The sequence below is a fragment of the Rhizobium sp. WYCCWR 11152 genome, assembly GCF_013087615.1.
Taxonomy (GTDB): Bacteria; Pseudomonadota; Alphaproteobacteria; order Rhizobiales; family Rhizobiaceae; genus Rhizobium; species Rhizobium indicum.
The window spans coordinates 339072-783432 of record NZ_JABFCP010000009.1 but is presented as its reverse complement, the minus strand read 5'-3'; the positions used below and the strand labels follow the sequence as shown (position 1 = coordinate 783432).

Annotated in this window: 453 protein-coding genes, 1 tRNA gene and 7 pseudogenes (2 of these 461 only partly in view); 231 read left to right on the top strand and 230 right to left on the bottom strand. The window is 61.4% G+C overall.

Annotated elements, in window-relative coordinates; translation table 11 throughout:
• The 5 genes from G9X67_RS19100 to G9X67_RS19080 all read left to right on the top strand — a co-directional run.
• Positions 1-271, top strand: the 3' portion of a protein-coding gene (locus G9X67_RS19100) for an SDR family oxidoreductase (RefSeq protein WP_171599420.1). Its footprint begins 497 nt before the window's first position; the window shows 271 of its 768 coding nt (coding positions 498-768); the start codon falls outside the window, past its left edge; it ends in the stop codon at positions 269-271.
• Positions 268-2310 carry an excinuclease ABC subunit UvrC gene (uvrC, locus tag G9X67_RS19095; protein ID WP_171599419.1) on the top strand — a complete coding sequence of 681 codons (2043 nt, stop codon included), beginning with the start codon at positions 268-270 and terminating at the stop codon, positions 2308-2310. The genes G9X67_RS19100 and uvrC overlap by 4 nt, the downstream gene beginning before the upstream one ends.
• Positions 2311-2502: 192 nt before the next feature.
• Entirely contained in the window at positions 2503-3093 is a 591-nt protein-coding gene (gene pgsA, locus G9X67_RS19090; RefSeq protein WP_130701776.1) for a CDP-diacylglycerol--glycerol-3-phosphate 3-phosphatidyltransferase, read from the top strand.
• A complete protein-coding gene (moaD, locus tag G9X67_RS19085) occupies positions 3090-3344 on the top strand; it encodes a molybdopterin converting factor subunit 1 (protein WP_017959832.1) in 255 nt (84 codons plus the stop codon). Before pgsA ends, moaD begins: the two co-directional genes overlap by 4 nt.
• Before the next feature lie 261 nt (positions 3345-3605).
• Positions 3606-4067 carry a molybdenum cofactor biosynthesis protein MoaE gene (locus G9X67_RS19080; RefSeq protein WP_138328346.1) on the top strand — a complete coding sequence of 154 codons (462 nt, stop codon included), beginning with the start codon at positions 3606-3608 and terminating at the stop codon, positions 4065-4067.
• A gap of 1 nt (position 4068) precedes the next feature.
• On the opposite strand, the gene G9X67_RS19075 is transcribed toward G9X67_RS19080, so the two are convergent.
• On the bottom strand, positions 4069-4965 hold the full coding sequence (locus G9X67_RS19075) for a branched-chain amino acid ABC transporter permease (protein ID WP_138328347.1): 897 nt from the start codon (positions 4963-4965) through the stop codon (positions 4069-4071).
• Between the two features lie 65 nt (positions 4966-5030).
• Here G9X67_RS19075 and G9X67_RS19070 point away from each other — a divergent pair, with 65 nt between their 5' ends.
• A complete protein-coding gene (locus G9X67_RS19070; RefSeq protein ID WP_138328348.1) occupies positions 5031-5576 on the top strand; it encodes a CGNR zinc finger domain-containing protein in 546 nt (181 codons plus the stop codon).
• Positions 5573-6076: a hypothetical protein gene (locus G9X67_RS19065; protein WP_138328349.1), complete on the top strand. Its 504-nt coding sequence runs from the start codon at positions 5573-5575 to the stop codon at positions 6074-6076. The genes G9X67_RS19070 and G9X67_RS19065 overlap by 4 nt, the downstream gene beginning before the upstream one ends.
• Positions 6077-6160: 84 nt before the next feature.
• Here G9X67_RS19065 and ndk read toward each other — a convergent pair whose 3' ends face one another.
• Positions 6161-6583, bottom strand: coding sequence for a nucleoside-diphosphate kinase (gene ndk, locus G9X67_RS19060; protein ID WP_003547097.1), 423 nt, complete (start codon positions 6581-6583; stop codon positions 6161-6163).
• Positions 6584-6664: 81 nt separating this feature from the next.
• Entirely contained in the window at positions 6665-7354 is a 690-nt protein-coding gene (locus tag G9X67_RS19055; RefSeq protein WP_171599418.1) for a glutathione S-transferase family protein, read from the bottom strand.
• Between the two features lie 139 nt (positions 7355-7493).
• On the opposite strand from G9X67_RS19055, the gene G9X67_RS19050 reads away from it, so the two are divergent.
• The 7 genes from G9X67_RS19050 (at position 7494) to G9X67_RS19020 (ending at position 16070) form a co-directional block, all read left to right on the top strand.
• Positions 7494-8003: a DinB family protein gene (locus tag G9X67_RS19050; protein ID WP_138328351.1), complete on the top strand. Its 510-nt coding sequence runs from the start codon at positions 7494-7496 to the stop codon at positions 8001-8003.
• Positions 8004-8179: 176 nt separating this feature from the next.
• The gene (locus tag G9X67_RS19045) at positions 8180-9229 is read left to right on the top strand and encodes a GGDEF domain-containing protein (RefSeq protein WP_138328352.1); all 1050 of its coding nucleotides are present in this window, start codon (positions 8180-8182) and stop codon (positions 9227-9229) included.
• A 137-nt stretch (positions 9230-9366) separates the two neighbouring features.
• Positions 9367-11250, top strand: coding sequence for an ABC-F family ATP-binding cassette domain-containing protein (locus G9X67_RS19040; RefSeq protein ID WP_138328353.1), 1884 nt, complete (start codon positions 9367-9369; stop codon positions 11248-11250).
• A gap of 179 nt (positions 11251-11429) precedes the next feature.
• The gene (locus G9X67_RS19035; RefSeq protein WP_138328354.1) at positions 11430-12275 is read left to right on the top strand and encodes a polysaccharide deacetylase family protein; all 846 of its coding nucleotides are present in this window, start codon (positions 11430-11432) and stop codon (positions 12273-12275) included.
• Positions 12276-12417: 142 nt separating this feature from the next.
• On the top strand, positions 12418-14460 hold the full coding sequence (locus G9X67_RS19030; RefSeq protein ID WP_138328355.1) for a prolyl oligopeptidase family serine peptidase: 2043 nt from the start codon (positions 12418-12420) through the stop codon (positions 14458-14460).
• Positions 14461-14567: 107 nt separating this feature from the next.
• Positions 14568-15494, top strand: a complete 927-nt coding sequence (locus G9X67_RS19025; protein ID WP_138328356.1) for a Gfo/Idh/MocA family oxidoreductase — start codon at positions 14568-14570, stop codon at positions 15492-15494.
• 72 nt (positions 15495-15566) lie between these two features.
• A complete protein-coding gene (locus tag G9X67_RS19020) occupies positions 15567-16070 on the top strand; it encodes a hypothetical protein (protein WP_138328969.1) in 504 nt (167 codons plus the stop codon).
• Between the two features lie 124 nt (positions 16071-16194).
• Here the strand turns inward: G9X67_RS19020 and G9X67_RS19015 are convergent, their stop codons facing one another.
• Both G9X67_RS19015 and G9X67_RS19010 read right to left on the bottom strand, forming a co-directional pair.
• Entirely contained in the window at positions 16195-16644 is a 450-nt protein-coding gene (locus G9X67_RS19015; protein WP_138328357.1) for a DNA polymerase III subunit chi, read from the bottom strand.
• Positions 16644-18134, bottom strand: coding sequence for a leucyl aminopeptidase (locus tag G9X67_RS19010; RefSeq protein ID WP_138328358.1), 1491 nt, complete (start codon positions 18132-18134; stop codon positions 16644-16646). The genes G9X67_RS19015 and G9X67_RS19010 overlap by 1 nt, the downstream gene beginning before the upstream one ends.
• Positions 18135-18278: 144 nt before the next feature.
• Here G9X67_RS19010 and G9X67_RS19005 point away from each other — a divergent pair, with 144 nt between their 5' ends.
• From G9X67_RS19005 to rsmA, 7 genes are all read left to right on the top strand, one after another.
• Entirely contained in the window at positions 18279-19052 is a 774-nt protein-coding gene (locus G9X67_RS19005) for a phosphatase PAP2 family protein (protein ID WP_138328359.1), read from the top strand.
• Positions 19053-19152: 100 nt separating this feature from the next.
• Complete coding sequence (gene lptF, locus G9X67_RS19000) at positions 19153-20334, top strand: LPS export ABC transporter permease LptF (protein ID WP_138328360.1); 1182 nt, start codon at positions 19153-19155, stop codon at positions 20332-20334.
• Positions 20331-21419, top strand: a complete 1089-nt coding sequence (lptG, locus tag G9X67_RS18995) for an LPS export ABC transporter permease LptG (protein WP_171599417.1) — start codon at positions 20331-20333, stop codon at positions 21417-21419. Before lptF ends, lptG begins: the two co-directional genes overlap by 4 nt.
• Entirely contained in the window at positions 21419-23746 is a 2328-nt protein-coding gene (locus tag G9X67_RS18990; protein WP_138328361.1) for an LPS-assembly protein LptD, read from the top strand. Before lptG ends, G9X67_RS18990 begins: the two co-directional genes overlap by 1 nt.
• Before the next feature lie 184 nt (positions 23747-23930).
• On the top strand, positions 23931-24875 hold the full coding sequence (locus G9X67_RS18985; protein WP_138328362.1) for a peptidylprolyl isomerase: 945 nt from the start codon (positions 23931-23933) through the stop codon (positions 24873-24875).
• 6 nt (positions 24876-24881) lie between these two features.
• Positions 24882-25910 carry a 4-hydroxythreonine-4-phosphate dehydrogenase PdxA gene (pdxA, locus tag G9X67_RS18980; protein WP_138328363.1) on the top strand — a complete coding sequence of 343 codons (1029 nt, stop codon included), beginning with the start codon at positions 24882-24884 and terminating at the stop codon, positions 25908-25910.
• Positions 25910-26737, top strand: a complete 828-nt coding sequence (rsmA, locus tag G9X67_RS18975) for a 16S rRNA (adenine(1518)-N(6)/adenine(1519)-N(6))-dimethyltransferase RsmA (protein WP_138328364.1) — start codon at positions 25910-25912, stop codon at positions 26735-26737. The genes pdxA and rsmA overlap by 1 nt, the downstream gene beginning before the upstream one ends.
• 44 nt (positions 26738-26781) lie before the next feature.
• On the opposite strand, the gene gmk is transcribed toward rsmA, so the two are convergent.
• The 7 genes from gmk to fabD form a co-directional block, all read right to left on the bottom strand.
• Positions 26782-27444: a guanylate kinase gene (gene gmk / locus G9X67_RS18970; RefSeq protein WP_138328365.1), complete on the bottom strand. Its 663-nt coding sequence runs from the start codon at positions 27442-27444 to the stop codon at positions 26782-26784.
• A 3-nt stretch (positions 27445-27447) separates the two neighbouring features.
• On the bottom strand, positions 27448-28335 hold the full coding sequence (locus tag G9X67_RS18965; RefSeq protein WP_138328366.1) for a YicC/YloC family endoribonuclease: 888 nt from the start codon (positions 28333-28335) through the stop codon (positions 27448-27450).
• Positions 28336-28353: 18 nt separating this feature from the next.
• Positions 28354-29571 (bottom strand): endolytic transglycosylase MltG, encoded by a 1218-nt coding sequence (gene mltG, locus G9X67_RS18960; RefSeq protein ID WP_138328367.1) that lies wholly within the window; start codon positions 29569-29571, stop codon positions 28354-28356.
• 183 nt (positions 29572-29754) lie between these two features.
• Complete coding sequence (gene fabF / locus G9X67_RS18955) at positions 29755-31017, bottom strand: beta-ketoacyl-ACP synthase II (protein ID WP_138328368.1); 1263 nt, start codon at positions 31015-31017, stop codon at positions 29755-29757.
• A 93-nt stretch (positions 31018-31110) separates the two neighbouring features.
• Positions 31111-31347, bottom strand: a complete 237-nt coding sequence (locus G9X67_RS18950) for an acyl carrier protein (protein ID WP_003547058.1) — start codon at positions 31345-31347, stop codon at positions 31111-31113.
• 286 nt (positions 31348-31633) lie between these two features.
• The gene (gene fabG / locus G9X67_RS18945) at positions 31634-32371 is read right to left on the bottom strand and encodes a 3-oxoacyl-[acyl-carrier-protein] reductase (RefSeq protein WP_138328369.1); all 738 of its coding nucleotides are present in this window, start codon (positions 32369-32371) and stop codon (positions 31634-31636) included.
• 51 nt (positions 32372-32422) lie between these two features.
• Positions 32423-33367, bottom strand: a complete 945-nt coding sequence (fabD, locus tag G9X67_RS18940; protein WP_138328370.1) for an ACP S-malonyltransferase — start codon at positions 33365-33367, stop codon at positions 32423-32425.
• Positions 33368-33582: 215 nt separating this feature from the next.
• On the opposite strand from fabD, the gene G9X67_RS18935 reads away from it, so the two are divergent.
• The 7 genes from G9X67_RS18935 to alr all read left to right on the top strand — a co-directional run bounded on the left by G9X67_RS18935 (position 33583) and on the right by alr (position 40554).
• Positions 33583-34626 carry an aldo/keto reductase gene (locus G9X67_RS18935; RefSeq protein WP_171599416.1) on the top strand — a complete coding sequence of 348 codons (1044 nt, stop codon included), beginning with the start codon at positions 33583-33585 and terminating at the stop codon, positions 34624-34626.
• Positions 34627-34941: 315 nt separating this feature from the next.
• Entirely contained in the window at positions 34942-35409 is a 468-nt protein-coding gene (gene rpsF, locus G9X67_RS18930) for a 30S ribosomal protein S6 (protein WP_003547040.1), read from the top strand.
• A 14-nt stretch (positions 35410-35423) separates the two neighbouring features.
• A complete protein-coding gene (gene rpsR / locus G9X67_RS18925) occupies positions 35424-35672 on the top strand; it encodes a 30S ribosomal protein S18 (protein ID WP_003547038.1) in 249 nt (82 codons plus the stop codon).
• Between the two features lie 159 nt (positions 35673-35831).
• Positions 35832-36818 (top strand): hypothetical protein, encoded by a 987-nt coding sequence (locus tag G9X67_RS18920; RefSeq protein WP_011651242.1) that lies wholly within the window; start codon positions 35832-35834, stop codon positions 36816-36818.
• A 22-nt stretch (positions 36819-36840) separates the two neighbouring features.
• Positions 36841-37419 (top strand): 50S ribosomal protein L9, encoded by a 579-nt coding sequence (gene rplI / locus G9X67_RS18915; RefSeq protein WP_011651241.1) that lies wholly within the window; start codon positions 36841-36843, stop codon positions 37417-37419.
• 375 nt (positions 37420-37794) lie between these two features.
• Positions 37795-39291 (top strand): replicative DNA helicase, encoded by a 1497-nt coding sequence (locus G9X67_RS18910; RefSeq protein ID WP_027685267.1) that lies wholly within the window; start codon positions 37795-37797, stop codon positions 39289-39291.
• Between the two features lie 93 nt (positions 39292-39384).
• Positions 39385-40554 carry an alanine racemase gene (gene alr / locus G9X67_RS18905; RefSeq protein WP_171599504.1) on the top strand — a complete coding sequence of 390 codons (1170 nt, stop codon included), beginning with the start codon at positions 39385-39387 and terminating at the stop codon, positions 40552-40554.
• Positions 40555-40566: 12 nt separating this feature from the next.
• Here the strand turns inward: alr and G9X67_RS18900 are convergent, their stop codons facing one another.
• Positions 40567-41202 carry a LysE family translocator gene (locus tag G9X67_RS18900; protein WP_138328374.1) on the bottom strand — a complete coding sequence of 212 codons (636 nt, stop codon included), beginning with the start codon at positions 41200-41202 and terminating at the stop codon, positions 40567-40569.
• Between the two features lie 162 nt (positions 41203-41364).
• Between G9X67_RS18900 and radA the strand changes: the two genes are divergently transcribed.
• From radA to G9X67_RS18880, 4 genes are all read left to right on the top strand, one after another.
• On the top strand, positions 41365-42765 hold the full coding sequence (gene radA, locus G9X67_RS18895; protein WP_138328375.1) for a DNA repair protein RadA: 1401 nt from the start codon (positions 41365-41367) through the stop codon (positions 42763-42765).
• An 89-nt stretch (positions 42766-42854) separates the two neighbouring features.
• Positions 42855-43481, top strand: a complete 627-nt coding sequence (locus tag G9X67_RS18890) for a CvpA family protein (protein WP_029872969.1) — start codon at positions 42855-42857, stop codon at positions 43479-43481.
• 148 nt (positions 43482-43629) lie between these two features.
• Positions 43630-45120 carry an amidophosphoribosyltransferase gene (purF, locus tag G9X67_RS18885; protein ID WP_138328376.1) on the top strand — a complete coding sequence of 497 codons (1491 nt, stop codon included), beginning with the start codon at positions 43630-43632 and terminating at the stop codon, positions 45118-45120.
• Positions 45121-45200: 80 nt separating this feature from the next.
• Positions 45201-45941, top strand: coding sequence for an SDR family NAD(P)-dependent oxidoreductase (locus G9X67_RS18880; protein WP_138328377.1), 741 nt, complete (start codon positions 45201-45203; stop codon positions 45939-45941).
• A 113-nt stretch (positions 45942-46054) separates the two neighbouring features.
• Here G9X67_RS18880 and G9X67_RS18875 read toward each other — a convergent pair whose 3' ends face one another.
• Positions 46055-46804, bottom strand: a complete 750-nt coding sequence (locus tag G9X67_RS18875) for a GH25 family lysozyme (RefSeq protein WP_138328378.1) — start codon at positions 46802-46804, stop codon at positions 46055-46057.
• 354 nt (positions 46805-47158) lie between these two features.
• Here G9X67_RS18875 and cysS point away from each other — a divergent pair, with 354 nt between their 5' ends.
• The 7 genes from cysS to rarD all read left to right on the top strand — a co-directional run bounded on the left by cysS (position 47159) and on the right by rarD (position 53718).
• Complete coding sequence (cysS, locus tag G9X67_RS18870) at positions 47159-48550, top strand: cysteine--tRNA ligase (RefSeq protein ID WP_138328380.1); 1392 nt, start codon at positions 47159-47161, stop codon at positions 48548-48550.
• Complete coding sequence (locus tag G9X67_RS18865) at positions 48547-49023, top strand: GFA family protein (protein WP_138328381.1); 477 nt, start codon at positions 48547-48549, stop codon at positions 49021-49023. The genes cysS and G9X67_RS18865 overlap by 4 nt, the downstream gene beginning before the upstream one ends.
• Positions 49020-49508 (top strand): GFA family protein, encoded by a 489-nt coding sequence (locus G9X67_RS18860; protein ID WP_138328382.1) that lies wholly within the window; start codon positions 49020-49022, stop codon positions 49506-49508. Before G9X67_RS18865 ends, G9X67_RS18860 begins: the two co-directional genes overlap by 4 nt.
• The gene (locus tag G9X67_RS18855) at positions 49505-49981 is read left to right on the top strand and encodes a GFA family protein (RefSeq protein ID WP_138328383.1); all 477 of its coding nucleotides are present in this window, start codon (positions 49505-49507) and stop codon (positions 49979-49981) included. Before G9X67_RS18860 ends, G9X67_RS18855 begins: the two co-directional genes overlap by 4 nt.
• Positions 49978-50940 carry a prolyl aminopeptidase gene (gene pip / locus G9X67_RS18850; RefSeq protein WP_171599415.1) on the top strand — a complete coding sequence of 321 codons (963 nt, stop codon included), beginning with the start codon at positions 49978-49980 and terminating at the stop codon, positions 50938-50940. The genes G9X67_RS18855 and pip overlap by 4 nt, the downstream gene beginning before the upstream one ends.
• A gap of 40 nt (positions 50941-50980) precedes the next feature.
• On the top strand, positions 50981-52597 hold the full coding sequence (cimA, locus tag G9X67_RS18845) for a citramalate synthase (protein ID WP_138328385.1): 1617 nt from the start codon (positions 50981-50983) through the stop codon (positions 52595-52597).
• 209 nt (positions 52598-52806) lie between these two features.
• Entirely contained in the window at positions 52807-53718 is a 912-nt protein-coding gene (gene rarD, locus G9X67_RS18840) for an EamA family transporter RarD (protein WP_171599503.1), read from the top strand.
• A 112-nt stretch (positions 53719-53830) separates the two neighbouring features.
• Here rarD and G9X67_RS18835 read toward each other — a convergent pair whose 3' ends face one another.
• Positions 53831-54454 (bottom strand): TIGR00730 family Rossman fold protein, encoded by a 624-nt coding sequence (locus tag G9X67_RS18835; RefSeq protein WP_003558142.1) that lies wholly within the window; start codon positions 54452-54454, stop codon positions 53831-53833.
• 155 nt (positions 54455-54609) lie between these two features.
• Here G9X67_RS18835 and G9X67_RS18830 point away from each other — a divergent pair, with 155 nt between their 5' ends.
• From G9X67_RS18830 to G9X67_RS18810, 5 genes are all read left to right on the top strand, one after another.
• Complete coding sequence (locus tag G9X67_RS18830; RefSeq protein ID WP_171599414.1) at positions 54610-56634, top strand: LysM peptidoglycan-binding domain-containing protein; 2025 nt, start codon at positions 54610-54612, stop codon at positions 56632-56634.
• 203 nt (positions 56635-56837) lie between these two features.
• A complete protein-coding gene (locus tag G9X67_RS18825) occupies positions 56838-58715 on the top strand; it encodes an ABC transporter ATP-binding protein/permease (protein ID WP_138328388.1) in 1878 nt (625 codons plus the stop codon).
• Positions 58613-59548, top strand: coding sequence for a phosphatidylserine decarboxylase (locus tag G9X67_RS18820; protein ID WP_348647884.1), 936 nt, complete (start codon positions 58613-58615; stop codon positions 59546-59548). The genes G9X67_RS18825 and G9X67_RS18820 overlap by 103 nt, the downstream gene beginning before the upstream one ends.
• A gap of 79 nt (positions 59549-59627) precedes the next feature.
• Positions 59628-60473 carry a CDP-diacylglycerol--serine O-phosphatidyltransferase gene (gene pssA / locus G9X67_RS18815; RefSeq protein ID WP_003558134.1) on the top strand — a complete coding sequence of 282 codons (846 nt, stop codon included), beginning with the start codon at positions 59628-59630 and terminating at the stop codon, positions 60471-60473.
• Between the two features lie 310 nt (positions 60474-60783).
• Positions 60784-60930 carry a hypothetical protein gene (locus G9X67_RS18810; protein ID WP_171599413.1) on the top strand — a complete coding sequence of 49 codons (147 nt, stop codon included), beginning with the start codon at positions 60784-60786 and terminating at the stop codon, positions 60928-60930.
• A 227-nt stretch (positions 60931-61157) separates the two neighbouring features.
• On the opposite strand, the gene G9X67_RS18805 is transcribed toward G9X67_RS18810, so the two are convergent.
• Both G9X67_RS18805 and G9X67_RS18800 read right to left on the bottom strand, forming a co-directional pair.
• A complete protein-coding gene (locus G9X67_RS18805) occupies positions 61158-61925 on the bottom strand; it encodes an SOS response-associated peptidase (protein ID WP_171599412.1) in 768 nt (255 codons plus the stop codon).
• A 41-nt stretch (positions 61926-61966) separates the two neighbouring features.
• Complete coding sequence (locus G9X67_RS18800; RefSeq protein WP_138328391.1) at positions 61967-62287, bottom strand: YnfA family protein; 321 nt, start codon at positions 62285-62287, stop codon at positions 61967-61969.
• A 72-nt stretch (positions 62288-62359) separates the two neighbouring features.
• On the opposite strand from G9X67_RS18800, the gene G9X67_RS18795 reads away from it, so the two are divergent.
• The 8 genes from G9X67_RS18795 (at position 62360) to G9X67_RS18760 (ending at position 67450) form a co-directional block, all read left to right on the top strand.
• Positions 62360-62776 carry an NUDIX domain-containing protein gene (locus G9X67_RS18795; RefSeq protein ID WP_020049325.1) on the top strand — a complete coding sequence of 139 codons (417 nt, stop codon included), beginning with the start codon at positions 62360-62362 and terminating at the stop codon, positions 62774-62776.
• 34 nt (positions 62777-62810) lie between these two features.
• Positions 62811-63254, top strand: coding sequence for a TIGR02301 family protein (locus G9X67_RS18790; protein ID WP_011651218.1), 444 nt, complete (start codon positions 62811-62813; stop codon positions 63252-63254).
• Positions 63255-63357: 103 nt separating this feature from the next.
• The gene (locus tag G9X67_RS18785) at positions 63358-63615 is read left to right on the top strand and encodes a hypothetical protein (protein ID WP_003546972.1); all 258 of its coding nucleotides are present in this window, start codon (positions 63358-63360) and stop codon (positions 63613-63615) included.
• An 18-nt stretch (positions 63616-63633) separates the two neighbouring features.
• Positions 63634-64386, top strand: coding sequence for a hypothetical protein (locus tag G9X67_RS18780; protein ID WP_138328392.1), 753 nt, complete (start codon positions 63634-63636; stop codon positions 64384-64386).
• A 98-nt stretch (positions 64387-64484) separates the two neighbouring features.
• Positions 64485-65375 carry a folate-binding protein YgfZ gene (locus tag G9X67_RS18775; RefSeq protein ID WP_138328393.1) on the top strand — a complete coding sequence of 297 codons (891 nt, stop codon included), beginning with the start codon at positions 64485-64487 and terminating at the stop codon, positions 65373-65375.
• The gene (locus G9X67_RS18770) at positions 65372-65980 is read left to right on the top strand and encodes an HD family hydrolase (protein ID WP_138328394.1); all 609 of its coding nucleotides are present in this window, start codon (positions 65372-65374) and stop codon (positions 65978-65980) included. Before G9X67_RS18775 ends, G9X67_RS18770 begins: the two co-directional genes overlap by 4 nt.
• On the top strand, positions 65977-66507 hold the full coding sequence (locus G9X67_RS18765; RefSeq protein WP_138328395.1) for a tyrosine phosphatase family protein: 531 nt from the start codon (positions 65977-65979) through the stop codon (positions 66505-66507). The genes G9X67_RS18770 and G9X67_RS18765 overlap by 4 nt, the downstream gene beginning before the upstream one ends.
• Before the next feature lie 58 nt (positions 66508-66565).
• Positions 66566-67450, top strand: coding sequence for a mechanosensitive ion channel domain-containing protein (locus G9X67_RS18760; protein WP_138328396.1), 885 nt, complete (start codon positions 66566-66568; stop codon positions 67448-67450).
• A gap of 110 nt (positions 67451-67560) precedes the next feature.
• Here G9X67_RS18760 and G9X67_RS18755 read toward each other — a convergent pair whose 3' ends face one another.
• Positions 67561-68076, bottom strand: a complete 516-nt coding sequence (locus tag G9X67_RS18755) for a superoxide dismutase family protein (protein WP_138328397.1) — start codon at positions 68074-68076, stop codon at positions 67561-67563.
• Positions 68077-68306: 230 nt separating this feature from the next.
• Positions 68307-68660, bottom strand: coding sequence for a hypothetical protein (locus tag G9X67_RS18750; protein WP_171599411.1), 354 nt, complete (start codon positions 68658-68660; stop codon positions 68307-68309).
• 426 nt (positions 68661-69086) lie between these two features.
• Here G9X67_RS18750 and G9X67_RS18745 point away from each other — a divergent pair, with 426 nt between their 5' ends.
• The 3 genes from G9X67_RS18745 (at position 69087) to G9X67_RS18735 (ending at position 72673) form a co-directional block, all read left to right on the top strand.
• A complete protein-coding gene (locus G9X67_RS18745) occupies positions 69087-70982 on the top strand; it encodes an EAL domain-containing protein (RefSeq protein ID WP_171599410.1) in 1896 nt (631 codons plus the stop codon).
• 164 nt (positions 70983-71146) lie between these two features.
• Positions 71147-71806, top strand: a complete 660-nt coding sequence (locus tag G9X67_RS18740) for an HD domain-containing protein (RefSeq protein WP_171599409.1) — start codon at positions 71147-71149, stop codon at positions 71804-71806.
• Between the two features lie 9 nt (positions 71807-71815).
• Entirely contained in the window at positions 71816-72673 is an 858-nt protein-coding gene (locus G9X67_RS18735; protein ID WP_138328401.1) for an MOSC domain-containing protein, read from the top strand.
• A gap of 68 nt (positions 72674-72741) precedes the next feature.
• Here the strand turns inward: G9X67_RS18735 and G9X67_RS18730 are convergent, their stop codons facing one another.
• From G9X67_RS18730 to rpoZ, 12 genes are all read right to left on the bottom strand, one after another.
• Positions 72742-73737, bottom strand: a complete 996-nt coding sequence (locus tag G9X67_RS18730; protein WP_138328402.1) for an aldo/keto reductase — start codon at positions 73735-73737, stop codon at positions 72742-72744.
• A gap of 102 nt (positions 73738-73839) precedes the next feature.
• Complete coding sequence (recO, locus tag G9X67_RS18725) at positions 73840-74610, bottom strand: DNA repair protein RecO (RefSeq protein ID WP_138328403.1); 771 nt, start codon at positions 74608-74610, stop codon at positions 73840-73842.
• Between the two features lie 118 nt (positions 74611-74728).
• The gene (locus G9X67_RS18720) at positions 74729-75211 is read right to left on the bottom strand and encodes a response regulator (protein WP_138328404.1); all 483 of its coding nucleotides are present in this window, start codon (positions 75209-75211) and stop codon (positions 74729-74731) included.
• 207 nt (positions 75212-75418) lie between these two features.
• Positions 75419-76171: a Crp/Fnr family transcriptional regulator gene (locus G9X67_RS18715; RefSeq protein ID WP_064653984.1), complete on the bottom strand. Its 753-nt coding sequence runs from the start codon at positions 76169-76171 to the stop codon at positions 75419-75421.
• A gap of 135 nt (positions 76172-76306) precedes the next feature.
• Positions 76307-77248 (bottom strand): GTPase Era, encoded by a 942-nt coding sequence (gene era, locus G9X67_RS18710; protein ID WP_012756789.1) that lies wholly within the window; start codon positions 77246-77248, stop codon positions 76307-76309.
• Positions 77249-77255: 7 nt separating this feature from the next.
• Positions 77256-77975, bottom strand: coding sequence for a ribonuclease III (gene rnc / locus G9X67_RS18705; RefSeq protein WP_003546941.1), 720 nt, complete (start codon positions 77973-77975; stop codon positions 77256-77258).
• Positions 77972-78715, bottom strand: a complete 744-nt coding sequence (gene lepB / locus G9X67_RS18700; protein ID WP_138328405.1) for a signal peptidase I — start codon at positions 78713-78715, stop codon at positions 77972-77974. The genes rnc and lepB overlap by 4 nt, the downstream gene beginning before the upstream one ends.
• Positions 78716-78873: 158 nt before the next feature.
• Positions 78874-79278, bottom strand: coding sequence for a holo-ACP synthase (gene acpS, locus G9X67_RS18695; protein WP_138328406.1), 405 nt, complete (start codon positions 79276-79278; stop codon positions 78874-78876).
• Between the two features lie 38 nt (positions 79279-79316).
• Complete coding sequence (locus tag G9X67_RS18690; RefSeq protein WP_138328407.1) at positions 79317-79907, bottom strand: DUF2062 domain-containing protein; 591 nt, start codon at positions 79905-79907, stop codon at positions 79317-79319.
• 160 nt (positions 79908-80067) lie between these two features.
• Positions 80068-80217, bottom strand: a complete 150-nt coding sequence (locus tag G9X67_RS18685) for a DUF3563 family protein (RefSeq protein WP_012756785.1) — start codon at positions 80215-80217, stop codon at positions 80068-80070.
• 194 nt (positions 80218-80411) lie between these two features.
• The gene (locus G9X67_RS18680) at positions 80412-82646 is read right to left on the bottom strand and encodes a bifunctional (p)ppGpp synthetase/guanosine-3',5'-bis(diphosphate) 3'-pyrophosphohydrolase (RefSeq protein ID WP_029871473.1); all 2235 of its coding nucleotides are present in this window, start codon (positions 82644-82646) and stop codon (positions 80412-80414) included.
• A 182-nt stretch (positions 82647-82828) separates the two neighbouring features.
• On the bottom strand, positions 82829-83233 hold the full coding sequence (rpoZ, locus tag G9X67_RS18675) for a DNA-directed RNA polymerase subunit omega (protein WP_003558080.1): 405 nt from the start codon (positions 83231-83233) through the stop codon (positions 82829-82831).
• 297 nt (positions 83234-83530) lie between these two features.
• Here rpoZ and G9X67_RS18670 point away from each other — a divergent pair, with 297 nt between their 5' ends.
• Positions 83531-84112: an NYN domain-containing protein gene (locus G9X67_RS18670; protein ID WP_003558079.1), complete on the top strand. Its 582-nt coding sequence runs from the start codon at positions 83531-83533 to the stop codon at positions 84110-84112.
• Between the two features lie 65 nt (positions 84113-84177).
• Here the strand turns inward: G9X67_RS18670 and smpB are convergent, their stop codons facing one another.
• Complete coding sequence (gene smpB / locus G9X67_RS18665) at positions 84178-84657, bottom strand: SsrA-binding protein SmpB (protein WP_003558077.1); 480 nt, start codon at positions 84655-84657, stop codon at positions 84178-84180.
• A gap of 102 nt (positions 84658-84759) precedes the next feature.
• Entirely contained in the window at positions 84760-85644 is an 885-nt protein-coding gene (dapA, locus tag G9X67_RS18660) for a 4-hydroxy-tetrahydrodipicolinate synthase (RefSeq protein ID WP_138328408.1), read from the bottom strand.
• Positions 85645-85858: 214 nt separating this feature from the next.
• Here dapA and G9X67_RS18655 point away from each other — a divergent pair, with 214 nt between their 5' ends.
• Complete coding sequence (locus tag G9X67_RS18655) at positions 85859-87934, top strand: lytic transglycosylase domain-containing protein (RefSeq protein ID WP_138328409.1); 2076 nt, start codon at positions 85859-85861, stop codon at positions 87932-87934.
• A 65-nt stretch (positions 87935-87999) separates the two neighbouring features.
• On the top strand, positions 88000-88896 hold the full coding sequence (locus G9X67_RS18650) for an alpha/beta hydrolase (protein ID WP_138328410.1): 897 nt from the start codon (positions 88000-88002) through the stop codon (positions 88894-88896).
• 100 nt (positions 88897-88996) lie between these two features.
• Here G9X67_RS18650 and G9X67_RS18645 read toward each other — a convergent pair whose 3' ends face one another.
• The 4 genes from G9X67_RS18645 to G9X67_RS18630 all read right to left on the bottom strand — a co-directional run bounded on the left by G9X67_RS18645 (position 88997) and on the right by G9X67_RS18630 (position 93243).
• A complete protein-coding gene (locus tag G9X67_RS18645; protein WP_138328411.1) occupies positions 88997-90004 on the bottom strand; it encodes a porin in 1008 nt (335 codons plus the stop codon).
• Between the two features lie 558 nt (positions 90005-90562).
• Positions 90563-90653 (bottom strand) — tRNA-Ser (locus G9X67_RS18640).
• Between the two features lie 169 nt (positions 90654-90822).
• Entirely contained in the window at positions 90823-92040 is a 1218-nt protein-coding gene (locus tag G9X67_RS18635; protein ID WP_138328412.1) for an FAD-dependent oxidoreductase, read from the bottom strand.
• Between the two features lie 87 nt (positions 92041-92127).
• Positions 92128-93243 carry a Gfo/Idh/MocA family oxidoreductase gene (locus tag G9X67_RS18630; protein WP_138328413.1) on the bottom strand — a complete coding sequence of 372 codons (1116 nt, stop codon included), beginning with the start codon at positions 93241-93243 and terminating at the stop codon, positions 92128-92130.
• A gap of 208 nt (positions 93244-93451) precedes the next feature.
• Between G9X67_RS18630 and G9X67_RS18625 the strand changes: the two genes are divergently transcribed.
• The 8 genes from G9X67_RS18625 to G9X67_RS18590 all read left to right on the top strand — a co-directional run bounded on the left by G9X67_RS18625 (position 93452) and on the right by G9X67_RS18590 (position 102007).
• Positions 93452-94327: a MurR/RpiR family transcriptional regulator gene (locus G9X67_RS18625; protein ID WP_138328414.1), complete on the top strand. Its 876-nt coding sequence runs from the start codon at positions 93452-93454 to the stop codon at positions 94325-94327.
• A gap of 92 nt (positions 94328-94419) precedes the next feature.
• A complete protein-coding gene (iolC, locus tag G9X67_RS18620; protein ID WP_138328415.1) occupies positions 94420-96354 on the top strand; it encodes a 5-dehydro-2-deoxygluconokinase in 1935 nt (644 codons plus the stop codon).
• Positions 96355-96556: 202 nt separating this feature from the next.
• The gene (gene iolD, locus G9X67_RS18615) at positions 96557-98407 is read left to right on the top strand and encodes a 3D-(3,5/4)-trihydroxycyclohexane-1,2-dione acylhydrolase (decyclizing) (RefSeq protein WP_171599408.1); all 1851 of its coding nucleotides are present in this window, start codon (positions 96557-96559) and stop codon (positions 98405-98407) included.
• A 166-nt stretch (positions 98408-98573) separates the two neighbouring features.
• Complete coding sequence (iolE, locus tag G9X67_RS18610; RefSeq protein ID WP_171599407.1) at positions 98574-99494, top strand: myo-inosose-2 dehydratase; 921 nt, start codon at positions 98574-98576, stop codon at positions 99492-99494.
• 247 nt (positions 99495-99741) lie between these two features.
• Positions 99742-100539 carry a 5-deoxy-glucuronate isomerase gene (gene iolB, locus G9X67_RS18605; RefSeq protein ID WP_171599406.1) on the top strand — a complete coding sequence of 266 codons (798 nt, stop codon included), beginning with the start codon at positions 99742-99744 and terminating at the stop codon, positions 100537-100539.
• 89 nt (positions 100540-100628) lie between these two features.
• Positions 100629-100856: a DUF1127 domain-containing protein gene (locus G9X67_RS18600; protein ID WP_171599405.1), complete on the top strand. Its 228-nt coding sequence runs from the start codon at positions 100629-100631 to the stop codon at positions 100854-100856.
• Between the two features lie 51 nt (positions 100857-100907).
• On the top strand, positions 100908-101744 hold the full coding sequence (locus G9X67_RS18595) for a helix-turn-helix domain-containing protein (protein ID WP_171599404.1): 837 nt from the start codon (positions 100908-100910) through the stop codon (positions 101742-101744).
• Between the two features lie 101 nt (positions 101745-101845).
• On the top strand, positions 101846-102007 hold the full coding sequence (locus G9X67_RS18590) for a hypothetical protein (RefSeq protein WP_017959744.1): 162 nt from the start codon (positions 101846-101848) through the stop codon (positions 102005-102007).
• 43 nt (positions 102008-102050) lie between these two features.
• Here G9X67_RS18590 and G9X67_RS18585 read toward each other — a convergent pair whose 3' ends face one another.
• On the bottom strand, positions 102051-103418 hold the full coding sequence (locus tag G9X67_RS18585) for an MATE family efflux transporter (protein WP_171599403.1): 1368 nt from the start codon (positions 103416-103418) through the stop codon (positions 102051-102053).
• An 83-nt stretch (positions 103419-103501) separates the two neighbouring features.
• Positions 103502-103942: a glyoxalase superfamily protein gene (locus G9X67_RS18580; RefSeq protein ID WP_171599402.1), complete on the bottom strand. Its 441-nt coding sequence runs from the start codon at positions 103940-103942 to the stop codon at positions 103502-103504.
• Between the two features lie 354 nt (positions 103943-104296).
• On the opposite strand from G9X67_RS18580, the gene G9X67_RS18575 reads away from it, so the two are divergent.
• Positions 104297-104629 carry a hypothetical protein gene (locus tag G9X67_RS18575; RefSeq protein WP_018241377.1) on the top strand — a complete coding sequence of 111 codons (333 nt, stop codon included), beginning with the start codon at positions 104297-104299 and terminating at the stop codon, positions 104627-104629.
• Here G9X67_RS18575 and G9X67_RS35060 read toward each other — a convergent pair.
• Complete coding sequence (locus tag G9X67_RS35060; protein ID WP_246705428.1) at positions 104580-104831, bottom strand: hypothetical protein; 252 nt, start codon at positions 104829-104831, stop codon at positions 104580-104582. The two genes, G9X67_RS18575 and G9X67_RS35060, sit on opposite strands and share 50 nt — an antisense overlap.
• Before the next feature lie 91 nt (positions 104832-104922).
• On the opposite strand from G9X67_RS35060, the gene G9X67_RS18570 reads away from it, so the two are divergent.
• Entirely contained in the window at positions 104923-105789 is an 867-nt protein-coding gene (locus tag G9X67_RS18570) for a LysR family transcriptional regulator (protein WP_171599401.1), read from the top strand.
• Between the two features lie 47 nt (positions 105790-105836).
• On the opposite strand, the gene G9X67_RS18565 is transcribed toward G9X67_RS18570, so the two are convergent.
• On the bottom strand, positions 105837-106283 hold the full coding sequence (locus G9X67_RS18565) for a host attachment family protein (RefSeq protein WP_138328425.1): 447 nt from the start codon (positions 106281-106283) through the stop codon (positions 105837-105839).
• Positions 106284-106444: 161 nt separating this feature from the next.
• On the opposite strand from G9X67_RS18565, the gene G9X67_RS18560 reads away from it, so the two are divergent.
• The 3 genes from G9X67_RS18560 to G9X67_RS18550 all read left to right on the top strand — a co-directional run bounded on the left by G9X67_RS18560 (position 106445) and on the right by G9X67_RS18550 (position 108684).
• Entirely contained in the window at positions 106445-106846 is a 402-nt protein-coding gene (locus tag G9X67_RS18560; RefSeq protein WP_028741486.1) for a DUF2177 family protein, read from the top strand.
• A gap of 220 nt (positions 106847-107066) precedes the next feature.
• Entirely contained in the window at positions 107067-107468 is a 402-nt protein-coding gene (locus G9X67_RS18555; protein WP_003558031.1) for a pilus protein PilZ, read from the top strand.
• 100 nt (positions 107469-107568) lie between these two features.
• On the top strand, positions 107569-108684 hold the full coding sequence (locus G9X67_RS18550) for a pyridoxal phosphate-dependent aminotransferase (RefSeq protein ID WP_171599400.1): 1116 nt from the start codon (positions 107569-107571) through the stop codon (positions 108682-108684).
• 135 nt (positions 108685-108819) lie between these two features.
• Here the strand turns inward: G9X67_RS18550 and G9X67_RS18545 are convergent, their stop codons facing one another.
• Positions 108820-109089 (bottom strand): sel1 repeat family protein, encoded by a 270-nt coding sequence (locus G9X67_RS18545; protein ID WP_003546876.1) that lies wholly within the window; start codon positions 109087-109089, stop codon positions 108820-108822.
• 442 nt (positions 109090-109531) lie between these two features.
• Between G9X67_RS18545 and G9X67_RS18540 the strand changes: the two genes are divergently transcribed.
• The 5 genes from G9X67_RS18540 (at position 109532) to G9X67_RS18520 (ending at position 112574) form a co-directional block, all read left to right on the top strand.
• Positions 109532-109870 (top strand): DUF2147 domain-containing protein, encoded by a 339-nt coding sequence (locus tag G9X67_RS18540; RefSeq protein WP_062944226.1) that lies wholly within the window; start codon positions 109532-109534, stop codon positions 109868-109870.
• A 75-nt stretch (positions 109871-109945) separates the two neighbouring features.
• The gene (locus G9X67_RS18535) at positions 109946-110215 is read left to right on the top strand and encodes a CopG family ribbon-helix-helix protein (protein WP_062944156.1); all 270 of its coding nucleotides are present in this window, start codon (positions 109946-109948) and stop codon (positions 110213-110215) included.
• Entirely contained in the window at positions 110212-110508 is a 297-nt protein-coding gene (locus tag G9X67_RS18530) for a type II toxin-antitoxin system RelE/ParE family toxin (RefSeq protein WP_171599399.1), read from the top strand. The genes G9X67_RS18535 and G9X67_RS18530 overlap by 4 nt, the downstream gene beginning before the upstream one ends.
• Before the next feature lie 212 nt (positions 110509-110720).
• On the top strand, positions 110721-110900 hold the full coding sequence (locus G9X67_RS18525; protein ID WP_062944158.1) for a hypothetical protein: 180 nt from the start codon (positions 110721-110723) through the stop codon (positions 110898-110900).
• A 171-nt stretch (positions 110901-111071) separates the two neighbouring features.
• Positions 111072-112574, top strand: a complete 1503-nt coding sequence (locus G9X67_RS18520; protein WP_138328430.1) for an AMP nucleosidase — start codon at positions 111072-111074, stop codon at positions 112572-112574.
• Positions 112575-112583: 9 nt separating this feature from the next.
• Here the strand turns inward: G9X67_RS18520 and G9X67_RS18515 are convergent, their stop codons facing one another.
• Positions 112584-112802, bottom strand: coding sequence for a hypothetical protein (locus G9X67_RS18515; RefSeq protein WP_246705427.1), 219 nt, complete (start codon positions 112800-112802; stop codon positions 112584-112586).
• A gap of 152 nt (positions 112803-112954) precedes the next feature.
• On the opposite strand from G9X67_RS18515, the gene G9X67_RS18510 reads away from it, so the two are divergent.
• The 4 genes from G9X67_RS18510 to G9X67_RS18495 are packed head-to-tail and all read left to right on the top strand — an operon-like array spanning position 112955 to position 115295.
• Positions 112955-113311, top strand: a complete 357-nt coding sequence (locus tag G9X67_RS18510; RefSeq protein ID WP_171599397.1) for a YciI family protein — start codon at positions 112955-112957, stop codon at positions 113309-113311.
• A gap of 11 nt (positions 113312-113322) precedes the next feature.
• Positions 113323-113682, top strand: a complete 360-nt coding sequence (locus G9X67_RS18505; protein ID WP_138328433.1) for a YciI family protein — start codon at positions 113323-113325, stop codon at positions 113680-113682.
• A 2-nt stretch (positions 113683-113684) separates the two neighbouring features.
• Entirely contained in the window at positions 113685-114044 is a 360-nt protein-coding gene (locus tag G9X67_RS18500; RefSeq protein ID WP_138328434.1) for a YciI family protein, read from the top strand.
• A gap of 9 nt (positions 114045-114053) precedes the next feature.
• A complete protein-coding gene (locus tag G9X67_RS18495; protein ID WP_171599396.1) occupies positions 114054-115295 on the top strand; it encodes an RNA polymerase sigma factor in 1242 nt (413 codons plus the stop codon).
• Here the strand turns inward: G9X67_RS18495 and G9X67_RS18490 are convergent.
• Positions 115263-116225, bottom strand: a complete 963-nt coding sequence (locus tag G9X67_RS18490) for a lysylphosphatidylglycerol synthase domain-containing protein (protein WP_138387679.1) — start codon at positions 116223-116225, stop codon at positions 115263-115265. The two genes, G9X67_RS18495 and G9X67_RS18490, sit on opposite strands and share 33 nt — an antisense overlap.
• A gap of 182 nt (positions 116226-116407) precedes the next feature.
• Here G9X67_RS18490 and G9X67_RS18485 point away from each other — a divergent pair, with 182 nt between their 5' ends.
• The 4 genes from G9X67_RS18485 to G9X67_RS18470 all read left to right on the top strand — a co-directional run bounded on the left by G9X67_RS18485 (position 116408) and on the right by G9X67_RS18470 (position 122056).
• Complete coding sequence (locus tag G9X67_RS18485) at positions 116408-117901, top strand: glycosyltransferase family 39 protein (RefSeq protein ID WP_171599395.1); 1494 nt, start codon at positions 116408-116410, stop codon at positions 117899-117901.
• A gap of 137 nt (positions 117902-118038) precedes the next feature.
• Positions 118039-119055: a glycosyltransferase family 2 protein gene (locus G9X67_RS18480; protein WP_171599394.1), complete on the top strand. Its 1017-nt coding sequence runs from the start codon at positions 118039-118041 to the stop codon at positions 119053-119055.
• A 12-nt stretch (positions 119056-119067) separates the two neighbouring features.
• Positions 119068-120567, top strand: a complete 1500-nt coding sequence (locus tag G9X67_RS18475) for a glycosyltransferase family 39 protein (protein ID WP_171599393.1) — start codon at positions 119068-119070, stop codon at positions 120565-120567.
• A gap of 1 nt (position 120568) precedes the next feature.
• Positions 120569-122056, top strand: a complete 1488-nt coding sequence (locus tag G9X67_RS18470; RefSeq protein ID WP_171599392.1) for a glycosyltransferase family 39 protein — start codon at positions 120569-120571, stop codon at positions 122054-122056.
• A gap of 6 nt (positions 122057-122062) precedes the next feature.
• Here the strand turns inward: G9X67_RS18470 and G9X67_RS18465 are convergent, their stop codons facing one another.
• Positions 122063-123430: an aspartate aminotransferase family protein gene (locus G9X67_RS18465; RefSeq protein WP_171599391.1), complete on the bottom strand. Its 1368-nt coding sequence runs from the start codon at positions 123428-123430 to the stop codon at positions 122063-122065.
• An 82-nt stretch (positions 123431-123512) separates the two neighbouring features.
• Here G9X67_RS18465 and G9X67_RS18460 point away from each other — a divergent pair, with 82 nt between their 5' ends.
• The gene (locus G9X67_RS18460) at positions 123513-124865 is read left to right on the top strand and encodes a glutamine synthetase family protein (RefSeq protein WP_171599502.1); all 1353 of its coding nucleotides are present in this window, start codon (positions 123513-123515) and stop codon (positions 124863-124865) included.
• 35 nt (positions 124866-124900) lie between these two features.
• Here G9X67_RS18460 and G9X67_RS18455 read toward each other — a convergent pair whose 3' ends face one another.
• Entirely contained in the window at positions 124901-125845 is a 945-nt protein-coding gene (locus G9X67_RS18455; RefSeq protein ID WP_171599390.1) for a diacylglycerol kinase family protein, read from the bottom strand.
• Between the two features lie 302 nt (positions 125846-126147).
• On the opposite strand from G9X67_RS18455, the gene G9X67_RS18450 reads away from it, so the two are divergent.
• Positions 126148-127374 (top strand): MFS transporter, encoded by a 1227-nt coding sequence (locus tag G9X67_RS18450; protein ID WP_171599389.1) that lies wholly within the window; start codon positions 126148-126150, stop codon positions 127372-127374.
• On the opposite strand, the gene G9X67_RS18445 is transcribed toward G9X67_RS18450, so the two are convergent.
• A complete protein-coding gene (locus G9X67_RS18445) occupies positions 127333-127737 on the bottom strand; it encodes a helix-turn-helix domain-containing protein (RefSeq protein ID WP_003546832.1) in 405 nt (134 codons plus the stop codon). The genes G9X67_RS18450 and G9X67_RS18445 overlap by 42 nt on opposite strands.
• Before the next feature lie 102 nt (positions 127738-127839).
• Between G9X67_RS18445 and G9X67_RS18440 the strand changes: the two genes are divergently transcribed.
• Entirely contained in the window at positions 127840-128853 is a 1014-nt protein-coding gene (locus G9X67_RS18440; RefSeq protein WP_171599388.1) for a zinc-binding alcohol dehydrogenase family protein, read from the top strand.
• A 310-nt stretch (positions 128854-129163) separates the two neighbouring features.
• On the top strand, positions 129164-130537 hold the full coding sequence (gene mgtE, locus G9X67_RS18435; RefSeq protein ID WP_171599387.1) for a magnesium transporter: 1374 nt from the start codon (positions 129164-129166) through the stop codon (positions 130535-130537).
• A gap of 23 nt (positions 130538-130560) precedes the next feature.
• Here the strand turns inward: mgtE and G9X67_RS18430 are convergent, their stop codons facing one another.
• Positions 130561-131082, bottom strand: coding sequence for an Lrp/AsnC family transcriptional regulator (locus G9X67_RS18430; RefSeq protein WP_171599386.1), 522 nt, complete (start codon positions 131080-131082; stop codon positions 130561-130563).
• A 96-nt stretch (positions 131083-131178) separates the two neighbouring features.
• Between G9X67_RS18430 and G9X67_RS18425 the strand changes: the two genes are divergently transcribed.
• Complete coding sequence (locus tag G9X67_RS18425) at positions 131179-132084, top strand: DMT family transporter (RefSeq protein ID WP_171599385.1); 906 nt, start codon at positions 131179-131181, stop codon at positions 132082-132084.
• Between the two features lie 95 nt (positions 132085-132179).
• On the opposite strand, the gene G9X67_RS18420 is transcribed toward G9X67_RS18425, so the two are convergent.
• Complete coding sequence (locus tag G9X67_RS18420; protein ID WP_138387688.1) at positions 132180-132794, bottom strand: L,D-transpeptidase; 615 nt, start codon at positions 132792-132794, stop codon at positions 132180-132182.
• A gap of 135 nt (positions 132795-132929) precedes the next feature.
• Complete coding sequence (locus G9X67_RS18415) at positions 132930-134594, bottom strand: electron transfer flavoprotein-ubiquinone oxidoreductase (RefSeq protein ID WP_171599384.1); 1665 nt, start codon at positions 134592-134594, stop codon at positions 132930-132932.
• 251 nt (positions 134595-134845) lie between these two features.
• On the opposite strand from G9X67_RS18415, the gene G9X67_RS18410 reads away from it, so the two are divergent.
• Complete coding sequence (locus tag G9X67_RS18410) at positions 134846-135634, top strand: SDR family oxidoreductase (RefSeq protein WP_138328450.1); 789 nt, start codon at positions 134846-134848, stop codon at positions 135632-135634.
• A gap of 9 nt (positions 135635-135643) precedes the next feature.
• Here the strand turns inward: G9X67_RS18410 and G9X67_RS18405 are convergent, their stop codons facing one another.
• On the bottom strand, positions 135644-136522 hold the full coding sequence (locus tag G9X67_RS18405; RefSeq protein WP_171599383.1) for an aminoglycoside phosphotransferase family protein: 879 nt from the start codon (positions 136520-136522) through the stop codon (positions 135644-135646).
• A gap of 289 nt (positions 136523-136811) precedes the next feature.
• Here G9X67_RS18405 and G9X67_RS18400 point away from each other — a divergent pair, with 289 nt between their 5' ends.
• The 6 genes from G9X67_RS18400 to G9X67_RS18375 all read left to right on the top strand — a co-directional run bounded on the left by G9X67_RS18400 (position 136812) and on the right by G9X67_RS18375 (position 144294).
• Positions 136812-138119: an efflux RND transporter periplasmic adaptor subunit gene (locus tag G9X67_RS18400; RefSeq protein ID WP_171599382.1), complete on the top strand. Its 1308-nt coding sequence runs from the start codon at positions 136812-136814 to the stop codon at positions 138117-138119.
• Positions 138116-141232: an efflux RND transporter permease subunit gene (locus G9X67_RS18395; protein WP_171599381.1), complete on the top strand. Its 3117-nt coding sequence runs from the start codon at positions 138116-138118 to the stop codon at positions 141230-141232. The genes G9X67_RS18400 and G9X67_RS18395 overlap by 4 nt, the downstream gene beginning before the upstream one ends.
• Positions 141233-141449: 217 nt before the next feature.
• The gene (locus tag G9X67_RS18390) at positions 141450-142742 is read left to right on the top strand and encodes an Hsp70 family protein (RefSeq protein WP_171599380.1); all 1293 of its coding nucleotides are present in this window, start codon (positions 141450-141452) and stop codon (positions 142740-142742) included.
• Positions 142743-142811: 69 nt separating this feature from the next.
• On the top strand, positions 142812-143714 hold the full coding sequence (locus G9X67_RS18385) for a uracil-DNA glycosylase (protein ID WP_171599379.1): 903 nt from the start codon (positions 142812-142814) through the stop codon (positions 143712-143714).
• A 131-nt stretch (positions 143715-143845) separates the two neighbouring features.
• Positions 143846-144037, top strand: a complete 192-nt coding sequence (locus tag G9X67_RS18380; RefSeq protein ID WP_138328456.1) for a hypothetical protein — start codon at positions 143846-143848, stop codon at positions 144035-144037.
• A 98-nt stretch (positions 144038-144135) separates the two neighbouring features.
• Positions 144136-144294: a hypothetical protein gene (locus G9X67_RS18375; protein ID WP_171599378.1), complete on the top strand. Its 159-nt coding sequence runs from the start codon at positions 144136-144138 to the stop codon at positions 144292-144294.
• On the opposite strand, the gene G9X67_RS18370 is transcribed toward G9X67_RS18375, so the two are convergent.
• Both G9X67_RS18370 and G9X67_RS18365 read right to left on the bottom strand, forming a co-directional pair.
• Positions 144295-145167, bottom strand: a complete 873-nt coding sequence (locus G9X67_RS18370) for a hypothetical protein (protein WP_171599377.1) — start codon at positions 145165-145167, stop codon at positions 144295-144297. It abuts the gene before it with no gap.
• Between the two features lie 245 nt (positions 145168-145412).
• Complete coding sequence (locus G9X67_RS18365; RefSeq protein ID WP_171599376.1) at positions 145413-146351, bottom strand: DMT family transporter; 939 nt, start codon at positions 146349-146351, stop codon at positions 145413-145415.
• A 345-nt stretch (positions 146352-146696) separates the two neighbouring features.
• On the opposite strand from G9X67_RS18365, the gene G9X67_RS35315 reads away from it, so the two are divergent.
• The 3 genes from G9X67_RS35315 to G9X67_RS18350 all read left to right on the top strand — a co-directional run bounded on the left by G9X67_RS35315 (position 146697) and on the right by G9X67_RS18350 (position 153141).
• The gene (locus G9X67_RS35315) at positions 146697-147803 is read left to right on the top strand and encodes a methyl-accepting chemotaxis protein (protein ID WP_138328459.1); all 1107 of its coding nucleotides are present in this window, start codon (positions 146697-146699) and stop codon (positions 147801-147803) included.
• A 188-nt stretch (positions 147804-147991) separates the two neighbouring features.
• Positions 147992-150640 (top strand): aminopeptidase N, encoded by a 2649-nt coding sequence (gene pepN / locus G9X67_RS18355; RefSeq protein ID WP_138328460.1) that lies wholly within the window; start codon positions 147992-147994, stop codon positions 150638-150640.
• A gap of 191 nt (positions 150641-150831) precedes the next feature.
• Positions 150832-153141 carry an ATP-binding protein gene (locus G9X67_RS18350; RefSeq protein WP_138328461.1) on the top strand — a complete coding sequence of 770 codons (2310 nt, stop codon included), beginning with the start codon at positions 150832-150834 and terminating at the stop codon, positions 153139-153141.
• Positions 153142-153164: 23 nt separating this feature from the next.
• Here G9X67_RS18350 and G9X67_RS18345 read toward each other — a convergent pair whose 3' ends face one another.
• The 13 genes from G9X67_RS18345 to G9X67_RS18285 all read right to left on the bottom strand — a co-directional run bounded on the left by G9X67_RS18345 (position 153165) and on the right by G9X67_RS18285 (position 168362).
• Complete coding sequence (locus G9X67_RS18345) at positions 153165-153815, bottom strand: glutathione S-transferase family protein (protein WP_138328462.1); 651 nt, start codon at positions 153813-153815, stop codon at positions 153165-153167.
• Positions 153816-153915: 100 nt separating this feature from the next.
• Positions 153916-156873, bottom strand: a complete 2958-nt coding sequence (locus G9X67_RS18340; protein ID WP_138328463.1) for a bifunctional [glutamine synthetase] adenylyltransferase/[glutamine synthetase]-adenylyl-L-tyrosine phosphorylase — start codon at positions 156871-156873, stop codon at positions 153916-153918.
• A 236-nt stretch (positions 156874-157109) separates the two neighbouring features.
• Positions 157110-158519 carry a HAMP domain-containing sensor histidine kinase gene (locus G9X67_RS18335; RefSeq protein ID WP_138328464.1) on the bottom strand — a complete coding sequence of 470 codons (1410 nt, stop codon included), beginning with the start codon at positions 158517-158519 and terminating at the stop codon, positions 157110-157112.
• Positions 158516-159262, bottom strand: coding sequence for a response regulator transcription factor (locus G9X67_RS18330; protein WP_138328465.1), 747 nt, complete (start codon positions 159260-159262; stop codon positions 158516-158518). The genes G9X67_RS18335 and G9X67_RS18330 overlap by 4 nt, the downstream gene beginning before the upstream one ends.
• Before the next feature lie 75 nt (positions 159263-159337).
• Positions 159338-160936, bottom strand: coding sequence for a Do family serine endopeptidase (locus G9X67_RS18325; RefSeq protein WP_138328466.1), 1599 nt, complete (start codon positions 160934-160936; stop codon positions 159338-159340).
• Positions 160937-161136: 200 nt separating this feature from the next.
• The gene (locus tag G9X67_RS18320) at positions 161137-161592 is read right to left on the bottom strand and encodes a cytochrome c-type biogenesis protein (RefSeq protein ID WP_138328467.1); all 456 of its coding nucleotides are present in this window, start codon (positions 161590-161592) and stop codon (positions 161137-161139) included.
• Positions 161589-163586: a heme lyase CcmF/NrfE family subunit gene (locus G9X67_RS18315; RefSeq protein ID WP_138328468.1), complete on the bottom strand. Its 1998-nt coding sequence runs from the start codon at positions 163584-163586 to the stop codon at positions 161589-161591. The genes G9X67_RS18320 and G9X67_RS18315 overlap by 4 nt, the downstream gene beginning before the upstream one ends.
• The gene (gene ccmE / locus G9X67_RS18310) at positions 163583-164095 is read right to left on the bottom strand and encodes a cytochrome c maturation protein CcmE (RefSeq protein WP_138328469.1); all 513 of its coding nucleotides are present in this window, start codon (positions 164093-164095) and stop codon (positions 163583-163585) included. Before ccmE ends, G9X67_RS18315 begins: the two co-directional genes overlap by 4 nt.
• A complete protein-coding gene (gene ccmI, locus G9X67_RS18305; RefSeq protein WP_138328470.1) occupies positions 164092-165300 on the bottom strand; it encodes a c-type cytochrome biogenesis protein CcmI in 1209 nt (402 codons plus the stop codon). Before ccmI ends, ccmE begins: the two co-directional genes overlap by 4 nt.
• A gap of 152 nt (positions 165301-165452) precedes the next feature.
• Entirely contained in the window at positions 165453-165875 is a 423-nt protein-coding gene (locus tag G9X67_RS18300) for a hypothetical protein (protein WP_138328471.1), read from the bottom strand.
• 118 nt (positions 165876-165993) lie between these two features.
• Positions 165994-167397 carry a HAMP domain-containing sensor histidine kinase gene (locus G9X67_RS18295; RefSeq protein WP_138328472.1) on the bottom strand — a complete coding sequence of 468 codons (1404 nt, stop codon included), beginning with the start codon at positions 167395-167397 and terminating at the stop codon, positions 165994-165996.
• Positions 167387-168058: a response regulator transcription factor gene (locus G9X67_RS18290; protein ID WP_011651134.1), complete on the bottom strand. Its 672-nt coding sequence runs from the start codon at positions 168056-168058 to the stop codon at positions 167387-167389. The genes G9X67_RS18295 and G9X67_RS18290 overlap by 11 nt, the downstream gene beginning before the upstream one ends.
• 55 nt (positions 168059-168113) lie before the next feature.
• Positions 168114-168362 carry a hypothetical protein gene (locus tag G9X67_RS18285; protein WP_003557930.1) on the bottom strand — a complete coding sequence of 83 codons (249 nt, stop codon included), beginning with the start codon at positions 168360-168362 and terminating at the stop codon, positions 168114-168116.
• 373 nt (positions 168363-168735) lie between these two features.
• On the opposite strand from G9X67_RS18285, the gene G9X67_RS18280 reads away from it, so the two are divergent.
• Entirely contained in the window at positions 168736-169962 is a 1227-nt protein-coding gene (locus G9X67_RS18280; protein WP_138328473.1) for an MFS transporter, read from the top strand.
• Positions 169952-170161, top strand: coding sequence for a hypothetical protein (locus G9X67_RS18275; RefSeq protein ID WP_246413098.1), 210 nt, complete (start codon positions 169952-169954; stop codon positions 170159-170161). Before G9X67_RS18280 ends, G9X67_RS18275 begins: the two co-directional genes overlap by 11 nt.
• Before the next feature lie 40 nt (positions 170162-170201).
• On the opposite strand, the gene G9X67_RS18270 is transcribed toward G9X67_RS18275, so the two are convergent.
• A complete protein-coding gene (locus G9X67_RS18270; RefSeq protein ID WP_012756708.1) occupies positions 170202-170507 on the bottom strand; it encodes a Dabb family protein in 306 nt (101 codons plus the stop codon).
• A gap of 51 nt (positions 170508-170558) precedes the next feature.
• Entirely contained in the window at positions 170559-171263 is a 705-nt protein-coding gene (locus tag G9X67_RS18265; RefSeq protein ID WP_138328474.1) for a hypothetical protein, read from the bottom strand.
• A gap of 156 nt (positions 171264-171419) precedes the next feature.
• On the opposite strand from G9X67_RS18265, the gene G9X67_RS35310 reads away from it, so the two are divergent.
• Entirely contained in the window at positions 171420-171551 is a 132-nt protein-coding gene (locus G9X67_RS35310) for a hypothetical protein (protein WP_018241303.1), read from the top strand.
• Between the two features lie 147 nt (positions 171552-171698).
• Here the strand turns inward: G9X67_RS35310 and G9X67_RS18260 are convergent, their stop codons facing one another.
• The 4 genes from G9X67_RS18260 to G9X67_RS18245 all read right to left on the bottom strand — a co-directional run bounded on the left by G9X67_RS18260 (position 171699) and on the right by G9X67_RS18245 (position 174427).
• Positions 171699-172259, bottom strand: a complete 561-nt coding sequence (locus tag G9X67_RS18260; protein ID WP_138328475.1) for a TetR/AcrR family transcriptional regulator — start codon at positions 172257-172259, stop codon at positions 171699-171701.
• A gap of 20 nt (positions 172260-172279) precedes the next feature.
• Positions 172280-172741, bottom strand: coding sequence for a nuclear transport factor 2 family protein (locus tag G9X67_RS18255; RefSeq protein WP_138328476.1), 462 nt, complete (start codon positions 172739-172741; stop codon positions 172280-172282).
• A gap of 79 nt (positions 172742-172820) precedes the next feature.
• Positions 172821-173753 carry a pyridoxamine 5'-phosphate oxidase family protein gene (locus G9X67_RS18250; protein WP_138328477.1) on the bottom strand — a complete coding sequence of 311 codons (933 nt, stop codon included), beginning with the start codon at positions 173751-173753 and terminating at the stop codon, positions 172821-172823.
• Between the two features lie 62 nt (positions 173754-173815).
• Complete coding sequence (locus tag G9X67_RS18245) at positions 173816-174427, bottom strand: glutathione S-transferase family protein (RefSeq protein ID WP_171599375.1); 612 nt, start codon at positions 174425-174427, stop codon at positions 173816-173818.
• A gap of 143 nt (positions 174428-174570) precedes the next feature.
• On the opposite strand from G9X67_RS18245, the gene G9X67_RS18240 reads away from it, so the two are divergent.
• Positions 174571-175464 (top strand): LysR family transcriptional regulator, encoded by an 894-nt coding sequence (locus G9X67_RS18240; protein ID WP_138328479.1) that lies wholly within the window; start codon positions 174571-174573, stop codon positions 175462-175464.
• A 33-nt stretch (positions 175465-175497) separates the two neighbouring features.
• Here G9X67_RS18240 and G9X67_RS18235 read toward each other — a convergent pair whose 3' ends face one another.
• From G9X67_RS18235 to G9X67_RS18225, 3 genes are all read right to left on the bottom strand, one after another.
• Complete coding sequence (locus G9X67_RS18235) at positions 175498-175866, bottom strand: DUF983 domain-containing protein (protein WP_033180699.1); 369 nt, start codon at positions 175864-175866, stop codon at positions 175498-175500.
• A 321-nt stretch (positions 175867-176187) separates the two neighbouring features.
• Positions 176188-177591, bottom strand: coding sequence for a PLP-dependent aminotransferase family protein (locus tag G9X67_RS18230; RefSeq protein WP_171599374.1), 1404 nt, complete (start codon positions 177589-177591; stop codon positions 176188-176190).
• 367 nt (positions 177592-177958) lie between these two features.
• Positions 177959-178918, bottom strand: a complete 960-nt coding sequence (locus G9X67_RS18225) for an SDR family NAD(P)-dependent oxidoreductase (protein ID WP_171599373.1) — start codon at positions 178916-178918, stop codon at positions 177959-177961.
• 123 nt (positions 178919-179041) lie between these two features.
• On the opposite strand from G9X67_RS18225, the gene G9X67_RS18220 reads away from it, so the two are divergent.
• Positions 179042-179986, top strand: a complete 945-nt coding sequence (locus G9X67_RS18220; RefSeq protein ID WP_138328482.1) for an AraC family transcriptional regulator — start codon at positions 179042-179044, stop codon at positions 179984-179986.
• Positions 179987-180142: 156 nt separating this feature from the next.
• Positions 180143-181048, top strand: a complete 906-nt coding sequence (locus tag G9X67_RS18215) for a S1C family serine protease (RefSeq protein WP_171599372.1) — start codon at positions 180143-180145, stop codon at positions 181046-181048.
• Positions 181049-181117: 69 nt separating this feature from the next.
• On the opposite strand, the gene G9X67_RS18210 is transcribed toward G9X67_RS18215, so the two are convergent.
• Positions 181118-182119, bottom strand: a complete 1002-nt coding sequence (locus tag G9X67_RS18210) for a LacI family DNA-binding transcriptional regulator (protein ID WP_171599371.1) — start codon at positions 182117-182119, stop codon at positions 181118-181120.
• 208 nt (positions 182120-182327) lie between these two features.
• On the opposite strand from G9X67_RS18210, the gene G9X67_RS18205 reads away from it, so the two are divergent.
• From G9X67_RS18205 to G9X67_RS18195, 3 genes are read left to right on the top strand one after another with little or no spacing between them, the layout of a single operon-like run.
• On the top strand, positions 182328-183242 hold the full coding sequence (locus tag G9X67_RS18205; RefSeq protein ID WP_171599370.1) for a sugar phosphate isomerase/epimerase: 915 nt from the start codon (positions 182328-182330) through the stop codon (positions 183240-183242).
• Between the two features lie 42 nt (positions 183243-183284).
• Positions 183285-184208: a TIM barrel protein gene (locus tag G9X67_RS18200; protein ID WP_171599369.1), complete on the top strand. Its 924-nt coding sequence runs from the start codon at positions 183285-183287 to the stop codon at positions 184206-184208.
• A gap of 7 nt (positions 184209-184215) precedes the next feature.
• Complete coding sequence (locus G9X67_RS18195) at positions 184216-185382, top strand: Gfo/Idh/MocA family oxidoreductase (protein WP_171599368.1); 1167 nt, start codon at positions 184216-184218, stop codon at positions 185380-185382.
• Positions 185383-185409: 27 nt separating this feature from the next.
• Here G9X67_RS18195 and G9X67_RS18190 read toward each other — a convergent pair whose 3' ends face one another.
• The 4 genes from G9X67_RS18190 to G9X67_RS18175 form a co-directional block, all read right to left on the bottom strand.
• Positions 185410-185577, bottom strand: a complete 168-nt coding sequence (locus tag G9X67_RS18190) for a hypothetical protein (RefSeq protein WP_017959667.1) — start codon at positions 185575-185577, stop codon at positions 185410-185412.
• Between the two features lie 67 nt (positions 185578-185644).
• Positions 185645-186037, bottom strand: a complete 393-nt coding sequence (locus G9X67_RS18185) for a hypothetical protein (RefSeq protein ID WP_171599367.1) — start codon at positions 186035-186037, stop codon at positions 185645-185647.
• A gap of 65 nt (positions 186038-186102) precedes the next feature.
• On the bottom strand, positions 186103-187737 hold the full coding sequence (gene groL, locus G9X67_RS18180) for a chaperonin GroEL (RefSeq protein WP_138328488.1): 1635 nt from the start codon (positions 187735-187737) through the stop codon (positions 186103-186105).
• A gap of 49 nt (positions 187738-187786) precedes the next feature.
• On the bottom strand, positions 187787-188104 hold the full coding sequence (locus G9X67_RS18175) for a co-chaperone GroES (protein ID WP_138387716.1): 318 nt from the start codon (positions 188102-188104) through the stop codon (positions 187787-187789).
• A 510-nt stretch (positions 188105-188614) separates the two neighbouring features.
• On the opposite strand from G9X67_RS18175, the gene G9X67_RS35050 reads away from it, so the two are divergent.
• The 6 genes from G9X67_RS35050 (at position 188615) to G9X67_RS18145 (ending at position 191232) form a co-directional block, all read left to right on the top strand.
• A complete protein-coding gene (locus tag G9X67_RS35050) occupies positions 188615-188878 on the top strand; it encodes a hypothetical protein (protein ID WP_138328490.1) in 264 nt (87 codons plus the stop codon).
• Entirely contained in the window at positions 188875-189210 is a 336-nt protein-coding gene (locus G9X67_RS18165; protein WP_138328491.1) for a hypothetical protein, read from the top strand. Before G9X67_RS35050 ends, G9X67_RS18165 begins: the two co-directional genes overlap by 4 nt.
• The gene (locus G9X67_RS18160; protein ID WP_171599366.1) at positions 189207-189530 is read left to right on the top strand and encodes a hypothetical protein; all 324 of its coding nucleotides are present in this window, start codon (positions 189207-189209) and stop codon (positions 189528-189530) included. The genes G9X67_RS18165 and G9X67_RS18160 overlap by 4 nt, the downstream gene beginning before the upstream one ends.
• Positions 189521-189796, top strand: coding sequence for a DUF1488 domain-containing protein (locus G9X67_RS18155; protein WP_017959660.1), 276 nt, complete (start codon positions 189521-189523; stop codon positions 189794-189796). The genes G9X67_RS18160 and G9X67_RS18155 overlap by 10 nt, the downstream gene beginning before the upstream one ends.
• 27 nt (positions 189797-189823) lie before the next feature.
• Positions 189824-190666: a transglutaminase family protein gene (locus G9X67_RS18150; RefSeq protein ID WP_138328494.1), complete on the top strand. Its 843-nt coding sequence runs from the start codon at positions 189824-189826 to the stop codon at positions 190664-190666.
• 185 nt (positions 190667-190851) lie between these two features.
• Positions 190852-191232 carry a VOC family protein gene (locus G9X67_RS18145; RefSeq protein WP_171599365.1) on the top strand — a complete coding sequence of 127 codons (381 nt, stop codon included), beginning with the start codon at positions 190852-190854 and terminating at the stop codon, positions 191230-191232.
• A 7-nt stretch (positions 191233-191239) separates the two neighbouring features.
• Here the strand turns inward: G9X67_RS18145 and G9X67_RS18140 are convergent, their stop codons facing one another.
• Positions 191240-192202, bottom strand: a complete 963-nt coding sequence (locus G9X67_RS18140) for a LysR family transcriptional regulator (RefSeq protein WP_138328495.1) — start codon at positions 192200-192202, stop codon at positions 191240-191242.
• 123 nt (positions 192203-192325) lie between these two features.
• Between G9X67_RS18140 and G9X67_RS18135 the strand changes: the two genes are divergently transcribed.
• The 4 genes from G9X67_RS18135 to G9X67_RS18120 all read left to right on the top strand — a co-directional run bounded on the left by G9X67_RS18135 (position 192326) and on the right by G9X67_RS18120 (position 196612).
• Complete coding sequence (locus G9X67_RS18135; protein WP_171599364.1) at positions 192326-193726, top strand: MFS transporter; 1401 nt, start codon at positions 192326-192328, stop codon at positions 193724-193726.
• 94 nt (positions 193727-193820) lie between these two features.
• Complete coding sequence (locus tag G9X67_RS18130) at positions 193821-194198, top strand: hypothetical protein (protein ID WP_017993428.1); 378 nt, start codon at positions 193821-193823, stop codon at positions 194196-194198.
• A gap of 96 nt (positions 194199-194294) precedes the next feature.
• Complete coding sequence (locus G9X67_RS18125) at positions 194295-194630, top strand: hypothetical protein (RefSeq protein WP_138328497.1); 336 nt, start codon at positions 194295-194297, stop codon at positions 194628-194630.
• Between the two features lie 914 nt (positions 194631-195544).
• Positions 195545-196612 carry a fatty acid desaturase gene (locus G9X67_RS18120; RefSeq protein WP_138328972.1) on the top strand — a complete coding sequence of 356 codons (1068 nt, stop codon included), beginning with the start codon at positions 195545-195547 and terminating at the stop codon, positions 196610-196612.
• A gap of 104 nt (positions 196613-196716) precedes the next feature.
• Here the strand turns inward: G9X67_RS18120 and G9X67_RS18115 are convergent, their stop codons facing one another.
• Positions 196717-197631, bottom strand: a complete 915-nt coding sequence (locus G9X67_RS18115) for an SDR family oxidoreductase (protein WP_171599363.1) — start codon at positions 197629-197631, stop codon at positions 196717-196719.
• Positions 197632-197809: 178 nt separating this feature from the next.
• Here G9X67_RS18115 and G9X67_RS18110 point away from each other — a divergent pair, with 178 nt between their 5' ends.
• The 3 genes from G9X67_RS18110 (at position 197810) to G9X67_RS18100 (ending at position 201036) form a co-directional block, all read left to right on the top strand.
• On the top strand, positions 197810-198370 hold the full coding sequence (locus G9X67_RS18110) for a TetR family transcriptional regulator (RefSeq protein ID WP_138387718.1): 561 nt from the start codon (positions 197810-197812) through the stop codon (positions 198368-198370).
• Positions 198371-198599: 229 nt separating this feature from the next.
• A complete protein-coding gene (locus tag G9X67_RS18105) occupies positions 198600-200561 on the top strand; it encodes an elongation factor G (RefSeq protein ID WP_138328499.1) in 1962 nt (653 codons plus the stop codon).
• A gap of 148 nt (positions 200562-200709) precedes the next feature.
• Positions 200710-201036, top strand: coding sequence for a hypothetical protein (locus G9X67_RS18100; protein WP_171599362.1), 327 nt, complete (start codon positions 200710-200712; stop codon positions 201034-201036).
• Positions 201037-201083: 47 nt separating this feature from the next.
• Here the strand turns inward: G9X67_RS18100 and G9X67_RS18095 are convergent, their stop codons facing one another.
• A complete protein-coding gene (locus tag G9X67_RS18095; RefSeq protein WP_017990827.1) occupies positions 201084-201560 on the bottom strand; it encodes a YcgN family cysteine cluster protein in 477 nt (158 codons plus the stop codon).
• Between the two features lie 204 nt (positions 201561-201764).
• Here G9X67_RS18095 and G9X67_RS18090 point away from each other — a divergent pair, with 204 nt between their 5' ends.
• From G9X67_RS18090 to G9X67_RS18080, 3 genes are all read left to right on the top strand, one after another.
• On the top strand, positions 201765-203951 hold the full coding sequence (locus G9X67_RS18090; RefSeq protein WP_171599361.1) for a PBP1A family penicillin-binding protein: 2187 nt from the start codon (positions 201765-201767) through the stop codon (positions 203949-203951).
• A 199-nt stretch (positions 203952-204150) separates the two neighbouring features.
• Complete coding sequence (locus G9X67_RS18085) at positions 204151-204738, top strand: DUF1214 domain-containing protein (protein WP_029875289.1); 588 nt, start codon at positions 204151-204153, stop codon at positions 204736-204738.
• On the top strand, positions 204731-205279 hold the full coding sequence (locus tag G9X67_RS18080; protein WP_017963550.1) for a membrane protein: 549 nt from the start codon (positions 204731-204733) through the stop codon (positions 205277-205279). The genes G9X67_RS18085 and G9X67_RS18080 overlap by 8 nt, the downstream gene beginning before the upstream one ends.
• A gap of 13 nt (positions 205280-205292) precedes the next feature.
• Here the strand turns inward: G9X67_RS18080 and G9X67_RS18075 are convergent, their stop codons facing one another.
• Positions 205293-205460, bottom strand: a complete 168-nt coding sequence (locus tag G9X67_RS18075; protein WP_171599360.1) for a hypothetical protein — start codon at positions 205458-205460, stop codon at positions 205293-205295.
• A 540-nt stretch (positions 205461-206000) separates the two neighbouring features.
• Between G9X67_RS18075 and G9X67_RS18070 the strand changes: the two genes are divergently transcribed.
• Together G9X67_RS18070 and G9X67_RS18065 are read left to right on the top strand one after the other, a co-directional pair.
• The gene (locus G9X67_RS18070) at positions 206001-206207 is read left to right on the top strand and encodes a hypothetical protein (RefSeq protein ID WP_138387721.1); all 207 of its coding nucleotides are present in this window, start codon (positions 206001-206003) and stop codon (positions 206205-206207) included.
• Between the two features lie 249 nt (positions 206208-206456).
• Complete coding sequence (locus G9X67_RS18065) at positions 206457-207506, top strand: DUF2336 domain-containing protein (RefSeq protein ID WP_138387722.1); 1050 nt, start codon at positions 206457-206459, stop codon at positions 207504-207506.
• 66 nt (positions 207507-207572) lie between these two features.
• On the opposite strand, the gene G9X67_RS18060 is transcribed toward G9X67_RS18065, so the two are convergent.
• The 3 genes from G9X67_RS18060 to G9X67_RS18050 all read right to left on the bottom strand — a co-directional run bounded on the left by G9X67_RS18060 (position 207573) and on the right by G9X67_RS18050 (position 210537).
• Entirely contained in the window at positions 207573-207917 is a 345-nt protein-coding gene (locus tag G9X67_RS18060; RefSeq protein WP_171599359.1) for a DUF1491 family protein, read from the bottom strand.
• Between the two features lie 62 nt (positions 207918-207979).
• Positions 207980-209428 (bottom strand): methyl-accepting chemotaxis protein, encoded by a 1449-nt coding sequence (locus tag G9X67_RS18055; protein WP_171599358.1) that lies wholly within the window; start codon positions 209426-209428, stop codon positions 207980-207982.
• 134 nt (positions 209429-209562) lie between these two features.
• On the bottom strand, positions 209563-210537 hold the full coding sequence (locus G9X67_RS18050; protein WP_171599357.1) for an oxidoreductase: 975 nt from the start codon (positions 210535-210537) through the stop codon (positions 209563-209565).
• A gap of 58 nt (positions 210538-210595) precedes the next feature.
• On the opposite strand from G9X67_RS18050, the gene G9X67_RS18045 reads away from it, so the two are divergent.
• A complete protein-coding gene (locus G9X67_RS18045) occupies positions 210596-211633 on the top strand; it encodes an AraC family transcriptional regulator (protein ID WP_171599356.1) in 1038 nt (345 codons plus the stop codon).
• Between the two features lie 314 nt (positions 211634-211947).
• Complete coding sequence (locus G9X67_RS18040) at positions 211948-212127, top strand: hypothetical protein (RefSeq protein WP_033180556.1); 180 nt, start codon at positions 211948-211950, stop codon at positions 212125-212127.
• 37 nt (positions 212128-212164) lie between these two features.
• On the opposite strand, the gene G9X67_RS18035 is transcribed toward G9X67_RS18040, so the two are convergent.
• The 4 genes from G9X67_RS18035 to G9X67_RS18020 all read right to left on the bottom strand — a co-directional run bounded on the left by G9X67_RS18035 (position 212165) and on the right by G9X67_RS18020 (position 215253).
• Positions 212165-212371 carry a hypothetical protein gene (locus G9X67_RS18035; RefSeq protein WP_029875294.1) on the bottom strand — a complete coding sequence of 69 codons (207 nt, stop codon included), beginning with the start codon at positions 212369-212371 and terminating at the stop codon, positions 212165-212167.
• A 46-nt stretch (positions 212372-212417) separates the two neighbouring features.
• Positions 212418-212669, bottom strand: coding sequence for a hypothetical protein (locus G9X67_RS18030; protein ID WP_210258897.1), 252 nt, complete (start codon positions 212667-212669; stop codon positions 212418-212420).
• Positions 212670-212753: 84 nt separating this feature from the next.
• Positions 212754-213701 carry a peptidoglycan-binding domain-containing protein gene (locus G9X67_RS18025; RefSeq protein WP_138328507.1) on the bottom strand — a complete coding sequence of 316 codons (948 nt, stop codon included), beginning with the start codon at positions 213699-213701 and terminating at the stop codon, positions 212754-212756.
• The gene (locus G9X67_RS18020; RefSeq protein ID WP_210258896.1) at positions 213673-215253 is read right to left on the bottom strand and encodes a HAMP domain-containing sensor histidine kinase; all 1581 of its coding nucleotides are present in this window, start codon (positions 215251-215253) and stop codon (positions 213673-213675) included. Before G9X67_RS18020 ends, G9X67_RS18025 begins: the two co-directional genes overlap by 29 nt.
• Before the next feature lie 412 nt (positions 215254-215665).
• Here G9X67_RS18020 and G9X67_RS18015 point away from each other — a divergent pair, with 412 nt between their 5' ends.
• Together G9X67_RS18015 and G9X67_RS18010 are read left to right on the top strand one after the other, a co-directional pair.
• Positions 215666-216160, top strand: coding sequence for a DUF5330 domain-containing protein (locus G9X67_RS18015; RefSeq protein WP_029875299.1), 495 nt, complete (start codon positions 215666-215668; stop codon positions 216158-216160).
• A gap of 247 nt (positions 216161-216407) precedes the next feature.
• The gene (locus G9X67_RS18010; protein WP_171599354.1) at positions 216408-216830 is read left to right on the top strand and encodes a SufE family protein; all 423 of its coding nucleotides are present in this window, start codon (positions 216408-216410) and stop codon (positions 216828-216830) included.
• A gap of 242 nt (positions 216831-217072) precedes the next feature.
• On the opposite strand, the gene G9X67_RS18005 is transcribed toward G9X67_RS18010, so the two are convergent.
• The 9 genes from G9X67_RS18005 to G9X67_RS17965 all read right to left on the bottom strand — a co-directional run bounded on the left by G9X67_RS18005 (position 217073) and on the right by G9X67_RS17965 (position 224274).
• The gene (locus G9X67_RS18005; protein ID WP_003546634.1) at positions 217073-217504 is read right to left on the bottom strand and encodes a MucR family transcriptional regulator; all 432 of its coding nucleotides are present in this window, start codon (positions 217502-217504) and stop codon (positions 217073-217075) included.
• A gap of 440 nt (positions 217505-217944) precedes the next feature.
• Positions 217945-218277 carry a monovalent cation/H(+) antiporter subunit G gene (mnhG, locus tag G9X67_RS18000; protein WP_171599353.1) on the bottom strand — a complete coding sequence of 111 codons (333 nt, stop codon included), beginning with the start codon at positions 218275-218277 and terminating at the stop codon, positions 217945-217947.
• Entirely contained in the window at positions 218274-218627 is a 354-nt protein-coding gene (locus tag G9X67_RS17995) for a cation:proton antiporter (protein WP_171599352.1), read from the bottom strand. The genes mnhG and G9X67_RS17995 overlap by 4 nt, the downstream gene beginning before the upstream one ends.
• Entirely contained in the window at positions 218624-219097 is a 474-nt protein-coding gene (locus G9X67_RS17990; protein ID WP_171599351.1) for a Na+/H+ antiporter subunit E, read from the bottom strand. The genes G9X67_RS17995 and G9X67_RS17990 overlap by 4 nt, the downstream gene beginning before the upstream one ends.
• Positions 219094-220647 (bottom strand): Na+/H+ antiporter subunit D, encoded by a 1554-nt coding sequence (locus tag G9X67_RS17985; protein ID WP_171599350.1) that lies wholly within the window; start codon positions 220645-220647, stop codon positions 219094-219096. The genes G9X67_RS17990 and G9X67_RS17985 overlap by 4 nt, the downstream gene beginning before the upstream one ends.
• Before the next feature lie 64 nt (positions 220648-220711).
• The gene (locus G9X67_RS17980) at positions 220712-221089 is read right to left on the bottom strand and encodes a Na+/H+ antiporter subunit C (RefSeq protein WP_138328974.1); all 378 of its coding nucleotides are present in this window, start codon (positions 221087-221089) and stop codon (positions 220712-220714) included.
• A complete protein-coding gene (locus G9X67_RS17975; protein ID WP_171599349.1) occupies positions 221089-221508 on the bottom strand; it encodes a Na(+)/H(+) antiporter subunit B in 420 nt (139 codons plus the stop codon). The genes G9X67_RS17980 and G9X67_RS17975 overlap by 1 nt, the downstream gene beginning before the upstream one ends.
• Positions 221509-221512: 4 nt before the next feature.
• Entirely contained in the window at positions 221513-223870 is a 2358-nt protein-coding gene (locus G9X67_RS17970; RefSeq protein WP_171599348.1) for a putative monovalent cation/H+ antiporter subunit A, read from the bottom strand.
• 188 nt (positions 223871-224058) lie between these two features.
• Positions 224059-224274, bottom strand: coding sequence for a hypothetical protein (locus G9X67_RS17965; RefSeq protein WP_130667720.1), 216 nt, complete (start codon positions 224272-224274; stop codon positions 224059-224061).
• A 189-nt stretch (positions 224275-224463) separates the two neighbouring features.
• Between G9X67_RS17965 and msrB the strand changes: the two genes are divergently transcribed.
• Both msrB and G9X67_RS17955 read left to right on the top strand, forming a co-directional pair.
• The gene (msrB, locus tag G9X67_RS17960; protein WP_017959622.1) at positions 224464-224877 is read left to right on the top strand and encodes a peptide-methionine (R)-S-oxide reductase MsrB; all 414 of its coding nucleotides are present in this window, start codon (positions 224464-224466) and stop codon (positions 224875-224877) included.
• A gap of 105 nt (positions 224878-224982) precedes the next feature.
• Positions 224983-225510: a GNAT family N-acetyltransferase gene (locus G9X67_RS17955; protein ID WP_171599347.1), complete on the top strand. Its 528-nt coding sequence runs from the start codon at positions 224983-224985 to the stop codon at positions 225508-225510.
• Positions 225511-225530: 20 nt separating this feature from the next.
• On the opposite strand, the gene G9X67_RS17950 is transcribed toward G9X67_RS17955, so the two are convergent.
• From G9X67_RS17950 to G9X67_RS17935, 4 genes are all read right to left on the bottom strand, one after another.
• On the bottom strand, positions 225531-226232 hold the full coding sequence (locus G9X67_RS17950) for a pentapeptide repeat-containing protein (RefSeq protein WP_138387730.1): 702 nt from the start codon (positions 226230-226232) through the stop codon (positions 225531-225533).
• A gap of 199 nt (positions 226233-226431) precedes the next feature.
• Positions 226432-226983, bottom strand: coding sequence for a GNAT family N-acetyltransferase (locus G9X67_RS17945; protein WP_138387731.1), 552 nt, complete (start codon positions 226981-226983; stop codon positions 226432-226434).
• Between the two features lie 66 nt (positions 226984-227049).
• A complete protein-coding gene (locus G9X67_RS17940; protein ID WP_029875311.1) occupies positions 227050-227718 on the bottom strand; it encodes a hemolysin III family protein in 669 nt (222 codons plus the stop codon).
• A 113-nt stretch (positions 227719-227831) separates the two neighbouring features.
• Positions 227832-228251 carry a universal stress protein gene (locus G9X67_RS17935; protein WP_003546608.1) on the bottom strand — a complete coding sequence of 140 codons (420 nt, stop codon included), beginning with the start codon at positions 228249-228251 and terminating at the stop codon, positions 227832-227834.
• 296 nt (positions 228252-228547) lie between these two features.
• Between G9X67_RS17935 and G9X67_RS17930 the strand changes: the two genes are divergently transcribed.
• From G9X67_RS17930 to G9X67_RS17920, 3 genes are all read left to right on the top strand, one after another.
• Positions 228548-229408 carry a VOC family protein gene (locus G9X67_RS17930; protein WP_138328518.1) on the top strand — a complete coding sequence of 287 codons (861 nt, stop codon included), beginning with the start codon at positions 228548-228550 and terminating at the stop codon, positions 229406-229408.
• 201 nt (positions 229409-229609) lie between these two features.
• Positions 229610-230776, top strand: a complete 1167-nt coding sequence (locus G9X67_RS17925) for an AI-2E family transporter (RefSeq protein ID WP_138328519.1) — start codon at positions 229610-229612, stop codon at positions 230774-230776.
• An 18-nt stretch (positions 230777-230794) separates the two neighbouring features.
• Positions 230795-232087: an FAD-dependent oxidoreductase gene (locus tag G9X67_RS17920; protein WP_171599345.1), complete on the top strand. Its 1293-nt coding sequence runs from the start codon at positions 230795-230797 to the stop codon at positions 232085-232087.
• Between the two features lie 47 nt (positions 232088-232134).
• Here the strand turns inward: G9X67_RS17920 and G9X67_RS17915 are convergent, their stop codons facing one another.
• Together G9X67_RS17915 and G9X67_RS17910 are read right to left on the bottom strand one after the other, a co-directional pair.
• A complete protein-coding gene (locus G9X67_RS17915) occupies positions 232135-232953 on the bottom strand; it encodes a polysaccharide deacetylase family protein (RefSeq protein ID WP_171599344.1) in 819 nt (272 codons plus the stop codon).
• Positions 232954-233055: 102 nt separating this feature from the next.
• Positions 233056-233445 carry a DUF930 domain-containing protein gene (locus G9X67_RS17910; RefSeq protein WP_138328522.1) on the bottom strand — a complete coding sequence of 130 codons (390 nt, stop codon included), beginning with the start codon at positions 233443-233445 and terminating at the stop codon, positions 233056-233058.
• A 253-nt stretch (positions 233446-233698) separates the two neighbouring features.
• Between G9X67_RS17910 and G9X67_RS17905 the strand changes: the two genes are divergently transcribed.
• Complete coding sequence (locus G9X67_RS17905) at positions 233699-235807, top strand: S9 family peptidase (protein WP_171599343.1); 2109 nt, start codon at positions 233699-233701, stop codon at positions 235805-235807.
• Positions 235808-236031: 224 nt separating this feature from the next.
• Positions 236032-236556, top strand: coding sequence for a DUF1697 domain-containing protein (locus G9X67_RS17900; protein ID WP_171599342.1), 525 nt, complete (start codon positions 236032-236034; stop codon positions 236554-236556).
• Positions 236557-236609: 53 nt separating this feature from the next.
• On the opposite strand, the gene G9X67_RS17895 is transcribed toward G9X67_RS17900, so the two are convergent.
• Positions 236610-237239, bottom strand: a complete 630-nt coding sequence (locus G9X67_RS17895) for a TetR/AcrR family transcriptional regulator (RefSeq protein WP_171599341.1) — start codon at positions 237237-237239, stop codon at positions 236610-236612.
• 218 nt (positions 237240-237457) lie between these two features.
• Between G9X67_RS17895 and G9X67_RS17890 the strand changes: the two genes are divergently transcribed.
• Entirely contained in the window at positions 237458-238405 is a 948-nt protein-coding gene (locus G9X67_RS17890) for a homocysteine S-methyltransferase family protein (protein WP_171599340.1), read from the top strand.
• A gap of 20 nt (positions 238406-238425) precedes the next feature.
• Entirely contained in the window at positions 238426-238656 is a 231-nt protein-coding gene (locus G9X67_RS17885) for a hypothetical protein (RefSeq protein ID WP_171599339.1), read from the top strand.
• A 301-nt stretch (positions 238657-238957) separates the two neighbouring features.
• Here G9X67_RS17885 and G9X67_RS17880 read toward each other — a convergent pair whose 3' ends face one another.
• Positions 238958-240406, bottom strand: a complete 1449-nt coding sequence (locus G9X67_RS17880) for an MFS transporter (RefSeq protein ID WP_171599338.1) — start codon at positions 240404-240406, stop codon at positions 238958-238960.
• Positions 240407-240646: 240 nt separating this feature from the next.
• On the opposite strand from G9X67_RS17880, the gene G9X67_RS17875 reads away from it, so the two are divergent.
• From G9X67_RS17875 to G9X67_RS17860, 4 genes are all read left to right on the top strand, one after another.
• Positions 240647-242149, top strand: coding sequence for a protein adenylyltransferase SelO (locus G9X67_RS17875; RefSeq protein ID WP_171599337.1), 1503 nt, complete (start codon positions 240647-240649; stop codon positions 242147-242149).
• 155 nt (positions 242150-242304) lie between these two features.
• The gene (locus G9X67_RS17870) at positions 242305-244023 is read left to right on the top strand and encodes an ABC transporter ATP-binding protein (protein ID WP_171599336.1); all 1719 of its coding nucleotides are present in this window, start codon (positions 242305-242307) and stop codon (positions 244021-244023) included.
• A 219-nt stretch (positions 244024-244242) separates the two neighbouring features.
• Positions 244243-246582: a glucose/quinate/shikimate family membrane-bound PQQ-dependent dehydrogenase gene (locus G9X67_RS17865; RefSeq protein WP_138387741.1), complete on the top strand. Its 2340-nt coding sequence runs from the start codon at positions 244243-244245 to the stop codon at positions 246580-246582.
• A 71-nt stretch (positions 246583-246653) separates the two neighbouring features.
• Complete coding sequence (locus tag G9X67_RS17860) at positions 246654-247118, top strand: hypothetical protein (protein WP_138387742.1); 465 nt, start codon at positions 246654-246656, stop codon at positions 247116-247118.
• A gap of 340 nt (positions 247119-247458) precedes the next feature.
• Here the strand turns inward: G9X67_RS17860 and bla are convergent, their stop codons facing one another.
• From bla to dmeR, 3 genes are all read right to left on the bottom strand, one after another.
• A complete protein-coding gene (bla, locus tag G9X67_RS17855; RefSeq protein ID WP_138387743.1) occupies positions 247459-248376 on the bottom strand; it encodes a class A beta-lactamase in 918 nt (305 codons plus the stop codon).
• A gap of 125 nt (positions 248377-248501) precedes the next feature.
• Positions 248502-249521 (bottom strand): CDF family Co(II)/Ni(II) efflux transporter DmeF, encoded by a 1020-nt coding sequence (gene dmeF, locus G9X67_RS17850; RefSeq protein WP_138387744.1) that lies wholly within the window; start codon positions 249519-249521, stop codon positions 248502-248504.
• Between the two features lie 107 nt (positions 249522-249628).
• Positions 249629-249901 (bottom strand): Ni(II)/Co(II)-sensing transcriptional repressor DmeR, encoded by a 273-nt coding sequence (gene dmeR / locus G9X67_RS17845; protein WP_138387745.1) that lies wholly within the window; start codon positions 249899-249901, stop codon positions 249629-249631.
• Positions 249902-250170: 269 nt separating this feature from the next.
• Between dmeR and G9X67_RS17840 the strand changes: the two genes are divergently transcribed.
• Together G9X67_RS17840 and modA are read left to right on the top strand one after the other, a co-directional pair.
• Positions 250171-250665, top strand: coding sequence for a GNAT family N-acetyltransferase (locus G9X67_RS17840; RefSeq protein ID WP_012756624.1), 495 nt, complete (start codon positions 250171-250173; stop codon positions 250663-250665).
• Positions 250666-250809: 144 nt separating this feature from the next.
• Positions 250810-251502: a molybdate ABC transporter substrate-binding protein gene (modA, locus tag G9X67_RS17835; RefSeq protein ID WP_138387746.1), complete on the top strand. Its 693-nt coding sequence runs from the start codon at positions 250810-250812 to the stop codon at positions 251500-251502.
• 35 nt (positions 251503-251537) lie between these two features.
• On the opposite strand, the gene G9X67_RS17830 is transcribed toward modA, so the two are convergent.
• From G9X67_RS17830 to G9X67_RS17820, 3 genes are all read right to left on the bottom strand, one after another.
• Positions 251538-252452 (bottom strand): cytochrome c, encoded by a 915-nt coding sequence (locus G9X67_RS17830; RefSeq protein ID WP_138387747.1) that lies wholly within the window; start codon positions 252450-252452, stop codon positions 251538-251540.
• 193 nt (positions 252453-252645) lie between these two features.
• Positions 252646-253086 carry a cytochrome c gene (locus G9X67_RS17825; RefSeq protein WP_138387748.1) on the bottom strand — a complete coding sequence of 147 codons (441 nt, stop codon included), beginning with the start codon at positions 253084-253086 and terminating at the stop codon, positions 252646-252648.
• A 191-nt stretch (positions 253087-253277) separates the two neighbouring features.
• On the bottom strand, positions 253278-253913 hold the full coding sequence (locus tag G9X67_RS17820) for a LysE family translocator (RefSeq protein ID WP_138387749.1): 636 nt from the start codon (positions 253911-253913) through the stop codon (positions 253278-253280).
• A gap of 127 nt (positions 253914-254040) precedes the next feature.
• Between G9X67_RS17820 and G9X67_RS17815 the strand changes: the two genes are divergently transcribed.
• The gene (locus G9X67_RS17815; RefSeq protein WP_138387750.1) at positions 254041-254733 is read left to right on the top strand and encodes a YafY family protein; all 693 of its coding nucleotides are present in this window, start codon (positions 254041-254043) and stop codon (positions 254731-254733) included.
• A gap of 368 nt (positions 254734-255101) precedes the next feature.
• Here G9X67_RS17815 and G9X67_RS17810 read toward each other — a convergent pair whose 3' ends face one another.
• Both G9X67_RS17810 and G9X67_RS17805 read right to left on the bottom strand, forming a co-directional pair.
• Positions 255102-255947 (bottom strand): metallophosphoesterase, encoded by an 846-nt coding sequence (locus G9X67_RS17810; RefSeq protein ID WP_171599335.1) that lies wholly within the window; start codon positions 255945-255947, stop codon positions 255102-255104.
• Between the two features lie 112 nt (positions 255948-256059).
• Positions 256060-256662: a superoxide dismutase gene (locus G9X67_RS17805; RefSeq protein ID WP_003557728.1), complete on the bottom strand. Its 603-nt coding sequence runs from the start codon at positions 256660-256662 to the stop codon at positions 256060-256062.
• 225 nt (positions 256663-256887) lie between these two features.
• Between G9X67_RS17805 and G9X67_RS17800 the strand changes: the two genes are divergently transcribed.
• The 3 genes from G9X67_RS17800 (at position 256888) to G9X67_RS17790 (ending at position 258934) form a co-directional block, all read left to right on the top strand.
• Entirely contained in the window at positions 256888-257214 is a 327-nt protein-coding gene (locus G9X67_RS17800; protein WP_138328542.1) for a hypothetical protein, read from the top strand.
• Between the two features lie 274 nt (positions 257215-257488).
• Positions 257489-258142, top strand: a complete 654-nt coding sequence (locus tag G9X67_RS17795) for a class I SAM-dependent methyltransferase (RefSeq protein WP_171599334.1) — start codon at positions 257489-257491, stop codon at positions 258140-258142.
• A gap of 60 nt (positions 258143-258202) precedes the next feature.
• Positions 258203-258934 (top strand): sulfite exporter TauE/SafE family protein, encoded by a 732-nt coding sequence (locus G9X67_RS17790; RefSeq protein ID WP_171599333.1) that lies wholly within the window; start codon positions 258203-258205, stop codon positions 258932-258934.
• Between the two features lie 83 nt (positions 258935-259017).
• On the opposite strand, the gene G9X67_RS17785 is transcribed toward G9X67_RS17790, so the two are convergent.
• Positions 259018-259362 (bottom strand): nuclear transport factor 2 family protein, encoded by a 345-nt coding sequence (locus G9X67_RS17785; protein WP_171599332.1) that lies wholly within the window; start codon positions 259360-259362, stop codon positions 259018-259020.
• A 335-nt stretch (positions 259363-259697) separates the two neighbouring features.
• On the opposite strand from G9X67_RS17785, the gene G9X67_RS17780 reads away from it, so the two are divergent.
• Positions 259698-260936: a multidrug efflux MFS transporter gene (locus tag G9X67_RS17780; RefSeq protein ID WP_171599331.1), complete on the top strand. Its 1239-nt coding sequence runs from the start codon at positions 259698-259700 to the stop codon at positions 260934-260936.
• Here the strand turns inward: G9X67_RS17780 and G9X67_RS17775 are convergent.
• Entirely contained in the window at positions 260933-261553 is a 621-nt protein-coding gene (locus G9X67_RS17775) for a TetR/AcrR family transcriptional regulator (RefSeq protein WP_171599330.1), read from the bottom strand. The genes G9X67_RS17780 and G9X67_RS17775 overlap by 4 nt on opposite strands.
• 115 nt (positions 261554-261668) lie before the next feature.
• On the opposite strand from G9X67_RS17775, the gene gstA reads away from it, so the two are divergent.
• A complete protein-coding gene (gene gstA / locus G9X67_RS17770) occupies positions 261669-262352 on the top strand; it encodes a glutathione transferase GstA (RefSeq protein ID WP_171599329.1) in 684 nt (227 codons plus the stop codon).
• A 42-nt stretch (positions 262353-262394) separates the two neighbouring features.
• Here gstA and nadE read toward each other — a convergent pair whose 3' ends face one another.
• The 4 genes from nadE to G9X67_RS17750 all read right to left on the bottom strand — a co-directional run bounded on the left by nadE (position 262395) and on the right by G9X67_RS17750 (position 267746).
• Positions 262395-263228 (bottom strand): ammonia-dependent NAD(+) synthetase, encoded by an 834-nt coding sequence (gene nadE / locus G9X67_RS17765; RefSeq protein WP_171599328.1) that lies wholly within the window; start codon positions 263226-263228, stop codon positions 262395-262397.
• Positions 263229-263535: 307 nt separating this feature from the next.
• Complete coding sequence (locus tag G9X67_RS17760; protein WP_138328550.1) at positions 263536-264741, bottom strand: adenylate/guanylate cyclase domain-containing protein; 1206 nt, start codon at positions 264739-264741, stop codon at positions 263536-263538.
• 30 nt (positions 264742-264771) lie between these two features.
• Positions 264772-266391, bottom strand: a complete 1620-nt coding sequence (locus tag G9X67_RS17755) for an MDR family MFS transporter (RefSeq protein ID WP_138328551.1) — start codon at positions 266389-266391, stop codon at positions 264772-264774.
• A gap of 98 nt (positions 266392-266489) precedes the next feature.
• Complete coding sequence (locus G9X67_RS17750) at positions 266490-267746, bottom strand: HlyD family secretion protein (RefSeq protein WP_171599327.1); 1257 nt, start codon at positions 267744-267746, stop codon at positions 266490-266492.
• A 134-nt stretch (positions 267747-267880) separates the two neighbouring features.
• Here G9X67_RS17750 and G9X67_RS17745 point away from each other — a divergent pair, with 134 nt between their 5' ends.
• Positions 267881-268783 (top strand): LysR family transcriptional regulator, encoded by a 903-nt coding sequence (locus tag G9X67_RS17745; RefSeq protein ID WP_138328553.1) that lies wholly within the window; start codon positions 267881-267883, stop codon positions 268781-268783.
• Between the two features lie 345 nt (positions 268784-269128).
• Here the strand turns inward: G9X67_RS17745 and G9X67_RS17740 are convergent, their stop codons facing one another.
• On the bottom strand, positions 269129-270016 hold the full coding sequence (locus G9X67_RS17740; RefSeq protein ID WP_138328554.1) for a branched-chain amino acid aminotransferase: 888 nt from the start codon (positions 270014-270016) through the stop codon (positions 269129-269131).
• Between the two features lie 349 nt (positions 270017-270365).
• On the opposite strand from G9X67_RS17740, the gene G9X67_RS17735 reads away from it, so the two are divergent.
• Positions 270366-271409, top strand: a complete 1044-nt coding sequence (locus G9X67_RS17735; protein WP_138328555.1) for a zinc-dependent alcohol dehydrogenase family protein — start codon at positions 270366-270368, stop codon at positions 271407-271409.
• Between the two features lie 69 nt (positions 271410-271478).
• Here G9X67_RS17735 and G9X67_RS17730 read toward each other — a convergent pair whose 3' ends face one another.
• Complete coding sequence (locus tag G9X67_RS17730; protein ID WP_171599326.1) at positions 271479-272297, bottom strand: sugar phosphate isomerase/epimerase family protein; 819 nt, start codon at positions 272295-272297, stop codon at positions 271479-271481.
• A 434-nt stretch (positions 272298-272731) separates the two neighbouring features.
• Here G9X67_RS17730 and G9X67_RS17725 point away from each other — a divergent pair, with 434 nt between their 5' ends.
• A complete protein-coding gene (locus G9X67_RS17725) occupies positions 272732-273199 on the top strand; it encodes a cupin domain-containing protein (RefSeq protein ID WP_138328557.1) in 468 nt (155 codons plus the stop codon).
• An 18-nt stretch (positions 273200-273217) separates the two neighbouring features.
• On the opposite strand, the gene G9X67_RS17720 is transcribed toward G9X67_RS17725, so the two are convergent.
• The 5 genes from G9X67_RS17720 to G9X67_RS17700 all read right to left on the bottom strand — a co-directional run bounded on the left by G9X67_RS17720 (position 273218) and on the right by G9X67_RS17700 (position 280421).
• Positions 273218-273811: a TetR family transcriptional regulator gene (locus G9X67_RS17720; protein WP_246705426.1), complete on the bottom strand. Its 594-nt coding sequence runs from the start codon at positions 273809-273811 to the stop codon at positions 273218-273220.
• A 111-nt stretch (positions 273812-273922) separates the two neighbouring features.
• Positions 273923-275206, bottom strand: a complete 1284-nt coding sequence (locus G9X67_RS17715; RefSeq protein WP_171599325.1) for an alpha/beta hydrolase — start codon at positions 275204-275206, stop codon at positions 273923-273925.
• Position 275207: 1 nt separating this feature from the next.
• Positions 275208-278261: an efflux RND transporter permease subunit gene (locus G9X67_RS17710; protein ID WP_138328560.1), complete on the bottom strand. Its 3054-nt coding sequence runs from the start codon at positions 278259-278261 to the stop codon at positions 275208-275210.
• Positions 278258-279355 (bottom strand): efflux RND transporter periplasmic adaptor subunit, encoded by a 1098-nt coding sequence (locus G9X67_RS17705; RefSeq protein WP_138328561.1) that lies wholly within the window; start codon positions 279353-279355, stop codon positions 278258-278260. The genes G9X67_RS17710 and G9X67_RS17705 overlap by 4 nt, the downstream gene beginning before the upstream one ends.
• 1 nt (position 279356) lies before the next feature.
• Positions 279357-280421: an efflux RND transporter periplasmic adaptor subunit gene (locus G9X67_RS17700; protein WP_138328562.1), complete on the bottom strand. Its 1065-nt coding sequence runs from the start codon at positions 280419-280421 to the stop codon at positions 279357-279359.
• Between the two features lie 180 nt (positions 280422-280601).
• On the opposite strand from G9X67_RS17700, the pseudogene G9X67_RS35045 reads away from it, so the two are divergent.
• Positions 280602-281271: pseudogene (locus G9X67_RS35045) on the top strand (TetR/AcrR family transcriptional regulator).
• A gap of 184 nt (positions 281272-281455) precedes the next feature.
• On the opposite strand, the gene G9X67_RS17695 reads toward G9X67_RS35045, so the two are convergent.
• Entirely contained in the window at positions 281456-281680 is a 225-nt protein-coding gene (locus G9X67_RS17695; RefSeq protein WP_138328563.1) for a hypothetical protein, read from the bottom strand.
• A gap of 614 nt (positions 281681-282294) precedes the next feature.
• Here G9X67_RS17695 and G9X67_RS17690 point away from each other — a divergent pair.
• Entirely contained in the window at positions 282295-283614 is a 1320-nt protein-coding gene (locus G9X67_RS17690) for a glucoamylase family protein (protein WP_171599324.1), read from the top strand.
• A gap of 81 nt (positions 283615-283695) precedes the next feature.
• Here the strand turns inward: G9X67_RS17690 and G9X67_RS17685 are convergent, their stop codons facing one another.
• Positions 283696-284091: a response regulator gene (locus G9X67_RS17685; protein WP_138328565.1), complete on the bottom strand. Its 396-nt coding sequence runs from the start codon at positions 284089-284091 to the stop codon at positions 283696-283698.
• 373 nt (positions 284092-284464) lie between these two features.
• Between G9X67_RS17685 and G9X67_RS17680 the strand changes: the two genes are divergently transcribed.
• Both G9X67_RS17680 and G9X67_RS17675 read left to right on the top strand, forming a co-directional pair.
• On the top strand, positions 284465-285103 hold the full coding sequence (locus G9X67_RS17680; RefSeq protein ID WP_171599323.1) for a response regulator transcription factor: 639 nt from the start codon (positions 284465-284467) through the stop codon (positions 285101-285103).
• A gap of 785 nt (positions 285104-285888) precedes the next feature.
• Positions 285889-291429: an AAA family ATPase gene (locus G9X67_RS17675; RefSeq protein WP_171599322.1), complete on the top strand. Its 5541-nt coding sequence runs from the start codon at positions 285889-285891 to the stop codon at positions 291427-291429.
• 345 nt (positions 291430-291774) lie between these two features.
• On the opposite strand, the gene G9X67_RS17670 is transcribed toward G9X67_RS17675, so the two are convergent.
• Positions 291775-292104 carry a hypothetical protein gene (locus G9X67_RS17670; protein WP_245456130.1) on the bottom strand — a complete coding sequence of 110 codons (330 nt, stop codon included), beginning with the start codon at positions 292102-292104 and terminating at the stop codon, positions 291775-291777.
• An 895-nt stretch (positions 292105-292999) separates the two neighbouring features.
• Here G9X67_RS17670 and G9X67_RS17660 point away from each other — a divergent pair.
• Positions 293000-293218 (top strand): hypothetical protein, encoded by a 219-nt coding sequence (locus tag G9X67_RS17660; RefSeq protein WP_138328568.1) that lies wholly within the window; start codon positions 293000-293002, stop codon positions 293216-293218.
• Between the two features lie 371 nt (positions 293219-293589).
• Here the strand turns inward: G9X67_RS17660 and G9X67_RS17655 are convergent, their stop codons facing one another.
• Positions 293590-293784, bottom strand: coding sequence for a hypothetical protein (locus G9X67_RS17655; protein WP_138328569.1), 195 nt, complete (start codon positions 293782-293784; stop codon positions 293590-293592).
• A gap of 283 nt (positions 293785-294067) precedes the next feature.
• Here G9X67_RS17655 and G9X67_RS17650 point away from each other — a divergent pair.
• Both G9X67_RS17650 and G9X67_RS17645 read left to right on the top strand, forming a co-directional pair.
• Positions 294068-294417 (top strand): annotated as a pseudogene (locus G9X67_RS17650) (transposase); the annotation flags it as partial.
• 432 nt (positions 294418-294849) lie between these two features.
• Positions 294850-295491 carry a TetR/AcrR family transcriptional regulator gene (locus G9X67_RS17645; protein WP_138328975.1) on the top strand — a complete coding sequence of 214 codons (642 nt, stop codon included), beginning with the start codon at positions 294850-294852 and terminating at the stop codon, positions 295489-295491.
• 111 nt (positions 295492-295602) lie between these two features.
• Here G9X67_RS17645 and G9X67_RS35040 read toward each other — a convergent pair whose 3' ends face one another.
• The 5 genes from G9X67_RS35040 to G9X67_RS17620 all read right to left on the bottom strand — a co-directional run bounded on the left by G9X67_RS35040 (position 295603) and on the right by G9X67_RS17620 (position 300518).
• A complete protein-coding gene (locus G9X67_RS35040) occupies positions 295603-296718 on the bottom strand; it encodes a hypothetical protein (protein WP_246705425.1) in 1116 nt (371 codons plus the stop codon).
• On the bottom strand, positions 296718-297605 hold the full coding sequence (locus G9X67_RS17635) for a DUF2092 domain-containing protein (RefSeq protein ID WP_171599320.1): 888 nt from the start codon (positions 297603-297605) through the stop codon (positions 296718-296720). Before G9X67_RS17635 ends, G9X67_RS35040 begins: the two co-directional genes overlap by 1 nt.
• Positions 297606-297743: 138 nt before the next feature.
• Positions 297744-298526, bottom strand: coding sequence for a 3-hydroxybutyrate dehydrogenase (locus G9X67_RS17630; protein ID WP_171599319.1), 783 nt, complete (start codon positions 298524-298526; stop codon positions 297744-297746).
• 26 nt (positions 298527-298552) lie between these two features.
• Entirely contained in the window at positions 298553-299311 is a 759-nt protein-coding gene (locus tag G9X67_RS17625) for an acetoacetate decarboxylase (RefSeq protein WP_138328571.1), read from the bottom strand.
• A 28-nt stretch (positions 299312-299339) separates the two neighbouring features.
• Entirely contained in the window at positions 299340-300518 is a 1179-nt protein-coding gene (locus G9X67_RS17620) for a patatin-like phospholipase family protein (protein WP_171599318.1), read from the bottom strand.
• Positions 300519-300665: 147 nt separating this feature from the next.
• On the opposite strand from G9X67_RS17620, the gene G9X67_RS17615 reads away from it, so the two are divergent.
• Positions 300666-301352 (top strand): TetR/AcrR family transcriptional regulator, encoded by a 687-nt coding sequence (locus G9X67_RS17615; RefSeq protein ID WP_138328573.1) that lies wholly within the window; start codon positions 300666-300668, stop codon positions 301350-301352.
• Between the two features lie 75 nt (positions 301353-301427).
• Entirely contained in the window at positions 301428-301877 is a 450-nt protein-coding gene (locus G9X67_RS17610) for a hypothetical protein (RefSeq protein WP_138388023.1), read from the top strand.
• Between the two features lie 231 nt (positions 301878-302108).
• Here the strand turns inward: G9X67_RS17610 and G9X67_RS17605 are convergent, their stop codons facing one another.
• From G9X67_RS17605 to G9X67_RS17590, 4 genes are all read right to left on the bottom strand, one after another.
• Positions 302109-302615, bottom strand: coding sequence for an AAA family ATPase (locus tag G9X67_RS17605; RefSeq protein ID WP_171599317.1), 507 nt, complete (start codon positions 302613-302615; stop codon positions 302109-302111).
• A gap of 73 nt (positions 302616-302688) precedes the next feature.
• Entirely contained in the window at positions 302689-303159 is a 471-nt protein-coding gene (locus tag G9X67_RS17600; RefSeq protein WP_171599316.1) for a GNAT family N-acetyltransferase, read from the bottom strand.
• Positions 303134-303697: an AAA family ATPase gene (locus tag G9X67_RS17595; protein WP_171599315.1), complete on the bottom strand. Its 564-nt coding sequence runs from the start codon at positions 303695-303697 to the stop codon at positions 303134-303136. The genes G9X67_RS17600 and G9X67_RS17595 overlap by 26 nt, the downstream gene beginning before the upstream one ends.
• Before the next feature lie 156 nt (positions 303698-303853).
• Entirely contained in the window at positions 303854-306235 is a 2382-nt protein-coding gene (locus tag G9X67_RS17590; RefSeq protein WP_138387783.1) for a methyl-accepting chemotaxis protein, read from the bottom strand.
• Between the two features lie 654 nt (positions 306236-306889).
• Here G9X67_RS17590 and G9X67_RS17585 point away from each other — a divergent pair.
• The 3 genes from G9X67_RS17585 to zwf all read left to right on the top strand — a co-directional run bounded on the left by G9X67_RS17585 (position 306890) and on the right by zwf (position 310707).
• Positions 306890-308164 carry a hemolysin family protein gene (locus tag G9X67_RS17585; protein ID WP_138328578.1) on the top strand — a complete coding sequence of 425 codons (1275 nt, stop codon included), beginning with the start codon at positions 306890-306892 and terminating at the stop codon, positions 308162-308164.
• A gap of 125 nt (positions 308165-308289) precedes the next feature.
• On the top strand, positions 308290-309060 hold the full coding sequence (tam, locus tag G9X67_RS17580; protein WP_138328579.1) for a trans-aconitate 2-methyltransferase: 771 nt from the start codon (positions 308290-308292) through the stop codon (positions 309058-309060).
• A 138-nt stretch (positions 309061-309198) separates the two neighbouring features.
• Positions 309199-310707 (top strand): glucose-6-phosphate dehydrogenase, encoded by a 1509-nt coding sequence (gene zwf / locus G9X67_RS17575; protein WP_138387785.1) that lies wholly within the window; start codon positions 309199-309201, stop codon positions 310705-310707.
• Between the two features lie 32 nt (positions 310708-310739).
• Here the strand turns inward: zwf and G9X67_RS17570 are convergent, their stop codons facing one another.
• Positions 310740-311081 carry a hypothetical protein gene (locus G9X67_RS17570; RefSeq protein WP_138387786.1) on the bottom strand — a complete coding sequence of 114 codons (342 nt, stop codon included), beginning with the start codon at positions 311079-311081 and terminating at the stop codon, positions 310740-310742.
• Positions 311082-311157: 76 nt separating this feature from the next.
• Positions 311158-311606 (bottom strand): annotated as a pseudogene (locus tag G9X67_RS17565) (NUDIX domain-containing protein).
• 164 nt (positions 311607-311770) lie between these two features.
• Here G9X67_RS17565 and G9X67_RS17560 point away from each other — a divergent pair.
• Together G9X67_RS17560 and G9X67_RS17555 are read left to right on the top strand one after the other, a co-directional pair.
• Entirely contained in the window at positions 311771-312037 is a 267-nt protein-coding gene (locus G9X67_RS17560; protein WP_138328583.1) for a type II toxin-antitoxin system ParD family antitoxin, read from the top strand.
• A gap of 4 nt (positions 312038-312041) precedes the next feature.
• Positions 312042-312356, top strand: coding sequence for a type II toxin-antitoxin system RelE/ParE family toxin (locus tag G9X67_RS17555; protein WP_171599314.1), 315 nt, complete (start codon positions 312042-312044; stop codon positions 312354-312356).
• A gap of 171 nt (positions 312357-312527) precedes the next feature.
• On the opposite strand, the gene G9X67_RS17550 is transcribed toward G9X67_RS17555, so the two are convergent.
• Positions 312528-312920, bottom strand: coding sequence for a hypothetical protein (locus G9X67_RS17550; RefSeq protein ID WP_138328585.1), 393 nt, complete (start codon positions 312918-312920; stop codon positions 312528-312530).
• Between the two features lie 223 nt (positions 312921-313143).
• Here G9X67_RS17550 and G9X67_RS17545 point away from each other — a divergent pair, with 223 nt between their 5' ends.
• Positions 313144-314709 (top strand): helicase HerA-like C-terminal domain-containing protein, encoded by a 1566-nt coding sequence (locus G9X67_RS17545; RefSeq protein WP_138328586.1) that lies wholly within the window; start codon positions 313144-313146, stop codon positions 314707-314709.
• 333 nt (positions 314710-315042) lie between these two features.
• Positions 315043-316635 carry an ABC-F family ATP-binding cassette domain-containing protein gene (locus tag G9X67_RS17540; RefSeq protein WP_171599313.1) on the top strand — a complete coding sequence of 531 codons (1593 nt, stop codon included), beginning with the start codon at positions 315043-315045 and terminating at the stop codon, positions 316633-316635.
• Positions 316636-316642: 7 nt separating this feature from the next.
• Here G9X67_RS17540 and G9X67_RS17535 read toward each other — a convergent pair whose 3' ends face one another.
• A complete protein-coding gene (locus tag G9X67_RS17535) occupies positions 316643-317140 on the bottom strand; it encodes a metal-dependent hydrolase (RefSeq protein WP_171599312.1) in 498 nt (165 codons plus the stop codon).
• A 383-nt stretch (positions 317141-317523) separates the two neighbouring features.
• On the opposite strand from G9X67_RS17535, the gene G9X67_RS17530 reads away from it, so the two are divergent.
• Both G9X67_RS17530 and G9X67_RS17525 read left to right on the top strand, forming a co-directional pair.
• Complete coding sequence (locus G9X67_RS17530; RefSeq protein WP_171599311.1) at positions 317524-319050, top strand: ABC-F family ATP-binding cassette domain-containing protein; 1527 nt, start codon at positions 317524-317526, stop codon at positions 319048-319050.
• Between the two features lie 165 nt (positions 319051-319215).
• Positions 319216-319833 carry an outer membrane protein gene (locus tag G9X67_RS17525; protein ID WP_164054815.1) on the top strand — a complete coding sequence of 206 codons (618 nt, stop codon included), beginning with the start codon at positions 319216-319218 and terminating at the stop codon, positions 319831-319833.
• Positions 319834-319890: 57 nt separating this feature from the next.
• On the opposite strand, the gene G9X67_RS17520 is transcribed toward G9X67_RS17525, so the two are convergent.
• From G9X67_RS17520 to G9X67_RS17510, 3 genes and pseudogenes are all read right to left on the bottom strand, one after another.
• The gene (locus G9X67_RS17520) at positions 319891-320670 is read right to left on the bottom strand and encodes a VOC family protein (protein ID WP_171599310.1); all 780 of its coding nucleotides are present in this window, start codon (positions 320668-320670) and stop codon (positions 319891-319893) included.
• Between the two features lie 78 nt (positions 320671-320748).
• Positions 320749-321216 (bottom strand): DUF1579 domain-containing protein, encoded by a 468-nt coding sequence (locus G9X67_RS17515; protein WP_138328592.1) that lies wholly within the window; start codon positions 321214-321216, stop codon positions 320749-320751.
• Between the two features lie 85 nt (positions 321217-321301).
• Positions 321302-322029: pseudogene (locus G9X67_RS17510) on the bottom strand (thioredoxin family protein).
• An 88-nt stretch (positions 322030-322117) separates the two neighbouring features.
• Between G9X67_RS17510 and G9X67_RS17505 the strand changes: the two are divergent.
• Positions 322118-322564, top strand: coding sequence for a MarR family winged helix-turn-helix transcriptional regulator (locus G9X67_RS17505; RefSeq protein ID WP_062940776.1), 447 nt, complete (start codon positions 322118-322120; stop codon positions 322562-322564).
• Between the two features lie 90 nt (positions 322565-322654).
• On the opposite strand, the gene G9X67_RS17500 is transcribed toward G9X67_RS17505, so the two are convergent.
• Positions 322655-323077 carry an organic hydroperoxide resistance protein gene (locus tag G9X67_RS17500; RefSeq protein WP_003546481.1) on the bottom strand — a complete coding sequence of 141 codons (423 nt, stop codon included), beginning with the start codon at positions 323075-323077 and terminating at the stop codon, positions 322655-322657.
• Between the two features lie 124 nt (positions 323078-323201).
• Between G9X67_RS17500 and G9X67_RS17495 the strand changes: the two genes are divergently transcribed.
• On the top strand, positions 323202-323687 hold the full coding sequence (locus G9X67_RS17495) for a MarR family transcriptional regulator (protein ID WP_033182967.1): 486 nt from the start codon (positions 323202-323204) through the stop codon (positions 323685-323687).
• Between the two features lie 55 nt (positions 323688-323742).
• Here the strand turns inward: G9X67_RS17495 and G9X67_RS17490 are convergent, their stop codons facing one another.
• The 11 genes from G9X67_RS17490 to G9X67_RS17440 form a co-directional block, all read right to left on the bottom strand.
• Positions 323743-323967 carry a hypothetical protein gene (locus tag G9X67_RS17490; RefSeq protein WP_131624186.1) on the bottom strand — a complete coding sequence of 75 codons (225 nt, stop codon included), beginning with the start codon at positions 323965-323967 and terminating at the stop codon, positions 323743-323745.
• Positions 323968-324172: 205 nt separating this feature from the next.
• Positions 324173-324412 (bottom strand): 30S ribosomal protein S21, encoded by a 240-nt coding sequence (rpsU, locus tag G9X67_RS17485; protein ID WP_003546477.1) that lies wholly within the window; start codon positions 324410-324412, stop codon positions 324173-324175.
• Between the two features lie 78 nt (positions 324413-324490).
• A complete protein-coding gene (locus tag G9X67_RS17480; RefSeq protein ID WP_094086441.1) occupies positions 324491-324775 on the bottom strand; it encodes a cold-shock protein in 285 nt (94 codons plus the stop codon).
• Positions 324776-325027: 252 nt separating this feature from the next.
• The gene (locus G9X67_RS17475; protein WP_003546468.1) at positions 325028-325237 is read right to left on the bottom strand and encodes a cold-shock protein; all 210 of its coding nucleotides are present in this window, start codon (positions 325235-325237) and stop codon (positions 325028-325030) included.
• 349 nt (positions 325238-325586) lie between these two features.
• Positions 325587-326321: a L,D-transpeptidase gene (locus G9X67_RS17470; RefSeq protein ID WP_003557650.1), complete on the bottom strand. Its 735-nt coding sequence runs from the start codon at positions 326319-326321 to the stop codon at positions 325587-325589.
• 176 nt (positions 326322-326497) lie between these two features.
• Positions 326498-327304: a L,D-transpeptidase gene (locus G9X67_RS17465; protein ID WP_171599309.1), complete on the bottom strand. Its 807-nt coding sequence runs from the start codon at positions 327302-327304 to the stop codon at positions 326498-326500.
• A 91-nt stretch (positions 327305-327395) separates the two neighbouring features.
• On the bottom strand, positions 327396-327599 hold the full coding sequence (locus G9X67_RS17460; protein ID WP_246705434.1) for a hypothetical protein: 204 nt from the start codon (positions 327597-327599) through the stop codon (positions 327396-327398).
• Between the two features lie 78 nt (positions 327600-327677).
• Positions 327678-328598: an alpha/beta fold hydrolase gene (locus tag G9X67_RS17455; protein ID WP_138328596.1), complete on the bottom strand. Its 921-nt coding sequence runs from the start codon at positions 328596-328598 to the stop codon at positions 327678-327680.
• A gap of 179 nt (positions 328599-328777) precedes the next feature.
• The gene (locus tag G9X67_RS17450; RefSeq protein WP_138328597.1) at positions 328778-330403 is read right to left on the bottom strand and encodes a cisplatin damage response ATP-dependent DNA ligase; all 1626 of its coding nucleotides are present in this window, start codon (positions 330401-330403) and stop codon (positions 328778-328780) included.
• 51 nt (positions 330404-330454) lie between these two features.
• The gene (locus tag G9X67_RS17445; RefSeq protein WP_138328598.1) at positions 330455-331465 is read right to left on the bottom strand and encodes a ligase-associated DNA damage response exonuclease; all 1011 of its coding nucleotides are present in this window, start codon (positions 331463-331465) and stop codon (positions 330455-330457) included.
• A gap of 88 nt (positions 331466-331553) precedes the next feature.
• Positions 331554-332360 (bottom strand): alpha/beta hydrolase, encoded by an 807-nt coding sequence (locus G9X67_RS17440; RefSeq protein WP_171599307.1) that lies wholly within the window; start codon positions 332358-332360, stop codon positions 331554-331556.
• A 101-nt stretch (positions 332361-332461) separates the two neighbouring features.
• Between G9X67_RS17440 and G9X67_RS17435 the strand changes: the two genes are divergently transcribed.
• Entirely contained in the window at positions 332462-333433 is a 972-nt protein-coding gene (locus G9X67_RS17435) for a glycerophosphodiester phosphodiesterase family protein (RefSeq protein WP_171599306.1), read from the top strand.
• Between the two features lie 3 nt (positions 333434-333436).
• Here the strand turns inward: G9X67_RS17435 and G9X67_RS17430 are convergent, their stop codons facing one another.
• Positions 333437-335734 carry an EAL domain-containing protein gene (locus G9X67_RS17430; protein WP_171599305.1) on the bottom strand — a complete coding sequence of 766 codons (2298 nt, stop codon included), beginning with the start codon at positions 335732-335734 and terminating at the stop codon, positions 333437-333439.
• A 255-nt stretch (positions 335735-335989) separates the two neighbouring features.
• Here G9X67_RS17430 and G9X67_RS17425 point away from each other — a divergent pair, with 255 nt between their 5' ends.
• Both G9X67_RS17425 and G9X67_RS17420 read left to right on the top strand, forming a co-directional pair.
• On the top strand, positions 335990-337357 hold the full coding sequence (locus G9X67_RS17425) for a TIGR03808 family TAT-translocated repetitive protein (RefSeq protein WP_171599501.1): 1368 nt from the start codon (positions 335990-335992) through the stop codon (positions 337355-337357).
• 493 nt (positions 337358-337850) lie between these two features.
• Entirely contained in the window at positions 337851-338516 is a 666-nt protein-coding gene (locus tag G9X67_RS17420) for a glutathione S-transferase family protein (protein ID WP_171599304.1), read from the top strand.
• Positions 338517-338519: 3 nt separating this feature from the next.
• On the opposite strand, the gene G9X67_RS17415 is transcribed toward G9X67_RS17420, so the two are convergent.
• A complete protein-coding gene (locus G9X67_RS17415) occupies positions 338520-339416 on the bottom strand; it encodes a LysR substrate-binding domain-containing protein (protein WP_171599302.1) in 897 nt (298 codons plus the stop codon).
• A gap of 174 nt (positions 339417-339590) precedes the next feature.
• Between G9X67_RS17415 and G9X67_RS17410 the strand changes: the two genes are divergently transcribed.
• Together G9X67_RS17410 and G9X67_RS17405 are read left to right on the top strand one after the other, a co-directional pair.
• A complete protein-coding gene (locus G9X67_RS17410; protein ID WP_138328604.1) occupies positions 339591-339785 on the top strand; it encodes a hypothetical protein in 195 nt (64 codons plus the stop codon).
• Between the two features lie 310 nt (positions 339786-340095).
• Positions 340096-340461 (top strand): MmcQ/YjbR family DNA-binding protein, encoded by a 366-nt coding sequence (locus G9X67_RS17405; protein ID WP_171599301.1) that lies wholly within the window; start codon positions 340096-340098, stop codon positions 340459-340461.
• On the opposite strand, the gene G9X67_RS17400 is transcribed toward G9X67_RS17405, so the two are convergent.
• Both G9X67_RS17400 and G9X67_RS17395 read right to left on the bottom strand, forming a co-directional pair.
• Entirely contained in the window at positions 340446-341066 is a 621-nt protein-coding gene (locus tag G9X67_RS17400) for a glutathione S-transferase family protein (RefSeq protein WP_171599300.1), read from the bottom strand. The genes G9X67_RS17405 and G9X67_RS17400 overlap by 16 nt on opposite strands.
• A gap of 376 nt (positions 341067-341442) precedes the next feature.
• Positions 341443-341799, bottom strand: coding sequence for a DUF4406 domain-containing protein (locus G9X67_RS17395; protein WP_171599299.1), 357 nt, complete (start codon positions 341797-341799; stop codon positions 341443-341445).
• A gap of 144 nt (positions 341800-341943) precedes the next feature.
• Between G9X67_RS17395 and G9X67_RS17390 the strand changes: the two genes are divergently transcribed.
• Positions 341944-342699: a DeoR/GlpR family DNA-binding transcription regulator gene (locus tag G9X67_RS17390; RefSeq protein ID WP_171599298.1), complete on the top strand. Its 756-nt coding sequence runs from the start codon at positions 341944-341946 to the stop codon at positions 342697-342699.
• Here the strand turns inward: G9X67_RS17390 and G9X67_RS17385 are convergent.
• From G9X67_RS17385 to G9X67_RS17375, 3 genes are all read right to left on the bottom strand, one after another.
• Positions 342674-343414 carry a hypothetical protein gene (locus G9X67_RS17385; RefSeq protein ID WP_171599297.1) on the bottom strand — a complete coding sequence of 247 codons (741 nt, stop codon included), beginning with the start codon at positions 343412-343414 and terminating at the stop codon, positions 342674-342676. The genes G9X67_RS17390 and G9X67_RS17385 overlap by 26 nt on opposite strands.
• A gap of 130 nt (positions 343415-343544) precedes the next feature.
• Entirely contained in the window at positions 343545-344552 is a 1008-nt protein-coding gene (locus tag G9X67_RS17380) for an asparaginase (RefSeq protein ID WP_171599295.1), read from the bottom strand.
• 279 nt (positions 344553-344831) lie between these two features.
• Complete coding sequence (locus G9X67_RS17375) at positions 344832-345170, bottom strand: hypothetical protein (RefSeq protein WP_138328610.1); 339 nt, start codon at positions 345168-345170, stop codon at positions 344832-344834.
• A gap of 239 nt (positions 345171-345409) precedes the next feature.
• Between G9X67_RS17375 and G9X67_RS17370 the strand changes: the two genes are divergently transcribed.
• Positions 345410-346621 (top strand): MFS transporter, encoded by a 1212-nt coding sequence (locus tag G9X67_RS17370; RefSeq protein WP_138328611.1) that lies wholly within the window; start codon positions 345410-345412, stop codon positions 346619-346621.
• A 28-nt stretch (positions 346622-346649) separates the two neighbouring features.
• Here G9X67_RS17370 and G9X67_RS17365 read toward each other — a convergent pair whose 3' ends face one another.
• The gene (locus tag G9X67_RS17365) at positions 346650-347273 is read right to left on the bottom strand and encodes a metalloregulator ArsR/SmtB family transcription factor (RefSeq protein WP_138328612.1); all 624 of its coding nucleotides are present in this window, start codon (positions 347271-347273) and stop codon (positions 346650-346652) included.
• A gap of 100 nt (positions 347274-347373) precedes the next feature.
• On the opposite strand from G9X67_RS17365, the gene G9X67_RS17360 reads away from it, so the two are divergent.
• Positions 347374-348801, top strand: coding sequence for an MFS transporter (locus tag G9X67_RS17360; protein ID WP_171599293.1), 1428 nt, complete (start codon positions 347374-347376; stop codon positions 348799-348801).
• A 158-nt stretch (positions 348802-348959) separates the two neighbouring features.
• On the opposite strand, the gene G9X67_RS17355 is transcribed toward G9X67_RS17360, so the two are convergent.
• The 5 genes from G9X67_RS17355 to G9X67_RS17335 all read right to left on the bottom strand — a co-directional run bounded on the left by G9X67_RS17355 (position 348960) and on the right by G9X67_RS17335 (position 354018).
• Positions 348960-349733 carry a class I SAM-dependent methyltransferase gene (locus G9X67_RS17355; protein WP_171599292.1) on the bottom strand — a complete coding sequence of 258 codons (774 nt, stop codon included), beginning with the start codon at positions 349731-349733 and terminating at the stop codon, positions 348960-348962.
• Positions 349734-349894: 161 nt separating this feature from the next.
• Positions 349895-350890, bottom strand: a complete 996-nt coding sequence (locus tag G9X67_RS17350) for an NAD(P)H-quinone oxidoreductase (protein ID WP_138328615.1) — start codon at positions 350888-350890, stop codon at positions 349895-349897.
• A 127-nt stretch (positions 350891-351017) separates the two neighbouring features.
• A complete protein-coding gene (locus G9X67_RS17345; RefSeq protein WP_138328616.1) occupies positions 351018-352895 on the bottom strand; it encodes an EAL domain-containing protein in 1878 nt (625 codons plus the stop codon).
• Between the two features lie 113 nt (positions 352896-353008).
• The gene (locus G9X67_RS17340; RefSeq protein WP_138328617.1) at positions 353009-353251 is read right to left on the bottom strand and encodes a type II toxin-antitoxin system ParD family antitoxin; all 243 of its coding nucleotides are present in this window, start codon (positions 353249-353251) and stop codon (positions 353009-353011) included.
• A 212-nt stretch (positions 353252-353463) separates the two neighbouring features.
• Positions 353464-354018, bottom strand: coding sequence for an HdeD family acid-resistance protein (locus G9X67_RS17335; RefSeq protein WP_171599291.1), 555 nt, complete (start codon positions 354016-354018; stop codon positions 353464-353466).
• Positions 354019-354155: 137 nt separating this feature from the next.
• On the opposite strand from G9X67_RS17335, the pseudogene betI reads away from it, so the two are divergent.
• The 3 genes and pseudogenes from betI to betA form a co-directional block, all read left to right on the top strand.
• Positions 354156-354746 (top strand): annotated as a pseudogene (gene betI, locus G9X67_RS17330) (transcriptional regulator BetI); the annotation flags it as partial.
• 158 nt (positions 354747-354904) lie between these two features.
• Positions 354905-356368: a betaine-aldehyde dehydrogenase gene (gene betB, locus G9X67_RS17325; protein WP_171599290.1), complete on the top strand. Its 1464-nt coding sequence runs from the start codon at positions 354905-354907 to the stop codon at positions 356366-356368.
• Between the two features lie 200 nt (positions 356369-356568).
• Positions 356569-358221 carry a choline dehydrogenase gene (gene betA / locus G9X67_RS17320; RefSeq protein ID WP_171599289.1) on the top strand — a complete coding sequence of 551 codons (1653 nt, stop codon included), beginning with the start codon at positions 356569-356571 and terminating at the stop codon, positions 358219-358221.
• Positions 358222-358289: 68 nt separating this feature from the next.
• On the opposite strand, the gene G9X67_RS17315 is transcribed toward betA, so the two are convergent.
• The 7 genes from G9X67_RS17315 to G9X67_RS17285 form a co-directional block, all read right to left on the bottom strand.
• Positions 358290-358697, bottom strand: a complete 408-nt coding sequence (locus tag G9X67_RS17315; RefSeq protein ID WP_138328621.1) for a transcriptional regulator — start codon at positions 358695-358697, stop codon at positions 358290-358292.
• A gap of 4 nt (positions 358698-358701) precedes the next feature.
• Positions 358702-358989: a type II toxin-antitoxin system HigB family toxin gene (locus G9X67_RS17310; RefSeq protein WP_171599288.1), complete on the bottom strand. Its 288-nt coding sequence runs from the start codon at positions 358987-358989 to the stop codon at positions 358702-358704.
• 171 nt (positions 358990-359160) lie between these two features.
• Positions 359161-359460: a type II toxin-antitoxin system RelE/ParE family toxin gene (locus tag G9X67_RS17305; protein ID WP_171599287.1), complete on the bottom strand. Its 300-nt coding sequence runs from the start codon at positions 359458-359460 to the stop codon at positions 359161-359163.
• The gene (locus G9X67_RS17300) at positions 359457-359738 is read right to left on the bottom strand and encodes a YlcI/YnfO family protein (protein ID WP_138388026.1); all 282 of its coding nucleotides are present in this window, start codon (positions 359736-359738) and stop codon (positions 359457-359459) included. The genes G9X67_RS17305 and G9X67_RS17300 overlap by 4 nt, the downstream gene beginning before the upstream one ends.
• 119 nt (positions 359739-359857) lie before the next feature.
• Positions 359858-360331: a DUF6644 family protein gene (locus G9X67_RS17295; protein WP_171599286.1), complete on the bottom strand. Its 474-nt coding sequence runs from the start codon at positions 360329-360331 to the stop codon at positions 359858-359860.
• 19 nt (positions 360332-360350) lie between these two features.
• Entirely contained in the window at positions 360351-360737 is a 387-nt protein-coding gene (locus tag G9X67_RS17290) for a DUF6152 family protein (protein WP_171599285.1), read from the bottom strand.
• 95 nt (positions 360738-360832) lie between these two features.
• Positions 360833-361279, bottom strand: a complete 447-nt coding sequence (locus G9X67_RS17285; RefSeq protein WP_003546399.1) for an Rrf2 family transcriptional regulator — start codon at positions 361277-361279, stop codon at positions 360833-360835.
• A 420-nt stretch (positions 361280-361699) separates the two neighbouring features.
• On the opposite strand from G9X67_RS17285, the gene G9X67_RS17280 reads away from it, so the two are divergent.
• From G9X67_RS17280 to G9X67_RS17265, 4 genes are all read left to right on the top strand, one after another.
• A complete protein-coding gene (locus G9X67_RS17280; RefSeq protein WP_171599284.1) occupies positions 361700-362458 on the top strand; it encodes a phosphoadenylyl-sulfate reductase in 759 nt (252 codons plus the stop codon).
• 131 nt (positions 362459-362589) lie between these two features.
• Positions 362590-363543 carry a sulfate adenylyltransferase subunit CysD gene (gene cysD, locus G9X67_RS17275; protein WP_003546395.1) on the top strand — a complete coding sequence of 318 codons (954 nt, stop codon included), beginning with the start codon at positions 362590-362592 and terminating at the stop codon, positions 363541-363543.
• A 1-nt stretch (position 363544) separates the two neighbouring features.
• Complete coding sequence (gene cysN, locus G9X67_RS17270) at positions 363545-365041, top strand: sulfate adenylyltransferase subunit CysN (RefSeq protein WP_171599283.1); 1497 nt, start codon at positions 363545-363547, stop codon at positions 365039-365041.
• A gap of 510 nt (positions 365042-365551) precedes the next feature.
• Positions 365552-366193, top strand: a complete 642-nt coding sequence (locus G9X67_RS17265; protein ID WP_138328629.1) for a peroxiredoxin-like family protein — start codon at positions 365552-365554, stop codon at positions 366191-366193.
• A 61-nt stretch (positions 366194-366254) separates the two neighbouring features.
• Here G9X67_RS17265 and G9X67_RS17260 read toward each other — a convergent pair whose 3' ends face one another.
• The gene (locus tag G9X67_RS17260) at positions 366255-367121 is read right to left on the bottom strand and encodes a LysR family transcriptional regulator (protein WP_210258893.1); all 867 of its coding nucleotides are present in this window, start codon (positions 367119-367121) and stop codon (positions 366255-366257) included.
• Positions 367122-367190: 69 nt separating this feature from the next.
• Here G9X67_RS17260 and G9X67_RS17255 point away from each other — a divergent pair, with 69 nt between their 5' ends.
• Together G9X67_RS17255 and G9X67_RS17250 are read left to right on the top strand one after the other, a co-directional pair.
• A complete protein-coding gene (locus G9X67_RS17255) occupies positions 367191-368165 on the top strand; it encodes a quinone oxidoreductase (protein WP_171599281.1) in 975 nt (324 codons plus the stop codon).
• Between the two features lie 266 nt (positions 368166-368431).
• Positions 368432-369385 carry an NmrA/HSCARG family protein gene (locus G9X67_RS17250; protein ID WP_138328632.1) on the top strand — a complete coding sequence of 318 codons (954 nt, stop codon included), beginning with the start codon at positions 368432-368434 and terminating at the stop codon, positions 369383-369385.
• 59 nt (positions 369386-369444) lie between these two features.
• Here the strand turns inward: G9X67_RS17250 and G9X67_RS17245 are convergent, their stop codons facing one another.
• Positions 369445-370365, bottom strand: a complete 921-nt coding sequence (locus tag G9X67_RS17245) for a LysR family transcriptional regulator (protein ID WP_138328633.1) — start codon at positions 370363-370365, stop codon at positions 369445-369447.
• 108 nt (positions 370366-370473) lie between these two features.
• A complete protein-coding gene (locus G9X67_RS17240) occupies positions 370474-371511 on the bottom strand; it encodes a LacI family DNA-binding transcriptional regulator (protein WP_138328634.1) in 1038 nt (345 codons plus the stop codon).
• Positions 371512-372063: 552 nt separating this feature from the next.
• Between G9X67_RS17240 and G9X67_RS17235 the strand changes: the two genes are divergently transcribed.
• The gene (locus G9X67_RS17235) at positions 372064-373563 is read left to right on the top strand and encodes a DegQ family serine endoprotease (RefSeq protein WP_138328635.1); all 1500 of its coding nucleotides are present in this window, start codon (positions 372064-372066) and stop codon (positions 373561-373563) included.
• 111 nt (positions 373564-373674) lie between these two features.
• Here G9X67_RS17235 and G9X67_RS17230 read toward each other — a convergent pair whose 3' ends face one another.
• Positions 373675-374049, bottom strand: a complete 375-nt coding sequence (locus tag G9X67_RS17230; RefSeq protein WP_138328984.1) for a hypothetical protein — start codon at positions 374047-374049, stop codon at positions 373675-373677.
• Positions 374050-374118: 69 nt separating this feature from the next.
• Positions 374119-374523 (bottom strand): hypothetical protein, encoded by a 405-nt coding sequence (locus tag G9X67_RS17225; protein ID WP_138328636.1) that lies wholly within the window; start codon positions 374521-374523, stop codon positions 374119-374121.
• Positions 374524-374713: 190 nt separating this feature from the next.
• On the opposite strand from G9X67_RS17225, the gene G9X67_RS17220 reads away from it, so the two are divergent.
• From G9X67_RS17220 to G9X67_RS17185, 8 genes are all read left to right on the top strand, one after another.
• A complete protein-coding gene (locus G9X67_RS17220; protein ID WP_018449489.1) occupies positions 374714-375016 on the top strand; it encodes a hypothetical protein in 303 nt (100 codons plus the stop codon).
• Positions 375017-375158: 142 nt separating this feature from the next.
• The gene (locus G9X67_RS17215) at positions 375159-375422 is read left to right on the top strand and encodes a DUF1488 domain-containing protein (RefSeq protein WP_138328637.1); all 264 of its coding nucleotides are present in this window, start codon (positions 375159-375161) and stop codon (positions 375420-375422) included.
• Positions 375423-375501: 79 nt separating this feature from the next.
• Positions 375502-375864, top strand: coding sequence for a hypothetical protein (locus G9X67_RS17210; RefSeq protein ID WP_138328638.1), 363 nt, complete (start codon positions 375502-375504; stop codon positions 375862-375864).
• A gap of 71 nt (positions 375865-375935) precedes the next feature.
• A complete protein-coding gene (locus G9X67_RS17205) occupies positions 375936-376082 on the top strand; it encodes a hypothetical protein (protein WP_017959492.1) in 147 nt (48 codons plus the stop codon).
• A 66-nt stretch (positions 376083-376148) separates the two neighbouring features.
• Positions 376149-376592: a pyridoxamine 5'-phosphate oxidase family protein gene (locus G9X67_RS17200; protein WP_138328639.1), complete on the top strand. Its 444-nt coding sequence runs from the start codon at positions 376149-376151 to the stop codon at positions 376590-376592.
• Positions 376593-376802: 210 nt separating this feature from the next.
• Positions 376803-377039 (top strand): hypothetical protein, encoded by a 237-nt coding sequence (locus tag G9X67_RS17195; protein ID WP_017959490.1) that lies wholly within the window; start codon positions 376803-376805, stop codon positions 377037-377039.
• 228 nt (positions 377040-377267) lie between these two features.
• Entirely contained in the window at positions 377268-377450 is a 183-nt protein-coding gene (locus G9X67_RS17190) for a DUF3606 domain-containing protein (protein WP_017993328.1), read from the top strand.
• Positions 377451-377786: 336 nt separating this feature from the next.
• Complete coding sequence (locus tag G9X67_RS17185; RefSeq protein WP_138328640.1) at positions 377787-377987, top strand: hypothetical protein; 201 nt, start codon at positions 377787-377789, stop codon at positions 377985-377987.
• A gap of 612 nt (positions 377988-378599) precedes the next feature.
• On the opposite strand, the gene G9X67_RS17180 is transcribed toward G9X67_RS17185, so the two are convergent.
• The 11 genes from G9X67_RS17180 to G9X67_RS17130 all read right to left on the bottom strand — a co-directional run bounded on the left by G9X67_RS17180 (position 378600) and on the right by G9X67_RS17130 (position 385546).
• A complete protein-coding gene (locus G9X67_RS17180; RefSeq protein WP_012556939.1) occupies positions 378600-378785 on the bottom strand; it encodes a hypothetical protein in 186 nt (61 codons plus the stop codon).
• A gap of 127 nt (positions 378786-378912) precedes the next feature.
• Complete coding sequence (locus G9X67_RS17175; protein ID WP_138328641.1) at positions 378913-379341, bottom strand: DUF1515 domain-containing protein; 429 nt, start codon at positions 379339-379341, stop codon at positions 378913-378915.
• Between the two features lie 16 nt (positions 379342-379357).
• The gene (locus G9X67_RS17170; protein WP_138328642.1) at positions 379358-380965 is read right to left on the bottom strand and encodes a hypothetical protein; all 1608 of its coding nucleotides are present in this window, start codon (positions 380963-380965) and stop codon (positions 379358-379360) included.
• Positions 380962-381174 (bottom strand): hypothetical protein, encoded by a 213-nt coding sequence (locus G9X67_RS17165; protein WP_138328985.1) that lies wholly within the window; start codon positions 381172-381174, stop codon positions 380962-380964. Before G9X67_RS17165 ends, G9X67_RS17170 begins: the two co-directional genes overlap by 4 nt.
• Before the next feature lie 19 nt (positions 381175-381193).
• Positions 381194-381556, bottom strand: coding sequence for a hypothetical protein (locus G9X67_RS17160; RefSeq protein WP_138328643.1), 363 nt, complete (start codon positions 381554-381556; stop codon positions 381194-381196).
• Positions 381556-382020: a lysozyme gene (locus G9X67_RS17155; RefSeq protein ID WP_138328644.1), complete on the bottom strand. Its 465-nt coding sequence runs from the start codon at positions 382018-382020 to the stop codon at positions 381556-381558. Before G9X67_RS17155 ends, G9X67_RS17160 begins: the two co-directional genes overlap by 1 nt.
• Positions 381995-382249, bottom strand: coding sequence for a hypothetical protein (locus G9X67_RS17150; RefSeq protein WP_171599280.1), 255 nt, complete (start codon positions 382247-382249; stop codon positions 381995-381997). Before G9X67_RS17150 ends, G9X67_RS17155 begins: the two co-directional genes overlap by 26 nt.
• 196 nt (positions 382250-382445) lie before the next feature.
• Positions 382446-382703: a hypothetical protein gene (locus tag G9X67_RS35035; protein WP_246705424.1), complete on the bottom strand. Its 258-nt coding sequence runs from the start codon at positions 382701-382703 to the stop codon at positions 382446-382448.
• A gap of 46 nt (positions 382704-382749) precedes the next feature.
• Entirely contained in the window at positions 382750-383508 is a 759-nt protein-coding gene (locus tag G9X67_RS17140; protein ID WP_171599278.1) for a class I SAM-dependent methyltransferase, read from the bottom strand.
• Positions 383509-383837: 329 nt separating this feature from the next.
• The gene (locus G9X67_RS17135; RefSeq protein WP_138328647.1) at positions 383838-384194 is read right to left on the bottom strand and encodes a hypothetical protein; all 357 of its coding nucleotides are present in this window, start codon (positions 384192-384194) and stop codon (positions 383838-383840) included.
• Entirely contained in the window at positions 384194-385546 is a 1353-nt protein-coding gene (locus G9X67_RS17130) for a hypothetical protein (RefSeq protein WP_138328648.1), read from the bottom strand. The genes G9X67_RS17135 and G9X67_RS17130 overlap by 1 nt, the downstream gene beginning before the upstream one ends.
• A gap of 584 nt (positions 385547-386130) precedes the next feature.
• Between G9X67_RS17130 and G9X67_RS17125 the strand changes: the two genes are divergently transcribed.
• The 8 genes from G9X67_RS17125 to G9X67_RS17090 all read left to right on the top strand — a co-directional run bounded on the left by G9X67_RS17125 (position 386131) and on the right by G9X67_RS17090 (position 393549).
• Positions 386131-386289 carry a hypothetical protein gene (locus tag G9X67_RS17125; RefSeq protein ID WP_171599277.1) on the top strand — a complete coding sequence of 53 codons (159 nt, stop codon included), beginning with the start codon at positions 386131-386133 and terminating at the stop codon, positions 386287-386289.
• 220 nt (positions 386290-386509) lie between these two features.
• Positions 386510-387496, top strand: coding sequence for a lysylphosphatidylglycerol synthase transmembrane domain-containing protein (locus G9X67_RS17120; RefSeq protein WP_246799824.1), 987 nt, complete (start codon positions 386510-386512; stop codon positions 387494-387496).
• A 3-nt stretch (positions 387497-387499) separates the two neighbouring features.
• Positions 387500-388831 (top strand): glycosyltransferase family 2 protein, encoded by a 1332-nt coding sequence (locus G9X67_RS17115; protein ID WP_138328649.1) that lies wholly within the window; start codon positions 387500-387502, stop codon positions 388829-388831.
• A gap of 2 nt (positions 388832-388833) precedes the next feature.
• Positions 388834-389616 carry a class I SAM-dependent methyltransferase gene (locus G9X67_RS17110; protein ID WP_128440272.1) on the top strand — a complete coding sequence of 261 codons (783 nt, stop codon included), beginning with the start codon at positions 388834-388836 and terminating at the stop codon, positions 389614-389616.
• Between the two features lie 2 nt (positions 389617-389618).
• Entirely contained in the window at positions 389619-390368 is a 750-nt protein-coding gene (locus G9X67_RS17105; RefSeq protein ID WP_210258891.1) for an FkbM family methyltransferase, read from the top strand.
• 16 nt (positions 390369-390384) lie between these two features.
• On the top strand, positions 390385-391248 hold the full coding sequence (locus G9X67_RS17100) for an FkbM family methyltransferase (RefSeq protein WP_024322753.1): 864 nt from the start codon (positions 390385-390387) through the stop codon (positions 391246-391248).
• Positions 391249-391560: 312 nt separating this feature from the next.
• Positions 391561-392568 carry a fatty acid desaturase family protein gene (locus G9X67_RS17095; RefSeq protein ID WP_171599275.1) on the top strand — a complete coding sequence of 336 codons (1008 nt, stop codon included), beginning with the start codon at positions 391561-391563 and terminating at the stop codon, positions 392566-392568.
• Positions 392569-392586: 18 nt separating this feature from the next.
• Complete coding sequence (locus G9X67_RS17090; RefSeq protein ID WP_171599274.1) at positions 392587-393549, top strand: class I SAM-dependent methyltransferase; 963 nt, start codon at positions 392587-392589, stop codon at positions 393547-393549.
• Positions 393550-393562: 13 nt separating this feature from the next.
• On the opposite strand, the gene G9X67_RS17085 is transcribed toward G9X67_RS17090, so the two are convergent.
• The 15 genes from G9X67_RS17085 to G9X67_RS17015 all read right to left on the bottom strand — a co-directional run bounded on the left by G9X67_RS17085 (position 393563) and on the right by G9X67_RS17015 (position 407282).
• Positions 393563-394201, bottom strand: coding sequence for a hypothetical protein (locus G9X67_RS17085; protein WP_138328652.1), 639 nt, complete (start codon positions 394199-394201; stop codon positions 393563-393565).
• A gap of 269 nt (positions 394202-394470) precedes the next feature.
• A complete protein-coding gene (locus G9X67_RS17080) occupies positions 394471-394785 on the bottom strand; it encodes a hypothetical protein (RefSeq protein ID WP_171599273.1) in 315 nt (104 codons plus the stop codon).
• Positions 394785-395789: a tail fiber domain-containing protein gene (locus G9X67_RS17075; protein ID WP_138387836.1), complete on the bottom strand. Its 1005-nt coding sequence runs from the start codon at positions 395787-395789 to the stop codon at positions 394785-394787. The genes G9X67_RS17080 and G9X67_RS17075 overlap by 1 nt, the downstream gene beginning before the upstream one ends.
• Complete coding sequence (locus G9X67_RS17070) at positions 395755-396171, bottom strand: GNAT family protein (RefSeq protein WP_171599272.1); 417 nt, start codon at positions 396169-396171, stop codon at positions 395755-395757. Before G9X67_RS17070 ends, G9X67_RS17075 begins: the two co-directional genes overlap by 35 nt.
• Positions 396168-397991 carry a hypothetical protein gene (locus G9X67_RS17065; RefSeq protein WP_171599271.1) on the bottom strand — a complete coding sequence of 608 codons (1824 nt, stop codon included), beginning with the start codon at positions 397989-397991 and terminating at the stop codon, positions 396168-396170. Before G9X67_RS17065 ends, G9X67_RS17070 begins: the two co-directional genes overlap by 4 nt.
• Complete coding sequence (locus G9X67_RS17060) at positions 397988-398695, bottom strand: hypothetical protein (protein WP_171599270.1); 708 nt, start codon at positions 398693-398695, stop codon at positions 397988-397990. Before G9X67_RS17060 ends, G9X67_RS17065 begins: the two co-directional genes overlap by 4 nt.
• Positions 398696-398711: 16 nt before the next feature.
• A complete protein-coding gene (locus tag G9X67_RS17055) occupies positions 398712-399284 on the bottom strand; it encodes a hypothetical protein (protein ID WP_138388029.1) in 573 nt (190 codons plus the stop codon).
• Positions 399285-399621: 337 nt separating this feature from the next.
• Entirely contained in the window at positions 399622-400407 is a 786-nt protein-coding gene (locus G9X67_RS17050) for a hypothetical protein (RefSeq protein WP_171599269.1), read from the bottom strand.
• 22 nt (positions 400408-400429) lie between these two features.
• The gene (locus G9X67_RS17045) at positions 400430-401404 is read right to left on the bottom strand and encodes a phage major capsid protein (protein ID WP_018068848.1); all 975 of its coding nucleotides are present in this window, start codon (positions 401402-401404) and stop codon (positions 400430-400432) included.
• A 15-nt stretch (positions 401405-401419) separates the two neighbouring features.
• Positions 401420-402493, bottom strand: a complete 1074-nt coding sequence (locus tag G9X67_RS17040; protein WP_171599268.1) for a hypothetical protein — start codon at positions 402491-402493, stop codon at positions 401420-401422.
• 62 nt (positions 402494-402555) lie between these two features.
• A complete protein-coding gene (locus tag G9X67_RS17035; protein WP_171599267.1) occupies positions 402556-402867 on the bottom strand; it encodes a hypothetical protein in 312 nt (103 codons plus the stop codon).
• A 13-nt stretch (positions 402868-402880) separates the two neighbouring features.
• Positions 402881-405013, bottom strand: coding sequence for a hypothetical protein (locus G9X67_RS17030; RefSeq protein ID WP_171599266.1), 2133 nt, complete (start codon positions 405011-405013; stop codon positions 402881-402883).
• Positions 405013-406584: a terminase gene (locus G9X67_RS17025; RefSeq protein WP_171599265.1), complete on the bottom strand. Its 1572-nt coding sequence runs from the start codon at positions 406582-406584 to the stop codon at positions 405013-405015. Before G9X67_RS17025 ends, G9X67_RS17030 begins: the two co-directional genes overlap by 1 nt.
• The gene (locus tag G9X67_RS17020) at positions 406550-407023 is read right to left on the bottom strand and encodes a terminase small subunit protein (RefSeq protein WP_171599264.1); all 474 of its coding nucleotides are present in this window, start codon (positions 407021-407023) and stop codon (positions 406550-406552) included. Before G9X67_RS17020 ends, G9X67_RS17025 begins: the two co-directional genes overlap by 35 nt.
• A gap of 22 nt (positions 407024-407045) precedes the next feature.
• A complete protein-coding gene (locus G9X67_RS17015; RefSeq protein ID WP_171599263.1) occupies positions 407046-407282 on the bottom strand; it encodes a hypothetical protein in 237 nt (78 codons plus the stop codon).
• Between the two features lie 988 nt (positions 407283-408270).
• On the opposite strand from G9X67_RS17015, the gene G9X67_RS17010 reads away from it, so the two are divergent.
• Positions 408271-409305, top strand: a complete 1035-nt coding sequence (locus G9X67_RS17010; protein ID WP_171599262.1) for a nitronate monooxygenase — start codon at positions 408271-408273, stop codon at positions 409303-409305.
• Positions 409306-409502: 197 nt separating this feature from the next.
• A complete protein-coding gene (locus G9X67_RS17005; protein WP_171599261.1) occupies positions 409503-410384 on the top strand; it encodes a dienelactone hydrolase family protein in 882 nt (293 codons plus the stop codon).
• 317 nt (positions 410385-410701) lie between these two features.
• On the opposite strand, the gene G9X67_RS17000 is transcribed toward G9X67_RS17005, so the two are convergent.
• Positions 410702-411157: a hypothetical protein gene (locus G9X67_RS17000; protein ID WP_171599499.1), complete on the bottom strand. Its 456-nt coding sequence runs from the start codon at positions 411155-411157 to the stop codon at positions 410702-410704.
• Between the two features lie 406 nt (positions 411158-411563).
• On the opposite strand from G9X67_RS17000, the gene G9X67_RS16995 reads away from it, so the two are divergent.
• Positions 411564-412898, top strand: a complete 1335-nt coding sequence (locus G9X67_RS16995) for a TadE/TadG family type IV pilus assembly protein (RefSeq protein WP_138328668.1) — start codon at positions 411564-411566, stop codon at positions 412896-412898.
• An 83-nt stretch (positions 412899-412981) separates the two neighbouring features.
• Here the strand turns inward: G9X67_RS16995 and G9X67_RS16990 are convergent, their stop codons facing one another.
• From G9X67_RS16990 to G9X67_RS16980, 3 genes are read right to left on the bottom strand one after another with little or no spacing between them, the layout of a single operon-like run.
• The gene (locus G9X67_RS16990) at positions 412982-413455 is read right to left on the bottom strand and encodes a nucleoside deaminase (protein ID WP_171599260.1); all 474 of its coding nucleotides are present in this window, start codon (positions 413453-413455) and stop codon (positions 412982-412984) included.
• 14 nt (positions 413456-413469) lie between these two features.
• Positions 413470-413889, bottom strand: a complete 420-nt coding sequence (locus G9X67_RS16985) for a nuclear transport factor 2 family protein (protein WP_138387850.1) — start codon at positions 413887-413889, stop codon at positions 413470-413472.
• A complete protein-coding gene (locus G9X67_RS16980) occupies positions 413886-414335 on the bottom strand; it encodes a VOC family protein (protein ID WP_171599259.1) in 450 nt (149 codons plus the stop codon). The genes G9X67_RS16985 and G9X67_RS16980 overlap by 4 nt, the downstream gene beginning before the upstream one ends.
• A 51-nt stretch (positions 414336-414386) precedes the next feature.
• On the opposite strand from G9X67_RS16980, the gene G9X67_RS16975 reads away from it, so the two are divergent.
• Entirely contained in the window at positions 414387-414989 is a 603-nt protein-coding gene (locus G9X67_RS16975; protein WP_138328671.1) for a TetR/AcrR family transcriptional regulator, read from the top strand.
• 22 nt (positions 414990-415011) lie between these two features.
• Here the strand turns inward: G9X67_RS16975 and G9X67_RS16970 are convergent, their stop codons facing one another.
• On the bottom strand, positions 415012-415950 hold the full coding sequence (locus G9X67_RS16970; protein ID WP_171599258.1) for an AraC family transcriptional regulator: 939 nt from the start codon (positions 415948-415950) through the stop codon (positions 415012-415014).
• Between the two features lie 79 nt (positions 415951-416029).
• Between G9X67_RS16970 and G9X67_RS16965 the strand changes: the two genes are divergently transcribed.
• The gene (locus tag G9X67_RS16965) at positions 416030-416857 is read left to right on the top strand and encodes an oxidoreductase (RefSeq protein WP_171599257.1); all 828 of its coding nucleotides are present in this window, start codon (positions 416030-416032) and stop codon (positions 416855-416857) included.
• 25 nt (positions 416858-416882) lie between these two features.
• Here G9X67_RS16965 and G9X67_RS16960 read toward each other — a convergent pair whose 3' ends face one another.
• The 3 genes from G9X67_RS16960 to G9X67_RS16950 all read right to left on the bottom strand — a co-directional run bounded on the left by G9X67_RS16960 (position 416883) and on the right by G9X67_RS16950 (position 418233).
• Positions 416883-417122 carry a hypothetical protein gene (locus tag G9X67_RS16960; protein ID WP_171599256.1) on the bottom strand — a complete coding sequence of 80 codons (240 nt, stop codon included), beginning with the start codon at positions 417120-417122 and terminating at the stop codon, positions 416883-416885.
• A complete protein-coding gene (locus tag G9X67_RS16955; protein WP_138387855.1) occupies positions 417119-417439 on the bottom strand; it encodes a hypothetical protein in 321 nt (106 codons plus the stop codon). Before G9X67_RS16955 ends, G9X67_RS16960 begins: the two co-directional genes overlap by 4 nt.
• 74 nt (positions 417440-417513) lie before the next feature.
• On the bottom strand, positions 417514-418233 hold the full coding sequence (locus G9X67_RS16950; RefSeq protein WP_138328676.1) for an SOS response-associated peptidase: 720 nt from the start codon (positions 418231-418233) through the stop codon (positions 417514-417516).
• Between the two features lie 197 nt (positions 418234-418430).
• On the opposite strand from G9X67_RS16950, the gene G9X67_RS16945 reads away from it, so the two are divergent.
• From G9X67_RS16945 to G9X67_RS16935, 3 genes are all read left to right on the top strand, one after another.
• Positions 418431-419021: a TetR/AcrR family transcriptional regulator gene (locus G9X67_RS16945; protein ID WP_171599255.1), complete on the top strand. Its 591-nt coding sequence runs from the start codon at positions 418431-418433 to the stop codon at positions 419019-419021.
• Between the two features lie 71 nt (positions 419022-419092).
• A complete protein-coding gene (locus G9X67_RS16940; RefSeq protein ID WP_171599254.1) occupies positions 419093-419722 on the top strand; it encodes a hypothetical protein in 630 nt (209 codons plus the stop codon).
• A gap of 236 nt (positions 419723-419958) precedes the next feature.
• Entirely contained in the window at positions 419959-420537 is a 579-nt protein-coding gene (locus tag G9X67_RS16935; protein WP_171599253.1) for a DUF308 domain-containing protein, read from the top strand.
• Between the two features lie 35 nt (positions 420538-420572).
• Here G9X67_RS16935 and G9X67_RS16930 read toward each other — a convergent pair.
• Positions 420573-420952, bottom strand: a pseudogene (locus G9X67_RS16930) (hypothetical protein).
• A 274-nt stretch (positions 420953-421226) separates the two neighbouring features.
• Here G9X67_RS16930 and G9X67_RS16925 point away from each other — a divergent pair.
• The 3 genes from G9X67_RS16925 (at position 421227) to G9X67_RS16915 (ending at position 424893) form a co-directional block, all read left to right on the top strand.
• Positions 421227-421766, top strand: a complete 540-nt coding sequence (locus G9X67_RS16925) for a hypothetical protein (RefSeq protein ID WP_348649120.1) — start codon at positions 421227-421229, stop codon at positions 421764-421766.
• A gap of 338 nt (positions 421767-422104) precedes the next feature.
• On the top strand, positions 422105-424039 hold the full coding sequence (locus G9X67_RS16920) for an adenylate/guanylate cyclase domain-containing protein (protein ID WP_171599252.1): 1935 nt from the start codon (positions 422105-422107) through the stop codon (positions 424037-424039).
• A gap of 119 nt (positions 424040-424158) precedes the next feature.
• Positions 424159-424893: a phosphotransferase gene (locus G9X67_RS16915; protein WP_171599251.1), complete on the top strand. Its 735-nt coding sequence runs from the start codon at positions 424159-424161 to the stop codon at positions 424891-424893.
• A 149-nt stretch (positions 424894-425042) separates the two neighbouring features.
• Here G9X67_RS16915 and G9X67_RS16910 read toward each other — a convergent pair whose 3' ends face one another.
• Complete coding sequence (locus G9X67_RS16910; protein ID WP_171599250.1) at positions 425043-425537, bottom strand: SRPBCC family protein; 495 nt, start codon at positions 425535-425537, stop codon at positions 425043-425045.
• Complete coding sequence (locus tag G9X67_RS16905; protein ID WP_171599249.1) at positions 425518-425880, bottom strand: metalloregulator ArsR/SmtB family transcription factor; 363 nt, start codon at positions 425878-425880, stop codon at positions 425518-425520. The genes G9X67_RS16910 and G9X67_RS16905 overlap by 20 nt, the downstream gene beginning before the upstream one ends.
• Before the next feature lie 299 nt (positions 425881-426179).
• Between G9X67_RS16905 and G9X67_RS16900 the strand changes: the two genes are divergently transcribed.
• The 4 genes from G9X67_RS16900 to G9X67_RS16885 all read left to right on the top strand — a co-directional run bounded on the left by G9X67_RS16900 (position 426180) and on the right by G9X67_RS16885 (position 428087).
• Positions 426180-426512, top strand: a complete 333-nt coding sequence (locus tag G9X67_RS16900) for a metalloregulator ArsR/SmtB family transcription factor (RefSeq protein WP_171599248.1) — start codon at positions 426180-426182, stop codon at positions 426510-426512.
• Positions 426505-426990, top strand: coding sequence for an SRPBCC domain-containing protein (locus G9X67_RS16895; RefSeq protein WP_171599497.1), 486 nt, complete (start codon positions 426505-426507; stop codon positions 426988-426990). The genes G9X67_RS16900 and G9X67_RS16895 overlap by 8 nt, the downstream gene beginning before the upstream one ends.
• Complete coding sequence (locus G9X67_RS16890) at positions 426983-427603, top strand: glutathione S-transferase family protein (protein ID WP_171599247.1); 621 nt, start codon at positions 426983-426985, stop codon at positions 427601-427603. The genes G9X67_RS16895 and G9X67_RS16890 overlap by 8 nt, the downstream gene beginning before the upstream one ends.
• A gap of 109 nt (positions 427604-427712) precedes the next feature.
• Positions 427713-428087, top strand: a complete 375-nt coding sequence (locus G9X67_RS16885) for a VOC family protein (RefSeq protein ID WP_171599246.1) — start codon at positions 427713-427715, stop codon at positions 428085-428087.
• A gap of 157 nt (positions 428088-428244) precedes the next feature.
• Here the strand turns inward: G9X67_RS16885 and G9X67_RS16880 are convergent.
• Both G9X67_RS16880 and G9X67_RS16875 read right to left on the bottom strand, forming a co-directional pair.
• Positions 428245-428603 (bottom strand): annotated as a pseudogene (locus G9X67_RS16880) (VOC family protein).
• 77 nt (positions 428604-428680) lie between these two features.
• A complete protein-coding gene (locus G9X67_RS16875) occupies positions 428681-429613 on the bottom strand; it encodes a LysR family transcriptional regulator (protein ID WP_171599245.1) in 933 nt (310 codons plus the stop codon).
• Positions 429614-429734: 121 nt separating this feature from the next.
• Between G9X67_RS16875 and G9X67_RS16870 the strand changes: the two genes are divergently transcribed.
• Positions 429735-430427 carry a type 1 glutamine amidotransferase domain-containing protein gene (locus G9X67_RS16870; protein ID WP_171599244.1) on the top strand — a complete coding sequence of 231 codons (693 nt, stop codon included), beginning with the start codon at positions 429735-429737 and terminating at the stop codon, positions 430425-430427.
• A 65-nt stretch (positions 430428-430492) separates the two neighbouring features.
• Here G9X67_RS16870 and G9X67_RS16865 read toward each other — a convergent pair whose 3' ends face one another.
• A complete protein-coding gene (locus G9X67_RS16865; protein ID WP_171599243.1) occupies positions 430493-430966 on the bottom strand; it encodes an AtaL-like protein in 474 nt (157 codons plus the stop codon).
• A 33-nt stretch (positions 430967-430999) separates the two neighbouring features.
• Positions 431000-431869: an NmrA/HSCARG family protein gene (locus G9X67_RS16860; RefSeq protein WP_171599242.1), complete on the bottom strand. Its 870-nt coding sequence runs from the start codon at positions 431867-431869 to the stop codon at positions 431000-431002.
• 104 nt (positions 431870-431973) lie between these two features.
• Here G9X67_RS16860 and G9X67_RS16855 point away from each other — a divergent pair, with 104 nt between their 5' ends.
• Positions 431974-432864, top strand: a complete 891-nt coding sequence (locus G9X67_RS16855; protein ID WP_171599241.1) for a LysR family transcriptional regulator — start codon at positions 431974-431976, stop codon at positions 432862-432864.
• 207 nt (positions 432865-433071) lie between these two features.
• Here the strand turns inward: G9X67_RS16855 and G9X67_RS16850 are convergent, their stop codons facing one another.
• Both G9X67_RS16850 and G9X67_RS16845 read right to left on the bottom strand, forming a co-directional pair.
• Complete coding sequence (locus tag G9X67_RS16850; RefSeq protein ID WP_138387866.1) at positions 433072-433632, bottom strand: pyridoxamine 5'-phosphate oxidase family protein; 561 nt, start codon at positions 433630-433632, stop codon at positions 433072-433074.
• 48 nt (positions 433633-433680) lie between these two features.
• The gene (locus tag G9X67_RS16845; protein ID WP_138328694.1) at positions 433681-434667 is read right to left on the bottom strand and encodes an MBL fold metallo-hydrolase; all 987 of its coding nucleotides are present in this window, start codon (positions 434665-434667) and stop codon (positions 433681-433683) included.
• Positions 434668-434803: 136 nt separating this feature from the next.
• On the opposite strand from G9X67_RS16845, the gene G9X67_RS16840 reads away from it, so the two are divergent.
• Together G9X67_RS16840 and G9X67_RS16835 are read left to right on the top strand one after the other, a co-directional pair.
• The gene (locus G9X67_RS16840; RefSeq protein ID WP_171599240.1) at positions 434804-435700 is read left to right on the top strand and encodes a LysR family transcriptional regulator; all 897 of its coding nucleotides are present in this window, start codon (positions 434804-434806) and stop codon (positions 435698-435700) included.
• Between the two features lie 469 nt (positions 435701-436169).
• A complete protein-coding gene (locus G9X67_RS16835) occupies positions 436170-439076 on the top strand; it encodes a winged helix-turn-helix domain-containing protein (RefSeq protein ID WP_171599239.1) in 2907 nt (968 codons plus the stop codon).
• Here G9X67_RS16835 and G9X67_RS16830 read toward each other — a convergent pair.
• Entirely contained in the window at positions 439073-440215 is a 1143-nt protein-coding gene (locus G9X67_RS16830; RefSeq protein WP_138328697.1) for an MFS transporter, read from the bottom strand. The two genes, G9X67_RS16835 and G9X67_RS16830, sit on opposite strands and share 4 nt — an antisense overlap.
• Positions 440216-440460: 245 nt before the next feature.
• On the opposite strand from G9X67_RS16830, the gene G9X67_RS16825 reads away from it, so the two are divergent.
• The 4 genes from G9X67_RS16825 to G9X67_RS16810 form a co-directional block, all read left to right on the top strand.
• Positions 440461-441312, top strand: coding sequence for a VOC family protein (locus tag G9X67_RS16825; protein WP_171599238.1), 852 nt, complete (start codon positions 440461-440463; stop codon positions 441310-441312).
• A gap of 92 nt (positions 441313-441404) precedes the next feature.
• On the top strand, positions 441405-441833 hold the full coding sequence (locus tag G9X67_RS16820; RefSeq protein WP_171599237.1) for a putative quinol monooxygenase: 429 nt from the start codon (positions 441405-441407) through the stop codon (positions 441831-441833).
• Between the two features lie 124 nt (positions 441834-441957).
• Positions 441958-442677 carry an SDR family oxidoreductase gene (locus G9X67_RS16815; protein ID WP_138387872.1) on the top strand — a complete coding sequence of 240 codons (720 nt, stop codon included), beginning with the start codon at positions 441958-441960 and terminating at the stop codon, positions 442675-442677.
• Positions 442678-443518: 841 nt separating this feature from the next.
• Positions 443519-444361, top strand: partial view of an aldo/keto reductase gene (locus tag G9X67_RS16810; RefSeq protein WP_210258917.1) — the 5' portion only. The gene runs 144 nt beyond the window's last position; the window shows 843 of its 987 coding nt (coding positions 1-843); it begins with the start codon at positions 443519-443521; its stop codon lies beyond the right edge, outside the window.

Here is a 444361-nt window from a genome sequence, read left to right as displayed (position 1 = left end):
GACGCAGACGCTTGCACAGGCATTGGCACCACGCATCCGCGTCAATGCCATCGGCCCCGGCCCCTCGATGCCGAGCGAGCGGCAGGCGATGGAGGACTTCCAAGCGCAGATCTCAGCCCTTATCTTGCAGCGAGGGCCGGCGCTGGAGGAATTCGGACAAACGATTCGCTTCCTTTACGACACGCCCTCGATCACCGGCCAGATGATTGCCCTCGACGGCGGCCAGCACCTCGCCTGGCAGACGCCCGATGTGGCGGAGATTACGGAATGAACGGACGAAAGCTGCCGGATGGCGGCGTTCTCTACGACGACACGGACGAGAGCGAAGACGATATCGAGGTGGAAGGCGACGCTTCCGTCGCCGCGCCGCTTGCGGCTGCTGTCGACTGGAATGCGGGCAGCCTCAATGAAACCGGGCTCCTCGGCGCGGAACTGATCGGCGAATTCGTCAAGCGACTGCCGAACAGTCCCGGCGTCTACCGCATGTTCAATGCCGAGGGCGACGTGCTCTATGTCGGCAAGGCGCGCAGCCTGAAGAAGCGCGTCAACAATTACGCCGTCGGCCGCGTCCATTCCAACCGCATCGCCCAGATGGTGCGCCAGACGGCGAACATGGAATTCGTGACGACGCGCACGGAAACCGAAGCGCTGCTGCTGGAAGCGAATCTGATCAAGCGCTTGCGGCCGCGCTTTAACGTGCTTTTGCGCGACGACAAGTCCTTTCCCTATATCCTCATCACCGGCGACCACCGGGCGCCGGCGATCTTCAAGCATCGCGGTGCGCGAGCGCGAAAGGGCGACTATTTCGGACCCTTCGCTTCGGCCGGCGCGGTCGGGCGGACGATCAACTCGCTGCAGCGCGCCTTCCTGATCCGCACCTGCACCGACAGCGTCTTCGAAACGCGCACGCGACCCTGCCTGCTCTACCAGATCAAGCGCTGTTCCGGGCCGTGCACCCACGAGGTCAGCGATGGGGGGTACGGCGAACTGGTGCAGGAGGCGAAGGACTTCCTGTCCGGCAAGAGCCTGAAGGTGAAGTCGCATATGGCCGAGGCGATGAACCAGGCGGCCGAGGACCTCGACTTCGAGCGGGCGGCGATCTATCGCGATCGCCTGGCCGCACTTTCTCATGTGCAGAGCCATCAGGGCATCAATCCGGCCGGTGTCGAGGAGGCTGACGTTTTCGCCATCCATCATGAGGGCGGCATCTCCTGCATCCAGGTGTTCTTTTTCCGCACCGGCCAGAACTGGGGCAACCGCGCCTATTTCCCGAAGGCTGATCCGCAGCTTTCGAGCGCCGAAGTGCTGAATTCCTTCCTCGCGCAGTTCTACGACGACAAGCCGGTGCCGAAGCAGATCATGCTGTCGCAGACGGTGGAGGAGTTGGAGCTGCTGGCCGCAGCACTCAGCGAAAAGGCAGGCCACAAGGTTTCCATCCTGGTGCCGCAACGCGGCGAGAAGCGGGATCTGGTCGACCATGTCGTTGGCAATGCACGCGAGGCGCATGGGCGAAAGCTTGCCGAGACGGCGTCGCAGTCGCGGCTGCTCGAAGGTTTCAAGGAGACGTTCGGGCTTGCCTATGCACCGCAGCGCATCGAGATCTACGACAACTCGCATATCATGGGCACCAATGCCGTCGGCGGCATGGTGGTCGCGGGGCCGGAAGGTTTCGTCAAGAACCAGTACCGCAAGTTCAACATCAAATCGACCGACATCACCCCCGGCGACGACTTCGGCATGATGAAGGAGGTGATGACGCGGCGGTTCTCGCGGCTGATCAAGGAGGAAGGCATCCCTGACCGGACGGCGCACGTGGCCACCCCCGATGCAGCCGACATGCCCTTCCCGACCTGGCCCGATGTGATCCTCATCGACGGCGGCCAGGGACAGATGACGGCGGTGCGCGCCATCCTTGCCGAACTCGGCATCACCGACAGCGTGACGGCGATCGGCATCGCCAAGGGCGTCGACCGCGATGCCGGGCGCGAACGCTTTTTCCCGCCGGGACGCGAGAGCTTCACCCTGCCGCCGCGCGATCCGGTACTCTACTTCGTCCAGCGCATGCGCGACGAGGCGCATCGTTTCGCGATCGGCTCGCACCGGGCACGCCGCAAGAAGGAAATGATCAAGAACCCGCTCGACGAGATCGGCGGCATCGGCCCGTCGCGCAAACGCGCGCTGCTCCAGCATTTCGGCACGGCGAAGGCGGTTTCGCGCGCCGCCCTGTCCGACCTGATGGCGGTGGAAGGCATATCGGAAGCCGTCGCCAGGCAGGTCTACAATCATTTCCATGACGACGCCGCGAAATAACCGGCGTCCGTCGCAAATTCCACGCAAAGGCGGTGAAAAGACAGAAAGAATGTTGACGGTCCGCAGCCAAAGCCGTCATCTACCGCATCGGCCCGAGCATGATGCGGAGGTTCTAAAGTGTTACAGTGTCCTTGGCTCGTCTGAAAAGGCGCGCGGCGCTGTAGCGGTGCATCAATTCAGAGAAACGATCCCATGGCATCGCGTGCGTACAGCATTCCCAATCTTCTGACCTACGGCCGCATCCTCGCCGTACCGTTGATCGTTCTCTGCTTCTTCATCGAGGGCAGGCTGTCGATCAGCAATACGGCGCGTTGGGTGGCGCTGTGGATCTTCGTCATCGCCTCGCTCACCGATTTCCTCGACGGTTATCTCGCGCGCATCTGGAACCAGACGTCGAATATCGGCCGCATGCTCGATCCGATCGCCGACAAGCTGCTTGTCGCCTCGATCCTTCTCCTGGTCGCGGCCGACCAGACCATCGCCGGCTGGTCGATCTGGGCGGCGATCACCATTCTCTGCCGCGAGATCCTGGTGTCGGGGCTGCGCGAATATCTGGCGGCGCTGAAGGTCAGCGTACCGGTGACGCGGATCGCCAAGTGGAAGACGACGCTGCAGCTCGTCGCCATCGCCTTCCTGCTCGCCGGCCCGGCCGGCGACGAGATTTTCCCCTATACGACGCAGACGGGCATCGCGCTGCTGTGGATCGCGGCGCTGCTGACCATCTATACCGGCTACGACTATTTCCGCGCCGGGGTGAAACATATCGTGGATGCCGAGGAATGACGCGGCTTGTCTATTTCGCCTGGGTGCGCGAGCGCATCGGCAAGGGCGAAGAGGAGATCGACCTCCCCTCTTCCGTCGTCACCGTCGCCGATCTTCTGAATCATTTGAAGACGCTGGGCGAAGAATATGAGACCGCACTTCAATATCCCGACGTGATCCGCGTGGCGCTCGACATGGAACATGTCGAGCATGACGAACCGATATCAGGCGCGCGGGAAATCGGGATATTTCCGCCGATGACGGGGGGATGAGGCGGTGATGGTGGTGCCGTGTCGCTACCCCCCTCTGCCCTGCCGGGCATCTCCCCCACAAGGAGGGAGATTGGCTGGGAGTACGAACTTCCCCAAGCAATCAACGTCGCAGCCCGACAAAACTGTAGATGGGCACGATGGTCAAGCCGCCCGTCATCTCCCTCCTTGTGGGGGAGATGCCCGGCAGGGCAGAGGGGGGTTGGCGCGGCACGCCCTCTCCATAGCCTCCGCTACGACATCAAAGCAGTTGGGGATGCTATCATGACCATCACCCCCACCATCCGCGTCCAGCATGAGGATTTCGACCTGCAAGCCGAGGTCGATCGCCTCTCCAAGGGCAAAGCCGGCATCGGCGCCGTCGTCACCTTTTCCGGCCTCTGCCGCGATGAAGGCGGCACGCTTGCGGCCCTCGAACTCGAGCACTATCCCGGCATGGCGGAAGCGGAGATGCGGCGCATCGGCGATCTTGCCATCGCGCGTTTCGGACTTCTCGGCCTGACTGCCATCCACCGTTATGGAAAGATCGCAGCCGGCGAGAATATCGTGCTCGTCGTCGCAGCCGCACCGCACCGGCAGGCGGCGTTCGACGGCGCCAATTTCGTCATGGACTTCCTGAAGACGGCAGCCCCCTTCTGGAAGAAGGAGCACGCCAGGGATGGCGCCACCGGCGACTGGGTCGCGGCGAAAGACGCCGACGACGCAGCCCGCGACAAGTGGAAATAAGTTAGAGCACCACGCGCTCCCTGCGGCTCATGACCAAGAGCAGGACGAGCAGCGAGAAGACGACCAGATCCCGCCAGACGAAGGGGCCGTAGGCGCCCCACATGGTTTCGACGACGGCAAGCCCGGCAGCGCCGCCCGCCGAGCGCAACGGATCGGAATAGCCGCCGACCGCCGCGATCAGCAGCACCTTCAGCCCGAACATCAGGCCGGCGCCGAAATCCATCGAGCCGTAATAGAAAGTCGCAAGGATGCCGCAGATGGTGGCGACGAGGGCTGCGGCCCCATAGGCGACGAGAAAGACGCGGTTGGCGCTGGTGCCGCAGAGTTCGGCTGCCAGCGGATCATCGGTAACGGCGCGCCAGACGCGGCCCCAGGCCGTGCGCTTGAGGATCAGCGTACCCAGGACGACGATGGCGCACATCAGTGCCGTGTTGATCAACTGGATATGGGTGAGCGTCACTTTGAATGGGCCGTCGCTCCAGAAGACGACCGTGTCGTTCAGGAATGGCGGCAACCAGATGGCGCGGGTATTGGCGGCGAGCCTGGCGGTCTCCATCAGCACGATCATGATGCCGAGGGCAGCGACGATGACCGTATTCGGCGATTTGCTGACCAGCGGCAGCATGATCGAGCGGCCGATCCATAGGCCCGCCGCCAGCGAATAGACGATGGAAGTGCAGGCGCCGACGGCAAGGGCGGCCGGCAGCACCAGCCAGAAGCGGTTGAAGGCGAGTTCGGTGAAGAGCAGCAGGATCTGGCCCGCGAAGGCAAAGATCGCCCCATAGGTGATGTCGGCCCGCTTCGTCACGCCGAAGGCTACGGCATAACCGAAGGCAAGCGCGGCATAGAGGGCGGCCAGCGGAACCGCATTCGCCAGCTGCTGCAGAAGATAAGCCATTCCAGACACTCCGCGTCACCAAAATTATAACTGGTAAAACCTATTTCACTAGTTATAATTTCACCATGAGCTTTTCCTGGACTCCTCACCGCTTTGCCGGCGGCGTGCTGGCACTCGATGTCGTCAACAGCGTCGTTCTGCGCCACGATGCAACGCGGCGGATCGACCGCTTCGCGGTCAGGGACCAGATGCGGAGTTTTCCAAGAGCCGCGGCCGAATTCTGCGCCGAGCGCGCCCTCTTCGGCGACATCGCGCCGGTGGCGGCGGAAAACGAGGTGGATTTCATCGCGCTGCGGGAAGCGATCGACCTCTATTTCCGCGAGCGTATACTGAATGGCGGCGACGACCAATTGCTGGCCAGGTTGCTGGAAGCGCTGGCGAAGACATTACGCGAAGCAGGCTCCGACAGCCTGGCCGCGGCGACCGCCCATTCGGCACTGCGGCTGATCGTCATGCCCGATCCGGAACGCATGAAGATCTGCGGCAATTGCGGCTGGCTGTTCATCGACCGCAGCAAGAACAGAAGCCGGGCCTGGTGCGACATGGCGGTCTGCGGCAACCGCGCCAAGGCGAACCGTCACTATCGCCGCAAGAAGGAGGAGACGCCATGAGAAAGCATTGGATCGTGATGGCGGTGGTGGCCGGGCTGATGCTGTCAGCCTGCCAGCGCCAGGCTGAAAACCTGGTCGAGGTCACCGGCCATCTCTTCGTCTTCAACTATCGGGTGGCGAGCGCCACCTATCTGCTGACGCTGAAGAAGACAGGGCCTATCCCCGACGGTTCTGTCATCATCGCCGAATTCGAAAATCCTGAAGGAGGCGATCCGCTGGTGCTGAACCAGAAAATCTACCCGATCGACGACAAGATCGCGCTGCAGAGCGAAAAACTGCACTGCGTGCGCAAGGACCGCCCCTATTCCGTGAGCGTCCGGCTGGTCGACAAGGACGGCAAGGTGCTGCAGGAATTGAAGACGCAGTTCCGGTCCGACCTCGACCAGACCGTCCTGCCGAGCAAGCCGCTGGTCGTCGGCGCGCTTTATGAAAAGAACCCGGAGGTCTTCAAGCCTGACGGCAGCGTCGATTTCTCGAACACCGACAAATGCCCGGCATAGAGAAATGCATAGAAAAAGCCGGAGCAAGGCCCCGGCTTTCGAGAGTCAATTCAAGGCATTGCCGGCGAATGCCGAAGCGTGGCCTCAGCCGACGATTTCGGTATCGGAAAACCAGTACTTGATTTCCTGGGCAGCCGTTTCAGGAGCATCCGAGCCGTGGACGGAATTTTCGCCGATCGACAGAGCGTGAACCTTGCGGATCGTGCCTTCGTCAGCATTTGCCGGGTTGGTCGCGCCCATGATCTCGCGGTTCTTGAGGATCGCGCCTTCGCCTTCCAGCACCTGGACGATGGTCGGGCCGGAGGTCATGCCTTCGACCAGTTCGCCGAAGAAGGGACGATCCTTGTGAACGGCGTAGAAGCCTTCGGCTTCGCGACGGCTCATCCAGACGCGCTTGGAAGCAACGACGCGCAGGCCGGCATCTTCGAGCATCTTGGTGATGGCGCCCGTCAGGTTGCGCTTGGTTGCGTCCGGCTTGATCATCGAGAAGGTGCGTTCAATCGCCATAGTCAAATCCTCTGTTTTCTCGGGAAAAGTGGGCGGTCTTTACCCGCCCCAACGCCCGAAAACAAGAGGTAGACGGCAATTTCACGCCGCTGTCACAGTCCTGCCGCGGCTTTCGTGAAGATCGAGGCAGCGTTCGAACCAGGCCATGACGGGATCGTCGGCGGCTAGCATGGCGAGACCCGCGGAGACACGCAGCCATTGCAGCGCGCCGAAGACGATATAGTCGGCAAAGAGCGGTGTCTGCCCGCCGATGAAGGGCTGGAACTTCAGCATGTGCTGCAGCGGCTCCAGCTTGGCGCCGAAGGTGGCTTTCTCCGCTTCGCTGTCGGCGGCAACCACTTCCAACGGCTTGCCGAGCCGATCCTCCCGGCTTTCGCGGAAATAGGCCTTGTCTGCCTCGTCGAGGTTCGCATGGATATCGAGAAGGGCGATGCGCATGATCGCCGGATGGATGATCATCTGCGAATAACCTTCCACCATCCGCGACAGCGCCTTGCCGCCCTCGCCGTTGAATAGCGACGGCCGCTCGGGATAGGCCTCTTCCAGATAGAGGGCGATGTCGAAACTGTCGGGGATCAGCCGGCCGTTGTCGTCGAGAACGGGCACGATCGACGAGACACCGCCGCCGATCGCGCGGATGCGGGCATAAGTCGTCGGAATCTCCTCGAAATCGAGCCCCTTATGCGCCAGCGCCATCACCGCCTTCCAGCAATGGGGCGAAAAGAAGCGCCGCTCGTCGGCTCCGCAGAGGGAATAGAGGGCTCTGGTCATAACAGTCCTTTCGAGATCGCAGCTCCATGCATTCGACGACAGAAAGCGGCTGCGATCAAATCAGGAAATTTCATGGGCGCATCACTGCGATTTTCGGGAAAAGGGGATAGACTGCCGCGACCAAACCGGGAGGGACGGAATGCTCAGACATTACAGGATGTTCGCCGCCTATAATCGCTGGGCCAACACGCAAGTCTATGCAGCTGCGGCCGAACTTAGCGATACAGAGTTCCGCAATGATTGCGGCGCCTTCTTCGGCTCGCTGCATCGCACGCTCAATCATCTGATCGTTGCCGACCGGATATGGATGAAGCGCTTCACCGGCACCGGCGAAGCGCCGACGACACTCGATGCCGTGCTCTTCGAAGATCGGGATTCGCTTGCCGCCGCCCGCAAAGCCGAGGACGAGCGTATCATTGCCTGGACGGGCATGCTGGACGAGGCGGCGCTTGCCGCCAACTTCACCTATGTAACAGTGGTGCAGCCGGCCGAGATCACCCAGCCTCTGTCGTCAGCGCTCGCGCATTTCTTCAACCACCAGACCCATCATCGCGGCCAGTGCCACATGACGCTGACGGCGCTCGGCAAGCCGAGCCTCACGCTTGATCTCATCTACTTCCTGCGCAGCGAGGGCCGCGAATGGATGTGAGGCCCGATCAAAGAGTTAGAACATGATGTCATCCGAAACTGGCCATCAAGACTGAATTAACCGCCTTTGCCGGTTCTACCGCCAATCCTGGGCTTCCCTTTGAAAATTCAGTCTCTTTTAAAAGCTTGCAGTCATAGCGGAGTGAGAGAGATGAGGCCGGGCCGCGAGGGATCGTCATGCAGAATGCAAGCGCAAACGCACTGGTGCCGCGAGAGGCTGCGCGTCCGGCGCCGATGGCGGATATTCAGAAGATCGCCCAGCACATGGCGCGTCTGAACGTCGCAGCACTCCCGCGCAATTACGAACTCTTTCATGAGGCGATCGTCGGGCTCAATGCCGGCCTTGCGCAGGATATCGCAGCACTCGGGTCCCAGCCGCAGCAGCCGATGCTCGACGAACTCGGCCTGAAATACCGCCTCGTCGGCCATTGCGGGCTGGCGGGCGAGACATCCCGAAACGAGGCGAGCCGGATGCTGCGCGACGTGGCGGAAAGGCTTGCCGAAGGGCTGAAGCACAAGAACGCCTTTGCGCGCGCCTGCGGCACGATCCTGAAATCCGTGTCCGGCCATGACGACCAGAGCCTTGCCGCCTTCCTCAGCGAGATCGACTACCTCACTGCGTCCCTTTCGACCGTTCTTGCAGCGGAGATGGAAATCGGCGCGAAGCTGCAGGACGATATCAAGACGCTGGAAACGCTGGAGCGCGGCATTTCGGCGATGCAATCGGCCGCCATCGCCGACAGGATCACCGGACTTCCGAACCGCATCGCGCTGAACCGGACGATCGCCGATCTCTATAAGCGCGAAGAAGGTGCCGCCGGCAGCGCGCTGATCATGGTCGATATCGACAATTTCACCGATCTCAACGACAAATACGGCACCCAGGTCGGCAACAAGCTCCTGAAGAAGCTCGCCGGCCTGTTCAGCAAGTCGGTCAAGAAAAACGATTTCGTCGCCCGCACAGAGGCTGACGAATTCGCCCTGTTGTTTTCCAATGTCGGCATGCAGGATGCGATGACGATTGCCGAGCGCCTGCGCGCCTCCGTCGAGGACAATCTGGTCTTCGCGACATCCGACAAGGCCGATCCCGGCAGGCTCACCATCTCGGTCGGCGTGGCGCTCAGCACCGACGCGGCAACGCCGGGACAATTGCAAGCCAATGCCCGGGTGGCGCTTCTCGCCGCGCAGTCGAACCCCCGACAACCGGTGCAGGCTTTCGGCCGCTGAGGCGGCGGACGAAGCAGGTTTGCCATGGGACAAGCAAGCTTGTCCCGAGGATAAGCAAGCTTGTCAGTGCACAAGCAAGCTTGGCGCGGGGATAAGCGCTCTTGCCTTGGCGAGCGCTTTCGGCCAAAACGCCGGCCATGATCACGCTCACCGATATTTCCGCCCGCATCGCCGGGCGCCTGCTTCTCGACAATGCCAGCGTTTCGCTGCCTTCAGGCACGAAGGCTGGGCTCGTCGGGCGGAACGGCGCCGGCAAGTCCACGCTTTTTCGCGTCATCACCGGCGATCTCGGCTCGGAGAGCGGGTCGGTGTCGATCCCCAAGGCCGCACGCATCGGCCAGGTGGCGCAGGAAGCGCCGGCGACCGAGGACGCCCTGATCGAGATCGTGCTTGCCGCGGACAAGGAACGCACCGCCCTCGTTGCCGAGGCGGAAACGGCAACCGATCCGCACCGCATCGCCGAAATCCAGATGCGCCTTGTCGATATCGACGCGCATTCGGCCGAAGCGCGCGCGGCGAGCATTCTTGCCGGCCTCGGCTTCGACAAGGCGGCGCAGGCCCGCCCCGCCTCCTCCTTCTCCGGCGGCTGGCGCATGCGCGTCGCCCTTGCTGCCGTGCTGTTTTCCGAGCCGGATCTGCTCCTGCTCGACGAGCCGACCAACTATCTCGACCTCGAAGGCACGCTGTGGCTGGAAGATTATGTCAGGCGCTATCCGCACACCGTCATCATCATCAGCCACGATCGCGACCTGTTGAACAACGCGGTCAATGCGATCGTCCATCTCGACCAGAAGAAGCTCACCTTCTATCGCGGCGGCTATGACCAGTTCGAGCGGCAGAAGGCGGAAGCCGACGAGTTGCAGACGAAGGCCAAGGCCAAGAACGACGCGGCGCGCAAACATCTGCAGGGCTTCATCGATCGCTTCAAGGCCAAGGCTTCCAAGGCCCGGCAGGCGCAATCGCGCGTCAAGGCGCTGGAGCGCATGGGAACGGTCGCCGCGGTGATCGAGGACCACGTACAGCCGATCACTTTTCCCGAGCCGGAAAAGCAGCCGGCCTCGCCGATCGTCGCGATCCAGAGCGGCGCCGTCGGCTACGAGCCCGGCAATCCGATCCTGAAGAACCTCAATCTGCGCATCGACAATGACGACCGCATCGCTCTGCTCGGCTCGAACGGCAACGGCAAATCGACCTTCGCCAAATTCATCTCCGGCAGGCTGGCGCCGGAGAGCGGCGAAGTGAAGATCGCGCCGAGCCTGAGGATCGGCTTCTTCGCGCAGCATCAGCTCGACGACCTCATTCCCGAGCAATCGCCGGTGGAGCATGTGCGCCGGCTGATGCCGGGTGCGCCGGAAGCCAAGGTGCGCGCCCGCGTCGCCCAGATGGGGCTTGCGACCGAGAAGATGGCGACGGCCGCCAAGGATCTCTCCGGCGGCGAAAAAGCCCGATTGCTGATGGGGCTTGCCGCCTTCAATGCGCCCAATCTGCTGATCCTCGACGAGCCGACCAACCACCTCGACATCGATAGCCGCCGCGCGCTGATCGAGGCGCTGAACGACTACGAAGGCGCCGTCATCCTGATCTCGCACGATCGCCATCTGATCGAGGCGACGGTCGACCGGCTGTGGCTGGTCAATGGCGGCACGGTGACGACTTTCGAAGGCGATATGGACGAGTACCGCGACCTCATCGTCACCTCAGGTAAAAAAAAAGAAGAAAAGCCGCAGCTGACTGAAGACGCGACGTCGAAGGCCGACCAGCGCAAGCTCAATGCCGAACGTCGCGCCTCGCTGACGCCGCTCAGGAAAAAGATCAACGAAATCGAATCCTTGACGGCGAAGCTGGAGAAACAGATTCACGCGCTTGATGCGGAACTTGCGGATCCGGCCCTTTACGAGAAAACGCCCGCCAAGGCCGCCGAGAAGGCAAAGCAGCGCGGCGAAGCTGCGGCGAAACTTGCTGCCGCCGAGGAAGACTGGCTGATGCTGTCGGCCGAATACGAAGAAGCGATGGCGGGATAGCCACAGGGCCTTAGAACAGGATGTCGCACGAAAACCGCTCACACTTTTCGGCATCATGCTCTAGCGAAAGCGTGGCGAAGTGCCGCGCATCAACACAATTCCGGCCATTATCAACCGATCGTTAACCATAATTCGAAAGGTTGTCTCAACATTCGTTACCGATTTGTTGAGCCCTTTCCATGTATCGTTTTTTCCTTCTGTCCTGCATGGCCCTCACGGCCGCCCTCTCCGCCTGCAGCACCACCAGACAAGCCGCACCTGATACTTCGATCAAGACCTCATCGGTGATCGCGCCCGAGGGACGGGCGCTTGCCTATACCGGCGACGATGCGACGCCGCGCCTTACCGGCCCGCATCATCTCGCCGGACGGACGCTGGAGGTCTCCTCGCTCGCCGATCTCAAGCTGCAGGACAAGGAAGTGATCCTGAGTTTCGATGACGGCCCGATCCCCGGCCGGACCGACAAGGTGCTGGCAATCCTCGACCAGTTCGGCGTCAAGGGCGCCTTCATGATGGTCGGCGAAATGGCCGAGATGCATCCGGCGCTCGCGCGCAAGGTCGCCCAGGACGGCAACACGATCGGCAGTCACACCTATGACCACGCCAATTTGAGTTCGCTGAGTTTCGACGCGGCGATGGCCGAGGTGGTCAAGGGCGAATTGGCGGTGACCAAGGCGACCGGAACTGATGTCTCCTTCTTCCGCTTCCCCTATCTTGCCGAGAGCCACAGGCTGCGCGCCGCGATCGCCTTGCGCGACATGGTGGTCATGGATGTCGACATCGACAGCAAGGACTATTTCATCACGACGCGGGTCTCCGCGACGCAGCGGACGATGAACCTCTTGCACAAGCGCGGCCGCGGCATCATCCTGATGCACGACATCCACAAACGCACGGTGACGATGCTGCCGAACCTGCTCTCGAGGCTCGAAGCCGCAGGCTACAAGGTGGTGACGCTGAAATTCAAGAAGACTGAGGTGCCGAACACCGTCGTCGCCTCGGCCGATTTCGTGACGATCCGCTAGCGCATCGGGCCGATGCTTAGATTCAAAGTGTTACAGCGTCCTTCGCGCGTATGAAGAGACGCGCGGCGCTGCAAGGCGGGTTGCCAAGTCGGGACCGGCTGCCTAGATCTGTCCGACGTCAACAGAAGCCGGCAGGTCATATATGAACCTTCATCTCGAAACGGACGACGATCCGCGCACCCGCCAGTTCATCGACGAGCACAACCGGGTTTCCGACGCGGCTCTGAGAACAGCTGAATTCGAGAGGGATCGCGACGCGATCAAGGCGCTGATCGAGCGGCAGGACAGGCTGATCGTTCCGATGCGCCGAGGCGAGTGGCTGTTCGATTTCCGCCAGAGCAAGGACAATCCTCTCGGCATCTGGCTGCGCCTGCCGGCAGATCAGGAGCCGCTGCCGGACGCCGCCTGGGAGCCGGTCTTCGATCTCGACGCCTTCTGCGTCAGGGAAGGCAAGCGCTGGAACTGGCGCGGCGCCGTCACCTGCCCGTGGGAGCCGATGCGGGTGTTGCTCACACTTTCGGACGGCGGCTCCGACCTTCTCCGGCTGCTCGAATTCGACACCGAGCGGAAAGAGGTCGTCAAGGGCGGCTTCGATACACCGGCCGCACGATCGCATGCCACCTGGCTGAGCCGTGATGAAATCTGCTATTTCGGTTCCATCGACAGGTTTTCGGCGACCCGCTCGGGATGGCCGCGCGTCGGACGGCGATTGAAGCGCGGGCAGCGACCGGAAGATGCCGTCGTCATGTTCGAAGCAGCAGACGAGGACGTCTACGGCTTCAATCTCGTCATCGACCCTGCCCTATCAGGCGCTTCGGCGGATCGCGGACTGATCGATATTTTCGTCGCCGCCCACGAGATCGGCGTCGCGAGCGCTTTCCTTATCGCCAACGACGGCACACAGCGGCGCATCGATCTGCCTAAGGAAGCCGATTTCCAGTTCAATCATGATCATTGCCTTTGGCGGGCAAAGACCGATGAACGCGTTGCGACCGGCAGCCTCGTGCTGCAACGCTTCGATCCCGCCTCGGAGACGGCCCTGCTCGGGCCGGAGCGGATCCTGTTTCAGCCTGGCGAGGGCCAGTCCATCGCGCAGATGATACTGATGCAGGAGTGGTGCGTCTTCATCATCTCCGATCGGCTGCGTCCGCGTCTGATGGTGCTGGACCTGACAAGGCCCGACGCCGAGCAGCGCGAGATCGCACTGCCGGCAGATATGCAGACGGCTCACTTCAGGCCACTCCATGCGGATCTGCATCTTGGCGACGATACGCTCCACATCGTCGGCCAGGGCTTCCTGCAGCCGCCCGTCTGTTACCGCCTCGAGCTGTCGGATCGCAGCAGAGAGGCCGAACCGATTTTCGTCGCGGCAGCGCCGCGCTATTTCGATGCGACCGATATGTCATCCGAACTGCTGGAGGCTGTTTCCGAGGACGGAACGAGGGTTACCTACCGGCTTGTCCTGCCGAAGCAATGGACGAAGGGCGCGCTGCCGGTGTTGCTTTACGGCTATGGCGGCTTCGATGTCCCGTTGTCGCCAAGCTATTCCGGCGTGACAGGACGCTGGCTGGAACAAGGCGGCGCCTATGTGCAGGCCTATATTCGCGGCGGCGGCGAATTCGGGCCTGACTGGTATCGCAGTGCCAAGCGGCAGGGGCGAGACCGGGCCTTTGCCGATTTCGTCGCCATCGCGCGCGATCTCGTCGCCCGCGGCTATACAGTGCCGTCGCGGATTGCCTGCCAGGGCGGCAGCAATGGCGGCCTGCTGACCGGCGTGATGCTGACGCGCTATCCCGACGATTTCGGTGCCGTCTGGTGCCAGGTGCCGGTTCTCGACATGACACGCTTCCACCTGTTCAGCGCAGGGCAAGCCTGGATGGACGAATATGGCGATCCGGAGACGCCGGTGGACCGGGATTTCATGCTCGGTTATTCGCCGCTTCACAATGTCGGACCGGCGACCAAGGTCAGCTATCCGCCGATCTACATCGAAAGCTCCGCCAATGACGACCGCGTGCATCCCTCGCATGCGCGCCGCTTTGCCGCGCGGCTGGAGGAAGAAGGACACCGGCCGCTGTTCCATGAATTCGGCTCGGGCGGTCATGGCGGCGACGGCAATTCCGAAGAGCGCGCCGCCCGCGCAGCGATGGGCTACAGTTTCCTTCGCCAAACTATCATGCGGTAGAATGCCATCATGCAAAGAATCAAGAGGGAGAGCTTGTCGGCGTTCCTCTTTCTGCTAAAAAAACGAACCCAATAAGTCATACTTTTCATAGGCTGGAGCGAAACACCATGTCCCCCATCAACCTCGCCATCGTTGGCGTCGGCAAAATTGTCCGCGACCAGCACCTTCCCTCCGTCGCCAAGAACCCGGATTTCGAACTCGTCGCCACGGCAAGCCGCCACGGCACGGTCGAAGGCGTCAAGAGTTATACGACGATCGAAGCGATGCTCGATGCCGAGCCCTCGATCGATGCCGTTTCGCTCTGCATGCCGCCGCAATATCGCTACGAGGCGGCCTATAAGGCGCTCGTCGCCGGCAAGCACGTCTTCCTGGAAAAGCCGCCGGGCGCGACGCTCAGCGAAGTGGCCGACCTCGAAGCGCTGGCAAACAAGCAGGGTGCGTCGCTCTTTGCCAGCTGGCATTCGCGCTATGCACCGGGCGTCGAGGCGGCGAAGGCGTTTCTTGCCGCGACGACGATCAAAAGCGTGCATGTGATCTGGAAGGAGGATGTCCGCCACTGGCATCCGAACCAGGAATGGATCTGGCAGGCTGGCGGCCTCGGCGTTTTCGATCCCGGTATCAACGCGCTGTCGATCGTCACCCATATCCTGCCACGGCCGATCTTCATCACCGAGGCCGTGCTCGAATTTCCCGACAACCGCGATGCGCCGATCGCGGCCGACATTCGCTTCCGCAATGCCGACGGCCTGCCGGTTCACGCCGAATTCGACTGGCGCCAGACCGGCAAGCAGAGCTGGGACATCGTCGCGGAGACGGCAGCCGGCCAGATGGTGCTCGCCGAGGGCGGCGCCAAGCTTTTGATCGACGGCACGCTCAGATTCGCCGAGCCGGAGCAGGAATATCCCTCGCTCTACCGTCGCTTTGCCGAAATCATCAAGGCCGGTAAATCGGACGTCGATCTCGCGCCGCTGCGCCACGTTGCCGACGCCTTCATGCTCGGCAAGCGGAAATTCGTCGACGCCTTCCACGATTGAGCGTCGCAATAACGTCATAGAAACCGGCAAGATTTGCCGGCCTATGGCAATAGTGTTCGGGGGCAGCCGCTCATGAGCAACAAAATTGGCCGCAAGGGCCGATTTTTCCGCGTGTTGAAGATTGGCACCCTTGTGGTGCCGCTTCTCGGCCTTGCAGCATGTTGGTGCGAAGAGGCCGTCATGCCGCCTGATGCACCGGGCGTTTCCCGATCCGAGGAATATTCCTTCGGATCGGCGACCCAGGCCCAGGATTGGCAGGCTACCCGCAAGGTGCTGGGCCAACTGGAAGGGCGGTTCGGAGAGAAGTCCATGCGTATCCTGGCGCGCAATCTCGCCAGCACCACCGAGCCGCAGGCCATCAAGGTCTATTATGCCGAACGCCTTGTCCATCAAGCCGGCTGGGCGGAAATGCCGGTCAGCACCTTTGCCGACAAGGCGTGGGCATTCGCTTTTGTCAGTCCGAATGGAAAGCATGTTTTGGCAGTCGAAGCGCTCGACGCGTCGGAAAGTGCTGGCGGGATCGTACCCCTCAATATCCTGACAAATCTCGACGAGGATAAAGGTTCGACACGGTAGCGGCGTTCGCTGGCCGGGAGAGCGAAGTTGGACGGCGACGGCTTCATGCCGCAATTCAAAGTGTTGCTGCGTCCTTTGCGGCTCTCGAAAAGACGCGCGGCGCTGCAGCGTCGTGGCGAAACGCTCAGGCCTTCTTCTCCCACCGCCCTTCCGGTGTCTGCTGCCAATAGGTGAGGGTGTGCCCCTCGCCTTTCAGCTTCTTCCACTGCGCACGGGCGGCGTCCAGTTGCTCCTGGTCGTGACCGTCGAACATGAAGACGATGCGCTCATAGCCATCAGCCGGCGGCGGCTCGGCGCCGTCGACGATGAAACGCACGGTCGCCGCATTGGCATTGTCCGGCGTCACCGTCAAAAGCACCGGCTGGCTTTCGGCGAAATCCGCCTCGTCGGTGCCGTGCGGCAGGAAGCTCTCCTCGCGGAAAGTCCAAAGATGCTGATCGAGAGCATCACGCCGCGCCGGCTCGCGCGTCTGGACGGCAACGCGCCAGCCGCGCTCGACGCTTTTGTCGATGAGCGGCGGAAGCGCGTCCTCCAGCCTGGATTCGGTCAGATGATAGAAGAGAACGTCCGTCATCAGGATTCATAATGGGCGCGAACGAGCTCGTCGAGCAGGCGCACGCCGAAGCCGGAACCCCAGGATTGATTGATCTCGTCCTGCGGCGAGCCCATCGCCGTGCCGGCAATATCGAGATGCGCCCAAGGCGTGTCCTGCACGAAGCGCTTGAGGAAATGCGCGGCCGTGATCGAGCCGGCCTGTCGGCCGCCGGTGTTCTTCATATCGGCGAACTTGCTGTCGATCAGCTTGTCGTAATCCCTGCCGAGCGGCATGCGCCAGAGTTTTTCGTTGCTCGAAAGACCGGCTGCCGTCAGTTGGGCGGAAAGCTGGTCGTCATTGGAGAACAGGCCGGCATGCACATTGCCGAGCGCCACGACGATCGCCCCGGTCAGCGTGGCGAGATTGATCATGAACTGCGGCTTGAAGCGGTCGTTGCAGTACCAGAGCGCATCGCAGAGCACGAGGCGGCCTTCGGCATCGGTGTTGATCACCTCGATCGTCTGGCCGGACATCGAGGTGACGATATCACCAGGACGCTGGGCGTTGCCGTCAGGCATGTTCTCGACCAGGCCGATGATGCCGACCGCGTTGACGGCGGCCTTGCGGGAGGCGAGCACATGCATGAGGCCTGTGACGGCTGCCGCACCGCCCATATCGCCCTTCATGTCTTCCATGCCGGCGGCCGGCTTGATCGAAATGCCGCCGGTATCGAAGACGACACCCTTGCCGATGAAGGCGACGGGGCGATCCTTGCCCTTGCCGCCCTTCCACTGCATGACCGCCAGGCGCGGCGGACGCACGGAGCCCTGGGCGACGCCGAGAAGGGCGCCCATGCCAAGACGGCGCATCTCCTTCTCGGTCAGGATTTCCACTTCGACGCCGAGCTTTTCCAGCTCCTTCGCCTTGGCGGCGAATTCGACGGGGCCGAGCACGTTCGGCGGTTCGTTGACGAGGTCACGGGCAAGATTGACGCCGCCGGCGATCGCTTCGGAATCGGAAAACGCCTTCTTGGCACCACCCGGATCGGCGGTGACGATCGTCACCTTGACGGACTTCGGCGTTTTTTCTTCCTCGTCGCCCTTCTTCGTCTTGTAGGTATCGAAGCTATAGGCGCGCAGCAGCATGCCGAGCGCAAAATCGGCGGCTGCCCGTGCGCTGGTCTCGAGGCCAGGCACGTCGATGAAGACAGCGGCCTTGTCGGTGTTCTTGATTCTCGATGCGGCAGCACCGCCGGCCTTCAGCCAGTCATGGGCGGTGAGTTCGGCGGTCTTGCCGAGCCCGATGACGACGATGCGCTCAACGGGCGCGCCTTCGGGTACGACGATATCGAGCGCACCCATGGATTTCGCGGAGAATCGGGCGATTCTCGCAGCCTTGGCGATCACGCCTGCCGGGTCGACTGTTTCAGCGCCGGCAGCGCTGTCGGCCTCCGCGGTCTTCAACAGGATCGCCAGGCCGCCATTGAGCTTTGCCGACTTCGAGAATGAAATTTCCAACTTTACTGACATGTCTTCTCCGCTGGGATTCTTTGAAATCCGTCCCTCGCGGATAATTTCGCGTTTGGCGGGTCTGTCAATGGCTTGCGACAATTGTTATGGTCGCCCGCAGCCATCAGGGCTCTCATGTTTTCGTCAGTTTCGTAGATATTCGCGTTGACAGTTTTTTCGAAAAATCGATGGCGGGGCCTGGCAATCCGCCTGCCGAAAACGACTTTCGGCGCATTCATGCTGCTGTTTTGGATGTGGTGGGCGCTGCTTGCCGTCTTCCGCGCCTTTCCCGGAATAGACATCTATTTTTCCCAGCTTTTTTTCGTGGGCGCAGATTGCGACGCGACTGCTGCTGCCGGGAGCATCTGCGGCGGCTTTCCCTATCGCGACGTCGCGGCCTTCGACCTGCTGCGCACCATCTTCTTCCGCCTGCCCTATGTGGTGGCGATCGTGATGGTGTGGAAACTCGTCGAATGCTACCAGCAGCATGGCGCGACCTTCAACGCTCAGCGCGCGCAAAAGCTCAAAGTCGCGCTCGGAACGCTGCTGATCGGGCCGGTGCTGCTCGTCAATGTCGTCCTGAAGGAACATTGGGGCCGGCCGCGGCCGATACAGACGGACATTTTCGGCGGTGCTCTGCATTTCGTCGAGGCAGGTTCGCTTGCCGGAAAATGCGTTTCGAACTGCTCGTTCGTCTCCGGCGAGGCGGCGAGTGCCGGCTGGCTTCTCTGCCTTCTGCTCTTCGTTCCGAAATCCCTGCGTTATGCGCTGGTACCGCCCGTGGCGGCAATCTCGATCCTCACCCCGGCGATGCGGCTATCCTTCGGCGCACACTACCTTTCCGACGTAGTTCTTGGATGGCTTTCCTCGCTTGTCGTCTTCGCCGCATTGCTGGCGTTAACTGAGTCGCAACAGCATCAAAAAAATTCTGAAATTTGAATGAATTTTTGACACCAGCTTGTCGCAAAAGCGCGACAAAGAGCGTAGAGGGATTCTCCTGCAAGGCCGTTTGGGCGTGCAGGTGCTTTCAAGGGCAGGCATGAAACTACTCGAGACATACATATTACGGCGCGTCGGCCAGATGTTTCTCGTGGCGCTCCTGCCCGTTCTGGCGATCATTTGGACGACTCAGGTTCTGCAGCGCATCAATCTGGTCACCGACAGCGGCCAGTCGATCGGCTCGTTCGCCAAGCTGGCGACGATGATTCTGCCGTCGATCATTCCTGTCGTGCTGCCCTTCGCTCTCGTTATCGCGATCACCCAGACGCTGACGACGATGAACAATGATTCCGAGCTCACCGTCATCGATGCGGCCGGGGCGCGGCGCAGCGTGCTGATCCGCCCGATCCTGCTGCTTGCCGCCGTCATCAGCGTCTTTTCCTTCTTCGTCGACAACGTCGTCGAGCCGCGCGCAAAGACCGTCGTGCGCCAGATGATCGCCGAGACCTATGCTGACCTCCTCTCTTCGGTCATCGAGGAAAAGACCTTCCGGAAACTCGATGAAGGCCTCTATGTACAGATCTCACAGCGGATGGCGGGCCGCATGCTGAAGGGCCTTTTCGTCGCCGACGAGCGCGACCCGGCCTACGAACTGATCTACTATGCGAAGGAAGGCGCGGTCGACGACACGGGCACGACGCTGATCATGCATCAAGGCGAAGTGCACCGCAAAACGCCCGACGGCAACGTCTCGGTCATCAATTTCGATTCCTATTCCTTCGACCTCTCGGACATGACGGAGAATCGCGGTCAGGCGACGCTGCGCGCCAGCGACCGTGACCTGTGGTTCCTGTTCAATCCGGATCCGGCCGACAAGGACTATACGATCCGGCCGCAAAGCTACCGCGCCGAACTGCATCGGCGGCTGACCGACTGGATCCTGCCTGTCGTCTTTGCCCTGTTTTCACTGGCGATCGCCGGCGATGCGCGCTCACACCGCGAAGCGCGGCTGCATCCGATGGTGAGCGCTCTCGCCTATGCCTTCGCGATGCGATGGGCGGCCTTCTACGCGGCCAATCAGATCGATACCGATCCTGAATATATCGCCGTCCTCTACGCCATCCCGATCGTCAGCAGCATCATCTCGATCGTCTTCCTCGGCCTGCACAAACGACTGGTCATGCCTTCGTTCATCCGCGACCGGATTTCGTCTTTCTGGAGGCGGATGCAGGAAAGGCTGCTTGCCGCAACCGGCAGGACCGGCGGGGGCACTGCCCAATGATGTTCGGGACATTGTCGCGTTATTTCTTTCGCCGCTATCTGGTGACGACGGGCTGGTTCCTGATCGGCGTCTCGGCGATTTCTTTCCTCCTCGATTTCAGCGAGACGGCGGGCCGCATGTCCGGCCTTCCCGGCTACACGATCGGCGGCGGCGTCCTGATGACCGCGGTGCGCCTGCCGCTCATCCTGCAGCAGACGGTGCCGTTCATCGCGCTGTTCGTCGGCATGACGGTGCTGATCGGCCTCAACCGCAAATATGAACTCGTCGTCACGCGCGCCGCCGGCATTTCGGTCTGGCAGTTCATGTTCCCCTTCATCGCCGGCTCGCTGGCGCTCGGCCTGCTGACGATGGCGGCGCTGAACCCGCTTGCCGCCTGGGGACAGCGCCAGGCGCTGCTGGTCGAATCCGACTGGCGCGGCGAGAACGCGGTTCTGCGCAAGGCGCCGCAGGTTCCGTGGCTGCGCCAGATCAGTGGCCGGGACGATGTCATCATCGGCGCCCAGACGGTCCAGGAGAACGGAACCAAGCTGATCGACGCGGTGCTGATCCATTTCGATTCAAGCGGTCAGGTCATTCTGAGACAGGACGCCGCCACTGCAAAATTGGAAGATGGTTACTGGCAACTTAACACGGTTGTCGAGCGCAAGCCTGGCGAAATCCCCGTGCGTAAAGCTTCGGTTCAACTTCGCACCAATCTGAAACAGGACTTCGTCCAGGAGCGGCTGACAGCGCCGGAAACAATTGGTTTCTTTGACCTTTCTAACCGGATTGCGGCGGCCAAATCCTTCGGCATCTCGACCAAGGCGCTGGAGACGCAATTCAACTCCCTGTTGTCCCAGCCATTGCTGCTGGTGGCCATGACTTTCATAGCCGCAACAGTGTCCCTAAAATTTAGCCGGTTCAACCAATCCCGCTCCGTGATTCTGGGTGGCATCCTTTCGGGCTTCATGCTTTATGTCATCACCGTGCTTGTAAAGGCATTCGGAAGCAGTGGAGTCGTGCCCCCCTTCGTGGCGACGTGGATACCGGTGGTCGTCGCGCTGGCCTTGGGTGCGACTATTCTGCTTCATCAGGAGGACGGCTAGTGGCGGCAGGCGACCGCAAGTATTTTAGTAAACAGCTGGTTGCCCTGCTTGTCGGTGCGGCTTTATGTTCCTATTTCGGCAGCGCCCCGGCCTCTTTCGGCCAGGCCAGCGCGCCCGAACAAAATTTAGAGAAGAAGATCCCCGAAGGGGCCAAGCTTCTGCTTTCGGCCAATGAACTGGTCTATAACCGTGACGCCGATCTGGTGTCGGCGGTCGGCGGCGTGCAGATCAACTATGGCGGCTATAAAATGGTCGCGCAGAAGGTCGAGTACAATCAGAAGACCGGCCGGATGATGGCGCTCGGCAATGTCGAGCTCGTCAGCCCCGACGGCAACCGCATCTATGCCGACGACCTTGACGTGACCGACAATTTTGCCGACGGGTTCCTGAACTCGCTGCGCATCGAGACCGCCGACAACACGCGTATCGTTGCCGAAAGCGGCGAGCGCGTCGGCGGCACGATGATGATTCTCAACAAGGGCGTCTACACGGCCTGCCTTCCCTGCGCCGAAGATCCGAAGCGCGCCCCTTTCTGGCAGGTCAAAGCCCAGCGGGTGATCCAGAACGGCGAGACGCATACGATCCGTCTGGAGAGAGCGCGCTTCGAGCTGCTCGGCCATCCGATCGCCTTCCTGCCGTTCATCGAAGTTCCCGACAATACGGTGAAACGCAAATCCGGCTTTCTGTTTCCGACGATGAGCCTGTCGCAGAATCTCGGCTTCGGTCTTTCCGTTCCTTATTACTATGTGATCTCGCCGAGCATGGACGCGACGGTCACAGCCACGGGCTACACTGCCCAGGGCTTCCTCATCGAAGGTGAATTTCGCCAACGCTTCGAAAATGGCACGCATATTCTGCGCGTCGCCGGCATCGACCAGGCAAAACCGGGCAACTTCAGCTCCGGCACAAGCGATGCCGAAGCCGAGCAACGTGGCATGGTGGCTTCCAAGGCTGACTTCCGCATCAATCCGCGCTGGACGTTCGGCTGGGACGTCATGACGCAGAGCGACAACAATTTCTCGAAAACGTATAAGCTGCGGGGCCTGACCGGTACGGATCGTACCAACCAGATCTACCTGACAGGGCTCGGGAAACGCAATTATTTCGACATGCGGGCGTTCTATTTCGACGTCCAGGATGCCGATCGGACGAATACCGCTGAAAAGCAGCAGGCGATCGTCTATCCGTCGCTGGACTATCACTATGTGGCGCCGCAGCCGCTTGCCGGCGGCGAGCTTTCGGCGGATGTCAACCTGACGAATATTTCGCGCACACATGACGACTTCTATACCGTCGACGGCTTCGACCGTTTCCGCGGCCTGAAAGGCCAGACTTCGCGGCTGACTGCCGAGCTGCAGTGGAAGCGCACCTACGTCACGCCGACCGGCCTGGTAATCACACCGCTGCTGGCCGCGCGCGGCGATGCCTTCGCGCTGAACATGGACGATCCGACCGGCTACACCGGCAACTATGTCGACGGCAATTCCGCCACCCGCTCGATGTTCACAGCCGGGCTGGAGATGCGTTATCCGATCTTGATGACGACTGATAACAGCACCCATATCCTCGAGCCGATCGCACAGATCTATGCCCGCCCCGACGAGCAGCTCGCCGGCCGCCTGCCGAACGAGGATGCGCAAAGCTTCGTCTTCGACGCCACCTCGCTGTTCGACCGCGACAAGTTCTCGGGCTACGACCGGGTCGAAGGCGGTACTCGCGCCAATATCGGCGTTCAGTACACCGGTACATTCGACAGCGGTTACAAGCTGCACGGCATCTTCGGCCAATCCTATCAGATCGCCGGCCAGAACTCGTTTGCGACCGATGACCTCGTCAACGTCGGCGCGGATTCGGGCCTCGAAACCGACCGCTCCGATTATGTCGGCCTTGGCGGCGTCGAAACACCGTACGGCGTTTCCGTCGCAGCTTCCTACCGGCTCGACGAAAAAGATTTCGAATTCCGCCGCGGTGACCTGACGACGGCCTACCAGAACGACACCTTCTCGACACAGCTGACCTACACTCATCTCAGCGCCCAGCCGGAATATGGCTTCGCCGAGGACAATGACGAGATCCAGACCAACAGCACCGTCAAGTTCAAGGATTACTGGTCGATTTTCGGCGGCATTGCCTGGGATCTGAACAATGATGTGATAAGCCGGCGGACGATCGGCCTCTCTTATGAGGACGAATGCACGATCTTCACGATCGCCTATACGGACAGCAGAGATTCCGACGACGAGTCAGGAAGCGACTGGACGATCGGCGCACGGCTAACCTTCCGCACGCTCGGCGACATCAAGATCGGTACCGACACCCTCGAATGACGGGCGATCGGCGCAAACATGGCCTGAAGCCATTCTTTCGCCGTAAGCCTGTGCAGGACATTGCCGCCAGTCGGTATCTGAGGCATAGGAGTTTCGCGCCGTGATGGAAGCGATTTCAGCGTGTCTCGCACTGTGGTAAGAACGCTGCGAACAACGTCTCGCGGCGCTATCGGGAGGTCAACAGATGATTGACGCGAAAAAAGCCATAACCAAGTTCCTCGCCGGGGCAGCGCTTGCATTGCTGACAGGCCTTGCCGGTCCAGCGCTCGCGGCCAGTGAAGTCAAGGCCGTGGTGAACGGCACCGCGATCACCAGCGGCGACGTCGCCAAGCGCCAGGCCTTCCTGCGCCTGCAGCATACGAAGGCCGATGCCAAGACCGCCGAGGAGCAATTGATCGACGAGGCGCTCAAGCGGCAGGAAGTCACCCGCGTCCGTATGTCGGTTTCGCAGCAGGACGTCGATGCGTCTTTCGCGCGCTTTTCGAGCGGCAACAAGCTTTCCCCCGAGCAGATGTCGCAGATCCTCGATCGCGCCGGCGTCGGCGTCGATCATTTCAAGGGTTTCATCGCCGTGCAGATGAGCTGGCCGCGTGTCGTCAACGCCCGCTACGGCTCGACCTCGCGGCTGTCGAACTATGATCTCGTCTCGCGCATGATGCAGAACAACAAGCAGAAGCCGGTCACGACGGAATATATGCTGCAGCAGATCATCTTCGTCATTCCGCAAGCCAAGCGCGGCGCCATCACCGGCAAGCGTAAGGGCGAGGCCGAGGCGTCGCGCTCCAAATTTCCGGGCTGCGATCAGGCAAAGGTGTTTGCTGCCACGATGCGCGACGTTTCCGTGCGCGATCTCGGCCGCCTGCTCGCCCCCGAGATCCCGCCGGATTGGAAGCCGCTGGTCGAGCAGGCCAAGGGCAACACGACGGGGACCCGCGTCACCGACAAGGGCGTCGAATATCTGGCAATCTGCAGCCAGCGGCAGGTTTCTGACGACCAGGCCGCCGAAATGGTCTTCCGCCAGGAAGATCTCGACAAGTCCAAGGGCGGCAAGGACGCCAGCCCAGAAAACGAAAACAGCAAGAAATATCTGGATGAACTGCGCAAAAAGGCGCAGATCGCCTATCGCTGACCGACAATGGCGATACCGTTTTCGCGACCGCTTGCGCTGAGCCAGGGCGACCCCGCCGGCATCGGGCCGGATATTACTCTGATGGCCTGGCTCCGGCGGCGTGAACTCGGGCTGCCGCCTTTCTTCCTGATCGGCGACCCCGATGTTCTGGCGTTGAGAGCCCGCCAACTCAATCTGGCGGTCTCGATCCGCGAGACCGATGAAGCCGGCAAGGCCGCCGGCATGTTTGCCGATGCGCTGCCCGTCATGACCATACCGGCCGGTATCGAGGTCGTGGCCGGTGAACCGCATGCGGCAACGGCGAAAGGCACGATCGCGTCGATCGAGAAAGCCGTGTCGCTTGTCATTGACGGCGAGGCGCTCGCAGTCGTTACCAATCCGATCGCCAAGGCCGTGCTTTACGAGGCGGGTTTCCGGTTTCCTGGCCATACCGAATTTCTCGCCGATCTCGCCGTCAGGGCGACCGGCCGGCCGGTGACACCGGTGATGATGCTGTCCGGACCGAAGCTCCGGGCCATTCCCGTCACCATCCATATTCCGGTCCGCGACGTGCCGCAGGCGCTGACGGGCGACCTGATCACGGAAACCTGCAGGATCGCCCATGAAGATCTAAGGCAGCGCTTCGGCATCGAGGCGCCGCGGCTTGCCGTTGCCGGCCTCAACCCGCATGCAGGCGAAGGCGGGGCGATCGGTACGGAGGACGAGGATGTCATCCGTCCGGCGATCGAGCGCCTGCGCGACGAGGGCATCGATGCGATCGGCCCCCTGCCCGCCGATACGATGTTTCATGACGAGGCGCGGGCGCGATACGACGTCGCCGTCTGCATGTATCACGATCAGGCGCTGATCCCGGCCAAGGCACTTGGTTTCGACGACAGCGTCAACGTGACGCTCGGGCTTCCCTTCGTGCGCACCTCGCCGGATCACGGCACCGCTTTCGGCATTGCCGGCAAGGGACTGGCGCGCGAGCACAGCCTCGTTGCCGCGCTGAAGCTCGCCGCCCAGCTCGGCCGCAGTGTGGAAAGCCGCCGCTGATGGCAGCACTCGATGGCCTGCCGCCGCTTCGCGACGTCATCCAGCGTCACGGTCTCGATGCGCGCAAGGCGCTCGGGCAGAACTTCCTGCTCGACCTCAACCTCACGCAGAAGATCGCCCGCACGGCGGGCACACTCGAAGAGGCGACCATCGTTGAGGTCGGCCCTGGCCCTGGCGGATTGACGCGGGCGATCCTGGCGCTCGGTGCCAGAAAGGTCATCGCCATCGAGCGGGATCCCCGCTGCCTGCCGGCACTCGCCGAGATCGCCGATCATTATCCCGGCCGGCTGGAGGTGATCGAAGGCGATGCGCTGAAGATTGATTTCGAGACATTGGCGCCGCAAGGCCCGATCAAGATCATTGCCAACCTGCCCTATAATGTCGGCACGCAGTTGCTGGTCAACTGGCTGCTGCCGAAAGCCTGGCCGCCGTTCTGGCAGTCGCTGACGCTGATGTTTCAGAAGGAGGTCGGCGAGCGTATCGTCGCCAACGAAGACGACGATCATTACGGCCGTCTCGGCGTGCTCTGCGGCTGGCGGACGGAGGCACGCATGGCCTTCGACGTGCCGCCGCAAGCCTTCACGCCGCCGCCGAAGGTGACGTCGACGGTCGTGCAACTGACCCCCCGCGAATCCCCGATCCCCTGCGCTGTCGCCAATCTGGAAAAGGTGACACAGGCGGCCTTCGGCCAGCGTCGCAAAATGCTCCGCCAAAGCCTGAAATCCCTCGGCGGCGAGAGCCTGCTCGTCAAGGCCGGGATCAATCCGGCGCGTCGGGCGGAAACCTTGTCCGTCGAGGAATTCTGCCTTCTCGCAAACAGCCTGTAGGGCAGTTCCAGCGAGGTGCGAAGCGGTTTTCCCAGGAGTTTACCTTAAAGCGACGGCGTCTCTTCCAGCAACTCGCGGACGAAGTCGAACATGCCATGGCGGCGGTCGCGGCGCAGGCGTTCGGCCTTGACGATCGACTGGACGGCGTCGAGGGCGGCGTTGAGATCGTCATTGACGATGACATAGTCGTATTCGCGCCAGTGGGCGATCTCGGCGCGGCTGTTGGCGAGGCGCGTCTGGATGACCTCCTCGGAATCCTCGGCACGGCGATGCAGCCGCGACTGAAGCTCGGTCATGGTCGGCGGCAGCACGAAGATCGAGACCACGTCGGCCGACATCTTCTCCTGCAATTGCTGGGCGCCCTGCCAGTCGATGTCGAAGAGCATGTCGCGGCCTTCGGCCATGGCCTGCTCGACCGGCTCGCGCGGCGTGCCGTAGAAATTGCCATGCACCTCGGCCCATTCGAGCAGCGCGTCGCTATCGCGCAGCCGCTCGAACTCGCGCACACTCTTGAAGTGGTAATGCACATCCTCGACTTCGCTCGGGCGGCGCTGGCGCGTGGTGACGCTGACGGAAAGGCCGATTTGCCTGTCGGTCTCCAGCAGCGTGCGCGCGATGGTGGACTTGCCGGCGCCTGATGGCGACGAGATGACAAGCATCAGACCGCGGCGGGCGATGTGCACGGGCGAGGATTTCGCCGGTTTCATGTCTTACTCCAAATTCTGGACCTGCTCGCGGAACTGGTCGATCACGACTTTCAGCTCGATGCCGGCGGCGGTGACCGCCGAGGCATTCGACTTCGAGCAGATGGTATTCGATTCGCGGTTAAATTCCTGTGCAAGGAAGTCCAGCCGGCGCCCGGCGGGGCCACCTTTCACCAGGAGATCACGCGCTGCGGCGATATGAGCCTTCAGACGATCGATTTCCTCGCGCAGATCCGCCTTGGTCGCCAGTAGCGCGGCTTCGGCGTGCAGCCTGTCGCGATCGAGCGCGGCCATGCCGTCCATCAACAAGGCGACCTGCGCGGCCAGCCGCGCGGCGATCTCCTGTGGCGAGCGCGACGGATCGGCCTCGATCGTCCGTGTCAGGCCTTCGATCGTCGTGACGTGGTCGTGAAGAATGCGGGCCAGCGCCGACCCTTCCTGTTCGCGCATTGCTCTCAGATCGGCAAGCGCGGCCAGCAGGCCGGTAGCGATATCGGCGTCACGGGCGGCAAGCGCCTCCTCGCCATCCTCGCCTTCGCGGAATTCGACGATGCCGCGCACCAGAAGCAGCGTATCGAGCTTCAGCGGCGCCGGATCGATGACACCGTCCAACTGATCGCGCATGGCCAGCACGGCGGCAAGTGCTTGTCTGTTCAGCACCGCCTCGAAACGGTTCTCGTCGGCGGTGACGGATAGCGATGCCTGCAGGTTGCCGCGGCTGAAGCTTTCGCCGGCGAGGCGGCGGACCTCTGCCTCCATGCGTTCGAGGCCGGGCGGCAGGCGCAGGCGCAGGTCGAGGCCCTTGCCGTTGACCGAGCGCAGTTCCCATGCCCAGCGCCAGCGGCCGCTCGTTCCCTCGCGCCGCGCAAAACCGGTCATGGACTGCAAAGCCATGCGAGCCTCCCGAAAGTCTCAGTTGATCTTCTTTTTCTTCGGCGGCGCGACGGTCGCGCCATTATCCGCCGGCTGCTCTTCCGGCTGGCCGTCGACTGCGATGTTCGGGTCCGAACCCTTGTCGGCTTCGAGCTTGCGCCAGCGCTTGACGTTGGCGTTGTGCTCCTCGAGCGTCGCAGAGAAAACATGGCCGCCGGTGCCGTCGGCAACGAAATAGAGATCCTGCGTCTTCCAGGGATTGGCGACGGCTTCCAGCGCATCCTTGCCGGGATTGGCGATCGGCGTCGGCGGCAGACCCTTGATGACATAGGTGTTGTAAGGTGTGTCCCGCTTCAGGTCCGACTGGTAGATCGGCCGGTCGGCCGGTTTACCCTCGCCGCCGAAGAGGCCGTAGATGATCGTTGGGTCGGACTGCAGGCGCATACCCTTGCCGAGCCGATTCAGAAAAACGGAGGCGACATGGGCTCGCTCGTCGGGAACGCCGGTTTCCTTTTCGACGATCGAGGCGAGTGTCACGAACTCCTCCTTGGATCGCAGCGGCAGCGACTGGTCGCGCTTGTCCCAGATCTGATCGACGAGCTTCTGCTGCGCAGCCGCCATCTGTTCGATGATTTCCGAGCGCTTGGTGCCGCGCGAGAATTTGTAGGTATCCGGACGCAGGCTGCCCTCGGTCGGCAATGCCGCCGGTAAGTCGCCTTCCAGCACGGTATCCTGCAGCATGCGGTCGAACATCTGGCGGACCGTCAGGCCCTCGGGGAAGGAAACGGAATAAAGAATGGACTTGCCCGATTTGAGCAGCTCCATGATATCCCTCATGGAGGCCCTCGCCTTGATCTCGTATTCACCCGCCTTCAGGCTCTCTCCGGCAGAAAGATGCGTTGCCGTGAGATAGCGGAAGATACGGGCATCGCTGATGATCGCGTTGCGCTCGAGGTTCGAGGCGATTTCAGTCAGACCAGCGCCGTTGCGGACGATGAAATTGGTGTTGGTCTGCAGCGGACCCGGGTTTCGATAGGTCGATGTGGCGTAGTAGAAGCCGATGACGGCGACGACGCAGACCAGAACCGCCATCGTCATGATGAAGTTCAGGAAAAGAACGACCTGGCCGCGGGCTTTCTTGGACCGCTTCGGCGGCTCCGGAACGCGCTCCGGACGCAGGGCTTCGCTCGGCGACTTCGGGATAATCGGTCCCTTCTGCGCCTGGGTATCGTTGCTCTGGTTCGTCGTATCGCTCACCGGCAATCCTCTAAAACTTGACTTTCACTTCGCTATTTCGCGAAGCAATGCGGCAAAAGCAGGTTCTGCCGCCGTTCAACGACGCCGCTGACGGTCGTTATGCTTTCGCACGCCCTCTTACGCAACGTAGAGGACGGCCGGTCTGCGGTGCAAGGGAGACCCGTCACACCGCTTGCAGGACTCTTATTGCACGTACCGGCGTAGTACGAGCGATGCATTCGTGCCGCCGAATCCGAATGAGTTGGACAGCGCCACATTGATGTCTCGCTCACGCGCCGTGTGCGGGACAAGATCGATCGCCGTCTCCCGTTCGGGATTGTCGAGATTGAGCGTCGGCGGCGCGATATTGTCGCGAATGGCGAGCGTGGTGAAGATCGCCTCGATGGCGCCGGCAGCACCGAGAAGGTGTCCTGTCGCCGACTTGGTCGAGGACATGGAGATCTTCGACGCCGCATTGCCGACCAGCCGCTCGACGGCGCCGAGTTCGATCGTGTCGGCCATGGTCGAGGTACCGTGGGCATTGATGTAGTCAATATCGGCCGGCGTGAGCCCGGCGCGCTTCAGTGCCATCGCCATGCAGCGGCCGGCGCCCTCGCCGTCTTCGGAGGGCGCGGTGATGTGATAGGCGTCGCCCGACAGGCCGTAGCCGACAATTTCGGCGTAGATCCTGGCGCCGCGCGCCTTGGCGTGTTCCAGTTCCTCGAGCACGACGATGCCGGCGCCTTCGCCCATGACGAAGCCATCGCGGTCGCGGTCATAGGGGCGCGACGCCTTTTGCGGATCGTCGTTGTGCTGGGTCGACAGCGCCTTGCAGGCGGCAAAGCCTGCCAGCGAAATACGGCTCACGGGGGATTCCGTGCCGCCGGCGACCATGACGTCGGCATCACCAAGCGCAATCAAGCGCGCAGCATCGCCGATCGCATGCGCACCCGTCGAGCAGGCGGTGACGACCGAATGATTGGGTCCGCGCAGCTTGTGGCGGATCGAGACCTGGCCGGAGACGAGGTTGATCAGGCGGCCGGGAATGAAGAAGGGGGAGATGCGGCGCGGGCCTTTGTCGCGCAGGGTGTAACCCGCCTCGACGATGCCTTCGATGCCGCCGATGCCGGAGCCGATCAGCACGCCGGTGGCGATCTGGTCCTCATCGGTTTCAGGATGCCAGCCGGCATCGGCAAGCGCCATATCTGCGGCGGCCATGCCGTAGATGATGAAGGGATCGACCTTGCGCTGTTCCTTCGGCTCCATCCACTGATCGACATTGAAGGTGCCGTCGGTGCCGTCACCGATAGGAATACGGCAGGCGATCTTGGCGGGAAGGTCGTCGACCTCGAATTCGGTGACGAGGCGGGCGCCGTTCTGACCGGCAAGCAGCCGGGACCAGGTCACCTCGGTTCCGCATCCCAAGGGTGATACCATGCCGGTACCGGTGATGACGACACGTCTCATCGCGTGCTTTCCCCCGTCTCTTATGTTCTATGGAGAAATATGCCGAAAAGAAAAGGGCGGACTCCAGGCCCGCCCTTTCTCAAATTCACAGGATCAGGCCTGGGCCTTCTCAATAAACTTCACGGCATCGCCGACCGTCAGGATCGAGTCGGCAGCGTCGTCAGGAATTTCAACGCCGAATTCTTCTTCGAAAGCCATGACAAGTTCGACCGTGTCGAGCGAGTCAGCGCCCAGATCGTCGATAAAGCTGGCGCTCTCGACGACCTTGTCGGCATCAACGCCAAGATGATCAATAACAATTTTCTTTACGCGTTCTGCGATATCGCTCATGTCGGTTTCCTCGACCTTATGTCCTGATCGGAATGCCATCGCGGCACCCCTACCCTGTTTCAGCCTGCGATGTTTTCAGACATCCTCGGCAAACTCGTTTACCCGGCTTCAGAGATGTCCCAGGCTTGCAAAAAGCCCGCCGGTCCGTCTGCTTTCTCGGGACGACTGTTCACAGTCATGGCCCGCTTAACATGCTTTATGTCTGCCGCAAAGCCAGAAAATCAACGGTTCGTGATTGCTCAACATGCTATTGGCGGAATTATTCCCATGCCAGCGGTTTGTCGTTTCAGATCATCGCCATGCCGCCGTTTACGTGCAGCGTCTGGCCCGTCATATAGGCAGCCTCGGAGGACGCAAGGTAAGCAACCGCCGAAGCGACTTCGCCACCCGTGCCCATGCGCTTCATCGGGATCGCCCCCATGATCGCTTCCTTCTGCTTGTCGTTCAGCTTGCCGGTCATGGCGCTCTCGATGAAGCCGGGCGCCACGCAATTGACCGTCACGTTGCGGGTGGCAATTTCCTGCGCCAAGGACTTGGTGAAGCCGATCATGCCGGCCTTGGAGGCGCAGTAATTGGCTTGGCCCGGATTGCCGGTGACGCCGACGACGGAGGTGATGTTGATGATGCGGCCATAGCGGCGGCGCATCATCGGATGCGTCAATTCGCGCGTCAGGCGGAAGGTCGATGTCAGGTTCACTTCAATGACGTTGTCCCAGTCCTCGTCGCTCATGCGCACGAACAGGCCATCGCGGGTGATGCCGGCATTGTTGACGAGGATGTCGACGCCTTCGAGATCGGCCTCGGCCTTCTGGCCAAGCGCCTTGACCTCATCGCGGTCGGACAGGTTCGCCGGGAAGATCTTGACGCGCTCGCCGAGATCTGCGGCCAGCGCTTCCAGCTTCTCGACGCGGGTGCCATGCAGGCCGACGATGGCACCCTGCTTATGAAGAAGGCGGGCGATTTCCTCGCCGATACCGCCCGATGCGCCTGTGACGAGAGCCTTGCGGCCGGAAAGATCGAACATGGAAACGTTCCTTATAACAGGGACACCAAATCCGGTGTCCGGGGATACCAATCAGGCCATGAGGGCGGCGACGGCCGCGTCGATATCCGCCGGACCGTTGACAGAGATGCCGTTGATCGTCTTGTCGATGCGGCGGGCAAGTCCGGTCAACACCTTGCCGGAACCGAGTTCATAAAGCGTCGTGACGCCGTTTCTGGCGAACCATTCCACCGTCTCACGCCAGCGGACCTGACCGGTCACCTGCTCGACCAGAAGGCTGGCGATCTCGTCGGCGCCGGTCACCGGGGCTGCACGGACATTGGCGATGACAGGCACGACCGGATCGGATTTGGCGACCGTTGCCAGCGCTTCGCGCATGGCCTCGGCGGCGGGCGCCATCAGCGTCGAATGGAAGGGAGCGGAGACCGGCAGCAGAATGGCGCGCTTGGCGCCCTTGTCGGTCGCAAGGCCGGCCGCCTTTTCGACGGCTGCCTTCTCGCCTGAGATGACGATCTGGCCGCCGCCATTGTCGTTGGCGATCTGGCAGGCGCCGATGGCAGCCGCTTCCTCGCATACCGCAACGACGTCGGCATGTTCGAGGCCGATGATCGCGGCCATGGCGCCGACGCCGACGGGAACGGCCGCCTGCATGGCATTGCCGCGGATGCGCAGCAGCCGCGCGGTGTCGGCGAGCGAAAAGGTGCCGGCCGCGCACAGTGCCGAATATTCGCCGAGCGAGTGGCCGGCGACGTAAGCGACCTTGGACTTCAGATCCAGCCCTTTGGCTTCGAGAACGCGGACGACGGCGATCGAGACGGCCATCAGCGCCGGCTGGGCGTTCGCGGTCAAGGTCAACGTATCCTCGGGACCGTTGAACATGACGTCCGAAAGCTTTTCACCGAGTGCCTCATCGACCTCTTGGAAAACGGCGCGGGCTTCGGCAAAATTCTCGGCGAGATCCTTGCCCATGCCGACGGCCTGACTGCCCTGACCGGGAAAAGTGAAAGCAATGGTCATTCTCATGTTCCCTGGCTCATGCCCCTGAATACGCCCCTTGAGGCTGTTTTGCCTCCAATTGACATTCTTTCCGGCAGAGTCAAGTGGCGGCTCATTCTCCGCAAAGCCTTTCGCACTGGCGCAAAAGCCCGGTTTTTGCTCTTGCGCTCCGCCAAATCCAGCCTAGATTTGCGCGAACCCTCCCAAGGCTGTCACCTCTCTCCCAAGGTTTTTCCATGAAGTACAATTCGCTAGGCCGCACCGAGATTTCCGTTTCAGAGATTTGCCTTGGCACCATGACCTGGGGTTCGCAGAACAGCGAAGCCGATGCGCATGCGCAGATGGACTACGCCGTCGAAAAGGGCGTCAATTTCTTCGATACGGCCGAACTTTATCCGACCACCCCGATTTCGGCCGCGACGCAGGGCTGGACGGAAGACTATATCGGCAGCTGGTTCAAGAAGACCGGCAAGCGCGGCGATATCGTGCTCGCCACCAAGGTCGCAGGCCGCGGTCGCGACTATATACGTGGTGGCGAAGGTGCCGATGCAAAGAATATCCGCCTGGCGCTCGAAGCCAGCCTGGCGCGCCTGAAGACGGATTACGTCGACCTCTACCAAATCCACTGGCCGAACCGCGGCCATTTCCATTTCCGTCAGAACTGGAGCTACAATCCCTTCAACCAGAACCGCGACGAGGCCGTCGCCAATATGCTCGACATCCTGGAAACGCTTGGCGCGCTGGTGAAGGAAGGCAAGATCCGCGCGATCGGCCTTTCCAACGAAACCACCTGGGGCATAAAGAAATATCTGACGCTCGCCGAACAGAAGAGCCTGCCGCGGGTCGCCAGTGTCCAGAACGAATACAACTTGCTCTATCGCCATTTCGACCTCGATCTCGCCGAACTCTCGCATCATGAGGATGTCGGGCTGCTCGCTTATTCGCCGCTCGCCGGCGGCATCCTCTCCGGCAAATATGTCGATGGCGGCAGGCCGAAGGGTTCGCGCGGCTCGATCAACCACGATATCGGCGGTCGCCTGCAGCCGCTGCAGGAGCCGGCGACCAAAGCCTATCTGGAGATCGCTGCAACATACCGCCTCGACCCGGCAACAATGGCGCTCGCCTTCTGCCTGTCCAGGCCCTTCATGGCCTCGGCCATCATCGGCGCGACCTCGATGGAGCAGTTGAAAATCGATATCGGCGCGGCAGACATTACGCTTTCGAACGAGATCCTGGCGGAAATCGCCAAGGTGCACCGGCAGTATCCGCTGACGCTTTGACCCTATTTGTTTGGCGCCTGCCCGATGCCGACCATTGGCCGGCATCGGGTTCGGGTGTCCGATTACGCTTGCCTTTGCCCAAAAAATCCGTATAAGCCGCCCTGTTCGTTAACCCGGTCTTCTGGCTGGTGGCTGAACGGAGGGCCGGTTTCCTCACGGAAATCGTTCGGAACGGAAGCGTTCCAGCCTCCCGTGTCTCCGCTCTCGACCGTCTCGGAAACGCTTTCTTGCCTGGGTCCGCCCAATCAGGAGCAGTCGTTGAGGCTTAGCCGCCGAATATCGGGTTGAACCAAACGCAAGAAAGGCAAAGCTGTCATGGCTCTTTATGAACATGTATTCCTTGCCCGGCAGGATATTTCCGCTCAGCAGGTCGATGCCCTCGTAGAACAGTACAAGGGTGTGATCGAAGCGAATGGCGGTAAGGTCGGGCGTATCGAGAACTGGGGCCTCAAGTCCCTCACCTACCGCATCAAGAAGAACCGCAAGGCGCACTACGCCCTGATGGACATCGATGCACCGGCTGCTGCCGTCCAGGAAATGGAACGTCAGATGCGCATCAGCGAAGACGTTCTTCGCTACATGACGATCGCCGTCGAGAAGCATGAAGAAGGTCCGTCTGCCATGATGCAGAAGCGCGACCGTGACGACCGTCCGCGTGAAGGCGGCCGTGGCCCGCGTGAAGGCGGCTTCGGTGATCGCGACCGTGGTCCGCGTCCGCCGCGTGAAGGTGGCTTCGGCGATCGTGACGACCGTCCGCGCCGTCCGCGCGAAGACCGTGTATAAGGGAGATCTGAGATATGTCTGAAACTTCCTCCGCTCCGGTCCGCCGCCCGTTCCATCGCCGCCGCAAGACCTGCCCGTTCTCCGGCGCCAACGCGCCGCGGATCGACTACAAGGACGTACGCCTGCTGCAGCGCTACATTTCCGAGCGCGGCAAGATCGTTCCGTCCCGCATCACGGCCGTTTCCCAGAAGAAGCAGCGCGAACTCGCTCAGGCGATCAAGCGCGCCCGTTTCCTCGGCCTGCTGCCCTACGTCGTCGCCTGATTATCGGCCGACGCACACACTCTTGAGGGAAGGCATTCGTGCCTTCCCTTTTCCCTTCCGCGATGGGCGCGGATCGGAACTCCTAAAACCCATGTTGAGACGTTTCTGAATTTGATTCAGCAACATCCTCTAACTGCTTGATGAAGCAGGACAGCGACCTTGAAACGACCGAACATTAAAACGCTGCTGATCGGCGCACTCGCCGGATTGACCGCCGCCCTGCTGGTGCTGGGCGCGAGCATGCAGCCGTCGTTTTTCAGCGCGCTTCTCTACACGGCCTCGGCTCTGCCGATCCTCATCGTCGGGCTCGGCTGGGGCAATACCGCCGCGGTCTCGGCCGTCGTCAGCGCCGCGGCACTCGGCGCGATCCTGATCTCGCCTTCCTTCGCGCTGATCATGACGATGGTGACGCTGCTGCCGGCCGGTTGGCTCAGCCATCTCGCCAATCTGGCGCGTCCGGCCGCCGAACTCGGCGGACCCGACCATCTGCTTGCCTGGTATCCGCTCTCCGACATTCTGCTGCATCTCTGCGGTCTGGTGACCCTCGCCGTCATCGTCATCGGCGTGATCATCGGCTACGGGCCTGAGATTACCGATCCGATCGTCGATCTGCTGATCACCTCGCTCAAGCAGCAGCAGCCGGAATTCATGCCCGATCCGGCAGCGACCGCGCAGACCAAGTCGCTGATCCTGCTGATGCTGCCGGCTTTGCAGGGCGGCATGTGGGTCAGCATGCTGTTTGCCGCCTATTATTTCGCCGTGCGCATCGTTGCAGCCTCCGGCCGCGGCCTTCGCCCGCGCGAGGACATTCCCTCGTCGCTGCGGATGAACCGCAACTCGATCTTCATCTTCCTGGCCGGGCTTGCCGCCTGCTTTTTCGGCGGCGTTCCGGCACTGGTCGGCGCGACCGTGATCGGCGCCTTCGGTGCCGGTTTCATGCTTTCCGGTTTCGCCTCGCTGCATTTCCGCACGCGCGGCAAGGACTGGCGCATACCGGCCCTCATCCTCTGCTATCTGGCCTCGATGCTCATGCTGCTGCCAGCTCTCCTCATCCTCGTCCTCGGTCTCAGCGATACGCGCAAGGCGATCGCACTGACCCCGACGAAAGATGCTGATGCCCCCAAACAATCCGATACGAAAATCTGAGACACAAGAAAGGAAAAAGAAAATGCAAGTCATCCTTCTCGAACGCATCTCCAAGCTCGGCCAGATGGGCGAAACCGTAAAGGTTCGCGACGGCTTTGCCCGCAACTACCTGCTGCCGCTCGGCAAGGCGCTGCGCGCCAACGCTGCCAACAAGACCCGCTTCGAAGCCGAGCGCGCGACGCTCGAAGCCCGCAACCTCGAGCGCAAGTCAGAAGCCCAGACGGTCGCCGACGTTCTCGACGGCAAGTCCTTCATCGTCGTGCGCTCCGCCGGCGAAACCGGCCAGCTCTACGGTTCGGTTGCTGCCCGTGACGTCGTCGATATTCTCGGCGCCGAAGGCTTCAACATCGGCCGCAACCAGGTTCACCTCAACACGCCGATCAAGTCGATCGGCCTGCACAAGGTCGAGCTGCAGCTACATGCCGAAGTCGAAATCCACGTCGAGCTGAACGTTGCCCGTTCTGCCGAAGAGGCAGAGCGCCAGTCCAAGGGCGAAGAACTCACCTCGGTCGACGCGATCTACGGCGTCGACGAAGACGCGCTGCGTCCGGAAGACTTCTTCGATCCGGAAGCCGACGGCGTCGACGAAGACGAAGCATAATTCTCGTCGGAGTGATCCGCGTGAGGGAAAGCCCGGCCATCGCGCCGGGCTTTTTCGTTTCCACCCCTTCGATATGAGCCGCCGATCGGCTCGCTTCTTTTAAGGGGATTTTCCGGATGTTTTTGCTGCGTGCCTTATCGCATCGCGCTAAAGTAGCGTTCTCCGAAACGGATGGGCTGAGTCGGCGCCATGCCGTGTCGTGCGGGTGACACTGCCAGTATTTCTCCTTTGTGTCGCCCAAGACTGTGGAGAAGTCGAACAACGTGCACAGCGTTCAGGATTTAGGCGAAGCGAGCCCCCGCTCCTTTCGTAGCCTCTTGATTTTCGCGTCCGGAATTGCAAATCCGGAACTGGAAAAAGACAGAACGGATGATGATGAACGACGCCGCTCGAAAGATTACAGCTGTTGCCTCGTCAGAGCAGCACTACCGCGAAGCGCCCAACAATATCGAAGCCGAGCAGGCGCTTCTGGGTGCAATCCTGATGAACAACGACGCCTATTACCGGGTGTCAGACTTCCTGAAGCCGATCCATCTCTATGAACCGCTGCATCGGAAGATCTTCGAGGTTGCCGGCGATATCATCCGCATGGGCAAGATCGCCAATCCGGTGACGATCAAGACCTTCCTGAAGGCCGACGAGAAGGTCGGCGACATGACGGTTTCGCAATATCTGGCGAGCCTGGTCAGCAATGCCGTCACCGTCATCAATGCCGAGGATTACGGTCGGGCGATCTACGACCTGGCGCTGCGCCGGGCGCTGATCACCATCGGCGAGGACGTCGTCAACATCGCCTATGACGCGCCGCTCGACATGCCGCCGCAGTCGCAGATCGAGGATACCGAACGCCGCCTCTTCGAACTGGCGGAAAACGGTCGCTACGACGGCGGCTTCCAGGCCTTCAACGATGCGGTCGCGCTGGCGATCGACATGGCGGCCGTCGCCAAGGAACGTGACGGCGGGCTTTCCGGCATTTCCACCGGCATCCATTCGCTGGATTCCAAGATGGGCGGTTTGCAGCGGTCGGACTTGATCGTGCTTGCCGGACGCCCCGGCATGGGCAAGACCTCACTTGCTACAAACATCGCCTACAATATTGCGGCCGCCTACGAAGGCGAAGTCCAGTCGGACGGCAGCATGAAGGCGAAGAACGGCGGCGTCGTCGGTTTCTACTCGCTCGAAATGTCGTCCGAACAGCTTGCCACCCGTATCATCTCCGAGCAGACGGAAGTCTCCTCCTCGAAGATCCGCCGCGGCGACATCAACGATGCCGATTTCGAAAAGCTCGTCGCCTGCTCGATGATGATGCAGAAGGTGCCGCTCTTTATCGACCAGACCGGCGGCATCTCGATCGCCCAGCTTTCGGCCCGCGCGCGCCGTCTGAAGCGCCAGCGCGGCCTCGACGTGCTTGTGGTCGACTACATTCAGCTGATGACCGGCTCGGGCAAATCCAGCGACAACCGCGTGCAGGAAATCACCCAGATCACCACCGGCCTCAAGGCGCTCGGCAAGGAGCTCAACGTTCCGATCATCGCGCTGTCGCAGCTCTCGCGTCAGGTCGAAAGCCGCGACGACAAGCGGCCGCAGCTGTCCGACCTTCGCGAATCCGGCTCGATCGAGCAGGACGCCGACGTCGTGCTCTTCGTGTTCCGCGAGGAATATTACGTCAAGAATTCGGAGCCGCGCGACATCCACGATCCGAAATATCCGGAATGGGAAGCGCTGTTCGACAAGGTGAAGGGCACGGCCGACGTCATCATCGCCAAGCAGCGCCACGGGCCGACGGGCACGGTGAAGCTCGCCTTCCAGGCGGAATTCACGCGCTTTGCCGATCTCGCCGATCCCTCCTTCACCCAATATGAAGAGCACTGATCGTGGGCCGGTGCTGCAACGCAGCGGCCGGACTTTCCCCCGACAATATTGACCTCTAAACTGGCCGGAGAATCCTTCTCCGGCCTCTTTTCGATGTGGATCATGAGCGAATTTTTCGACGCCCCCGAAGACGACAACTTTGCCTCAGCAGGCCTGCGGTTGACCGTCGACCTGACCGCTCTGACGGAGAACTGGCGCGACATGGCGCGCCGCTCCGGTGCGGCGCGCGCCTCGGCGGTCGTCAAGGCAGATGCCTATGGCATGGGCATCGAGGATGCCGGCGAAGCGCTCTACATGGCAGGCGCGCGCGACTTCTTCGTCGCGACCGTCGACGAGGGCGTGACGCTTCGCCTCTATGCGCCCGAGGCGCGCATCTTCGTGCTCTCAGGCATCTGGCCAGGCACCGAGCGGCGCTTCTTCGACAATGATCTAGTGCCGGTGATTTCCTCCGACGAGCAGCTCGCCTTCTGGATGGCGGTGCTTGCCGATTACGGCGACTACCCCTGCGCGCTGCATGTCGATACCGGCTTCAATCGGCTCGGACTGCATATCGACGATGCGATCGCGCTCGCCAACGACGTCTCACGGCCGGCGAGCTTCGCGCCCGTGCTTGTCATGAGCCACCTCGCCTGCGCCGATGATCCCACCCATGCGATGAACCGGCAGCAGCTCGAATCATTCCACAGGGTTAGCGCCGCTTATGAAGGTATCGATTCAAGCCTTGCCGCCTCGGCCGGCATCTTTCTCGGTGAGGATTATCACTTCGACCTGACCCGCCCCGGCATCGCGCTCTATGGCGGCGAAGCGGTCAGCGGCATGGCGAACCCGATGCGGCCCGTCGCGACGGCGGAAGCGCGCATCATCCAGGTGCGCAGCGTCGAAGCCGGCGAGACGGTCAGCTATGGGCGGGCGCTGCAGCTTCCCCGCGAAAGCCGGCTGGCGATCGCCTCGGCCGGCTATGCCGACGGCTACATGCGCAGCCAGTCGAGCGGCGGTGTGCCGCTGCGCCAGGTGGTGCCGCAAGGCGGGCAAGGTTTCATCGCCGGACACAAGGTTCCGGTTGCCGGCCGGATCACTATGGACCTGACGATCTTCGATATCACCGACCTGCCTGACAACGCCGTGCGCGCCGGGGATTATGTCGAGCTGTTCGGAAAGAACATGCCGGTGGACGATGTGGCGCGGACATCCGGCACGATCGGATACGAGATTCTGACCAGCATGGGGCTGCGCCACGAACGGCGCTACGTGGCCGAGGATTAGCGGCCGTTCTATTCAACGGCTGCTGAGGGCGAGACGGACACCGAGCGCCACGAAAAGCGCACCGAGGCCGCGATCGAGCCAGAGGCCGATTTTTTGATTATGCCTGATTGCATCCGCAAGGCGCCCGCCGAGAAGGACGAGCGGCGGTTCGATGAAGGCGGCGACGACGATAATGAGCGCGCCATGCAGCATGAGCTGAGCCCATGCCGGCCCTGCCCCTTCGACGACGAACTGCGGCAGGAAGGCCAGGAAGAATATCGCCACTTTCGGATTGAGCAGCGACACCAGAATTCCCTGCCGATAGATTCTTGCAACCGGCAAACTTTCACCAGCAGCCGTTATCAGGCCATCGCCGCCACCGGAGCGCAAAGCCTGAATGCCGAGCCAGACGAGATAGGCCGCACCGATCCATTTGACCGTCGAGAAGGCGACGGCGGAAGCGGCAAGTATGGCAGAGAGGCCGAGTGCAGCCATCAGTACATGCAGGCAGGCGCCGGACCAGACACCGAACAGCGCCGAAAAACCGGCACGTTTTCCGCTTCTCATCGTATGACCGAGGATGAAGGCGATGTCGGGGCCGGGCGAGAGATTGAGCAGAACCGCCGCCGACAGAAATGCAAGCCAGTGCGCAAACGAATAATCGAACATCTTCACCATTCCAGATAAGCAGAAGCAAAGGATAGGCATCGGTGCGCTGATGGGGAAATCATTAGTTTTGATCCGTTGCGATAGCCATTATCTCAAGCACGACAATGATTCGATGAAGCGGCGCGTCGCTTCACTCGCGAACCCGGACTGAAAGAGTATTTGATGGCGAAGGCCAGAACACAATTCATCTGCCAGAGTTGCGGCACGGTTCATAACCGCTGGGCCGGCAAATGCGAGAACTGCGGCGAGTGGAACACCATCGTCGAGGAAGACCCGATGGGCGGGATCGGCTCCGGTCCCGGCAAGACGCCGAAGAAGGGCCGACCGGTGGCGCTGACGGCACTCTCCGGCGAAATCGAGGAGGCGCCACGCATCCATACCGCCATGTCGGAGCTCGACCGGGCGCTCGGCGGCGGTTTCGTGCGCGGTTCGGCGGTGCTGATCGGCGGCGATCCCGGCATCGGTAAATCGACGCTGCTGATGCAGGCCGCCGCCGCCCTTGCACGGCGCGGCCACAAGATCATCTACGTCTCCGGCGAAGAAGCCGTGGCGCAGGTGCGGCTGCGGGCGCAACGCCTTGCGGCAGCCGATACCGATGTGATGCTGGCAGCCGAAACCAATGTCGAGGATATTCTGGCGACGCTCGCCGAGGGCAAGCGGCCGGACCTCGTCATCATCGATTCCATCCAGACGCTATGGAGCGAACTTGCCGAATCCGCCCCGGGAACGGTGACGCAGGTGCGCACCGGCGTGCAGGCAATGATCCGTTTCGCCAAGCAGACGGGTGCCGCCATGGTGCTCGTCGGCCACGTGACCAAGGACGGGCAGATCGCCGGCCCGCGCGTTGTCGAGCACATGGTCGACGCCGTGCTCTATTTCGAAGGCGATCGCGGCCATCACTACCGCATCCTGCGCACTGTCAAGAACCGCTTCGGCCCGACCGACGAGATCGGCGTCTTCGAAATGTCAGACAAAGGTTTGCGCGAAGTCGCCAACCCCTCGGAACTCTTCCTCGGCGAGCGCAACGAAAAATCGCCGGGGGCTGCCGTCTTCGCCGGCATGGAGGGCACCCGCCCCATTCTCGTCGAGGTGCAGGCGCTGGTGGCCCCAACCTCGCTCGGCACGCCGCGGCGCGCCGTGGTCGGCTGGGATTCGGCACGGCTGTCGATGATCCTTGCGGTGCTGGAAGCCCATTGCGGCGTCAGGCTCGGCCAGCACGACGTCTATCTCAACGTCGCCGGCGGTTACCGCATCTCCGAACCGGCGGCCGATCTTGCCGTCGCCTCGGCGCTCGTTTCCTCGCTTGCCGGTATTGCCCTTCCTGCCGATTGCGTCTATTTCGGCGAAGTCAGCCTGTCGGGTGCCATCCGGCCGGTTGCGCACACCGCCCAGCGTCTCAAGGAAGCCGAGAAGCTGGGATTTTCCGCAGCGCTGCTTCCGTCCGCCTCCACCGAATTGCCGAAGGGCTCCGGCGGGCGCTGGAGCGAAGTCGCAAGCCTGCCGGATCTGGTCGCGCGCATCGCCGGATCGAAGGGGGCGCTACGTGTGGAAGACGACGTTTGATCCTTTCATTGCCAAGAGTGGTGATGATATAGGAGCACACGATAAGGCACGACACGGCCGCCAAGCGGCAGTCCTGGAGTTGAATTTACATGCCCATTACGATTTTCGACGGTATTGTCATCGGCGTCGTGCTCTTCTCCGCCGTGCTGGCGATGGTCCGCGGCTTTTCGCGCGAGATCCTCTCGATCGCGAGTTGGGGCGGTTCGGCCGCCGCTGCCTATTACCTCTATCCCTACCTGCTGCCCTATGCGAAAAAATACACCGATGACGACCGCATCGCGATCGTCGGTTCGGCAGCGGTCGTCTTCCTGATCGCGCTCATCGTCATCTCCTTCATTACGATGAAGATCGCCGATTTCATCATCGACAGCCGTGTCGGCGCGCTCGACCGCACACTCGGCTTCCTGTTCGGGGCAGCGCGCGGCGTGCTGCTCCTCGTCGTCGCCGTCGCCTTCTGGAACTGGCTCGTCGATGCCGACCACCGTCCGGCCTGGGTCAACGAAGCGAAGTCGAAGCCCTTCCTGGATTCGATGGTCGTGAAGCTGAAATCGGTTCTGCCGGAGCAATTTGCCCAGATGATACCGGAAAGCATCCGTGATAAGCTGCAGCCGCCGGCACAGGGCGCCGAAGGTACCACTCCGCCGACGGGCGACCAGGCTCCGGCGGAAGACGCACCGACCGCGCCCGCAGACGGCGCGCAGCAGCCGGCGAATTGACACAGTGTTCAAGAGCTTGACCCGCCATCCGGCAATCGCCATTTGAGCGGGACGTGAAATGAGGGTCCGGCCGAGCATTCCAGCTCCGTCGGGCTCAGCTATTTCTGGAAATGCCGATCCATTCTTGTGAGAGCAGAGGCCCGCAGAAATGAACCAGTCCCATTCCTTCCCGACCGACGATCCGCTCGACGGAGATACGCTGCATGAAGAATGCGGGGTTTTCGGAATTCTGGGACACCCTGATGCCGCCGCGCTCACGGCTCTCGGCCTGCATGCTCTGCAGCACCGCGGGCAGGAAGCGGCCGGCATCGTCTCCTTCGACGGCAAGCGCTTTTATCAAGAGCGCCACATGGGCCTTGTCGGCGACCACTATACCAATCCGATGACGCTCGCCCGCCTGCCCGGCAGCATTACGATCGGTCATACCCGCTACTCGACAACCGGCGAAGTGGCCATGCGCAACGTGCAGCCGCTCTTTGCCGAACTGGAAGAAGGCGGCATCGCCATTGCCCATAACGGCAATTTCACCAACGGCCTGACGCTGCGCCGCCAGATCATCGCGACCGGCGCCATCTGTCAGTCGACCTCCGATACCGAAGTCGTCCTTCACCTCATCGCCCGTTCCCGCCACGCTTCCACGTCCGACCGCTTCATCGACGCCATTCGCCAGATGGAAGGCGGCTATTCGATGCTCGCCATGACGCGCACGAAGCTGATTGCCGCGCGCGACCCGACCGGCATCCGCCCATTGGTGATGGGCGAACTCGACGGCAAGCCGATCTTCTGCTCGGAAACCTGCGCGCTCGACATTATCGGCGCCAAGTTCATCCGCGACGTTGAGAACGGCGAGGTCGTCATCTGCGAAATCCAGGCTGACGGCTCGATCAGCATCGATGCGCGCAAGCCCAGCAAGCCGCAGCCGGAGCGCCTCTGCCTGTTCGAATATGTCTATTTCGCCCGCCCGGACTCGGTCGTCGGCGGCCGCAACGTCTATACGACGCGGAAGCACATGGGCATGAACCTCGCCAAGGAATCGCCCGTCGATGCCGACGTTATCGTGCCGGTGCCGGATGGCGGCACGCCGGCGGCGCTTGGCTATGCGCAGCAGAGCGGCATTCCCTTCGAATACGGCATCATCCGTAACCATTATGTCGGGCGCACCTTCATCGAGCCGACGCAGCAGATCCGCGCCTTCGGTGTGAAGCTGAAGCATTCCGCCAACCGGGCGATGATCGAAGGCAAGCGCGTGGTGCTGGTCGATGATTCCATCGTGCGTGGCACGACGTCTCTCAAGATCGTCCAGATGATCCGCGAAGCCGGGGCGCGCGAAGTCCATGTCCGCGTCGCGAGCCCGATGATCTTCTTCCCGGATTTCTACGGCATCGACACGCCCGATGCCGAAAAGCTGCTGGCAAACCAGTATGCCGATGTCGAAGCCATGGCGAAATATATCGGCGCAGATTCGCTCGCCTTCCTGTCGATCAACGGCCTCTATCGCGCTGTCGGCGGTGAGGATCGCAACCCGGCTCGGCCGCAGTTCACCGACCACTATTTTACCGGCGACTATCCGACCCGCCTGCTCGACAAGAACGGCGAGTCCATGGGCAACAAGATTTCGATGCTTGCCAGCAACGGCTGACACGGCGCGCCGGCTTTTCCATTGTCCCATCCCGAGGGGTTCAATCGAACCCCTCTCCCTTCGTGAGGGAACACGACATCATGAATATCAATCTTGAGGGCAAGATCGCACTCGTCACCGGTGCGTCGCGCGGCATAGGCTATTTCACAGCGCTGGAACTTGCCAAAGCCGGCGCCCACGTGATTGCCTGCGCCCGCACGGTCGGCGGGCTCGAGGATCTCGACGATGCGATCAAGGCCGTCGGCGGCACGGCGACGCTCGTGCCCTTCGACCTTGCCGACATGAATGCGATCGATACGCTCGGCGGCTCGATCTTCGAGCGCTGGGGCAAACTCGACATCCTCGTCGCCAATGCCGGCGTGCTTGGGGTCATTTCGCCGATCGGCCATATCGAAGCGAAAGTGTTCGAGAAGGTGATGACCATCAACGTCACCGCGACATGGCGGCTGATCCGCTCGGTCGACCCGCTGCTGGCCCGCTCCGATGCCGGCCGTGCGGTGATCCTGTCTTCGGGTGCCGCTCACAAGTGCCGCCCCTTCTGGGGCGCCTATTCCGCTTCCAAGGCCGCGGTCGAGGCGCTGGCACGCACTTGGGCCGGCGAAAGTCAAAGCACCCCGCTGCGGATCACCAGCGTCGATCCGGGTGCCACGCGCACGGCGATGCGGGCGCAGGCGGTGCCCGGCGAAGATCCGCAGTCGCTGCCGCATCCCTCCGAGGTCGCAAATGCGATCCTGCCGTTGCTCGGGCCTGGTGTGACGGAGACGGGCAAGCTGTTTATCGTCCGGGAGAGCAAGCTCGTCGATTACCGGCTGCCCGAATAAGCCACTGCATAATTCCTTAAATCGGAATCGATTTAAGGACAAAATTATGCAGCTATTCAAAGTGCTACAGCGTCCTTTGCGCGTCTTAAAAGACGCGCGGCGCTGTAGACGTTTCAATTCGCTGCAACGGCGGGGAACAGATGCGCCAGGCCCGTTTCCGACGGGCATAGCGCATTGAGGTCAACCGGTCCCTGGATGCCGTCCAAGGTGCCGTTATCGGCAAATTGCCAAATCGACCAATGACTGCACTCTTCCTGCCTCGGCTCTCTGAACACGCTGCGCAGCCACAGATAGTGGTCGGGGAAGCGTGATTCATTGCCTTTCAGATATTGATCAAAGAACTCCTGCGTGACGTAGAAAATAGGCTTTTCCGGAAAAGCGCCCTTCAGCTCGGTGAAGAAGGCGTTCACCTCGGCAACCATTTCCTCGAGCGTCGGGATTTTGTTGCAATTGCCGACAAACTCTAGATCGACGGCGATCGGCAGAGTTCCCTGCTCCTTCGGCACGGTCGCGAGCACATTCTGCGCCTGATCCTTGCCCGGGCGGCAGAAGGTGAAGAAATGATAAGCGCCCCTGACCACTCCCGCATCTCTGGCGCGCTGCCAGTTGTCGGCGAACTTGGAATCCCGATGATCTCCGCCTTCGGTCGCCTTCATGAAGGCGAAACGGACATTCGTCTGCGCGGCAACGGCCTTCCAATCGATATCGCCCTGGTGATGGCTGACATCGATGCCCTGGATTGGATAGTTGCTGAGAGAGGGATTGTTGAAGCGAAGCATCCCGAAATCGTATGCGAAATATGCAGCGAATGCGACCACCAGAACTGCAGTCGCTCCGATCGTCGATCGGGCAAGTCTCCGCATCCCTTCCTCCCTATTTTCAACAGTTTCTCAACTGGCTATGCGAGATTTGTGCTCCGAAAATGGCGGCCGAATTTGAAGAGCGGGCCAACTGGTTTCGAAGACGTTGGTTGCTGCAATCGATTCATCGGATGGATGGATCCTGTTGCCGCTGGATCGCGCTTCGCCCCCTTGACCGGAGGCGCGAACCGGGCCATAAAACCCGCCATGAAAACGGTTATCTGCATTATCTGCCGGAAGATTATTCGCTAGCGCGAGCGCTGGCCCGGCCGTTTTCGTCTCCCAAATAGTCAAGATGCGAAACGCCCCGGTCCGCCGGTCGCGATATTTTTCTGATCGTGCATTTGGGAGAGTGAAATGGACGCGACGCCGGAACTGAAGCTGTACAACACGCTGACACGGGAAAAATCGGTGTTTTCGCCGATCGATCCCAACAACGTCCGCATGTATGTCTGCGGCCCGACCGTCTATGACTTCGCTCATATCGGCAATGCCCGGCCGGTCATCGTCTTCGACGTGCTGTTCCGGTTGCTGCGCCATGTCTATGGCGAAGATCACGTCACTTATGCCCGCAACATCACCGACGTCGACGACAAGATCAATGCGCGCGCGCTCCGCGACCATCCGGGTCTGCCGCTCAATGAGGCGATCCGGGCGGTCACCGAAAAGACCGAGACGCAATTTCACGCCGATGTCGCCGAACTCGGCTGCCTGGAGCCGGACTTCGAGCCGCGCGCCACCGACAATATCGTCGAGATGACCGAGATCATTGAGAAGCTGATCGGCAACGGCCATGCCTATGTCGCATCGGGCGAAGTGCTGTTCGACACCAAATCCATGGCGGATTACGGTCAGCTTTCGAAGCGCCCGCTCGACGAGCAGCAGGCCGGCGCGCGCATCGCCGTCGACGCGCACAAGAAGAACCCGGGCGATTTCGTGCTCTGGAAGCTGTCGAGCCACAACGAGCCCGGCTGGGAGAGCCCATGGGGCCGCGGCCGGCCCGGCTGGCACATCGAATGCTCGGCGATGAGCAAGCGCTATCTCGGCGATGTCTTCGACATTCACGGCGGCGGGCTGGATCTGATCTTCCCGCATCATGAAAACGAGATCGCCCAGTCGCGCTGCGCCCACGGCACCGAGGTGATGGCAAATGTCTGGATGCATAACGGCTTCCTGCAGGTCGAAGGCCGCAAGATGTCGAAATCCGAAGGCAATTTCGTCACCATCAACGAGTTGCTGCAGACGGAAATCTTCGGCGGCCGCAAATGGCCAGGTCAGGTGCTGCGCCTTGCCATGCTGATGACGCATTACCGCGAGCCGATCGATTTTTCGATCAAGCGACTGGAAGAAGCCGAACGTCTGCTCGCCAAATGGCCGGCGGCCGAAGCCGGCGATGCGGCGCCCGATGAAACCGTGCTGAACGCGCTTTCCGACGACCTCAATACGGTCGCGGCAGTGCAGGCATTGCATGCGCTGGCCCAGGCCGCGCATGCGGATCCCACAGCCCGTGCCGTCTTTGCGGCAACGGCCGACCTTCTGGGCCTGCTGCCGAAAAAGATGGAGATCGACGAAGCCGTCGCATCGGCAATCGATGCGCTGGTCGCAATGCGTCTCGAAATGCTGAAGGCGAAGAACTTCACTGAGGCCGACAAGATCCGCGACGAGCTGACGGCGAAGGGCATCCAGCTGAAAGACGGCAAGGATCCGGTGACGGGCGAGCGCGTCACGACGTGGGAGGTCAAGAGATGACCACCTATACCGGCGGCTGCCAATGCGGCGCGATCCGTTTCCGCGTCAACGGCGACATCAAGGATTCGTCGATCTGTCATTGCCGCATGTGCCAGAAGGCGTTCGGTGCTTATTATGCGCCGCTGGTCTCGGTGCGCGGCGCCGATTTCGAATGGACACGCGGCGAGCGGAAAAGATTCCGCTCTTCCAATTTCGTCGAACGCGGCTTCTGCGGCGATTGCGGCACGCCGCTGACCTATGAGGCACCAGATGGAATGGCGATCGCCGCAGGCGCCTTCGACGATCCTTCGGCGTTTCCGCCGACCATTCAATGGGGCGTGGAAGGCAAGATCGGATTCGTCGATCATCTGCACGAACTGCCCGGAGAAAGAACCGAGGCGGATCTCACGGCGGGCTCTTTCCTGCACGAACTCGTTTCCTACCAGCATCCCGATCATGAGACGCAGGCATGGCCACCCAAGGAGTTCGGATGATGGCGGAAGCGGACGGAAGCGGCGGGTGCCAGTGCGGGGCAGTGCGTTACCGCGCCAAAGGCGAACTCGGCTATCCCCATCTTTGCCATTGCCGCATGTGCCAGAAGGCGGCGGGCAATTATTTCATGCCGCTTGCCGGCGTGATGCGCAGCGATTTTACCTTCACGCGCGGCGCGCCGAAATGGTTTCAGTCCTCGGATCTGGTGCGGCGCGGTTTCTGCGGCGATTGCGGCACGCCGCTGTTCTACGATATTCCCGAAGCGGACTTCATCAACATCACGCTCGGCTCGTTGGACGATCCCGATGCGGTCAAGCCGGTGATGCAATCGAACACCGGCCAGAAGATGTCCTGGTTTCACGCGCTGGATGGCCTGCCGCTGGAACCACAGCCTGAAACGCCCGACCGCGAGAACGCGATCGCGGCAAGCAACCATCAGCACCCCGACCACGACACGAAAAGCTGGCCCCTCGGAGAAAGCTCATGACGGACACGATAAAGACAGGCGGATGCCAGTGCGGCGCTGTGCGCTTCCGCATCTCGGGCAAACTGGGGCGACCCTCGATCTGCCATTGCCGCATGTGCCAGAAGCAGTTCGGCGGTTTCTTCTCGGCGCTCGTCACCGCGTCTGAGGAAGGGATGGAATGGACGCGCGGCGCGCCGAGCTACTTCCAATCCTCAGTCAATATCGAACGCGGCTTCTGCAGCGATTGCGGCACGCCGATGACCTATCGTCATCCGGGCGGGCTGGAGCTTGCGATCGGCACCTTCGACGACCGTAGCGACCTCGCACCGCTAATCCAGGTCAACTACGAGGCCCGCCTGCCCTGGGTCGAGAAAATCTTCAAGGCGCCGGTGCTGAAGGATCAGGATTTCTACGCACGGCAGGAGGCGATCATCTCCTTCCAGCATCCCGACCACGACACGGAAGTCTGGCCCGCAAAAGGCGTGAAGATATGACCGAGATGTTGCGCACCCTCTATCCCGAAATCGAGCCCTACGCTTCCGGCCATCTGGATGTCGGCGACGGCCATGTGATCTATTGGGAGCGCTCTGGTACGCCTGGCGCCAAGCCTGCCGTCTTCCTGCATGGCGGTCCGGGCGGCGGCATCTCGTCCGCCCATCGCCGGCTCTTCGATCCCACTCTCTACGACGTCATGCTGTTCGATCAACGCGGTTGCGGCAGGTCAACGCCGCATGCGGAACTCCATGCCAATACGACCTGGCACCTCGTTGCCGATATCGAGCGGCTGCGCGAGATGGCCGGCGTCGACACCTGGCAGGTGTTCGGCGGCTCCTGGGGCTCGACGCTGGCGCTCGCCTATGCCGAGACACATCCAGAGCACGTCTCCGAGCTCATCCTGCGCGGCATCTATACGCTGACCAAGGCGGAGCTCGACTGGTACTACCAATTCGGCGTCTCGGAGATGTTCCCTGACAAGTGGGAGCGGTTCATCGCGCCCATTCCGCCGGAAGAGCGGCATGAGATGATGCATGCCTATCATCGCCGCCTGACACACGAGGACAAGAACGTGCGCCTCGCGGCCGCGCAGGCCTGGAGCATCTGGGAAGGCGAAACGATCACGCTGCTGCCGGAACCTTCGACGAGCTTCAAGTTCGAGGAGCCGGAATTCGCCTATGCATTTGCGCGCATCGAGAACCATTTCTTCGTCAATGCCGGCTGGATGGACGAGGGACAGTTGATCCGCGATGCCGGCAGGCTCAGGGATATTCCCGGCGTCATCGTACATGGACGCTACGACATGCCCTGCCCGGCCAAATATGCCTGGCTGCTGCACAAGGCCTGGCCGAAGGCAGAATTCCACCTGATCGAGGGCGCGGGCCATGCCTATTCGGAGCCCGGGATTCTCGATCAGCTGATCCGGGCGACGGATAAGTTTGCCGGGAAGCAAGACTGATGCCGCACATAAAAGCAGTCAATGCCTGGGAGGCATCGTGGTGACCAAGGAAAAAATCTATCTCTTCGACACGACGCTCCGGGACGGGCAGCAGACGCCCGGCATCGATTTCTCCGTCGAGGACAAGATTGCGATCGCCGCCATGCTGGACGAGTTCGGCCTCGATTATGTCGAGGGCGGATATCCCGGCGCCAATCCGACGGACACCGCCTTCTTCAGCGAGAAGCGCACCAGCCAGTCCAGCTTCGTCGCCTTCGGCATGACGAAGCGGGCGGGTGTTTCGGTCTCCAACGATCCCGGCATTGCCGGGCTGCTTCAGGCCAAAAGCGATGCCATCTGTTTCGTCGCCAAGAGCTGGGACTATCACGTCGCGGTGGCGCTCGGCTGCACCAACGAGGAAAACCTCGAATGCATCGCCGAAAGCGTCAAGGCGGCGGTTGGCGCGGGCAAGGAGGCGATCGTCGATTGCGAGCATTTCTTCGACGGCTTCAAGGCCAATCCGGCCTATGCGCTCGCCTGCGCCAAGACGGCCTATGAGAGCGGCGCCCGCTGGGTCGTGCTCTGCGACACCAATGGCGGCACGCAGCCGCCCGAGGTGCGCGCCATCGTCGAGGCGGTGATTGCCTCAGGCGTTCCCGGCCACTGTCTTGGCATCCATGCGCATAACGACACCGGCCAGGCGGTTGCCAATTCGCTTGCCGCCGTCGAAGCCGGCGTCCGGCAGATCCAGGGCACGCTGAACGGCATCGGCGAGCGCTGCGGCAATGCCAATCTGGTGACGCTAATCCCGACGCTGGCGCTGAAGAGCGCCTACAACACACGTTTCGAAACGACGATCGACGAGGAGCGGCTGCTCAACCTCACCCGGCTCTCGCATGCCTTCGACGAACTGCTCAACCGTTCGCCCGACCACCAGATGCCCTATGTCGGCGCCTCCGCCTTCGCCACCAAGGCCGGCATCCACGCATCGGCCCTGCTCAAAGATCCGCGAACCTATGAACACGTGCCGCCGGAAACCGTCGGTAACTTCCGCAAGGTTATGGTCTCCGACCAGGGCGGAAAGGCGAACTTCATCAATGCGCTGAAGCGGCGCGGCATCGCGGTCGCCAAGGACGATCCGAAGCTCGACCTGCTGATCTCGATCGTCAAGGAACGTGAATCCATCGGCTATGCCTATGAGGGCGCGGATGCGAGCTTCGAGCTGCTGGCGCGCCGCACGCTCGGCACGATCCCGGAATTCTTCACCATCGAAGGCTTCCGCGTGATGATCGAGCGCCGCTTCGACAGTCTTGGCCGTGTGAAGATCGTCTCGGAGGCGGTGGTCAAGATCACCATCGACGGCCAGACGCTGATGTCGGTTGCCGATGCCGAAGGCCCGGTCAACGCACTTGACCTCGCGCTGCGCAAGGATTTCGGCAAATACCAGCACGAGATCGACGATCTGGTGCTTGCCGATTTCAAGGTGCGTATCCTCAACGGCGGCACGGAGGCGATCACCCGCGTGCTGATCGAATCCACCGACAGCGACGGCGTGCGCTGGTGGACAGTCGGCGTCTCGGAGAACATCATCGACGCTTCGTTCCAGGCGCTGATGGATTCGGTCATCTACAAGCTGATGAAGAACCGGCAGCTGGCGGGCAAGATCGCGGCGGAATAAACCTATTTTGCTGGTCCGGCGACGGGGTCCCAGCCCCTCGCCCGAATACCATTCGTTTCCTTCGGACTCGGCCTTCCGTCGCCGGGCGTCGGATCATCGCGTCGTCTCCCGCTTCAAATCCTCTCACGCTTCGTTCAACGAAATGAATTGGCCTATTCACGGCGCTTAAGCTAGGCCGGATCAGAAGAAGAACAAAGATGGAAACACCGATGTCGACCGATGCATCCGTTCCGTTGGCGAAGAACGAAGACAGTCCGCGCGGGTTCGCCTTCGCGCTGACGGCCTATTTGCTTTGGGGCTTCCTGCCGATCTACATGAAGGCGGTGGCGCATATCTCGCCGGCCGAGGTGATCGCACATCGCATCGTCTGGTCGCTGCCGTTGGCGGGCATCGTGCTGATTGTGCTCGGGCGCACACAGGACATCCGCGCAGCACTCAGCTCGCCGCGCATGCTGGCGATGGCGGCGCTGACGGCGTCGCTGATTACGGTCAACTGGGGCACCTATGTCTGGGCGATCGGCGCCGGCCATTCGCTCGACGCAGCACTTGGCTATTTCATCAATCCGCTGTTCAGCATCTTCCTTGGCGCTGTGTTCCTCAAGGAAAAGCTGCAGCCGCTGCAGATCGCGGCGATCGCGCTTGCGGCGCTTGCCGTCGCCATTCTCGCGCTGGACAGCGGCGGCATCCCGTGGGTCGCGCTGACGCTGGCGATCAGCTGGGGATTCTACGCCTTGTTGCGCAAGACGCTGCCGCTCGGGCCGAACCAGGGCTTCTTCCTCGAAGTGCTGATCCTCAGCGGGCCGGCCGTCCTCTATATCCTCTATCTCGAATTCGGCGGCCAGGGCCACCTCTACCGCACCGGTCTTGCAGATACGACCCTGCTGCTCGGCTGCGGCGTCATCACCGCCGTGCCGCTGATGATCTATGCGAACGGCGCCAAGCTCTTGAAACTCTCGACGATCGGCATCATGCAGTATATCGCGCCGACGATGATCTTCCTGATCGCGGTCTTCGTCTTCCACGAGCCATTCGGCACGGCGCGCATGATTGCCTTCCCGCTGATCTGGGCGGGGCTGTTCCTTTATAGTTGGTCGATGCTGAAGGGAAGCCGGGAGCGTTAGAGCAATTCCAGCAAAAGTGCGCAGCGGTTTTGCATCCGGGATTGCGTAAAACAAAAGCTTGGAGCGGTTCGGCGCTTCCGTGAAAGCCGAACCGCTCCAAAGGCGCGCGCGCCTACATCTTCGAAATTACTTCGTCCTCGCCGTCACGATCGGCGGCGAGTTGGGCTGCCTGGGCCATGATCGCCGGAATGATGCCGGAGATCTCGTCGACGACGAGCGGCTGCACCCGGTGGGCAGTGTGCAGGAAGCCTTCTTCAGTCATATGGCGCATCAATTCCATCATCGGATCCCAGAAACCGTTGACGTTGGCAAAGACCATCGGCTTCTCGTGGCGACCGAGCTGCGCCCAGGTCATGATCTCGACGATCTCCTCCAGCGTACCGATGCCGCCGGGCAGCGCGACGAAGGCATCGGAGCGCTCGAACATGGTGTGTTTGCGCGCATGCATGTCAGGGGTTACAATGAGTTCGTTGAGCTGACCGAGCGAGTGGCGAGTCGCTTCCATATCGATCAGGAATTCGGGAATGATGCCCGTGACCTGACCGCCGCCTGAAAGCACGCCGCTGGCAACCGCGCCCATGATGCCTTTGGTACCCCCGCCATAGACGAGGCGCAGGCCGTATTCGGCGATCTCTCTTCCGAGAGCACGCCCGGCCGCCATGTGGGAAGGATCGCGTCCCGGCCTTGAGCCGCAGTAAACGCAGATGGATCGAATCGATACAGATTGTTCGGTCATGAGGGCGAAACAACTATTCCATTTCAATGCAGTCAAGAAAATTGACTGAAAAGCAGCGTGCCTAGCTTGCCTAATTGCTTTGAATGCTTGTGGAAAGCAACGGGAATCGCTAGCAATTTTGGGTATTACGGCAAATTGCCGCCTTGGGAGACATAATGATGAAGAACCGTGCCGGCTTGCTGGCTCTTGCAGTCCTCGCAATCGCAATCCTACTGATGGTGTTTGTCGTCATGCCGCGCATCGGCGGCGATGCGACCAAGGTCGGAGACGCCATCAACCAGGCGAGCACGGAGGTCAAGAACACGGTTAACGAGGCGGCAAAGACATCGCGCTCCGCCGTGGGCGACGCGGCTGCGGTCGCCGACAAAGTGGGTCGCCTTTCGGCCGATGCCGGCGTATCGCTCAGCGAGCTCAAGGCGCTGTTTGCCGACGGCAAAGGCCCGGCCATCGATGTCTTCACCGCCGCCAAGACCAAAGCCGTCAACGCGCTGACCGCGCTTGCCGATTTCACCATTCCCGAGGGCCTCGATCCCGCGACCCAGACCCTTGCCGCCAAGGCCAAGGACGGTGGCGCGAAGGCGCTCGCCATCGTCCAGTCGCTGCCCGAGAACATCGCCGATGCGCTTGCCGCGATCGCCAAGGCCGAGGTTGCGCTGACCGGCGCGCCGGAGACCGCCCCTGGGGCGAATACGGCAGTGGAAAATACCGGCCCGAAGCTTCCGGCCTTCGACGTATTGCGCGTCGAGCCCGACGGATCGACGGTGATTGCCGGTTCCGCCGAGCCGAACGGCAAGCTCGAGGTGCTCGACGGCGAGAAGGTGGTGACGACGGCCAATGTCGATGCGAGCGGCGATTTTGCTGCCGTTCTCGACGATCCGCTTCCGGCCGGCGACCACCAGCTCGTGCTCAAGTTCACGGGCAAGGACGGCAAGAGCACGCTTTCCGAAGAAGTCGCGACCATTTCCGTGCCGAAGGATGGCAATGGCGCCAATCTGCTCGCCATGGTTTCCAAACCCGGCACGGCGAGCCGCATCATTACCGCGCCGAAGGCTGGAACCGAAGTTGCCGATGCCTCCAATCCGATGGCGCCGCCTGCGGACAAGCCGGCAACCGGCGAAAGCTCGGCTGCGCCTGCCGCAACAGCTGCACCGACCGGCGAGCTGGCGCTGCAGACGCCGAACCTCACCGACACCTCCTCGGATGGCGCAGCTACGGCACCGGATAAAACGAATGTGCCCGATGTGATGGTCAATGCCGTCGAAATCGAGGGTAACAAGATCTTCATTGCCGGCACGACGCGCTCCAATGCCAAGGTCATCGGTTATGCCGACGACAGCCTTGTCGGCCAAGACACGGCCGGCTCCGACGGCCATTTCGTCATCGACGGTGTGGTGGCGCTTTCAGTCGGCGACCACAAGATCCGCGTCGATGTCGTTGATCCCACAGGCAAGGTGATCGTGCGCGCGGCGGTGAATTTCAATCGCCCAGCCGGCGATCAGGTGAGGGTCGCCGCGCAATCGGCACCCGCCGACGCCAACGGCGCTTCCTCGATGGTGCCGCTCGACGAAGGCGAGCTCGACAAACTCAAAGTCGAAGTCGGCAAAGCCTTCGGCCTGCTGAAGGGACTGTTTGCCGATGGCAAGCTGCCAGGCGCCGAGCAGCTTGCGGCGGCGCGCTCGGCAACGGAATTCGCTCTTCGCTCCGTCGCCGATTTCCGCCCGGCCGCCGATGCGCCTGATGTCTTCAAGCAAGCGTCCGGTTCTTCTTCGCAGATCGCCGGCAATGCGCTGAAGCTGCTGCAGGGCCTGCCTGGGGATGCGAAGTCCGTCGGCACCGCACTCGACAAGCTGGGCGGGATGATCGCCGAACTCACCGCCGCACCCGCGCCGGCAACGCCGTCTGCAAACGAGGTCGGAAGCAACCAGCCGAAGACGATCGAGCAGGCGCCGCTGACGGCGAACAACGCGGCGGTCATCATTCGTCGCGGCGACACGCTGTGGCAAATCTCGCGCCGCACCTATGGCCTCGGCGTTCGTTACACGACAATCTACATCGCCAACGAGGACAAGATCATCAATCCCGATCGCATCCGCCCTGGCCAGATTTTCGGCCTGCCGAAGGATGTACTGCCGAATGCCGAAGAGCTGCACCGCAAGCGCATGTCCGGCCAGCATCTCTAAGCTGCAAAACAACACGGCAAGGCCGGGCGGGATAAGCGCCCGGCCTCGTCGTTTCCTTACCCCAGCAATTGTTGTATTCGTCCGGCCGGCACCCTATCTGGCGGTGGCGGCTACGGGTTGTGGGAAGCGCTTTCAGGCAGGTCCCGGTTCCGCGCGCTTGCCGGCATCGAATCGCGGCAAGCCCATCCGGGCTGGAGACAATCATGGCAAACGGCAAGACAGTCTCGGAATCCAACCTGCCGCAGACGCTTCTCAACCTCTGGCCCTATATGTGGCCGGCCGGCCGGCCCGACCTGAAGATGCGCGTCGTCTGGGCCTCGGTCTTTCTGCTGATCTCCAAATTCGTACTGCTGCTCGTCCCCTATTTCTTCAAGTGGTCGACCGATGCGCTGAACGGCAGGATGGATCTTGCGGGCTCGGTGCCGCCGCTGCTGGCCGGCGCCATCGCGCTGGTGATTGCCTATAACATCACCCGGCTGATCCAGCTCGGCCTCAACCAGCTGCGCGACGCGCTCTTTGCCAGTGTCGGACAACATGCGGTGCGCCAGCTCGCCTACAGGACCTTCGTGCACATGCACGGGCTTTCGCTACGCTTCCATCTCGAGCGCAAGACCGGCGGGCTATCGCGCATCATCGAGCGCGGCACCAAGGGTATCGAGACGATCGTGCGCTTCACGATCCTCAATTCCGTCCCGACCGTCATCGAATTCCTGCTGACGGCGGTGATCTTCTGGTGGGGCTACGGCTTCTCCTATCTCGCCGTTACCGCTTTTACCGTCTGGGCCTATATCTGGTTCACGATCCGGGCATCCGACTGGCGCATCGCTATCCGCCGGTCGATGAACGACAGCGATACCGACGCCAACACCAAGGCGATCGACTCTCTCCTCAATTTCGAGACGGTCAAATATTTCGGCAATGAGGAGATGGAGGCAAAGCGTTTCGACAAATCGATGGAACGCTACGAAAAGGCGGCGACCGATGTCTGGACCTCGCTCGGCTGGCTGAACTTCGGCCAGGGCGTCATCTTCGGCATCGGCACGACGATCATGCTGGTGCTGTCGGCGCTGGCCGTGCAGCGCGGCGAGCAGACGGTCGGCGATTTCGTCTTCGTCAATTCGATGCTGCTGCAGCTTTCCGTACCGCTCAACTTCATCGGCTTCGTCTACCGCGAAATCCGCCAGGGGCTGACCGATATCGAACAGATGTTCGATTTGCTTGAGGTGCAGACCGAAGTCAAAGACGCCCCCGATGCGACCGAACTTCGGATCGGCCTGGGCGCGATCTCCTTCAAGGACGTGCATTTCGCCTATGATGCGGCCCGTCCGATCTTGAAGGGCATTTCCTTCGAGGTGCCGGCCGGCAAGACGGTCGCCGTCGTCGGCCCTTCGGGTGCGGGCAAATCGACGCTGTCGCGCCTGCTCTATCGCTTCTACGATATTCAGAGCGGCGCAATCACCGTCGACGGCCAGGATATTCGCACGGTGACGCAGAAGAGCCTGCGCTCGGTGATCGGCATGGTGCCGCAGGATACAGTGCTCTTCAACGACACGGTCGCCTACAACATCCGCTACGGCCGCACATCGGCCAGCGACGGCGAAGTCTTTGCCGCCGCCGAGGTGGCGCAGATCGCGCATTTCATCGAAACGCTGCCCGAGGGTTTCGAAACCAAGGTCGGTGAGCGCGGGCTGAAGCTTTCGGGCGGCGAGAAGCAGCGGGTAGCGATCGCCCGCACCATCCTCAAGGCGCCACCGATCCTGATCCTCGACGAGGCCACGTCGGCGCTCGACACGACGACGGAACGGGAGATCCAGGAGGCACTCGACCTGGTTTCGAAGAACCGCACGACGCTCGTCATCGCCCACCGGCTTTCGACGGTGATCGGCGCCGATGAAATCATCGTGCTCAAAAGCGGCGAGATCGCCGAGCGCGGAACACATGCCGCCCTCCTCGAAAGGAACGGTCTTTATGCCTCGATGTGGAACCGCCAGCGCGAGGCGACACAGGCGGAGGAACATCTCAAGCAGGTGCGCGAAAGCGACGACCTCGGCGTGATAACGCGGCTTGCTCCGGCAAGCTGACAAGGGAAACCGACGCCGGCCGACTTTTGTTGTTCAGAAACCCGGCGTGGGAACCAGGGCCGAGGCCACAGCATTGCCCCAGAGACGGTTTTTCGCTAACCAGCAAAAATGAAAACGCAAGGAGACCGGCAGCCATGAGCCTGTTCAACACGGTTCGCAACACGATCGTCCCCGTGCACAAGGAGGGTTATCCCTTCGTTGCCGCCTTCTTCGTCGCGTCGCTGGTCTTGGGCTGGATCTTCGAGCCGCTCTTCTGGATCGGCATGATCTTCACGCTCTGGTGCGCCTATTTCTTCCGTGATCCGGAGCGCGTGACCCCGCAGGACGACGACCTGGTGATCTCTCCCGCCGATGGCAAGGTGTCGGCGATCCAGATGGTGACGCCGCCGGCCGAGCTCAACCTCGGCCCCGAGCCGATGCTGCGCATCTCCGTCTTCATGAACGTCTTCAATTGCCATGTGAACCGGGCGCCGATGCGCGGGCGCATCGTCAGCATCAACTACCGCTCCGGCAGCTTCGTCAACGCCGAGCTCGACAAGGCGAGCGAAGACAATGAGCGCAACGGGCTGGTGATCGAAACCGGCCACGGCCAGATCGGCGTCGTGCAGATCGCCGGCCTCGTCGCACGGCGCATCCTCTGCTGGGCAAACCCCAACGAGCCGCTGGATGCCGGCGAGCGTTTCGGGCTGATCCGTTTCGGCTCGCGGCTCGACGTGTTCCTGCCCGCCGGTGCCGCGCCCCGCGTCTCGCTCGGCCAAACGGCGGTTGCGGGAGAAACCGTCATCGCCGAATTCGCCTCCGCCAAGGGTCCCATTATCAGCCGTCGCAGCTAGAGCGGTTCAGCTTTTCACGGAAGTGCAGAAGCGCTACGCACTGTTGCTGGAATTGCCTTAGGAACGATTGGAACGCGATATGGAAACGCCTTTTCCGCCTTTCGAGCCCAATGGGCCGGATGATTCCGCCCGCGGCCCGCGTCTGCGCGAAATCCCGCTCCGGCTCGTCTTTCCGAACCTCATCACTATTCTGGCGATCTGCGCCGGGCTGACCGGCATCCGGCTGGCTTTCGAGAATCGTTATGAGCTCGCCGTCTCCATGGTGCTGCTCGCCGCCTTCCTCGACGGCATCGACGGGCGCGTGGCGCGGTTGATGAAGGCGACCTCGAAGTTCGGCGCGCAGATGGATTCGCTTGCCGACATCGTCAATTTCGGCGTCGCACCCGCCCTCGTCGTCTATGTCTTCGCGCTCGACCAGGCGCGTTCGCTCGGCTGGATCGCCGCCCTGATCTATGCGATCGCCGCCGGGCTTCGCCTTGCCCGCTTCAATGTCATGGCCGAACGCGAGAACAAGGCAAGCTGGCAATCGGAATATTTCGTCGGCGTGCCGGCGCCGGCCGGCGCCATGCTGGTGCTGCTGCCGGTCTATCTCGGCTTCCTCGGGCTGGCGACGGACCGCACCTTCGCCTATCTCTCGTCGATCTACACCGTGCTCATCGCCTTCCTGCTGATCAGCCGGCTGCCGGTCTGGTCGGGCAAATCGGAAGGCAACCGCTTGCGGCGCGATCTCGTGCTGCCGATGATGCTCGGCGTCGTGCTCTACGTGGCTCTGCTGATGAGCTACACCTGGGAAGTGATGGTCTTCACCGTTGCCGCCTACCTCATATCGCTTCCCTTCGGCGCGCGGAAATGGCGGCGGAAATACGGGACGCTGACGATCGAGGAACCCGGCATCGGCGACGACGATATCGGCCGGCACATCTGATCTCCCGAGCATTTCCGGATTTCTTCGAATGACGGAAATGCTTCCCTCCTTCGTTCTGACGGATCCCCGGGAAAAGCATGCGCTTTATCCGGGTGAAAACCGTTGCGCGCTTTCCCCAGAAAACCGCTTTCGGACTTTTATTGGAACTGCTCTCTTCAGTAAGTATTAACCAACGTAGGCTTCAGTTAAGCCTCGCGAATTATGGTGGGCGTTTACAAATCCTGATAAGCTACGCCCCCGTTTTGTCGCTATTCGTGACGAAACATCAAACTAGAAAATACCCAGGGAAGAACCACGCAAGGAGAGTATCGTGACTTCGAAGAAGAGCAGTACCGGCGAACAGCAGGCGGCCAAGCCAGACCTCGCCGCCAACTATCGCCCCGTCGGCCTGAAGGCTGTTGCCGCAGCATCGCTGATGGCAAAGCATAAGCCGACCGGCGTCAAAAAATCCGCTTGAGGCGGAAGGCTTCAAATCGGAATCATGCGTGCTTTCGGGTTACATGCGTTAGGCACCGCTGACGAAGTCAATGACGAGGCGATCGCCGGAAGTCTTCCGACCACGCTCTGGCGACATAAGCACAACCCGAAAAACCTGATGGGACGAAGCGACGTATAGCCGCCGCCTATGTGAGACGTCGGCGCCGATCGGTCGCCGACTGGCCTGCAGATGCGACCGATCCCGTTTCAGAAGAAGCTGAGCTGGTGGCCGTCGTCAGACTTTTGCTTGTCGGGCGCCTTCAGCGGTTTTTCGATGGCGACCGGCTCCTGCAGATCGGGACCCATATTGGCGACCTTGTTGACCTTGTCGGAGACCGGGACGGCCTCGAAGAAATCGTCCTGAACGGGCTGCATCAGGTCGGCCACCTCACGCGGTTCCTGCGTCTTGCAATCGAGCCAGCGCGTGAAATCCTCAGGTCTGATGACGACCGGCATGCGATCGTGGATCGCTGATATGGCTGAATTGGCCGATGTCGTCAGGATCGCGCCGGTATCGACCTCGGAGCCGTCGGCCGAGGACCATGTCTCCATCAGCCCGGCAAAGGCGATGACCCCGCCCTGGCGCGGTCTGATCCAATAGGCCTGCGGCCGCTCGCCGCTTTCCTTTGGCGGGCGATGCCATTCATAGAAACCGGAGGCCGGAATGAGCACGCGCCGATGACGCATGGCGGCGCGGAAAGAGGCCTTGCCGATCGCGGTTTCGGAGCGCGCGTTGATCAGCAGCGGGAAATCTCTCGGATCCTTGACCCAGCACGGCGTAAGGCCCCAGCGCACGAGCACGGCGCGCCGGTCGGCCAAATTGCTGCCCTGCTCCCTGCCCTCGCCTGACATGACGACGAGGATCGGCTGCGTCGGCGCGATGTTGTAGCGCGCCGGAAAATCGTCGAGATCGAGACCGGAGAAGAATTCGCGCAGGTCGGCGCTGGAGCTTGTCAGGGCGAAACGTCCACACATCGGCTTGTCTTTGCACCCCGCTTGCGCCCGGTCAAGGCGCCTCAGCCTCTCGGTGCGAAGAGGATGAGGCTGGCGCCTACAAGGCAGATCAGCGCGCCGCCGATATCGTAACGATCAGGCACGCGAGCTTCGACCAGCCATAGCCAGAGCAGCGAGGCGAGGATATAAATGCCGCCATAGGCCGCGAAGGTACGGCCGGCAGCCTCGCTCGGCACCAGCGTCAGAAGCCAGGCGAAAAGCGCCAGAGAGACCATGCCCGGTGCCAGCCACCAGACGGACTTTTCGAGCTTCAGCCATGCCCAGAAGGCAAAGCAGCCAGCGATCTCGAAGAGGGCAGCAAACGCAAAGATGATGTAGGTCACGGAAGCACCTTTCGAATCCCCGTCGCACTATTCCTCCGATAAGATGGGCCATCACAGCAAGAGCAGCCTCCGATGATCTCCACCGCCAAACCCGGTTCCGCCGCCATTCTCGAACGCGACGGACGATTCCTCCTCGTGTTGCGGCGCAATCCGCCCTCCGCAGACATGTATGCCTTTCCCGGCGGACGGGCCGAGCCCGGCGAAACGCCGGAGCAAACGGCATTGCGCGAACTCCATGAAGAGACCGGCATTTCGGCACGTAATCCGCGGCTGTTTTCGACCTACGACCTGAAGACGCATGCGGCCGACGGCAGCGTCAAGAGCCATTTCCTACTGTCGGTCTTTCGCGTCGATGCGGATCGGGATGCCGTGGCGGAAGCCGCCGACGATGCGGCAGCCCTCGGCTGGTACACGGTGGAGGAAATCCGGCAATTGCCCGTACCGCAGAGCGTGCTCGAATGCGCGGAGCGGCTGGCGGGCGGCGAATAGGCGTGGAAACTTCAAAGCACGCCTTGTTGCCGTCATGCTGAGCGTATCAACTGTGAGCATGATTCCCGTTCGACGCGTTTTTCTGTCCCTGCTCGTGCTCGCCGGCCCCACGATGGCGCAGGGCAAGAATACGCCGCCTCCGCAGGAGGAGGAGATTGCACCGCCGATCGTGAGCGTGCCCTATGACGACAAGCTGGCGCGGTTCGCCGAGGTGCTGGGTTCGGTGCATTATCTGAGAACGCTCTGCAAGGCGGCGGGTGGCGACGAGTGGCGAAACGGCATGCAGCAGCTGCTCGATTCGGAGACCGGCAACGAGCCGCAGCGCAAGGAAAAGCTGACAGCGGCCTTCAATCGCGGCTATCGCGCCTTCGCCTCGGTCTATACGGATTGCACCCCGGCGGCCATCGTGGCAGAAGAGCGCTACCGTAACGAAGGTGCAACACTTGCCACAGAAATTACCTCGCGCTTTGGAAATTGACGTTTAATTAACCTGTTTTCGCAAGCGGACGTGTCGTTTTGGGAAAAGGCTGTTAGTGTTGTTAACGGTGCAGTAAGACATGAGAAGTGCTGAGGAAAAAACAATGGAAGCAAGCCTCAACGACATCGACGACATGATCGTCCACGAAAAGATGCAGGCAGCTCTGGAGTACCAGAACGAGGCTTGGGCCGACGGTATGGCCGACGGGATCGAGCCTGAAATCATCGCGGATGCTGCCATTGCACATGCGCTGCGCGAGACGATCAGATTGCATGGGGAAAAGAGCGCCGAAGCCCTGCTGGATTCACTGCGTGAGCGCATGCTTGCCGGCGAATTCTCCGCGAACCGCACCCTGCAATAATTGTTATCAGAGAGTTTGATGCACACCGGTAAAGAGAAAGTTTCGCGAATTTCGCTCGCGCCGGTGCTGCTTGCGTTCAGCCTCGCCGCCGGCAATGTTTTCCTTGCGCCGGCAGCCTACGCGCTTTCCGAACTGCACAAGATCCCCGGCCAGGCGGCTAATGAGACGCCGCCCGCACAGGGAGGCGCTCAGGGACAGAGCCAGCCGCAGACCACTCCCGGCGTTCCCATGGCCGATCCGCTGGTCAACAGCCAGAACAGTCAGGGTGTCGACAAGACGCCCGGCGCCCAGGATAATTCCAAGCCCGTCGAAGTGATCTACGACATCAGCAAGGTGCCCGAGCCAGTTCGCAAGATGCGCGAGCAGATCGTCGAAGCGGCCGCATCCGGCGATCTCGAGCGGCTGCGGCCGCTGATGGGCACTGGTGCCGACCAGACGCAGGTGACTGTCGGCGAACCGACCGACGATCCGATCGGCACGCTGAAGGATCTGTCGGGCGATCCTGACGGCGACGAGATCCTTGCCATCATGCTCGACATCATCTCGACCGGCTTCGTGCATGTCGGCCAGGGCACAGCAGACGACATGTATGTCTGGCCCTATTTTGCCGAGAAGGACCTGAAGTCGCTGACACCGCCGGAGCGCGTCGAGCTGCTGCGCATCGTCACGGCCGGCGATCTCTCCGACATGCAGGAATTCGGCGGATATAATTTCTACCGCCTCGGCATTACGCCTGAGGGTAAATGGAAATTCTTCACAGCGGGCGATTGATGCCCGTTTCGCCTGCGCTTTTCACGTTTCGCATGGCGCTTGCGATCCACCTCATGAAGACATACCTCTGAGCGATAACCAACGCGACAGGTTCCGCCATGCCAGCCGTATTCCTGAAAGACCGCTCCTTGCTCTTCGTCAGCGGCGCGGAAGCCCAATCCTTCCTGCAAAACCTGATCACCACCGATATCGTCGCGCTCGAGGCCGACGAGGCGCGGCCCGGGGCACTCTTGACGCCCCAGGGCAAGATCCTGTTCGACTTCATGATCTGGCAGGACGGCGACGGCTACATGATCGAAACGGATGCCGGCCAGCGCGACAGCATGCTGAAGCGGCTGACAATGTATAAGCTGCGCGCCGCCGTCGCACTTGTGCCAAGCACCGAAGAGGGCGTCACCGTTTCCTGGGGCGAGGATTCCGAGGGCGCCGGGGACAGCCAAGGCGTCCGGGACAGCCAAGGCGTCCGAGACAGCCAAGGCGTCCGAGACAGCCGTTTCGCCAAGGCGGGCATCACGCTGATCCGCCGGCCCGGCAAACATGGCGATGGCAGCGAAGCGCTCTACGACGCGCTGCGCATCAGCCACGGCATCGTCACATCAGGATCGGACTTCGCCCTGCAGGACGCCTTCCCGCATGACGTGCTGATGGATTTCAACGGCGGCCTCTCCTTCAGGAAAGGCTGCTATGTCGGCCAGGAGGTCGTCTCGCGCATGCAGCATCGCGGCACTGCGCGCCGGCGCGTCGTGACGGTGTCCGCCGCAACAGATCTGCCGGGGACCGGGACGGAGATTACCGCCGCCGGCAAGCCTGTGGGAACACTCGGTTCGGTCGACGGCGGCAATGGACTTGCGATCGTGCGCATCGACCGTGCCGGCGCCGCAATGGCGGCAGGCACGCCACTGCTCGCCGGCGACACGCCTGTTTCCCTCGTCCTGCCGGCATGGTCCGGCCTTGTCTTTCCTACAAGCGGCGACGAGGCCAGCGCGTGACAACGACGAAAGCTCCGCGTGCCTGGCAACGCATGCTGTCCGGACGCAGGCTCGACCTGCTCGACCCCTCGCCGCTTGATGTCGAACTTATCGACATCGCGCACGGGCTTGCGCGCGTGGCCCGCTGGAACGGCCAGACCTCCGGCGATCATGCTTTTTCGGTGGCGCAGCACAGTCTCGTCGTCGAGGATATCTTCCGTCGCTTCAACGATGCGCGGCCGCAGGAGTGCCTGATGGCGCTGCTGCACGACGCACCCGAGTATGTGATCGGTGACATGATATCGCCGTTCAAATCGGTGGTCGGCGGCGGCTACAAAACGGTGGAAAAGCGGCTGGAAGCCGCCGTGCACCTGCGCTTCGGCCTGCCGCCGCATCCCTCGCGCGATCTCAAGGACCGGATCAAAAAGGCCGACACGATCGCCGCCTATTTCGAGGCGACCGTGCTGGCTGGTTTCAAACCCGCCGAGGCACAGAAATTCTTCGGCCAGCCGCGCGGTATCAGCAAGGACATGCTCATGATCGAGCCCCTGCCGGCGATCGAAGCGCAGCGGCTGTTCTGCGAGCGCTTCGCGGCGATCGAGGTCGAGCGGGAGATGGTATCGTGACCTTCATCGTCGTCTCACCTCTGTCGCGCATCGCGGAAATGGCGGTGCGCCACAAGGCGCGTGACATGATCAGCCTGATCGCCAAGGAGCAGGCTTTTCACCGGCCGGGCGTGATCGCGGCCGAGCGCCATCTGACACTTGGTATGAACGATATCGTCTTCAAGGGCACAGGCGATCTCGTGGCGCCTGACGAGACGCATGTGCGCGGGATTATCGACTTTGCCGCTTCGTGGCGGCAGGAGACGCCGCTGCTCATCCATTGCTGGATGGGCGTGTCGCGATCGCCGGCCGCAGCGCTCATTGCCGCGCTGTCGCTGGCACCCGATCAGAGCGAGGAAACGCTTGCTCGCCGGCTGCGGGCCGCCTCGCCTTTCGCGACGCCGAATGCCCGGCTGATCGAGATCGGCGACGCGCTGCTCGACCGCAGCGGCAGGCTGGTAACGGCGGTGCGGGCAATCGGACGCGGCGTGGATGCCGACGGCAATGCGCCCTTCGTGCTTGCGATCCGAGACGCCGCCTGCGGTTGACGCTGCTGTCAGCCGCTCCATCTAGCCCCCGACCACGCGCAATCGACAGGGCCAGATCATGGAACAACAGGCAGCCGATGTCCTCCTCGCCACGCGAACGGCACTCAGCCAGGCAAGCGCACTTGCCGTGCAATATTCCTTCTCCGTCCTCGGAGCGGTGATCCTGCTCGTCCTTGGCTGGACGCTGGCCGGTTTTGCCAGCCGCTGGGCTTATGAGGGCCTGTCGCGCGTTCATGGTATCGACGAGACGCTGGCGCGATTCTTCACCAATGTGCTGCGCTATGCGCTGCTCATCCTGGTGTTCATCACCGTGCTCGGTCAATTCGGCGTCCAGACCGCCTCGATCATCGCCGCCCTCGGCGCGGCAGGCCTGGCGATCGGACTGGCGCTGCAAGGGACGCTGCAGAATATCGCCGCCGGCATCATGCTGCTGATCCTCAGGCCGTTCCGCGTCGGGGAATATATCGAGACCAGCAGCGTGGCCGGCACGGTGCGCGAAATCGGATTGTTTGCGACCGAACTCAGAACCGGCGACGGGCTCTACCGGTTGGCGCCGAATTCGACGCTCTGGAATACGCCGATTACCAATTTCAGCCGCGAGCCCACCCGGCGGGAAGAACTGAAAATCAGCGTCCCCCATGACGATGACATCGACCTAGCGATGGAGAGGCTGATGGGCCTTGCCAAAGCCGATTCCAGAGTGCTGCCGTCACCGGCACCCAGCGTCTTCATCGACAGCCTCGGTGACGGTGCGATCTCCGTAACGCTTCGTTATTGGGCAAAGACCGGCGATTGGTGGCTGGTCAGCCGTGACATGGTGAAGCGCGTGAAACTCGCCTTCGACAAGAATCCTGCCGCTGAGGCGGATGCTTCAGATGCCGCGCCGCCAAAAAAGTCCAACGGCGAGGCAACGGCAAAAAAGTCGACTCAGACGCGGCAGTAAGACATTGCAGCGCCGCGGATCTTTTTAAGACCAGCGACGCTGTGCGCACATTGAATTGCTGCATGGCTTTGTCCTTCAATCGATTCCGATTTCAGGACTTGTGCCGCAGGCTATTGGATGACGCCGCAGGAAAGTCTTTCCCCGGCATCACCCGAAGGCTGGCTGCGATAATCATCCGAATTGGCGTGCACCATCAATGCGCGCCCACGAATACCGTCGGTCTTGCCGTCGAGCGTGACCATGCTGTCGAAGATCTGCGCCCGCAACACGCCGTCCTGCCCGACATATTGATTGGGCATGTCGCCAGCGTGCGGACCCTTGGCGGCAAGAATACCATGCTCCGCCTTCTCAGGGTTGAAATGACCGCCCGCCGAATCGTGATGGGTCGCGGCGTCGCAGCGGCCGGTCTCATGAACATGGAAGGCCACCCATTTATTCACAGGCAGTCCCGATATCTCGACTTCGATCAGGACGCCGCCAGTGGCGGCAGCCGTCAGCTGTGCGCGACCGTCTTCCTTGCCGTCCTTGCCGACGAAATTGGCGACCGCCGTCTGCTTGTCCTGAGCGCCCGCCGGCAATGCAACCGCAAGCAGGCTCAAGGCGGCGATAATGCGCATGACTTTCATGGAGATCTCCTTCCGTCCGGTTGTCCTTCTGAACGTGTCAAACCGGAAGGTGTTCCTGATCCAGATCGCCGCGCGTCCGATAGGAAGCGCTAAGGACGCGCTACGACTTTAAATTGGCGCATAATCCTTTCCGAAAATCATTCCGCTTTCGGGGTTATGCAGGCAATATCGGACCAAAAAAGCCGGCCAGCCGGCCGGCTCGCAAATTAGCCGAACTGAGATGCCCGTTGTCAGGCGACAGCGTTGAAGTCGAACTGGCCGTAGGTGTTACGGTAGAGATCGTCGGATTGATCGCCGGTCGCCGGCGCGGTCTGCTGCAACGGATAGGAAACGGCGATGCTGCTTGCCGTGCCGCTGTTGCGCGTGTCCATCATCAGCGCGATCAGGCTGCCGGAAAATTTCGGCTGCGTGTCGCTGTTCTTGTCCTCGTCCAGGAGCTCTTTGATGATGCCGGGCTTCTCATCGGCGGCACGTTCGCCGCGGCTGAGGACGCCATCGCCATTGGCATCGAGACGCGAAAGCGTCGCCAGATATGCATATGAGGTGTCTGAAACGGATGTGGTGCTGGTCATACAAACCTCCATTCACCGCCTTTTGCCGGTGGTGTTTGTACGCAATACGAACGTGGAAAATCACTGTTGACTCGGTGGTTAAACTGATTTGCGCAGTGCGTCAATAAGTTGTTAACTTCTCATTAACGATGATTGACAAAAGTTAACGAAATGCCGAGCGCAGGCCTATTCCAGCATCAGGGGGCCGCCTTTCTCCGTATTTCAGGTATTTTTCACATATAAAACAGACGTCTAACGCAGCGAGGTCTCTGCTGCACTGCAACCGAATATTAATCCGGCCCATACAAAATGGGCATTCACGCATCACCAGCGGGCGTCCAGCTTATCAAAATCAATCTCTGTATTCATTTTAGAAAGGTCTTCTATGTCCGGCGAAATGAGGCACGTTCATCAAACGAGGACGCTTCCCTCCGCTGTCGTCCCGCGAGACGCATTCACATGAAAGCTGAAGCGCTCTTCTGGCGGCAATGTACCGAGGCCGTCACCGCCGATGGATCGATCGATGCGCAGCGCCTGATGGATCTTGTGATCGCGACCTATCGCGTCCATGAAAGCGACTATGACGAAATCGAGAGAAGCGCGGAAACGCTGCTAAGGGAAAACCATGCACTGAGAGGCAATATTTCCGCCCTCAGCCAAGCGTTCGACGGACAGAAAAAACTCTTCGAAATCATCCTCAACAACCTGCCGCTCGGTCTCAGCGTCTTCGACTCCGACCAGCGGCTGACGCTTTCCAACACCCGCTTCCGCCAGCTCTTCGACCTGACGGACGAAGATGTCATTGCCGGCGCGACAATCGCCGATCTCACCGCCAAAATGCGCGGCACGGAGAGCGCCAGCGCCAAGCCCGGCCGGCGGACCGGGCGACATTCCTCCGCAACCGCAAGGAGCAGTAGTCTCCGTCGGCGCGAATGGTTGATGGACGATGGCCGCATCATCCAGAGCATGGTGACTATCCTTTCCGACGGCAGCAACATTTCCATTCATGCCGATATTACCGAGGATCGAAGGGCGGCCGAGCGCATCACCTATCTCGCCCACCACGACCCGCTGACCGGCCTTCCGAATCGCATCCATTTCCGCGAGCAGGTGGATGCGACGCTCACAGAGCGCAGGCCAGATCAGCAGATTGCCCTCGTTCACCTCAATCTCGACCGGTTCAAATCGATCAACAACACGATGGGCGTTTCGGCCGGCGACAAGATCCTGCTGCAGGTCGCCGAGCGCATCCGAGCCTCGGCCGGTTCGGAAAACACCCTGGCGCGCCTCGGCTCGGACGAATTCGCCATCCTGCAGACGGGCAAGCAGCAGCCCCGGAATGTGACGGCGCTTGCCGAGCGGATCCGCCGGGAGCTTTCCAAACCATTCCCCCACGGCGAAAAACAGGTGGAACTCAGCGTCTCCATGGGCATCGCAATCGCCCCTGAGGATGGCGAGGAAACCGATATCCTGTTGAAAAATGCCGGCGTGGCGCTGTCACATGCCAAGGCGGACGGCCGCAAACGCGAACGTTTCTTCGCCAGCGAGATGGAAGCGCAGATTCAGCTGCGCCACGCACTGGAGGCGGACCTCAGAGCAGCCGTTGAGAATGAAGAATTCGAGCTGCACTACCAGCCGCTTTATGACCTCGTGCAGCGGCGCATCTGTGGCTTCGAAGCGTTGATCCGTTGGAACCACCCGGCTCGAGGCCGCGTTCCGCCGATGGATTTCATTCCGCTTGCCGAAGAGGTCGGCCTCGTCGTCGATATCGGCCGTTGGGTTTTGCACCGGGCCTGCAACGATGCAGCGTTATGGCCGGAGGGCATCAAGATCGCCGTCAACGTTTCGGCAATCCAGTTCAGCAGCAGCGACCTGACGCGCGATGTCAGCGAGGCGCTTGCCGCCGCCGCACTGTCGCCGTCGAGGCTCGAACTCGAAATCACCGAGAGCGTGCTGATGGAAAATCTGAGCGAAGTTCTGCCGATCCTGCATGCGCTGAAGGAGCGCGGCATCCGCATCTCGATGGACGATTTCGGAACCGGCTATTCCTCACTGAGCTACCTCTCGAGCTTCCCCTTCGACAAGATCAAGATCGACAAATCCTTCGTCAACGACATCGTCGACAACAAGGAAGCGCATGCGATCATGCACGCGATCATCCTGCTCGGCGATGCGCTCGGCATGCGCGTCACCGTCGAGGGCGTCGAGACGACCGAGCAGCTGGCGCTGCTCGAATGCGAGGAATGCGACGAGATCCAGGGTTATCACATCAGCCCGCCGAGACCGGCATGCGACGTGCCTCATCTTCTCTCCCTGCCGCCGAAGAACGGCGGCGAGCGTCCGTTGCGCATCTGAAAAGTCGCGCGGCGCTGAAGCGCTGAGATCACCCTCGATTGCGACTCGCCCGGCAAGCCGTTACAAAATCGGCTGCGGTTCGTCAGATCTTCGTTATCGCGTCCTTTTACCCGCCCGCATCCACTTCCGCGCCGACGCTCTATCGGCGGAAAACGATCTTCCTCATGACAGGTGGCGCTATGTTCGCGGCTGAAGCCTTCTCCCCACACGAAACGCTTGCCGCGGCGCTGATTGCGCATGCGGCCGACGGCGACGACGGCTCGCACGACCTTGCCCATATCCTGCGCGTCTTCAGGAATGCCATGCGCATCCATGCGGGAGAAGGCGGCGACGGGCGGGTTCTTGCCGCTTCCGTGCTGCTGCACGACTGCGTCGCCGTCGAGAAGAACTCGCCGCTGCGGGCAAAAGCATCGGCTTTGGCGGCGGAGAAGGCATCGGCGATCCTGGCGGAACTCGGCTGGAGCGGCGCGGATATCGAGGCCGCGGCCCACGCAATCACCGCGCATAGTTTCTCGGCCGGGGTGGCGCCGCAGACGCTGGAGGCGAAGATCCTGCAGGATGCCGATCGACTGGATGCGATCGGCATGATCGGCGTCGCCCGCTGCTTCTATATCGCCGGGCGACTGGGATCCGGGCTCTACGATCCGTTCGACCCGGCAGCGGCGGACCGCCCGCTCGATGACAAGCGTTATGCCATTGACCATTTCCAGACGAAGCTGTTCAAACTGGCGGAAGGATTCCAGACCGAGACCGGCCGCCGGCTGGCGGCCGCGCGTGACAAGAGCCTGCGCGATTTTGTCTCGGAATTCTTGGACGAAATCTAGGAGAACGGCATGCTTGTCAGCGACCTCTTCATCTATCCGCTCAAGAGCGCCCGTGGCATTGCGCTGCCCGCCGCCGACATCGACGCCTATGGGCTTCCCGGCGACCGGCGGGCGATGATCACCGATGCGCAAGGGCACTTCATCACCCAGCGCGAGTTGCCCGACCTCGCACGCATCGAGGTACGACCGGAATCCGGTGCCTTTCGGCTGCTGATGCAGGGGAAAACGCACATATCGGTAGCGCCGCCTCAACCTGAAACCCGCATGGATGTGATCGTGTGGAAATCTGCCGTCAACGCCGCCGTCGCCGATCCGGAGAGCAACCGGCAGCTTTCCGATTGGCTTGGCCGCGAGGTGCGCCTAGTCTTCTTCGACGGGCAGGCACGGCGGACGGCGAATGCCGAATGGGCCGGCGAAGCCACGCCCGTGACCTTTACCGACGGCTACCAGATCCTGGTGACGACGACCGGCTCGCTGAAAGCGTTGAATGCCGATCTCGCCACCCATGGCGAAGGCAGTGTCGGTATGGAACGCTTTCGTCCGAACATCGTCATCGATACCGACGAAGCCTGGGCGGAGGACCGCTGGGCGGCGATCGAGATCGCCGGCATCCGCTTCGATCTCGTCAAACCCTGCTCCCGCTGCATCATGACGACGCAGGACCAGTTGACCGGGTCCCGCGAGGGACCAAACCCGATGCCGGCTATGGGCCGCATCCGCATGTCGGCCGACCGGCGCGTGCCCGGCCCGCTCTTCGGTTGGAACGTCACGCCGCGCGGCAGCGGCAGGATCACGATCGGTGACACTGTCAACATCGTTGAAGAGAGGCCGGAAGGCTGGGCGCTCAAGCGTCGCGCCGCAGCATAGAAGCAATTCCAGGAAAAGTGCGAAGCGGTTTTCCGTCCGGAATTGCGTGAAAACAAAGAGTTAGAGCGTCACACGCGCGCGAGTGCGGCATCGATTCCTGCCATGACATCGGCCGGCAGCGGTCCCCTCTCCAGTGCGCCGGCATTTTCCTCCACCTGGGCAACGGTGCGGAAGCCCGGAATGGGAAGGGTGCGCGGCGAGCGTGCCCAGAGCCAGGCAAGCGCGCCCTGCGTCAGCGTGCGGCCGCCTGATGTCAGGAGATCGCGGACGGCATCGAGCCGTGCGGCGAATTCCGGGGCAATACGCCCGTCCTTGAAATAGACCATCCAGTCGAGGGCCGCCCCACGGACATCCTTGGCGCCCACCGCCTTGTCGGCGGTGAACTTGCCGGTCAGCAGCCCCATCGCCAGCGGACCGCGATTGATGGAGATCAGGCCCTTCCCCTCGATCACCGAGATCATCTCCGGCACCGGTTCGAAAACATTCATCGTATGCTGGATCGAGACGTAGCCCTGGCGGCTGGTATGACGGGCAGCACGATCGGGAAAATCGGTGCTCCAGCCGAACGCATCGATCTTGCCTTCGGCGCGCAGCGCCTCCAGCGTATCGAAGACGGCATCCGACTGTTCCAGCGGAAAATCATTGAGGTGGAACTGCAGGAGATCGAGGCGATCGCGCTTGAGGCGGCGCAGCGAGGTCTCGACCGAACGGCGGATGAAGGCCTCATCGGCGAAGGCGCCGGTTGCCTGCTTGGTTTCCGGATCGGTGGCGAAGCCGAACTTGGTGGCGATGACGATATCGTCGCGATTGCCGATCGCCCGGCCGAGCACCTCCTCCGAGTGGCCGGCGCCGTAGTTCGAGGCCGTGTCGAAGAAGCGGATGCCGAGTTCGATGGCGCGGTTGATCGCCTGCACGGATTCATCGTCGTCGACATCACCCCAGCCGAGCGGCGTGTCGCCGGCAAAGAAGGGACCGCCGATCGCCCAACATCCCATGCCGAGGCGCGGAATTTCGCGGCCGTTCCAGAGCGTGATCGTTGTCGATGATGCGGGCTTGGTCAGCATGAGATCCTCCTTGAGCGGCAGTCCTGTGAAGACATAGGAGGCGCTCACGAGTGGGTAAACCGCCAAATCTGGAGGATGTTTTGCACCCGTAAAAAACGGAGGTCAGGCGGAAACACCATTCGGATCCGAAAGCGTCCGCAAGGCTGGATTAAGCGCCTTGAGCGCCGCCTGAACGAAGCCCTCGCGGGCAGCTACCACCTCGATGCCACGCGGCTCGTAGACATGGCGATGCAGAAAGAACCCTGTCAGACGGAATGCGGCCGAGAGACTATCGAAGTCGGCCGCATGATTGCCTTCGATGCTGAGGAACGGCGGTAGGAGCAGCATCTTGTCCGCCCAGGGCGCGCCAGCGGCGCGGCTGACGGCGCGGCCGGATTTCGGCGAGACATAGACGAGATCGGAACGGGCGCCGGTCGCGGCGCATTCGGCAAGATCGAGGCCGAAGCCGAGGTCATTCAGCACCGCAAGCTCGAAACGCACGAAGAGTTCGCCGGCATCGGCCGGGTTGTGCAGGTGATCGAGGATGACCTCCAGCGCATCGAAGAGGTGCGGATGCGGGTCACGCTCCGGCAGCAGCCGCAGCAGCGCGCCCATCGCCTGGACACCGTAGACGGCGGTCGCCGTTTCCATCAGCCGGGCAGCGCGCAGCGTCACCGGCTCGACGCGGAATTCGCCCAGATGCTCGTCAAGCCGGGCACGCCAGATGACCTCCACTGCATTGCCCGCCTGCAGCACCGGCTGCATGGCGCGCGAGCGGCCGGAGCGCACCAGGCCGAGATGGCGGCCGCGATCACGCGTCATTACCTCGGCGATGACGCTCGTCTCGCCGTGGCGCTTGACGCCCAGGATGATCGCATGGTCCTGCCACTGCATCGAAAGAAGTCCTTACGGCTGACGAATCATCCTACTGCATAATTCAACGCGTTACAGCGTCCTTTGCGCGTCTGAAAGACGCGCTGCAGTGCAAGGCTGGCTTCCGTCATGGACCGCGTCAGGCGACAGCCGGGAAAAGCCTCTGCAGGAATTCCCGCATCGCCATTTCGTCGAAAGGCTTCACCAGAAGCGGTATGTGCTGCAGGTCGGGCGGGAAATCGCCGGTATCGGAATAGCCGCTGACAAAGCCGAAGGGGATGCCGATATCGAGAAGGTGGCGGGCAAAACCGAAGCTCATGCCCTCGCCGAGATTGACGTCGAGAAGGGCGAAATCATATGTCTCCGCAGCAATGGCAGCCCTTGCCTGTTCGACGCTGCCGACGATATCGATGCTCTCGACGCCGGCCAGGCGTAGAATATCCTCCGCCTCCATCGCGATGATCAGACTGTCTTCAAGAACCAGAACACGGATTGTCATGATTCGATGCCCCTCGTCGGGCGCCTGTCGCAGCGCCCCGGCCGTTTCGCCAACATCATTGCCCTCCGGTGCCCCGCATGGCACGCTATCGGTGAATTCCGCCACCTTTTCTGAATAAACCATTTTTCTGCCCGGTCGATAAGAATCAAAATCGGAGGAAAGATGACGGCAGACCTTATTTTCCTTGCCGCTAATCTGCATTTAAAAAAGACATAACCAGGCTGCTTGGCCAAAGCATGTCGCGCAAAATGTGCAGCGGTCTGCGACAACGACATGCGCAAAACAAAGACCTAAGGTGCGAGGAGCGAATCTGAAAGATCGCGAGGCGCTTTAAATGAACGGGCGTTTGCCCTCTCCAAGCCCTTCCCAGCCTGATATCGCCATCAATTCCTCGCCGTTCAGCACCTCGCAGCCGCGCTCCTGCCAGCGGATCAACCCACGTTCGCTGAGTTTTTTCAAGGTCTTGTTGGTATGAACGATGGAAAGACCGAGCGTGTCGGCAATGTGCTGCTGGGTGATGGGGATGAATTTGCGGCCGTTGAAGATATTGAGCTTCCGACCGCGCTCAAACAGGAAAGCGATCAGATAGGCTGCTCGTTCCAGCGCCGTGCGGCGGCCGATGCTCAAGAGATGCTCATCCAGGATGCGCTCCTCGCGCGCGGCGATCCAGGTGATGTCGAAGGCGAGCGAGGCGTGTTTGTTGTAGAGCGTCATCAGCCTGTCACGCTCGAAGACACAAAGGGACACGGGCGAAAGCGCTTCGACTGAATGCTGCATCTCACCGGCTATCGTTCCCTGCAGGCCGACCAGGTCGCCCGGCATGATATAATTCAGAATCTGGCGGCGTCCGTCCTCCAGCATCTTGTAGCGGAAGCCCCAGCCGGCGAGCACCGTGAAGAGATGAGCGCTATGTGCGCCCTCGACGAGGATCGTGGAGCCGGCATCGACGGCAAGCTCACCCCTCTTGAAGCTCGAGACGAATTCCAGCTCGTCGCGGCTGAATTCCCTGAAATGCGGCAAGGGCCGCAAAGGACATTGCTCGCAAGGGGTCTTGAAAGAATTGATGGGTCTCGACGTCGCCATAGTTGCCCTACCGTCGCAAAATCGGCGCGCCGTTCGTTAACAAATGCGCAAGGCATGGATTTGTTCCATGAGCGAGGCGGATTTTTAAAGCGGAAACAAAGGGCTGGCGCCAACCCGACGAAATCCTTGCCATGCTTATTTCGGGAAATCGAGACCCATTTCGCGGAACCGCTCGGGATCATCCCCCCAATTCTCGCGAACCTTGACGAACAGGAAGAGGTGGACCGGCTGTTCGAGGATCTGCGACAATTCCTTGCGCGACGCAGTCGAGATCGCCTTGATGGTTTCGCCACCCTTGCCGAGGGCGATCTTCTTCTGGCTGTCGCGCTCGAGATAGATCACCTGCTCGATCCGCACCGAGCCGTCCTTGCGCTCTTCCCACGTCTCCGTTTCGACATGCGAGGCATAGGGAAGCTCCTGGTGCAGGCGCAGAAACAGCTTCTCGCGGGTAATCTCGGCGGCGAGCTGGCGCATGGGCAGATCGGAGATCTGGTCTTCCGGATAGTACCACGGCCCCTCAGGGAGCGTTTTCGCCAGATAGTCCATGAGGTCGTCGCAGCCGGAGCCGTTTTCGGCGGAGATCATGAAGGTGCGCTCGAAAGCGATCTTCTCGTTGGCGGCAGCGGCCAGTGCCAGCAGATCCTCGCGGTTGACGCGGTCGATCTTGTTGAGCAGCAGGATCTTCGGCTGCCGGACTTCCTTGAGGCCTTCGAGGATGGCTTCGGCATCGCCGCGCAGGCCGCGCTCGCTGTCGATCAGCAGCACGATCAGATCGGCATCCCTCGCACCGCCCCAGGCCGAGGTCACCATGGCGCGGTCAAGCCGGCGGCGCGGCTTGAAGATACCAGGCGTATCCATGAAGACGATCTGGGCATTGTCATGGATCGCGATGCCGCGAACGATAGCCCGCGTCGTCTGCACCTTATGGCTGACGATCGAGACCTTGGCGCCGACGAGGCGGTTCACCAGCGTCGACTTGCCGGCATTGGTCGGCCCGATCAGCGCGACGAAGCCCGAATGCGTCGGACCATTGGTTTCTGCGGCAGCTTCGGCCGCGATCTCTTCTTCTTGTGTCATTGTCCCGTCAGTTTCCGGCAGGCGATTGCTGCCAAATGCCTTCGCGCTCGAGCATCTTCGTTGCCGCCACCTGTTCGGCGGCACGCTTCGACCGCTCTACGCCGGTTTCGGGCTTAATGCCAGCAACTTCCACCGTCACCTTGAAGCGCGGATCATGATCCGGTCCGCTGCGTTCATCAACCCGGTAGATCGGCGTGACGCCGAATTTCGCGTGCGACCACTCCTGCAGCTCGGTCTTGGCGTCGCGCTTGGCGCCATCGGCCCGCACCGCCCTGCCCTGCCAGTAACGCAGAATGAACCGGCGGGCGACTTCGAGGCCGCCGTCGAGATAGATCGCGGCGATCAGGCTTTCGACGACGTCGGCGCGCACGTTCATCATCCGCTTGCCGGTCAGTTTCTTCACATCGGCGCCGGTGCGGATATAGAGATGAAGATTGAGTTCATCGGCGACCGCAGCACAGGTTTCGGCGCTGACGAGCTGGTTGAGGCGAACCGAGAGCTCGCCTTCTCCCGCCGTGCCGAAGGTGCGGAACAGAAGCTCGGCGATGCAGAGCCCGAGGACCCTGTCGCCGAGGAATTCCAGCCGTTCGTAATTGCCGCCCTTTTCGGTGCGGGCGCTGGCATGGGTCAGCGCGCGATCCAGGCGTTCCTTTTCAGCGAAGTCATGACCGATCAGGGCTTCAAGCTTTGCGCGGTCCGCCGCAGAAAGCGTCTGCGCCTTACTCATTCAACAACCTTGAAGAGGCGGTCCCAACGCATATTCGTCGGCCACTTCCAGATTTCGCGGAAGGAGGTGTCGTTGCCGAGCGAGAAGAAGATGACGCTGGCGCGGCCGACAAGATTTTCGGCAGGCACGAAGCCGACGTCGAAGCGGCTGTCGAGCGAGTTGTCGCGGTTGTCGCCCATCATGAAATAATGGCCTTCCGGCACGATGAATTCGCGAGTGTTATCACCACGCGACACCGGAGACTGATCGAGCGTGTCGTAGGACTTGCCGTCGTCGAGCGTTTCGCGGAATACCGGCACGTCCTCGCCCGGGTCGAGCTTGTAATCCGAAGTGAACGCACCGTCCGCCACCTTCGGAACCGGCTTGCCGTTGACGTAGAGCACGCCGTCGGTAACCTGGATACGGTCGCCCGGCAGGCCGATGCAGCGCTTGATATAGTCGATCTCGGGGTTCGGCGGGAAACGGAAAACGACGATGTCGCCACGCTTAGGATCGGCGCCGAACAGGCGGCCGCTGAAGATATCTGGCGAGAAGGGCAGCGAATATTTCGAATAGCCGTAAGCGAACTTGTTAACGAAGATGTAGTCGCCGACCAGCAGTGTCGGCATCATCGAACCGGACGGAATGGTAAAGGGCTGGAACAGCACCGTTCGGATCACCATCGCCAGAATCAGCGCCTGGATGATGACTTTGATATTTTCCCAGAGGGCGTTCGGCTTGGCTTCGACTTTTTCGGACACGCAGTCTTATTCCTTCAAGACGCCGCGGCGGCGCAATTCTTTCTGTCGTTCTCTCTAGCGGCTTCGGCCGGTTGCGGCAATGGCGACAACATCAAAAGCGACGAGAGGTCGCGATCAACAACTCCCGAGGTCACGATCAACAGCGCCCGAGGTCGCGATCAGAGGCTCTCGGGCAACGCCTCGATAATGACGAAGGCCTGCGCCAAGGGATAATCATCGGTTATTGTCAAATGAATGGCGGGCCTGTGGCCCGCGGGCAGCAGCGATTCGAGGATCAGGGCGGCGCCGCCCGATAAAACCATGGTCGGCTTGCCGCTCGGCAGGTTGACGACGCCCATGTCCTTCCAAAAGACGCCCTGCGCTATGCCGGTGCCGAGCGCCTTGGAACAGGCCTCCTTGGCGGCGAAACGCTTGGCATAGGATGCGGCACGGTTTGCCCGCTTATCGGAACGCGCGCGCTCGATCTCGGTGAAGCAGCGATGGGTGAAACGCTCGCCGAAGCGCTCGATGGATTTCTCGACACGGCGAATGTCGATCAGATCGCTGCCAATGCCGATGATCATGCCGGAACCTTCCGTCGCTTAAGAATTCTTGATCGGGTTCATATGCTCGGCATGTTGCCGGCTGGAACGGCAAGGCGCAGGCGCGCCCGCTCCATCAACCGTATATGCCGGCGCGTCTGAAAACCCCTGACGGTGTAGAACGTCAACGCATAGAGCGCAACGGAAGTGACGATCGCCGGCGGGATGGCGCCGACCAGCATCGGCTCCAGCACCGGCTTCCATAATTCAGTGAAATTCAGCTTGTGGAAAAGGGCGGCGAGATCCACCGTCTGACCGGCCAATTGATCCTTGCGGCTCAACAGCAAATGTCCGATCTCCCAGGTGATCCCCCAGATAAAGGGATAGGTCAGCGGATTGCCGAAGGCGGCGCAGCCGAGGGCGGCGGCCACCATGCTACCGGAGAGGAAATAGGTGATGACGAAAGCCATGACGAAATGCACGCCGATGAAAGGCGTCCACGAGACGAAGACACCCGCAGCGACGCCGGCGGCAACCGCATGCGGCGAAGCGCTCAGGCGCAGGACGCGCATTGTCAGGTAACGGATCGGGCGAAGGAAACCCTTGCGAGGCCACAAAAGCTCCCGCATCTTTTCCTTGAATCCCGCAGGTTTGCGACGGCGAAACAACATGGCCGGTATTTAGTGCAGCGCACACCACCATGACAAGAGCGGCAAATGATACCGCTCGAAAATCCACCCCTCATTTCTCTCTGTGAAGAGGAGCTTCTTCATGCCGAGGGGCGTCCGTTATGCATAACGTCCCTCACTTGTCTCAAGTATAAGTTTGGTATTAGCGATTGCGGAACAGACCGCGGTCGACCTGGCGCTGACGAAACTCGAGGTCGATACGATCGAACGAGCCATCCAAATATGCCATTTCACGTTCCTGCGTGGTCGGAGCGCGAAAGGCACGAGCGAATTTCTTGATAGGGTCAAACATTATCTTGTCTCATCTTCTGTTTACGTTTCGATGACCAGAAGATAGGCCCGGCAGAGGTTAATTACCACCACCGCAACATGGAGACAGCCATGCGCTCACTGCATTACTCGCCTTTTTGATGCGCCTTTCCGATCCTAAAACGATCATAAAATGTGCAATTTTTCGCTCAAACCCCTGAGGGACTTAACAAAAGCTTACTCGTAGAGCCGCCGGACCGTGGCGATGCAATCCAGTTCCTTCATCTGGGCGAGCAACTGGTTGAGCTGGCGCAGGTCCCAGACCTCAACCTCGAGCATCATTTCGGTGAAATCCGCCGCCACCCGCACCGTGTTCAGCAAGCGGATATTGACGTCGAGGCCTGCGACCGTCTGGGCGACCTTGGCGAGCGTGCCGGGTTCATTCAGCCCATTCACCATGATACGCGCCATGAATCGCGACTTGTTGGCTTCGTCGAGATCCCAGCGCACGTCGATCCAACGGTCGGGCTGATCGTCGAAACGCTGCAGGCTCGGCGACTGGATCGGATAGATGGTGATGCCGTTGCCCTGGTCCATGATGCCGACGATGCGATCGCCGGGCACGGCGCCGGTCGGCGCGAACTTGACGTCGACATTGCCGGACAGGCCGCGGATGGGCCCGATGTCGGCATCGGCGTCGATTTCCGAATGACCGCCGTCATGCCCTGCCTTGGTCTTGCCGGGGATCTTGAAGATCATGCCGGCGGCGCTGCGGACGTTGAACCAGCCGTCATCGCCGGAGGGCTTCACGGTGACGCGCTCGTCCTGATGATCAGGATAGACGGCGCGCAGCACGTCGAGCGAGGACATTTCGCCGCGGCCGACGGCGGCGATCGCATCCTCGACATCCTTCTGGCCGAGACGGTGCAGCGCCGGCTTCATCGCCTCGCGCGAGAAGATCTTGCCGGCCCTATTGAAGGTGCGCTCGAGAATGCGGTGGCCGAGGCCGGCATATTGCTTGCGGATCGCCATGCGGGTGGCGCGACGGATGGCGGCTCGCGCCTTGCCGGTCACGACGATCTCCTCCCAGGCGGCCGGTGGAACCTGTACGCCGGAGCGGATGATCTCGACCTCGTCGCCATTCGCAAGCCGCGTCACCAGCGGCATGATGCGGCCGTTGATCTTGGCGCCCACCGTGGTGTCGCCGATATTGGTGTGCACCGCATAGGCGAAATCGATCGGGGTGGCGCCACGTGGCAGGGCAATCAGCTTGCCCTTCGGCGTGAAGCAGAAGACCTGGTCCTGGAAGAGTTCGAGCTTGGTATGCTCGAGGAATTCTTCCGGGCTGTCACCCTCGGCCAAGGCCTCGATCGTATGACGCAGCCAGGAATAGGCATTGGATTCGCGAGAAAGGATGTCGCCATCGGCATTGGTGGCGCCGTCCTTATAGAGCGTGTGGGCGGCGATGCCGAATTCGGCGATTTCGTGCATGCGCTTGGTGCGGATCTGCAGTTCGATGCGCTGGCTGGAGGGGCCGACGATGGTGGTGTGCAGCGAACGGTAATCGTTCTGCTTCGGCGTCGAGATATAGTCCTTGAAGCGGCCGGGCACGACGCGCCAGCGCGTGTGGACGATGCCGAGCGCGCGGTAACAGGAGGGGATGTCCTCGACAATCAGGCGGAAGCCATAGACATCGGAAAGCTGCTCGAAGGAAAGCGACTTCGACTGCATCTTACGGAAGACCGAATAAGGCTTCTTCTGCCGGCCCTTGACGTAGGCGCTCGTCAGGCCGCTTGCGACCAAAAGGTCGCGTAGCTCGGCCTCGATCTTCTTGACGATGCCCTCGTTGCGCTTCGAAAGCTCTTCCAGCCTTTTGGTGACGGTCTCGTAGGCTTCCGGGTTCATATGCCGGAAGGAGAGCTCCTCGAGTTCCTCGCGCATGTCCTGCATGCCCATGCGGCCGGCGAGCGGCGCATAGATTTCCATCGTCTCCTCGGAAATGCGGGCACGCTTGTCGGCCGACATGTGATCGAGGGTGCGCATATTGTGCAGGCGATCGGCAAGCTTGACGAGCAGCACGCGCACATCGTCGGAAATGGCCAGCAGCAGCTTGCGCAGGTTTTCCGCCTGCTTGGCCTTCTTGGTGACGAGATCGAGCTTCTTGATCTTAGTCAGACCCTCGACCAGGCGGCCGATATCCTCGCCGAAGAGTTCGTCGATCTCGGCGCGTGTCGCCGTCGTATCCTCGATCGTATCGTGCAGAAGGGCAACCGCGATGGTCGATTCATCGAGGTGCATGTCGGTGAGAATGGCGGCGACCTCGAGCGGATGGGAAATATAGGGATCGCCGCTCGCGCGCTTTTGCTGGCCATGCTTCTGCATGGCATAAACATAGGCTTTGTTCAGCAGTGCTTCATTGGCATCGGGCTTGTATTGCTGAACCCGCTCCACGAGCTCGTACTGCCGCATCATTCCAAAGCCACTCCGATAAAAATAAAAGCGCGCCAATCAACGATTGGCGCACACATGGGCAATAATATGCCTAAGCAATAAAGGTGCAAGATTGACGATTGGTAATCGTCGCTCTTTTGCATCGCATGCAGCTTTTTCAGGGTCGCATCTGACCGATGCGACGAGAGATCCAGCCGGCGCGCTTAGTAATCGTCGCTCTTTTCCGGCGGCACGAGGCCTTCGATGCCGGCAAGCAGCTCTTCTTCCGACATCTGGTCGAAAGTGATCGTCTCCGGCACATCGTCCTGCTCTTCGCTGTCGGCTGCGGCGACACCGCCGGCGGCGATCATGCTTGCCGGATCGGGCTCGGGTTCGTCGACTTCGACATGCTTTTGCAGCGAATGGATCAGATCTTCCTTGAGGTCATCGGGCGAAAGTGTCTCATCGGCAATTTCGCGCAGGGCCACCACAGGATTCTTGTCGTTGTCGCGATCGATGGTGATCGAGGCACCCTGGGAAATCAGCCGGGCGCGGTGGCTGGCGAGCAGAACCAGCTCGAAGCGGTTCTCCACCTTGTCGATGCAATCTTCAACTGTGACACGGGCCATTGCCTGTCCTTTACGGTCGTCATTTCGGGATTAACACGCCCGATACAATTAAAACCGGGCAAATACAAGTTTTTCATTCCGGCTCCCCTCGTCTTTATCCGCGGCTGAGCTAGATTCCCATGGAGAATGTCATAATTCCACCGAAGGTTGCTTGGAATATGTCGAATCGTGCCCTAAATCTTTCATATATGAATAATTCATAAAGTAAGGACCGGATCGAAATCGAAACACAAGCTATTGTTTTTATTTAAGTTTGTCCCATGCGGATTTCGATTGCTCTCATTGGATTGGTAAGCGATGTTTGACCCACGCGAAAAAATTGCACTCTTCATTGACGGCGCCAATCTCTACGCTGCATCCAAGAGCCTCGGCTTTGACATCGATTACCGCAAGCTCTTGAAAGCATTCCAGAAACGCGGATATCTGCTGCGCGCATATTATTATACCGCTCTGATCGAAGATCAGGAATATTCATCGATCCGGCCGCTGATCGACTGGCTCGACTACAACGGCTACAAAGTCGTCACCAAGCCCGCCAAGGAATTCACAGATTCCATGGGCCGCCGAAAGATCAAAGGCAACATGGACATCGAGCTTGCCATCGACGCCATGGAGCAGTCCGAAACGGTCGATCATCTCGTCATCTTCTCGGGCGACGGTGATTTCACGAACCTGGTCGAGGCGTTGCAGCGCAGAGGTCGCAAGGTCTCGGTGATCTCGACCATGGCGACCCAGCCGCCGATGATCGCCGACGACCTGCGCCGACAGGCCGATCATTTCATCGATCTCTTGTCTCTGAAGGCTGAAATCGGTCGTGATCCCTCCGAGCGGGCGCCACGCCCGGCCGAAGTTGCCCCGGTCAGCGATCTCGAGGATTGACCTCTCCATCCCGAACCGGAGTGGCCGCGACAATCAGGACGTGATCATAAACCATGGCAGCGCGGTCAGCCATGAGCCTTCAGCAGGCGGCTCTTCTGCCGGTTCCAATCGCGCTCCTTCTCGGATTCGCGCTTGTCGTGCAATTTCTTACCCTTGGCGAGCGCCAGTTCCATCTTCGCCCGACCGCGATCGTTGAAATAGATCTTCAGCGGGATCAGCGTCATGCCTTCGCGGTTGATGGCAGAGCGCAGACGATGGATTTCACGGCCCGACAGCAGCAGCTTGCGGCGCCGGCGCGGCTCGTGATTGAAGCGGTTGGCCTGCAGATATTCCGGCAGATAGGAATTGATCAGCCAGATCTCGCCGCCCTCATCCGAGGCGTAGGATTCGGCGATATTGGCCTTGCCTTCGCGCAGCGACTTGACCTCCGTGCCCATCAGCACGATGCCCGCCTCGTAAGTATCGATGATCTCGTAGTTGAAGCGGGCCTTGCGGTTTTCGGCCACGATCTTGTTCACCACGCGCTGGCTGCCTTTGGGGGCCATGACGATATTCCAATTGCTTTTTTAGAGCGCGAAAAGCCGCACCCTCATTCCTTGCCCTTTATGTAAGGGAGAGACCCCGTCTTGTGAAGACGGCCGGTCTCGTCAGTTCAACAGGCCTGCATGGCGCATCGCGGCGTCAATCGCCGATTCCGTTGCCGGCTCCAGCGTCGAAAGCAGCGGCGAACGAACGTTGCGGCTCATCCGGCCAAGTTTGGAGAGCCCGTATTTGGCGCCGCAAAGACCCGGCTCAAGGAAGATCGCCTTGTGGAGCGGCATCAGCCGATCCTGATATTCCAGGGCGCGGGCATAGTCGCCTGCCAGCGTTGCCGCCTGGAAGTCGGCGCAAAGGCGCGGGGCAACATTGGCCGTTACCGAAATACAGCCGACGCCGCCATGGGCGTTGAAGCCGAGCGCCGTCGCATCCTCGCCGGATAACTGCCTGAAATCCGCGCCGCAGGTGATACGCTGTTCGGAGACGCGCTCGATCTTGCCCGTCGCATCCTTGACGCCGACGATATTCCTATGCGCCTTGGCGAGCGCACCCATCGTTTCCGGTGTCATGTCGACCACCGAGCGACCGGGGATGTTATAGATATAGATCGGCAGATCGACGGCCTCGGCGATCGCCGAAAAATGCGCGATCAAACCCTTCTGCGTCGGCTTATTGTAATAGGGCGTGACGACCAGAACGGCATTCGCACCGACCTTTTCGGCATGCTGGGCAAGCTCGATCGCCTCACGCGTATTGTTCGAGCCGGCGCCGGCCATGACGGGAACGCGTTTTGCGGCAACTTCGATGCAGAGTTCCACCACCCGTTTGTGCTCGGCATGCGACAGCGTCGGGGATTCACCGGTCGTGCCGACCGGAACGAGACCGCCGCTGCCTTCCTTGATCTGCCAGTCGACATGAGCGGCGAAGCTGTCTTCGTCGATCAGTCCGGCATCCGTGAAGGGGGTGACGAGGGCGGGAATGGACCCATTGAACATGCAAAGCTCCTCACGACCAAATCCTTGCTTCGGCCGCATTCCATGAATATGAGTTGCGCACCATAGAGCGCCGAAATCATCGCGACAAGCGCGCAGAGTTCGGTTTAGGGCAAATTCCGATAGCAGATGTGAATGAATTTTACCTGGTACGGTAAGGTTTCGTTAAGATGCCTCTAGCCAAATGGCAGGGCGTGTTTTCGTTGCGAGATCCCGGATGAAGAAAGCTGTCCTGATTCTGTCCGCCTTCGGCTTCATCGCCGCCGCGTGGAGCAGTGTTGCGTCGCCGCTTCCCGGCGAAAGCACCCCCATGCCTGCCGTCAAGCCGCTCGGCTTCATTCCCGAGACAGCCATACCGGAATCGATCACAACAGGCGCCATTCCGCGCAATCCGGCCATCGCGCCCGTCAACGGCGACCTGAAAGCCGGCCTCGACGCGCTTTCCGACAAGGACCCGCAGCTGGCGCTTTCGATCCGCGACAGCATGGGCGACGGGACGCTCGACCGCCATATCCTCACCTGGGCGATCGCCGTTTCCGGATTGAAGGGTGTTCCTTCTTATGAAATCGCCAGCGCCGCGCAAGAGCTCAAGAGCTGGCCGGGTCTTTCGCGGCTGCGCGCCTATTCCGAACGCGCGATCTATGACGAAAATCCCGCCCCTTCCGCCGTGCTCGCCGCCTTCGGCGATACCGCGCCCGAGACGACGCAGGGCGCCGTCATCCTCGGCCGGGCGCTGGTTGCGTCAGGCAAGCAGGCGCAGGCGGCAAAATATATCCGCAAGGTCTGGCGCGGAGAGGCTCTCGACAAGGCGATCGAGGACAAGATCCTCATCGAGTTTTCCGCGCTGTTGACGCCTGCCGACCATAAGGCGCGGATGGACTATCTGATGTATCGCGGCCGGGTGGCGCAGGCCAAGCGCTTCGGAGACATGGGCCAGGCGCAGTCGCTCTACACGGCCTGGGCTGCCGTCGACGCCAAAGCCGGCAATGCCGGCGCCTTGCTCAACGCCGTCGATGCGAAATGGCGCGGCGATGCCGGCCTGCTGTTTGCGCGGATCGAATATCTGCGCAAGCAAGACAAATATGCCGAAGCGGCTGTGCTTCTGGAGCAGATGCCGCCCGAGCGCAGCGAACTCGTCAATTCCGGCGAATGGTGGAACGAGCAGCGCATCATCAGCCGTGGTCTCGTCGACCAGGGACAGTTCAAGCCTGCCTATCGCATCGTCGCAAACTACGCCGCAACGAGCCCGACGGATATCGTCGAGGCTGAATTCCATGCCGGATGGTACGCGCTTCGCGGCCTCCAGGACCCGGCAACGGCGGAAAGACATTTCCGCAAGATCCTGCAGACATCAAACGGACCGATCTCGGTTTCACGCGCCTGGTATTGGCTGGGACGAGCAGCGGAGGCCGGAGGCCCCGGCAAATCCAGCGAATTCTATGCGAAGGCCGCGGATTTTCCCGGCACCTTCTATGGGCAGCTCGCGGCCGAAAGGCTGGGGCGAAAGACGCTTAATGTCACCTATCCCGCACCCAGCACGGCCGACCGGCAGCGCTTCCAGGCACGCGAAGCCGTGCAGGCGATCGCCCGGCTGGAGGCCGCCGGCCATGGATGGCGGGCCACCATTCTCTATCTCGCGCTCGCCGATCAACTGCAAAGCCCCGGCGAATTGGCTGTCCTTGCGGCACGGGCCGAGCAATCCGGCGATCATCATCTCTCGCTGCAGATCGGCAAGATCGCCTATGGACGCGGCATCGATGTCGCAGCGCTTGCCTTTCCGGTCGGCGTGATCCCGGCGAACGCCAATATAACGGGCTCCGGCAAGGCGCTTGCCTATGCCATCGCCCGGCAGGAAAGCGCCTTCAACCCGGCCGCCGTATCGGCGGCGAACGCGCGCGGCCTGCTGCAGCTTCTGCCGGGAACGGCCCAGGCAGTGGCCAAGCGCCACAACATCGCCTTTTCCAAGGACAAGCTAACGGCCGATGCCGGCTATAACGCGACACTCGGTGCCCATTATCTCGGCGAGCAGATCGACGCCTTCGGCGGCTCCTATATCCTCACCTTCATTGCCTATAATGCCGGGCCGAAGCGGGTGCCGGAATGGATCGGCCGCTACGGTGATCCGCGCGGCAGGCCGATCGACGAGATCGTCGACTGGATCGAGCGCATCCCCTTCCCCGAAACGCGCAACTATGTGCAGCGGGTGATGGAGAATTACGAGGTTTATAAAGCCCGTCTCGGCCAACCCACCGATATCGAGCGCGACCTGATCGGCGGACGAAGCGCCTCCTGAAGCCATTTGGCGCGGCTTGAAAAGCAAGCTACATCTTCGGGATCAAACAGGTCTCGAGGGATGCGATGCCGGATACGGATGCAGACGGTTTCCAGGAACGATTTTTCACGTCTTCTGATGGGTTGAGGCTTTATGCCCGCGACTACCAACCAGACCAGGCGGTAACCGCCGGACGGCTGCCGGTGATCTGCCTGCCCGGCCTGACCCGCAATACACGGGATTTTCATCCGCTTGCGCTGCTTCTCTCCCGGGACACAACAATGCCTCGCAGGGTGATTGCGCTCGATTCGCGCGGACGGGGAAACTCGGCATGGGATGAGAACAAGGCGAACTACAATCTCGCCATCGAGGCCGGCGACGTCCTTGCCGCCTGCGAAGCGCTCGGCATCGAGCGGGCGATCTTCGTCGGCACGTCGCGGGGCGGGCTGATCCTGCATCTGATCGCGGCGACACGGCCGGATCTTCTCGAAGCCGTCATCCTCAACGATATCGGGCCCGTGCTCGAGGCGGAGGGGCTGGCGCGGATCCGCGACTACCTCAACAGCGGCAGGAAGCCGGCGGACTGGAACGAGGCGGCTGATATATTGAAGGAAAATCATGGCGCGTCGTTTACCGCGCTTGCAGAGGAAGATTGGCGCGAGATGGCGCTTGCCCTTTATCGCGATATCGGCGGACGGCCGGTCGCCGACTTCGACCCGGCGATCGCGGAGGCACTAAAATCGATCGATTTCAGCCAGCCGCTGCCTGATCTCTGGGGGCAATTCGAAGGCCTGAGCCGGTTGCCGCTCATGCTGATCCGCGGCGAAAATACGTCGCTGCTTTCACTGGAAAGCGCCGGCGAAATGGCGCGGCGGCATTCTGGGATGATCCTTCATACCGCCGAAGGTCAAGGACACGCCCCGCTCCTGCATCTTGGCAATATTCCCACGATAATTCGAGTTTTTCTCGACACCTGCCGATAACCTCGCGAAATTGCTCAACTGACACAATGGGCCATTCGTCCAAATACAAAAAGCCCGGCTCGAGAGCCGGGCTTTCCTGATTGACCGAAGTCAGATCAGATTAGAACGCACGCTGCAGGCGGAAGTAGCCAGCCGTGGTGTCGTCATCATCTTCCGGATCGAGGTACTGAACCGAAGCCTTGGCGTAGAAGTTGTCGACGATCTGGTAATCAACCGTCAGACCAACCTTCCAGGCATCGCCGTCGCTGAAGTCGTCGCCAGCAACGTAGTAGTTGCTGTAGTACTGGACGCCAGGAGTGATCTTGAGCTTGTCGGTTGCCTTGATCGCGTATTCGGCAGCGATAGCCCATTCAGCCTTGGTGTAGTAGGAGCTCGGGCCGGTAGCGTATACGGCAGCGAGGCCGAGCGTACCAGGACCGATGTCAACCGTACCCATTGCACGGACAGCACCGTCTTCGTTGTCGACGTCGTAGCCGGCAGTGATCTGGTAGCTGAATGCACCAGCCTTGCCGCCGAGACCAACTGCAACACCAACGTTGTTGGCTTCTTCGTCCGTCTTGTAGAAGCCGTCTTCGAGTTCATCGACGCTGATGCCAGCGTAGAAGGCGTCGGTTTCGTACTGATAACGGATGGAGTTATGCAGGGTGACCGGCGAGCCAATGTCGTCGGTTTCGCCGGAGAGGCCATCGTCCCACCAGCTGTAGAACAGACCAGCGCGGAAGCCGGCGATGTCGAGGTAAGCGGAGTCGAGCTTAGCAGCCTGATCGGTGGCATTGTCAGCATTGAACTGCATGACGATGACGCCGGTCAGCGGACCATACTCGGTGTCGCTCTTTGCCGTGAACTGAACCTGACCGCGGGTGAATGCATCCCAGTCAGAATCGCCGCCGACATCTTCGCCAACGTTGACCTGGAAACGGACGTAGCCGTTGATCTTGAGGCAGGTTTCGGTGCCCGGGATGTAGAAATAGCCGGTGCCGTAAGCGTCGCAGACGCGAACATATTCAACCGGTTCCGGCTCGGCAGCAACGATAGCGTCAGCAGCCTGAGCACCGGAAACTACTGCGAGAGCAGCAGCGGAGCCGAGAAGAAGGCTCTTGATGTTCATAAATGACCTCCAATTCAAAGTTTCGATCGGGTTTGGGATCTTTCGCTGAGCAGCGTTCCCTGCCCCATCCCCGTGTTTCAAGAAGTGGACGATCAGTCGCCCTTGCTTCCGACGCTGAAAATACAAGACGGAAGCCGTCACGCAATCACCAACTTACTCGGATGGGTGATTTGAGGGAGCCTTCCCGACATTCTGTTGCTGAAAGGACACAAGTCGGGCAACCGGCCTCGATTTCCTTTATGCTTTGTTAAGAAAACCCTGATTTTGCGGAGGCTTAGGTCAGACCAGCAAAGGATTGGACATGCGCTTTGCGACACATTCGTGACACTTTTTCGACAAAATGCGGCTCTTGCGGGGGATTCATGATTGCCGGAAGCGTAACCCGACGTGCACCGATCCGCTTTCGCCCCTGCTGGTGGCTGGAGCGCGGGAGGTGATTCCCGCGGGCGATTCTCTCGCTTGAGGCAGAGAGATTTTTTCGTCGCGCGGCCTAGCCAACTAAGCGAACATGATTCCCGGCCAGAAACTAACGATCGATGCGCGCTTAAGAAATCGGGATGGCGGAGAAGATGGGATTCGAACCCACGATACGCTTTTGACGTATACTCCCTTAGCAGGGGAGCGCCTTCGACCACTCGGCCACCTCTCCGGTGCGGCCTAACTATGGTGACCGGTCTGTGAATGCAAGGGTTTTTTGAGTTTTCACCAGAAGAAATGCAGCGAGCTGCAATTCGGCCGGTTGCGCCAACAAACCGCATTTCCTGGCAAAATCCGCGGAATTTGATCGCGCTTCGTTCTCTTCGATGAAGAAGCCAAGCTCAGCTGAGCAGGCTCTTGAGGTCAGCAGAGGGGTCGGCGAGAATCGATTTGTCGGGATTGGTCCCGGATTCCAGCAGTTTTTTGCCGGTCACATAGGCTTTCGCGTCGTTGATCGCATCGACGGCGATCAGCCGGCCTTCCCTGAAGTACCAGACCGAATGGGCGCCTTCGCGGGCGCCGGGGCGCAGCAGCGTCTCGTCATAACCAAGATTGAAGCCGGCGATCTGCAGCTTGACGTCATACTGGTCGGACCAGAACCACGGCTTCGGATCATAGGGCTCGCTGCCGCCGGCGATGACGGCTGCCGCCGCTTCGGCCTGGTCGACGGCGTTCTGCACCGATTCGAGCCTGATGCGGCCGCCCTGCCAGGGAAGTGCGGCGCAATCGCCAGCCGCAAAGATCGCCGGATCGGAGGTGCGGGCGAATTCGTCGACGACAATGCCGTTGGCGACTTCGAGGCCGGCTTCCTTGGCAAGCTGATCGTTCGGGGCGACACCGATGCCGACGACGGCGAAATCGATGTCGATGACCGATCCGTCGGAAAGTGCGGCGCCGGTGACGCGGCCATCCTTGCCGATCAGATGCTTGAGCCCTGTCTTCTCGCGGATCACCACGTCATGGGCCTCGTGGATCACGCGCATGATGTCGGCGGTCTCCTTCGCCGCGACGCGCTGCAGGATGCGGTCGGCCATCTCGATGACGGTGACTTCCAGGCCGCGATGGCGGGCAACGGCCGCCGCCTCGAGACCGATATAACCGCCACCGATGATGAGGACGCGGCGACCGGGGCGCATCTCGTCAGCGAGCTGATCGGCATCGCGCTTGTCGCGGGCGACATAGACGCCTTCGAGATCGCCGCCGATTGCGGCCGGCAGCCGGCGCGGCGTCGAGCCGGTGGCGAGCGCCAGCGTGCCGTAATCAAGAACGGAGCCGTCCTGCAGCAGAACCTGCTTGCTGTCCGGCTTGATCTGCTCGGCCCAGGTCGAAAGGCGAAGGTCGACGTCATTGTCCGCATACCAGTGCTCGGCGCGGAACAGCAGGCGGTCGAAAGCCATTTCGCCGAGCAGGTATTTCTTTGAGAGCGGCGGGCGCTGATAGGGGGCGACGTCTTCCGCGCCGATGAGGGTGATCGGGCGCGTATCCTTCAACGCACGCAGCTTGGCCGCCAATGCGAAACCGGCCTGTCCCGCGCCGATGATCACCAGTCTATCCGTCACGATCTCACTCCTGAAGCTGCGCCCGACAACCACGCCAAGGCCTATTCCCTACCCCACGCCCCGTCAACGGAAAGCGGCCTCTTACATTCAGCCGATCTCGATCCAGCGGCGCTCGTGGAAGGACTGTGCCATGGCATGCACCGACTTCTCTATCCTGAGACCGTCTTCGAATGTCACGATCGACGACGGCTCGCCTGATATTGCCCGGATCAGCTCACGGCATTCGATGATCTTCAGATCGTTGAAGCCGAGGCCGTGGCCTGGTGCCGGGATAAACCGATCATAAGGCTGATGGGCGGGTGCCGCCAGTATCTTGCGGAAGCCCTGCTCGGAGCCACGACCCTCGCACTGATAGAGTTCGAATTCGTTCATCCGCTCCTGGTCGTAGACGATCGAGCCTGTCGAGCCATAAATCTGCAGCGCAATCCGGCCCTTGCGACCCCAGGCGGCGCGATTCGCCATCAACACGGCGGAGATGCCGCCGCCAAGCCGCATCAGCACGTTGGCGCCATCGTGGTTTTCGACGGCACGGCGACCGCCCTCGCTCAGCGGGCGGTCGGCATAGGGTTTGACCATATCCGTTATGACGGCCTCGACATGGCCGAAGAGATACCAGAGCAGTGAGAGCGGGTGCACGGCGAAATCGTCGAGCGCGCCGTAGCCGGCGGAAAGCTCGCTCTTCCAATAAAAGAAGACATCGGGATCGGCCATGAAATCCTCATCCATCTCGACGCGGATATGATTGACCGCGCCGATGGCGCCTTCGCCAATCAGCGTCCTGATATGCCGCATGACGGGATTCTGAATGTAATTATAGCCAAGGGCGGCAACCTTGCCGGATCGCTTCGCCGTTTCCAGCATGCGCTCGGCATCGGCATAGGCCGGCGCCATCGGCTTTTCGCACCAGACATGTTTGCCGGCCTCAAGGGCTGCAATCGCCATCTCGGCGTGGAACTGATTGGGCGTGGTGACGGAGACGACGTCGACATCGGGGTCGGCGATCAGCGCCCGCCAGTCGGCCGTCGCCTTCTCGAAGCCGAATTCACCGGCACGAGCCTCTGCAAGCCCGGCATTGGCTTCGGCCAGATGCACAAGACGTGGACGCTCGACATCGCCGAACACCGTCTTCACCGCATTCCACGCCAGCGCATGGCACTTGCCCATATAGCCGGTGCCGATCAAACCGATGCCGAGTGGCTTCATTTCCGTCTCCTCCAGAGCTGCGCGCGGATTTTTGGAATATTTGGATCATTTTGACAAGGGACCTGCTCACAGGCATTTCTGCGCCATTCCCGAATGTAATTGTTCAAAAGCCTTCAATTACAGGGGATTAAAAACAATTGGCCGTGTCGTTTGAAATCGTTTATGTTCGATAATATGGAATATTTGTTTCATCTCCCGAGCTGCAAGCATGGATAACGATCCCCAGAGGCACGCGCGCGTACCGCGCGATTTCGAAAGCCTGCGCAGTACCATCATCGAGCGCAAGGCGAACATGCCGAAGCGGCTGGCGCAGGTCGCCGCCTTCGCCCTCGGCAATCCCGACGAGATCGCCTTCGGCACGACGGCGAGCATCGCGGCCGCCTCCGACGTTCAGCCGTCGACGCTGGTGCGCCTGGCGCATCATCTGGGTTATGGAGGCTTTTCCGACCTGCAGAGCATCTTTCGCGAGAGATTGCGCGACCGGACGCTGAGCTACGAAGAGCGCCTCGTCACGCTGGAGCAATCGAGCGGCGACGATGAGGACGCCAATCTGCTCTCCGGCTTCATCGCCGCGGCAAACCAGTCGGTCAATCGGCTGGCGGCGACGGTGCAGAGCGATACTTTCACCAAAGCCGTGAATATCCTTGCTAACGCCGAGACGATCTATCTGATCGCCAAACGGCGCTCCTACCCCTTGACGGCGCACATGACCTACGCTTTTTCCAAGCTCAACATCCGCCACCAGATCGTCGCCTCGCCGAACGGTGTCGACCCTGAGATGGTGCAGTTCGCAACACCGAAGGATGCGGCGATCGCGGCGAGCTTTTCGCCCTATGCGGCCGACAGCCTCAACCAGAGCCAGGAGCTTGCCGACCGCGGCGTCCCCGTCATTGCGATCACCGATTCGGCCTTCTCGCCGCTTGCCGCCTGCGCCACGCACTGGTTCGAGGTGGCGGAGGCCGATTTCGCCGGCTTCCGCTCGCTTTCGGCCTCGATGGCACTCACGATGGCACTGCCGGTTGCAATCGCCGAGCGGCGGCGCAAGCATCAACAGTCAAAACCTGCAAAAGGCAAAATGGAATAAACATTCCGAATTGACAAAATATCGGAACCGATGTTTCATTATTGAAAATTCGCAGGCACTGGAAGCCGCGCAAAATCTAGCGGGAGGACATCATGGTACAATCGAATCCGGGTTCACAGCCGGAGCCGGCGCTTGATGTGATCACCATCGGCCGTTCCTCGGTCGATCTTTACGGCCAGCAGATCGGTTCGCGGCTGGAGGATATCGGCTCCTTCGCCAAGTCCGTCGGTGGCTGCCCGGCCAATATCGCCATCGGCACGGCGCGGCTCGGCCTCAAATCCGGCCTCATCACCCGCGTCGGCGACGAGCAGATGGGACGCTTCATCCGCGAGCAGTCGGCGCGCGAAGGTGTGGCCACAGACGGCATCATCACCGACAAGGAGCGGCTGACGGCGCTGGTGCTGCTGGCGGTCGAGGCCGAGGGTGTGTCGCCGATGATCTTCTATCGGTCGGACTGCGCCGACATGGCGCTCGATGAAGGCGATATCGACGAGGATTTCATCAGATCGTCGCGCGCCGTTCTCGTTTCCGGCACACATTTCTCACGGCCGAATACCGAAGCCGCGCAACGCAAGGCTATCCGCATCGCCAAGGCGAACGGCCGCAAGGTGATCTTCGATATCGATTACCGGCCGAACCTCTGGGGCCTTGCCGGCCATGCGGAAGGCTTCGAGCGCTATGTGAAATCCGACCGGGTCTCCTCGAAGATGAAGGAGACGCTGCCCGACTGCGATCTCATCGTCGGCACCGAAGAAGAAATCCTGATCGCTTCCGGCGCCGACGACGTGCTCGGCGCGCTGAAGGAGATCCGCCGCCTGTCACCGGCGACGATCGTCTTGAAGCGCGGCGCCATGGGCTGCATCGTCTATGACGGGCCGATCGCCGACGATCTCGAAGCCGGCATCATCGGCCAGGGTTTCCCGATCGAAGTCTTCAACGTGCTCGGCGCCGGCGATGCCTTCATGTCCGGCTTCCTGCGCGGTTTCCTGAGAGACGAGCCGCTGAAGACCTGCGCCACCTGGGCCAATGCCTGCGGCGCCTTCGCCGTCTCACGCCTGCTGTGCTCGCCGGAATATCCGACCTGGGCCGAACTCGACTTCTTCCTGACGACCGGCAGCAAACACCGGGCGCTGCGCAAGGACGAGGCGCTCAACCATATCCACTGGGCATCGACCCGGCGCGGCGAAATCCCGCTTTTGATGGCGCTGGCGATCGACCACCGTTCGCAACTCGTCAGCGTCGCCGATGAGCTCGGCGTCGGCCACGAAAAGATCGTCGCCTTCAAGCGGCTGGCGGTGGCGGCAGCGGCGCGGGTTTCGAACGGCCGCGACGGCTACGGCATGCTGATCGACGAACGCTTCGGCCGCGACGCTTTCTTCGATGCGGCGACGAAGAATTTCTCCTGGATCGGGCGGCCGGTGGAATTGCCGGGCTCGAAGCCGCTGCGCTTCGAATTCAGCCAGGATATCGGCTCGCAGCTCGTCGAATGGCCCCTCGGTCATTGCATCAAATGCCTATGCTTCTATCATCCCGATGATCCGGCCGAATTGAAGACGGAGCAGCAAGAGAAACTGCGCACGCTGTTCGAGGCCGCCCGCAAGGTCGGCCGCGAACTACTGGTGGAGATCATCTCCGGCAAGAACGGGCCGCTGACCGACAATACGATCGCGACAGCGCTGGAGGAACTCTATGCGCTCGGCATCAAGCCGGACTGGTGGAAGCTGGAGCCGCAGGCATCCCGTGAAGCCTGGAAGAAGATCGATGCGGTGATCGCCAAAAATGATCCATGGTGCCGCGGTATCGTGCTGCTGGGGCTCGAGGCGCCCGCCAACGAGCTGATCTCCTGCTTCGAGGCGACGCTGGCAGCTCCCTCCGTGAAGGGTTTCGCCGTCGGCCGGACGATCTTTGCCGATCCGGCGCGCGCCTGGCTTTCAGGCGAAATGAACGACGAGGAAGCGATCGCCGACATGGCCGGCCGCTTCCGGCAACTGACAGAGGCGTGGCTGAAGACGCGCGGACATCAGTAAACTTAGAATTAAGACCCCTCCCAACCCCTCCCCACAAGGGGGCGGGGCCAAACTGCCGGGCTCTCTGCATTCTCGCCGCAGCGTCTTGTCCCAAAGGACGCTCGCTCATGGTGTGAGGCGGCGCCCCAAGTTAAGTCCCTCCCCCTTGTGGGGAGGGGTTGGGGAGGGGAAAACGCGAAAAGAAAGATTGCGGGAGGACCCGATGGGCAAGACGATACGGTTGACGATGGCACAAGCCGTCGCGCATTTCCTGAAAGTACAGATGACGATCGTCGACGGCAAGAAAGTGCCGATCTTCGGTGGCGTCTGGGCGATCTTCGGTCACGGCAACGTCGCCGGCATCGGCGAGGCGCTCTATCAGGTGCGCGGCGAATTGACGACCTATCGCGCCCACAACGAACAGGGCATGGCGCATGCCGCGATCGCCTATGCCAAAGCGAATTTCCGCACGCGCTTCATGGCCTGCACGAGTTCGATCGGTCCGGGCGCGCTGAACATGGTGACGGCCGCCGGCGTGGCGCATGTCAATCGTATTCCCGTTCTCTTCCTGCCGGGCGACGTCTTCGCCAACCGTGCGCCGGATCCGGTGCTGCAGCAGATCGAGGATTTCGGCGACGGCACGGTTTCGGCCAATGATGCCTTCCGTTCGGTTTCGCGCTATTTCGACCGCATCACCCGGCCCGAGCAGATCATCTCGGCGCTGAAGCGCGCCATGCAGGTCCTGACCGATCCGCTCGATTGCGGCCCGGTGACGTTGTCGCTCTGCCAGGACGTTCAGGCAGAAGCCTATGATTATCCGGAAAGCCTGTTCGATGAAAAAGTCTGGACGACCCGCCGGCCGCAGCCGGATGCGGACGAGCTCGCAAATGCCATCGCGCTGATCAAGGCGTCGCAGAAGCCGGTGATCGTTGCCGGCGGCGGCGTGCTTTATTCGCAGGCGACGAAGGAGCTTGCCGCCTTTGCCGAGGCCCACGGCATTCCGGTCGTCGTCAGCCAGGCGGGCAAATCGTCGATCAACGAGAACCATCCGCTGGCGCTTGGTTCGGTCGGCGTCACCGGCACCTCGGCGGCGAATGCAATCGCCGAAGAGACGGACCTCGTCATCGCCGTCGGCACGCGCTGCCAGGATTTCACCACGGGCTCCTGGGCGCTGTTCAAGAACGACAGCCTGAAGATGATCGGCGTCAATATCGCCGCCTATGACGCGGTGAAGCACGACAGTCATCCGCTGGTGGCCGATGCGCGCGAAGGGCTGAAGGCGCTTTCGGCCGGGCTTTCCGCCTGGAAGGCGCCGGCAGCGCTTGCAGAAAAGGCATCTTTAGAGAAAAAAATCTGGCTGGAGGCCGCCGCCAAGGCGATGGCAACCACCAATGCCGCCCTGCCCTCCGATGCGCAGGTGATCGGCGCGGTGGCGCGCACGATCGGCGGCGAGAATACGACGGTTCTTTGTGCTGCAGGCGGCCTTCCGGGCGAATTGCACAAGCTCTGGCCGGCGACGGCGCCGGGCAGCTATCACATGGAATACGGTTTTTCCTGCATGGGCTACGAAATCGCCGGCGGGCTCGGTGCCAAGATGGCGCGTCCCGAACGGGATGTCGTCGTCATGGTCGGCGACGGTTCCTACATGATGATGAATTCCGAGCTCGCCACCTCGGTCATGCTCGGCCTCAAGCTCAACATCGTCGTGCTCGACAATCGCGGTTACGGCTGCATCAACCGATTGCAGATGGGAACCGGCGGCGCCAACTTCAACAATCTGCTGAAGGACTCCTATCACGAGGTGATGCCGGAGATCGATTTCCGCGCGCATGCCGAAAGCATGGGCGCCATCGCCGTCAAGGTCGCCTCGATCGTGGAGCTGGAGCAGGCGCTCGCCGCCTCCAAGAAGAACGACCGCACCTCGGTCTTCGTCATCGACACCGATCCGCTCATTACCACGGAGGCCGGCGGCCACTGGTGGGATGTCGCGGTGCCTGAGGTCAGCCCGCGCGAACAGGTCAACGAAGCGCGCAAGGGCTATGTCGAAGCACGCACCGCCCAGCGCATCGGTTAATCTACTGCATAATTCCTTAAATCGGGATCGATTTAAGGACAAAATTATGCAGCAATTCGAAGTGCTACAGCGTCCTTTGCGCGTCAAAAGACGCGCGGCGCTGTAGTGCTATGATTTCTCGGAAGAGCGTCCCGGCTCTTCCGCAATGCTTTTAAGGAGAATGTTGATGAAGGCCAAACTCGGCATGTCGCCCATCGCCTGGTGGAACGACGATCTTCCTGAGCTCAGCGACGATGTGTCCCTCGAGGAATGCCTGCGGCAATCGCGCAGCGCCGGTTTCACCGGCATGGAGCAAGGCCGCCGTTTCCCTAGCAATCCGGAAGAGATGCTCCCGATCCTGCGCGCCGCCGACGTGACGCTGTGCGGTGGCTGGTTCTCCGGCACGCTGGTCAATGAGGAGCTTGCCGCCAACAAGGACCGCATCGCGCCGATGATCGCGCTGTTCAAGGCGGTCAATGCACCTTGCATCGTTTATGGCGAAGTCGGTCGCTCCATCCAGGGCGACCGCTCCAAGCCGCTCGCGACCAAGCCGCGCCTCTCAGATGACGAGATGAAGGCCTATGCGCGTCGCGTCACGGAATTCGGGGAATGGTGCGCCGAGCAGGGCATGCCGCTTTCCTATCACCACCACATGGCGGCCGTGGTCGAAACCGAGCCGGAACTCGACGCCTTCATGCGCCATTCGGGCGAAGGCATCCCGCTGCTGCTCGATGCCGGCCATCTCGCCTTTGCCGGCGGCGACGTGCTGCGCGCCATCGGCAACCACCACGCCCGTATCAACCATGTTCACGTCAAGGACATCCGCAAGCCTGTGGTGGATGGGCTGGATCGCAGCCGGCAGTCCTTCCTCGATGCGGTGGCGCTTGGCGCCTTCACGGTGCCTGGCGACGGCTCGCTCGATTTCGGCGCCATCGTCCAGCGGCTGGCCGATCACGGCTATGAAGGCTGGTTCGTCGTCGAGGCCGAACAGGATCCGCGAAAGGCCCCGCCGCAGAAAATGGCCGAGATCGGTCACGCCGAGTTGATGCGCGTCATGACGGCTGCGGGCTATACCGTGGAAACGGAAGGCTTCCCCAAGGGATCGTAAAAACTGTTTGTCCGGAGATTCTTTCCACAAGTAGTTCGTCTTTCCGGACTGCTGGAGCAAGAACCCCCTCATCCGCCCTACGGGCACCTTTGCCTGGGTTAAGCCACCGGTCTCAACCCGTCCTTCGGACCCCCGGTGGGGAGAAGGGGAATGGTAGCGGCGCGGTATACCCCTTCTCCCCAGCGGGGAGAAGGTGGCGGCAGCCGGATGAGGGGGCCGCGTCCACCAACTTACGAGGAAAACACCAATGCCAAATCTCAAGGTGAAACCATCAGGCACGCATGGCCGCGTCACGCATGTCACCCCGGAAAATGCCGGCTGGACCTATGTCGGCTTCGATCTGCATCGGATGAAGCCGGGCGAGACCGTTTCGGGAGAGACGGGTGATCGCGAAGTCTGCCTCGTCTGGGTGACCGGCAAGGGCAAAGCGTCTGCCGGCACCAAGGATTTCGGCACGCTCGGCGGCCGGATGAGCCCGTTCGAAGGCGCCCCGCATGCGCTCTACATCCCGATGGAATCGGCATGGTCGGTGACGGCGGAGACCGATCTGGAGCTCGCGGTCTGCTCGGCACCCGGCGGCGGCACCTATCAGGCAAAGGCCATCCCGCCCGGCACGCACCCGCAGGTGACGCGCGGCAAGGGCACGAATGTGCGCTATGTCAACAATATCATGCCGGAAGACGATAGCTCGGCGCATTCGCTGCTGGTCGTCGAGGTGATTACGCCAGGCGGCCACACCTCCTCCTATCCGCCGCACAAACACGACCAAGACGACCTGCCGAACGAGAGCTTCCTGGAAGAGACCTATTATCATCGCCTCAACCCGCCGCAGGGCTTCGCTTTCCAGCGCGTCTACACCGACGATCGCTCGCTCGACGAAGCGATGGCGCTCGAGGACGGCGACGTGACGCTGGTGCCGAAAGGCTATCACCCCTGCGCCGCCTGCCATGGTTACGATCTCTATTACCTCAACGTCATGGCCGGACCGCAGCGGATCTGGAAATTCCACAATGCCGCCGAGCACGAGTGGCTGCTGAAGGCGTAAGCGTCGCGTTCGATCGCTAAATAATCTGACAGCGCGAAAACGCCGCTGATGGTTCACTGCCTCCATCCAAACACGGATGGAGGATCACCATGCACAGCCCGAATTTCACGATATCGGCCCGAAATATTCGCTCTTCGCATCTTACGCGACCCGGCCTCCTCCTTGCCGCAATCACGGTGGCGCGCTGGCTGGCGCGCAAGATGAACGAACGACGCAACTGCAATGCGTTGATGGAGCTTTCCGACGAACAGCTGAAGGATATCGGCCTTTCCAGGGGGCAGACGGAAAGCGATGTTCACGTCTACAGCCGTTACTAAAGTGCTGTTATAAGGACTGTCGGTTCTGGCCTGTCTGATACGGAATATGCAATGTCGCAGTTCTCAACGGCACCGCTTCTGAAAACGAAGATGGTCACTATTCGTGACATCGTCTGCAATGGCGAGTGCCGTCATAAGAGCGACGAGGAATGCGCCCACAGGACGAGCCTCGTCTATCCCTATCGCGGCGTCTTCATGCGGCATGTCGGCCGCAATGATACGGTGGCCGAAGCCAATCAGGTCTTGTTCTTCAATGCCGGCCAGGCATATCGAATCAGCCACCCTATCGAGGGTGGCGACGCCTGCATCGATCTGGCGATCGACGAATCCATGCTCGAAGAGCTTACGCCGAAGGAGCAGGCGCAGCCCGGCCCGCCCTTTTCCTTCCGCCGCCAGCGCCGGCGGATCGATCCGCGCGCGCAGGCGCTGGTTGCGCTCCTGCGTCATGGTCTCAGCCGCAACGTCGCCGAAACACTGGAAGCGGAAATATTGGCGCTGACGCTGGTGCGCCGCTCGCTCGGCGAGCGCACATCGCATGCGGCGGGCGCCAGCGCCGGCCGGCAGAAACTCGTCGACCGGGCAAAGCTGGTGCTTTCCTCCGATCTCGCGCGGCGCTGGACACTTTCGGAAATCGCCACCGAAGTGGGCGTCTCGCCCGTTTATCTCACCCAGGTCTTCCAACAGGTCGAGGCGACGCCACTTTACCGCTACCAGCTGCGGCTGCGGCTTGCCCGCGCGCTCGATCTGCTTGGCCAATACGAGGATCTGACGGCGCTCGGTCTCGACCTCGGCTTTTCCAGCCACAGCCATTTCAGCGCTTCCTTCAAGCAGACTTTCGGGCAGACTCCGGCCGAATTCCAACGCGCGGCGCAGTTGCGACACAGGTAAAAGCTCCCATCAATCGCTAAAGATTTCGACAGCGACGATGCGGTCTTCGATGATCTTATGAGCTTGTCCCGATCGCGGGACGATCAACGGAGGATCCTCAGATGAAGAAGACCACATGCGCCGCCTGCGACTGCGAACTCGGTGCGGAGACCATCACCGTCAAGCTCGGCGGAAAGGCTGTCGAAGTCTGCTGCCAGGAATGCGCCGAGGCCTTGAATGAGGCCGAAGCTGCGACATCGGCCGCTTCGGCAGGCAAAGAATAAACAACATGAGACAAGCCGCGCCGGGGTGCGCGGCTTTTGCGTTTCAGGCGGGCAGAAGCCCATAGCGCCAGCCGCGGCGTTTGGCGTTCTGCGACAGCACGAGGAAGGCAAGGATGAACATGCCTGCCTCGGCAAAGACCGGCACCATCCAGATCCCCTGCTCGCCGAAGACGAAGGGCAGCAGGAAGGTGAGCGGCAGGGTGAGCAGATAGGGCCGCGACAGGCCGAAGATCGCCGCGCGCGGGGCATCGCCGATCGACTGGAAATAGGACGACAGGATCAGCATCTGCCCGAAGAGAAAATAGGCGCCGATCGTCCAGGGCAGAATTCGCCTGACCTCGGCGACAATCGCGGGATCGGCGACGAAGACGGCGCCGAGGCGGCCGGCCAGCAGCTCGACGATGATCTCCACCAGGGTGCAATAGACGAGTGCGGCGAGCATGGCGATCTGCAGGCTGCGGCCGACGCGGAGCCCGAGGCCGGCACCGTGATTGTTGCCGACGATCGTCTGCAGCGCGATGCTGAGGCCAAGCAACGGCAGATAGGTGAAAGTCATGATCCGGGTGATGATGCCATAGGCGGCAACAGTTGCGACGTAGTCTGCCACGCTCCAGAGCGAGACATTGAGCAGAATGGCGGCCGAGGCCAGCGATATGCCGATGAAGCCGAGGCTCATCGGCGCGCCGAAGGCGACGATGCCGCGCCATTCGGCAAGAGCCAACCCTCGGGAAGGCCTCAGTGCCGCAGGCCGGCGCCAGCGATAGGCGAGCACGGCTGAGAGACAGACGAATTGAGATGCGATGGAGCCGGCTGCCGAACCGAGCACGCCCCAATGCATCACCGCCATGAACAGCCAGTTGGCGAGGATGTTGAGCAGTGAGGCCGACAGCGTCACCCAGGTCATGAAACCGATCTTGCCTTCGCAGCGCAGCCCGTCGAGATGCAGCGACAGGAAGAAGCTGATCGGCGCACAGGCGATCATCGCGCCCATGAACAGCATGGCGCCATCGGCCACGGCAGCATTGCCGGCAGCACCGGCATCGATGATCTGCCGGCCGACGGTCCAGTAGACCAGATTGAGGATGAGGGTGACGGCGAACGCCAGCGCATGCGCGCCGGCAAACACCCGACGCGCGCCTTGACGATTGCCGGCGCCGAGCCGGCGGGCGAGGATACTCGCCATACCGTTCGAGACCAGCGATTGCAGGGCGACCAGCAGCATCAACCCGGGGAAAATCAGGCTGACGGCAGAGAGCGCGTCCGGACCGACATAGGCGCCGAGGAAATAGGCGTCGACGACGGTGAACAGGCCGTTGACGGTGGTGACGGCGACGATCGGTGCCGCCGTCCTGATGAAGACGCCCGGCAGCCAGCCGGTGAGAAAGGCATTGCCTTGGGAAGGATCGGTCATGGAGAATCCGTGCGATATGAGGCGGGCCCGATCCGGCTTAAAAGTCATCCGGATCCGGACGGTCTCAAAAGGACAAAAACAATCTAGAGATCGAGCACCAGATGCGGCAGGCCGTTCGAGGTCTTCCGCGGCGAGACGCCGTCGGCATCGATCTGCGCGTTCACGCGCTGGCGAAAGGCCGAAAAGCTCTCGAAGGTGACGACATCTACCGGCTCGTCGAAATGGATGGTGATCCTGTGCAGATCGCCGCCCGGCAGGGCCGAAAGTGCCAGAACTTCGCCGGTGAACGGCTGATTGAGATAACGGCCGCGAATATGCGCGCCGACGAAGAGCGGCGTCTTCGGGCTAGCATTGGGCTTTGCCGCAAGGGCTGCGAGCGTATTCCAATCGCGCGCGCCGTGCTGGCGGGCAATCATTTCCAGAGCCGCACTGTGGGTGAGCGGGGTGCAGCGATCGTTCATCGCCTGGCGCAGGCGCTTGGCTTGAGCCTTCAATTCGTCAATGGCAGGATAGGTCGTCGTCATGGAGTGAGCCTTCGCAAGGCATGCTCTTCGACTGTGGATGGGAGCTCGCATTGCCGCCAGTCAGCATGCACAAAGGGCCGTGACCATGATCGCGAGGACTTCACCATGGATTTTCATCCGCGAGCGGCCGGTGCCTCGAACCGGCCTTTGTATGCGCGAACGCCGCCGACATGTCAAGAATGGCGCATCTGCCTTGGGAATGCGCAACTTTGGGGCAAATCTGCACGAAATCGATGCGATTTTCCCGCGGCTGTCACATAAGGATTCAATCTTAACGATGTTCTTCAGCAAATGTCAGCATTCTTCACGTAATATCCTGTCGTATTACAAGCGGAGGCTAAAAGGGCCTTTCAGATGCACCTCGACACAGAACACCCCAAGCCGGAACGTGCTTACAGGGAATTCAATCTCGACAGGCCCGGCAACATCATCTTCGTCGGCCATCACCTCAGCACCGGAACGCAGGTGCGCTGCCTGATCCGCACGATCACGCTTGCCGGCGCATTGCTCGAAGTCAGCCCGAACCTGGAAATACCGAGCCATTTCTTCCTCGAAATCCTCGGCATCCATGACGAGATCGGTGCGACCGTGGTCAAACGCGAAGGCGAATTGGTGACGATCAGCTTCAACATGCTGATCAATCCGGAATTCCTGCACCACGTGTTGCGATTGAACTTCGAAACCTGAGGCTTTTTCCGATCCGTGTAGCATCGCGGCGCGTCGCCTTTGTTTCGCCGCTCCGTCTTGCGGCAAGGCGCGCGATGATCGGAACGGCCCAGAGAAATCCGCGCCATTCCGGACGATCGAGAGGATCGGCCAAGGGATCACGGCGGATCCGGCGATTGCCGATTTCGATTTCCCTAAAGAGAACAACCCAGTTGAGATCCATTGCTTCATCCTCCATCTATTTCCTGGAGCACTTGAGCTAAGCCTTCGCGCCCCTCCGATGTAGAGGCGCTGAGGAAAGGGGGTTTTCATCCATGAAAGATGCAAGCTGGGACGACCTGCAGCTTTTTTTCCATGTCGCGACCGGCGGCGGGCTTTCGGCGGCGGCGGCGCGCACCGGGCTCAGCGCGCCGACAATCGGCCGGCGCATGCTGGCGCTCGAACGGGTGACCGGCCGCTCGCTGTTCAGCCGCGGCCCCACCGGTTATCTGCTCGCCAAGGACGGGCAGGAGCTGCTCGATCGCGTCCGGCTGATGCAGGATGCTGCGCGTGCGATCTCCGACTGGCGCGGCGAGGTGCTGACACTGCCGATCGTCTCGACGGCCGCCGACAGCTGGACCTCCCGCTTCGTCGCCGACCATCTGGCCAGCGTCTGGACGCCGAAGGACAGCTTCCGCATGTGCTACAAGACCTGCGACGCCACCGTCGATTTCACCTATCGCGAGGCGCATATCGCCATTCGCCACAGCCGACCGGACAGCGGCAACGTCGCGATCCGCCGTTCGGTCAAGGTGGCGCATGCGGCCTATCAGGCAGCCGGCTATGACGAGAAAAACTGCAACTGGATCTCGCTCGGCACCGACACCGCCATCACGCCGGCCGACAAATGGACATTCGAACAGCCGGATTCCTGGATCACCAGCTGGACGAACACGCCGCATATGCTGTTTTACCTCATCCGCGGCGGTGCCGGCCGCGGCGTGCTCCCCTGTTTCATCGGCGATCAGGAGCGTAGGCTCGTCCGCGCCGGGCCTGTCATCGACGAACTGACCAACGAAATGTGGATCGTTGCGCACGACGACGAGCGGCAGCGGCCGGAAGTCAGGATCGTCATCGACCGCCTGGCGGCGCTCTTTGCCGATCATGAAGAGCTGTTTGCCGGGCATAAGGCGGCGACATAAGAAAACGCGGGCCGTTCGACCCGCGTTCTCTGAGGTTGCTAACCGGCTCAGGCGGCGAGATGCCGCTCGATCTCGTCGACCGGCATATTGGTATAGTCTTTTGCCACTTCCGCGGTGATCACCGCCTGCGTATCGGCGCGGAGTGCCGGCCGCAGCGCGCCAAGCGCCTTCGGCGGTGCGACGAGGACAATGCGACGGGCCTTCTTTTCCTGCACCAACTCGTCGAGCTTTTCCGCCACCTGTTTCAGAAATTCGGTTTCGGCCTGATCCTGCCAACTGGTCTCCTCGACAGCGCTGCCGCTCAGTCCGTCTGCAGCATGGGTTCGGCCAGGCTTATCGGCGCCAATCTCGCGATCCGGCGCGCTCGGCTGTGTCAGGGTTTCCAGCACCTTCAGGTTCACCAGTTGGGCATCGCCGGCATTCTGCATGATCAGAGCCTTGGCTCCATCGCAGACCACGACCCATGATTCCCAAGGGATTTTTACATCAGTCATCTTCAACTCCTCGCTGTCGTCATTCGAAGCGCGCCGTGCTTCATCGATCAAGGCACAACGCTCGGCCATTGAAAGAGTTCGGGAAAATTGCGCCGAAATCGAACCGGCGGCGATCCGGCTGGCCCTTGCTGCGTAGAAAGGCCAAGTTCGGGAGATTGACGATGAAGACATCACTGCTCGCCTATGCCGGCACCTTTCTCACCCTTCTCGTCTGCGACGGGATATGGCTCGGCCTCATCGCCCGCAACTTCTACCGCGACCAACTGGGAGCGCTGATGCTGCCCTCGCCCAATCTTGCGGTCGGCGCACTGTTCTACCTTTTCTTCGCCGCCGCGGTGGTTGTGCTTGCCGTGCTGCCGGCCCTATCGACAGGCTCGATCACCACCGCGTTTCTCCACGGTGCCATTCTGGGACTGGCAGCCTATGGCACTTATGACATCACCAATCTTGCCACGCTTCGCAACTGGCCGCTCGCCATGAGCCTGGTCGACATGGCCTGGGGCACGGCTCTGACGGCGCTGACCGCCGCCGGCGGATATTTCGCCGTCAGATTTTTTGGCTGAAACGGGAGCCTGGAGATGAAAGCCCACGTCCCGATAATGAACATCGGGCGTCCCGCTTGGGAACAAAGTTTAAACTCGTTAAAATTGTAATTTTATTTTTGACGAATGTGCAAAACATTCATGTGACCTTGGTTGGAGCAAGACCCCAGCTTGAATGAGATCAAGACCAGCTTGCTCGCGATCAAGACCCCCAATGCGTCCTGACTGACGGAGAATGTGAATGACTATGCTCCGCGCTACACACCTTGCCACGGTCAAGTCCGCTGTCTACGACCTGCGCTGGGAAGAATTCAGCGTCAAACGGCCAGCCCGCATCGTCGCCGTCCGGCCGTGCCTCACAGGCGTCTCCATGCGAAGCGCCGAGATCATCGATATCTCCCAGGGCGGCGCCACCTTCATCGTCTCGACCACGGCCGGCCTGCCGAAGCATTATTATCTCAACATTCTTGGCCTCGCCTATCGGATCGGCTGCGCCGAGGTCTATCGCCATAAGGAACGCATCGGGGTGCGGTTCATCAACATCATGGACCCCGAGGTTCTGCGCCGCGTCGTCCGCACCGATTTCCTCGTCGGCAACATGGAAGCAATTGCCGCCCGGCGTGCGCCGATCTTCCGCGCCTGAACAGGCCGAGTCGTTGCGGAAATAATAATCTTGCTTGCGTTGGCCGTGCCCGGGCCTATTGTTTTGCCAATTGTCATTATGTCCGGGAAACTGCCGTCGCATGTCCGCCTTTTCGCGCTTCACACCTCTTGCCAGCGCCCTGCCCTCCACAGTTCCTTTCGTCGGCCCCGAGGCGATCGAGCGCCAGCGCGGGATTGCCGTTTCGGCGCGCATCGGCGCCAATGAGAACGGCTTCGGCCCCGCCGCTTCCGTGTTTGCAGCGATGCGCGAAGAGGCCGGCAATATCTGGAAATACAATGATCCGGAGAATTTCGCGCTCAGGGAAGCGCTTGCCGCCCATCTCGGCATCTCGGCCGCCAATATCGCCATCGGCAGCGGCATCGACGAATTGCTCGGCCAGATCGTCCGGCTGGTGATCGAGCCGGGCGCGCCCGTCGTTACCTCGCTCGGCGCCTATCCGACCTTCAATTTCCATGTCGCCGGCTTCGGCGGTCGGCTGGTGACCGTTCCCTACGCAAACGACCGCGAGGATCTCGACGGGCTGCTCGATGCGGTGAAACGCGAGAATGCGCCGCTCGTCTATTTCGCCAATCCCGACAATCCGATGGGAAGCTGGTGGGATGCCGACAGCATCGTCGCTTTCGCCCGTGCGCTGCCCGAGACGACGCTGATGGTGCTCGACGAGGCCTATAGCGAGACGGGGCCGGCAGGTTCGCTGCCGTCGATCTCCTCGCTCATCGAGCTGCCGAACGTCGTTCGCACCCGCACGTTCTCCAAGGCTTACGGACTTGCCGGCTCACGCACCGGCTACGCGATCTCGACGGCAGGCACGGCGCAGGCCTTCGACAAGATCCGCAATCATTTCGGCATGAACCGGCTGGCAACGGCTGCAGCGCTCGCCGCCCTCAAGGACCAGGCCTATCTCGTCGAGGTGGTCGGGAAAATCCATGCGGCGCGGGAGCGGATCGGCGGCATCGCCCGGGCGAACGGCCTCGTCCCCCTGCCCTCGGCAACAAATTTCGTGGCGATCGACACAGGGCGCGACGGCGCTTATGCGCGGTCGATCGTCGACGGCCTGATAGAGCACGGCGTCTTCATCCGCATGCCTGGTGTGGCGCCCCTCAACCGCTGCATCCGCATCAGCGTCGGGCCGGAGGCGGATATGGCGCTGCTCGAACAGGCTCTGCCGCAGGTTCTGAAACAGATCGGCCGATAAAGCGAAGAACCGCGGCCGGTGGAGGATCCGGTCGCGGTTCCGTTCTCCCGGCGTCGGCCCCGTCCAAAGCGCCCCGCCAGCCCCCTCTTTTTGAGGTTGTTATTGCTGCTCTTGTCGAATTGATCGGAGACGGTTCTAGTGAACCGTCATCCACTCGCGGGCGGCGCGCAGCGCTGCTGCGAGCTGCATCTTGTCCATGGCGGCGGCCACGTCGGCACGAAGCTCGGCGGCGCGGTCGTTGCCCTTGATTGCGGCGATGTTAAGCCATTTGTGGGCTGCAACGAGATCGACTTCGCAGCCGCGGCCGGTCGCATACATCAGACCCATTTCGCAGAAGACATCGGCGCTGTTGTTGTCGCCACCCATGGTGGCCGTTTCAGCATTGTGCATTTCAAAGCGTGCCATCGGTTTTATCCCTGTTAGCCTGTTTATGACTGACCCTGTTTTACCTTCGGGCCTTGCCGTCTATCGCGGCTTGCGGCCCTTCCGGTCCGGCGGGTTTGCCCCGCTCGTTTGATGGGTTCACTATGCCAAACGGCTTTCAAAAAACGCCTAAAATGCATGATTAATTTGAGACAAACAAAGTGCAAACACTTGGTAAAATTGGATTTTCGTTAAACATCGGACTCCCTGCGAATTAAGGATTTTCGAGCGGATTTTACGAAAGATTCAGATTTGAAAATAAACGGATCGTTCATCATGAAATCAGCAGGCGATATCTTTGAAAGCTCGCCGCACGGCTTTTCTCGTGATTTTCAGCCAGTCTGCATGATAGCGATTGACCCTGTTTACCTTTACGTTCGCGTCAGTTATTTTCGCGGCGATCAGGGACATCATGGAGGAAAAGATGATCCGCAGCTTCGTTCTCGCCGGCTTCATAACAGTCATCGCGGGTATCGCGCATGCCGAGGAGCCGATCGTCGGCAACTGGAAGACGGCCGCCGGCGATACGGCGGTGATCGCATCCTGCGGCGGCAGTTACTGCGTGACACTGAAGACCGGTAAATATGCCGGCCGGAAGATCGGCACACTTGCGGGAACCGGCGGCAGCTATGCCGGCGAGATCACCGACCCGGCCGCCGAGAAGACCTATAGCGGCTCGGGCAAGATTTCCGGCAATTCGCTGAGGATGCAGGGCTGCGTGATGAAGATCCTCTGCAAGTCGCAGACCTGGACGCGGCTCTGAGAGAACGCGGGGCGGATAGCGGGCAACGGCCGGGATGTGTTAGAGTGTACACAGCTCAACACAGGAGTTTTCGAAGTGGCCGGCAGCACGACCATGACAATTCGGGTCCGCCCCGACGTAAAAGAAAAGCTCGACAGGATTGCGGCCGACACGCAACGCAGCAAATCATTCCTCGCCGGCGAGGCCGTAGCGGCCTATGTGGAGCGCGAGCTTGAAATCATCGAGGGTATCAAGCGCGGCATGGCCGATGCGGAAGCTGGGCGCGTTATACCGCACGAGCAGGCTGTCGCCGAAATGCGTAAGGTCATCGCGGATGCCAAGCGTAGGAAGACCCCGCGCGGATGAGGCCGGTTCTTTGGCCGAAGGAAGCACATCAGGATAATCTGGAAATTCTGCGTTACATCGCAAAGGACAACCCCGATGCGGCCGAAAGGGTTGTGGACGCCATCGAGGATGCCGGCAAGAAACTTGGCGAATTTGCAACCGGTCGACCAGGACGAATAACTGGCACTTATGAAATATCCCTGACCCGGCTCCCCTACATAATTTCCTATGAGTTGCGGTCGATCGCAGGACGCGAAAGCGTCGTCATCTTGCGTGTGATCTATACCGCGCGGGATTGGCCGGCCGAAGAATAACCGAACCAACTTACAAGCGTACCGCAACGCACCTGCGCAGCCATCCTCCAAAACGCCAAGCATGTCGACGCAGGCATGCCTCGAAACCCTTGGCGACCGGCCCGAGCCGGCCCGGCAAGCTGAACGGCGGATGAACCGGCATCTCAGCACTCATTCAGCCACCGCATGGCAAAACTCATGTCACGATAGAGTTGCGTATCGGGGGCAAGGCAATGAACCACTATATTCTGGCAAGACGCCTTAGCATCATCACACTGTTTGCGGCGATCTTCGCGGTCACGTTTTCGGCAGTCGTGGTGCACGATGGCGGCGGCGGCGCGCAGTCGCATTTCGGGGCGAGCTATACCTGCCTGGAGAGAAACGGCACCTTCTGCGCGCCTGCGGTGCGGTGAGTAAAGCGCATCGCGATGCGCTCTAAGTCTTTGATTTATGCATGTCGTCGTCTCAAAACCGCTGCGCACGTTGGGCGACAGGCATTCACACCAGACGCGCAAGAAGATAAAAAATCGGAATCCGCCGGCGCGCGTCGTTTGCTTGTCAAGAACAACTCTCTATAATGCGTCATGAACAAACGAATCTCCCTTTTGTCGCCCCTCGACACATCCTCTCCACCGCCTTTCCAGCCTCAGAGCTTCGATGATCCCGCTAAGGCGGTCGAGACGCTGACAGCGCTTTACGAGCGCAACACGGCGTTCCTGATCGAGAGCTTCAGCGAACTTGCGCAGGGCGCTCCGATCTCCTCGCGCTACCGCGCATTTTATCCACAGGTCAGCATCGAAACGACAAGCTACGGCCATGTCGATTCGCGGCTTTCCTACGGTCATGTCACGGCACCCGGCATCTACACGACGACCGTCACCCGGCCGAAGCTCTTCAAGCATTACCTCAAGGAGCAACTGTCGCTGCTGATGAAGAGCCATAATGTTCCGATCGTCGTCTCAGAATCGTCGACGCCGATCCCGCTCCACTTCGCCTTCGGCGAAGGTGCACATGTGGAAGCTTCGACCAACGCCTTCGTCGACGTTCCGATGCGCGATATCTTCGACACGCCCGACCTCAACACCACCGACGACGAGATCGCCAACGGCGAATATATCCCACCGCCGGGAGAGCCCTCGCCGCTGGCGCCGTTCACCGCGCAACGCATCGATTATTCGCTCGCCCGGCTGTCGCATTATACGGCGACGCATGCGGAACATTTCCAGAATTTCGTGCTGTTCACCAACTACCAGTTCTATATCGACGAATTCTGCGGCTGGGCGCGCAAGCTGATGGCGGAGGGCGGCGACGGCTATACCGCCTTCGTCGAGCCCGGCAATGTCGTCACCCTTCCCGGCTCGAACGCGCCGGAAACGGATTCCGCCCTCACCCGCCTGCCGCAAATGCCGGCCTACCATCTGAAGAAGAAGGGCCATGCCGGGATCACCATGATCAATATCGGCGTCGGCCCCTCCAACGCCAAGACGATCACCGACCACGTCGCCGTGCTGCGCCCGCATGCCTGGCTGATGCTCGGCCATTGCGCCGGTCTTCGCAACAGCCAGCGGCTCGGCGACTATGTTCTCGCCCACGCCTATATGCGTGAGGACCATGTTCTCGACGACGACCTGCCGGTCTGGGTGCCGATCCCGGCGCTGGCCGAAGTGCAGGTAGCGCTCGAAGCCGCCGTTGCCGAAATCACCGGCTATGAGGGTTTCGAGCTGAAGCGCATCATGCGCACCGGCACCGTCGGCACGATCGACAACCGCAACTGGGAACTCCGCGACCAGCGTGGGCCGGTGAAGCGGCTCTCCCAGGCGCGCGCGATCGCGCTCGACATGGAATCGGCAACGATCGCCGCCAACGGCTTCCGCTTCCGTGTGCCCTATGGCACGCTGCTCTGTGTCTCCGACAAGCCGCTGCACGGCGAATTGAAGCTGCCGGGCATGGCAACGGCCTTCTACCGCACGCAGGTCAACCAGCACCTGCAGATCGGCATCCGCGCCGTCCAGAAGCTTGCCGCCATGCCGAAGGAAGCGCTGCATTCACGCAAGCTGCGCAGCTTCTTCGAAACGGCCTTCCAATAGGCCGTTTCCTCATCTGCCCGTCACGACAGGCGCCGAGCCCTCGGCCACCATCTGCGGCTTACCGGCGGCAAGATTCAGCCCTGCTATCAGCAGGGTGAAGGCCACCACGACGAAAGCGATGCGCAGGAGAACCTTCAGCGCATCGGCATCGTCGGGTACTAGCAGCTGACGCTTCTCGTGGCGACGTGCCCAGATGTGACTTGCCAGGGCGATTTCAAGAATGCTCATTTCCATTCTCCTCGACAGGTTTCGATGAAGCCTTGTCGAGTGCTGCCTTGCGATTTCGACACCTCGTCCGCACAATTTTTTTCGCGGCGCTGTCGAAATGCATGCAGGTCGTTCGTCCATGTTTATGGGAACAGGGCAAGGAGGCTGCCGCGATGAAATATCTCTGTCAGGTCTGGTTCGATGGCGGGGTGCTCGACGCGATGACGCAAAAGGAGAAGACCGAACTCGACACCAATTCCTTGAACTATGACAAGGACCTCGTCGAAAGCGGGCATATGATCGTCGCCCAGGCGTTGCAGCCGCCAAAATCGGCGGTGACCGTACGGGTGCGCAATGGCGAGACGTCGGTGACGGACGGTCCCTTCGCCGAGACGAAGGAGGCGCTCGGCGGCTTTATCCTGATCGAGGCCAAGGATCTCAACGAAGCGATCCGCATTGCCGCGGGCATCCCGCTCGCCATGCTCGGCGCGATCGAAGTGCGGCCAATCCACGAATTCGGAGCTAAGTGAGGAGAGACCAAATGAAATTTCTATGCCAGATCTGGTTCGACACGGAAAAAAGCAAGCTGGTCCCTCAGACCGAATGGGATGCGCTGACACAGGAGTGCATCATCAGCGACAATCGCTGGCGCGAGAGCGGTCATCTGCTGGTGGCGCTCGCCTTGCATGAACCGTCAACAGCGATCACGGTCCGCCTGCGCAATGGCGACGTCTCTGCGACCGATGGCCCATTTGCCGAAATCAAAGAGCACCTCGGCGGTTTTGTGCTGATCGAAGCCGAGAATATCGACGAGGCGAAGACGATCGTGTCGAGTTTTCCGATCCTCAAATATTGCTCGATCGAAGTGCGCCCGACCTACGCTATCCAGGATGGGAAATAGTCATGCGCTACATCTGCCTGATTTATAACAGCACCGACACCGACGGAACGCTGACGCCTGATGAAACCGACGAACTTATCAAAGCGCATTTCGCTTTTGATGAGGAGCTGTGCCGCGACGGCATCATGATCCACTCCGATGCCTTGGAGATGCCTGACAAGGCGACCGTGCTGCGCGTCCGCAACAACACGCTCTCCGCCACGGACGGCCCCTATGTCGAGACGAAGGAGCACCTGGCCGGCTTCTACGTCATCGAGGCGCCGGATGTGATGATAGCCAGGGAGATTGCCGGACGGATCCCGTCGGCGCGTTTCGGCGCGGTCGAACTCCGGCCCGTGCGGATACTGACCCTGCCGGACTGAGGTGCCCCTTTGGAAAGTGTGATCGAGGAGATCTACCGAACGCAGTCGCGCCGGGTGCTGGCGACGCTGATCCGTCTGCTCGGCGATTTCGACCGGGCGGAGGAAGCGCTTCACGACGCCTTTGCCGCCGCCACCCGGACATGGCCGACAGACGGCATTCCCGGCAATCCCTTCGCCTGGCTCGTTTCCACTGGGCGCTTCAAGGCGATCGACACGATCAGGCGGCGGGCGCGTTTCGATGCTTCGCAGCATCACATCGAGGACAGCCTCTACACGCCCGACGCAACGGAGATCGGCGACATGGAACCGATCGAGGACGACATGCTGCGGCTGATCTTCACCTGCTGCCATCCGCTCATCCCGGCCGATGCGCAGATGGCGATGGCGCTCCGGGAAATCTGCGGACTGACCACCGAAGAGATCGCCCATGCCTTCCTCATTCCGGCGCCGACGGTGGCCCAGCGGATCGTGCGCGCCAAAGGCAGGATCCGGGCGGCGAAGATCCCCTACGAGGTGCCGGGCCGCGAGGCGCTGCCGCCGCGGCTCGACCGCGTGCTGCACGTCATCTACCTCGTCTTCAACGAGGGCTATTCGGCCTCTTCCGGCGAGGAGGTGGTCCGCGCCGACCTGAGCGCGGAGGCGATCCGTCTGGCGCGGCTGCTTCTGACGCTGCTGCCTCATCCCGACGTCTCCGGCCTACTGGCCTTGATGCTGCTGCAGGATTCCCGCCGCACCGCCCGCCGCGTCGGAGACGGATCGCTGGTGCTGCTTGCCGATCAGGACCGCTCGCTCTGGGATCATGCGAAGATTACGGAAGGCTTGGCGCTGCTCGCCGCGGCGATGGAAGCGGGAGAGATCGGCACCTATACGCTACAGGCGGCTATCGCCGCCGAACATGCCCGGGCGCCGGCTGCCGAAGAGACCGACTGGCGACGGATCGCCTTCTATTACGATCTGCTTCTAGCAGCACAGCCCTCCCCGATCGTCGAGCTCAACCGCGCGGTGGCGATTGCCATGGCGGAGGGGCCGGCGAAGGGGCTGGAGCTGGTCGATGCCATTCTGGAACGCGGGGAGCTGCAGGCCTATCACCTCGCCCATTCGGCGCGCGCCGATTTCCTGCGCCGTCTCGGCCGGAGGCAAGAGGCGATCACCGCCTATCAAACAGCGCTGTCGCTCTGCCGGCAGGAGCCGGAACAAGCGTTTTTGAGAAAACGGATTTCAGAGCTTGCCGCGACGTCCGAGCGGCAGTGAGATCGCGGTGCCGGTCAGCGCCGAGACGATGATCAGCAGGTGGGCATTGACGCTTGCCTGCGCCAGCGCGGCCAAGGCCATCCGCTCGCTCGAGGCGCCCAGGGCGATGGCGCCGGCGGTGATGCCGGCCGGATAGGTGCCGACGCCGCCTGGCGCATGCATCGGCAGCACGGAGGAGAGCTCGCCGCCGAGCGCGCCGCCGAAGCTTGCCGCCATCGGCAGCACGCCCATCAGGCCGAGCGCCCAGGCAAGCACCATCACCTTCACCAGCCAGTTGACGATGGTCATCGCCCAGGCGCGCGCAAAGGCGACACTATCGAGCGGCAAGCCGTTTTCGATCTCGGCAACGAATTTCTGCGCCTTGTTCGGCAACAGCCTGGCGGCCAGGCGCAGCAGCGGCTTGCGGGCGGCGAAGGCCGCGACCGGCAGCAGCAGGAAGACAGTCCAGAGCGACCAGGCAACAGCCGCGTCGGCTGAAGCGACGGCAAAGCCGATGCCGGCGGCGGCCAGAAGCGCGTGCAGGTCGAGCAGCCGCATGACGAAGAGCGCCGAGGTTCCGCGCGTCAGCGGAATGCCGAATTCGGTGCGCATCAGCAGCGGAAAGCTGGTCTCGCCGGCGCGGAAGGGCAGCATGATGTTCAGCAGATTGTGGATTTGCGTGACGCGGAAGAGGACCGCGAACCGGCCGGCTGTCTCGTTCGGGAAATAATCATAGATGCGCCAGGTGCGCAGGAAATAGGTGCTCGTCAGCAGCACCAGCGCACCGATCACCGGACCTGCGCCGACATCGGCCCACTGCCTGATGATAACAGGCCAACCCCAGAACCATTGGATGAAGAGGCCATAGGCTGCGACGATGACGACCGTCAAAACGGTCATGCGATTGCGCATAAACCAGGATTGCCGGCTTTCAACGATCGAACTCTTCATGTAGTAGGCATTCCTCGCTTGGCGTCGCCATAGGCAGCGGTTCCGTCGCCAGGCCTTTTAGGAGAAATGAAGGTTGCGCACAACGGCGGAGTTGATGGCGGCGGCGGCGAACAGGCTTCCACGCCAATGATCCGAGCGGCCGACCGGTAAATGTGGCGCCTTGCCGGCTTGACGTGGAGACGATGTTGGAGCGGATTACCAAAAGCATTACAAGTGCAAGCATTTTCCTCGCAGGCTATTTCCTGCTGAACATCGCGCTTCGCATCGCCTTGCCGCATACGCTCGATCTCGACGAGGCGGAGCAATCCTTCTACTCGCAATACCTGCTTGCCGGCTATGGCCCGCAGCCGCCCTTCTACAACTGGATCCAATATGCCATCGTTTCGGTGACCGGCATATCGATGTGGGTGCTCTCGGTGCCGAAGAATATCATTCTCTTCGGCTGCTATCTCTTCTACGGGCTTGCTGCCCGTGAGGTGCTGAAGAGCCGTTCGCTCGCAGCCGTCGCCATGCTGAGCCTGATTACCCTGCCGCAGGTCGGCCTGATGGCGCAGCGCGAACTGACCCATACGGTTGCCCTGCTGTTTGCGACCTCGCTCTTCCTTTTCGGTTTTTTCCGCACGCTGCGCCAGCCGACGATCGGGAGCTATCTCCTCATCGGCATCGCCACCGGCATCGGGCTCATCTCAAAGTATAATTTCGCCATCCTGCCCTTTGCCGCCCTCATCGCCGTGCTGCCGGAGCGGGAATGGCGCAGCCGTCTCATCGACTGGCGTTTGCTGCCGGCCGCCGTGCTCGCCATTCTGATCGTGCTGCCGCATGCGCTCTGGCTGCCTGACAATCTCGCCAGCGCGTCTGCGCCGACACTCGAGCGGATGACTGCCGAACACCTGGCGCCGGCCGGCCTCCCCCGCATCGGGCAAGGACTGCTGTCTCTCGTGATCGCAGTCCTCGGCTTCGTCGCATTGCCAATCGTTCTCATCGCGGCCGCCTTCCGGCGCGACTTTTTTCGCGCGCTCTCCTCTTCCAGCCCGATGATCCGGGTGATCGAGCGGATGATGTTCATCAGCCTGCTCGCCTTCGTCGGCGTGGTCCTCTTCGCCGGCGCGAGCGATATCCACGAGCGCTGGCTCGACCCATGTCTGCTCGTCCTGCTGATCTATCTGTTCCTGAAACTGGAAACCGCAGACATCGATCTTTCCGCCGGTCTTGCGCGCTTCCGGCCGGTGGTGCCGGTCTTCATGGTCGTCATCTTGTCGATCCTTCTCTTCCGGATCGTCGGCATTCAATATATCGGCACGTATACGAGAACGAACGTACCCTTCTCCGGCTACGTGGCTGAATTGACCGCGACCCGCAAGCCGGTTCTCATCGTGGCCGGAACCAAGTTCGTTGCCGGCAACATGCGGCTGAAGTTTCCCGACGTTCCCGTCGTGATCCCGTTCTTCCCCGGTCCCGGAGTTCCCGAATATGCTGCTGCGAAGGGGCCGGTTCTGGTTATCTGGCGCGGCGAGACCGCAGATGATCCAACAATTTCCCCCGGCTTCGCCAATGACCTCGTGAGATCGGGCATTCATCTGCAAGAGTTGAAGACGCTGACGCTGCCCTATCTCTTCGGTGACGGCAAACGCAGCTTCTCCATTGGTTACTCCTGGGTGGAAGGCGGCGCCAAATAGCGCCCCGGCAGATCAGCCGATTGCGGGAAACAGGCATTGCCGGCTGGCAACCGGCGGACACTTCATGTAGTAGCCTTCCGCAAGTGCGGCGGCAGCATTCAAGATTGCTCGGCCGCCCGGCCTTTTGGAGATAAAAGTTGCAGACAACCGTAGAGCCCATTCGCGGTACGAATGATCCGGTACAATCGCTCGAACTGTCGCTGGTCGTGCCCATTTTCAACGAAGAGCAAAGCGTCGGCCCGCTTATCGAGCGTGTCGTGGCTGCGATGGTCAGCTACCCCCATCGCTGGGAGCTGATCCTCGTCGACGACGGCAGCACGGATGCGACGCTCGTCAACGCCCGGAAGTATGTCGGACGCGAGGGGCTGGCGCTCAGGATCGTCGAGTTGCAGCGCAACTTCGGCCAGACAGCCGCCATGCAGGCCGGCATCGACACCGCCCGTGGCCGCCTGATCGCGACGATGGACGGCGACCTGCAGAACGATCCGAAGGACATTCCTTCGATGGTCTCCGAGCTGGAACGGCGTGAACTCGACCTCCTGGTCGGCTGGCGCAAGAACCGCAAGGACGGCCTGTTCCTGCGCAAGATCCCCTCCTGGTGCGCCAACTACCTGATCGGCCGCATCACCGGCGTCAAGCTGCATGATTACGGCTGCAGCCTGAAAATCTACCGTGCCTCGATCATCAAGCAGGTGAAGCTGATGGGCGAGATGCACCGCTTCATCCCCGCCTGGGTCGCCGGTGTCGTCCCGAGCTCGCGCATCGGCGAGATGGCGGTCACCCACCATGCCCGCGAGCACGGCGTTTCGAAATACGGCATTTCGCGCACCTTCCGCGTCATCCTCGATCTGCTGTCGGTGATGTTCTTCATGCGCTACAAGGCGCGGCCGGGGCATTTCTTCGGTTCGCTCGGCCTCGGCCTCGGCGCGCTCGCCATGCTGATCCTGCTCTATCTCGGCTTCGACAAGTTCATCCTGGGCAACGACATCGGCACGCGACCGATGCTGATGGTCGGCGTGGTACTGCTGCTGTCGTCGGTACAGATGATCACCACCGGCATCCTGGCGGAAATGATCGCGCGCACCTATTACCGCGACGATGCCTCACCGAATTATATCGTGCGGCAGATCTTCGACGATCAAAGCCAAGCCTAAGCCGGCAGCACGATGCTGGAGCGCGCGACGAGGACGATCAAAACCGCGGGCCTGCTGCTTGCAGCCTATTTCGTGCTCAACATCGTGCTGCGTATCGTGCTTCCGCATTCGCTGGAGCTCGACGAGGCGGAGCAATCCTTCTTCTCGCAATATCTGCTGGCGGGCTACGGCCCGCAGCCGCCCTTCTACAATTGGATGCAATATGCCGTCGTTTCGGTGACGGGCATGTCGATCGGCGCGTTGATCGTTCCGAAGAACATCCTGCTGTTCCTGTCCTATCTCTTCTATGGCCTTGCCGGGCGGCGCGCGCTGAAGGACGAGGCGCTTGCCGCCGTCGGCATGCTGGCGCTGATCACCCTGCCCCAGGTCTCTTACATGGCCCAGCAGGATCTGACCCACACGACGGCGCTGCTCTTTGCTAGCGCGCTGTTTCTCTACGGCTTCTTCCGCACGCTCGACCGGCCCGATATGGCGAGCTACCTGCTGCTCGGGCTTGCGACCGGCATCGGGCTGATCTCGAAATATAATTTCGCGCTGATGCCTATCGTCGCCTTGATCGCCATCCTGCCCGATGCCGAATGGCGACGCCGGGCGCTCGACTGGCGCATGCTGGCAGCGATCACTGTTGCCCTCGTCATCGTCCTGCCGCACGCGATCTGGCTGCAGGGCAATCTCGCATTCGCCTCCTCCGACACTCTGGTCAAGATGGCCGCCGGCAGCGAACCCGCCGGCGCCGTGCGGATCGGCAAAGGCCTTCTCGCCTTTCTCGTCGCCATCATCGCCTTTGCGGCGCTGCCTGTCGCAATCTTCGCCGCCACCTTCCGCCGGGATTTTGTCCGGGCGCTTTCGGCGGGCAACCGCTGGACTGGGATGATGGAGCGGATGATGCTCGCAAGTCTTGCCGGCATCGTTCTGATCGTGCTGTTGACCGGCTCGACGACTGTTCGCGAGCGCTGGCTCGACCCCTTCCTGCTGGTGCTGCCGATCTATTTCCTTGCGAAGATGCAGGCCGCCCGGCTCGAGCTTTCCGCCGGACTGCGCCGCTTCCGGCCGGTGCTGCCGGTGTTGATGGCTTGCGTGCTGATCGCACTCGGCTTCCGCGTCGTCGGTGCCGGGCTGATCGGCACTTACAGCCGGCCGAATGTGCCGATGGCGGGTTTTTCGCGCGAGATGACGCGACAGGCGGAGCCGGCGCTGGTGATCGCTTCCGACACCTATATCGGCGGAAACATGCGGCTGCAATTTCCCGATGTGCCGGTGGTGATCCCGGATTTTCCGGCACCGGGCATTCCGGCCTATGCCGAGGCCAAGGGGCCGGTGCTGATCGTCTGGCGCGGCAAGAAGACGGCGACGGCTGCCGATGCGGTCATGCCGGAGCGGTTCTCATCAGCGCTGACGGCGGCCGGCATCGCGCTGCAGGAGGTCGGCTCGCTGTCGCTTCCTTATTATTTCGGCCGCCAGGGCGACAATTTCGCGCTCGGCTACGCCTGGGTTCGGCCGGAGACCAGATAGGATGACCGAGAGCAACCGTCGCGACATCAGTTGGATCTTCGTTCTGCTGGCAGCCTATTTCGTGCTCCAGGTCGGCGTGCGGCTCGCAACCTCGCATTCGCTCGATCTCGACGAGGCCGAACAGGCCTTCCGATCGCAATGGCTTGCCGCCGGCTACGGCCCGCAGCCGCCCTTCTACAACTGGCTGCAATACACCGTCTTCCAGTTTGCCGGCGTCTCTCTGACCGCCCTTTCTATCGTGAAGAACCTACTGCTGTTCATCTCCTATCTGCTCTACGGCCTGACCGCGCGGCTCGTGCTGCGCGACAAGGCGCTGGTGGCGATCGCCACGCTCGGGCTGCTGACGATCCCGCAGATGGCGTTCGAGATGCAGCGCGACCTGACGCACACGGTCGCGGTGTTCTTCTCGGCCAGCATCTTCTTCTACGGCTTCATCCGCAGCCTGAAGCAGCCGAGCCTTGCCTCCTATCTGATATCAGGCATCGGCATCGGTTTCGGCTTGCTTGCAAAATATAATTTCGCGATCCTGCCGGCGGCAGCCCTGATTGCCGCGCTTTCGGATGCGCGCCTACGGCCGCGGATCTTCGACTGGCGGCTGGTGCTGACGGCGGCGGTGGCGCTCGTCATCACCCTGCCGCATCTCTTCTGGCTGAAGGACAATCTCGATTTCGCCACCGCACGCACGCTGGAGAAGATGACCGCGAGCGGCGATGCGAGCTATCTCACGCAGGTCGCCATGGGCGTCAGCTCGCTCGCCCTCGCCATCATCAGCTTTGCCGCATTGACCGTGGCGGTGTTCGCGATCGTTTTCGGCAAGAACCTTCGTCCGGCGCTCAGCTCCGGCTCGGAATGGACGCGGCTTCTCGAGCGGATGATGCTCGTCTTCCTCGCCGGCATTCTGCTTCTGATCGTCTTCGGCGGTGCGGCCGGCATCAAGGATCGCTGGCTGGTGCCGATGCTCTTCATCCTGCCGCTCTATTTCTGCCTGAAGATCGAGGCCGCAGGCGTCACAACAGACAGAGCGTTCCGGCGTTTTATACCCATCCTCGCCGTCATCATGATCGGCGTACCGGCGGCCCTTTACGGGAGCGTTGCGACTGCGCGCTTTACCGGTCATTACGAGCGGCTGAACAGGCCCTATGCCGGCATGCTGGAAACATTGCGCAAACAGGCCGAACCGGCGGCGATCCTTGCCGACGACAGCCTGCTTGCCGGTAATCTCAGGCAGGATATTCCCGGTGTGCCGATCCTCTCTGTGGACTATCCCGGCTTCAACCCGGATCTTACCGGCCGGCGACCGCTTCTCCTGGTGTGGCTCCTCCCGCAGAAGGGCGGAAGCGAAACACTTCCCCCGGCCATGGCTCAATGGCTACAGGCCAATCTCGGCGTGTCCGCACCGCAGGCGTCGGTGATCGACGTGCCCTATGTCTATGGGCGCGGCGACGACAGCTATCGTTTCGGCTATGCCTGGGTCAATCAGCCGGGCTGAGCGCAATCAGGATTTCAGCTCCTTCCAGGCCAAATCCAGCGCCAGCCTGGTAATCCTCGCCATCTCGTCCACCTCGGCGTGGCTGATGACGAGAGGCGGCGAGGCGAGCATGCGGTCGCCGGTGGCGCGCAGCACCAGACCGTTCGCCAGCGCGTGATTGCGCATCAGCGCACCGACCTGATCGGGCTTGGCATAACGGGTACGCGTGCTCTTCTCGGCGGCGAGTTGCAGGCCGCCCATCAGGCCGATGCTGACGGCTTCGCCGACCAGATCATGTTCGGCAAGCTCTGCCCAGGCCCTGCCGAAATAGGGGCCGATATCGTCGCGCACGCGTTCGACCAGTCTTTCCTCCTCGATGATGCGCAGGTTTTCGAGGGCTGCGGCAGCGCAGACCGGGTGGCCGGAATAGGTGAAGCCATGGTTGAAGTCGCCGACCTCGTTGATCAGCACATCGGCGATGCGGTCGCTGACGAGCACGCCGCCGATCGGCAGATAGCCGGAGGAAAGCCCCTTGGCGATCGGCGCCAGATCGGGCTCGACGCCGAAATACTGGTGGCCGAACCAGGCGCCCAGTCGGCCGAAACCGCAGATCACCTCGTCGGTCACCAGCAGGATGTTGCGCGCCTTGCAGATGCGGTCGATCTCCGGCCAGTAGGTCTCGGGCGGGATGATGACGCCGGCAGCGCCTTGCACCGGCTCGGCGACGAATGCGGCGACATTCTCCTCGCCCAGTTCGTCGATCTTCGCTTCGAGCTCGCGGGCAACCTTGAGACCGAATTCGGCGGGTGAGAGATCGCCGCCCTCGCCGTACCAATAGGGCTGGCCGATGTGGACGATGCCCGGGATCGGCAGGTCGCCCTGTTCGTGCATGTATTTCATGCCGCCGAGGCTGGCACCGGCGACGGTCGAGCCGTGATAACCGTTCTTCCTTGATATGACGATCTTCTTCGACGGCTTGCCGACGGCGCTCCAGTAGACGCGGGCCATGCGGAACCAGGTGTCGTTCGCCTCCGAACCGGAGCCGGTGAAAAAGATATGGTTGAAACGCTCGCCGGCATGCGAGGTGACCTTCTGCGCAAGCAGCGTCGCCGGCGTCGAGGTCGTGCCGAAGAAGGTGTTGTAATAGGGCAGCTCATTCATCTGCCTGGTGGCGGCATCGGCGATCTCCCGGCGGCCATAGCCGATATTGACGCACCAGAGGCCGGCGAAGCCATCGAGATATTTCCTGCCGTGATTGTCGAAGATGTAGACGCCCTCGCCGCGCTGGATGATACGCGCGCCCTCGGCATTCAGCTTCTTCATGTCGGCGAAGGGATGCAGATGGTGCGCGGCGTCGATCGCGGCAAGATTCGAGGGTGGGTAAGTATCGGGCATGATTGGTAAAGACCCTCACGGATTGAAAGGCTGATGTCGATGGGATAGGAGCTTGGCCTTGTCCCGGGGGATTTTCAAGGTCATGGCAAGCGACAGGATGGACGGCAAGACGAAAGGCGACGACCCGCGTTTCGAGATCCTGATCGTCGGCATGAACGGCGACCTGCGCGGCAAGCAGCTTCCGCCCGGCGCCGAAGACAAGGTCTGGGCCGGTGACATCCGCCTGCCGACATCGACGCAGTCGCTCGACATCTGGGGCGACGATAATGACGATATCACCGGCCTGTCGCTGACGATCGGCGATCCCGACGGCAAGGTCATCCCCGACCGGCGCAGCCTGGCGCCGATGCCCTGGGCGCCCGAGGGCTCGATGCAAGTGCTCGCCACCATGCACGAATTCGACGGCAGCCCGAGCTTCATGGATCCGCGCGCCATCCTTGCCTCGGTGGTCGAGCGCTATGCGGCGCGCGGGCTGACGCCTGTGGTCGCGACCGAGCTGGAATTTTACGTGATGTCGGGAGACTGGCGCGAGACCGGACGCCCCTGCCCGCCCGAAAGCCTCACCTATCGCGGCGAACCGAACGGTTTCCAGCTCTACGACATGAGCGCCGTCGACGCGCTCGATGGCTATTTGCAGACGCTGAGGGCCTATGCGAAGGCGCAGAACCTGCCGGCGGATGCGACGACGGCGGAATTCGGGCCGGGCCAGTTCGAGGTCAACCTGCTGCACCGCGCGGATGCGCTGGCAGCCGCCGACGATTGCCTCTATCTCAAGCGTATCGCCGAACAGGCGGCGCGCCGCCACGGGCTGAAATCGACCTGCATGGCCAAGCCCTATTCCGAACATGCCGGCTCCGGCCTGCATGTGCATGCGAGCATCATCGACGGGCAAGGCCGCAACATCCTCGATGCCAAGGGCGGCGAACCGAAGCTACTCAAATCGGTGATATCGGGCCTGCTCGACTCCATGCGCGCGGCGCAGCTGATCTTCGCCCCCTTTGCCAATTCCTACCGCCGCTTCCAGCCGGGCTCGTTTGCGCCTGTGGATCTGACCTGGGGCAGCGGCCATCGCGGCACGGCGATCCGCATCCCCGACAAGGATGGCCCGGCCGCACGCATCGAACACCGCGTCGCCGGCGCCGACGCCAATCCCTTTCTGCTGCTGGCGGCGATCCTCGGCGGCATGCTCGCCGGTCTCGATGGCGAGCTCGACCCCGGCGAGGAGACGACGCCTTCGCACATACCTGCGAATACGACCCGACTGACGCATGATTTCCTCAGCGCCGTCGAGACCTTCCGCACCTCACCCTTCATCACCGATATCTTCGGCGCGCGTTATCAGGCGCTCTATGGCGACACCAAGCGCAAGGAAGCGCTGGCGCATCTGCGCACCGTCTCGGATTTCGACTACCGCACCTATCTGCCGCGGCTCTGAAATTACGCGGCGGCCGACTTACGCAGCCGGCCGACTTACGCAGCGGGCTCGCGGCGTTCGTCCGCATTCACCTGAGCGGCGAGCCCCTGTTTGACGAGAACCTTCAATTCGCCCGGATGCAGCCGGATCGAGACGTCGCGTTCGAGCGGCAGCAGCTCGCCGTCCATGACGCAATTGGCCTTGGAGCGCAGTTTCGGGAAATGCAGGTGCACTTCGGCCGGGTGCATCACCATGACATCGGCATTCTCGCGGACCTTGCCGCGCAGCATGTCGATGGCGAGACGGGCGACACCGAGGGGTTTCAGCGGATTTGCCGTGTAGAAGCCGAGTTCGCCGCTTCTCAAATCATCGGCGTAGAGCAGCGCGTTCTCGCCGAAGGGATTGTTGGAGACTGATATCGCCGACACCCTGCGGCGCTCGCGCATGCCGATCGCCTCGAACTCGACCTCGAATTCCGGCGGGTTGAAGATGACGCCCAAAGCTGCCTTGGTGCTCGCCCGGATCTTGCCCAGCCGGGACCGATAGCTGTAGGCGTTGCGGTAGCGCACCATGCGGGCGTGCAGGCCGGCGGAAAACTGGTGGATGAAGGGCCGGCCGTTGGCGCTGGCGATATCGACATTGTCGACCTCGCCGGAGGCAAGCACATCGAGCGCCTGCCAGATATCGAGCGGCACACGCAGCGAGCGGGCAAAGAGGTTCATCGTGCCGGCGGGCACGACGCCGAGCGCAATTCCGTTTTTCCAGGCAATCGATGCCGCCGCCGAAATGGTGCCGTCGCCACCGCCGGCGACGATACCGTCGATATCGTCGCGCTTGGCCGCCCGCTCCATGGCGGGAACGATTTCCTTTCCTGAGAAGACGATGGCGTCGAAATCATGCCCCGCTTCGCGGAAGGCCGCCTCTGCCCTCTTTTCGTAGGCCAGCATGTCGGTGGTCTTAAAGGTCCCGCCGTCGCGATTGAAAAAGCCTATAAGCTTCATAAGAGCTCCCGTCCCTGGCGCGGAAATGCTCCTGCCTTGCCCCTGAGATGGTTGCGGTATCGGCGATTTCAAGCGCAGCCTTCTTTCCTGACAAAGGGCAGAAATGCAAAAATTGCAATAGACGTATGCACATAGCAGGACGCTGCACTGCAAAAAATGCACTCGACGGCAGCCGCGAGCTCACGGATAGATGGGTCTACCGGAGACATCATCTCCACCTCCCGCCATTTCCACCGATCGGCTTGCGGCCGCGCCTGCGCCAGGGCGCCATTGCCAAGCAGAAACCGCCTCGAGGAGCTCTCGTGAGTGAGATTGCCGCCAATATTTCAGTTGATAGCCAGGATGAAGTGCTGCCGTCGGCAATGACCGTGGCGCTGGTCCAGCTGGCGCTCGCCTGCGGCGGCTTCGGCATCGGCACCGGCGAATTCGCGATCATGGGGCTGCTGCCTAATGTTGCCGAGACCTTCTCGGTCACGACGCCGCAAGCTGGCTACGTCATCAGCGCCTATGCGCTCGGCGTCGTCGTCGGCGCACCCGTCATTGCCGTGCTCGCCGCGAAGATGGCGCGCCGCACGCTGCTTTTGACCCTGATGCTGATCTTTGCCGCCGGCAATATATCAAGCGCCATGGCGCCGACCTTCGAAAGCTTCACGCTGCTGCGCTTCATCAGCGGCCTGCCGCACGGCGCCTATTTCGGCGTCGCGGCCCTTGTCGCCGCCTCGATGGTGCCGGCGCATCGCCGCGCCCGTGCCGTTGGCCGCGTCATGCTCGGCCTCACCGTTGCGACACTTCTCGGCACGCCGTTGACGACCTTCTTCGGCCAGTCGCTCGACTGGCAGGTGGCGTTTTTCTCGGTCGGCGTGCTCGGCCTGCTGACCGTCGCGCTGATCTGGTTCTACGTTCCGAAGGACCAGGTTTCCGCGGAAGCGGGCTTCCTGCGCGAACTCGGCGCTTTCCGCCGGCCGCAGGTGTGGCTGACGCTCGGCATCGCCGCCGTCGGTTACGGCGGCATGTTCGCAATGTTCAGCTATATCGCCTCGACGACGACTGAGGTGGCGATGCTGCCGGAAACGGCGGTCCCGATCATGCTGGTCCTCTTCGGCGTCGGTATGAATGCGGGCAACTTCATCGGCTCGTGGCTCGCCGACAAATCGCTGCTCGGCACGATCGGCGGGTCGCTCATCTATAATATCGTCGTGCTGACCACCTTCTCGCTGACCGCCGCCAACCCCTATTTGCTCGGGCTTTCCGTCTTCCTAGTCGGCTGCGGCTTTGCCGCCGGGCCGGCGCTGCAGACGCGGCTGATGGATGTCGCCGCCGATGCGCAGACGCTTGCGGCCGCGTCCAACCATTCCGCCTTCAATATCGCCAATGCGATCGGCGCCTGGCTCGGCGGCCTCGTCATCGCCGGGGGTTACGGTTTTGCGGCGACCGGTTATGTCGGCGCGGCGCTGTCCTTCCTCGGCCTCTTCGTCTTTGCGGCCTCGCTACGCCTCGAGCGCCGCGACCGGAGCGCGCAGGCCGTCTGAGGCCAGGCGCAGTTCGCGGCCTTCCGGGCTGCAGAAGACATAATCGTCACCCCAGGCGGCCAACGCCTGGATCACAGGCTTCAGCGTCATGCCGAGCGGCGTCATTGCATATTCGACCCTCGGCGGCACGACCGGATAGACGGTGCGTGATACCAGGCCGGACTCTTCCAGTTCACGCAGCTGCTTGGTCAGCATGCGCTGAGTCACGGCCGGGAGCTTACGCCGCAATTCGTTGAAGCGCAGGGTTCCTTGCATCAGATGAAACAGGATCACGCCCTTCCACTTCCCGTCGAGGTAAGTCAGCGTCGCTTCGACCGGGCAGCCGGGGAAATTCTTGACGAGCTTGGCGCGTGGCAATGACATTTACAGTATCCTTTTGGGTACTACGTACAGAATTTGTGCATTCTTGCGTTGTCAGAACATAATGCGCATCTAGCTTCCGTGCAACGAACACAGGAGTTTCCAATGCGCGCCGTCGCCTATAAAACGCCCCAACCAATCTCCGCCGAAACCTCGCTGATCGATGTCGAGCTCCCGATGCCGGATGCCAGAGGCCACGATCTGCTCGTCGAGATCAAAGCCGTTTCGGTCAATCCCGTCGACGTGAAGGTGCGCGCCCATTCCGCGCCGCCCGCAGACGAGCTTAAGGTGCTCGGCTGGGATGCCGCCGGCGTCGTCAAGGCCATCGGCGCCGATGTCACCCTGTTCAAGCCCGGCGACGAGGTGTTCTATTCCGGCGTCATCAGCCGCCCGGGCAGCAATGCCGAATTCCACCTCGTCGACGAACGCATCGTCGGCACCAAACCGAAGAGCCTCGACTTCGCTGCCGCGGCCGCCCTGCCGCTGACCTCGATTACGGCCTACGAGGCGCTGTTCGACCGGCTGAAGGTGCAGGACGCGGTTTCGGGAGCGGGACGCTCCATCCTGATCATCGGCGGCGCCGGCGGCGTCGGTTCGATCGCCATCCAGATCGCCCGGGCATTGACCGACTTGACGGTGATCGCAACGGCCTCGCGGCCGGAAACGCAGGACTGGGTGAAGGAACTCGGCGCACATCATATCGTCGACCATTCCAGGCCGATCGCGCCGCAGGTGGCAGCGCTTGGCATCGGCGCGCCGGGATTCATATTCTCGACCACCAATACCGACAGCCATATCGGCGACATCGTCGAAGCGATCGCGCCGCAGGGCCGCTTCGCATTGATCGACGATCCGAAGACGCTCGACATCGTGCCCTTCAAGCGCAAGGCCGTCTCCGTTCATTGGGAGCTGATGTTCACCCGCCCGCTCTACGGCACGCCTGACATGATCGAGCAGCATAAGCTGCTGAACAAGATTTCCGAGCTCATCGACGCTGGAAAGATCCGCACGACGCTTTCAGAGATCGTCGGGCCGATCAATGCGGTAAACCTCAAGACGGCGCATGCCATGGTCGAAAGCGGCAGGATGAAGGGCAAGGCTGTGCTCGCAGGATTCTGAGATCGCAGCCGGCAGGCCCGGTGTTTCCTGCAAGGTCATATAAACCATACCCGCCTGGAATGGCGCATCGCAGGGTGCGACATTCTGGCGTTAAGCATTTACCCCGCTTGACTTTTTCCGCGTTCGGGACCACCTAGCATTCACGTGGATGACACTCGTCAGGCACGGATTTCAACGGAGCCATCATAACGATGCCAAGCGACAGTAGCAGTCGATTGCCTTTGCCGTACGCGACCCTCGTGCGCTGACCGACTCCTGTCGGCTCGCCCGATCGGACGCTACGGCGGATCGACGGAAAGGCGAGCCTCAAATGAATATCAATCGCTTCCCTCTTCGGGCAGGCCATGCCGCCCGTGCCTTCATCAACAACAGCCACGGCGCAACGATCGCCGAACGCGTCGAATCATTGAACGCGCTGAGCATCCAGGACGCCGGGCGGGTGCTGACCGGCATGCCGCTCGACTATGCCGTCAACATTCTCGACCGGCCGGAGCTTCGCAACGCCGCACAGATCCTTGCGCTGCTCAGCGCCGAGGATGCCGCCCGGCTGCTGCACGGCATGTCGAACGACCGCGTCGCCGACGTGCTGCTCGAACTCGACGCTGAGACCCGCGCCCGGCTGTTCTCCAGCATCGACGAACCGGTGCGCATCGCGATCCAGCACCTGATGGGCTATCCGCCGCGCACGGCCGGCGGCATCATGACGACGGAGTTCGTCAGCGTGCCTGATAGCTGGACCGTCGCCCGCACACTCGACCATGTGCGTCAGGTCGAACGCTCGCGCGAGACCGTCTACGCCATCTATGTGCTCGACGAGATCAGCCATGCGCTGCTGCATGTGGTGACGCTGCGTCGCCTCATCACCGGCGAGCCGGACGCTTCGATCCTCTCGGTGGCACAGAAGGGCGCGCCGGTTTCGGCCGATCCGCTGATGAAACAGGAGGATGTCGCCCGGCTGATCCGCAAGCACGACCTGCTCGCCCTGCCCGTCATCGACGAACATGGGCAGATGCTCGGCATCGTCACCGTCGACGACGTGATCGACACGATGATATCGGACACGACGGAAGCGGCACAGAGGTTCGGCGGCATGGAGGCCCTCGGCCAGCCCTACATGAAGATCAGCTTCGCCGGCATGATCCGCAAGCGCGCCGGCTGGCTCGCAGCGCTGTTCCTCGGCGAGATGCTGACGGCAAGCGCCATGCAGCATTTCGAAGGCGAGCTGGAAAAGGCCGTGGTGTTGACGCTGTTCATCCCGCTGATCATGAGCTCGGGCGGCAATTCCGGCTCGCAGGCAACGTCGCTGATCATCCGGGCGCTAGCACTCGGCGAGCTGAAGCTTTCGGACTGGTGGAAGGTGCTTTTGCGTGAACTGCCGACCGGCATCGTGCTCGGCGCGATCCTCGGCCTGGTCGGCTTCATCCGCATCGTCTTCTGGCAGTCGGCCGGGCTCTACGATTACGGTCCGCACTGGCAGATGGTCGCCGTCACGGTGTTTGCCGCCCTGATCGGGATCGTCACCTTCGGCTCGATCTGCGGCTCGATGCTGCCTTTCGTGCTGCAGAAGCTCCGGCTCGATCCAGCCAGCGCCTCGGCCCCCTTCGTCGCCACACTGGTCGATGTCACCGGGCTCGTCATCTACTTCTCGGTGGCGCTGCTCATCCTCAGCGGGACGCTGCTCTAACCCGCAAGCAAGCCCGAGGGGAATTATTTCCCCTCGGGCAGCTTCAACGGGCCATGCGTCTTGATGCTGCGGATGGCGAAGTTCGAGCGGATGTCGCTGACATTCGGCAGGGTCAACAACGTTTGGGTCAGAAGCCGCTCATAGGCGGCGAGATCCTCCACCACCACTTCCGCGAGGAAATCGGCCGTACCCGAAATCAGAAAGCAGGAGACGATCTCGGGGATGGCGAGCAACGCCTTCTGCTGGGCCTCGGAATTTTCGCGGCTGTGCTGGACCACCTTGAATTCGACGAAGACGGTGAGGCCGAGACCGACCTCCTTGCGGTCGATATCCGCCGTGTAACCGCGGATGATGCCGGAGCGTTCGAGATTGCGGATGCGGCGCAGGCAGGGCGACGGCGAAAGGTTCACCTTCTCGGCGATCTCGACATTGGTGGCCCGCGCATCCTCCTGCAGGCACTTCAGGATGGCAATATCGAATTTATCGAGATTTGGCATTTTCGCGATCCCTGCTGGCATCAATTGGCAGAAGATTGCGCATAGCATGATTTTTGAGCCATAGATAGCAAGGACATGCCCTGACCTCTGGCGCTAGTCTTCTCTTCAACCGGAAAGGCTCCGGATGAAGGAAAGGACAGGACGATGACCACCATTGCTTTCACGAACGACAAGTCGCCGTCGCAGGTACTGGGTTATGCCGGCGGCACTACTACCGTGCTGATCTGGGCGACATGGTTTCTCGTCACCCGCCACAGCGCCGCAACGCCGCTCGGTTCGATCGATATCGGGCTGATCCGCTTCGGAATTCCGGCGCTGGTGCTTTCGCCTGTCTGGCTGAAGACGGGACTGCTGCCGAAGGCCCTGCCGCTTCACCTGCTGGCGATCATGGTGTCAGGTTCCGGCGCCATCTTCTTCCTGCTGACGACGCTGGCAATCCATTCCACGCCGGCCGCCTCCTCAGGCATATTGCTCGGCGGCTCGATGCCGCTCGCCGCGGCGCTGATCGGCATTGCGCTGTTTCAAGAAAGACCTGACGGCACACGCATCGCAGGGCTTATCGCAATCGTTGCCGGCGTGCTGATCCTGCTCACGCGCAGCCTTGCGGACGCCTCGCTGCCATGGACGAGCTTCGTGCTGCTGCCGGCCGGCGCCATTCTCTGGGCAAGCTATACGCATGCCTTCCGGCGCTCCGGTCTGACCGCCGTACAGGCAAGCGCCCTGATTGCCGTCTGGTCTTTCCTGATCATGGGCGCGTTTGCCCTCGTCTTCGGCATCTCGCTGCCAGAGGCTACTCTCCAGGAGATCGGCCTGCAGGTGCTGAGCCAGGGCGTTCTTTCCGGCCTCGTCGCCATGGTCGCCTACGGCACCGCCGTCAGAACACTCGGCGGAACACAGGCTGCCGCCTTCACGGCGCTGACGCCGGTTCTCGCGACGCTTGGCGGCGGCTTGCTGCTTGGCGAAGCAATCGGCATGACGGAAATCAGCGCCGCCGTGATCACCGGCATCGGTGTGGCGCTGTCGACGGGTATTGCGGCACCGCGCCGCTGAAATCCAACACCAACAGCAGATAGAAAGCCGCCTGCAGCCACCGCTGCGGCGGCTTTTTTAATGGAGAGGGCGTTACCGAGCTTGGAACGGACACCTTAGGCCTGGATGACGACGACCCTGGCGCCGACCTCGACGCGGCTATAGAGGTCGATCACGTCGTGGTTCATCATGCGGACACAGCCGCTCGACATGGCGAGACCAATCGATTGCGGCTGGTTGGTGCCATGAATGCGGAAATGCGTGTCGCCGCCGCCGCGGTAAAGATACATCGCCCGCGCACCGAGCGGGTTGTTCAGGCCGCCCGGCATGCCGCCGGCGAGCTTGCGATAGCGCTCTTCGCGGCGCTGCATATTTTCGGTGGGTGTCCAGCTCGGCCACTCGGCCTTGCGGCCGATATAGGCGTTACCGGCAAAGGCCAGCCCCTCGCGGCCGACACCAACGCCATAACGCACCGCCCTGCCGCCGCCGAGGACGTAATAGGCGCGGCGCGCAGGTGTATCGACGATCACCGTGCCGGCAGCATGCGTGGTTTCGTAGGCCACTTCCTGGCGGCGGAGCTCCGGCTTGATCTTGTCGATCGGCACCTGCTTCAACGGGAATTTTTCGTCCGGAAGTGCGGCATAGTTTGTCTGGCTGTTCAGACCGGTCGAAGAGCAGCCGGCCACGAAAAGCGGCAGAGCGATCAGAAAGCCCCGGCGGGAGATCGTCATGAATGTGTCCTTAGTGCGTCAACTTGATGTCGCAAGCTAAGGAAATTATGGTTAACGAACGGCTAACAGCCTCCGGCAGAAGGCGATCACGAAGGCGTCAGGAGGCAAGAATTGTCGCGGTGGGGATAATCCGCCTCACATATTCGGATAGACCGGCCCCTCGCCGCCCTGCGGCGGCACCCAGTTGATGTTCTGGTTGGGATCCTTGATGTCGCAGGTCTTGCAGTGCACGCAGTTCTGGGCGTTGATGACGAAGACGTCCTTGCCGTCCTTCTCCACCCATTCGTAGACGCCGGCCGGACAGTAACGCGTCGACGGGCCGGCATAGATGTCATGCTCGGACGACTTCTGCAGGTTCATGTCCTTGACCTGCAGATGCACCGGCTGGTCTTCCTCATGATTGGTGTTCGACAGGAACACCGAGGAGAGGCGATCGAAGGTCAAGACGCCATCGGGCTTCGGATAGGCGATCGGCTTGTGCTGTGAAGCAGGCTCCAGGCTCTCAGCATCGGACTTGCCATGTTTCAGCGTGCCGAAGACGGAAAAGCCGAACAGCGTGTTGGTCCACATGTCAAAGCCGCCGAGCGCCACGCCAAGCGCCGTGCCGAACTTCGACCACAGCGGCTTGACGTTGCGGACGCGCTTCAAATCCTTGCCGATATCGCCCTTGCGCCATTCGTTCTCGATCTCGACGATCTCGTCATGGCTGCGGCCTGATACAATCGCGGCGGCGATCTTCTCGGCCGCCAGCATGCCCGACAGCACCGCATTGTGGCTGCCCTTGATGCGCGGCACGTTGACGAGACCGGCCGAACAGCCGATCAGCGCCCCGCCGGGGAAGGAAAGCTTCGGCACCGACTGGTAGCCGCCCTCGGTGATGGCACGCGCCCCATAGGACAGTCGCTTGCCGCCCTCGAAGGTGGTGCGGATCGCCGGATGGGTCTTGAAGCGCTGGAATTCCTCGAAGGGATAGAGATAAGGGTTCTTGTAATTGAGGTGGACGACGAAGCCGACGGCGACCAGATTGTCTTCCAGGTGATAGAGGAAGGAGCCGCCGCCGGTCTTCATGCCGAGCGGCCAGCCGAAGGAGTGCTGCACCAGGCCCGGCCTGTGGTTCTCCGGCTTGACCTGCCAGAGTTCCTTGATGCCGATGCCGAATTTCTGCGGTTCGCGGTCCTTCTGCAGATCGAACTTGGCGATCAGCTGCTTGGCGAGCGAGCCACGCACACCCTCGCCGATCAGCACATATTTGCCGAGCAGTTCCATGCCGCGGGTATAGTTCGGGCCGGGCTCGCCGTTCTTCTCGATGCCCATGTCGCCGGTGGCAACACCGATCACCGCGCCTTCGTCATTGTAGAGCACTTCGGTTGCGGCAAAGCCCGGATAGATCTCGACGCCGAGTTCTTCGGCCTTGGTCGCCAGCCAGCGACAGACGAGCCCGAGCGAGACGATGTAGTTGCCGTGATTGTTCATCAGCGGCGGCATCAGCACATTCGGCAGGCGAACAGAGCCGGCCGGACCGAGCAGCAGGAAGTGATCGGCGGTGACCTTGGTCTTGAACGGATGATCGGCCTCGTCGCGCCAGCCGGGCAGCAGCCGGTCGATGCCGATCGGGTCGACGACGGCGCCAGAGAGAATATGCGCGCCGACTTCCGCGCCCTTCTCCAGCACGACGACGGAGAGTTCCGGATTGACTTGTTTCAGACGGATCGCCGCCGCAAGACCAGCCGGACCGGCGCCTACGATAACAACGTCGAATTCCATGCTCTCGCGTTCGGGCAGCTCAGTCGTCTCGGTCATTCACTCGTCTCCGCTTGGCGGCACGCGGCCGTCATCCCGTCACGGCACTTTCTTGTCAAAACGAGAAAGCATTGTCGAGCCGGGATACGACAGCCAATCTTCCAATTCGCACAATGATGACGCCTCGCGAGACAGAATTACATAACGCTTACGTCAACGTCAATTATCAAACGCTGCCAAACCGGTTACATGCCCTTTCCTTTTCCGCCGCTTGCGCCTTATACATCGCTCAAAGCTATCGGAGGACAATCATGGATCTCGGCATCAAGGGCAAACGGGCACTCGTCCTCGCCTCCTCGCGTGGTCTCGGCCTCGGCATCGCCGTGGCGCTGGCGCGGGAGGGCGCAAACGTGCTGCTCTGCGGGCGCAGTGGCGAACAGCTGGAGGCCAATTGCCAGGCGATCAATGGCGAAGGCAACGGCCGGGCCGACTGGATCTGGGCCGATCTCGGGGACGAACGCTTCGTCGAGATGGTGACGACGGCGGTGAAGGAGAAGTTCGGCGGGCTCGATATCCTCGTCAACAATACCGGCGGACCGACGCCCGGCACGACCGAGGACATGACGGGCGAAAAGCTCGAAAGCTATTTCCTCTCCATGGTCGCGCGCGTGATCACGCTCACCAATGCGCTGCTGCCCGGCATGAAGGCGCAGGGCTGGGGCCGCATCCTGACGGTTGCCTCATCCGGCGTGATCGAACCAATCGCCAATCTGGCGCTGTCGAATACGTTGCGCCCGGCCCTTGCCGGCTGGAGCAAGACGCTTGCCTCCGAAGTGGCGGGCTTCGGCGTCACCACCAACCTGCTCCTGCCGGGCAGTATCCTGACGGCGCGCCTCGACGATCTCGACGGGGCTGCGGCAAAGCGGACTGGCAAGAGCCTCGAGGAGATCCGCACCGACAAGGAAGCGCGCATTCCGGTCGGCCGCTACGGCAGGGTCGAGGAATTTGCCGCAACGGCTGCCTTCCTCTGCAGCCAGCCGGCAAGCTATATCACCGGCTCGCTCATCCGCTGCGACGGCGGCGCGGCACGATCCGTCTGAGATTCCCTCTCAGCCGACGCGGGCTGCCGCCGCCCATGTCGCCACACTTCGGATCATCTGTTCGACGTTAGCCGGATCGTCAGCAAGTTCGGCGAGCTCGGACAGACGATGGAAGCCGGTCAGGATCGCAATGCGCCGCCGATCGAGCCTGCGTCCGGTCAGCATTTCATAGGCCGATACGATGCGTGCGGTCAGGTCGGGCGAGATGAAGTTCGAGTAGATGAACTCCTGGTGCAGCGGGCCGAAGCCTGAATCGGCGAAATCGTAAATGCCGTTCAGCCTCCTTTGCGCATGGTCGAAGGCCATGTTCCAGCCATGACCGTCGAAGAAGCCATAGATGTTGCCGTAGGGATCGGGCGGCAAGGCTTCGAAATCGGAAATAATGGCCTGCGCAAAGCTCTTGATCTCAGGCGGCAGCAGCGGCAAAGCCTTGGTTCGTACCGTCTCGGGCGATTGCCATGGCTGGATAGCCCCGGCACCGGCCGATCGTATGCGATCGGCATCGAGCACATGCAGCTCGGCGTAAAACCGCGCGAGATCTTCCGCGAGGCGCTGACGATCGCCTTCGCCAAGCGCATCGTAATCTTCGGCAATGAGATGTTCGCCGTCGAGCTTGGCATGACTGGAGAAGATCGGCGGCCCGTCGTGAATGCGCATGTCGGGAACCGCCATCGACAGCGACGGCCGAACGATGTCGAGCAAGGCAGCTTCCTTCACAAGCGCTCTTTCCGCACTTGAATGGCGGGGGAACTTGAAGATCAGCGTGTCATCGACGTCGACGGCAAGCGAATCCCAGCCCTTCGCCGCCAGCTTGAAGACGGAGGCCGTGAGTTCAGGAAATATGCTTGTTATGAGAGAGCGAAACTCGCTGGCGTCCAACTCAGTCATGACGACCTGCCTTCTCTTGTTTTTCCGTGTTCTTCCCGCGCAATGGACGGCATACGGGTCGGCATCGTCGCCTTGCGAACCGCCTTCGCCGCCGCCGCCGAACGGCATCGGATTACACTGGCTCTATATTAGTATAGTTTGAATATTACGGAATATTCATTACAAAATTTTAAGCCGTTATAACCACTTAGTGATCGCGCGCCGGGAATTATGTCTTTTTTGCGCCGCAATATAAGCAGCTCAATCAGAGCATAAATTTTGCAACCTTGCTCAAGACCGGTTCTCGCCCATGAAGAAATTTTGGATCACCGTCAGCGTTATCGCAATTGCGGCCATCGGCGTCTGGCAATTCGGGAATCTGATCCCTTATGCCTCGCGAATTCCCTACCTTTCGCAGGTCATCAAACAGCCGGCCGGCGGCAATGGCGGCGGGCAGCAGGCACAGGCCGATCAGCAGGCCAATCAGGCGCAAGACGGTGGCCAACATCAGGGCGGCGGGCGCAGACGCGGCGGCGGCGGCCCGACCGTCGTCAAAACCGTTGCAGCCGTGAAAACGACGCTGCCGATGGATGTGACGGCGACCGGCTGGGCCGATGCCGATGACAACACGACGATTGCCGCACAGGAACAGGGCCTGATCGTCAGCATCGATGCGCAGGATGGGGCGACCGTCAAAGCCGGCGACCTGATCGCCAAGCTGGACGACCGGACGGCCAAGGCGACCGTTGATAAGGACAATGCGATGATCGTGCGCGACGCGGCAACCCTTTCGGAAGCCGAGACCGCATTGACGCGCGCGCAGGATCTCTTCAACCAGAAGGCTGGCACCCAGCAGAGCCTCGACCAAGCGGTGGCCGCCCGCGATACCGCTGCAGCCACGGTCGATGCCGACAAGGCGTCGCTTGCCTCCGATCAGATCATCCTCGAGAACACCGACATCCGCGCTCCTTTCGACGGCCGGCTCGGCGATATCGCGATCAGCAAGGGCGCTTTCCTCAGTGCCGGCTCGGCAATCGTCACCATCGCGAAATACGATCCGATCTATGTGAAATTCCACCTGCAGGAGCGCTATCTGCGCGAGTTGAAGAGCGCTCTGGCAAGCGGTCCGGTCGAAGTCAGCACCGCTCCCAATTCCACCAAGGGGCAAGTGCGGAAGGGTGAGATCAGCTTCTACGACAACACGGTCGACACCGCCTCGGGCACGATCCTCGCCAAGGCGAAATTCGAGAATGCCTCCGGTGCGCTCTGGCCCGGCCAGTCGGTCAACATCGTCGTGCATTTCAACAATGACGAACAGCAGGTGGTGGTGCCGACGGTCGCCGTCAGCCCCGGCCCGGAGGGTTTCTTCGCCTTCGTCGCCAAGGACGGCAAATCGCATCTGACGCCCGTCACCATTGCCCGCGCAAATGGCGGCTTCACCGCCATAGAATCAGGTCTTCAGGCAGGCGATCACGTCGTCGTCGAGGGTCAGGGCCAGCTCAGCGACCAGCAGGCGATCAACGAGCAGTTCGACGAAAAGGCGCTTGATGTCGCCTCCGCCGAAGAGCCTCGGCAACAGCAGCCCTCCGAGACAATCGCGGTGGGAGCTCAGCAATGATCCCGAATTTCTGTATCCAGCGCCCCGTCGCGACGACGCTGCTTGCGATCGGCGTCATTCTGGCCGGTCTTGCCGGTTATCAGCTGGTACCCGTCGCAGCGCTACCGCAGGTCGACTTTCCCACCATCAACGTTTCGGCGCAGTTGAGCGGCGCCTCGCCTCAGACGATGGCGACCTCGGTTTCGACGCCGCTGATCAAGCAGTTCGAGACCATTCCAGGGATCACCGAAATCAGCGCCTCCAGTTCGCTCGGCAGCACCAGCATCGTGCTGCAGTTCGACCTCAGTCGTAATATCGATGCGGCCGCAGCCGACGTGCAGGCCGCGATTTCGCATGCCACCCGGCAACTGCCCGACAATCTGACGACGCCGCCCAGTTATCGCAAGACGAACCCGGCCGATGCGCCTGTCATGCTGCTCTCGGTGCAGAGCAACACCATGCCGCGCAGCAAGCTTGACGACATCGCCGAGAACATCATCTCGCCGTCGCTTTCGACGCTTCCCGGCGTTGCCCAGGTCAGCGTCTACGGTGCGCAGACCTATGCCGTGCGCGTCGAGGTCGATCCCAACAAGCTTTTGACCCGCGGCATCGGCATCGACACCGTCAACAAGGCGCTTGCTGCCGCCAACAGCCAGCAGCCTGTGGGAACGCTGCAGAACAATTCGCAGAGCATGACCATCACGGCGAACACGCAGCGCACCAGCGCCGAACAATTCCGTTCGCTCGTCATTGCCAATCCGAACGGCGCGCCGATCCACCTCGGCGATATTGCCGACGTGCAAGACAGTGTCGAGAATCAGTACACCGGCAGCTGGTATGACGGCCAGCGCGGCATCATCCTCGCCATCCAGCGTCAGCCGGATGCCAATACGGTCGATGTCGTCGATGCGATCAACGCCAAGCTGCCGCAGCTTCACGCCGAAATCCCGCCCTCCGTCAACACGGTCGTCATGAATGACGCCGCAAAGCCGATTCGCGATGCCATCTCCGATGTGAAGTTCACGCTGCTGCTCACGATCGGCCTCGTCGTTCTCGTCATCTACCTCTTTACCGGCCATGCGACCGCAACGATCATTCCCGGGCTTGCCGTTCCACTGTCGCTGATCTCGACCTTCGGCATGATGTATGTGCTGGGCTACAGTATCGACAACATCTCGCTGCTCGGGCTAACGCTCGCGGTGGGGCTCGTGGTGGATGACGCCATCGTCATGCTCGAGAACATTCTGCGCCATGTCGAGGAAGGCATGCCCGTGCGGGAAGCGGCGATCAAGGGTGCGGGCGAAGTCAGCTACACCATCATTTCCATGTCGGTTTCGTTGATCGCGGTCTTCATCCCGATCCTGCTGATGGGCGGCGTTGTCGGCCGCGTGTTCAACGAATTCGGCATGGTGGTTGCGATTGCGATCATCTCCTCGGCAATCGTCTCGTTAACCGTGACGCCGATGCTCGCCTCGCGTCTGTCCAACCACCAGAGCCGCCCGCCGCTCATCATCCGCATCTTCGATGCCGGCTTCGAACGGACGCTGCGCGGCTATGACAGGGCTGTCGGCTGGTGCCTTCGCCACCGCCCCACGATCCTCGGCGTTTTCCTCGCCTCGGTCGCACTGACGATCTACTTCTTCATGACGCTGCCGACGAGCTTCTTCCCACAGGAGGATATCGGCCGCCTGACGATCAGCACGCAGGCCCGGCAGGACATTTCCTATTCCGCCATGGCGGCGCTGCAGCAGCAGGCGGCAGCCGTCGTCAAGGCGAACCCGGCGGTCAACCATGTGATGTCGACGATCGGCGGCAACCCGAACAAACCGCAGAACAACGGCTCGATGTTCGTCGAACTCAAGGACAAGAAGGAACGTGCACCGCTTGACCAGACGCTGCGCGAGCTGCGCACGGCGATCAACAAGATCCCCGGCCTGCAGGCCTTCGTGACACCGAACCAGAGCCTGCGCTTCGGCGGTCGCCAGACGGCCAGCCAATATCAGCTGGTGGTGCAGGCGCTGAGTGCTGATCAGACCAACCTCTGGGCCGGCAAGATCCAGGCGGCTATGCGCAAGGATCGGCTGTTCACCGACGTGACCTCGGACGCCCAGAACAACGCGCTGCAGGCCAATATCGTCATCGATACCGAGCGGGCAGCCGCCTACGGGATCGACAACGATACGCTGCGCACGACGCTGCAAGAATCCTTCAGCGGATATGCAGCGGCGGAAATCCAGTCGACCGGCGACAGCTACGACGTCATCGTCGAATATGACACCAGCAAACCCTGGGATGACCAGAAGCTCTCGGAGATCCGTGTCGCCTCGGCCAATGGCAGCCTGGTGCCGCTTTCCAACTTCGCGCATGTCGAGCGCACGGTCGGCCCTGTGACAATCAACCAGACGGGCCAGCTCGTCTCGACCACCGTTTCCTTCAACCTGCCGGAAGGCGTCTCGCTCAGCGACGCGACCGCGGCAATCGACCAGATCAAGACGGAAATGAGCATGCCGGCCGACGTCTTCACCTCCTATGGCGGTACAGCGCAGATCTTCGAGCAGTCTCAGGGCAATACGCCATACCTCATCCTGGCGGCGGTGCTGACCATCTATGTCGTGCTCGGCGTGCTCTATGAAAGCTTCATCCATCCGCTCACCATTCTCTCCGGCCTGCCTGCGGCGGCATTCGGTGCGCTGCTGGCGCTTGATATTATGGGCTTCGATCTGTCGATCATCGCCCTGATCGGCCTGCTGATGCTGATCGGCATCGTCAAGAAGAACGCGATCATGATGATCGACGTGGCGGTGGAGACCATGCGCACGACGGGCGAAAAGGCGACGGTGGCGATCCACGAGGCCTGCGTGCGACGATTCCGGCCGATCATGATGACGACCTTCTGCGCCCTGCTCGGCGCCCTGCCGATCGCGCTCGGCACCGGCGCAAGCTCGGAACTGCGCCAGCCGCTCGGCATTGCCGTCGTCGGCGGCCTGATCGTCTCGCAGATGCTGACGCTGTTCATCACCCCGGTCATCTTCGTCGAGATGGACCGCTTCGGCAATTTCCTCGGCCGCCTCATCGGCCACAAGAAGGTCGAGGAGCCGGAGGTGCAGGAGGCAAGGGCAATGGCTGCCGAGTGATGACGGCCCTCTGAGTTCGGCATTGCCGATTGACCCTTGCGGCGCACTTCTTCTTCCAACCGGGAGAAGAAGTGCGCCCGTGATCACATCAACTTCCGCTCCTCTTGAATGTGTCACGCCTCTGTGGCATCACCCGCCCTCCTTGATCCGGGCGTTCGCACGCCCTTGCGGAGCAACGCTCCGTCTCCAATAACAATCGGCATGAAGAGGTGCGGGCATGGCTCAGGCGCTGGGTTTCGACTTCGGCACGACGAATACGGTTCTCGCCATGGCGGATGGCGGGGCGACACGCTCGATGGCGTTCACGAGCACGGAGGGTACGGCAGACAGCATGCGCACGGCGCTTTCCTTCATGAAGGATGCCCAGCTCGGCGCTTCGGCGCTAAAGGTGGAAGCGGGCCATGCGGCGATCCGCCAATTCATCGACAATCCCGGCGAATGTCGCTTCCTGCAGTCGATCAAGACCTTTGCCGCCAGCGCGCTGTTCCAGGGCACGCTGATCTTTGCCAAGCGGCATAATTTCGAAGATTTGATGGAGATCTTCGTGCGGCGCCTGCGCAACTATGCCGGCGACCACTGGCCTTCGGATGTCAGCCGCATCGTCACCGGCCGGCCGGTGCATTTTGCCGGCGCCAGCCCCGATCCGGCGCTGGCGACCGAGCGCTACAATGAAGCGCTGTCGCGCTTCGGCTTTCCCGAAATCCACTATGTCTACGAGCCGGTCGCCGCCGCCTTCTATTTCGCGCAGAACCTGAAGCAGGATGCCACCGTGCTGGTCGCCGATTTCGGCGGCGGCACCACCGACTATTCGCTGATCCGCTTCGAGACCGTCGCCGGCAAGCTGACGGCAACGCCGATCGGCCATTCCGGCGTCGGTGTCGCCGGCGACCATTTCGACTACAGGATGATCGACAACATCGTCGCGCCGCTGATCGGCAAGGGCAGCCATTTCAAAAGCTTCGACAAGATCCTTGAAGTGCCGTCCAACTACTATTCCAGCTTCGGCCGCTGGAACCAGCTGTCGATCTTCAAGACGACGCGCGAATTCGAGGATCTGAAGAAGCTGGTGCGCATCAGCCTGGAACCGGACAAGCTCGAAATCTTCATCGACCTGATCGATCATGACGAGGGCTACCCGCTCTATCAGGCGGTGTCGGCGACGAAGATGGCGCTCTCGGCCTCCGAGGAAGCGGCTTTCGATTTCGCGCCGCTTGGCCGCAGCGGACATCGCAGCATCAAGCGCAGCGACTTCGAAGGCTGGATCGCCGATGATCTCGCCCGCATCGAAGGCGCGCTCGACGACGTGCTCGACAAGACCGAGACGAAACCATCGGAGATCGACAAGGTGTTCCTGACCGGCGGCACCTCCTTCGTGCCGGCGGTGCGCCGCATCTTTACCGAACGCTTCGAGCGCGACCGGATCGAAAGCGGCGGCGAGCTGCTGTCGATTGCCCATGGCCTGGCGCTGATCGGCGAACGCGACGACATCGCACAATGGACTGTGCAATAGAGCCGGCAAGGGCGGGCAATCGGTCGCCCGCCCTTTCAATGCCACTGTCACTCCGCTAAGCTTGCCCGCATGATCTCCGCCAACGACCTTTCCCCAGCCGAGCTCGCAGCGCTTCTGCATTTCCATGCGGATGCCGGCGTGGAATGGCTCTTGGAGGAAGAGGCGATCGACCGCTTCGCCGAGTTCGAGGCGATGAAGGCCGCCCGCCGCCCGGCGGCGGCACAGGCGCAGCAGCAACGTCCCGCCGCTGGGGAACGCTCTGCCCCAGGCCAGGCACAGGTGCGCCCGAATGCAGCGGCACGCCCAGCGCCTGCCGAACGCGCAGCGTCCGGCCCGCAACCGGCAATCCCGGATGGCGAGGCGGTGCAGCAGGCGCGCTTCGTTGCCGAAACCGCGCGATCGCTCGTCGATCTCAAGACCGCGATCGAAGCCTTCAACGGCTGCAACCTCAAGCACAGCGCCCGCTCGACCATCTTTGCCAGCGGCGATGCCGAAAGCGGGATAATGGTGATCGGCTCGGCGCCGAGCGCCGAAGACGATCGCGAGGGCATGCCCTTCTCGGGAAAATCCGGCCAGCTGTTCGACAAGATGCTGGCGGCGATCGGGCTGACGCGCTCAGCCATTCTGTTGACGCAGGTCATCCCCTGGCGACCACCTGGCAATCGTGCGCCCTCGGCCGCGGAAATGGACATCTGCCGCCCCTTCATCGAGCGGCAGATCGCGCTTGCCGAACCGAAGGCGATCCTGCTGCTCGGCAATTTTTCGGCGCGTTTCTTCTTCGGCGAAAACGATACGATTCACGGGTTACGTGGCCGTTGGAAGGAGATTGCGGCTGCGGACTGTGTCATTCCTGCCATAGCCAGCCTGCATCCGCAGGATCTGTTAACCGCACCTGTAAACAAGCGGCTGGCCTGGAACGACCTGCTCGCCTTTCAAGCGAAGCTTAAGTCCCTCTCTTTGCTTAGAAATTAGCCAAAGTTGAATAATTTGTGAATCAACCTATGCGATTTTCGCATGGCTGCATCCCGCCGTGACGCATTGCGGAATCTATGCTGCATCGCAATATCAGCTGTGTCTTGGGAGGAATCACAGGAACCAAGGCCATGAACAAGCGTTTTCGTCCTATCCATAGCGGGTTTGAAACCCTTCGCCTCGCCGGCGACCAGGTTCGTTCCACTCAAGGCTACAGCCGTTTCGGCTTTGTCACGAACGAACAGATGATTGCCCGCGGCACCGGCATCAACAGCCGTACGGCGCGCCCGAACGCCATTTTTTCGGACTTCCAGCAATATTGAGCAGAGACTCAAAGTGTTGCAGCGTCCTTTGCGCGTCTGAAAAGACGCGCGGCGCTGCAAGCGCTTCGCCTGCCCTTTCGTGTCAAGAGTACCCCAACATGTCGACGATCCTGATATCGCTTCTGCGCAACATCGAAACATTCGAGCATATCCGCGTTGCCGTCTGCGCCGCGCGGGAATATGAGCGCGAGCTTTCGGTCAAGCCAGCCGATGCTGGCGCGCCCATTAGAGCAGACGCTACAGCCATCGTTCTCTGATCACACGGCCATTTCTTCGATCTGGGCCTTCGCCCATTCGAAGGCTTCGTCGACATAGGCGAACTTGACCGCCTGCCAGGCGCAATATTCCTCGACGAAATTCCGCGATATCCAAAGGTGCGTCTTGCGCGGCTCGTCATGCCAGCCGACGCAGCCGCGCTGCGCCGCCTTTGCCAGCACCCGCTGCAGATGGGTGCGCGACATCATGAAATCGGCTGCGAGCGCACGGGTTTCGACCCGGCCGACGGAAAACCTGTCCGGCTCGCTGCTGTCCATATCCATCCGGGCGATGAAATTGTCGACGACGAGGCCGCCAGCTTCCGTCCAGAGGAACAACGCCACCTGCTCCGGCGGCTCGCGCCAGGCGGCATCTTCCAGGCAATGGCGGGCAATGCGCGGCTGAACGAGCCGCATCAAGGATGGATTTGCCTGGAAAAATGCTGCCCTTTGACCGCCGTCGAGCAGGTCGAGCGCACCGAGATTGCCGAGAATCCAGGCAAACATCGCCTGATGGCTGACATCGGCCGGCTCGAAATGACGTGGCCGCCGCCGCTCGTCGCCGGGCGTGTGGGTTATGAAGCGGTAGGTAAAGAGCTCTTCGATGAAGGCGAGCACTGTGTTGCGGCTCGCCACCTTGTGCGCGGTGATGCGCCCAGTCAGCCGCACGGCGGTGAAACCCGATGTCGGGTCGCGCGGGTCATATTCCAGGTTGAGGGCATAGGCAGTCTGGGTCAGAAGCCAGCGCTGATGCGAGGCGAGCAATCGTGCCAATCGTGGGCCGGCATCGAACATGCCGCGCATCTGCCCGGCCAAAAAGCGAATGCTCATCAGGAAGGAAGAGTTCCCCACCAATTGCTCCGCTGTGAATGCCATTATGCTTTTCTCCACCCCCGCTCGCCGGCCAGCGTTCGGAGCAACGACACCGAGAGCTCCTCCGGCATCAGCGGCCATTCAGACATGCACAGCTTGGAATAAATGATACTCTCTCATGTTCAACAATCATATTCCACAGGCCGGCGGTATCCCAAGAATTCACCATTCTTTTCACTCTTTGAGCGCAAGTTTCAAGCCGCCGCAATCCCTGCGTTAAAACCTTGATAAATATGCGCTTGCAGGCGTCAGGCTTGCGGCGTCGTGGCCTTGCGCGCCTCTCTCTGCTCGATGCCCAGCTGATGCTCGCGATAGATGATGAAGATGCCGGCGGCGACGACGATGACGGTGCCGATCAGCATGGTCACGCTCGGCACGTCGCCGAAGACGAAGTAGGCGACAATGCCGCCGAGCAGGATCGACGTATATTCGAACGGCGCGATAGTGGAGACGTCGGCATGGCGATAACTTTCCGTCAGCAGGATCTGTGCGACGCCGCCGCAAAAACCGGCGGCGATCAGATAAAGCGCCGTCGGCCATGCCAGGATGAGCCAGCCGAAGGGAAGAGAAGCCAGCGAGAAGACCGAGGCGGTGATCGAGAAATACAGCACGATCGTCGCCGTCTTCTCTTCCTCGACGAGGCGGCGCACCTGGATCATCGCCACGCCGCCGAGAACGGCCGAGAGCAGCACGCAGAGCGCGCCGACGGCCTGTTCTGCTTCCATGCCGCCGTCGCGAAACAGCGTGAGTTTCGGCCAGGAAACGATGGCGACGCCGACGATGCCGACCAGGACGGCGCTCCAGCGATAGATGCGTACGGTCTCGCCGAGAAAAACGGCAGCGAAGATGACGGCGACGAGTGGCAACGCATAGCCGAGCGCAATCGCCTCGGGCAGCGGCAGATGCAGCAGGCCGTAGAAACCGAAAGCCATCGACATGATGCCGATCGTGCCGCGCTTCAGGTGACCGATTGGATTGGCCGTGTAGAAGGCGGCGCGCAGCTGCCTGTTATAGGCGAGATAGGCCATGATCGGGAAGAGCGCGAAGAACGACCTGCAGAAGGTAACCTGACCCGGCGGGATGTCCGAGCCCGCCAGCTTGATGAAGGTCTGCATGGCCAGGAAGACCACGACCGACGAGACTTTCAGCGCGATGCCTCTCATCGGGTTTCTGAGAACCGAGTGCATGATCCTGGCTCTTAATACTGACTTAACCGAAACGGGGAGACGCGTTCGACTCGGGAACGCAGCAGGTGACGTCACCCATCGTAGCGAAAGAAAAACCCTATTGGCGAAAAAACCGCAAGCAACATCAGAGAATCACAGAATCGCCTCAGCGGCAGGCTCAACCGTGCTGCTTATGCGCCACGGCTGTGAAATTTCTCGTTTTGAGCCATTCACCCCGAAAATGTTCATCTCGCGGGGCTAGCTGTTAACCAATTGAAAACCATAGGCAAGCATCGTTTTTATCGCTGATCTCGAAATTTTCTTCACCACACAAACAATTGCCCGCTCCTTCCAGGATCATATTTGATGAAGCCGCTTAGCGCCGAAACCATTGCCCAGTCGCAGAATGCGACACCGCGCTCCATGCGCGTCGTCACCGACGGCATCAGCACCGACCTCGAGCGCTTCAGCGCCGACAACACCCATATCGTCAAGCAGATCAAGCTCCTGGCGATCAATGCGCTGATCGAAGCAGCCAGAGCCGGCGAGACCGGAAAGGGCTTTGCGGTCGTTGCCAACGAGGTGCAGCGGCTGGCGCAGATCGCGACCGATATCACCGGCAGGTTCGAAAGCAACGTGCTTGGCCGCATCGGCCTCAGCCGCGCCATGGCCGATTCGCTGGTCGAGGAGATGGAGGGCGTTCGTCTCACCGATCTGGCGCAGACGCTGGTGCAGCTCATCGTCCGCAATCTCTTCGAGCGCACGGCCGATGTGCGCTGGTGGGCGACAGATCCGGCGCTCTGGCAGGCGCTGCAGAACCCGGGCCGGGAAACCGTCGCCTTTGCGGCGGAGCGTCTCGGCGCCATCAACCGCTTCTACACCGTCTACCTCGATCTCGTCATGACCGATCTCTCGGGCAAGGTGATCGCATCCGCCAATCCCAAGTTTCAGCGCAAGATCGTCGGCACGAGCCTTGCCGGCGATCCGTGGTTCCGCGCGGCGTCGGCCTGCTCCTCCGGCGACGCTTATATCGTCGACGACGTCAAATCGAGCCCGCTCCACGACGCCAGGCATGCGCTCGTTTATGCCACCGGCATCCGCGAGGAGGGCAAGCTCGACGGGCGGCTGATCGGCACGCTCGGCGTCTATTTCGACTGGCAGAACCAGGGCCAGGCGATCGTCGAGAAAGAGGCAAACCTGCCGCCGCAGCTGGCAGAAAAAACGACGGTCATGCTGCTCGACGGCAAGAGCCGGGTGATCGCCACCACCAATCCCGCCTTGCTCTTTTCGCATTTCGCGCTCGCCAATCCGTCCGGTCAGGCGAAAGGCAGCTATTACGACAATAACGGCTCGATCGTCGCCTTCGCGCGCACTCTCGGCTACGAGGATTACGACGGGCTCGGCTGGTACGGCGTCGTCGTGCAGCAGACGGAAAACGACGCGACGATCAAGGCTGCGCTCAACCTTAAGTAGCGCCCATCGCCCCACAGTGGCGTTCATCCGTTTCCAATAAGATATTTTGCCCGCGAACTTGGTGTTCTCGGGCAATTTGCTTTAAGTTTAGTTCAGACTTTAATGTAATCATCCCCGGCAAAATTTATGGCAGAGTGCGCCCGCCTCTGTATTCCGCGGTTATCAAATAACGGTCTTCAGGAAACACCATGCGAACAGATACCGGCCAGGTCATTCATCTGGCAGATTACCGTCCCACCGACTTCGTGCTGGAACGTGTGGACCTGACCTTCGAACTCGACCCGACGGAGACAAAGGTCGAGGCACGTCTGATCTTTCATCGTCGCCCGGGCACCGATCCGGCAGCGCCGATCGTTCTCGACGGCGACGAACTGACGCTGTCGGGGCTGCTGTTAGACCAGGTGGAATTGGACCCTTCGCGTTACGACGCAACACCGGAAAGCCTGACGGTGCGCGACCTGCCGGAGAGCGCGCCCTTCGAACTGACGATCACCACCGTCATCAACCCTGAGGCCAACACCAAGCTGATGGGCCTTTACCGCACCGGCGGCATCTACTGCACGCAATGCGAGGCGGAGGGTTTCCGCCGCATCACCTATTTCCCCGACCGGCCCGACGTGCTTGCGCCGTTCACGGTCAACATCATCGCCGACAAGGACGCCAACCCGCTGCTTTTGTCGAACGGCAACTTCCTCGGCGGCGCCGGCTACGGCCCCGGCAAGCATTTCGCCGCCTGGTTCGATCCGCATCCGAAGCCGAGCTATCTCTTTGCGCTCGTCGCCGGCGATCTCGGCGTCGTCGAAGATACGTTCACGACCATGTCCGGCCGTGAGGTGGTGCTGAAGATCTATGTCGAGCACGGCAAGGAGCCGCGCGCAGCCTATGCCATGGACGCCCTGAAACGCTCGATGAAGTGGGACGAAGAGAGATTCGGCCGCGAATACGATCTCGACATCTTCATGATCGTCGCCGTCTCCGACTTCAACATGGGCGCGATGGAGAACAAGGGCCTCAACGTCTTCAACGACAAATACGTGCTTGCCGATCCCGAGATCGCCACCGATGCCGATTATGCCAATATCGAAACGATCATCGCGCATGAATATTTCCACAACTGGACCGGCAACCGTATCACCTGCCGCGACTGGTTCCAGCTGTGCCTCAAGGAAGGTCTCACGGTCTATCGCGACCACGAATTCTCTTCCGACCAGCGCTCGCGCGCCGTCAAGCGCATCGCCGAAGTGCGCCACCTGAAATCGGAGCAGTTCCCGGAAGATGGCGGCCCGCTCGCCCATCCGGTGCGGCCGACGACATATCGTGAGATCAATAATTTCTACACGACGACCGTCTATGAAAAGGGCAGCGAAGTCACGCGCATGATCGCGACGCTGCTCGGCAAGGACGGCTTCAAGAAAGGCATGGACCTCTATTTCGACCGCCATGACGGTGAGGCCGTGACGATCGAGGATTTCGTCAAATGCTTCGAGGATGCAAGCGGACGCGACCTCACGCAATTTTCGCTCTGGTACCATCAGGCCGGCACGCCGCTCGTCACCGCATCGGGCAGCTATGATGCGGCGGCCGGCAGCTTCACCCTGTCGCTCGAACAGATGATCCCGGCAAGGCCCGGCCAGCCGAGCAAGGAGCCGATGCATATTCCGCTCAGCCTCGCGCTGTTTGGCGAAAACGGCGGCAAGATCGAGCCGACCTCGGTCGACGGCGCGGAATATGCCGGCGAGGTGCTGCATCTCACAGGTCGCACGCAGACGGCCGTGTTCCATGGCGTTGGCTCGCGGCCGGTCGTTTCGATCAACCGCAGCTTCTCGGCGCCGATCAACCTGCATTTCGATCAGAGCCCGGCCGATCTTGCCCATCTCGCCCGCCATGAGACCGATCATTTCGCCCGCTGGCAGGCATTGACCGATCTGGCGCTGCCGAACCTACTGAAAGCGGCCCGCGACGCCCGCGAGGGCAAGCCTGTGATCTGCGAGGCGACCTTCGTCGAGACGCTGATTGCTGCGGCCGCCGACGAGAGCCTCGAGCCCGCCTTCCGCGCCCAGGCGCTGGCTCTGCCGAGCGAATCCGATATCGCCCGGGAACTTGGCGGCAACAACGATCCCGATGCCATCCATACCGGCCGCCAAGCGGTCCTGAAACAAATCGCCGATGCCGGAAAGGATGTCTTTGCCGGCCTCTACGCCGCGATGACGACAACAGGCGATTTCAACCCGGATGCGAAAAGCGCCGGCCTGCGGGCACTGCGCAATAGCGCCCTCACCTACCTATCACATGCCGAAGAAACGTCGGCCCGCGCCAAGGCCGCCTTCGATGCGGCCAACAATATGACCGATCTCAGCCATGCGCTGACGATCCTCGCCCATCGTTTTCCCGACAGCGCGGAGACGAGCGAGGCGCTCGCCACCTTCCGTGACCGCTTCGCGGAAAATGCGCTCGTCATCGACAAATGGTTCGCGATCCAGGCCGGCATTCCGGGCGTAAAAACCCTGGGACGGGTCCGCGCCCTGATGGACGATCCGCTCTTCAAGCGCACCAATCCGAACCGGATGCGGTCGCTGGTCGGCACCTTCGCCTTTGCCAACCCGACGGGATTCGGCCGCGCCGATGGCGAAGGCTATCGCTTCCTCGCGGATCAGATTCTCGATATCGACAGGCGCAACCCTCAGCTTGCCGCCCGCATCCTCACCTCGATGCGCTCCTGGCGCTCGCTCGAACCCGTGCGTGCCGATCACGCCCGCTCGGCGCTGATCGAGATCGAGCGAGCCGCCGATCTTTCGACCGACGTGCGCGATATCGTCGAGCGCACGCTTAAAGGGTAATTTGCTTCGACCGGCCATCAGGAGAAAATCGGCGGCCGGTCGCCCAGCACCTCGAATCACCTGGAAAAACCCGAAATTATAAATAGTTAACGGATTTTTACCTTTGCCTCTGGACAAGGCGAATCACCCATGATTCTCTAGGTCAGGTTCGAGCGAGCGGCGCGCGAATCACATGAGGGACAGGCGAAGAGATGATGGACGTGCGGCGGGCAACCGTGGCCGGAGGACGGCTGCGTGTCGATTTTGACGGGCTCAAAGCCTGGCGCGACAGCCTTTCGGGCCATGCGACATCGGAACCACTTCTCCGTTATCTGCCGAAGGCCGAGCTGGTCTTGAAGCGGGCCATCCCGGCGCTGATCGTCGCCTTCCTCTCCGTCGTCGCCGCCTCGCACTTCTTCGGCATGATGAGCGAATACGGGCGTCTGGAGGCCTCGGCGCGCCATGCCACCGCACTTTCGGCGGCGACCGCCTCTGCAGTGTTTGCCGATGCGGCCGACATCTTCGACAGCGGCGATATTACCGGGGCGCAGGCTCGCCTCGCCAAATACCTGCCGCAGGACCGGCTGGACAGCGGCGCTTTCGTGCTGCTCGTGCAGGCAAGCGGCAAGGTTTTTGCCGCGACCACCGCCGGGCTTTCGCATGTTGGCAGCAATGTCGGCGATTTCTTCCCCGAGGTCTCGGCGATCCGCCGCTTCGGCGATCGCGCCGGCGTCATCGAAACGACGATCGGCGGCGTGCCGCATTATGCCGAGATCACGCTGATGGGCAATGCCGGCGGTTATATCGTCGCCGCCACCTCGCTTGACGAGATCGACCGGCTCTGGCGCGAGGAACTGGCGCTCAACGTCACGCTGTTTGCCGGCATCTCCTCCATCCTGCTCGTCATCCTCTATGCCTATTACACGCAGGTAAAGCGCGCCCGCGACGCCGACGACATCTTCCTGGAATCGAACCTGCGCGTCGAGACGGCGCTGTCGCGCGGTCGCTGCGGCCTCTGGGACTTCGATTTCGAGAACCGCGAATTCTTCTGGTCGCGCTCGATGTACGACATGCTCGGTCTGCCGGGCTCCGACAAGACGATGGGTTTCGGCGAAGCCGCCCGCCTCATGCATCCCGATGACGGCGGGCTCTACGAGATCGCGCGCGCCATCGGCAAGGGCGCTTCCGGCCAGGTCGATCAGATCTTCCGCATGCGCCATGCCGGCGGCCACTATGTCTGGATGCGGGCGCGCGCCCAGGTGATCCGCAGCAATTCCGGCCGGATGCACCTGATCGGTATCGCCATGGACGTGACCGAACAGCATCGGCTCGCCCAGCGCTACGCAGAAGCCGACCAGCGCCTGGCCGACGCCATCGAATGCACCTCGGAAGCCTTCGTGCTCTGGGACAAGAACGATCGGCTGGTCATGTGCAACACGCATTTCCAGCAGGCCTATGGCCTGCCGGACAGCGTGCTCGTGCCCGGCACCGAGCGCTCGACCGTCAATGCCGCCGCCGCCCGACCTGTCATCGAACGGCGGATTTCCGATGCCGACGGCTCCGGTTATTCGCGTACGACGGAGGTGCAGCTTGCCGACGAGCGCTGGCTGCAGATCAACGAGCGGCGCACCCGCGACGGCGGCAGGGTCTCGGTCGGCACCGACATCACGCTGATGAAACGCCATCAGGAGCGGCTGCGCGAATCCGAGCGCCGGCTGATGGCGACGATCGGCGATCTTTCCGCCTCGCGCCAGACGCTGGAGATCCAGAAATCCGAGCTTTCGACGGCCAACGCCAACTACCAGGCGGAGAAGGAACGCGCCGAGGCCGCCAACAAGGCGAAATCGGAATTCCTCGCCAACATGTCGCATGAGCTGCGCACGCCGCTCAACGCCATCCTCGGCTTCTCGGAAATCCTGCAGAACCAGATGTTCGGTCCGCTCGGCTCGCTGAAATACGACGAATATGCCCGCGATATTCATGACAGCGGCAAACATCTGCTCAACGTCATCAACGACATTCTCGACATGTCGAAGATCGAAGCCGGCCATGTCAGGCTGCATTGCGAGCGCATCGATCTTGTGCCGCTGATCGAGGAAAGCCTGCGCTTCACCGCCATGCCCGCGGCTGAAAAGAACATCGTCATCGAACAGCGCATCTGCTCCGGCCTAACGCTGATGGCCGACCGCCGGGCGATGAAACAGGTGCTGCTCAACCTGCTCTCCAATGCGGTGAAGTTCACCGACAATGGCGGCCGCATCGCGGTGCGCACCCGCCGCGTCGACGGCGCCGTCGTCGTCACCATCGCCGACACCGGCATCGGTATTCCACGCTCGGCGCTGTCGAAGATCGGCCAGCCCTTTGAGCAGGTGCAGAGCCAATATGCCAAAAGCAAGGGTGGCTCCGGCCTCGGGCTCGCCATCTCCCGCTCGCTGACCTCGCTGCATGGCGGCCGCATGAAGATCCGCTCACGCGAAGCGGTCGGCACCGTGATCTCGCTGCGCATTCCTGACGATATCTAAGCTCAGGCCAGAGCCGGTCTTTTTCAACCGGCCGATGCGGCGGTGAAAACCGCCAACTGAGCGGCGAAAGCACGCTTGTATGCCGGCCGCGTTTCGCCGCGGGCGACATAGGCGGAGAGGTTCGGATATTCCCCCAGTATAGCAGATCCCTTCAACCTGAGCAGCACCGACACCATCAGCAGGTCACCGGCGCTGAACGCACCATCGAGCCAGTCGGCATCGCCAAGACGGTGGGAGAGGTCGGCCAGCCGTTTTCGGATGCTGTCCTCAAGGGCGGAAAGGCGATGGTCGTACCAAGGCTTGTCGCGCTCGAGGATCATGACGAGAGCGCGGTCGAAGATCGGCGGTTCCACCGTGTTGAGCGCGGCAAACATCCATGTGAGCGCGCGCGCCCGGGCATTCGCATCGTTCGGCAGGAGGCCCGCTTGGTGCTCGCCGATATGGAAGACGATCGCGCCGGACTCGAATAAAGCGAGATCGCCTTCCTCATAGGTCGGGATCTGCCCGAAAGGCTGAAGTGCGAGATGCGCGGGTTCTCTCATCGTCTTGAACGAAACAAGACGAACGTCGTAAGGCTGGCCCACTTCTTCGAGCGCCCAGCGAACGCGCATGTCACGCGCCAGACCCCTGCCGCGATCGGGCGACCGTTCAAAAGCGGTAATGGTAATCGTCATTGGTGTTCTCCATAGCTTTGTCCTGAAGACGGCTGGCTAAACGAGAATCCGACAGGCGACGCTCGAGATAATCCTCGCGGTCGTTCCATCTGATGTGAGATCAGGCTTTCACGACATTCAGGAATATTTTCCGAACCGCTTTCGACAGCCGCTTCACCTCCGCTTCCAGCGTCTTGATGTCAGGGCAGTCGCCGGCGCGGCAGACGAGTTCGACGAGACCCGCGGGCGCCTCCTTCGGATCGAACAGGCCGTCGATGGAGAGGCGGATCAGTTGCGAAAGGCCGGTATAAAGCGTGAAGGCCTCGAGGCATATGTCGAGATCGACTGTTGTCATCAGCGGCTCGCCAAGCACCTTCAGGGCTTCGCCGGTGCTCACCTCATTGACGGCAATGCCGACGCCCTTGGTCGGCGCGATCAGCGCCAGATACTGGGCGATGAATTCGAGATCGATGACGCCGCCGGGAATGAGCTTCAGGTCCCACGGGCCGGAGGGCGGCTTTTCCTTGTCGATCAGTTCGCGCATTTCGGCGACATCATGCGCCACCTTGGCGATGTCGCGATCGGCCGACAGCACCTCGCGGACGATATGTTCCGCCTCGGCGATCAGGCTCTCATCGCCGCAAATCAGCCGGGCGCGGCTGAGCGCCATATGCTCCCAGGTCCATGCCTCTTCACGCTGATATTTGCCGAAGGCATTGATGCGGGTGGCGACCGGCCCCTTGTTGCCGGATGGGCGCAGCCGCATGTCGACCTCATAGAGCACGCCTTCGGCGGTCGGCGCCGACAAGGCGGCCATCAGTCTCTGGGTGATGCGGGTGAAGTAACGCGTCGCATCGAGCGGCTTCGGCCCGTCGGATTCGGAAGCCGCATCGTCATAATCATAGAGCAGGATCAGATCGATGTCGGAACCGGCCGTCAGCTCGAAGCTGCCGAGCTTGCCCATGCCGGCGACCGCGATGCGCCCGCCGGGATAGTCGCCGTGTGCTGCCCGCATCTCGCCGACCACGGCATCGAGTGCCGCCGCAATGATGAGGTCGGCGAGATGGGTGAAGGCACGTGCGGCCATCCCGCCGTTGATCGCACCGGTGAGCAGGCGGATGCCGATCAGAAAGCGCTGCTCGGCGGCGAAGATGCGCAGCCGGTCGAGCACCTCTTCATAGTGGCGGGCCTGGGCAAGCGAGCCCTTCAGCCGTTCGCCGAGATAGTCGCGCGTCGGCAGCTCGGCCATCAGGCCGGGATCGAGCATGCCGTCGAAGACATGCGGCCTGGCGGCAATCACCTCGGCAAGCCGGGGCGCCGAGGACATGATGTTGACGATCAGCGACAGCAGCGCCGGGTTGCTGCCGAGCAGCGAAAACAGCTGGATGCCGGAGGGAAGGCCGGAGATGAAGCTGTCGAAGCGCAGCAGCGCCTCGTCGGCGCGCTTGCTTTCGCCGAAGACCCGCAGGAGCTGCGGCGCCAGCTCCGTCAGCCTTTCGCGCGCCTCGACTGATTGCGTCGCCCGGTAGCGGCCGTAGTGCCAGGTGCGGATGATGCGCGAAATGTCGGACGGTCTGGTGAAGCCGAGCTTCTTCAGCGTCTCCAGCGTATCCGGGTCGTCGCCCTGGCCGGTGAAGACGAGGTTGCCGGTGTCGGTCGAGAGCTTGCTCTCCTGCTCGAAGAGGTGGGCATAACGCCGCTCCACGGTCTTCAGCACGCCGACCAGCCGTTCGGTGAAGCTCGGCGTGTCGCTGAATCCCATCATGAAGGCGATGCGCTTCAGGTCGGCATCTGTCTCCGGCAGCAGGTGGGTCTGCTCGTCGCGCACCATCTGGATGCGATGCTCGACATCGCGCAGGAACCAGTAGGCCTCCGTCAGTTCGTCACGGGTTTCCGCGTCGATCCATTTCGCCTTGGTGAGTTCACCGAGCGTCTCCTCCGTCGCCCGGCCACGCAATGCCGGCATGCGGCCGCCGGCGATCAGCTGCTGCGTCTGGACGAAGAATTCGATCTCGCGAATGCCGCCGCGGCCGAGCTTGACGTTATGACCCTTGACCGCAATGGCGCCGTGGCCCTTATGCGCATGAATCTGCCGCTTGATCGAATGGATATCGGCAATCGCCGCGTAATCGAGATATTTGCGGAAGACGAACGGGGCTAGCCCGCGCAGGAATTCGCCGCCCGCGGTCAAGTCGCCGGCAACCGCGCGCGCCTTGATGAAGGCCGCCCGCTCCCAGTTCTGGCCCCTGCCCTCATAATAGATCATCGCCGCATCGACCGGGATCGCCAGCGGTGTCGAGCCGGGATCGGGGCGCAGTCTGAGATCGGTGCGGAAGACGTAGCCGTCCGCTGTCCGCTCCTGCAGGATGCGCACCAGCCGCCGCATCATCCTGGGGAAAATCTCGATCGCGTCATCCGGGTCGGGCACGATTCCTGCCTGTTCGTCGAACACGACGACGAGGTCGATATCGGAGGAATAGTTGAGTTCGGATGCGCCGAGTTTGCCCATGCCGAGCACGATCAGCCCGGAGCCTTCGCTCGGTGCCGCCACATCCCGCAGCCGCAGCTTTCCACCCTCATGCGCCGCCAGCAGCAGATGGTCGATCGCGGCGGCAACCGAAGCTTCAGCAAGCTCGCTCAGCCAGGCCGTCGTCGCCCGGCCGTCGAAGATGCGAGCGAGATCGGCGAGTGCAACGAGGAAGGCCACCTTGCGCTTGATGACGCGCAACCTGCTCATCACCACGGATTCCGAAGGCGCCGCCCCCTCGCCGTCCGGTTGCCCGCAGCGCCGCGCCTCGGCGACCAGCGCCTCGATCTGCGGCTCCAGCGGTTCAGTGATGGCGCCAGCGAGGACGACCGGGTCGAGATTGACGATTTCGCGCAGATAAGGCGACAGCGTCAGCACGGCCGCAATGAAATCGCGAAGCGGGCTCTCCGTCTTCAGCATCGCAGCCACCGACGGCTCGTGTCTGCCGGCCTCCTGAAGGTCGGCCAGCGCCAGCTTCAACTCCGTCTGGTTCAGCGGACGCAGCAGCCCTTCGGCCACATCCTTCAGACCATGCGTCGATTTCGTCAGCATGCGCTCTCCCTGCTTTAGCGCCTAAAGCGCATCGCGATCTTTCAGATTCGCTCCTTGCGCTTTAGGCCTTTGTTTTACGCATGCCGTTATCGCAAAACCGCTGCACACTTTTGCGCGACATGCTCGAGGGAAACGACCACGCAGAATCGCGGGAACGCCTCCTTCGATCGGCATTAAACTAGGGTCTAGGTGGAAAACCGCCAATACGCGATTCAGCCGATCATCGGTCTCGGCAATCAGGCAGCCTTGGCGGGGAAGATCATGCTGACGGTCAATCCGCGCTTTTCGGGCTTGTCGGGATCGGTATCGGAGAGTTCCAACCGACCGTTGTGCAGTTCCATCACCGCTTCCACCAGTGAAAGCCCGAGCCCCGTTCCCGGCTTCGACCGGCTTTCGTCGAGGCGGACGAAGCGCTTCACCACGTCGTCGCGCCTGTCGGCCGGAACGCCCGGCCCATGGTCGGCCACCGAAAGGCAGATGCCATCCGGGCGGCGGGCGAGCTTCAGTGTTACCTTGCCCGCCCCTTCCGTATCGGAAGAATATTTGATGGCATTGTCGAGCAGGTTGAAGATCGCCTGGCCGATCAGTTCGCGATTGCCCTGCACCTCGACATCGGGTTCGATGCTGGAGCTCAAGCCAAGCCCCGCCTCCTCCGCCGCCGGTTCGTAAAGCTCGGCGCTATCGGAGACGATGGCCGAAAGCTCCACCGGCGACATCTCGGCGGCGACCGATCCGGCCTCGACGCGGGAGATCATCAACAGCGCGTTGAACGTGCGGATCAGCTGGTCCGATTCGGAAATGATGCCTTCGAGCGCGGTGCGCCGCGTCTCGCCATCGGCGATATCGAGCGCATCGGCCGCCTTGTTGCGCAGCCGCGTCAACGGCGTCTTGAGATCGTGGGCGATGTTGTCGGAGACCTGCCGCAGGCCTTCGTTCAGCTTCTCGATGCGCTCCAGCATGGTATTCAAAGACATCGACAAGCGGTCGAATTCATCGCCGGATCCGCCCACCGGCAGGCGCTGCGACAGGTCGCCGGCCATGATCTTCTTGCTCGCATCCGACATGCGGTCGATGCGTTTCAGCGCGTTGCGGCCGATGCCGAACCAGATGATGATGGCGCCAAGCCCCATGATCGCCAAGGCCACCATCAGCGCCTGGCGCACCAGCAGACGGAAACGCTCGGGGTCGCCGAGGTCGCGGCCGATCAGGATTCTGAGGCCATTGTCGAGTACGAAGATATTGGCAATCGCCTTGTGGCGGCGCTCGACGCCGCTGTCGGTATAACGCTGGTAGCCGAAGGGCGCGGAGGTCCAGCCGATCTCCTCGAAGACACCCGGCTGCACCGACGCGACGTTGCCGGCGAGAATATCGCCCGAGGGACCGGCAATGATGTAGAGGTTGGCGCCCGGCTGGCGGGCACGCCGCTCCATCGTGCGCAGGAGAAGGTTCATGCCGCCGGAGTCATAGGCGCGTTGCACCTGCTCCACCTCCTGCCTGACGGCGTCGCGGATCTGGCCCGTCAGCAGCCGCTCCGACATTGCCGTCACATAGAAGACGAGCGTCGCGGCGCAGATGGCGAAAAGCAGGATATAGAGTGCCGAAAGGCGGACTGCGGTGGACTTGAAGAGAACCTTGAAACGGCTCATCCCTCATCCTTGATCATATACCCCGCGCCGCGAATGGTCTTCAGGAGCGGCTGGCTGTAGTCCTTCTCGATCTTCGAGCGCAGGCGCGAGACATGGACGTCGATGACGTTGGTCTGCGGGTCGAAGTGATAGTCCCAGACGTTTTCGAGCAGCATGGTGCGGGTCACCACCTGGCCGGCATTCTTCATCAGATATTCGAGCAGGCGGAATTCGCGCGGCTGCAGCGGGATCTCCTTGCCGCCGCGGCGCACCTCATGGGAGAGCCGGTCGAGTTCGAGATCGCCGACGCGATAGACGACGTCCTGATCCGGCGTGCCCTTGCGGCGGCCGAGCACCTCGACGCGCGCCAGCAACTCGCTGAAGGCATAAGGCTTCGGCAGGTAATCATCGCCGCCGGCACGAAGACCGGTCACGCGGTCGTCGACCTGGCCGAGCGCGGAGAGGATGAGGACCGGCGTATGGATGGCCTTGCGGCGCAGCTCGCTGATGACGGAAAGCCCATCGCGTCGCGGCAGCATGCGGTCGATGACGATGACGTCGTAGGCATTTTCCGACCCCATGAACAGGCCGCTCTCGCCGTCGCTGGCGTGATCGGCGACGATGCCCGCCTCGCGAAAGGCTTTCGTGAGGTAGACCGCGGCTTCGAGATCATCTTCGATGATGAGAATCTTCATGCGGCCGACATTACCCGCCGGCTGCGTTTCGGCAAGGCTCAAAGCATCTTCCTGCGGGGTGGCGCTCATCGCGATCATCCTTCAAAGGTCAGAAGAATAGAGCCGTGCGGAGTTTCGTCCGCACGGCTCTCGTTTTCTTAAGGATCAGCCCTGGCCGTTGATCGGAAGCGCTACGAAACGGCTCCCCTCACTGGACTGGATCTGGAAGAGCGCGCGGGTGCGCCCGTCCTTCTTCGCCTGGTTCAGCACCTTGACGATATCGTCGGCGCTGGAGACCTCCTGGTTGTTGACCGAGGTGATCGTCTCGCCTTCCTTGATGCCCTTGTCGGCGGCATCGGAGTTCGGGTCGATGCCTGTTATCGCCAGACCCTTGCCGTCATCGGAGGGTCCGACCGTCAGGCCGAGATCGGCAAGCGCCTTCTCGGAAGCCGGTGCCTCAGGCTGCTGCTGCGGCTGGTTGTTGTCATCGGCGGACGCATCCTTCTGGTCGATCGGCAGCGTGCCGAGTTCGACGGTGAGAGGCTGGGCCTTGCCGGCGCGCCAGACCGAAAGCTCGACCTTGCTGCCCGGCTGCATCGCGCCGATGCGGCGGCTGAGATCACGGGCATCCTTGATCGTCTCACCGTTCAGCGCGGTGACGACGTCGCCGGCCTTCATGCCGGCCTTGTCACCCGGCGATCCGGCCTGCGGGGCGACGACGAGGGCGCCGCTCGGCTCGGAAAGGCCGATGGATTCGGCGATGTCCTTGGTCACCGGCTGGATCTGGACACCCAGCCAGCCGCGCGAGACCTGGCCGTCCTTCATCAGATCGGCGACGACGTCCTTGGCAGTCGAGGCGGGAATGGCGAAGGCGATGCCGACGCTGCCGCCCGACGGCGAGAAGATCGCGGTATTGATGCCGACGACTTCGCCGCTGAGGTTGAAGGTCGGGCCGCCGGAGTTGCCGCGGTTCACGGCGGCATCCACCTGCAGGTAATCGTCATAGGGACCGGAGCCGATATCGCGGCCGCGAGCCGAGACGATGCCGGCCGTGACCGTGCCGCCGAGGCCGAAGGGGTTGCCGACGGCAACGACCCAGTCGCCGACGCGGACGTTATTGTCGTCGGCCCAGTTGACGTAGGTGAACTTCTTGCCCTTGCCGTCGACCTTCAGCACGGCGAGGTCGGTGCGCGGATCCTTGCCGATCAGCTTGGCATCAAGCTCGGTGCCGTCATTCATGACCGCGACGAAGGCCTGGCCATCGGAAACGACGTGATTGTTGGTGACGATGTAACCATCCTCGGAGATGAAGAAGCCGGAGCCCTGAGCGACGGGGCGGAGGCGACCCTTGCCGCCCGGACCATTCGGGCCGCCATTCGGCCCGTTCTGGCCGAAGCGCCGGGAATGGCCCTGCTGATCGTTCGGATCCTGGCCGAACTGCTTGAAGAACCGCTTCAGCGGATGATCATCGGGAAGGTCGTCGAAGCCGCGGCCGTTGAAATCGAAGGAGAAGCCGTCATTGTTGTTGTCGGAGACGGGATTGACGCGGTTTTCGACCCGGACGGAAACGACAGCCGGTGAAACGGCGTCGACGACGTTGGCGAAGCTCGGAACGGCAGGCGCCTGAACCTTGACAGCTTCGGCATAAGACCGGGTGATTTCGAGCGGAACGCCGGTTGCAAGCACAGCGGCTGCGATACCGGCGACGGTAGAAGCCTTGAGCACAGTAGCGAGGGACGGACGTCCGTTGAAATTCTTGAGCATTGGAGCACCTTCTCTTGTTCTTAAATCTTCATACCGGCGGCGCCGGATCAGTCGATGAGTAAAGATATAGGACGCCGCACCTTACTGCGAACTGTCCGGCCAATGAAAAGTTGGTAATGTTTGCAAGGTTTGCTTTCGGCCAAACGTGCCGACGGCTTCTCTGGCGGCCAGAAATGCCCGCTGCCGGCTGCCTGGGTCGATTATTTCTTCAGAAGCTCGCTCAGCTTCGCCTGCTCGTCTGCCGTCAGCTTGCTGCCGGTCGGCTTGCCGGCCCTCTTGCGCGCAAAGACCAGCAGTGACAGCCCGCCGGCCAGCACCAGCAGCACCGGCGCACCCCAGAGCAGCACCGTCTTCATGCTGACACGCGGCTTCAAGAGCACGAACTCGCCGTAGCGCGAGACGATATAGTTCAGCACCGCCTCGTCGCTGTCGCCATCGGTGATGCGCTCGCGCACCAGCAGGCGCAGGTCCTTGGCCAGATCGGCGTTGGAATCGTCGATCGACTGGTTCTGGCAGACCATGCAGCGCAGTTCCGCCGAAAGGGCGCGGGCGCGCGCCTCGAGCGCCGGATCGGCCAGCACCTCGTCCGGATTGACGGCGAAGGCGGGGGCCGCCATCAGCAGCAAAGCAAGAGCCAGGAGCAGACGCCGCATCATTCCGCCGGCTCCATTGCGGGAGCTGCCGGCCTTGCCGGCTTCGCCTTGCGGCGCGGGGCGCCGACACGCAGGCGCCGGTCGCTGAGCGAGACCAGGCCGCCGAAGGCCATGAATACCGCTCCGCCCCAGATGCAGAGAATAAACGGCTTCCACCAGATACGCACGACAATGCCGCCGCCCTTGGTGGCGTCACCGAGCGACACATAGAGCTGGCTGAGCCCGAAGGTCAGGATGCCCGCCTCCGTCGTCGGCATCTGCCGAGCGGTATAGAGGCGCTTGGCCGACCAAGTATCGGCAACCGCGACGCCGGCACGCCGGATGGTGAAGTGGCCGCGGTCCTCGGTATAATTCGGCCCGGTCGCCGGCTGCATGCCGTCGAAATGCAGGCTGTAACCGCCGGCCTCGGTCACCTCACCGGGCTTCATCTCGATGACATACTCGCTCTCGAACGTCGTCACCGCAACGATGCCGAGCACGGTGACGCCGAGCCCGGCATGGGCAAGAGCCGTGCCAAAGGCCGAACGCGGCAGGCCGGACAGCCGGCGCCAGGCGAGACGGCCTGCGACCTTGCCGATGCCGGCGCGGTACCAGAGATCGGCGACCGCACCGAGGATCAGGAACAGCCCGGCAGCGAGGCCGAGCACCGAAAGCACCGGCCCGCCATGTTGGATGTAGAAGAAGACCACCGCGGCAAGGAAGGCCAGACCTGCGACGACATAGAGCCGCTGCAGGGCGCCGAGCAGATCGCCGCGCTTCCAGGCAAGCATCGGCCCGAAGGGCACGATGACGATCAGCGGCGCCATCAGCAGGCCGAAGGTCAGGTTGAAGAAGGGCGCTCCGACGGAAATCTTGTCGCCGGTCAGCGTTTCCAGCAGCAGCGGATAGAGCGTGCCTGTGAGCACCGTGCCGCAGGCGACGGTCAGGATCAGATTGTTGACGACGAGTGCGCCCTCGCGTGAAATCGGCGCAAACAGCCCGCCGGTCGACAGCTTCGGCGCGCGGAAGGCGAAGAGCGACAGCGCCCCGCCGATGAAGATCAGCAGGATGCAGAGAATGAAGACGCCGCGGGAGGGGTCGCTGGCAAAGGCATGCACCGAGGTCAGCACGCCGGAGCGCACCAGGAAGGTGCCCATCAGCGACAGCGAGAAGGTGAGGATGGCGAGCAGCACCGTCCAGATCTTCAGTGCCTCACGCTTTTCCATGACAAGCGCCGAATGCAGCAGTGCGGTGCCGGCGAGCCAGGGCATGAAGGAGGCGTTTTCCACCGGGTCCCAGAACCACCAGCCACCCCAGCCGAGTTCGTAATAGGCCCAGTAGGAGCCCATGGCGATGCCGAGTGTCAGAAAGGTCCAGGCGGCCAGCGTCCAGGGCCGCACCCAGCGCGCCCAGGCGGCGTCGATGCGCCCTTCCATGAGGGCAGCGACGGCAAAGGAGAAGCAGACGGAGAAGCCGACGTAACCGAGATAGAGCAGCGGCGGGTGGATCGCGAGGCCGACATCCTGAAGTACCGGGTTAAGATCGCGGCCCTCGGCCGGCGCCGGATCGAGCCGCAGGAAGGGGTTGGAGGTCAAAAGGATGAACAGCGTGAAGGCGACCGAAATCCAGGCTTGCACGGCCAATACGTTGGCTTTCAGCGTCTCCGGCAGATTGCGGCCGAAGATGGCGACCAGCGCGCTGAACAGCGTCAGGATCAACAGCCAGAGCATCATCGATCCCTCGTGATTGCCCCAGACGCCGGAATATTTGTAGAGCAGCGGCACCAGCGAATGCGAATTCTCCCAGACGTTCTCGACCGAGAAATCCGAGACGACATGGGCATAGGTCAGCACACCGAAGGAGAAGGCCACCAGCGCAAACATCGCCAGCGAGCCGACCGTCGCCACATCCATCATCGCCCGGTCATGACGACGGGCTCCGATCACCGGCACGATGGAGAGGATGAGCGCCGTTGCCAGCGCCAGCACCAGCGCGTAATGGCCGATCTCGATGATCATGGCGTTGCCTTCACTTGCTGTCCCTTTACTTCCTGGCCCTGAGCTTCCTTCCCCGGGTTTTCCTGGCCTTGGCCTTCCTTCCACAGCCCCTGAGATTTCAGCCTGTCGGCCACGTCCTTCGGCATATAGGTCTCATCATGCTTGGCAAGTACGGTGTCGGCGACGAAGACGTTCGTTCCAGCGGCGAACATGCCTTCGGTGACGACACCCTGCCCCTCGCGGAAGAGATCGGGAAGGATGCCGATATATTTGACCTTCACGGCATTGGTGCTGCCGTCGGTGACGGCAAACTCCACCGTCGAGCCGGTGCCGCGCACGACACTGCCCTCACCGACCAGGCCGCCGAGGCGGATGCGGGTTTCCGGCGCCACCGGCGTCTTGGCGAGATCGGCCGGCATATAGAAATAGGCGACCGACTGGCTGAAGGCGAACATCACCAGCAGCACGGCGGCGAGGATGAAGCCCATGCCGCCCGCAATCACCGCCAGGCGCTTCTGCTTGCGCGTCATTGCGTCGCTCCCTCCGTGGCTATGCCGAGTTCCCTGGCAAGCGCCAGCAATTGCTTGCCCTGCTCGCCGGGCGGCGGAAAGGCCGCAAGCCCGCGCTTCAGGGCGCCGGCGGCGCGATCCTTATCGTTCAATACGGCGTAAGAGCGGACGAGCCGTATCCAGCCCTCGAAATTGTTCGGATCCTCGCTGAGCTTGGCGTCGAGGCTCTCGACCATGCCGCGGATCATCAGCTGCCGGTCGCCGGCGCTCATATTCTCCGCCGCCGCCACGTCTTGCTGCGTGGGATTGCCGGGGGTCGCCGGATCGGCGCCCGGGGCAGCCGAACCGGCGCCCGGGGCAGCCGGATCGGCGCCGGCCGGCGCGCCGCCGTTCATAGCGATATGCTCGTTGACCAACGGCAGCCAGGGCGCATCGGCGGGCGATTGTTTTGCCAGCGCCTCGAAGGCCTGGCGCGCCTCGTTCGGCCGTCCCGCCTGCTCCATGCTGAGGGCGATGTAGAAGCGGGCACGCGGATTGTCAGGTTCGAGCGTCAGCGATTGTTCCAGCACTTGGCGCGCCTCTTCCGTCACCACGCCGTCCGAGACTGCCATCAACGTCTCGGCAAGGCCATCGAGCCGGACGGGGCTCGGGCCGAGAAGCCGGATGGCATTGCGATAGGCCAGTTGCGCATCGTTGACGCGCATCGTGCGGAAATAGATCGGCGCCAGCACGTCCCAGCCCTTGCCGTCATCGGGCTTCTCAGCCAAGTGCCGTTCCGCCTTGGCGATCAGCACCGCCACGTCGTTGCCAGGATTTTCCAGCCGCGCTTCGAGCGGCTGCGAGGGCAGGTCCGGCCTGCCCGTCGTCAAATAAAGACAGAGCCCGAGAACCGGCAGGACCAAGAGGACAAAGGCCTCGGTGAAACGGTGATGCCGCGCGGGTTTCGGTGTCTCAGCCGGCTCGTCGGCAGAGACGGCGATCAGCCGCCGGCCGATTTCCGCCCTGGCGTAGTCGGCCTCCTCCGGGGTGATCAGCCCGCCATTGAGATCGCGGTCGAGTTCGCGCAACTGGTCGCGATAGACCGCCGCCTCGCCCGCACGGATATTATCCGCCGCCTTCGCTCCGCGCAGAAGGGGGTAGAGCAGGATAACGGCGAGGGCTGCCGTCAAAGCGGCAACAAGAATCCAGAACAGCATGTCGCCCAAATACGTGAAGCGCGCCTTCATTCCAACTGCCAAAGCCGGAATGACGAAGATTTGAGGCTAGCGCATAACCCCGAGGATCGGAATCGATTTTCGGAAAGGATTATGCGCCATTTAAAGTGATAGAGCGTCCTTAGCGCGTCCTGTCGGACGCGCGGCGCTCTATTGGCCGCAATTCAGAGCGGCGACCAGCTGCCGTCGTCGTTGCGGCAGGCAGCGCCGCGCGCCACCGTGTCCTTGCCGTCGACGGTCAGCGTGTGGGTATATTGCCGGCAGTTCTGCGAACCGACCTGATAGGGTGCCGCCGCCACCACCTTGCCGGTCACGTCCTTGCCGGTCCAGAGCACCGGCTGGCCGACGGCGGCGCCTTCCAGCGCCCGATATTCCGCCTCGAGCGCCCGCTGCTTGTCGCTGTCGTTCAGCGTCACGCCGCTGCGGCCGACAATGCCGCCCTGCAACGCGGTGATGAAGGCGGCCGATGCCGAGGGCTTGCTCGAAAAAACGCCGCGCGAAGCATCACTCTTCGTTGTCGTGCAGCCGGATAGCGCGACGGCGACGAGAAGAGCGGAAGCGATCATGCCTTGCGAGCGTAAAATCATTGCGTCGAACCACGATCAGGGGTCAATTTCAGCCGATCGAAGTGCAGCGTCCCCGTGTCAGCATTAAGGCAAAGCATGCTATACATTTGCCAGTATCTTTGTGACATCAAGCAGTTGCTCATGCAACATCCTTTGTGACGCCAGGCAGGATAAGCTTCGCCTTCAGCCCGCCCCATTCACCGCGGGAAAGCTCGAGCCGTCCCTGGTACTCATTGGAAATCTCGGTGACGATCGAAAGGCCGAGCCCGGTTCCGGGCTTGCTTTCGTCGAGCCTGCGGCCGCGCTTCAACGCCTCGCGGATCTGATCCGGCTCCAGGCCCGGCCCGTCATCCTCGACGGCGAGTTCCACCCAGTGGCGGCGCCCGCTCGCCTCCACCCCCTTCACATCCTCGCCGGCCTCGATGGCCGAAAGCCGCACCCGGCTTTTGGCAAAACGCGCCGCATTTTCCAGGAGATTGCCGACGGTCTCCTCGAGATCCTGCTGCTCCATGGCAACGGCCAGATGCGGCGGCGAGACGACGAGATCGAATTCGGTATCGACGTTCAGCCGGCGCATGACGCGCACCAGCCGCTCCAGCGCCGGCTCGGCATCGGTGCGGGCAAGCACGGATTCGCGCTGCGCGGCGATACGCGCCCGATTGAGATAGGACTGCACCTGCCCCTGCATCGCTTCCGCCTGGCTGCGCACCAGCTCACCATGGGATTTCTCCAGCACGCGCGCCTCGTTGAGAAGCACGGCGATCGGCGTCTTCAGCGAATGCGCGAGATTGCCGACCTGCATGCGGGCCCGCTCGACGATGCGCCGGTTGCTGTCGATCAGCGCATTCACCTCGTTGGCGAGCGGCAAGATTTCACGCGGGAAGTCGCCTTTCAACTGTTCGCTTTCACCGGCGCGGATGCGCTCCAGCGCGGCGCGTGCCTTGTCGAGCGGCTTCAGGCCGTAGAGAATCGCCAGCGCGTTGACGATCAGGCTGCCGACGCCGAAACCGGCGAGCGCCAGATAGAGGCTGTGGGAAAAGGTGCGCACGTCGTCTTCGACGACATCGACATTGCCGGTGACGCGGACGCGCGCCGCGCGGCCGTCGGTATCGAGCACCACTTCGGTCTCGGCCACCTGCACGCGGTTTCCGGAAGCATCCGTCACCTGATAGTAGCGCTCGTAATTCTTGTCGAAGGGCGCCTCGACGACCGAGGGAACCGGAATGAGCGCCGAGCCGAGCGAAGGCGAGACCAGCGGTGCGGTCGTATAGGTGCCGAGCGGCTCCACCACCCAGTACCAGCCGGTCTTCGGCTGGGCAAAACGCAGGTCGCCGAGCTGCGGGCTGCCGCTCAGCGCGCCCTGATCGCCGATCGTCACCGAATTGATGACGTTATAGAGCTGCGCCCGCAACAGATCCTGGAAACCGCGTTCGGCGCTCTTGCGGTAGAGGGTGGAGATCAAGAGGCCGATCACCACCAGCGCCACCGTCGACCAGACCGTGGTCAACAGCAACACACGTGCGGTGAGCGACTTAATTCGCATGTTTCGGGGCTTGGATACGATAACCGAGACCGCGCACCGTTTCGATCAGATCGACCCCCATTTTCTTGCGCAGGCGGCCGACGAAGACCTCGATCGTGTTGGAATCACGGTCGAAATCCTGGTCGTACATATGCTCGACCAGTTCCGTGCGCGAAACGACCTCGCCCATGTGGTGCATGAGATAGGAAAGCAGGCGATATTCGTGCGAGGTCAGCTTCAGCGTCGCGCCGTTGACCGTCGCCTTCGAGGATTTGGTATCGAGCCGCACCGGTCCGCAGATGATCTCGGATGAGGAATGCCCGGCCGCACGCCGGATCAGCGCCCGAATGCGGGCCAGCACTTCCTCGACATGGAAGGGCTTGGTGACGTAGTCGTCGGCACCGGCGTCGATGCCAGCGACCTTGTCGCTCCAGCGGTCGCGGGCCGTCAGGATCAGCACCGGCACGCCGCGGCCGGCGCCACGCCATTTTTCTAGAACGGTGACCCCGTCCAACTCCGGCAGGCCGATATCGAGGATGATGGCGTCATAGGGTTCGGTGTCGCCGAGGAAATGGCCTTCCTCGCCATCGAACGCCTGGTCGACGACATAGCCCGCCTCCTTCAGCGTGTCGGCCAGCTGCCGGTTCAGATTAACGTCGTCTTCGACTACCAGGATGCGCATCGGTCCGCCTTCGTCCGCTTCAAATCAATCAATGTCCTGAATAAGCCGATTCCGCCTACATCGGAACCTTTACCGTGACTTTGCGTGGGCGCTGTCCATTGCCCTGCACAAGAACGGTGATGATGCAGGTATCGCCCACCGGTTGCACGGACAGCAGCTGGCCGCCGGTCTGCTCGACGACCTGGGCTGCGGCGGCGCTGCAATCGCCTCCGATACGCACGACAAAAGTGCTCGTGGCGTCCGGTGAGGGCGCCGATACCACCAGTCCGGCGGCCAATGCTGCGACGCTCAGAGGAAAGGCCATGTGTTATGCTTTCAAGGTAATGCCAACTTGCCCCGAATATGTACTCACGCGACCTGAATGGCAAATGAATGCGCTGTAATGCAGGGTGTTTAGAACTGTTCTCGACTGTTCGGGAGAGCCTGTTTCAACGCCTGGCAACCGCCGCCACGGCAAGCTCCGGCGGCCGCCGTCGCGTCTAAAAACGATGCCTTCCAGGCTTGGGATCCACGCGTTCTTCATCACCTCTCATGAAGGCGGGAAGCCGCGGGACCGACACCACAGTCTTTGTCTGCGAATCGGCCGCGCCGTTCCGTTTTCCGCCGACCGCAGCTTTCACCGGCCGGTTGAACCTGTTATGTCCTTGCTGCCCCCATTTCAGACCGTTTCAGCACCAATGCCAGAATCCTCCCGCTTCCGCTCGGCGCAGACGGTCTCCGTCCTTGCCGTTACCCAGCTGATCGGCTGGGGCACGACGTTCGACATGCTCGGGGTCATGGGCCGCGTCGTGGCGCCGGATCTCGGCCTGGCGAACGAAGTGGTGTTTGCCGGCCTGACGATCATGATGGTGGTCAGCGCCATTGTCAGTCCGGCGACCGGCCGATGGCTCGGCCGCTATGGTGCTGCCCGGGTGCTTTCGGCCGCCTCGCTGACCTTTGCGCTTGGCCTGCTTCTGCTTGCCGCCGCAAACGGCATCGTGCTTTATGCCAGCGCCTGGATCATCATCGGCATCGGCGGCGCATTTGGCCTGTCGGCGCCGGCCTATACCGCCGTCGTCGAGCGCGAAGGAGCGAACGGCAAACGCGTCATCGCCATCCTGATGCTGTTCACCGGGCTTTCGAGCGCCATCTTCTGGCCGATCCTCAGCCTGCTCAACGAGGCGGTCGGCTGGCGCCTCACCTTCCTGGTCTGTGCGGCGCTACAATTCTTCATCTGCCTGCCGCTGCATCTTTTCGCCCTGCCGAAGCCGATTGCAACACATGTCGATGGCGGCACAGCCGAAATCGCTCCGGTGCCGCTGTCGAAGGCCAAGCAGCGCAAAGCCTTCCTGCTGATCGCCGCGGCAACGACGATCTCGACCTTAGTCACTTTCGGCATCTCGCCATCGCTGCTCGAAATCTTCCGCCAGTCCGGCGCTTCGCCGGTCTTTGCGCTACAGCTCGGCTCGGCACGCGGCATCCTCGGCATCTCGGCACGTTTCCTCGACATCCTGCTCGGCCGGCGCGGCAACCCCATGCTCAGCGCGGCGATGGGCATCAGCCTGATGATGATCAGCTTCGTTATTATGCTGGTTGCCAGCCCGTCGACGCCGCTGCTCGTCACCTTCGTCCTGTTCTACGGGTTCGGCACCGGCGTCATGACCGTCGCCCGCGCGCTGCTGCCGCTGGCGCTGTTCTCACCGCGCGAATTCGGACTGCAATCGGCCCGGCTGTCGCTGCCGCAGAATCTCGCCAACGCCATCGCCCCCGTCATCTTCACCGCCATCCTCGACCGCGCCGGCACCGGCCCGGCGCTCGCCGCCTGCGCCGTTCTGGCGGCATTGTCGCTCATCTTCGTGCTGATGCTGATGGCGCTGGTGCGCGGCGCCCACGCATCGGAATCAACCATTCTTAATGTCTCCTGATTATCATCCACGCATGGACGAGAGCGGCTTTTCGCCCGCGCGCCGCAACCGCTGCGGCAGCCAGACCATGAACCAGCAGCCCCTTTTGACGAATCTTTTGAATCGCTTGCCGCCGCTTTTTCGAAAGTTGAATCCGGTGGCTCAGAAGCCGAGTCAGCTTCGCAGCGATCCGAATCCGGAAAATCATTCATCCATTTGAAATTTTAATGGAATACAGCGTGGCCGAACGCTTGCGCCAGTCAGAGCGGCCGCGTCACTGCCGTGCGGTTATCGTAGTCGGCGGCGATGCGCTTTTCCCGGAGCGGCCGCACGCGATCGATCGAGAGCTGATAATCGGGATGCGCCTTGTAGGCGGCAAGGGCCGCCTCATCGTCGAATTCGCCATAGACCACGAGATCGATCTCGGTGCCCAGCTGATCGGTCTTCACATTGGTGCCGATTTCCAGCAGCCGCGCATGCGGAATGCCGGTCAGTATAGAAAGCCCGGCCCTCACCTCCTGCAGATGTTCCTCCTGCACGGTGAAGAAGACGATATGACGGATCACGCTGAAGCTCCTGTCAGATTTATCAAAATGATGGAGCGCCCCTGGCGCATCCTATCGGACGCGCCGTGCTCCAGCTATCAGCCGGGCGATAACATGCGCGCCCCAGGCCTTCAACCGCGCGAGCATGCTACGGGCCGCATCGGGACGTATCGCCGCATCGAAGACCATGGCATAGGCGGCGAGCTTTTCCGCCCGGTCGGTGCCGTTGACGATGCGGCGCGCATTCACCCAATCCGCGGTCGTCGCGTTCAGGTGATCGGCGAGCTTGTGGCCGGTAAAGCTGCCCTGCAGCATGCCCTCGATCAGGATCGTCACCGCCGCATCCATCTCCATCGCCCGGTCGGGATCGGCAACGAGGTCGATCCCCGTCAGCACACTCATCGCCTCGTAGTTCCGCTTATGGGTGAGCTGCACCAGGCCGCGTCCGAGCCAACTGCGACCATCCTCGTCCGGCCGCCAGTAGGGCGTCCTCACCCAGGAGAGCCGGCCTGCGGCAAAGGCCGTCTCGAGGATCTCGACCGCGCGCCCATCGCTTTCCGCCAGCGTCTCGCGCACCGGCTGCATCGTATAAGCGGTCTCGTGGTAAGCGGTTGCGAGGATATAGGCGAGCCACCGCCGGTCGGCATCGGCAAACCGTTCTTCCCAGGCGTCGAGAATCGCCGTGATACCCACTACCTGAGGATGAGTCAGCTTTCCTTTGAAGAGCCCGTCCCCCACAGCCTCGAAAAAGAACCTTCGGTCCAAGTGGACAACCATTCCGCGCTTCCCAAAAATATCATGGTTAAAACCGTGTTAATCGATTAAAATTCATTTAATCGTTTAAAGTGTTTAAACCACTGATTTACACGCCTTTTGTCTTGTGCAATGCATCTTCCTGCCCTGAAGCCTTGACCCCGAAAGAGGAGACTTCCGATGCAGACGCCCGCCAATACCCAAACCACCATTCCCCAGCATGTCGTCGACCAGATGGAAAACGAATGGCGCCAGATTCGCCCTGAACGGGAAAATACGCGTCCGGCCCAGCAGCCTCAACAACAACGCTGAAATAGACGCAAAGCAGTACCGATGTAAGCTCGAGCGCTGCCCAGCGCCCGATCAATGCCCCGGCCAGTCACTCGTGGCCGGGTGAATTTTTCAAAGGTGCAATAAACGTCCCAGCGGTTGACCGCCCCTCATCGTAGTACAGCCCCCTCATCGCATCACAGCATCTAGCCGTTTCGCCAGCGTGTCCAATGATCGGGTGAAAACCATCCTGTCGTCGAGCGCACGCGACAGCACCAGCGCGCCCTGAATACCCGCGACGCCCTCCTCGGCGAGCGTTTGCGCCTCCCCCTCAGGGCAGCCTGCCCGCATCAGCGCCGAACGCAAGGCGTCGATCCAGCGGACGAAATAGTCGCCGATCGCTGCCGAAAACCGTTCCCGGGTCTCGTCAACCGCGAAGGCACCGACGAGGCAGATGCGGCCCCCGGAGCGGAAATAATCGTTCACATCAGTCCACATCGCCGCGATCGCCTGATGGGCGTCGCCCTCTCTCAACGGCTGATAGATCGCATGTTCGAACCAGGCATCGACGTCGGCGAGCACTGCGCCCGCCATCTCCTCCTTGCCGCCGGGGAAGAAGTGGTAAAGGCTGCCCTTGCCGATGCCGGTGCGTTCGGTGATGCGGCTGAGCGACGTGCCCTCATAACCGAGCTCGCGGAAGATTTCCGCGAGCAACGGCACGATGTCGGCGCGTTCGTAGATGGTCTTCACCCGCGGCTTCCTTGGCTTGTTTAGAGGCCGAGCTCGGTCAGACCGGGATGGTCGTCCGGCCGCCGGCCGAGCGGCCAATGGTACTTGCGCTCCGATTCCCGGATCGGCAGGTCGTTGATGCAGGCGAAGCGGCGCTGCATCAAGCCGGCGGCGTCGAATTCCCAGTTCTCGTTGCCATAGGAGCGGAACCAGTTGCCGCTGTCATCGTGCCATTCATAGGCGAAGCGCACGGCGATGCGATGATCGGTGAAGGCCCAGATCTCCTTGATCAGTCGGTAATCCAGCTCCTTTGCCCATTTGCGGGCGAGGAAGGCGACAATCTCGGCGCGGCCGGTGATGAATTCGGCGCGGTTCCGCCAGCGGCTGTCCGGCGTATAGACGAGCGAGACGCGCTCGGGATCACGGCTGTTCCAGCCGTCCTCGGCAAGACGGACTTTCTGGGTGGCGGTCTCAAAGGTGAAAGGCGGGACGAGGCTGGACATAGGTTCTCCTATACTGAATGGTTTTCATTGTACCTATCGGTACACTGATTAACAAGCCGCCTCGAAGCGACGTTTCGCCTCAGAGGTCGCGATGCTGGCTCCATCGAAGCGGCAGGGCATCCGGGCGAAGCACGATCGCTTCGGGCGTGAAACGCCACAGCCTTTCCGCCCGTTGAAAGGTGGCGACCTCGGGCGAATCCAGCAGCACCTCGACCCTGCCCGTCATCTGCAGCATGTCGCCGGTTTCGAAATCGATGAAGACCAGCCCCGCCTTCGGGTTGACGAGGAAATTACCCAGCGTGTTGAAGAACCGATTGCCGGGAAAATCGGGAACGGTCAGCACGCCGTCGACGCCGACACGCACGAAGCCGGCATTGCCGCCGCGGTGGGACACGTCCACCTGCCGCTCGCCATTCTCCCGGTCGACATAGGAGGCAACAAAGAAGGTATCCGCACCCTCGATCATCCCTAGCGCCCGATCGTCGAGCTGGGCGGAGTGAAGCGGCAGCATCGCTGTGGGCACATCGGGATCGCGGACGAAGGCGGAGGAGCGAAGCTGGATATATTGCGGGCAATTGCCGAAGCTCTGGCCGACGCGTACCTGGAAAGCTCCAGCATCCGTCCTGTGGATCACGCCGTTCAGCCGGTTGCGCCGCCGGGTCTCGAGCTGGATGCCGAGCATTCCAATCGCGTCGCCATCCTCCATGCCGGCATCGGCAGGATCGGCTGCGTCGCGCGGCAGGCGCACATCGAGAATCTCCGGCTCCGGCGAGGCCATAAAACCAGGGCGCTCGGCCCTGACCGTTGCCCAGACATCGCCCTTCGCATCGACGGCGCCGAGCACGACGAAAGGCAGCATCGGAAAGAAGGCGCGATGCTGCTCCGGCATGGCCTTGCGGACGAAATTCCGGCCCGGCCCGTCCATGCGTTCGGCGACACCGACGCTGCGCTGCATGGCGAGTTCGCCCGCATGCCAGGGCGATGTGGCGTCCTGTCTTGTCTGTTCCAGCATCACGGCCTCCTTCAGGGCAACATTTGGGGGAACCGGGGCAGCGTCCCTGCCCTGGCGGTTTCTCACGCGGCAAGGCCGATCTTGGTCTTGCGAAAATCGACGAAACCCGGCAGCGCCTCGATGCGCGCAAGCCAGGCACGAACGCTTGGATAGGCCGAGATATCGACATTGCCTTCCGGCGCATTGGCGATGTAGCTGTAGAGCGCGATGTCGGCGATCACAGGATTGTCGCCGAGCAGGAAGCTGCGGCCGTGGAGCTCCGCCTCGATCAGCGCCAGAATGCGGTGCGCCCGGGCGATCACCTCGTCGGTGCGGAAATCGGCGCCGAAGACGGTGACCAGGCGCGCGGCACAGGGTCCGTAGGCGATCTCGCCTGATGCAACCGAGAGCCATTTCTGTATCCGCGCCGCGGCCACCGCCTCTTCCGGCAGCCAGTCGGTGCGGCCGTATTTGCGCGCGAGATAGACGAGGATGGCGGAGGAATCGGCAATGACCGTGCCGTTGTCGTCGAGCACCGGCACCTGGCCAAAGGGATTGAGCTTCAGAAAGTCCGGCGCCTTGTGAGCGCCAGCCGCCAGGTCGACCTCGACCAGTTCATAGGGCACGCCAAGCAGCGACAGGAACAGGTGAGCCCGGTGCGCATGGCCGGAAAGCGGGTGATGGTAGAGTTTCATGATGGTTCCTCTGGTCTTCTAATCGACGGGATGCGGTTGGCGATGGCCGCTTCGAACCATCTGCGGTGCAATTTACTGCCTTCCACCTGGCTGCAGTAGAATGCTAATCTGGAAGGCATCTTACCAATTCATGGAAGGATAACATGGACCGCCTCGACGCCATGACCGTGCTTCTTGCCGTTGTCGAACAGGGCAGCCTGTCGGCCGCCTCACGGCATCTTCGATCGCCGCTCGCAACCGTCAGCCGCAAGGTTTCGGAACTGGAAACACATCTCAACGCCCAGCTGCTGCAGCGGAGCAACCGGAAGATCACGCTGACGGAAGCCGGCCGCTCCTATGTCGAGGCGGCGCGGGAAATTCTCGATCGGGTGGAAGAGGCGGAGCGGACGGCGGCCGGCGAATACAGCGCCCCGAAGGGCGAGTTGACGATGACCGCGCCGATCGTCTTCGGGCGGCTGCATGTCCTGCCTGTGGTGGTGGATTTCCTGAAAGCCTATCCCGATATCAATCTGCGGCTGATGCTTGGCGACCGGCTGTCGAACCTCGTCGAGGATCATATCGACGTGGCGCTGAGGATCGGCAACCTGCCGGACAGCAACCTGATCGCCACAAGGCTCGGCGCGATCCGCCGTACGGTCTATGCCAGCCCGGATTATCTGACGCGGCACGCCCACCCCCGGCATCCAGGCGATCTCGCTCGGCATGACTGCGTCAGCTTCGAGGGTATGGCCTCGATGCTGAGCTGGACATTCACCGAGGGGAAACATGATCTCGCCGTGCCGATCCGCTCACGGCTTGCGGTCAACACCGCCGAGGCCGCGGTCGATGCGGCTGTCGCCGGCCTCGGCATCACCCGCGTGCTCTCCTACCAGGCCGCAGGCGCCGAGATGGCCGGCCTGCTGGTGCCGCTGCTCCAAGATTTCGAACCGCCGCCGGCCCCGGTGCATCTCGTCTATCCCGCGCAGGGACTGGTGCCGCTGAAACTGCGGGCGCTGCTCGATTTCGCGACGCCGCGCCTGCGCGCGACGCTGAAATAGGCACTAAAGCGCGTCGCGATTGCGCGACATGCTTTAGGCAAGCTTACCCTCTTCCGCCTTGTAGAAATACTGGCTGGCGACCAGCCAGCCCTTCAGCGGCCGCAGCGGCGGAATGCAGGTGGCGAGCATGAAGGGACCGGTGACCAGAAGCTGTACCCAGATCGGCGCCGAAAAGGCCACCTCCAGCCAGACGCCGAGCAGTACGCTCGGGACGCAGGCGAAGCAGATGACGAAGAAGGCCGGACCGTCAGCCGGATCGGCGAAGGAATAATCGAGACCGCAGACCTCGCATTCCGGCTGCAGCGTCAGGAAGCCCTTGAACATATGGCCCTGGCCGCAACGCGGGCAGCGCCCCCTGATGCCGGTCTGTATCGGAGGAAGTGGGGGATATTCCGTGTCCATGACGATTTCGCTTTCCTGTACCGCGAACATTGATGCATTCAATGCCTTTAATGTATGCATGCAATATAATTACATTTCAAAGACATTACCAGTCAATTCGTCAGAATGCCGCAGATCTCCCAGCGCAGGCTGGCGGCAAGCTGACTGCAGATTTCTGAAAAAGCATTTGGGGCGCAGCCAGGCCTGGCAGCCTGGGCGGATCAAACGTGAGCGTGACGGATATGCTTCGCCATGCCCGAACAGCTTAGGGTGCGACCGATCTGATTCCCGACCGCTTCCGGATTTCGTCCGTGCCTGATCAGCTCGAGGCGGGGTTCTGCGTCAGAAGAACGACGCCGCCATTTCGGGCGGGCCTTCCAGCGCATGGGCCATGAATTCCAGTGCGCTCTGCAGTTTCTCCCGGGTGATCGGTCCGCCAAGGCAGACGCGCACGGCCTCGGGCGCCGTGCCCTCGACCGTGAAGGCATCGCTTGCGACGACGCCGATGCCGGAAGAACGGGTATGGCTGCCGAAGGTGGAGCGGGTCCAGCCGTTGGAGAGCGGCAGCCAGATGTTGAAGCTGATCGGATCGGCGCGGTAGCTGCCAGCCGGCAGGATGGCAGCTACCATTTGCTGGCGGGCGGCGGCCTCGGCGCGAATGAAACGCAGGATCGTATCGGCAGTGCCGTCCTCGACCCAGCGGGTGGCGAGCGCCACGGTCAGTGGCGAGGCCATGACATTGTTGGCGCGCATGGCGCTGACGAAAGGCCACACGGCCTTGCTGTCCGGCGCCACGACATAGGCAAGGCGCAGACCCGCGCCGATGCATTTCGCCAGTCCGCCGATATGCCAGGTGAGATCCGGCGCTGTTGCGGCGAGCGGCGCCGGGCCGTGCTGCGGAATGAAGCCATAGGCATCGTCCTCGACGATCGGCACATGATATTTGCGGGCAACGGCGCAGATCTCCTCGCGGCGCCTGGCCGGGATGGTCAGCGTCGTCGGGTTCTGCAGCGTCGGATTGAGATAGAGCGCCTTCGGCTTCAATCTTTCGCAGGCCTCGGCAAAGGCGTCCGGCAGGATACCGTCCTCGTCCATCGGCAGACCGGCCAGATTGAGCCGCAGCTGGGCGGCGATCGAGCGCATGCCGGGATAGGTGATGATTTCCGAAAGCACGGTTTCGCCCGGTTTTGCCAGCAAGCCGAAGATCGCCAGCAGGGCCGGATGGGCGCCGGGTGTGACGAAGATGCGCTCCTGCGAGGGCACCAGCCCGCGACGGCTGAGCCAGGAGGCGGCAGCCTCCTTGTCCATGCTGGAGCCGCCGAAACCCTGGTAGCGCAGGAGCGGAATGAGGTTCGCCGTCACCGCCGACATGCCCTCGCGCATGCGGGCGATCAGCTCGGGGTCGCCCGTTTCCGGCGGCATGTTCATCGAGAAATCGACGATCGAGGCGCGGCGGGGATCGGGCGCAGCGTCGGGCGCGAATCCCTGGCGCTCCTTGTCCGCGCCACCGGTAACGAAGGTGCCTCGGCCGACATGCGAATCCACAAGCCCGCGCTTCTGCGCCTCGACATAACCTCTCGCCACCGTCGTGAAATCGACGTTCAGCCGCTTGGCGAGTTCGCGTTGCGGCGGCAGCCGGTCCCCAACCACCAGATGCCCGCTGCGCAGATCCATTTCGATCACATCGGCGATCGCCATATAACGTGGGCTGCTGCTGCGGCTGAGATCGGGATGCCAGTCTTTCATGTCGTGATCCGTGTCGGTCTGATTCCTGATGAGATTGACCGTATATTGTTGCACAATGCCGCTGTCACGAAAAATGTCGCGCGCCAAGTCCGGCGAACGACGCAGGACGGAATGGCGTACGCCTTGATACGTTTTAATGACGGATTGTCGCCGGATTTGACTGCTATCTGCGCAAATACAATCTGGCACGGCGACCGCGCTGTCGCAGGCCGATTTCGACAGCGTGTGCGCCAATGACGTGCTGACGATCCGCTCGGCTTGCCGATCGGGCTTTCACCCGGGAAGGCCCGGGTGAGGCGCGAGGACGGCAAGACAATCGGCAGCGTCTTCAGCGCGCCTTGATGAGGGTTTGCCGCGCGCTATGGCTTCAGGCGTACGCCGCGAAAGCGTCAATGCCGGTCAGCCTTGCCGACAAGATCCACAGGCGTGCCGCCTCCTCGGGATCGGCTGCATGGTCGCTGACGCCGCCCGGTTCTCCAGCCGTTGCGCGGATGGCGATATCGCAGTCCTCACAATAGAGGCCTCCCATACCGTCGAGTTGCGGCGAGGTCGCCGCCCAAACCTGCGTGGCGGCCCCCTGGGATGGCGTCTTGAATGTCGGATCAATCGGATTGCCGTCCGCATCGATCCAGCCGGCACTGACCATTTCCTCCTTTGCGAGATGGCGCTGCAAGGGGGTAAGGATCTTGCCCGGGTGCAGCGAGAAGGCGCGGATGCCGGTGTCGCGCCCGAGCCTGTCCAGATGCACGGCGAAAAGTGCGTTGGCGGTCTTCGACTGAACGTAGGCCCGCCATTTGTCGTAACCGGTCTCGAATTGCACATCCTTCCATCGTATGGCCGAGTTGTGATGGCCACCGGAGGAAACCGAAACGATGCGAGCGCCGGGCGAGATCGTCGGCCAAAGGCGGTTGACCAAGGCGAAATGGCCGAGATGATTGGTCGCGAACTGTGCCTCCCATCCGTCGCCGACACGCGTTTCCGGGCACGCCATGATGCCGGCGCTGTTGATCAGGATGTCGATGCTGCGGCCAGACGCGACGAACCGCTCGGCAAAGGCGCGAACGCTTTCGAGGTCGGAAAGGTCGAGCCGATCAATTTCTACGCCATCGATACCGGCGACCGCGCTACGCGCCGCCTCGATGCTCCTTGCGCCGATGGTCACCTTCGCGCCGGCGCCCGCCAGAGCGCGCGTGGTCTCGAGCCCGAGGCCGGAATGGCCGCCGGTGACGATGGCGCGCTTGCCGGAAAGATCGAGACCGGCCAGAACCTCGCCGGCCGTCGTGTGGGCTCCAAATCCGGAGCCGATGGGGACTTGTTTGTCATTCATGATAATTACCTTTGTTCTGCGACGTTGCCGTCGCTCGGGATGACGTCGCGAGAATAAGGCGTGGTCTCTAGACGATCCATGCGCTAAAGTCCGACATCTCTTCGCCATCGTCCGGATTTTTACATGGACCCGTTATCCGATGTTCTCGCATTGCTCAAACCGCGCAGCTATGTTTCCGCGGGGCTTGACGCTGGCGGCGCTTGGGCGATCGATTTTCCGCCCCCGGATGGCATCAAGTTCAACGCGGTGATTTCAGGCGCGTGCTGGCTGAGCGTCGATGGCGTTGCCGAAGCTGTCCGCCTGGAGGAAAGCGACTGCTTTCTGCTGACGCGCCGCCGAGCCTTTCGTCTCGCCAGCGATCCGGCGCTCGAAGCGATCCCGTCCGATGCGATCTATTCGATCGCCCGCGACGGCATTGCGACTTGCAATGGCGGCGGCGATTTCTTCCTGATCGGCAGCCGTTTTTCCTTTTCGGGAGGAAATTCGGACATCCTTCTCGGAATCCTCCCACCGATCGTCCATGTGAAGAGGGATTCCGATCACGCCACCGTGCTGCGCTGGTGCCTCGATCGGATGACGCGCGAATTGCGCGACCAGCAGCCGGGCGGCTTTCTGATGGCGGAGCATTTTGCTCACGTCATGCTCATGCAGGTGTTGCGCCTCCATATCGCATCGCCGAATGCGCGCGGCGTCGGCTGGCTTTTCGCGCTTACCGACCGGCGGATCGGCGCGGCTATCGGTGCCCTGCATGCCGATCCAGCCCGCAAGTGGACCTTGCAGTCGCTGGCTGAACGGGCCTCGATGTCCCGGTCCAGTTTTGCTCTCCACTTCAAGGAAAAGGTCGGGCTTGCGCCGATGGATTATCTGACGCGCTGGCGCATGCTTCTCGCAGGTGACCGATTGACAAACTCGGCCGAAGCAATTGCCGGTGTCGCCCTGTCGCTCGGTTATGAATCCGAAAGCGCATTCAGCACCGCTTTCAAGAGAGTGATGGGATGCTCGCCGCGGCAATATGGTCGCGCTCAGCCGCCCGCCGGTGCCATGCGAGATAGGCTCGGGGCTCAGTGAAACCTTGATTGGTGCAGGCATCGGAGGGCGGTCGCGCGTTGGCCTGCCGAAATTCCCTCCGATACGGTCTTGCACCCGCCGTCCATTCTCTTACCTATTCAAGGAAGAATGCGCCGGCTTTCGGCCTTTCGCGCCGGCACCCATCGGGATGAAAGCATGAATATCGATCCGATTTTGCGGTCAGTCGTGGCCGTCCGTTCCTCCATTCCGGAAGATGCCTTCACAGCGGAGACGCTGGGCACTGTCCGGGAAGGCAGCGGCGTGGTCATTCGCGACAACGGGCTGGTGCTGACCATCGGTTATCTCATCACCGAGGCCGAAGAGGTCTGGCTGACGACCCATGACGGGCGTGTGGTTCCCGCGCACCCGCTTGCCTATGATCAGGAAAGCGGCTTCGGCCTGGTCCAGGCGCTTGGGGCCCTGAATGCGCCTGCGGTGGATCTCGGCGACGCGGCGACAGCCAAGGCGGGCGATCCCGTCGTGCTGGCCGATGGCATCGGAGAATTCGTCGAGGCAAATATCGTCGCCCGGCAGGAGTTTGCCGGCTATTGGGAATATCTGCTCGACGAGGCGATTTTTACGGCACCTGCCCATCCCTCATGGGGCGGTGCGGCGCTGATCGGTTCGGATGGCAAGCTTCTCGGCATCGGTTCGCTTCGCCTGCAGATGAGCGATGGCGACGAGGTTGCCGATATCAACATGGTCGTGCCGATCGACCTTTTGCCGCCGATCCTTGACGATCTCTTGAACCGCGGCCAGGTCAACAAGCCGCCGCGGCCCTGGCTCGGCGCGTTCTCCGCCGAGAGCAATGGCGGCGTGGTGGTCATGAGCGTGGCCGAAGGCGGTCCAGCCGCCCAGGCGGGCCTGCGTCAGGGCGACATCATTTCGGAGATCCGCGACGAAGAGGTCGATGGCCTGGCCGATTTCTACCGCAAGATCTGGAGCAGCGGCCCGGCCGGCGCCGAAATCCCCATGCGGATCCTCAGGAACGGCCGGGAAGCCTGGCTGCGCATCAAATCCGCCGACCGCAACAGCTTTCTTAAGAAACCGCAGCTGCAGTAAGGTCGCGCCGGCGTCGTGAAGGCGGCTGGCGCTCATTCGAGCGGATTGTCCAGGCATCCTTATCCCGCCTCACAGATTTTCCGGTGTGATCGTCAGGAAGCGCACCGGCTCGGCGCTGACCTCCACCTCGATGAGACCCAGCCTGTTCAGGGCAAGGTCTATCGATCGCCTCGCCTGCACCTCCGGCGCCTGGTCGAGCACAATCGACATGATGCCGCGGCGGAGATAGTCCTGCGTCTCTCCCGTCAATTCGTGGCCGACCCAGAACGGCCGCCTGGCCTTGTTTGCCTCGAGCACCCTGGCAACACCCTTGTTGTCGCCGCCTGCACTATAGACCCCGATGATGCCGGGCTCGCGCCGGAGGGCCGCGTGCAGCAGTTCCATGGCATTGTGTTCGTCATCGAGGTCGAACATGACCTCGATGAAACGATGGTCGTTTGAACCCTTCTCCGAGAGATAGCTGGAGAAGCCGCGGATCCGCTCCTTATGGTTCTCATAGGCGCCGCTGTGGCAGAGAGCGACGAACGAACCGGGGCGCTGCGCCAGCATGCCCGACATGTAGTGAGCCGCGGTGCGTCCGGCAGCATAGTTGTCGATGCCGACATAGGGCAGTTCGGGGGCCGGACGGGTCATGATCTGAACGACGGGAATGCCGAGACCGGCCGCTTTCCGCACGCTGGTGACGACATCGGCATGGTCGGGCGCAACCACGATCAGCGCCGACCGGCGTGCCGTCGGATTGGTGATGTAACGGGCAAATTGCGCTGGCTCGTTCTCGCGGACGAAGGTGCGGTGAACGGTGATGCTGTCGCCGAGCGAAGCAGCGATGCGCTCGAACGCCCGGTTCAGACGCGAATAGAAGCTGGTCTCCGGGCGAACGAGGATCACCTCTATCCGGATCAGGCCGCGATGGGCGACCGGCAGGCTCTTCCGGTATTCAAGCCGTCTTGCCGCCAGGAGGACCTTCTCCACCGTCTCCGGCCGCACGCCGCCGCGGCCGTTAAGGACGCGCTCGACGGTCGCGGTGCCAACGCCGGCTTGGCTTGCGACATCCTTCAAAGTCACCTTCATCAGGGCTCACTCACTCTCAAAGCTGACACAGCAGAGCATCGGCACGCTGTGAGGTCAATGATCAAATTTGATCAAGGAAGCATTGGAGCATGGGGGCGCCGCGGCAGTATCGTGCCAGCAATCCGGGAGGAGCACCGGACGTCCGAAACAACCGAGATCAAGGATCGTCCGCCGGCGCGAAGCGGCCGGGGGATGACGGAGGAGCCAGATGAAGATCGCACTCGACCCGCATATGCACCGTCACCTCAACCTGCGCGACCTCTGCCGCAAGGCAGCGGAGCTCGGTTATGAGCATATCGAGCTTTCACCGCGCGACGATTTTCTGCCCTGGTGGGTGCGCCCGCGGGCACACAAGGAACGCATCGCGGAATTCAAGGCGGCCCTGAAGGATCACGGCGTCCAGCTCGCCTCGATCCTGCCGATGTATCGTTGGGCGAGCCCGCATGAGGACGAGCGGCAGGCCGCGGTGCGCTACTGGAAGGAAGCAATCGCGATCGCCGCCGAAATGGGCTGCGATACGATGAACTCGGAATTCGGCCGCGGGCCGTCGCCGGATCGCAGCCACCGCGCCAGCTGCTGCGGCGGCATACATACCCACGAACACAGCGAGGCTGCCTGGTGGCGCTCGATAGAAGAGCTCGTTCCGGTGTTCGAGCGCGAGGGCGTCACGCTCAACATGGAACCGCATCCGGAAGACTGGTGCGAAACGCTGCATCCGGCGATCGACATGCTGAAGACCATCGGCTCGAAGAACGTCAAATTCCTCTACTGCGCGCCGCATACCTTCTATTTCGGCGACGATATGGCGCGGATGATCCGCGATGCCGGCCCGCTGATCGCCCATGTGCATGTGGCCGATACCTATAATCACAAGGCCTCATCCGGGCTGCGCTACATCATCAATCCGCCGGGCGCGAAGGTCACCATCCATCAGCACATGGATATGTACCAGGGCGAGATCAATTGGGGTGTCTTCTTCTCCTCGCTCGCCGCGGTCGGGTTCGACGGCATCATTACCGCCTGCGTCTTCGGCTGGGAGGAGCGCGCCGACGATTCAGGCCGCTTCATGCGCTCTGAAATCCAGAAATATGTCGACAAATACTGGCCCGGGAAACTTGGCTGATCGTCAACATCCGCCCCGGCACCCAATATCAGGAATAAAACCGTGACCATCACGATTACGACAGCCCCCTGCTGCTGGGGCGTGGACGACGTCAACAATCCAAACCTTCCCGCCTGGCAGCGCGTCTTCGACGAGGCGGCAGCGGCCGGCTACGGCGGCCTCGAACTCGGGCCTTATGGTTACGTGCCGCTCGATGATGCGCTCGTTACAAAGGCGCTCACCGAGCGCAATCTCTTCATCGTCGCCGGCACGATCTTCGACGATCTCGTCTCTCCTGAAAATCGCGAGACGTTGCTGCGGCAGACGGAGGAAATCTGCGCCGTCATCACCAGGCTGCCGCAGCCGGAACAGCTGGCAGGCCAGCGGTTCAGGACCCCCTATCTCACGGTCATGGACTGGGGGCACGACGAACGGGACTATGCCGCCGGCCATTCCGATCGTGCGCCGCGTCTCGACGACAAGGCTTGGGCCGGGATGATCGCCAATATCACGGCGATCGCCGAACTCGCTCAGCGCAAATACGGCGTGCGCGCCGTCATCCACCCGCATGCGGGTGGCTATATCGAATTTGCTGATGAGATCGAGCGGGTGGCAGGTGACATTCCGCAGGAGGTCGCCGGCTTCTGCCTCGACACCGGCCATAGCTACTATGCCGGCATGGATCCCGTCGAGATGCTTCGCCGCTATGCCGACAGGCTCGACTACGTCCACTTCAAGGACATCGACCAGGCCGTCTTCGACCGTGTGCTTGGCGAGAAGATCCGCTTCTTCGAGGCCTGCGGACAGGGCGTCATGTGCCCGATCGGCCGCGGCGTCATCGACTACCCCGCCGTCAAGCGAACGCTCGAGGAGATCGGCTATCACGGCTTCATCACCGTCGAGCAGGAGCGTGATCCGAGGAATGTCGCCGGCAGCCTCGAAGATGTGAAGCAAAGCCGCGATTACCTCAGGTCGGTTGGTTTTTAGGGAAAAGATGATGACGAATGACAGGCGAAAGCCGATCCGTTGGGGCATGGTCGGCGGCGGCAAAGGCAGCCAGATCGGTTATATCCATCGCTCGGCGGCGCATCGCGACGACGTTTTTGCCCTTGCGGCGGGCGCCTTCGATATCGATCCGGAACGCGGCCGCGCCTTCGGCGTCGATCTCGGGCTCGACGAAGCCAGGAGCTACCGGGACTATGCGGCGATGTTTGCGACTGAGGCCAGGCGGGCTGACGGCATCGAGGCCGTGTCGATCGCAACACCCAACAACACCCATTTCGCGATCTGCAAGGCAGCACTCGAACATGATCTGCATGTGATCTGCGAAAAGCCGCTCTGCTTCACGATCGCCGAAGCCGAAGAGCTGAAGGCGCTTTCCGAGGCGCGCGGCCGGATCGTCGGCGTGACTTATGGTTACGCCGGCCATCAAATGATCGAACAGGCGCGCGCCATGGTCAGGAATGGCGATCTCGGCGAGATCCGCATCGTCAACCTGCAATTCGCCCATGGTTTCCATAGTGCTGCGGTGGAGGAGCAAAACCCCTCGACGCGCTGGCGCGTCGATGCGAAATTCGCAGGTCCCAGCTATGTCCTTGGCGACGTCGGGACCCACCCGCTTTATATCGCCAAGGTCATCCTGCCGCACCTAAAGATCAGGCGTCTCCTCTGCACCCGCCAGAGCTTCGTCAAAAGCCGCGCGCCGCTCGAAGACAATGCGGTGACCCTGATGGAATATGATAATGGCGCAATCGCCACCATCTGGTCGAGCGCCGTCAATGCCGGCTCCATGCACGGCCAGAAGATCCGCATCGTCGGCTCGAAGGCCAGTATCGAATGGTGGGACGAGCGGCCGAACCAGCTCTCCTACGAGATCCAGGGCGAACCGGCCCGTATTCTCGAGCGTGGGATGGACTATCTCTATCCCGAGGCCAGGATCGACGACCGGATCGGCGGCGGCCACCCGGAAGGTCTCTTCGAAGCCTGGGCGAACCTCTATCGCCGCTTCGGCTTTGCCATCAACAGAGAGCGCGGCCTCGCCCCTGCGGGGATCGAAGAGCTCGTCTTTCCCGATGTCGATGCCGGACTGGAAGGCGTGCGCTGGGTCGAAAACTGCGTACGGTCCGCCGACGCCGGCGGGATCTGGCTGGACTACCGCTAGGTCGTGAACTGCGGTGCGGCGCTGTGCTCAGATAAGCGGGTCGTCATCTTCCGCCGCCTGCGGCGCGCGGCGACGCGTGCTGTCGTTGGCGGCTTTCTTGGGCCCCTCGGCGGCTGCCTCGCGGATTTTCTTGACGCTTTCGCCGGCGTCTTCTGCGGCTGGCTGCGGGTCGTTCTTTTTCACGAAACGGATCATGGGTCATTTCCTACTTTAACAGTGGGCGCGCTCCGCACATACATCGGAGCGCTCTGGAAAAACGGTGTCAGACGGCAAGCGCAGTGGCGCAGCCTTGGACACTTCGGCTATCGGCTGAAGTCTGGCCGGGCATGGTCGCCCAACCGCCGGCTTCAACGAACTGACGCTGCTTGTAGCCTTCGGTAATCGCCTTGAACTCGGTCAGTTTAGCGCTCGCATCCGGCGCCGCCTTGAATCGCTCGACGCAGATGGCCGACGCCAGTTCTCCGCGTGCGGTTTCGCTGGCGGCGGCTGCCGCTTTGCTTGATGTGCCGCCTGTGACCCAACCTCCCCAGCTGAAGCCGATGATCATCGTGGCGATCGCCGTGACGACGCAGGCCCAGGCGAGAAGCGTCTTGGACGGCTGGTAACTGTCGAAACGCTGGGTGATCGATGTCTTGCTGCTGCTCTGTACGGACATTGGAATTCTCCCTGTCTGTTATTCGGGTTGTGCCGTCCGGCGACGCCGGAACGGTCAAGCTGGCCTCAGTATCCCATAGCGCCCATGCCGCCATTTCCGGCAGCAGGCGCAGAATCTTTCGCGGGAATGTCGGCGATCATCACCTCGGCGGTGATCAGCAGCGCCGCGATCGAACCAGCGTCCTGCAGAGCGGTGCGCACGACCTTGGCAGGATCGACGATGCCGGCCTCGATCATATCGACATAGGTCTCCGTCTGTGCGTCGAAGCCCTGATTGTGATCATTGCTGTCGGCGAGTTTGCCGACGACGATGGAGCCTTCGAACCCGGCATTGTCGGCGATCTGCCGGATCGGGGCTTCGAGCGCCCTCAGCACGATCGAGATGCCCGCCGTCACGTCGGCGTTCTCCCCGGTCAGGCCCATGAGCGCCGACTTGGCGCGCAACAGTGCCACGCCGCCGCCGGGCACGATGCCCTCCTCGACCGCCGCACGGGTGGCATTCAGCGCATCGTCGATGCGGTCCTTCTTTTCCTTGACCTCCGTCTCGGTCGCGCCACCGACGCGGATGACCGCGACGCCGCCGGCGAGTTTCGCCAGGCGTTCCTGCAGTTTTTCCTTGTCGTAGTCGGAGGTGGTGTCCTCGATCTGCGCCTTGATCTGCTGGATGCGCGCCTGGATGGCCGCTTTGTCGCCGGAGCCGTCGATGATCGTGGTGCTTTCCTTGTCGATCAGCACGCGCTTGGCGTGGCCGAGCATATCGAGCGTGACGTTCTCGAGCTTGATGCCGAGATCCTCGGAAATCATCTGGCCGGCGGTCAGCACGGCAATGTCTTCGAGCATCGCCTTGCGGCGATCGCCGAAGCCCGGTGCCTTGACGGCTGCGACCTTCAGGCCGCCGCGCAGCTTGTTGACGACAAGCGTCGCCAGCGCCTCGCCTTCGACGTCCTCCGAGATGAGGAGCAGCGGTTTGCCGGTCTGTACGACGGCTTCCAGGATCGGCAGCATCGCCTGCAGGCTGCCGAGTTTCTTCTCGTGAACGAGGATATAGGGTTCCTCCAGTTCCACGCGCATCTTCTCGGCATTGGTGACGAAATAGGGCGAGAGATAGCCACGATCGAACTGCATGCCCTCGACGACATCGAGTTCGGTCTCGGCGGTTCGCGCCTCTTCGACTGTTATGACGCCCTCATTGCCGACCTTGTCCATCGCACTGGCGATCATCTCGCCGATGGCGGCGTCGCCATTGGCGGCAATGGTGCCGACCTGCGCGATCTCGCCTGATGACTTGACCTTCATCGCCCTCGCCTTGATTTCCTTGACGACGGCGATAACGGCGAGATCGATGCCGCGCCTCAGATCCATCGGGTTCATGCCGGCAGCGACGAGCTTTGCGCCTTCGCGGAAGATGGAGGCGGCGAGCACCGTTGCCGTCGTCGTGCCGTCGCCGGCAAGGTCATTGGTCTTCGAAGCCACCTCGCGCACCATTTGCGCGCCCATGTTTTCGAACTTGTCTTCGAGCTCGATCTCCTTGGCGACGCTGACGCCGTCCTTGGTAATGCGCGGTGCGCCATAGGCCTTGTCGATGACGACGTTGCGACCCTTCGGGCCAAGCGTCACCTTGACGGCATTGTTGAGCAATTCGACGCCGCGCAGCAGGCGGTCGCGCGCGTCGGTGGAGAACCTGATTTCCTTGGCAGACATGATATTTCTTCCCAGTTCGGTCTTGAGTTGCGGGTCACAAATTCGACCCTCAGGCGGCTTTGCCGGCGGCCGCTTCGGTCTTTTCGACGATGCCCATGATGTCGGTCTCCTTCATGATCAAAAGGGTTTCGCCATCGATCGTGACCTCGCTCCCCGACCATTTTCCAAACAGAATGAGATCGCCGACCTCGACATCGAGCGGGACGAGATTACCGCCTTTGTCGCGCAGGCCCGGGCCGACTGCGACCACTTCGCCTTGCTGCGGCTTCTCCTTGGCGGTGTCTGGAATGATGATCCCGCCCTTGGATTTGACATCGCCTTCCGCACGTCGAATGACGACGCGGTCGTGAAGTGAACGGAATTTCATAGAGGTCTTTCTGCTGCCGGCGCGTAGGGCGGCTGCAATTCATAAATAGCACTCGTGGCACTCGATTGATAGGAGTGCCAAGAAATATTGTTCACGCGGGGAATTTCTTTAAAAATTCAGGAAATCAATTTGAGCGGATATTTTGTAATAATCAGGAAATGAATAGAATTTTCACGCCATCGCGCTCAATTTTATTTAACGTGTCGTTGAGTTAATTTAGCGTTTTTCATAGATAAATCCGAATTATCTTGATTTAAACTCAATCGAGGCGCAATGATAGGTCTCGTCGATTTGGCCGACTTGGCTTCGCGGTGTCAGAGACCTACGACCCGCCATCACCACTGAATATTCGATAGCAATCTATGACGTCGTTCCGGCGTTGATTTCGCCTATTCCGATCCGGAATGAGCTTGGCGCTGACCGCGGATGTACCGGCAGCATCGAGTTCGTCCGGTTCGGATCTCAACGATACAGGAAACGCATCGGTGTCTTCCTGCAGAGGCCTCAGCCGTGACCAGTCGCACCACACAAACCGTCGTCCGCTTTTCATCCCCGTTCCGCCTGCCCGGTTTCGACGGGGCGCAGCCAGCCGGAGAATACCGCGTCGATTATGACGAGGAATTGATCGATAGCGTTTCCAGGCTTGCCTGGCGACGGGTCGGCGCCTTCATCCACCTGCCGGCGATCGCCACGCAGAGTTCGACGCAGCAGATGATGCCTATCCCCCTGTCAGCTCTCGAAACCGCGCTCGAAAAGGACCACAAACCGTCATGACCGCTACGCGCATCCCGCAACGCAATGGACGCTCGATCCGGCGCGAAGCAGCAACGCATATCTTCAAAGTGGGGCAGACTGTCCGAGTGAAGGACGGGTTCCTGGTCGTTCCCTCGAAGCTCCCCGACACATACCGCATTACCGCCACGCTGCCTCCGAGAGGAAATGTGCTGCAATACCGCATCCGCAGCGACGATGAACGTCATGAGCGCGTCGCGACGGAAGACAGTCTGGAACTGGTAAACCTATCGCCCGCCGGCAGCGGCGCAACACTGATCGAGAGGACGTTTGGCCATGGCCACGGCCCGAATGACGAAAGGTTGACATCGTGAACAGCCATGAAGACGAAGCCGAACGAAGACGGAATGCCTTTGCCGTCGGCACATCGGAAAACAAATGTGGCGCTTCCGGCCGCTACTCCATGGAGATCGAACACGACCGCCGGATCGAATCCGCCCGTTCGTCGACCGTCTATCGTGTCTCAGCAAACGTTCCAGTGCATGCCGACCATGCCGTGATCGGCAAGAGCCGTTCGCAGGCCGGGAAAGACATGATGTCCTTCAATCTTCTCAACATAGGATACCGGAAGGAATGGCTGAGGCTGTCGGACGCCGCCCGGAGTGAGACCCCGCCGGTTCAACCATGGCGCTAGCCTTTCTGAACCAAAGCCGCAGCTTCGATGCGGCGAGAAATGCTGTGCGCTTCGTCGGCCATGACGGCATGTTCCAGGTGTTGTTCTTCATCGAGGTTGGCGCGCTGGCGAAATCCGACATGACATTGCAAAGAACCGAACCCTCGGAAACGAGGTGGCTTTCGGCGTTCGACGCCCTGCGCAACTCCATTCAGGACGTGGCACACAAAGCCTATTCCTACCGCCGCCGCGCCTTCTATACTCTAACTGCGGCGGATTTCCGCTAAGCGGATCCGGACGCGCGGGAACGCTCCATGTTGATCCGTTACGGCTATGAAATCACGCTGACCTGCCCGCAGCCGACCGCATTGGTATGCCTGTTGTCGGTTCATGATGATCGTGCGGCCGACATCAGAATTCCGGAAACGGTCTTCACCACCCCTGATGTTCCAACTTCGACTTATCGCGACCTCTTCGGTAACCGGTGTCTTCGGCTGGTTGCCCCGGCGGGCGACCTGACCATATGGGGCGATGCGACGATCGAAGACGACGGCGAACCGGACAGGTCGCTGCCAGGCGCCAGGGAACTCCCGGTTTCGGAGTTGCCGGATGATTGCCTCGTCTACCTGATGGGCAGCCGCTATTGCGAGACGGATCGTCTCAGTCAAATTGCTTGGGATATGTTCGGCACCGTCTCACCCGGCTGGGGCCGCGTTCAGGCGATCTGCGACTTCGTTCACGGCCATATCCAATTCGACTATCTGCAGGCGCGATCGACGCGGACAGCCTTCGAGGCGTTTCACGAACGTGTCGGCGTTTGTCGCGACTTTGCGCATCTCGCGGTGGCGTTGTGCCGGTGCCTCAACATTCCTGCCCGATATATCAATGGCCATCTCGGCGACATCGGTATTCCCGTCGTCGATCCGATGGACTTCAGCGCCTGGATCGAGGTCTTCCTCGACGGTGCATGGCATGCATTCGATCCGCGCAACAACACGCCGCGGATCGGTCGTATCATCGTCGCACGCGGGCGCGACGCCGCCGACATACCGCTCATCAATTCCTTCGGACCGCATGTGCTGAAGGCGTTTCGAGTCTGGACCTATGAGGTGACGAACCTGGAGCAGATGCAAAGCGTCGCCGAAGGCGCTGTTTAGAACGAGAACTGGACGGATGCGGCAATGTCCGGCCTCAGGCTTTGCCGCAGGCGCCAGCTGTCGCAGGATTGCCTCTCCCACACACTTTGGCGCGACGTGCTTTAGAACGGCGGTTGAAAGATGTCGGCGTCGTGCCATCTTGGGTGTGAGCAGTCATTAGCGGAAGATAAGGAGTTTCGCAGTCCATGTTCGATCATATTTCCATCGGCGTAAAAGACCTGGAAAGAGCCCGCCGTTTCTACGATGCGGCGCTGGCGCCGCTCGGATATGAGCGCCTGTCCAATTTCGACACCACGATCGGCTACGGCCCGGACACGGTCGGGCTCTGGGTGATGCAGGTCGAACAGCCTGTTGTTGCCGACATGCGATCGGGGCTGCATTTCTGCTTCGTCGCGCCTGATGAGGCGGCGGTCGATGCCTTTCACGCGGCGGCCGTCGCATCCGGCGGCACGGATAATGGTGAACCGGGTGTGCGGCCGGATTATGGGCGCTTCTATTACGCCGCCTTCATCATCGACCCGGACGGCTACCGCCTCGAAGCGTATTTTCACAAAGGCGAGCTATAACGGACCGTCAGGCAGCGGCTCTCGGAATGGATACGCAGCAGCCGGAGGCTTCGAGCGCTCTATTGGCTACATCGATGAACAGGCGACGGAACCAGCGCGCCCGGCCGTCCGTCTGGTCGACTCGGCGATAAAGCATCGTCACGGGATCGGCCGGCAGCGAAAGCGGCGGCTCGCAAAGCATCAGCCCATGTAACTGCGCCATGCAGCGACCGATCGATTCCGGCACGGTGGCAATGGCGGGCATCGCCTTCAGCACCATCGGCAGAGCGGAAAAGCGCGGGACGGTCGCCACCACCTGTCTCACATCGCCGGTGCGGTTCAGCGCCATATCGATACCGGTCGAGGTGTTGCCTTCGAACGAGACGGTGACATGCGCGACATTGGCGAAATCCTTGAGGCTCAACGGCGCCTTCAGCCCGAGCTGAGCTTCATCGTAGATGCAGATCGAGACTTGGTCGAACAGCGGCGCGCGAATGTGCCAGGAGGCGGGCTCGTCGTGCATCGCAACGCTGAAATCGAAGACGCCTTCATCCAGCCGGCGTGCGGCATCGCGCTTTTCGGAAGCGATACCGATCAGCCGGGCGCCGGGTGAAAGCTGGAGAAGACGGGCGGCAAGCGGGCCGAAGAAGGCCGATTCCAGATTGTCGCACATGCCGATGCGGAACTCGCCCTGCCAGCTTGCCGGATCGAACTCGGCCTGCGGGCGGATGGCGCGCTCGATGCCCGACAGCGCATCCTCGATCGCCGGGGCGATGGACAGGGCGCGCGGCGTCGGCTGCAGGCCGCGGCCGACACGTACGAATAGTTCATCGTCCAGCGCCTCGCGCAGGCGCCGCAAGGCAGCCGACAGACCCGGTTGGCCGAGCAGCAGCCGCTCGGCGGCGCGACTGACATTGCGCTCCTGCATCAGCACCGAAAAGGCCAGCAGGAGATTGAGGTCGATCTTGCGAAGGGTGACATCATTCATCATCGTCAGTAATACCTGGCATGGCTACTATCAATTTGCAATAGGAATGGAAGCTGTACATTTTCTCGTTCCCTGCCGCCCGGCAACCTCCCCCGATGAGGCGGCAGCAAAAAAGGAACGATTTCGATGACTCTTTCCAAATCGCCAAGCGGAGCGGGGCTGGCATTGCTGCTGCTCTGCGCCGCCAATTTCCTCGACGCCATGGACGTCTCCACCATCGGCGTTGCCTTACCTGCCATCCAGGCCGAACTCGGCATGGAGGCGACATCGCTGCAATGGGCCGTCAGCGCCTATGTGCTCGGTTATGGCGGCTTCCTGCTGCTCGGCGGCCGGGTCGCCGATGTCTTCGGCCATCGCCGCGTCTTCCTCTGGTCGCTGGCGATCTTTGCCGCCGCCAGCATCGCCGGCGGCTTCGTCAACAGCGGCCCGACGCTGATCGCCGCCCGATTGGTCAAGGGCATTGCCGCCGCCTTCACCGCGCCTGCGGCGCTTGCGCTGCTGCTCTCCGTCTTCGGCGAGGGAACGGCACGGGCAAGGGCGCTCGGGGTCTTCTCCTCCACCGGCGCCGCCGGCTTTGTGCTCGGCATGGTGCTCGGTGGTGCTGCGACGATTATCAGCTGGAGGGCGACACTGGTCATGGGCGCGCCCGTCGCCATCCTGACGCTTTTTGTTGCGCCACTGGTGCTGCCCGCCGACCCGAAAAGGACAGGACCGCGGCCGGCCTTCGACTGGGCCGGCGCGCTAACAATCACCCCCGGGCTGCTGCTCTTCGTCTTCGGCATCACCAATGCCGCGGCCGCCGGCTGGCAGGCTTTTGCGACCTGGGGTTCGCTCGTCGCGTCGCTGGCGCTGATCCTGCTCTTCCTCGTGGTCGAAGCGCGCCATGCCGATCCAATGGTGCCGCTCGGCATGTTCCGCCGGGCCAAGCTCCGGCATGCCAATGCCATTGCCGCCCTCTTCCAGGGCGCCTATGTCGGCTTCCAGTTCCTGGCGACGCTCTATTATCAGAACGTCCTCGGCTGGTCGGCCTTCACCACCGGCTTCTGCTTTGCGCTTGGCGGCGTCTTCGTGATGTTCCTGGCGCCACGTTTTGCGACGCTCGCGCAAAATCGCGGCGCCACCGGGCTGATGGCGGCGGGTGTCGGCCTGCAGGCGTTCAGCTATATCTTCTGGGTGACCGCACTCGGACATGTCGACCCGATCCTGCTCGTGCTGTTCTCGCAGATCCCGCTCGGCCTCGGCTACGCCATGACCTACCCCTCGGTACAGGTCGCGGCCCTTTCCGACGTGGAGGACGACAAGTCGGGGCTCGCCTCCGGACTGCTCTTCGCCTCCTTCCAGATCGGCGGCGGCATCGTGCTTGCGGCGGCCTCGGCAGTCTTCGGCGCCGCACCGCATTTCGGCTGGAACCCCTATGTCGCCGGCATCGCTTTCGTGGCGCTGCTTGCGGTGGCGATTACCCTGCTTGCAGCCGCCGGTCCGCGGACGTCGGCCGCCCGGAGACCCAGCTATCAGGCGGCGGAATGACCGTTATCGGCCCGCACCCTGACAGGTGCGGGCTGCTCATGAACCGGAGCGACAGCTGCAAAGAATCCCGTTGCGTTGCCTGGGTGAAAGGCGCATGGTCGCAACTTCGGCAGCCAGTGTAAGGGCGCTGCCGACTGAGGGTTTTTATACCCTTGCCCCGATGAAAGGAGGACCGATGTCTTCCACTTTCGAAAAGTCGCATCTGACTTCGTCCGATCTCGACATGCTGCAAGGCGTGCTCGACGATGCCGGCTACGACGCCAAAATCCTGATCGGCAACGAACGTGTCTTCAACGTCGCCGCCATACTATTGATCAGACTGTTCGAAGAGGGCGTCACCTCGCCGGCCATGCTCTCACAAGCGCTGGAACACCATTTCGGCAAGCTGAAGACGCCGCCGAAACCGGTAACCCCCGTCTTTAACCGATATGCAATACAGGGATTGCCCCGCGAAAGACGCGCCGCCGGCTAGAGCATGATGCCGAAAAGTGTGAGCGGTTTTCGGACGACATCATGCTCTCACTGATGTTCTAGCGGCAAACGAGCCGCCCGGCTCCGAAGGAATATCGTGCGAAAAACCCTCTTGCTTTGTATCTGCGTCGCAGCGGCCGGTTATTTCGGATGGGTGCAATTCGGGGCTTACCAACAACGCGAGCAGGCTAGAGATCTTGCCGACATCGACAGGGAGCGCCGGGTGGCGCTCCTGGAAATCGATGGCTGCCGGGCAAAAGTGGATCTGCTTCTGTCGATGACAGACCGACTGCTCAAGGCCGGCGGCATGCTGGTGCCGCTCGATATCGGAAGGGACATCGAACTCTGTTTGGCCCGCGGCATCATGTCTGCATCAGGCCGCGCGGAGATGGAAAGAACGAAGCTGATCCGCCTGTTTCCCGTGAATGACTAAGCGCGTCGCAAGATTCATCCCTCGCGCTTTAGCCCTGTTGTTTCGCACGCCGTTATCGCTAAACCGCTGCCCAGTTTTGCGCGGCTCACTTTATCCCCTGTGGAAATATGGCTTTCCTGCGGCGGTGGCCTTAATGGCACCTCAATTTTACTCTATAAGGAGGGCTCGCTGATTTGGCCGATGCGGCATTTGCGGTGACCGGGTTTCCGGCCCCGCCATTTTCCCGATCGCGAAAGCATGGTGACGTCCCGTCTCAACGTCGGGTTTGGCTTTCGGTGACCTCTCCGGTCATCCGCCTCCAGACAGCGATGCGGTTTCAGCAGGCATCATTTTCATTCCATCCCTGCGGCCCGGTGTTGTCGGGTTGCCCCTCATGACGATCCCGCGATCTCCGATCGCGACCGACAAGCGGGGCGAATACCACGCAGGCTGCGGCTTTCAATTTCGATCTAAAGGGAGATTTTATCGATGGCAAAAGGACAGGTAAGAAGCAATCGCGAGGTCCGGAAGCCGAAGAAGGACAAGCAGGCAGCGAAGGTGGAAAGCACATTCGCCAATCAGATGAAGACGGCGACCAAAACCGCTCCGCAGGGCAGTGCTCCAAAGAAATAGAACCTCTTATCGAGCCCCCGCTCCGCCCCCGTGCGCATAACAGCGCAAGTGATAGCGCGTCTTGTCGGACGCGCCGCGCTCCGGCGTGACACCATCACCCATTGACATGTTTTCAGAAAAACAGGAATTGCTGTAACCATGACCACTCTTCATACGATGTACCACTTCGACTATCCGCTCTTCCTCATTCGTTCGGCCGTGGTGATTGCACTCGGCTTTTCGGCGATCGCCGCCTTTCACGGCGTCACTCTGTGATCGAATCTGCGCGCCGCAGCGAGTGCGAGGAAATCCAAGTGGCCCCTATGGGTGAGCCCGACGACAACCCGGAGCGATCCGAAAACCCGGATCGATCCGCGGAGCAAGCGGCGCTTTTCGCTGAAAAGCGCTGGCTGAAGATCCTTGCCGGATATCGCCAGCCGCGGGCCGGACGCAGCGCCTTCGAGCTTGCCGTCACCGTCGTCCCCTTCGCGCTGTTCTGGGCTGCCGCATGGGCAGCGGTTCATTACAGCTTCTGGCCAGGCCTGATCCTCGTCCTTCCCGCCGCCGCTTTCCTGCTCCGGCTGTTCATGATCCAGCATGATTGCGGCCACGGCTCGTTTTTCGCCCGTCGCCGCGTCGACGACTGGGTTGGACGCACGATCGGCATCCTGACGCTGACACCTTACGACTATTGGCGCCGCGCGCATGCGGAACACCACGCCTCGGCCGGGAACCTGGACGAGCGCGGCGTTGGCGACATCGAAACGCTGACGATCGCCGAATATAACGCGCTGTCGCGCTGGGGCCGGCTCGGCTATCGGCTCTACCGGCACCCGATCGTGATGTTCGGGATCGGACCGGCATGGCTGTTCCTCTTCAAGCAGCGCCTGCCTTTCGGCATGATGCGCTCCGGCGCCCTGCCCTGGATCTCGACCATGGCGACCAATCTTGCCATCGCAGTGGTCGCCGCGCTGCTGATCTGGGCGGTCGGGATCGTCCCCTTTTTACTGGTGCATCTTCCGACCGTGCTTCTGGCAGGTGCTGCCGGCGTCTGGTTGTTCTACGTCCAGCATCAATTCGAGGAAACACATTGGTCGAAGGAGCCGGACTGGCAGTTCCAGCATGCGGCCCTGCACGGCGCCTCGCATTACGACCTGCCGCCGGTGCTGCGCTGGATCACCGGCAATATCGGCATCCACCACGTACATCATCTGTCGAGCCGGGTGCCGTATTACCGGCTGCCGGAGGTGCTGCGAGATCATCCTGAGCTTGCCGATCTGGGCCGCATCACGCTCATGGAAAGCCTGCGTTGCGTCAAGCTGGTGCTGTGGGACGAACAGACGAAACGACTGGTCTCGTTTCGTGAGGCGGCGCGGCTTGCCGCAGCATGATGACGGGGCGTTAGAGCGGTTTAGCTTTCACGGAAGCGCAGAGCCGCTCTGACCTTTTGCCTGCATCCAATTCCAGGGAAAGCCGCCTCCTTCCCTGGAATTGTTTAGCGGTAGCCTGTCACATCCGCCGGCCTGCCCGGATCCTGCACTTCCACCATGTAGCGCCAGCAATCCGGCCGCGAACCGTCGATATCGTCGAAGCCATAGGTCTTGGCCACTCCGCCGCTCGACAGCGACTGGCCGTTCCAGCGGGCGCGGTCGGGGTCGGCGGCTATGGCCGCAACGGCCCGGCCGACGAAGCGCGGGGTTTCGGAAATGGCGAAATGCGGCTGCACCTTCGTCGCCTCGCGCCAGTTCTCCTCGCGAACACCATAAGCATCCAGCATCATTTCAGAACGCAGCCAGCCGGGCGTGATCGAAACGGCGGTGGCGCCGTGTTTTTCCAAATCTTGCGCATGTGCCCAGGCCATGCGGGTGACGCCTGTCTTGACCAGGTCGTAAAAGGGCGAGAGCCGGTAATGGGTGGCATTGTATTCGGCCGTGCCGTCGGTCATCTCCACCAGCAGCCCGCCGGGCCGCTCGATCATCAGCGGCAGGGCGTAATGGGCGGTGATCAGATGCGTCTCGATGCCGAGCTGCAGCATGCGCAGGCCCTTGTCCAGCGAATGCTCCCAGACGGCCTTGTCCCATTCGAACAGCTTCTCACAGCCCCAGATGTCGTTGACCAGAATATCGAGCCGGCCAGCTTCGCCGCGGATGCGGGCGACCAACGCCTCGACCTGTTGCTGGACGAGATGGTCCACCTGCACGGCAATGCCCTTGCCGCCGGCTGATGTCACCAGCTCGGCCGTCTCCTCGATCGTCTCCGGCCTGGCATACTCGGATTGCTGGGCGCGCGTCGTGCGCCCGGTCACGTAGACGGTGGCGCCGGCGGCACCAAGTTCCACCGCGATGCCTCGGCCGGCGCCGCGCGTAGCACCCGCCACCAAGGCCACTTTCTCCCGCAAGTTCGCTGTCACTTCTCCATCCTCCACGCTAGAACGGCCTTCATGCCGTAAGCACCCGGGTTTAGCTCTTGTTTTTACGCAATTCCGGACGGAAAACCGCTTCACACTTTTCCCGGAATTGCTCCAGCTGGCACTGCTTGTATATAAACGAATGATCGTTTACATTCGAAGCGAATGCAAGAGGAATTTCATGCCGCGTCGCCGCACAGTTTCCGATGAACAGCTTCTCGCCATGGTGCTGGCGCTGATCCACGCCGAGGGGCCGGATGCGGCGACCTTTGCGGCGGTGGCGAAAGCCAGCGGTCTTTCCGGCTCGACGCTGGTGCAGCGTTTCGCGACGAAAGCGGCGATGCTGCGCGCTGCGCTGCTTCACGCCTGGGACCGGCTGGATGCGGAAACGGCGCGGCTTGCCGGGAGCGTGGCGAAAACCCCGGAAGGCGCCGTCGCGCTGCTCGTCGGCCTGTCGCAGGATTACGGCGACAATGCCGCCGCCTATGGCGAGGGACTGCTGGTGCTTCGCGAGGACTTCCGCGATCCGGTGCTGCAGGCCCGGGGTGCAGCCTGGGGAACGGCGCTGACGAAAGCGATCGCACGCTGCTTCAGCTCGGCGAGCGATCCGGAGACGATCGCCCGGCTGATGCTGGCGCAATGGCAGGGTTCGCTCACCTGGTGGGGATTTGGCGCAGACGGCCCGGTGGCTGCCTATGTGGAGACGGAATTGAAGCGCTTCCTGACAGCAGTGAAGCCCTGATCCCCGCTTAGACTAACATTACAGCTGCATATAGTTGGAATATCTGAATCCATGGGTTTCCGTGATCCGTAGGTCATGGATGACAGGCGTATCGATTGAGGCGACGCTGGAGCTTTGGGCGTCTTCGTTGCGTGATGTGAAAGCGCGAATGCACCTCTGGCGCCTTGCAGCGGTTCAGGGCATCCTATGATGGCTGAAAGTTGTGTTTATGGCAGTTGGAGGAATGCCGATGCGCTGCTTTACCGTGCTTGGACCTTCGCAGACCGGAAAATCAACAGTCGTGGAAAAGCTCGGCTCCCTGGAAGGGGCGGCGAGAAAATCCAGCTCCCCTTATGGATTGAACCTCACAGAATTCACCTTTGGAAATGAGTCGTGGTGTGCGCTGGATGCGCCAGGACCCAATGAAGCGTTGGCGCATGCACAGCACGCGCTTCTCGCCAGCGACGCCTGCATCCTGTGCGTTTCATCGGCACCCGAGGAGGCTGTGCTCGCCGCGCCCTATCTGCGCGTAATCGAGGCCTCGGAGACGCCGTGCATCCTCTTCGTCAACCGGATGGACGAACCGAGAGGGCGGCTGAGGGACGTGATCGCCGCGCTTCAAGACTACGCCAACCACACGCTTTTGCTTCGCCAGATCCCGATCCGCGAGGGGGACAGGATCATAGGCAGTTGCGATCTGATTTCCGAACGGGCGTGGCGCTACCGGGAAGGCCAGACTTCGGCGCTGATCGCAATCCCCGAAAGCGCCGCCGAGCGCGAGCACGAAGCGCGCAGCGAGCTCCTGGAACACCTGTCCGAATTCGATGACTGGCTTCTCGAGGAACTGATCGAAGATCGCGAGCCGCCCAGCGACGCGCTCTATGCCATTTCATCGCGGGTTCTCAGGGAAAACAGGATTATTCCAGTCCTGATCGGTGCCGCAAGTCACGGCAACGGCATGATGAGGCTGATGAAGGCGCTGCGCCACGAGGCGCCGCCGGTGGGGGTTCTTCGACAGCGCCTGGCTCGTGCGGGCAATGTCGATGAAAACAAGCTGACCGCCGTGAGCTTCCATGCCTATCATCGCCAGAATGTCGGTAAGACAGTGCTCGTGCGCGCGCTTGGCGTGGGACTGCGGCAGGGCGCATCACTGGGCGGCTCCAGCCTCGGCGCCGTACAGCATCTCGCAAACGGGCGGTCCAATTCGGCGGTTGTGCCTGCGTCGGGGGATGTGTTTGCGACGGTCAAGTCCGACCACTTGCCCGTCCCTTCGCTGTTGACATCAGACGCGGTGGTCGCCCCGCCTGAATGGACGGAGCCACCCACGCCGATGCTTGAAAGGATCCTAATCCCAGGCAGCGAGCGCGATGAAAACAAGCTCTCCGAAACGCTGGCAAAACTTTCCGCGACGGATCGCGGCCTAACGGTCTTGCAGGAGGAAAGCACCGGCGCCCAGCTCGTCTGCGCCCAGGGGCCGGTGCATCTGCGCGATCTCTGCCGAACCCTGTCCGACGTGTTTCACATCGCCGTAACCGATCGAACGCCCAGCCCGATCTACCGCGAGACAATTGCGAAACCATCTGAGGTTCATTACCGTCACCGCAAACAGACCGGCGGTGCCGGACAGTTCGCGGATGTGAAGCTGAGCATTCGCCCCAATGAGCGCGGCCGGGGCTTCACCTTTAGCGAAACCGTCAAGGGTGGCGTCGTTCCGCGCAACTACATCCCTGCTGTCGAAGCAGGCGCGCGCGAAGCGATGGAGAAAGGGCCGCTAGGCTTCCAGGTCATCGATGTCGGCGTAACGCTGTACGATGGTCAGCACCATGCCGTCGACAGTTCGGAACACGCCTTCCGGACTGCGTCGAAAATGGGAGTGCGACAGGCGCTTTCCGAAGGGTCGGCCGTTTTAATGCAACCGGTCTTCCGCAGCGAAATTCACATTCCGTCGATCTATTCCGGCAGCCTCGTCCAGATCGTCTCCGCTCTCAAGGGTCAGGTTCTCGGCTTCGACCGGGATGAAACCGCTAAGGGATGGGACATCTTCCGGGCACTCATTCCGGGCGGCGCACTTGACGATCTGGCGCGGGCGCTGCGCTCGGCGACGCAGGGCATTGGTTACTTTTCCAAGACCTTCGATCACTTCGAGGAGTTATACGGCAAGGAAGCGGACGCCATCGTGAGGGCACACGAGGGACCAGGCGTCGCACACTGAAACGTTCGCGCCACTTCATGCTCGTTCGCAGAATGGGCTCATGTCGTTTGGCAGTTAACCGTGAGAATGCGCCGTTTCACGCTACCTATGGCATTTAATCTGAGATTCGCGGGAGCGATTATCGGCCACTAACCGCTTCTAATGCATCATGGCCTCTAATGCAGATCTCGATGCGGCCTTGGCGGTCATCAAAAGAAGAAATCCGTACGGCAAATCCGAAATCCGAACCCAATCAAGGAGGATTGAACATGCCTACGATCATCTACAAGAAACCCGGCTTACGTCCGAAGACCTGGCAACGGTCGTCGTATTCGCGGATAACGTCGCAAGGAACTGCTTCGACGAATTCCCCACCGGTGAATCGAAATCGGTCTCCGAATGCCTGTCGTCTAACATTACAGTTGCATTTTTGATTTGCGGTGGACTTGCCTTGCTGCGGCTTGATGCGCCCGTCGCCAAAGCGACCATGCGATGACGGATGAAGGTTCAATTCGCCGTCGTGCAAGGTGGGCAACTGTAATGTTAGGCGTCCTCATCGTCCTTCTCCTCGCCCACGGTCAGCGGCCAGTCGACGACGTAATCCTCGAGATCGTCGAGATCGATCTCATTTTCGTTGATCGCGCGGCCTCGCGCGGAAATGCCGGCGGCATGGACGGTCTCCGGGTCGCCGGAGACGAGCGGGTGCCACCAGTAGAGGTCGCGGCCTTCATTGACCAGCCGGTAGCCGCAGGTGGGCGGCAACCAGGCGATATCAGGCACATTTTCCTTGGTCAACTGCACGCAGTCCGGCACGAAATCCCAGCGGTTCTCATAGCTGGAGCAGCGACAGCTTTCGCCGTCGAGCAGCTTGCAGCTGACCGAGGTGAAATAGATATCGCCACTATCCCATTCCTCGATCTTGTTGAGACAACAGAGGCCGCAGCCGTCGCAGAGGCTTTCCCACTCGGCGACGCTCATTTCGGCAAGCGTCTTGCTCTTCCAGAAGGGCAGATCGTTCATCGTTCGTTTCTTGCAACAGCGACCCGCAAATTCGCGTGACCCTGATGCATCTCTCTTGTTATCAGCCGCAAAATCAATCAATCCTTCAGTATACTCCTGGTACTCGGAGAATTCTCTCCTCGTATCGGAGAGCTTTGCGGCCATATGCGGGCCTCGCGCTTTTGTCGGATATGATCGAAGCGCAATCAGGCGGGAATACAGGACGTGCAGGATCCGGACAACCCAGGAAATGGGCCAGAAAAAAGGCCCGGAAAAGCGGCGAACGAGGCGGCGGAAAAGCGGCCGGCGAAGAGCCGTCACATTCTGCTGCGTATCGATTCCTGGATCGATTCGACCGTCTGGAACGCCGGCTTCCGCGCCGCCGAGATCTGGGAAGACATTACCATCTTTTTCCGCCGTTTCCGCGTGCGCGGCTGGAAGCGCATGGTCTTCGAACTTGCCGGCGAGGGACTGACGCTCGGAGCGGCCGGCTCGGTGCTGATGCTGCTGCTTGCCCAGCCTGCCTTCGAGGCGACCAAGGAAGACTGGCGCAACCGCGGCGATTTCGCCGTCACCTTCACCGACCGCTACGGCAATGTCATCGGCCATCGCGGCGTCATCCACCAGAATTCCGTACCGATCGACGAGCTGCCGGATTCGCTGATCAAATCGGTGATCGCCACCGAGGACCGGCGCTTCTTCGACCATTTCGGCATCGATTTCATCGGCCTCTTCCGCGCCATGAGCGAGAATGCGCGCGCCGGCGAAGTCGTCCAAGGCGGCTCGACACTGACGCAGCAGCTCGCCAAGAACCTGTTCCTGTCGAACGAACGCTCGATCGACCGCAAGGTCACCGAGGCGTTCCTGGCGCTTTGGCTCGAGGCGAACCTTTCCAAGAAGGAAATCCTCTCCACCTATCTCGACCGCGCCTATATGGGCGGCGGCACTTTTGGCGCAGCGGCGGCGGCGCAGTTCTATTTCGGCAAGAACATCACCGATGTGAACCTTGCCGAATCCGCCATGCTTGCCGGCCTGTTCAAGGCGCCGGCGAAATACGCGCCGCATGTCAACCTGCCGGCGGCGCGTGCCCGCGCCAACGAAGTGCTGACCAATCTGGTGCAGAGCGGGCTGATGACCGAGGGCCAGGTGATCGCCGCCAGGCGCAATCCAGCTACCGTCGTCGACCGCAACGAGGTGGAATCGCCCGATTTCTTCCTCGATTGGGCTTTCGACGAGGTCCAGCGGCTTTCGTCGCGCTTCCACCAGCATTCGCTGATCGTGCGCACGACGATCGACATGGGCATCCAGAAGGCGGCCGAGGATTCGGTCGAGACGTCGCTGCGCGAATATGGCGAGGCCTATCACGCCAAGCAGGGCGCGATGGTTATGATCGAAAACGGCGGGGCCGTGCGCGCCATGGTCGGCGGCCGGGATTACGGCGAGAGCCAGTTCAACCGCGCCAGCAGGGCGCTGCGCCAGCCAGGCTCGTCCTTCAAGGTCTACACTTATGCGGTGGCGATGGAGAGCGGCATGACGCCGCAGACGACGATCGTCGATGCGCCGATCTACTGGGGCAACTGGAGCCCTCACAATTACGCAAACCGCTATGCCGGCCGCATCACGCTTGAGACCGCGATCGCCCAGTCGATCAACACCGTGCCGGTGCGGCTCGCCAAGGAAAAACTCGGCATTCAGCCGATCCGGGCGATGGCGAAGAACCTCGGCGTCGAAACGCCGATCCGCGACGACGTCACCATCCCGATCGGCACCTCCGAGGTGACGGTCCTCGACCAGGCGACGGCCTATGCCACCTTCCCGGCCGGCGGCTACCAGTCGCGCCGCCACGGCATCACCCAGATCCTCGATTACGACGGTGACGTGCTCTACGATTTCGACCGTGACGAACCGGCGCCGAAACGTGTGCTCTCCGAACAGGCCGACGCCTATATGAACCAGATGCTGTCGCGCGTCCCCTATGTCGGCACGGCGCGCAAGGCGGCTCTCGACAACGGCATCCTGACGGCCGGCAAGACCGGCACGACCCAGGCCTATCGCGACGCCTGGTTCGTTGGGTTCACCGGCAATTACACCTGCGCCGTCTGGTTCGGCAATGACGACTACACCTCGACCAACGAGATGACCGGCGGTTCGCTGCCGGCGATGACTTTCAAGCGCGCCATGGATTACGCCCATCAGGGTGTGACGCTGCGCGCCATCCCCGGCGTCGAAAATCCCCTGCCCTCGGAAAAGGACCTCGCCAAGACCGCCGCCGCCAAGCCGCAGGACGGATTGCCGCAGCTCATCCGGCCGCGCATGCTCTCGGTTCAATCGACTGGCATCCTCAAGAAGCTCGGCGAAAAGCTGAAGGATGCCGCCCCACTCGCGCCGGCGAAGGTGGCGAGCGCGGAGTAGCCGGCCCAGGAGATTGCCGGTAGCTGCCCCCCATCCGCCTGCCGGCATCTCTGGGTGAAAGGCCGTATTGCCGCAGTTGGCAGACTGCTTTGCCGCTTGGACATAACCGGGGATCAATCGCCCATGTCACTGCCCGGCATTCCACCCTGCCAGAATCAGTGGTAACCCTTTCATCCGATATGGTTTCCAAGGTCATGACGTGTTTCGATTCCCCCTCTTTATCGCGATCACGCTGATCGTCGCCTTCGGCGGCGGGATCATGATTTCGCTTTATGCGCTGGATGCGACACAGGGTTTCGGGGCGATCAAGCTCGGCGCCTGGGAGGCCTTTCCAGCGTTGCAGACGGTCGAGGCCGATCCTTATGCCAAGTCGCACCGGGCGCGCGCCGGCAAGCTGCTCTATGGCAGCGCCGAGGGTCTGACCTTCACGGCGAGTGTCGACGACGAAGGCGCGCGGCTGAATGCCGGCTGCCGCTACCGCATCAGCGGGCAGACGCCGCCTGCCCGGCTCTGGACCCTCTTTACCGCCGACAATGGCGGCAATCCGGCAGCGGTGAAGACCGGGCATCCCTCAGCGCTCAATTCCTGGACCGTGCTGCGCAATCAAGACAGCAGTTTCTCGGTTGAGATCTCCGCCGTCGCGCAGCCGGGCAACTGGCTGGCCTTGCCAGAGGCCGGCACCTTCCGGCTGGTGCTGACGCTGTTCGACACACCGACAGCCGGCAGTTCCGGCGTGATCGACCTCGCCATGCCGAAGCTCACCAAGACCGGATGCGGCAATGCTTAGGATATTCTTCGCGGTCCTGACCGGTCTTTTCGGCGCAGCCCTGCTGCATCTCGTCATCATCCTGTCGCTGCCGCATTTCACCGGCAGGGATGCGGCGACCCGCGTGGAGGCAGAGGGCGACCTCAATAATTTCTACCTGCTCGGCGACCAATATGACGAGGCCGGCCTTGCCAATGGCGACCCCTTCCTGCGCACCGCCGTCTGCTCCTTCGACGTCGAGGATGCGCCGGTACATTTCACCGCCAAGGGCAATGTGCCCTTCTGGTCGATCGCGATCTATGACAGCGCCTCCAACGAGGTCTTCAGCATGAATGACAGGACATCGGTCGGCGGCGCGCTCGATGTGCTGGCCGGCAGTCCGATCCAGCTGACCGACCTGCGCAAGAACTTGCCGCAGGAGCTGCAGCAGGCGATCCTGGTGGAAATGGCACGGCCGGACGGCTATGCCGTGCTGCGGACGCTGGCGCCGCAGGCGAGCTTCGATGAGGCTGCGCGCAACTTCCTGACGGAAGCCGGCTGCGAGCAATTCGCCGCTCGCTGAGGTTGAAGAGCGGTTACTTCTTGTTGACGCGCGGCGCGGGCGCCGGACGATGTTTCGGGCTCTCGGTCAACCGCTCGTAGCGGACGCCGGTGAACCAAAGGATCTTGGCTTCGCGGGCCTCTTTGTCCGGGCGACGCGGCGCCCGCGGCCGCCGATCCGCCAATGCGACTACTATTGCCATTCTCGTCTCCATGCACTGCCCGAGACGGATGAAGTTGCGATGGATTTCACCCTGCCCGCCAATGTGCGGGCCGGCGCGTCCTGCAGTACCGGGATGACCGGCCCGAGGGCATTCGCGCCTTTCCCACGGCACCTGATTGAAATACCGTGATGCGGAGTTTCAACGATCCAAATACTCAAATCGCGTCGTTCCTATCCGAATTGAGACAGATGACAGTTAACAGTTTACTAATGTTCAGCCGAGGCCAAACACAGTTCACGTTACTTCCCCTTTAACGCGCGAAGAGTTGATTTGGTTTCACGCCGCCTACACAAACGGCCGGCTGGAGATCAACGGATAAAATTAGAACCAATTCATATAGTTGACATCGGCGCTGCAATCCGCCGGCCGGGAAAAAGGCGATGTTGCAAAAATACATCATGAAAATATTTAATTGCGAGGCGCGCAGATGCGCGTATGTTCGCTCATGTCGGTCACACGTTTCCGGGCTCCGATCGATCGGGATTTTCCACGTTCTTGCCGGAATGCGGAGGGCAAGCGGTGTCTTTGCTGGTCAATTCATCTTTCTCGCCTGAAGATCTCGACGTGCTGCGCAGTGCGCTTGATGCCTGGTGCTCAGAACGGCGGATCGACATCAAAAGCGTCGACGCGCAATTCGCGGCATCCACAGCACTCGACCTTTATCAGGCCGGTTACGACAGCCGCGAAAAACTGCTGCACGCGCTGCGCGATCACAGGGCCGCCTGAGTTTTTCCACCACCGCGGCAGCGATGCTGCAATCGTCGCAGCACGCCTTCCAAACCATGCATTTTTATATTGCCGGCCAACCATGTCGCAACACGTTCCGCGTGTATATTTCTGTTGCATTCTAATAAATTCTTCAGCATGCATTAACCGTACCGGTGTAGGATTTGTTCATAACCGTATGGCCTGACATGCGTTCCGCCAGCGCATATCGGCCTTGGTCCCCTTGTTCTGCGTTTTCGGGGTGTTTTTGTGCGTGACCGGTTTCGAGACCTAGAAGGCCCCTTGGCCGTCAGGAAAAAGGACGTGGTACTAATGGCGACTGTCAGCAGTTTCGAGAACCTGTCTCATCCGACACGGTCCGAACTGCGCCAATTCGCCGAACTTTTCATGCCGCTGTTCCAGGCCTCCTCCGACGAGGCCAAGCGCCAGGCGGTCGCGGCGCTGTCCCAATGCGAGAACATGCCGGCCGCCGTGGCGCTGTTCATCGGCAACCAGCCGATCGATATCGCAGCCCCCTTTCTTGCCGCCTCGAAGGCAATCGCCGACGATACGCTGATCACCATCGCGCGCATGCAGGGTGCAACGCATGTCAAGGCGATCGTCAGCCGCGATTCACTCTCGCCGAAGGTCATCGATGCTTTGGTGGCGCTGCGCCAGAGCCAGCCGCGGTCGGCGGCCACATCGGCGCCGGTCATGGAATCGCCGGCGGTGCCGCTTTCGCCAGCGCCGACCGAGACCAACGAGGCAGATGCGCTGGCGGAACAGCGGATTGCCAATGAAGAGGCGTTGCGCGAGCGTATCCTCGGCCTTGCCGGCCATCTCGGCCGTGCCGACGAGGACAGGCTCGGTCTGCGCACGCTCACCGACATTCAAGAGGCGCTGCTGGTGCGCTTCGCCCGTTCGCGTGAAGCGACGCATTTCGCAACCGCGCTTGCCGATGCGCTTTCCGCCAGCCGCTGGCTTGCCGAGCGCATCATGCTCGATCTTTCCGGCCAGCAGCTCGCCACGACGCTGACCAGCCTCGGCATGGGCTTTCTCGATGCCGTCTTCGTGCTCGAAAGGCTCTATCCGCACCTTGCCGAACAGCAGCATAACGTTACGCGCGGCTGGATGGTGCTCGATGCGCTCGACCCGGAAGAATGCCACGAACGCGTCGAAGCCTGGCGGCGCGCCGATCGCTACACCTATAAGCCGGAAGCGACCGATGCACCCGCGCCGGCAGCAACGCCCGACTATCGCTTCATCCGCCAGGCGCCGCCGCAGCGCGACATGCGCGTCATGGGGCGGCGGTCTCGCTGAACTGCGGTTGATGACCTTACCACCTACAGCGGTTCAAAATGACGCTGAGCTGACGAGCGCCTTGGCTCAGCCGCCCTTCGCAAGCGGGATCATGTCCCCCAGTTCCTCCGCCTCCAGCTCGACGATCCAGAGATCGGGGTCGAATTTGCGTTCACGCTCCAGCATCGCGCGGACCGCCTCCGGATCGCCGCGCGACAGGCGGATCTCGAACAGCCGGTCGCCGGCCTGACCTTCGCCGAAGGCTGTCTGCGGTGCCGGCGCGTAGAGCGTTTCCAGGCCGTCGCGGAAGTGCTGGCGGATGAAGATCGCACCCGCCTCCTCCGCACCCTTCTTCTCGACGGCGGCGAAATCGCCGCTGGCAAAGACGCGGCGCAGGAGGGCTGAAATGAAGATGTCGGCGCGTAATCTCATCGGTGCGGTATAGACCGGCGCGTCGGTGGCGGCAATGCAGGGTCAGAGTTTGACCCCAGGGGTCAGACCTTGACTGCCAGCCGTAATCCTCCCCAATGCCGTCCACGGACTGTGATCGGAGCGGAGATATCTTTCATCATCACGAAATTGCCGCCGCCCATGTCGCGCCTGTAGGTCTGGACGAGGAAGGGCGCGGTGCTGCGACCGGCTGCAAGGCCAACGCGATCGGCAAAGATGCGGCGGTTGCGGCAATTGGCAGTGTTCCAGACGCTGTCGCCAGGCCGCTGGGCTTGCGAGAATTTTCGGTTGTGGGTCGGCAGATAGCCATTCTCGTCGATCGCCGCGCAGAAGGCGATGCGCTCGTCCAAGGTTGTGACGGGTTCCTGGATCGGCGGCAGCAGGCGGTCGGCGAGTTCGGTGAAGGCCGCCATCATCTGTGCAGGATCAGAGCCCGGTATCGGCCGATACCGTCGGTCGAAAAGAGCATCGAGCCCGATCTGGCCTTCCGCGACGGCGCGCTCGAAGGCGCCGGAAATCTGTCTTGCCACCGACTGCGCTTCCTCGATCCAACGGCTGTCGGCGGTCTTGACGCCGGCACTCGCCGTCAGCTGGATCAGGGTTTCCGAGAGGCCGACGACGCTGTCGACGCGTTTTGCCGCCTGCTGCAGCCGGACATTCGAGCCGGCGACCTCGGCCGACATCTCGCCGAGTTTCTCGACGAAGCCGGCGCATTGCTGGTCGACCGCCTCGGTGGTGTTGGCCATAACAGTCGAACTGTCGAGGATGCGGGTGATGACATGTTCCATGCTTTCGAAAGCGCCGCGCATCGCCTCCGACTTGTCACGCACGCCGGCGGCGCTCTCTCGCGCATCGCTGCCGACGGCCGACAGCCGGTCGATCTTCACGCGCAGTTCGTCCAGCGTCTGCTGGATGGAGCCGGTCGCCTTCGAGGTCTGCAGCGACAGCGCCCGAACCTCGGCGGCGACGACCGCAAAACCCTTGCCCGCATCGCCGGCGCGCGCCGCCTCGATCGCGGCATTCAGCGCCAGCAGGTTGGTCTGGCGGGCGATGGTGCTGATCTCCTCGGCGATATTGTCGACATCGGCAAGCGACTTCGAGAAGCCGGCGATCTCAGCGCCGATCTCGTTGGAGGACTGAACCATGTGGCCGATCTCGGCGACGGAGCCCGTCAGGCGATCAGCCGACTCCTTCAGCTTGTGACGGGCCTCGGCCGCCGTGCGATCGGTCTCGCGCAGCGACACGGCGACCGAGCGGTTGGTCTCGGCAATCGAAAGCGCGGTGCGGGTGACATGATCGAAGGCGGAGGCATGCCGGGCCGACATTCCCGCCATGTCCTGGATGGCGCCGGCGATATCCACGAGATCGATGCCAAGGGTGGAGGCTTCTTCGGCAAGACGCAGCAGGATGTGGCGCAGCGCCTCGCGATCAGGCCCTCCCGCTTCGACCGCCGGTTCTCCGGCCAGATCGTCTATCGCCTTCAGCGCATGCATGACCGACGCCCCCCCGCCCAATCAGAAAAGCTTCAGGCAACATGGTTAATAAGTTGCAAACAGCGGCAGAACCTTAGACTTAGGTTGTAGGGAAAGAGGACTCCGTGACTGTAGGCCGGCCGTGTGGCGCCCCATCAGCTGGCGATGAAGCCCGTCAGCCGCTCGCTCAGCTGCCAGAGGCGTTCGGCAAATTCCGGATCGGTTGCCCAAGGACGGACACCGAGCATCTCGGTCGAATCGCCGGAGACGGCGGTGGCGATATCGCAGTTCTCGCAATAGACGCCGCCGAGACCCTCGAGCTTCTCGCTGACGGCGCACCAGACGGTGGTCGACGCCCCTTGCTCAATCGTCTTCTTGTTGTTTTCCGGATCGATGACCGGCTTGCCGTCCTCGTCGACATAGCCGCTCGCCTTAAGGAAGTCGCTCGACTGATGGCGGACCAGATTGGTGGTGACGATCCCGCCGGGATGCAGTGAGAAGGCTCTGACACCGTGCTTCGCACCCAAAGCGTCCAGTGAGATCGCAAAGAGAGCATTTGCCGTCTTCGACTGGCCATAGGCGAGATAGGGTGCGTATTCGCGGTTCTTGAAATTCGGATCGTCGAAATCGACGCCGGAGAAGACGTGGCCGCGCGAGGAGACGGCGACGACGCGTGCACCCTCGGCCTTCACCAGCGCCGGCCAGAGGCGGGCAGTGAGCTGGAAATGACCGAGATGATTGGTGGAGAACTGCGATTCGTAACCGCGGGCATCACGGGTCAGCGGGTTCGCCATGACGGCAGCATTGTTGATGAGCAGATGCAGGGGGTCGCCGCTTTCGAGGAAGCGGTCGGCGAAGTCGTCGATCGACCCGGGCTCCATCAGGTCGAGCTTTTCCACCGTAAGGCCGGGAATGCTTTGCACGGCCGCCTTGGCTTTTCCGAGATTGCGGGCGGGGACGACAACCCTGGCGCCGGCTTCGGCGAGCACACGAGCCGTCTCGAGGCCAAGACCGGAATAACCACCGGTGACGATCGCGACCTTGCCTGAAAGATCGTGCCCGGCAATGACATCGGCGGCGGTAGAGGCCGCACCGAAACCGGAACCGATGGGAGCTTGTGGGGTGGACATGGCGTGCCCTCCGTTGTTGCATGATGGCGTTGTGTACGCCCGGGAAACGGGATTCTGAATGCTTGAAAATCCCGATTTCCTGCTTCATCGTTCAAAAATGATCAGTGACCCGCTCTCCGAAATGCTCAATCTGCTCGATGCACGCTGCCTTGTGTCGGGCGGGCTGATCGCCGGCGGCGCCTGGGCGCTGCGCTTCCCCCGGCCGAACCGGATCAAGATCAGCGCGGTCGCCAAAGGGCGCTGCTGGCTTTGCCTCGACAATGGCAGAGAACCCATTCTGCTGGAGTCAGGCGACGTTGCACTTTTGAACGGCCAGCACTCCTTCATCCTGGCGAGCGACCTTGCCGTTGCGCCCACTGACGCGGTCGGCGCCTTCAAGGAAAAGGTCGATGGCATGGCACGCCACGGCGTTGGCGAGGATTTTCACTATCTCGGCGGCCACATCGCGCTCGGGCCGCAGGGCATGGAGCTGCTGTCCGACGTATTGCCGCCGATCATTCATGTGCGCGCCGCCCTTGCCGAAGCCGGCGTGCTGCGCTGGCTGCTCGACCAGCTGGTGCGGGAGATGGCGGCAAAGCGGCCAGGCGCCCTGCTCGCCTCGACCCAGCTTGCGCAGTTGATGTTCGTGCAGGTGCTGAGGGCGCACATCATGAGCTCGGCGCCATTGACGGTCGGGTGGCTCCGAGCCTTCGGCGACGATCGCATTGCGCCGGCGCTGCGGCTGATGCATGGCGATCCCGGCCGGTCCTGGCAGCTTGGCGAACTGGCAAAGGCGGCCGGCATGTCGCGCACGAGCTTTGCCCTGCGGTTCAAGACCGTGGCGGGGGTTGCGCCGCTCACCTATCTGATCGGCTGGCGCATGCGCCTTGCCGAACGCGAGCTGCGGGAGGGCAGCATGCCGGTTTCAGCACTGGCGCTTTCGCTCGGCTACACCTCCGAAAGCGCCTTCAGCAACGCCTTCAAACGAATGACGGGTATGGCGCCCAGGCGCTACCGCGTGGCGATGGCCCGCAAGGCCGGGCCGATCGAAGAGGTGGTGGATGTCGAGGGGCAGGCGATGACGACGCATTACAGGCTTTTGAAGGCGGCATCGTAGCGGCGCGAGATCCGCATGATTTTAGGCCCGATCGGCCCAGCAGCATCATGCTCTCAATGCTGTCGCCCGCATTCCGTGATGAAGTGGATTAAAGATGGCCGTCGCCTGTGTAGCATTTGTCCGGACGTATTTTTGAAGACATGCGGCCCATTGGCTGGAATGTTGGCCAGCGAAGATGCGCTCAGGGTCGACGCCTGTCCGCGGAAGATGAATTGCAGCTCCCCCTCCATGACATTGTCTCATTCCGTACCATTCCACCGGTCGAGTCACGACCCTGATAAGTTGAATCAACTGATTTGGTATAGAAGGAGAAAATGATGACTGTCACCGTGATCAAACCCGCACAGGATCGGAAAAAAGTGTCCGATGCTTATGAACTTGACTATTTTGTGCAGAAACACGCCATCGCCAGAATGGACGCGATCCGGATTCTCAATCTGCACCGATCTGATCGAGATGCCTCCGATCGCGCCGCGCATCGTCTCAAAAGGTGATCTACCAACCGGGACGAGACGGACGGGATTTTCCCTTTCATTTGCCAATGAGATTTAACGCGAGGCCGACCAGCGCATCCTTGGTCGTCGTCCCCTTTTGAAAGGCATACAAAAGAACGGTTAAGAGATCCGAGCCGTCTTCGCTATCGGGCGAGATGTCATGCCGGGCGCAGGCCTCTTGGAAGGCGATCAGGAGCACTGTCGAAGCGGTCTCGTCTACATGGTGATTGTAAAATGAAGTCACGCATCATCCTTAAGGGTTGCCGACGTCAAATGCGTTCAGTTGTCGATCAGGCAGGCCGTATCAACGGCGCGGCATCATTCGGAACCGGCTTCGATTTACCAAGAGGAATGCCGGTCAGCCGTTCGTATTCTATCTCAGCCGGGCCATAGGTGCCTTGGCAGAGGTGGATCAGCCCGGTGCGGTCCTGCACGAGAACTGCCCCACGTTGCGATTTGATGAAGTGCTTCGCTTCGCCCCTTCGCGTCTGACATTGCTTCAGGATCGAGACGCTGGGATTGGCCCGAGGGACGCTTGTCACGTGCGGCAGTTTCGATTCATCCGGCAATGCGGTGCAGGAAGGCCTTGCCATACTGACCTGGCGCCGTTTTGCGAGGCGCGGAAGCTAGATCGCCCCGATGTCCTTAAGTTTCTTCAGCACAGCCTGGTTCGGCTCGCCGTCTTCGGGCAGGTTGTAGTGCTTCTGAAAATGGCGGATGGCCGCGCGGGTCTGTTCGCCGGCAACGCCGTCGACGCCGACATTGGCATAGGCCATGTTGGAAAGACCCTTCTGGATCTTCAACACCAGGTCGACATTGGTGATTTGGCTGGATGGAACCTGCTTTGCCGCAGATGGAACCGTTTTGACGGTCTTCTCGGCGCTGCGGATCGCCGCGGCCACCGGGTCTTCCGCCGCCGCCTTCGAGCTCACATCCTCGGGCGGCCTTTCGGCGGGTACGGTCGAGGGGCCGGCAGCATCGGTCTTCAGCGCCACTAGCACCTCTGGTGTCGGATCGCCGGTCTGGGTCATGCCGACGGTTTCCTCGAAGAACAGAATGGCCGCACTGGTGCGGGGGCCGATAATGCCGTCGGGTATGCCGTTATAGAGGCCGCGACGCACCAGCTGCTGCTGGATGTCCATGACGAGCTGGCTCGGCTGCTGGCCGGGTGCGGCAGGCGCCGGTGTCGCGTTGGTGGTGGCGGTATCCTGCGGCCGTTCGATCCGGAAGGTGGTGACGTCGCCCTGTTGCTCCTCGGCCGGGCGGCGGGCGCCGATCACGGTCGGAGACTGCGGATCGCGGGTGCGGAAGATCGGATGCGGATGCAGGCCCGGCTGATACCAGAGCGCATTGGCGGCGACGAAGGAGAAGATGACGGCGAAGGTGATCGCGCCGCCGGCGACCGACGGATTGCGGCCGATGACGCCGCCGAGCACCGAGGCGCCCTGCAGGCCGACCCCGCCGAGCACGGATGCGCCCTGCAGGCCGAGCCCGCCGAGGGCGGCAGCGCCTGACATCAGAAGGCCCGGCTGCTGCCGTTTTCCCTTAGGCGATTTTCGCTTGCGCGCGGCCATCGAAACGCCCCTCTTCCAATCCTGCACCACTATTGACCGCGCCCTTCAGCCGCGGCGGAAACTCGACAGTCGCGCCATGACCGGCGTCTTCGGCGTGCTGTGCACCCGAGCCGTCCGTCGCAATCTCGATGGTGATAATCGTGCCTTCGCCCGGCTGGCTGGCGATGGCGAAATACCCGCCATGCAGCGCTACCAGCCCCTTGACCAGGGAGAGACCGAGGCCGGAGCCTTCGAAGCGGCGGGTATAATCGTTCTGGATCTGGACGAAGGGCTGGCCGAGCAATGCCAGCTTGTCGGCCGGGATGCCGATGCCGGTGTCGCTGACCGTCAGCTTGAGGATGCCGTCGCGCGCTGCCGCATCGACCGAGACGACGCCGCCGGCCTCGGTGAACTTTATGGCATTGCCGACGAGATTGATGAGGATCTGCTGGATGGCGCGCTGATCGGCGACGACCTCGCCGAGGCCGCGCTGGATACGGCTGGTCAGCGTGAGGCCCTTGGTCTTGGCCTGCAATGCCAGCATCGATTCGCAGGATTTGACGGAGCTCGATATGTCGAAGGCTTCGAGGATCAGCTCGTAGCGGCCGGCCTCGATCTTGCTCATGTCGAGCATAGTGTTGACGACAGACAGCAGATGCGCCCCGGATTCGCGGACCAGGCCGACATATTCGCGCTGGCGGTCGTTTTCGAACTTGCCGAAATATTCGCCGATCAGGATGTCGGAAAAACCGAGAATGGCGTTCAGCGGCGTGCGCAGCTCATGGCTGACGGCCGCGAGGAAGCGCGATTTGGCGTCATTTGCTGATTCGGCATCGGCCGCGCGGTTCTGGGCTTCGTCACGCAGCTGCTGCTCGACGGAGACATCGCGCAGCTGGGCAATGACGGCGGCGAGTTCGCCGTCGGCGTCGCGCCGGGCCGTCATGTCCATTCTCAGATAGGCGAACTGGCGCTGATCACGCGAGACCGAAGGCCGGTCGAGGCGCAGGTCGACGCTCTGAGCATCCTCGCCTCGGCGCAGGCCATCGAGCGCCTGCAGGAAAAGAATGCGGTCGGAGACATGCACCTGCTCGAGGAAGCCCCTGCCCTTCGGATCGCGCATCCAGCCGAGGAAATCGCGCCGGTCGCGACCACCGACGGTCGCCACACTGCCATGCGGGTCGAGGAAGAAGACGAGGCCCGGGGTGGCGGCAAGGAAGAAATCCTCGGCCGACTGCGTGGCGATACCGGCGGACGAACCCTGGCGGGCGAGCGCGATGCTGCCGACGGCGGAAAAGAGAAAGGCGGCGCAGACCATGGCGACACCTGCCGGCAGCGCCACGGCCGGACTGGTGACCGCCGAAAGGCCGATAGGAGCGGCAACGAGAGCAGCCGACGAGAGCAGCACGAGGCGGCGCAGGATCGCGAGCTCGCGTTGGCGCACGGCTTCACCGCCGCCCGTCCGGGAGAGCCAGCTTGTCGCTGCCCGGTCTACGAGGGCCGTCATCCAGCCGCCAATGTTACTCAATACACGCACGCAATACCCGCCCGAAAGGCTGTCTATCGATCCGGACAATAGGCCTTGGCGACTTAAAGAAAGGATAAGGCAAAAGCGCTGTTCACAGCCTGAAACGGCTGAAATTCTCGTTTTGAAGCATCTGGAAGGCTCTTTGCCTTTTGTGGTTAATAGGGGGTAAGCGACGGATTTTCCTCATATTTCAGCATTGCGTTAACTCCTGTGGCAAGGCGAGCCGGCAAAAGTCCTGCAATTGCAAGCAGGTGTTGCCCTGATGCTTAACGGCGATCGCTCGCATTCGACTAAAATGTCCCTCAAATGCCGTTCGCTAAAATTTGAACTAAATTTGCCGCAAATGCGCGTGAGTTTCGAAAAGCGGCATTCGCAACTTGGCGGTAGGGTGAAAACACACCGGACAACCGGCCTGATTCGGCAACAAGAACCGGACGGGGAAACAGGATGGGCAACGACAATGTGGTTTCTGATCAAAGGATCCTTCTGGTTTGGCCTCGTGCTCGTGCTTCTTTCCGTCTTCAGCACGGAGAGTTCCGACAAGCTCGCCAACGGCCCGCAATTGCAGCTGTCCGACGCGTTCACGGCGGCAAGCGGCGCCTATGACTATTTGACCGGCATGTGCTCGGAGAAGCCCGAAGTCTGCGCCAAGGGTACGGAGACCCTCACCGCACTCGGCTACCGGGCTCGCGAAGGCGCCCGCGTTGCCTATGAACTTCTCGACAGCCAGTTCAAGGACGAGGCGCCGGCAACCGCAAAGCTTGCCGAACCGCAGATGCCGGTGGCGCTCAACATGCCTTCCCTCACCACGCCTGCCATCCAGGAAAAGGTGCGCGAGGCCAAGGCCGCGCTCAACCAGCCGATGCCTTACCGTCCGCCGGTCGAGGATGATGCCTCCTCTGAGACGGTGGTAACAGGCGCTATTCCGCTGCCGACGCCGAAGCCGGCGACCTGACCCTCAACCAGCTTGCATCGGTGGTCCGCATGACGCGGAGATGCCCCATGCCTGACGTGCCTGCCCTGTTTAATTCAGCATGTTGCTGCGCCGTGAGGATGCCCATCCCTCACGGCGTTTCTTTTTAACGGTTCAAATCTGCCGGTCTTTCACCTATATGCAGTCTTAGAGCACTTCCTGACGCATTCCGGACGCAAAACCGCTGCGCACTTTTGCTGGAACTGCTTTACTAGTGAAAGGCTTCTCCATGGCATCCCTCGACCAGATCATCGACGACTTTGCTTTCCTGGACGATTGGGAAGATCGCTACCGTTACGTCATCGAACTCGGCAAGGCGCTGCCCGACTTGGCGGAGGAGAAGCGTACCTCGGAGAATAAGGTGATGGGCTGCGCCAGCCAGGTGTGGCTGGTGAGCCATACGACAGGCGATCCCGACAACCCGGTCATGAGCTTCGAGGGTGATTCCGACGCCCATATTGTGCGCGGTCTCGTCGCCATCGTGCTTGCCACCTATTCCGGCAAGACAGCATCCGAGATCGCCGGGCTCGATGCCTTCGAGATATTCTCGAAGATCGGCCTGGTGGAGAACCTGTCATCGCAGCGCTCGAACGGATTGCGCTCGATGGTGAACAGGATCCGCGAAGAGGCAAGAGTCCGCGCTGCGGCTTGACCGCGATCGTGGCTGGCCGGCTTTGAGAGCCGCAATCCAGTATATTAACACTTGCTCATAGTATAGGAATACATTCTAAGCCTGTCGGCAAAGCATAAGACGGGATGTCTTACGCTGCCGTGGGCGTCCGGCCGAATCAGTTGCGACGCTCGAAATACCCGAAAGGTATTTCTTCGTCTTGCGAAGGCACAAAAAAGCCGGGCACAAGACCCGGCTTTTGTCGTCGATGCTTTCGAAAAAGCTCAGCCGCGGCCGCGCTTGCGGCGCTGCCCGAGGCCCATCTCCTTTGCCAAGCGCGAACGCGCTTCGGCATAAGCGGGCGCTACCATCGGGTAATCGGTCGGCAGGTCCCACTTCTCGCGGTATTCTTCCGGCGAGAGGCTGTGATGCGTCATCAGGTGACGCTTGAGGGACTTGAAGTTGCCGCCGCATTCCAAACACGTGATCTGCTCGTCCTGTACGGACTTGCGGACAGAAACTGCAGGCTTCTGTTTTTCGACGATCGCCGCAGCAGGCTGCGGTACGGACGTGTTGCTCAGTGCCGAATGCACGTCGGAAATCAGATTGGCCAGGTCGCTGACCGGTACAACATGGTTGCTGACATAGGCCGCGACGATGTCGGCTGTCAGTTCCACAAGCAGCTCCGGCGCACTGCCGGTCGCTATATCCGTCATATTCTTTCTCCTGTTAGCATGCTCAAACGGTCTTTGACTGACACGCCAAAGACCCGCCTCGTAGAAGCGAACAGCAAAAGCACAGGAAGCGACCTTCTGTTTCGAAAAACGCGAAATCCACCCCTAGATTCCGAAGAGCGTGACCTGTTCTTATACTGCCTGACTGGAAACCACTACGTCATGCCCCAGGCGATGGCCTCAGTTTAGACATTAAAAATCAAAACTGAGGGACTTGGAAGCAGTACGATTGCAATTCACAATCAGAACTCTACTTGCATTTTCAAATACCATCGTTTGGTCGAAAGGCCAATTATTATTTGTCGTTTTTCTTGAGAAAAAATGACAGATGAAGAATTGAGGGGCTCTTCGGCAAGCTTTACTCACAGCTTCCTGTGCATAAGTTTTGCATAAATCTGGTAAAGTCGCCGAACAGCATAGGCTCAACGATCCCTGATATCGTCACGGACCGAGAGTGCACCGAGATCATATCCCGAACGATGGGCAACTCTGGCAAGCAGATGGGCCGCCACCGGTGCCGTCAGCAGGAAGAAGACGAAACCGGCAATGGCGCGGGCGAGAATCGCCGGGTCCTGCGAATAAAGGCCGGCGGCAAGGAGCAACAGGCCGGAGCCGACAGTCCCCGCCTTCGAGGCCGAATGCATGCGCGTATAGAGATCAGGCAGCCGGACCAGGCCGATCGCTGCCGCAAGCGCAAAGAGCGCACCGACGATCAAAAGCAGGGCGGTGATGGCAGCCACGATATAATCGATCATCGCTTCTTCCCCCCTGCCCGGCGCTTTTGCGTGTTGCCATTTGCCGCAGCGGCGGGCGGCTTCGATTTGATGTTGCCGCGCGACAGCACGAATCGGGCGAAGGCGACGGTCGCCAGGAAACCGACGAGGCCGAGCGAGATGGCAATATCGATATAAAGCGAAAAGCCGGTCTTGACCGCGATGACGGCGATGAAGCCGATGGCGATGCCGGTCAGCATGTCGAGGGCGAGGATCCGGTCCGGCAATGTCGGGCCGGCAACGACGCGCCAGACGGTCAGAATCAGCGCCAGGCCGAGGATGACGAGTGCGGCCGAGGATGCGGCTGCGACGATGGCGGCAGGTGTGATCACCGGAAGGCCTCCATGATCTTGCGTTCGAAACCGTTGGCGATATCACGCTTGGTCGTCTCGGGATCGGAACAATCAAGCGCGTGCACATAGAGCGTGCGGCGATCTGTGGAGACGTCGACCGAAAGCGTGCCTGGAGTCAGCGTGATGAGGTTTGCAAGCAGGGTGATCTCGAAATCGCTCGTCACCGTCAGCGGGAAGGCGAAGATGCCGGGCTTCAGCTTCATATCGGGCGAGAGCACGGTGACCGTGACCTTCCAGGCCGAGAGCGACAATTCCTTGAGGAACAGAGCGGCGAGCGAGAGTACCGGGAGGACGCGGGGGATACGTCCCTTGCCGCCGAAGGATTCGCGGATGATGACCAGCGCCAGGGCCCCGAGCAGGACGCCGAGGACGAGATTGTGCAGCGAGGCGCTGCCGGTAACAGTGACCCAGGCAGTGGCAAGCAGCAGGTTGAAGAGGAAGAAGATCACGGCGCGCGCCCTTCCGGGAAGACCGAATGAAGATAGGCCTGGGGATCGGCCAGGCCGGCGGCGGCCGATTGCGACAGCGCCAGCAACTGTTCCGGCAAGATGCCGAAGCCGATGACCAGCGCGGTCAGCGCGGCGAGCGGCAGGCCCGTGCGCCACCTCGGTCCGGACGGCGTCAGTGCTATCGCCGCCGGGCGCCAATAGGCGAGCAGGAAGAGACGACCGAAGGCGATCGTCGTCAGAAAACCGCCGACGAGGATCGAGGTTGCCAGCCACCAGGCGCCGAGATCGAGCGAGGCCTTGACGAGAATGACTTTCGGCCAGAAGCCGGAAAAGGGCGGCAGGCCACAGGCGGCCAGGAAGAGCACGAGGGAGAGCGCGGTGAAGCCGCCGCTTTGCCTGTAGAGCCCGCCGAGCGACGACAGCGAAAAGCCGCCGCCGCGCCGGGCGATCTCGCCGGCGGCAAGATAAAGTGCGGTCATCAGCACCATGGAATGGAGCGCATAGAAGACCGCGCCGCTGATGCCGCCAAGGCCGCCGAGCGCGACGCCGGCAAGCATGTTGCCGATGCCCGATATGACGACATAGCCGAACAGCCTGCGGATATCGTTTTCGGCAAGCGCGCCGAGAGCGCCGACGACAATCGTCGCGGCGGCGGCGAGCGCGATCACCGGGCTCAATTCCTGGCGCTCCATCGGCAACAGCATGACCATCACCCGGATCAGCGCGTAGATGCCGACCTTGGTGAGCAGGCCGGCAAACAGCGCCGAGACCACGATACGCGGCGTGTGGTAGGCGGCGGGCAGCCAGAAATTAACCGGGAAGGCTGCCGCCTTCATGCCGAAGGCGAGCAGGAAGAGGCTTGCCAGCGTCATCAGCGGCGCCGTGCCGCGCAAATCCCCAGCTTTTGCAGCGATATCGGCCATATTGAGCGTGCCGAAGGCGGCATAGAGAATGCCGACGCCGACCAGGAACAGGGTCGTGGCGATCAGATTGAGCACCGCATATTTCAGCGCGCCGTCGATCTGCTCACGTTCGGAACCAAGGATGATCAGCCCGAAGGAGGAGATCAGCAGCACCTCGAACCAGACATAGAGATTGAAGATATCGCCGGTGAGAAAGGCGCCGGTGACGCCGGCCATCAGCAGCATGAGCAGTGGGAAGAAGCCGTATCGCCGGCCGCTTTCGCCGATATCGGCCAGCGCATAGATGCCGCCGGCGAGCGCGGCAAGGGCCGCGGTGAAGGCCATCAGCGCACCGAAGAGATCGACGGTGAAAGCGATGCCGAAAGGCGGCAGCCAGCGGCCCATGACCATGGTCAGCGGCCCGTCGGCCGCGACCTTGGCGAGCAGCGCCGCATCGATCAGCGCCAGCGCCGCAAGCCCAGGGATGGCAAGCCAGGCCTGCAGGCGGGGATAGGCGCGCAGCATCAGCAGGACGGCACCCAGCGTGATGCAATGGGCCACCGGCAGGATGGCAAGCCAATGACCGATCGGCACCGGGGCGGTGATCAGGGCGGCGGAGAGATCGACGGTGGAGGTGGGGGCGGCCATCAGATGGCGCCTCCACTATCGCACGAGAGGGTTTGCCGTGTGGTAAGCATCCGCACCAACATCCTCAATACCCCAATGGCGGCAGCGGCCGGTCGTCGGGCTCGGCGGCGCGCATGTCGTTGGTGTCGTCGGTGCCGAGGTCCTGATAGGCGCGGTAGGTCAGCACCAGCAGGAAGGCAAGGAAGGAGAAGGAGATGACAATCGCCGTCAGGATGAGGGCCTGCGGCAGCGGGTTGGCCGTGCCTGCGGGCAGACTGTCGAGACCCGCCGGGATGATCGGCGGCACCTCGCGCGTCAGCCGGCCGCCGGTAAAGAGCAGGAGGTTGACGGCGTTGCCGAGGATGGCGATGCCGAGCATGATGCGGATCGAGAATTTCGACAGCATCAGATAGATGGCGGCGGCAAAGAACAGGCCGACCAGGATCGCCAGAAGCGGCTCCATCATTCCACCTCCTTTTCTTCCAATGACAATGCGATCGAGGTGATGGCGCCGAGCACGACGAGATAGACGCCGACATCGAAGAGCATGACGCTCGACAGCGGCACCTCGGCGCCGAAAAGCGTCGGATAGATCCAGAGGCCGGTCATGAAGGGAACGGCAAACAGGATGGAGAAAAGACCGGCCGCGGTCGACAGCAGCAAGCCCAAGCCGGCAATCGACAGCGGATGGAAGAACAACGCCCGGCGAACGGCGCCAACGCCGCGAGCAATGCCGTAGATCGCCAGTCCCGAGGCAGCGATCAGCCCGCCGATGAAGCCGCCGCCCGGCTCGTTATGACCACGCAGCAGCACGAAGACGGAAAAGAGCAGCATCAGCGCGGTGAGGAACGGGGCGACGGTGCGGAAGATGAGGGTGTTCACGCGATCAGCCCTCCGCCGCGGGATCGTTCGCGGCAAGCTTGCGCTCGCTGCCGGCGCGAATGCGGATCAACGCCAGGATGGCAAGGCCGGTGACCGCAACGACGGCGATTTCGCCGAGCGTGTCGGTGCCGCGGAAATCGACGATGATGACGTTGACGACATTGGCGCCATGGGCGATCGATTTGGAATAGGTGTTGAAGAAGGCCGTCAGCGCGTCGTTGAACGGCGCCTCGGTTGCCCGCATCAGTAGAAGCGTGAAGCCGAGGCCGCAGGCAAGCGCCAGCGCGCCGTCGAAGAGCTTGCGGCCGAGCGGCCGCCGATCGGCGGGCGAGAGACGAAGCCTGGTCATGACCAGGGCAAGGATCACCACCGAAAGGGTTTCCACCATGAACTGGGTGAAGGACAGATCCGGCGCGCCGAACAGCAGAAAGATAATGGCGACGGCGAAACCTTGGATACCGAGCGAGACGATCGCTGTCAGCCGATCGCGGGCGACGAGCACGGCGGCAAGGCCGAAGGCGGCGATCAGGAAGACCGCCCATTCATGCAGCCTGACATCGGTCGGCCAGGCCGGCAGACGCGGCAGTTCGCCATAGACGACGAGCGGGACGATGAGGATGGCGGCAACGCAGAGGAAGGTGCAGGTGACATAGATCTCCAGCCGCCCCGGCTGGAGCACACGCATGACGCGGCCGGAAAAGCGGACAAGGCCCGATATAGCGACATCAAAGCCATGGTCCGGACCAGGTCCGGCCGCGCGCAGGAAAACGGCCATCAGGAAACGCGCGCGCGCGAGCTGCCAGTAGACGCCGATACCGAGCAGCACGGTCAGGGCGGAGAGCGCCAAGGGCAGGCCGATATGCGGCGTCAGCGAAATGTCGATTTCGACGGGTGTCTGGCGGATGGCGGATGCGATCTGCGAGGACAGGACGGTATGGGTAAAGCCTGAAAAGATCGCGGCGAACAGGCCAAGGACAGCAAGAACGGCCGGGCCGAGCCAAAGCAGGACGGGGGCTTCGTGCGGCGGTTTCGGCGTCTCCACCGGCCGGCCGAGGAAGGGTTTCAGCGCCACGGCGAAGGCGACGGCAAACATCAGCGCATTGCCGAAGACAGTGATGGCGGTGAAAGTAATCGCGCGGACATCGCCGCCGATGAGTGCGGTATAGATCTCTTCCTTGGCGAGGAAGCCGAAGAAGGGTGGCAGGCCGGCCATGGAGAAGGCCGCCGCAAGCGCAATCATCCAGGTGAGCGGCATCGCCCGCATCAAGCCACTGAGCCTGGTGATATCGCGCGTGCCGGTCTCATGATCGATGATGCCGGCGACCATGAAGAGCGCGCCCTTGAAGAGGGAATGCGCCACGAGATAGAGTGCTGCCGCCTCCACCGCATGGTCCGAGCCGAAGCCGATCAGCATGACAAGCAGGCCGAGCGAGGAGACGGTGGTATAGGCAAGCTTGAGCTTCAGGTCGGTCTGGCGGATGGCGAGCGCGGTGCCGACCACCAGCGTCAGCCCGCCGAAGAAGGGCAGTAGGATTTCCCAGGCGGGCGTTGCCCCCATGACGGGATTGAGCCGCATCAGCAGATAGACGCCTGCCTTCACCATCGTCGCCGAATGCAGGTAGGCGGAAACCGGCGTCGGCGCCTCCATGGCATTCGGCAGCCAGAAATGGAAGGGAAATTGCGCCGACTTGGTAAAGGCGCCGCCCAGGACCAGAAGGAGGGCAGCCAGATAGAACGGGCTTTCGCGCACGATATCGCCTGCGCCGATGAGCTGTGACATCTCCGTGAGGCCTGAGATGTTCCAGAGCAGCAGCAGACCGGCCAACAGGCAGAGCCCTCCCCCGCCGGTCACAACAAGCGCCTGCAGGGCGGCGCGGCGAGCCGCCGCACGCTCGTGATCGAAACCGATCAGCAGGAAAGAGGTGATCGACGTCAGTTCCCAGAAGACGAAGAGCATCAGGAAACTGTCGGAAACGACGACGCCGAGCATCGCGCCCATGAAGAGGAAGATGAAGGAGAAGAAGCGGCCCTGATCCTTGTGTCCTTTGAGGTAGCCGCCGGCATAAAGCACGATCAGGGTGCCGATGCCGGTGATCAGCAGCGCGAAAGTCAGCGACAGGCCATCGAGAAACCAGGAAAAGGAGAGATGAAAGCTCGGCACCCAGGAATAGCCGCCGGTGACGACCTCGCCGCGCGCGATCTTGGGAATGAAACGCAGGAAATGCAGGAAGGCGAGCAAGGGAGCGATCGCCAGGAGCCAGGCACCGTTTGCGCCGAAGATGCGGATGACGAAGGGGGCGGCAAGAGCGCCGACGAGCGGCAGACACAGGGCCAGAAATGTCAGAGCCGTGACATCGGCCATGTCCCCTCCTCTACTGCATAATTCAAAATGTTATAGTCCTTTGCACGTCCGACAAGGCGCGCGGCGCTGTAAAGGCAACAGACGAAAACCCGGAGAAAACCGGCCGGTCCTCTGGCTTAGGCGAAACGGGGGAGCGTCTCAAGTGATTTCGGCCGCGAACCGCACTGCATGGTGATGTTCAAAGCCGATCAGGCCGTCGATCTCGAAAGACGCGTCAGCAGCCGAGCGATGCAACCGTGGAGGATGAAGACCACAAGCGTCAGCGGCCAGAGCAGACAGGCGACGAGCCCGGCGAGACGATGAAGCGTCACGCCGTCATGGTTGGCCCAGCCTTCCAACAGTGTGACCGCCATGGCTGCCACGGCCACGAGGCCGTAGAGCAGGACGATTGCTGTTTCAAACACCAGTGATTCTCCAATGCACGCAACATTAACCCTAACAGAAAACCCCTAACGGATGTAAAAGCAAGCCTCTTCCCCTAATTGGGTATGCGGCCAATCTCATGGCGCGCCAGCGGGAGACTTGATGAACTGAACGCGGCGCACCACATTTCTCGCGAAACGGAACCCGCCCCTCGGCGAAAGGAGCACCTCATGTCCGAAACTGCGACCACCGCCAAGATCCACAAGACCGACGCCGAATGGAAAGAGCAGCTCACTCCCGAGCAGTACCGCATCACGCGCCAGCACGGCACCGAACGCGCCTTCACCGGCCCCTACTGGGATTCCTTCGAGACAGGGCTTTACCGCTGCGTCGGCTGCAACGCGCCGCTTTTCCGCTCCGATACGAAATTCGATGCCGGCTGCGGCTGGCCGAGCTATTTCGAGGCGGTGTCACCCGAAGCGGTGATCGAGCATCGCGACACGACCCACGGCATGGTGCGCACCGAAATCCGCTGCGGCAGCTGCGACGCCCATCTCGGCCACGTCTTTCCCGACGGCCCGCCGCCGACCGGCCTGCGCTACTGCATCAACGGCCACTCCATGGTGTTCGAGCCCGGGAAGTAATCGCCCGGCCGACCAAGCGGCAAGCGGCTCATTCCGATGTGATGGGCCGCTGACTTTCTCCGTCGTTGACGCTATCGACGGATCGGCGATACCAGGAGAAGGCCGATGGCGCGCGATATCCTGACGACGGACCGGCTGACACTGCGGGAGATCACCCCTGCCGACCTACCGTTTCTTCACCGCATTTTCGGCGATGCCGAGTCCATGCGTTATTACCCCGCCATAAAGAGTTTCGACGAAACCGCGCGCTGGTTTCAAAGGCTCGCCTTCGACAGTTATGCCAGTCACGGCTTCGGCCTCTGGGCGGTGACGGACCGGCAGAGCGGCGCATTGCTCGGCGATTGCGGCATCACGCTGCAGGAAACGTCCGCCGGGCTGGAACCAGAGATCGGCTACCATCTGTGGCGCGACCATTGGGGCAAGGGCTATGCGGTCGAGGCTGCGGCCGCCTGCCGGGACCACGCGCTTCAAACCCTTAGCCTGGCGCGCATCGTCTCCATCGTCAGGCCAGACAACATTCCTTCGCAGCGCGTTGCGGAGCGGGTGCATCGGCGGCGGGAAACATTCGCCAAGGCCGGCACCCCTGATGGCGGCATGATCGAATTCTACCTCTACATCACGGACCGGACATAGAGCGGCTCAGACCCGCCTGATCACTCGTGCTCGGCGGGACAGGGCCAGGTTGTCGGTGCGGAGAGGCCGGCCGGCAGCTTGGTCGAGGCATCGCCGCAGGCAAGGTCGATCTGCGCCTGTTCGAGCCCGGTTGCGGCCGAGAGGTCAAGGCCTTCGATGCGGGTCAGGAACATGAAGGCGCGGTCGAACATCGGCGTTGTTTCGAAAGTGGCGCCGGAGAGGTCGGCACGGGAGAGATTGGCGAAAGAGAATTTCGCCGCCGTCAGCACCGCCTTGTCGAAATCGGCGCGGCCGAGCTCGGCCTTTTCGAAGCTTGCGCCGGCAAGCCGGGCACCGGCAAAATTGGCGCGCTGCAGCTCGGCGCCGGCAAAGGATGCACCATCGGCGGCGATACTGGCGAAGCTGGAGCGATAGGCCTCGATCTTGGCGAAGTTGGCGCCTTCAGCGTGTGCGCCCTCCAATGAGGCACGCACCAGTGTCGCCTTCTCCAGATTTGCGGATTTGACGTTGGCACCGGCAAGGTCGGTCAACGAGAAATCGGTGCCGACGAGATTGGCGCCTTCGAGATCACTGCCTTGCAACATCAGGTTCTTCTTGGTGCAATCCTGCCAGTCGAGCTTCGGCGAGGCCAGGCTGCCGCAATCGGCGGCTCGTGCGGCAACCGGCGGAAATGCCAAAAGGACGAGGGCAAGGAGACCGAGCGACGATCCGTGCATTGCCATTGAACTATTCACCCCCATGACGCTTACATGACGCTTTCAGGCCGCCTTTCGCGAAGCAGCCTTCCATTTTCTTACACAGCTCAGACTACAATAAAAAGATGGCGCGCGCCGTTCACAATGGATTGCGGTCCGGATTTTCCTGGAAGGCGGTATCCACCTTGCCGGGCAGGCGGATAGTCCGCCTTGCCGGGCACGTGGATCAATCCGCCTTGCCTGGCAGGCGAAGCTCCATGCAGGTGAGGTCCAGCCAGCGGCCAAACTTGGTGCCGACTTCGGAAAATCTGCCGGCGATGCGGAAGCCGAGCTTTTCGTGCAGCCTGATCGAGGCGGTGTTCTCCGCCTCGATGCCAGCAATCATCACATGGATATTGCCGGCCGCAGCACGCGCGATCAGTTCCCGCATCAGCCGCTCGCCGATGCCGCCACCGCGGCAATCCTTGTCGACATAGACGGAATGCTCGACCGTGTGGCGGTAGCCGTCGAAAGGCCGCCAGTCGCCATAGGAGGCGTAGCCTGCGACCTTGCCCGACATTTCGGCGACGATGACGGGAAAGCCCCGCGCCCTGCGCGCCCTGAACCATTCCAGCCGGTTTTCGAGATCGACCAGCGTGTCGTTCCAGATCGCCGTCGTATGCTCGACAGCGTGATTGTAGATATCGCGAATGGCGGAAAGATCGGCTTCGGTGGCGTCGCGGAGGAGGACAGTGTCTGTCATGGTGCTCGGGTTCATATTGTTTGCGAAGGCGGGCATACGCCCCGCCTGCAAAGATGTAAACGGCGGATGCGCACTAGGAACGGCTTCGGGCACATCAGTCGTTCAGAGGCCCGGCGCCGACAGGCTGAAACAGGTGAAGACGGCCGAATAATGCACCGCCGCGGCGGTGACGACGAAGCCGTGCCAGATGGCGTTCTGGAAGCGCAGCTTCTCCCAGACATGGAAGATGACGCCGAGCGAATAGATGACACCGCCGATGACGATCAGCAGCATCGAGGCGGCGGGAATGCGCGAGGCGACGGGCTCGGCCACGAGCACGCCGCTCCAGCCCATGGCGAGATAAAGCAGGATGGCAAGACGGTCGAAACGCCCGGGAAAGGCGCATTTCAGGACAATGCCGACGGCGGCAAACAGCCAGATCGCGACCAGCATGAACAAGAGCAGCGGATCGTCGGCGCCACGTTCGAGGAAGGGCGTATAAGTGGCGGCGATCAAGAGGAAGATCGCCGAATGATCGAAGCGGCGCAGATACCACTTCGTGCGCGAGACCGGCCAGGCGTTGTAGGAAAAGGAAATGGCAAGCGTCAGCACCAGCCCGACGCCATAGATCCAGGCGGCGGCGAGCGCGCCATAGGAACTCCAGACCGTGGCGTAGAAGATCAGCACGGTGGCCCCGATCAGCGCCAGCACGAGACCGACGCCATGGACGATACCGTCGGCGATCAATTCGTATCTATCATAAGCCCAGCGAATGCCGTTGAACTCGCCCATGCACGCCAATCCGTTTCATACCCGATTGCAATCGTCGCATCGAACGGACGGGCGCGCAACTGCGGCAAAGCGCACGGGCGGTAAATCTTCGTGACAGGCAGCAGGGTGAAAAGTCAAACCTTCTGACGGTCAACCAGCACCGAGCATTTGGCATGGCGCACGACCCGATCGGCGGTGGCGCCGATGAAGTAGTTGGAAAAGTCGGGAACGTGCGAGGCGACGATAATCAGGTCGGCGCCGTGGCTTTCGGCGGCCGAGATGATCGCTTTGGCAGGCGGGCCGTTGCCGATCTCGACAGTTGCCGCAACACCTGCTGCGGCAAGCAGTGCTTGCAGCTGCTCGCGGCTGTCCTTCATGACGTCCTCGACCATATTGGCCGGCAACTCGATCGCGACATAACTCGGCACATCTTCGATGACGTTGAGCGCGATGATCTCACCGCCGTCATCGAGCAAGGACGCGGCCTTGCGGAGGATCTTTTCTCCCTTTTCGATGCCGCCGAGCGCGATCGCTACGATGATCTTTCTGTACATGGCTTCCCTCCATGACTGCGATGCATAAGCTTCCTCTAAAGAAGATATGAACGCATTGATCGCAATCAAGTGGGCGCAAGTCATCGTCAACATCTGCTCAACGCTTCATCCTCAAAAACGGGTCTTCTGTGAACAATCGGAATGCGCCATATAGGGATCAAGTACGGCAACCGAGGGGAGATCAGAGGCTAATGAACCGGCGAAACTTCCTCGGGCTTGCCACGGGCGGCATGTTTGCCGCCACCGCCGGTACGCCTTCTATCCTACGGGCCAATTCAGAGGCAGGAGAACAAGCCATGACGACCGAAACTTCCTATGCGCTGACGCGGCCCGCCTATATCGACCAATCGCACCTGGTCGTGACCGACCTCGGTCTGGTTTCCGGCTTCTACCAATCGATGCTCGGCCTGAAGGTGATCGAGAAAACGGCGAGCGGCGAAGTGCTGGGTGTCGGCGACCTGCCTTTGCTGACGCTGACCACCGCAAAGAATGCGACCATCGCGCCGCGCAATGCCGCCGGCCTTTTCCACACCGCCTTCCTGATGCCGGACCGGACGGAGCTCGCGCGCTGGCTGCGCCATGCGGCACAGAATAACGTCGCGCTCGACGGCGCCTCGGACCATCTCGTCAGCGAGGCGATCTATCTTTCCGACCCCGAAGGCAACGGCATCGAGATCTATGCCGACCGGCCGCACGAACAATGGAAATTCCATGAGGACGGCATGGTGGAGATGGCGACGCTGCGCCTCGACCTGCAGGCGCTTTACAACAGCGCGCCTGATGAGCGCTGGGACGGCATGGCTGCGGGGACGGCGATCGGCCACCTGCATCTGCAGGTCGGCGACATCCCGCAGGCAGACGCCTTTTACCGCGACGTCCTCGGCCTCAAGCTGATGGCGCGTTATCCGGGCGCGAGCTTCTTTGCGAGCGGCGGCTACCACCACCATCTCGGCGCCAATATCTGGAACAGCCGTGGCGCCATGGCACGCGCCGGCAATATGACCGGGCTTTCGGACTACAAGGTCCGTTTCAATGACAAGGCGACGCTGGATGCGGCGGTCGCCAAGCTCGACGCGCTGGAGATCAACAGCGAGAAGCGCGACGGCGGCGTGTTCCTGAAAGATCCCTGGGGTATCGGCCTGACGCTTTCGGCGTAACTCCTGCAACAACGGATCAGCCCTATCGGTTGAAGGAATAAGGGCGGAAGTCGGCCTGCTTCGGTTGCACGCCAGACGGCAACGGGCGCCAATGCCGTCCGCCTTCACATGCACCGCGCCACATTGTCACACCCTTGAGGAACCGGAACCGCATCGGCGCGTTTCCGTGAGGAAGCAATGGGGCTTCGGGGACCTCACCGCATGGGCATCGCCAATGGCATCCGCAAACAAGCAAAGAAGATCGCGATCGGCGAACGTCACACCAGCGCCTGGGCACAGTCGCTGAAGGAGGCGGCCGAAGAGTTGCCGCCGCCACCGCTGCACCGGCTGGAAAAGGACGGGCTCGATGTCACCATGGCCTGGGCGATCATCGGCATCTTCGGCATTCTCTTCCTTGCCGCCGTCTATTTCATGTCGCTCATCCTCATCCCGATCACGCTGGCCGTCGTCGTCGGCATGATCCTCGGCATGGCGGCAGAAAAGCTGAGCAAGATGGGCGTGCCGCGGCTTGCCAACGCCTTCATCCTGTCGAGCAGCGTGGCGCTGGTGATCTTCTTGGTGATCAACTCGCTCGCCGACCCGCTAATGACGCTTGCCAATGAGGGCCCGGCCTTCGCCGAGCGAACCATAGACCGCATCATGCCTTATCTGGAGCGCATCAGATGGCTGCATATCACGCCGGCGACATTCGAAAGCGGGTCGATGTCGATTGGTGCGCTGCTCGAAAACACCGGCAACGTGCTGCACGTGGTGACGACTAGCCTGACACCGGCGCTGGTGCAGGGGATGATCTTCTTCGCGGCGCTGCTGTTCTTCCTCGCTGGTCGGGTCAACCTGCGCAAGACGATCATCATGACCTTCCGCACGCGCACGCAGCGCCTGGCGGCAATCCGTGTCATCAATGCCGTCGAGCAGGTGCTCGGCTTCTATTTCGCCACGGCATCGCTGATCTATGTCGGGCTTGGCGTGGTCATGACTGTCATCGCCTATGCCGGCGGGCTGTCGGCCCCGGTGCTCTGGGGCTTTTTCGCCTTCCTGTCGAGCTTCATCCCCTATCTCGGCATCACGCTGATGACGCTTGCCGTCGCGATTGCCGGCATCCTGACCCATGATGGTCTTCTCATCGGCCTGATGCCGGCCGCAGCCTTCTTCACAGTGCATCTCCTCATGGAGAACCTGATCTTCCCGGCGGTGATGGGACGGCGGCTTGAGATCAACCCCTTCGTCGTCTTCCTCGCCATCCTGTTCTGGACATGGATGTGGGGCGCCGTCGGCGCCATGCTGGCGCTGCCGCTTTCGCTGATCGTCATGACTATTATCGACGAACTGCTGATCGAGGAAAAGCAGCAGCCGCAGTTGCCGAAATGATCAACCGGGGAGACGTCAGTGGCATCTGATCTCGATCTTGCCGAATCCGATCACGACCAGATGGTCAGCGGCCGTTCTCTCTGGGGTAAGAGCGGCATACGGCCGGAATGGCGGCCGACCGAGCAGAGCTTTTCCACCGACGTCGCCGTGATCGGCGGCGGCATCACCGGCGCCTTGGTTGCCGAACATCTGACGGCGCGCGGTTTTTCCGTGGCGCTCATCGACCGGGAGGAGCCCGGTTTCGGCAGTACCGCGGCGAGCACGGCGATGCTGCAATGGGAAATCGACAGCACGCTCACCGAACTCGAGGACTATTACGGCTTCGAGCGCGCGGCCGGCATCTACCGCCGCAGCGGTGCCGCGGTCGCCGGCCTTTCCAAGCTGATCGCCGCCAACGGCATCGCCTGCAGCTTCCGGCCGCGCAACACGCTCTATCTGGCCGACGGCCGCGAAGGCGCGCGCGACCTCTTGGAGGAGCGCCAGCTTCGCCGCCGGGCCGGCCTGCCCGGCGTCTATCTCGAACATCCCGATCTCTTCACACAATTCGAGCTCGACCGGGATGGCGCGATCTATTCGCCGGGTTCGGCGGAGTGCGATCCGCTACTTCTGACCTGGGCCCTGATCGAGATGGCAGTGCGGCGCGGCGCACGGCTGGTCGACGCTTCCGTGACCGCGCTTCACAGCGAAGGCGATCATGTCACGGCAGAGACCGATGGAGGCCACGTCATCGAGGCGCGGCGTGTCGTGCTGGCGACCGGCTATTCGATGCCGGGTCTCGACATGCCGACGCTGCACCGCTCGAGTTCAAGCTGGGCGCTCGCCACCGTGCCGCAGGACCCGGCAAATTTCTGGCGCGACAGGGCGCTGATCTGGGAAGACAGCCACCCCTATCTCTACATGCGCACGACGGCGGACAATCGCATCGTCGCCGGCGGCGAGGATGACGAGACGATCGATGCGGAGGCGCGCGACCGCAAGCTGCCGGCAAAGATCATAGCGATCCAGGAGAAGATGAAGCGGCTGTGGCCGAAAGCCGATACGCGGGTGGAACACGCCTGGTGCGGCACTTTCGGCGAGACGGTCGACGGTCTGCCGCTGATCGGCCCGGTGCCTGAGACGCCGCACGTGTTCGCAGCTTATGGCTACGGCGGCAACGGCATCACCTTTTCCTATCTCGCTGCGCAGATGATCGGCGCCATGCTGGCCGGCATGCAACGGGATTGGTTCGATGATTTTGCGCTCGACAGGGATGGGCCGGGTTTGCGCCGTTTTGGAGACGATGTGGGGCAGGCCCGGAACGAGCTGAGGTAAACCTTAGATTGACTGTCGTGGCGTGCCCCCTCACGGCACGCCTTCAATCACTCGGTCGTCTTGTCGTCGCCGGTATCCTCGACATCCTGGAGACGGACGAATTGCGTGCCCTTGGCCTTGAGATCGACCAGCGCCTTCGCCACCCCCTCGCCGGCCGCATGGGTCGGCTGGTTGACGTGGGAAATGACAACATCGCCGTCCTTGGCCGAGGCGATGCGCTTTTCGGTGATAACAGCACCCAGCAGCGAACCGCCGTCGCCGTTCACCGAATAACCGGCAATGCGATAGCCCATGGCGCGAATCTCACCGATGGCGGAAAGATCATATTTGGCGGTCGAGCCGCGGAACCAGTGCGGCGCCGGGATGCCGGCAGCGACCATCGCAGCAGCGCCGCCTTCGACTTCCTGCCGCACCGCCTGCGGCGAGCCGGCAGACGCGATGCCATAGATCAGCGTCGGTGTGTCGACGGCCGGAATATGGTTCTGGCCGTGGTTTTCGAGTTCGAAGAGATCGGGGTTTTGCAGGAACACGGCGAGTGCTGCCGGATTGCGCTTCAGCCAGCGGGCGGTGACGAAGATCGTTGCCGGGATGCGTTCACGCACCAGCGTCGAAAGGATGCGCTCGTCCGCCTGGCCCATGCAGGCATCGAAGGTGAGCGCAATGCGAGCGTGGCCGGCGACGTTGGAACGGGCGATATGCAGATGCGGCTCGACGAGCTTTGGCGCCGGCGCCTTCGGGGCCGGACTGATTGTAGCCGGGACCGGACTGACCGCGGCTGGGGCCGGCAGCGCTGACGGGATTTCGTCGGCGAATGCAGCGGAGATGCTGACGAGAAGGAACGCCGAGGCGAGCAGGATGCGGTTCATATCTTGGGTTTCTGTGATTCGAGCTGCCGATTTTAGCGGCGGCTCTCCCCCGGCGCCATGCGGCCGGATGTCACCGCAGCCGCTTGGACGAACAGGGCAGCATCAATCATAGAGATAATACTTGTTCCACTTCTCGCGCGGCACCTTCTCTCCGATTTCGTAGTTGAGTTCGCGCACGTTGATATGCTGCGGACCGGTGATGCAATTGTAGGAGAGATGGTACCAGTCGCCCTTGCTGCGGAAGACAGCACCCGGCGCGTCCAGCGAATTGTCGCCGGGGATCGGGTCCTTGAATGTGTAGGCGATCACCTTGTCGGGCTTGAAGCCGGTGCTGTCCTTGTTGATGCGGCTCATCGCCTCGGTGTCGCAGCTCTGTTCCAGGCGGGTCGAGGGGTCGAGTTTTTCCAGCTGCTTCTTGATGGCGGGATCGACGGCAAAGGCGGGGGCAGCAAGGCTTGCGAGGGATACAAACAGGAGCAGACGTTTCGGCATCGTGGAGAAAATCCCTTACTGTTGTCCATTCTTCACCCTGCCACAGGCGGCTTGCCGGAGGCTTGGCGCGTGCAAATTTCGCGCGACGAGAGCGGACTTTCTTAAATATTGTGGTGACATCAAGGCAGTGCCTGGAAAGCGTCCTCCTTGTCTGCGGAAGGGCACCTCTACCCTTGGCGCAGCCTTGCCGCTTGATCCGGGACCAGTGCGCCTCTATCTCTTGCCAACCCGACATTCCCACCGGAGCCATTCCTTGTCCGTTTTCAAAAGCCTGCCGACACCGCCTGCCGCACCGAAGAAGCCGATCTCCGATACGCGCCACGGCATCACCCGCACGGACGACTATGCCTGGCTGCGCGCCGATAACTGGCAGGCGATGTTCAAGGATCCGTCGATCCTCGCCCCTGAGATCCGCCGCCATCTCGAAGCCGAAAACGCCTATATGAACGCGGCGATGGAGGACACCAAGCCGCTGCAGAAGGCGCTGTTTGCCGAAATGCGCGGCCGCATCAAGGAAGACGACAGCTCGGTGCCGATGAAGGACGGCGCCTATGCCTACGGCACCTTCTATGTCACCGGCGGCGAACAGCCGCGTTATTTCCGCATCGCCCGCGACGGCGATGTCGCCGATGAAACGATCCGCACCGTGCTGCTCGACGGTGACAAGGAGGCGGCCGGCAAAGCCTATTTCCGCCTCGCCGGTCTCGACCATACCAGCGACCACAGCCGCGGCATCTGGGGCTATGACGACAAGGGTTCGGAATTCTTCACGCTGCAGGTGCGCGACCTCCAGTCCGGGCAAGACCTGGCCGACCGGATCGAGAATACCGGCGGCGGCGGCGTCTGGGCGCCCGACGGCAAGAGCTTCTTCTATTCGGCGCTCGACGAGAACCACCGGCCTTCGAAGGTGTTCCACCACATTCTCGGCCAGCCGCAGTCGGAAGACCGGCTGGTCTATGAGGAAGCCGATGCCGGCTTCTTCATGGGCGTCGGCGGCTCGCTGCTCGACGACTTCATCTATATCGACATTCACGACCACGAGACCAGCGAATACCGGCTGCTGTCGACCAAGGACCTCACAGCCGAGCCGAAGCTGGTGGCGGCGCGCGAGGAAGGCATCGAATATTCGCTGACCGAGGGCGGCGACGTCTTCTACATTCTCACCAATGACGACGGCGCCAAGGATTTCAAGATCATGGAAGCGCCGGTCGACAATCCGGTGAAGGAAAACTGGCGCGAAGTGGTCGCCCACAAGCCCGGCACGCTTGTTATCAGCCACATGGCCTACGCCCGCCACCTTCTGTGGCTGGAGCGCAAGGACGGGCTGCCGCAGATCATGATCCGCGATCGGGCGACCGGCGAGGAACATGCGATCGCCTTTGCCGAGGAAGCCTATTCGCTGGGACTACAGGGTGCGGCGGAATACGACACGGATATCATCCGCTTCTCCTATTCCTCGATGACGACGCCGTCGCAGCTCTACGATTACAACATGGTGACGCGCGAGCGCACGCTGTTGAAGACGCAGGAAGTGCCGTCCGGCCACAATCCCGACGACTACGTCACGCGCCGCGTCTTTGCCCCGGCATGGGATGGCGAGAAGGTGCCGGTTACCCTGCTCTATCGCAAGGATACCCCGCTCGACGGCAGCGCGCCCTGCCTGCTCTACGGCTATGGCGCTTACGGCATCACCATTCCGGCCGGCTTCAACACCAACTGCCTGTCGCTCGCCGATCGCGGCTTCGTCTATGCGATTGCCCATATCCGCGGCGGCAAGGACAAGGGATTTTCCTGGTACGAAGACGGCAAGATGGACAAGAAGACCAACACTTTCAAGGACTTCGCCGCAGCCGCCGACTATCTGAATCAACAGAAGTTCACGTCTTACGCGAAGATCATCGCCGAGGGCGGATCGGCCGGCGGCATGCTGATGGGTGCAGTTGCCAACATGGCGCCGGAGAAGTTCGCCGGCCTTATCGCCGCCGTTCCCTTCGTCGACGTGCTCAACACAATGCTCGACGACACTTTGCCGCTCACCCCGCCGGAATGGCCGGAATGGGGCAACCCGATCGACAGCAAGGAAGAATACGAGCAGATCGCATCCTACTCGCCCTACGACAATGTCGACGCAAAAGCCTACCCGCCGATCCTGGCGCTCGGCGGCCTGACGGACCCGCGCGTCACCTATTGGGAGCCGGCCAAGTGGGTGGCGAAGCTGCGCGACAAGACGACGGGGCACGCGCCGATCCTGCTGAAGACGAATATGGATGCCGGCCATGGCGGCGCCTCGGGCCGCTTCCAGCGGCTGGAAGAGATCGCGTTCGAGTATGCGTTTGCGATCAAGGTTGCTGGGAAGATGTGAAGGGTTGGGGCGTGCCTAGTGGCACCCCCCTCTGCCCTGCCGGGCATCTCCCCCACAAGGGGGGAGATCAGCAGGAGGATATGCCTCGCCCTGATTTACGATTGATGTGACGGGCTGTTGTTTGGGGAAGCCATCGCCCCCAGCCAATCTCCCCACCTGTGGGGGAGATGCCCGGCAGGGCAGAGGGGGCTGGCACGACACAACAGGCCAAGGGAGACAACGAAATGCCCGTCTATATCGCCCTACTCCGCGCGGTGAACGTCGGCGGCACCGGCGCGCTGCCGATGGCTGAGTTGAAGGCGATCTGCGAAGGCCTCGGCTTTTCCGACGTCAAGACCTACATCCAGAGCGGCAACGTGCTTTTCCGTTCGGATGAAGCGGAAAAGAGGGTGGAGGAGCGGCTCGACGAGGCGCTCGGCAAGAAGCTCGGCAAGCGGCCGGGCGTGATGGTGCGCAGCCGCAAGGAACTCGACGGGATTGCCGCCAAGGCACCCTTTCCCGATGCCAAGCCGAATTTCCTGCTCGTCTATTTCCTGCCCGAAAAGCCGCCCGGCAATGCGCTGGAAAAGATGGTGGCGCCCGACGGCGAGGAGGCCAAGCTCGCCGGCCGGGAAATCTATGTGCATTATCCCAATGGTTCCGGCCGCTCGAAGTTGAAGCTGCCGGCGCTGAAGCCCGGGACCTCGCGCAATCTCAACACCGTGCGCAAGCTCGCGGAAATGGCTGCGGCGCTGGTGGGCGGGGACTAGGGGTTAGCACAATTCCGGAAGCAAAACCGCTTCACCCTTTTGCTGGAATTGCTTTAGGCCCTCGGCATCTCCGCCACCGGCAGGAAGAGCATCTTCACGAAGGTGCGGAGCATCAGCACCTGTTCGGCCAGCGTGTTCGGTTCTTTCAGCGTCTTCGACAGAACGATGCCGCCTTCCAGGACGGAGGACACCATGTCGGCGAGCTGGTCGACGTCGACGGGTTCGCGCGGCGGATAGACCTCCACGATCTCCCGGAGCATGCGGCCGAAACGGCGCCGCCAGGCAAGCACTGCATTCCGGTTGGTCTCCTGTATCTCCCGGTCGAACAGCCGCTCGTAATAGCAGACGGTCGCCACCAGGCAGCCGGGATGGCCGTTCGGCAGGTCGGAGAGTAATTCGGAAAGCAATTTCAGGCCGAGCAGGAAGGATTGCAGCGGATCGCCGGTCAGCTCGCGCGCGCGGCTGAAGATCTCATCGTAGATGCGCTCGTCATTTTCGATGTAGCGGTTGAGCAGCGCCTTGGCGAGCTCGTTCTTGTCCCTGAAATGATAGAAGAAGCCGCTCTTGGTGATGCCGGTCTCGGCGATCAACTCCTCGATGGAGGTGCCGCCGAAACCCTTCTGCAAGACGGCCGCTTCGGCCACATCGAGGATGCGGGTTCGCGTTTCCTCGCCCTTTCGCATGTCCCCTCCTGTACCGGCGGTACAGTTTTCAGTGTTGCACGGTCGGACCTGCCGCCGCCCCGGGCAGGATCGGTTGAAGCAAGCGATTGATATCAATCCGCAAAAACCAAAACCGCCTGGAGTATACCGCAAGTCGCCTAGTTTGGCAGCCGATTAAGCGCCAGAACATCATTCATCGACGACAGCCAATCGGGTGTCGCGAGGGAGAGGCTTCAACAATGGCAAAGTACAGAAGCGGTTTGCCGCAGCTCAAAGGCGGCACCTTCATTAGCGATGGCGGCATGGAAACGACGATGATCTTCCAGGAAGGGGTCGAACTTCCGCATTTCGCCGCCTTCATATTGCTGGCTTCCGAAGACGGGCGGCTGCGGATGCGGAATTACTATCGCCGTTATCTCGATGTCGCCCGGCGGCACGGCACGGGCTTCGTGCTCGATACCGCCACATGGCGGGCCAATCCGGACTGGGGGCAGAAGCTCGGCTATACCAACGAAGCCCTGAAGGCGGTCAACGAGGAGGCCGTCGACCTGCTGGTCGGCTTGCGCAGCGCCTATGAGCGGCCGGAGCAGCCGATCGTGATCAGCGGCGCGATCGGCCCGCGCGGCGACGGCTACAAGGCAGGCTTCATGGATGCGGCCGAAGCGGAAGACTACCACGCCTTTCAGATCGGAGTTTTTGCCGGCACGGAAGCCGACATGGTGAGCGCCTTCACGCTGACCAATATCGACGAGGCGATCGGCGTGGCGCGGGCGGCACAGTCGCTCGGCATGCCCTCGGCCATCTCCTTCACGCTGGAGACGGATGGCCGGCTGGTGACGGGCCGCAGCATTCAGGACGCGATCGAGACGACCGATGCGGCGACCGGCGGAGCGCCGGCCTATTACATGATCAACTGCGCCCACCCGACGCATTTCGAAACGGCACTCGATCCTGGAAGCGCCTGGGTGAAGCGCATTTCCGGCATCCGCGCCAATGCTTCGACCATGAGCCATGAGCAGTTGGACAATAGCGAGACGCTGGATGCGGGCGACCCCGAAGATCTCGGCCGCCGCTACCGCAAGCTCATCGACCGCATGCCCGCGCTGCGCGTGCTTGGCGGCTGCTGCGGCACCGACCACCGCCATGTCGCAGCGATCTGCGAGGCATGCCTGCCGCAGGCGGCATGACGACCTAGAGGGAGGAGAGAATGACGATTGGGGGCACGATGATGCGTGAGCGCCGCTGGCACGATCTGTGGCTTGTGATCACGGGACGGCAGAGGCGCACTGAGCCTGAGGCGGCCGTGGAGGTGGCGCTGCGGGATAGTGATCTTGCCTTCGGGGGCTTCGACGGCCTGATGACCTACGGACTCGAGGCGGACCGGCGCGAGGGCCGGCCCTTGCGACGCAGGCAGCCGCGGGAGCCGGTCGGCTTCTGACGAAGGGAAAGGCGGCGTCAGCCTTCGGCGGCGGCGCCTTTCACCCCCTACCCGGGCCGGCTAGGGCGTGCCGTGTGTGCCCCCCTCTGCCCTGCCGGGCATCTCCCCCACAGGTGGGGAGATTGGCTGGGGGCATCGGCTTCCCCAAACAATCGGCGTCCAGCACGGCGAACGGTAGATCGGCGGGACGTTCAGGCCACTTGTGATCTCCCCACCTGTGGGGGAGATGCCCGGCAGGGCAGAGGGGGGCCGGCACGGCACAACAGAAATGGCGACGGCGGTGGACGGGCCGCGGGCAACGTCAGCCTTCGGCGCCCTTCCTCTGTTTGGCCTTGTAGCCGGTGATCTCCTCGCCGGCGGTCGGCGAGAAGCGCAGGTTCCAGAAGGTGGCGGTGATCGAGATGATCGTGACCACGATGAAGGCCGCCGAGAAATCGCCAAGGGCCGGCGTCTCAGTGCCTGACAAGGCCATGGAGCCGTGCAGCGCGAGCGCCCCGATGCAGATGCCGAGCGACAGCATGAGCTGCTGGAAGGTCGTGTAGAAGCTGGTGGCAGAGCTCATCCGCTCCTTGCTGATCTCGTCATAGGCAATGGTGTTATAGGCCGTGAACTGGAACGACAGGAAGAAGGCGCTGAGCACCAGGACGACGAAGACCAGCGGCATCGGCCAGTCCGGCCGGAAGGCGGCACAGAGGCCATAGCCGATCGTACCGAGGATGCCGTTGAGGATGAGGCTTCTGCGGAAGCCCAGCCGGCGGAAGACAAACTTTGCCATCGGCTTCATGGCGAGAGCGCCAAGCGCGGTCGCGATGATGATCTGGCCGGCCGCGGCGGCAGACAGGCCGAAGCCGATCTGGAAGAGCAGCGGCAGCAGGAAGGGCTGCGCCCCTTGCGTGATGCGGGTCAGCGAACCGGCAATGACCGACGTGCCGAAGCTCGGCACCTTCATCAGCGAAAAATCCATGATCGGCGAAGGATGCTTGCGGGCATGTCTGAGATAGCCGACGCCGAAGAGCAGGCCGATGGCGATCAGGAAGATCGAAAACGCGCCCTCGCCTTCATGGCTCGACATTTCGAAGCCGAAGAGCAGCGAACCGAGCGAGATGCCCGAGAGGATGAAGCCGATCGTATCGAACGGACCGCTTGCCTTGCCCTTGACCTCGTCGATGTAGATCGAGACGAAGATCATGCCGATGATGCCGATCGGCACGTTGATATAAAAGATCCAGCGCCAGTCGAGATAGGTGACGATGAAGCCGCCGAGCGGCGGGCCGACGATCGGGCCGATCAGCGCCGGCACGAGCAGCCAGGACATGGCGCTGACCATATCCTTGCGGTCGACGCTGCGCATCAGCACTAGGCGCCCGACCGGCATCATCATCGCGCCGCCGATGCCCTGCAACAGCCGCGCCAGCACCAGGAAGGACAGCGTCGGTGCAAGGGCGCAGAGGATGGAGCCGACGACGAAGACGGCGATGGCCGAGCGGAAAACGGTGCGGGAGCCGAAACTGTCGGCCATCCGGCCGCTTGCCGGAATGAAGATCGCAAGGCTCAGGAGATAGGAGGTCAGTGCGATCGACATGGCCGGGGCGCTGACGCCGAAATCGCGCGCCATGGTGGGCAGCGCGGTCGCAAGCACGGTCGCATCGATGTTTTCCATCAGCATCGCACTCGCGACAATCATCGCGATCACCCGGAAATTGGGCGTGGCGCGCCGAACCATCGGCGCCTGGTAAATCTGATCCGACATCGTCCGGGATCACTCGCGGTGGCGCGGCGGAGCACACAAGGCAGCAGGGCCGCGGGGGATGACATGGCGCAAAGCCAAGGGGAGACGATTTGCTATACGCCCGCGATCATGGCGGCGCTATGTCCTTTATGGCAAAGCTGCTTTGACGAGAGGTAAAGGCAGGTCACGATTCCTTGCATCGGCTCGATCTTCGTGAAGGTCCGGCTTGCGCCGCAGGCACCCCGGCCCTACCTATGAACCATGACCTCCGCCCTGCAGAAAAACCGGCCCGGTGCGGCCTTTCCGTTCGACAACAGCTACGTCGGTTTGCCGCCGCACTTCTTTGCGGCGCAAGCGCCGACCGCGGTGGCGGAGCCCTGGCTGATCAAGCTCAACGAGGCGCTCGCCGCCGAACTCGGGCTCGACGTCGAGGCCTTGCGCCGCGATGGCGCGGCGATCTTTTCCGGCAATCTCGTTCCCGAAGGGGCTGAACCGCTGGCGATGGCCTATGCCGGACATCAGTTCGGCGGCTTCTCGCCGCAGCTCGGTGACGGGCGGGCGATCCTGCTCGGCGAAGTGGTCGACCGCAGCGGCAAGCGCTACGACATCCAGCTGAAGGGCGCCGGACCAACGCCTTTTTCGCGCCGCGGCGATGGGCGGGCGGCAATCGGGCCGGTCTTGCGCGAATATATCATCAGCGAGGCGATGTTTGCGCTCGGCATTCCGGCCACGCGGGCGCTGGCGGCGGTGACGACAGGCGAGCCGGTCTACCGCGAAGAGGTGCTGCCGGGTGCGGTCTTCACCCGCGTCGCGGCCAGCCATATCCGCGTCGGCACCTTCCAGTATTTCGCGGCCAGGGGCGACACCGACGGCGTGCGGGCACTGGCCGATTATGTGATCGACCGGCATTATCCCGCGCTGAAAGAGGCCGAGAACCCGTATCTCGCACTGTTCGAAGCGGTCTGCGAACCCCAGGCGGCGCTGATTGCCCGCTGGCTGCATGTCGGCTTCATCCATGGCGTGATGAACACGGACAATATGACCGTCTCCGGCGAGACGATCGACTTCGGCCCCTGCGCCTTCATGGATACCTATGATCCGGCGACCGTCTTTTCGTCGATCGACCAGCACGGCCGTTACGCCTATGCCAACCAGCCCGGCATCGGCCAATGGAACCTCGCAAGGCTCGGCGAAACGCTGCTGCCGCTGATCGACGCCGAACCCGACAGCGCGGTCGACAAGGCCAATGTCGTTATAAAGAGTTACGGCGAACGGTTTCAGGCGCATTGGCTGGCCGGCATGCTCGAAAAGATCGGCCTTGCCGGCGAAGAGGACGGCGATCTCGATCTGGTGCAGGCGCTGCTGTCGCTGATGCAGGCGCAGGGTGCCGATTTCACCCTGACCTTCCGGCGGCTGTCGGATCTTGCCGGCGATGGCGCCGCAGAGCCTGAATTTGCGGCGAGTTTCCGCGAGCCGGAAGCCTGCGGCGCGTGGCTTACGCAGTGGCGCGAGCGGCTCTCACGCGATCCGCAGACGGCCAGTGAGCGCGCCATTGCCATGCGCCGCGTCAATCCGGCCTTCATTCCGCGCAATCACCGCGTCGAACAGGCGATCGAGGCCGCCGTCGAGAATGGCGATTTCTCGCTGTTCGAGGCGCTGCTGAGCGTGCTTTCGAAACCCTATGACGACCAGCCGGGCTTTGCCGCCTATAGGGAACCGCCGAAGCCCAGCGAACGGGTGCTTGCGACCTTCTGCGGAACGTGACAGGCGCTTTGAGCGTTTTCGCTGCGGCAGTTGCGCCACAGCGATCCGCTTCCATCCGCCCTGCGGCGAATAGGGCTGTCCTTGCAGGATCGCCGCCGCTACAGCGTTCTTGACGAGGAGCGGCGCCTCCTTCTGCATTTCCCGTGGGGCCGTCCATGCTGCTCAGATTCTTTCGCTACTACACTCCCTACAAGCAATTGTTCTTTCTCGATTTCGGCTGCGCGGTCGTTGCCGGGCTGCTCGAGCTCGGCTTTCCCATCGCCGTCAAGCTCTTCGTCGACACCCTGCTGCCGCAGAGGGACTGGTGGCTGATTGCGGCGACGGCCGGGCTGCTGCTGGTCATCTACCTGTTCAACACGGCGCTGATGGCGGTGGTCAATTATTGGGGCCATGCGCTCGGAATCGGCATCGAGACCGATATGCGCCGGCAAGCATTCGACCATATCCAGAAGCTGTCCTTCCGCTATTTCGACAACAACAAGACCGGCCACCTGATCACCCATGTGACCAAGGATCTCGAAGAAGTCGGCGAAGTCGCCCATCACGGTCCCGAAGACCTTTTCATCGCGATCATGACCTTCATCGGCGCCTTCATCCTGATGTTTACCGTGCACTGGAAGCTGGCGCTGCTGACAACGGCCATCGTGCCGTTCATGACCTGGCTGGTCAGCCGCTATGGCGCCAAGATGACGCTCAACTGGCGAGACCTGTTCCGGCAGGTCGGCGAGTTCAATACACGCGTGCATGAGAGCGTCGGCGGCATCCGCGTCGTCAAGGCTTTCGCCAACGAGGATCACGAACGCGATCTGTTTGCCCGCAACAACGAGGGCTACAGGGCGACCAAACTCAACGCCTATGCCTATATGACCGCCAGCATCACGCTCAGCTATTTCAGCACGCGCTTCGTGCAGCTGGTGGTCATGATATCAGGAACCTGGTTCGTGATATCGGGCGAACTCAGCTATGGCGGCTTCGTCGGCTTCCTGCTGCTCGTCAACGTGTTCTTCCGGCCGATCGACAAGATCACCTCGGTGCTGGAGAGTTATCCGAAGGGCATCGCCGGCTTCAAGCGCTTCACGCAGCTGATCGACACCGCTCCCGATATCGCCGACCGGCCGAATGCGATCAGCGTCGACCACCTTGCCGGCAACATCGTCTACAGGAATGTGAGCTTCGGCTATACCGGTGATGGCAAGGTGCTCGATGGGCTCGATCTTTCGATCGCGGCCGGCGAGACGATCGCCTTCGTCGGCCCGTCCGGCGCCGGCAAGACGACGATCTGCTCGCTGCTGCCGCGCTTTTACGAGGTGGATTCCGGCTCGATCCTGATCGACGGCATCGACATCCGCGACATGACGCAGAAGTCGCTGCGTTCGCAGATCGGCATCGTCGCTCAGGACGTATTCCTGTTCGGCGGCACCATCCGCGACAATATCGCCTATGGCCGGCTCGGCGCCGACGACGAGGCGATTATCGACGCATTGCGGCGCGCCGCCCTCGATGAATACGTGCTGTCCCTGCCGAACGGGCTCGACACCGTCGTCGGCGAACGCGGCGTCAAGCTTTCCGGCGGGCAGAAGCAGCGCCTGGCGATCGCCCGCATCTTCCTGAAAAATCCACCGATCCTCATCCTCGACGAAGCCACGTCGGCGCTTGATTCGGCGACCGAATATGCCATCCAGCAGTCGCTGTCGGCACTGTCCAAGGGACGCACCACGCTGGTCGTCGCCCATCGGCTCGCCACCATCCGCAATGCCGACCGCATCGTCGTGGTGGGAACATCGGGCATCGTCGAACAGGGCACGCACAGCCAACTGCTGGCGCGCGAAGGCGGCTATGCCAGGCTACATCAAGCCCAGTTCGGTGCATCCTGACCGACTGCATAATTCCCTAAATCGGAATCGATTTAAGGATGAAATTATGCAGCATTCAAAGTGTTACAGCGTCCTTTGCGCGTCTTAAACGACGCGCGGCGCTGTAACCCCTGCGGCAATTGTGGCCGTTGAAAGGCATCTCCTTCGCGCTATCTGGCTGATCGGCGGGGCTTTTCCGCCGATCCTTCACCCCGGCTAACCTCAGCGGGAGACAGCCTTATGGCGATCATCGTCACCTCCATCTTCTTCATCATCATCGGGCTCACTCTCGGCGGCGGCGGGCTCTGGCTCGTTACGCTCGGCGGCAGCGTCTTCTATCTGTTCGCCGGGCTGATGTTCCTGATTACCGCCGGGCTGCTGCTGATGCGCAAGGCGGTGGCGCTCTGGGTCTATGCGGTGCTGGTCGTCGCAGCACTTGCCTGGGCGATCTGGGAGGTCGGCTTCGACTGGTGGCAGCTCGGCCCGCGCGGCGGCATGATCATCCTGCTCGGGCTCTGGCTGCTGACGCCATGGATCCGCCGGCCGCTCGGCCTGCGCAGCCCGACGGGCATCACCTACGCCGCGAACCCCTGGCCGCTCGCCGTGCCTGTCATCCTCGCCATCCTCGTCGCCCTTTATTCGATGACGACTGACCCGCATGATCTTGCCGGCGAGCTGCCTAAGGATGCGGTCGCCGCCAATCCCGCCTTTGGCGGCAGCGTGCCGAATGGCGAATGGCATCAGTATGGCCGCACACCCTTCGGCCAGCGCTATTCGCCACTCGACCAGATCACCGCCGAGAACGTCTCCACCCTCAAGGAAGCGTGGCGATACCAGACCGGCGACGTCAAGCGGCCGGACGATGTCGGCGAGACGACCTATCAGGTGACGCCGCTCAAGGTGAAGGACACGCTCTATCTCTGCACGCCGCATAACTGGGCGATCGCGCTCGACGCCAAGACCGGCAAGGAGAAATGGAAATACGACGCCAACTCCGGCATGAACCCCGACCGGCAGCATCAGACCTGCCGCGGCGTCACCTATTATGCCGATCCTGCCGTTGCCGCCGGCCAGCCCTGCGCCGAGCGCGTCTACCTGCCGACCTCCGACGCCCGGCTGATCGCGCTCGATGCTGCGGACGGGAAGGTCTGCACCAGCTTTGCCGACCAGGGCGTGCTGCATCTCGAAGCCGGCATGCGCTATAATCCGGCCGGCTATTATTATTCCACTTCGCCGCCGGTCGCGGTGGCGGGCAAGATCATCGTCGGCGGGGCGGTGAACGACAATTATTCGACTGAGGAACAATCCGGCGTCATCCGCGCCTTCGACATCAACACCGGCGCCCTGGTCTGGAACTGGGATTCCGGCAATCCCGACGTGACGACGCCGATCTCCGAGGGCCAGACCTATACGACCAACTCGCCGAACAGCTGGTCGGTCTTCAGCGTCGACGAGGCGCTCGGCATGGTCTACATCCCGCTCGGCAATCAGGTGCCCGACCAGCTCGGCATCGGCCGCAGCGACAATGTCGAGAAATTCTCCTCTTCGATCGTCGCGCTCGATATCGCCACCGGCCAGCTGCGCTGGGTGCGCCAGACGGTGCATCACGATCTCTGGGACATGGACGTGCCGGCCCAGCCGGCGCTGATCGACCTGACGAAGCAGGACGGCACCGTGGTTCCGGCCCTGGTCGGCCCGACCAAGCAGGGCGATATCTATGTGCTCGACCGGCGCAGCGGCGAGCCGATCATACCGGTCAAGGAAATCCCGGCGCCAGGCGGCGCGGTCTCGGGCGATCATACCTCGCCGACACAGCCGATCTCGGACCTCACCTTCTCGCCGGAGCCTCTCCAAGAAAAGGACATGTGGGGCGTGTCGCTATTCGATCAGATGGCCTGCCGCATCGACTTCCACCGCTACCACTATGAGGGCCGCTATACGCCGCCTTCGCTTAAAGGCACGATCGTCTATCCCGGCAATTTCGGCACCTTCAACTGGGGCTCGGTGGCGGTCGATCCGGAGCGGCAGATTATGTTCGGCATGCCGACCTATCTCGCCTTCACCTCGCGTCTGGTGCCGTCCGCCGATATTCCGCCGAGAGGCCAGGACGAGAAGGGCAGCGAACAGGGGCTGAACCGCAATGACGGCGCGCCCTACGGCGTCTTCATGGGTCCCTTCCTCGGGCTGCTCAAAATCCCCTGCCAGGCGCCGCCCTGGGGCTATGTCGCCGGCGTCGACCTGCGTACCGGCAAGATCGCCTATATGCACAAGAACGGCACCGTGCGCGACATGACGCCATTGCCCCTGTCCTTCAAGGTCGGCGTGCCCGGCATCGGCGGGCCGATGCTGACCAAGGGCGGCGTCGCCTTCCTCGGCGCCGCGGTCGACAACTACCTGCGCGCCTATGACGTGACGAATGGCCAAGAGCTCTGGCAGGCGCGGCTTCCCGCCGGCGGCCAGGCGACGCCGATGACCTATACGACCGATGATAACAAGCAATATGTTGTCATGGTCGCCGGCGGCCACGGCTCGGTCGGCACCAAGCCCGGCGATTATGTGATCGCCTATACGTTGCCGTGACGCAAAGCTTCCCGCAAGCTCTGCGCAGGTTTACCGCTTCATTCTCTCCCCGGTTTTCGGGGAGAGTTTTTATGGAAATCTCTAGCAATATTCGCAACTATTACGGCATCGGCGGCCTTTTCGATCAGCCGGCCAAATCCAAGAATCAGCAGACGGCGGACTTCACCAAAACGGCGCCCAGTGCCGCGCCCGGTCTCGAACCCAGCAGCACGCCGCCTTCGATCGCCAATACGATCTGGGCTCTTCAAAGCAGTGAAGGCCCTTTTATCAACCCGCCCTCCGACGAAGAAGTGGCGGCGAGTGCTGCGCATGATTCCCTGGTCGACGAATTCTCCAAATGGGGCAACATGACGCCGGCGGAATATATCCGGGCGCGTTATCTCGAGCAGCACGATCTGACCGAGGCCGACCTGGCCGCCATGCCGGCCGACCAGCGCGCCGCAATCGAGAAGGAAGTCGCCGACCAGATCAAGCGCGAGATGGCCGGCATCGAGGATGACGGCACCGAGACAGCGGACGACGTTCCGGCTGCTTGAGCGCTGGAAAATCTGCGCGTTTTCGAACTGCAGTGCTTTTCGGGCTCCGTCCACGGCTGTCGGTTGGCGCCGATGGCTGCCCGTCACCCTAACCCTCTCCCCGTTCTGACGGGGAGAGGGGACGTGCCCTGCGAGAGGTTGGTGGACCGAGAGGGTGCGGCATATCACCTTCTCCCGGCAAGCGGGGAGAAGGTGGCGGCAGCCGGATGAGGGGCTGGTCTCGCCGAACTCCACGGCGGGTATCGCGTGACAGTGAACTCCTGCTCGTGCATCAAACAGATGCTCTATCTCTTTGTTTTTACGTAACTCCTGGGAACCATGCTTCTGTATCTTTCATGATTCACACCATCTCGACGATCATGCGGCCGACTTCGGCAAAGACCGGGTTGAGTTCCTTTACCGGCACGGTCGCCTCGCTGATATAGACGGCGGCGACGATTGGGCCGCGATCCGGCGGCCAGATCACCGCGATATCCCCGAGTGATCCATTCGGGCCGGTGCCGGTCTTGTCGCCGACCTTCCAATGCGCGGGCAGGCCGGCCCTGAGCCGCTCCTTGCCCGTCGTGCTCGCCACCAGCCAGGCGATCAGCCTGTCTGAGGAGGCCTCGGCCAGGACCGAGCCGAGCGTCAGGTTGCCGAGCGTGTCGAGCATCGCGTCCGGTGTCGTCGTGTCGCGCGGATCGCCCTTCCTGCCCTCGTTCAACGTCGGCTCGGTGCGGTCGAGACGCGTCGTGCCGTCACCGATCGAGCGCAGCCAATCGGTCAGCCCGGCCGGACCGCCGAAACTTTCGAGCAGCAGATTGCCGGCAGTGTTGTCGCTGACGGTCACCGCCGCCTCGCAGAGTTCGGCGAGGGTCATGCCACCGGTTCCGGCGTGTTTTTCGCTGATCGGCGAATAGTCGACGAGCTTGTCCTTGCCGTAGCTCACCCGCCTGTCGAGGTTCTCCTCACCCTTGTCGGCGCGGGCAAGCACGAAAGCGGCGGCCAGCGCCTTGAAGGTACTGCACATCGGAAAGGCCTCGCTGCCGCGATAGCCGAAAGAGATGCTCGTCTGGGTGTCGAGCACCGAGACGCCGAGGCGGCCGCCGGTGCGTTTTTCCAGCGCAGCAAGGCGGCGGTCGATGTTGTCGTCGCCCTCCTCGGCACTCTCCTTGGCGCCCTCCTCGGCATTAGCGGGAATCGCCAGCGCGGGTAAGCCCATCGCAGGCAGGCACAACGCCGAGCCTATCAGCATGCGGCGAGTCAGACTGAGATCCATGAAATCCTCCGGCGAATCAGGAGGACAGAGCTAAGCAGCGATTGCGGCGACTTGTCGTCCCCACGGCGATGTTAATCGTCCGTCGAGCGATCTTGTCGTCCGTCGAGCGTCCCCGCCCGCCCCGATCATGCGGCGCGTGTGACCTCGACCGTCACATGCGACAGTTCCTCCAGCGCCGAGAGCCTGCCCTTGTAGAAAGCCGGATCGCGCGGCTGCGAGGTGAGGACGGCGACGATTGCGGCATGATGGCCGGGGCCGACCTGCCAAACATGCAGATCGGTGATCCGGTCGTCCTCTGTCTCGATGGCGCCGCGGATTTCCGCCGGCAGCGTCTCGCCTTCGGGAACGACGTCGAGAAGGACGCCGCCCGAAGATTTCATCAGGCTCCAGGACCAATTGGCGATCACCAGCCCGCCGACGATGCCCATCAGGGGATCGAGCCAGAGCCAGCCGTAAAGACTGCCGAGCGTCAGCGCCGCGATGGCGAGCACGGACGTCAGGGCATCGGCGATGACATGCAGATAAGCGGCGCGGATATTGTTGTCGCCGGTCTTTGCGTGATGGGCATGGTTGCCATGTCCATGATGCGCATGACCGTGATGGGCATGGGCATGATTGCCATGCCCGTGATGATGGCCATGGTGATGGTGCGCATGATCGCCATGCGCGACATGGCCGCCGCCGGCAAGCAGCCAGGCGCTTATCAGATTGACGGCAAGACCGATGACCGCCACGGCGATTGCCTGGGCAAAGCCGATCGGCACCGGATTTGCAAGACGCAGCAGGCTTTCCCAGGCCATCAGCAAGGCGATCAGCGCGAGGACGATGGCGCTGGCGAAACCGGCGAGATCGCCGAGCTTGCCGGTGCCGAAGGTGAAACGCGGATTGCGCGCCTGCCGCCGGGCAAAGAGATAGGCGAGCGCTGAAATCAGCAGCGCGCTGGCATGGGTCGACATGTGCCAGCCATCGGCGACGAGCGCCATCGAGCCGTAGACGGTGCCGGCGGCGATTTCCGCCACCATCATCACCGCCGTCAGCGCGATGACCAGCCAGATGCGCCGCTCGTTGCGCGCATGGTCAGTGCCGAGGAAGACGTGATCGTGTTCCAGCGCATCAATTCCAGCTTTGTCGATTCCGGCACGCATTACAGGCTCCTTCGTCACCGCTATAAGCTTTTGTTTTTACGCAATTCTCGGCAAAATCGCTTCGCGCTTTGCCGGGGAAAACCGCTTCACACTTTTCCTGAATTGCTCTAGCGCATATAGGTTCTCAAGACTTCCGATATTTCCTCGACCGCCTCGGCCCTCGCCACATCGTCGGCGGCATTCAGCACATGCTCGCGCAGGTGATCGTCGAGCACCTCGCCGGTCAGCCCGGTCAGGGCGCCGCGGATCGAGGCGAGTAGCTGCAGGATCTCGCCGCAGGGGCGCTCGGCCTCGAGCGCGCGCTCGACCGCCTCCATCTGCCCCTTCAAGCGGCTGATGCGGGCGACGAGCTTCTTTTTCTGCAGGGTGGTGTGGGACACGATGGGCTCTCATATAGCATAGGGGGGTATACTATCAAGGGTGAGGCCAGAGCTCAATGCCTCTGATGGGCTCCGATCCGCCATTGACAAAGCCCGCGTTTCCGACGATCTATGATCCATGATCAAGAACGCGCACCAGAGCCGCTCGTATTTTTGGCTGTACCTGTAAAGGGCGGCCGGACAAGATCATATTGTCAACAAGCCGCCGTCAGGCGGCTTTGTTGTATCGGCAGCGTCCTGACGGCAGACTATCAAAGGACGCGAAGACCATGACCGAAATCGAAGACAGCGAAATTTCACTGATGCGCCCATCGGTGGTGACGATCCGCGCCGCCAAGCCGCGCGACCTGCCCGAACTCGGCGAGATGATCGCCCTGCTTGCCGCCCATCACGGCGATGCGGCTGCCACTACGCCGGAGCAGCTGGAGCGCGACCTCTTCGGGCCCCTGCCCTGGATCAATGCGCTCGTCGCCGAGACCAGCGAAGGGCTGATCGGCTACGCCATTCTCGTGCCGCTCTACAGGGCGCAGGAAGGCAAGCGCGGCATGGACCTGCACCATCTCTTCGTGCGCGACGGCCATCGCGGCCACGGCACCGGCCAGCTGCTCGTCGACCGGGCGCGCGAGACCGCCCGCAATGCCGGCTGTGGTTACCTCTCCGTCAGCGCCGCCACCGGAAACGTGCTGGCGCACCGCTTCTACGAACAGCTGGATTTCACCCCGCGTCCGGTGACCGGCATGCGCTACATGCAGTCGATCGCTTGAGAAGGGCGTTCGATAAGTGCATTCCCGGTATGACTCTTGTATGATCCATTGAGTGTCGGTTTGTTTCGGCAACCGACACGATGGATGCCATCGGGTCACTGGGAATCGCAAGGAAGGTCGTTTCAACCGTTTGCAGGTTAGCCCATGAATCAGCAAATCCGGCTTTTTGGTGCTATTGCGGTCCGGCCCGCCATTCTTCCTCTCCTATCCCAGTTCGAAACGGCCACGGGATTCACGGTTGCGGCCCAGTGGGCGCTTAATCCCGCTGTAAAGAAGCAGATCGAAGCGGGGGAAGCTTTTGACCTCGTCATCACCAATCCGAACCTGGTTCAGGATCTGACCGCCTTGGGAAAAATCAAGGCGGGAAGCCAGGTCGCGTTCGGCCGGATAGCGATGGGGGTGGCGGCCAAGGCAGGCAGCCGATCACTCGACATCGGGTCCGTGGAAGCATTTGCGCATGCGTTGAAGAGCGCCAGATCCATCGCCTACGCCAGTGAAGGAACCAGCGGCGGCTACTTCTCCGGTTTGCTGGAACGCTTGGGAATAGCCGATGAGGTCAAGCCCAAGCTGGTGGCCATATCAGGAGGGCAGACGGCACCGGCCGTCGGCCGTGGGGAAGCCGAGCTCGGGGTCGTTCCCGTGACGTCGATTCTCGCCGCCGCTCCCGAGGTCATGCTTGTCGGTCGGTTTCCGGCAGAACTTCAAAGTTACATCGACTTCGCCATCGGCATCAGCGCCGATTCAACGAATGCAGAAGCTGCCAAGCAGCTGTCGGAATTTCTGACGTCGACAGCCGTTGACGACATTCTGGCGGCAAAGGGCGTCGAGCGCCACTAGAGCGCGCTTTGATAAACGATCGGCTCCCGCCATCGCTAACGACCCGGCACGGCCTTCAGATAGGCGGCGATCGCCTCACGGTCGGAGGCCGGCAGATGGGCGATGTTCTGCTGCACATCGACCATCGAGCCGCCGACGGAATCGAAATCGGGGGTGAAGCCGGTTTCGAGGTAGCTGGCGATATCGGCCTCGCTCCAGCCGCCGATGCTCTCGGAGGCCGGGGTGATATTGGGTATGCGGCCCTTGCCTTCCGGATTGGGCGCGCCGGCAAGCCACATATCGGCCTTGAAGCCGCCGAGCGCATCACGCGGCGTATGGCATTCGCCGCAATGGCCGGGGCCTTCGACGAGATATTGCCCGCGCTTGATCTTGTCGTCGCTCTTTGCCAGGGCGACGCGCGGCTGGTCGTTCAGATAGAGGAATTTCCAGCCGCCGAGCGCCAGCCGGATGTTGAAGGGGAACGGCAGTTCGTGCGGCGGCGCGACGTTTGCGCTCTTCGGCAGGGTTTTCAGGAAGCCATAGAGATCGTTGACGTCCTTGTCGCTCATGCGGGAATAAGAGCCATAGGGAAAAGACGGATAGAGATGCTGCCCGCCCGGGCCGACGCCGCGCTTCATCGCGTTGCCGAACTCAGCAAGTGTCCAGCCGCCGATGCCGGCCTTTTCATCGGGTGAGATGTTCGGCACGTGAAAGGTCCCGAAAGGGCTCTTCAACGCCAGGCCGCCTGCAAGCGTCAGCTTTGCATCGCCTTCGGAACCGGGTGCGGCATGACAACTGACGCAGCCGCCCGCCCAGAAAACCATCTGACCATTTGCCGGATCCGGCGCGCCGAGGCCCGCCCAATGGCTCTCCGGCAGCGGATCGGGTGCGGTGACGAGATAGAAGGCGCCCCCGCCGAGGACGGCGATGCCGATCAGACAGAGCAGTAACCGGATGAACCTGCGGACCATGCGCCGCCTCCCCTGTTGTCAACATTTCCTTGCGATGGACCCCGCGACCGGTCCGCGCAGGCGGAGAATAAGGCGATCCGCGCAGGCGGCAAGGCCGGCGCGGATCCAGTACTCTCTTTTGCTTTACGCAATTCCGGACGCAAAACCGCTGCACACTTTTGCTGGAATTGCTCCAGACGAAATGGCCTATCGCTCACTTGCTGAGGCGATAGGCCTTGTGACAGCCGGCGCAATTGGCGCCGAGCGTGTTCATCGTGGCACCGACGGCCGCAGGATCGGCCGGAAGTTGGGCCAGCGCGGTTTCGGCGTCAGTGGAGAGCTTGGCGGCGCGGGCTTTGAAGTCGTCCATGTTTTCCCAGATCTTCGGGCTCGCGCCCTCGTCGCCCGTCTCCGTGCCCGGCTTGAACTGGTCGGGGAAAACCTTGGCCGTTGCGGCGATCGTCGTCAGCGCCGCCTTCACCGCTTCGGCGTCATAGGGCTTGGTGCCCTTGGCGATGGCTGCCAAGGCCCCGGCCGAACCGCCGACCTGCTTCATCAACGCAACGCGCGAATCATGGGTGCCGTCTGCTGCGGTCACCGAACCGAAGGCTATGCCGGCCATGGCAACGGCCGCAGCTGCTGCTTTCCAATTCATATTGCTCTCCCTTTTTCCTCGGCCAAGATGGCCGATGGCCAATCTGCACCGGCAGCATGACAAAATCCATGCATCCGGTCAGTCACGTTTTGCCGGATCATCATAAAAACAATGTGATAGGCAGTTCTCTGCTTTTATGCGTGTCGTTATCCCGGAACCGCCGCGCACTTCCGGGCGACATGCAGTGGCGCTCAAGCGCTTTTCCACCCCTGCCAGAGGCTGAAAGCCGAGACCGCGACCAGCAGCAGTCCGGCGAAGCGGCCGACAAAGGCCGTGACATCAGGGTTGGCGACGAGCAGGTCGCGGCTGCGGCCGGCCGTCATCGCCAGCGTGCCGTAGATGGCGAACTGGGTGATGACGGTCATGGCGCCCATGATCAGCCCCTGCATCCAGATCGGGCCATATTCCGGCCTGAGGAACTGCGGATAGACGGCAAACATGAAGATATAGGCCTTCGGATTGACCAGACAGGTGACGGCGCCCTGGCGGAAGGCGCGCCAGCCGGAGCGTGCCGTTCCCGGGCCGACCGCCTCGACGGTGATCGAACTGCGGATCAGCGAAATTCCGATCCAGATCATGTAGCCGACGCCGGCAAAGAGCAGCACGTTGAAAAGCTGCGGCAGCATGGTGACGAGCACGCCGACGCCGGCTGCGCCATAGGCCGAATGCACGGCGCCGCCGGCCATGATGCCGCCGGTCGCCGCCAGCCCGCGCTTGACGCCGCCGGTCAGCGAATTGGCGAGCACGAAGAGCATGTCCATGCCCGGTACGATGATGATGCCGAAGAGAAGGGTGAAGAAGAGCCAGAGGTTTTCATGGTAGTTCATGTCAGTTACCGCCTTCAGTCTGCGGGCCGTTTTGAAAGACCCTGATTGATTTCAATCCGATAGGCGGCTCTATACGGGAACCCAACTGACAGTGTATTGTCAGGAGCGTGGCGGATGGGAGAGGTAAATGCGCAAGGCCTCGCGGCTTTTCGAGATCATTCAGATCCTCAGGCTGGCAAGAAAACCGATGACGGCGGCGACGATGGCGGAGACGCTTGAGGTAACCGTGCGCTCGATCTATCGCGACATCGCCGCCCTTCAGGCGATGCGGGTGCCGATCGAGGGCGGGCGCGGCATCGGCTACATCATGCGGCCGGGCTTCGACCTGCCGCCGCTGATGTTCTCGATCGAGGAGATGGAGGCGATCGTGCTGTCGCTGGCGCTGCTTGAACGGACGGCGGACGAGGAGCTGAAGCAGGCTGCGCGCCGGGTCAACCGGAAGATATCAGGCGCCGTGCCGGCGCCGCTGCGCCAGGCGATGGACAACAAGGCGCTTTACGCCTGGGGCTCGATCGCGCAGCCGGCAGGCTTCGACCTTGCGATCGTGCGCCGCGCGATCCGCGACGAACGCAAGCTGATGCTCGGGTACCGCGACGAGTTCGGCCGCGCCAGCGAGCGAACAATCCGGCCGGTCGCGCTGATCTATTATTCACAGACCGCCAATATCGTCGCCTGGTGCGAGCTGCGCCAGGCGATCCGCAATTTCCGCAGCGACCGGGTGGAGCGCTGCGCGACGAGCGAAGATTTCTTCAAGGGCGACGGCGATAGGCTGCGGGAATTGTGGACGAGTGGGTGGACGGAGAAGGCTGTGCCTGCCTGATGCGTGGCGTTTGAGGTACGAGCAGGGCGTCAATGTCACCTTTGACACCAGAAGGCCTCTTTCCCGAGATTCAACGCCACGATCTTGGACACCTGCCGAGAGGACTGCCGACATTTGCCCCACCCTCCGTCATCCTCGGGCCTGACCCGAGGATCCACGCCGACCTCCATCAGCAGCGGGCATGGATCCTCGGCTCAAGGCCGAGGATGACGGAGGGTGGGGGTGCGTTCCGCTAAACTCGCCGCCGGCGCGTTGGGTGCTTTATCGGGGGAAGCGCCCCGCATTACCTCGGTCAATTCCTGTTATGGATACGTGGCACAAGCCCGAGCACGACGAGGTAGGCAGACCTTGTCAGCAATCTTTCGCCGCTAATAAGCCAGCGTACGGCTCTCTTCCCGGCCGAAGCCGCGGATTTCGATGCGGTCGGGATGGACCTCGACGATGGCGAAAGCGTTTTCCGTCTCGGTGTCGACCACGCCCTTGAAATTGACGAAGTGGCAGCCGCCGGCCATGCCGTAATTGCCGACGTGGTCGTGGCCGTTGAGATAGGCGACGACATTGCGCTCAGAGGCGAGCAGGGCGACGATGCGGTCGCTGTCCCACATGTCGTGCTCACCGGGCGGATGCACCGGATAGTGATTCATGACGATCACCTTCTCGCCAGCCACGGCCGCTTTTGCGATTTCATCGCCAAGCCAGGCGAATTGTTCGTCGCTCAGCGCGGCATTCCAGCGATGGGCATTCCTCGCACCTTTTGCCTGCAACTCCGCCAGCATCTCAGCGGCAAGGGCGCGATGAGGATGGCCTTCGGGCGGCGCGAAGATGCTGACCTCGTTGCCGTCGAGCACGATAAAGCGCCAGCCGTGGCGCAAGAAGCTGTAATAGGGCGATGGCATGCCGAGGCGCGCGGCAACTTCGGACAAGTGTCCTGCAGAGACGGAGAAATCGTGGTTGCCGAGCAGGAAGACCGCCTCGTGCCTCAGCTTCTCATAGACCGGCAGGATATCGTCGAAGCTTGAAAAGCTGCGGTCGATGACATCGCCGAGCGTCATGACGAAGCTCAGCTCTTCGTCGTTGAAGACCTCGATCGCCGCGGCAACCTTGGCGAGGCTGTTGGCGTAATAACGATCCATCGCCACATGCGGCGCGATCGCCGCATATTGCGGGTCGGCGATGATGCCGAAGCGGAACAGGGGAGAAGCAGAGGAAGACATGGGGCGTGATTAGTAGTGGCCGATGACAGGCATGTGACGGCTTGCCTCTCCAAACAAAACACCCGGCGCTTTTGGGGGCGCCGGGTGTCAAATTCAAACAGGCTGACGCCGTTTACTTCGTGGCTTCTTCGTAGCGTTCCAGGACGTAGTCCCAGTTGATCAGGCTATCGACGAAGGCCTCGAGATACTTCGGGCGGGCGTTGCGATAGTCGATGTAGTAGGAGTGTTCCCAGACGTCGACGCCGAGGATCGGGGTGGCGCCGTGAACGAGCGGGTTTTCGCCGTTCGGGGTCTTGGAGATTTCGAGCTTGCCGTTCTTGACGGATACCCAGGCCCAGCCGGAGCCGAACTGGGTGGCGCCGGCAGTGGCGAAATCGGCCTTGAACTTATCGTAGCCGCCGAGATCGGAGGCAAAGGCCGCTTCGAGCTTGCCCGGCAGCTTGTTGCCGCCGCCGCCCTTCTTCATCCACTTCCAGAAGTGGATGTGGTTGTAGTGCTGGGCCGCGTTGTTGAAGAGGCCGGCATTGGTGCCGAAGGACTTCTTGACGACGTCTTCGAGCGAGAGGTCCGAAAGACCGGCTTCGGCGGCGAGCTTGTTGCCGTTGTCGACATAGGCCTTGTGGTGCTTGTCGTGGTGGAACTCCAGCGTTTCCTTCGACATGAAGGGAGCAAGCGCTTCGTAATCATAGGGAAGTTCAGGCAATTCGAAAGCCATGTCAGATCTCCTCTTGGCAATAGATTGCGTCTCGGCAGGTGAGGCGGAACATAGGAGGGGAAAGGGGGAGAGGCAACCGGCGAATTATCAAAAAACGACCGGCCGGAGGAAAATTTGCCTCAGTTGCAGGGTTGGAGTCGCGCGTAGAAATCGCTTGGGCAAATCAATGGGAATACCCACGCCGAAAACCACTTTTGCCTTTATGAAGATCAACGGAGACCCGATATGAACAGGAATATAATCCAGCCTCTCGCTGCCGCCGCGCTGCTTTCACTTTCAGGTGCGGCGCATGCCTCCTCCGATGAGGCCTGGAAGCAGCTCGCCGCAGACGTCGAGGCTAAATGCAAGAAGGCAGCGGTCAGCATCGAAAAACCCAGCGCCACCGTCGATCCCTTCGGCAGCTCGCATTATGGCCTTGCCCTGGTGACAGGCAAGCCGAAGGGCGCCAAGGGACTGATCGCCCAGATCTGCGTCTACGACAAACAAAAGAAAACCGTCGAGATCGGCAGCGAACTGGACGCCAAACAGCTCGGTCTCGCGCCGGCAAAATAGGCTGCCGCGGGATTGCCCCCAGGTTCCCTCAAAGTGATCGCAAGTGAGAATCTGTGCCCTGCGTCACATTTCGTGGGGAACCGGAGCCTATCCTTAGGAGTTGAAAGGCTGGGCTTTAGGGTGGTTCGGCTTTTTCATGGAAGCGCAGAACCGCTCAAATCTTTTGTTTTATGCAATTCCTGGAAAACCCCTTTTCCTGGAATTATGCAGCAATTCAAAGTGTTCGCGTCCTTTGGGCGTCTGAAAGGCGCGTGGCGCTGTGGGAGGTGCCGGCATGTCAGAGCTTCGCAGCAGGGCGGAAGATCAGCAAAAAATCTATCAGCACTGGGCACCGGTCTATGACCGGGTCTATCGCGGCATCCTGCGCGATGGCCACCGCAAACTCGCTGCCCTCGCCGCCGCGGCCGGCACCGACATTCTGGAGATCGGCGTCGGCACCGGCCTGACGCTCGGGCATTACCCGCGCCACTGCCGGGTGACCGGCATCGACATCTCCAAACACATGATTGAGCGGGCGCGTGAAAAGGCGAAACGCGAAAACCTTCAGCATGTGCAGGCGCTGGAGGTGATGGATGCGCATGCGCTCACCTTTGCCGACCGGTCTTTCGATGCGGTCTGCCTGCCCTTCGTCATCACGCTCATCCCCGAACCCGAACGGGCGCTGGACGAATGCGCCAGGATGCTGAGGCCGGGCGGCGAGATCATCCTCGCCAGCAAGCTTGGCGACGGCGCCGGTCTGCAGGGCGCGATCGAGACGGCGGTGGCGCCGCTGGTGCGTCACATCGGCTGGTCCTCCGCCTTCCGCATTCACCGCATCGTCGCCTGGGCCGAGCGCCGCGGCGATTTTGCCGCTGCCGATATCCTGCCGGTCTTTCCGAACGGCTTCTTCAAGATCATCCGGCTGAAGCAGCGTGGACTTGCCGGTTAAGAGCGGAAATTTTTTTCCGCGTCGCTTATTCTGATGCTACCGTTCGTCTGAGGGGACTGCATGACATCGGATTTCTTCTTTTTCATCGTCGTGGGTTTCTGCGCGCAGATCGTCGACGGTGCGCTCGGCATGGCCTTCGGCGTGCTGTCGACGACGAGCCTTCTCGCCTTCGGGGTGCCGGTCGCCAATGCCAGCGCCATGACGCATGTGGCGGAAATGTTCACCACCGCCGCGTCGGGCCTCTCGCATGCCTATCATCGCAACGTCGACTGGCGCCTGGTGGCGCGGCTCGCACCGGCCGGCATGATCGGTGGCGCGATCGGCGCCTATCTGCTGGCCAATATCGACGGCAAGGTGATCGCGCCCTTCGTGTCGGCCTATCTGATCGCGATCGGACTGGTGATCCTCTACAAGGCCTTTCGGCCACCGCCGAAGCGGGATGTCCGCGACTGGATCGTGCCGCCGGTCGGGTTTTGCGGCGGCGTGCTCGATGCCATCGGCGGCGGCGGATGGGGGCCGATTGTCACCAGTTCGCTCGTCAGCCGCGGCCATGACCTGAAACGGGTGATCGGCTCGACCAATTTCACCGAATTCGCGGTGACGCTGACGATTTCCCTGACCTTCATCCTGACGCTCGGCTGGTCGGAACTCGATTCGGCGATCGGCCTGATCATCGGCGGCGTCATCGCCGCCCCCTTCGGCGCGATCCTGGTCAAACGGCTGCCGGTGCGGCCGCTGATGGTGGCAGTGTCGATGATCATCATCGGCACTTCGGCGATACGGCTCCTGTGAAGACCGCCTCGCTAGCACTATGCGAGGATTGAAAGTTTTGCGGAGTCCTTTGCGCGTCTAAAAAGACGCGCGGCGCTGCAGGGTTACAGATTCCGGCCGAAATAGACATCCACGGAGGCGATCTTGTCGCCGCGGAAGCGAAAGCTCTCGATATTGCGGAAGCTGCCGCCGTCCTGTTTTTCGGCACGGTAGCGGATGACCGCCTCGTCGCCGTCGATCGCCAGGAATTCGATGTCAAAGCCGCGGAAGACCGGCTCCTTCGGCCAGCAGCGCTCGAAATAGGTCGCCCGGTCGATGTGGTCGTCACGCGGACTGGAGAAGGTGAAATCCTCCGTCAACATAGCGCCGACGATATCCTTGCGGTCGTCGAGATAGGCGGCGTAGAGATGACGGACGGTCTGCTCTCGGGATGTGCGCATGTCGCTCATGGAAATGTCCTTGGATTAACCGATTGCATTATGCAATTGGTCATGTTCTAGCACTTTTGCCGGAGAGGGTCCAGATTGCGGCTCTCATTTCCAAAGACAGGTCACCGATGCGAAAGCGCCGTCTTGAAGGATGGGCCATAGCGCGGTTATATCAGCGCGTGCCCGCCCTGGAACGGCGAGCGCATGCACCGCTACGGCCTATGCGCTCGACCTCGAAAAGCTCGATCTTCAGGACACATTCACCCGCGCCGATCTCCTCGCCGCGGCAAAGGGCACATCATTTCATCAGGCGCGGCGGAACCCGCGCTTGCACGATCAATGCCGAGGCCGAGAGAATGACCGATACGCAGTGGGACGCCAGCGCCAGGCCGGGCTCGATCTACTGGAAGCGCAATCTCACCATCTCGTTGATCGGCTCCTTCACCACCATCGTGGCGATGACGCTGCTGCTTCCCTTCCTGCCGCTTTATGTCGAGGAACTCGGCGTCAGCGACCATGCTGACATCGTGCAATGGTCGGGCATCGCCTATGGCGCCACCTTTTTCGCCGCGGCTCTCGTCGCGCCGCTCTGGGGCCAGCTTGGCGATATTTACGGCCGCAAGCTGATGCTGGTGCGTGCCAGCCTCGGCATGACGCTGGCGATCTCGCTGATGGGCATGGCCGGCAATGTCTGGCAGCTGGTGGCGCTGCGCCTCTTCGTCGGGCTTGCCGGCGGTTATGCCTCCGGCTCGATGGTGCTGGTGGCGACGCAGACGCCGAAGGATCGTTCGGCCTGGGCGCTCGGCGTGCTCTCCTCCGGCATCATGGCCGGCAATCTCGTCGGGCCGCTGATCGGCGGGGCGCTGCCGCCCATCATCGGCATCCGCGGCACATTCCTCGCCGCCGGCGGCATGATCTTCCTCGCCTTCCTCGCCACAGCCTTCCTGATCAAGGAGGAGAAATCGCCGGCCCGCAAAAAAGCGGCCAAGGCCAGCGGCGGCTGGAAATCCATTGCCGACAAGCGGCCCGTCATCGCCATGCTGGCGACCGGCATGCTGTTGATGTTTGCCAATATGTCGATCGAGCCGATCATCACCGTCTATGTCGCGCAGCTCGTGCCCGTCGAATCCCAGGTGACGATGGTATCGGGCGTCGTCATGTCGGCGGCCGCCCTCGGCAGCATTCTGTCAGCCTCATGGCTCGGCAAGCTCGCCGACAGGATCGGCCACTGGCCTGTCATAGCAGGCGCGCTCGCCGTCGCCGGGCTGCTGCTGATCCCGCAGGCCTTCGTCACCAGCGCCTGGCAGCTGATCATCCTGCGTTTCCTGATGGGTGTGGCGCTCGGCGGGCTGCTGCCCTGCATCGCCGCGGTCATCCGCCACAGCGTACCTGACAGTGCGGCCGGCAGCATGCTCGGGCTTTCCATATCCTCGCAATATGTCGGCCAGGTGGCTGGCCCCATCCTTGGCGGTTTCGTCGGCGGGCATATCGGCATGCGGGCGGTGTTCCTCGGCACCTCCGTGCTGCTTGTCGCAGGTGCAGCCTATGCCTGGATGGTACGGCCGAGGGATGCGGAGACTCGGGAGTCGACCTAAGGATTATTGGCGCTCCCGCAAATCATCTCGACGCCTGACCGGGCGATTGCTTCCAGCGTCTCGCGGCTGTCGCCGGCGCGGGCGCGGACGGCGAGCGAATGCATGACGGCGGAGGCCAGCCTGGCAAGCATCTGCGGATCGGCGCTTTCCGGAAGCTCGCCCCTTTCCACGCCAAACCGCATGCGCTTTTCGATCTCGTCGTCGAAATCGTTGAGGCTGCGGCCGAGCACCTCGCGGACCCGCTCATGCTGGACCGCCTCGGCCGATGCCGTGCCGATCAGCAGACAGCCGCGGGCGGCGGTTTCACCGTGCAGGTAGATCGCCAGCGCACCGGCATAGACGCGGGCGATATTGTCGCGCAGCGGCAATGACGGGTCGAGCGCTTCGGCGAGCGTATTCATGCCGTCCTGCCGATAGCCCTCCAGCGTATCGAGATAGAGATCCTCCTTGTCGCCGAAGGCGCCGTAAAGGCTCGGGCGGTTGAGGTTGGTGGCCGCACTCAGATTGTCGAGCGAGGCAGCGGCAAACCCCCTGTCCCAGAAGACATCCCGCGCCTTTCCAAGCGCCGCCTTGGCATCGAAGGCTCTTGGGCGGCCGCGCTTCTTCTCGTCTTTCATATTTGTACCGTTTCGCATTAAATTCTTGACGAGAATTATTTTATGCGAAACAGTACAAATGTTCAATGACATCGGCGGGCGGCATCGACCGCCTCCACCAGGAGAGGAAACCGCAATGAAACTTTACATGCACGCCGCGGCCTGTTCGCTTTCGCCGCACATCATCTGCCGGGAGCTCGGGCTCGATATCGAGCTTGTCCAGGTCGACCGGCAGACCCACAGGACGAGCAACGGCGAGGATTACCTCGCGATCAACGGCAACGGCTATGTGCCGGCGCTGATGCTCGACGACGGCAAGGTGCTGACCGAGGGGCCGGCCATCGTGCAGTTCCTCGCCGACAGCGTGCCCGAAGGGGCAGCCCTGTTGCCTGAGGTCGGCAACCTCCGCCGCAACGAGGTGCAATCCTATCTCAACTTCATCACCGCCGAGCTGCACAAGCCGATGGTGCTGCTCTTCAATCCGATTTATTCCAGCGTTCATGAGGAGGTCCGCGCGCTGATCTCGAAGCGGCTCGCCTGGCTGAACGGTCGCCTTGCCGGACCCTATCTCACCGGCGATGCGTTCACCGTGGCGGATGCCTATCTCTTCGTCTGCCTGAACTGGTCGCCCTGGACCGACATCGATCTCAAGCAATGGCCGGCTCTGCACGGCTTCATGGCCCGCGTGGCGGCACGGCCGAAGGTGCGCGAGGCGCTGCAGGCCGAAGATCTCGAGGCCTTCGATGCGGACGGCGTCTATTTCGCGCCGCATGCCTATCTCGCCTCGTCAGGACGGACGGGCGAGCCGGTCAGGCCATAAACCCCGGGTCGGGTGCGCGCGCATCTCGCCCCTGGAAGACCGTCAGAGTGCGCTGACCGCCACCGGCAAAGCGCGCTTGTGGGCGGTCGCCCGATAGGCGGCGAGGATGCGGCGGCGGGCGATCTCGCCGACCGGCTTGCCTTCGAGGAAATCGTCGATCTCGTCATAGCTCACGCCATAGGCCTCCTCATCGGGGCGCAGCGGCCGCTGGTCCTCGAGATCGGCGGTCGGCACCTTGAAGACCAGTTCGTCCGGGGCGCCGAGCCGCTTTGCCAGCAGGCGGACGCGGCGCTTGTTGAGGCCGGCGAGCGGCAGGATATCGGCTGCGCCATCGCCGAACTTGGTGAAGAAGCCCATGACCGCCTCGGCCGCATGATCGGTGCCGATGACGAGGCTGCCAAGGGCGCCGGCCAGGGCGAACTGGGCGATCATGCGCTGGCGCGCCTTGATATTGCCGAGGATGAAATCCTGACGGCCGGCATCGGCAAAGGCGAGGCCGCCGTCCTGTGCTGCGGCAAGCATCGCATCCGCCGGCGCCTTGATGTTGACCACCATCGCGCGGTCGGCGCCGATCGTTTCCAGCGCCTTCACCGCATCGGCCTCATCCGCCTGGACACCATAGGGAAGGCGCACGGCAATGAATTCGGCCGCGTAGCCGCTGTCACGCAGCTCGCGCACCGCTTTCTGAGCCAGCAGCGCCGCCGTCAGCGAATCGACGCCGCCGCTTATGCCGAGGACGTAGCCGCGCATGCCCGAGGCGACGAGATAATCCTTGAGGAAAGCGGTTCGCCGTTCGATCTCCCGCTCAGCGTCGATGTCGGCGGCGACACCCAGTTCGCGGATGATCTCGCCTTGTTCGTCGAACAGCACAGTCATAAGCCTCTTCCTCCCCACTTACGGAATTTCGGCGCCACTATGGCGAAAAGATGGGGGAAGACGAAACCGTTTCCGGCAGACCTGCCATGCATTTTATGCAAGTGGGCTGTCTGATATCCCGGTGGGTGCAGCCCCTCTGCCCTGCCGGGCATCTCCCCCACAGGTGGGGAGATCGGCAAGAAGCCATGCCTCGCCCTCAATTTACGATTCATGTGACGGGCAATTGTTTGGGGAAACCATCGCGCCCATCCAATCTCCCTCCTTGTGGGGGAGATGCCCGGCAGGGCAGAGGGGGGTGGGCCTACACCTACCGCACGATCGTGAACAGTTCGACCGGATCGGCAAAACCCTTCAGCCTGTGCGCCCCGACCGACACTACATCCCCTGCCCCGGCCTCGTCGCGAAACGGCGCCGACATCAGCAGGGCCTCTCCCAGTTCGCTGCAGGCGGTCTGGATGCGGCTGACCAGATTGACGTCGCCGCCGATCAGGGTGAAATCGAGGCGGCGGCCGGAGCCGACATTGCCGTAGCTGACCTCGCCATAATGCAGGGCGATGCCGGCCTTCACGCCGATACCCTCATACTGGAAATGGTCGATCTCATCGAGGATGGCGCGGGCCGACGCCAGTGCGGCGCCGCAGGAATGGGCGGCATCATAGCCCGGGAAGAAGGCAAGCACGGCGTCGCCCATGAACTTCAGCACTTCGCCGCCCTCGCGGGTAATGGCCGGCACGATCCTGTCGAAATAGGCGTTCAGCAGCCCGAGCACGGTGCTGCCGGGCAGCCGGTTCGACAGCTCGGTAAAGCCGCGCAGATCACAGAGCAGCAGTGCTGCCTCCATCGATTCGATCTCGTCGCGGCGGATGCGGCCGGCCAGAATGCGGCTTGCCGTCAGCGGACCGATATAGGTATCGAGCAGGCTGAGCTCGACCTGGCGAAGGATGCGGAGTTCGCTGGTGTTGCGTAGCGCCGGCAGTATGCGCTCGATCACCTCACGCTCGGAGGCGGTGAAGCCGCCCGGCCGCCGTGTGCCGAAGACGGCGGCGCTGACCGGGCCGTCGACATTGCAGAGCGGCGCGATGACGAGCTGCATCAGGCCGCGATCGGCAAAGACATCGATATGCTGCCAGCGGCCATGCACGCTTTCTCTGGTATCGACCACCAGCGGTTCGCGGGTTTCCATGACCTTGCGCAGCGGCGTATTGGCGATGGCGACGCGCGCGCCGTGTTCGCGGTCGTGGATCTCGACCGGTTCGCCCGGCGCCCAGGCGATGGTGCGGCCGATGAATTCTGGATGCAGCGTCATCAGATGCAGGGTCAGCCGGTCGACCGGCAGGCCGAGCGCCTGAAGCCGGCGGCCGAGGCCGGAGACCAGGCCCGCTTCATCGAGCGCGTGGCATTCATCGCCGGAGAGCCATTCGATGATCGAGAGTAGTGCGCCGACGCTGACGGCATGGCCGGCGGCCTTGGGCGGGAGCCTGTCGGCATCGGGAGCATAGATCGCTGACGTCATGGCTTTCTCCTCCTTGAGGGCCGCACGGCGCTAGTGGGCGCCGCCGCCGGAGAGTTGACCGGGTTTTTTCAGAAGCAGGGTTGCAACCAGGGCGACGACGAGGGCGACGCCGAGCAGGAAGAAGGTGTCGCTGAAGGCCATGATATTGGCCTGCTTGCGTATTTTCAGCGCGATGGCGACGACGGCCTTGTGGCTGGCGAGCGCCTGATCGCTGACGCCGTGGTTCATGAAGTAGCCGGTGAGCCTGGCGATACGATCGCGGGTGGCTTCCTCGAAGACCGAGACCGAGTGGGTCAGGATGTTCGAGTGGAACTGCTCGCGTTTCGACAGAAAGGTCTGCAGCGAGGCGATGCCAACGGCGCCGCCGAGATTGCGCATCATGTTGAAGAGCGCGGACGCAGAACCGGCATTCTCCCGCTCGATGCCCGCGGTGGCGATCGCCGAGAGGGGCGTGAAGACGAGCGCCTGGCCGATGGCACGGACGATGTTCGGCCAGAACAGCTGGTCGCTGGCATAATCGCCGGTCATGTGCACGTTCATGAAGTTCGAAGCGGCGAAGAGGGCAAAGCCGACGACGATCAGCAAGCGGACATCGAAATGCTTCATCAGCCGCGGTACCAGCGGGATCAGCAACAGCTGCGGGATGCCAGTCCAGGCGAGAACCATGCCGATCTGCTCGGAATTATAGCCCTGGATGCGGGTGAGGTAGATCGGCAGCACGAAAACGGAGCCGTAAAGCGCAATGCCGAGCAGGAAATTGGCGACGATGCCGAAGCCGAAGTTGCGGCGCACCAGCAGGCGAAGGTTCAGCAGCGGATTGGCGGTTTTCAGCTCGATGATCAGGAACAACGTCAGCGAGACGGCGGCGATAACAGACAGGCGGAGGATGAAATCGGAGCCGAACCAGTCTTCCTTGTTACCCTCTTCCAGCACGGTCTGCAGGGCTGCCAGGCCGATCGCCATAGTGATGATGCCAGGCCAATCACCCTTGGCGAGCAGCTTCAGGTTCATCGGCGCGCGGTCGAGCGAGGCCCAGAGCAGGCCGACCATCAGCGCGCCGGGCACCAGGTTGACATAGAAGATATACTCCCAGCCCCAGTTCTCGGTGAGATAACCGCCGATCGTCGGGCCGATCGCCGGCGCGAAGGTGGCCGAAAGGGCAAAGAGGGCCAGGCCGATCGGCTGCTTGGCCTTGGGCAGCAGCGTGATGATGATCGTGAAGGCCATCGGGATCAGCACGCCGCCGGAAAAGCCTTGAATGGCACGCAGGATGATCATCTGCTGCAGATTGGCAGCGAAGGCGCAGGCAACGGAGAAGATGAGAAAGAGGATGGCGTTGGTGAGCAGATAGTTGCGGAGCGAGAAGACGCGCGCCAGCCAGGCGCTCAAGGGGATGACGACGATCTCGGCGATCAGATAGGAGGTCGAAATCCAGCCGCCATCATCCGTCCCGGCGCCGATCGCGCCCTGGATATCGGCAAGCGAGGCATTGACGATCTGGATGTTGAGGACGGCCATGAAGGCGCCCAGCGTCGAGCCGACAACGGCTGCCCACATGCGCAGCGGGCTCATCGCGGCAGGTGTCGCGGGCGCTACGGCGGCGGGGGGCGCCAGCGCATTACTGTTGGCGGCGATCTGAAGAGTGGCCATGACCTACTCCTTCCGGCTCTTGCGGAAAATTCTCTCATGACGGGGTTCGGGTGATCATTCAGGGAATGATCGGGATCATTCGGGAAAAAGGGAAAGGATCATCCAGCAGGGTTGGATGATCCCTCCTTAGCTGCCGCGGAGGTTTGGGCAGCCTTGGTATCGATTTCGGGCTCGACCGACATGCCGGAGCGCAGCAGGCCGCTCAGAGCCTCGTCGTCGATGACGATCTTGACCGGGATGCGCTGGACGATCTTGGTGAAATTGCCGGTGGCATTGTCCGGCGGTAGTAGCGAGAATTCCAGGCCGCTTGCCGGCGAAACGCTGTCGACATGACCCTTGATCGAGATGTCGGGAAAGCTGTCGACCTTGATCTCGACCGACTGGCCGGGGCTGATATAGGTCAGCTGCGTTTCCTTGAAATTGGCGACGACATAGACCGCATGCAGCGGCACGACGGCCATCAGCTGCGTGCCCGAGGTGACATACTGTCCGACCCGGATCGACCGGGCGCCGACCGTGCCGTCGACGGCGGCGACGATATCCGTATAGGAGAGGTTGAGCTCTGCCTGCTGGGCTGCGGCGGCAGCGCGGTCGCGCTGGGCAACCGTCTGTTCGCGCTCAGTCTGCAGCACTGGCACCTTGTTTTGAGCCGTGACGAGGGCTGCCCTGTCGCGCTCGACGGCGGCAGCGGCCTGGTCGCGGGCCGACTGGGTCTGCTCGGCGCGAGACTGGGTGCCGGCACCGTTGGTGATCAGGCGGGCCGAGCGGGCGGCATCGGACACGGCAAAATCGAGCGAGGCCTGCGAGGCATCGACCGTCGCCCTCGCCTGCTCGATCACCGATTGCTGCAGGGCAATCTGGGCGTCGATATTGGTGATGGCGGCTTCGGCCGCCTTCACATCGGCATTCGCCTGCGACAATGCGGCCTGGAAGTCGCGGTCGTCGATACGGGCAAGAACCTGGCCGGCCTTGACCGCGTCATTGTCGTTGACGAGCACTGCCTTGATATAGCCAGCGACCTTTGGGGCGACGGTGGTGTAATCGGCCTTCACATAGGCATCATCGGTGGATTCGATGAAGCGGCCGACCGTCCAGTAGCGGTAGCCGAAATCGCCTGCAAACGCGACGCTGGCAAGCAGCGCGGCGGCAATGACGGCGCGCTTGACGATTTTGCGGCCGGTCTTTTTGGGAGCATCCGCGACCGGTGCGTCCGCAACTGGCGCTTCGGGGGGCGGCGCTTCCGAGACAGGCATGGGGGGCGCCTCGGCGGCGGGCGGCCTTGCGGCTTCCTCGGCCAGGATCTGCTCGGCTTGCCTGGCAGTTTCAAAAGCTTGCCTGTGGGGTAACTCGACCATCGCAATTCTCCTTCACCGTTGGCCTTCTCTGAGGCCCTGTTCGATGCAAAGGAAAATGCACCCTGCCATTCATTCTGATAATCTGCTTAAATTGGGAAGGATCATCAACTCTCAGCGGATAATCCGGGGGCAATATGGATCGGCTGACAAGCCTCATGGTGTTTGGCCGCGTGGTGGAATGCGGCGGCTTTTCCGCCGCCGCCCGCCGGCTCAACATGTCCGTCACCATGGTCGGCAATCACGTGCAATCGCTGGAGGACCGGCTCGGCGTGCGGCTGCTTAACCGCACGACGCGCAAGGTCAGCCTGACCGAAACCGGCAAATATTATTATGAGCGCTCGTCACAGATCCTGGCCGAACTCGATGAGGCGGACCGGACGGCCGGGGCGCTGAGCACGACGCCGCGTGGCACGCTGAAGGTCTATACCAGCAGTGCCATCGTGCGTTTCCTGCTGCCTGTCGTCAGCGAATTTATGGAACTTTATCCGTCGATCTCACTCGATTTCAGCGTCGGCGAGCGGATGGTCGACATGATCGAGGATGGCTACGACCTGGTGATGCGCACCGTACCGCCGCCGGATTCGTCGCTCGTCGCCCGCAAGCTGACGCCCTGGCGCCATATGCTCGTCTGCTCGCCGGCCTATTTCGAGAGCCACCCGATGCCGAAGACGCCGGCCGAGGTCGCCGGGCACAATTGCCTGCAATATGCCTATTACCCCTATGGCGACGAATGGCGCTTCGAGGATGGCGACGGCAACAAGGAAAGCGTCAAGATCAGCGGCAACGTCGTCTCCAATAGCGCCGAGATGCTGCGTTTCCTGACGCTGACCGGGCGGGGCATCTTCCTGGCGCCGAGTTTCGTGGTGTTCGACGACATCGCCGAAGGGCGGCTGGTGAAAATCATGCCGGACTACCGGCCGGTGGAATTCAACATCAACGCCGTCTATCCCAACCGCAGCCACCTGCCGACCAAGGTGCGGCTGTTCATCGACCTCTTGGCGGAGAGATTTGCGGAGCATCGGAAGTGGATGACGTGAGGGGTGCGCCCCGGGTAGACCTGCTCTCACATTTTTGCGAATGGGCTCGGGTGTGGCTGGCACCCCCCTCTGCGCTGCCGGGCATCTCCCCCACAAGGGGGGAGATCGGCAAGAAGCCATGCCTCGCCCTAAGTTCACGATTCATGTGACGGCCAGTTGTTTGGAGAAGCCATCACGCCCAGCCAATCTCCCTCCTTGTGGGGGAGATGCCCGGCAGGGCAGAGGGGGGTGGACGCAGATCTCGGATTCTGCCGGGGAACGCCCTGGCCCTGCGCTTGCGCTCCGGGCGTTCGTCGTTGCAATCGATTCACTGGATCGATTGCTCCCGCTTTGCGGGACCTCTCCTCACTCTTCGCTCTCACTCCTGCCGTGGGCCCAGTCCATGTAGAGCTCCAGCGCCTTGCGGGTGACCGGGCCTTCCTGGAGGTCGCGGTCGTCGAGGCGGATGACGCCGACGACTTTGGAATAGTTGCCGGTGGTGAAGATCTCGTCGGCTTGCATGAAATCCTCGACGGAAAGCGCTGCTTCATGCACGTCGAAACCGGCCTGGCGCAGCAGGCCGATGACGCGGGCGCGGGTGATGCCGGCGAGGAAGGTTCGGTTGGCGGCCGGCGTCATCACCACGCCGTCGCGGACCATGAAGACGTTCGAGGAAGCGGTCTCGACGACGTTGCCGTTCAGGTCGCGCACCAGCGCATTGTCGAAACCGCGGCTGCGCGCTTCGGCGATCATGCGGCCGCTGTTTGGATAGAGCGAGCCGGTCTTTGCCTCGGTCATCGCCGTTTCCGGGGACGGGCGGCGATAGGGCGAGACGGTGAGGCTGGTGCCGCCATGGCCGCCCATCGGCGCCTCGAACAGGCAGAGCGCGAAGCGGGTCGATTCCGCGTCGACGGAGACGACGCTGCCCGGCGCGCCGTGTTCGCCCCAATACATCGGCTTGATATAGATCGCCGTGGCGCCATCGAATTTGGCAACGCCTTCCCAGGCGAGTGCTACGATCTCCTCGGCTGATTTCACCGGCTTCAGGCCCATGGCGAGCGCCGAGCGGTTGATGCGCTGGCAGTGCAGGTCGAGATCCGGCGCGATGCCGTCGAACCAGCGGGCGCCGTCGAAGACCGTGGAGCCGAGCCACATGGCATGCGAGGTCGGCCCGATCAGCGGCGGATTGCCGGGGAGCCATTCTCCATCAACATGAGTCCAGGTGGTTGAGCGGGGTGATGTATCGACGGCCATGATGGTTTCCTCCTGAAGCCGGAGAAGGAAAAACCGCCGCGGCAAGCCGGGTCAAGGACAAATCCCGAACGGAAACACGGAAGCAAGAAAATGCCGGGGAATGCCGCCAGGCCGCAATATTCGTGCGCAGCAACAGCGGCTTCAGCGATGGGTGCATCAGCAAAAATGATGGAATGGAATGTTGGAATGGCTGGCTGCAGCATGCGATGATGGGTGGAACCGCCGCTTAAGAGCGTCCATCGACTTTGATCCATGCGACGCTCTTAAGCTCTTTGTTTTATGCATGCCGTTATCCCGGAACCGCTGCACACTTCCGGGCGCCATGCATTCGGCAGCAAGGAAAACGCCGATGAAAGCCATGTTCTACGAAGCCTTCGAACAGGCGCCCGAAATCCGCACCGTTGCCGATCCGACACCGACAGAGGACGGTGTCGTCATAGCGGTCGGCGCCAGCGGGCTCTGCCGCAGCGACTGGCACGGCTGGATGGGCCACGACCCTGATATCCGCCTGCCGCACGTGCCGGGACACGAGCTTGCCGGGCGGATCGTCGCCACCGGCCGCGGCGTGATGCGTTTCAAGGTGGGCGACCGGGTGACCGTGCCCTTCGTTTCCGGCTGCGGCCATTGCAGCGAATGCCATTCCGGCAACCAGCAGGTCTGCCCGAACCAGTTCCAGCCGGGCTTCACTCATTGGGGGTCGTTTGCCGAATATGTGGCGATCGATTATGCCGACACCAATCTGGTGCACCTGCCCGATACGATCGACGACGCGACGGCGGCAAGTCTCGGCTGCCGCTTCGCCACCTCGTTTCGCGCCGTCGCCGATCAGGCGCGCACCGGGCCCGGCGAATGGATCGCCGTGCATGGCTGCGGCGGCGTCGGCCTGTCGGCGATCATGATTGCCACCGCGCTCGGGGCAAATGCGATCGGCATCGACATTTCGGAAGAGAAGCTCGCCTTTGCGCGGGAGTGCGGAGCGGTGGCGACGGTCAATGCGTCAGGTGTCGCCGACGTGGCGGAGGCGGTGCGCGAGATCACCAAGGGCGGCGCGCATGTCTCGATCGACGCGCTCGGCCATCCCGTCACCTGCTTCAATTCGATCAAGAATCTGCGCCGTCGCGGACGGCATGTGCAGGTGGGGCTGATGCTCGGTGAACACGCGACGCCGCAGATCCCAATGGCGCAGGTAATCGGCCACGAGCTGGAAATCTACGGCAGCCACGGCATGCAGGCCTGGCGCTACGACGCCATGCTGTCGATGCTTTCGGCCGGCAAGATCGCGCCGCAGAAGCTGATCGGACGCCGCGTCAGCCTCGAGGAGGCCGTGCCGGCGCTGATGGCGCTCGACAAGGCTGAGGCCACGGGCATCAGCGTCATTACCCGGTTTTCATGAAGCATAATTCCACCCTCCCCTCCCGTGGCGAGCACGGGAATGAGGGAGAGCGGGAAGAGCAACAAGACCCTATTGAGCTACGCCGATCGAAGCGAGAAAGGCTGATGAAGCCGGTATCTTCGACTTGTCCTTGATCTCGATGATGAGGCGCGGGTTGCTTTCGAGCTTGGCGAGAGCCGCAAAGACGGCATGCCAGCGGATCGTGCCTTCGCCAAGGCTCCAGTGGCGGTCGGCATATCCGTCGGCATCCTGCAGGTGGACATGCTGGAGGCGATTGCCGGCGGCCTTGACGTAATAATCGACCGGTGGCGCACCGGTATAGCCGTGGGCATAATGGGCGTGGCCGGTATCGATCGAGACCGCGACGGCAGGCGAGTTGAAGCTTTCGGCAAGCGCCACGCGAATATGCGGATCCTTGTCCTCGATGTTCTCGATGACCATGGTGCAGCCGATATCCTCGGCGCGCCGGACGGCGTCGCGGAGCGTCATGTGCGTGCGCTCGGCCAGGGCTTCGCGGGCGCCGGCATTGTCGTCGAGATTGTTGTAGGACCAGGACGTATAAGGGCTGTGGATGACCATATGGGTCGCGCCGATGACGGCGCAGACGTCGAGCCCCTGCAGCAGGCGCCTAGTGACGATGGCGCGGATATCGGGATCTTCCGAGGCGATGGTGAAGCCCCAGAACGGGCCGTGAATGCCGAGGCGGCCGTTATGACCGTCGAGAAGCCGCCTGGTGCGGGCGGCAAGCGGCGCCCAGTCGCCGTTCAGAATCTCGGCATCGATAAAGCTCTGCAATTCGAGATCGCGGGACTTTTCGAAGAGCCAGTCACGGTGAAGTTCGACTTCATCGAGCGTCATGGCGGCGCCGACGACGGGAAGAGAGGACATGGATGCGCTCCATCAATGTGAATGATCAAAGTGAATGCCGGGACGGCGTGGAAGGACGGCTCCAAGAACGGCCGCCGCGTTCTATGCGCCCCTTCTGTGTCGGCGGTATTACAGGCGCCGAGCCTTTCGCATCCCTCCGGCCTCAGTCATTTGCGCATAGCTGATGCGGCATTGACGGACCTTGCGGAAACGCCCCGAAGTACCGATATCGGCCTCGACAGTCTCGTGACGCAGTGGCGCGCGAGCGGCGTTGAACCCCTGGCAACGGAGCCGTTTGTTCAGCGCTTCGGCCGATGCAGCGCGCTTCTTTGAAAGCCTTCGGCGATGTTACCCCCAACAACAGGGCGGCTTGTCAAAGACGGCGCAAAGGTCTAACGGCTGCGCCCGCAAGAAAAAGCCGATCAGAAGAAGCCCTGTAAGAAAAAGAAAGAGACATGATGTCCAACTCATTTGTGAAAATGCATACAAGCGACGAGGCCAAGCGGTTTTTCGTCCTCGGCGACCGGGTCGAGCGTCGGCTTAGAATCAGCGGAACCTGGCTCAATCTCTTCGACGTCACCGTGCCATCAGGCAGCCGGACGCCGAAACATGCGCATGCGAGCCCGGAAGTGTTCCGCATCATCGAGGGAAAGCTGACGATCTGGCGCCTGGGCGACAGCGGCCCCGAAGAGATCGAAGCGAGCGCCGGCGACATCGTCACCATCCCGCCCTTCATGGTGCACGGCTATTCCAACCGTGGAACCATCCCCGTGGTCTTTTCCGCGGTCGTCGATCGGGACATGGCCGAATTCATCGAAGCGGAAGGCACAACCGAGCCTCCGAAGGCCAGCCCTTCGGCCGAAACCATCGCCCGCATGACCGCGGCCGCCAATGCTTACGGGATCACCATCCTCGCGGCCTAGCGACCGCATCTGGGGGCGTCATTCCGCGGCCATGCTCTCCTCGCCTGGGGCAACTTGGCTGAGAGCTGCAACTGCGAAAGATGCAAGTTCATGGGCTGATAGCTCACAGTGGCTCGAAGGCAGAGCGCCAATAATTCTGGGGTCCCATAAGGAGATGATTGAGGCGCAAAAGCAGGAAGCGGCCGTGTCAACATTCCTCGGAACGAACTCTTCAGTCGCGATGCCAGTGGAAATGAGCTCCCCGATATACGCCTGAAGTCGCTTCAGATGGTCTCTGAATGATGGCCAACTGCCGTCTGCGGCGAGAACAACGAGGTTGAACATCTGGCTGTCGCCGTGACGTGCCTGCAGCATCAGGCGGTGTTGTCCGAGCGCGGTTTCTTTCAGGCGGCTCGCCGCACTGGTGAGCTCGCCGCCGGCAGATGGGGTGAAGGTGAGATCAGTTTCGAAGAAATTCCCGGCAATGGCATCCCAAATCGCCGCCTTGGAGGGGAAGATTTTGTACACACTTGCCGGCGACTTCCCCAGCAGTCGAGCGATATCGGCGACGTTTGTTTTCGAGGGCCCGTACAGCCGGCACGCTGCCGTGCCGGCTTCGATGATCGAGGACATATAGCAGTCTGCGGCCGGTCGCTTACAGTCGTGCCAACTTCCATTTGCCAATCCTATCTGGTCCGCATGCTGGACGGGTCTCAGACGGCGTCTGATCGAGGCGGCTGACGATCAGTAGGCAATCTGACCATCCACCATCTTCCCCTCATTCGAGGAGAGTTCCCGCTTCAGGATTTCTCGCGCCTCCGGGCTGATGACCGCGACTGGAGCCGCAACGGCTACGCGCGCTGCCGAGCCGGCGAAATTGGCCGCTGTCATCCCGATCTGATCGGCAACGCTTGCCTTTCCGCCCTCGAGGCTCTGCCCTGCCAGCCGCCGCCCGAGCAGGCGCACGATCTCCGGGCTGTCGGCGAAGGCATTGTGGCCGAGCGGATCGTTCGTCGCGATGGCGCTCGTGTCGATAACGGAAACGCCGAGTTCGTCGAGAAGAGGCGCGTAAGGTCTGAGATCGGATCCGCCGACGCGGCTGACGCCACCCGATAGCCAGCTCGACATCTCCAGCGCCTTGTCGCGTGTCGAGGTCAGGATCGCAAAGTGCGGCCGTTTCGGCCCCATCTCGGTGAACTGGCGACGGAACACATCGATGTCGATGTCCGGCGATGCGAGAACGACGTTCTTGACCTTTGCCGGGATTGATTTCTCGCGCATGGCGACGCCGCGCAGTGCCTCGGCCGCAAGCCAGCCGCCCATGGAATGGGCGAGGATCGTCACATCGGAGACGTCGGGACTTTTCGCCGCCTGGAGGATCAGATCCTCCAGAGCGCGACGCGAATAGTTGGCGCTCTCCTTGTCGTAGAGGTAGTCGAAGACACGGCCCCTTGATGGCCAGGTGAAGAGGATCGGTGCGGCGTCGGTTCCCGAGTCATGGACGATCTGCGCGAAGCGGAAGACAGCGTCGGCGTAGGTGTTGTTGAAGCCGTGCACGAAAATGATGACCTGATGTTTCGTGTTTCGGTTCTTCCGGTACCAGTCGAACGCCTGGCCCTCGGATTGCACCTTGGCAACCTGCGTGACCGCAAACTCTTTTTGCGGGTTGGGCGGCATGCGGGACGGCCACTGCACCTCTCCGATCTTGCGGTTCCGATCGGGCGGGATGGATATGTCGACGCTGTTAAGGGAAATCGCCGTCCCGCGGTCGCCGGAATAAAGCTTGCCGGGATCCTCCGAAGGCTTACGTGTCGTGGCGACCAGCATGGTGACCCGGCTCGTGCCGGCCGGGGCCACGGCGAGAGGCTGAAGGACATCCTGCACCCGGTTGGCGCAACCCGATGTAACGAGTGACAGGGCCACAAGGACCGGGACAGCGCGGCCTACGCGGGCAGCGATCGCCTTGGCGAACCCAAACCCGGTGAGACCCTGGGCAATGCGCCCAGGGAGTGAGAGCGATCTGGTCATCTCAGTTCTGCTCGACTTCGCGAGGAATCCGGAACCAGGCGACGTAGAGCGCCGGCAGGAAGAGAAGTGTCAGCGCCGTTCCGACGACAATCCCGCCCATCATCGCGTAGGCCATGGGACCCCAGAAAATTTCATGCGAGATCGGGATCAGGGCCAGGGTTGCGGCCGCAGCAGTGAGCATGATCGGCCGCATGCGGTGCTCGGTCGCCTCCACCACCGCCTTCCACGCCGATATTCCCTCTGCGCGCAACTCCTCGATCTGCACGATCAGGATCACGGAGTTGCGGATGAGAATTCCGACCAGCGCGAGCACGCCCAGGAGCGCGACGAACCCAAGCGGCGAGTTGCTGGCGAGCAGCGCCACGACGACGCCGATGAGGGCCAGCGGCGCTACCGAGAAGACCAGGAACAGCCGGTGGAAGCTCTGAAGTTGGATCATCAGCAGCGTCGCCATGATGACGAACATAGCCGGCGCCACCTTGGCGATCGGACCCTGCGATTTGGCGCTTTCCTCGACTGCGCCGCCGACCTTCACGGAATACCCGGCCGGCATCGTCTTTTCGAAAGCCGAAACCTTGTCGGAGAGCGCCTTCACAACGGTTGCCGGCTGCGTCGCATCGCCGATCCCGGCCTTGATCGTGATGGTCGGAATTCTGTCGCGCCGCCAGATCGTCGGCTGTTCAAGCTCATAATGGAAGGTTGCGACGGATGACAGCGGGACGGATTGACCGTTGCTGCTCTGCAGTTGCAGGTCAAGCAGGGTGTCGATCGAGCCGCGCTCCTTTTCCGCGGCACGGCCAATGACATCGACCAGATAGATGTCGTCCCGAACCTGCGTTACGGCATTGCCTTGTACGACGGTGTTGAGCGCCATTGCGATGTCCTGAGACGAGACGCCGAGCTGTCGGGCCTTGTCCTGCAGCACGTCTATCTTCACGACACGGGCCGGCTCATTCCAGTCGAAGGCGATGTTCCGGAGGGAAGGATAGGTGCCGACGATCGAGCCCAATTTCTGTGCCAGGTCGCGCACCGTCTGCAGATTTTCGCCGGACACTCGGTACTGGATCGGCTTGCCAACCGGAGGCCCGATGTCCAGAAGCTTCACGTAAGCGTCCGTTCCCGGAAACGTCTTCTGAAGGTAGACCTCCATCTGCTGCTTCAGCTTGTCCCTGATGTCGAGGTCCTTGGTGACAACGACCGTCTGGCCGAAAGAAACGTCAGCCGGCTGCACGTCGAAGGACAGAACGAAGCGCGGCGCACCCCTGCCAACGTATGTCGACCAATGTTCGACGCCAGCGTTGCCAGTCAGCATCTCACGCTCGAACTGGGCCATCTGGCGGCTCGTTTCGGCGATCGAACTGTTCTGCGGCAGGTTCCAGTCGACGATCAGTTCCGGACGGTCGGAGCTCGGGAAGAACTGCTGCTGCACCATCGACAGGCCGGCGATCGATCCAGCGAAGAGTAGGACTGTTGCGATGATCGTCATCCAGCGCCAGCGCAGGCAGAATTGCAGCAGGCTGGAAAAAATCTTGGCAAAACGGCCCTTGTGCTCGGCGTGCTTCTTCATCGTCTTCGGTAGAATGGTCACCCCGATCAGGGGCGTGAACACCACCGCGACCACCCACGAAACGACGAGGGAAACCGCTATGACCACAAAGAGCGAGAAGGTGAACTCGCCGGCGTTGCTCTTGTTAAAAGCGACGGGGATGAAACCCGCGACGGTGACGAGCGTGCCCGTCAGCATCGGGAAGGCCGTGGATGTGTAGACGTAGGTGGCGGCTTTCGTGAGACTGTCGCCCGTTTCCAGCCGTGCAACCATCATCTCGACGGCGATCATGGCGTCGTCGACAAGGAGGCCGAGCGCGATGATCAGCGCTCCGAGCGAGATGCGCTGCAGCGAGATGCCGGTGTAGAACATGACCATGAAGGTGATGGCGAGAACGAGCGGGATCGCGATTGCCACCACCAGGCCGGCCCTCATCCCCAGACTGATGAAGCTGATCGCGAGCACGATCGCGACCGCCTCGAACAGAGCTTTTGTGAAGCCGCCGACTGCCTCCTCAACCACCTTTGGTTGGTCGGACACCTGTTCGACCGAGACGCCGACCGGAAGCTCCTGGGTGATTTTGCTCATCGTCTTGTCAAGCGATTCGCCGAAGGCAAGCACATTGCCGCCCGTCTTCATACCGATCGCGAGCCCAATGGCAGGCTTTCCGTTGAAGCGGAAGAGCGACGTCGGCGGGTCGACATAGCCGCGGGTGATCGTGGCGACGTCGGTCAGCGGGAAGAAGCGGTCGTTTACCCGAAGATTGATCCCACGCAAGGTGTCCTCGGAGATGAAGCGCCCGCCGACCCGCAAGGCGACCCGCTCCGGTCCGGTTTCGACAAAGCCGGACTGGGTGACGGCGTTCTGCGCTTGCAGCGTGGCAATGATGGCGGAGCGGTCGATGCCGAGGGCGGCGATCTTGCGGGTGGAGAATTCGAGGTAGATCACCTCGTCCTGCGCGCCGACAATATCGACCTTGCCGACGTCGGGGATGTTGAGGATCTGCGTCCGGGCATTCTCGGCGAAGTCGCGCAGTTCCCTCTGGCTAAGTCCGCTGTCGCCGGTGAAGGCGAAGATGTTGCCATAGACATCGCCGAACTGGTCATCGAAGAAGGGGCCGACGACGCCTTGGGGGAATTCGTTCTTGATATCGTCAATCAGGTTGCGGACGCGCGACCAGGTGGGCTTTACGTCCCGCGCGATTGTATCCGGCAGCAAATCGACGAAGACGATCGTTTGCCCGGCAGTCGTAATGCTGCGGGTATGTTCCAGCTTGTCGAGCTCCTGGAGCTTCTTTTCGATGCGGTCGGTAACCTGCTGCGTCACCTCCTGGGCAGAAGCGCCTGGCCATTGGGCCTGGATCACCATCGTCTTGATCGTGAAGGATGGATCCTCCTCGCGGCCGAGCCCAAGATAGGCAAAGGCGCCCGCCACCGCGAACATGATCATGAAGTACCAGACAAGCGAACGATGCTCGAGCGCCCAGTCAGAAAGGTTGAATTTATTCACGGGCGTGGCTCCTGTCCGAGTTGCACTTTCTGTCCATCAGTGAGTTCATCAACTCCGGCGATGACGATCTCTTCCCCTTCCCGCAGGCCCGCTTGAACCAGGACGGAACGGGGGGCGGACGCCGGACCTTCCAGTTCAACCGGCCTCAGGACGACCTGGGCCGTGGAGCGATCCACCACCCATACCTGGCTGGCACCGTCTTTATGACGGATGGCGGAGAGCGGCAGCGCGATCGCCTGCTTCCTTTCTCCGACAAGCGGCGTCGCGGTGACCACGGCGCCAAGGCGGAAGATGTCCGGCGCCTGATCGATCCCGATCTTCAGCCGATAGGTGCGGGTATTGGGATCGGCCTGCGGTGCGATCTCGCGGACGACGCCAGTGGCCTGGATCCTGCTGTCGAGCTGGAGGGCGACGTTGAAGCGGTCGTCCAGGCGAACGCGACTGAACTGCGCCTCCGGCACGTCGACCACCACGTCGCGCTGCTCGAGGCGTGCCAGTTTCAAGACCGGTTGGCCGGCCGAAACGGTCTGGCCCATTTCTGCGGACGTGGCGGTCACGACGCCATCGAACTCGGCCCTCAGCTCGGCGTAGCCGAGCTGCTCATTCGCCTTCGCAAGGCTGGCCGTCGCTTTCGCGACATTGGCGGTAGCCGACTTGAGCTGCTGTTCGGCAAGATCGTGATCGGCAACGCTCGCCGCATTGCTCTGAACGAGCCTTCGCTTGCGGGTTTCCGTCGTCGCGGCGTTCTCCAACTGCGCCTGGGCGTTGCGCAGTTCGGCTTCCGCGCTCGTGACCGCGAGCTGCAGAGTGAGGGGATCGATTTCCGCTAGGACATCGCCCTTGTGCACCAGGTCGCCGACATCGACCTTGCGAGAGACCATTCGCCCGAGCGTCCGAAACGCCAGGTCGGTCTCGATGCGGGCCCGCACCACGCCGGGCGAGGTTGCGATTTTGCCCTGTTCGGCCGCAGCCGTGACGACTTTGACAGGACGGGGAGCCGCCGCCTCCCCTGCGACGGAGTTCTGATCGCAGCCTGCAAGCAGCGACACTGACAGAAGAAGCGGGAGAGAGGTACATATGCGATTGAGGGTCATCTCACTTGCCTTCCCAGGCGACTGCCTGGCCTTCCTTGAGGAACTTTCCGCCTTCGGTGACGATCAGGTCTTGTGCGGCGACGCCGCCGGTGACGACGAAATCGCTCTGGCGGTACCGGTCGACCGAAATTTTCCGGAGCGAAACGGATTGGTTTTGGGTGTTGACGAGCCACACGGCAGGTTCGCCTTCGGCTGATGCGATCGCGGTATAGGGCAGCACGATGCCGTCGCGCGGCGAGGCGCGCAGCTTGCCCACGACAGGCGTTCCGAGCGGCCATGGCGCGCCGTCCTGGAGCCCCACCTTGATCCGGATCGTGCCTGCCTTCGCGTCGATGACGGGCGAGACCTCGCGTATGCTGGCATGAACGTCGCGCGAGGGGTCCGACACCGGTGCGACCTCGACGTCGTTCAGCGGCCGGCCATCCAGAAAGAAAGCCTCGAAGACGTCGAACACCGCATCCCGCGGTCCGTCATGGGCGAGCGTGAAGGCCGACTGCGCTGCTGACACCACCTGCCCGGCTTCGATGCCGCGCGCCGTGACGATGCCGTCTGCAGCCGCTTTCAACTCGGTGTAGGACAGCGCGTCCTCGGCCGTCGCGAGCGCGGCCTCGGCGGCCTCGAGGGAAGCCTGCGCACTCAGCAGCTCCTTCTGTGCATCGTCAAAGACCGCCCGCGGAACAGCCTGCGACTGCAGGAGCGACTTCGCCCGGTCGAAGGCGAGTGTCTTCTGTCTGGCGACGGCCTGCGCCGACTCCAGCGCGGCGCGGGCGACGCTGACGTCCGCCTGCTGTTCCGTGTCGTTGAGCCGGGCAAGCACGTCGCCGGCGTGGACATGCGATCCGACGTCGACCCTTCTCTCAAGAACCCGGCCGCTGACGCGAAAGGAGAGTTCGGTCTGAACCCTTGCCTTCACCTCGCCGGTGATTTCCGCACCCGATTGATACTGAGCCTCGGCGGCCGCAACGACGCGGACCTGCTGCGGCGGCGGCGCAACTTCAGCTTTTTCTTCGCAGGCAGCCAGAACTGCGCAGGCGAGACCAATTCCCAGCAATCGAAAGGACTGCATTTTTTGCTCCGGTAAGGTTGCGAAGAGAGCCGCGTTGTTGATCGGCCAGCTTCGATCTGCTGCGTGTAACAGGCCATCGCCCGATGTTGACAACGCCCACTTAAAGGCAAAAGTGGGCGCTGTCAACATACGACAGGCAAGAATGTTGACACGAGCAACTTAAAACTTAAATGGACAAATATGACCCAAGACATTTCCACGACAGAGCCGCGCCCGTATCACCATGGTGACCTGCACAGGGCGTTCGTCGAGGCCGCACTCGATGTCCTCAGCGAGTCCCAGATTCACTTCGGGAGCTCGCCCGACGCGCGGGCGTCAGTCACAACGCCCCGTACAAACACGCCGACAAGCGGGTATTGCTGGCCGCCGTCTGGGCGGTTGGATTTGAGCTCCTTGCGAAGCAAATGAGCGACGCGACGAAGGACTCGACGGTCCGCGCGAGCGGCTGGCAGCTATAGGGCGCGTCCACGTCGGCGGCGGCGTCAACAATCCTGCGCTCTACAGATTGTGTTCAGAGGCTATCTCGCCGGTCAGGACAACGGGCCCCTGCTGTCGAAAGAACTGCGGCAGAGAACATAAGAGCGCTTTTGGTGAATGCGATAAGCGACGGCGCGCTCGGGCGGCCCATTCCGGACACGGCTGCAAATACACGTAACTTTGACGGTGCCATTCTGTTTTTCTGGTCGCAAATGCATGGTCTCAGTTTGCTGCAGGTAGACCGCCTCGCCGGCCCAGCGACAAGACGAAGGCGCTGACAGAGAGCGTCTTGCAAAGCATGCTCGACAGACTGGCGAATAGTATCCCCGCTATACCACCAGGAGTGTGGGTAGGACCTCGGCCTGTCTACTAAAACGTCCCGAGCCTCGCGCCCGGCGGGTCTGCTGACATTTGGGAAGATGCTTGCATTGGGGCTGATGTTTTGCTGGCGACCGTGCGGGTGATTTCCGCACTCAAATCAAAAATAGCAGGATTGGGGTGCACCGCTCGCAGAACGCCTCCCCTGCCCGAGGTTGGGAATATCCGACCGACCTTAGCTAAGCCGCGGTCAACACATCTCCGACCTGGATATACGACGACTTGGCCTTCGCAACCTTCTCCCTCAGAGCAGCCAACTCTTCAGCAAGCAGTTCCACGGCGATCTTCTGGACGGCTGCCTTCAACCGATCCTCGACGTCGAAACTATCCAGCATGTAACTGGTTATTGCGTCTTTCATCAGTTCTTCGATGGCAGGATCATTCTGCTCCAGCGTATCAGTCATACTGTGCTTCCTCTGGTTGCGGGCATTCCCTTCAGTTGGCACCTTTGAGGCTAGTCCCAGGCGCTATCTCAGTCCATAATACTCAGGGAAGACTTTCTGAATTCTGGGTATGCTCACTTCCTCCTTTGGTTTAACCCACTCCATAAGATTTTCGGAGTCTGTCGAGCTTATACTTCCTCGGTTGGGGGATTAGAGATGTGCAGAAAGCCTTACCCTTTGAGGCTTTGGCAGAGGTCGCAGTGGCTATTCCAGTTTGGAGACACAGCTGATAGGATTGGAAAGATCAAAATCGGGGCCGAAGGCTACGGTGGGAGTGTTGGGATCGGCTGGTTTTTCCTCCCTGTTCTGAAGTCATTCGCAACGATTTCGGCCGATCCGCGCAGCGCTTGTCGACGAGCCGAGGCATTGCCTTGAGTTCCCGCCAGTTGCCCGGCCTATTAGCTTTTTGCATAAAGATGGATTGGCGACGTACCGTATCGGTTTCCATAATTCAGAGGGGTCGGTCGAGGCGTGCACGCCGTCATACTGGACGAAAGACCGATCGCAGACGTAAATGTGCCGCTTGGTGAAGATGGGGGCACGCACGACATCCGCGCCGTAACTGGTTAGCAACCATGCCCGAAATCATCTCGACCGACCGCTCTCTCGACCGTTTGCCAACCGACCAGGATCTGGGGCGGCTGCAATTCACCACCTTGCTATACTATCTCCAATGCACGAACCCGGACAACGGTCTGGTTCGCGACAAAACCGAACCGAATGCCCCGGCAAGCATCGCGGCAATTGGCATGGCTCTGGCGACAATTCCCGTTGTTGTCGAGCGTGGGGTAATCATTCGCGAATTTGCTGCAAAGATCACCCGCAAGCGATTGCGGTTTTTGATGGAATGCCCGCAGGGGCCGGAGCCCGATGCATCCGGGCACAGGGGCTTTTTCTATCATTTTCTGGACATCGAAACGGGCCGCCGGGCCTGGCAATGCGAATTGTCCACTATCGATTCGGCTTTCCTATTCGCCGGCGCCCTGACCGCGGCGACCTATTTTGATGGCGATACGGCCGACGAGGCAGAAATCCGCCAGCTTGCGACGGCGCTTTACGAGCGAGCCGACTGGATCTGGGCTTGCGATGGCGGCCCCACCTTGACGCATGGCTGGCACCCGGAAAGCGGGTTTATTCCTTATCGCTGGCGCGGTTACGATGAGGGTCTGCTACTGTACATTCTCGGGCTGGGATCGCCAACCCATCCATTGCCACCGGAGAGTTACGCCGCCTACACCGCGAGCTATGAATGGAGAAACATCTATGGTCGCGAATTGCTTTATTCGGGGCCGCTTTTTACCCACCAGTTGTCGCACATGTGGGTAGACTTTCGAGGCATTCGTGACGAGTTCATGCGCCAGCACCACAGCGACTACTTTGAAAACAGCCGGCAGGCATCGTTCGTGCAGCAGGAATACGCAATTCGCAACCCAATGGGTTTTGCAGGTTACGGGGAATATTGTTGGGGGTTTACTGCCTGCGACGGACCAGGTTGGGGTGAGCGGGCGATCAATGGCGTCGATCGGGAGTTCTTCGACTACAACGCCCGAGGCGCGCCCTTCGGACCTGACGATGGCACCGTCGCGCCATGGGTCGTTGTCGCCTCGCTGCCGTTCGCGCCGGAGATCGTCGTACCGACAGTCCTCAACTTTGCGCGAATGAAGCTCGGCATGACGCGGCTTTACGGTTTCAAACCGTCGTTCAACCAGACCTATGTCGTGGAAAACAGTCCCACCGGATGGTGGGTAAGTCCCTATCACTTTGGCATTGACCAAGGTCCGGTGGTGCTGATGATCGAAAACTACCGGACCGGTTTGCTCTGGAACATCATGCGTCGATGCAAGCCCCTGGTGATCGGATTGCGTCGCGCGGGATTTTCAGGAGGGTGGCTTTAGATTGGATGCGCTGCGATCCCTGGCGCTCCCCGCGCCCGCCGAGTTGGTACCGCCCCTTTGCCCAGGAAGGGTCTTGCAACCTCATGAACCGCTTTCGCCCTCGCTACTGAGAGCCAGCGCAGAACGGATGCAATCAAGCAAAACCTGTTCGCCAAACGGTTTTGTCAGGCAGCCGACGATGTCCGCGCCCAACGCAGACGCGCGCACATTCTTTTCCGGAAAAGCGGTGATCAGAACGGTCGGAATGCTCTTGCCCAGCGCCACGAGCCGGCGGTGCAGATCGAGCCCACTCATTCCGGGCATATTGATGTCCGTCACGAGGCAGGCCGTGCGGCGGATATGAGGGAATCTCAAGAAATCATCCGCGGATGAAAAGGTCTCGGCGTCAAATCCCATCGACCTCATGAGCCCCTTGATAGCCTCCCGCATCGACTCGTCGTCGTCGACGATCGCAATCAGAGGTTTCTTGGTTGGCACTGCCGCCTCCCGACTTCGCCGATCGGCGTCGTGCCGAATTAGCGTTGTGGCGCGCTTGGCTGGATGGATTTAGTATCTAACGGCGACAAAGGCATCGCAAGCTATACGATCGTATAGATTGTCTAAGACTTGCTGCAACGAACGGGACATTTGCCCAAGAGCGCCCGGAACATGGGCCGCCCGCATCTAGCCTTGTGGCCGAGGTAATTATCGCGCATTCTGGTGTGCGAAAGAAACCCGTTTCGGCACTAGCGAGGGAGACAGGAGGAGTGTTCTCATCGCGTGACTGGCGCTCTGCTGGGTGGGCTGCTGCTGCAGTGGGGGTGGATAGTATATATCCCAAAACGCCGATTCACCTTGGGGGCTCTGACATTTGACCGAGGCGCCAGCAACCATCATTGTCATCGATGATGACCCGGAAATCCGCGAGGCGCTGGGCAGTCTGCTGCGTTCCGTCGGCTTTGCCGTCAATCTCCTCGCTTCGGTGGGCGACTTCCTCAGGTCTGGGCGACCCAACGGACCGACCTGTCTCGTGCTCGATGTCCGGCTTCCGGGACAAAGCGGTCTTGATTTTCAGCTCGAGCTGTCGCGAGAAAATATTCAGCTACCGATCGTCTTCATCACCGGGCACGGCGACATTCCCATGTCTGTCCAGGCGATGAAAGGGGGCGCGGTCGAGTTCCTGACGAAACCGTTCCGAGACCAGGATTTGCTCGACGCCGTTCACGTCGGCCTGGCGCGCGACCGCGTGTGGCTTGAAAATGAAAAGGCATTGGCGACGGTGCGCGCGCGTTTCGATAGCCTGACCCCGCGGGAGCGCGAGGTGATGGCTTTGGTGGTGACCGGACGGCTCAACAAGCAGATTGCGGGCGATCTAGGCGTGAGCGAGATTACCGTGAAGGTTCACCGCAGTCAGGTCATGCAGAAGATGGGTACCAGATCCCTGCCCGAACTCGCGCGTATGGCTGACAAGCTGATGCTCGTGCCGGGAAAGCCGCAAACGCACTCATAAAGGTCTTTGCGGCGCGTATAGGTCACCCCCTCCTCATTGGTAATCGATCCTTCCGGGTGGCCAATAGCCCCGGGCGGGAGCCCTGCTCTATGGTGCGCGTTCCTTTCCTCCCTCCTCCCAGGCCGGATCGCCACCGATCGGCCCGCCTTGGCCTCCCACCCCGCGGGAGGCTTCTTTTTGGCCTCAGTCCCCGCAAGACACTTTTGACGCCAACACCGACAACGGATCGCAACTGACGGCACGACCGTGCGCGCGGTGGAGTAGCTCAGACCATCGCCCCAGTTATTGTTGGGGCCCAGGATGACTTCGCCGACAAGACTCCCTGAGCAGAAGTTCGATGATGGGTATCGGCGCCGGTATTCCAAGGTATCGCAAAAACGAAACCATAGTATAATTTCCCGTCGTCCCTTCCATCGCTAGGCTCCACTCGTTGCCTCGCGAGACAGGTGGCGAATCCCCCCGTTGCTACCACCAAGCTTCGGCGCTCCTCCATCCGAAGCTCTGCGGGTCCACGACCCGCCCGACCGCCCAGCAGCCGCTGGGCGGTCTTTCGTAGAGGTGGACCACGTATCGAACGGGCGGGTGATGGCCGCTCGTTGTTGGGACGAACAGGCGAGATGTGGTAAGAAGGTGGGGAAGTGGTTGCGGTTCGTCATCTGTGCTCTCTGTGGCCAATTTGATCGGACGGATCTCCGAAACGAAAGTGGCAGTACCAGATGCGACAGGCTGACGAAGTCGTCAGGTAGGCACATCCTCTTTATTCGGCGTCGGTGGAGATTTGCAGTTTGGAGGTTCTTTGGGAGGACGGTGATCGCGTGTTCCGCCGGGAACGGCGCCGGGGTTCCGACGGCAAGTGGAACCAGGTCCTGGTCGTGCTTTCGGCCCTTGAGTACCCGACACCTTCAAGCCTCGGCCGCCTCGAGCATGAATACGGATTGAAGGATGAGCTCGATGGCGCATGGGCGGTGCGACCGCTTGAGTTGGTGCACGAAGGCAGCCGGACCATGCTGGTGCTTGAAGATCCGGGCAGCGCGCCGCTCGCCCGGCGACTCGGAACGGCAATGGAAACCAAGCTTTTCTTGCGCCTCGCGATCGGCATCGCCGCTGCGCTCGGCAAGGCCCACCAGCGCGGCCTCGTCCACAAGGACATCAAACCAGCCAATATTCTGGTAACGGACACGAGCGCCGAGGTGCGGCTCACCGGCTTCGGCATCGCCTCGCGCCTCTCCCGCGAGCGGCAGGCGCCCGAGCCGCCCGAAGTGGTCGCCGGAACGCTTGCCTATATGGCCCCGGAGCAGACCGGGCGCATGAACCGCTCGATCGACTCCCGCAGCGACCTTTATGCACTCGGCGTGACCCTCTACGAAATGCTGACCGGGAGCCTGCCCTTCGCCGCTTCCGACCCGATGGAATGGGTGCATTGCCACATTGCACGGCAGCCGGTGCCGCCCAACGAGCGGGCAGCGAATGTTTCGCCGGCAGTCTCGGCCATCGTCATGAAGCTGCTCGCCAAGACGGCCGAGGAACGATACCAGACGGCAGGCGGCGTCGAGCACGATCTGAGCCACTGTCTCAGCCAATGGGAAATCCAGTGCCGGATTGACGCATTCCCACTCGGCGAACGCGATATCCCGGACCGCCTGCTGGTTCCTGAGAAGCTATACGGGCGGGAACACGAGGTCGAGACCTTGCTCACTGCCTTCGACCGCGTGGTGTTGAGCGGGGCGCCGGAGTTGGTGCTGGTCTCTGGCTATTCCGGCATCGGCAAGTCGGCGGTGGTCAATGAACTTCACAAAGTACTGGTGCCGCCGCGCGGGCTGTTCGCGTCAGGCAAATTCGATCAGTACAAGCAGGACATCCCCTATGCGACCCTGGCGCAGGCCTTTCAGGGCCTGCTCAAGGGGCTCCTCGCGAAGAGCGAGGCCGATTTGGCAACGTGGCGCGAGGCGCTGAGCGAGACGCTGGGACCGAACGGACAGCTGATGGTCGATCTCGTCCCCGAACTGAAGCTCATCATCGGCGACCAGCCGCCGGTCGCTGAACTTCCGCCACAGGACGCGCAACGGCGCTTCCAGCTGATACTCCGGCGGTTCATCAGCGTCTTTGCCCGACCCGAACATCCGCTGGCGCTGTTCCTCGACGATCTCCAATGGCTCGACGCGGCGACGCTCGACCTGCTGGAGGATCTGCTGACCCGGTCGGATCCACAGCAGCTCATGCTGATCGGCGCCTATCGCGACAACGAAGTCACCGCCGCCCATCCGCTGATGCGGAAGCTTGACGCGATCAAGACCGCCGGCGGCAAGGTCGCGGAGATCACGCTTGCGCCGCTTACTAAAGACTATCTCCGGCAGTTGATTGCGGATGCGCTCCACTGTCAGCCCGATCGTGCAGCCCCGCTCGCACAAATGATGCACGAGAAGACCGGCGGCAATCCGTTCTTCGTCCGTCAGTTCCTGTTTTCGCTCGCCGAAGAGGGGATGCTCACCTTCGATCATCACGCGGCATGCTGGTCCTGGGATCTCGAGCGCATTCATGCCAAGGGATACACCGACAACGTCGTGGACCTCATGGTCGGCAAGCTCGCGCGGCTGCCGCCCGATACGCGGGAGGCGTTGCAGCAGTTCGCCTGTCTTGGAAGCATCGCAAATACCAGGATGCTTTCACTCGTGCTCGGGATCCCGGAGGAGCAAGTCCCCGGGGCCCTGTGGCCTGCCGTCGCTCATGAACTGCTCGAGCGTCTGGCAGGCGCCTACCGGTTCGTCCACGATCGCGTTCAGGAATCCGCTTATTCGCTGATCCCGGAGGAGCGACGCGGCAAGTTGCACCTTCGTATAGGGAGACTGCTTGCGGCGAACACTGCGCCGGAGCTGATTGACGATTATGTTTTCGAGATTGTCAGCCAGCTCAATCGCGGAGCCACACTGATCACCTCAACTGAGGAGCGCGAGCAACTGGCCGAATTCAATCTGCTGGCCGGCAAGCGCGCCAAGGCCTCGACGGCATACGCCTCGGCGCTCAACTATTTTGCTGCCGGCACGATACTGCTTTCGGGAGACACCTGGGAGCGCCAGCACCAACTGGCGTTCGCGCTTGAGCTGAACCGAGCCGAGTGCGAGTTCCTCCTTGGCGCGCTGGCGGCCGCGGAGGAGCGGTTAGCAGAGCTTTCCAATTTTGCTGTCTGCTCCGACGACCAGGCCGCTGTCGCCTGCCTGCGCATCGATCTCTATGCTGCGCTCGGTCAGACCAGTCGCTCCGCCGCAGTCGGTCTCGACTACCTGAGGCAGTATCTCGGCATCGACTGGTCGCCGCATCCCCCCGACGAGCAGGTTCGGCGCGAATACGACCGGATCTGGTCGCAACTCGGGAGCCGCGCGATCACTGAGCTCATTGATCTACCGTTGATGAGCGACCCAGCATCCTCCGCGACGCTGGATATTCTCACCCGGCTCGTTGGGGCGGTATGGCATACCGACGCGAACCTGGCATGCATGGCAATCTGCCTGGCCGTGAATCGGAGCCTCGAGCGCGGCAACAGCGACGGCTCCTGCTACCAGTATGTGTCGCTTGGCTATATTGCCGGGCCACGCTTCGGCGACTATGAGGCCGGATACCTCTTCGGTCAGCTAGGCTGCCAACTGGTCGAAAAGCACGACCTGAAGCGCTTTCAGGCCAGGATTTACAAAGACTTCGCGGCTCACGTCATACCGTGGACGAGACATGTCCGAATCGGCCGCGACATGTTGCGGCGAGCGCTTGAAATTGCCGACCAGAGCGGCGACCTCACGTTTGCCGGATACAGCTATGCCAGTTTGAATTCGAACCTGCTGGCGGCGGGAGATCCGCTTCTGGAAGTGCAACGCCAAGCGGAGATTGGCCTCACATTTGCGCAAAAGGTGCGGTTCCAGTTCGTCATAGACCTCGCCAGCGCGCAGCTCGGGCTCGTCCGGACGCTGCGGGGCTTGACCCGGAAATTCGGCTCCTTTGACGACGACGGATTTGACGAACTTGAGACCGAACGCCGGTTTTCCGAAAATCCGAATCTTGCGGAAACCTGCTACTTTGTCAGAAAACTCCAGGCGCGGTTCTTTGCGGGCGACTATGAGGCGGCGGTCGATGCGTCATTGCGAGCGCAGAGGCTACCATGGACATCGGTGTCGCATTTCGAAGAAACGCCGGAACATCATTTCTACGGTGCCTTGGCCCGCGCCGCATGCTGCGACTATGCTGTGGTTGACCAGCGGGCGCGGCATATGGAGGCTCTGGTTGCACACCACCGACAGCTTCAGATCTATGCGAAGAATTGCCCGGAGAACTTCGAAAACCGAGCCGCGCTGGTCGGCGCCGAAATAGCACGCCTTGAAGGCCGCGAAATCGATGCCGTGCGTCTTTACGAACAAGCGATCCGCTCGGCGCGCGCAAACGGCTTCATTCATCATGAAGCCCTCGCATATGAACTCGCCGCCCGCTTTTATGCGCAGGGAGGCTTCGAGGACTTTACTCGTCTCTATCTCCGCAACGCGCGTGGCTGCTATCTGCGCTGGGGCGCCGACGGCAAGGTGCGGCAACTCGACCAACTCTATCCTGACCTAAAAGGGGAAGAACGCGCTCCCGCTCCAACAAGCACCATTGGTGCACCGGTCGAGCAACTCGATCTCGCAACCGTTATCAAAATCTCGCAAGCCGTGTCGGGCGAGATTGTCCTTCAAAAGCTGATCGACACGGTCTTGCGCACCGCCCTTGAGCAGGCGGGCGCCGAGCGCGGCCTGTTGATCCTGCCGCGTGGCGGTGAGTCACGGGTCACGGCGGAGGCCACGACTGGCGGCGAAACGGTCGTGGTGCAGATGCGTGACGAGATCGTGACAGCGATCACGCTGCCGCAATCGCTCCTTCATTATGTCTTGCGCACAAACGAAAGCGTGGTTCTCGACGACGCCTCGGCTCAGAATCCATTTTCCGCGGACCCCTATATTTGTCAGCACCATGCTCGTTCCATTCTCTGTGTGCCGTTGTTCAATCAGGGCCAACTGACCGGGGTACTCTATCTTGAGAACAACCTCGCCCCTCGGGTCTTCGCGCCGGCCCGGATCGCGGTGCTGAAGCTGCTCGCCTCTCAGGCAGCGATCTCACTGGAGAATACCCGGTTGTACCGCGATCTCGCTGAACGCGAAGCCAAGATCCGTCGCCTCGTCAAGGCCAACATCATCGGGATCGTCATCTGGGATATCGAAGGTCGCATTCTTGAGGCCAACGACGCGTTCCTCCGCATGGTGGGATACGACCGAGAGGATCTTGCCTCGGGTCGGCTATGCTGGACGGACCTGACGCCGGTCGAATGGCGCGACCGCGACGCGCGGACCGTCGCAGAGCTGAAGATGATCGGGGCAGTCCAACCGTTCGAGAAAGAGTACTTTCGGAAAGATGGCAGCCGTCTGCCCGTGCTGATCGGCGGCGCACTGTTAGAAGAAAGCAGGAATGAAGGTGTCTCTTTCGTCCTCGATTTGACGGAGCGCCGGCAGGCCGAAGAGGCGTTACGGGAGAGCGAGGAAGCCTTGCGCGAGGCGCAGGCGCAACTGGCCCACGCAAACCGCGTCGCCACAATGGGGCAGCTCACGGCCTCCATCGCCCATGAGGTCAATCAGCCGCTCGCCGCGTCGCTCACCAACGCCCAGGCGGCCTTGCGCTGGCTCGGTAGCCATCCGCCGAATCTGGACGAGGTGGCACAGGCGCTCGCCCGGATCGTCGAGAACGCCAATCGAGCCGGCGACGTCATTGGCCGGATCCGTGCCTTGGTTAAGAAGGAGCCCCCTCGCAAGGCGCAGTTCGACCTCAATGAAGCCATTCGTCACGTGATTGCCTTGACCGGCAGTGAAGTGCTCCGGCAAGGCGTCACGCTGCAGACCGAATTCGCGACGAGCCTCCCGTCCGTGCAAGGAGATCGCGTCCAGCTGCAACAGGTGATCCTAAACCTGATCATGAACGCCATCGAGGCGATGAGCTGCGTTGGTGAGGAAGAGCGCGAGTTGCTGATCAGCACCGAGACAGAGGCCTCGGGAGGCGTGGTCGTCGGCGTGCGCGACTCGGGTCCGGGCCTGGACCAGCAGGCTATGGGCCGTCTTTTTGAGGCCTTTTACACGACCAAATCCAGCGGCATGGGTATGGGCCTGGCGATCTGCAGTTCGATCATCGAGGCTCACGGGGGCCGGATGTGGGCCACCGCTAATGAACCTCGTGGGGCTGTGTTTCGGTTCACCCTGCCTCTCAAACGAGACGAAGCCGCTGGCGCAACGCATGCCGACCAAATGGCAATGTTGGGAAACCAATAGGACCAACAACTGGCTGAAGCTCTCGCAGCCAGTGCAGGTCTCAGCGAGGTGGGAAGGCCGTCGGCCTGGCCCCCTTCTCCATCACGAGACGACTGAGGTGCGGCCGAAGCTGAATTCACCTTCACGACCCGGTCATCGGGCCAATGGGGCGGCAGTAGCGAAAGCAACAAGCGCATCGATCGCGGTGCGAAATCGCGCGACAAGAAACTGGACGACGCGATGGAGAGCATCAACATGTTCGCACCAACTAAAAGGTGCCAGCCACCAAACTCGATGATCCTCAAGTGCGGACCACAAGACCCTTTCCAAGACGCGGATCGCTTGGTTTATGCATGGTCACGGAACTCACTGAAGGGCAAAGTCCTCGAAGTCCTCTACAAGACGGACAAGCCCGAGGGAGTAGCACAAAAGACCGAACCGCGTCCCGGTCACGTACAGGGTAAAGGCAGATCTCCCGGCGTGCAAAGCTTGCCCCCAGGAAGGCGTGATTGTTTCGCGTGGCATGACGGAAAACATCATCAAATGCGCCTCAAAGGCCGTATTCGGCCATGATGAACCATCTGGCGGCATCTGGAGCGGAGAGCCCGGAACCCAGGGCCTAGCTTTCCCATATGCGCTGGGAAACAGCGTCAACGGGACCAGATCGATTTCGATGCGGTTGAGTTCATGTGTCATGGTGTCAATCCTTAGAAGGAACGCGGGGGAACGAACAGGCAAACGGTGCGACCCGTGGGCTCGCCGGCCACCGTGCATTGGTGAAACTGCCGTCCGGACTGTTCTTGATGCAGATCCCGCGGCGTGATGAACTCCCCAGTGAGCTAGTCGCGCGGGCCTTCGTGAACCGCTTGATGGTGGATGTTCGCGGCAATCAAATCCGCTGCAACACGAAAACGGATATGTCCATCCGTTCGGCTGTGCCGCCGTTGGCGTCGCATCATGCGCCGCTGCCGGAGCAGCGATCACGACTGCAAAGCAAATGGCCGCTGGCTTGCCCATGATCCGCACCTAGACTTGAAGCTTTCCCTTCGATCGAGTTCCGCTACGAATAGCGTCTCCGTCTGTCCAGGCGGCCCCACGTCCCGAAGCGCTTCGTAGTTTGCGGCGCGGGAGACTGTACCCTGACCGTAGCAGGACGCTGCTCGACCTGCTATTGATCTGGAGGAATGATCGGGTAGAGAAGAGGGAGGGGATGACTTATACGAGGGTTTAGGAGTCCTTGATCGGAGGCCGGCGAGCCGCGTGATGTCTCCGCTAGATCACCCGCTCCTTCGAGATGAGATGCCGCCACCTGGGATAGACGCATCTGCCGTCTTGAGCGCGCCGGCTAGGAGAACACTGAGCAATGTGTGGATGCTTCATGCTCGAAAACGAATGGCTGAGCCTGGCAAAGCTCCCTGGTAGCCCGCCTGTCTGCTGCGTCCGTATAATTTCCGCATACACAAGTATGATGGCGGATCTATACGCTTTGTTTTAACGTTTGCTCATAAGTGCTGGCTCCGCCAAGCTGCTCATGCTCGCACCGGCGTCGTGGCCAGTTTTCAGGTTCCAAAACCGTTAGGAAGGACGCAGAATGCCGACGGTATCTCCGACTGCGATCACGCCGCCAGACGAGCACGTTGTCACTGCCCGCGAGGCGCTTGAGCCCCTCTACGAAAGACTGGAGCTTCACACCGAGTCCACCTTGCTTTCGGCGGCAATGGAAGCCGGATGGCCCGCCGAGGAGGCAACGAAGGCGGTGGCTGCCCTTAGATTGCAAGACGCCCTCAATATTCTTGGCCGAGCGAATTGAGGTCCAGCATATCGACGCACAGCCCAAACGGCCGAATGAAGTGGTAGGCTTCGCAAAGTTCTAAAGGAATTGAACCAACGAGGGATTATCCAGCTGCACGATCAAAGAGCGCTACGTCAATGGAATCGCCCTCTCACGACGGCTCGGCCGCGACTCGATCGAAACAACGCAGACCTATCAGCATGCCCAATTCGACCTCAAGGAAGCGGCTCACCAAGCTTTAGTCGGATCAATCTGTCAAGCCAATCCGCCCCCGACGACCGCCTGCTCGCTTTCCTGGAGGGGCTGTAAGAACAAGAGCTTAAGTCGAATCGGCCCAGAGCCACAACCGCCCAAACAGCTGCAAGTGTTGCGCAAACGGCCAGTTGCTTCTAACACCATCCGGCAAAACACCAGAGGCTCGCTTGGTTGCCACGGTTTAGCAGATCGACCAAGTTATCGGCCTCCTCGGCGGTGAGCATGTCCATGACAAACCCATCGATGACGGCCGGCTGTCCGATGACCTTATCGAACACCGTCCAATAAATGTTGAGGTTCTTGCAACGGCTATATCTTTGCGCTGCCATCGTGAACTGCCTCCAGGTGCGGTAAAGTTGCCCTAGCGTTATCCCCACTTTCGTCAATTGTGAGCGGCCTGTCGGACATGACTGCCCGACCGCTCTTGGAGATCTGCGAGGCTCGTGACGCTGGTCAGTAGCTCGGCAGAGGAAGAGGGCTCGCATTCAGCGGGTGGTAAAGGAACCCTTGCGCCACAGAGAGTTAGGTGGCCCGTTGCCTTTAAGAAGGCGCTCACAGTAGAGCATTTTTGTACCTGCCAATGAAGAGATGCGTTGGCATCAGGCATGCTATCTACTCGTATAACCCCCCAAGCCGGAAGAACGGTCAGAGTCTGCAGGCAAGCAGAAGATTCTGATCCAAGAATACGTCTCCGAACGGTTGGACGTGATGCCGGCGAAGTCCCGCGTCATCGGCGCGCGCCACCCAAAGTACGCTTTTAAGACTAGGACGGCGTTATCTAGGCGGCTGCTCCAGCTCACCTCATCGAGGGCGGCATTCCGACAGAAGGTCTTTTGGCGCAGATTGCCGTGTCCAAATATGCCGATGGCCTGCGGCTCTAACCCCAGGAAGTCACCTACGCCCATGACAAGGTGGAACTCGACCGCAAGCTGATCGCGCAAAGGATGGGCAAGCTTGGCTTCTAGCTAGGTATCTTGCCGATCATATCCTTGCCGGAATCAAGGGTGCATCGCATACGCTGGCGAGCGGGAGAATGAATGCAACCACGGTTCTCGGCGGGTCAGCCATTGGTGCTCAGCCACCCAGTTCGCGCCGTTCCGTGTGTATCTTACTCATTGCATCCTTGCCACAGCAGCTGCGAACAGAGCCGCGTTGTTGATCGGCCAGCTTCGACTGCTGGGTGCAACTGGCCATCGCCTGATGTTGACAACGTCAACTTTTTTGATTAAAGTAGACGATGCCAACATCTCTCGGGCAATGTCGACGCACATCCATACAAGATGAGCGGGATACGACCGAAACACTGCCACTGCAGATCAGCGCCCACAACCGAGGGTCCTGAGCGGGCCACCATGCCGTGCCACCCGATACTCTCAAAGAAACCACGGGATGTGATGAAACGAGCTGGAAAGAAAACATCGCGGGCGGAACGGAAGGCGCGGCGTCCCCATGAAATACTGGAGGCCGCGTTCGAGGAGTTTGCGGCAAAAGGTTATGCGGCAACGCGAGTTGAAGACATCGCAACTCGACTGCGCGTAACAAAGGGAACGGTCTACCTCTATTTCCCGACCAAGGACGTTCTTTTCCAGGAGATGTTTCGCCACGCGTCGACGTCATCCGCAGACCTGTCGACCGCCATCGGCTGCCTCCGGGGATCCTGCGCGGAGCGGATCCGCGACCTGCTGCTTATCGCTTATGAAAACACGGCCAACGACCGAAAAACGAGAGAACTCCTGCGCTTGTCCGTCGCCGAAGGAGCTCGTCTTCCCGAAATGGTCGATTGCCGTCATGAGCTATTCATCGCACCGACGCTTGCAGCCCTCACGGCATTGGTCAAAGAAGGCGTGAAATCGGGAGAGTTGAGACAAGATACGGCGGCCGACACGCCTGACGTGCTCGCGAGCTCGATTTTTCAGGTTGCCGCCTGGCGTCTGATGTTTGCGGGTCGAAAGCCGATCGACGGCAAGGCGCTTATGGAGTCGCACATTGACCTTGTCATGCACGGACTCGTGCAGCATTCGGGACGAATGGCCTGATTTGGCGAGGTACGTCAGAGCGGACGGAGCAGTGCAGTTTTCGATGCTGGCAAAGGCCGGATACGTCGTGCGACGTCCGGCCTCAACCTCTTTCCCCATGCAGAGCTGAATCTAATTTCCGCTAGGCACGCGATTGTAATCCGAGGGCGGGACTTCGCCCGTGACCAAGATGTTTCCCTGGATCTTATAGACGATCCGTAGATTGGCTGCCGCAGCCTGGAGCCAATTGACCGCATCTTCCGAGGTCCATGCCGTGCCCTCCGGCGGCAGGCTCTCAAACAGGCCGGCAATCAAAGGATTCACAGACTGGGAGCTGGTGTTGCCGCCGCTCTGGTTCGTCCCGCCCTCCCCGCCGCCATTGGACGAGGCCGAGCGGCTCTGATGGGAAGAGGTCGCATATACCTCGCCAGAAGAGCCTAAAGACCTGGCGTGAGACGAACCCGACGACGCCGCGTTAGGAGAGCCCGAAGCACTGCCGTGGGACGAATTCGAGGACGCTGCGCCAGAGGAACCCGCAGCGAATCCAGACTGATCTCCATAGGAAGAATACGTCGTTCCGCCGGTGCTCGAGGAGGCTGCCGCACCGGCGACGACGCCTGCCGCATACCCGCCCAGGACGTAGGCTTCGCGGCGATCGTATCCGCGCCCATAATCTCCACCACCGTACTCTGCGCGGCCGTGATCTCCGCGGCCATATTCTCTGCCGCCATACTCAGCGTGGTCGCGATCGCCGCGGCCATAATATCCACGGCCAAAGTATCCGTTGCCGTTGCCCGAGACCTTGAGATCGCCGGAATTGTTGACGGTGGGGTTGCCTGAGTTCTTTGCAACGATATTGCCGCCGGAGTTCATGAAGGCGCGGTTCCCCTTGATGTTACCGCCCGAGTTCAGCGTGTTGCGGATATTTCCGGACGCGTTGCCCCCTCCGCGGCCGGGTCTCTCCGCCAAGCGCCCCTTTGCGCCACCGACATTTGGCGCACGAATACGACGGTTCACCGGTGGACGGTTCTGCACGCGCATCGGCGGCCGGCCGTGGCGGGCCATCGGCGGACGCGGTGTGCCGCCCATCTCAGGACGTAGCGGCCCTCCCGACGGCAGATGTGGTGGGCCTCCAGACGGCAGGGGCGGCGGACCACCAGGGGGCGGTCCAAACTGACCGAATGCCGCATCCGATGTAATGGCCGTGAAAGCGAGAAAAGCAAAGCAGGTGCGCTTCAGATAGTTCATCACTTGCTTCCTTTCGTTCCCGATGCAACGGCTGGTGTCAGGTCGATCTTTTTCACATCGGCGGGAGGTTCAAAGGTGAATTCGGAGTCGGACAGAGGAGGTTGGGTCTTCCAGCTCGTGAATTCGGCGACGAAGCTTGGTTGGCCCTGCAGCAACGGGTAGGTGACGACCAGACGATGCGGCGTCGCCGCGGAATTCTTCTCGACCCACAGTTCCAGATCGATGCCGGACTTCTGAGAGAAAAACAGATGCCGGCACTCGACGCCGTCGACGGTAGCCGTTCCCACCTGCCAGGCGGCCAAGGCATCGCCCAACAGGACCTTGTCTGGAAAGTCTGCAAAAAGGGCGCCGAGCGGAAAATCGACGTCCAGCTTGGTGGCCACCTCGTTGAGCGCAGATGGTATGTCGCCCGATACCGGGATCGTTGCGTATTTCTTGCTGTCGGGAAAGAAAACCGAGGCCGCCTTGCCGTCGTAGAACAGATCGTGCTTGCCGTCATCGCCGGTAAACTCGACGGCGATCCGGTCGGGACGGCGCACGGTGATTTTCATCGTATGGAAGATGTGCAGCGGTTGTCCTGACTGATCCAAGTAAATGCTGATCGTTCTCGCCGTGATCGTCAGGTCCCTGGCAAGGAGCGTCTTTCCCATCTGCGAAACGGCGGTCGCGGCCTCGTCGCTGATCGCCGGTTTTACCGGCGGGGTCGGCTCATCCGCTTGAGCTGTCGGCAGCGCAGCGAATCCTACGAACATGCCGAGCGCGGCAGTTTGGACGGCATGCCGCATCGCAGTCACTGCATGCACGCCTCCTTCGACAGAGCGGTTCGTGGCCACCGAAGGTCGCCGGGCCTTCGTGAGGGCCCGCCGCAAACCATTACAGACTTCCATGTTCATTTCCTTTGATACTCAAGAACGAGATAGCGCGAGCTCACTGCGGCTCGTCGCGAGTAGAGTTGGTCCGGGGTGCTGGAGCGTTCCTGTCGCACGGCGCCGCAAAGGGTGTCGTCCGTCTGTCCGCAACCGATCCTACTGCATGAACCAGCCGTGGCTCACGACCAGCGACTGACCGGTCACGGCATTGGACCTGGCCGCCGCGAAATAGAGAACAGCGTCGGCCACGTCATCGGTGCTGGTAAACTTGCCGTCGACCGTGTCCTTGAGCATCACCGTCTTGACCACCTGCTCCTCGCTGATGCCGAGCTCCCGCGCCTGCTCGGGGATCTGTTTGTCGACGAGCGGCGTGCGCACGAAGCCGGGGCAGACCACGTTGGCCGTGACGTTGTGTTCGGCCCCTTCCTTTGCCAGTACCTTGGCCAGTCCGATCAGTCCGTGCTTGGCCGTGACATAGGGGCCTTTCAACTTCGAGGCTTCCTTGGAGTGCACGGAGCCCATGTAAATCACCCGGCCGTAATTGGCGGCATACATGTGCTTGAGGCAGGCGCGAGTGGTCAGAAAGGCGCCGTCGAGATGGATCGAAAGCAGCTTTCTCCAGTCCGCAAAAGGAAAGTCGACCAGCGGCTTGACGATCTGGATGCCGGCGTTGCTGACCAGCACGTCGATCTTGCCGAACCTGGCGATCACCTCGCCAACGGCCTTTTCCACCTGCTCTTCGTCGGCAACGTTCATCGCCACGGCGAAGGCATCGCCGCCCTTCTCCTTAATCTCGGCAGCCGTTGCGTTCGCGGCGTCGAGATTGAGGTCGGCGATCACGGGAATGCCGCCTTCGGTTGCGAAGCGAAGCGCGATTTCCTTGCCGATGCCGCTCGCGGCTCCGGTGATAATCGCTACTCTTCCATCAAATCGAGACATGGATAGTTCCTTTAAGTTGCGGGAGATCAGTCGTTTTGGAGGTAGTCGAATACGACCTCGCCGAGGCCGAGCGTCAGGTCGGCGACGTAATGGCTGGCCGAGGTGACCTCGCGCACGGGTAGACGCGCGACGTCGCACATTGCGTGTTCGAACAATTGCAGGGCTGCTGGCCCGGCCCATGCGCCCTTCAGGGTCACATCCTCGAGATAGTAGCGCACGAGTTCGCAAATCCGGGGCGAACCGTCGACGTGCGGGATGACCTTCAGCACGAAGGCGGGCTTCGCCATCGCCTTTGCCAGCGGCTCCAGCGGGAGCTCGCGATGCTTGTAGCCCATGGTCGCCATCACGCACAAAACCGAGCCGTAGTGGAGCGTCCCGACGAGCGTCTCCTGCTCGTGCGACAGCTTCGGTGTCGCCAGCTTCTTCGGAAATCCCCAGATCTCACGGCCGCCGGCGATCGGAGAGTTGTCGTCAAGATACATGGCATGCACGTAGCTGCCTTCCTGCACCTTGCCCGATGGCGTCGTGAAGCGCACCGGAATGACCTGCCCGGTTTCCGTATAGTCGCCGAAGCCGGTCGAATCCGGCATGCGGATGAATTCATAGGCGACGGTGTCGCCGATCACTTCCAGCGGTTCCGGCACGAGGGCGCGCAGGGTCTCCGGATCGGTCCGGTAGTTGATGACGACAAATTCGCGGTTGTAGAACTTGTAGGGTGGCCTCGGATAGGCCGGGTTGTTGAGCGGCATCGCGAAGGCATTTTCGCGGACTGCGGCGATCTTCATGGTCGTGCTCTTCTCTTTGGGTGAAATCTCAATCGAAGTCGAAAATGGCGACGCCGTCGGACGTGCCAGGCCTCTGCAGCACCTCGGGGTGGCGCAGTGTTCGAAGGGCGTCGTTGTAGCCGGAGGCCCAGTGCTCCTCCATCGTCAGCCGGGAGAACTCGTAATCCTTGGAGCTCGCTTCGTATTTTTTGGCGCGATATATGAGCTGTATGATGTTGTAGACCTTCTCGTCGGCCTGATCGACGAGCAGCTTGATCTCCGGATCGGCTTGCAGCAGCGCGTCCTGCGGAACGAGCTCCACGAGATGGCCGAGTGCGCGGCGCAGCCGCTGCTGCGTCTTGAAATGGTCGGTCGCCGCGCGCGTGCGGCTCGAGAAGCGGATATCCTTCTGCCGCAGTTCGATTCCGAGGAGGTCACGCGGGAACTCGCCACTCGCGCTCCAGAGATCGACCTGAAAGGCCAGCGTGTCCTGGCGCGGCGAGTTGTCGAGGACCCATTGCAGCGGCGTGTTCGATATGAGGCCGCCGTCCCAGTAACACTCGCCGTCGATCCTCGTCGCCGGGAAGCCAGGCGGCAGGGCGCCGCTCGCCATGATATGTTCGGGACGGATAGCGTGGGTCGTAGTGTCGAAGTACTCGAAGTTGCCGGTGCGCACGTTGACGGCGCCGACGCTGAAACGCATGGCCCCAGTATTGATGCGGTCGAAGTCCACCAGCCGTTCCAGCGTCGCCTTCAGCGGTGTGACGTCGTAGAAGCTTTCCGCCTCGATGCTGCCGGCGGATGAAAAGAAAGGTGGCACCGGACGGGGCGTGAAGAAGCCTGCGGCGCCGTCCATAAGGGTGGCGAAGGCATGTGCCTGATTGAGCAGGCCACGCGCGAAATCACCCTGGAGCCCCATCGCCCCCAGCATCGCCGAAAACAGAGTGGGAAACCCGTGAGCCGGGGCGGTTACCGTCTCCCAAAAGTTCCGGAGCGCCTCCACTCGTCTTTCAGGCGGATTGCCCGCAATCAGGGCACTGTTGATGGCACCGATGGAGATGCCGGCGACCCAGTCAGGATGCAGACCGGCTTCGGCCAATGCTTGATAGACGCCGGCCTGATATGAGCCGAGCGCTCCTCCGCCTTGCAACAACAGCGCGATACGCTCGAATGGCGGACGCTCCGGTATACGATGCGTCTTGTTTTTGAAGGGATGTTGAGCGGCCATGCAGTTTACCTCGGTTCTTGATCCCGCCGCCGTTCCAGACCGGCCGCAGCATATGTTGACACCGCCCACTTAAGTGCTAGAGTGGACAATGTCAACATCCATCGACAGAATGTTGACATGAGCAACTTAACAACCTAAATGGATGGCATGACCCAAGACATTTCCACGAAAGACCAGCGCCCGTACCACCATGGCGACCTGCAGAGGGCGATCGTAGAGGCCGCCCTGGACGTCCTCAGCGAGTCTCAAAGCACGGAGTTTTCGCTTCGTGAGCTCGCACGTCGGGCGGGCGTCAGTCATAACGCCCCGTACAAACACTTCGCCGATAAGCGCGAATTGCTGGGAGCCGTCTCGGCGGTTGGGTTCGAACTGCTGGCGAAGCGGATGGACGAAGCGACCAAGGAACTCGACAGTCCGCGCGAGCGGCTGACAGCTATGGCGCGCGCATATGTCTCCGGCGGCGTCAACAATCCGGCGCTCTACAGATTGATGTTCGGCGGCTACCTCGCCGGGCAGGACGAAAGGCGCCCCGCCATCGAAAGAACGGCGGCTTACAACATGAAAGCCCTTATAGTTGGCGCGATCTCCGACGGCGCTCTCGGGCGGCCGATTGCAGATACCGAGGCCAATACCCGCACGATCGATGGGGCGATTCTTGTTTTTTGGTCCCAAATGCACGGTCTAACTTTGCTGCTGGCGGATCGCCTCGTCGGCCCCAGCGACAAGATGGAGGAGCTGACCGAGAGCGTCTTGCAAGGCATGCTCGACGGATTGGCGAATTGTATCCCTGCAATACCATCAGGCGTGTGGGTGGGTCCTCCGCTTGCCGAGTAGGGCTTGAGGCTCGCGGGCAGCCACTCTGTCATTTACGTGGTGCCCGCGCCGGCTCGTTCCGAGAGGAGAAATCTCATGGACGCATACATCTCTGCTCTGATGGGGCTCGCCGGCATCGCGATTGGCAGTCTGACCTCGTTTGCCTCCACCTGGATGACGCATCGATCACAGGTGAAGGAAAAACAACGCGAGGCCGAGATTGCCAAACGCGAAAAGCTGTTTTCCGATTTCATCACCGAAGCCACGCGGCTTTATGGTGACGCAATAAGCCACCAGAAGGACGACGTCTCCGACCTCGTGCTGCTTTATGCATTGGTCGCCCACATGCGTCTGATCGCATCCCGTCCGGTCGTGGATGGAGCCGAGCTGGCGATGGTAAGGATCGTCGAGACCTATTTGACGCCAAACCGCTCACTTTCTGAAATCCGCGATCTCGCGCGTTCCGGCGAGATGAACTTTCTCCTCGATTTTGGTGAGGCTTGCCGGGCAGAATTGGCGACAGGAGGCCTGTCTCCCCGGCGATAGGATTATGCGGAAATCACCAGCAAAGCTACAATCAGCCACGTTCGGCGCAAGCCAGCCAAATGAAGAAAGACGCGTGATCGCCGCCGCATATTGATTTCCGTGTCTTGATAGCCTCTGCAGAGGCCACTGGGCAGACAAAATCGGAATCGCGACCCAGGAAGGCGGCCGCTATAGGATGCTACGATGAGATCCGCCTCGCTCACGTGTCGGCTCGGAAACGAGATCATTCATTCATCGTATCGGCAGCGATTTCAATCGGCTCACCAGTTCATCCAAAACGGCTTCGACGGTTTTCGAAGCCGTATCGATGACGATTGCATCGTGCCATTCGTCATAGGCTCTTTCGGAAATCTCTTGCCATGTCGGCTTCACCAGACCTTCGACGTCGGTGAGGCGCGTTTCAGCACGCTTGCGGTGCTCGGCTTTATCCGAGCAAACGACCTCGACCTCCGCCGCTGTCACCCCGGCAGCCTGCGCGACCGAACGCCATGCCGACCGGGTTATTCGGAGCGGGTTGACGGAGTCGGCGATAACGGTTCTGCCGAGGGTCAGATTGTCTCCGGCGATACCGTAAGCCGCGATATAGCCTGCAGGCCCGGCATCATCGGCTATTCCAGAAGCGCGGATTGCTTGCTCGATGGTATCAACGCGCACATGGACCGCATTCAACCGTTCAGCCAAAGCGCGGGCAATCGTCGTCTTTCCACTGCCAGGCAGACCGCCAAAGATAATGAGCATCGTGACCTCGTCGTTTTTGGGAGAGGCTCCACGAGAACGTCAGAGCAACTCGCGGTCGCGCAATACTTCACCATTAAGGCCCGGTTCGCAATTCCTTAGTCAGCACCGGGTTTTCACCACCGGCCTCAACGAGGGTCCACCCGAGCGCGCCGTAGAATCCCACGGCGCCTCGCGCCGCGTTCACAAGCAATCTCTCGACCCCGTGTTGTGATGCGAATTTTTCGAGGCCGGTCATGAGCATCCGCCCGTACCCCTTTCCCTGGCATTCCGCCCTGATCGCGACGGTTCGCACACACGCCGTCGCATCGTCCATCAGATCGAGGCGGGCCGCACCCACCGGCGTCTTTTCAAGCAGAAGCAGCAAAGGGAAATGTCCATCCCTTCGATCATCGGGGTGGTTCGCATCATAGCCAATCAATCCACGGGCCTCGAAGAGGACAGCGCGGCGGATGTCGTGATAGGCATTCCAGTGTTCATCCGCAGAAACCTGGACGACCATCCAGGCGTCTTCGCCCTCGTCATTCGGAAATCTGGGTTCGTTCATCGATGACCTCGTCGATGCTCATGGACAACCGGCCGGCAAAATCGGTGACGGCCTCACGGCTCGATAACAGGAACTTCGGACGAGAAAAGACCGAGAACAATCGCGCGTGCGTCTCGAAGGAATTCCAGTTGTTCGTTCTACTCCTGTATTCGGCCACCCAGTTCAAAAGGCCTTCGAACTGCGTTCCTGTCTCACCGCTCTGAATACCTCGCTCCTTAATGTTGGCGATGCATTCCTCCTCCGGCAGATCAATCCAGATCAGGATCGTCGTGCGGTTGAGGACCATGTTCACCAGTTGCCCGTAAACGCCCTCCATGACCCAGGCGTCGCGCTCGGCCGCTGCCTCGACCATCTCATCCCGCAACGCCCTGTCGCGAGCGATCCCATAGCGCCCGGGCTCCCAATGCATGTCATCAAGGTGGATAACCGGATGGTGAAGCTGCTCACCGATACGACAGGCGAGCCATGTTTTGCCTGCGCCGCCATTGCCCATGATGAGCATGCGGTCAAAGGCAGCTGAGGGATCGGGAAACGTCATCGGCAACTCCGAGGACTTTGCGCTGATGCTGGTTTGTGTGACCTTAGCGCGAGATATTGAATGCTTTCAAATCAAAATTGAGCGCACGCCATTCTTGCAGCTCTGTCCGCTTGAGGAAAAAAATGCCTGCCGCCTTCGAGGACGCGTGTGGAGTGGCTAGAACTCTTCCCAGTTGCCCTCGGTCGAAGCCGGTGCGGCTGAGGTGCCGAAGGCGGCTGCGAGCTTGCCGCCGAGTGCACGGGCCGGTGACGGAGCGGGCCTGGCATGATCGGTGGCCGAGGCGGGAACCGTTCTGCGCGCCGCAAGCGTCGCCGCGGCCGGGCGCGCCAGCGGCTTGGCAGTCGTCCGGGCGGCAGGGGCCGCGTTGGCCGCCTGGCCGAGATTGAACTGTGCCAGACGCTCCGAGAGGGCAGATACCTCCGTCACCAGCGTGTGCGAGGCGGCGTTCGATTCCTCGACCATTGCGGCATTCTTCTGGGTCGACTGGTCCATCTGGTTGACTGCCGTGTTGATCTCCAGGAGACCCGTCGACTGTTCACGGGCGGCCTGAACGACCGCCTGGACATTGCTGTTGATCTGCTGGACTTCAGCAACGATCGCCTGCAGCGCTTTGCCGGTCTGGCCGACGAGATCGACGCCACGCTTGACCTGGTCGCCGGACGAGGTGATCAGCGCCTTGATCTCCTTGGCGGCCGTCGCCGAGCGCTGCGCCAGTTCACGCACTTCCTGTGCGACGACGGCAAAGCCCTTACCGGCCTCCCCTGCACGTGCTGCCTCAACGCCTGCATTGAGGGCCAACAGGTTGGTCTGGAAGGCAATATCGTCGATCACGCCAATGATGTTGGAGATCGACTGCGAGGATTGCTCGATGCCGGTCATCGCGTCAACGGCTTTGCGAACGACCTCTCCGGATTTTTCCGCACCATCCTTGGTGCGGCTGACGAGCGCGCCCGCTTCTTCGGCGCGAAGGGTGGAGTCCTTGACCGAGGTGGTGATCTGCTCGAGCGCAGCGGCGGTCTCCTCGACGGAAGCGGCCTGCTGTTCGGTGCGGCGGGCGAGATCGTCGGCACCGGAGCGGATTTCTTCCGAACCGGCCTGGATGACGGCAGCGTTTTCGGAGAAGGAAATGAGGGCTGCCTGCAGCTTTTCGACAGACGCGTTGAAATCGACGCGGATTTCGTCAAGGGAGTCGGTAAACGGCTTTTCCAGCCGGACGGTCATATCTCCGTTGGAAAGGCTGGCCAGTCCGTTGCCGAGTTCGCTGACCGCGAACTTGATCGAATCCTCACGGGCAGCATGGAGGACCGAACGTTCCTGTCGTTCGATCTCTTCGCGGGACCGGGAGTTTTCTGCATCCGTTTCCAGCTTGATCTTCTGGCGATTGCTTTCCAGCAGGATGGCGAGGGAACGCGAGAGGTCACCGATTTCGTCCTTGGCATTCTTGTCGCACAATTGCACATCGAGCTGGCCATGGGCGATGCGATCGGTCTCGGCGATCACGCCCTCAATGCGGCGGATGAATTTGGCTGCGATGAGCCAGCCTGAAAGACCGAGCAGGAGTGCAGCGATGGCGGTGATCGCAACGGCGCTCCAGGCCATGTTGTTGAGCTGGGCAAAGACGGTGGATTTGGGCACCGAGACGACGGCGTACCAGTTCAGGTCATTCGTCAGCTTTACCGGATAGGCGACCAAGAAATAGGTCTGGCCGTCCGGGCCTGCGATCTCCTGCGCGACGCCGGGCTTGGCGATCAACTGATCCCAGCCGGCGGTCAGATCGCCGCCGTCCTTGATATTCTTGCCTGCGAGTTCTGCGGAAGGATGGCTGATGATGCTGCCGGCGCCCGTCACGAGGCTGAGATAGCCAGTCTCCATCGGGTGGACTGCCGAGATCGCCTTGTTGGCGTCGTCGAGCGAAATATCCATGCCGGCGACGCCGAGCGCCTTGCCATCGACCATGATCGGCTTGGCGACCGAGGTCATCAGCACGTCCTTGCCGTCGACCGCATAGACATAAGGTTCGATGACGACAGTCTTTTTCTGAGTAAAGGGCAGCTGGTAGTAATCGCCGGCGCCCGACACGCCATAATCGACCAGCGGCGTGTGCTGGATCTTGTCGCCACTGCGGACCCAGTAGGGCACGTAGCGGCCGGTCGTGTCGTGGCCTTCCTTGCCGACAAAATCCTTGTCCTTGCCGTCGAAGGCATTCGGCTCCCAGCCGGTCCAAACACCGAGCGCCATCGGATTATCCTGCAGCATGTTCTTCAGCAAGTCGTCGGCAGTCGCACGATTGGCGTTTCCGCCGTCCTTCATCGTCGACAGCGACGTTTCCAGCGTATTGACGATGCCGAGTGCCACGCTCATGGATTTCTCGACGTTGAGCGCATTGGTGGCGGCGATCTGGAGCATCTGATCGAGGCTCGATTTGCGCATATCGTTGTAGGCGATGTAAAAAAGAACGCCCGATGCCGCGATCGTGGCGATGACACCGCAGGCCGCCACGGAAAAAATGTTGCGTCCGGTCGCCGATTTGAACTGCATGCGCTTAACCTCCTCAAGCGGGCAGGTCGTCGATCGCGCACCGATCTATTCCGTCCCGGCTTCCCCCAGACCGAGAACTGATTTCAGGACGTGGCTGCACGTCACGGAAATCGTTCGCAATTTAAAGAAAATACGGAGCGGCTGTTAATTTACGGTGTATTGCGCCACTTTTACTTATGGCAGGACTGATCGCAGCGCCTTTTTTAAGACGCGCAAACGCAGTGCTGCTGCCCTTGGCGAAACTGTCACATCAAGACGCTATAAGGATTTTCGCCCGGCGCCTCTTGCGTCGGCACTGTTTCACCGTCAAAATTGCGACATGCCTGACAGCGACCCATCCAGTACAAGCTCCGCCCCTTCCAACCGGGATCTCCCGGCCGAGGAAGCAGGCGACCATTGTAGACGGTGCGATGACCTCCGCCTCGCCTCAAGCATATCACGGCTCCCGCAGAGAGGGCCGCTTCCCAGACCATTGCCGATGATGGGCGGCCGCGGCTCACTTCAGAGGAGCGGTCAGATGGAACCTGCACTGATGTCAACACGATGATGGAGAGACGACAGGTGATGCGTATATGCGTATAAGAGCGTCCCTTCGAATGCCTCATCGCTTCGCCTGATGAACGCGGCACTACAACCTCAACGAATAGGGTCCCTGTGTTTCTGGAAATTGGAATTGTGGCGTTTCTCACCATCCTGAATGGTGTGCTCGCCATGTCGGAGCTGGCCGTTGTGTATTCTCGAACAGCTCGCCTAAAGGTTCTCTCCGACAATGGAAGCAAGGGTGCAGCTCAAGCGATCAAACTTGCCGAAAACCCCGGTCGATTTCTCTCTACGGTGCAGATCGGCATCACGCTGGTCGGCGTTCTATCCGGCGCTTTCTCCGGGGCCACGCTCGGCGGCCGCCTGAGCGGATGGCTAGAAGCCCAGGGAATGTCATCGACGGCCGCTGATGCCATTGGCGTAGGTTCAGTCGTCGTGGCAATCACATATCTTTCGTTGATCGTCGGCGAACTTGTTCCAAAGCAGATCGCATTGCGGGAACCCGAAGCGGTTGCGGCCAGGGTCGCACCCGCTATGGCGGTACTTTCAAAAATTGCGCTGCCGCTCGTGTGGCTTCTGAACGCCTCCGGAAATCTTGTGCTTAAGCTCTTGGGCCAAACAGGAAAAGGTGGCGACAATGTCTCCGACGCAGAGATCAAAACTGTTCTGGCCGAGGCGCAGTCGGCTGGAGTGATCGAAAGCGAAGAGTCCGCGATGATATCAGGTGTCATGCGGCTGGCCGACCGCACTGCCCGAGCGCTTATGACGCCCCGACGGGACGTGGAAATTATTGATATCGACGACAGCCTTGATGAAATTCGGACCCAGTTGCACAGGACGAAGCGGTCGCGGTTGCCGGTTCGAAAAGGCAGTTCGGACGAGGTGATCGGCATCCTTCCGGTCAAGGACTTCTACGACGCGATGTCCGAACACGGCAGTGCCGACATTACGGCTCTGACGCAAGACGTCCCGGTGGTTTCAGACCTTTCAACTGCCATCAATGTGATTGAAGCCATCAGGAAATCGCCCGTTCACATGGTGCTGGTTTTCGACGAGTACGGCCACTTCGAGGGGGTTGTCTCGTCAGGTGACATATTGGAAGCAATCATGGGGGCTCTGCAGGAGGGACCGGTCGATGAACAGGCCATCGCTCGTCGAGACGACGGCTCTTATCTCGTGTCGGGCTGGACGCCAATTGACGAGTTCGCTGAATTCTTAAACCTCAAGCTCGATGGCGACTTGGAATATCAGACTGTCGCCGGCCTGGTGTTGGAAGAGTTGAAACATCTGCCGGAATTGGGCGAGAGCTTCACGAGAGATGGATGGCGCTTCGAAGTCGTCGATCTCGACGGGAGGCGCGTGGACAAAATACTTGTGTCGGCTGAGTGAAGACCGGCGGGCGCCCTCTTCGCCAGCGACTTCGCCGATGAGGTCGTCAATCTCGACGGCCGCAACATCGACAAGATCCGCATCCACCACTTGGACGATGTGGCCTGACAGCAGGAGTGAACGCCATGGCATGGTCCGCCAATCAATATGTGAAATTCGAGGATGAGCGCACGCGACCGGCGCGCGACCTGTTGGCACAGGTGCCGCTGCAAAACATTCGTCATGCCATCGATCTCGGCTGCGGCCCGGGCAATTCGACCGAGCTGATCATCGAGCGCTACGGGGCGCAGGGCGTCTCGGGCGTCGACAGCGACATGAACATGCTGGAGGCGGCGCGCAAGCGGCTTCCGGGCACTGCCTTCGTCGAGGCCGATCTCACCCGCTGGCAGTCGACTGAGCCCGCCGACCTTTTGTTTGCCAATGCCGTCTTCCAATGGCTGCCTGACCATCTCGATATCTTCGACCGGCTGATGGACGGGCTTTCCGAAGGCGGCGTGCTGGCCGTGCAGATGCCCGACAATCTCGGCGAACCCTCGCATCTGGCGATGGAGGAGACGGCGCATGCCGGCCCGTGGAAATCCGCCTTCGAGGCGAAGAGCGTGCGCCGCAAGGGGCTGCCCCCGCCGTCCACTTATTACAGCCGGCTGATCGCCAAATCCTCTCGCGTCGATATCTGGCACACCATCTACAATCACCCGATGGCGGATGCTGCAGCGATCGTCGAATGGGTGAAGGGAACCGGGCTGATGCCCTATCTCGCCCATGCCGGCGAGGAGCATCGCGAGGCATTCCTGGCCGATTACCTCAAGCAGGTGGAAAAGGCCTATCCCAAGATGTCGGACGGGCGGGTGCTGCTGCGGTTTCCGAGAATTTTCATGGTGGCGGTGAAACGGTAAAGCCGGCCGCGCCAAGCAAGGTGACGCGAGCTTGGGCGCCCCGGATGGTGTCAAATGCTTGTTATCCCTCGCCCGCATGGTGCTTGCGGCGAGACCGGCACGCAGTATAGTCGGCCGGAAAATCCAAGGAGATGACACATGGACGCTGTCCCTACCCCGCCGGTCACCCTCGTCATCTTCGGCGCCACGGGAGACCTGACGCGCCGCCTGCTGGTGCCGGCGATCATCAATCTGACGCGCAGTCGCCTTGTCGGCGAGGATCTCCACATTCTCGGCATCGGCATCGAGCCGGGTGACGACGAGTTCCTGCGCGGGCGGCTCGACCAATTCCTCAGCCATCTGAGCGGTGAAGAGCCGCCGGTGAAGGACGAGACCTGGGAAAGCCTGCGCCGGCGCATTTCCTACACGTCTGGGGATTTCACCAAGGACGATATTTTCGTCGAGATCGGCAAGCGGCTGGGGCCGCATGCCAATGCCGCCTTCTATCTCGCGGTGCCGCCATCCTTTTTCGGGACGATCGTCGAGAAGCTCGCCGCCCATGGGCTGACCAATGAAAGCGACGGCGTCTTCCGCCGCGTCGCGATCGAAAAACCGTTCGGCACCGATCTCGCCTCGGCGCAGGCGCTCAATGCACAGATCCTCGCGCAGGTCGGGGAAGGCCAAGTCTACCGGCTCGACCATTTCCTCGGCAAGGAGACGGTGCAGAACCTGATGACGGCGCGTTTCGCCAACATGATGATCGAGTCCTTGTGGAACAGCCGCTACATCGACCATGTACAGATCACCGCCGCCGAAATCGTCGATGTCGGCAGCCGCGGCAAATTCTACGACGCTACCGGCGCGCTGCGCGACATGGTGCCGAACCATCTCTTCCAGCTGCTGGCGATGATCGCCATGGAACCGCCGAACAGCTTCGATGCCGAGGCAATCCGCAACGAAAAGAGCAAGGTGCTGAAGGCGCTGCGCGTCTATACACCTGATGAGGCCAAGACGCATGGCGTGCGCGGCGCCTATGCTGCGGGCCCGCTCAATGGGGCTCAGCTTCCGGCCTATCGCGATACCAAGGACGTCTCGCCCGACAGCAGGACCGAGACCTTCGTGGCGCTGAAGCTCTATGCCGATACTTGGCGCTGGGCCGGCGTGCCCTTCTATCTCAGGACCGGCAAGGCGCTGACGGCGCGCGACACCGAGATCGTCATCACCTTCCAGCCGGTGCCCTTCGCGCAGTTTCGCGAGACCGACGTCAAGCGCCGCCTACCGCCGAACCGGCTGGTGATCCAAGTGCAGCCGGACGAGGGCATGAGCATGGAAATCTCGATCAAATCGCCGGGGCTTTCGGTCGATACCGTGCCGGTCTCGCTCGATTTCCGCTATTCCGACAAATTCGATATTGCCAAGACGACCGGCTATGAATCATTGCTCTACGATCTCTTCATCGGCGACCAGACCCTGTTCCAGCGCGCCGACGGCATCGAGGCCGGATGGGCGGCGGTGCAACCCTTCCTCGATATCTGGGCCAAGGATGAGAGCGTGCCTGACGCCTACGCGCCGGGCAGCATGGGACCGGCCTCAGCCGACGAACTGATCCAGCGCGACAGACGGCAGTGGCATGAACTCGGCGTCATACTGCACGGAAACGACAAATAGCCGGTCCTGCTTGCTGATCTGGGCCTATCCCGTCAGCGGCAGGCGTCGCCTAGCGTACCGTCGCGCTCGGCCGCGCGGTACTGACGCGTTCCGGGCCGCGGGCAGACGGTCCGATCGGACGGAATGACGACGGTGATATCACCGGTTTCGACTGGATCCAGCGGAATCATGAGTCCGCCATTGGATTCCGCCCCCGGCACCGTGCCGGGTGGCATGCCGCCGAAGCGGCCGCTAGAATCCATATCAGCAAGGGCCTGGGAGAAAGCCGGAGCGGCGAAGCCGAGGAGAATGATCGAGGCTGCTGCAAGAAACATACGCATGATGCTATTTCCTATGTTTTCAGCGATGCGACAGAAACAGCAGGACGACCTCATTGTTCCCCCGGAAGCGGGGCAAACGATCAAAGTTTAGCGATTGGAATATGGCGCCTCAGAGCGGGCGATCTCCGGCTCAATCGCGCCAGCGCGACAGCAGCCTGTCGAGACCTGTCGGATAGAGATCGATGCCGGCGTCCCGCAGCCTGTCGCGGCCGAACCAGCGCGCCATCGCCGCCGTCTCGTCGAGTTCGGAATAGTGGATTTCATCGCGCTCATAGAGCGACGCATCGGCCAGTTCGATATCGGCAGCGAAGATGAATTCGTGACCGATTGCGCCATGATGCTCGTAAATGTTTTCGAGCAGATGCCAGGGGCCGACGATGCGGATCGCCGTTTCGAGTTCCTCCTGGAATTCGCGGTGCAGGGCCCCTTCGCGGCTCTCGCCGAATTCGATCGCGCCGCCGAGCGGGCGAACGCCCTTGATGCGGCCGCTGTCATCCTCCACTTCGGCGGCAAGTCTTTCCGCCAGGCGAGGCCGATCACCTTCACCCTGATCTGCTGCGATGGACGCCAGATGGTCATAAGACTCTCCTTCCCTCCAATGGGGCAGCCGTTAACTAGTGGGCAGAGGCTGCGATGCAAGGGCGATCAAAGCCAGCGCGCCGATGATCATGTTAGGTCAATCTTTGACATCTATTGCCATAGGGGGCCGACTGCCCCATATTCGTGACAACGAAAGGAAAACCATGCCCAACGTCGCGCTCGGAAACCACTACGAGGAATTTGTCCGGAAGCAGTTGGACTCCGGCCGCTATAACAATGCCAGCGAAGTTGTTCGGGCAGGACTGCGGCTGCTGGAGGATCATGAGGCGGCCCGCGAACGCTGGCTCAATGAGGAGATCCCGGCGCGCTACGACGACCTAGTGAACAACCCGAGCCTTGGCATCCCGGCCGAGACAGTACGCGCCCGCTTTGAAACCAAGCGCCGGATTGATGCGGCGAAAGCCAAGTAGGGCGTTGGCCTACCGCATTATTTATCATCCGAAGGCGGAAGCCGAACTCGACAAGCTCTATGCCGATATCGCCGTTGAGGCGGGAACGGGCATCGCCGGCGACTTCGTCCACACAGTGATCACTTTCATCGAGGCCCTGGAGATGTTCCCGGAACGGGGCACGGTGCGGGTAAGCCGGATTCCCGGCCTTCGTGTTATCGGCTACCGGCGCAGCGTCAGCGTGGCGTTCTCGGTCAGTGGCGGTGACGTCAACATATTGGGCGTGTTTGCGCGTGGGCGTGATATCACTGACGAGATTCTGGAAGAGCGACAAGGGTAAGCCGACAGGCGAGCCTCCTCCGCATGGACCGTAGGTTGCAGGCCCCTTCGGTTCAGCTCGCCTGCCGCCGACCGGCCATTTCTTCAAGTTGGACGGGCCTTTGCCCCGGCGATTTCAGGACAAGATATAATGAGCCCCGCAACGACGCGAGGCTCTTGCCGATCCCTCGTCTCAGACGAACTGGCTGAGGCCCGGGACGGAAGCGACGACCTCGTCGACGACCCCTTCGCCGGCATATTGCTTGGCGATCGCGATGGTTTCCTTGGCAAGCGAGGTGATCTCGCCCATGCCGAGGCCTTCGCCCATCAGTTGCTGGCCGAGCCCCATGATGCCACCGCCGCCGAGCGAACTCATCAGCCCGCCGAGCAGACCGCCGCCGCCAGCGCTTGCGCCATTGAACTGGGCAACGAGATCGGCGCCGCCGGGGATCGCTTCGATCATCTTGGCAACCGGGCCATCGGCGGCCTCACGCTGCAAAAAGCCGAGCATCATGCCGAGCGCCTTTTCGGCCAGATCAGGCGCAATACCCACGCGATCGGCGATCTGGGTCACAATTTCATTCATCGTTAGCCTCCTGTTTTTTGACGTTAACGTCAACGTTAATCGAGATTCGACCGCAACTCAAGCCGGCCCCTCCCCGTGCCGCACTTTGTCCGGTTTTGCTTTCAATGCAAACAGTTGTCCGCATGCGCATGCCTGCTTATAACAGGGAAACGATGGTTCGATGAAGGCGGCAGAACACGCCTTCTCATACAAATGGCGGCAGAGCCCCAAGGGAGCATTCCGAATGATCGAGGATGGCAAGATTTTCATCGGCGCGAGCCGCAATCCCGATGACAGCATCAACAAGCCGGAATATCTCGACCTGAAATTCGGCAATCGCCACGGCCTTGTCACCGGCGCCACCGGCACCGGCAAGACGGTGACGCTGCAGGTGCTGGCCGAAGGCTTCTCCCGGGCCGGCGTTCCGGTGTTTGCGGCCGATATCAAGGGCGACCTTTCCGGCATCGCCGCCAAGGGCGAGCCCAAGGATTTCCTGACGAAGCGCGCCGAGCAGATCGGCTTTGCCGACTACGAATTCGACCAGTTTCCAGTGATCTTCTGGGATCTGTTCGGCGAGAAAGGCCACCGGGTGCGCACCACCATCGCCGAGATGGGACCGCTGCTGCTCGCCCGCCTGATGGATGCCTCCGAACCGCAGGAAGGCGTCATCAACATCGCCTTCAAGATCGCCGACCAGGGCGGGCTGCCGTTGCTCGACCTCAAGGATTTCAGCTCGCTGCTGAACTATATGGGCGAGAACGCCAGCCAACTTTCCAACCAATACGGCCTGATCTCCAAGGCCTCGGTCGGCTCGATCCAGCGGGCGCTGCTCGTTCTCGAACAGCAGGGCGCCGAACACTTCTTCGGCGAACCGGCGCTGAAGATCACCGACATCATGCGCACCAACAATAATGGCTACGGCCAGATCTCGGTGCTGGCCGCCGACAAGCTGATGATGAACCCGCGGCTTTACGCCACTTTCCTGCTCTGGCTTCTCTCGGAACTCTTCGAGGAACTGCCCGAGGTGGGTGATCCCGAAAAGCCGAAGCTCGTCTTCTTCTTCGACGAGGCGCATCTGCTCTTCAACGACGCGCCGAAGGTGCTGACCGAACGTGTCGAGCAGGTGGTGCGGCTGATCCGTTCCAAGGGCGTCGGCGTCTATTTCGTGACGCAGAACCCGCTCGACGTGCCGGAAACGGTGCTCGCCCAGCTCGGCAACCGGGCGCAGCATGCCTTGCGCGCCTATTCGCCACGCGAACAGAAGGCGGTAAGGACGGCCGCCGATACATTCCGTGCGAATCCCGCCTTCGATTGCGCCACCGTCATCACCAATCTCGGCACTGGCGAGGCACTGGTCTCGACGCTCGAGGCCAAGGGCGCGCCTTCGATCGTCGAGCGCACGCTGATCCGCCCACCATCCGGCCGCGTCGGCCCGGTGACGGATGTCGAGCGCCGGCAGATCATGGACAGGAGCCCGGTTCTCGGCGTCTATGACGAGGATGTCGACCGCGAATCCGCCTTCGAACTGCTGGCGGCACGGGCGAAGAAGGCGGCCGATGCCGACGCCGCCAAGCGGGCGCAGGAAGAAGCACCACAGCAACAGGGCAACACGACCTCCGGCTGGAACCTGCCGGGCTTCGGCGGCGGCAATGACGACGACAACCAGGGCCGCGGCCAATCGCGCGGCCGGGCGTCCGGCTATCAGCGCGAAACGGTGGTGGAAGCGGCGATGAAGAGCGTGGCCCGCACGGTGGCGACACAGGTCGGCCGGGCGCTGGTGCGCGGGATCTTGGGGAGCTTGAAGCGGTAGGCGTTTCGCAGCAGAGTGCCACCTGCCCCTCATCCGCCTGCCGGCACCTTCTCCCCGCTCGCGGGGCGAAGGGGGAATAGCCGCAACCTCTCCTTTCCTCGCGCACCTCTCGTAGGGCACGTCCCCTCGCCCCGTTTACGGGGAGAGGGTTAGGGTGAGGGGCAACTTCCCACGGCCTTCCCCCGAAGAATGCAAGATCGTTCTCCTTCTTGAACCTGATGCCTTTATCTCCTAAATTACCTTCCGTCGACCATTTCAACAGGATGTGTGCCGCAATGGATTTCAACCCGATCGCAACGCCAGTTCGCCTTGCCAACCGGGACATCCATATCCATGCCTGCATCCATCACTCTCTCCCAAGTTTCGTGGTCCGCTCCTGACGGGCGGTCGCTTTTTTCCAGTCTCGACCTGAGTTTTGGGGCTGAGCGTACCGGTCTTGTCGGTCGCAACGGCGTCGGCAAGACGACGCTGCTCAAACTCGTCTCCGGTGAGATCCAGCCACATTCCGGGACGGTATCCGTCGGCGGCAGCCTCGGTGTGCTGCGGCAGAGCGTTCAGGTGGCGCCCGAGGAAACGATCGCCGATCTCTTCGGCGTGACCGATGCGCTCGCTATTCTTCGCCGCGCCGAAGCCGGCGAGGCAACGGCCGACGAGCTTGGATCGGCGGACTGGATGCTGGAGGCGCGCATTGCCGCAGCGCTCAATCGGACGGGGCTCGACGCACCGCCGGAGACGCCGCTTGCCGTGCTCTCCGGTGGGCAGCGGACCCGTGCCGGGCTTGCGGCGCTTGTTTTCACCGAGCCGGATTTCCTGTTGCTCGACGAACCGACCAACAATCTCGATCGCGAAGGCCGAGAGGCTGTGATCGCGCTGATGTCAGGCTGGCGGGCCGGCGCCATCATCGTCAGCCATGACCGGGAACTGCTCGAAAGCGTCGATGCGATCGTTGAACTGACGTCGCTCGGCGCCACGCGCTATGGCGGCAACTGGAGCCATTACCGCGAGCGCAAGGCTCTTGAGCTCGCGGCGGCACAGCATGATCTCACTGAAGCCGAAAAACGCATGGCCGAGGTAGCGCGGAAGGCGCAGGCGACGGTGGAGCGTCAGGCGCACAGAGACAGCGCGGGCCGGAAGACGGCCGCCAAAGGCGGCATTCCACGCATCATGCTCGGCGGCATGAAGGAGCGGAGCGAAACGACGGGTGGCGACAATGCCCGTATCGCTGAACGCCGGCGCGCCCAGACACGGGAAGAGGCAACAGCAGCGCGCGAGAAGATCGAGATCCTGCAGCCCTTGTCGGTCACCCTGCCGCCAACCGGGCTGCCTGCCAGCAAGATCGTGCTGAAGATGGATGGCGTGACATCGGGCTACCAGCCTGATGATCCCGTCATCCGCGATCTCTCCTTCGATGTGACGGGACCCGAGCGTATCGCCGTCACCGGCCGCAACGGCTCGGGCAAGACGACCTTGCTGGCGCTCGTTACCGGCGCACTGAAACCCTGGGCCGGCACGGTCGGCGTCATGACCGCTTTCTCTATGCTCGATCAGAAGGTGAGCCTGCTCGATCCTTCGGCCTCGATCCGCGACAATTTTCGCCGGATCAATCCGCAGGCCGATGAAAATACTTGCCGGGCGGCCCTTGCCCGCTTCATGTTCAGGGCGGACGCTGCGCTACAGACCGTATCGACGCTAAGCGGCGGGCAATTGCTGCGGGCGGGCCTTGCCTGCGTCCTCGGCTCGGCACCGCCGCCGCTGTTGATCCTCGACGAGCCGACCAACCATCTCGACATCGACTCGATCGCCGCGGTCGAGGCAGGACTGCGCGCCTACGACGGCGCGCTGCTGGTGGTCAGCCACGACGAGACATTCCTCAGGAGTATCGGGATCACGCGGCGGTTGGAACTGTCGCCAGCCGACCCGGGATAATTCCGGCTCATGCCTGCTGCCGGCCTCCGACGCGACGGTTCCGACAGACGGCGACGATCAACGCGGTGACGCAGATCAGGAGTTCAAGAGCGAAGGTCCAATGCAACATGAAACTCACGACCCAATTGCTGTAGGTCGCCGGCACCGTCGTCAGCTCGAATTTCGACCAATCGAATGGCGCGAGCCAAAGCATCGGCGCAGCGACGGTATCCATAACCATGTGAAGCATGACGGCTGCGAAAAAGACGGCGGCCGTGGGAAGCCAGTCCGACGCCAGTCGACCGATCGCCGGCAGGGCCGTGGCGGCGAAGCCGAGCCAAAAAAGCGGCCAGTGGGAGACATAGTCGTGATGGTGGACTTTGCCGCCGGTCAGGAAGAAATAGACCATGTCGAAATCCGGCAATACGCTGCCGATCAAGGCTGCGGTCATGATGCCGGGTGCGGCGGACCGCTGCCGCGCGGCCCTCCCGAGAAGGTAGCCTGCCGGCAAATGGGCAATGAGCATGCGTCTTATTCTCCCGGGCGGTCCCGAAGAATCCTCTATGCGCGGTTTATGGCTAGAATCGGCACAGGTCCGGCTCTCTTGCCTCTTTTTGCGGGCAATGTTATTGGAATCCCGCAAGCTTTCGAGAAAGGAGGATCACGCAATGCAATATTATTTTCGGTTTAATCGCCAGCGTGGTCCCGTCAACGCCCTGCAAATGCGTTTGCAGGGCTGACCAGAGACCGTTTCTCGACATCTCTTCCTGGTCTGCCCTTCGTGGCCAATGCGGCGCCGTAGCTGACAGCGCGCATTCCTCTCATTTCCCGGGTCCGAACCGCGCAATCCCGTGATGGCTGAACGCCCCGGATCGCACTCGAATACCCGGTCAAGACCAGAGAACGATCATGACACTCATCAATATCCGCAATCTCGGCGTGACGCTGGGCAATCCCTTGTTTTCCAAGCTCAATCTCGTCGTCAATGCCGGCGACCGCATCGGTCTCGTCGCCGCCAACGGGCGGGGGAAATCGACGCTGCTTGCCTGCATCACCGGCGCGCTGGAGCCGAGCGAGGGCGAGATCACCAAGGCGCGCGGGCTGACCGTCGGCCATGTCGCGCAGAATGTGCCACCTGCCCTTTTCGACACGCCGTTCTACGATGCGGTGCTGCAGGCGTTGCCGGCCGATCAGGCCGAAAGCGAGAGCTGGCGGGTCGACGTGGTGCTGGAATCGCTCGACGTGCCGGAGGCCATGCGCAGCCGGCCGCTGAAGCAGTTGAGCGGCGGATGGCAACGGCTTGCCATGCTTGCCCGCACCTGGGTGAGCGAACCCGACGTGCTTCTGCTCGACGAGCCGACCAACCATCTCGACCTTGAAAAGATCGCGCAGCTGGAGAACTGGCTGAATGCGCTGCCGCGCGACGTGCCGGTCATCCTCTCCAGCCACGATCGCGCCTTCCTCGATGCGACGACCAACCGGACGCTGTTCCTGCGGCCCGAGCAATCGCCGGTCTTCGCCCTGCCCTATACCCGGGCGCGCGCTGCCCTCGACGAGGCCGACGCTTCCGAAGCCCGGCGCTACGAGCGCGACATGAAGGTGGCGGAGCAATTACGCAAGCAGGCCGCCAAGCTCAACAATATCGGCATCAACTCCGGCAGCGATCTGCTCGTCGTCAAGACGAAGCAGCTCAAGCAGCGGGCGGAGAAGCTGGAGGATGCGGCAAAACCGGCGCATCTGGAGCGCTCGGCCGGCGCTATCCGGCTTGCCAATCGCGGCACGCATGCCAAGGTGCTGATGACGCTTGAGGATGCGGCGGTAACGACGCCGGATGGAACGCTGCTGTTCAAGACCGGCCGGCAATTCATCTGCCAGGGTGACCGCATCGTGCTGCTCGGCCTCAACGGCGCCGGCAAGTCGCGGCTGGTGTCGATGCTGAAGCAGGCAATCGAAAGGCCGGAGACGGCGCGCGACAGCATCAAGGCGACGCCTTCGCTGGTGCTCGGCTATGGCGATCAGGCACTTGCCGATCTTGCCGACACCGACACGCCGATCGGTACGATCATCCGCCGCTTCGATGTCGGCGATCAGCGAGCGCGGGGCTTGCTGGCAGGCGCCGGCATGACGATCGACATGCAGGCAAAACCGATCGGCCAGCTTTCCGGCGGCCAGAAGGCTAGGCTCGGCATGCTGGTGCTGCGGCTGACGGAGCCGAACTTTTACCTGCTCGACGAACCGACCAACCACCTCGACATCGACGGACAGGAGGCGCTGGAGAGCGAGCTGATGGCGCACGAAGCGAGCTGCCTGCTGGTCTCGCATGACCGCAGTTTCGTGCGGGCGGTGGGAAACCGGTTCTGGCTGATCGAGAGGAAGCGGCTGGTGGAGGTGGAGAGCCCGGAGGGGTTCTTTGCTTCGGTGGGATCAGGCGTGTAATGGGCGACGGGGCGTGCCGCGTCGCCCCGTCCTTTGCGAGGGTTCGCAACAAATCTCAATGTTAAAAGACACTCCGCAACATCGGCGCGGGGCATGGTTTCTTGAGAGCCGGGCGGTGTCGCGATCGCCTCTCGACTTTTCTTCCCATGAACACGAGGCATCTCCATGCATATCAGATTAGTCGCCTGCGCCGCCCTGACGCTTTCGGTTGCCGTTCCTGCCGTTGCCGCCGATCTTACCTATGAAACGCCGTCGGCACCGTCCGCCGAGCAAGTATCTTCGGCCTATGACTGGTCGGGCTTCTATCTCGGCGCCCAGGGCGGATATTCCTGGAGCCAGGCAAAGATCCTCGGCTCGGATCAGGATATCGACAGCGGCACATCCGGCCTGCATGCCGGCTATAATTTCCAATCCGGAAATATCGTCTACGGCATCGAGAACGACTTTAACTACAACTTCGAGAAAAATGACAATGCGAACCTCGAATGGGATGCTTCCGGCCGAGCCCGGGTAGGTTACGCCTGGGATCGAACCCTGTTCTTTGCAACGGCAGGCGTGGCAGCCGGCGGCGGCAAGGTCGACATTCCCGCTGCCGGAAAGAAGGATGGCATCCTGATCGGCTGGACGGCCGGCGGCGGCATCGAACATGCGGTCACCGACAATATCCTGGTGCGCGGCGAGTATCGTCATTCCGATTTCGGCAACAAGGACTTCGGCTCGACCATCGGCGATGTCGGCGCCACGCAGGACAAGGTCCTCTTCGGGACCAGCTACAAGTTCTGACGGAAAGGCGGCGGCAACCGTATGAGGGTCCTGCCGCACGCTGCCACGCCTAAAAACCTACCGCTTCGGTGCGACCAGGCAGAAGAAGGCGCCTTGCGGGTCGGTGGCCTGGATGATCCAGCTGCCGCCGGGGACTTCCATCGGGCCGTTGACGACCTTGCCGCCGCCTGAGGTGACGCGTTCGATCGCGGCGTCGAGGGTCGGCACGATGAAATAATAGCACCAGAAGGTCATCGGCATGTTTTCCGGCTTGGTCATCATGCCGCCGATCTGCCGACCGTTATGGGCGAAGAGGTAGTAGACGCCCATCGGACCCATGTCCATTTCGCTGTCCTTCGTCCAGCCGAACAGCTTGGAATAGAAGGAAACAGCGTCTTTGCCGTTGCCGGCATAGAGTTCGCGCCAGCCGATATTGCCGGGGGCGTCGAAGGCCAGTTCCGGCATGGGCTTCTCCATCGGCGCCGGCGTCATGATGCAGAGCACCGCGCCATGCGGATCGGCAACGACGGCGAAGCGGCCGATGGTCGGGATGTCTTCCGGCGGACGGCGGACCGAACCGCCATTGGCGGCAAAATCCTTGGCAGTCTGGTCGACATCGTCGACGTCGACATAACCCGTCCAGTTCGGCGGAATGCCCTTGCCTTCGAGTTCGGCCGGAAATTCCATCAGGCCGGCGACGCCGATGCCGTTCGCCTCGAAGATCGTGTAGGTGGGCATGCCCTCCATTTTCATCTCGGAGGTGGTCCAGCCGACGACCGAGCTATAGAATTTCGCGGCAGCCGATGTGTCGGGGGTCATCAACTCGCACCAGATGAACTTTCCATGCGTCTCAGACATCATACTCTCCCTTTTTCGACGCCCCTCTTCGGAGGCCTCTTTGCGAGGCCCCTTTCTCGAGGTTGAACGCCGTGATTGTCAGATCTTGCGGGCGTAATGTGCTTCCATGAACTGCTTCCAGGAGCCGTCCGGCTGCTTGGCGCTGGAGACGAAGGTGCGGTGATCGGCGTCGACGAAGATGATCTGCTCGCGGTAGTCGGCAAGCCCCTCGCCATTGAAGTCGGGGCCTGTGGTATAGAGGTCCAGCACATTGCCTGACGCGTCGACCGCACCCTCATAGACCCACATATAGTCCATCATGCTGCCGATCCAGCTGCCGACATACTTGCCTTTTGCGTCGTTGTAACCGAGCGTCAGGATGCTGGTCGCCTCCTTACCATCAGGCATACGGCCGGTCCCTTCGGCGACGAACCAGATGCCGTGCAGCGAGCGGACGGTCTCCGTCCAGGGCTCGCCGCCACTCATGTCGGGTGCGGTGACGGTCCAGTCGCCGACCAGTCTTTCCAGGAAGGAATGTTCCTTCAGCACTTCAGCGGTCTTCATCATCCTCTTCTCCCTTGAGTGATGGTGGTGTTTGTTTTCCGCATTCCGGACGCAAAACCGCTTACACTTTTCGGCATCATGCTCCGGCTCAGTGACAGCAGGATGGCGCCTTGGCGGCCTCCTCATATTCGTCGTGGCGGCGCACGAAATTCATCGTGCTGTCCTCGTTGCGGCCCTTCGGCGCGCGGTCGAGGATCATCAGGGTGCCGATCAGTTCTTCCGGCCCGCGGGCATAACTCGAATAGGTATGGAAGACCTCGCCCTTGTCGTTGCGGTAGAAAGCGCTGAGGCCCGGCAGTTCGTCATTGGCATCAGCCGGCTGCATCGGTGTGAAATTGTAAAAGACCTTGTCTTTGGCAAGATCCTCGGGACTGAAAGAAACGTGATAATCGAAATTGAAATCGCTGCCGAAGGAAGAGACCCAGGGAAATTGCCAGCCCATACGCTGTTTGTAGGCGGCGATCTTGTCGAGCGGCGCGCGCGAAACGGCGACCCAGGTGACGTCGTGATGGTTCAGATGCGGCAAGGCGCCATCGACATGATCCGACAGGAAGGAGCAGCCGGTGCAGCCGGCATCCCAATCCGGGCCAAGCATAAAATGGTAGATCAGCAACTGGCTGCGGCCGTCGAAGAGATCGGCGAGCGACTTCCTGCCCTGCGGCGTTTCGAAGAGATAATCCTTGTCGACCTTCACCAGGGCAGCGCCAGACGCGCGGCGTTGACGCTGTCGCGCAGCCGCGTCGCCTCCTTCTCCTTTGCCAGCAGGGCACGGCGGGCCTCGAGCCACTCTTCGCGGGACACAACTTCATTCTGCATGGAGTGCGCCCTCCTCCGGCGCTTGCCGGTGAAGCCGGCTCATCTCCTTCTCCTTGACTAAATACATTGATATCAATAGAAATGGAGCATGTCAAATTCGATCGAGATTCCCTTTTCCACGACGCTGATGGTGCGAGACACCTGCCTATGCCTGCATGTGCAGCGGGCAGCACGCGCGCTTGCCCGGCTGTTCGACGATGCGCTGAGGCCGGCCGGCCTGACCAATGGGCAGTTTTCGCTGATGATGTCGCTGAACCGGCCGGAGCCGCCGCCGATGGGGCCGGTCGCAGCCCTGCTCGCCATGGATCAAACGACGCTGACGGCGGCGCTGAAGCCGCTGCAGCGCAAGGGCTGGGTAACGGTGATGGAGAACCCCAGAGACAGGCGCGGCCGGCTGCTGAGCCTCACCCCTGAGGGCAAGGCGGTGCTGGCAAAAGCGCTGCCGATCTGGAAAAGCACACATGCGATGATCGACGGAAAGCTGCCGGAAGGCGGCTCCGCCCGGCTGCGACAGGATCTGCAGGCGCTGTCATGAATGACGATAGAAACGCCGAGGCCGGCCGGGCTGAACGCCGCCCGGCCGGCAGATGACGGCAGCCGATACGGCTACCAAGTTTTAAGCCGATCAGGCGACAGTGACCGGGACCTCGGTCGAGGTGCGCATCGCGTGGCTGTAGGGGCAGACGATGTGGGCTGCGGCTGCGAGCTTTTCAGCGGTTTCGCGGTCGAGACCCGGGATGTTGACCGTCAGCGCCACTTCGATGCCGAAGCCGCCGCCATCTTCACGCGGGCCGATGCCGACCTTGGCGGAGACCGTCGTGTCCTCGGGAATCTTGACCTTCTGCTGGCCCGCGACAAATTTCAATGCACCGAGGAAGCAGGCGGAGTAGCCGGCAGCGAAAAGCTGTTCGGGATTGGTGCCGGTCGCGCCGTCGCCGCCGAGTTCCTTGGGAACGGTCAGCGTCACGTCCAGAACGCCGTTTTCGGAAACGGCGCGGCCCGCGCGGCCGCCGGTGGCAGAGGCTTTGGTCGTATAGAGAATAGGCATGACGATCTCCTTTGGTTGGCCCTTCGATCGGGTTGGATTTTTATTATCGCACAATTAAATTGTACGCAAGTGAATTTTGCAAATTGCATTTCGGATTCGAAAAGAGGACAATCGGGCTTCAGGGATAATAGATATGAAAGCGCAAACGACGAAGACGATGGAGATACCGCAAGAGGAGAAGCGGCTGGAAAAGCAGTTGTGCTTCGCGGTCTACGCGACGGCGCATGCTTTCACCCGCGCCTACAAGCCGATCCTCGACAGGGTCGGCCTGACCTATCCGCAATATCTGGTGATGCTGGTGCTGTGGGAACGCGGCGAACTGCCGGTCAAGACGATCGGCGAGCAGCTGGATCTCGATTCCGGCACGCTATCGCCGCTGTTGAAACGGCTCGAACAGAGCGGGCTGCTCAAGCGCATCCGCGACCTGCGCGACGAACGGCAGGTGATCGTGTCGCTGACCCCGCAAGGTCAGGCAATGAAGGGGGAGATCGATACGATCATGACGGCGATCGGGCAAGCCGCAGGCTGCACGCTTGAGGAAATGGCCGAGATGCGCGACATGCTGCATCGGCTGCGGGGCAATCTCGGGCGGGCCGGCACGGGCGGCTGAACGCATTCACCCGGTAGAGCCGGCACCCCGTAGAGCCGGCGGGCGCGCCGAGAGATCAGGCCCGCGGCTTAGCCGGCGACCGACGCTTCTTTGCAGGCGCCGCCTTAGGTTCGGCCTCGGCCTCCTGCTGCAAACGCAGCGCCTTCAGCTTCTCCGTCTTCTTGTCACGGGCCGTTGCCTCGGCGGCGATAATGGCGCGCGCCGTGTGATCGGTCGCTTCCGCCTTGTCGCGAGACGAAAGCTTGGCGGGATTGAAGAATTCTCCCTTGGTGGCGGTCATGTGCCCCTTTCCCAGGTGATGGCGGCGTTACCGCATAGTTCCTCAAATCGAAATCGGTTCAAGGAATTATGCTGAAATACAAGTGTTACAGCCCCCTGCGCGTCTGGAATAGGCGCGCGGCGCTGTAAGCCATGGCTCCACGGCAGAAACCATGATTCACGGCTGAACCGTGATTCCACGGTAGGCCGTGATGCCACGCCCGGGATTAGCGGGTGGGACGGAGAACCTTCTTCGGTGCCGGCAGCAGACCTTCGCGCTGCAGCTTCTTGCGAGCGAGCTTGCGCTGGCGGCGAATGGCCTCGGCCTTTTCGCGGGCGCGCTTCTCGGACGGCTTTTCAAAGGCGCTGCGAGCCTTCATTTCCCGGAACAGACCTTCCCGCTGCATCTTTTTCTTGAGCACGCGGAGCGCCTGATCGACATTGTTATCTCTGACGAGTACCTGCAAAACGATATCCTTCCTGTTGCGGCGGCGAAGCCGCACTGTCCAAAATTAAAAACCCGGGCCAAAATAAAAAACCCGGAACTACTTCCCGATTTTGATGCTCGAAAACTTCAGCCAGGGCTCGGCGCCGTCGGACTTGGCCACCGCCTCGGGGGAAGCCCTCGACGGCGATTCACCGGTATCGATGTCGGCCTCAGTGATGCGGCGCTCGAAATTCTCCGCGTCGAACTGGACGCGATATTGCACATGCCCGTGGTCGTTGGGCAGGATGCTGGAGATCCGGCACCGCTTGTCGGCTTTCGCCGTGCGGGTGAGGCCGGATTTCAGCACGATCATGTCGCCGACTTTATAGTTTGGTCTGCCCATTTCAGCGTCCCTTCGACTCTTCGGCTGCTCAATCGGTCAATCAGAACGACCGGGGGTCATTCAGGACCGACCGGGGCATTCCGGAAAAGCCTGCGATCAAAGCAAAAAGGCCGGGCTGGTACCCGACCTCTTCCAGTCACTCAGCCCGCCGCCGGTATCGGTAGCTCGCTGCCAGTACATCCGTGGTCAGCTTGCTGCCAGCACATGGCCAGCCCGCTGCCATATTCATGGTCAGCAGAGGCGAATGACAAATCATGCGGCCTGAAGGTTGTCGGCCGAATTCTTGCCGGACTTCTTGTCGCGGACGAGATCGTAGCGGATCTTCTGACCTTCAACGAGTTCGCGCATTCCGGCGCGTTCAACCGCTGAGATATGGACAAAAACGTCCGTAGAACCATCATCAGGCTGAATGAAGCCAAAACCCTTGGTGCCATTGAACCACTTTACGACGCCTGAATTCATAACGATCTCCTTTTCAACCGTTTGTGTTCGCCTGCGGAAAGATATCCGACAAGCCGTATCGATGTTGAGAGGATATCTGACGGAGCGCTCAAGCGCGTGGACAAAGGTCGCAAGCAATTCGATACGCACCATGTAGGATATTTACCGAATTAAGCAATGGTATTTCGGAAAATAATTCTCTCGCGGGCACAAAATGAAGCTCTTGCCCCAGGGGCAAAGCACCCTTTTCCCCGGGGCAAAGCACTCGCTCGCCCGGGGCAAAGCAACCGCTTGCCCGAGGCAAAGCGCCAGCTTGCCTGGGAAAAGCGATCGATCCGAGGCGGCCGGATTGCGGCCGCCTCGATGACGATTACTGCCAGACGACGATGGGCGCCTTGGTGGGAACGCGGTCGTAGAGATCGATGATATCCTGGTTCATCAGCCGCACGCAGCCTGACGAGACGGCCTTGCCGATCGAGCGCCAATCGGGATTTCCGTGCAGGCGGTAGAGCGTGTCCTCTCCATTCGAGAAGATATAGAGCGCGCGGGCGCCGAGCGGGTTCTTCAGACCCGGCTCCATGCCGCCGTTCTCGATCGAATATTTGACGAGTTCGGGCTGGCGGGCGACCATCTCGTTCGGCGGCTTCCAGCGCGGCCATCTCTGACGCCACTGGATGACGCCCGACCCCTGCCAGGCGAAACCCTCGCGGCCGATGCCGACGCCGTAGCGCATCGCCATGCCGTCACCCTGGACGAGATAGAGGAAGCGCGACGGCGTATCGACGACAATGGTGCCGGGAGGCTGACCGGTGGGATCGACGACGCGCTGGCGATAATAGCGCGGATCGATCTGCTCGTAGGGAACGGCTGGAATGAGAAAGCCGCCGTCTTCGATGGGGCCATACATGACGGCAAGCTCGGCCCCACTCGGCACGCTCGACGCACCCGGGGACTGGAACAGGCGCATGGGCGAACGGTAAGTGATCGTCGTATCGCCTGATGTCACGGTGTTGGCTGAGGAGGCGCAGCCGGCGAGCGCGGAGGCTGCGGTCAACGCCGAAAAGGAAAGAAAGCTGCGGCGGGAAAGATGTCTATCGAAGCTCATGACGCGGGACTGATTTCCTCTGATGCGGGAAGCCGGACGAGAAGCCGGTTAAACCGGTGATTCGTCCAATGCCGATAACAACATCAAGAGATCTATCGGCTTGCGCCAAATAAACCATAGCTTCACGCAGACGTGTCCAGCCTGGAGCGGACGATATGGGAAGCGCTGTTGCAGCGCTACATCACAACGATCTCGGCCTTGGCAGAAACGCGGTCGTAAAGATCGATGACGTCCTGGTTCAGCATGCGCACGCAGCCCGACGAGGTGGCCTTGCCGACCGACTGCCAGTCGGGTGTGCCGTGGATGCGATAGAGAGTATCCTGCCCGTCCTTGAATATATACATGGCGCGGGCGCCGAGCGGGTTCATCAGCCCTGGATTCATGCCTCCATTCTCCGCTCCGAACGGGCGGACTTCAGGCTGGCGCGAGACCATTTCGACCGACGGCGTCCAGCGCGGCCATTTCTGCTTCCACTGGATGACGCCCCGGCCGGACCAGGCGTAACCGTCGCGGCCGAGGCCGACGCCGTAGCGCATCGCCTTGCCGTTGCCCTCGACGAAATAGAGGAAATGCGCCTTGGTATCGATGATCACGGTGCCGGGACGCTCGGTCGTCTGATAATCGACCTCCTGGCGCAAGAACTGCGGCTGCACGCGGCTGACCGGGATCGCCGGTAGGGTGAAATCCTCGTCACGCTGCTGTCCGTACATCGCCATGTGCACGGGGTTGGTGACCGGCAGGCCATAGGTCTGGTGGAACTGGGTCCTGTAGAGCTCGCGCGTCTGCGGCACCGGCTGATCGGGGATCGGCCGCACCCGGCGCGGATCCACGCCGGGCGGCTGATAGAAGACCGGCGAGGTTTCCTGGACGAAGCGGGCGGGCGAATCGGCGGCGACATCGGGAATGAGGATGTTGCAGCCGCTCAGCGACGCAACCGCAATCACGAGCCCGGCAAGCGGGAAGACCCGGCGCAGAAAATTCATGGAACCACCCTTATCAACGATCGGCAGACAGCGATATCTGCCGGAACGATGGCATTCGCGGCTGGCGCGAGGCTGGCGTTGGCGTGGAAAATCAGGAAACGAGCAGGACGCCATTGCCATAGGCGGCGGCCAGATCGCGGATCAGCTGCGTCTCCCGCTCGGTCAGCTTGCCAGGATCGACGAAACGCCAGTTGCCCTCATAAAGCGCGAAGGCCTCGCCGGCGGGCATGGCGCGCACGGGATCGCGATTCCAGGCGAGCGATTTCAGCTCGGGGAAGTCGTTCGGCACAATCATGCTCTCTGGCATGCTCTTAGCGTTCGTCGTCATTCCAGCAATATAGGGCTAATGGCCCTCATTTGAAGCGGCTGGAATTCAGGCCGCCACTCCGTGAAAGAAGCGGATGCTCTGTTCGATCTCGGCCGGCAGCGCCGAGGTGTGATTGCCGGCGACGGTTTCCGTTTCGATATGAACGCCGGCGCCGCGGGCGCGGCGGGCCAGCAGATCGGCGCGGTCGTTGAAATGCGGCTCCTCGGTGCCGTGGACGACACGGACCGGGCATTTGAAGCTGTGGGCGTAACACAGCGCCGAACGCACCTCGAATTCATGCGCGTTGCTATCGTCGAAACGGATGTCCTGGGGATAGCGGTTGAAGAAGCGGAAGGCATCGGGGTTGCCTGAAATCGGCGCGGCGGCGCGGAATTTGTGGGTGGTCATCGCCGTCAGCATGGTCAGCGTGCCGCCGATGCTATGGCCGGCGATGAAGAGGCGCTCGGGATCGACACCCGGCAGATGCGCCAGGCGCTCGGTGGCGGCGAGAACGTCGTCGACCTCGTCGTAGAAGCCGGAGAAATTGCCCATCTGGCCGTTTTCGCCACGCAACGACGGCATCATCACGACATAACCGGCATCCATATAGGGCTTCATCAGCTGCCAGTGGCCGATGCCCATGGCATTGCCGCCGTGCAGGAAGAGCACGGCCGGCCTGGCGGCGCGCTCGCGCTTGTATTTCGAGACCCAGGCCGCCAGCTCCAGCTCGCCGTAACCGGAGCGGTAGAAGATCTTGTCGGCATCGGCAGGCGCATTCAGCGGTTCGTATTTGTCGGGCGCCGGCCCCTTCTGCAGCAGCTTGGTGCGGAAATGGTGGCGGACCTTGGCGTAGTCGTGCTTGGCAAGGCGTGGCTCGTCCGGGACATCGAACGCGGCCGCCATGCGCGGCAGGATAAGTGCACCGGCGAGACCCGCCAGCACGGCACGGCGCTGGAGGAAAAGGGAATTTCGTTCACGCGAGCTCATAACGCAGCATCCATCATTTCCCCGGCCAGTCCAAATTAAACAGAGCATGATGTCGTCCGAAAATCGCTTACACTTTTCGGCACCATGCTCGGGAAAATCTGCACCGGAAGATCGTTGCCGCCAATACACATGCTGTTGAAAATATTGCCCTGCGTCATTGTTGCGCAGGGTATGCAACTTCACGCCGGCTTGGCCTCGATCATGGCGATCAGCGTACGCAGCCGGTCGGCCTCGTAGGAGGGCTTGTCGGGGCGAAGGCGGGCGATGCGGGGAAAGCGCATGGCGACGCCTGATTTGTGCCGGGTCGAACGGTTGATGCCCTCGAAGGCCACTTCGACGACGAAGCCGAAATCCTTGTCGGCGCGCACGGCGCGTACCGGGCCGAAACGCTCGGTGGTATTGTTGCGCACGAATTTGTCGAGCACCTCGAGCTCGGCATCGGTGAAGCCGAAATAGGCCTTGCCGACGGGCACCAGCTGTTCGCCGTCCTCGTCATCGGCCCAGACGCCGAAGGTGAAATCGGAATAGTAGCTGGAGCGCTTGCCGTGGCCGCGCTGGGCATACATCAGGACCGCATCGACATTATAGGGGTTGCGCTTCCACTTGAACCAAGGCCCCTTCATGCGGCCGGCCTGGTAGACGCTGTCGCGGCGCTTGATCATCACGCCTTCGATGACCGGATCGGGCGGGGCGGCGCGCAGAGTATCGAGCTCTTCCCACGACGAGAACGGCACCAGCGGCGAGAGGTCGAAACGGTCGTGCGGGGCGCGGTCGATGATCTCGGTCAGCCGGTCGCGGCGATCGACATAGGTGCGCCCGCGAACATCGTCGTCGCCATCGAAGAGCAGGTCATAGGTGCGGATGAAGGCGGGGTAATCACCAAGCATCTTTGCCGTTACCGTCTTGCGGTTCAGGCGCTGCTGCAGGTCGGAGAAGGTGCGCGTCGGGCTGTTCGAGCGGGCAGTGCCGCCGACCAGCAGCTCGCCATCGACGACGCCGGAAAAATTGATCGCGTCGAGAATATCGGGAAAGGCGCCTGAAATGTCGTCGCCGGAGCGGGAATAGATCTTGCGCCTGTCGCCGGAGCGGGAGAGCTGGACGCGGATGCCGTCCCATTTCCATTCGGCGGCGTAATTCACCGGATCGAGGCTGGTCAGATCGCCCTCCTCTACCGCATTGGCGAGCATGACGGAATGGAAGATCGCCGGTGTGGCCAGCACCGGCTTTTCGCCGCCGCCCGCCAGCCATTCGAACAGCGTCTCATAAGGCGGCTGCAGACCATGCCAGAGGGTTTCGATCTCGGTGACATCCTTGTCGCCGAGATCGGCGAGCGCCTGCTTGGCAAGGCGGGCGGAAACGCCGATGCGCATGGCGCCGGTGGCAAGCTTGATGAAGGCGAAACGGCCGGACGAATCCAGCCGGTCGAGAAGATCGCGGACGTAGCTGCGCACTTCGGTGCGGCCGAGCGCGTTCATGCCGGTGACGACCTCGCCGAGACGCGGCTGGGCAAGTGCCGAGCGGTCGATATCCCTCTCATTGTCCCAGACGAGCGAGATGGTTTCGGCAAGATCGCCGACATAATCGTAGGAATAGCGAAACAGCACCTCGTCCATGCGCTCCAGCACCAGCTCGCGCAACATGGCGGGCTTGACGTTGCGCACCTCCAGCGTGCCGGCGATGGCGGCAAGGCCGTAGCCGCGATCAGGATCGGGCGTGTCGCGGAAATAATCGGTGAGCAGCTTCAGCTTGCCGTTGCGGCTGGGGGTCAGCACCAAGCGGTCGAGCAGGTCGGCGAAGGCTTTCATGGGTGCCTCGCGACTTCGGAGGGGTTTTGACGCGGGATATTGCTCATCTTCTCAATCCCCCTCGTCCTCATAACCCACCAGATGCAGCGGCTTCGCCTTGATGCCCTGCAATTGGCACCAGCGCACCAGGGCCTCCTCGCGGCCATGCGTCACCCAGACCTCGGCCGGGTGCAATTCCCGGATCGTTTCGGTCAGTTCCGGCCAGTCGCAATGATCGGAGATGACGAGGGGCAGTTCGACGCCGTGCTGTTTGGCGCGCTGGCGCACCATCATCCAGCCGGAGGCGAAGGCCGGCAGCGGCTCGCTGAAGCGCCGGGCCCAGCGATCGGCGAAGGCCGATGACGGGCCGATGACGACGGCCCCTTTGAAGGCGGACTTGTCGCGGCTTTCGATCGTCGCCGGCAGCAGTTCGCCGAGATCGATGCCCTGCTCGATATAATAGTCGCAGAGTTTTTCCATGGCGCCGTGGATATAGATCGGTTCGGCATAACCGGCATCGCGCAGCAGCCGGATGACGCGCTGGGCCTTGCCGAGCGCATAGGCGCCGACGAGATGGGTGCGCTCGGGAAATTGGCGCAGCGATGCCAAGAGCTTGCCGATCTCGTCCATCGGATCGGGGTGATGGAAGACCGGCAGGCCGAAGGTCGCCTCGGTGATGAAAACATCGCAGGCAACCGGCACATAGGCGGCGCAGGTCGGATCGGGGCGACGTTTGTAGTCGCCGGAGACGACGATGCGGGTGCCGTTCTTCTCGATGGCAATCTGGGCAGAGCCGAGCACATGGCCGGCCGGGTGAAAGCTCACCTTGACGCCGTTGACCAGCAGTTCCTCACCGAAGGCTGCCGCCTGCTCGCTGGCGCAGAAACCGTCGCCGTAACGCAGGCGCATGATGTCCAGCGTCTGGCGGGTGGCAAGCACGTTTACATGGCCCGGCCGGGCATGATCCGAATGGCCATGGGTGACGAGCGCCTGCTCGACGGGCCGCACCGGATCAACATAAAAGCCGCCTTCCGGGCAATAGAGCCCCTCCGGGGCAGGATAAAGCAGCGCATCAGGTCTCATGAAACGAGAGATAGCGGGAAATGGGCGCGAGGCCAGAGGGCGGGAAGAAGGGACTGGCGAATGCGCCGTGGCTCAACGCCGGCGATCGTCACGACCCTATTCCATCGAGGAAGGATTCGACAGCGGCACTAAATTGCGACGGCCGCTGCAGCGGCGCGAAATGGCTGACACCGTTGAGATAGATCATCTCAGCGTTCGGAATGCTGCGGGCAAGATATTCGGCATGGTCTGGCTTGATGAATTCGTCGTGCTCGGCGAGGACGATCGCGACCGGCACGTGGATCAGGCCCAAGTCGGCGGCCTGATAGTTCGGCTCCGTCCGCATCATCAGGCTGATCGCTTCGACGAATGGATTAAAATCATCCGGCGTGGTGGAAAGCGCCGCATAATCCTGGGCATGACGGCTGAAGCATCGGTCGATGACCGGGGTCGGGACGAATTCCAGCGTGCCGCTCGGATCCATGTTGCAGGCGAAGAAGAAGACCCCCTCGACACGTGAGGGCGCCGTCATGGCGAGGATCAAAGCGATGCAGGCGCCGTCGCTCCAGCCGATGATGGCCGCCTTGTCGAGATGCAGTTGGTCCATGACGGCAAGCACATCTGAAGCCATCAGCTCATAGCTATAAGGACGGGAATCGCGGGTGCTTCTTCCATGGCCGCGGCTGTCGATCAACACGACGCGGCGGCCGCTGCGCAACAGTGCCAGGACCTGATGGCCCCAGTTGCCGCTGTGGCCGAGGCCGCCATGGAGCAGAATGACGGGAGGGCCAGAACCGTAGCTCGCATACCAGATGCGGGCGCCGTCATGCGCGACATGACCGTCGACTGCCGCCGGCGGCAACGGGGCGGCGCCATGCGCTTCGAAATGGATGAGTTCGTCGTCGTCAACTTCCATAGTGAGACTCATTGTTGCCGCAGCATAGAAAAGCCGGAAAACAGCCCAAGAACAACCAGAATCGCTTCTTAGCTCTTGCGATGCAACCAGGGGGATCGGCATTGGGCAGGAAGTTTTTCTATTGTGCGGCGGCAATCGCGATCGCCGCGGCCGGCATCTACCTCAACAATACCAGCCTGCTCGCCGAACATCGGCCGGGAAAGCCGGTGCTGCTTGCCCATCGCGGCATCGCCCAGCGGTTCGACGAAACCGATCTCAAGAACGACACCTGCACGGCGAGCCGCATGCTGCCGCCGAAACACGATTATCTGGAAAACACACTTCCGTCGATGCAGGCGGGCTTTGTGGCCGGCGCCGATATCGTCGAGATCGACGTGCATCCGACGACGGATGGGCAATTCGCCGTCTTTCACGACTGGACGCTTGACTGCCGCACCGACGGGCACGGCGTCACGCGCGAGCATTCGATGGCTGACATGAGGAAGCTCGACATCGGCTATGGCTATACCGCCGATGGCGGCAAGACCTTTCCCTTTCGCGGCCGGGGCATCGGCATGATGCCGACGCTTGCCGAGGTGCTGTCCACCTTTCCGGATCGGCGCTTCCTCATCAACATCAAGAGCCGCGATCCTTCCGAGGGTGAAAAGCTCGCCGCCGTGCTCAATGGGCTCTCCACTGAGCGACGGGCCGAGATCATCGTTTATGGCGGCGACGAGCCGATCGACGTGCTCCGCCTGATGGCACCTGATATCAAGACCGCCTCGCGCAAGAGCCTGAAGGGCTGCCTCACCGGCTATATCGGCTATGGCTGGACCGGCCTGCTGCCGGACGAATGCAAACAGGCGATGATGCTGGTGCCGATCAATATCGCGCCGTGGCTTTGGGGCTGGCCCGACCGTTTTCTCAACCGGATGCAGGATGCCGGGACCGAGGTCTTCGTGCTCGGCCCCTATCGCGGCAGCGATTTTTCCACCGGCATCGACGACCCCTCGCAACTGGCGCGGCTGCCGCCAAACTATGCGGCGGGCATATGGACGAACGAGGTCGAGGCGATCGGCAAGCTTGCGAAATAGAGCTCAGAGGCTCCGCGCTCGCAGCAATGCCGGGATCTCCTCCGGGGAAACGGGCTTGGAGAAGCGGTAGCCTTGCGCCTCTTCGCAACGCGCCTGGCGCAGGAAATCCATCTGGGCGTCGGTTTCGACGCCTTCTGCCAGCACCGAAAGCTTCAGCGTCTGCGCCAGCGAAATGACGGCCGAGGCGATGGCGACGGCGGTCTTGTCGCCCGGCAGGGCCTCGACCAGCGAACGGTCCATCTTCAACCGGTCGAAGGGAAAGGTCTTCAGCGCCGCAAGGCTGGAATAACCTGAGCCGAAATCGTCGATCGCCAGGCGAACGCCCAGCGCCCGCAGCGATTCCATCATGGCGAGCGCGCGTTCGGCATCGTGCATCACCACGCTTTCGGTGACCTCCAATTCCAGCCAGCGCGACTGCAGGCGGTGGCGCTCGAGCGCTTCGGTGACATGGGTTGCAAAATCCGGATCGGCGAACTGTTTGGCGGAGACGTTGACGGCGATCGTCAGCGGCGGCAGGCCCATATCCTGCCAATGACGCGCCTGGCGGCAGGCCTCGTTCAGCACCCAGAGACCGAGGGGAACGATGAGGCCGGTCTCTTCGGCGAGCGGAATGAAATTGACCGGCGGCACCCTGCCCTTGGCCGGATGGTTCCAGCGGACCAGCGCCTCGAGCCCGGTGATGCGGCCGGTGGCAACATCGACCTGCGGCTGGTATTGCAGGAACAGCTGGTCGCCGGTGATCGCCTGGTGCAATTCCTCGTGCTCGCCGAGCGGCATTCCCACAGGCGTGCTGCCGCCATCGTGATGTTGCAATGTGTTGCGGCCGAGTTCCTTGGCGCGGTACATGGCGCGGTCGGCATTGGCGAGAAGCTCTTGTGAGGTTACGCCATCGAAGGGGAAGGCGGCAACGCCGATGCTCGAGGTGACGGTGATCTCGCCGTCGGCGCCGCGGATCGGCCGGTTGATAGCCTTCTGCAGATCGCGAAGGCGGCGCATGATGCCGGCATCGTGGCTCGACTGGTGGACGAGCACGACCAGGAATTCGTCGCCGCCGAGACGCACCACCATATCCGACGCCCTGACACTATTGGCCATGCGGGCGGCGATCTCTTTCAGCACCTCGTCGCCGGCGGCGTGGCCGCGACCGTCATTGATGTCCTTGAAATTGTCGAGATCGATATAGGCGACAGTCACCTTGCGGTTGTTGCGCCGGGCCTGGTCGAGGATACTCGCCAGCCGCTCCTTGAGGAAGGCGCGGTTCGGCAGGCCCGTCAGATCGTCATGATGGGCCATGAAATGAATGCGATCGTCGACACGCTTGCGCTCGATGGCAATGCCGGCGATATGGGTGGCGAGCGCCACCAGCGTCATCTCGTGCTCGGTGGGACGGCGGACTTCCCTGGAATAGAGCGCGAACGTCCCGAGCACATTGTTCTGCGATGTGGCAATCGGCGTCGACCAGCAGGAGCGGAAGCCGAACGGGGCGATCAACGCGCGAAAATCCTCCCAGAGCGGATCGCTCATCACATCCTCGACGATCACCGTCTGGCCGCGCCAGGCGGCGGTACCGCAGGAGCCGACCTTGGGACCGATCGTGACGCCATCGATCAGGCGGCTATAGCCGCCGGGCAAATTGGGAGAGGCGCCGTGATAGAGCCTGGTGCCCTCGCTGTCGAGCAGCAGCACCGATCCGTCAATCCCATCCAGCTGCGCCTCGATCATCAGCACGAGCGCCTCGAGGATCATCGGCAACGGCTCGTTGCGGGCGATCATTTCCAGCAGGCTCGCCTGGCCGCGATGCAGATCCTCCTGGCGCTTGCGTTCGGTGATGTCACGGGAAACACCGATCAGGCCGACGATCTCGCCGCGATCGTTGCGCAGCGGTATCTTCGAGGTCAGCCGGCATATCGGCTTGCGGGCGCCTGGAAGGGTGTAGGATTCCTCCATGTCGATGCGGGCTTCGCCCGTCGCCATGATCTGCTGCTCGATGTCGAAATGACGGCACGCCGTCTCGAAATCGAACAGGTCGAAATCGCGCTTGCCGGTGATCAGCGCGGCACTCTCCAGGCCAAGGCTGCTGGCGGTGACGGCATTGGCGAAGACGAAGCGGCTGTCACGATCCTTGACGTAGAGGAAATCCGGAAGTTCATGGACGATCGCCTTAAGGCGCAGGTTCTCGATACCCTCGGAAAGATGATGAGCGGTCGATGCCATCATTGCCTCCGTCGCGGCGACGATGCGTCGCGTTTCGGCCGTCAGGGCATCGGTCGATTCCCATCGCCTGGCACCCAATTCGTGCATGACGCCATTCTCCCCGCCGGCCGAAGGCCGTATCCCGCAATCGTCATCATTGAAATTCCCTTCAAAGTAGTCCTCATTTCCTTCGGCTTGCTTAAATGAAAGGGTGAACAAGACGACAATATAAGCGGCGATATCCTGCCGTCGCGCTCGGCCATAACGGCAATTTCGCCGGCCTTTGCCAAGCTTGTGCCAAAACAATTCATGCGGGTTTGGCACGTTTCCTGCTACGGGCGCGTTATGACAAGTGATCCCCGGATGCCCTCACGCCGCGACATGCTTTTCTTTCTTGCCGCCTCGGCCGTTGCGGGAGGGGCATCGCGCGCACTTGCCTCGCCGCTGACGGCGGCCGCTCAGCCCTATCTGCGCGGGGCGATCGACGCGGTGGACTATCGCGCCATTCCCGACAGCGGCGATCGCAAGACCCGCAACCTGCAGCAGATGATCGAACAAGCGGCGCGCGAGAACGTGCCGGTCTTCCTGCCGCCCGGCACCTACCGGGTCTCCAATCTCACTTTGCCCGACAATACGCGTATCACTGGCGTGCCGGGCGCCTCGAGGATCGTCTATACTGGCGAAGGCCATCTGTTTGCGGCCGAGAACGTGCGGCGGATCGAGCTTTCCAATCTCGTCATCGACGGCGGCAACCGCTGGCTTGGCGACTATGCCGGCGGGCTTTTGCAATTTACCGGCGTCGACGAGGTGCTGATCGACAATTGCGAGATCGGCGGCAGCCGCAAACACGGGCTGCAACTGGAGCGCTGCGGCGGGCGGATCGAGCGCAGCCGCATCTCGGGGGCTGCCCAATCCGGGCTTTACGCGGTGGATTCCAGCACCCTCTCGGTCACCGGCAATACGGTCTCGGATTGCGGCAATGGCGGCATCCTGGTGCATCGCTGGAAGAAGGCGGAGGACGGCACTGTCGTATCCGGCAACCGCATCTCCAACATCCGCGCCAATGACGGGGGCACCGGGCAAAACGGCAACGGCATCAACATCTTCCGCGCCGACGGCGTGATGGTGGTGAATAACCAGATCTCCGATTGCGCCTTTACGGCGATCCGCGCCAATTCGGCTTCGGACATCCAGATCAGCAGCAATCAGTGCCGGCGGTCCGGCGAGACGGCGATCTATGTCGAATTCGCCTTCGAAGGCGCCGTCGTTTCCGCCAACATGATCGACGGGGCGGCGAACGGCATCTCGATCGCCAATTTCGACGAGGGCGGCCGGCTGGCGAGCGTCACCGGCAATGTCGTGCGCAACCTGACGCTGCGCGGCCCATACCAGCACGAGGTCGGCTTCGGCATCGGCATCGCGGCCGAGGCCGATACGCTGATTTCAGGCAATGTGATCGAGGGCGCGCCGCGCTGGGGCCTGCAGATCGGCTGGGGACCGTATCTGCGCAACGTCGTTGTGACAGGCAATGTGGTGCGCAAGGCGCCTGTGGGATGCGCCGTCTCGGTCGCCGATGGCGCAGGCACTGCCGTCATCACCGACAACATCTTCCAGGAGACCGCCGAAGGGGCGGTGCTCGGCTTCCAATGGGAAAAGAAGGCCTCCGGCGAGATGGCGGGCGGCGGCTCGCCCTATGCACAGCTGACTGTCGAGCGGAACCGCGTCTCCTGAGGAGAGCATTTGCTTTCCCGAGAGACGAAAATGCTCTATCTATTTGTTTTTGTGGCATAAAGTCAGCTTATGCCGAAGGCGGCATTGCTTGGTTTCGCGCGCGGATAGCATTCCTGACAAGGGCATTCGTTCCGTGAGTGGCTCCTTCGCCCGCCCCTTGCTCCGTCATGCTCGGCCTTGTGCCGAGCATCTGCACCGTATCGATCAATCGCCACGGGCATAGATCCTCGGCACAAGGCCGAGGATGACGGAGGGTGGGGGCGCGTTTCCGCCAAACTCGCACCGGCCTACAGAGGCCCCCCGACTGGGTGCTTGTCAGGCACTCACCTCTCCTCCGGCCTGTGAAAACCGCCGCGCGGTTTGTACAACTGAGCACTTTTTTACCGGAATTGCTTGGCGCATCAAAAGCTTTCATCATCCCATAAGCGCCAGGGACTTCTCGCAGCCCGATCCGGCATTTACGGTCTTTGGACATATCGAGGGGATATCGTTCATGCTGACAATCTACGGGGTCTATCGATCGCGCGCGTCTCGCGTTTACTGGATGGCGGAGGAACTCGGGCTCGAATTCCGCTCGGTGCCGGTGCTGCAGGCAAGGCGGCTGGCAGAACCGCTCGCAACGGATGCGCCCTTCAATACGCATTCGCCTGATTTCATCGCCGTCAACCCGATGGCGCAGATCCCCAGCATCAGGGATGGCGATCTCGTCATGCACGAGTCGCTGGCCATCAATCTTTACCTCGCGCGCAGACATGGCGGGCCGCTTTCCGGCCAAACCGTCGAAGAAGACGGATTGCTGACGATGTGGACGGTCTGGGCGGCGTCGCAGGTCGAACCGCTTACGGTGAAGATCGTGCTCACCTATGATAACAGGCTCGAAAACAGCGAAGGCGGCCAACAGACGATCGCGGTTTCCTGCCGGTCGCTGCGCAAGCCGTTGGCGGTTCTCGAAGGCCACCTTGCCGGAAGGCAGTGGATCGTCGGCGACCGATTTACCGTCGCCGATCTCAACCTCGCCGAAGTTCTGCGCTACGCCCAGAGCGAAGAGAAGCTTTTCCAAGCCCATCCCAATGTCAAAGCCTGGATCGAGCGTTGCCAGTCCCGCCCGGCCTATAAGGTGATGCAGGCGACCCGCGGCAAGGAGCCGATCGAGGTGTGAAAATCACTGGAAAAGCGCGAGCGTGCCGGCCATCTCTTCGCGAATCCAGGCCTTGAAATCCTTGACCTTCTTCGGCTCGCGTATGCCTTCGGCGGTGACGAAGTAGTGGCCGAAGCCGGTACGGGCGCGAATGCCGAAGGGGGCGGCCAGCCGGCCTTCGGCGAGCGCAAAGCCGGAAAGGGTCTGCCAGGCCAGCATGACGCCCTGGCCGGCGATCGCCGCATCGAGGCAGAGCGAGGCATCGTTGAAGACGTGGCGGGTTGAAAGCGTCGCGCCTGATAGTCCGGCCTCGCGCATCCAGACCTCCCAGGTGAACATGGCATGGCCGTCGATGATGGCCGGCAGGGCGAGGATATCGGCGGGTTCTTTCAACTTCGCCGCCATCTCAGGCGAACAGACGGGAAAGACCTCCTGTTCCAGGAGCAATTCGGCCTTCACGTCAGGCCATTTACCGGTGCCGACGCGGATGCCGATATCGACATCGCAAAGCGCCGGACTGACGAGATTGGTCGTTGCATCCAGCCGCAGCTTGATGTCGGGATGACGCTCGGCGAAACGATCGAGCCGGCAGACCAGCCAGCGGGCGGCGAAGACCGGCGCCACCGATATGGTCAGGATCGTATCATCCTTGCGGCTGGCGATCGATACCGCCGCCGAAAGACGGGCAAACCCCTCGTCGAGCGCCAGGAGTACCGGCCGAGCGGCTTCGGTGACGATCATTCCCCGGGCTGTGCGCTCGAAGATCACCTGGCCAAGCTGGGCTTCGGCCTTGATGACCTGCTGGCTGACGGCGCCGACCGAGACGCCGAGTTCGTCGGCCGCTGCCTGCAGCGAGCCGAGACGGCCGACGGCTTCCAGCGCCCGCAGGCCGTTGAGATGGACCATGTTCAGGTTCTTCATATAGTTTTTCTATACCGCCTCAGCGTTATTCTCAATTGAAAATCTGCTTGTTGAGGCCGACATTGCAAGCATAGGCAATCCATTCGAACGCACGGTGTGGGCGGATGGGACGACTCAGCAGGCGCCAGCCGCTTGCGATCATCCTTCTACGCCACTGAGAAAGCGAGGCATGCCATGTCGTTGCTGAAGTTTTTCTTGAGACCTGCCCTTCAGGTGGGAGGCGCAGAAATTGCCCCGGCCTGGAAGGACGATCCGCTGCGGCATCCCGAGGTCGAGCGCATGTCGATGCGCGAAATCGCCGATCTGCCGCTCGGGATGCAGACCGGCTTTCAGGCGGAGGCCAAGCCGCCGCTGGCGAAATGCGCCTGAAAATATGCGAGAGCCTTTCCGGGTTAGATTGAAGCATTCTGCCGGAGCAGGTTTTCGTCAGGGCAAAGGCGATTGGCGACGGGCATACCTCTTGGTACGTCCGAGCCGATCGCCTTTGATCCTGGCGGAAAGATGCCCGGCCCACCGGGTTGGCTGAAACGGGCCGGCTGATCGACCGGCCGGCTTGGCCGTAGAGCCGGGCTACGACGCGCGCCGGCCGGTCGACCATCCGACTCCGTTTGAGCCAACAGAATGCTTCAATCTAACCCGGAAAGGCTCTAGGTTTCGCCCTGGCAGAAAGGGCGGAACCATGGCCGGCGATGTCGATGCGATCTTCGAACGCCTGAAGCGGCTGGCGGCGGAAGCCGGCTTGCCTGATGTCGAGGAGAGCACTTCCTACGGCAATCCGGCGCTGAAGGTCGGCGGCAAGAGTTTTGTGGCGGTGAAGAACGCCGAGACGATCGTGATCTCGATTTCGCTCGACGACAAGGATCACCTGCTGGAAATGGCGCCTGACGTCTATTTTCAAACCGATCATTATGTCGGCTGGCCGTATCTGCCGGTGCGCGCCGCCATGATCGGCGACGAGGAATTGCGGCTGCGGCTGATCGGCGCCTGGCTGTTCCAGGCGCCGAAGAAGCTTGCCGCCGGCTTTAGGGATCAGGCCCGGTCGTAGGCCAGCGCCCGCTGGACGGCGGGGCGCTGCAGCATGCGGGCGTGGTGGTCGCTCGCCTTTTCGAAGCGGGCGAGATCGACGCCGTCCGACGGCAGCCAGTCGGTCATGACGAAGAGATAGGGATCGGCGAGCGAATAGGCCTCCCCCATCACCCATGGGCCTTCAAACATCGTCTGCTCGATCAGTGTGAAACAATCGGCCATATTCTGCGGCACCTTGGCCTTCATCGCCTCGATTGCCGCTGGCTCGTCGGCCCAGCGCGAGCCGCGCGGGCGATGGGCATGGTTCACATGCACGGTCGAGCAGATATAGCTGTTGAAGGACTGGAGCCTGGCAAATTCGAAGGCATCGTCGAGCGGCGCCAGTTTGGCCGCCGGCGCGCTCTGGGCGATATAGGCCAGGATCGCCGGCGTTTCCGTCAGCACGCCATAATCGGTGACCAGTGCCGGCACCCGGCCCTTCGGGTTGATCTTCAAATAGTCCGGCGAGCGCTGCTCGCCATCACGCAGGCTGATCTTCTTGACTTCGAAGGCCAGACCGGATTCTTCCAGGGCAATAAGGCTTGCGAGCGCGCAGGTTCCCGGCGCGTAGTAGAGTGTCAGCATGGTTCTCGACTCCCTTTCGGCAAGGGTTATAGCGTAGCGGTCAGTGCGCCGGAACTGGGGAGATTGGGTTTTGATCATCCTCTCCGGAGCCCATTAGGACAAGGATGGGTACGTGGGGTGCGAGGGCGATGACCAATGTGCCGTGCCTCGCCCCTCATCCGGCTGCCGCCACCTTCTCCCCGCAGGCGGGGCGAAGGGGATATGCCGCGACCTCTCCACTCCCCACTCACCTCTCGCATGGCACGTCCCCTCGCCCCGTTTTTACGGGGAGAGGGTTAGGGTGAGGGGCAGCTCTTGCGCCCGAGCTTGTCTTGTCTGCCAAGGAGCGAATACACTCTGCCGCGACGCTCTCACGCCTGACGAGGCCAAACCCCTCTCAGCCGCAGCCCGGCACATCCTCCAGCCTGTGCCAGACCGGAATGCCGCGTTCCCGGGCGATGCGGACGTCGTTGTCCGCTCCCTTGGAATCGCCCGGCAGGCGCAGCACGCCCTCGCAGAGTTCCAGCAGCCGGCCGGCGACCGGGTGGAAGATCTCTTCGTAGAGCGCATCGCCGACCGACCGGCCGCCGGCGGCGTGCCAGATCGGCAGGGCCACCCATTCGCCGATCATCGGCACGTGGCCGGCCTGAAACAGCGCGTGCGAAGGCGCTTCCAGCCGCTTCAGGTTGGCGGCCATCTTTTCCGGGTCGTCGCCCGTTCCGGACCGATAGGGCCCGGCAATCAAAATCAACATGATCCACTCCTTCGCTCCGCTTTATGCGGGAGCACTCTCCCCGGCCTCATGCACGGGACTTCGTGAAAATGCACGATATTTCTTGAATGTCGAGTCATTTCGTGCAATATCGGGCTATTATGTTTAATTTCGTGCAGAGAACCGATGCTGACAACCCAACGCAAGACTCTCATTCTCGACATCCTGCGCCGTGACGGCCAGGTGATCGCCAAGCGCGTCGCAGAGGATTTCGCGCTTTCGGAGGACACGATCCGCCGCGACCTCCGGGAAATGGCGGCGGAGGGCCTGTTGAAACGGGTGCATGGCGGGGCGATGCCGCTGGCGCCAGACCTGCCTGATTTCACCGCCCGGCGCAGCGTCTCGTCGCAGATCAAGGCGCGGCTGGGGGCAGCGGCGGCGGCGATGGTCAAGCCCGGACAGATGATCTTCCTCGACGGCGGCACGACGACGGCGGAGATTGCCAGGCATTTGCCGCGCGACATGCCGCTGACGGTTGCGACCCACAGCCCGACGATCGCCGCCGAGCTGGAACACCACCCGACGGCCGAGGTGATCCTCACCGGCGGACGGCTCTACAAACATTCGATGGTGGCGACGGGGGCAGCGGCGATGGCGGCGATCTCGCAGCTTCGCCCCGACCTCTTCTTCCTCGGGGTGACGGCGGCGCATCCGGTGCACGGGCTTTCCACCGGCGATTTCGAGGAGGCGGCGATCAAGCGGCATATCGCCCGCTGCGCGGCCGAAACGCATGTGCTGCTGACCGAGGAGAAGTTCGACCTCGTCTCGCCCTGCCCGGTGCTTGGCATTTCCGAGGTGGCGGGGCTGATCGTGCCCATGGAGATGACCGCCGAACAGCTGAAACCCTATCGCGATCTCAACGGCGCAATCGCCGCAGCATGATGGTGCTGCGGGAGGGCGGCGGCGCGGCAGCATGTGGCAGGAGGCTTGCGGCAAGGGCCGCGATGAAGGCCGCCAGCACGGCATAGGCCGGCGCCATGCTGCCGGTTCCAAGGGTGAGCACCGTCTGCAGATATGGCTGCGCCAGCGCGATGACGACGGAAAGTGCAGGCATGTCGAGCAGGGTCCCGGCGATCCGCGACAGTTCCGGCATGAAGGCCGCACCGGCAAGCGCGCCGTAGACCGCCGTCAGGCGGAGTGTGAGGCGCAACGGCACCGAGGCTGCAAGCGGCGGCATGTCACCATCCTCGAGGGCAAACATGAGGTAGGCTGCGAAAGCCGCCAGAAACAGCAAGGCGACGGGCAGCGCCGCCAGGGTGGCGGGGTGCGTCAGAGCCGCTGCGTCCGCTGCAAGGAAAAGCAGGATCGGCGTGGAGGCGACGAACCAGACAGCGACGATCGGTCCCCAGAACCAGATGAGCGAGAGAGTGTGAAGACGGAGCATCGTCGCCATGAAGAGCACGCCGATCGCAGCCCAGATGCAGGTGGGTTTGAGCATGCCCGATACCAGCCGGAGGACCGGCTCACAGGCGCCGGCCATATCGCCGCAGCCGGACAGCTGGATCGTGAGCCAGGTGATATAATCGAGGCTCAGCGCGGCGAACATGAAGATGCCGATCCCCATCAGCATCCACCAGAGATAGCGGCCTGCAAACATGCCCTGCCCTCACGGCTTCCAGGACTGTGCTCACGTCGCCGCGAAAGGGTGCATCCGCGATCGCAGGACGTATCCCTCTTTATATTAGGTAATTCTTATTTTTCTCATAACTTATATATTTGGTTCGAACTCATCCGGCCAAGGCGGAGGTGACCCTGATATCGCCGACATGGATGCCGTTCCAATTGCGCATCGGCGTTGCGGCATGGGCCATCAGGCCCGCATGAACCTCGCTCTCCGTCTCGAAGAAGCGGGCGAGGGTCGCCGCCACCATGGCTTCGGCGGCGCGGGTCATGCCATCTTCGCATTTGAGGGCGATGGCGATGCCCTTTTCCGGGATCGCCGCACAGAAGACGCCCTCGGCGCCGGTTTTGACGAAGATCCGGCCGGGGGCGATCTGCATCAACTCCGTGCAGGCGCGGCCGGAGCCGGCGACGTAGAAGGGTTCGGCCATGCAGGCTTCGATCAGGCGGCGTGATGCCTTTGCACGCAGGGGTTCGAGGCCGGTGCCGGTCGCCATTTTGGCAAAACCGTGGGCAAGGCTGCGCAGCGGCACGGCATAAGTTGGAATCGAGCAGCCATCGGTGCCGCAGCTTTCTGCTCCGAGCACCGCGCCGGTCAGGCTTTCCATCGCCGCGCGAATCTCGACCTGCAGCGGGTGCTGGTAGCCGACATAGCCCTTTGGATCGATATCCTGATGGCAGCAGGCGCAGATAAAGCCCGCATGTTTTCCCGAGCAATTGTTGTGCAGCGCGTTCGGCGCATCGAGCGCGCGGACCTGACGGATCAGGACCTTTTGACTCATCGACCAATGGGCGCCGCATTCCAGCGCCTCGGCATCGCGACCGGCCCGCGACAGCATGGACGCGGCAAGCGTCACATGCTCGTCCTCGCCATTATGCGAGGCGCAGGCCAGCGCCAATTCCTTGTCGCCGAAGCCATAGGCATCGGCAGCACCACTCTCGACCAGCGGCAGCGCCTGCATCGCCTTGCAGGACGAGCGCGGGAAGATCGCAGCCTCGATGTCGCCCAGCGAGAAGACAAGCTTGCCGTCGCCATCAACGACAGCCACCGCGCCGCGATGGCGACTTTCGACGAGCAGGCCGCGGGTGACTTCGACGGTGACGGGATTGGTCATGAGCTTTTGTCCGGATGCTGGCGGGGGTAGCGCAGTCCATAACGCGTCACGCGGGGAAAGCCAACGGGGTTGACGCTTTGCAAGGGTTAGGCGGCCGCGCGAGTGCCTGCCTGTTGGAGCACCTGGCGCGCCTGCGGCGAGTTTGGCGAAGACGTCACCGCACATTCCGTCTTCCTCGGCCTTGAGCCGAGGATCCATGCCCGGTGCTGATGGATGCCAGCGTGGGTCCTCGGGTCAAGCCCGAGGAAGACGGAGGCTGGGGTGAGCGTCTGCGCTTTTCTATTCTCTTTCAACAACGATTTTCCGGAGGGCACCGCCACTGTCAGGAACCTGGACTTCGATGGCTTTGCTCTTATTTCCGGGTTTCGCCTTGCCGCAAATTGCAATCGCAGCTCTCATGAGGCCTCTGTCAGTCATGCGTTCTCTGTCAGTCGGTATAACTGGCTTAAAGGTATCTGTGGCTTGTCTCGCCGATTCCCATGTCATCTGGAAACCACATCCCCTCATCACAAGATCCCGAAAGAAGTGTTGAATGAGCGGCCGACCGTCAGGAGCAACGCTACTGCAACCTGCAACGGCAAAAGAAAGCGCCACAGCGCCAACAAAGCGAAATTTCATTGTCCCCATCCAATTGATCAACCCCGGCGAGCACTAAGGGCAGAAGATTGATAGAGTCAATCGGCTGCGGGCACGGCGAGCATTTACCGGGCGAGCTAGGCGCTCAGCCTCGTTGCGGGCTCTTTCGGCGATCACATCGTCCAAATATTCATCACATAAATTGACCGAGGCGATCGAAAACTATCGTTTCTCTGATGGATCCGATGCGGCTAAGAGTGGTGCATCAGGAACCGCTCCCCATGCCATCCACCTTTTCCTTGATCCTTCGCGACAACAGGATCCGTATTCCGACCGTGACACTCGTCGCGCTCGCCTTCACCTATGCGTCGACCGCGCCCTATCAGTCGATCATCGGGATCAACGAACTCGGCATGAGCAACGGCGCCTATTCGGCACTGGTGTTCTTCTCTTCGATCGTCAACGTCACGACGAGCCTGACGCTCGGCATCTGGTCGGACAGGCTGAAGGAGCGCCGGCCGCTGGTGCTGGGGCTTTGCGTCGCCGGCATGCTCGGCTTCGGGTCGATCGCGCTCATTCATAGCCCCGCGGTCTTCATCTTCTCCACGCTTTTGCTGGTGCCGATGAGCAATTCCACCTATTCGCTGCTGTTTGCCAGCCTGCGCGCCAGGACCAACCAGATGGACCGTGGCCAGGGGGCGGCGATCACCGCAACGGTGCGGGCGCTCTTTTCCGGCTCATGGGCGCTGGCGCCGGGGTTGATCGGCCTCTATCTCGTCAGTTCGCCGTCGATGACGCCGGCCTATGGGATCGCGGCATTGGCAAGCTGCACCTGCTTCTGCCTGTATTTTTTCTTCGCACCCGGAAATGGCGCCGGCGGCCCTGCCCCCGATCCAGTCGGCTTCTTTGCTTCGTTGAAACGGATTTTCGTGCCGCATGTGCTGTCGCGCGTCATCGTCATGGCGATGCTGTTCGGGCTGCAGCGGCTGAACGCCATGCTCCTGCCGCTGATCATCACCCATGCGGCCGGCGGCACCGTGGTCGATGTCGGCTTCATGGCAGGTTTGACGGCCTTGCTCGAGATGCCGTTCATGATGATGTGGGGTTTTGCGCAGCGCCGCTTCCGAAGCGCGCACGTGCTCGCCTTCGGCGCGCTGATCTATTGCGTCTATCTGCTGCTGCTCGGCTTTGCTTCCACACCCTGGCATGTCTATGCACTCCTCCTCTTCAATGCCTGCGGGGCGGCAGCGATCCTCAGCGTGCCGATCACCTATCTGCAGGACCTGATCGCGGACCGGCCGGGGCTCGGAACCTCGCTGATCTCGCTGAACACGTTCATTGGGGTTGGCATCAGCGCTGGTCTCTTCGCCTTCGGCACCGCGATCACCGATTATTCCGGCACCGCCTTCGTCGGCGCGGCCGCGGGTCTCGCATCAATCGGAGTGCTGCTCTATCTCGAAAGCAGCAGGCGGCAGGCGCGGCAACCGGCGTGAAGTGCAAGCCGCTTGCGAGCGATGTCGGTCAACCTGGCGTGATACGATAGGCGCAGCGGCGGGCGCCGGCGAGGATGTGTTCGCTGCGTTCGACCTCGGCGCTAAGGACGGCGCGGAAGGTTTCGAGTTCGGAGCGGCAGAAGCCGGCGCAGGCGGTGGCGGCCGCACAGATCGGGCAGTGGTTTTCGACCAGCATGAAGGAGCCGTCCGCTTGTCTCCAACAATCGGCCATATAGCCCTCGCGGGTGCGGATGCCGGCAAGGGCCTCGACGCGCGCGGCAAGGCCATGCGCCTGGCTGAGTTCCTGCCGATAACGCTGCAGCGTCTCGGCCTCGCGGGCGGCAATGACCGTATCGAGGGCTGCGGGGCCGAGCTGTTCGACGAGCGTGCCAAGGAGGTTTGCCGTCAGTTCGGCATGGCCATCCGGGAACTGGCGGTTGCCGTTGGCTGTGAGATGCCAGAGTTGGCGCGGCCGGCCCCTGCCCGCGGCGGCAACGGTGACCGGTTCCACCAGCCCCCCCTCCGCCATCTTCGACAGCTGCTGGCGGGCGGCCTCGCCCGATATGCCGAGCGCATCGCCGATCGCGGCGGCGAGCTGCGGGCCGTCGGTCTTTATCAGGATCAGGATCCGGTTGGCTGGGGACTGGCGCATATTTCCAAGTCAAGCCTTGTTTAATTCGAGAAGGCGTGCAATTTTCCAATTTATAACTTGTAAAATTATCCTTCGCCAGCAAAAATCTCGGGATCATCCCATGTCGAATATCGACCAGACAGCAACCATCCCCAGCGCCAGCTCCATCTTCCGCCTCTTCCTGCCCGAGCACCTGCCGGCAACATTGATGCTGGCCGGCGGCGTGACGCTTTATGCGGTGGAGAGTTACATCATGGCGACGATCGCGCCTTCGATCGTGCGCGATATCGGCGGGCTCGCGCTGTTTTCCTGGGTCACCAGCCTGTTCGTCGCCGCCGCCGTGCTCGGCTCGATCTTCGTCGCCATGCGGCCGCGCGGCATCGGGCTTCGATCCGTCTATGTGATCGCAGCACTGGTCTTCGGCGCCGGCAGCCTGATTGCCGCAGCCGCACCGTCGATGCCGGTGGTGCTGATCGGACGTGCGGTGCAGGGTCTCGGAACAGGCGCACTTGCAGCGCTCGGTTATGCCTTCATCCGCTTCGTTTATCCCGAGCCGCTATGGCCGAAGGCATCGACGCTCTACGCGGCAATCTGGGGGGTCTCGACCGTCATCGGGCCGACGCTCGGCGGCTTCTTTTCTGCGGGCCACGCCTGGCGCTATGCTTTCATCGTGCTCGTGCCACTCGGCCTGCTGATGGCGCTCTTGGCGCCGCGGCTGTTGCCCGACGTCGAGGACGACCGCGAGCAGGCAAAGACGCCGGTTGCTCAGATCGGACTGCTGCTTGCCGCCGTTCTGATGGTCAGCACGGCGGGCGCGATCGAGGCGACAGCGATGAAGGTCGCGCTGATCGCCGCTTCGGTCGTCGCGGTCGCCGGCATGATCTTCATCGAGGGCCGAAGCCCGAACCGGCTGCTGCCCTCCGGCGCCGTCAGCCTTTCCCAGCCGATTTCACGGGTCTACCTGGCGATGCTCGCCATGACCGTCGTTCTCGTCAGCGACGTCTTCATTCCCTATTTCCTGCAGACCCTGCATGGGGTGCCCGCGATCGTCTCGGGTTATCTCGTGGCGCTCGTCGCCCTCGGCTGGACCTTCGCGGCCTTCCTCAGCGGCTCGTGGACCGGCGGTCGAGCCTATTGGGCAATCGTCATCGGCGCCCTCATCGAGGCGGCGGCGACCGCTTGCCTCGCCCTCTTCCTCGCCAAGGACAATCCCGAGGGGCATATGCTGATCATCGTGCCGGCGGCGATCGGCATGTTCATGATGGGCTTCGGCATCGGTCTCGGCTGGGCGCATCTCGTCGCCATGGTGCTGAAACTCGTCGCCGACAACGAGAAGGACAAGGCTTCTGCCGCGATCCCGACGATGAGTTCGCTAGGTGGGGCGTTCGGGGCCGCCTTTGCCGGCGTCATCGCCAATGGCGCCGGCCTCGTTCATCCCGGCGGCATATCAGGCGCGCTGTCGGCGGCGCACTGGCTCTATCTGCTCATGGCGTTGCCCGGTGTTCTCGCGGTCGCGGTGTCGCTGACGCTGAGAGACAGCCGAAATTGAAAAAGGCGCCTCGGGTTCGGGGCGCCTTTTCATAAGTGGACGCTCAAGCGTGCGGCGATCTTTCAGATTCGCTTGTCACGCTTTAGGTCTTTGTTTTTATGCATGTCTTTGTCGCAAAACCGCTGCACACTTTTGCGCGACATGCTCTTGCCGTGCCCTCAGGCGACGTTGCGTTCCGGCTCCTGCTGGACGGCCTCCTGCTTCACGCCGAGATAGAGGACGGAGCTGCGGCCGATGCCATAGGTATCGCAGACATCGGGGGCCAGGAATTCGGTGACCGGAACTTGCTGCACCGCCAAACCGGCGCGCCGGATCACATCGATGAACCCGGACCTTGAGAAGAGGCGCACATGGTCGTCCTGACCGAAATGCGCCCAGCGGCCTTCCGGCGTCGTCACTTCGGGATTTTCATGGGTGTGCTCGATCGACAGGCAGATCGGCGCCATCAGGATGGCGATGCTGTGCTCCTTGAGAACACGCCGGATTTCGGCGGTGGCACGCACCGGATCCTCGACATGTTCGAGCACATGGGAGCAAAGCACGAAGTCGAAGGTCTCGTCGGCGTAGGGCAGGTTGTGGATATCAGCTTTGTCGTCTGCCTCGGGCATATACATGTCGCAGCTGCGGTAGAAGATATGCGGGTGGCTCTTGAGCCAGAAGCTCAAGGCCCGGCCCGGGGCAATGTCCAGGAACCGGAAGGCCTGCGCCGGATTGAGGCGCTGGAACACCGGCGTCAGGAACAGCGCGAAGAGCCTGTCGCGATCGGTCGAATGACAATTGGGGCAGCTGTAAGCCTGATGGTTGATCGTCTCGAATTCATCGACGCGATAGGGAAAGCCGTGCTCGACCGCCTTGTCGATGTAGTAGCGCGGAAGCGGTTCGAAATACGGAATTCTGCTGCGGCAGATGGGACAGGCGTGGAATAGAGCCATTGCATTCCTCGTAGGGACCGTACAACGCGCAAGCAAAGCCACATCAAGATGCGCAGTTTCGGGGCCGGGTTTCGATCAGACGACTGTTCAACGACCCCGTAGACTCACAAACGGCCGGGATCAGCTTCATCTTGCGCAGGAATGCTGGTCCGAAGCTGACCTCAGACGGTGAGCATGACCTTGCCGACATGGCTGCCCTCTTCCAGCAGCCGGTGCGCATCGACGACCTCTTCGAAGGCAAAGACCTTGTGGATGACGGGGGCGACGGTGCCGGCTTCCAGCAGCGGCCAAACCTCCGAGAGCAGGTCGTCGCGGATGGCGCGTTTTTCTTCCGCCGTGCGCGGCCGCATGGTGGAGCCGGTGACCGTCAGGCGCTTGACCATGATCGGCGAGAGGTTGACCTTTTCGGCGGTCGCACCGCCGAGGAAGGCGATGATCGACAGGCAACCGTCCTTGGCGAGCGAGGCGATGTTGCGCTCAAAATAGGAAGCGCCGATCATATCGAGGATGATATCGACGCCGTGGCCGGTCTCGGCCTTGATCACCTCGGCGAAATCCTCGGTCCTGTAGTTGATCGCGCGTTTGGCGCCAAGCTTTTCGCAGGCCTCGCATTTCTCCTTCGAGCCCGCCGTCGCGTAGACCTCGGCGCCGAAGGCGCGGGCGAGCTGGATCGCCGTCGTGCCGATGCCGCTGGAACCACCATGGATCAGCACCGTCTCGCCTTCCGTCAACCCGGCCATCTGGAAGAGATTGGCCCAGACGGTGAAGAAGGTCTCAGGCAAAGCGGCCGCCTTCACCGCGTCATAGCCTTTGGGAAAGGGCAGGATCTGGCCTGCCGGCAGCAGGCAATATTCGGCGTAGGCGCCGCCATTGGCGAGGCCGCAGACCTTGTCGCCGACGGCATGGCCGCCGACGCCCGGGCCGACGGCAACGATTTCGCCCGACAATTCCAGGCCGAGGATCGGGCTCGCACCCTTCGGCGCGGGATAGTTGCCCTGGCGCTGGGCAATATCGGGGCGGTTGACGCCGATCGCCTCGGCGCGCACCAGGACCTCTCCGTCGCCGGGCACAGGAAGCGGACGCCTGCCGATCGTCATCACCTCCGGTCCGCCGAAGGACGGCAGATCGACGAAACGCATATCCTGAGGCAATGGCATGACCGGCTCCTCCCTGGGAGCGGTTCAGCTTTTGGTGGAAGTGGGCGGAACCGCTCTAGCTTTTTGTCTAAAACACAGGAAGTAAATCAGCCCCGCAGGCTTGGGAAGGCTTGATGTGGCAGAGGCGTCAATTCGCCTCGCCCAGCAGATGAAAGACGAGGCCTTCCTCGCTGTCCTTGGCGGCCGATTTGATGATGGCGATTTCGGCGCTGACGCGGTTGATATCGTCGATGACGAGGCCTTCCGGCAGTTCGATGACGCCGATCGAGCAGCGCATCAGCGGGAACAAAGCTTCGGCGCCGGTGCGGTCGTGACCGAGGATGCGGCCGGCGGCGCGGTCCTCGTCGGAATAGAAATCCCGCACGTCGTCATGGAAATCGCTGATCAGCCGGTCGAGGATCTCCGTCAGCTCTTCCTTGGTCCAGCCGACGACGCCGATGAAGAAATCGTCGCCGCCGACATGGCCGAGGAAATGGCGCTCGGCGAAAAAATAGCGGCGCATCAGCGCGGCAAACAGCGAGATCGCGTGGTCGCCGAGATGGAAGCCATAGGTATCGTTGAACGGCTTGAAATTGTCGAAGTCGCAATAACAGAAGTGGCGGAGCTCATCGCCGTCGCGGCCGGATTGACGCATGAAATCGCGGATGGCACGATTGCCCGGCAGGCCGGTCAACGGGTTCTGGTCCTGCGCGGTCTTCAGCTGCTTCTCGTTGATGACCTTGATCAGCGAGGCGGCGGAGACGACACCGGCATAGCGCATATTGTCGGTCAGGATCAGGCAGTTGCTGCCCTCCATATTGGCGAAGATCGCCATCAGCTGCTCGGCGTCGCTGTCGAGGCCGACGATCGGCGCCATCTCGACGAAATGCGAGATGCTGCGCTCGTACATCTTGTTCTTCAGGAGATCGCGGCCGAAGGGCTGGTAGATATATTCCTTGAGGTGATGCTCGTGGATGATGCCGCGCGGCTCGTCATTGGCGTTGAGGACGGGAAAGAAGGCCTGGCGTGGATTGCGACGGAAGAGCTCGAAGACGCTGTCGATGCTGTCGTTCTCATAGACCGTCGGCAGCAGCTCGATCTGCTTGCGGATGAGGATTTCGTCGAGCGACTGGCTGCCCCGCTTGCTCTTGCCGAGCTCCTGCAGATGCGGGAATGACGGTGCCAGCTCCGATATATGCGTCGTCGGACGGGAGATAAACCAGCCCTGAACGAGGTCGACGCCATATTCGCGGCAGGCGATGAATTCGGCCTCGGTCTCGATGCCTTCGGCGATGACGCGCGTACCCAGCACATGGGCAATGTTGACGATGCTCTTCAAGAGATGGCGCTTGCGGGGGCTGCGGTCGATCTCGGCAACGAAATGGCGGTCGATCTTGAGATAATCGACGGCATAATCGCAGAGCAGCTTCATCTCGCCGTGACCGACGCCGAAATCGTCGATCGCCAGCTTGAAACCGGCCTTGCGCAGCCTGGAAACCAGGCCGGAAAATTCCGGCACGCTGGTATTGTCGAAACGTTCAGAGAATTCGAAGCAGACGGAGGATGGCGGAATATTCGCCTTCCGCAGATGCTGCAGCAGGGTCTCGACCAGGCTTTCGCCATGCGGAATGAGCCGCACATCGAGATTGAGGAACAGCGTCGAGGTGGAGAAATTCGACAGCGTCGCGAATTTGGCAAGAGCGCGACTGGCGACCATCTGTTCGAGCTGCAGCAGCTGGCCGGCCTGGTGAGCCTCGTCGAGGATGTCGACCGGCGTCTCGTAGCCGATGCGATCCTGGCCGCGCATCAGGGATTCGTAGCCGAAGACCGTGCCGGTGCCCGCCTCGACGATCGGCTGGAAGGCATTCTCGACCACAAGCTTGGCAAGGGTTACGATCTGATCGCTGGCGTAGCGGCGCAGGACATCCGGCGCGACGGTGGCAGCCAAGGACACCCCAGTCTTCACGTGGCCGGTCTTCATTGGGGCTGATCTCCACTGTGACTTGTTCTTTTTCGTCCGGAACATGCCGCAGAAGGGTCAATGAACTCTTTCGCCAATGTGAAAGTTTTATGAAACGCGCAAGAGCCTTGCACGCGCTCCGCGCTTATTCAATTTTTCCAATGCAATCAAACGCTTGTTCAGGCGGAGCGACGGCGCTCCGCCTCATGATCGGCGAACATGTCGGCGACGCATCTGCCGCCTGACGGAACGCCCTCGTCGTCGAGAACATCGTCCCGGAACTCATTGAGCTTGCGGGTGGTATCCCACAGGCGGAGCGCCTCGCGGACGACCTCGCTGCTCGATGCATAACCGCCATTGTCGACGGCGGCGCGGATGCCCGCTGCTTGTTGCGGAGAGATGGAAACGGTGACCATCGGCATGAACTTCCTCCCTTTTCTGATCAGGCAGAACCCTGCCTCTGGGGGACGCATGACCATTTTTAGCATTCTCGGCGATTTCGCCGGTGCCTTGGTGCATTCGCACTCAGACCGTTCGCTTGCGCGGGACCGGCCTGTAACCCGTTAAGTCTAATCCCCTGTCCTAGTCTTGTCAAAAAAGAACGGGTCTTGTCAAAAAAGAACGGTCAGCGGCATCAGTTTGAACTGCGGATGCCGAGGCCGAAGGCGATCAACGTCGAGCCTTGGACGATGAGATCGGCGGCCAGGAACAGGCCGAGGATCCACAGGCTGTTCACCGGCCAGCCGAGCGCGATGACGAAACCCGCAAGAGCGGTGATGACGCCGCTTGCGACGATCCAGCGCCAGCCCTTGACCGGCTTCATGCGCATGCCGACCCAGGTGCGGAAGACGCCGGCGACGACGAGCGCCAGCGACAGAAACAGTGTCAGCGCCGCCGAAGTCAGGATCGGGTTGATGAAGGCGCAGATGCCGGCAAGCACATAGAGCAGGCCGCTCAGTATCCAGAACAGCACGTGATCCCAGCCGCGCACCTGGAAGGCATGGACGAGATAGATCACGCCGCCGAACAGCATCAGCATGCCGACATAATAGACCGAGACGACGGTGGCGAGCATCAGATTGCCGAGCGCGATCAGACCGCAGACGAGCAGCAGCACGCCGAGGCCGGCGAACCAGATCCATTTCGACTGCAGCGAAGATGTCGGTGTTCCCTCAAAGACATCGGCCATGATCCACCTCCTGAGATTCTGAATATGTTGCAGCAATTTTTCAGGGAAAGACCTGCGCCGGGCCAAATCGAGAAAGATTTTTGTTGATTGATCAGTCAATCAAAAATAGCCTACTGCTGATTTCAAGGAGTGGTCTGTTGCCGAAGGTCGGAATGGAGCCGGTGCGCCGCAAGGCGCTTGTCGATGCGGCGCTGCGGGTGATCGGCGATCACGGCTCGCTCGCCGTCACCATGTCGGACATCGCCCGGCAGGCCGGCGTGTCACCAGCCCTGGCGCACCATTATTTCGGCAGCAAGGAGCAATTGCTGACCGAGACGATCCGCTCGCTTCTCCGGCAATTGCGCAGCGATACGGTGGCCGCACTCAGGACCGCCAGGACGCCGCGCGCCCGGCTTTCGGCCGTCATCCGCGTCAGCTTCCATGCCGACCAGTTTGCGCCGGGCACGATTGCCGCCTGGCTTGCCTTTTACGCCGAAGCGCAGCGTTCGGAAGAGACGCGGCGCTTCCTGGTGATCTATGCGCGACGGCTGCGCTCCAATCTGCTGGCCGATCTGAAAGTGCTGCTGCCCGCTGACGCCGCAGAACGCATCGCCGAAGGCGCTGCGGCGATGATCGACGGGCTCTATATCAGGCAAAGTCTGAAATCCGCGCCGATCGGCATTGAAGCCTCGATCGCGCTGACTGAAGATTATCTGAATGCGCTTTTGGCCACCGCCTCCCCCTCTCCCCAGCGGGGAGAAGATGTCCGAAGGACAGATGAGGGGGTGAGCGACGCAGGAGCGAACGGCCGGAAGGCCGAGACTGCCGCCCCCTCATCCGGCCCTACGGGCCACCTTCTCCCCCAGGGGAGAAGGGATCCCATCGAACCACTCAAGGGACAAATGACATGAAAGCCCAGCCGAAAGCCTCGCACTTCATCGACGGCGAATATGTCGAGGATACCGACGGCACCGTCATCGAGAGCCTCTATCCGGCGACCGGCGAGGTGATCGCCCGGCTGCATGCCGCAACGCCTTCGATCGTCGAGCGGGCGATCGCAGCCGCCAAACGTGCCCAACCGGAATGGGCGGCGATGAGCCCGATGGCGCGCGGGCGCATCCTCAGACGGGCAGCCGAGATCATGCGCGAGAGAAACCGGGCGCTTTCCGAACTCGAGACGCTCGACACCGGCAAGCCGATCCAGGAGACTGTTGTCGCCGATCCGACCTCGGGTGCGGATGCCTTCGAATTCTTCGGCGGTATCGCGCCGGCCGGTCTCAACGGGTCGCAGATCCCGCTCGGCCAGGATTTTGCCTATACCAAGCGGGTGCCGCTCGGCGTCTGCGTCGGCATCGGCGCCTGGAACTATCCGCAGCAGATCGCCTGCTGGAAAGCTGCGCCGGCGCTTGTCTGCGGCAATGCCATGGTGTTCAAGCCGTCGGAGAACACGCCGCTCGGCGCATTGAAGATCGCCGAGATCCTGCACGAGGCGGGACTGCCGAAGGGGCTCTTCAATGTGATCCAGGGCGACCGCGATACCGGGCCGCTGCTCGTCAACCATCCTGATGTCGCCAAGGTGTCGCTGACCGGCTCGGTGCCGACCGGCCGCAGGGTCGCGGCCGCTGCCGCCGGCAACCTCAAGCACGTGACGATGGAGCTCGGCGGCAAGTCGCCGCTGATCGTTTTCGACGATGCCGATCTCGATTCGGCGGTCGGGGGCGCGATGCTCGGCAATTTCTATTCGACGGGCCAAGTCTGCTCGAACGGCACGCGCGTCTTCGTGCAGAAGGCGATCAAGGACGAATTCCTGAAGCGGCTGAAGGTCCGCACCGAGGCGATGCTGATCGGCGACCCGATGGACGAGGCGACGCAGGTCGGGCCGATGGTCTCCTGGGCGCAGCGCGAGAAGGTGATCTCCTACATCGAGAAGGGTAAGGCCGAGGGCGCAACACTGATTGCCGGCGGCGGCATTCCGAACAACGTCTCCGGCGAAGGCTATTACGTGCAGCCGACGGTGTTTGCCGATGTCACCGACGACATGAGCATCGCTCGCGAGGAGATCTTCGGGCCGGTCATGTCAGTGCTCGATTTCGACTCGGAGGACGAGGTGATCGCGCGGGCCAATGCCAGCGAATTCGGCCTTTCCGGCGGCGTCTTTACCGCCGACCTCACCCGCGCCCACCGCGTCGTCGACCGGCTGGAGGCAGGCACGCTCTGGATCAACACCTACAATCTCTGCCCGGTGGAAATCCCCTTCGGCGGCTCGAAACAATCCGGCTTCGGCCGCGAGAATTCGCTTGCGGCGCTGGAGCATTATTCCGAGCTGAAGACGGTTTATGTGGGCATGGGGCCGGTAGTGGCGCCTTATTGAGACTGTGAAGACCCCTCCCCAACCCCTCCCCACAAGGGGGAGGGGCTAGCCTGCCGCTCCCCCTCACTCCGAAATCAGCGCCACAAACGATGAGGTCGAAGGAGGGTAAAACCGGTGCCGCAAGTTAAGCCACTCCCCCTTGTGGGGAGGGGTTTGGGGCGGGGTCTTCGAACCGTTGCAAAAGAATCTAAGGGAACGTCATGCAACAAGCAGATTTCGTCATCATCGGCTCGGGCTCCGCCGGCTCCGCCCTCGCCTACCGCTTGTCGGAAGACGGCAAGAACAGTGTCATCGTCATCGAGGCGGGCGGCAGCGATTTTGGGCCGTTCATCCAGATGCCGGCAGCGCTTGCCTGGCCGATGAGCATGAAGCGCTATAACTGGGGTTATCTGTCCGAGCCGGAGGCGAACCTCAACAACCGGCGCATCACCGCGCCGCGCGGCAAGGTGATCGGTGGCTCCTCGTCGATCAACGGCATGGTCTATGTGCGCGGCCATGCCGAGGATTTCAATCGCTGGGAGGAGCTCGGCGCCAGCGGCTGGGCCTATGCCGACGTGCTTCCCTATTTCAAGCGGATGGAGCATTCGCATGGCGGCGAAGAAGGCTGGCGCGGCACCGACGGGCCGCTGCATGTCCAGCGCGGCGGTTTCACCAATCCGCTCTTCCAAGCCTTCGTCGAGGCCGGCAAACAGGCGGGCTTCGAGACGACGGAAGATTACAACGGCAGCAAGCAGGAAGGCTTCGGCCTGATGGAGCAGACGATCTTCGGCGGCCGCCGCTGGTCTGCCGCCAATGCCTATCTGAAACCGGCGCTGAAGCGGGACAATGTCGCGATTGTCTACGGCCTGGCGCAGAGGATCGTGATTGAGGACGGACGGGCGACCGGCATCGAGATCGAGCGCAACGGCAGAACAGAGGTGGTGAAGGCGAACCGCGAGGTGATCGTCTCGGCCTCCTCGTTCAACTCGCCGAAGCTCTTGATGCTGTCGGGCATCGGTCCGGGCCAACATCTGCAGGACATGGGCATTGCGGTGAAGGCCGACCGGCCGGGCGTCGGCGCCAACCTGCAGGACCATATGGAATTCTACTTCCAGCAGGTGAGCACCAAGCCGGTGTCGCTCTATTCCTGGCTGCCATGGTTCTGGCAGGGGGTGGCGGGCGCCCAATGGCTGCTCTCGCGCGGCGGGCTCGGCGCCTCCAACCAATTCGAGGCCTGCGCCTTCCTGCGCTCGGCACCCGGGCTGAAGCAGCCCGATATCCAGTATCACTTCCTACCGGTGGCAATCAGCTATGACGGCAAGGCGGCGGCGAAGAGCCACGGCTTCCAGGTTCATGTTGGCTACAACCTGTCGAAATCGCGCGGCAGCGTGAGCTTACGCTCCGCCGATCCGAAGGCCGACCCGGTGCTGCGCTTCAACTATATGAGCCATACGGAGGATTGGGAGAAATTCCGCCACTGCGTGCGCCTCACCCGCGAGATCTTCGGGCAGAGCGCCTTCAACGACTATCGCGGGCCGGAGATCCAGCCGGGAGAAGGTGTGCAAAGCGACGAAGAGATCGACGCCTTCCTGCGGGAACATCTGGAAAGCGCCTATCACCCCTGCGGCACCTGCCGGATGGGCGCCAAGGACGATCCGATGGCGGTGGTCGATCCGCAAACGCGGGTGATCGGCATCGATGGCTTGCGCGTCGCCGACAGCTCGATCTTCCCGCATGTCACCTACGGCAACCTGAACGGGCCGTCGATCATGACCGGAGAGAAGGCCGCCGACCACATCCTCGGCAAACAGCCGCTGGCGCGCTCGAACCAGGAGCCGTGGGTCAACCCGCGCTGGGCGGTCAGCGACCGCTGAAGCGTATAGAGCTATTGGGCGGCAACTGCCACCGACCGGTAGTCGCTGGTCGTCGGGAATGTCTATCGTCAGAGCGATAGAAATACGGATGCCGGTATCAGAAATCGCTCACTCAGCGCGCGGGCTTGTCGAACATTGATTTGTCGCTTCCCGCTCAAAATCTCAGACACGACGGACTGAGCGCCCACTTCCGGCACCTCGGACTGGCCAAGGCTGCGCTCCTCCATGACATAACGCAGCGCATCGGCGCCAGTCACCGGAGGCATTGGGCGGTTTTGCTCGTCATAGGCCTCAACAAGGTCCGCCATGCGAGAGGCAAGCAACGCCAAAGGATGATCCTCATCGTCGCCCACTTCAGCGAGAATCTCGTCAAGTTGCTTCACGAGCTGATCATACTCAGCTTCATTGGCCGGCATGGCAAGAAGTGGAGCCACATACGTCCAGTGCTCGCTTACCAGTTTTACAAGTGCGCTCATCGGCCTAACCCTTCCATGCTCCTTTGTCGTACTCGGCATGATCCATAATCCGCTGAATATAGACCTTCCTGAATTTGTAGTGCACCACCGCGATCAAGCGCAGCTTGTTGCCGCCAATGTCGAACACGTGATGCTGCCCGACTTTGTCCGTTGCCGGAAACAGTGACTTCGTGTCGGCGAAGTCTGTCGGCTCCGACGACTTCATCAGTCGATACCAAGTATCCAGGGCATTGGCTGTTTGAGGCCATCGGTCTTTCGCCTCCCAGATCTTTTGCTGTGTGATGACGTGCATAGATCCGGAATCATGTATCGCATTTTGCTATGGCTGCAATCTAGCGCAACTATCCGATTATAGCAAGTTGCTATGGACGAGATTGAAGACCGGCGGACGATGCGCAAACCGCTGGCGCGCTCGAACCGGGAGCCGTGGGTCAACCCGCGCTGGGCGGTCAGCGACAGATAGTCAGTGGTAATCTTCTTCGCGCTGGTGACGGACGGCGAGGACAATGACGCTCGTTTCACTCATCAGTTTGAAAAGAATGACATATCCGGCTGAACCGAATGGTACGACGAGCTCGCGCAGCAAGGGATCGTCCGCAGAGGCGCGTCTGGCCATAAGCGGGAAATCCTGAAGTATCATCAGAGCTTTCTGGATGGCGTTGATGGCACGTTCGGCCAAATCCGGATCACGTTCGATCAGAAAATCGGCGAGCCGGTCCAGATCTTCATAGAAGGTCTGGGTGTACGTTAGCTCGAAGATCATTTCTGCTGTGCAGCTTTACGGGCTTTCGCCTTTTCAAGCTTTTTGCGCATCAACTCCTGAATGTCGTCCGTTGTATAAAACACACCGGTCCGCTGCGCGTCAGCCAAGCCAGCCAGACCCCGCGCGATGAACTCCGCTTGGGTCCTTCTAAAATCGATCTGGCGGCGAAGAGAGTCCTCTATCAGCGACGACAGGCTCTCGCCTTCTTTCAGAACGCTTTCGGCGGCAGCACGCAATTCAGGATCCACGCGAAGGGACGGGAGAGATGCCGTTTTCATGACGTTCCTCGTGCGTTGCAATTGCAATGCAATATGATGGATCATCGTGTTGTATTCAACTCCCCTCCACCTGACCCAATTCATATGCGCCGCGGTTGAGAAAATCGGGAGCGATCACATCAGAGAAATCCGATCCAGCGGCCGGCGAGCACAGCAGCGATCCAGACCGCGGCCGACAGGGCGGCGGAGAAGCGCAGGCCGGGCCGGACGATGCCTGTCGACACCGCCGTTTTCCAGCCTCGCCCGAAATGAACGATCGACAGGTTGAGAAGGCCGAGGGCGATCAGGCAAAGCTTGGCAAGGAAGGCGGGATTGCCGGCATATTCGACCGCCCTGACGCTGAAGAGGCAGACACCGGTGACAATGGCCGCGGCAAGGCCGACACCGGCGGCGCGTGACAGAAACGGCGCAGCGATCTCAACCGGCACCTTGCGGAAGAAGCCGGCAAGCCTCAGATCAAGCGGCAGGATGGCGCCGACCAAAAGGCCGATCGCCAGGATATGGGCTGCGTTGACGAACAAGTAGAGCGTTCCGGAGCGCCGGAGCGCGAGCGCAGGTGTCGTTGCCGACAGCCATTCGAGAATGTCGATCACAGCTCAGTTCGCCCAGAGGTCAGTTCGTCTTGATGCGGTCGGGATAGATATCGTAGCGCTTCTCGCCGATGGTGAGGCGCACGGCCTTCAGCCGCTTCTCTTTTGGATCCTGCGAACGGTTTCCAAGGACCACCACCTGGTCGCCAGGCTTGGCCACACCTTCGACGAAACCGGAGCGTTCCGTCTGGCGCGGATTGCCGAGTTCGACGAGCCAGACGCCGTCATCGGCGGTGGCGATATCGAGCGTCGGATGCGGTCCACCCATGGAGATCTTTTGGATGGTGCCGCGAAGCTCGATCTGATCCGCCTCGGCCCAGGACCAGCCATGATGGGCAATTGCGCCGGTGGCGAAAGCCATCGAAAGCATGGCCGCAGCCACTACTTGCCGTGCTGAAATTCTAAACATGATGTCCTCCCTACCCGTATGGACAGGCAGGTGGAGCATCGAAGCCGGAGGAAAAGGGATTTCACCAAATCTTGAAGAAAGAGGCCGGCGTACGTTCAGGCCAGCAGCCGGGTGACTTCGGCGCTGTGCTTTGGGGCGATGGCATCGGCGATGGTGGTGGAGAACAGCACTTTGCGGGTGGCATCCGCCACCTTGGCGAAGACGTGGCGGATTTGGCAGTTCTGTTCGCCGTCGCAATCGTCGCACCGGCGGTAGGCGGTGATCGACAGACACGGAAGCGGCGCGATCGGACCATCGATGATGCGCAGGATCTCGCCGAAGGTGATGGTGTGGGCGGGCTTCAGCAGGAGATAACCGCCCTGCTTGCCGCGGCGGCTGGCGACGACGCCGTGATGTTTCAGGTCGAGCAGGATCTGTTCGAGGAATTTCTTCGGGATCTTCTGCTGCGCCGCGATATCGGAAATCATCACCGGTTCGTCGGCATCGGCATCAGCCAAGACCGTGAGCGCCCGCAGCGCATATTTCGCCTTTTGCGTAATCATTTTTGACCATCGACACACACAGGCGGCACGAATCTTCGCACCGCTACGGAAGTTCTTTTGCCTCTATGGCACAACCAGCATGAACGGAATTTGAACGCACCGGAGAAAGCCTTGAGAGACAAGCGTTTTGGCCTTGTTTTTCGCCCTCGGCCAAGCTCTCTTAATCTATGCCAAAACCGCGCCTTCTGCACCATTTTCGGCATCAATTCAGATTTCGGATTGACAGGCTGCGTGTAACTCTACTATTTCTATAGACATTCGAGTTGCTGATGTGGATTTTCATCCGCAGGCGGCTGCTTTTCTGCATCGCGGCAGCTTCGGAGAGATATTTGCTCCTCCGGCCGCAGCTTTCGAAATCCCTTTTTCTGTCCGATCCATGCGTGAACTGCGATACTCCTGACAACAAAGGACAGGATTCTCATGACTGCTATCAATGCGATTGCGGAAGAAGGGCCGATTGCGGAAGCCCAGGCGCTGAACGACAGGCTGGCAGGCCTCGACCTTGCCGGACGTCTGTCGCTGGTCTCCGGCCTTGGCGGCCGCGTGGTGTTCACGACGTCACTCGGCATCGAGGACCAGGTAATCACCGCCGAGATCGGCACGCACCGCCTGCCGATCGATATCGCCACGCTGCAGACCGGCCGGCTGTTTGCCGAGACGCTGTCGCTGATCGAAGAGACCGAAAGCCAGTACGACATCCATATCCATCGCTTCGAGCCCGAGAAGGCCGATATCGACGCCTATGCGGCGCAATACGGCCTCAACGGTTTCTACGAGAGCGTCGAAGCCCGGCATGCCTGTTGCGGCGTGCGCAAGCTGAAGCCGCTTGCGCGGGCCCTCGACGGTGCTGCGATCTGGATCACCGGCCTGCGCCGCGGCCAATCGGCCAACCGCGCCGAAACGCCGTTTGCCGAATATGACGCCGAACGCCAGCTGCTGAAGGTCAATCCGCTCGCCGACTGGGACCTGGAGGCGATCAAGGCCTTCGTTTCCGCAAACGGCGTGCCGGTCAATCCGCTGCACGCTCGCGGTTATCCCTCGATCGGCTGCGAACCCTGCACGCGGGCGATCAAGCCTGGCGAGCCGGAACGCGCCGGCCGCTGGTGGTGGGAGCAGGACGAAACGCGCGAATGCGGCCTGCATGTCGCCGAAGAGGCCGCAGCGATCGCCGCACAGTAAATCACCCCACGGCTTTCCCAATCAGGGCGCGGCGACCGCCGCAGCCTTGGGAAGCCAACTTCCCGGGGAAAACCAACATCAAGGAATTGCTTTGCGGGCACCCGCAAACGATCGACAGTCTGGAGTAAAACATGCCCGATAGCCGTCCGGATACGGAACTCAGCAACCCGCAGAGCGCCAAGGCGCCGCTCGACCCGCATCTGAAAGCGCTGGAAAACGAATCCATCCACATCTTCCGCGAGGTTGCGGCCGAATTCGAGCGTCCCGTCATGCTCTATTCGATCGGCAAGGATTCCTCGGTGCTGCTGCATCTGGCGCGCAAGGCCTTCTATCCCGGCCGCGTGCCCTTCCCGCTTTTGCATGTGAACACCGGCTGGAAGTTTTCCGAGATGATCGCCTTCCGCGACGAAACCGCGAAGAAGTACGATCTCGATCTGATCGAACACATCAATCCGCGCGGCAAGGCCGAAAACATCACGCCGTTTACGCATGGATCGGCCGCCTTCACCGACATCATGAAGACCGAGGGGCTCCGCCAGGCGCTCGATGCCGGCCAGTTCGATGCGGCTTTCGGCGGCGCACGGCGCGACGAGGAAGCAAGCCGCGCCAAGGAGCGGATCTATTCCTTCCGCACGCCGGATCATCGCTGGGATCCGCGCAATCAGCGGCCCGAACTCTGGAACATCTATAACGGCATGATCCGCAAGGGCGAGAGCGTGCGCGCCTTCCCGCTGTCGAACTGGACCGAAGTCGACATCTGGCGCTACATCCAGGCCGAGGACATTCCGCTGGTGCCGCTCTATTACGCCAAGAAGCGGCCGTTCGTGGAGCGCGACGGCATGATGATCCTGGCCGAGGATCCGCGCCTGGAACTGCTGCCCGGCGAAGTCCGCCAGGAAGGCATGATCCGCTTCCGCACCCTCGGCGACTTCCCGCTGACCGGCGCCATCCGCTCACAGGCCACCACCCTCGAAGAGGTGATTGCCGAACTCGAAATCGCAACGGTGTCCGAACGCCAGGGCCGCGCCATCGATCGCGACCAGTCCGGCTCCATGGAAAAGAAGAAGCGTGAAGGATATTTCTGAGATGACCGCAGCCCAAACCGCCGTCTCGGCCGCAACCGTCGTCAACCTGCCCGCCGCCGAGCCGCTCAAGGCCGTGCGCGATACCAGGCCGCTGCGCCTCATCACCTGCGGCAGCGTCGATGACGGCAAATCGACCTTGATCGGCCGCCTGCTCTGGGACACCAAGGCGGTCAAGGAAGACCAGGCCGCCACCCTGCAGCGCGATTCCACCGGCAAGCAGAACGATCTCGGCCTGCCCGACTTCGCATTGCTGCTCGACGGCCTGCAGGCCGAGCGCGAACAGGGCATCACCATCGATGTCGCCTATCGCTATTTCTCGACCGACAAGCGCTCCTTCATCGTCGCCGACACGCCCGGCCATGAGCAATATACCCGCAACATGGCGACCGGCGCCTCGACCGCCGATCTCGCCATTCTGCTGATCGATGCGCGCTTCGGCATTCTGGAGCAGACGCGCCGGCACGCGACGATCGCCTCGCTGCTCGGCATCAAGCAGTTTGTGCTTGCCATCAACAAGATCGACCTGACGGGCTATGACCGCGCCGGCTTCGACAAGATCAGCCATGATTTCCGGGAATTTGCCCTGTCGCTCGGCGTCAAGCAGATTACCGCCATTCCGATGTCGGCGCTGAAGGGCGAAAACGTCGTCTATTCCGGCCAGGCCGCCATGCCCTGGTACAGCGGCCCGACGCTGGTGGAAACGCTGGAGCTTGCCACGGTGCGCTCGTCGCAGACGGTCGGCTTCCGCCTTTCTGTCCAGCGCGTCTCGCGTCCCGGCGAAAGCTTCCGCGGCTATCAGGGCACGGTTGCCGGCGGCTCGGTCAAGCCGGGCGACAGCGTCATGATCCTGCCGTCCGGCATGGTCGCCAATGTCTCCAAGATCGTCACCTTCGATCTCGTCCGCAACGCGGCCGTTGCCGGCGACGCGATCACGCTGGTGCTCGACCGCCAGGTCGACGTGGCGCGCGGCGACATGATCGTCTCGATCGACGCCCAGCCGCAGGTCGGCCTTGCCTTCGACGCGCAGATCGTCGCGCTGCAGCCTGAGGGTATCGAGCCCGGAAAACGCTACTGGCTGAAGAGCGGCAGCCGCCGCCAGCGCGTTCAGGTGCAGCCGCTCAGCCAGTTGGAACTGAAGACCGGCACCTGGAATGCCGCCCAGCGGCTCTACATGAACGCCATCGGCAAAGTCCGGCTCGTCTTCGACGAAGCGGCGATCTTCGACCCCTATGAGCAGAACCGGCTTTCCGGCTCCTTCATCCTGATCGATCCGGAGACCAACAATACGGTCGCCGGCGGCATGGTGACCGGCAAGCGCACGGAACTTGGCGGTCTGCACAATGGCGAAGCCCGCGTCATCCTCTCGCTTCCGGCCGACCTTGCCGAGCAGATCATGGCAAGCGAACTCTTCGCCAGCCGCAGCCACGAGGCCGAGGTGCGGCGCATGACGGCGGCAGAAGCCGCCGACCTCTGGTCGAGCGCTGCAAGCGATATCTGACAAGGGATAAGGATAAGGATAAGGGATAAGGGGCCAGCAAGATTGGCCCCCTCACCGCAGCCAAATCCGCTGGCTGCAGGGCTGGCGGATTCCCTGTCGAGCGGCAAAGAACCGATCAAGGGCTTCGTGTCCGCTTCCGGCCGAATAGTGTTGAAAAAGTCGAAAATCCGGGCTTAACGAAAAGTCAGCCAATTCGTGATTTGAGCGAACGTTGCCGCTCGATGCTGTTTTACTTCCGCTGCGCGGCCCCACGCTGCTTGAACGCAAAATTGACAGGTCCCCCAGCTCAATTTTCTGTGTCTACCGCCCCTAAAAAAATCAGAGTTTGCAGAAAACGGACTTTTTCAATTCACGATTCGCTGTTTACCGCTTGCCCGCGGGCCAATGTGGGGCCATTCTTAGATCGGATCCTGGCGGTGCGGTAAAACGAGAGGTCAGGTCTTGCAACGCTCAATCTCGACCTCGAAGCACTGCCTTTTCTCGACTGATCCCCGAGCGAGGAGGTTGTCCATGTCCACGCGCTATGTCGACCATCCGCTACAACCGGGCGACCGGGTCCCGAACGTTGTGTTTGATGCGATCTCGAGCGAGGGGAAGATCGCACTTGATGATTTTCGTGGCCGCAGCCCATTGTTGATCGGTTTGTTTCGAGGCCTGCATTGTCCGTTCTGCCGGCGCCATGTCGCGGCCATGGCATATCTCAACCCGATGCTGCGTGAGAAAGGCGTCCAATCCCTGGCGGTGGTAAACACCCCGGTTGAACGCGCACGGCTCTATTTCCGTTACCATCCGATACCCGATCTTCTTGCTGCTTCCGACCCGGTACGGGCTTCGCACCAAGCCTTCGGCCTACGCGAGGTCGGGATCGACACGGCCATGGCGATACTGATCGATCTTCCGGGCGAGTTGCCCGAGCCTATGGGCGTGATGGCAATGGACGAATTTCTCAACGAGAAGGAAGGATATCAGATTACGGAAGCCGATCAGCAGATGATGACTGCCGACCACGGGCAGCTTGTCGGTCAGTTCCTAATCGACCGGGAGGGTATCGTACGCTGGAGCTTCACTGAAGTTCTGGAGGCTGGGCTCCAGACATTCCAGGCACCGAATTCCCAGGAATTGATGTCGGTAGCTTCCCAAGTCGTACATTAACAACGAAAACTCGCTCGACGACCTACCGCCTGGGTGGTGCTCAAGCCAACTGAGCGGACTACTATTTCCCGAGAGCGTTTTTCAGCGCATCGACCACGACGCGGACTGAGGGAACGTCTTTGATATCAGAATGGACAACCAGCCAGACTTCTCTTGTCAAAGCCTGTTCGGTCTCAATGCGTTGGAGACCGCTGGACTCCAGGACGGCGAAATCGGGGAGCATGACGACACCGGCGCCAAGGCATGCGGTTGCGGCCTGAAACTCCAGAACGGACGACCTCACGGCGATCGGCCGGCCGGCGGCCAATTCGATCAGCCGCAGCTGCTGCGGCGAGGCGTTCATGGTTTCGTCGTAACCGATGAAGGTCCAGTCCGATGGTGGAACCGTTTCGAGATAGGTCTTTGAAGCGTAGAGATGGAAGCTTGTCTCGCCGAGCTTGACGATAGAGTAATCGCCGTCCTCGGGACGCGACATCCGCACGGCGATATCGGCCTCTCGTCTGTTCAGGGACGCGAGGCGCTTTTCTCCGACAAGGGTGATCTGAACACCCGGATGGTCGCGCCTGACGGCCGCGATCGGCTTTGCGAGCAGCACGCTTGAGAGAGCGGGAGGCGCGCTGATCCTCACATGGCCGCGTAATTCCGTGGCGCTGCTGCGACCAAGCTGCTCGATTGCCGCGGTCTGCGCGGCGACAAGAGCTGCGTGCTTGGCAACCTGCTCTCCGTCCGAGGTCAAAATGATGCGCCGCCCGCGGCGGTCCACGAGCTTGCGTCTGAGACTGGCTTCAAGCGATGAAACGCGCCGACTGATCGTCGCGTGTTCAACGCCGAGCTGTTTTGCGGCACCAAGCAACGTTCCCGACTGCGCGAGCGCCAGGAAATGCCGAAGGTCGTCCCAGTCGAATTTTGTGAATTCTTTCCCATTCATTGTGAAACAATAGGGAATTTTCACACATCACGCCATCGCCTAATTTGTGCCCATGAAGGAGCACGAGAGATGACCGACCAAATCATATGGCTGAATGCCCCAGGTGACGCCACCCAGTTCCATGTTGAGGAGCATCACCATTTTGAACCTCCCTGTCATGGCGAGATAAAGATCCGTCATCAGGCGATCGGAACCAACTTTCTCGACATCTATCACCGAAAGGGCATCTATCCGATGCCGTCCTACCCCTCGGTGATCGGTGCCGAGGCGGCGGGCATCGTCGACGATGTCGGTTCTGGCGTCTCCATGATCAAAAAAGGTGACCGCGTCGCCTATGCCGGGCCTCCGGTTGGCGCCTATCGCTCGACGAGGAATATTGCCGCCGAAAGGGCAATCAAGCTTCCGGATACCGTTTCAGTAAAGACGGCAGCGAGTTCGCTGCTCAAAGGCATGACCGCCTACATGCTGTTGAAAAAGACCTATGATGTGGGTGCAGGAACTCAGGTGCTGATCCATGCGGCCGCGGGTGGGCTCGGGAGCATCCTCGTTCGTTGGGCCAGATCGCTCGATGCCACCGTGATCGGGACGGCGGGCTCTTCCGAAAAGGCCGCACTCGCCGCATCTTATGGAGCCGATCACCTTATTGTTGGACGAGGCGCCGATATCGTCGCGGAAGTGAAGCGGCTCACGAACGGGCTTGGCGTCGACGTCGCCTATGACGGGATAGGCGGCGATACACTTCTCAAAAGCATACGCTCTGTCCGCCCATTCGGCATGGCTGTCACCATCGGTCAGGCCGCCGGTGCTATTCCACCGGTGCCTGTCGAGGAACTTCGCCCGGGCAAGGCGCTCTGCCATCCGAGCATCATGGCTTGGTGCGCTGACGTCGGACAGTATCGCGAGGCCGCTCTGGCTGCAGTCGGCGCGATGGAAACAGGGATCGTTTCGCAGATCGGTGCCGAATATCGTTTGGCCGATGTTGCCAAGGCGCACGAGGAGATGGAATCCGGACGCTCGGCGGGCAGTGTCCTGCTGATCCCTTGATGAGCCAGAGAAACAGCGCCGGCAGAGTCCATGGATCGCTGTCGGCGCCTTTCAGTCCTCGGTGCGGGTTTCGACGCGCTTGGCCGGCGCCATTTATCCATAAAACGGCATTATGTTATGTATTTCAGATATCTATAGCCATGGACCTTGTTGAGATAGGGTGCCCGCCATTGCGGTGGGCTCTCGGCACAGGCCGACCGCTCTCCCGCAAAATGACGCTTGGCACCGCAGTCGGCGGCCAATGACAGGGAAAGGTTTACAGCTCTATGTCTGCACATGAAAAGCCACTTATCGCGATTGCCGGTGCAACGAGCAAACAGGGGCGCAGCGTCGCCGCGACACTCCTTGACAGCCAACGTTTCCGGGTGCGTGCTTTCACCCGGAAAAAGGATTCCCCTGAAGCTTTAAGTCTGGAGGAACGCGGCGCTGAAATCGTAACCGTCCCTCTCGAACTTGGCCGTCAAAAGGACCTCGTCGCAGCATTCAAAGGCGCGGATGGCGCATTTCTGATGACGCCGCCGATCGCCCCGCCGGAGACCATCGAGGCGCCTCTCGGCCGACAACTGGCGGATGCCGCCGTTGAGGCCGGCGTCGGGCATCTAGTTTTCAGCACGCTTGAGAATGTCGAGAAGATCACCAGCGGCAAGAAGTATGCGCCGCATTTTACCGACAAAGCGCTCGTTGCAGACTATATTCGCGGCCTGCCGGTCTCTCATTCCTTCGTCATGCTGGCATTCTTTTACACGAATCTTCTCGAATATTATGTGCCGCGCATGGAGGGCGATACGCTCCTCTTGCCGGTCTATCTTCCTGAAGATTTCCGAGCGCCTTTTGTCGATCCGCTGACGGCGACCGGGCCGGCCGTCCTCGAAATTTTCTCAAACCCCGAGCGCTACAACGGGAAAACGCTGCCGATCGTTGGCGATATCATTTCTCCGCGCGAGATGATCGAAACCTTTCAGCGCGTGACCGGGCTCAAGGCCGCGTATCGAAACGCTTTCACCCAGGATGGCCTCCTGCGCTATTTTCCAGAGTTTGCCGCCAACGAACTTCTCGTTCGAGAGCTTCTGGGGATGGTCGAATATGCTGTCGACTGTGGCTATTTCGGCAAGGAGCACGATCTCGATTGGAGCCGTCGCCTGAACCCCGACACGCTCAACTGGGAACAGTATCTCAAGACGACGGGGTGGCGTGGCGATAAGCGATCTTTCGGACTTTGAAGCATGTCGCGCAAAACTGCGCAGCGGTTTGCGATAACGACATGCTTGAAAACAAAGACTTACGATGGCCGGATTCCGGGCAATTTGGAAACCTCGGCGACAAGAAAGTCGACGAGAAGCCGAACGCGGGCAATGGCTGCACGCTCCGGAACGATCAGCAAGCTCACCGGAACCGGTAAAGGACGATAGTCGCCAAGCACGACCTCGAGCTGGCCGTCGTCCAGAAGATCGTGGACCAACCAGAGATGTGCAGGACCAATGCCGCGACCGGCGGCAAAGGCTTCGCGCGCCGCAAGCCCGTGATCGACGCGCAGCTTGCCACTGACGGGGATCATCAGGCTTGTGCCATCGGCAGAGGAAAGAACGAGCTGATCGCTGCCTGCCACATTCGACATCACGACGGTTTCGTAGCGTGACAGATCGGCTGGGCACTCCGGCCGTCCGTGGGCGGACAAATAGGCCGGAGCGCCCACCAGCAGCCGGTGGCTTTCTCCGAGCGCATGAAGTTTCATCGCGCTGTCTGCGAGAGGCCCAAGACGGAGTGCGACGTCGACGCCTTCGCGAACCAAGTCGATCCGCTCGTCCGTCAGGTTGAGGTCGACCCGGATGTCCGGATGCTTGTCCTGGAAATCGAAGATCAGGCGCGTGACGTGCATCACGCCGAGCGCTGCCGTACAAGAAAGCCGAACAGCGCCCGCGGGAGCCTGACGGGCATCTCGCGCTTCTTCGGCAGCATGTTCGACCAGGCGCAATATCTGCAGGCAGTTGGTATAATAGCGGCTGCCTTCGTCGGTCAGGGTGACGCGGCGCGTGGTTCGGCTGAGAAGCGGTACGCCGACAGCCTCTTCAAGCTCATTGAGGTGCCGCGTCACGGTGGATTGACCGACACCCAGCTCTCTTGCGACCATCGACAAATTGCCGCGTTCGGCGACTCGGACAAAGGTGCGCATTCTTTCGAGAGACAATCCCGCACTATCCATTTTTCAGCACAATGATCCTCATTCCCTCCGTATAGGGAATAATCTGGAATGTGCCTAGTTCGAGCATACGACAGTTCGGTCGCATTTCATTCGGCAGATCGTATCGGATTACCGCGTCGAGCCGCGTGGGATGATGGAGAAGCCGCAATCGACCTTGTCTTCGCCGGGCGGCTCGTCGCGGATGGCGCGCAGCAGCATGTCGGCGACGCGGTAGCCGATATCGTAGCGTGCAATCTGCACCGTCGTCAGCGTCGGCTGGGTGAAGGCCGAAAATTCCAGATCGTTGAAGCCGCAGATGCCGACATCCTCCGGCACGCGGATACCGCGCACGGCGCATTCGATGAGGACGCCGAGCGCCAGATCGTCGCTTTGGGCAAAGACGGCATCGATATCCGGCACGCGCTGCAACAGGCGGGCAAATAATTCCCTGCCGAGGCCGGTGCTGCTTCCCTCATCTCCGCCAATGGCGAGATCGGGATCGAAACGGCCGGCTTCCCGCAGCGCGGCCTCATAGCCTTCCTTCCGGCGACGCGAGCGAATATCCGTGCCGCGGCCGATGAAGCCGATCCTCTCATAACCCCTCGACAGCAGGAAGCGGGTGGGTTCGGCGCCTGCCGCATGATGATCGAGGCCGACGACGAGCGTTGCCGGCTCCTGGCTGAGATCGGTGATATGGGCGATCGGACAGGTGGCATTCTCGATCAGCGGCAGAAGATCACGATAGGATTCGGCGCCGGCGATGATGACGCCGGCCGGCTTCTGCGTCAGGACGGATTTGAGCTCGCCGGCCTCGCCGTCGGCATGGTGGAGCGTATTGGAATATTGCACGCGGAATTCGGTGGCGCGCAAGCAATCCTCGATGCCGATCATCAGGCCGGCGAAGCCGTGCTGGTGCAAAGCGGGCGTGATGACGCCGATGATGCCGTTATGGCGGCCGGCCAGCGCCCGGGCGGCAAGATTGGGGATGTAACCCATTTCCTCCACCGTGCGCAGGATGGTCTGGCGCAGATCCTCCGAGACGATTTCAGGATTGCGAAGCGCGCGCGAAATCGTGATCGGGCTGACCCCCACCTTCTTCGCCACATCGCTCAACTTCACCTGCGCACCGCGCCTGGCCTTCCGCCCCCGCTCCACTGCTGCCCTCATCGCCCCGTTATATCTAGCCCGCGAGACTCATTTGCCCTCGAATCGCGGCCTTTACTTTCTGAAGAAGAAATAATTTAGAGTCTACTAACATTTTAAATTCGCAACAGGATCCGGGAATATAACTTCCGGAAAGAGCAACAAGTTCGTCCGTCGGCGAATTACGGAGGCATGCGGCGAACGGATCACCGCCTCCGGGAATAAGTCCATTTATTTTCGAATGAAAACATCGCGAAGGACGCGAGCGCGGCAAAATCGGGCCGGATTTTTTGAGAAGCTCAAACGCTGGGGGAGCGAAGATTAAATTCCAGTCATATCTTACAAATCGGCAATATAAACATGATCAAACTTTAATTTGTAAATCCGCTCGGTGGGATCATATGAATCCCGAGCGCCAATTCTTCTCTTCCCCCCGGTCGCCGCCCCCGACGACTGCGCGTTCCCAAGAGGAATTGGCGCCAAACGCCATCCGACGCCAGGTCCCAGGACATGGAACCACGACGCCATCCAAAACCAACGCTCTCGCAAGGGATCATCACCCAAGGGACCACCACCATGTCACACATCCTCCGCAACCATCGCGCAGCAGCGCTTGTCGGGGCCGCGTTCATCGCCGGCGCGGCATGCCTACCCTTCGCCATCAACGCCTCCAATGCCGTTGCCGCGCCGTCGGATACCGGCGGTATTCTCGCCCCCAGCGGCTCGTTTGCCTCCATCGTCGATGCCGACAAGCCTGCCGTCGTCACCATTACCACCACAATGAAAGCCACCGATGTCAGCGAGCAGGAATCGCCGATGGACGAGCAGTTCCGCCAGTTCTTCGAGGATCAGGGCATCCCGCTGCCGCGCCAGGCACCGCAAAAGCGGCCTTCGCAGCAGGCGATGGCGCTCGGCTCCGGCTTCATCATCAGCCCGGACGGGGTGATCGTCACCAACAACCATGTCATCGACAATGCCGTCGATATCAAAGTGACGCTGGATGACGGCACGGAACTGCCGGCCAAGCTGATCGGCACCGACCCGAAATCCGATGTCGCCGTGCTGAAGATAGAGGCGGGCAAGCCGCTGCAGACCATTGCCTGGGGCGATTCCGACAGGCTGAAGCTCGGCGACCAGATTCTGGCGATCGGCAACCCTTTCGGCATCGGCACTACGGTGACGGCAGGCATCGTCTCGGCGCGCGGCCGCGACCTGCACAGCGGACCCTATGATGATTTCATCCAGATCGACGCGCCGATCAACCATGGCAATTCCGGCGGTCCGCTGGTCGACCGCAGCGGCAATGTCGTCGGCATCAACACCGCCATCTATTCGCCGAATGGCGGCAGCGTCGGTGTCGGTTTCGCCATTCCTTCCGATGAGGCCAAGGCGATCGTCGCCAAGCTGCAGAAGGACGGCTCGATCGATCACGGCTATCTTGGCGTGCAGATCCAGCCGGTCACCAAGGATGTCGCCGATGCCGTCGGCCTCGATAAGACCGGCGGCGCGCTGGTTGCCGCCGTCACCGCCGATACGCCGGCCGCCCATGCCGGCCTGAAGCCCGGCGATATCGTCACCTCAGTCGGCGGCGAGAGCGTCAAGACGCCGAAGGACCTGTCGCGCCTGGTCGCCGACCTTTCGCCGGGCGCGAAAAAATCCCTCAGCGTCTGGCGCGACGGCAAGACGATCGATCTCAACGTCACCGTCGGCACCAATGAGGAAGGCCAGAAGCAGGCGGCGGCCGAAAGCCCCGACACTCAAGACCAGAGCAGCGGCCAGCCGAGCCTCGGCATCGGCCTTGCCGACCTGACGCCCGACGTGCGCCAGCAGCTTAACCTGCCGCGCTCCGTCAACGGCGCGGTGGTCGCCAAGGTCGCTCCGGACAAGTCTGCGGCTGCCGCCGGCATCCAGTCCGGCGATGTCATCGTCTCGGTGAATGACAGACCTGTTCATAACGCCCGCGACGTCAAGACCGCGATCGCAGACGCAGGCAAGGCCGGCCGCAAGTCGGTGCTGCTGCTCGTCGAACGCGACGGCAACAAAACCTTCGTCGCCGTGCCGTTTGGGGCGGCCTGACGGTCACCCGAGCTTTTGCCGCAAACAGGAAAAGCCCGCCTGAGGCGGGCTTCTCGAACCGGTCTGTCGGCAAGAAATCTATAGGGCGCCGCCCGCCCCTCTATTTCCTGCTCAGGAAGATTTCAGCTTCGTTGTCTTTGCGCGCATCCGGGATTTGCCCTTTTGGCGGTTTGCCTCCTGCTGCTTCACCGCATCGGATTGGCTGCGTTGCGCGGCCTCCAATTGCTGCCGCGTCGGGAGATCATGGTCGTAGCTGGAAGCGCTGAATGCCGTCGCGTTGTCGAACGGACCTTTGTGTGGACGCGCCAGACCATAGGCTTGCTTATCAGCGCTATCGATCCCCTGCTCCGCCGATAGTGACCGCGCTTGACGCGCCTGCGTTATCAGATCGTCGGCGGTCGAGCTTGACGTCGCACTTTTCCGCACGGGGGCGATAATCTTGCGTTTCCTGGCCCTGTCCTTTTGATCGGCGTGAATCCCGGACATGTCTTCTTCCTTGTTCGTCATGTCATCGTGACGATCGATGGGGGGCCGTCGACGTCGCAGCAGACCCGTTCACGGGATCTCGGACAATCGTTCAGGCAGCCTGGTTTTGGGAAAGCGGTAAGCTGGCGGCCGCAGCGATGCGTCCGCACGCCCAGACGCCGTATACCGCGCGATCCGATAGGCTTTCACCGGGGCGCCGCCGTCATCCTGCCATCTGGCAAAGGAGCCGTCTTCCAAAGCCTGCGGAAGCGGGCCTGAACTCAACTGTGTCGCCAGATACATTTTCAGAGCCGATTTCAACGCGGCCTCGTCGACGATCCCCATCTGGAAACAATGAATGAGGAAACTTGTGGCGCTGATCTCGCCATCATCGGTCGCGTAGGTTTCGCCGCCGCGAAAGCCGGCCTTTCGGAGGATGCGGTCCAGCATTCTCAAATTATGGATATCGAAAAATTGATCTGATGTGGAAGACATGGTGTCCTCCTTCGTTGGGGCTAGGGTTCACTGGCGCTAGCGTTACTGGCGCGCCCCAAGCAGCGGTGCCCGTATCGTGCCCGCCGATAGTTTAGCTTGCGCTCTTTACCATCTGACCGCAACCTCATTCGGCGGCCGCCATTGATAATGGCGGGGCGGAACCCATTTTAGAGAGAGGAGGATACGCATCATGCAGTTCAACGGTGAAGCGACCCTCACAAAGCCGTCGGCACTGGCGGTTTCGGAAAGGCGTGCGCTCATAGATCACCTCAGAGAGGTGATCGCAGGCCTGGCTCACGGGCTGGCGGCCGACGGATTGCTGGACCTTGTGCCGCCTCTGCTTGAGATAAACAAAGTCCTCCGCGATATGACGGATGAAATTTCTCGTGCGGACCCGGTCTATTCCGACGAGATCATCACTGGTACGGTGCGCTTGATCAAGACATCGCAGGCTTTGCTTGATGACCGGGTCATCGTGCAGACGATCCATTGAGACTGACGATCGGACATTCCGGCAGGCTGATCGCCAACCATCTGGCATCAAGCTGCCCGTTCCGGCCAGCCGTGCATCGACAATCATCGCCGGGTCCGAGGTCCGCATAGCGGCTCGTGCCCACTTCCAAGGATCAACCGCAATGGCACTTATCTTTCCCAATAGAAGCCGCAGCTTCGACGAAGCGCGAAAAGGTGTCCGCTTCACCGGCTATGACGGCATGTTCGAGGTCAGGTTTCTGGTCGAAGAAGCAGCGCTCGGCAGCGCGGTCACGCACAATTCTTCCGAAGCCGCATACCTCAATGCCTTTGATGCAGCGCGTTCTGCTATTCAGGAGGCGGCATCGAGAGTCTATCAGCATCGACGCGGAAACAACTTCACGCTCACGGCTGCAGATTTTCGCTGATCGCGAGAAGGCGTACGGCCGGCGAACTGAAACGGCCACCATCCTGCTGCTGCCGGATGAGACAGGGGGAGCAGAGCATATGGTTTCCACACGATACCGCCCGAAAGACCTGAAGCTGGCGCGTCGCCATATCGTGAAGGCGGCGCATCGCGTTGCCGATCAGGAAATGGTGATCAGGAAACTATTGCGCAAAGGCAGACCCTCCGGATCGGCCTATGCGCTGCTCAGCAGGCTCTACGACGATCAACGGCGGAAACTCGATCGGCTGAAGCTGATCGAAGCGATGGTTGAGGTAGAAGTGCAACCCTGTATGGACGTGCCCCATAATCCCGGCACCTCCGCGCCTCCCCTTGTGATCGTGCACAGCAGCGAGATCTCTCTGCCGGACCGGCAATCCGCCCCGCCTTGTAGCGCAGATGATTGGCGCCCATATTTGGTGTAGTGGCAGTTTGTGAAACGGGCGCTGCTTCCCGGGTAATCAGAGTTATCCGGCCCCAACCAAAGGAGGGCATCATGTCTTCCACGGTAAACATCCATTCATGGAAACGCCTCGCCCAGCATATCGGCAGGTTCCGGTATATCGACTTCCTGGTGAAATCGACACCAGCCATCTGTCTGGCCTTTATCGTCTATATCATTCTCAACGATGTGTTCTGGTAGCGTTGCAAAGACTGTTGCCGCGAGCCGAAGACGCTTTGCTGCCTATCAAACGAAGTGGATAACGCGATGCAACTGCGAGAAATGGGTGAACAAGACTGCCTCGCCTTTCTGGCAGGCCACACCCGTGGCCACCTGGCATGCCTCGGCGAGAAATATCCCTATATCGTTCCCATCCAGTATGCCTATGAAAGAGACCGGCTTTTCATATTTTCCATGCCGGGCCTGAAGATTGATCTATTGCGTGCCCATTCACCAGCCTGTGTTCAGGTTGAAGAATTCGGCGAAAACCGAACATGGAAAAGCGTGCTTGTTCAGGGCACCTATGATGAGCTGACCGATACGCCGTCCCGGCATGACGAACGCATCCACGCCTGGTCTCTCCTGCAGCAGCAACCGTTTTGGTGGGAACCCGGATCGCTCGCCTTAAACTCGGAAAGCGAAGACAGCCCTGCTCCCTCCATATTCTTCGGCATTTCGATTGAGGTGGTATCGGGGAGGCAAGTGGTTTAGTATGGAGCCTTCAGGCTCGCCGCGATATCCTTGATTCGCAAGGCGGCGCAGCTGCATAATATATGGAACTCCAGACAGACACTTCCAGCTAAACGCTGTCCGATACCAGCCTTTCCCATAGGGGCGCGGATTGCTTGATGCATCCACCAACGTGGCCAGCCGAACCGCAGCACTGCGTTCAATGCCACGCGACCACTCATAGGGAAAACGATGACAGACGCACCTGAGAATGAAGCGCTTTTCAACATCACCGGACACTATGTGCAGGAATTGAAGGCCGTTCTTCAAAGCGAGAGCATTGTCGAAGGCACCGACTACGAAAACAGCGCCTTTAACGAAAAACGACGGAACGAAGGACTGCACCTGCTGCGATTCCACAAGACCGGCACGGCAGCGCAGGCAACGCAGATCTGGGAAAAACATATGACGGCCCGAGCGCATCGATAGGACGGCACCAAGCCAATTCTTCGATTGAGGCCGGCTTGGCTCGTTCCGGAGCCGATAGAGCATGATGCCGATAAGTGTGAGCGGTTTTCGGACGACACCATGCTGTCACTCTTTAATCGAGACCAGGATTCAGATTTCAGGCCGGCCCGGCCTAAATCATCCTGTTCTAGTGCTGACGCGGCGACATGAGCTGATGTCCGGCGCAACATTGCCTTGAAAGGAAAAATCATGACCAACGACACAACCAAAAAGGCCCAGCCCGCCAAAGCGGCCGTGGCTGACGCCCCCTACGACGTCATCTATTTCGCGAAGAAACACCGCATTTCCAACGAGGATGCCAAGGACATCATCGAAAAGCACGGCGCCAATCGCAAAGAGGCGGACAAGGCGGGCCGGCGTATCAGCGTTTAGGGCGAAAAATAGCCTCGCAGGCGTTCAAATCCTAAAGTCTTTATTTGATGCATGTCGTTGTCCCAAAACCGCTGTACGGTTTTGGGCGAGATGCAGCAGCCTCTATAGTCTTTGCATCTGCTAGCGATGCCACGATGCAACAGCAACGGACGAATTAACCCTACTGGCTTACCTTAATATCAGCATGCGCTTGAATACGTCGACTCCTGTGCCATCGTAGCCTCACGATAAGACTTCTGGTTCGTGAAGCAGCTCGCCGGAACCGTGGCCCGCCTTTCCGGGGAGAGGCCGGCTTGCCTTTACAGGGGCCGAGCTCAATCAAATGGAGGGTGTGCCATGAACAACGTCTTGGAATTTCGTTCAAAATGCCCGCATGTCGAAAGCCTGTCCGACTGCCGGGAAGCCCTTGAACCTGCCGTGATGAAGATCGTCAGCGACGCCATCGGCAGGGGATACACGGCCGCGGAAGCCGCCATGGTGGTTGCCGATATCGCCGATGACTACATCCTCATGCTGTCGCGGCAACTGCAGCATTGACCCACTTTGCGGGCGCGCAGCTGTGCCTTCTTGAGCCATCGCAGGAGCTGAACTCGGCGCGGATCGCTGTGTCTTTGCAGGTCTGGATCTTCCAACAGGCCAGGTGACGGATGACAAAATAGCTTCGCGGTTGCCGATAGCCGGGAGCAACGCCCTTTCTTGAGACGCTTGCATGAGTGGATCGCGCAGCAACTGCAGGGGTAGCAGTGGGGTACAGGAGACGAGACCTGCCGCGCGATCCGCCGGCAAAACCCCTGATATTGTCGGAAGTTCCCCGGCAGAAATGCGACGCCACGAGCCCGGAAATTCCGCCTGGGATCATTGACAACCTGCCCGGGCACGTTGCGACCGTCACACCGATGAGCTCCCGCCGGGCGAAAACCGACAGGCAAATCACAACGCCAACGAAAAACCCCGCCGGAGCGGGGCTTTCAGCGGTCCAAGTGGAGCAAGCCGAACATTCGGCCCACGTCTCAAACAAGATCGATCATTTCAAAACCCGGCAAAAGCACCTCTTTCGCGAGCGTTCAGGGCGCTGCTCTGTTCCGCTCAATCTTTGAATCATTACCGTAATGTAGCGTGTAATGATCACGTGCGAGGTGACCCTCCCACCTAACGCCACCTTGGCTGGCGGGGCGGAGCATTGGCCTGGATTTCGTGCAACGGCGCCCGCGCCCCGAGAAGTTTCTTCAGCTTCTTCTCCTCCGCCGGGCCGATCCCAAACTTGCGGCAATGCTCCGCAACATCGTGCTCTCGCGGGCCGGGAATGCGAACTTGGCGATTGCTCATGCTCTTCATGTCTGTTTCCTCCTGAGAGGAAAACCAGCAGGCGGCCGTTTTGTTCGTTAGGGACGTCTAAAATTTGGGGGTTTTGATTGCTTCGGTTTTGGGGCACGTGAGTCTGCTGGCGCCTGGTGCTCGCCGATCAATTGATCTTCAACCAATGCCGAAGCGCCGCCACCGCGCCATCGCTGGCATAGGAAATCATCCCGCCAATCGTCAGCCCCGCAAAGGCGATCAGGCCTGAAATGCCATAGCCGATCGATTTCATCCGTTTCCACTCTTCAAGCGCTGGCCCCACCGCCTCCTGGTTCTTCTCGACGGTCTCCTTGAGGGTTCTGATTTCCTCGCGGATCAGCGCATCCGCGCCGCCGCTGATCGCCACCCGGGTATCGAGATGGGCGATCTGCCTGGCCTGCTCGTCGAGCCGCTTGTGGATCACGGCGCGGCTGACATGAGCATTGGCCTTTTCGTCGCTAACCTCGTTGCGGAGAAGCGCGACGTTTTCCTCGATGCCTGTTAGCCTGCCTTCGACGCGCCCGAGAGCGCGGAGGATATCGTCATTGGATGTCATCTCTCTCAGCGCTCGCCTAAGGGTAAAATTTCAGCTTTTCGGATTGCGGCAAGCGGCTGACAAATCGCAAGACCCCCTGCAGCACCGGATGGACGTAAGACGAAACGTCGAGGTTCATGCCGTGGGCGAGCAGCGCCGCATTGTCCTGGACATTGGTGGCAAAGATTTCAATGACCTTATAGTCCGCCGTCCCATCGCCATTGTCGACGCGGTCGTAGGTGGTTCTCGATGTCCAAAGACCAGGCTGATATTCGAATATGATGCGAGTGCCGTTCGGAACCGAAGCCGGCAGGCTGATCGTGTCCCACGTCGTCACGCCGTCCTGATTTCCGGGATGCCCGACGACGTTTCCGAGCGGAAACATTTCAGCGGCCGGCGACTTCGTCGGATCAGTGTCCGCCGTGAAGGCAAGCAACTGATCGATGACCTTGGCGTAACGAGAACTTGCCTTGATGGTGTTGTTCACCGTCGCCAAGGTGGTTGTCCATAAGGCGGGAACAGTATAGCCGGCGACCGTCCGGCCGCTGTCCGACGAAGCGGTCATGGTCGGAATTATGGTGACGCCAACGACATGGATGCCCGCCCCATAGCGCGTCTTGACGCGGTCGACCAAGCCAAGCTTGGCGTTCGACCAGGTGCTTGCCGTGGCACTGTTATCGTTGCGGCCGGACTGGTCGAGAACGAACGTCCAGATATTCTTGCCGCCGTTGTATGTGTCCCGGATCGCATCGATCATGGCCCAGCGCTTGGTTGCCGACGTCGCCAGTTCCTGCACCGACTTCGAGCCGGGGACGCCCATGACGAGCGGGATGATACTGCCCCATACCGGATCTCGGACATCAAGCCAGCGCAGCCACATGCCCATGTTGCGCCTGGCATCGGCCGTGGCGGCAATCTCCTGGCGCTCGATGAGGCTATCGGACAGGACCATCGGAACCGGCCGGCCGTCCCACCCCTTGGCCAGGACCATTGCAGGGCCATAGGCAAGAGGCTGCGAGTTGCTCTCATTGCCGACCGTATTATAGAACGTATCGCGGGCTGGCGTGCTCGCCCCGTTCGCCAGGGCCAGCGCCCGAATGGACGTCAGATCGGTGGCCGCCCAATATTTTTCGCCCCGATGGCGTTGGCAGCGATAGCCGCCAATATAGGTCTGCCCGATCGTACCGTGCCACACCGTTCGGATGCCGAAGACAGACCAGGCCGGCAGGGCGCTTGGCAGCGTTACCTGCCCGTAGACAATGCCGGTCGACGCCGTGACGGTCGCGGCCGCGTTGCCGCCGAATAGCACCGGGTATTCCGTGCCGTTCGGATGGATGAAAAACACCTCATCGATCGCAATATCGGCATTCGGCAAGATCGTCTCTTGCGGCGCAAGGCCGCCCTCCGTGCAGCCGAAACCCACAAAGGGGATAAGGAAATCGTTGGTTTCGTAATCCGGTGAGCCGAAGAACAGCTTCGAACATTGATAGTTCAGGTCGGCCGCGTAAGTTTGCGTGAAACCCGCCGGCCAGCGGGTGCCGGTGGCGGCCGGCATATAGCGGTTGGCATCCGGCACCCATGGCGGGGGTATCGCAGGGGCCCCGCCCATCGGCTTCGTCAGGGCAAGCGAGATGGCGTTCATCATCGGCGTGTTCCATATCTGCTGGTGAGGTCGTCGTAGAATTGGATGGTGCGCCCCTGGCGGGCATTGGCGCGCTCCAGCGCCTGGCGCTCGCGGGCGAGGATGGCGATGACAGGGTCGCCTGCGACAACAGGCGCATGCGCTTCCTGCCGGCGGAGATCGTCCGGCAGCGGCGGCAGAGCGATGCCGGCCGCCGCCTGCCCCTTCGTCACCGCCGCCCTGTTCAATCGCTCAGTGGCGGAGCAGCCACTGACGATCAGCAGCAGTGACAGCGCAAGCGCGGTTCTTTTCCGAAAGCTGAAGCTCATAGGATTGGATCTCAGTTTCGAGTGTGTCTCTGGCGGCCTGCTCGGCGGCTTCTGCGGCCTTAAGGCGCTTGCGATGCTCCTCGTTCGCCCAGGTGGCGGCGTTGCGCTGGCGCTCCATCTCGGCCGCCTGGGCCTCGGCTGCGCTCTTTTCGGCAACAAGGACATAGCCGGCGCGCGCCTGCCTTGCCGCCGAGGGGTAGCCGATCGAGACCGCATAGAGGTGATAGAGCATCAGGCCACCGGCGAGGCCGGCGCCCAACTTGAGCGTGTCGAGGAGCCCGAACATCAGATGCCCTCGAGGCAGAACTGGCGTTCTTTCTGCCGGCGCCGGGTCAGGCCGGGAAAGACGATGCCGGCGGCGCGGTTCCACTTCAACAACGCCTCGCAGCCCTCGGCCGTCCTGCCCTGGTTGATGAGCTTGATCGCGCTCGAACCGCAGGCCGCCTTGACGCCGACATTATAGGCAAAGGAGGTCAGCGCCACGAAACGCGCATCCGGCAGGGGCACGCGCACACAGCTTTCGATGCCGCCGGCATAGGTCTTGAGCTCCAGCGCCAGGAGCGCCTTGCACTGCTCCACCGTCTTGCGGTCCCCCGGCTTCACGCCATTGGTGCTGCCATAGCAGATCGTCCACGGTTTCCCTCGCGTCGCCGGATCGGGATAGGCATTCTGCCGCAATCCCTCGAACGATCCGACAAGCGCCACAGCCATGGCCGCGGCGGCACTACCCTTCTGCAGGCGGTTTGCCATTCAGGTCTCCTGAGATTTTTTGCTGGACGAAGATGCGGGCGATGATCGCCGCAACGGCGATAAGCCCGGTGACGATCGACATGGCGAGTTGGATGTAGATGTTCTTCGCTACCCAGGTTGCGGCCACGAAGGTGTAGATCGGCTCAAGGACGATGAAGAGCAGAGCGAGCACCACGAGGCGTACGCTCCAGGCGCGTTTCAGCACCTCGCGCCAGTTATGGACGAGCATGAAGACTCCAGATTGTGAGAAGTGACTACGATCGGCGCTTAGGCCCGATCTGCAGCATAAACGGGTAGTAGTTCCCGCCGCGCTTGATCGGGTCCCAGCCAAGCCAGAGCTTAAGATAGAAGCCGAACGGCAGCGGCACATCACGTTTGACGGTGAAGGCTGAGGCGATGTCATCGACGCCTAGCAATTCGGATTGCTAGCCGTTGCATGGGTTGCGCCATGTCCAGGGGGTTCGCTGCCACCAGAGTTTGAAGCCCTTGGCAGCAGTGTCGAAGCCAGCCACGCGCTGCGGGATGTAGCCATCCAGATCGGCGTTTAGCGTCGAGAACCACCGCCAGCGGCCGGGAAGAACCGGGCCGTGCTTCATTGACCATGCTGCAAGGAAGGGCGACAGGAAATAGGCAGCGATGATGAGGCCGACGTTCGCCGGCACAAAGATGAGGTAGCGGACCATAGGCGCCTGATGTGAAAGGCGATGAAAGGTCCGCTACGCCGAAGCTTTAGATGCGTTCGGCGACGACAAGAACTTCGTCGCTGAGGTTGTGGTTGTCGATAACTGCCTGCAGTTCACTCATCTTCGGCGACAGAGCCGAAAGGAGCTTTGATTGGTTCATCGCCGGCGCGAACAGGCCGAGCGTGCTTATCATCTCGTAGAAGTCCTGACCGAACAGCCACGCGGCATTGATCTTGTACCCGTGGCGCTTCAGCATGCCTTCGAGCGACCGCAGCGAGAACAGGAACAGGTGCAGCGGCGGGTGCATCATCCGGTTGACGAAATCGGGGAACGGCATCTGGCTCATGGTCGAGATCGAAGGGAAATGCGGGACCTCGATAACGAGCGTGTCGCCCTCCCCTTGGATTGCCGAAACGTCGGAAAGGATATGGTTCGGGTCAGGCACGTGCTCCAGAACGCTGAACATCGAGATCACGCCATATTGGCCGCGATATTTCGAAACCGTGTCCTTCGATATGTAATCCTGCCGGACTTCAACGCCGAAACGCTTTGCGGCGTATTCCGCTTCCATGACATTCGGCTCGAGCCCGAGCGTGTCATAGCCGTAGCTTTTGGCGACCGAAAGAGCCTCCCCGACGCCGCACCCGATATCGAGCCAGGTCTTTTTCGACGAGCGTGAATGCTCGATCGCAAACTCTACCTTCGGCGTCAAAACCTGGTCGACACGATAATCAATGATCGAGTCGTTGGCGTAGAGAACCTTGTCCGCCTCGGTGTAATAGTTCGACCGGTAGGCTTCCGACAACGCCTCTTCCGCCGGAGGATTGCAGACGAAAGCAGATCCGCACCCATCGCATTCGTGGTAATCGAATCCGTAGATCGTCAAAAGCTTATGGTGAGCGCCACTACCGCATGCAGGGCAATTGGAGAGACGGGCGCCCTTTTCGATCCGAAAAAGCTCGCGCAGCGGCGATCGAGCCTGCCTTATTCAGATCCTTCTTCAATCGGCCGCTATCGATCGGCTTCCCGCGCTTCACAAGATATTCCATTTCATCTCCCTGGAGTGGGTTTGACGTAGCGGCCACAATTATTGCTACTACCACTGCAAGAGGAATGATCGGTCAGCCCCTAACATTAAAGTTTAGATGCGGCAGTGAAGAACTCGTCTACCTGCTGCGATGTGAAGCCCATGGCTGCGAACCCAGCCAGCATCATTGGACTGTCCTTGACGAAATCGCCGCTGTATTCAAAAGCGTCTTGCGTCTCGTCGTCCTGCTGCGCCACCCATGCCTTGACCGGATCGATCAGGCCAGCGCGGCGAAGCATCAACCGGAATTGCCGCGCTGACACCGAAGAGACCCTGAGCGGCGCATTCTCAAACGCAATAACGTCAGGGTCGCCATTAGGCAGGAATTCCTCTGCCCTTCCCTCTTGCGGCTGCTCAAACAGCCCCTCGATTGCGCCGTCGACCGATCGTGAAACAAAAGGCATTATGCAATCCTCCCACAAGGGAAATGGAATCCGTCCGTCCAGATAAAGATAGTGCCAGAGGCGCCGGATACTTGGCGGATTTGACGGCTCGTATTGGTCCAGATCTCGTCAGCCCCAACCGCAAAGCCGCTCGCGACTTGAATAGTGCCAACGTTTCCGCCCGAATCGTTGCCACCGGCAACAAGCACCCCTTGTGCTGGATCGGAAAGCAGCGCTGAGGCGGTCGTTGCGGCAGATGTAAACATAAAGCGTAGATTTGCTTTGACCTTCACTCCGTTCGGTACCGTGATGGCCAAGGGCACGGATGTGGTAGAGATTGCACCAGTGACTTCTTTGATCGGCGTCACGTAGACATATCCGTCCCTCGGATACATGACGAACTGCCGGATGACCGAGCTTCCATCGGTCAAGACAACACCGATCTGCTTGACGATGGTATAGCCGGTGAGCAGTGTTGTGGTGACGCCGCCGATCGTCGCCGAGGTCGAAAACACCACATCGAAGGACAGGTCCGAATCCTTGCGCAGTGCATAGGCAAAATAGGTGGCGTTTGCTCCGATAGAGCCGGCATCAAGCGCGCCATTCCCAGTCCCGACCGCCCATGTGCCGTTCAACCGCTTCGTCACAGTTGATGCGCTGGAAACGAAGCTCGACCCGGACCTGGCAGAGCCCGCGGCAAAATCGATATGGGTGTTCGGATTCGCGACGTTGTTGGAAAGCGTGAGGCCATCAATGAAGCTTCCGACCGCGGAGCTATCCGCTTTCTGCTGAAGCCTCGCCAGAACCTTGTTGGTGAAGAAAGCTGACCCGCTGCAGATGATGAAGGCGGAATAACCGTTCGGCACGACCAGGGTAGTTGCCCCATCGATCGTCTCCGAGCCATTCGGGTCGATCGTCACGTCCCCGCCATCGGCGATCACCACGTAATGCCAGCTGGCGACCAGCGTTGCCGCCGCTGTCAACGTGACAGTTGCGGCCGCCGTGAAGCGATGCACGGCATTGTCGTCAGCTGCGACCGCAGTGTAATCGCCGGACTTGGCCGCATAGACCATGGCGTGGTCAAACGTGACATCGACGCCATTCTGCGTGAACCCGAGAAGACCGCCGCCTTTCAGGTAGAGACCGGTCTGTGGAATAGACGCAAACCCGATCCCTGGCGCGGAAGCCGTCCCGCTCGCGGCCTTCAGTGGCGCGATCATCGGCGCCGAGCCGTCGCGCGGCAGCGAATTGGTGATTTCGTTGGCGAGGTCGGTGGTCAGAGCGTTCCACGGCGCCGGGTCGACGACCTGGCCGACGGAAGGTGTCGTGCCGGCGGGTTTGGAATAGACGCCGGTTGATGGGTTTCTGGGCATTTACCTTGCTCCGAAAGAAGGGGTTGATTGTTGCCGCAATGCACTTGGATAAAGTGAGTTGCATTCTTTCTCTGCTCCACTGGACTCTATGAGAGTCCCGCCTTTTCTGGCCGCTGACCGCAGCTCTGTCCTCCTGGGACGTCAAAGGAATCGCCGTTCCTGTTATCGGCGGCCTGCTGGCGTGCTACCTACTGATTTGGTTGTTGCCTCACTTGAGCGGCGTTCTGCGAAAGGAGAGCTTGAGCAAGCACGACGATCCGTGGGCAGTGAGACGCGTGGGCTCAATCAGTTGATTCGTAAGGTAGGCGCGAACGGGGGCAGATAAATACCAAGCATGGAGCAGAGGGATTTTTGCTCTTGCTTACGATAGTGATTGATTTAGAAAATCGCTTCGCAAAGGCTCGAGATCCGGTTAGAGCGCGGGAGATGCGATGCGTGATCAGGTTCAAGCCGAACCGAAACCGAGCAGTTTGCTTTTGCTGACGATTGCTGTTTACTTCACCGGGCGTGAGACCCGTCCATTCCAAACTTCCCGATCGCATCGCATCTTTCTGCAATGCTTGAGCCAGCGCAAAAGATTTTGATTGAGCGGCCCACAAGCGGAACTGGAAATTACAACCACGCAAAGATCATGGAACGATGCTTCCATCGCATTTGGATATCTCTATTTCCGCTTCATTGAGCCTGCTGGCCTGAAAGATTATCAGGCTAAACTTGTCAAGGGAAAGTTGCGGGCGCTTTGAGGATCATTCAAAGAAAAGCGGGGCGGTTCAATTGGTTCTGTATCAAGAGAGAGCAGCCCACGGACCGAGAGCAGCTCTGTCGCCACTGCAACTCCTGTGAAAGGAAGAGGTCACGGGGTTGCCCCTGATTGTTGTGATATGTTAGGGGCATCGATCCGAGTAGAGCGAAGACACTTGCGGTTTAGGGACGGCGCGGCTTCGAAAGAGAACATCAGAAAACGTGACAACTGGCCTCTTCAATCATCAACGCCTGCAGATGCTCATAGCCTCGGCAATAAGCATTGCCGTCCTGATATTCCTGCTAAGGGCGGTGGATTGGGAGGAAGCCATCCGCATTTTTCGTAGCGGAATATCCGGCACATCGCTCCTGTGGTTTCTGCTTGTTACCGTCGGCATCGCTGTAGGTTATGCGGTGCGATGGCGCCTGTTGCTGGATGGTAAGATCGGTTACGGAACCTCCCTCATGGCCTCCCTACTCGGTCTAGGCGCCAACATGTTCCTTCCTGCGAGAGGTGGAGACCTTTTGCGTGTACATTACAGCCGAGTTGTCGCGACTGTCCCCTACGCAGACGCTCTTGGTAGGCTTCTGATCGAAAAGATGGTTGACTTGGTGACGATCATTTCTGTCGGCATATTTTCTTTGGTTTTACTGAACCATACATTGAATTCCGAATACCGAAATGTTCTTCTGGTCATCATGCTTGGTGCAATAGTTGGGATATTTCTATCGGCAGTGCTGGTAAGGTATCTCGGCGATCGGCTTGTCCCGATATTGCGGCCCGTCTTTGGTGTTATGCGACTGCAGGATTTCTTTGATCGTCACATCACCAATTTCATTCGAAATTCGGCACAAAGCTTATCTCTTTCCGTGACCATCGTTCCGGCCGTTCTCACGCTAGTTTTGTGGCTTTCGGCATACGCCCTTGCATATATCTTCGTCGCCCGGTTTGTCGGTGTCGCGCTGAGTTATCAAGAGTCGTTGTTCGTGTTGTTTGCCGGCGGTTTGGGCCTGATGATCCCAGCGGCGCCATCCGGAGTCGGTACCTTTCATGCATCCGTCGTTTCGGCATTCGTACTACTAGGGCGTTCGCCCTCGGAGGGATTGCTCCTGGCGACGGCCGTTCATTTTCTTTTTTTTGTGGTGTACGTCGTGCCTGCAGCCCTCATTCTGGGACATTGGCGCTTGAACCGCTTGGCGCCGAGGTAACTTATGAGGGACTATTTCTATTCTCAATTGAGAAGGTACATTGGCCTCTTTGTCTTGGACCAGAATTCCGTGGTCGAGATCGATCCGACGACGCCGCTGTTGATTGGTAAATTCCCTCAGGGCAAGGTAACTTTTCGCTCGAGAACGCAACCTGCGGAACCTGTGAATGAGTTTGACGAGCGCAAGGTCGTCAAGATCGAAGACGTCGCTGACACCAAACCTGATTACCTGGTCATCAGCGGGCTGATACATTACGAACGAGACATACAGAGCATGTTTGCTCAGGCACGTGCATTGTGTTCGCCGGAGACACGCCTTGTTCTTACCTATTACAGTAGCATGTGGCGGCCGCTTGCGACTCTCGCATCCAAGTTCGGTCTGCGCCGGCGGGTTCCTGAATCAAACTGGCTTGCCCATGAAGACGTCCAGAATCTTCTGACGCTTGAAGACTTCGAATTGATACGACTGGACCAGAAGATCCTGATCCCGTTCTATATCCCACTTATCAGCGGTTTCGTTAATCGCTGCCTTGCTCCTCTTCCACTTCTTCGAACTCTTTGCCTTCTCAATATTGCGATTGCTAGGCCGATTGGCTACGCCGCTCCGAAGGCCGAACCTTCGGTGTCGATCGTCGTTCCAGCGCGAAACGAGGCCGGCAATATCGAGGATATCGTCAAGCGGCTCCCGGATATGGGGCCGGATGACGAACTCATTTTTATCGAAGGCAATTCTACGGACACGACTTGGAACGCGATCCAAGAGGTGCAGCAGCGTTATGGGAGTGAGCGGTCCATCCTGATTGCCCAGCAGGACGGCAAGGGAAAAGGCGACGCCGTCAGGAAGGGTTTCTCCATCGCCACAAAGGATGTCCTGATGATTCTTGACGCGGACATGACCGTTCCGCCCGAGGATTTGCCCAAATTCTACAATGCGATCAAGGACGGGAAAGGCGAGTTCATTAACGGCACTCGCTTGGTCTATCCCATGGAAAAGGAGGCGATGCGCTTCTTCAACCTTCTGGGCAACAAGTTTTTCGCATTGGCTTTCTCCTTCGTTCTCGGCCAGAGGTACAAAGATACGCTATGCGGAACCAAGGTAATCAGCCGCTCCAACTATCTAAAGCTTCAGGCGAACAGATCCTACTTCGGTGATTTCGATCCTTTCGGCGATTTCGACTTGATCTTCGGTGCAGCGCGGATGGGCCTTAAGATCGTCGAGGTTCCGATCAGTTATCGCGAACGAGTCTATGGTGAGACAAACATCTCGCGTTGGCGCCACGGGGCCATTCTGTTGGCCATGCTGGTTTTTGCCGCCAGACGAATAAAGTTTCTCTGAGGATGGAAACCGAAAGCGCTCTTTATGATTCCGACCTTGCCCAGACGCTGGCAAATCGCGAGCGGCTGAGCGCAAATCCGAACCTGATGCACTGGTATGGTGAGCTCTACAAGGAGATGTTTCGGCAGGAGCCGGATATCGCCACGAAGACCGTGCTGGAAATCGGAAGCGGGACATCGCCTCTCAAGCGCTTCCTGCCGAATGTCATCACTTCCGATGTTCTGAAGCTAGATTATCTGGATATTGTCTTCGATTGCCACGAGATCGGGATGCTGCCTGATATCGCGGACCATAGCGTCGATGTGATTACCATGACCAATGTTCTGCATCACCTGAAGGATCCCCTCGCGTTCCTGCGCGGTGCGACGCGCAAGCTCGCAAAGGGCGGCAGGGTTTATGCAACAGAACCTTATTTATCTTGGCTGTCCTACCCGATGTATAAACTTCTTCATCATGAGCCGGTGGATCTCAGCATCCATCGACCGGTTCTGGATACCGTACAGGGGCCGCTTTCGACCTCAAATCAGGCTATGCCGCATATGATTTTCTTTCAGCGGCCGGACTGGCTCGCCGAGCTTACGGATTGTTATAGCCTGGATGAGACTAGAATCAGCTATTTTACTTCGCTCTCCTATATGGCGACTGGCGGTATATCGAAGAAATTTCCTGTGCCCGGTTGGGCTTATAAGCCGTATTTCAAGATCGATAAGGTAATGAGCAGAACGCTGCCCAAGGTATTCGCCTCGTTCTTCACTGTCTGCCTCGTTTCAAAAGGCGAGGCGTGAAGATGGTTTTGCTTCGCCTCGCCGACTGGCTCTATCGATATTGTTATCCCATTTATTACCCGCTCTACTCCCTGTGGAAGGCGGTCTCGGAACGACGTGAGCGCACGCTCATGCGTAACATGATTTCACCGGGCATGATCGTCGCGGATATCGGTGCAAACATCGGAATATACACCCGCATGTTCTCCGCACTGACGGGAGCAACTGGCCAGGTGCATGCCTTCGAGCCCGCACCGGCGAACTTCGAGAAACTTGAAGCGACGGTAAGCGGCTTGTCGAATGTATCGCTGCGGCACGCGGCGGTAGGAGCCGGCAGCGGCACCATAAAGCTGTATGTTTCGAACGAGCTGAATGTCGATCACCGGACATTCGATAGTGGCGACGGGCGAGCGAGCATCGACGTGCCGTTGGTGAAGCTGGACGATTACTTTTCGCCGGGGCAGCAAGTCGATTTTATCAAGATCGATGTTCAGGGCTACGAGCTGAGCGTTCTGCAGGGTGCGGAGCGGGTTTTACGGGAAAACCGCGACATCAGGATATTCATGGAATTCTGGCCTTACGGCTTGTCGAAGGCGTTTGTGAATCCGTCCGAGCTGACCCAATTCCTGGAGATGCTGAATTTCGAGTTCCACAATATTGCGGATCCACCAGGCACAGCTTTCAGCTACGAAAGCCTCGATTCAACCAACGCGGGCCACTACTGCAACCTAGTTGTTGCAAGAAGAGCGTCCGCTAAACAAGATATCAATTAAAGGCAGCGTGCGGACGATGTTATCCACCAGCAACAAAATCCTGATCGCTCGTTACCTATCCAGGGCCGTCTTGTTCGTCCGCGGTTGCGTTGGCTTGCCTGCAACGATCGTAGCGCAGCGCCGTGGAATAAACTGGTCGCTGGACTTGAGGGACGGCGTCGATTTCGCGATCTACCTCCTGGGCGGGTTCGAGGTGCGAACGCTCGACAGATATAGAGAGCTGATAAGGGACGGAGATATAGTCCTCGATATCGGCGCCAATGTCGGTTCTCACACCTTGCCTTTGGCTCAGTTGGTGGGCGGAAAGGGCAAGGTGATCTCCTTCGAGCCCACGGCTCACGCATTTTCGAAACAGAAGACAAATATCTCGCTCAACCCGACGCTCGCCCAACGAATTGACCCTCACCAGATGATGCTGATGGCAAGTGCGTCCGAAACAATGCCCGAAGCGGTCTATTCGAGCTGGCCGCTTGAAGTCGCAGACGATTTGCATAGCGAACATCATGGTCGTTTGATGTCGACGCAGGGCGCGCGGCTCGGTACCCTGGACGAAACTCTGCGGGGTCTTGGGGTCGACAAAGTTGATTTCATAAAACTTGACGTTGATGGCAATGAGCTCGAGGTTCTGCTCGGGGCGACGGCAACTCTTGAAAGATCCAAGCCGCGCATAATGCTTGAATTAGCGCCGTATGTTTATGCCGAGAATCCCGGAGACTTCGATCGGTTGCTGAAGCTTCTCTGGGACGGTGGCTACCAAATTGGAGACGTGGCGTCCGGTAGAAAACTGCCGGAAGACGCCAGCAAAGTACGCGCGATGATCGCTGATGGTGGTGGTATGAACGTGATGGCTTTCGATAAGAGTCAAAAGGATTCTAGGTAATATGTCTCAGCTGCCAGTTGCTGCCATGCGTCCTTTCCTTAAGGTGGCCGTGGCTTTTAGTGCAGGATTTTTCCTCTCGGCAGGAGACAGGCGATACGCAACGCGCTAACCCGTTTCTACTTGGTTGCCATCTCAATTGTGGTGTATTAATCCGGCGCCGGACACCGCAAGCAAGCGATACAGCCGACGGGGTTCTTGGAGAAGCTCTTTGTCGCGCCGTTTCATCGTAAGACTAAGCAGTTTCGATATCGGCCTTTGGGCTGGCGCTTGCAGATGCGGTTAAATCTTCAATATCTGAGAATTGGTCACTGAATGGATGCGCAGTTCAATGAATGCATGAAGGTAGCAAGAAAGCTTGTCGACCCGAGTTTCCTTGAATCGTTGAAACAGCCTCAACCGCGCGCGATCATCGTGGCGACCGCGATGATCTGGCTTCAGATAGTTGTCTCCTGGTCGATCGCACTCCTCGGCCCGTGGTGGCTCCTATGGCTGCCATTCCTGATCAACTGCGCAGTAACGCAGGGCATGTTGCTCTGGGTTCACGAGGCATCGCATTTCCATCTCTACTCGGACCGCCGTAAAAACGATATTTGGTGCGACATGTTCTTTGCTGCGCCTGTCGGGATGTCGGTTGCCGCGTATCGATTGCGCCACATGAGTCACCATGCACATCTAGGTACAGAGAAGGATGCGGATGGCTATCCCTATCGCGAGCCGATCAAGGGCTTTCGGGCGCTCGCCTGGGTCATGGTCAAGGCTTTGAGCGGGGGTATGGGAGTGTGGCTGGCGGCAGACAAATATGGTGGTTCGGCCCGAAAGCAGGCATCGGGGAACTCGCTGTCGCCTTCCTGGTTGGCGCCGATGGTGACTATCGTCTTCAACGGCTTGCTGTTTGCGCTCTGCATTGTGACAGGCCGCTGGTATCTCTACATTCTGCTATGGGGCTATCCCATCGCGGCGGTAGCAATCGCCCTGAATATCGTGCGCACCATTGCGGAGCATCAGCCTGAGGACTATCCACTTTATAAGGACGGAGGGGAGCAGGCCATGATGCCGCTGGCTCGGACAACAGCCCCTAATTGGTTTGAAAAATGGCTTATGTACCAAGCAAATTTCAACTATCACATCGAACATCACCTATTCCCCGCCATTCCGCAGCATAATCTTGCAAAACTTCATAGGCACCTCTTCGAACGGGGGTTCTATGAGCATTTTCCGAGGTGCCTGCAGCGCAGCGGTTTTGCAAAATTCATCCGACTCTCGAGAAATCGTAAGAACGATGATTTCTCGGATTCGGTTCAAGATGCATTGGCTCTCTAAGGTGTTGCACGGGACAAAATGAATTCTCAAGTGACAAACCAGATAAGATCAACGTCTACGATATGCTCCGGTTGTGGCGGTGAGGGCTGTACTGTTGTCGCTGCCGGGCAGGACTACATATATCACGGCACTGAAGACACCTTCAGATACGTCCGATGCGATGGTTGCGGTCATTTCTATCTCAATCCGAGGCCCGACATCAGCCAGCTGTCTTTGATGTATCCGGCCAACTACGGCACCTTCTCGAACAGATTTCAGGGCCGGGCAAATCTTCTTGGTAGAATAAAGACCATCGTCAATCGAAAGCGCCTGAAGGGTGTTGTCGAGCATCTTCCTTCGGGGGGAAGGGTGCTCGATGTGGGATGCGGCAACGGCGAACTTTTGATCGCACTTCGTCAAGCGCGTCCCGATCTTGAACTTTTCGGTCTGGATTGGCACTTCCCGGCTGAAACGCGCAACAGCCTGGAAAGCCAGGGAATAGGTCTAATCGAAGCGCCGCTTGAGGCTGCGGAACTGCCGGCACAACCCTTTGATTTCATCATCATGCTCCAGCTTATAGAGCATCTTTGGGAGCCGGAGGAGAGCTTGCGACGCCTCGTCCGTGCCTTGGCGAAGGATGGCCGGCTGTTGATCGAAACGCCTAATACTGACGGCTGGGACAGGCGGCTCTTCGCGGGCGGTGCGTGGGGCGGATATTATTTCCCGCGCCACTTGAACCTTTACAGTTTTGAGCGATTGGCTGAACTCCTGCGCAGAGTGGGGTTGGCCGTTGAATCTCAACGCAATCTTCCCGCTCCATTGATCTGGATTTACTCCCTCCAAGGAGCTGTGCAGGCGCGTTTCGGCTGGAAGAGCTCCTTGACGAAGATTTTCGGCGTCAAAAATATACCTTTGATTGCTGCCTTTGCTTTTCTTGATATCGCCGCCATCGCGATGAGGTTTACAACGTCAAACCAACAGGCAATATCGAGGAAGGTATAGTCGGCGATATCTGTTACCAACCGCCACCACCGCCGTTTCGACCGCGTACTCTAAGAAGCGCGCGTGTAAGAGCAGCCTTCGCGCCGGCTCTACGACCACTTTCCGGAGCGGCTTCGGCCGGCATCATACGGCGCCCCTTTAAAGTATCCATAGCGAGTCCTTTCAAAGCCTCTTCGCTAGCGCCACGGAAGGCCTGCTCGGCTCGGTTGCTGAAACCACCTTCCCCGTTTCCGAAACCTTCAACAGCACCGAGCCCGATGTCGGTCATCCTCCCTGGCGGCAACTTAAAAGCTAGGTCAGAGGCCAAACCTCCGGCGCGCTGCAGCGTTTCGGAGACATAGGGATGCTGTTCGTCGAAGGCTCTGTCCATCCCGCGCTGATTAGCGAGTGCGTTGTCATACCGCTCTCCAAACGTTTCGCCCGGCAGCGGCGGAAACAAAAAATCAGGCAGCAGTGGATCAGCATAGGGCGCCAGCAATGCAGCTGTCCCAGCGTCCATTTCGTCGAGATAAGGGCCGACGACAGTGCCACGGCTGAAGGCGCGTAATGCATTGTTAACCGAGAGGTCGCCGGAGTGCCCCGCATAAGGGTCATTTCTAAGCTCGGCAACTTTTCTCGGTGGTACAACCGGTGTTCTATTAAAGTCTGACATTACGACTCCTGTGGATGGTGGTTGGGATCGACATGGCTTCCGAACAGCAGCTTGGAGATCTGCCTCAGCTTTAGGACGGGTCGGAGCGGACCGCCGGCTTCTTCAGCGCTTGCAGAATTGCATCGCCATCGCGCGCTGCCGCGGTGGGACATTCGCGTTGGCAATGGCCTTCAGAAGCGGCTAGCCTCGGTCCGCTCATCGGATTTGGGGTTGAAGATGGCTGCTGAACCGCGAGTGGGATGCTGGCGCCCCAAGACGGCAACGAAGGCTCATGAGTTGTCAGGGAACACTGCGCTTGCCGCCGAGATCGACGGCAGGAAGCCGGGAAACTTCGCCGGCGGAGTTGAAGGCGCGCCCATCGGCCCGGCGGGAGTCTCGGCCCTCCCCGCCCGCTGCTCCTCATTCTGCTGCCTGATATCCAGCCCGCCCATCAGCGCCTGCGCAAGCCGCGCCGCGCCCTGCCATGGCGATTGGACCGGGCTCGTATCCATGCCCTGCTGCAACATCGCGTAGGCCAGCCGATTGCGCTGGTCGCTGACCTCGCCCTGTGTCTTGCCTGTATCGCCGCCGAAGATATATGCCATCAGCCCACCGCCCTTCCGTAATCGACGCGGTCGAAACCGTCTGCGTGTTCGAACACCGCGTCCGGATGCATCGTGCGCACATCGTCGGACATCAGGCCGATCTGGGTCGGGCCGCCCTCCTTGTACCGGAAGGCATAGACCGCCAGGCCGTTATCCAGCGTGCCGACGCGTTTGATGTTTTCCTTCAGCCGACGGTCGGATTTCGCCCAGCCGCCGAGCAGCGAGCCGCCAAGACCAAACAGACCGCCCATTGCGGCGTTCGACTGGGCGAGCTGCTGGTTGTAGAGACCCATCTTCTGATTGAAATTCTCGTTGATCAGCCCAGCCTGATCCACAGTCGGCAGTTGCGTCGTCGGCGTGTTGACATAGCTCGGCTGGTGGACCTGCGAGCCCGACATCAGTGCCGAAATCTCGTTCAGCGGCTGGTTTCGTTCGGTCAGGATCGAGTTCTGGGCATTCGAATACATGTCGCCGAGATACTGGTCGGATGCGGCCTGCTTGCGCGTCGAAAAATCGCTCAGCGCATTGTCATAGGCGGCCGAGCCCATCGAGATGCCCTTGTCGGCAAGGCTCTGATCGAGGCTCGCCTGATCGCGGTCCCACTGGTTGTTGAAGCCGGACCGCCAATGATCGTTGACATATTTGTCGACATTGCCGGCGCTGAGATCGACATTGGTGCCGAGCACGCCCGAAATCTTGCCGGTCTGGTCGTTGGCGAGCTTGGCAAGGCCGAGCTGCGTCTGCTGCGTCTGGTCGTAGATCGCCTGGTTCCCGGGCGAATAGGTCTGATAGGCCGAATAGGTGGGCAGCCGATAGGTCTTACCGTTCTGGTCGGTCATCGTCTGGTAGCCGCTGACCTTGTATTCCAGCGAACCATCCGGCGTGTATTGGTTGGTGTGGCTGAGGCCAGCATTGGCAATGGCGGTGTCGACGTTGGTGGCCGTCTGCGCCGCTGCGGTCTGTGTCGGATCAGGCGCCTTTGGGGCCTTCGGCGTGGAGACCATAGGGAAAATCCTCTTTCATGATTGCGTAAAGCAGCGCGTCGCAGTCGCCGAAATAGGCCTGCTGGCAACCTTCCAGGCGTGCACCGAGTCTTGCCAGAACCTTCTGGGATTCGGCATTGTCGGCGCGGGTCCTTGCGGTTGCGCGGCGGCAGCCGAGCTGATGCACGACATAGCGAAAGACCGATCGCATCAGCGTCAGTGTCAGCCGATCGGCGGCAAGCGAAACTTCGACGTCATGCTCGGTCCAGACGTTGAAGACGAAGCCGGCGATGATCCGGCCGCGGTCGATATGGGCAAGCGTCGTGTAAGGCGGGTGAAAGGTGACCCCGATCCTGTTGCCGACCCAGGCCGCGATCTGCTCGCGCGGTTCGGAGACGATCAAATCGGCGCGCCCTTTTCGTAAAGCACCGAGCCGCCGACCACGGCCGCTTCCGAGACGGAGCCGGACGAGCCCGAGATCAGCGCCCGGATCGTCGGCGCCAAGGCCGAACCGGCGCCGCCGGCGGAGGCGAATTTGCGGACAAGCGAAATGCCCGGAAATTTCGACACGCCCCAGACCGCCGTTCCCCACTTCGCCGCCGTATTGTTCTCGATCGACGACAAAAGCGCGTTGGGAATCTTGGTCTGATAGTCCACCGAGATCCCGGCATACATCAGCGTGGAAACCCCGATCTGCGCCGTCACCCCGATCAGCTTCGAGAGCTTGGTCGAGAGCCCGTCGCCATAGCGGCTCCAGGCGCCGACCATCAGCGCGTCGATCGCCATGCCATTGTCGTTGGCGCCGACCTCGGCCTCATAAACCGTGCCGTCGCCCGCGCCGAAGAACAACCGGTCCTGCCAGGTCGCCCAGCAGGAGGCCGGCATGCCGACGAAGCGGCACCAGGCCCCAGTTTCGGTGTTCATCACATATTGATAGGGACCGAAGGAGGACGGCAGATTGACGATCGCCATCTGCCTGGCCGGGAAGCTCGAAAGCTGCCACTCCTCAGAGGTCGTGCCGGTCGCCGCAACGGTCTCGCGCCAGGTCGGGCCGATCTTGGCGGTGATCGCGCCGAGACTGGTCGCACCCCGGTCGAGCTGCACGGCCTTGGTGATCGGCACGATGCCGTCGGTGGTCATGATCGCCAGATCGGCGCCGACCGACAGCAGGCATCGATCGGTGCCGAGCGGCCGGCCGAGCTTGAAGGTGCCGATCAGGCCCCAATTGGAAGCACTCGAGGGATCGGAACCCTGGAAAACGATCACCTCGCCTTCCGAGGAGATCAGCACCAGGCACTGCTGCAGGCCTGTCGAAACAGGGATGGTCCAGACGTTGATCGCAATCAGCGTGCCGCCATATTTCATGTTGCCGCCGACCGGCAGAACCGTCGCCGTGCCGCTGACGGCATCGGTGGCGAGATACCAGACATTGGTCGAATTCTTCTCGATGAACCAGAGACGCGAACGATAGGCGGTGACGGCGATCAGCAGCGAGGCGTCCGGAATACCCGTAATCATCGTCGAAGGAACGTAAGCTGTGGCGACCGCGCCCGTCTCAAGCTGCGCATTGGTGACCGTTCCCGAGACGGTGACGACAAGCGTGCCGGCCGCCGGCGTGAAGGTGAGCGTCACCCGGTTGGCGACGCCCGTGCCGTTCAGCGTGCCGGTGAAGGCGCCGGAAAGGGTGACCGAGCCGGTGCCGAAGAAGCTCAGCGTATAGGGCGTGTTCCTGACGGCGACGTTCTGGGTGGCGAGCGTTGCCGTGCCCACCAGAAAATTATTCGTCCAGGTGGTACCGTTGAAGAGCAGCGGCGTGTCGAGGCCGTTGACGAGGCGCAAAAACTCCTGGCCGGCCGGGTTGGTATATTGCTGCACCGACCAGTGGGCGCTGGCCATGCCGGAGACGACGGGCGCACCGGCGGCGCCACCCGCCGTGACGTCGAAGATCTTGTCTCCGGCGGCGGCAAACAGCCTGTTGCCGACGCCCGAATAGGCAATGACCGTCTGCACATCGGCGCCAAGCCCGGTGGCGAAAGCGAGGAAGCCATAGCGGGCGCGCACCCGGTTTGCTTCGGGAAAGAAATTGTCGAGCTGAAACGCCGCATCGGCGGGCATATCCGCCATCTCGACATCGGTTCGCCAGCCGCCGATCGGCGCGATCCAGTCTTTGCCTGGTGAAACGCGGCCGGTGCGCCCATTTTGAGGGACAGGTCTGCGGGTCATGGGTTGGACACCGTGATCGTGCCGGGCCAATAATTCTCAGGCGCCTGCCCCCTGCCCGGCAGCGAGAGGTCGACGGGCGCTGCGGCGCGATCGGCGCCGATCGCGGCTTCCTTGGATCGCTCGAAACTGGCGATCTCCTCGCCATAATCGAGGCCCTTGGCCCGCTTCCAGCGCCAGATCAGCGAAAGTTCGAGAAGGTCTTCGGGAAAACGGGCCGTATCGGTATCGTTCGCCCAATTGGCGGCATAGGTCGCCTCGCCGTTCAGCGCCACCCAGAAGCCGGAAATATACTCGTAAGCCATCGTCTCGCCTGCAGCGTTCGGGTGGATGTCGAGCCTGCCGCCGGCCATGCGCCAGATCTGCGGCACCGGGTTCGAATTGATGATCCTGTTGCGCTGCCAGGTCTGCGGCTCCACCGGGCCATTCAGCTGCCAGAGGCGCGAGGCATTCCAGATCTTCGAATTGGCGGCGAAACGGTCCCAGTCAGCGGGCGGCTCGGCCGGTTCCGGGTTGGCGCCCGTCGTTGTGAATTGCCGCTGCACCATCAGCGTCGACCAGTCATGCTCGCGCATCAGGTCGCGGCCGGCTCGGGTGGAGAGGATGCGCAGCTGCATGATCTGCGGATCCGCCGAGGACATGACAGCCGTCGGCGGATCGAGGTCGATTTCCGCGCAGACATTCTGAATGATGGTCAAGAGCGACATGCGCGGGATCTCCGGTTCAGGCGGCGACGCGGCCGCGGGATTTGGCCCCGCCTTGACGTTCGTTTTCGAGAGTCTCGAAGCGGGAAGCCATCTCCCTCATCTGCTCCTGCAGGCGGGTGACCTCGCCCTTCAGCCGCTCGTTTTCGGCGGCAAAGGCCGAGGCAGCACTCGAATTCTCGGCGGTGGCCAGATAGGCCCGGGCGGCGGCGACGAGCTCGTTCGCCCCCATGCCGATCTTCTGCTTGACGGTGTCGGAGAGGGCGGCGAGCTGCTCGACGGTATAGATGTTGACCGCTTCCAGCTCCTTGATCTGGCTGGGCTTGAGATAGGGCCATTGCGCCAGCGGCGTGCCGGTCAGCTGCTCGCGGGCGGCAGCGCCTTCCTTGAAACGCTTATAGGCATCGGAAAAGCGCTGTTTGTCATTGTCGGTCACCTCGCGATAGACTTCGGTGTGCTTGTCGCCGGAGATGAAGATGCGAACGAATTCCTTGTCGGCGAAAATCGGCCGGCCCTCCTTCTCCGTCAGAAAGGTCTGTTCGACCGGTTCGAGGCTGAAAGAGGCATAAATTCCGGTGTTGCTGTCGGGCATGGTGTTGTCTCGCTGTTGATGGCGGGGAAATGGGAACGGGCGTCGAAGCGCCTCGGGCGTGATTGGTGACAAACAATACTCGGCGTCGTCATCGACGCAGGAGATCGCCGACTGCCCCTCATCCGGCTGCCCCCACCTTCTCCCCGCAGGCGGGGAGAAGGGGATATGCCGCGCCGGCTTCGTCAATCTCGACGTTGCGTTTGGCACGTCCCCTCTCCCCGTTTTTACGGGGAGAGGGTTAGGGTGAGGGGCAGCCATCGGCACGAACTGGATGAGGGGCAGGCCGCGTATGGAGAGGTCGACGAAACGGGCGCCAAAGCGCCCGTCGATGCTGGGTTTAGTTCACCTTCGACAGGAACGGACGCATCAGCGTCGCCTCGAGCACACCCGTCGCGGTGATGGTGATGCCCGAGCCGTTGGCGGTGGCATTGGCCGAGAGGGTGATGCTCTGGACGACGCCGCTCGGGTTGTAGGCGATGCCCGAGATGGTCGTGCCGCCGGCAATCCCGGTGCCGGCAACGGCCGCCCCGATGAACGGACCGGAACCGGCATTCAGACCGGAAAGGCTCGTCAGCAGGTTGGAACCGTTGACGGTAGTTGCCGTGAACGTCTGGTTGGCCGCCGCGAAGTTGACGTTGGCGATGGCCTTGGTCGTTGCCGTGGCGGATGCCGGGGCGCTTGCCTGGCCCGCCGTGGTCGTGGTTTCGGCAACGACGAGGGCCGCCGTTGCGGTTGCGACCAATGCCGGCGCCTGGCCATTGCGCTGCAGCCAGACGTAATAGGTGCCCGGTGCAAGCGTGATGGCACCGACCGGCCCGCCGGTCAGCGTCGGAGGCTGGGCAGCACCCGAAAAGACGCCGCAGCGCTGGCCGACGACGGCAGCCGCCGTGGTCAGCAGCGAGGCGACATAATCCCTGGTCCACTGGAACCACTGGCCGGGCTGAAGGGTCGTCTGCGAGGCCAGCACCAGCTGGCAATAGACCCATTCGGATTCGCGGTCTCCGCCGGCGACGGCGCCGAGGGAGAAGTTCGGGCCCGGAATACCGGAGCCGGAAACGATCGGGCCTTCGACGACGAACGGGTTCGCGCCAAGACGATCGGACTGGATTGAAGCGACCGACATTTGCTTTTCCTTTCGTTGACGATCAGGCGAACAACACGCCCTGCAGGAAGGCGTTGTTCATGGTGAGGTTGCCGGCGAAGCCCATGAGCTGCACGAAGGCATCCTGGTTGGTGTTCATGCGCTCGTCGCCGATCGGGGCCATGTCGCGGTCGCGGTGCGGGCGGTAGAACAGGTATTTGGTGTTCAGGAAGAACATCTGGTTGAGCGGCGCACCGCCGCCGAAGCCGCCGTCGAAGATCACGTCGGCGCCCATGTACTGCAGCGACTGGAAGCCGGCCATGCCCTTGTCCGCCGAGGTGATGCGCTGGATTGCCTGCAGCGATTCCCAGTAGAGGCGGAAGAAGTTGTTGTCGGCGACAACCAGATCAGGCGCGTCGGAACCGCGAACGCAGGACATGTAGAGCCGGTTCATGTAGCTCTGGATGTTGGCATTCGAGGCAGCCGCACCGCCATCGGCCGAGGCCGAGAATTTCTGGTTGCGCCAGAAACCCCAGGTGGCGCGCGAAATGCCGCCGACGGTGCCCGAGGTCGGCGAGGTCGAGACCAACAGCTGCAACCCGCCGATCTGACGCCCGCCATCGGCGGTGCCATCGGAATAGCAGTCGAGGGCGATGTTGTTCTTCAGCGTCGTTTCGGCATTCTCGATGCGCTGCTCGAGCAGATCGAGGATCGCATCCTCGCCGGAGTTCTGCAGCTGTTCGAGGCCGGACATCGAGACGGCGACCGCGGCCTGCTTGAGATCGTATTCGGCAGCGGTGATGACGTCCGAGGGCTGCACATTCAGGATATCGTAGCCGGAATAGCGCTTGAAGGTGCTGTTTTCCTGGTACTGCAGTTCCTGGACGATGGTGCGGCCGCCGGAGATGGGCTTCTTGCGGCCACGGCTGTTCAGACGGGTGAGAAGACCGTTGTTCTTCGTCACGTCGTCGGCGACCGTGCCGCTGCGGTTACGCAGCGTCGTGGTCACGATTTCAGAGAGGTTGGGCGAGATGGGCATTGATCATTCCTTTGATCAGACTTGACCGCGCGAAAAGCGCATGGCGTCGCGCAGCGAGTCTCGGATGGAGGTGGGCTGGCCTCTTGCCGCATCGCGGGTCGGCCCCGGCGCGGAAGATCCAGAGATGGATCGCGAGGCGCGGCGGGCTTGATCTGCCGCTGCTGCCCTCTGGGCTTGCTGTTCTCGGACGGGTGCCTGCGCAGTCTGGCTGATCAACTGCCGGCGAATGTCCGGGCGCATCCAGCATGCGGCATCGTAGGCGTCCTGAAGCGATGATGCCCGCCCTGCGTTGATAAGGGCGATCATGTCATCAAGCACGTCATCGGCGTGCGCGTTTGCCGGGTCGGAAAGGAAGGCATCGACTTGAGTTTCGGTGTCCCTTTTCCGCAGAACATGTTCGACCGTCGCCTCGACATTGACGTGTCGCGGCTGCGGTCCTCCTTGCTGTGGTCCGGCCTGCTGCGAACTCCGCTGCAGGACGTGATCCATCTGGCCATTGACCAGGGCGTGAAGATTGACCCCGGCCATCCTGGCGACGTGAACGACGGTGTTGACGGGATCGTGGATGAGCGCCTTTTCCCAGTCGATCGCCCGGCGCATGACATCGGCATGCGTCATGCCGGCCTGGCGGATGAGCGGCGTGAACTCCTCGAGCCCCTTGTAATCCTGCAGGACGCGGAAGCCGTTATCGACCTCCTGTTCCCGCTTGGTAATGGCCGCCTGCACCTCCCCGGGAAGGCTTGCAAATTGCGCCTTGGCTTCCGCCGACCAGCCGGGCGGAACCCGGCTGCCGATGGCTGCGGGCTGTTCACGGGTCTGCATCTGGTTCTGTGCTTGGGGCGTCTGTTGAGCGGCGTTTGCCGCGGGCGCCTGGCCTGCCCTCGCCGCTGTGGCCGCTTGCTCCTGCCCCTTGGCGAGGAAGCGGCCGTTTTCCCCGTCGCGCGGTTGGCCGGTGATATCGCCCGGTCCATTGCCTTCGACGGTGTCGATCGCCGCCTTCAGGCTGTCGCGGATGCTGACCGGCTGCTCGTCGAACGCGCAAAAATCTTCGCTGCCGTTGCCGGCCTCGTTCAGGTCTTCCATGTCCATGTGGGAAACTTCCTTTGTCGGGGATTGATGCCCGTAAAAACAAAAGGTTAGAGCGGTTGGCTCTAGGCGTTGTATTCGGCGTGAACTCGCCGCAATTCGTTTCGGATCGCCTTTCGATCCGTCTTCGGCGTCTCGATAGGCTGCGGCTTTTCGTTGCCGATCTCGACTACGCCGGCCGCCCGGTAGGCGGAGCGCAGCTTGGCTTTCGAGGTGTAATGTCGGCCGTCATGCATCGACTGGATATCGATGCTGTCGCTGATGAAATGCGGCGCCGGCAGATCCGACTGCGCGAGGTTTTGCGCCGGCATGCAGTTGTGCGGCCACTTGTCGAGTTGGTGCCAGCCGCCGCAGACGCGGCAATAGCGTTCTCTCATGCTTTCGCTCCGTTCACTGATAGGCGGGCTGCTGCGCCTGGAACTGCTGCAAGGCCTGCGCCGCCGCCTCGCCGCGCGCCTGCTCGACCACGGCGCGATGCTCGATCTCGGCTTGCGCCACACCAAGCTCGGCTTTGCGCTGTTCCGCACCCGCTTTCACTTCAGCCGTTTTCAGCTTGATCATCTGCTCGGCCGGTGGCTCCGGCGGCGGTTTTGGCGCGGTGGCGGCCTCGGAGAGCTGGGCGCCGACCTGCTCCAGCGTGCTTTCCAGCTGGCGGCCGGCCCTGAAGCCGCGGGCGGCAAAGAGCAGCGTCTCGACCATCACGGGCACCAGCATCGGGTTCTGCTGCGCCATGGCGCCGACCTGCTGCAGGAAGCCGCCGATCATCTGCACGAATTCCATGCGGCGCTGCTTTTCGGCGTCTTCGTCGGGCTCGATCGTCGAATCCGTTTCGATGTCGATCTGGAAGCCGCGAATGCTGTCATTGCGGAGCAACTGCACGACCTCGTCGATCGTCGGCTGCTGCATCATCTGCTCAAGTTGCGGCGGCATCTGCGGCGGCGGCGGTGCGGGCTGGCCCGTCTGCTCTGCACGCATTGCCCCCTGCTGTGCCGCCATCTGCATCTGCTGCATCTGCATTTGGACCTGCTGCTTTTCGGCCATGGTGGGAAGCTTGATGCCGCTGACCAGCATCAGCGTTTCCGGCTGAAACTGGTCGCAGATGATTTCACCAGCGAGCCGGATGATATCGCGGGCGAAACGGGCAAGCTCGGATTGGCGGTCGCGGATGCGGATTGAGCCCCATTGGCTCTTGATGCGCTGCGCCGTCGCCGTCTCCGACGCCTGGGTATCGCCGCGGACGATGTCGGAGATGCCGGTGATCTGGTAGACGTCCTCGATCAGTTGCTTGCGGGCCTGGATGCAGGCAATGATGACCTTCTGCACCTCGTCGATCGGCAGCGTTACGATGGCTTTCGAGCCGCCCTTGTCGGTGAAAGCAGCCCATTCCGGGATCGGCACCATGACCGTGTCGTTTTCCGGCCGCATCGCCTTCTCGATCGCCGGCGAGATCGCGCCGTCGCCGGAGGGATAAAACACTTTCAGGCGCAGCTGATCGGTCAGCTTGTTGACGCGCTTCGTTAACAGATCGATCTCGTCGCATTGCTGCTGATAATAGACATAGTCGGGAACCGGGATGAGCGAGCTCGTCGACATCGTGCCATAGGCCGGGCGCGGGCAAGGCCAGAAATGCGTCAGATCGAGCGGCGGTTCCGACACTTCGAGCGCCACCGGCGCGCCGTCGGCGATCCACAGCGTATAGTTTTCGCTCTTGCACCAGATCTCCCAGACATGGGTCTTGCCCTCGTTCTCGGCGCGCTCCGTCTGATTGGTGCCCTTGTTGCTGCCGGCACCTTGCGCCTGGAGCGATGTCATGGCGTCAGGGCCGAACCGTTTCTCCAACTCCTCGTCGGTCATCGGCACGCGGCGTGCGACCCATGTCACATCCTTCCAGCGGCGGGCCGGCGAATGCAGGAAATCCGACCAGTGGACATAATCGATGCATACACGCTCGTCGCTGATCGCCTCGGGGGGCGCTCCGCCATCCTCGCTCATGCCGCCGGGCAAACCCGCGGGCAAGCCAGTGGGGAGACCCTCGGGTAAGCCACCATTCGCCGGCGCGTCGGAAGGTTGGACGCCCATGTCTATCGGCTCGAAATCGGCTTCGTAGCGCAGCCACACCGTGCCGCGGGCGCAGAGCAGGAAATCATCGCGCACCGCCCGCATGATGGAATCGATATCGGCTTCGTCGCCCATATAGGCGAGGTTGCGTTCGACGAGCTCGGAGGCCATGCGCGCCACCGGCTGGGCGTCCTTGAAGCGGCGCTCGACGACGGGCTGCGGCACCCGGGCATAGACGGCCGGCTGCAGCACCGAAGTGTTGGCCCAAAGCATCGGAAACCGGCGCTTGGCCGCATTCGTCTGGTCGGACTGCTGGTCGAGATAGATCTTCTCGATCTTGACGCAGCGGTCATGCCAGGATTTGAAATAGCGCTGGGCGCGCTCGAGCTCCTGCTGCCAACGGGCGCCGACCTTTGCCAGGTCCCATTGCTGCCCGCCCTCCAAAGCCGTTGTTTCGTCTTCCATCAAACACGCTCGCTATATGCAGGGGTGGAGTCGGCAAATTCGTTGAAGGTCATCGTCTGGAAGGTCGGAAGGCTCTTCACTTGCGACTTCAGCGGTTCCGGCGCCAATCCGGTGAAGATGATCGCCAGACCGCCGAAAGCGTCGGCACCGTGCGAGGCCCAGTTGTGCAGGGGCTCGTCGCGGAAGACGCTCAAATCCTCGTCCCAATCCTTGCGGTAATTCCTCAGGCATTTGATGCCCTGGATGCAGCCGGCCTGATCGAACTCGATCTTTGCCAGAATGCGCCTGGTGCCGTTGATGCGGTCATGGACATAAGCGCGCTCGATCTTGCGGACGGTGCCGAGATCGCGGGCCTTGACCTCTCTCAGCATGACTTCGATGCGGGTCATGCCGCCGCGTGTCCATTCCCTGACCTTGATGTCGTGCGGCATGTTGTGCACGCCGTAGACATAGCCATGTTCTTCGGCGCGCCGCTCCAGCTCGTCGAGCATGCCGTCCATGCCGGTGCCGGTATGCTCGAAATAACCGATCATCCGCACACGGCCGGGCAGCACCTGAAACAGCCAGACGCTGTTGGTATCATCCATGCCGATGTCGGAAATGGTATGGACGGGATAACCTTCGACATGCGGGAAAACCCCAATGCGCTCTTCGGCATCGGCCACCGCCATCTGATCGGCGTAATAGGCGCCCTCGACGCTCGCTTCGAACGCTTCGGCCGGTGTCGAGGGATATTCGCGCTTCATGTCGCCGAGCTGGGTTTCGGCCTTCTTGACGTACCAGGCCTTCTGCCGGTCCGTCAGCGCGATGCCCTGGTCGGCCAGATTGCGGAAATACTTTGCGAAAGCATCGGTGATGATGACGCCTTGAGGCGCGATCGCATATTGCGGCTCCTTCCACCAGGGGAAGAAATGGAACTTGAAATCCAGTTCGGTCAGTTTCGCCGCCTGGCGCTGCTTGACCTGGCCATCTTCGCAGAGCGTGTAGAAATGCCCTTCCTGGCCTTCCGCCGTGCTTTCGACGAAGACCAGCTGGCCGGCCTGCACGGTATTCAAAGCTCCGGTGCGGACTTCCCTCGCCTTGTCGGGATATTTCGCGCAAAGCTTCCCATATTCGGAGATATGCAGATATTGCAGCGTTCCCGAGCGCAGCGAGGTGCCGACACGAATGCTCGAATTGTTGCCAAGCAGCAGTTCGGTCTGGTTGGCTCTGACGACAGGCACGGCGTTGCGGATACCATCCGGCAGATTGTCATAGGGGTACTTGATCTTATCCCGGAAGATCGTCTGCACGTCGCCCAGCGTATGGGCGATGGTGCCGGCGCGGATATCCCGGTTGAAGACGCAGGCATCGAGCATGAAGATCTGAATGAAGGTCGTGAGACCCAGCTGGCGGGCTTTCAGCAGCACATTGAGGTAATGCATCTGCTCGAAAAAGGTCATCTGCGTCCAGTTCATCTCGAACCTGACGCGTTTGCCCGATTTGTCGGTGATCCAATAAAGGTTGTTCAGACGCCAGCGCCAGTCGGAAAACTGGTCAATTGCCGTTTGGAAGTCCGCGCGTCTTGCCATTGATATCTTCCAGCAACTGCGAAACCTCGCCATTGACGACGCCATGGTCGGGCTCGACCTTGGAACCGTATTTCTTCGGCCTCAGCTTCTCGGCGACCCATTGCCTGGTGGCGATGCGGAGCTGCGACCGCCTTATGGCTTCGCCATTCTCCTGCCAGCCCGTGGTCTCGCCGGCGGCGTTCTTCTTTTCGATCCAGTCGTCTGCGCGGTCATCGGCAATCTCGACCATCTCGTCGACAAAACCATCCGCCTGAATCTCGCGCGCCAGGGCGTATTTGGCCCGAAAACCGGCCTTGTCGCCATCGGCGAGCCAGGACAGCACACTCGACATCGCCGGCATCTCTTCATCCCGGCAGATCGACCGCAAGCTTTCCCTGTTGGCGATGCGCTCGCAAATCCTGTCGGCAATCGCCTGGGTGAACTTCGTCGGTCTGCCCATATGGCCCGCCTTCTGGAGGGTTCTAGAACAGTGCGACGATATTGGAGGCCGTAGTCCCGGTCAGCGCCACAATGGCAGCGTGAACCGGCAGGATCATCCCGGCCGGCACGTTTCTGAAGATGACAGGATCCATGTCCCGGCGCGGCGCAATGGCAACATCGCCCGCCGTGCCGATATAAAGCGCGCGCGCACCGACGATGGCAGTATCGTTCGGAGTCACCACTGCCGCCCGCGAGGCCGGAGCAATCGAAGGGTCCATTACAGTTCTCCTTGTGAGAGGCGAGCGCTACCCGGCCCGATCCCAATGTGATCGAAGATGAGAGGTCAGGCGGAAGAAGATGGGGGATCAATGATGATCTGGGGAAGCTGGCCGGACGGTGGCAGACACACCGATCGGAGGGCGGCGCCGACTTGGTCGACATCACCGTCTGGATTCAAATTTCGCAGCTTGGATTTACGGTAGTCTTAACTGATTTGCCGGGGGGTGATCAAGGATTGATTGTAGGTCGCGGGTTGGTCTGGAATCTAGCCTGCCCGACCAAGCGGGCGTCAGAATGCCATCGGCCCTCTGGCGAGTTTGGCAAAACACACGCCCCATCCTCCGTCATCCCAGGCCTTGAGCCTGGGATCCATGCCCGTTGCTGATGGAGGCCGGCGTGGATCCTCGGGTCAAGCCCGAGGAGGACGGAGCAAGGGGTGAGCTTTGTGGCAAACCCGCGATCGTCGCTCAGTGACGCTGGCCGGCTCTCAAGCCTTGGCGAATGGCGCGTACTATCGGAGGGTGCCGCCGACTTGGTCGACATTCCCTCTTGATTCAAATTTCGCAGCCTGGATTTACGGTAGCCATAACGGATGTGCCAGGGGGTGATCAAGGGCCGGTCGGGGTCGTGCGCAGTTCGTGCGCCGGTGGGGAGTTTGGCGGACGCTTCCCCAACCTCCGTCATCCCAGGCCTTGAGCCTGGGATCCATGCCCGCTGCCAATGGAGACCAGCGTGGATCCTCGGGTCAAGCCCTCGTTGGAATCGAACTCGGCAAATTGTGAAGAACGCTTGAGCTGGTTCACTCGCAAGCAGCATGTTAAGTTAGAGCCATTGCATATAGACAGGCCTTCAGCCGCATTCTCCAACGAGCTTATCTAGCGTTCGAAAGGCGTTGCATTCTCCTGTCTTCGCAGATCCTGCGGACAGCCGGGATGACCGCTCTCAGACGCCCAATCAACAAGCGCGTTCAGAAAAGGAAGCACCCTCATGGATGCCGACGGACCAATTACCACTCCGTTTACTCGCTTGCTCGGTATTCGCCACCCAATCGTATCGGCCCCGATGGGGCGTGCCTCTCAACCGGAACTTGCCGCAGCAGTGACCAACGCCGGCGGCCTCGGCGGGCTTGGTTTCAGTTGGGACAGCCCGGAGCGCATCGAAGAGCTCGTTGGTGCCGTGCGGCAGCTTACCAATGACGGTCCCTTCCTCGCCAACTTCGCCCTTGAATGGGATCAGCACCAGCGGATGGATGCCGCGCTTTCGGCCGGCGCTCGGATCATCTCTTTCTTCTGGGGTGACATCGCGCCCTACGTGGATCGAGCAAAAGCCGCAGGTGCGCTGGTCGTCCACACCGTCGGAACTCAGGAAGAGGCGCGTCGATCGATTGATCTCGGTGTGGATATTCTGGTTGCGCAGGGCAATGAGGCCGGCGGGCACGTTTGGAGTCGGCTATCGACGATGGTGCTCGTACCGCTTGTGGCCGATGTCGCCGGCAAGGTGCCTGTTCTCGCCGCTGGTGGAATTGCCGATGGTCGAGGTCTTACAGCGGCCCTCATGCTGGGCGCATCAGGCGTGTGGATCGGCACACGGTTTCTTGCCTCGACTGAAGCGGCCTGCCACGCCGATTACAAGCGCCGCCTCATCGAAGCTGCCGCGAGTGAGACGATCGAGACCACTCTTTTTGACGGGGGCTGGCCGGACGCACCGAGTCGCGTGCTGCGGAACCGCGCAGTCGAAGTATGGGAAGCGGCGGGGCGCCCCAAGTCGGGTTCGAGACCTGGGGAGGGCGACGAGATCGGACGCACACCCGACGGCAAACCCGTACGGCGCTACTCGTTCCCCAGCCTGCTCAGCGGCGGTCAGGGGGATATCGACGACTTCGCCATTTACGCTGGCGAGTCCGTCGGACTGGTGCGTGAGATTCTACCGGCGTCTGCCATTGTCAGAGCCTTGGTCGAGGATGCGGCAGAGATCATGGCGCAGCGATCCGGGCATCGCAGTGGCCACTCGACAAAGAGCTGAAAGGCTGGAGTTCCTGTCGGAGGTGGCGGCTACGAACAAATCTCGCAGCCTGAATTTACGGTAGTCATAATGGATGTGCCAGGGGGTGATCAAGGGCTTTTGATCGCAGGTCATGCGCCGGTTTAAAGTCGACTCAACCCGGCCCAATCGGCGGCAGAACGCCTCGCCGCTTTGCGAGCCTTCAGGTCCGGCGTACAATGCGCAGGCTGTTGGTCAAACGGTGGAGAAGTTCAGTGAAAAACACGAGACTTTTTCTTTGCCTCGTCGCTTTTCTCAGCGTCACCTTCGCTGGAAACCCGGCTGATGCCGACGAACTGGTTCACTTCGAAAGCGCGCCCGTAAAGCTAAGCCCATTTCGAATAAGCAAGGCTAGAGAACAGGGAGAAATTCTTTCTCAACCGCAAGGTACACCACTGCTCGGATATCTATCCCGCCCCCGGGGTGATGGTCCCTTCCCGGCGGTTGTCGTCCTGCATGGATGCGAGGGTATGCGTCTGAGCGTCAAAGACCTTTGGCCAAAACGACTGGTCTCATGGGGCTACGTCGTGCTCGTCGTCGATAGCTTCACCACCCGCAACGTCAAGGACACCTGTCAAAGCCATCTCCCCGATCGCGTCTTCGACGCCTATGGCGCTTTGAATTTTTTATCGAAACAAAGCTTTGTCGATATCAGGCGCGTTGCCTTGATGGGCTTTTCAACCGGCGGCACGGCGACGCTGGAGGGAACAAAAATCGAAGGCAACGAACAGCTGATGGACCACAAATTCCAGGCAGCGGTTGCCTACTATCCCCGCTGCGCGGCAACTCAGGGCGATGCGACGGTGCCGATCCTGATTTTGACTGGCGAACGAGACAATTGGAGCCCGGCCGACCGATGCCGGAAGAGGCTTGCCAATCTGAGTGACGATAGCCCGCCCATCGAGCTCAATATCTACAAGGGTACTTACCACGATTTCGATGCGCCGGAGTTTAAGGTGGGAAGGAAGGTGTTGGGTCACATCGAAAAATACAATCCGGACGCCGCCGAAAAGTCCATCCGCAGCGTTCGCATATTTCTTCGAAACTACCTCTCGAACTAAAGTCCGAGCTCGGAGCGCGCCGCTGGCAATTTGACAAAACCGCGCCCCGCCCTCCGTCATCCCAGGCCTCGAGCCTGGGATCCATGCTCGCCGCTGATGGAGACCCGCGTGGTCCTCGGGTCAAGCCCGAGGAAGACGGAGCAAGGGGTGAGCTCTTCGGCAAATACAGCAACGTGCGGCGAAATAAGAGCGTAATTGCGCACTTCCTGATCGCGACGCGCCATCCGCTGCGCCGGAAGGGAATTCGCCGGCAACGCCCCATTTTCCGTCATTCCAGGCCTTGAGCCTGGAATCCATGCCCGCCGCCCGCAGAGGCACTACCGCGAGAGCATCGCCTTCAGTCGCTGTTGCAAGACAAGAGGTTCGCTGGACATTCGAACCAGACCGAGCGCATGGCGCATGGCCGGCGTGAAGGGCAGCCAATGTTGCAGACGATCCAGCAACTCTTCCGACATCATGTCTTCGAGCGGGCCGACGCCCAATTGACCGAGAGCTTTTTCGTGGCGAGGCAATTGGGCTTGCTCGATAATAGCGAGCACTCGCTTCAAGACGATCTCGCTCGGATCATGCAGCAAAAGTGTCGTCCAATACCATTCGTCGGGATCTGCGAGATAGGCCTCTATATAGGCATCAGCGGTAAGCGGTGACTTTCCAACCGCCATCATATCCGGCAGCCACGTCAGATCCGATTCGAGCGCGCTCCGGGTGAACGCGTCGACCGCTGGAGTATCGGCGGTGTGTTTTCCCGGGCGCGGTTTGCTACGGTTTTTCATGGTCACCTTTGCGCCTTCCCATTTCGACGACACTCCGCATCAGCATATAGGGATGTCCGCAACTCAACTCCGTTATCCCTGGCTACTCGACACACACCATCCGCTGCGCCGGCGGCAAGTTTGGCAGCAACTGGCTGCCCGCGGCTGATAGAGGTCGACGTGGATCCTCGGGTCAAGCCTCAGGAAGACGGAGGGTGGAGTCCGATAGCGTCGTCCGCCGAGCATGTCTCTGGCAGAGATCGCCGCCGGCTATCTCATCATTGCGACCGCGAATTCTTCAGCGATTTAGTTAGAACACAACCATACGTATTTGCCTTTGGTTTAAGTTCCGCTGTTATTGATCGCGATTATGGCAATTTTCTTGTGGCGCAACCATTAATACGGATACCGGGAAGGCAGCCTTTGTATGTTGCATCGTTTCATCGTTGACCGATCCGGCAACTTCGGAATCATGACGGCGCTGCTCGTCGTCCCGCTGTTCGGTGCGGCGGGTACAGCCATTGATTTTGGCAGCGCCCTGTCGCTTCGCACCGAACTCTATGCCGCTGCGGACGCGGCGGCGGTCGGATCCATTACGCCGGCTTCGGAAGCAGCAAAGCAAGCAAACACGATGTCCGGCGATGGGGCGCTGACGCTCGGAAAATCCGAAGCCCAGAAGATTTTCTTTTCACAGACGTCAAAAAAACAGGACGTGCCCGTTAACGTCGACATCAGCGTTCAGAAAAAGGGCGGTGTTCTCAGCTCCACCGTATCCTTTAGCGCGACGATGCCCACGACCTTCATGCAGGTGATGGGATTTCATCAGATCACCGTTTCCGGGACGGCAACAGCCCAGTATGAGACGCCGTCCTACATGGATTTCTTCATGCTGTTGGATAACACGCCATCGATGGGCGTTGGGGCCACCGCTGCTGACATAACCGCCATGAAAAATGCGACAGCTAACGGCCACGATGGCGGCAAAGATAAAAACTGCGCATTCGCATGCCACATCGTTTCTGAAAAGGGCGTAGAGGATAAGAAAAGCTACTACAATGTCGCTCGCAAAAACGGCGTGACCATTCGTATCGACGTGGTCGCAGCGGCCGTCAAAGCCTTGATGGCAAAGGCAAAGGACACGCAGTCCATGGCAAGCCAATTCCGGGTCGCTGCCTATACGTTCGGCAAGACGGCCCAGGACGCCAAAGCCGCGAAGCTCTTTAAGGTCTCCGACCTCGACTATGATCTTGGCGCCGTAGCAGTCGCGACGGACATGATAAATCTTATGAGCATTCCTTTTCAGAACTACTACAACGACCAGCAGACGAGTTTTGACGAAGCGTTGAAAGGCATCGAAAGCGAAATCAAGGGCGCCATCGGTAAGGGCACCAGCAATGCCGATCGCCAGAAGATCGTATTTTTCGTCGCTGACGGTGTTGGGGATAGCTATAAGCCGACCGGCTGCACCAGCCCGAAAGGGGCAAACGGTGGACGATGCATCGAACCGATCGACACGAGCTATTGCAAGAAGCTCAAGGATCGCGGCATCAAAGTCGCCGTCCTTTATACGACCTATCTGCCCTTGCCCGACAACGGCTTTTATAATGACTGGGTAAAGCCTTTCGAGACCAAAATCGCCGCGAAAATGGAAGAATGCGCAACCCCCGGCTTCTATTTCGCGGTCAGTCCCACCGAAGGTATTGAAGAGGCCATGGAGGCCTTGTTCCTGAAGATCGTCAGCGCACCTCGGATAACCAGCTAGGCCCGGGACCTATTGATGTGAGCCGATGCGAGGATTGAAAGTGTTAGAGCGTCCTTTGTGCGTCCGAAAGGACGCGCGGCGCTCTAAGCCTTGCCCAGATGCTTCGGCCAGAATTCCTGATGAACTTTGGCGGCTTCTTCTTCGAGGTTCGTCGGGCCAACCACAGTGACGATGCGCGCGCCGGTTTGCAACACCGCCCGGCTCGGCACGTTCAACCCGATCCCGGCGATCTCGCCAAGCCGCGTTTCGGAGCAGGCAAACACCATGCGCCCGATGCCCGACCAGTAAATCGCCCCAGAGCACATCGCGCACGGCTCCGTGCTGGTGTAAAGCGTGCAGCCGGCGAGAAAAGCAGTGTCGTAGTGCTGCGCCGCCAGTTTGACCAGGTTCATCTCGGCGTGGTTGGTCATATCGTGGCCGGTGAAGACGCTGTTTTCGGCGCGCAGGATGACTTCGCCGTCCTTCACCAGCACCGAGCCAAACGGTTCGTCGCCGTTTTCGACCGCGGATTTCGAGAGTGCAATCGCCTCGCGTAAAAACGGCTCGTGGTTTTCCATCAGAGTCCCCTCAGCTAGAGCGGGATGATCTTGTCTTGAATCGGAGCGATTTCCAAGGGGCTGCAAACAGGGGTGAGGTGGGTCAGTACGCACCACCACCTGTTACCCTCCCGGTGATAGACGTCGGTGATCCATTCGTCGGCTGATATCGGTTCGCCACGGAACATCCCCGTGTTCTGCCCGCGACCGGTAACCGTGGCGACATTGCCGAGCAGATGGACGTGATGCGTCGTCTTGGTCATCGTGTCGTGGCTCAGGACACCGGATCCGATCGCCGAAAGAATAGCCTGCGCAGGGATTGGGCCACGCTCAGGCGTCACCAGCACCCAATCGTCCGTGATGCAGGCGGCGATCTGGGCGGGATCGTTGGAAACCATCGCCGCGTTGAAGGCGCGCTCAGCCGCCTCGAGCGCTTCAAGGGCTGCGGCACTCACGCCGACATATCCTCGTTCCAGCGGCGTTGCATCTCCTCAGCCGTGACCTGCTCGATGGTTTGCGACAACATCCAGCGATGACCGAAGGGATCAAGCACCTGCGCCACCCGCTCGCCAAAACTCTGGTCGGTCGCCGGGCGCAACATCGTCGCCCCAGCCGACAGCGCCTGCGCCAGTGCTTCATCGGTCGACACCGTGTCCATGTGGAAAGTTACCGGTGAGCCTCCGATGGTATCGGGAGACAAGGCGCCGAAGTCCGGATATTCGTCTGCCAGCATCATCAGCGTCTCTCCGAAACGCAGCTCGGCATGGCCGATCCGCCCGTCCGAAGGATCGGTCATGCGGAAGACTTCCGTGGCGCCGAAAGCCTCCTTGTAGAAATCGATGGCCCGTGCCGCATTCTTGACGATGAAGTAGGCGCTCACTTTTCGGGCAAAACTCGGCATGGATGATCCTCCTTGACTGGGTTCTTTATTAACGTTACGTATCGTAAAGATATGAGTCAAGAGAATAACGCAACACCGAAGAAACGAGGGCGGCCGCCAAGCGCTGCCGCGCAGAGGCGTGCCTTGGAGGCCGCCCATGAGATCCTGATGGCCGAAGGTTTTGGCCGCATGACGATCGAAGCCGTGGCGGCGCGGTCCGGTGTCGGCAAGCCGACGATCTACCGCTCCTGGGCCAACGCGCAGGAACTGGCGATGGCCGCTCTTCTGGTCAACCGGCTACCGGAAGCGGAGGTTGGAGGGGCCACGGCGCAGGCGGCTCTCGGCGCGCAAATGAGCGGGCTGGTGACCGCCTTTGCGAGCACGCGCGGGCGGCAGATCACGATGGCACTTGCGGCCGCCGACCCGGAAAGCGAATTTACCAAGGCCTTCCGCAATCAGGTGATCCTGTCGAGCCGCAACGCGGGTCGTGTCATCCTGGAAGAGGCTCTGGCTCGAGGAGAGATCGTTGCGCCGCTGGATATGGAGGCGCTGCTCGACATGATCTACGGTCCGGTCTTCTTCCGGCTGCTGGTCGGCCATCGCCCGGTCTCGCCGGAGTTCGGCGATGCGATCGTCAGGACTGCGTTGCGGGCCGTTGCACCGTCGGGCGCGTGACGCAGGCGGCCGACCAGGCGACCTAGCCGTGATCGTCACCCAGTTCGCCAAGGTGGCGCTGGACCCACTTGATCTCTTCCGACGCGGTGCGCCCGAAATGCCGTTTGAAATCGCGGCTGAACTGCGCAGGGCTTGCGTAGCCGACGGAAGCCGCGATCTCGGCGATCGTTCTCGTCTGGCGGGCGATCATCAATCTTGCTTCGTGAAGGCGCATCGCCTTGACGTATTGCATCGGACTGCTGCCGGTCAGACCCTTGAAATGGACATGGTAGGACGGAACGCTCATGCCGACGTCTCTTGCCAGATCGGTGACCGCGACCTCCAGGCCATAGTTTTCTCGCAACCAGGCCAGGCTCTGGATGATCTTTCCGGATCTGCCTTTCTGCTGGAGGGCGGCGATCATCGCGCCGCCTTGCGGACCGACCAGGACGCGGTAGTGCAGTTCGCGCAAAATGCCGGCGCCAAGCACATCCGTCTCAATGGTGCTGCGTAGCGCCGTCAGCAGGCGCAGCAGGACATCCTCGATATCAGCAGACATCCTGCTCGACACGAGACTTCTCGCCTCGTCGCCTGGCAGTTCGGCATGCTTTTCCACTTGCAGTGCGATCTCGGCTGCCATCTGCATGTCGAACTCGACATAGACCGCAAGCAATGGCCGCTCGGGACTGGCCGTCGACGTCATCCGGAATGGGACGGGCAGCGACACCGCCAGATAATGCTCCTCATCATAGAGGAAGACTTCGCCTTCGAGGATGCCTTGCTTGCTGCCCTGCAAGACGAAAACCGCGCCCGGCTTATAGAGGACCGGGATGTCGTGGAGCACAGCTTCCGTGCGCAAGATGCGGACGGAATTAAGCCCGGTCGGATTGTATCCGTGACGGGGGGCGAGACGTCCGGCCAACGCGACCATCTCCCCTCGCCTGGATAGGCAGCGATCGCCTTGCAGAGGATTTGGCAACATATTCAGAGAATCCGCCATCGAAGCACGGGCTTCTTCATACTATTTGTCAAATCCCATCCTCAATCAAGGAATATCGCTGATGTCACGAAAGACCTTCTTCATCACCGGATCGAATTCCGGTTTCGGGCTCGCCATCGCGTCTGCGGCTCTTCAGGCGGGCCACAGGGTGATTGGCACCGTGCGCTCGCAAACGTCGCGCACAGCGCTCGCCAAAACCCTGCCTGGCCTGCGACCGGTCGTCTGCGACGTCACCGAGTTCGACCGGATCGATGATGTCGTCCGGCAGGTGGAGGACGAGCATGGGCCCGTCGACGTGCTGATCAACAATGCCGGTTACGGCCACGAGGGCGTGCTCGAGGAGTCGCCGATCGAAGAGATGCGGCGGCAGTTCGACGTCAACGTCTTCGGCGCCGTTGCCGTTGCCAAGGCATTTCTGCCTGGGTTTCGCGCCCGACGCCGCGGCTTCATCGTCAACGTCACCTCGATGGGCGGCATGATCACCATGCCCGGCATCGCCTATTACTGCGGCAGCAAATTTGCGCTGCAAGGCATATCGGAGGTGATGCGCGCGGAAATGGCTCCGTTCGGGGTGCATGTGACGACCCTTTGCCCCGGCTCCTTCCGGACAGACTGGGCCGGGCGATCGATGGTCCGCACGGAGCGGTCGATCGCCGATTATGATGGGCTTTTCGACCCGATCCGCGAGGCGCGACAGGCCGTCAGCGGCAAGCAGCTCGGCGATCCCGCCAAACTGGCAGCAGCGGTTCTGAAGCTCATCGAATCCGATAATCCACCGCCGCAGCTGCTGCTCGGCAGCGACGCCCTCAAGCATGTTTCGGAGAGGATCGGTCGGCTGCAGCAGGAGATCGAGGCTTGGAAATCCGTCACCGTCTCGACCGACGGCTGACGGCGGAACATCAATCAGCCAGCCCTCATTGGATGATTTTCCCACCCTCGGCCGCCTCCAACTTCCGCCTGAGTGCCTGCTCCTGTTCGTATGATTTATGCGGGAAGTGCTCAAAGCACCACCAGCGCGTTGGCACGGCCGGGGATGGGCTGTGGCCCCAGCCTCCCCATTCCTTGCAGCCTGTGCCGTCGGCATGCCGGTGCTCGCAATAATGTTCAACGATCATATTGGCGCCCGGCGCACTCGAATGGCCTTCGTTGCTCATCGGTGCGCCGTCCTTGGTTTCCCGCCTTTGATGCTCTCGTAGATCATTTCCAGCCGCCTCGAGGCGACATAGGCACTTTCCTCGTATCCGGCTGACGGCCAATCCAGTCGAGGGTTGCCATCTGTCGCCACGATCCAGAACCATCGATTATCGATCCCTTCGCCGGCCTGTGAGCGGAATATCCTTCCGATCTGGGTATCGCCGTCAAAAGCGACGTAGTCGTCACCGGGTTTCTCCTTCCAGGCGTGCCGCCATTTGTATTTGATTTCTCGGCCGCTGACATGTTCCCACGATTTCCATGTGATTTGTTCTGGCATGCGTCGTCCTGTCCTCTCGCGAGGTTCTCTTTGACCGCATGGTTGATGGATGGCTCCCGCCCGAGCCGGTGAATTCAGATCAGCGTCGGTTCCGGATCGGGGTCGATCGGATCGATAATGTCAGCCGTGTCATTCTTGGGCGAACCCACATTGCGGCCGATCGGCCACATGGTCATCAGCTCCGCCGGGAACGGCTTCATCAGGTCGTTCGGATCGGGTTCCGGCGATAGCCAGCGTTCATAATCCTCTCGATGCAGGATGACCGGCATCCGGTCATGGATCTGCGCCATCATCTCATTCGGCTCACAGGTGACGATTGCGAAGTTTCGGACGTCTATGCCTTCCGGGCTGCGCCAAATCTCCCAGATGCCGGCGAGCGCAAAGGGCGAGCCGTCAGCCATGGCGATCGCATAAGGCTGCTTGTTCTTGCCCGTGCCGAAGATATCCTTCCACTCGAAGAAGCCGTTGATCGGCACCAGGCAACGGCGCGATCTGTAGGCCGAGCGGAACAGGCCGTTGGTACTGATGCCCTCGCAGCGGGCATTGATCGGCGGCGGCCGCCCACCCGGCTTCATCCATGCCGGCATCAGACCCCAGCGCGCCGAGGCGAACACCGGCCCCATGATATCAGGCTCGCGGACCATGTCGCGAATGATGATCGGATAATCCAGCGTCGGCGCGCCGTTGTAGCGCGGAAATCGGTTCCCGAGCGCATCGATCGCGCCTCGCTCTGCGAAGGCGAAATTGCGCACCAGTTCCTCAAGCGAGGTCTTGATATAGACGCGGCCGCACATCCAGAACTCCATTCCGTATATTAGGTGTTCTGATTATGTTCTGGGTGTCCGAGGCGAGTCAAGGCCAGTCGCTACAACCGATGCCATCATCACTTTCGCCCGCATCAAGGTGAAGCCGGTGACCGCCTCGACGACCGCTGACGGTGGAAAATCTGCTTTCGGCTTGACAGCCTTCCTACTGGAAGGTAGATAGCCTTATGAGCAATCTTTTGACGACGTCAGACGAGATCCTGGCCTCCGCCCGCGCACTGATCATGACCGGAGGCTATAATGGCTTCAGTTATGCCGATATTGCTGCCGTCGTCGGCATCCGCAAGGCCAGCATCCATCACCACTTTCCGAGCAAAACCGACCTGGTGCGCATGCTTGTCGTGCGATATCGCGAAGATGCCGAGGCGGGTATCGCGGGCCTGGAGCAGCATGTGAAGGATCCCCTGGCACGCCTCAAAACCTATGCGGGCCATTGGGCCCAGTGCATCGAGGACGCCAGCCGGCCTTTTTGCGTCTGCGCCCTGCTGGCGAGCGAACTGCCGGCGCTGCCGCCGGAGGTCGCGGCCGAGGTCAAGGCTTTCTTCCGCTTTGCGTCGGCATGGCTGACCTCGGTGATGGAACGGGGCGCTGAGAACGGGAGTCTGACGCTGTCGAGCGAACCGCGCGTCGAGGCCGAAGCCTTCATGGCCTCCGTCCATGGCGCCATGCTGTCGGCCCGTGCCTACGGGACCCCGGAGATCTTCGCCACCATTCTGGCCCCCACCTTGGAGCGGCTTACTCCGGCCGCCGCCCGATAATGCTCCGGGCGGAATAAAGCCCGGAGCGACAACGACGTTCAGCGAAACTACCAACTAGTAGGAAGAACGATATGATCAAGACCATTCTCCCCGCCCTCGTGTTGGGGCTCAGCGCCATCGCGACGGCGGCACTTCCAGTGGCGCCTGTCCAGGCCGAAGACCAGAAGCCCGAGCAGATTCATGTCAGGGGCAGCATCGTCACCTATAGCGGCTCTGTTCTCACGGTGAAGACCCGCGAAGGAGAGACCGTCGATGTGACGCTTGCCGACGGCTGGCAACTGGCGAGCGTCGCAAATGCCGCGGTCACCGACATCAAACCGGGCGACTTCGTCGGCATCGCATCGCTGCCGAGCGCAGGCGGCGGCGATGGCGCGCTTGAAGTGCTGATCTTCCCGCCGGCGATGAAGGGTGCGGGTGAAGGCAGCTACGGCTGGGACCTCAAGCCCAACAGCAGCATGACCAATGCGACCGTCGCCGACGCCGTCAAGGGCGTCGATGGCCGCACCGTCACCGTCTCCTATCACGGCAAGGAAAAGAAGATCGCCATTCCGGACGGCACGCCCGTCGTGACCATCGCTCCGGCCACCAATGACGATCTCGTTCCCGGCGCCGCCGTCTTCATCCCCGCCGAAAAGGCTGCCTTGGGTCCCCTCGCCCATCAGGTCCTTGTCGGCAAAAATGGCGTGGTCCCGCCCATGTGACACGTCGTCGCCGGTCGGCCGGGCCGCCCCCGGTTCGACCGGCGATTTACCAGGGAATGCGGCGTGACCGGCAGCCGATCGATCCGAACGACGGAGAACACCGGCTCGACAGCCGCCCGGCAATGCTCGGGCCGTTCCGGCAAGCCCATGAAAACCAATCTCGATAGCGGACGACGCCACTCACGACGGTGAGCCGCCTTTATCAGACCAACACCATCACATTCAGGAAAGAGATCATGATGACCACCGATCAAACCACCGTCGCGTCTGGCGACAGGGAAGAGTGGCTGACGCGCTATTATTTCACCCGAGCAGCCTTTTCCGCCATCTGGGTCGCAGCCGCCTTGACGGCCGGCCAGCAGTCGCTTGCCGTCGCGGCCGCCTTGCTGATCGTCTACCCGGCCTGGGATGCCGCCGCCAACCTCATCGACGCAGCGCGGAACGGCGGCCTGGCAAACAACCGCAGCCAGGCAATCAACGTCGCCGTCAGCACGGTGACGACAGCGGCCGTGATCGTCGCGCTGACGATGAGCATGAACTGGGTTCTCGGTGTCTTCGGCCTCTGGGCCATCTTTTCCGGCCTGCTGCAGCTTGGAACCGCTGTCCGGCGCTGGAAGACCCATGGCGGCCAGTGGGCGATGATCCTCAGCGGCGGCCAATCCGCGGTGGCAGGTGCCTTCTTCATCGCCCAGGCACAAATGCCGGAAGCGCCGTCCATCGCCAACATCGCCGGCTATGCCGGCCTCGGCGCCTTCTATTTCCTGGTGTCGGCCGTCTGGCGGAGCGTCACGCAGATGCGGCGGAAGCGGGCCTGAGCCGACATGCGCCAATCGCGATGTGACACCGTCGATCAGCGGGGAGCAACTGCCCCGTCGGGGAATTTGTGATAGTTGCAGGCGTTCATTGAAAACAACGCCACATCATCACCGATTTCGCGGCGCGAAAGCTCCCATTCGAAGGTGTCATGGCCATCGAAACCGTAAGATAACGCCATCGCGGTCAGTTCCCCGAAAGGCCCTGGGGGATAGACGGCACCGTACACCGTCGCCTCCTTTCCCGGGAATTTGCCTTTGATAACTCTCTTGATCTCCAGATCTCCGCTTTCGCCAGCAGTTCCTCCTGAGGAGGGCATTGAGGCAATCCGGCGGCTGGCCTTAGACCCATAGCCAATAAAGCAAGAATTGCTGTGAAGCTCAGTCGCATATGCGGGTTCAGGAGTGCCTTCGGCATCGGTGTCTTTCCTTATGCATAGGCATGTCTATTTCGCCTCGATTGCGCGAGGCTGAAACGAAATCCCGGGATCCGGCCAAGACGGCCCCTCCCTCCGTCATTCCAGGCCTTGAGCCTGGAATCCATGCCCGCGGCTGATGGCGGCGAGAATGTGGATCCTCGGGTCAAGCCCGAGGAAGACGGAGCGTGGGGTGGCGTCTAGAGCAAGGACAGCGACGCATCCCGACATGATCGGCTGCCATCAACACCGCAATTCTGCCCCGCAATTCTACCCGTGAAAGGCCTCACCGAGGTCTCAAACACGCCATTGGGCGACGCCGGCCGGGGGAAGTTGACTGCGAGCGCTGACCGGTTCTATCCAGAGCAGATGAAAAACCTTCTCAGCTTCAAGTTCGAAAATAAGGACGAAGAGACAGTCGCCATCGTTCCGTGCGTGGATGGAGTGGGCTTGGACCAACTCGTGGCGGACTTCGAACGCGCCGCCGGGTATAGCGATCCTGCCGGCGGATATGGCGGCCTCATACCCTCATTCTACCGCTTCGGTCCGCTATCGAGCTACTTCCTTGGACGGGAGGAGCCCGTACAAGGCGGTGGACAGGGCGAAATCTATGTCTTGTCGTGTGAATGTGGCGAGGTCGGATGCTGGCCCCTTGTCGCCTATGTTCGCCTGCACCAGAACAAGGTGACATGGGACGGGTTCAGCCAGCCGCATCGGCCAAGGCGGAATTATGAGAGCTTTGGCCCGTTTGAGTTCGAACGCCAGCAGTACGAACAGGTCATTGAGGACCTGGTTCGTTGCCACGGTGTCGATTGATAGTTTGCCGCCCATTTGGTTGTGGAAACCCGCCCCACCTTCCGTCATCCCAGGCCTTGAGCCTGGGATCCATGCCGCTGCTGATCGAGGCAAGAGTGGATCCTTGGGTCAAGCCGGAGGAGGAAGACAGAGCGTGCGGTGGCGTCCGGAGCAAGGACAGCGGCGCATGCGGACATGATCGGCGACAGCTCGCACGGTCGCCGATCTTGTTCTGCCGAAACGCGCAGCGGCGGTGTGGCCACACTCACCGCCTTGTGTAAGTTTTCAAAAAGCGGTTAGCTGCCATCGTTGACTATACTTCGTGTGCTGAGACGTGTCCGCATTTCGAGGGAAATCTCGTGCACTGGTCGAAACCCCTAAGACTGCATCTCGGCGTCCTGGTCGTCGCATCGTTGCTTTGCACGTCGACGCCGATCATCTGGCTGGCGTTCAGGCAAGGAAGCGATGCTGCGGTCAGTGCGGGCGTGCAGCAGATGCGCGAGATGAGCCTGCGGCTCATCGAGGGGTACCGCAATACGCTGCAGGGCGGCACCGAGGCGGTGGCACTGGCATCGACCCTGCCGCAGCTCACCTCGCCGCCGCCCCAGGATATCACGGCGAAACAGCAATTCTTTCTGGAGGTTCTCAGAAACGTCCCCAACGCGACGAGCGTCTACACCGGCTATCCTGACGGCTCGTATCTGCAGGTCATCAACACGCAAAGGCAGGATGTCCGCCGGATCCTCGCAGCACCCGATGGCACGGCTTTCGCCATCCGCACGATAGCACGCAGTCAGGGCCCGGACGTCATATCGACGTTTCGCTTCCTCGACCGCCAGGCAAGACCGATCGCCGAGCGTGACGTCGACTTTGCATCATTCGATCCGCGGCAACGCCCCTGGTACCAATCCGTCATCCAGCACGGCGAGGAAGTATCCGTCGGACCCTATGTTGCCGGAACGCTGCAGCTTCCGACGCTGACGATCGCAGCACCGATGAGAGACGACGATCAGGTTGTCGTCGGCATCAACATCCACCTGATGACTGTCAGCCGCCTGCTGGATGCGCAGGAAATTTCGCCGCGGGCGCGCGCCTACATCATCGATGATGCCGATGATCTGATCGCCCATTCCGACCCGGCGATCATGAACAGGCTTCTCGGCATATGGTCGAAAAGTGCCGATGACGGCGCCGTTGCCGTCGATACGACGACGGACAGTTACGACACGAGCCTCGAAACGGTGGCGAGGCTCAGGCGGGATCCGGCCTTTGCAAATGGCGGCGTGGTGCGGATCGATCTCGATGGCGAACTCCAGATCCTGCAGATCGCCCCCGTCGGCGTGTCCGGTCTATTCAAGGGAAGCGTTGCCGCAATCGTCGTGCCGCTCGAAGATCTGGTGGCTGAGGCCAATCGGCTGCTCCTGCACAATCTCCTGATTGCGGCCGCCTTCTTGATCGCGGGCGTCGCTGCCTCAGTGATGCTGTCGCGCATGGTCAGCCGCTCCCTCTACCGGCTGGCGGACGAGGCGCGCAGGATCGGCGATCTCGACGTCGGCGAAAAAGGCGTCTCCCACTCGTGGATATCCGAGATCAACACACTGGCGAGCGCGCTGGCGGCAAGCCGCCATGCGATCAGCCAGTTTGCCCTCTATGTTCCGCGTGAAGTCGTCAGACGGATCATCGATCCCAAGGCAAGAACCGCCGTCAAGGCGCAGCGGCAGGATGTGACGGTGCTGTTTACCGACATCAGAGACTTCACCACCATATCCGAGCAGCATTCGCCCGAGGACGTGGTCGATACGCTGTCGGCCTATTTCGAACTGTTGAACACCATCGCCGAGCGTAATGGCGGGACTGTCGTGCAATATCTCGGCGATTCCATTTTCGTTATGTGGAACGCCCCTGTTCCGGATGCCGGACATGCCGAAAACGGCTGCCGGTGCGCGCTGGCCATGAAAGCCGCGGTCGACGGCTTGAATGAAGCCAACCGCCGGAATGGCCGTCCCGCGCTCATCACGCGATTTGGATTGCACACCGGCCCGGCGGTCGTCGGCAGTTTCGGCGCGATTTCGCGACAGCAGTACACAGCCATGGGCGATACGATCAATGTCGCCTCACGGCTGGAAGGACTGAACAAGGAATTCAACACCTCGATCCTGGTGAGCGCCGCCATATACGAGGCCGTCGCCGATCGCTTCGCCCTTCGCCCGCTTGGCCTGGTGCAGCTCAAGGGGCGCGGCGAGAAGGTCGATTTATGGGAACTTGTCGAGGAAGGCCGGAGGCCGCAGGAATGAATGAGGCGTTCGGGTTGTTACCAACGGCAGCTTCGCGCCCGCCGCCAGCGGCCTTGTGGCGTCGCAAACTTTCTCTATTTCTTCCGTCAATTTAATCATGGCCGCCAAGGGTATCGCCAATGGGATGGGAAGCACTCGGGCAATGGGGTGAAGACGCGGTTCGCATCGAACCGCTCACCGGTGGAGTTGCCAACGACGTGTGGAGCGTTCGCTTAAACGGGCAGATCGCGGTCGCTCGTCTCGGCTCCAGGAGCGACGCTGATCTTGCATGGGAAGCCGAGCTGCTCCAATACCTCGACCGTGAAGGCATGACCGTTCCGGTGCCGATGCCGACGACTGACGGCCGGCTGTTCGTGGACGGGCTGGTGGTGATGAAATACATGGAGGGCGGACCGCCCGAGACGAAGTCCGACTGGCGTCGCGTCGCCGACACGCTGCGCGAGCTGCATCGGCTGACGCAGGGCTGGCCGCAGCGCCCGGGCTGGCGGTCGTCGAGCGACCTCCTGCATACCGAAACCGGAACGAGGATCAACCTGACTGCGATGCCGCCTGAGGGCGTTATTCGATGTCGAGCAGCATGGGCTCGGCTCATCGAGCGTCCGACATGTGTTGTCCACGGCAACCCCAACAGCCCCGGCAACGTCCGCATCACCGCAGATCGGGTCGCGTTGATCGACTGGGATGAGTCACATGTCGACGTCCCCGACCTTGACCTGGTGCTGCCCGACAACGCTGCCGATCTCGACGACGGCGCACATGACATCGCCGCGCAAGCCTCAGCCGCATGGGAAGCCGCCGTCTGCTGGCAGGACGAATACGCAGTCAAGCGGCTTGCCGAGGTTCGGGCGGTCTGAGTAGTTTCGCCGGATCGACAGGCGGCATCCACCCGTGAATTGCGCCATCGCCAGCGGAACATGGGTTGGCGGCGGACTTCAGGAAGCAGTCACGCTGCGCCAATTCCCTGTTTCGTCCTGTTCGAGGCATGGCCGAATGAGTCGAGCTGTCACACGCTCGCACTGAGCGTGATGAGAAGTTCATCCAACTGCTCGAACTGCTCGGGCAACGCGTCTTCCATACCGACGAAAGACTGGTCGAGCGCTTCCTTCGAGGGATAGAGTTCCCGCAGCACCAGCAGCGTCCTGCCGTCCTCTTCCTCGAAGGTCACCGTGGTGACGGCGCCCTCCTCCCCGCCTTCGTCATTGCTCCAGACGAGGCGCGATGGCGGCGACACGTCGAGATATTTGCCGAAGAAGGCCATGGCGTCCGAGGCGTCGTGTCCGAACGTGATGCGATAGCTGCCCCCGGTGCGAACATCCATCTCGCAGGAAAGAATGGGCACGCCCATCGACTTCGGCGCCCACCACAGCTTGAACAATTCGGGCTTGGTCCACGCGTCGAATACGAGGCGAACCGGGCCGTTGAAGGTGCGCTTCACCACGAGTTCAAGCTCCGATCTCCGTTCGACCACCGTGCGGCCGTTACTCGCTCTGTCCCCCATCGACTTTCTCCTTCCGTTTCAGGGCCTCGATGACGTCATCAAGCGCGTCGAAGCGTGCGTTCCAGATCTGGCGGCGCGCATCGATCCAGGCCGCCTCTTCCTCGAGCCCGCGTGAGCCCAGCCTGCAGGTCCGCACACGCCCGACCTTCTCCGTCGTCACCAGCCCCGCCTGCTCCAGGACGCCGATGTGCTTCTTCATGCCCGTGAGGGTCATGTGGAACTTCTCTGCGAGCTCCGTGATCGAAGCATCCGCACTCCCGAGCTGTTCCAGAACGCCGCGTCGCGTGGCGTCCGAGAGCGCGGCAAAGGAGACATCAAGGCGAGCTGTCGAAAACTGAACCATATAGTTCAGTGTCTAGCACGCAGATCGGCGTCATGCAAGCGGCCGAGATCGGCCTCAGGCGATCGGCGCAGATATCTCGGCGTGGAAGTCGCCGCCGCTGAGTGTCTTTGTCACCCTGATTGCTGTTGCCGCGATCGCATCTTGAAAGAAGCGTGGTCGGCGTCCTGGCCAAGGCTCCACCGTCCGTCGTCCCCCAAGCATCGAGTTTCTTTCCCCTCATTGCCAATCCAGCGGAAATTGCCTTTGACATTTCGCCGAACAGAATATATCCATGTGGCTATATAGCTAGATGGTGATGTATGAACGACAAGCTCGATGCGATTTTCTCCGCACTCGCCGATCCCACGAGGCGAGCAATTCTTGGGCGGCTTGCGAACGGCAAGGCGACGGTGGCTGAACTCGCTGATCCCTTCGAGTTGTCTCAGCCTGCCATATCAAAGCATCTCAAGGTCCTGGAACAGGCCGGATTGATCCGCTCCGGCCGTGAAGCGAATTCGCGTCCCCGCGTCCTCGAGCCGGCCGCGTTGAAGACGGTTGCTGATTGGATCGCCGATTACAGAGGCTTCTGGGATCAAAGCTTTGATCGTCTCGATGACTATCTGTCCAAAGTACAAGGATACGACAATGACTAATCCAGAGACCGACACCGCCAATACCCGCGACCTGGTTCTCGTCCGAAGGTTTGATGCTCCATGCGATCTGGTTTTCAGGGCATGGACCGACCCGAAAGCGTTGGCGCAATGGTGCGGTCCTCACGGTTTCAAGGCAGTGGGCGACCGACTTGAAGCCTGGCCAGGCGGCAGACACCGCGCCTGTCTGATTGCGCCAGATGGAGAAGAGCATTGGGTCGGCGGAAAATATCTGGAGGTCGAGCCGCCGCACAGGCTTGTCTTCACACATGCCTGGGAGCTCGCAACCGGCGAAAGCGGCCCGGAAACGATCGTCACCATCACATTCAGGGACAGCGACGGAGGCACGGAAATGACGTTTCGCCAGAGTGGATTTGATAGCGCATCGTCACTAAAGGGTCATGAAGACGGCTGGTCGCAAAGTCTCGAGCGGTTGAGCCTCTTTCTCGGGACTAAACCCGGAGGGCCGGATCATGCTTAAGGCGGCGATGAAGCTCTATTATTGCGAGACGCTCAATCCCCGGAAGGCCTGCGCCGCCGCTCGTTTTCTCAAAGCCGACGTCGAGTTCGTCAGGGTTGACCTGGCAAGCGGAGAACAGCGCAGTCCAAAATTCCTGGCGCTTAACCCGAACGGGAAAGTCCCGGTGCTGCAGGATGATGCCGGAACTTTATGGGAAGCGAACGCCATCATGTGCAGGCTGTCTGACAGCGTCGCATCGGATTTCTGGCCGCATGACCACCGGCAGATCGACGTGCTGCGCTGGTTGAGTTGGGATGCCAGTCACTTCACCCAGCACGGGGCAACGCTGTGGTTTGAAACCTTGATCAAGCCGTTGTTCGGCGCAGAGCCTGACCTCGCCGTGATCGACGATGCGAAGACGAGCTTTCGAGCCCATGCTCGCGTGCTCGACGATCACTTGGCCAAGAACAGCGTCGCCGTCGGGAAGACACTGACTGTGGCAGACTTCGCATTGGCCGCTGCACTTCCATTTGCAACCGCCGCTGGGATTCCAGTCGCCGAGTTTCGGCATATCCAAACGTGGTACGGACGGCTTGAAGAACTGGATGCGTGGCGAAACCCTTTCCCAGCCTAAGAGGGCACGGGCGAAGGACCTTTTTGCCAGGGTCAAAGGCGTTGGCAAAGGCACGTGAATTTATTGAGATCGGCCACTGATCTATTGGCTACCTTACTGGAGATGAAGCATGTTCACCCACGTGATGATTGGAAGCAACGACTTGGAGCGGGCCAGAAACTTCTACGAAGCCACGTTCGCTGCATTGGGAGGCAAGCCCGGCGAGATGGATGAAAGAGGCAGGCTGATCTATGCCCACGAGGGTGGTCGGCTGATGATCACGAAACCGATTGATGGCAAGCCGGCGACCGCAGCCAACGGTGGGACTATCGGTATCGCCGCCGCGAGCCTCGACCATGTTCTAGCGTGGCATGCCGCCGGTACTGCGCATGGTGGCACAGCGATCGAGAGCCCGCCACGGGAACGTCCGAACGGGTCGTTCGTCGCATATCTTCGCGATCCTGACGGAAATAAACTGACCGTACGGTCGCAGCCGACGAAATGAGCTAACCTTCAGCAGCGCCTACTGGACAGCGTCGTAAATGCGCAAGATGTGAAAATGGCAACCTCGGTTCGAATGCAGCCATGACACTGATGCGCCACTGCGGCGAAGTCGAGGGCAGGCTTTCGTTCGCTCACATGCAGGAGCGACCCATGTGCCCTCAACCCTGCGCCGGCTCCCACAGCTCGACTGGGTTTCCTTCGGGATCGTGAATCGGGCAAAGCGGCCTACCTCCGAATTCCACTCGTCCCGGGTTTCCACCGCGATCCCACTTGCCATCAGGTTGGCGATCAGCCCGTCGATATCGTCCACGCGGAAATTGACCATCCACTGTTGTTCCGCACGACCGAAATAGTCGGTGTCCTTCGAGAACGGACCAAATATCGTCATCCCGGCCTCCTGCTGCCATACCGACTTGTGCAGGTCGTCAATACCGAGATGCTTTTGATACCATTCAGCCAGGCTGGCCGGGTTCGCCGCCCTGAAAAACACACCGCCGATTCCAACGGCCTTCGGCATAGAATTCTCCTCATCTTGAAACAGAAATATGCAATCGATAGGGCACGCGTGCAACCGCCGAGGGCAAACACGCACTCTCAATTTCCAGTCATCGCTTCTGCCCCCGCAGCGTCGGAGACTTCCCTTGCCACCTCGGCGATCAATGCTCTCAGCCACCGGTGGGCAGGGTCGTTTCGGTAGCGGACATGCCATGCCAGCTCGACCGGGAAGCTGCCGAGATCGACTGGTGCGGGCAGGATTTTGAGGCGCGGGTCGCGGGCAAGGCGATGGCAGATCAGCCGGGGCAGAGTCGCGCAATAGTCGGTGACGGCCACCATTTCCGGGACCGCCAGGAAATGGGTGACGGAGACCGAGACGTCGCGCCTGAGGCCTGCCTGCTGCAGCATCTGGAACAGGCCGACGCGCATCCGGCCGGGCGGAAGCACGTTCACATGCCGCATCCGCTGATACTGTTCCTCGGAGATGCTTTCGGCGATCTCGGGATGATCTTTGCGCACGACACAGGTCAGCCCATCATCCATGAGATGCTGCACGACCATGTTATCAGGCGGCTCGACGATCCTGCCGAGCACCATTTCCGTCGCCCCTGACATCGCGCCGGTCTCGGCCAGATCATTGCCGAAGGGCGTCAGGCGCAGCCTGATCCCGGGAGCGCATTCGCGCAGCCGCGCCACGATCACCGGCATCAGCACGAACTCGACGTAGCTGTTCGGGGCGATGGTGAACTGCCGTGTCGCTCGCGCCGGATCGAACGCCTGCTGACCGAGAATGACGTCATCGAGGCTCGCCAGAGCCGTGCGGATCACCGGAGCAAGTGCCTCTGCCATCTCAGTCGGCTTCATGCCGTAGCGCTCGCGGATGAAGAGCGGATCGCGCAGCGTCTCGCGAAGGCGGTTCAAGGCGTTGGAGACGGCCGGCTGCGTCATGCCCAGTTGTTCGGCTGCGCGCGTGACGTTGCGCTCTTCCATGAGCGCCACGAAGACAGGCAGGAGGTTGAGGTCATACTTCATCCAGATATATTGCCGAACGCATATCTGAAATCAAAGAAATAAATTTCCGGAATGAGAGCGGCCGAGGCATGATCCCCTCATCGAAAGCAACCGATCACATCTGTCTCGAAAGGATCTCCAGATGAAAATCCTCATGGTTCTCACCTCGCACGACGAACTGGGCAATACCGGCCGGAAGACCGGCTTCTGGCTCGAAGAGTTCGCCGCCCCCTATTATGCCTTCCTCGAAGCCGGCGCCGACATCACCGTCGCATCGCCCAAGGGCGGACAGCCGCCTCTCGACCCGAAGAGCGACGAACCCGGCTTCCAGACCGACCAGACCCGTCGCTTCCATGCCGATCCGGATGCCCAGGCGGTACTTGCCTCGACCGTAAAGCTCGCTTCGGTCTCCCATGACGATTACGACGCCGTGTTTTATCCGGGCGGCCATGGCCCGCTGTGGGATCTGGCGGAAGACAGGAATTCGATCGCCCTCATCCAATCGCTCTATCAGGCCGGCAAGCCCGTCGCCTTTGTCTGCCACGCCCCGGGTGTGCTGCGCCACGTCAAGGCTGCCGACGGCACGCCGCTGGTTCAGGGCAGACAAGTCACCGGCTTCAAGAACTCCGAAGAAGACGGCGTCGGTCTCACCCAGGTGGTGCCGTTCCTGGTCGAGGACATGTTGAAGGAGAATGGCGGCATCTACTCCAGCGGCGACGACTGGTCGTCCTATGCTGTGAAGGACGGCCTGCTAATCACCGGGCAGAACCCCGGTTCATCGGTGGAGACCGCCGGCATTCTGCTCGCCGCCGTGACGGCGGCAAAGACCGCCTGACGCAGAGCGGCTGGTCGGGGATAAACCCACGACCAGCCGCCCTGTTGCTTGTGTTGCGGCGATACTCAGAGCTTTCCCTCTGCCAGCAGTTCGCGGGTCCGCTTCAGCGTCGATAGCAGGGCGGCCTTGTAGCCCGTTTCGCCGTCGAATTGAGCCTGCTCGGTCTGCTCTTCCGGGCCGTTCGGCTGTTTGCCACGCAGCCCGAGATAGCAGTAGAAGCGTAGCTGCAGCCGACCGTCTTCATCCTCGAAAAGCTCGTTGATGATCGCTCCCTCGCGTGGCCCCGTCGCCTCAAAGAAGGTGACCTTGCTTTGCGGCTCCAGGGTGATGATCTCGCGCAGATCCTGCCCGGCAATCGTCGCCTCGCGCACGAAATGGGTCGGGCTTTCCTCCACGACATCGCAGCGGGTGCAGAGACCGGCAGGAAGAAAGAGCCGGGCGTCGCGCGCCTTGCATTCGAGACCTTGCCAGGCCTCAGCGCGCGTCAATGGGGTTTCGCCTTCCGGGTTCACCGGAACTGTGGCGGTCGAATAGATCATGGTGATCGTCCTTTTGAGATCGCTGTTGCTGCCTCAGGCGGAGGCAACGGTTTCCGCGGCGAAGGCGGAATAGGAGCGCAGCGGGCGTCCGAGCAGCCTTGTCAGACGCTCGACGTCGCCGGCCTCAGGCAGCATCCCGTCGGTCAGGAAACGCTCGCCCATCAGCCGCATGTCGTAGGCCATCCAGGCAGGCATGAACTGCCTGAGATTCTGCTCGAAGCCCTCGGTATTGTCGCCGCCATAGTGGATCGGACGGGCGAGCACGTCCGACCAGATGGCGGCGATATCGATTCCGGTGAGTGTCTCCGGACCGACGAGGTTGATCCGCTCGTGCGCCAGCGGCTCTGCAGCCTGTTCGCGGCGCAGCAGTTCTAGGGCGGCGATCTCGGCGATATCACGCACGTCGATCATGGCGAGACCCTTGGGCCCGATCGGCATCGGGTAGGCGCCGTAGCCGGTGATGACGTCTTTGACCGTCAGATCGTTCTGGATGAAGTAGGCCGGGCGCAGGATCGTCGCCTTGAAACCCATCTGCTCGATCATCCGCTCGACACCGAACTTGCCGGCGAAATGCGGCACGTTGACGTAGACGTCGGCGTGGATCACCGAGAGATAGACGATCCGCTCGATGCCGGCCGACCGGGCGACATTCAGCGCAATCAAAGCCTGGGTGAATTCGTCCGGCACCACGGCGTTGAGCAGGAACAGCGTCGACACGCCTGACATGGCGTTGCGCAGCGCGTCGACGTCGAGGAAGTCGCCCTGCACGACGCTGACGCCAGCCGGGAATTCGGCTTTCGACGGGTCGCGGACAAGAGCACGGACATCGGCGCCGCGCTTGACGAGGTGTTCGACGACTTGGCGGCCAACATTGCCTGTGGCGCCGGTGACGAGAATGGTCATGGTCTTTCTCCGTGTTGGGTTGCTTGACACGTCGAATATGTGTGGTTCACTGGTAGTCCGATAGACAGCAATTTTGGACACGCTGTCTCGCTGGTGGAACACTCATGGATCTTCTTGCGCTTGCCGATTTCAATCTCGTTGCCCGCCATGGTGGCTTCGGCAAAGCGGCAAGGGCGACAGGCCGGCCGAAGGCAACCCTGTCGCGGCGTGTCGCCGAGTTGGAAAGCAGCCTCGCTCTGCGGCTGTTTGAACGGGGCGCGCGTAACCTGAAGCTTACCGAGGAAGGACGGACGCTGTTCGAGCGAACCGGCGCGCTGCTCGCCGAACTGGACGAGACAGCGTCGGCGATTGCCTCCGGCGGTCAAAAACCCAAGGGCAGATTGCGGATCAGCGCACCCTTGCATTTCTCCCAGACCGCAATGGGAAGGATCGCCGCCGGCTTTGCCCTTAAATATCCGGAGGTGAGGCTTGAGGTGACGAGTGAGGACCGGCCCGTCGATATGATCGAGGAAGGCTACGATCTGGTCATCCGGGTCAATCCCGATCCCGACGAAAGCCTGGTCGGACGAGCGTTTCTGCGCGACCGGCTGGTCGTGGTGGCAAGCCCCGATCTCCCCCGCCCGACCGGCGGACACGCCGCTCCAGGCGTTGCGCGCGGGACAGGCGAAGCTCAAACATGGCAGGTGAAGACAGCCGGCGGCCGGGCGACGATCAAGATCGAGCCGGTCCTCACCTTGTCAACACTCATCACGATCCGGGATGCAGTGCGTGCCGGCGTCGGTGCAGGACGTCTTCCCATTTCGCTGGTCAGCCACGACCTGGCTGACGGCACGTTGGTCAATTGGGGGGATATCGACGGCCCCGAGATCGCTCTCTGGACGCTCTACCCCTCCAGGCGGCTGCTCAGCGCGCGCGTCTCGGCGTTCCTGGACTTTCTGAAACAGGCCTTCCCCAACGGCACGGCCGACGAACTGGCCGCCTATATCGGCAGGTGATGACCGAACCCGCTTTCGGACGCAGAGAATCTGGCCCATAACCGACGAGATCGACATCCAGAGGAGAGCAGCGTGTTTCGTTATTGCTTGCGGAGAGGTATTGCGGGGCGGAGCCGAAGCCGATGCGCCCGCTCTGCGCGCCGTCATTCGTCTTGATGCTGTTTATGATGTCAATTCCGTCCCCAATGATTATTTTGGTTGAGTTCGTCAACGCTCGAGCTCAGCCTGCGTGAAGCGCGGCGTGATGTGCTGCGGGCAGTTCCAGTCGAACGCTTCCACCACGATGAGGACGAGACGTTCCACGCGAGCGGGGTAGTCAGGCACGGTCAGCTTCTTCGCCAGCACCGGATCGTCTGTCGCATCGATGATGCACATGTGACCAAAGATCTTCAGACGCTGCCGGTGCGCATAGTCCATCAGGAACAATGAGACGCGGTCATTCGTGCGCACATTGCCCGTAGTGATGTATTGCCCGTTACCGCGAAAATCCGCGAAGCCCAGCGTCGATGCATCGACGGTGGTGAGAAAGCCCGCGGGGCCGCCACGGTACTGGACATAGGGCCATCCGGTGTCCGAGACACTGCCGAGATAGAAACCATCGCGCGCCCTGATGAAGGTCCTTTCCGACGGACCCAGGCGCTGGCTCTGCCCGGTATCGTCTGCGTGGCCGCGCACGCCTATCCGCTCCCACTGCGCCGCGCTGCCATAGTGTTCCTGCGCGGCCGCGACGGAGGCCGTCGTGGCGATACCGAGATATCTGGTGCTCATGTCGGTTCAACCTCGCGACTGCCCGAGCGGGGCCCGCCGCAGCGGACCTCAGTTTTGTAAGGCCCAGTCCGCCACCTGCCAGCGCATCTGCCCGCGGTCGGCGACGACCCGGCCGAGCCCTGGGAAGGGCATGTGCGTGGCGGCGATGAGCGCGCCTTCCGAAGCGGCGCGAGGAAAAAAGCGGTCGCGCATCGCTTTGGCCGCTGCAGGGTCCTGCTCGAACAGGAAGAACACATCGGTCGCCCCAGGATGCACGACCGGAAAGATCATATCCGAAACCATGATGAGGCTCTGCCCGCCATCTTCGACCCGAACGCCGATATGACCGGGTGTATGGCCGGTAAGGTCGACTATAGAGATCCCCCGCACAATCTCACGCTCGCCGTCAATCGCCTGGAGTTTCGGGTAGAGGCGCACGACCTCCTCCGCCATCTGGAAGCTGGTCTGCAGATAGTCGGGCGCGCCGCTGCGCTTGGCCGGGTCGGTCCAATGGGTGACGTCGCGACGATCGATGTAGAGCTCCGCCTTGGGGTAATTGTTCTTGCCCCCGACGATCAGACCGCCCATGTGGTCCTGATGCATATGCGTCACGATCACCGCGTCGATCTGGTCGCGTTGCAGGCCGAGCGCGCTGAGCGCCTGCGGAAGTTCGCCGGTCTGCCCGATCGAGCCCGCCGGACCGGCATCGATCAGGATGCGGCGCTCGCCATCCTCGACGAGATACTGGTTGAAGAGGAACCGCACGCCGCTCGGCCGGGCGGTGAACTGCGCGATTGCTGCCTGTTCGACCTCGGCCGCGGCGCGTCCCGGAAAATAATCGTAGGGCATATCGGCATACCCGTCCGTCAGGGCTGTCACCGTGAAACGACCAATGCGGATCTGCGCCAGCGGCGTAACGCTGACCGGCGTCTTAGCGGTATCCGGCGTCGCGGCAAGGGCGGGCGCGCCACCGATCAGGCCTCCCCCGAGAAGGCTCCCCCCAATCAGGCCTAGAGGAAGTGCGCTGGCAAAGGCGCGACGTGATAGTTGAGGCATGACATCTTCCTCCGGATCATTGGAAATACGAGGAGCCAGCCGGCATCCCCGAGACGACGCGAAAGCTATGATATCCAAAGCCTATAGGGTATCCTGCCATTTAGGGAGCTTTCCTCTCAAATTCCGGAAGGATTCAATGGATCGGTTCGAAGCAATGTCGGTGCTGCTGGCGGTGGTCGAGGCAGGCAGCCTCTCGGCCGGGGCGCGGCGACTGCATGCACCGCTCGCCACGGTCAGCCGCAAGGTCGCCGATCTTGAAAAGCACCTTGGTGTGCGCTTGGTCCTGCGCACCCGCCGCGGCCTCGGCGTGACGGAGGAGGGGCGCGCCTTCGTCGCCGCGTCCCGTCGCATTCTGGAGAAACTGGACGCGGCGGAGCGGCAGGCCAGCGGCGATCATGGCGCGCTGCGTGGCGGGCTGCACGTAACGGCACCGATTGCCTTCGGCGAGCGCCATCTGCTCCCAATTGCGCTGGAATTCCTGAAGGAGCAACCCGATATCAACCTGCGCCTGACCCTGGTCGATCGGCAGCTAAGTCTGGTGGATGAGCACGTTGATGTGGCCCTGCGGATCGGGCATCTGGCGGACAGCGCGCTTATCGCAACGCGCGTGGGCGCCGTCCGCCGGGTGATGTGCGCGAGCCCCGACTATCTCGCCCGCCGAGGAGTGCCGCGTCAGCCGGATGACCTCGCCCAGCATGACGGCATAAGCTTCCAAGGCTTCGCGACCGCGCCGGAATGGCGCTACCGCCGGGATGGCGCGGCCTTTGCCGTCGAGCCGCGCTCCAAGCTCGCGGTCAACACGACGGAGGCTGCCATTCAGGCTGCACTGGCCGGTATCGGCATTATCCGCGTTCTGTCTTACCAGATCTCCGATCACTTGCGCTCCGGCGCGCTGCAGGAATTGCTGGCGGAGTTCGCACCGGAACCGCTGCCGGTGAACGTTGTCCATGGACCAGCCGATCCCATGCCGCTGAAGGTGCGGTGTTTCCTCGACTGGATCGGGCCCCGCCTACGCGCGCAGATGGCTCGCTAGCGTCCCCGCTATCCAGGCGCGCCTCCGTTAATCGCGGTCAGGCACACTGTGAGAATGCTGCAAGGTGCAACGCACCTTCCCCAAGCTCCTGACATGTCGGGCTTTCCAGAAAGAGCCAAACATCTCCAGGACTGCAACGAGGGCGCAGAACTGCCGTTGATTGGAAGTGGGACGATAATCTTCGGACCGGCAGCGGAAATAATTTCCGTCAAGGCGCAATGGTCCCAGGTTCTGAGCTCTGGCCCGATGGCATGGGGACTTGTACCTTCGGTGCTTCAAGAAGACATTCAGCATTGCTGTCACAGCCCCAGAGCGGACCCCGCAGCCTGTAGGTCGGCTGCTCCTGTCGATCGATCTGCGATGTATTTCACATGTGATATTGGTTATTGTCCTGGGGCTGTGAGCGGTTTCATTAAGCGATCGTTCACGTATTCAAGGGGTTTGTACGTTTGCGTCCGGAGCTTCGATCGTGCTTTCCTACTTCTTTGGCCCGTACGTACTTGTACCAGAGCGGCAGTCGCTGATGCGGGATCAGACGGCCGTTCGTGTCGGTAGCCGCGCACTGGAAATTTTGGCGGCGCTGATCGAGCGTCCCGGCGAACTGGTGGGCAAGGCTGAGCTTGTGTCGCGCGTCTGGCCGGATACCTTCGTCGAGGAAAGCAATCTCAAGGTAAACGTTGCGGCTCTTCGTCGCGCGCTTGGCGATGCTCCGGGCGACATGCAATACATAGCGACGGTGAGCGGCCGGGGCTATCGGTTCGTCTTTCCCGTGCGTATTTCGGGGCAGAATGACACCTCCGTCACGGCGAAGTCTCAAGGTGCCCGCACGCACAATCTGCCTGTTTCAACAACCCGTTTGGTGGGAAGAGGCGATGCTGTTGATGCAATCCGGTGCGCACTTGAGGTATCGCGCCTCTTGACGATCGTTGGCCCGGGGGGCGTCGGCAAGACGAGGTTGGCTCTCGCAATAGCTGATCAACTTACTGCTGCGTATCACGATGGCATCTGGTTCGTTGATCTGGCGACCGTGAACGATGCAACTCTCGTACCGACGGCGATCGCCACGGCGATGGGATTGAGGGTCCACTCGGAGAAGATCAAAGCTGCGGTCGCGGCCTTCGCAACCGACCGGGAATTCATGCTTGTGCTCGACAATTGTGAGCACGTCATCGAAGCGGTGGCCTCCTGCGCAGAAACGCTCCTGGCCGCCGCCGCGAGGGTACGGATTCTCGCCACGAGCCGTGAACCCATGCGGGTTGTCGGAGAACAGGTCTATCGCCTGCCGCCTCTCGAAACACCACCCGAAGTGTCCGAACTTTCCGCAGCCCAGGCTTTGGCGTTCCCAGCGGTGGAGCTCTTCGTCGAGCGCGCGGCCGGAAGTCGCGGCGAGTTCAAGCTTAACGACGGGAACGCACCAGTCGCTGCTGAGATCTGCCGCAGGCTCGATGGGCTGGCACTCGCGATCGAACTCGCTGCGCCGCGACTGGATGCGTTCAGTACACGCGAACTCCTCGACCTTCTCGCCGATCAATCTCATGTGTTGAGCGATAGGCGGTGTGGCGACCCTCGCCACCACACCTTGGCTGCAACGCTGGACTGGAGCTATGGCCTGCTCGCCGAGCCTGAGCGCGTCCTGCTGCGACGCCTCTCGGTCTTTGCAGGCGCCTTCAGTCTCGAATCGGCCTGCGCCGTTGCAGTCGACAAGGGTCGTGCCCGCTCCGGATGCATTCACGGTGTCGCGAACCTCGTTGCGAAGTCGCTTATATCGACGGAGAGAGGAGAGCTCGGGACGCACTACAGATTGCTCGATACAACCCGCAAATATGCGCTGCAGAAACTTGCCGAGAGCGGCGAAAGCAACAGCCTGCGCCAGCGCCACGCCGAACATCTCCTCGAACTCGCCAAACGCGCCGAGGCGGAATGGAAAATCCGGCCGACGGCCCAATGGCTCGCCGAGTACGGGCGAAAGATGGACGATATCCGCGGTGCTTTGGGCTGGGCGTTCTCCGGGAACCGCAGCGTTGCCACCGGCGTAGCGCTCACGGTTGCTGCTCTCCCGTTTTGGGAACATCTTTCGCTCCTGGAGGAGTGCCGCACCGGGGTAGAACTCGCTCTCAGTCGTTGTTTTGCCGATTTCCGTAGTGCGAGCGACGACATGAAGCTGCAGCTTGCCTATGGCACGGCGCTGCTTCACACCCGCGGCCCGCTGCCCGAAGTCAAGACCGCCTGGACCACAGCCCTCGGCTCCGCCGAAGTGCTCAACGACACCGAATACATGCTCAGGTGCCTGTGGGGATTGTGCGACTATTTCACCTGGACGGGCGATCACCAATCGGCCTTGGGGATGGCGGATCGGATAAGAAAGCTGGCAACCGACCGCGGCGATCTGGATGCACGCAACAATGTCGATAGGCAGACTGGAACCGCTCTGCGCTACTTGGGAGAGCTTGGCGAAGCACGGCGTCACCTCGAACGCATGATCTCCCGATATGTCCCTCCCGTGACCCGTTCCGACATTGCGCGTTTCCAGTTGGACCCACGATCTGCGGCAAGGGGCACCCTTGCGAACGTCACCTGGCTGCAGGGGCATCCCGACAGGGCGGTTGCCATGGCGCAGCGTCAATTGGAAGAGGCACGGGCCTCGCAGCACGCCCTCGCGCTCTGCAATGCCATCGTCCACACGACCTGCCCCATTGCACTGTGGACGGGAGACCTTGCTGCCGCGGAGCGCCTGCTTGTTGGCATCGAAGCCCATGTCGCGGAGCACGCGATGTCGATTTGGAGTGCCATGAGCCGCTGCCTGCGCGCAGAGTGGTTGCTGCAAAGCGGTGATCCGTCTGGACTGGCGATGTTGAGAGGCGCGCTCGATGAGCTTCTTGTGGTAGGTTTCCGCATGCGTTGCCCTTTCTATATCGGCGTTTACGCTGCGGGTCTGGGGGATCATGGGGACGTTGATGCGGGGCAGACCGCGATCGGCGAGGCAGTCGCGCTTTCGGCATCGACCGGCGAAATCTGGTGCATGCCGGAACTGCTGCGCATAAAGGCGGTTTTGTTGGGCAAGGAAAGCGCCAACCGGACGGTAAAAGCCGCAGAAGCCCTTTATTTTCAGTCGCTCGACCTCGCGCGCCACCAAGGTGCACTGTCATGGGAGTTGCGCGCCGCAACGGCTCTCGCCGAGCATTGGGCTCAGTCGGGACAAAGCGAAAGGGTTGGCGGGCTTCTGGCACCGATTTATCGACGCTTCGGCGAAGGGCTCACCACCCGCGATCTGGTGAAGGCGCGCGCACTCCTCGATAGCCTGGGGGATGCTGGCAAGGGGAGCAAAAGCGCTGCTCGTCAGGCTCGTCGCGATGGGCATACAAGTCCGAATTCCTAGCGCGTTAGCGCTCGCGTACGGCGATCCAACATGAGAAGGATCGGAGCGATCGCGGCAATGCCCGCGAAGATTGAAAAGGCCTCGACGTAGCGCGTACCTTCGGCGGCCATGATGTGCAGCGATGCCGGGCCAAGTCCAGCGCCCATGGTCAAAGCCATGTAGTTGATGCCGAAGAGCTTGCCGAAGCTTCGCATTCCGAACCGTTTCGACAGCAGGTAACCGATCGCGTCGCCCTCCGCTCCGGTGGCGAGGCCGAAGAAGACGGCGCTGACATAGACGGGGATCAGAGCTTCGGAATTCAACAGAATGAAATGACCGACAACGGGTGACAGAAAAGCCAGGCTGGTCAACGGGACCGGGGGAAATCGATCGAGCAGTGCCCCGAAGCCGAGACGCATGACAATGAAGGACAACCCCACAAGGCTCATGACCAAGGCCGCCATTGCCGGATCCGCTCCGCGATCCGCCAGCACGACAGGGAGCGAAATAGACCCGGCTGCAGCGGCGAAGTAGTTGAGAAAAAATGCGCCAAGCATCAACCAGAAGCTTGCCGTCTCCACCGCCCGGCGAACAGTGTGGCCCTCGCCCCCTGTGCGGTCGGGTCGCTGAAGCACGGGTGGATCACGAATAACGAAAAGCGCGACGGGAAGCGTGACAGCAATTGATATCAGACCGGCTGCCATGAAGGCAAAGCGCCAGCCCCACTCGGAAATCAGGAATGCAAGGAACGGAGGAAGCGTTGCGATCCCAAGCCCCACGAAGGAAAGCATGACACCCAGTGCGAGACCGCGTCGCGCGGAGAACCATCCGACCACCACATAGGTGTAGGGCACGCCGGTCTGCGCGGCACCCATAAGGCTTGCCACGGCGACGGCCACGATGAATGTGGTCAAATTCTGCGACGCAATGCCGACCCCGATCAGGCCGATCGCCATCGACATGGACGATACGGCAAGCACCCGGCGCGGGCCGAACCGATCCGTCAACGCCCCTACTACAGGCGACATAAGACCGTTTACGACGGCTATCGGTGCGACGACGGCGGCCACCACGGTCCGATCCCACCCAGTATCCTCGGTGATCGGCACGATGAAAACGCTGAAGCCATAGATCAGCACGATCCCGATGCTGAAATACATTCCCGCGCCTGCACCCAGCACGATTGCAATCCGTCTGGTCCGCCCCGCCGTTGTGTCCATACCTTATGAGCCTTTGTTGGCGCCGGTCCGGGGGCCGCGGTCCGCGCGCAGGAAGATACCAGGTCGCCGTTATCGTACTGACCGGATGGCTGCTCGGTTCACCAAATTTCCCAGATCTTAACCAGCCTCGCAAGCGCGGACGCGCTAGAATTTGCGCAGTCACCCCGCGAACACAGGAGGCAACGATGTCTCGCGATCAAAAGCCAGCTACCCAACCGGACGACCCGGAGCGCCGAGCCATCCTTCGCGCCGCCGGAGGCGTTGCAATCGGCGGAATTGCCGCTGCCCTAGCAGGCGATGCAACTGCGTCCGCACATACGCCAGTCGCAACCGGCGATCCAGGTTCGCTGGGTGCCCGGCTTCAGGGCGTACAGCATTTCGGCCTGACCGTGCAGAACATGGAACGCGCGTACGAGTTCTACACAGCCGTACTCGGTGGGACCGAAGTCTTCCGCCATGGTGACTTTCAAGGCGACGCCGTGCAGAACACACTGCTTGCCGACCAGGAAATCCTGGCCAATCAGCTCGGCGTCAATCCGCGGACGATCGGCGTGCCTGACCTCAGGGACGGCGCCCAACGCCTCGATGTGCGATTCATCCAGTTCGACAACGTCGTTATTGAGCTCTTGCAGTATCGCGATGCGGACCAACCGATGGGTGGTCCCAAGGCGTTCGCGGAACCTGTGGAGCACATGAGCCCGGCTTTTCCGCGAATGATGCACATCTGCTTCTACGTCCGGGATGATGTCGACTTCAACCAGTTTATCGCCGATCTCGAGGCGGAGTCCGAGCGGCGTGGCATGACGCAGGTGCGGGCAAATCGCATCATACGTGTTTCGACAGAAGACGAACGAAAGGCGGCCCCCCAGAGCGCCAACACCAACAAAGTGACCGTTGCGCCATCAGACGGCTGGGAACTGATCTATTGCAAGGGCCCGGAGGGGGAACAACTGGAGTTCGTGAAGGCGCTTGGACCCGTGAAAAAACGGTTTGCCGATGCATTGGCGGCGCATCTGCAACTTGCGAGCGCGAAGTAAGCGCAAAAGGCATCAGCATCACTTTGCAGGCCGGCACCCGGATTTGGCCAGCGGGCCATCTTACCGCGCTTGGCAAGATAAGGAGAAACGACATGATCACTACGCTGCGGCTGCAAGCTTCGGCTATTCTGCTCGGGGGCCTGCTCGCGGGACCCGTTCTCCAAGCGGACGCGCTCGCTCAGGAAGGCCCGGGCCAGGGCTATGCCGAAATTGCAAGTGGGGCCTATTCGGTTGTTGCCGAGGTCCGTGCCAAACCGGGCAAGGAGGCCGAACTACGGGCCGTCACGCTTCCTCTTATTGACCTTGTCCGCAGCGATCCCGCAAACCTCGTCTATTTTCTTCAGGAGAACCGTGAGACCCCCGGACACTTCATCTTCTACGAGATATTCGCCAACGAAGCCGACTTTGAGGCTCATAACGCCATGCCGTATGTGAAGGAGTGGTTTGCCAAGCTGCCCGAACTCGCCGAAGGCGGAGTGAAGGTGATGCGAATGCAGATCCTCGCGCCGGCTGGCGACTAGCACGCTTCCCACGAAACTGGACGTCGGCGAACGAGGGCCATCGCGGATTGCTCGGGGAAGAGCACGCCGCGCCGCAGGCGCCGCTTTTGCACACGACACCATCAAGCCAAGAAGGAGCTGCAAGATGAGACTCAAGGGCAAGGTTGCATTGGTCACAGGAGCCGCAGGTGGTATCGGTTTCGCAGTCGCGGATCTGTTCAATAGCGAGGGCGCCATTGTCATCGCCGCCGACATCAAGCCGTCCGAAAAACCATATCCCGACGCCGTCGAAGCAGTGACGCTTGATGTGACCAGCGAAGAGCAATGGGCAACGGTCGTTGCCGCGATCGTCAGGAAACATGGCCGACTTGACGTGCTTGTAAACAATGCCGGCATTATCGCCTACGAGCCGCTCGACAAGCTGGAGATGAAGGACTGGCTGAAGATGATCGCCGTCGACCAGACTGGTGTCTTCCTCGGCATGCGGGAAGCAATTCGCGTCATGCGCAAGCAGCAAGCGGGTGCGATCGTCAACATCTCCTCGATCTGGGGCAGTGCAGCGGTTGCGGGTGCGCATTCCTACCATGCCGCAAAAGGTGCAGTCCGCAACATGTCGAAAAACGCGGCGATGACGTACGTATCCGACGGGATCCGGGTCAACTCCGTGCATCCGGGCTTCGTACACACGCCGCTGACGGATGCACAGGCGCCAGAGCTCAATGAAGCTGTCATCGCGGCAACACCGATGAAGCGCGGTGGCAGGTCGATCGAGATCGCCTACGGCTGCCTGTATCTAGCTTCCGAGGAGGCAAGCTACGTGACCGGCGTCGAGTTGAACATCGACGGCGGTTATCTTGCCCAGTAGCGCAATAGACATGCGGGTCATCGCGGGCGGCTCTCTCTTACGAGCCGCAGACGCGATCAGTCAGACAACTTGATCCGGACCTTGTTCTCCATTTTTCGGGACCGTCTTGGGCAAGAGTCGGGAACGAATCCATCCGCGCAGTCGTGCGCGTCAGCAGTGAATGTCTGCTTTCGATTCCGTTAGCGCAAACGCCAATGACTGGATTGGGGGCGCATGACCGCCGCTCAGCGCCGCAACCTTCATGGTCCACTTTGGCGGATGTTTTTGAAAGCCTAGTATCTTTCCCCTGGTCCGGGCGGCAGATATTTGGGCCACGTTGCATATTGCCTCCTGAGGTCATCGATATCGGCTCCGTCAGGTAAATGGCCGAAAATAACCGGCCTTCCCCAACGGCACGCCGGAGGAGTTGGCCGCCTAATATCGGCAGGTGATGACCGCGCTGCCGGTGTGGCGGGTCTGGCCTAGGACCGATCGACAATACTCCTACCGGCATTTGTCGAGCGCTGAGCAATCGTCCGAATTCAGAAGCTCCATTTCTAAACCCATGCAGATATTCCCGCCTAATCGGATGATCTCGTGGGGCTTATATCACTAACCGCCAACATGAGCCGCAAAGAGCGGGGTCATCGCTTTCGACGTCAAAAGAACGTTTCGCGAAGCGACGCCCGTTTGGTCGCGGTCAATCAGGAGACTGATCATGAATAAGCAAAGACGGATCGAGCTGAGCATCGGACGACGAGATTTTGTGGTGGGGGCGGCCCTCACTGGAGCAACCCTGCCGCTCGGATCAATGGCTGGGGCCGCGACCTCGGATACGTCAACCACGCAGACAGGATCGATTATGGAAACACGTAGACTGGGAACTCTGGAGGTGTCGGAAATCGGCGCCGGCGCCATGAGCATCAGTGGCACCTACGGCCCACCGGCCGATATTGCCCAAGGCATCCAAACTTTGCGCACCGCACATGACAACGGCGTGACCTTCTTCGACACCGCCGAAGTCTACGGGCCCCATACAAACGAAGAGTTGGTGGGTGAAGCCTTGGCACCCATGCGCGACAAGGTGAAGATCGCCACCAAATTCGGCTTCGCCCTCGACGGCACGACCGCGCGGGACAGCCGGCCGGAACGCATCAAGCGAGTTGCCGAAGAATCGCTGAAGCGCCTCAGGACAGATCGCATCGATCTGTTCTATCAGCATCGCGTCGACAGGAACGTGCCGATCGAGGACGTGGCAGGCGCCGTCAAGGACCTGATCCAGGAAGGCAAGGTGCTGCATTTCGGCTTGTCTGAAGCGAGCGCAAAAACCATTCGGCGAGCCCATGCCGTGCAGGCGGTCACGGCTGTGCAGACGGAATACTCGGTGATTGAGCGCAATCCCGAAACGAACGGTGTCCTGGCGACATGTGAGGAACTCGGGATCGGCTTCGTGCCATGGGGACCGCTCGGGATGGGGTATCTGACAGGCAGGATCGACAGCAAGACCAAGTTCGATCCGAAAACGGACCTTCGCGCGAACTTTGAACGCTTTAGCGCGGAAAACATGGCGGCGAATATGCCGATCGTTACCTTCCTGAGGCAGTTCGCGGCGAAAAAGGGAGTCACACCTTCTGCTGTCGCGCTGGCATGGCTGCGAGCACAGAAGCCCTTTATCGTGCCGATCCCTGGCACCCGCAACATCGAC

What these genes read in the sequence shown, in the direction of transcription:
- iolC (WP_138328415.1), top strand. Translation starts at nt 94,420, where the DNA reads ATGGTACAATCGAATCCGGGTTCACAGCCGGAGCCGGCGCTTGATGTG.
- G9X67_RS18040 (WP_033180556.1), top strand. Translation starts at nt 211,948, where the DNA reads ATGATGACTGTCACCGTGATCAAACCCGCACAGGATCGGAAAAAAGTG.
- G9X67_RS18050 (WP_171599357.1), bottom strand. Translation starts at nt 210,537, where the DNA reads ATGTCCACCCCACAAGCTCCCATCGGTTCCGGTTTCGGTGCGGCCTCT.
- G9X67_RS18875 (WP_138328378.1), bottom strand. Translation starts at nt 46,804, where the DNA reads ATGCGGAGACTTGCCCGATCGACGATCGGAGCGACTGCAGTTCTGGTG.
- G9X67_RS18525 (WP_062944158.1), top strand. Translation starts at nt 110,721, where the DNA reads ATGAACCACTATATTCTGGCAAGACGCCTTAGCATCATCACACTGTTT.
- G9X67_RS19030 (WP_138328355.1), top strand. Translation starts at nt 12,418, where the DNA reads ATGAACCTTCATCTCGAAACGGACGACGATCCGCGCACCCGCCAGTTC.
- G9X67_RS18500 (WP_138328434.1), top strand. Translation starts at nt 113,685, where the DNA reads ATGCGCTACATCTGCCTGATTTATAACAGCACCGACACCGACGGAACG.
- G9X67_RS18720 (WP_138328404.1), bottom strand. Translation starts at nt 75,211, where the DNA reads ATGGTTTATTCAGAAAAGGTGGCGGAATTCACCGATAGCGTGCCATGC.
- G9X67_RS18100 (WP_171599362.1), top strand. Translation starts at nt 200,710, where the DNA reads ATGGCCTCTAATGCAGATCTCGATGCGGCCTTGGCGGTCATCAAAAGA.
- G9X67_RS18835 (WP_003558142.1), bottom strand. Translation starts at nt 54,454, where the DNA reads ATGACCGAACAATCTGTATCGATTCGATCCATCTGCGTTTACTGCGGC.
- G9X67_RS18275 (WP_246413098.1), top strand. Translation starts at nt 169,952, where the DNA reads ATGTCTCCTGATTATCATCCACGCATGGACGAGAGCGGCTTTTCGCCC.
- mgtE (WP_171599387.1), top strand. Translation starts at nt 129,164, where the DNA reads ATGAATATCAATCGCTTCCCTCTTCGGGCAGGCCATGCCGCCCGTGCC.
- G9X67_RS17015 (WP_171599263.1), bottom strand. Translation starts at nt 407,282, where the DNA reads ATGGACCCTTCGATTGCTCCGGCCTCGCGGGCGGCAGTGGTGACTCCG.
- G9X67_RS18220 (WP_138328482.1), top strand. Translation starts at nt 179,042, where the DNA reads ATGGACCCGTTATCCGATGTTCTCGCATTGCTCAAACCGCGCAGCTAT.
- recO (WP_138328403.1), bottom strand. Translation starts at nt 74,610, where the DNA reads ATGCAGTGGCAGGACCATGCGATCATCCTGGGCGTCAAGCGCCACGGC.
- G9X67_RS19070 (WP_138328348.1), top strand. Translation starts at nt 5,031, where the DNA reads ATGAGCTTTTCCTGGACTCCTCACCGCTTTGCCGGCGGCGTGCTGGCA.
- G9X67_RS17005 (WP_171599261.1), top strand. Translation starts at nt 409,503, where the DNA reads ATGCGCAGGCTGTTGGTCAAACGGTGGAGAAGTTCAGTGAAAAACACG.
- G9X67_RS17525 (WP_164054815.1), top strand. Translation starts at nt 319,216, where the DNA reads ATGCATATCAGATTAGTCGCCTGCGCCGCCCTGACGCTTTCGGTTGCC.
- G9X67_RS17170 (WP_138328642.1), bottom strand. Translation starts at nt 380,965, where the DNA reads ATGATGAACGCCATCTCGCTTGCCCTGACGAAGCCGATGGGCGGGGCC.
- G9X67_RS18485 (WP_171599395.1), top strand. Translation starts at nt 116,408, where the DNA reads ATGTTGGAGCGGATTACCAAAAGCATTACAAGTGCAAGCATTTTCCTC.
- rsmA (WP_138328364.1), top strand. Translation starts at nt 25,910, where the DNA reads ATGGCAGCACTCGATGGCCTGCCGCCGCTTCGCGACGTCATCCAGCGT.
- G9X67_RS17725 (WP_138328557.1), top strand. Translation starts at nt 272,732, where the DNA reads ATGATGTCCAACTCATTTGTGAAAATGCATACAAGCGACGAGGCCAAG.
- G9X67_RS16890 (WP_171599247.1), top strand. Translation starts at nt 426,983, where the DNA reads ATGCTTAAGGCGGCGATGAAGCTCTATTATTGCGAGACGCTCAATCCC.
- G9X67_RS16900 (WP_171599248.1), top strand. Translation starts at nt 426,180, where the DNA reads ATGAACGACAAGCTCGATGCGATTTTCTCCGCACTCGCCGATCCCACG.
- G9X67_RS17280 (WP_171599284.1), top strand. Translation starts at nt 361,700, where the DNA reads ATGACTGCTATCAATGCGATTGCGGAAGAAGGGCCGATTGCGGAAGCC.
- G9X67_RS18445 (WP_003546832.1), bottom strand. Translation starts at nt 127,737, where the DNA reads ATGTCATTGCCACGCGCCAAGCTCGTCAAGAATTTCCCCGGCTGCCCG.
- G9X67_RS18805 (WP_171599412.1), bottom strand. Translation starts at nt 61,925, where the DNA reads ATGTGTGGACGTTTCGCCCTGACAAGCTCCAGCGCCGACCTGCGCGAA.
- G9X67_RS17020 (WP_171599264.1), bottom strand. Translation starts at nt 407,023, where the DNA reads ATGGGCAGACCGACGAAGTTCACCCAGGCGATTGCCGACAGGATTTGC.
- G9X67_RS18385 (WP_171599379.1), top strand. Translation starts at nt 142,812, where the DNA reads ATGATCTCCGCCAACGACCTTTCCCCAGCCGAGCTCGCAGCGCTTCTG.
- G9X67_RS17195 (WP_017959490.1), top strand. Translation starts at nt 376,803, where the DNA reads ATGACAGACGCACCTGAGAATGAAGCGCTTTTCAACATCACCGGACAC.
- G9X67_RS17985 (WP_171599350.1), bottom strand. Translation starts at nt 220,647, where the DNA reads ATGGCCGCCCCCACCTCCACCGTCGATCTCTCCGCCGCCCTGATCACC.
- G9X67_RS18645 (WP_138328411.1), bottom strand. Translation starts at nt 90,004, where the DNA reads ATGAACATCAAGAGCCTTCTTCTCGGCTCCGCTGCTGCTCTCGCAGTA.
- G9X67_RS18015 (WP_029875299.1), top strand. Translation starts at nt 215,666, where the DNA reads ATGTGGTTTCTGATCAAAGGATCCTTCTGGTTTGGCCTCGTGCTCGTG.
- G9X67_RS17465 (WP_171599309.1), bottom strand. Translation starts at nt 327,304, where the DNA reads ATGAATTTTCTGCGCCGGGTCTTCCCGCTTGCCGGGCTCGTGATTGCG.
- G9X67_RS16815 (WP_138387872.1), top strand. Translation starts at nt 441,958, where the DNA reads ATGAGACTCAAGGGCAAGGTTGCATTGGTCACAGGAGCCGCAGGTGGT.
- msrB (WP_017959622.1), top strand. Translation starts at nt 224,464, where the DNA reads ATGTCCGAAACTGCGACCACCGCCAAGATCCACAAGACCGACGCCGAA.
- dapA (WP_138328408.1), bottom strand. Translation starts at nt 85,644, where the DNA reads ATGTTCAATGGGTCCATTCCCGCCCTCGTCACCCCCTTCACGGATGCC.
- G9X67_RS17340 (WP_138328617.1), bottom strand. Translation starts at nt 353,251, where the DNA reads ATGCCGATGGTCACCGTTTCCATCTCTCCGCAACAAGCAGCGGGCATC.
- G9X67_RS17175 (WP_138328641.1), bottom strand. Translation starts at nt 379,341, where the DNA reads ATGACATCCAATGACGATATCCTCCGCGCTCTCGGGCGCGTCGAAGGC.
- G9X67_RS17205 (WP_017959492.1), top strand. Translation starts at nt 375,936, where the DNA reads ATGTCTTCCACGGTAAACATCCATTCATGGAAACGCCTCGCCCAGCAT.
- G9X67_RS18900 (WP_138328374.1), bottom strand. Translation starts at nt 41,202, where the DNA reads ATGTTCGATTATTCGTTTGCGCACTGGCTTGCATTTCTGTCGGCGGCG.
- G9X67_RS18475 (WP_171599393.1), top strand. Translation starts at nt 119,068, where the DNA reads ATGCTGGAGCGCGCGACGAGGACGATCAAAACCGCGGGCCTGCTGCTT.
- G9X67_RS17360 (WP_171599293.1), top strand. Translation starts at nt 347,374, where the DNA reads ATGTCGAATATCGACCAGACAGCAACCATCCCCAGCGCCAGCTCCATC.
- G9X67_RS17805 (WP_003557728.1), bottom strand. Translation starts at nt 256,662, where the DNA reads ATGGCTTTCGAATTGCCTGAACTTCCCTATGATTACGAAGCGCTTGCT.
- G9X67_RS17535 (WP_171599312.1), bottom strand. Translation starts at nt 317,140, where the DNA reads ATGCTCATTGCCCATTTGCCGGCAGGCTACCTTCTCGGGAGGGCCGCG.
- G9X67_RS18585 (WP_171599403.1), bottom strand. Translation starts at nt 103,418, where the DNA reads ATGACCGATCCTTCCCAAGGCAATGCCTTTCTCACCGGCTGGCTGCCG.
- G9X67_RS18390 (WP_171599380.1), top strand. Translation starts at nt 141,450, where the DNA reads ATGGCTCAGGCGCTGGGTTTCGACTTCGGCACGACGAATACGGTTCTC.
- G9X67_RS18985 (WP_138328362.1), top strand. Translation starts at nt 23,931, where the DNA reads ATGATTGACGCGAAAAAAGCCATAACCAAGTTCCTCGCCGGGGCAGCG.
- G9X67_RS18555 (WP_003558031.1), top strand. Translation starts at nt 107,067, where the DNA reads ATGACTATGCTCCGCGCTACACACCTTGCCACGGTCAAGTCCGCTGTC.
- G9X67_RS18590 (WP_017959744.1), top strand. Translation starts at nt 101,846, where the DNA reads ATGAAGAAGACCACATGCGCCGCCTGCGACTGCGAACTCGGTGCGGAG.
- uvrC (WP_171599419.1), top strand. Translation starts at nt 268, where the DNA reads ATGAACGGACGAAAGCTGCCGGATGGCGGCGTTCTCTACGACGACACG.
- mnhG (WP_171599353.1), bottom strand. Translation starts at nt 218,277, where the DNA reads ATGATCGATTATATCGTGGCTGCCATCACCGCCCTGCTTTTGATCGTC.
- G9X67_RS17440 (WP_171599307.1), bottom strand. Translation starts at nt 332,360, where the DNA reads ATGGAAGTTGACGACGACGAACTCATCCATTTCGAAGCGCATGGCGCC.
- G9X67_RS17335 (WP_171599291.1), bottom strand. Translation starts at nt 354,018, where the DNA reads ATGGCCGATGTCTTTGAGGGAACACCGACATCTTCGCTGCAGTCGAAA.
- fabF (WP_138328368.1), bottom strand. Translation starts at nt 31,017, where the DNA reads ATGAGACGTGTCGTCATCACCGGTACCGGCATGGTATCACCCTTGGGA.
- G9X67_RS18790 (WP_011651218.1), top strand. Translation starts at nt 62,811, where the DNA reads ATGCTGAGCGTATCAACTGTGAGCATGATTCCCGTTCGACGCGTTTTT.
- G9X67_RS18490 (WP_138387679.1), bottom strand. Translation starts at nt 116,225, where the DNA reads ATGAAGAGTTCGATCGTTGAAAGCCGGCAATCCTGGTTTATGCGCAAT.
- G9X67_RS18430 (WP_171599386.1), bottom strand. Translation starts at nt 131,082, where the DNA reads ATGCTATGCGCAATCTTCTGCCAATTGATGCCAGCAGGGATCGCGAAA.
- G9X67_RS18075 (WP_171599360.1), bottom strand. Translation starts at nt 205,460, where the DNA reads ATGGCAATAGTAGTCGCATTGGCGGATCGGCGGCCGCGGGCGCCGCGT.
- G9X67_RS17795 (WP_171599334.1), top strand. Translation starts at nt 257,489, where the DNA reads ATGTCAGAGCTTCGCAGCAGGGCGGAAGATCAGCAAAAAATCTATCAG.
- G9X67_RS18420 (WP_138387688.1), bottom strand. Translation starts at nt 132,794, where the DNA reads ATGACGATCTCCCGCCGGGGCTTTCTGATCGCTCTGCCGCTTTTCGTG.
- G9X67_RS17475 (WP_003546468.1), bottom strand. Translation starts at nt 325,237, where the DNA reads ATGAATTCAGGCGTCGTAAAGTGGTTCAATGGCACCAAGGGTTTTGGC.
- G9X67_RS17310 (WP_171599288.1), bottom strand. Translation starts at nt 358,989, where the DNA reads ATGCACGTCATCACACAGCAAAAGATCTGGGAGGCGAAAGACCGATGG.
- G9X67_RS17915 (WP_171599344.1), bottom strand. Translation starts at nt 232,953, where the DNA reads ATGAACCGCATCCTGCTCGCCTCGGCGTTCCTTCTCGTCAGCATCTCC.
- G9X67_RS18370 (WP_171599377.1), bottom strand. Translation starts at nt 145,167, where the DNA reads ATGGCATTCACAGCGGAGCAATTGGTGGGGAACTCTTCCTTCCTGATG.
- G9X67_RS17260 (WP_210258893.1), bottom strand. Translation starts at nt 367,121, where the DNA reads ATGAATGGGAAAGAATTCACAAAATTCGACTGGGACGACCTTCGGCAT.
- gstA (WP_171599329.1), top strand. Translation starts at nt 261,669, where the DNA reads ATGAAACTTTACATGCACGCCGCGGCCTGTTCGCTTTCGCCGCACATC.
- G9X67_RS17785 (WP_171599332.1), bottom strand. Translation starts at nt 259,362, where the DNA reads ATGAGCGACATGCGCACATCCCGAGAGCAGACCGTCCGTCATCTCTAC.
- G9X67_RS17100 (WP_024322753.1), top strand. Translation starts at nt 390,385, where the DNA reads ATGTTATCCACCAGCAACAAAATCCTGATCGCTCGTTACCTATCCAGG.
- G9X67_RS18775 (WP_138328393.1), top strand. Translation starts at nt 64,485, where the DNA reads ATGCCAGCCGTATTCCTGAAAGACCGCTCCTTGCTCTTCGTCAGCGGC.
- G9X67_RS17825 (WP_138387748.1), bottom strand. Translation starts at nt 253,086, where the DNA reads ATGAATTGGAAAGCAGCAGCTGCGGCCGTTGCCATGGCCGGCATAGCC.
- era (WP_012756789.1), bottom strand. Translation starts at nt 77,248, where the DNA reads ATGACACAAGAAGAAGAGATCGCGGCCGAAGCTGCCGCAGAAACCAAT.
- G9X67_RS17600 (WP_171599316.1), bottom strand. Translation starts at nt 303,159, where the DNA reads ATGAACGAACCCAGATTTCCGAATGACGAGGGCGAAGACGCCTGGATG.
- G9X67_RS18540 (WP_062944226.1), top strand. Translation starts at nt 109,532, where the DNA reads ATGATCCGCAGCTTCGTTCTCGCCGGCTTCATAACAGTCATCGCGGGT.
- G9X67_RS19045 (WP_138328352.1), top strand. Translation starts at nt 8,180, where the DNA reads ATGCAGAATGCAAGCGCAAACGCACTGGTGCCGCGAGAGGCTGCGCGT.
- G9X67_RS16955 (WP_138387855.1), bottom strand. Translation starts at nt 417,439, where the DNA reads ATGCCAGAACAAATCACATGGAAATCGTGGGAACATGTCAGCGGCCGA.
- G9X67_RS18255 (WP_138328476.1), bottom strand. Translation starts at nt 172,741, where the DNA reads ATGTCCAGCCTCGTCCCGCCTTTCACCTTTGAGACCGCCACCCAGAAA.
- G9X67_RS18060 (WP_171599359.1), bottom strand. Translation starts at nt 207,917, where the DNA reads ATGAGATTACGCGCCGACATCTTCATTTCAGCCCTCCTGCGCCGCGTC.
- G9X67_RS17390 (WP_171599298.1), top strand. Translation starts at nt 341,944, where the DNA reads ATGCTGACAACCCAACGCAAGACTCTCATTCTCGACATCCTGCGCCGT.
- G9X67_RS17040 (WP_171599268.1), bottom strand. Translation starts at nt 402,493, where the DNA reads ATGGACATGGAAGACCTGAACGAGGCCGGCAACGGCAGCGAAGATTTT.
- G9X67_RS17380 (WP_171599295.1), bottom strand. Translation starts at nt 344,552, where the DNA reads ATGACCAATCCCGTCACCGTCGAAGTCACCCGCGGCCTGCTCGTCGAA.
- G9X67_RS17695 (WP_138328563.1), bottom strand. Translation starts at nt 281,680, where the DNA reads ATGACTGATACGCTGGAGCAGAATGATCCTGCCATCGAAGAACTGATG.
- G9X67_RS17720 (WP_246705426.1), bottom strand. Translation starts at nt 273,811, where the DNA reads ATGTCCTCGATCATCGAAGCCGGCACGGCAGCGTGCCGGCTGTACGGG.
- G9X67_RS16870 (WP_171599244.1), top strand. Translation starts at nt 429,735, where the DNA reads ATGAAAATCCTCATGGTTCTCACCTCGCACGACGAACTGGGCAATACC.
- G9X67_RS18010 (WP_171599354.1), top strand. Translation starts at nt 216,408, where the DNA reads ATGGCATCCCTCGACCAGATCATCGACGACTTTGCTTTCCTGGACGAT.
- G9X67_RS18465 (WP_171599391.1), bottom strand. Translation starts at nt 123,430, where the DNA reads ATGCCCGATACTTACCCACCCTCGAATCTTGCCGCGATCGACGCCGCG.
- G9X67_RS17215 (WP_138328637.1), top strand. Translation starts at nt 375,159, where the DNA reads ATGGCACTTATCTTTCCCAATAGAAGCCGCAGCTTCGACGAAGCGCGA.
- G9X67_RS18890 (WP_029872969.1), top strand. Translation starts at nt 42,855, where the DNA reads ATGCCCATTACGATTTTCGACGGTATTGTCATCGGCGTCGTGCTCTTC.
- G9X67_RS16860 (WP_171599242.1), bottom strand. Translation starts at nt 431,869, where the DNA reads ATGACCATTCTCGTCACCGGCGCCACAGGCAATGTTGGCCGCCAAGTC.
- G9X67_RS18560 (WP_028741486.1), top strand. Translation starts at nt 106,445, where the DNA reads ATGAAGACATCACTGCTCGCCTATGCCGGCACCTTTCTCACCCTTCTC.
- rpsF (WP_003547040.1), top strand. Translation starts at nt 34,942, where the DNA reads ATGGCTCTTTATGAACATGTATTCCTTGCCCGGCAGGATATTTCCGCT.
- G9X67_RS17895 (WP_171599341.1), bottom strand. Translation starts at nt 237,239, where the DNA reads ATGCGAAAGGGCGAGGAAACGCGAACCCGCATCCTCGATGTGGCCGAA.
- G9X67_RS16820 (WP_171599237.1), top strand. Translation starts at nt 441,405, where the DNA reads ATGATCACTACGCTGCGGCTGCAAGCTTCGGCTATTCTGCTCGGGGGC.
- G9X67_RS17545 (WP_138328586.1), top strand. Translation starts at nt 313,144, where the DNA reads ATGATCGAGGATGGCAAGATTTTCATCGGCGCGAGCCGCAATCCCGAT.
- G9X67_RS17365 (WP_138328612.1), bottom strand. Translation starts at nt 347,273, where the DNA reads ATGCGCCAGTCCCCAGCCAACCGGATCCTGATCCTGATAAAGACCGAC.
- lptF (WP_138328360.1), top strand. Translation starts at nt 19,153, where the DNA reads ATGAAACTACTCGAGACATACATATTACGGCGCGTCGGCCAGATGTTT.
- iolD (WP_171599408.1), top strand. Translation starts at nt 96,557, where the DNA reads ATGGGCAAGACGATACGGTTGACGATGGCACAAGCCGTCGCGCATTTC.
- G9X67_RS17875 (WP_171599337.1), top strand. Translation starts at nt 240,647, where the DNA reads ATGACCTCCGCCCTGCAGAAAAACCGGCCCGGTGCGGCCTTTCCGTTC.
- G9X67_RS17115 (WP_138328649.1), top strand. Translation starts at nt 387,500, where the DNA reads ATGAGGGACTATTTCTATTCTCAATTGAGAAGGTACATTGGCCTCTTT.
- G9X67_RS17550 (WP_138328585.1), bottom strand. Translation starts at nt 312,920, where the DNA reads ATGAATGAAATTGTGACCCAGATCGCCGATCGCGTGGGTATTGCGCCT.
- G9X67_RS18215 (WP_171599372.1), top strand. Translation starts at nt 180,143, where the DNA reads ATGAATATCGATCCGATTTTGCGGTCAGTCGTGGCCGTCCGTTCCTCC.
- G9X67_RS18785 (WP_003546972.1), top strand. Translation starts at nt 63,358, where the DNA reads ATGGAAGCAAGCCTCAACGACATCGACGACATGATCGTCCACGAAAAG.
- purF (WP_138328376.1), top strand. Translation starts at nt 43,630, where the DNA reads ATGAACCAGTCCCATTCCTTCCCGACCGACGATCCGCTCGACGGAGAT.
- G9X67_RS17830 (WP_138387747.1), bottom strand. Translation starts at nt 252,452, where the DNA reads ATGGTCCGCAGGTTCATCCGGTTACTGCTCTGTCTGATCGGCATCGCC.
- G9X67_RS17735 (WP_138328555.1), top strand. Translation starts at nt 270,366, where the DNA reads ATGAAAGCCATGTTCTACGAAGCCTTCGAACAGGCGCCCGAAATCCGC.
- G9X67_RS18320 (WP_138328467.1), bottom strand. Translation starts at nt 161,592, where the DNA reads ATGATGCGGCGTCTGCTCCTGGCTCTTGCTTTGCTGCTGATGGCGGCC.
- G9X67_RS17940 (WP_029875311.1), bottom strand. Translation starts at nt 227,718, where the DNA reads ATGGGCGAGTTCAACGGCATTCGCTGGGCTTATGATAGATACGAATTG.
- G9X67_RS18825 (WP_138328388.1), top strand. Translation starts at nt 56,838, where the DNA reads ATGGCAAACGGCAAGACAGTCTCGGAATCCAACCTGCCGCAGACGCTT.
- G9X67_RS17480 (WP_094086441.1), bottom strand. Translation starts at nt 324,775, where the DNA reads ATGGGCAGACCAAACTATAAAGTCGGCGACATGATCGTGCTGAAATCC.
- G9X67_RS18470 (WP_171599392.1), top strand. Translation starts at nt 120,569, where the DNA reads ATGACCGAGAGCAACCGTCGCGACATCAGTTGGATCTTCGTTCTGCTG.
- modA (WP_138387746.1), top strand. Translation starts at nt 250,810, where the DNA reads ATGAATCAGCAAATCCGGCTTTTTGGTGCTATTGCGGTCCGGCCCGCC.
- G9X67_RS17240 (WP_138328634.1), bottom strand. Translation starts at nt 371,511, where the DNA reads ATGAGGGCAGCAGTGGAGCGGGGGCGGAAGGCCAGGCGCGGTGCGCAG.
- G9X67_RS18440 (WP_171599388.1), top strand. Translation starts at nt 127,840, where the DNA reads ATGCGCGCCGTCGCCTATAAAACGCCCCAACCAATCTCCGCCGAAACC.
- G9X67_RS18080 (WP_017963550.1), top strand. Translation starts at nt 204,731, where the DNA reads ATGCTTAGGATATTCTTCGCGGTCCTGACCGGTCTTTTCGGCGCAGCC.
- G9X67_RS17715 (WP_171599325.1), bottom strand. Translation starts at nt 275,206, where the DNA reads ATGACCAGATCGCTCTCACTCCCTGGGCGCATTGCCCAGGGTCTCACC.
- G9X67_RS17410 (WP_138328604.1), top strand. Translation starts at nt 339,591, where the DNA reads ATGTCGTTGCTGAAGTTTTTCTTGAGACCTGCCCTTCAGGTGGGAGGC.
- G9X67_RS17210 (WP_138328638.1), top strand. Translation starts at nt 375,502, where the DNA reads ATGGTTTCCACACGATACCGCCCGAAAGACCTGAAGCTGGCGCGTCGC.
- G9X67_RS18315 (WP_138328468.1), bottom strand. Translation starts at nt 163,586, where the DNA reads ATGATCATCGAGATCGGCCATTACGCGCTGGTGCTGGCGCTGGCAACG.
- G9X67_RS16945 (WP_171599255.1), top strand. Translation starts at nt 418,431, where the DNA reads ATGAGCAATCTTTTGACGACGTCAGACGAGATCCTGGCCTCCGCCCGC.
- G9X67_RS17160 (WP_138328643.1), bottom strand. Translation starts at nt 381,556, where the DNA reads ATGTTCGGGCTCCTCGACACGCTCAAGTTGGGCGCCGGCCTCGCCGGT.
- G9X67_RS17935 (WP_003546608.1), bottom strand. Translation starts at nt 228,251, where the DNA reads ATGTACAGAAAGATCATCGTAGCGATCGCGCTCGGCGGCATCGAAAAG.
- G9X67_RS16980 (WP_171599259.1), bottom strand. Translation starts at nt 414,335, where the DNA reads ATGCCGAGTTTTGCCCGAAAAGTGAGCGCCTACTTCATCGTCAAGAAT.
- G9X67_RS17110 (WP_128440272.1), top strand. Translation starts at nt 388,834, where the DNA reads ATGGAAACCGAAAGCGCTCTTTATGATTCCGACCTTGCCCAGACGCTG.
- moaD (WP_017959832.1), top strand. Translation starts at nt 3,090, where the DNA reads ATGACGCGGCTTGTCTATTTCGCCTGGGTGCGCGAGCGCATCGGCAAG.
- G9X67_RS18285 (WP_003557930.1), bottom strand. Translation starts at nt 168,362, where the DNA reads ATGGCCTTTCCTCTGAGCGTCGCAGCATTGGCCGCCGGACTGGTGGTA.
- G9X67_RS17880 (WP_171599338.1), bottom strand. Translation starts at nt 240,406, where the DNA reads ATGTCGGATCAGATTTACCAGGCGCCGATGGTTCGGCGCGCCACGCCC.
- G9X67_RS18575 (WP_018241377.1), top strand. Translation starts at nt 104,297, where the DNA reads ATGCACCTCGACACAGAACACCCCAAGCCGGAACGTGCTTACAGGGAA.
- G9X67_RS17290 (WP_171599285.1), bottom strand. Translation starts at nt 360,737, where the DNA reads ATGTTTAGAATTTCAGCACGGCAAGTAGTGGCTGCGGCCATGCTTTCG.
- fabD (WP_138328370.1), bottom strand. Translation starts at nt 33,367, where the DNA reads ATGACCATTGCTTTCACTTTTCCCGGTCAGGGCAGTCAGGCCGTCGGC.
- G9X67_RS17945 (WP_138387731.1), bottom strand. Translation starts at nt 226,983, where the DNA reads ATGCCCGCCTTCGCAAACAATATGAACCCGAGCACCATGACAGACACT.
- G9X67_RS17045 (WP_018068848.1), bottom strand. Translation starts at nt 401,404, where the DNA reads ATGCCCATCTCGCCCAACCTCTCTGAAATCGTGACCACGACGCTGCGT.
- G9X67_RS17570 (WP_138387786.1), bottom strand. Translation starts at nt 311,081, where the DNA reads ATGAGGTCGTCCTGCTGTTTCTGTCGCATCGCTGAAAACATAGGAAAT.
- G9X67_RS18110 (WP_138387718.1), top strand. Translation starts at nt 197,810, where the DNA reads ATGCCGCGTCGCCGCACAGTTTCCGATGAACAGCTTCTCGCCATGGTG.
- G9X67_RS17445 (WP_138328598.1), bottom strand. Translation starts at nt 331,465, where the DNA reads ATGAGACCTGATGCGCTGCTTTATCCTGCCCCGGAGGGGCTCTATTGC.
- G9X67_RS17080 (WP_171599273.1), bottom strand. Translation starts at nt 394,785, where the DNA reads ATGGCATATATCTTCGGCGGCGATACAGGCAAGACACAGGGCGAGGTC.
- G9X67_RS18530 (WP_171599399.1), top strand. Translation starts at nt 110,212, where the DNA reads ATGAGGCCGGTTCTTTGGCCGAAGGAAGCACATCAGGATAATCTGGAA.
- ccmI (WP_138328470.1), bottom strand. Translation starts at nt 165,300, where the DNA reads ATGAAGGCGCGCTTCACGTATTTGGGCGACATGCTGTTCTGGATTCTT.
- G9X67_RS17010 (WP_171599262.1), top strand. Translation starts at nt 408,271, where the DNA reads ATGGATGCCGACGGACCAATTACCACTCCGTTTACTCGCTTGCTCGGT.
- G9X67_RS18150 (WP_138328494.1), top strand. Translation starts at nt 189,824, where the DNA reads ATGTTGATCCGTTACGGCTATGAAATCACGCTGACCTGCCCGCAGCCG.
- G9X67_RS18300 (WP_138328471.1), bottom strand. Translation starts at nt 165,875, where the DNA reads ATGATTTTACGCTCGCAAGGCATGATCGCTTCCGCTCTTCTCGTCGCC.
- G9X67_RS17350 (WP_138328615.1), bottom strand. Translation starts at nt 350,890, where the DNA reads ATGCCATTGCCTCAGGATATGCGTTTCGTCGATCTGCCGTCCTTCGGC.
- G9X67_RS17605 (WP_171599317.1), bottom strand. Translation starts at nt 302,615, where the DNA reads ATGCTCATTATCTTTGGCGGTCTGCCTGGCAGTGGAAAGACGACGATT.
- G9X67_RS18410 (WP_138328450.1), top strand. Translation starts at nt 134,846, where the DNA reads ATGGATCTCGGCATCAAGGGCAAACGGGCACTCGTCCTCGCCTCCTCG.
- G9X67_RS17760 (WP_138328550.1), bottom strand. Translation starts at nt 264,741, where the DNA reads ATGACGTCAGCGATCTATGCTCCCGATGCCGACAGGCTCCCGCCCAAG.
- G9X67_RS18685 (WP_012756785.1), bottom strand. Translation starts at nt 80,217, where the DNA reads ATGTTTGACCCTATCAAGAAATTCGCTCGTGCCTTTCGCGCTCCGACC.
- G9X67_RS19065 (WP_138328349.1), top strand. Translation starts at nt 5,573, where the DNA reads ATGAGAAAGCATTGGATCGTGATGGCGGTGGTGGCCGGGCTGATGCTG.
- G9X67_RS17610 (WP_138388023.1), top strand. Translation starts at nt 301,428, where the DNA reads ATGGACGCATACATCTCTGCTCTGATGGGGCTCGCCGGCATCGCGATT.
- G9X67_RS18460 (WP_171599502.1), top strand. Translation starts at nt 123,513, where the DNA reads ATGGCAAGCGACAGGATGGACGGCAAGACGAAAGGCGACGACCCGCGT.
- dmeF (WP_138387744.1), bottom strand. Translation starts at nt 249,521, where the DNA reads ATGCGTGCCGGAATCGACAAAGCTGGAATTGATGCGCTGGAACACGAT.
- G9X67_RS17415 (WP_171599302.1), bottom strand. Translation starts at nt 339,416, where the DNA reads ATGAAGAACCTGAACATGGTCCATCTCAACGGCCTGCGGGCGCTGGAA.
- G9X67_RS17690 (WP_171599324.1), top strand. Translation starts at nt 282,295, where the DNA reads ATGCCCGAAATCATCTCGACCGACCGCTCTCTCGACCGTTTGCCAACC.
- G9X67_RS18240 (WP_138328479.1), top strand. Translation starts at nt 174,571, where the DNA reads ATGGACCGCCTCGACGCCATGACCGTGCTTCTTGCCGTTGTCGAACAG.
- G9X67_RS18375 (WP_171599378.1), top strand. Translation starts at nt 144,136, where the DNA reads ATGTCGACGATCCTGATATCGCTTCTGCGCAACATCGAAACATTCGAG.
- G9X67_RS18025 (WP_138328507.1), bottom strand. Translation starts at nt 213,701, where the DNA reads ATGGCCGCGCGCAAGCGAAAATCGCCTAAGGGAAAACGGCAGCAGCCG.
- G9X67_RS17750 (WP_171599327.1), bottom strand. Translation starts at nt 267,746, where the DNA reads ATGGTCGAGTTACCCCACAGGCAAGCTTTTGAAACTGCCAGGCAAGCC.
- G9X67_RS18245 (WP_171599375.1), bottom strand. Translation starts at nt 174,427, where the DNA reads ATGAAACTCTACCATCACCCGCTTTCCGGCCATGCGCACCGGGCTCAC.
- G9X67_RS18185 (WP_171599367.1), bottom strand. Translation starts at nt 186,037, where the DNA reads ATGTCCGTACAGAGCAGCAGCAAGACATCGATCACCCAGCGTTTCGAC.
- G9X67_RS18190 (WP_017959667.1), bottom strand. Translation starts at nt 185,577, where the DNA reads ATGATCCGTTTCGTGAAAAAGAACGACCCGCAGCCAGCCGCAGAAGAC.
- G9X67_RS16935 (WP_171599253.1), top strand. Translation starts at nt 419,959, where the DNA reads ATGATGACCACCGATCAAACCACCGTCGCGTCTGGCGACAGGGAAGAG.
- G9X67_RS18965 (WP_138328366.1), bottom strand. Translation starts at nt 28,335, where the DNA reads ATGGCTTTGCAGTCCATGACCGGTTTTGCGCGGCGCGAGGGAACGAGC.
- G9X67_RS18405 (WP_171599383.1), bottom strand. Translation starts at nt 136,522, where the DNA reads ATGACTGAGTTGGACGCCAGCGAGTTTCGCTCTCTCATAACAAGCATA.
- G9X67_RS18545 (WP_003546876.1), bottom strand. Translation starts at nt 109,089, where the DNA reads ATGGCACGCTTTGAAATGCACAATGCTGAAACGGCCACCATGGGTGGC.
- G9X67_RS18225 (WP_171599373.1), bottom strand. Translation starts at nt 178,918, where the DNA reads ATGAATGACAAACAAGTCCCCATCGGCTCCGGATTTGGAGCCCACACG.
- G9X67_RS17890 (WP_171599340.1), top strand. Translation starts at nt 237,458, where the DNA reads ATGGCAAAGTACAGAAGCGGTTTGCCGCAGCTCAAAGGCGGCACCTTC.
- G9X67_RS17050 (WP_171599269.1), bottom strand. Translation starts at nt 400,407, where the DNA reads ATGTCGGTCGCTTCAATCCAGTCCGATCGTCTTGGCGCGAACCCGTTC.
- G9X67_RS16845 (WP_138328694.1), bottom strand. Translation starts at nt 434,667, where the DNA reads ATGCCTCAACTATCACGTCGCGCCTTTGCCAGCGCACTTCCTCTAGGC.
- pip (WP_171599415.1), top strand. Translation starts at nt 49,978, where the DNA reads ATGACCGAGATGTTGCGCACCCTCTATCCCGAAATCGAGCCCTACGCT.
- G9X67_RS18730 (WP_138328402.1), bottom strand. Translation starts at nt 73,737, where the DNA reads ATGCTGACCAAGCCCGCATCATCGACAACGATCACGCTCTGGAACGGC.
- tam (WP_138328579.1), top strand. Translation starts at nt 308,290, where the DNA reads ATGGCATGGTCCGCCAATCAATATGTGAAATTCGAGGATGAGCGCACG.
- G9X67_RS35035 (WP_246705424.1), bottom strand. Translation starts at nt 382,703, where the DNA reads ATGGTCCGCTACCTCATCTTTGTGCCGGCGAACGTCGGCCTCATCATC.
- G9X67_RS16875 (WP_171599245.1), bottom strand. Translation starts at nt 429,613, where the DNA reads ATGAAGTATGACCTCAACCTCCTGCCTGTCTTCGTGGCGCTCATGGAA.
- G9X67_RS18750 (WP_171599411.1), bottom strand. Translation starts at nt 68,660, where the DNA reads ATGGAGGTTTGTATGACCAGCACCACATCCGTTTCAGACACCTCATAT.
- G9X67_RS17775 (WP_171599330.1), bottom strand. Translation starts at nt 261,553, where the DNA reads ATGAAAGACGAGAAGAAGCGCGGCCGCCCAAGAGCCTTCGATGCCAAG.
- G9X67_RS19035 (WP_138328354.1), top strand. Translation starts at nt 11,430, where the DNA reads ATGTATCGTTTTTTCCTTCTGTCCTGCATGGCCCTCACGGCCGCCCTC.
- G9X67_RS17900 (WP_171599342.1), top strand. Translation starts at nt 236,032, where the DNA reads ATGCCCGTCTATATCGCCCTACTCCGCGCGGTGAACGTCGGCGGCACC.
- G9X67_RS19075 (WP_138328347.1), bottom strand. Translation starts at nt 4,965, where the DNA reads ATGGCTTATCTTCTGCAGCAGCTGGCGAATGCGGTTCCGCTGGCCGCC.
- G9X67_RS18755 (WP_138328397.1), bottom strand. Translation starts at nt 68,076, where the DNA reads ATGAAAGTCATGCGCATTATCGCCGCCTTGAGCCTGCTTGCGGTTGCA.
- G9X67_RS17430 (WP_171599305.1), bottom strand. Translation starts at nt 335,734, where the DNA reads ATGCACGAATTGGGTGCCAGGCGATGGGAATCGACCGATGCCCTGACG.
- G9X67_RS18425 (WP_171599385.1), top strand. Translation starts at nt 131,179, where the DNA reads ATGACCACCATTGCTTTCACGAACGACAAGTCGCCGTCGCAGGTACTG.
- betB (WP_171599290.1), top strand. Translation starts at nt 354,905, where the DNA reads ATGAAAGCCCAGCCGAAAGCCTCGCACTTCATCGACGGCGAATATGTC.
- G9X67_RS16915 (WP_171599251.1), top strand. Translation starts at nt 424,159, where the DNA reads ATGGGATGGGAAGCACTCGGGCAATGGGGTGAAGACGCGGTTCGCATC.
- G9X67_RS18415 (WP_171599384.1), bottom strand. Translation starts at nt 134,594, where the DNA reads ATGACCGAGACGACTGAGCTGCCCGAACGCGAGAGCATGGAATTCGAC.
- G9X67_RS17135 (WP_138328647.1), bottom strand. Translation starts at nt 384,194, where the DNA reads ATGCCTTTTGTTTCACGATCGGTCGACGGCGCAATCGAGGGGCTGTTT.
- G9X67_RS17910 (WP_138328522.1), bottom strand. Translation starts at nt 233,445, where the DNA reads ATGCCGAAACGTCTGCTCCTGTTTGTATCCCTCGCAAGCCTTGCTGCC.
- G9X67_RS18935 (WP_171599416.1), top strand. Translation starts at nt 33,583, where the DNA reads ATGAAGTACAATTCGCTAGGCCGCACCGAGATTTCCGTTTCAGAGATT.
- G9X67_RS17630 (WP_171599319.1), bottom strand. Translation starts at nt 298,526, where the DNA reads ATGTCTCGATTTGATGGAAGAGTAGCGATTATCACCGGAGCCGCGAGC.
- G9X67_RS18565 (WP_138328425.1), bottom strand. Translation starts at nt 106,283, where the DNA reads ATGACTGATGTAAAAATCCCTTGGGAATCATGGGTCGTGGTCTGCGAT.
- G9X67_RS17190 (WP_017993328.1), top strand. Translation starts at nt 377,268, where the DNA reads ATGACCAACGACACAACCAAAAAGGCCCAGCCCGCCAAAGCGGCCGTG.
- G9X67_RS18345 (WP_138328462.1), bottom strand. Translation starts at nt 153,815, where the DNA reads ATGACGATTACCATTACCGCTTTTGAACGGTCGCCCGATCGCGGCAGG.
- G9X67_RS17090 (WP_171599274.1), top strand. Translation starts at nt 392,587, where the DNA reads ATGAATTCTCAAGTGACAAACCAGATAAGATCAACGTCTACGATATGC.
- G9X67_RS18625 (WP_138328414.1), top strand. Translation starts at nt 93,452, where the DNA reads ATGGATAACGATCCCCAGAGGCACGCGCGCGTACCGCGCGATTTCGAA.
- G9X67_RS19020 (WP_138328969.1), top strand. Translation starts at nt 15,567, where the DNA reads ATGAGCAACAAAATTGGCCGCAAGGGCCGATTTTTCCGCGTGTTGAAG.
- G9X67_RS17840 (WP_012756624.1), top strand. Translation starts at nt 250,171, where the DNA reads ATGACCGAAATCGAAGACAGCGAAATTTCACTGATGCGCCCATCGGTG.
- G9X67_RS17950 (WP_138387730.1), bottom strand. Translation starts at nt 226,232, where the DNA reads ATGGCAATGCACGGATCGTCGCTCGGTCTCCTTGCCCTCGTCCTTTTG.
- G9X67_RS16960 (WP_171599256.1), bottom strand. Translation starts at nt 417,122, where the DNA reads ATGAGCAACGAAGGCCATTCGAGTGCGCCGGGCGCCAATATGATCGTT.
- G9X67_RS18165 (WP_138328491.1), top strand. Translation starts at nt 188,875, where the DNA reads ATGACCGCTACGCGCATCCCGCAACGCAATGGACGCTCGATCCGGCGC.
- G9X67_RS17865 (WP_138387741.1), top strand. Translation starts at nt 244,243, where the DNA reads ATGGCGATCATCGTCACCTCCATCTTCTTCATCATCATCGGGCTCACT.
- G9X67_RS18130 (WP_017993428.1), top strand. Translation starts at nt 193,821, where the DNA reads ATGGTCGCAACTTCGGCAGCCAGTGTAAGGGCGCTGCCGACTGAGGGT.
- rarD (WP_171599503.1), top strand. Translation starts at nt 52,807, where the DNA reads ATGTCGACCGATGCATCCGTTCCGTTGGCGAAGAACGAAGACAGTCCG.
- ndk (WP_003547097.1), bottom strand. Translation starts at nt 6,583, where the DNA reads ATGGCGATTGAACGCACCTTCTCGATGATCAAGCCGGACGCAACCAAG.
- G9X67_RS19055 (WP_171599418.1), bottom strand. Translation starts at nt 7,354, where the DNA reads ATGACCAGAGCCCTCTATTCCCTCTGCGGAGCCGACGAGCGGCGCTTC.
- iolE (WP_171599407.1), top strand. Translation starts at nt 98,574, where the DNA reads ATGAAGGCCAAACTCGGCATGTCGCCCATCGCCTGGTGGAACGACGAT.
- G9X67_RS17265 (WP_138328629.1), top strand. Translation starts at nt 365,552, where the DNA reads ATGTCCACGCGCTATGTCGACCATCCGCTACAACCGGGCGACCGGGTC.
- pdxA (WP_138328363.1), top strand. Translation starts at nt 24,882, where the DNA reads ATGGCGATACCGTTTTCGCGACCGCTTGCGCTGAGCCAGGGCGACCCC.
- iolB (WP_171599406.1), top strand. Translation starts at nt 99,742, where the DNA reads ATGCCAAATCTCAAGGTGAAACCATCAGGCACGCATGGCCGCGTCACG.
- G9X67_RS17925 (WP_138328519.1), top strand. Translation starts at nt 229,610, where the DNA reads ATGGGCATCGCCAATGGCATCCGCAAACAAGCAAAGAAGATCGCGATC.
- G9X67_RS18505 (WP_138328433.1), top strand. Translation starts at nt 113,323, where the DNA reads ATGAAATTTCTATGCCAGATCTGGTTCGACACGGAAAAAAGCAAGCTG.
- G9X67_RS18290 (WP_011651134.1), bottom strand. Translation starts at nt 168,058, where the DNA reads ATGCGCATCCTGGTAGTCGAAGACGACGTTAATCTGAACCGGCAGCTG.
- G9X67_RS17730 (WP_171599326.1), bottom strand. Translation starts at nt 272,297, where the DNA reads ATGTCCTCTCTTCCCGTCGTCGGCGCCGCCATGACGCTCGATGAAGTC.
- G9X67_RS17155 (WP_138328644.1), bottom strand. Translation starts at nt 382,020, where the DNA reads ATGGCAAACCGCCTGCAGAAGGGTAGTGCCGCCGCGGCCATGGCTGTG.
- G9X67_RS17345 (WP_138328616.1), bottom strand. Translation starts at nt 352,895, where the DNA reads ATGTTCCGGACGAAAAAGAACAAGTCACAGTGGAGATCAGCCCCAATG.
- G9X67_RS18335 (WP_138328464.1), bottom strand. Translation starts at nt 158,519, where the DNA reads ATGAGCCGTTTCAAGGTTCTCTTCAAGTCCACCGCAGTCCGCCTTTCG.
- G9X67_RS17285 (WP_003546399.1), bottom strand. Translation starts at nt 361,279, where the DNA reads ATGATTACGCAAAAGGCGAAATATGCGCTGCGGGCGCTCACGGTCTTG.
- G9X67_RS19080 (WP_138328346.1), top strand. Translation starts at nt 3,606, where the DNA reads ATGACCATCACCCCCACCATCCGCGTCCAGCATGAGGATTTCGACCTG.
- G9X67_RS16850 (WP_138387866.1), bottom strand. Translation starts at nt 433,632, where the DNA reads ATGAGCACCAGATATCTCGGTATCGCCACGACGGCCTCCGTCGCGGCC.
- G9X67_RS17470 (WP_003557650.1), bottom strand. Translation starts at nt 326,321, where the DNA reads ATGAGCTTCGATAGACATCTTTCCCGCCGCAGCTTTCTTTCCTTTTCG.
- G9X67_RS16995 (WP_138328668.1), top strand. Translation starts at nt 411,564, where the DNA reads ATGTTGCATCGTTTCATCGTTGACCGATCCGGCAACTTCGGAATCATG.
- G9X67_RS17560 (WP_138328583.1), top strand. Translation starts at nt 311,771, where the DNA reads ATGCCCAACGTCGCGCTCGGAAACCACTACGAGGAATTTGTCCGGAAG.
- smpB (WP_003558077.1), bottom strand. Translation starts at nt 84,657, where the DNA reads ATGGCCCCCAAAGGCAGCCAGCGCGTGGTGAACAAGATCGTGGCCGAA.
- G9X67_RS16910 (WP_171599250.1), bottom strand. Translation starts at nt 425,537, where the DNA reads ATGGGGGACAGAGCGAGTAACGGCCGCACGGTGGTCGAACGGAGATCG.
- gmk (WP_138328365.1), bottom strand. Translation starts at nt 27,444, where the DNA reads ATGAAACCGGCGAAATCCTCGCCCGTGCACATCGCCCGCCGCGGTCTG.
- G9X67_RS17515 (WP_138328592.1), bottom strand. Translation starts at nt 321,216, where the DNA reads ATGATGAAGACCGCTGAAGTGCTGAAGGAACATTCCTTCCTGGAAAGA.
- G9X67_RS18205 (WP_171599370.1), top strand. Translation starts at nt 182,328, where the DNA reads ATGAAGATCGCACTCGACCCGCATATGCACCGTCACCTCAACCTGCGC.
- G9X67_RS17625 (WP_138328571.1), bottom strand. Translation starts at nt 299,311, where the DNA reads ATGAAGATCGCCGCAGTCCGCGAAAATGCCTTCGCGATGCCGCTCAAC.
- G9X67_RS17395 (WP_171599299.1), bottom strand. Translation starts at nt 341,799, where the DNA reads ATGTTGATTTTGATTGCCGGGCCCTATCGGTCCGGAACGGGCGACGAC.
- groL (WP_138328488.1), bottom strand. Translation starts at nt 187,737, where the DNA reads ATGTCTGCCAAGGAAATCAGGTTCTCCACCGACGCGCGCGACCGCCTG.
- G9X67_RS17185 (WP_138328640.1), top strand. Translation starts at nt 377,787, where the DNA reads ATGAACAACGTCTTGGAATTTCGTTCAAAATGCCCGCATGTCGAAAGC.
- G9X67_RS19025 (WP_138328356.1), top strand. Translation starts at nt 14,568, where the DNA reads ATGTCCCCCATCAACCTCGCCATCGTTGGCGTCGGCAAAATTGTCCGC.
- G9X67_RS17075 (WP_138387836.1), bottom strand. Translation starts at nt 395,789, where the DNA reads ATGGTCTCCACGCCGAAGGCCCCAAAGGCGCCTGATCCGACACAGACC.
- G9X67_RS18175 (WP_138387716.1), bottom strand. Translation starts at nt 188,104, where the DNA reads ATGAAATTCCGTTCACTTCACGACCGCGTCGTCATTCGACGTGCGGAA.
- G9X67_RS35060 (WP_246705428.1), bottom strand. Translation starts at nt 104,831, where the DNA reads ATGGATCTCAACTGGGTTGTTCTCTTTAGGGAAATCGAAATCGGCAAT.
- G9X67_RS18860 (WP_138328382.1), top strand. Translation starts at nt 49,020, where the DNA reads ATGATGGCGGAAGCGGACGGAAGCGGCGGGTGCCAGTGCGGGGCAGTG.
- G9X67_RS17700 (WP_138328562.1), bottom strand. Translation starts at nt 280,421, where the DNA reads ATGCAGTCCTTTCGATTGCTGGGAATTGGTCTCGCCTGCGCAGTTCTG.
- G9X67_RS18600 (WP_171599405.1), top strand. Translation starts at nt 100,629, where the DNA reads ATGCACAGCCCGAATTTCACGATATCGGCCCGAAATATTCGCTCTTCG.
- G9X67_RS35315 (WP_138328459.1), top strand. Translation starts at nt 146,697, where the DNA reads ATGAAGCCGCTTAGCGCCGAAACCATTGCCCAGTCGCAGAATGCGACA.
- G9X67_RS18145 (WP_171599365.1), top strand. Translation starts at nt 190,852, where the DNA reads ATGTTCGATCATATTTCCATCGGCGTAAAAGACCTGGAAAGAGCCCGC.
- G9X67_RS16965 (WP_171599257.1), top strand. Translation starts at nt 416,030, where the DNA reads ATGTCACGAAAGACCTTCTTCATCACCGGATCGAATTCCGGTTTCGGG.
- G9X67_RS19050 (WP_138328351.1), top strand. Translation starts at nt 7,494, where the DNA reads ATGCTCAGACATTACAGGATGTTCGCCGCCTATAATCGCTGGGCCAAC.
- G9X67_RS17200 (WP_138328639.1), top strand. Translation starts at nt 376,149, where the DNA reads ATGCAACTGCGAGAAATGGGTGAACAAGACTGCCTCGCCTTTCTGGCA.
- G9X67_RS17150 (WP_171599280.1), bottom strand. Translation starts at nt 382,249, where the DNA reads ATGCTCGTCCATAACTGGCGCGAGGTGCTGAAACGCGCCTGGAGCGTA.
- G9X67_RS17885 (WP_171599339.1), top strand. Translation starts at nt 238,426, where the DNA reads ATGACGATTGGGGGCACGATGATGCGTGAGCGCCGCTGGCACGATCTG.
- pgsA (WP_130701776.1), top strand. Translation starts at nt 2,503, where the DNA reads ATGGCATCGCGTGCGTACAGCATTCCCAATCTTCTGACCTACGGCCGC.
- G9X67_RS18105 (WP_138328499.1), top strand. Translation starts at nt 198,600, where the DNA reads ATGCGCTGCTTTACCGTGCTTGGACCTTCGCAGACCGGAAAATCAACA.
- G9X67_RS17385 (WP_171599297.1), bottom strand. Translation starts at nt 343,414, where the DNA reads ATGTTTGCAGGCCGCTATCTCTGGTGGATGCTGATGGGGATCGGCATC.
- G9X67_RS18120 (WP_138328972.1), top strand. Translation starts at nt 195,545, where the DNA reads ATGGGTGAGCCCGACGACAACCCGGAGCGATCCGAAAACCCGGATCGA.
- G9X67_RS18140 (WP_138328495.1), bottom strand. Translation starts at nt 192,202, where the DNA reads ATGATGAATGATGTCACCCTTCGCAAGATCGACCTCAATCTCCTGCTG.
- G9X67_RS17590 (WP_138387783.1), bottom strand. Translation starts at nt 306,235, where the DNA reads ATGCAGTTCAAATCGGCGACCGGACGCAACATTTTTTCCGTGGCGGCC.
- G9X67_RS17740 (WP_138328554.1), bottom strand. Translation starts at nt 270,016, where the DNA reads ATGGCCGTCGATACATCACCCCGCTCAACCACCTGGACTCATGTTGAT.
- G9X67_RS18740 (WP_171599409.1), top strand. Translation starts at nt 71,147, where the DNA reads ATGACAGGTGGCGCTATGTTCGCGGCTGAAGCCTTCTCCCCACACGAA.
- G9X67_RS17030 (WP_171599266.1), bottom strand. Translation starts at nt 405,013, where the DNA reads ATGGAAGACGAAACAACGGCTTTGGAGGGCGGGCAGCAATGGGACCTG.
- G9X67_RS17450 (WP_138328597.1), bottom strand. Translation starts at nt 330,403, where the DNA reads ATGAAAGCCTTCGCCGACCTGCTCGACCGCTTGGTGCTGACCCCCAGC.
- G9X67_RS17595 (WP_171599315.1), bottom strand. Translation starts at nt 303,697, where the DNA reads ATGACGTTTCCCGATCCCTCAGCTGCCTTTGACCGCATGCTCATCATG.
- G9X67_RS18680 (WP_029871473.1), bottom strand. Translation starts at nt 82,646, where the DNA reads ATGATGCGGCAGTACGAGCTCGTGGAGCGGGTTCAGCAATACAAGCCC.
- G9X67_RS18865 (WP_138328381.1), top strand. Translation starts at nt 48,547, where the DNA reads ATGACCACCTATACCGGCGGCTGCCAATGCGGCGCGATCCGTTTCCGC.
- G9X67_RS18045 (WP_171599356.1), top strand. Translation starts at nt 210,596, where the DNA reads ATGCTTGAAAATCCCGATTTCCTGCTTCATCGTTCAAAAATGATCAGT.
- G9X67_RS17420 (WP_171599304.1), top strand. Translation starts at nt 337,851, where the DNA reads ATGCTGACAATCTACGGGGTCTATCGATCGCGCGCGTCTCGCGTTTAC.
- G9X67_RS18855 (WP_138328383.1), top strand. Translation starts at nt 49,505, where the DNA reads ATGACGGACACGATAAAGACAGGCGGATGCCAGTGCGGCGCTGTGCGC.
- G9X67_RS18690 (WP_138328407.1), bottom strand. Translation starts at nt 79,907, where the DNA reads ATGTTGTTTCGCCGTCGCAAACCTGCGGGATTCAAGGAAAAGATGCGG.
- G9X67_RS16885 (WP_171599246.1), top strand. Translation starts at nt 427,713, where the DNA reads ATGTTCACCCACGTGATGATTGGAAGCAACGACTTGGAGCGGGCCAGA.
- G9X67_RS17400 (WP_171599300.1), bottom strand. Translation starts at nt 341,066, where the DNA reads ATGCTGACACTCTACTACGCGCCGGGAACCTGCGCGCTCGCAAGCCTT.
- G9X67_RS17540 (WP_171599313.1), top strand. Translation starts at nt 315,043, where the DNA reads ATGCCTGCATCCATCACTCTCTCCCAAGTTTCGTGGTCCGCTCCTGAC.
- G9X67_RS18295 (WP_138328472.1), bottom strand. Translation starts at nt 167,397, where the DNA reads ATGCGAATTAAGTCGCTCACCGCACGTGTGTTGCTGTTGACCACGGTC.
- G9X67_RS18655 (WP_138328409.1), top strand. Translation starts at nt 85,859, where the DNA reads ATGAAGAAAGCTGTCCTGATTCTGTCCGCCTTCGGCTTCATCGCCGCC.
- G9X67_RS16940 (WP_171599254.1), top strand. Translation starts at nt 419,093, where the DNA reads ATGATCAAGACCATTCTCCCCGCCCTCGTGTTGGGGCTCAGCGCCATC.
- G9X67_RS17980 (WP_138328974.1), bottom strand. Translation starts at nt 221,089, where the DNA reads ATGGAGCCGCTTCTGGCGATCCTGGTCGGCCTGTTCTTTGCCGCCGCC.
- lptG (WP_171599417.1), top strand. Translation starts at nt 20,331, where the DNA reads ATGATGTTCGGGACATTGTCGCGTTATTTCTTTCGCCGCTATCTGGTG.
- G9X67_RS19040 (WP_138328353.1), top strand. Translation starts at nt 9,367, where the DNA reads ATGATCACGCTCACCGATATTTCCGCCCGCATCGCCGGGCGCCTGCTT.
- G9X67_RS18400 (WP_171599382.1), top strand. Translation starts at nt 136,812, where the DNA reads ATGAAGAAATTTTGGATCACCGTCAGCGTTATCGCAATTGCGGCCATC.
- G9X67_RS18595 (WP_171599404.1), top strand. Translation starts at nt 100,908, where the DNA reads ATGTCGCAGTTCTCAACGGCACCGCTTCTGAAAACGAAGATGGTCACT.
- G9X67_RS18910 (WP_027685267.1), top strand. Translation starts at nt 37,795, where the DNA reads ATGAACGACGCCGCTCGAAAGATTACAGCTGTTGCCTCGTCAGAGCAG.
- G9X67_RS17255 (WP_171599281.1), top strand. Translation starts at nt 367,191, where the DNA reads ATGACCGACCAAATCATATGGCTGAATGCCCCAGGTGACGCCACCCAG.
- G9X67_RS17490 (WP_131624186.1), bottom strand. Translation starts at nt 323,967, where the DNA reads ATGACCGCCACCAAGGGAGAATTCTTCAATCCCGCCAAGCTTTCGTCT.
- cysN (WP_171599283.1), top strand. Translation starts at nt 363,545, where the DNA reads ATGACCGCAGCCCAAACCGCCGTCTCGGCCGCAACCGTCGTCAACCTG.
- G9X67_RS16975 (WP_138328671.1), top strand. Translation starts at nt 414,387, where the DNA reads ATGAGTCAAGAGAATAACGCAACACCGAAGAAACGAGGGCGGCCGCCA.
- G9X67_RS17000 (WP_171599499.1), bottom strand. Translation starts at nt 411,157, where the DNA reads ATGAAAAACCGTAGCAAACCGCGCCCGGGAAAACACACCGCCGATACT.
- G9X67_RS17955 (WP_171599347.1), top strand. Translation starts at nt 224,983, where the DNA reads ATGGCGCGCGATATCCTGACGACGGACCGGCTGACACTGCGGGAGATC.
- G9X67_RS17460 (WP_246705434.1), bottom strand. Translation starts at nt 327,599, where the DNA reads ATGATTGTGCCGAACGACTTCCCCGAGCTGAAATCGCTCGCCTGGAAT.
- G9X67_RS18195 (WP_171599368.1), top strand. Translation starts at nt 184,216, where the DNA reads ATGATGACGAATGACAGGCGAAAGCCGATCCGTTGGGGCATGGTCGGC.
- G9X67_RS18350 (WP_138328461.1), top strand. Translation starts at nt 150,832, where the DNA reads ATGATGGACGTGCGGCGGGCAACCGTGGCCGGAGGACGGCTGCGTGTC.
- G9X67_RS18735 (WP_138328401.1), top strand. Translation starts at nt 71,816, where the DNA reads ATGCTTGTCAGCGACCTCTTCATCTATCCGCTCAAGAGCGCCCGTGGC.
- G9X67_RS18155 (WP_017959660.1), top strand. Translation starts at nt 189,521, where the DNA reads ATGGCGCTAGCCTTTCTGAACCAAAGCCGCAGCTTCGATGCGGCGAGA.
- G9X67_RS16950 (WP_138328676.1), bottom strand. Translation starts at nt 418,233, where the DNA reads ATGTGCGGCCGCGTCTATATCAAGACCTCGCTTGAGGAACTGGTGCGC.
- G9X67_RS18795 (WP_020049325.1), top strand. Translation starts at nt 62,360, where the DNA reads ATGATCTCCACCGCCAAACCCGGTTCCGCCGCCATTCTCGAACGCGAC.
- G9X67_RS17245 (WP_138328633.1), bottom strand. Translation starts at nt 370,365, where the DNA reads ATGGATAGTGCGGGATTGTCTCTCGAAAGAATGCGCACCTTTGTCCGA.
- G9X67_RS17180 (WP_012556939.1), bottom strand. Translation starts at nt 378,785, where the DNA reads ATGAAGAGCATGAGCAATCGCCAAGTTCGCATTCCCGGCCCGCGAGAG.
- G9X67_RS18880 (WP_138328377.1), top strand. Translation starts at nt 45,201, where the DNA reads ATGAATATCAATCTTGAGGGCAAGATCGCACTCGTCACCGGTGCGTCG.
- G9X67_RS35310 (WP_018241303.1), top strand. Translation starts at nt 171,420, where the DNA reads ATGCAGACGCCCGCCAATACCCAAACCACCATTCCCCAGCATGTCGTC.
- G9X67_RS18330 (WP_138328465.1), bottom strand. Translation starts at nt 159,262, where the DNA reads ATGAGCGCCACCCCGCAGGAAGATGCTTTGAGCCTTGCCGAAACGCAG.
- cysD (WP_003546395.1), top strand. Translation starts at nt 362,590, where the DNA reads ATGCCCGATAGCCGTCCGGATACGGAACTCAGCAACCCGCAGAGCGCC.
- G9X67_RS18745 (WP_171599410.1), top strand. Translation starts at nt 69,087, where the DNA reads ATGAAAGCTGAAGCGCTCTTCTGGCGGCAATGTACCGAGGCCGTCACC.
- G9X67_RS17405 (WP_171599301.1), top strand. Translation starts at nt 340,096, where the DNA reads ATGGCCGGCGATGTCGATGCGATCTTCGAACGCCTGAAGCGGCTGGCG.
- G9X67_RS18510 (WP_171599397.1), top strand. Translation starts at nt 112,955, where the DNA reads ATGAAATATCTCTGTCAGGTCTGGTTCGATGGCGGGGTGCTCGACGCG.
- rpoZ (WP_003558080.1), bottom strand. Translation starts at nt 83,233, where the DNA reads ATGGCCCGTGTCACAGTTGAAGATTGCATCGACAAGGTGGAGAACCGC.
- G9X67_RS17455 (WP_138328596.1), bottom strand. Translation starts at nt 328,598, where the DNA reads ATGAGCTCGCGTGAACGAAATTCCCTTTTCCTCCAGCGCCGTGCCGTG.
- pepN (WP_138328460.1), top strand. Translation starts at nt 147,992, where the DNA reads ATGCGAACAGATACCGGCCAGGTCATTCATCTGGCAGATTACCGTCCC.
- G9X67_RS18455 (WP_171599390.1), bottom strand. Translation starts at nt 125,845, where the DNA reads ATGAAGCTTATAGGCTTTTTCAATCGCGACGGCGGGACCTTTAAGACC.
- G9X67_RS16865 (WP_171599243.1), bottom strand. Translation starts at nt 430,966, where the DNA reads ATGATCTATTCGACCGCCACAGTTCCGGTGAACCCGGAAGGCGAAACC.
- G9X67_RS18395 (WP_171599381.1), top strand. Translation starts at nt 138,116, where the DNA reads ATGATCCCGAATTTCTGTATCCAGCGCCCCGTCGCGACGACGCTGCTT.
- G9X67_RS18570 (WP_171599401.1), top strand. Translation starts at nt 104,923, where the DNA reads ATGAAAGATGCAAGCTGGGACGACCTGCAGCTTTTTTTCCATGTCGCG.
- betA (WP_171599289.1), top strand. Translation starts at nt 356,569, where the DNA reads ATGCAACAAGCAGATTTCGTCATCATCGGCTCGGGCTCCGCCGGCTCC.
- G9X67_RS17500 (WP_003546481.1), bottom strand. Translation starts at nt 323,077, where the DNA reads ATGCCTATTCTCTATACGACCAAAGCCTCTGCCACCGGCGGCCGCGCG.
- G9X67_RS18265 (WP_138328474.1), bottom strand. Translation starts at nt 171,263, where the DNA reads ATGGTTGTCCACTTGGACCGAAGGTTCTTTTTCGAGGCTGTGGGGGAC.
- G9X67_RS18830 (WP_171599414.1), top strand. Translation starts at nt 54,610, where the DNA reads ATGATGAAGAACCGTGCCGGCTTGCTGGCTCTTGCAGTCCTCGCAATC.
- G9X67_RS17755 (WP_138328551.1), bottom strand. Translation starts at nt 266,391, where the DNA reads ATGGCCACTCTTCAGATCGCCGCCAACAGTAATGCGCTGGCGCCCCCC.
- G9X67_RS17025 (WP_171599265.1), bottom strand. Translation starts at nt 406,584, where the DNA reads ATGGCAAGACGCGCGGACTTCCAAACGGCAATTGACCAGTTTTCCGAC.
- G9X67_RS18950 (WP_003547058.1), bottom strand. Translation starts at nt 31,347, where the DNA reads ATGAGCGATATCGCAGAACGCGTAAAGAAAATTGTTATTGATCATCTT.
- G9X67_RS17130 (WP_138328648.1), bottom strand. Translation starts at nt 385,546, where the DNA reads ATGCCCAGAAACCCATCAACCGGCGTCTATTCCAAACCCGCCGGCACG.
- G9X67_RS17790 (WP_171599333.1), top strand. Translation starts at nt 258,203, where the DNA reads ATGACATCGGATTTCTTCTTTTTCATCGTCGTGGGTTTCTGCGCGCAG.
- G9X67_RS17065 (WP_171599271.1), bottom strand. Translation starts at nt 397,991, where the DNA reads ATGACCCGCAGACCTGTCCCTCAAAATGGGCGCACCGGCCGCGTTTCA.
- G9X67_RS17660 (WP_138328568.1), top strand. Translation starts at nt 293,000, where the DNA reads ATGCCGACGGTATCTCCGACTGCGATCACGCCGCCAGACGAGCACGTT.
- G9X67_RS17095 (WP_171599275.1), top strand. Translation starts at nt 391,561, where the DNA reads ATGGATGCGCAGTTCAATGAATGCATGAAGGTAGCAAGAAAGCTTGTC.
- G9X67_RS17970 (WP_171599348.1), bottom strand. Translation starts at nt 223,870, where the DNA reads ATGGCCGATGTCACGGCTCTGACATTTCTGGCCCTGTGTCTGCCGCTC.
- G9X67_RS17315 (WP_138328621.1), bottom strand. Translation starts at nt 358,697, where the DNA reads ATGAGCGCACTTGTAAAACTGGTAAGCGAGCACTGGACGTATGTGGCT.
- G9X67_RS18630 (WP_138328413.1), bottom strand. Translation starts at nt 93,243, where the DNA reads ATGAAGCCACTCGGCATCGGTTTGATCGGCACCGGCTATATGGGCAAG.
- G9X67_RS17505 (WP_062940776.1), top strand. Translation starts at nt 322,118, where the DNA reads ATGTCAAATTCGATCGAGATTCCCTTTTCCACGACGCTGATGGTGCGA.
- G9X67_RS18760 (WP_138328396.1), top strand. Translation starts at nt 66,566, where the DNA reads ATGGAACAACAGGCAGCCGATGTCCTCCTCGCCACGCGAACGGCACTC.
- G9X67_RS17815 (WP_138387750.1), top strand. Translation starts at nt 254,041, where the DNA reads ATGCGCAAGGCCTCGCGGCTTTTCGAGATCATTCAGATCCTCAGGCTG.
- G9X67_RS17060 (WP_171599270.1), bottom strand. Translation starts at nt 398,695, where the DNA reads ATGTCGCTCTTGACCATCATTCAGAATGTCTGCGCGGAAATCGACCTC.
- G9X67_RS18780 (WP_138328392.1), top strand. Translation starts at nt 63,634, where the DNA reads ATGCACACCGGTAAAGAGAAAGTTTCGCGAATTTCGCTCGCGCCGGTG.
- rplI (WP_011651241.1), top strand. Translation starts at nt 36,841, where the DNA reads ATGCAAGTCATCCTTCTCGAACGCATCTCCAAGCTCGGCCAGATGGGC.
- G9X67_RS17085 (WP_138328652.1), bottom strand. Translation starts at nt 394,201, where the DNA reads ATGTCAGACTTTAATAGAACACCGGTTGTACCACCGAGAAAAGTTGCC.
- G9X67_RS17300 (WP_138388026.1), bottom strand. Translation starts at nt 359,738, where the DNA reads ATGAAAACGGCATCTCTCCCGTCCCTTCGCGTGGATCCTGAATTGCGT.
- G9X67_RS17105 (WP_210258891.1), top strand. Translation starts at nt 389,619, where the DNA reads ATGGTTTTGCTTCGCCTCGCCGACTGGCTCTATCGATATTGTTATCCC.
- rnc (WP_003546941.1), bottom strand. Translation starts at nt 77,975, where the DNA reads ATGAGTAAGGCGCAGACGCTTTCTGCGGCGGACCGCGCAAAGCTTGAA.
- G9X67_RS17305 (WP_171599287.1), bottom strand. Translation starts at nt 359,460, where the DNA reads ATGATCTTCGAGCTAACGTACACCCAGACCTTCTATGAAGATCTGGAC.
- G9X67_RS18520 (WP_138328430.1), top strand. Translation starts at nt 111,072, where the DNA reads ATGAACAAACGAATCTCCCTTTTGTCGCCCCTCGACACATCCTCTCCA.
- G9X67_RS17620 (WP_171599318.1), bottom strand. Translation starts at nt 300,518, where the DNA reads ATGGCCGCTCAACATCCCTTCAAAAACAAGACGCATCGTATACCGGAG.
- G9X67_RS17250 (WP_138328632.1), top strand. Translation starts at nt 368,432, where the DNA reads ATGTCTGCACATGAAAAGCCACTTATCGCGATTGCCGGTGCAACGAGC.
- G9X67_RS17425 (WP_171599501.1), top strand. Translation starts at nt 335,990, where the DNA reads ATGCCCTCACGCCGCGACATGCTTTTCTTTCTTGCCGCCTCGGCCGTT.
- G9X67_RS18005 (WP_003546634.1), bottom strand. Translation starts at nt 217,504, where the DNA reads ATGACGGATATAGCGACCGGCAGTGCGCCGGAGCTGCTTGTGGAACTG.
- G9X67_RS18650 (WP_138328410.1), top strand. Translation starts at nt 88,000, where the DNA reads ATGCCGGATACGGATGCAGACGGTTTCCAGGAACGATTTTTCACGTCT.
- G9X67_RS16855 (WP_171599241.1), top strand. Translation starts at nt 431,974, where the DNA reads ATGGATCTTCTTGCGCTTGCCGATTTCAATCTCGTTGCCCGCCATGGT.
- G9X67_RS17930 (WP_138328518.1), top strand. Translation starts at nt 228,548, where the DNA reads ATGACGACCGAAACTTCCTATGCGCTGACGCGGCCCGCCTATATCGAC.
- G9X67_RS17635 (WP_171599320.1), bottom strand. Translation starts at nt 297,605, where the DNA reads ATGGAAGTCTGTAATGGTTTGCGGCGGGCCCTCACGAAGGCCCGGCGA.
- G9X67_RS35040 (WP_246705425.1), bottom strand. Translation starts at nt 296,718, where the DNA reads ATGAACTATCTGAAGCGCACCTGCTTTGCTTTTCTCGCTTTCACGGCC.
- G9X67_RS18210 (WP_171599371.1), bottom strand. Translation starts at nt 182,119, where the DNA reads ATGAAGGTGACTTTGAAGGATGTCGCAAGCCAAGCCGGCGTTGGCACC.
- G9X67_RS17670 (WP_245456130.1), bottom strand. Translation starts at nt 292,104, where the DNA reads ATGACACATGAACTCAACCGCATCGAAATCGATCTGGTCCCGTTGACG.
- G9X67_RS17800 (WP_138328542.1), top strand. Translation starts at nt 256,888, where the DNA reads ATGAACAGGAATATAATCCAGCCTCTCGCTGCCGCCGCGCTGCTTTCA.
- cysS (WP_138328380.1), top strand. Translation starts at nt 47,159, where the DNA reads ATGGACGCGACGCCGGAACTGAAGCTGTACAACACGCTGACACGGGAA.
- rpsR (WP_003547038.1), top strand. Translation starts at nt 35,424, where the DNA reads ATGTCTGAAACTTCCTCCGCTCCGGTCCGCCGCCCGTTCCATCGCCGC.
- G9X67_RS17220 (WP_018449489.1), top strand. Translation starts at nt 374,714, where the DNA reads ATGCAGTTCAACGGTGAAGCGACCCTCACAAAGCCGTCGGCACTGGCG.
- G9X67_RS18715 (WP_064653984.1), bottom strand. Translation starts at nt 76,171, where the DNA reads ATGGCGACGTCGAGACCCATCAATTCTTTCAAGACCCCTTGCGAGCAA.
- G9X67_RS17230 (WP_138328984.1), bottom strand. Translation starts at nt 374,049, where the DNA reads ATGTCCGGGATTCACGCCGATCAAAAGGACAGGGCCAGGAAACGCAAG.
- G9X67_RS17745 (WP_138328553.1), top strand. Translation starts at nt 267,881, where the DNA reads ATGGATCGGCTGACAAGCCTCATGGTGTTTGGCCGCGTGGTGGAATGC.
- G9X67_RS17705 (WP_138328561.1), bottom strand. Translation starts at nt 279,355, where the DNA reads ATGACCCTCAATCGCATATGTACCTCTCTCCCGCTTCTTCTGTCAGTG.
- G9X67_RS16830 (WP_138328697.1), bottom strand. Translation starts at nt 440,215, where the DNA reads ATGTATTTCAGCATCGGGATCGTGCTGATCTATGGCTTCAGCGTTTTC.
- G9X67_RS18235 (WP_033180699.1), bottom strand. Translation starts at nt 175,866, where the DNA reads ATGGACACGGAATATCCCCCACTTCCTCCGATACAGACCGGCATCAGG.
- G9X67_RS17615 (WP_138328573.1), top strand. Translation starts at nt 300,666, where the DNA reads ATGACCCAAGACATTTCCACGAAAGACCAGCGCCCGTACCACCATGGC.
- radA (WP_138328375.1), top strand. Translation starts at nt 41,365, where the DNA reads ATGGCGAAGGCCAGAACACAATTCATCTGCCAGAGTTGCGGCACGGTT.
- G9X67_RS16840 (WP_171599240.1), top strand. Translation starts at nt 434,804, where the DNA reads ATGGATCGGTTCGAAGCAATGTCGGTGCTGCTGGCGGTGGTCGAGGCA.
- G9X67_RS18670 (WP_003558079.1), top strand. Translation starts at nt 83,531, where the DNA reads ATGTTTGACCCACGCGAAAAAATTGCACTCTTCATTGACGGCGCCAAT.
- G9X67_RS17375 (WP_138328610.1), bottom strand. Translation starts at nt 345,170, where the DNA reads ATGAAATTTCGCTTTGTTGGCGCTGTGGCGCTTTCTTTTGCCGTTGCA.
- G9X67_RS16970 (WP_171599258.1), bottom strand. Translation starts at nt 415,950, where the DNA reads ATGTTGCCAAATCCTCTGCAAGGCGATCGCTGCCTATCCAGGCGAGGG.
- G9X67_RS18340 (WP_138328463.1), bottom strand. Translation starts at nt 156,873, where the DNA reads ATGCTGACGAAATCGACGCATGGTCTGAAGGATGTGGCCGAAGGGCTG.
- G9X67_RS16895 (WP_171599497.1), top strand. Translation starts at nt 426,505, where the DNA reads ATGACTAATCCAGAGACCGACACCGCCAATACCCGCGACCTGGTTCTC.
- nadE (WP_171599328.1), bottom strand. Translation starts at nt 263,228, where the DNA reads ATGACTGTGCTGTTCGACGAACAAGGCGAGATCATCCGCGAACTGGGT.
- G9X67_RS17645 (WP_138328975.1), top strand. Translation starts at nt 294,850, where the DNA reads ATGAAACGAGCTGGAAAGAAAACATCGCGGGCGGAACGGAAGGCGCGG.
- G9X67_RS17520 (WP_171599310.1), bottom strand. Translation starts at nt 320,670, where the DNA reads ATGTCTGAGACGCATGGAAAGTTCATCTGGTGCGAGTTGATGACCCCC.
- G9X67_RS18230 (WP_171599374.1), bottom strand. Translation starts at nt 177,591, where the DNA reads ATGAAAGACTGGCATCCCGATCTCAGCCGCAGCAGCAGCCCACGTTAT.
- G9X67_RS18580 (WP_171599402.1), bottom strand. Translation starts at nt 103,942, where the DNA reads ATGACGACGACCTATCCTGCCATTGACGAATTGAAGGCTCAAGCCAAG.
- ccmE (WP_138328469.1), bottom strand. Translation starts at nt 164,095, where the DNA reads ATGACGCGCAAGCAGAAGCGCCTGGCGGTGATTGCGGGCGGCATGGGC.
- G9X67_RS17055 (WP_138388029.1), bottom strand. Translation starts at nt 399,284, where the DNA reads ATGCCCGACAGCAACACCGGAATTTATGCCTCTTTCAGCCTCGAACCG.
- G9X67_RS17780 (WP_171599331.1), top strand. Translation starts at nt 259,698, where the DNA reads ATGACCGATACGCAGTGGGACGCCAGCGCCAGGCCGGGCTCGATCTAC.
- fabG (WP_138328369.1), bottom strand. Translation starts at nt 32,371, where the DNA reads ATGTTCGATCTTTCCGGCCGCAAGGCTCTCGTCACAGGCGCATCGGGC.
- G9X67_RS16905 (WP_171599249.1), bottom strand. Translation starts at nt 425,880, where the DNA reads ATGGTTCAGTTTTCGACAGCTCGCCTTGATGTCTCCTTTGCCGCGCTC.
- G9X67_RS17810 (WP_171599335.1), bottom strand. Translation starts at nt 255,947, where the DNA reads ATGTCTTCCTCTGCTTCTCCCCTGTTCCGCTTCGGCATCATCGCCGAC.
- G9X67_RS17820 (WP_138387749.1), bottom strand. Translation starts at nt 253,913, where the DNA reads ATGAACTACCATGAAAACCTCTGGCTCTTCTTCACCCTTCTCTTCGGC.
- pssA (WP_003558134.1), top strand. Translation starts at nt 59,628, where the DNA reads ATGGAAACGCCTTTTCCGCCTTTCGAGCCCAATGGGCCGGATGATTCC.
- G9X67_RS18095 (WP_017990827.1), bottom strand. Translation starts at nt 201,560, where the DNA reads ATGAACGATCTGCCCTTCTGGAAGAGCAAGACGCTTGCCGAAATGAGC.
- G9X67_RS18325 (WP_138328466.1), bottom strand. Translation starts at nt 160,936, where the DNA reads ATGCTCAAGAATTTCAACGGACGTCCGTCCCTCGCTACTGTGCTCAAG.
- G9X67_RS16825 (WP_171599238.1), top strand. Translation starts at nt 440,461, where the DNA reads ATGTCTCGCGATCAAAAGCCAGCTACCCAACCGGACGACCCGGAGCGC.
- zwf (WP_138387785.1), top strand. Translation starts at nt 309,199, where the DNA reads ATGGACGCTGTCCCTACCCCGCCGGTCACCCTCGTCATCTTCGGCGCC.
- G9X67_RS17235 (WP_138328635.1), top strand. Translation starts at nt 372,064, where the DNA reads ATGTCACACATCCTCCGCAACCATCGCGCAGCAGCGCTTGTCGGGGCC.
- G9X67_RS17530 (WP_171599311.1), top strand. Translation starts at nt 317,524, where the DNA reads ATGACACTCATCAATATCCGCAATCTCGGCGTGACGCTGGGCAATCCC.
- G9X67_RS18250 (WP_138328477.1), bottom strand. Translation starts at nt 173,753, where the DNA reads ATGCTGGAACAGACAAGACAGGACGCCACATCGCCCTGGCATGCGGGC.
- G9X67_RS16990 (WP_171599260.1), bottom strand. Translation starts at nt 413,455, where the DNA reads ATGGAAAACCACGAGCCGTTTTTACGCGAGGCGATTGCACTCTCGAAA.
- G9X67_RS19010 (WP_138328358.1), bottom strand. Translation starts at nt 18,134, where the DNA reads ATGTCAGTAAAGTTGGAAATTTCATTCTCGAAGTCGGCAAAGCTCAAT.
- G9X67_RS18550 (WP_171599400.1), top strand. Translation starts at nt 107,569, where the DNA reads ATGTCCGCCTTTTCGCGCTTCACACCTCTTGCCAGCGCCCTGCCCTCC.
- G9X67_RS18380 (WP_138328456.1), top strand. Translation starts at nt 143,846, where the DNA reads ATGAACAAGCGTTTTCGTCCTATCCATAGCGGGTTTGAAACCCTTCGC.
- G9X67_RS17870 (WP_171599336.1), top strand. Translation starts at nt 242,305, where the DNA reads ATGCTGCTCAGATTCTTTCGCTACTACACTCCCTACAAGCAATTGTTC.
- G9X67_RS17225 (WP_138328636.1), bottom strand. Translation starts at nt 374,523, where the DNA reads ATGTCTTCCACATCAGATCAATTTTTCGATATCCATAATTTGAGAATG.
- G9X67_RS17655 (WP_138328569.1), bottom strand. Translation starts at nt 293,784, where the DNA reads ATGGCAGCGCAAAGATATAGCCGTTGCAAGAACCTCAACATTTATTGG.
- G9X67_RS18055 (WP_171599358.1), bottom strand. Translation starts at nt 209,428, where the DNA reads ATGCATGCGCTGAAGGCGATAGACGATCTGGCCGGAGAACCGGCGGTC.
- G9X67_RS17860 (WP_138387742.1), top strand. Translation starts at nt 246,654, where the DNA reads ATGGAAATCTCTAGCAATATTCGCAACTATTACGGCATCGGCGGCCTT.
- G9X67_RS17370 (WP_138328611.1), top strand. Translation starts at nt 345,410, where the DNA reads ATGCCATCCACCTTTTCCTTGATCCTTCGCGACAACAGGATCCGTATT.
- G9X67_RS17035 (WP_171599267.1), bottom strand. Translation starts at nt 402,867, where the DNA reads ATGAGAGAACGCTATTGCCGCGTCTGCGGCGGCTGGCACCAACTCGAC.
- G9X67_RS18280 (WP_138328473.1), top strand. Translation starts at nt 168,736, where the DNA reads ATGCCAGAATCCTCCCGCTTCCGCTCGGCGCAGACGGTCTCCGTCCTT.
- G9X67_RS18365 (WP_171599376.1), bottom strand. Translation starts at nt 146,351, where the DNA reads ATGCACTCGGTTCTCAGAAACCCGATGAGAGGCATCGCGCTGAAAGTC.
- bla (WP_138387743.1), bottom strand. Translation starts at nt 248,376, where the DNA reads ATGGATCTCAGTCTGACTCGCCGCATGCTGATAGGCTCGGCGTTGTGC.
- alr (WP_171599504.1), top strand. Translation starts at nt 39,385, where the DNA reads ATGTGGATCATGAGCGAATTTTTCGACGCCCCCGAAGACGACAACTTT.
- G9X67_RS19015 (WP_138328357.1), bottom strand. Translation starts at nt 16,644, where the DNA reads ATGACGGACGTTCTCTTCTATCATCTGACCGAATCCAGGCTGGAGGAC.
- acpS (WP_138328406.1), bottom strand. Translation starts at nt 79,278, where the DNA reads ATGATCATCGGCATTGGCAGCGATCTGATCGACATTCGCCGTGTCGAG.
- G9X67_RS18515 (WP_246705427.1), bottom strand. Translation starts at nt 112,802, where the DNA reads ATGAGCATTCTTGAAATCGCCCTGGCAAGTCACATCTGGGCACGTCGC.
- G9X67_RS18135 (WP_171599364.1), top strand. Translation starts at nt 192,326, where the DNA reads ATGACTCTTTCCAAATCGCCAAGCGGAGCGGGGCTGGCATTGCTGCTG.
- G9X67_RS17355 (WP_171599292.1), bottom strand. Translation starts at nt 349,733, where the DNA reads ATGGCTCTATTCCACGCCTGTCCCATCTGCCGCAGCAGAATTCCGTAT.